This window comes from Planktothrix rubescens CCAP 1459/22 (assembly GCA_904830895.1).
Lineage (GTDB): Bacteria > Cyanobacteriota > Cyanobacteriia > Cyanobacteriales > Microcoleaceae > Planktothrix > Planktothrix agardhii.
Genome location: LR882958.1, coordinates 171,447 through 632,819 on the forward strand (window position 1 = coordinate 171,447; position 461,373 = coordinate 632,819).

The 461,373-nt window shown below is 39.7% G+C and carries 432 protein-coding genes, 4 tRNA genes, 6 pseudogenes, 1 CRISPR repeat array and 1 riboswitch (2 of these 444 running past the window's edge); of the genes and pseudogenes, 228 read left to right on the forward strand and 214 right to left on the reverse strand.

Annotated elements, in window-relative coordinates:
- A protein-coding gene (locus NMG86_RS00890; protein WP_026796792.1) for an XDD3 family exosortase-dependent surface protein crosses the window boundary here: on the reverse strand, positions 1–765 show its 5' portion. The gene continues 102 nt to the left of window position 1, outside the view; the window shows 765 of its 867 coding nt (coding positions 1–765); the start codon lies at positions 763–765; the stop codon falls past the left edge of the window.
- Between the two features lie 371 nt (positions 766–1,136).
- Here NMG86_RS00890 and NMG86_RS00895 point away from each other — a divergent pair, with 371 nt between their 5' ends.
- Entirely contained in the window at positions 1,137–1,979 is an 843-nt protein-coding gene (locus NMG86_RS00895; RefSeq protein WP_026796793.1) for an MOSC domain-containing protein, read from the forward strand.
- Between the two features lie 318 nt (positions 1,980–2,297).
- Positions 2,298–3,029, forward strand: coding sequence for a RadC family protein (gene radC, locus NMG86_RS00900; RefSeq protein WP_026795059.1), 732 nt, complete (start codon positions 2,298–2,300; stop codon positions 3,027–3,029).
- A 27-nt stretch (positions 3,030–3,056) separates the two neighbouring features.
- Here the strand turns inward: radC and NMG86_RS00905 are convergent, their stop codons facing one another.
- The 3 genes from NMG86_RS00905 to NMG86_RS00915 all read right to left on the reverse strand — a co-directional run bounded on the left by NMG86_RS00905 (position 3,057) and on the right by NMG86_RS00915 (position 6,691).
- The gene (locus NMG86_RS00905; protein ID WP_026795060.1) at positions 3,057–4,010 is read right to left on the reverse strand and encodes an Hpt domain-containing protein; all 954 of its coding nucleotides are present in this window, start codon (positions 4,008–4,010) and stop codon (positions 3,057–3,059) included.
- A gap of 44 nt (positions 4,011–4,054) precedes the next feature.
- Positions 4,055–6,010, reverse strand: a complete 1,956-nt coding sequence (locus NMG86_RS00910; protein WP_026796794.1) for a peptidoglycan D,D-transpeptidase FtsI family protein — start codon at positions 6,008–6,010, stop codon at positions 4,055–4,057.
- Positions 6,011–6,109: 99 nt separating this feature from the next.
- Complete coding sequence (locus NMG86_RS00915) at positions 6,110–6,691, reverse strand: hypothetical protein (protein WP_026796795.1); 582 nt, start codon at positions 6,689–6,691, stop codon at positions 6,110–6,112.
- Positions 6,692–6,903: 212 nt separating this feature from the next.
- On the opposite strand from NMG86_RS00915, the gene NMG86_RS00920 reads away from it, so the two are divergent.
- From NMG86_RS00920 to NMG86_RS00930, 3 genes are all read left to right on the forward strand, one after another.
- The gene (locus tag NMG86_RS00920; protein WP_026788273.1) at positions 6,904–7,575 is read left to right on the forward strand and encodes a glutathione S-transferase family protein; all 672 of its coding nucleotides are present in this window, start codon (positions 6,904–6,906) and stop codon (positions 7,573–7,575) included.
- Between the two features lie 207 nt (positions 7,576–7,782).
- Positions 7,783–10,101: a 1,4-alpha-glucan branching enzyme gene (gene glgB / locus NMG86_RS00925; RefSeq protein WP_026796796.1), complete on the forward strand. Its 2,319-nt coding sequence runs from the start codon at positions 7,783–7,785 to the stop codon at positions 10,099–10,101.
- A gap of 375 nt (positions 10,102–10,476) precedes the next feature.
- The gene (locus tag NMG86_RS00930; RefSeq protein ID WP_042155104.1) at positions 10,477–11,400 is read left to right on the forward strand and encodes a DMT family transporter; all 924 of its coding nucleotides are present in this window, start codon (positions 10,477–10,479) and stop codon (positions 11,398–11,400) included.
- Positions 11,401–11,462: 62 nt separating this feature from the next.
- Here NMG86_RS00930 and msrB read toward each other — a convergent pair whose 3' ends face one another.
- From msrB to NMG86_RS00955, 5 genes are all read right to left on the reverse strand, one after another.
- The gene (gene msrB / locus NMG86_RS00935) at positions 11,463–11,864 is read right to left on the reverse strand and encodes a peptide-methionine (R)-S-oxide reductase MsrB (RefSeq protein ID WP_026796798.1); all 402 of its coding nucleotides are present in this window, start codon (positions 11,862–11,864) and stop codon (positions 11,463–11,465) included.
- A 173-nt stretch (positions 11,865–12,037) separates the two neighbouring features.
- Entirely contained in the window at positions 12,038–12,493 is a 456-nt protein-coding gene (locus tag NMG86_RS00940; protein ID WP_026796799.1) for a DUF2996 domain-containing protein, read from the reverse strand.
- Between the two features lie 112 nt (positions 12,494–12,605).
- The gene (locus NMG86_RS00945; RefSeq protein ID WP_026796800.1) at positions 12,606–13,499 is read right to left on the reverse strand and encodes a hypothetical protein; all 894 of its coding nucleotides are present in this window, start codon (positions 13,497–13,499) and stop codon (positions 12,606–12,608) included.
- 52 nt (positions 13,500–13,551) lie between these two features.
- Positions 13,552–14,058, reverse strand: coding sequence for a hypothetical protein (locus tag NMG86_RS00950; RefSeq protein WP_026796801.1), 507 nt, complete (start codon positions 14,056–14,058; stop codon positions 13,552–13,554).
- A gap of 111 nt (positions 14,059–14,169) precedes the next feature.
- Complete coding sequence (locus tag NMG86_RS00955) at positions 14,170–14,589, reverse strand: hypothetical protein (RefSeq protein WP_026796802.1); 420 nt, start codon at positions 14,587–14,589, stop codon at positions 14,170–14,172.
- 153 nt (positions 14,590–14,742) lie between these two features.
- On the opposite strand from NMG86_RS00955, the gene NMG86_RS00960 reads away from it, so the two are divergent.
- The 5 genes from NMG86_RS00960 to NMG86_RS00980 all read left to right on the forward strand — a co-directional run bounded on the left by NMG86_RS00960 (position 14,743) and on the right by NMG86_RS00980 (position 20,262).
- The gene (locus NMG86_RS00960; RefSeq protein WP_026796803.1) at positions 14,743–16,575 is read left to right on the forward strand and encodes a S8 family peptidase; all 1,833 of its coding nucleotides are present in this window, start codon (positions 14,743–14,745) and stop codon (positions 16,573–16,575) included.
- The gene (locus tag NMG86_RS00965; protein ID WP_026788282.1) at positions 16,572–16,790 is read left to right on the forward strand and encodes a hypothetical protein; all 219 of its coding nucleotides are present in this window, start codon (positions 16,572–16,574) and stop codon (positions 16,788–16,790) included. The genes NMG86_RS00960 and NMG86_RS00965 overlap by 4 nt, the downstream gene beginning before the upstream one ends.
- A gap of 235 nt (positions 16,791–17,025) precedes the next feature.
- On the forward strand, positions 17,026–17,961 hold the full coding sequence (locus NMG86_RS00970) for a DNA cytosine methyltransferase (RefSeq protein ID WP_043938931.1): 936 nt from the start codon (positions 17,026–17,028) through the stop codon (positions 17,959–17,961).
- 235 nt (positions 17,962–18,196) lie between these two features.
- Positions 18,197–19,474 carry an adenosylhomocysteinase gene (gene ahcY, locus NMG86_RS00975; RefSeq protein WP_026796805.1) on the forward strand — a complete coding sequence of 426 codons (1,278 nt, stop codon included), beginning with the start codon at positions 18,197–18,199 and terminating at the stop codon, positions 19,472–19,474.
- A gap of 179 nt (positions 19,475–19,653) precedes the next feature.
- A complete protein-coding gene (locus NMG86_RS00980; RefSeq protein WP_026796806.1) occupies positions 19,654–20,262 on the forward strand; it encodes a DedA family protein in 609 nt (202 codons plus the stop codon).
- A gap of 45 nt (positions 20,263–20,307) precedes the next feature.
- On the opposite strand, the gene murJ is transcribed toward NMG86_RS00980, so the two are convergent.
- The gene (gene murJ, locus NMG86_RS00985) at positions 20,308–21,921 is read right to left on the reverse strand and encodes a murein biosynthesis integral membrane protein MurJ (RefSeq protein WP_026796807.1); all 1,614 of its coding nucleotides are present in this window, start codon (positions 21,919–21,921) and stop codon (positions 20,308–20,310) included.
- 71 nt (positions 21,922–21,992) lie between these two features.
- On the opposite strand from murJ, the gene sfsA reads away from it, so the two are divergent.
- The 5 genes from sfsA to NMG86_RS01010 all read left to right on the forward strand — a co-directional run bounded on the left by sfsA (position 21,993) and on the right by NMG86_RS01010 (position 25,423).
- The gene (gene sfsA, locus NMG86_RS00990) at positions 21,993–22,934 is read left to right on the forward strand and encodes a DNA/RNA nuclease SfsA (protein ID WP_237157228.1); all 942 of its coding nucleotides are present in this window, start codon (positions 21,993–21,995) and stop codon (positions 22,932–22,934) included.
- A 197-nt stretch (positions 22,935–23,131) separates the two neighbouring features.
- Entirely contained in the window at positions 23,132–23,848 is a 717-nt protein-coding gene (locus NMG86_RS00995; RefSeq protein WP_026788288.1) for a Uma2 family endonuclease, read from the forward strand.
- 187 nt (positions 23,849–24,035) lie between these two features.
- On the forward strand, positions 24,036–24,404 hold the full coding sequence (locus tag NMG86_RS01000; RefSeq protein WP_026795075.1) for a DUF2237 family protein: 369 nt from the start codon (positions 24,036–24,038) through the stop codon (positions 24,402–24,404).
- A gap of 51 nt (positions 24,405–24,455) precedes the next feature.
- Positions 24,456–24,725 (forward strand): UPF0367 protein family, encoded by a 270-nt coding sequence (locus NMG86_RS01005; RefSeq protein ID WP_026795076.1) that lies wholly within the window; start codon positions 24,456–24,458, stop codon positions 24,723–24,725.
- A gap of 17 nt (positions 24,726–24,742) precedes the next feature.
- Positions 24,743–25,423, forward strand: coding sequence for an ABC transporter ATP-binding protein (locus NMG86_RS01010; RefSeq protein WP_420884296.1), 681 nt, complete (start codon positions 24,743–24,745; stop codon positions 25,421–25,423).
- Between the two features lie 87 nt (positions 25,424–25,510).
- On the opposite strand, the gene NMG86_RS01015 is transcribed toward NMG86_RS01010, so the two are convergent.
- Positions 25,511–26,191, reverse strand: coding sequence for a potassium channel family protein (locus tag NMG86_RS01015; RefSeq protein WP_026795078.1), 681 nt, complete (start codon positions 26,189–26,191; stop codon positions 25,511–25,513).
- Positions 26,192–26,252: 61 nt separating this feature from the next.
- Here NMG86_RS01015 and NMG86_RS01020 point away from each other — a divergent pair, with 61 nt between their 5' ends.
- Positions 26,253–27,839, forward strand: a complete 1,587-nt coding sequence (locus NMG86_RS01020; RefSeq protein ID WP_199918600.1) for a cation:proton antiporter — start codon at positions 26,253–26,255, stop codon at positions 27,837–27,839.
- A 124-nt stretch (positions 27,840–27,963) separates the two neighbouring features.
- Here NMG86_RS01020 and NMG86_RS01025 read toward each other — a convergent pair whose 3' ends face one another.
- Together NMG86_RS01025 and NMG86_RS01030 are read right to left on the reverse strand one after the other, a co-directional pair.
- Entirely contained in the window at positions 27,964–30,828 is a 2,865-nt protein-coding gene (locus NMG86_RS01025) for a class I SAM-dependent DNA methyltransferase (protein WP_026796811.1), read from the reverse strand.
- A gap of 550 nt (positions 30,829–31,378) precedes the next feature.
- On the reverse strand, positions 31,379–31,843 hold the full coding sequence (locus NMG86_RS01030; protein WP_026788295.1) for an MEKHLA domain-containing protein: 465 nt from the start codon (positions 31,841–31,843) through the stop codon (positions 31,379–31,381).
- A 37-nt stretch (positions 31,844–31,880) separates the two neighbouring features.
- Here NMG86_RS01030 and NMG86_RS01035 point away from each other — a divergent pair, with 37 nt between their 5' ends.
- From NMG86_RS01035 to ftsH, 4 genes are all read left to right on the forward strand, one after another.
- On the forward strand, positions 31,881–32,780 hold the full coding sequence (locus NMG86_RS01035; RefSeq protein ID WP_026796812.1) for an alpha/beta fold hydrolase: 900 nt from the start codon (positions 31,881–31,883) through the stop codon (positions 32,778–32,780).
- A 57-nt stretch (positions 32,781–32,837) separates the two neighbouring features.
- Positions 32,838–34,055: a glycosyltransferase gene (locus NMG86_RS01040; protein WP_043938928.1), complete on the forward strand. Its 1,218-nt coding sequence runs from the start codon at positions 32,838–32,840 to the stop codon at positions 34,053–34,055.
- Between the two features lie 62 nt (positions 34,056–34,117).
- Positions 34,118–34,819 (forward strand): cyclase family protein, encoded by a 702-nt coding sequence (locus NMG86_RS01045; protein ID WP_026796813.1) that lies wholly within the window; start codon positions 34,118–34,120, stop codon positions 34,817–34,819.
- Between the two features lie 143 nt (positions 34,820–34,962).
- The gene (gene ftsH / locus NMG86_RS01050; RefSeq protein ID WP_043938128.1) at positions 34,963–36,852 is read left to right on the forward strand and encodes an ATP-dependent zinc metalloprotease FtsH; all 1,890 of its coding nucleotides are present in this window, start codon (positions 34,963–34,965) and stop codon (positions 36,850–36,852) included.
- Between the two features lie 97 nt (positions 36,853–36,949).
- On the opposite strand, the gene NMG86_RS01055 is transcribed toward ftsH, so the two are convergent.
- From NMG86_RS01055 to NMG86_RS01080, 6 genes are all read right to left on the reverse strand, one after another.
- Positions 36,950–37,210, reverse strand: coding sequence for a hypothetical protein (locus NMG86_RS01055; RefSeq protein ID WP_233423080.1), 261 nt, complete (start codon positions 37,208–37,210; stop codon positions 36,950–36,952).
- Between the two features lie 24 nt (positions 37,211–37,234).
- Positions 37,235–37,492 carry a hypothetical protein gene (locus NMG86_RS01060; RefSeq protein WP_026788299.1) on the reverse strand — a complete coding sequence of 86 codons (258 nt, stop codon included), beginning with the start codon at positions 37,490–37,492 and terminating at the stop codon, positions 37,235–37,237.
- A gap of 72 nt (positions 37,493–37,564) precedes the next feature.
- Positions 37,565–39,031 carry a lamin tail domain-containing protein gene (locus NMG86_RS01065; RefSeq protein ID WP_026788300.1) on the reverse strand — a complete coding sequence of 489 codons (1,467 nt, stop codon included), beginning with the start codon at positions 39,029–39,031 and terminating at the stop codon, positions 37,565–37,567.
- Positions 39,028–39,207, reverse strand: a complete 180-nt coding sequence (locus tag NMG86_RS01070; protein ID WP_141292553.1) for a hypothetical protein — start codon at positions 39,205–39,207, stop codon at positions 39,028–39,030. The genes NMG86_RS01065 and NMG86_RS01070 overlap by 4 nt, the downstream gene beginning before the upstream one ends.
- A 99-nt stretch (positions 39,208–39,306) precedes the next feature.
- Complete coding sequence (locus tag NMG86_RS01075; protein ID WP_026788301.1) at positions 39,307–39,882, reverse strand: Uma2 family endonuclease; 576 nt, start codon at positions 39,880–39,882, stop codon at positions 39,307–39,309.
- 60 nt (positions 39,883–39,942) lie between these two features.
- Positions 39,943–41,973, reverse strand: coding sequence for an FAD-dependent oxidoreductase (locus tag NMG86_RS01080; protein WP_026796814.1), 2,031 nt, complete (start codon positions 41,971–41,973; stop codon positions 39,943–39,945).
- A 99-nt stretch (positions 41,974–42,072) separates the two neighbouring features.
- Between NMG86_RS01080 and NMG86_RS01085 the strand changes: the two genes are divergently transcribed.
- Positions 42,073–43,449, forward strand: a complete 1,377-nt coding sequence (locus NMG86_RS01085; protein WP_026796815.1) for an aldehyde dehydrogenase — start codon at positions 42,073–42,075, stop codon at positions 43,447–43,449.
- A gap of 59 nt (positions 43,450–43,508) precedes the next feature.
- Here the strand turns inward: NMG86_RS01085 and NMG86_RS01090 are convergent, their stop codons facing one another.
- Both NMG86_RS01090 and NMG86_RS01095 read right to left on the reverse strand, forming a co-directional pair.
- On the reverse strand, positions 43,509–44,762 hold the full coding sequence (locus tag NMG86_RS01090) for a glycoside hydrolase family 10-like protein (RefSeq protein ID WP_043938927.1): 1,254 nt from the start codon (positions 44,760–44,762) through the stop codon (positions 43,509–43,511).
- Between the two features lie 80 nt (positions 44,763–44,842).
- A complete protein-coding gene (locus NMG86_RS01095) occupies positions 44,843–46,384 on the reverse strand; it encodes a bifunctional aminoglycoside phosphotransferase/ATP-binding protein (RefSeq protein ID WP_026796817.1) in 1,542 nt (513 codons plus the stop codon).
- Between the two features lie 173 nt (positions 46,385–46,557).
- Here NMG86_RS01095 and NMG86_RS01100 point away from each other — a divergent pair, with 173 nt between their 5' ends.
- Entirely contained in the window at positions 46,558–47,559 is a 1,002-nt protein-coding gene (locus NMG86_RS01100; protein ID WP_026796818.1) for an adenosine kinase, read from the forward strand.
- A gap of 100 nt (positions 47,560–47,659) precedes the next feature.
- Here NMG86_RS01100 and NMG86_RS01105 read toward each other — a convergent pair whose 3' ends face one another.
- The 4 genes from NMG86_RS01105 to NMG86_RS01120 all read right to left on the reverse strand — a co-directional run bounded on the left by NMG86_RS01105 (position 47,660) and on the right by NMG86_RS01120 (position 54,022).
- A complete protein-coding gene (locus NMG86_RS01105; protein WP_026788307.1) occupies positions 47,660–48,244 on the reverse strand; it encodes a 50S ribosomal protein L25/general stress protein Ctc in 585 nt (194 codons plus the stop codon).
- A gap of 263 nt (positions 48,245–48,507) precedes the next feature.
- Positions 48,508–49,518 carry a dihydroorotate dehydrogenase-like protein gene (locus NMG86_RS01110; RefSeq protein ID WP_026796819.1) on the reverse strand — a complete coding sequence of 337 codons (1,011 nt, stop codon included), beginning with the start codon at positions 49,516–49,518 and terminating at the stop codon, positions 48,508–48,510.
- A gap of 184 nt (positions 49,519–49,702) precedes the next feature.
- Positions 49,703–53,419 carry a pyruvate:ferredoxin (flavodoxin) oxidoreductase gene (gene nifJ / locus NMG86_RS01115; RefSeq protein ID WP_026798743.1) on the reverse strand — a complete coding sequence of 1,239 codons (3,717 nt, stop codon included), beginning with the start codon at positions 53,417–53,419 and terminating at the stop codon, positions 49,703–49,705.
- Positions 53,420–53,788: 369 nt separating this feature from the next.
- Positions 53,789–54,022: a HypC/HybG/HupF family hydrogenase formation chaperone gene (locus NMG86_RS01120; RefSeq protein ID WP_026788310.1), complete on the reverse strand. Its 234-nt coding sequence runs from the start codon at positions 54,020–54,022 to the stop codon at positions 53,789–53,791.
- A gap of 408 nt (positions 54,023–54,430) precedes the next feature.
- On the opposite strand from NMG86_RS01120, the gene hoxE reads away from it, so the two are divergent.
- The 10 genes from hoxE (at position 54,431) to NMG86_RS01170 (ending at position 64,182) form a co-directional block, all read left to right on the forward strand.
- Positions 54,431–54,961, forward strand: a complete 531-nt coding sequence (gene hoxE, locus NMG86_RS01125) for a bidirectional hydrogenase complex protein HoxE (protein ID WP_026788311.1) — start codon at positions 54,431–54,433, stop codon at positions 54,959–54,961.
- Positions 54,962–55,241: 280 nt separating this feature from the next.
- Complete coding sequence (locus NMG86_RS01130) at positions 55,242–56,858, forward strand: NuoF family protein (RefSeq protein WP_026795091.1); 1,617 nt, start codon at positions 55,242–55,244, stop codon at positions 56,856–56,858.
- 111 nt (positions 56,859–56,969) lie between these two features.
- Positions 56,970–58,619: a hydroxylamine reductase gene (gene hcp, locus NMG86_RS01135; protein WP_026788313.1), complete on the forward strand. Its 1,650-nt coding sequence runs from the start codon at positions 56,970–56,972 to the stop codon at positions 58,617–58,619.
- 252 nt (positions 58,620–58,871) lie between these two features.
- A complete protein-coding gene (gene hoxU / locus NMG86_RS01140) occupies positions 58,872–59,588 on the forward strand; it encodes a bidirectional hydrogenase complex protein HoxU (RefSeq protein WP_026788314.1) in 717 nt (238 codons plus the stop codon).
- The gene (locus tag NMG86_RS01145) at positions 59,576–60,124 is read left to right on the forward strand and encodes an NADH-quinone oxidoreductase subunit B family protein (protein WP_026788315.1); all 549 of its coding nucleotides are present in this window, start codon (positions 59,576–59,578) and stop codon (positions 60,122–60,124) included. Before hoxU ends, NMG86_RS01145 begins: the two co-directional genes overlap by 13 nt.
- Before the next feature lie 168 nt (positions 60,125–60,292).
- Positions 60,293–61,723 carry a Ni/Fe hydrogenase subunit alpha gene (locus tag NMG86_RS01150; RefSeq protein WP_026788316.1) on the forward strand — a complete coding sequence of 477 codons (1,431 nt, stop codon included), beginning with the start codon at positions 60,293–60,295 and terminating at the stop codon, positions 61,721–61,723.
- A gap of 89 nt (positions 61,724–61,812) precedes the next feature.
- Complete coding sequence (locus tag NMG86_RS01155) at positions 61,813–62,121, forward strand: (2Fe-2S) ferredoxin domain-containing protein (protein WP_233423081.1); 309 nt, start codon at positions 61,813–61,815, stop codon at positions 62,119–62,121.
- Positions 62,122–62,131: 10 nt separating this feature from the next.
- Positions 62,132–62,632: a PAS domain-containing protein gene (locus NMG86_RS01160; RefSeq protein ID WP_026788318.1), complete on the forward strand. Its 501-nt coding sequence runs from the start codon at positions 62,132–62,134 to the stop codon at positions 62,630–62,632.
- A 51-nt stretch (positions 62,633–62,683) separates the two neighbouring features.
- Positions 62,684–63,850: a SpoIIE family protein phosphatase gene (locus NMG86_RS01165; protein ID WP_026788319.1), complete on the forward strand. Its 1,167-nt coding sequence runs from the start codon at positions 62,684–62,686 to the stop codon at positions 63,848–63,850.
- 20 nt (positions 63,851–63,870) lie between these two features.
- Entirely contained in the window at positions 63,871–64,182 is a 312-nt protein-coding gene (locus tag NMG86_RS01170) for a hydrogenase maturation protease (protein ID WP_051340272.1), read from the forward strand.
- Here NMG86_RS01170 and cysS read toward each other — a convergent pair.
- From cysS to NMG86_RS01195, 5 genes are all read right to left on the reverse strand, one after another.
- Entirely contained in the window at positions 64,141–65,580 is a 1,440-nt protein-coding gene (gene cysS / locus NMG86_RS01175) for a cysteine--tRNA ligase (protein WP_026788320.1), read from the reverse strand. The genes NMG86_RS01170 and cysS overlap by 42 nt on opposite strands.
- Positions 65,581–65,673: 93 nt before the next feature.
- A complete protein-coding gene (gene hisI, locus NMG86_RS01180) occupies positions 65,674–66,012 on the reverse strand; it encodes a phosphoribosyl-AMP cyclohydrolase (protein ID WP_026796820.1) in 339 nt (112 codons plus the stop codon).
- Between the two features lie 32 nt (positions 66,013–66,044).
- Positions 66,045–66,494, reverse strand: coding sequence for a SufE family protein (locus tag NMG86_RS01185; RefSeq protein WP_026796821.1), 450 nt, complete (start codon positions 66,492–66,494; stop codon positions 66,045–66,047).
- Between the two features lie 100 nt (positions 66,495–66,594).
- The gene (gene trpE, locus NMG86_RS01190; RefSeq protein WP_026796822.1) at positions 66,595–68,136 is read right to left on the reverse strand and encodes an anthranilate synthase component I; all 1,542 of its coding nucleotides are present in this window, start codon (positions 68,134–68,136) and stop codon (positions 66,595–66,597) included.
- A gap of 101 nt (positions 68,137–68,237) precedes the next feature.
- The gene (locus NMG86_RS01195; RefSeq protein ID WP_026795097.1) at positions 68,238–68,666 is read right to left on the reverse strand and encodes a photosystem I reaction center subunit II PsaD; all 429 of its coding nucleotides are present in this window, start codon (positions 68,664–68,666) and stop codon (positions 68,238–68,240) included.
- Between the two features lie 181 nt (positions 68,667–68,847).
- Here NMG86_RS01195 and NMG86_RS01200 point away from each other — a divergent pair, with 181 nt between their 5' ends.
- Positions 68,848–69,723, forward strand: coding sequence for an ABC transporter permease (locus NMG86_RS01200; RefSeq protein WP_026796823.1), 876 nt, complete (start codon positions 68,848–68,850; stop codon positions 69,721–69,723).
- A gap of 408 nt (positions 69,724–70,131) precedes the next feature.
- On the opposite strand, the gene NMG86_RS01205 is transcribed toward NMG86_RS01200, so the two are convergent.
- The 3 genes from NMG86_RS01205 to NMG86_RS01215 all read right to left on the reverse strand — a co-directional run bounded on the left by NMG86_RS01205 (position 70,132) and on the right by NMG86_RS01215 (position 71,543).
- Complete coding sequence (locus NMG86_RS01205; RefSeq protein WP_081692271.1) at positions 70,132–70,323, reverse strand: hypothetical protein; 192 nt, start codon at positions 70,321–70,323, stop codon at positions 70,132–70,134.
- Positions 70,324–70,602: 279 nt separating this feature from the next.
- Positions 70,603–71,022, reverse strand: a complete 420-nt coding sequence (locus tag NMG86_RS01210) for a tetratricopeptide repeat protein (protein ID WP_026796825.1) — start codon at positions 71,020–71,022, stop codon at positions 70,603–70,605.
- A 164-nt stretch (positions 71,023–71,186) separates the two neighbouring features.
- Positions 71,187–71,543 (reverse strand): HesB/IscA family protein, encoded by a 357-nt coding sequence (locus NMG86_RS01215; RefSeq protein WP_026796826.1) that lies wholly within the window; start codon positions 71,541–71,543, stop codon positions 71,187–71,189.
- A 221-nt stretch (positions 71,544–71,764) separates the two neighbouring features.
- On the opposite strand from NMG86_RS01215, the gene NMG86_RS01220 reads away from it, so the two are divergent.
- Positions 71,765–72,979 (forward strand): RNA-guided endonuclease InsQ/TnpB family protein, encoded by a 1,215-nt coding sequence (locus tag NMG86_RS01220; RefSeq protein ID WP_026798742.1) that lies wholly within the window; start codon positions 71,765–71,767, stop codon positions 72,977–72,979.
- A gap of 105 nt (positions 72,980–73,084) precedes the next feature.
- On the opposite strand, the gene NMG86_RS01225 is transcribed toward NMG86_RS01220, so the two are convergent.
- A complete protein-coding gene (locus NMG86_RS01225) occupies positions 73,085–73,282 on the reverse strand; it encodes a hypothetical protein (protein WP_071782746.1) in 198 nt (65 codons plus the stop codon).
- Between the two features lie 63 nt (positions 73,283–73,345).
- Between NMG86_RS01225 and NMG86_RS01230 the strand changes: the two genes are divergently transcribed.
- The 3 genes from NMG86_RS01230 (at position 73,346) to NMG86_RS01240 (ending at position 77,663) form a co-directional block, all read left to right on the forward strand.
- On the forward strand, positions 73,346–74,677 hold the full coding sequence (locus NMG86_RS01230; RefSeq protein ID WP_026796828.1) for a class I SAM-dependent methyltransferase: 1,332 nt from the start codon (positions 73,346–73,348) through the stop codon (positions 74,675–74,677).
- Positions 74,678–74,715: 38 nt separating this feature from the next.
- Positions 74,716–75,300: a type IV pilin-like G/H family protein gene (locus NMG86_RS01235; protein ID WP_274518196.1), complete on the forward strand. Its 585-nt coding sequence runs from the start codon at positions 74,716–74,718 to the stop codon at positions 75,298–75,300.
- A 125-nt stretch (positions 75,301–75,425) separates the two neighbouring features.
- A complete protein-coding gene (locus NMG86_RS01240) occupies positions 75,426–77,663 on the forward strand; it encodes an O-linked N-acetylglucosamine transferase, SPINDLY family protein (RefSeq protein WP_026796830.1) in 2,238 nt (745 codons plus the stop codon).
- Positions 77,664–77,666: 3 nt separating this feature from the next.
- Here NMG86_RS01240 and NMG86_RS01245 read toward each other — a convergent pair whose 3' ends face one another.
- From NMG86_RS01245 to NMG86_RS01265, 5 genes are all read right to left on the reverse strand, one after another.
- Entirely contained in the window at positions 77,667–78,101 is a 435-nt protein-coding gene (locus NMG86_RS01245; RefSeq protein WP_026796831.1) for a type II toxin-antitoxin system VapC family toxin, read from the reverse strand.
- Positions 78,098–78,349, reverse strand: coding sequence for a hypothetical protein (locus NMG86_RS01250; RefSeq protein WP_026796832.1), 252 nt, complete (start codon positions 78,347–78,349; stop codon positions 78,098–78,100). The genes NMG86_RS01245 and NMG86_RS01250 overlap by 4 nt, the downstream gene beginning before the upstream one ends.
- 43 nt (positions 78,350–78,392) lie before the next feature.
- A complete protein-coding gene (locus NMG86_RS01255; protein ID WP_026796833.1) occupies positions 78,393–78,728 on the reverse strand; it encodes a hypothetical protein in 336 nt (111 codons plus the stop codon).
- A 559-nt stretch (positions 78,729–79,287) separates the two neighbouring features.
- Positions 79,288–79,734, reverse strand: coding sequence for a DUF7689 domain-containing protein (locus NMG86_RS01260; RefSeq protein WP_087882245.1), 447 nt, complete (start codon positions 79,732–79,734; stop codon positions 79,288–79,290).
- Positions 79,734–80,216, reverse strand: coding sequence for a hypothetical protein (locus NMG86_RS01265; RefSeq protein ID WP_233423082.1), 483 nt, complete (start codon positions 80,214–80,216; stop codon positions 79,734–79,736). Before NMG86_RS01265 ends, NMG86_RS01260 begins: the two co-directional genes overlap by 1 nt.
- Before the next feature lie 121 nt (positions 80,217–80,337).
- Between NMG86_RS01265 and NMG86_RS01270 the strand changes: the two genes are divergently transcribed.
- From NMG86_RS01270 to NMG86_RS01280, 3 genes are all read left to right on the forward strand, one after another.
- Positions 80,338–80,682, forward strand: coding sequence for a hypothetical protein (locus NMG86_RS01270; protein ID WP_026796835.1), 345 nt, complete (start codon positions 80,338–80,340; stop codon positions 80,680–80,682).
- Positions 80,679–80,888, forward strand: a complete 210-nt coding sequence (locus tag NMG86_RS01275) for a hypothetical protein (RefSeq protein ID WP_026796836.1) — start codon at positions 80,679–80,681, stop codon at positions 80,886–80,888. The genes NMG86_RS01270 and NMG86_RS01275 overlap by 4 nt, the downstream gene beginning before the upstream one ends.
- A gap of 262 nt (positions 80,889–81,150) precedes the next feature.
- Entirely contained in the window at positions 81,151–82,431 is a 1,281-nt protein-coding gene (locus NMG86_RS01280; protein WP_233423065.1) for an RNA-guided endonuclease InsQ/TnpB family protein, read from the forward strand.
- Here the strand turns inward: NMG86_RS01280 and NMG86_RS01285 are convergent.
- Positions 82,423–84,924 (reverse strand): glycosyltransferase, encoded by a 2,502-nt coding sequence (locus NMG86_RS01285; protein ID WP_043938919.1) that lies wholly within the window; start codon positions 84,922–84,924, stop codon positions 82,423–82,425. The two genes, NMG86_RS01280 and NMG86_RS01285, sit on opposite strands and share 9 nt — an antisense overlap.
- A gap of 162 nt (positions 84,925–85,086) precedes the next feature.
- Between NMG86_RS01285 and NMG86_RS01290 the strand changes: the two genes are divergently transcribed.
- Together NMG86_RS01290 and NMG86_RS01295 are read left to right on the forward strand one after the other, a co-directional pair.
- Positions 85,087–85,335 carry a hypothetical protein gene (locus NMG86_RS01290; RefSeq protein ID WP_026796838.1) on the forward strand — a complete coding sequence of 83 codons (249 nt, stop codon included), beginning with the start codon at positions 85,087–85,089 and terminating at the stop codon, positions 85,333–85,335.
- Between the two features lie 643 nt (positions 85,336–85,978).
- A complete protein-coding gene (locus tag NMG86_RS01295; RefSeq protein WP_071783067.1) occupies positions 85,979–88,330 on the forward strand; it encodes a tetratricopeptide repeat protein in 2,352 nt (783 codons plus the stop codon).
- Between the two features lie 112 nt (positions 88,331–88,442).
- Here the strand turns inward: NMG86_RS01295 and NMG86_RS01300 are convergent, their stop codons facing one another.
- Positions 88,443–88,625, reverse strand: a complete 183-nt coding sequence (locus NMG86_RS01300) for a hypothetical protein (RefSeq protein ID WP_026788339.1) — start codon at positions 88,623–88,625, stop codon at positions 88,443–88,445.
- Between the two features lie 144 nt (positions 88,626–88,769).
- Positions 88,770–88,842, reverse strand: a tRNA-Met gene (locus NMG86_RS01305).
- Between the two features lie 286 nt (positions 88,843–89,128).
- Here NMG86_RS01305 and NMG86_RS01310 point away from each other — a divergent pair.
- Positions 89,129–89,824, forward strand: coding sequence for a hypothetical protein (locus NMG86_RS01310; protein ID WP_026788340.1), 696 nt, complete (start codon positions 89,129–89,131; stop codon positions 89,822–89,824).
- 26 nt (positions 89,825–89,850) lie between these two features.
- Positions 89,851–91,275 (forward strand): hemolysin family protein, encoded by a 1,425-nt coding sequence (locus tag NMG86_RS01315; protein WP_042155012.1) that lies wholly within the window; start codon positions 89,851–89,853, stop codon positions 91,273–91,275.
- Positions 91,276–91,287: 12 nt separating this feature from the next.
- Here the strand turns inward: NMG86_RS01315 and NMG86_RS01320 are convergent, their stop codons facing one another.
- Positions 91,288–93,222: a cation:proton antiporter gene (locus NMG86_RS01320; RefSeq protein WP_026796839.1), complete on the reverse strand. Its 1,935-nt coding sequence runs from the start codon at positions 93,220–93,222 to the stop codon at positions 91,288–91,290.
- A gap of 325 nt (positions 93,223–93,547) precedes the next feature.
- On the opposite strand from NMG86_RS01320, the gene NMG86_RS01325 reads away from it, so the two are divergent.
- Together NMG86_RS01325 and NMG86_RS01330 are read left to right on the forward strand one after the other, a co-directional pair.
- A complete protein-coding gene (locus NMG86_RS01325; RefSeq protein WP_026796840.1) occupies positions 93,548–95,059 on the forward strand; it encodes a radical SAM protein in 1,512 nt (503 codons plus the stop codon).
- A gap of 63 nt (positions 95,060–95,122) precedes the next feature.
- Positions 95,123–96,481, forward strand: coding sequence for a MurL C-terminal domain-containing protein (locus NMG86_RS01330; RefSeq protein ID WP_237747572.1), 1,359 nt, complete (start codon positions 95,123–95,125; stop codon positions 96,479–96,481).
- Between the two features lie 142 nt (positions 96,482–96,623).
- Here the strand turns inward: NMG86_RS01330 and NMG86_RS01335 are convergent, their stop codons facing one another.
- The gene (locus tag NMG86_RS01335; protein WP_026796842.1) at positions 96,624–97,064 is read right to left on the reverse strand and encodes a Fur family transcriptional regulator; all 441 of its coding nucleotides are present in this window, start codon (positions 97,062–97,064) and stop codon (positions 96,624–96,626) included.
- 293 nt (positions 97,065–97,357) lie between these two features.
- On the opposite strand from NMG86_RS01335, the gene NMG86_RS01340 reads away from it, so the two are divergent.
- The 4 genes from NMG86_RS01340 to NMG86_RS01355 all read left to right on the forward strand — a co-directional run bounded on the left by NMG86_RS01340 (position 97,358) and on the right by NMG86_RS01355 (position 100,714).
- A complete protein-coding gene (locus NMG86_RS01340; protein WP_026796843.1) occupies positions 97,358–97,843 on the forward strand; it encodes a CRR6 family NdhI maturation factor in 486 nt (161 codons plus the stop codon).
- Between the two features lie 286 nt (positions 97,844–98,129).
- Positions 98,130–98,669 (forward strand): cytochrome b6-f complex iron-sulfur subunit, encoded by a 540-nt coding sequence (gene petC, locus NMG86_RS01345; protein ID WP_026796844.1) that lies wholly within the window; start codon positions 98,130–98,132, stop codon positions 98,667–98,669.
- Positions 98,670–98,798: 129 nt separating this feature from the next.
- The gene (gene petA / locus NMG86_RS01350; RefSeq protein ID WP_026796845.1) at positions 98,799–99,755 is read left to right on the forward strand and encodes a cytochrome f; all 957 of its coding nucleotides are present in this window, start codon (positions 98,799–98,801) and stop codon (positions 99,753–99,755) included.
- Positions 99,756–99,868: 113 nt separating this feature from the next.
- Positions 99,869–100,714 (forward strand): alpha/beta fold hydrolase, encoded by an 846-nt coding sequence (locus NMG86_RS01355; RefSeq protein WP_026796846.1) that lies wholly within the window; start codon positions 99,869–99,871, stop codon positions 100,712–100,714.
- 72 nt (positions 100,715–100,786) lie between these two features.
- On the opposite strand, the gene NMG86_RS01360 is transcribed toward NMG86_RS01355, so the two are convergent.
- Complete coding sequence (locus NMG86_RS01360; protein WP_227350853.1) at positions 100,787–101,029, reverse strand: hypothetical protein; 243 nt, start codon at positions 101,027–101,029, stop codon at positions 100,787–100,789.
- A gap of 223 nt (positions 101,030–101,252) precedes the next feature.
- Here NMG86_RS01360 and NMG86_RS01365 point away from each other — a divergent pair, with 223 nt between their 5' ends.
- Both NMG86_RS01365 and NMG86_RS01370 read left to right on the forward strand, forming a co-directional pair.
- Positions 101,253–101,843 (forward strand): carbonic anhydrase, encoded by a 591-nt coding sequence (locus NMG86_RS01365; protein WP_026796847.1) that lies wholly within the window; start codon positions 101,253–101,255, stop codon positions 101,841–101,843.
- Between the two features lie 67 nt (positions 101,844–101,910).
- Complete coding sequence (locus NMG86_RS01370) at positions 101,911–102,345, forward strand: DUF4359 domain-containing protein (RefSeq protein ID WP_026795118.1); 435 nt, start codon at positions 101,911–101,913, stop codon at positions 102,343–102,345.
- Here NMG86_RS01370 and NMG86_RS01375 read toward each other — a convergent pair.
- Positions 102,318–103,721, reverse strand: a complete 1,404-nt coding sequence (locus tag NMG86_RS01375; RefSeq protein WP_042154992.1) for a GTP-binding protein — start codon at positions 103,719–103,721, stop codon at positions 102,318–102,320. The genes NMG86_RS01370 and NMG86_RS01375 overlap by 28 nt on opposite strands.
- Positions 103,722–103,789: 68 nt before the next feature.
- Entirely contained in the window at positions 103,790–104,971 is a 1,182-nt protein-coding gene (locus NMG86_RS01380) for a 5-(carboxyamino)imidazole ribonucleotide synthase (protein ID WP_026796849.1), read from the reverse strand.
- A gap of 149 nt (positions 104,972–105,120) precedes the next feature.
- Between NMG86_RS01380 and NMG86_RS01385 the strand changes: the two genes are divergently transcribed.
- Positions 105,121–105,687: a Uma2 family endonuclease gene (locus NMG86_RS01385; protein WP_026788351.1), complete on the forward strand. Its 567-nt coding sequence runs from the start codon at positions 105,121–105,123 to the stop codon at positions 105,685–105,687.
- A gap of 201 nt (positions 105,688–105,888) precedes the next feature.
- Here the strand turns inward: NMG86_RS01385 and topA are convergent, their stop codons facing one another.
- The gene (topA, locus tag NMG86_RS01390) at positions 105,889–108,612 is read right to left on the reverse strand and encodes a type I DNA topoisomerase (RefSeq protein ID WP_087882246.1); all 2,724 of its coding nucleotides are present in this window, start codon (positions 108,610–108,612) and stop codon (positions 105,889–105,891) included.
- Between the two features lie 303 nt (positions 108,613–108,915).
- Here topA and NMG86_RS01395 point away from each other — a divergent pair, with 303 nt between their 5' ends.
- From NMG86_RS01395 to NMG86_RS01405, 3 genes are all read left to right on the forward strand, one after another.
- Positions 108,916–109,248, forward strand: a complete 333-nt coding sequence (locus NMG86_RS01395; protein WP_026796850.1) for a thioredoxin family protein — start codon at positions 108,916–108,918, stop codon at positions 109,246–109,248.
- 480 nt (positions 109,249–109,728) lie between these two features.
- Entirely contained in the window at positions 109,729–110,946 is a 1,218-nt protein-coding gene (locus tag NMG86_RS01400) for an RNA-guided endonuclease InsQ/TnpB family protein (RefSeq protein ID WP_087882247.1), read from the forward strand.
- A gap of 130 nt (positions 110,947–111,076) precedes the next feature.
- A complete protein-coding gene (locus tag NMG86_RS01405) occupies positions 111,077–112,078 on the forward strand; it encodes a PRC-barrel domain-containing protein (RefSeq protein WP_026788354.1) in 1,002 nt (333 codons plus the stop codon).
- Positions 112,079–112,095: 17 nt separating this feature from the next.
- Here the strand turns inward: NMG86_RS01405 and ltrA are convergent.
- Positions 112,096–114,168, reverse strand: a pseudogene (gene ltrA / locus NMG86_RS01410) (group II intron reverse transcriptase/maturase); the annotation flags it as partial.
- 458 nt (positions 114,169–114,626) lie between these two features.
- On the opposite strand from ltrA, the gene NMG86_RS01415 reads away from it, so the two are divergent.
- Entirely contained in the window at positions 114,627–114,824 is a 198-nt protein-coding gene (locus tag NMG86_RS01415) for a hypothetical protein (RefSeq protein WP_141295540.1), read from the forward strand.
- Entirely contained in the window at positions 114,818–115,303 is a 486-nt protein-coding gene (locus NMG86_RS01420) for an ABC transporter substrate-binding protein (RefSeq protein ID WP_026788357.1), read from the forward strand. Before NMG86_RS01415 ends, NMG86_RS01420 begins: the two co-directional genes overlap by 7 nt.
- A gap of 388 nt (positions 115,304–115,691) precedes the next feature.
- Here the strand turns inward: NMG86_RS01420 and NMG86_RS01425 are convergent, their stop codons facing one another.
- The 3 genes from NMG86_RS01425 to NMG86_RS01435 all read right to left on the reverse strand — a co-directional run bounded on the left by NMG86_RS01425 (position 115,692) and on the right by NMG86_RS01435 (position 117,948).
- A complete protein-coding gene (locus NMG86_RS01425; RefSeq protein WP_026788358.1) occupies positions 115,692–116,216 on the reverse strand; it encodes a hypothetical protein in 525 nt (174 codons plus the stop codon).
- Between the two features lie 95 nt (positions 116,217–116,311).
- Positions 116,312–117,283, reverse strand: coding sequence for an adenylate/guanylate cyclase domain-containing protein (locus NMG86_RS01430; RefSeq protein ID WP_026788359.1), 972 nt, complete (start codon positions 117,281–117,283; stop codon positions 116,312–116,314).
- Positions 117,284–117,381: 98 nt separating this feature from the next.
- Positions 117,382–117,948: a pentapeptide repeat-containing protein gene (locus NMG86_RS01435; protein ID WP_026788360.1), complete on the reverse strand. Its 567-nt coding sequence runs from the start codon at positions 117,946–117,948 to the stop codon at positions 117,382–117,384.
- A 254-nt stretch (positions 117,949–118,202) separates the two neighbouring features.
- Between NMG86_RS01435 and NMG86_RS01440 the strand changes: the two genes are divergently transcribed.
- Both NMG86_RS01440 and NMG86_RS01445 read left to right on the forward strand, forming a co-directional pair.
- The gene (locus NMG86_RS01440; protein WP_026788361.1) at positions 118,203–118,496 is read left to right on the forward strand and encodes an HU family DNA-binding protein; all 294 of its coding nucleotides are present in this window, start codon (positions 118,203–118,205) and stop codon (positions 118,494–118,496) included.
- Positions 118,497–118,766: 270 nt separating this feature from the next.
- A complete protein-coding gene (locus tag NMG86_RS01445; protein WP_043937882.1) occupies positions 118,767–119,654 on the forward strand; it encodes an alpha/beta fold hydrolase in 888 nt (295 codons plus the stop codon).
- Position 119,655: 1 nt separating this feature from the next.
- Here the strand turns inward: NMG86_RS01445 and NMG86_RS01450 are convergent, their stop codons facing one another.
- The 7 genes from NMG86_RS01450 to queF form a co-directional block, all read right to left on the reverse strand.
- The gene (locus tag NMG86_RS01450) at positions 119,656–120,816 is read right to left on the reverse strand and encodes an amino acid ABC transporter permease (RefSeq protein WP_043938913.1); all 1,161 of its coding nucleotides are present in this window, start codon (positions 120,814–120,816) and stop codon (positions 119,656–119,658) included.
- A gap of 70 nt (positions 120,817–120,886) precedes the next feature.
- Entirely contained in the window at positions 120,887–121,975 is a 1,089-nt protein-coding gene (locus tag NMG86_RS01455) for an amino acid ABC transporter substrate-binding protein (RefSeq protein WP_026796852.1), read from the reverse strand.
- A 232-nt stretch (positions 121,976–122,207) separates the two neighbouring features.
- The gene (locus NMG86_RS01460) at positions 122,208–122,438 is read right to left on the reverse strand and encodes a hypothetical protein (protein WP_026795009.1); all 231 of its coding nucleotides are present in this window, start codon (positions 122,436–122,438) and stop codon (positions 122,208–122,210) included.
- Between the two features lie 413 nt (positions 122,439–122,851).
- Positions 122,852–123,394, reverse strand: a complete 543-nt coding sequence (locus tag NMG86_RS01465; protein ID WP_026788365.1) for a tetratricopeptide repeat protein — start codon at positions 123,392–123,394, stop codon at positions 122,852–122,854.
- 123 nt (positions 123,395–123,517) lie between these two features.
- Positions 123,518–123,874 carry a 50S ribosomal protein L20 gene (rplT, locus tag NMG86_RS01470; RefSeq protein ID WP_026788366.1) on the reverse strand — a complete coding sequence of 119 codons (357 nt, stop codon included), beginning with the start codon at positions 123,872–123,874 and terminating at the stop codon, positions 123,518–123,520.
- 37 nt (positions 123,875–123,911) lie between these two features.
- Positions 123,912–124,109, reverse strand: a complete 198-nt coding sequence (gene rpmI / locus NMG86_RS01475) for a 50S ribosomal protein L35 (protein ID WP_071782700.1) — start codon at positions 124,107–124,109, stop codon at positions 123,912–123,914.
- 69 nt (positions 124,110–124,178) lie between these two features.
- Positions 124,179–124,613 (reverse strand): preQ(1) synthase, encoded by a 435-nt coding sequence (queF, locus tag NMG86_RS01480; protein WP_026788367.1) that lies wholly within the window; start codon positions 124,611–124,613, stop codon positions 124,179–124,181.
- A 157-nt stretch (positions 124,614–124,770) separates the two neighbouring features.
- Between queF and NMG86_RS01485 the strand changes: the two genes are divergently transcribed.
- Positions 124,771–125,382 (forward strand): hypothetical protein, encoded by a 612-nt coding sequence (locus NMG86_RS01485; RefSeq protein WP_026788368.1) that lies wholly within the window; start codon positions 124,771–124,773, stop codon positions 125,380–125,382.
- A 280-nt stretch (positions 125,383–125,662) separates the two neighbouring features.
- On the opposite strand, the gene speD is transcribed toward NMG86_RS01485, so the two are convergent.
- The 3 genes from speD to NMG86_RS01500 form a co-directional block, all read right to left on the reverse strand.
- On the reverse strand, positions 125,663–126,082 hold the full coding sequence (speD, locus tag NMG86_RS01490; protein WP_026788369.1) for an adenosylmethionine decarboxylase: 420 nt from the start codon (positions 126,080–126,082) through the stop codon (positions 125,663–125,665).
- Positions 126,083–126,183: 101 nt separating this feature from the next.
- On the reverse strand, positions 126,184–127,239 hold the full coding sequence (locus tag NMG86_RS01495) for a pentapeptide repeat-containing protein (RefSeq protein WP_026796853.1): 1,056 nt from the start codon (positions 127,237–127,239) through the stop codon (positions 126,184–126,186).
- Positions 127,240–127,468: 229 nt separating this feature from the next.
- Positions 127,469–127,768, reverse strand: a complete 300-nt coding sequence (locus NMG86_RS01500) for a hypothetical protein (RefSeq protein WP_026796854.1) — start codon at positions 127,766–127,768, stop codon at positions 127,469–127,471.
- A gap of 299 nt (positions 127,769–128,067) precedes the next feature.
- Between NMG86_RS01500 and NMG86_RS01505 the strand changes: the two genes are divergently transcribed.
- Positions 128,068–129,123 (forward strand): glycoside hydrolase family 10-like protein, encoded by a 1,056-nt coding sequence (locus NMG86_RS01505; protein WP_026796855.1) that lies wholly within the window; start codon positions 128,068–128,070, stop codon positions 129,121–129,123.
- A gap of 102 nt (positions 129,124–129,225) precedes the next feature.
- Here the strand turns inward: NMG86_RS01505 and NMG86_RS01510 are convergent, their stop codons facing one another.
- From NMG86_RS01510 to NMG86_RS01520, 3 genes are read right to left on the reverse strand one after another with little or no spacing between them, the layout of a single operon-like run.
- The gene (locus tag NMG86_RS01510) at positions 129,226–130,683 is read right to left on the reverse strand and encodes a hypothetical protein (RefSeq protein WP_043938910.1); all 1,458 of its coding nucleotides are present in this window, start codon (positions 130,681–130,683) and stop codon (positions 129,226–129,228) included.
- A 1-nt stretch (position 130,684) separates the two neighbouring features.
- Positions 130,685–131,131, reverse strand: a complete 447-nt coding sequence (locus NMG86_RS01515) for a hypothetical protein (RefSeq protein WP_144018184.1) — start codon at positions 131,129–131,131, stop codon at positions 130,685–130,687.
- A gap of 49 nt (positions 131,132–131,180) precedes the next feature.
- On the reverse strand, positions 131,181–134,510 hold the full coding sequence (locus tag NMG86_RS01520; RefSeq protein WP_052338597.1) for a CHAT domain-containing protein: 3,330 nt from the start codon (positions 134,508–134,510) through the stop codon (positions 131,181–131,183).
- A gap of 333 nt (positions 134,511–134,843) precedes the next feature.
- Here NMG86_RS01520 and NMG86_RS01525 point away from each other — a divergent pair, with 333 nt between their 5' ends.
- Positions 134,844–134,966 carry a hypothetical protein gene (locus NMG86_RS01525; RefSeq protein ID WP_329604079.1) on the forward strand — a complete coding sequence of 41 codons (123 nt, stop codon included), beginning with the start codon at positions 134,844–134,846 and terminating at the stop codon, positions 134,964–134,966.
- Between the two features lie 64 nt (positions 134,967–135,030).
- On the opposite strand, the gene NMG86_RS01530 is transcribed toward NMG86_RS01525, so the two are convergent.
- Together NMG86_RS01530 and NMG86_RS01535 are read right to left on the reverse strand one after the other, a co-directional pair.
- Positions 135,031–136,002, reverse strand: coding sequence for a GDP-mannose 4,6-dehydratase (locus NMG86_RS01530; RefSeq protein ID WP_026796857.1), 972 nt, complete (start codon positions 136,000–136,002; stop codon positions 135,031–135,033).
- 105 nt (positions 136,003–136,107) lie between these two features.
- On the reverse strand, positions 136,108–139,623 hold the full coding sequence (locus tag NMG86_RS01535) for a glycosyltransferase (RefSeq protein WP_043938909.1): 3,516 nt from the start codon (positions 139,621–139,623) through the stop codon (positions 136,108–136,110).
- Positions 139,624–139,840: 217 nt separating this feature from the next.
- Here NMG86_RS01535 and NMG86_RS01540 point away from each other — a divergent pair, with 217 nt between their 5' ends.
- From NMG86_RS01540 to NMG86_RS01565, 6 genes are all read left to right on the forward strand, one after another.
- The gene (locus NMG86_RS01540) at positions 139,841–140,149 is read left to right on the forward strand and encodes a hypothetical protein (RefSeq protein ID WP_026796859.1); all 309 of its coding nucleotides are present in this window, start codon (positions 139,841–139,843) and stop codon (positions 140,147–140,149) included.
- A 21-nt stretch (positions 140,150–140,170) separates the two neighbouring features.
- Positions 140,171–142,042, forward strand: a complete 1,872-nt coding sequence (locus tag NMG86_RS01545; protein ID WP_043938908.1) for a tetratricopeptide repeat protein — start codon at positions 140,171–140,173, stop codon at positions 142,040–142,042.
- Between the two features lie 95 nt (positions 142,043–142,137).
- The gene (locus NMG86_RS01550; RefSeq protein WP_026796861.1) at positions 142,138–143,343 is read left to right on the forward strand and encodes a tetratricopeptide repeat protein; all 1,206 of its coding nucleotides are present in this window, start codon (positions 142,138–142,140) and stop codon (positions 143,341–143,343) included.
- Positions 143,318–144,172, forward strand: coding sequence for a glycosyltransferase family 61 protein (locus tag NMG86_RS01555; RefSeq protein WP_026796862.1), 855 nt, complete (start codon positions 143,318–143,320; stop codon positions 144,170–144,172). Before NMG86_RS01550 ends, NMG86_RS01555 begins: the two co-directional genes overlap by 26 nt.
- Positions 144,173–144,174: 2 nt before the next feature.
- Positions 144,175–146,106 (forward strand): tetratricopeptide repeat protein, encoded by a 1,932-nt coding sequence (locus NMG86_RS01560; protein WP_026796863.1) that lies wholly within the window; start codon positions 144,175–144,177, stop codon positions 146,104–146,106.
- Between the two features lie 443 nt (positions 146,107–146,549).
- Positions 146,550–147,026: a TspO/MBR family protein gene (locus NMG86_RS01565; RefSeq protein WP_026788382.1), complete on the forward strand. Its 477-nt coding sequence runs from the start codon at positions 146,550–146,552 to the stop codon at positions 147,024–147,026.
- A gap of 76 nt (positions 147,027–147,102) precedes the next feature.
- Here the strand turns inward: NMG86_RS01565 and infB are convergent, their stop codons facing one another.
- The 5 genes from infB to NMG86_RS01590 all read right to left on the reverse strand — a co-directional run bounded on the left by infB (position 147,103) and on the right by NMG86_RS01590 (position 154,431).
- Entirely contained in the window at positions 147,103–150,201 is a 3,099-nt protein-coding gene (gene infB / locus NMG86_RS01570; protein ID WP_026796864.1) for a translation initiation factor IF-2, read from the reverse strand.
- 427 nt (positions 150,202–150,628) lie between these two features.
- Positions 150,629–150,871, reverse strand: coding sequence for a YlxR family protein (locus NMG86_RS01575; protein WP_071782506.1), 243 nt, complete (start codon positions 150,869–150,871; stop codon positions 150,629–150,631).
- Between the two features lie 99 nt (positions 150,872–150,970).
- A complete protein-coding gene (gene nusA / locus NMG86_RS01580) occupies positions 150,971–152,191 on the reverse strand; it encodes a transcription termination factor NusA (RefSeq protein ID WP_026796866.1) in 1,221 nt (406 codons plus the stop codon).
- 125 nt (positions 152,192–152,316) lie between these two features.
- Positions 152,317–152,784, reverse strand: a complete 468-nt coding sequence (gene rimP / locus NMG86_RS01585; RefSeq protein ID WP_026796867.1) for a ribosome maturation factor RimP — start codon at positions 152,782–152,784, stop codon at positions 152,317–152,319.
- Between the two features lie 213 nt (positions 152,785–152,997).
- Entirely contained in the window at positions 152,998–154,431 is a 1,434-nt protein-coding gene (locus tag NMG86_RS01590) for a hypothetical protein (RefSeq protein WP_237747573.1), read from the reverse strand.
- A gap of 196 nt (positions 154,432–154,627) precedes the next feature.
- On the opposite strand from NMG86_RS01590, the gene NMG86_RS01595 reads away from it, so the two are divergent.
- Complete coding sequence (locus NMG86_RS01595; protein ID WP_026788387.1) at positions 154,628–155,662, forward strand: glycosyltransferase family 2 protein; 1,035 nt, start codon at positions 154,628–154,630, stop codon at positions 155,660–155,662.
- Here the strand turns inward: NMG86_RS01595 and NMG86_RS01600 are convergent.
- Positions 155,649–158,306, reverse strand: coding sequence for a tetratricopeptide repeat protein (locus tag NMG86_RS01600; protein ID WP_026796869.1), 2,658 nt, complete (start codon positions 158,304–158,306; stop codon positions 155,649–155,651). The two genes, NMG86_RS01595 and NMG86_RS01600, sit on opposite strands and share 14 nt — an antisense overlap.
- Positions 158,307–158,883: 577 nt before the next feature.
- Here NMG86_RS01600 and NMG86_RS01605 point away from each other — a divergent pair.
- From NMG86_RS01605 to psbD, 4 genes are all read left to right on the forward strand, one after another.
- Positions 158,884–159,708 carry an SDR family NAD(P)-dependent oxidoreductase gene (locus NMG86_RS01605; protein WP_026796870.1) on the forward strand — a complete coding sequence of 275 codons (825 nt, stop codon included), beginning with the start codon at positions 158,884–158,886 and terminating at the stop codon, positions 159,706–159,708.
- 156 nt (positions 159,709–159,864) lie between these two features.
- The gene (locus NMG86_RS01610; RefSeq protein WP_026788390.1) at positions 159,865–160,386 is read left to right on the forward strand and encodes a photosystem I assembly protein Ycf3; all 522 of its coding nucleotides are present in this window, start codon (positions 159,865–159,867) and stop codon (positions 160,384–160,386) included.
- Positions 160,387–160,439: 53 nt separating this feature from the next.
- Entirely contained in the window at positions 160,440–160,733 is a 294-nt protein-coding gene (gene gatC / locus NMG86_RS01615; protein WP_026788391.1) for an Asp-tRNA(Asn)/Glu-tRNA(Gln) amidotransferase subunit GatC, read from the forward strand.
- A gap of 393 nt (positions 160,734–161,126) precedes the next feature.
- The gene (psbD, locus tag NMG86_RS01620; protein ID WP_026786982.1) at positions 161,127–162,185 is read left to right on the forward strand and encodes a photosystem II D2 protein (photosystem q(a) protein); all 1,059 of its coding nucleotides are present in this window, start codon (positions 161,127–161,129) and stop codon (positions 162,183–162,185) included.
- A 128-nt stretch (positions 162,186–162,313) separates the two neighbouring features.
- Here psbD and NMG86_RS01625 read toward each other — a convergent pair whose 3' ends face one another.
- Positions 162,314–162,850 (reverse strand): DUF1499 domain-containing protein, encoded by a 537-nt coding sequence (locus NMG86_RS01625; protein WP_043938906.1) that lies wholly within the window; start codon positions 162,848–162,850, stop codon positions 162,314–162,316.
- Positions 162,851–162,896: 46 nt separating this feature from the next.
- A complete protein-coding gene (locus tag NMG86_RS01630) occupies positions 162,897–164,519 on the reverse strand; it encodes an MBL fold metallo-hydrolase (RefSeq protein ID WP_237747574.1) in 1,623 nt (540 codons plus the stop codon).
- A 110-nt stretch (positions 164,520–164,629) separates the two neighbouring features.
- On the opposite strand from NMG86_RS01630, the gene NMG86_RS01635 reads away from it, so the two are divergent.
- Complete coding sequence (locus NMG86_RS01635; protein ID WP_026798738.1) at positions 164,630–165,193, forward strand: phycobiliprotein lyase; 564 nt, start codon at positions 164,630–164,632, stop codon at positions 165,191–165,193.
- A gap of 98 nt (positions 165,194–165,291) precedes the next feature.
- Here the strand turns inward: NMG86_RS01635 and NMG86_RS01640 are convergent, their stop codons facing one another.
- From NMG86_RS01640 to NMG86_RS01665, 6 genes are all read right to left on the reverse strand, one after another.
- Positions 165,292–166,311: a hypothetical protein gene (locus NMG86_RS01640; RefSeq protein ID WP_026788396.1), complete on the reverse strand. Its 1,020-nt coding sequence runs from the start codon at positions 166,309–166,311 to the stop codon at positions 165,292–165,294.
- 23 nt (positions 166,312–166,334) lie between these two features.
- Complete coding sequence (locus NMG86_RS01645; protein WP_036833046.1) at positions 166,335–166,979, reverse strand: calcium-binding protein; 645 nt, start codon at positions 166,977–166,979, stop codon at positions 166,335–166,337.
- 13 nt (positions 166,980–166,992) lie between these two features.
- Entirely contained in the window at positions 166,993–167,934 is a 942-nt protein-coding gene (gene puuE, locus NMG86_RS01650; protein ID WP_026796872.1) for an allantoinase PuuE, read from the reverse strand.
- Positions 167,935–167,966: 32 nt separating this feature from the next.
- Positions 167,967–168,674 (reverse strand): Uma2 family endonuclease, encoded by a 708-nt coding sequence (locus tag NMG86_RS01655; RefSeq protein ID WP_026788398.1) that lies wholly within the window; start codon positions 168,672–168,674, stop codon positions 167,967–167,969.
- A gap of 132 nt (positions 168,675–168,806) precedes the next feature.
- On the reverse strand, positions 168,807–169,055 hold the full coding sequence (locus NMG86_RS01660) for a hypothetical protein (RefSeq protein ID WP_026796873.1): 249 nt from the start codon (positions 169,053–169,055) through the stop codon (positions 168,807–168,809).
- Between the two features lie 110 nt (positions 169,056–169,165).
- Positions 169,166–169,759 (reverse strand): GNAT family N-acetyltransferase, encoded by a 594-nt coding sequence (locus NMG86_RS01665; protein ID WP_052338598.1) that lies wholly within the window; start codon positions 169,757–169,759, stop codon positions 169,166–169,168.
- A 533-nt stretch (positions 169,760–170,292) separates the two neighbouring features.
- Between NMG86_RS01665 and NMG86_RS01670 the strand changes: the two genes are divergently transcribed.
- Positions 170,293–171,120, forward strand: coding sequence for a DUF4384 domain-containing protein (locus NMG86_RS01670; protein ID WP_052338599.1), 828 nt, complete (start codon positions 170,293–170,295; stop codon positions 171,118–171,120).
- Positions 171,121–171,147: 27 nt separating this feature from the next.
- A complete protein-coding gene (locus tag NMG86_RS01675; protein ID WP_052338600.1) occupies positions 171,148–174,333 on the forward strand; it encodes a CHAT domain-containing tetratricopeptide repeat protein in 3,186 nt (1,061 codons plus the stop codon).
- Positions 174,334–174,695: 362 nt separating this feature from the next.
- Here NMG86_RS01675 and miaA read toward each other — a convergent pair whose 3' ends face one another.
- Positions 174,696–175,619 carry a tRNA (adenosine(37)-N6)-dimethylallyltransferase MiaA gene (gene miaA, locus NMG86_RS01680; RefSeq protein WP_237157276.1) on the reverse strand — a complete coding sequence of 308 codons (924 nt, stop codon included), beginning with the start codon at positions 175,617–175,619 and terminating at the stop codon, positions 174,696–174,698.
- Positions 175,620–175,802: 183 nt separating this feature from the next.
- On the opposite strand from miaA, the gene NMG86_RS01685 reads away from it, so the two are divergent.
- Positions 175,803–180,695 (forward strand): ATP-binding protein, encoded by a 4,893-nt coding sequence (locus tag NMG86_RS01685; RefSeq protein ID WP_026788401.1) that lies wholly within the window; start codon positions 175,803–175,805, stop codon positions 180,693–180,695.
- Positions 180,696–180,854: 159 nt separating this feature from the next.
- Here the strand turns inward: NMG86_RS01685 and NMG86_RS01690 are convergent, their stop codons facing one another.
- The 5 genes from NMG86_RS01690 to NMG86_RS01710 all read right to left on the reverse strand — a co-directional run bounded on the left by NMG86_RS01690 (position 180,855) and on the right by NMG86_RS01710 (position 182,470).
- Complete coding sequence (locus NMG86_RS01690) at positions 180,855–181,094, reverse strand: pepsin/retropepsin-like aspartic protease family protein (protein WP_237745602.1); 240 nt, start codon at positions 181,092–181,094, stop codon at positions 180,855–180,857.
- On the reverse strand, positions 181,087–181,347 hold the full coding sequence (locus NMG86_RS01695) for a hypothetical protein (protein ID WP_026796874.1): 261 nt from the start codon (positions 181,345–181,347) through the stop codon (positions 181,087–181,089). The genes NMG86_RS01690 and NMG86_RS01695 overlap by 8 nt, the downstream gene beginning before the upstream one ends.
- 184 nt (positions 181,348–181,531) lie before the next feature.
- Positions 181,532–181,804 carry a hypothetical protein gene (locus tag NMG86_RS01700; protein WP_026788403.1) on the reverse strand — a complete coding sequence of 91 codons (273 nt, stop codon included), beginning with the start codon at positions 181,802–181,804 and terminating at the stop codon, positions 181,532–181,534.
- Between the two features lie 64 nt (positions 181,805–181,868).
- Positions 181,869–182,087: a type II toxin-antitoxin system HicA family toxin gene (locus tag NMG86_RS01705; protein WP_026788404.1), complete on the reverse strand. Its 219-nt coding sequence runs from the start codon at positions 182,085–182,087 to the stop codon at positions 181,869–181,871.
- Positions 182,087–182,470 carry a type II toxin-antitoxin system HicB family antitoxin gene (locus NMG86_RS01710; protein WP_233423073.1) on the reverse strand — a complete coding sequence of 128 codons (384 nt, stop codon included), beginning with the start codon at positions 182,468–182,470 and terminating at the stop codon, positions 182,087–182,089. The genes NMG86_RS01705 and NMG86_RS01710 overlap by 1 nt, the downstream gene beginning before the upstream one ends.
- Positions 182,471–182,536: 66 nt before the next feature.
- Between NMG86_RS01710 and NMG86_RS01715 the strand changes: the two genes are divergently transcribed.
- Complete coding sequence (locus NMG86_RS01715) at positions 182,537–182,905, forward strand: hypothetical protein (protein ID WP_071782952.1); 369 nt, start codon at positions 182,537–182,539, stop codon at positions 182,903–182,905.
- Positions 182,906–183,418: 513 nt separating this feature from the next.
- Here NMG86_RS01715 and NMG86_RS01720 read toward each other — a convergent pair.
- From NMG86_RS01720 to NMG86_RS01735, 4 genes are all read right to left on the reverse strand, one after another.
- Positions 183,419–183,589, reverse strand: coding sequence for a hypothetical protein (locus tag NMG86_RS01720; RefSeq protein WP_162832334.1), 171 nt, complete (start codon positions 183,587–183,589; stop codon positions 183,419–183,421).
- Positions 183,590–184,024: 435 nt separating this feature from the next.
- Positions 184,025–184,453: a pepsin/retropepsin-like aspartic protease family protein gene (locus tag NMG86_RS01725; protein ID WP_026796875.1), complete on the reverse strand. Its 429-nt coding sequence runs from the start codon at positions 184,451–184,453 to the stop codon at positions 184,025–184,027.
- Entirely contained in the window at positions 184,446–184,706 is a 261-nt protein-coding gene (locus tag NMG86_RS01730) for a hypothetical protein (protein ID WP_026788402.1), read from the reverse strand. Before NMG86_RS01730 ends, NMG86_RS01725 begins: the two co-directional genes overlap by 8 nt.
- A gap of 50 nt (positions 184,707–184,756) precedes the next feature.
- Positions 184,757–184,951: a hypothetical protein gene (locus NMG86_RS01735; RefSeq protein WP_144018185.1), complete on the reverse strand. Its 195-nt coding sequence runs from the start codon at positions 184,949–184,951 to the stop codon at positions 184,757–184,759.
- Between the two features lie 64 nt (positions 184,952–185,015).
- Here NMG86_RS01735 and NMG86_RS01740 point away from each other — a divergent pair, with 64 nt between their 5' ends.
- Both NMG86_RS01740 and NMG86_RS01745 read left to right on the forward strand, forming a co-directional pair.
- Entirely contained in the window at positions 185,016–185,288 is a 273-nt protein-coding gene (locus tag NMG86_RS01740; RefSeq protein ID WP_026796876.1) for a hypothetical protein, read from the forward strand.
- 83 nt (positions 185,289–185,371) lie between these two features.
- Positions 185,372–185,731 carry a type II toxin-antitoxin system VapC family toxin gene (locus NMG86_RS01745; protein WP_237746635.1) on the forward strand — a complete coding sequence of 120 codons (360 nt, stop codon included), beginning with the start codon at positions 185,372–185,374 and terminating at the stop codon, positions 185,729–185,731.
- Positions 185,732–185,876: 145 nt separating this feature from the next.
- Here NMG86_RS01745 and NMG86_RS01750 read toward each other — a convergent pair whose 3' ends face one another.
- On the reverse strand, positions 185,877–186,563 hold the full coding sequence (locus tag NMG86_RS01750; RefSeq protein WP_026796877.1) for a restriction endonuclease subunit S: 687 nt from the start codon (positions 186,561–186,563) through the stop codon (positions 185,877–185,879).
- Positions 186,560–188,218 carry an HsdM family class I SAM-dependent methyltransferase gene (locus NMG86_RS01755; protein ID WP_026796878.1) on the reverse strand — a complete coding sequence of 553 codons (1,659 nt, stop codon included), beginning with the start codon at positions 188,216–188,218 and terminating at the stop codon, positions 186,560–186,562. The genes NMG86_RS01750 and NMG86_RS01755 overlap by 4 nt, the downstream gene beginning before the upstream one ends.
- A gap of 219 nt (positions 188,219–188,437) precedes the next feature.
- Between NMG86_RS01755 and NMG86_RS01760 the strand changes: the two genes are divergently transcribed.
- From NMG86_RS01760 to NMG86_RS01770, 3 genes are all read left to right on the forward strand, one after another.
- A complete protein-coding gene (locus NMG86_RS01760; RefSeq protein ID WP_026796879.1) occupies positions 188,438–189,823 on the forward strand; it encodes a helix-turn-helix domain-containing protein in 1,386 nt (461 codons plus the stop codon).
- Between the two features lie 301 nt (positions 189,824–190,124).
- Positions 190,125–190,781: a sigma-70 family RNA polymerase sigma factor gene (locus tag NMG86_RS01765; protein ID WP_026796880.1), complete on the forward strand. Its 657-nt coding sequence runs from the start codon at positions 190,125–190,127 to the stop codon at positions 190,779–190,781.
- Positions 190,782–190,893: 112 nt separating this feature from the next.
- Entirely contained in the window at positions 190,894–191,445 is a 552-nt protein-coding gene (locus tag NMG86_RS01770; RefSeq protein WP_052338601.1) for an anti-sigma factor family protein, read from the forward strand.
- Between the two features lie 57 nt (positions 191,446–191,502).
- Here NMG86_RS01770 and NMG86_RS01775 read toward each other — a convergent pair whose 3' ends face one another.
- Positions 191,503–191,910 (reverse strand): gamma-glutamylcyclotransferase family protein, encoded by a 408-nt coding sequence (locus tag NMG86_RS01775; RefSeq protein WP_026788414.1) that lies wholly within the window; start codon positions 191,908–191,910, stop codon positions 191,503–191,505.
- Positions 191,911–192,062: 152 nt separating this feature from the next.
- Here NMG86_RS01775 and NMG86_RS01780 point away from each other — a divergent pair, with 152 nt between their 5' ends.
- On the forward strand, positions 192,063–192,662 hold the full coding sequence (locus tag NMG86_RS01780) for a VOC family protein (protein ID WP_026796882.1): 600 nt from the start codon (positions 192,063–192,065) through the stop codon (positions 192,660–192,662).
- A 64-nt stretch (positions 192,663–192,726) separates the two neighbouring features.
- Here NMG86_RS01780 and NMG86_RS01785 read toward each other — a convergent pair whose 3' ends face one another.
- Both NMG86_RS01785 and NMG86_RS01790 read right to left on the reverse strand, forming a co-directional pair.
- Entirely contained in the window at positions 192,727–193,386 is a 660-nt protein-coding gene (locus NMG86_RS01785; protein WP_026794976.1) for a diguanylate cyclase domain-containing protein, read from the reverse strand.
- A 151-nt stretch (positions 193,387–193,537) separates the two neighbouring features.
- Positions 193,538–194,086 (reverse strand): DUF2854 domain-containing protein, encoded by a 549-nt coding sequence (locus NMG86_RS01790; RefSeq protein WP_026796883.1) that lies wholly within the window; start codon positions 194,084–194,086, stop codon positions 193,538–193,540.
- A gap of 74 nt (positions 194,087–194,160) precedes the next feature.
- Here NMG86_RS01790 and NMG86_RS01795 point away from each other — a divergent pair, with 74 nt between their 5' ends.
- Entirely contained in the window at positions 194,161–194,427 is a 267-nt protein-coding gene (locus tag NMG86_RS01795) for a hypothetical protein (protein WP_026796884.1), read from the forward strand.
- Positions 194,428–194,439: 12 nt separating this feature from the next.
- Here the strand turns inward: NMG86_RS01795 and NMG86_RS01800 are convergent, their stop codons facing one another.
- Together NMG86_RS01800 and NMG86_RS01805 are read right to left on the reverse strand one after the other, a co-directional pair.
- Positions 194,440–195,531, reverse strand: a complete 1,092-nt coding sequence (locus NMG86_RS01800) for a saccharopine dehydrogenase family protein (RefSeq protein ID WP_026796885.1) — start codon at positions 195,529–195,531, stop codon at positions 194,440–194,442.
- 27 nt (positions 195,532–195,558) lie between these two features.
- Positions 195,559–196,347, reverse strand: coding sequence for a hypothetical protein (locus NMG86_RS01805; protein ID WP_026796886.1), 789 nt, complete (start codon positions 196,345–196,347; stop codon positions 195,559–195,561).
- Positions 196,348–196,537: 190 nt separating this feature from the next.
- Between NMG86_RS01805 and NMG86_RS01810 the strand changes: the two genes are divergently transcribed.
- Together NMG86_RS01810 and NMG86_RS01815 are read left to right on the forward strand one after the other, a co-directional pair.
- Positions 196,538–196,993 (forward strand): cobalamin biosynthesis protein, encoded by a 456-nt coding sequence (locus tag NMG86_RS01810; RefSeq protein ID WP_043939444.1) that lies wholly within the window; start codon positions 196,538–196,540, stop codon positions 196,991–196,993.
- Between the two features lie 183 nt (positions 196,994–197,176).
- A complete protein-coding gene (locus NMG86_RS01815) occupies positions 197,177–197,641 on the forward strand; it encodes a hypothetical protein (RefSeq protein ID WP_026788422.1) in 465 nt (154 codons plus the stop codon).
- Between the two features lie 238 nt (positions 197,642–197,879).
- Here the strand turns inward: NMG86_RS01815 and NMG86_RS01820 are convergent, their stop codons facing one another.
- Positions 197,880–198,701, reverse strand: a complete 822-nt coding sequence (locus NMG86_RS01820) for an Rpn family recombination-promoting nuclease/putative transposase (RefSeq protein ID WP_026788423.1) — start codon at positions 198,699–198,701, stop codon at positions 197,880–197,882.
- 100 nt (positions 198,702–198,801) lie between these two features.
- Here NMG86_RS01820 and NMG86_RS01825 point away from each other — a divergent pair, with 100 nt between their 5' ends.
- Complete coding sequence (locus NMG86_RS01825; protein WP_026788424.1) at positions 198,802–199,359, forward strand: glutathione S-transferase family protein; 558 nt, start codon at positions 198,802–198,804, stop codon at positions 199,357–199,359.
- 96 nt (positions 199,360–199,455) lie between these two features.
- Here NMG86_RS01825 and NMG86_RS01830 read toward each other — a convergent pair whose 3' ends face one another.
- The 3 genes from NMG86_RS01830 to NMG86_RS01840 all read right to left on the reverse strand — a co-directional run bounded on the left by NMG86_RS01830 (position 199,456) and on the right by NMG86_RS01840 (position 202,609).
- On the reverse strand, positions 199,456–199,593 hold the full coding sequence (locus NMG86_RS01830) for a photosystem II reaction center protein K (protein WP_071782508.1): 138 nt from the start codon (positions 199,591–199,593) through the stop codon (positions 199,456–199,458).
- Positions 199,594–199,927: 334 nt separating this feature from the next.
- Entirely contained in the window at positions 199,928–200,917 is a 990-nt protein-coding gene (locus NMG86_RS01835) for an alpha-E domain-containing protein (protein WP_026788425.1), read from the reverse strand.
- Positions 200,918–201,175: 258 nt separating this feature from the next.
- Positions 201,176–202,609: a circularly permuted type 2 ATP-grasp protein gene (locus NMG86_RS01840; protein WP_026788426.1), complete on the reverse strand. Its 1,434-nt coding sequence runs from the start codon at positions 202,607–202,609 to the stop codon at positions 201,176–201,178.
- 606 nt (positions 202,610–203,215) lie between these two features.
- Between NMG86_RS01840 and NMG86_RS01845 the strand changes: the two genes are divergently transcribed.
- Positions 203,216–205,201: a HEAT repeat domain-containing protein gene (locus NMG86_RS01845; RefSeq protein WP_087882250.1), complete on the forward strand. Its 1,986-nt coding sequence runs from the start codon at positions 203,216–203,218 to the stop codon at positions 205,199–205,201.
- Between the two features lie 88 nt (positions 205,202–205,289).
- On the opposite strand, the gene NMG86_RS01850 is transcribed toward NMG86_RS01845, so the two are convergent.
- Positions 205,290–205,790, reverse strand: a complete 501-nt coding sequence (locus NMG86_RS01850; RefSeq protein WP_026788428.1) for a DUF4112 domain-containing protein — start codon at positions 205,788–205,790, stop codon at positions 205,290–205,292.
- 230 nt (positions 205,791–206,020) lie between these two features.
- Complete coding sequence (gene dnaK, locus NMG86_RS01855) at positions 206,021–207,928, reverse strand: molecular chaperone DnaK (RefSeq protein WP_026788429.1); 1,908 nt, start codon at positions 207,926–207,928, stop codon at positions 206,021–206,023.
- 506 nt (positions 207,929–208,434) lie between these two features.
- On the opposite strand from dnaK, the pseudogene NMG86_RS01860 reads away from it, so the two are divergent.
- Positions 208,435–208,818: pseudogene (locus NMG86_RS01860) on the forward strand (4-Cys prefix domain-containing protein); the annotation flags it as partial.
- 239 nt (positions 208,819–209,057) lie between these two features.
- Here NMG86_RS01860 and NMG86_RS01865 read toward each other — a convergent pair.
- Both NMG86_RS01865 and NMG86_RS01870 read right to left on the reverse strand, forming a co-directional pair.
- Positions 209,058–209,699 carry a hypothetical protein gene (locus NMG86_RS01865; RefSeq protein WP_026788431.1) on the reverse strand — a complete coding sequence of 214 codons (642 nt, stop codon included), beginning with the start codon at positions 209,697–209,699 and terminating at the stop codon, positions 209,058–209,060.
- Positions 209,700–209,708: 9 nt separating this feature from the next.
- Positions 209,709–210,944, reverse strand: coding sequence for an ATP-binding protein (locus NMG86_RS01870; protein ID WP_026788432.1), 1,236 nt, complete (start codon positions 210,942–210,944; stop codon positions 209,709–209,711).
- A 174-nt stretch (positions 210,945–211,118) separates the two neighbouring features.
- Between NMG86_RS01870 and NMG86_RS01875 the strand changes: the two genes are divergently transcribed.
- The 3 genes from NMG86_RS01875 to NMG86_RS01885 all read left to right on the forward strand — a co-directional run bounded on the left by NMG86_RS01875 (position 211,119) and on the right by NMG86_RS01885 (position 214,392).
- Entirely contained in the window at positions 211,119–212,441 is a 1,323-nt protein-coding gene (locus tag NMG86_RS01875) for an MFS transporter (RefSeq protein ID WP_233423069.1), read from the forward strand.
- Positions 212,442–212,498: 57 nt separating this feature from the next.
- Complete coding sequence (hpsP, locus tag NMG86_RS01880) at positions 212,499–213,683, forward strand: hormogonium polysaccharide biosynthesis glycosyltransferase HpsP (protein ID WP_026796889.1); 1,185 nt, start codon at positions 212,499–212,501, stop codon at positions 213,681–213,683.
- Between the two features lie 91 nt (positions 213,684–213,774).
- Positions 213,775–214,392 (forward strand): Uma2 family endonuclease, encoded by a 618-nt coding sequence (locus NMG86_RS01885; protein WP_026796890.1) that lies wholly within the window; start codon positions 213,775–213,777, stop codon positions 214,390–214,392.
- 20 nt (positions 214,393–214,412) lie between these two features.
- Here NMG86_RS01885 and NMG86_RS01890 read toward each other — a convergent pair whose 3' ends face one another.
- The 4 genes from NMG86_RS01890 to cspE (NMG86_RS01905) all read right to left on the reverse strand — a co-directional run bounded on the left by NMG86_RS01890 (position 214,413) and on the right by cspE (NMG86_RS01905) (position 217,623).
- Positions 214,413–215,375: a DNA-methyltransferase gene (locus tag NMG86_RS01890; protein ID WP_043938899.1), complete on the reverse strand. Its 963-nt coding sequence runs from the start codon at positions 215,373–215,375 to the stop codon at positions 214,413–214,415.
- A 131-nt stretch (positions 215,376–215,506) separates the two neighbouring features.
- Positions 215,507–217,027: an Eco57I restriction-modification methylase domain-containing protein gene (locus tag NMG86_RS01895; protein WP_052338602.1), complete on the reverse strand. Its 1,521-nt coding sequence runs from the start codon at positions 217,025–217,027 to the stop codon at positions 215,507–215,509.
- 74 nt (positions 217,028–217,101) lie between these two features.
- On the reverse strand, positions 217,102–217,311 hold the full coding sequence (gene cspE / locus NMG86_RS01900; RefSeq protein ID WP_026788436.1) for a transcription antiterminator/RNA stability regulator CspE: 210 nt from the start codon (positions 217,309–217,311) through the stop codon (positions 217,102–217,104).
- Between the two features lie 102 nt (positions 217,312–217,413).
- A complete protein-coding gene (cspE, locus tag NMG86_RS01905; RefSeq protein ID WP_026788437.1) occupies positions 217,414–217,623 on the reverse strand; it encodes a transcription antiterminator/RNA stability regulator CspE in 210 nt (69 codons plus the stop codon).
- A gap of 333 nt (positions 217,624–217,956) precedes the next feature.
- Between cspE (NMG86_RS01905) and NMG86_RS01910 the strand changes: the two genes are divergently transcribed.
- A complete protein-coding gene (locus NMG86_RS01910; protein WP_264477060.1) occupies positions 217,957–218,178 on the forward strand; it encodes a hypothetical protein in 222 nt (73 codons plus the stop codon).
- Between the two features lie 50 nt (positions 218,179–218,228).
- Here NMG86_RS01910 and NMG86_RS01915 read toward each other — a convergent pair whose 3' ends face one another.
- On the reverse strand, positions 218,229–219,125 hold the full coding sequence (locus NMG86_RS01915; protein ID WP_026788439.1) for a prephenate/arogenate dehydrogenase: 897 nt from the start codon (positions 219,123–219,125) through the stop codon (positions 218,229–218,231).
- Between the two features lie 268 nt (positions 219,126–219,393).
- Here NMG86_RS01915 and NMG86_RS01920 point away from each other — a divergent pair, with 268 nt between their 5' ends.
- The 3 genes from NMG86_RS01920 to NMG86_RS01930 all read left to right on the forward strand — a co-directional run bounded on the left by NMG86_RS01920 (position 219,394) and on the right by NMG86_RS01930 (position 223,890).
- Entirely contained in the window at positions 219,394–220,944 is a 1,551-nt protein-coding gene (locus NMG86_RS01920; protein ID WP_026796891.1) for a pentapeptide repeat-containing protein, read from the forward strand.
- Between the two features lie 77 nt (positions 220,945–221,021).
- Positions 221,022–222,326 carry a pentapeptide repeat-containing protein gene (locus NMG86_RS01925; RefSeq protein WP_026796892.1) on the forward strand — a complete coding sequence of 435 codons (1,305 nt, stop codon included), beginning with the start codon at positions 221,022–221,024 and terminating at the stop codon, positions 222,324–222,326.
- A 40-nt stretch (positions 222,327–222,366) separates the two neighbouring features.
- A complete protein-coding gene (locus NMG86_RS01930; RefSeq protein ID WP_026794958.1) occupies positions 222,367–223,890 on the forward strand; it encodes a helicase C-terminal domain-containing protein in 1,524 nt (507 codons plus the stop codon).
- Between the two features lie 19 nt (positions 223,891–223,909).
- On the opposite strand, the gene NMG86_RS01935 is transcribed toward NMG86_RS01930, so the two are convergent.
- The 3 genes from NMG86_RS01935 to NMG86_RS01945 all read right to left on the reverse strand — a co-directional run bounded on the left by NMG86_RS01935 (position 223,910) and on the right by NMG86_RS01945 (position 226,449).
- Positions 223,910–224,578, reverse strand: a complete 669-nt coding sequence (locus NMG86_RS01935; protein WP_026796893.1) for a Uma2 family endonuclease — start codon at positions 224,576–224,578, stop codon at positions 223,910–223,912.
- Positions 224,579–224,680: 102 nt separating this feature from the next.
- Complete coding sequence (gene clpP, locus NMG86_RS01940; RefSeq protein WP_026788444.1) at positions 224,681–225,283, reverse strand: ATP-dependent Clp endopeptidase proteolytic subunit ClpP; 603 nt, start codon at positions 225,281–225,283, stop codon at positions 224,681–224,683.
- A 50-nt stretch (positions 225,284–225,333) separates the two neighbouring features.
- Complete coding sequence (locus NMG86_RS01945; RefSeq protein ID WP_026796894.1) at positions 225,334–226,449, reverse strand: acyltransferase family protein; 1,116 nt, start codon at positions 226,447–226,449, stop codon at positions 225,334–225,336.
- Between the two features lie 713 nt (positions 226,450–227,162).
- On the opposite strand from NMG86_RS01945, the gene NMG86_RS01950 reads away from it, so the two are divergent.
- On the forward strand, positions 227,163–227,726 hold the full coding sequence (locus NMG86_RS01950) for a hypothetical protein (RefSeq protein ID WP_026788446.1): 564 nt from the start codon (positions 227,163–227,165) through the stop codon (positions 227,724–227,726).
- Here the strand turns inward: NMG86_RS01950 and NMG86_RS01955 are convergent.
- Both NMG86_RS01955 and NMG86_RS01960 read right to left on the reverse strand, forming a co-directional pair.
- Positions 227,674–228,135 (reverse strand): Kae1-like domain-containing protein, encoded by a 462-nt coding sequence (locus NMG86_RS01955; RefSeq protein ID WP_499103440.1) that lies wholly within the window; start codon positions 228,133–228,135, stop codon positions 227,674–227,676. The two genes, NMG86_RS01950 and NMG86_RS01955, sit on opposite strands and share 53 nt — an antisense overlap.
- A complete protein-coding gene (locus NMG86_RS01960; RefSeq protein WP_499103441.1) occupies positions 228,108–230,417 on the reverse strand; it encodes a carbamoyltransferase HypF in 2,310 nt (769 codons plus the stop codon). Before NMG86_RS01960 ends, NMG86_RS01955 begins: the two co-directional genes overlap by 28 nt.
- Positions 230,418–230,604: 187 nt before the next feature.
- On the opposite strand from NMG86_RS01960, the gene NMG86_RS01965 reads away from it, so the two are divergent.
- Positions 230,605–231,879: a pentapeptide repeat-containing protein gene (locus NMG86_RS01965; RefSeq protein ID WP_051319892.1), complete on the forward strand. Its 1,275-nt coding sequence runs from the start codon at positions 230,605–230,607 to the stop codon at positions 231,877–231,879.
- Positions 231,880–231,890: 11 nt separating this feature from the next.
- Here the strand turns inward: NMG86_RS01965 and NMG86_RS01970 are convergent, their stop codons facing one another.
- A complete protein-coding gene (locus tag NMG86_RS01970) occupies positions 231,891–232,208 on the reverse strand; it encodes a DMT family transporter (protein WP_026788447.1) in 318 nt (105 codons plus the stop codon).
- A 202-nt stretch (positions 232,209–232,410) separates the two neighbouring features.
- Between NMG86_RS01970 and NMG86_RS01975 the strand changes: the two genes are divergently transcribed.
- Complete coding sequence (locus tag NMG86_RS01975) at positions 232,411–233,250, forward strand: spherulation-specific family 4 protein (RefSeq protein ID WP_043938154.1); 840 nt, start codon at positions 232,411–232,413, stop codon at positions 233,248–233,250.
- Here NMG86_RS01975 and NMG86_RS01980 read toward each other — a convergent pair.
- On the reverse strand, positions 233,235–234,356 hold the full coding sequence (locus NMG86_RS01980) for a hypothetical protein (protein ID WP_026788449.1): 1,122 nt from the start codon (positions 234,354–234,356) through the stop codon (positions 233,235–233,237). The two genes, NMG86_RS01975 and NMG86_RS01980, sit on opposite strands and share 16 nt — an antisense overlap.
- A gap of 307 nt (positions 234,357–234,663) precedes the next feature.
- Here NMG86_RS01980 and galE point away from each other — a divergent pair, with 307 nt between their 5' ends.
- The 9 genes from galE (at position 234,664) to NMG86_RS02025 (ending at position 249,520) form a co-directional block, all read left to right on the forward strand.
- A complete protein-coding gene (gene galE, locus NMG86_RS01985; RefSeq protein ID WP_042155298.1) occupies positions 234,664–235,890 on the forward strand; it encodes a UDP-glucose 4-epimerase GalE in 1,227 nt (408 codons plus the stop codon).
- Positions 235,891–236,214: 324 nt separating this feature from the next.
- Entirely contained in the window at positions 236,215–237,168 is a 954-nt protein-coding gene (locus tag NMG86_RS01990; protein ID WP_052338604.1) for a hypothetical protein, read from the forward strand.
- Positions 237,134–240,451 (forward strand): polysaccharide deacetylase family protein, encoded by a 3,318-nt coding sequence (locus tag NMG86_RS01995; protein ID WP_158442278.1) that lies wholly within the window; start codon positions 237,134–237,136, stop codon positions 240,449–240,451. The genes NMG86_RS01990 and NMG86_RS01995 overlap by 35 nt, the downstream gene beginning before the upstream one ends.
- A 178-nt stretch (positions 240,452–240,629) precedes the next feature.
- On the forward strand, positions 240,630–242,048 hold the full coding sequence (gene glmM / locus NMG86_RS02000) for a phosphoglucosamine mutase (RefSeq protein WP_026796895.1): 1,419 nt from the start codon (positions 240,630–240,632) through the stop codon (positions 242,046–242,048).
- A gap of 110 nt (positions 242,049–242,158) precedes the next feature.
- Positions 242,159–243,721, forward strand: a complete 1,563-nt coding sequence (locus NMG86_RS02005) for an HlyD family secretion protein (RefSeq protein ID WP_026796896.1) — start codon at positions 242,159–242,161, stop codon at positions 243,719–243,721.
- Positions 243,722–243,758: 37 nt separating this feature from the next.
- Complete coding sequence (pelF, locus tag NMG86_RS02010; protein ID WP_043938897.1) at positions 243,759–245,285, forward strand: GT4 family glycosyltransferase PelF; 1,527 nt, start codon at positions 243,759–243,761, stop codon at positions 245,283–245,285.
- Between the two features lie 4 nt (positions 245,286–245,289).
- The gene (locus NMG86_RS02015; protein ID WP_026796898.1) at positions 245,290–246,831 is read left to right on the forward strand and encodes an MATE family efflux transporter; all 1,542 of its coding nucleotides are present in this window, start codon (positions 245,290–245,292) and stop codon (positions 246,829–246,831) included.
- 60 nt (positions 246,832–246,891) lie between these two features.
- On the forward strand, positions 246,892–248,100 hold the full coding sequence (locus NMG86_RS02020) for an LL-diaminopimelate aminotransferase (RefSeq protein ID WP_026796899.1): 1,209 nt from the start codon (positions 246,892–246,894) through the stop codon (positions 248,098–248,100).
- Between the two features lie 496 nt (positions 248,101–248,596).
- Positions 248,597–249,520, forward strand: coding sequence for an NF038130 family PEP-CTERM protein (locus NMG86_RS02025; RefSeq protein ID WP_026796900.1), 924 nt, complete (start codon positions 248,597–248,599; stop codon positions 249,518–249,520).
- A gap of 92 nt (positions 249,521–249,612) precedes the next feature.
- Here NMG86_RS02025 and NMG86_RS02030 read toward each other — a convergent pair whose 3' ends face one another.
- The 6 genes from NMG86_RS02030 to NMG86_RS02055 all read right to left on the reverse strand — a co-directional run bounded on the left by NMG86_RS02030 (position 249,613) and on the right by NMG86_RS02055 (position 254,162).
- Positions 249,613–251,055: an energy transducer TonB gene (locus tag NMG86_RS02030; RefSeq protein ID WP_026796901.1), complete on the reverse strand. Its 1,443-nt coding sequence runs from the start codon at positions 251,053–251,055 to the stop codon at positions 249,613–249,615.
- A gap of 110 nt (positions 251,056–251,165) precedes the next feature.
- The gene (locus NMG86_RS02035; RefSeq protein WP_144018186.1) at positions 251,166–251,354 is read right to left on the reverse strand and encodes an SAM-dependent methyltransferase; all 189 of its coding nucleotides are present in this window, start codon (positions 251,352–251,354) and stop codon (positions 251,166–251,168) included.
- 174 nt (positions 251,355–251,528) lie between these two features.
- On the reverse strand, positions 251,529–251,771 hold the full coding sequence (locus NMG86_RS02040; protein ID WP_026796902.1) for a hypothetical protein: 243 nt from the start codon (positions 251,769–251,771) through the stop codon (positions 251,529–251,531).
- A gap of 58 nt (positions 251,772–251,829) precedes the next feature.
- Positions 251,830–252,045, reverse strand: coding sequence for a CAB/ELIP/HLIP family chlorophyll-binding protein (locus NMG86_RS02045; RefSeq protein ID WP_081694511.1), 216 nt, complete (start codon positions 252,043–252,045; stop codon positions 251,830–251,832).
- A 276-nt stretch (positions 252,046–252,321) separates the two neighbouring features.
- Positions 252,322–253,449, reverse strand: coding sequence for a GlcNAc-transferase family protein (locus tag NMG86_RS02050; protein ID WP_026796904.1), 1,128 nt, complete (start codon positions 253,447–253,449; stop codon positions 252,322–252,324).
- 80 nt (positions 253,450–253,529) lie between these two features.
- Positions 253,530–254,162, reverse strand: a complete 633-nt coding sequence (locus NMG86_RS02055) for a VWA domain-containing protein (RefSeq protein ID WP_026796905.1) — start codon at positions 254,160–254,162, stop codon at positions 253,530–253,532.
- 179 nt (positions 254,163–254,341) lie between these two features.
- Between NMG86_RS02055 and NMG86_RS02060 the strand changes: the two genes are divergently transcribed.
- From NMG86_RS02060 to NMG86_RS02070, 3 genes are all read left to right on the forward strand, one after another.
- A complete protein-coding gene (locus tag NMG86_RS02060) occupies positions 254,342–254,989 on the forward strand; it encodes a DUF8738 domain-containing protein (protein WP_144018187.1) in 648 nt (215 codons plus the stop codon).
- A 69-nt stretch (positions 254,990–255,058) separates the two neighbouring features.
- On the forward strand, positions 255,059–255,427 hold the full coding sequence (locus tag NMG86_RS02065; protein ID WP_026796906.1) for a hypothetical protein: 369 nt from the start codon (positions 255,059–255,061) through the stop codon (positions 255,425–255,427).
- A gap of 132 nt (positions 255,428–255,559) precedes the next feature.
- Positions 255,560–257,203 (forward strand): DNA methyltransferase, encoded by a 1,644-nt coding sequence (locus tag NMG86_RS02070; protein ID WP_026796907.1) that lies wholly within the window; start codon positions 255,560–255,562, stop codon positions 257,201–257,203.
- An 18-nt stretch (positions 257,204–257,221) separates the two neighbouring features.
- Here NMG86_RS02070 and NMG86_RS02075 read toward each other — a convergent pair whose 3' ends face one another.
- Complete coding sequence (locus NMG86_RS02075) at positions 257,222–258,424, reverse strand: RNA-guided endonuclease InsQ/TnpB family protein (protein WP_026788460.1); 1,203 nt, start codon at positions 258,422–258,424, stop codon at positions 257,222–257,224.
- Positions 258,425–258,622: 198 nt separating this feature from the next.
- Entirely contained in the window at positions 258,623–259,507 is an 885-nt protein-coding gene (locus NMG86_RS02080; protein WP_052338607.1) for a fasciclin domain-containing protein, read from the reverse strand.
- Positions 259,508–259,686: 179 nt separating this feature from the next.
- Here NMG86_RS02080 and NMG86_RS02085 point away from each other — a divergent pair, with 179 nt between their 5' ends.
- Both NMG86_RS02085 and NMG86_RS02090 read left to right on the forward strand, forming a co-directional pair.
- Positions 259,687–259,863, forward strand: coding sequence for a hypothetical protein (locus tag NMG86_RS02085; RefSeq protein WP_167331284.1), 177 nt, complete (start codon positions 259,687–259,689; stop codon positions 259,861–259,863).
- A 101-nt stretch (positions 259,864–259,964) separates the two neighbouring features.
- On the forward strand, positions 259,965–261,311 hold the full coding sequence (locus NMG86_RS02090; RefSeq protein WP_043938895.1) for a peptidoglycan-binding domain-containing protein: 1,347 nt from the start codon (positions 259,965–259,967) through the stop codon (positions 261,309–261,311).
- Positions 261,312–261,433: 122 nt separating this feature from the next.
- Here the strand turns inward: NMG86_RS02090 and NMG86_RS02095 are convergent, their stop codons facing one another.
- Together NMG86_RS02095 and sigC are read right to left on the reverse strand one after the other, a co-directional pair.
- Complete coding sequence (locus NMG86_RS02095) at positions 261,434–261,964, reverse strand: ferric uptake regulation protein (RefSeq protein WP_026788461.1); 531 nt, start codon at positions 261,962–261,964, stop codon at positions 261,434–261,436.
- Positions 261,965–262,118: 154 nt separating this feature from the next.
- On the reverse strand, positions 262,119–263,372 hold the full coding sequence (gene sigC / locus NMG86_RS02100; RefSeq protein ID WP_026788462.1) for an RNA polymerase sigma factor SigC: 1,254 nt from the start codon (positions 263,370–263,372) through the stop codon (positions 262,119–262,121).
- Between the two features lie 514 nt (positions 263,373–263,886).
- Here sigC and psbZ point away from each other — a divergent pair.
- The 11 genes from psbZ to NMG86_RS02155 all read left to right on the forward strand — a co-directional run bounded on the left by psbZ (position 263,887) and on the right by NMG86_RS02155 (position 273,211).
- A complete protein-coding gene (gene psbZ / locus NMG86_RS02105; protein ID WP_026788463.1) occupies positions 263,887–264,078 on the forward strand; it encodes a photosystem II reaction center protein PsbZ in 192 nt (63 codons plus the stop codon).
- 134 nt (positions 264,079–264,212) lie between these two features.
- Positions 264,213–264,788 (forward strand): 6,7-dimethyl-8-ribityllumazine synthase, encoded by a 576-nt coding sequence (gene ribH, locus NMG86_RS02110; RefSeq protein WP_081694431.1) that lies wholly within the window; start codon positions 264,213–264,215, stop codon positions 264,786–264,788.
- An 80-nt stretch (positions 264,789–264,868) separates the two neighbouring features.
- A tRNA-Gly gene (locus NMG86_RS02115) sits at positions 264,869–264,940 on the forward strand.
- A gap of 238 nt (positions 264,941–265,178) precedes the next feature.
- On the forward strand, positions 265,179–266,444 hold the full coding sequence (locus NMG86_RS02120; RefSeq protein ID WP_026796362.1) for an IS701 family transposase: 1,266 nt from the start codon (positions 265,179–265,181) through the stop codon (positions 266,442–266,444).
- Between the two features lie 135 nt (positions 266,445–266,579).
- Entirely contained in the window at positions 266,580–268,757 is a 2,178-nt protein-coding gene (locus NMG86_RS02125) for a dynamin family protein (RefSeq protein WP_026796908.1), read from the forward strand.
- 19 nt (positions 268,758–268,776) lie between these two features.
- The gene (locus NMG86_RS02130) at positions 268,777–269,754 is read left to right on the forward strand and encodes a hypothetical protein (RefSeq protein ID WP_026794934.1); all 978 of its coding nucleotides are present in this window, start codon (positions 268,777–268,779) and stop codon (positions 269,752–269,754) included.
- Positions 269,755–269,798: 44 nt separating this feature from the next.
- Entirely contained in the window at positions 269,799–270,785 is a 987-nt protein-coding gene (locus tag NMG86_RS02135) for a hypothetical protein (protein ID WP_026794933.1), read from the forward strand.
- Between the two features lie 105 nt (positions 270,786–270,890).
- Positions 270,891–271,109 (forward strand): type II toxin-antitoxin system HicA family toxin, encoded by a 219-nt coding sequence (locus NMG86_RS02140; RefSeq protein ID WP_026788467.1) that lies wholly within the window; start codon positions 270,891–270,893, stop codon positions 271,107–271,109.
- Positions 271,106–271,330 carry a type II toxin-antitoxin system HicB family antitoxin gene (locus NMG86_RS02145; protein ID WP_026794932.1) on the forward strand — a complete coding sequence of 75 codons (225 nt, stop codon included), beginning with the start codon at positions 271,106–271,108 and terminating at the stop codon, positions 271,328–271,330. The genes NMG86_RS02140 and NMG86_RS02145 overlap by 4 nt, the downstream gene beginning before the upstream one ends.
- 209 nt (positions 271,331–271,539) lie before the next feature.
- Entirely contained in the window at positions 271,540–271,944 is a 405-nt protein-coding gene (locus NMG86_RS02150) for a hypothetical protein (protein WP_026794931.1), read from the forward strand.
- A 4-nt stretch (positions 271,945–271,948) separates the two neighbouring features.
- On the forward strand, positions 271,949–273,211 hold the full coding sequence (locus NMG86_RS02155) for a glutamate-5-semialdehyde dehydrogenase (protein ID WP_026796909.1): 1,263 nt from the start codon (positions 271,949–271,951) through the stop codon (positions 273,209–273,211).
- On the opposite strand, the gene NMG86_RS02160 is transcribed toward NMG86_RS02155, so the two are convergent.
- The gene (locus NMG86_RS02160; RefSeq protein ID WP_026788471.1) at positions 273,208–274,041 is read right to left on the reverse strand and encodes an acyl-CoA desaturase; all 834 of its coding nucleotides are present in this window, start codon (positions 274,039–274,041) and stop codon (positions 273,208–273,210) included. The genes NMG86_RS02155 and NMG86_RS02160 overlap by 4 nt on opposite strands.
- Before the next feature lie 89 nt (positions 274,042–274,130).
- On the opposite strand from NMG86_RS02160, the gene NMG86_RS02165 reads away from it, so the two are divergent.
- Complete coding sequence (locus tag NMG86_RS02165; protein WP_193372463.1) at positions 274,131–275,363, forward strand: methionine gamma-lyase family protein; 1,233 nt, start codon at positions 274,131–274,133, stop codon at positions 275,361–275,363.
- Between the two features lie 207 nt (positions 275,364–275,570).
- Entirely contained in the window at positions 275,571–275,825 is a 255-nt protein-coding gene (locus tag NMG86_RS02170) for a hypothetical protein (RefSeq protein WP_026794927.1), read from the forward strand.
- A 15-nt stretch (positions 275,826–275,840) separates the two neighbouring features.
- Here NMG86_RS02170 and NMG86_RS02175 read toward each other — a convergent pair whose 3' ends face one another.
- On the reverse strand, positions 275,841–276,947 hold the full coding sequence (locus tag NMG86_RS02175; RefSeq protein ID WP_026796911.1) for a site-2 protease family protein: 1,107 nt from the start codon (positions 276,945–276,947) through the stop codon (positions 275,841–275,843).
- Between the two features lie 195 nt (positions 276,948–277,142).
- Positions 277,143–278,129, reverse strand: coding sequence for an NAD-dependent epimerase (locus NMG86_RS02180; protein WP_026796912.1), 987 nt, complete (start codon positions 278,127–278,129; stop codon positions 277,143–277,145).
- A gap of 129 nt (positions 278,130–278,258) precedes the next feature.
- On the opposite strand from NMG86_RS02180, the pseudogene NMG86_RS02185 reads away from it, so the two are divergent.
- From NMG86_RS02185 to NMG86_RS02195, 3 genes and pseudogenes are all read left to right on the forward strand, one after another.
- Positions 278,259–280,780, forward strand: a pseudogene (locus NMG86_RS02185) (CHAT domain-containing protein).
- A 178-nt stretch (positions 280,781–280,958) separates the two neighbouring features.
- Positions 280,959–281,753: a DUF928 domain-containing protein gene (locus tag NMG86_RS02190; RefSeq protein ID WP_026788477.1), complete on the forward strand. Its 795-nt coding sequence runs from the start codon at positions 280,959–280,961 to the stop codon at positions 281,751–281,753.
- Positions 281,754–281,769: 16 nt separating this feature from the next.
- The gene (locus tag NMG86_RS02195) at positions 281,770–283,731 is read left to right on the forward strand and encodes a CHASE2 domain-containing protein (protein ID WP_026796913.1); all 1,962 of its coding nucleotides are present in this window, start codon (positions 281,770–281,772) and stop codon (positions 283,729–283,731) included.
- Between the two features lie 143 nt (positions 283,732–283,874).
- On the opposite strand, the gene NMG86_RS02200 is transcribed toward NMG86_RS02195, so the two are convergent.
- On the reverse strand, positions 283,875–284,843 hold the full coding sequence (locus tag NMG86_RS02200; protein ID WP_026798734.1) for a metal ABC transporter solute-binding protein, Zn/Mn family: 969 nt from the start codon (positions 284,841–284,843) through the stop codon (positions 283,875–283,877).
- Positions 284,844–284,923: 80 nt separating this feature from the next.
- Between NMG86_RS02200 and NMG86_RS02205 the strand changes: the two genes are divergently transcribed.
- Positions 284,924–285,685, forward strand: a complete 762-nt coding sequence (locus tag NMG86_RS02205; protein WP_026796914.1) for a metal ABC transporter ATP-binding protein — start codon at positions 284,924–284,926, stop codon at positions 285,683–285,685.
- 81 nt (positions 285,686–285,766) lie between these two features.
- Here the strand turns inward: NMG86_RS02205 and sds are convergent, their stop codons facing one another.
- The 3 genes from sds to NMG86_RS02220 form a co-directional block, all read right to left on the reverse strand.
- Positions 285,767–286,738, reverse strand: a complete 972-nt coding sequence (gene sds / locus NMG86_RS02210) for a solanesyl diphosphate synthase (RefSeq protein WP_026794918.1) — start codon at positions 286,736–286,738, stop codon at positions 285,767–285,769.
- A gap of 1,175 nt (positions 286,739–287,913) precedes the next feature.
- Positions 287,914–288,744: a glutamate racemase gene (murI, locus tag NMG86_RS02215; RefSeq protein WP_026796915.1), complete on the reverse strand. Its 831-nt coding sequence runs from the start codon at positions 288,742–288,744 to the stop codon at positions 287,914–287,916.
- 175 nt (positions 288,745–288,919) lie between these two features.
- On the reverse strand, positions 288,920–290,092 hold the full coding sequence (locus NMG86_RS02220; RefSeq protein WP_026796916.1) for an RNA-guided endonuclease InsQ/TnpB family protein: 1,173 nt from the start codon (positions 290,090–290,092) through the stop codon (positions 288,920–288,922).
- Between the two features lie 184 nt (positions 290,093–290,276).
- Here NMG86_RS02220 and NMG86_RS02225 point away from each other — a divergent pair, with 184 nt between their 5' ends.
- The 4 genes from NMG86_RS02225 (at position 290,277) to NMG86_RS02240 (ending at position 296,034) form a co-directional block, all read left to right on the forward strand.
- Positions 290,277–290,996 carry a pyridoxine 5'-phosphate synthase gene (locus NMG86_RS02225; RefSeq protein ID WP_026796917.1) on the forward strand — a complete coding sequence of 240 codons (720 nt, stop codon included), beginning with the start codon at positions 290,277–290,279 and terminating at the stop codon, positions 290,994–290,996.
- A 40-nt stretch (positions 290,997–291,036) separates the two neighbouring features.
- Positions 291,037–291,366, forward strand: a complete 330-nt coding sequence (locus NMG86_RS02230) for an MgPME-cyclase complex family protein (protein ID WP_026794915.1) — start codon at positions 291,037–291,039, stop codon at positions 291,364–291,366.
- A gap of 310 nt (positions 291,367–291,676) precedes the next feature.
- On the forward strand, positions 291,677–293,308 hold the full coding sequence (locus NMG86_RS02235) for a site-specific DNA-methyltransferase (RefSeq protein WP_026798733.1): 1,632 nt from the start codon (positions 291,677–291,679) through the stop codon (positions 293,306–293,308).
- Complete coding sequence (locus NMG86_RS02240; protein ID WP_043939651.1) at positions 293,305–296,034, forward strand: DEAD/DEAH box helicase; 2,730 nt, start codon at positions 293,305–293,307, stop codon at positions 296,032–296,034. Before NMG86_RS02235 ends, NMG86_RS02240 begins: the two co-directional genes overlap by 4 nt.
- Here NMG86_RS02240 and NMG86_RS02245 read toward each other — a convergent pair.
- Positions 296,015–296,071 (reverse strand): helix-turn-helix domain-containing protein, encoded by a 57-nt coding sequence (locus NMG86_RS02245; RefSeq protein WP_141294479.1) that lies wholly within the window; start codon positions 296,069–296,071, stop codon positions 296,015–296,017. The genes NMG86_RS02240 and NMG86_RS02245 overlap by 20 nt on opposite strands.
- 112 nt (positions 296,072–296,183) lie before the next feature.
- Between NMG86_RS02245 and NMG86_RS02250 the strand changes: the two genes are divergently transcribed.
- Entirely contained in the window at positions 296,184–296,876 is a 693-nt protein-coding gene (locus NMG86_RS02250; RefSeq protein ID WP_043938891.1) for a hypothetical protein, read from the forward strand.
- A 127-nt stretch (positions 296,877–297,003) separates the two neighbouring features.
- Here the strand turns inward: NMG86_RS02250 and NMG86_RS02255 are convergent, their stop codons facing one another.
- Both NMG86_RS02255 and crtE read right to left on the reverse strand, forming a co-directional pair.
- A complete protein-coding gene (locus NMG86_RS02255; RefSeq protein ID WP_026788488.1) occupies positions 297,004–297,480 on the reverse strand; it encodes a divergent PAP2 family protein in 477 nt (158 codons plus the stop codon).
- A gap of 19 nt (positions 297,481–297,499) precedes the next feature.
- Complete coding sequence (gene crtE, locus NMG86_RS02260) at positions 297,500–298,426, reverse strand: geranylgeranyl diphosphate synthase CrtE (RefSeq protein ID WP_026788489.1); 927 nt, start codon at positions 298,424–298,426, stop codon at positions 297,500–297,502.
- Positions 298,427–298,628: 202 nt separating this feature from the next.
- Here crtE and NMG86_RS02265 point away from each other — a divergent pair, with 202 nt between their 5' ends.
- Complete coding sequence (locus tag NMG86_RS02265) at positions 298,629–298,886, forward strand: UPF0175 family protein (RefSeq protein WP_026788490.1); 258 nt, start codon at positions 298,629–298,631, stop codon at positions 298,884–298,886.
- Positions 298,887–298,888: 2 nt separating this feature from the next.
- Positions 298,889–299,365 carry a PIN domain-containing protein gene (locus NMG86_RS02270; RefSeq protein ID WP_026788491.1) on the forward strand — a complete coding sequence of 159 codons (477 nt, stop codon included), beginning with the start codon at positions 298,889–298,891 and terminating at the stop codon, positions 299,363–299,365.
- 59 nt (positions 299,366–299,424) lie between these two features.
- On the opposite strand, the gene folD is transcribed toward NMG86_RS02270, so the two are convergent.
- A complete protein-coding gene (gene folD / locus NMG86_RS02275) occupies positions 299,425–300,288 on the reverse strand; it encodes a bifunctional methylenetetrahydrofolate dehydrogenase/methenyltetrahydrofolate cyclohydrolase FolD (RefSeq protein WP_026788492.1) in 864 nt (287 codons plus the stop codon).
- 42 nt (positions 300,289–300,330) lie between these two features.
- On the opposite strand from folD, the gene NMG86_RS02280 reads away from it, so the two are divergent.
- Complete coding sequence (locus NMG86_RS02280; protein ID WP_026788493.1) at positions 300,331–300,735, forward strand: hypothetical protein; 405 nt, start codon at positions 300,331–300,333, stop codon at positions 300,733–300,735.
- Between the two features lie 63 nt (positions 300,736–300,798).
- Complete coding sequence (locus NMG86_RS02285) at positions 300,799–301,221, forward strand: NUDIX hydrolase (protein WP_026796919.1); 423 nt, start codon at positions 300,799–300,801, stop codon at positions 301,219–301,221.
- Here NMG86_RS02285 and NMG86_RS02290 read toward each other — a convergent pair.
- From NMG86_RS02290 to NMG86_RS02305, 4 genes are all read right to left on the reverse strand, one after another.
- Entirely contained in the window at positions 301,218–301,940 is a 723-nt protein-coding gene (locus NMG86_RS02290) for a M23 family metallopeptidase (protein WP_026796920.1), read from the reverse strand. The two genes, NMG86_RS02285 and NMG86_RS02290, sit on opposite strands and share 4 nt — an antisense overlap.
- A 14-nt stretch (positions 301,941–301,954) precedes the next feature.
- Positions 301,955–303,526: a bifunctional ADP-dependent NAD(P)H-hydrate dehydratase/NAD(P)H-hydrate epimerase gene (locus NMG86_RS02295; protein ID WP_026796921.1), complete on the reverse strand. Its 1,572-nt coding sequence runs from the start codon at positions 303,524–303,526 to the stop codon at positions 301,955–301,957.
- Positions 303,527–303,614: 88 nt separating this feature from the next.
- Positions 303,615–303,686: transfer RNA gene (locus NMG86_RS02300), tRNA-Thr, on the reverse strand.
- 62 nt (positions 303,687–303,748) lie between these two features.
- The gene (locus tag NMG86_RS02305; RefSeq protein ID WP_026788497.1) at positions 303,749–304,129 is read right to left on the reverse strand and encodes a c-type cytochrome; all 381 of its coding nucleotides are present in this window, start codon (positions 304,127–304,129) and stop codon (positions 303,749–303,751) included.
- A gap of 160 nt (positions 304,130–304,289) precedes the next feature.
- Here NMG86_RS02305 and petG point away from each other — a divergent pair, with 160 nt between their 5' ends.
- Positions 304,290–304,406 carry a cytochrome b6-f complex subunit V gene (gene petG, locus NMG86_RS02310; RefSeq protein ID WP_026788498.1) on the forward strand — a complete coding sequence of 39 codons (117 nt, stop codon included), beginning with the start codon at positions 304,290–304,292 and terminating at the stop codon, positions 304,404–304,406.
- 174 nt (positions 304,407–304,580) lie between these two features.
- Here the strand turns inward: petG and NMG86_RS02315 are convergent, their stop codons facing one another.
- Positions 304,581–305,639, reverse strand: a complete 1,059-nt coding sequence (locus tag NMG86_RS02315; protein ID WP_042152127.1) for an IS630 family transposase — start codon at positions 305,637–305,639, stop codon at positions 304,581–304,583.
- A 350-nt stretch (positions 305,640–305,989) separates the two neighbouring features.
- Here NMG86_RS02315 and NMG86_RS02320 point away from each other — a divergent pair, with 350 nt between their 5' ends.
- The 5 genes from NMG86_RS02320 (at position 305,990) to NMG86_RS02340 (ending at position 312,222) form a co-directional block, all read left to right on the forward strand.
- A complete protein-coding gene (locus NMG86_RS02320; protein WP_237747575.1) occupies positions 305,990–307,417 on the forward strand; it encodes a glycosyltransferase in 1,428 nt (475 codons plus the stop codon).
- 77 nt (positions 307,418–307,494) lie between these two features.
- The gene (locus tag NMG86_RS02325; protein WP_026796922.1) at positions 307,495–308,289 is read left to right on the forward strand and encodes a calcium-binding protein; all 795 of its coding nucleotides are present in this window, start codon (positions 307,495–307,497) and stop codon (positions 308,287–308,289) included.
- A 19-nt stretch (positions 308,290–308,308) separates the two neighbouring features.
- Positions 308,309–309,244, forward strand: coding sequence for a HEAT repeat domain-containing protein (locus NMG86_RS02330; protein WP_043938890.1), 936 nt, complete (start codon positions 308,309–308,311; stop codon positions 309,242–309,244).
- 88 nt (positions 309,245–309,332) lie between these two features.
- Positions 309,333–311,624, forward strand: coding sequence for a tetratricopeptide repeat protein (locus NMG86_RS02335; RefSeq protein WP_052338609.1), 2,292 nt, complete (start codon positions 309,333–309,335; stop codon positions 311,622–311,624).
- 109 nt (positions 311,625–311,733) lie between these two features.
- On the forward strand, positions 311,734–312,222 hold the full coding sequence (locus NMG86_RS02340) for a hypothetical protein (protein ID WP_026788501.1): 489 nt from the start codon (positions 311,734–311,736) through the stop codon (positions 312,220–312,222).
- A 17-nt stretch (positions 312,223–312,239) separates the two neighbouring features.
- On the opposite strand, the gene NMG86_RS02345 is transcribed toward NMG86_RS02340, so the two are convergent.
- From NMG86_RS02345 to NMG86_RS02370, 6 genes are all read right to left on the reverse strand, one after another.
- Positions 312,240–313,568, reverse strand: a complete 1,329-nt coding sequence (locus NMG86_RS02345; protein WP_026788502.1) for a hypothetical protein — start codon at positions 313,566–313,568, stop codon at positions 312,240–312,242.
- A gap of 206 nt (positions 313,569–313,774) precedes the next feature.
- Positions 313,775–315,001: an SGNH/GDSL hydrolase family protein gene (locus tag NMG86_RS02350; RefSeq protein WP_026796923.1), complete on the reverse strand. Its 1,227-nt coding sequence runs from the start codon at positions 314,999–315,001 to the stop codon at positions 313,775–313,777.
- Positions 315,002–315,003: 2 nt separating this feature from the next.
- Positions 315,004–316,212 carry an SGNH/GDSL hydrolase family protein gene (locus NMG86_RS02355; RefSeq protein ID WP_026796924.1) on the reverse strand — a complete coding sequence of 403 codons (1,209 nt, stop codon included), beginning with the start codon at positions 316,210–316,212 and terminating at the stop codon, positions 315,004–315,006.
- 3 nt (positions 316,213–316,215) lie between these two features.
- Entirely contained in the window at positions 316,216–316,380 is a 165-nt protein-coding gene (locus NMG86_RS02360; protein WP_087882252.1) for a DUF5989 family protein, read from the reverse strand.
- The gene (locus NMG86_RS02365; protein ID WP_026796925.1) at positions 316,380–316,793 is read right to left on the reverse strand and encodes an SxtJ family membrane protein; all 414 of its coding nucleotides are present in this window, start codon (positions 316,791–316,793) and stop codon (positions 316,380–316,382) included. The genes NMG86_RS02360 and NMG86_RS02365 overlap by 1 nt, the downstream gene beginning before the upstream one ends.
- Before the next feature lie 168 nt (positions 316,794–316,961).
- The gene (locus tag NMG86_RS02370; protein WP_026796926.1) at positions 316,962–318,893 is read right to left on the reverse strand and encodes a carbamoyltransferase family protein; all 1,932 of its coding nucleotides are present in this window, start codon (positions 318,891–318,893) and stop codon (positions 316,962–316,964) included.
- Between the two features lie 280 nt (positions 318,894–319,173).
- On the opposite strand from NMG86_RS02370, the gene NMG86_RS02375 reads away from it, so the two are divergent.
- On the forward strand, positions 319,174–319,680 hold the full coding sequence (locus tag NMG86_RS02375) for a hypothetical protein (RefSeq protein WP_052338610.1): 507 nt from the start codon (positions 319,174–319,176) through the stop codon (positions 319,678–319,680).
- Positions 319,681–319,801: 121 nt separating this feature from the next.
- On the opposite strand, the gene NMG86_RS02380 is transcribed toward NMG86_RS02375, so the two are convergent.
- Positions 319,802–320,023 (reverse strand): hypothetical protein, encoded by a 222-nt coding sequence (locus NMG86_RS02380; RefSeq protein ID WP_026796927.1) that lies wholly within the window; start codon positions 320,021–320,023, stop codon positions 319,802–319,804.
- 166 nt (positions 320,024–320,189) lie between these two features.
- The gene (locus NMG86_RS02385; protein WP_499103462.1) at positions 320,190–320,786 is read right to left on the reverse strand and encodes a hypothetical protein; all 597 of its coding nucleotides are present in this window, start codon (positions 320,784–320,786) and stop codon (positions 320,190–320,192) included.
- A 131-nt stretch (positions 320,787–320,917) separates the two neighbouring features.
- Between NMG86_RS02385 and NMG86_RS02390 the strand changes: the two genes are divergently transcribed.
- From NMG86_RS02390 to NMG86_RS02400, 3 genes are all read left to right on the forward strand, one after another.
- Positions 320,918–321,463, forward strand: a complete 546-nt coding sequence (locus NMG86_RS02390; RefSeq protein ID WP_026796929.1) for a GAF domain-containing protein — start codon at positions 320,918–320,920, stop codon at positions 321,461–321,463.
- A gap of 31 nt (positions 321,464–321,494) precedes the next feature.
- A complete protein-coding gene (upp, locus tag NMG86_RS02395; protein ID WP_026788510.1) occupies positions 321,495–322,130 on the forward strand; it encodes a uracil phosphoribosyltransferase in 636 nt (211 codons plus the stop codon).
- A gap of 104 nt (positions 322,131–322,234) precedes the next feature.
- A complete protein-coding gene (locus NMG86_RS02400) occupies positions 322,235–323,713 on the forward strand; it encodes a CoA-acylating methylmalonate-semialdehyde dehydrogenase (RefSeq protein ID WP_026796930.1) in 1,479 nt (492 codons plus the stop codon).
- Positions 323,714–323,754: 41 nt separating this feature from the next.
- Here NMG86_RS02400 and NMG86_RS02405 read toward each other — a convergent pair whose 3' ends face one another.
- The gene (locus NMG86_RS02405; RefSeq protein ID WP_026788512.1) at positions 323,755–324,927 is read right to left on the reverse strand and encodes a ferrochelatase; all 1,173 of its coding nucleotides are present in this window, start codon (positions 324,925–324,927) and stop codon (positions 323,755–323,757) included.
- 237 nt (positions 324,928–325,164) lie between these two features.
- Between NMG86_RS02405 and NMG86_RS02410 the strand changes: the two genes are divergently transcribed.
- From NMG86_RS02410 to NMG86_RS02425, 4 genes are all read left to right on the forward strand, one after another.
- On the forward strand, positions 325,165–325,710 hold the full coding sequence (locus NMG86_RS02410; protein ID WP_026788513.1) for a hypothetical protein: 546 nt from the start codon (positions 325,165–325,167) through the stop codon (positions 325,708–325,710).
- A 25-nt stretch (positions 325,711–325,735) separates the two neighbouring features.
- On the forward strand, positions 325,736–326,611 hold the full coding sequence (locus tag NMG86_RS02415; RefSeq protein ID WP_026788514.1) for an alpha/beta fold hydrolase: 876 nt from the start codon (positions 325,736–325,738) through the stop codon (positions 326,609–326,611).
- A 116-nt stretch (positions 326,612–326,727) separates the two neighbouring features.
- Positions 326,728–327,396 (forward strand): DUF3318 domain-containing protein, encoded by a 669-nt coding sequence (locus NMG86_RS02420; RefSeq protein ID WP_026788515.1) that lies wholly within the window; start codon positions 326,728–326,730, stop codon positions 327,394–327,396.
- A 176-nt stretch (positions 327,397–327,572) separates the two neighbouring features.
- Positions 327,573–328,574, forward strand: coding sequence for an ABC transporter ATP-binding protein (locus NMG86_RS02425; RefSeq protein ID WP_026788516.1), 1,002 nt, complete (start codon positions 327,573–327,575; stop codon positions 328,572–328,574).
- Positions 328,575–328,613: 39 nt separating this feature from the next.
- Here the strand turns inward: NMG86_RS02425 and NMG86_RS02430 are convergent, their stop codons facing one another.
- The 5 genes from NMG86_RS02430 to sufB form a co-directional block, all read right to left on the reverse strand.
- Positions 328,614–329,876 carry a SufS family cysteine desulfurase gene (locus NMG86_RS02430; RefSeq protein ID WP_026788517.1) on the reverse strand — a complete coding sequence of 421 codons (1,263 nt, stop codon included), beginning with the start codon at positions 329,874–329,876 and terminating at the stop codon, positions 328,614–328,616.
- Between the two features lie 22 nt (positions 329,877–329,898).
- Positions 329,899–330,093: a hypothetical protein gene (locus NMG86_RS02435; RefSeq protein ID WP_026796931.1), complete on the reverse strand. Its 195-nt coding sequence runs from the start codon at positions 330,091–330,093 to the stop codon at positions 329,899–329,901.
- A 31-nt stretch (positions 330,094–330,124) separates the two neighbouring features.
- Positions 330,125–331,492, reverse strand: coding sequence for a Fe-S cluster assembly protein SufD (gene sufD / locus NMG86_RS02440; protein ID WP_026788519.1), 1,368 nt, complete (start codon positions 331,490–331,492; stop codon positions 330,125–330,127).
- Positions 331,492–332,274 (reverse strand): Fe-S cluster assembly ATPase SufC, encoded by a 783-nt coding sequence (sufC, locus tag NMG86_RS02445; protein ID WP_026796932.1) that lies wholly within the window; start codon positions 332,272–332,274, stop codon positions 331,492–331,494. Before sufC ends, sufD begins: the two co-directional genes overlap by 1 nt.
- A gap of 421 nt (positions 332,275–332,695) precedes the next feature.
- The gene (gene sufB, locus NMG86_RS02450; RefSeq protein WP_026788521.1) at positions 332,696–334,132 is read right to left on the reverse strand and encodes a Fe-S cluster assembly protein SufB; all 1,437 of its coding nucleotides are present in this window, start codon (positions 334,130–334,132) and stop codon (positions 332,696–332,698) included.
- Positions 334,133–334,286: 154 nt separating this feature from the next.
- On the opposite strand from sufB, the pseudogene sufR reads away from it, so the two are divergent.
- From sufR to NMG86_RS02490, 8 genes and pseudogenes are all read left to right on the forward strand, one after another.
- Positions 334,287–334,934: pseudogene (sufR, locus tag NMG86_RS02455) on the forward strand (iron-sulfur cluster biosynthesis transcriptional regulator SufR); the annotation flags it as partial.
- A gap of 160 nt (positions 334,935–335,094) precedes the next feature.
- A complete protein-coding gene (locus NMG86_RS02460; RefSeq protein WP_026796933.1) occupies positions 335,095–335,466 on the forward strand; it encodes an NDH complex assembly factor CRR9 in 372 nt (123 codons plus the stop codon).
- Between the two features lie 172 nt (positions 335,467–335,638).
- On the forward strand, positions 335,639–338,917 hold the full coding sequence (locus NMG86_RS02465) for a helicase-related protein (protein ID WP_026788523.1): 3,279 nt from the start codon (positions 335,639–335,641) through the stop codon (positions 338,915–338,917).
- A gap of 83 nt (positions 338,918–339,000) precedes the next feature.
- Entirely contained in the window at positions 339,001–339,255 is a 255-nt protein-coding gene (locus tag NMG86_RS02470; RefSeq protein ID WP_237157184.1) for a hypothetical protein, read from the forward strand.
- Complete coding sequence (locus NMG86_RS02475) at positions 339,255–339,680, forward strand: type II toxin-antitoxin system VapC family toxin (protein ID WP_026788525.1); 426 nt, start codon at positions 339,255–339,257, stop codon at positions 339,678–339,680. The genes NMG86_RS02470 and NMG86_RS02475 overlap by 1 nt, the downstream gene beginning before the upstream one ends.
- 123 nt (positions 339,681–339,803) lie before the next feature.
- A complete protein-coding gene (locus NMG86_RS02480) occupies positions 339,804–343,523 on the forward strand; it encodes an Eco57I restriction-modification methylase domain-containing protein (protein ID WP_052338611.1) in 3,720 nt (1,239 codons plus the stop codon).
- Positions 343,524–343,678: 155 nt separating this feature from the next.
- Positions 343,679–343,921, forward strand: coding sequence for a hypothetical protein (locus NMG86_RS02485; RefSeq protein WP_026796934.1), 243 nt, complete (start codon positions 343,679–343,681; stop codon positions 343,919–343,921).
- On the forward strand, positions 343,911–344,249 hold the full coding sequence (locus tag NMG86_RS02490) for a type II toxin-antitoxin system PemK/MazF family toxin (RefSeq protein ID WP_071783069.1): 339 nt from the start codon (positions 343,911–343,913) through the stop codon (positions 344,247–344,249). The genes NMG86_RS02485 and NMG86_RS02490 overlap by 11 nt, the downstream gene beginning before the upstream one ends.
- A gap of 184 nt (positions 344,250–344,433) precedes the next feature.
- Here NMG86_RS02490 and NMG86_RS02495 read toward each other — a convergent pair whose 3' ends face one another.
- The 3 genes from NMG86_RS02495 to NMG86_RS02505 form a co-directional block, all read right to left on the reverse strand.
- Positions 344,434–345,402, reverse strand: a complete 969-nt coding sequence (locus NMG86_RS02495; protein ID WP_498605056.1) for a hypothetical protein — start codon at positions 345,400–345,402, stop codon at positions 344,434–344,436.
- 110 nt (positions 345,403–345,512) lie between these two features.
- On the reverse strand, positions 345,513–346,184 hold the full coding sequence (locus tag NMG86_RS02500; RefSeq protein ID WP_026796936.1) for a Fe2+-dependent dioxygenase: 672 nt from the start codon (positions 346,182–346,184) through the stop codon (positions 345,513–345,515).
- A 6-nt stretch (positions 346,185–346,190) separates the two neighbouring features.
- Positions 346,191–346,472 (reverse strand): hypothetical protein, encoded by a 282-nt coding sequence (locus NMG86_RS02505; RefSeq protein ID WP_026796937.1) that lies wholly within the window; start codon positions 346,470–346,472, stop codon positions 346,191–346,193.
- A 201-nt stretch (positions 346,473–346,673) separates the two neighbouring features.
- On the opposite strand from NMG86_RS02505, the gene NMG86_RS02510 reads away from it, so the two are divergent.
- Together NMG86_RS02510 and NMG86_RS02515 are read left to right on the forward strand one after the other, a co-directional pair.
- Positions 346,674–346,832: a PIN domain-containing protein gene (locus NMG86_RS02510; protein ID WP_158295781.1), complete on the forward strand. Its 159-nt coding sequence runs from the start codon at positions 346,674–346,676 to the stop codon at positions 346,830–346,832.
- Positions 346,833–346,839: 7 nt separating this feature from the next.
- Positions 346,840–350,910 carry a hydantoinase B/oxoprolinase family protein gene (locus tag NMG86_RS02515; RefSeq protein WP_026796938.1) on the forward strand — a complete coding sequence of 1,357 codons (4,071 nt, stop codon included), beginning with the start codon at positions 346,840–346,842 and terminating at the stop codon, positions 350,908–350,910.
- Positions 350,911–350,951: 41 nt separating this feature from the next.
- Here the strand turns inward: NMG86_RS02515 and NMG86_RS02520 are convergent, their stop codons facing one another.
- The 7 genes and pseudogenes from NMG86_RS02520 to NMG86_RS02550 form a co-directional block, all read right to left on the reverse strand.
- Entirely contained in the window at positions 350,952–351,386 is a 435-nt protein-coding gene (locus tag NMG86_RS02520) for an ATP-binding protein (RefSeq protein ID WP_026788529.1), read from the reverse strand.
- 7 nt (positions 351,387–351,393) lie between these two features.
- Positions 351,394–352,392 carry a sugar transferase gene (locus NMG86_RS02525; RefSeq protein ID WP_026796939.1) on the reverse strand — a complete coding sequence of 333 codons (999 nt, stop codon included), beginning with the start codon at positions 352,390–352,392 and terminating at the stop codon, positions 351,394–351,396.
- A 166-nt stretch (positions 352,393–352,558) separates the two neighbouring features.
- Complete coding sequence (gene fmt / locus NMG86_RS02530) at positions 352,559–353,554, reverse strand: methionyl-tRNA formyltransferase (protein ID WP_026788531.1); 996 nt, start codon at positions 353,552–353,554, stop codon at positions 352,559–352,561.
- Positions 353,555–353,769: 215 nt separating this feature from the next.
- The gene (locus NMG86_RS02535) at positions 353,770–354,660 is read right to left on the reverse strand and encodes an OmpA family protein (protein ID WP_026796940.1); all 891 of its coding nucleotides are present in this window, start codon (positions 354,658–354,660) and stop codon (positions 353,770–353,772) included.
- A gap of 12 nt (positions 354,661–354,672) precedes the next feature.
- Positions 354,673–355,758, reverse strand: a complete 1,086-nt coding sequence (locus NMG86_RS02540) for a DUF4335 domain-containing protein (protein ID WP_026788533.1) — start codon at positions 355,756–355,758, stop codon at positions 354,673–354,675.
- Positions 355,755–356,384: a DUF3038 domain-containing protein gene (locus tag NMG86_RS02545; protein WP_026788534.1), complete on the reverse strand. Its 630-nt coding sequence runs from the start codon at positions 356,382–356,384 to the stop codon at positions 355,755–355,757. Before NMG86_RS02545 ends, NMG86_RS02540 begins: the two co-directional genes overlap by 4 nt.
- 93 nt (positions 356,385–356,477) lie before the next feature.
- Positions 356,478–356,873, reverse strand: a pseudogene (locus NMG86_RS02550) (RNA-guided endonuclease InsQ/TnpB family protein); the annotation flags it as partial.
- Positions 356,874–357,317: 444 nt separating this feature from the next.
- On the opposite strand from NMG86_RS02550, the gene NMG86_RS02555 reads away from it, so the two are divergent.
- The 5 genes from NMG86_RS02555 (at position 357,318) to NMG86_RS02575 (ending at position 359,383) form a co-directional block, all read left to right on the forward strand.
- Positions 357,318–357,839 carry a pentapeptide repeat-containing protein gene (locus NMG86_RS02555; RefSeq protein ID WP_026794891.1) on the forward strand — a complete coding sequence of 174 codons (522 nt, stop codon included), beginning with the start codon at positions 357,318–357,320 and terminating at the stop codon, positions 357,837–357,839.
- An 18-nt stretch (positions 357,840–357,857) separates the two neighbouring features.
- The gene (locus NMG86_RS02560) at positions 357,858–358,172 is read left to right on the forward strand and encodes a hypothetical protein (protein WP_026788536.1); all 315 of its coding nucleotides are present in this window, start codon (positions 357,858–357,860) and stop codon (positions 358,170–358,172) included.
- Between the two features lie 44 nt (positions 358,173–358,216).
- The gene (locus NMG86_RS02565) at positions 358,217–358,564 is read left to right on the forward strand and encodes a YtxH domain-containing protein (RefSeq protein ID WP_026794890.1); all 348 of its coding nucleotides are present in this window, start codon (positions 358,217–358,219) and stop codon (positions 358,562–358,564) included.
- A 75-nt stretch (positions 358,565–358,639) separates the two neighbouring features.
- A complete protein-coding gene (locus NMG86_RS02570) occupies positions 358,640–359,179 on the forward strand; it encodes a DUF948 domain-containing protein (protein ID WP_043938888.1) in 540 nt (179 codons plus the stop codon).
- Between the two features lie 24 nt (positions 359,180–359,203).
- Complete coding sequence (locus tag NMG86_RS02575) at positions 359,204–359,383, forward strand: EAL domain-containing protein (RefSeq protein ID WP_026788538.1); 180 nt, start codon at positions 359,204–359,206, stop codon at positions 359,381–359,383.
- Between the two features lie 15 nt (positions 359,384–359,398).
- Here the strand turns inward: NMG86_RS02575 and hisG are convergent, their stop codons facing one another.
- On the reverse strand, positions 359,399–360,043 hold the full coding sequence (hisG, locus tag NMG86_RS02580; protein ID WP_026796942.1) for an ATP phosphoribosyltransferase: 645 nt from the start codon (positions 360,041–360,043) through the stop codon (positions 359,399–359,401).
- A gap of 164 nt (positions 360,044–360,207) precedes the next feature.
- Here hisG and NMG86_RS02585 point away from each other — a divergent pair, with 164 nt between their 5' ends.
- Entirely contained in the window at positions 360,208–361,458 is a 1,251-nt protein-coding gene (locus NMG86_RS02585; RefSeq protein WP_199918604.1) for an RNA-guided endonuclease InsQ/TnpB family protein, read from the forward strand.
- 2 nt (positions 361,459–361,460) lie between these two features.
- Positions 361,461–362,180, forward strand: a complete 720-nt coding sequence (locus tag NMG86_RS02590) for a glutathione S-transferase family protein (protein WP_238558170.1) — start codon at positions 361,461–361,463, stop codon at positions 362,178–362,180.
- A 55-nt stretch (positions 362,181–362,235) separates the two neighbouring features.
- On the opposite strand, the gene NMG86_RS02595 is transcribed toward NMG86_RS02590, so the two are convergent.
- The 7 genes from NMG86_RS02595 to NMG86_RS02625 form a co-directional block, all read right to left on the reverse strand.
- A complete protein-coding gene (locus tag NMG86_RS02595) occupies positions 362,236–362,409 on the reverse strand; it encodes a DUF6760 family protein (protein ID WP_306439077.1) in 174 nt (57 codons plus the stop codon).
- Complete coding sequence (locus NMG86_RS02600; RefSeq protein ID WP_026788541.1) at positions 362,379–362,702, reverse strand: hypothetical protein; 324 nt, start codon at positions 362,700–362,702, stop codon at positions 362,379–362,381. Before NMG86_RS02600 ends, NMG86_RS02595 begins: the two co-directional genes overlap by 31 nt.
- A 14-nt stretch (positions 362,703–362,716) precedes the next feature.
- Complete coding sequence (locus NMG86_RS02605; protein ID WP_026788542.1) at positions 362,717–363,055, reverse strand: hypothetical protein; 339 nt, start codon at positions 363,053–363,055, stop codon at positions 362,717–362,719.
- Positions 363,052–363,576 (reverse strand): phage tail protein, encoded by a 525-nt coding sequence (locus tag NMG86_RS02610; protein WP_042155423.1) that lies wholly within the window; start codon positions 363,574–363,576, stop codon positions 363,052–363,054. Before NMG86_RS02610 ends, NMG86_RS02605 begins: the two co-directional genes overlap by 4 nt.
- A gap of 162 nt (positions 363,577–363,738) precedes the next feature.
- On the reverse strand, positions 363,739–364,248 hold the full coding sequence (locus NMG86_RS02615) for a phage tail protein (protein ID WP_026794888.1): 510 nt from the start codon (positions 364,246–364,248) through the stop codon (positions 363,739–363,741).
- Positions 364,249–364,457: 209 nt separating this feature from the next.
- Positions 364,458–364,979 (reverse strand): phage tail protein, encoded by a 522-nt coding sequence (locus tag NMG86_RS02620; protein ID WP_026796944.1) that lies wholly within the window; start codon positions 364,977–364,979, stop codon positions 364,458–364,460.
- Between the two features lie 165 nt (positions 364,980–365,144).
- The gene (locus NMG86_RS02625) at positions 365,145–366,929 is read right to left on the reverse strand and encodes a phage tail sheath family protein (protein ID WP_026796945.1); all 1,785 of its coding nucleotides are present in this window, start codon (positions 366,927–366,929) and stop codon (positions 365,145–365,147) included.
- Between the two features lie 511 nt (positions 366,930–367,440).
- Between NMG86_RS02625 and NMG86_RS02630 the strand changes: the two genes are divergently transcribed.
- From NMG86_RS02630 to NMG86_RS02640, 3 genes are all read left to right on the forward strand, one after another.
- Positions 367,441–368,145, forward strand: coding sequence for a LuxR C-terminal-related transcriptional regulator (locus NMG86_RS02630; protein ID WP_043939422.1), 705 nt, complete (start codon positions 367,441–367,443; stop codon positions 368,143–368,145).
- 13 nt (positions 368,146–368,158) lie between these two features.
- Positions 368,159–369,430: a Pvc16 family protein gene (locus NMG86_RS02635; protein ID WP_026796947.1), complete on the forward strand. Its 1,272-nt coding sequence runs from the start codon at positions 368,159–368,161 to the stop codon at positions 369,428–369,430.
- Positions 369,431–369,544: 114 nt separating this feature from the next.
- Positions 369,545–371,506, forward strand: a complete 1,962-nt coding sequence (locus NMG86_RS02640; RefSeq protein WP_026796948.1) for an ATP-binding protein — start codon at positions 369,545–369,547, stop codon at positions 371,504–371,506.
- A 55-nt stretch (positions 371,507–371,561) separates the two neighbouring features.
- Here NMG86_RS02640 and NMG86_RS02645 read toward each other — a convergent pair whose 3' ends face one another.
- From NMG86_RS02645 to hisF, 6 genes are all read right to left on the reverse strand, one after another.
- Positions 371,562–373,124: an RNA/DNA-binding domain-containing protein gene (locus tag NMG86_RS02645; RefSeq protein WP_026796949.1), complete on the reverse strand. Its 1,563-nt coding sequence runs from the start codon at positions 373,122–373,124 to the stop codon at positions 371,562–371,564.
- A 245-nt stretch (positions 373,125–373,369) separates the two neighbouring features.
- Entirely contained in the window at positions 373,370–375,817 is a 2,448-nt protein-coding gene (locus NMG86_RS02650) for a tetratricopeptide repeat protein (RefSeq protein WP_144018188.1), read from the reverse strand.
- Between the two features lie 235 nt (positions 375,818–376,052).
- Positions 376,053–377,480, reverse strand: a complete 1,428-nt coding sequence (gene ffh / locus NMG86_RS02655; RefSeq protein ID WP_026788552.1) for a signal recognition particle protein — start codon at positions 377,478–377,480, stop codon at positions 376,053–376,055.
- Between the two features lie 310 nt (positions 377,481–377,790).
- Positions 377,791–378,579 carry a pentapeptide repeat-containing protein gene (locus tag NMG86_RS02660; protein WP_026796951.1) on the reverse strand — a complete coding sequence of 263 codons (789 nt, stop codon included), beginning with the start codon at positions 378,577–378,579 and terminating at the stop codon, positions 377,791–377,793.
- 67 nt (positions 378,580–378,646) lie between these two features.
- A complete protein-coding gene (locus NMG86_RS02665) occupies positions 378,647–379,822 on the reverse strand; it encodes a pentapeptide repeat-containing protein (protein ID WP_026788554.1) in 1,176 nt (391 codons plus the stop codon).
- Positions 379,823–379,974: 152 nt separating this feature from the next.
- Positions 379,975–380,754: an imidazole glycerol phosphate synthase subunit HisF gene (gene hisF / locus NMG86_RS02670; protein ID WP_026788555.1), complete on the reverse strand. Its 780-nt coding sequence runs from the start codon at positions 380,752–380,754 to the stop codon at positions 379,975–379,977.
- A gap of 136 nt (positions 380,755–380,890) precedes the next feature.
- On the opposite strand from hisF, the pseudogene NMG86_RS02675 reads away from it, so the two are divergent.
- From NMG86_RS02675 to NMG86_RS02685, 3 genes and pseudogenes are all read left to right on the forward strand, one after another.
- Positions 380,891–380,971: pseudogene (locus NMG86_RS02675) on the forward strand (hypothetical protein); the annotation flags it as partial.
- A gap of 190 nt (positions 380,972–381,161) precedes the next feature.
- Positions 381,162–382,379, forward strand: coding sequence for an ABC transporter permease (locus NMG86_RS02680; RefSeq protein ID WP_026796952.1), 1,218 nt, complete (start codon positions 381,162–381,164; stop codon positions 382,377–382,379).
- A 78-nt stretch (positions 382,380–382,457) separates the two neighbouring features.
- Positions 382,458–383,216 (forward strand): ABC transporter ATP-binding protein, encoded by a 759-nt coding sequence (locus NMG86_RS02685; RefSeq protein ID WP_026796953.1) that lies wholly within the window; start codon positions 382,458–382,460, stop codon positions 383,214–383,216.
- A gap of 172 nt (positions 383,217–383,388) precedes the next feature.
- Here NMG86_RS02685 and NMG86_RS02690 read toward each other — a convergent pair whose 3' ends face one another.
- Positions 383,389–384,918 (reverse strand): phenylacetate--CoA ligase family protein, encoded by a 1,530-nt coding sequence (locus NMG86_RS02690; RefSeq protein WP_036843346.1) that lies wholly within the window; start codon positions 384,916–384,918, stop codon positions 383,389–383,391.
- 80 nt (positions 384,919–384,998) lie between these two features.
- Between NMG86_RS02690 and NMG86_RS02695 the strand changes: the two genes are divergently transcribed.
- Positions 384,999–386,807, forward strand: coding sequence for a serine/threonine-protein kinase (locus NMG86_RS02695; protein ID WP_026796955.1), 1,809 nt, complete (start codon positions 384,999–385,001; stop codon positions 386,805–386,807).
- A gap of 131 nt (positions 386,808–386,938) precedes the next feature.
- Positions 386,939–388,645 carry a transporter substrate-binding protein gene (locus tag NMG86_RS02700; RefSeq protein WP_052338612.1) on the forward strand — a complete coding sequence of 569 codons (1,707 nt, stop codon included), beginning with the start codon at positions 386,939–386,941 and terminating at the stop codon, positions 388,643–388,645.
- A 77-nt stretch (positions 388,646–388,722) separates the two neighbouring features.
- Here NMG86_RS02700 and NMG86_RS02705 read toward each other — a convergent pair whose 3' ends face one another.
- Positions 388,723–388,974, reverse strand: a complete 252-nt coding sequence (locus tag NMG86_RS02705) for a gamma-glutamyltransferase (RefSeq protein ID WP_026796956.1) — start codon at positions 388,972–388,974, stop codon at positions 388,723–388,725.
- A 269-nt stretch (positions 388,975–389,243) separates the two neighbouring features.
- Between NMG86_RS02705 and NMG86_RS02710 the strand changes: the two genes are divergently transcribed.
- The 10 genes from NMG86_RS02710 to NMG86_RS02755 all read left to right on the forward strand — a co-directional run bounded on the left by NMG86_RS02710 (position 389,244) and on the right by NMG86_RS02755 (position 398,492).
- Complete coding sequence (locus NMG86_RS02710; protein WP_043937901.1) at positions 389,244–389,735, forward strand: DUF4168 domain-containing protein; 492 nt, start codon at positions 389,244–389,246, stop codon at positions 389,733–389,735.
- Between the two features lie 41 nt (positions 389,736–389,776).
- A complete protein-coding gene (locus NMG86_RS02715) occupies positions 389,777–390,259 on the forward strand; it encodes a DUF4168 domain-containing protein (RefSeq protein ID WP_026794874.1) in 483 nt (160 codons plus the stop codon).
- A 237-nt stretch (positions 390,260–390,496) separates the two neighbouring features.
- A complete protein-coding gene (locus NMG86_RS02720) occupies positions 390,497–390,946 on the forward strand; it encodes a KGK domain-containing protein (RefSeq protein ID WP_026796957.1) in 450 nt (149 codons plus the stop codon).
- 232 nt (positions 390,947–391,178) lie between these two features.
- Positions 391,179–392,003 (forward strand): hypothetical protein, encoded by an 825-nt coding sequence (locus NMG86_RS02725; protein WP_043938882.1) that lies wholly within the window; start codon positions 391,179–391,181, stop codon positions 392,001–392,003.
- A 181-nt stretch (positions 392,004–392,184) separates the two neighbouring features.
- Positions 392,185–393,336: a glutamate--cysteine ligase gene (gene gshA, locus NMG86_RS02730; protein WP_026796959.1), complete on the forward strand. Its 1,152-nt coding sequence runs from the start codon at positions 392,185–392,187 to the stop codon at positions 393,334–393,336.
- Positions 393,337–393,471: 135 nt separating this feature from the next.
- Positions 393,472–393,933: a tRNA (cytidine(34)-2'-O)-methyltransferase gene (locus NMG86_RS02735; protein ID WP_026794870.1), complete on the forward strand. Its 462-nt coding sequence runs from the start codon at positions 393,472–393,474 to the stop codon at positions 393,931–393,933.
- Positions 393,934–394,477: 544 nt separating this feature from the next.
- Positions 394,478–396,631 (forward strand): LysM peptidoglycan-binding domain-containing M23 family metallopeptidase, encoded by a 2,154-nt coding sequence (locus NMG86_RS02740; RefSeq protein WP_043938880.1) that lies wholly within the window; start codon positions 394,478–394,480, stop codon positions 396,629–396,631.
- Positions 396,632–396,820: 189 nt separating this feature from the next.
- Positions 396,821–396,893: transfer RNA gene (locus tag NMG86_RS02745), tRNA-Met, on the forward strand.
- Between the two features lie 336 nt (positions 396,894–397,229).
- Complete coding sequence (locus NMG86_RS02750; RefSeq protein ID WP_026788568.1) at positions 397,230–397,823, forward strand: peroxiredoxin; 594 nt, start codon at positions 397,230–397,232, stop codon at positions 397,821–397,823.
- 111 nt (positions 397,824–397,934) lie between these two features.
- Positions 397,935–398,492, forward strand: a complete 558-nt coding sequence (locus tag NMG86_RS02755) for a peroxiredoxin family protein (RefSeq protein ID WP_026788569.1) — start codon at positions 397,935–397,937, stop codon at positions 398,490–398,492.
- Here the strand turns inward: NMG86_RS02755 and NMG86_RS02760 are convergent.
- Positions 398,473–399,105, reverse strand: a complete 633-nt coding sequence (locus NMG86_RS02760; protein ID WP_026788570.1) for a DUF4241 domain-containing protein — start codon at positions 399,103–399,105, stop codon at positions 398,473–398,475. The genes NMG86_RS02755 and NMG86_RS02760 overlap by 20 nt on opposite strands.
- 283 nt (positions 399,106–399,388) lie before the next feature.
- Here NMG86_RS02760 and NMG86_RS02765 point away from each other — a divergent pair, with 283 nt between their 5' ends.
- The 11 genes from NMG86_RS02765 to NMG86_RS02815 all read left to right on the forward strand — a co-directional run bounded on the left by NMG86_RS02765 (position 399,389) and on the right by NMG86_RS02815 (position 412,534).
- A complete protein-coding gene (locus NMG86_RS02765; RefSeq protein WP_026794869.1) occupies positions 399,389–400,738 on the forward strand; it encodes a glycerol acyltransferase in 1,350 nt (449 codons plus the stop codon).
- A 48-nt stretch (positions 400,739–400,786) separates the two neighbouring features.
- On the forward strand, positions 400,787–401,488 hold the full coding sequence (locus NMG86_RS02770) for a Uma2 family endonuclease (RefSeq protein WP_026788572.1): 702 nt from the start codon (positions 400,787–400,789) through the stop codon (positions 401,486–401,488).
- A gap of 132 nt (positions 401,489–401,620) precedes the next feature.
- Complete coding sequence (locus NMG86_RS02775) at positions 401,621–402,301, forward strand: Uma2 family endonuclease (protein ID WP_026788573.1); 681 nt, start codon at positions 401,621–401,623, stop codon at positions 402,299–402,301.
- Between the two features lie 152 nt (positions 402,302–402,453).
- Positions 402,454–404,607: a glycine--tRNA ligase subunit beta gene (gene glyS / locus NMG86_RS02780; protein WP_026796960.1), complete on the forward strand. Its 2,154-nt coding sequence runs from the start codon at positions 402,454–402,456 to the stop codon at positions 404,605–404,607.
- 270 nt (positions 404,608–404,877) lie between these two features.
- A CRISPR array of direct repeats spans positions 404,878–406,180; the repeat unit is 37 nt; unit sequence CTTTCAATTAAAATAATCCTGCTTGCGGGACTGAAAC.
- 546 nt (positions 406,181–406,726) lie between these two features.
- Positions 406,727–408,100 (forward strand): UDP-N-acetylmuramoyl-L-alanine--D-glutamate ligase, encoded by a 1,374-nt coding sequence (murD, locus tag NMG86_RS02785; RefSeq protein WP_026796961.1) that lies wholly within the window; start codon positions 406,727–406,729, stop codon positions 408,098–408,100.
- Between the two features lie 171 nt (positions 408,101–408,271).
- Positions 408,272–409,603, forward strand: coding sequence for an APC family permease (locus tag NMG86_RS02790; RefSeq protein WP_026796962.1), 1,332 nt, complete (start codon positions 408,272–408,274; stop codon positions 409,601–409,603).
- A 3-nt stretch (positions 409,604–409,606) separates the two neighbouring features.
- Positions 409,607–410,800, forward strand: coding sequence for a hypothetical protein (locus tag NMG86_RS02795; RefSeq protein WP_026798729.1), 1,194 nt, complete (start codon positions 409,607–409,609; stop codon positions 410,798–410,800).
- Positions 410,801–410,912: 112 nt separating this feature from the next.
- Complete coding sequence (locus NMG86_RS02800) at positions 410,913–411,347, forward strand: hypothetical protein (protein WP_026788579.1); 435 nt, start codon at positions 410,913–410,915, stop codon at positions 411,345–411,347.
- Positions 411,348–411,368: 21 nt separating this feature from the next.
- Positions 411,369–411,881, forward strand: coding sequence for a hypothetical protein (locus NMG86_RS02805; protein ID WP_026788580.1), 513 nt, complete (start codon positions 411,369–411,371; stop codon positions 411,879–411,881).
- A gap of 185 nt (positions 411,882–412,066) precedes the next feature.
- A complete protein-coding gene (locus NMG86_RS02810; protein WP_272944380.1) occupies positions 412,067–412,198 on the forward strand; it encodes a hypothetical protein in 132 nt (43 codons plus the stop codon).
- A gap of 42 nt (positions 412,199–412,240) precedes the next feature.
- Positions 412,241–412,534 (forward strand): hypothetical protein, encoded by a 294-nt coding sequence (locus tag NMG86_RS02815; protein WP_026788581.1) that lies wholly within the window; start codon positions 412,241–412,243, stop codon positions 412,532–412,534.
- Between the two features lie 145 nt (positions 412,535–412,679).
- On the opposite strand, the gene gnd is transcribed toward NMG86_RS02815, so the two are convergent.
- The 3 genes from gnd to NMG86_RS02830 are packed head-to-tail and all read right to left on the reverse strand — an operon-like array spanning position 412,680 to position 415,138.
- Positions 412,680–414,101, reverse strand: coding sequence for a decarboxylating NADP(+)-dependent phosphogluconate dehydrogenase (gnd, locus tag NMG86_RS02820; RefSeq protein WP_026788582.1), 1,422 nt, complete (start codon positions 414,099–414,101; stop codon positions 412,680–412,682).
- A 28-nt stretch (positions 414,102–414,129) separates the two neighbouring features.
- Positions 414,130–414,801, reverse strand: coding sequence for an RNA-guided endonuclease InsQ/TnpB family protein (locus NMG86_RS02825; protein WP_237157189.1), 672 nt, complete (start codon positions 414,799–414,801; stop codon positions 414,130–414,132).
- Positions 414,767–415,138, reverse strand: a complete 372-nt coding sequence (locus tag NMG86_RS02830) for a hypothetical protein (protein ID WP_227365153.1) — start codon at positions 415,136–415,138, stop codon at positions 414,767–414,769. The genes NMG86_RS02825 and NMG86_RS02830 overlap by 35 nt, the downstream gene beginning before the upstream one ends.
- 172 nt (positions 415,139–415,310) lie before the next feature.
- Here NMG86_RS02830 and NMG86_RS02835 point away from each other — a divergent pair, with 172 nt between their 5' ends.
- From NMG86_RS02835 to NMG86_RS02845, 3 genes are all read left to right on the forward strand, one after another.
- On the forward strand, positions 415,311–415,733 hold the full coding sequence (locus tag NMG86_RS02835; protein ID WP_026788583.1) for a hypothetical protein: 423 nt from the start codon (positions 415,311–415,313) through the stop codon (positions 415,731–415,733).
- 82 nt (positions 415,734–415,815) lie between these two features.
- Positions 415,816–416,385, forward strand: a complete 570-nt coding sequence (locus NMG86_RS02840; protein WP_026788584.1) for a Uma2 family endonuclease — start codon at positions 415,816–415,818, stop codon at positions 416,383–416,385.
- 131 nt (positions 416,386–416,516) lie between these two features.
- Positions 416,517–418,265 carry a potassium channel family protein gene (locus NMG86_RS02845; protein WP_071783070.1) on the forward strand — a complete coding sequence of 583 codons (1,749 nt, stop codon included), beginning with the start codon at positions 416,517–416,519 and terminating at the stop codon, positions 418,263–418,265.
- A gap of 127 nt (positions 418,266–418,392) precedes the next feature.
- Here NMG86_RS02845 and rpsU read toward each other — a convergent pair whose 3' ends face one another.
- Together rpsU and lipB are read right to left on the reverse strand one after the other, a co-directional pair.
- Positions 418,393–418,608 (reverse strand): 30S ribosomal protein S21, encoded by a 216-nt coding sequence (rpsU, locus tag NMG86_RS02850; RefSeq protein ID WP_026788585.1) that lies wholly within the window; start codon positions 418,606–418,608, stop codon positions 418,393–418,395.
- A gap of 421 nt (positions 418,609–419,029) precedes the next feature.
- Complete coding sequence (gene lipB, locus NMG86_RS02855) at positions 419,030–419,698, reverse strand: lipoyl(octanoyl) transferase LipB (RefSeq protein WP_026788586.1); 669 nt, start codon at positions 419,696–419,698, stop codon at positions 419,030–419,032.
- A gap of 263 nt (positions 419,699–419,961) precedes the next feature.
- Here lipB and hpf point away from each other — a divergent pair, with 263 nt between their 5' ends.
- The 5 genes from hpf to NMG86_RS02880 all read left to right on the forward strand — a co-directional run bounded on the left by hpf (position 419,962) and on the right by NMG86_RS02880 (position 427,233).
- Entirely contained in the window at positions 419,962–420,609 is a 648-nt protein-coding gene (gene hpf, locus NMG86_RS02860) for a ribosome hibernation-promoting factor, HPF/YfiA family (RefSeq protein ID WP_026788587.1), read from the forward strand.
- Between the two features lie 235 nt (positions 420,610–420,844).
- Entirely contained in the window at positions 420,845–423,448 is a 2,604-nt protein-coding gene (locus NMG86_RS02865; protein WP_043938876.1) for a response regulator, read from the forward strand.
- Positions 423,449–423,459: 11 nt separating this feature from the next.
- Positions 423,460–424,503 (forward strand): GGDEF domain-containing response regulator, encoded by a 1,044-nt coding sequence (locus NMG86_RS02870; RefSeq protein WP_043938875.1) that lies wholly within the window; start codon positions 423,460–423,462, stop codon positions 424,501–424,503.
- 120 nt (positions 424,504–424,623) lie between these two features.
- The gene (locus tag NMG86_RS02875) at positions 424,624–425,205 is read left to right on the forward strand and encodes a Uma2 family endonuclease (RefSeq protein WP_026796964.1); all 582 of its coding nucleotides are present in this window, start codon (positions 424,624–424,626) and stop codon (positions 425,203–425,205) included.
- 108 nt (positions 425,206–425,313) lie between these two features.
- A complete protein-coding gene (locus tag NMG86_RS02880; protein ID WP_026796965.1) occupies positions 425,314–427,233 on the forward strand; it encodes a serine protease in 1,920 nt (639 codons plus the stop codon).
- A gap of 35 nt (positions 427,234–427,268) precedes the next feature.
- On the opposite strand, the gene NMG86_RS02885 is transcribed toward NMG86_RS02880, so the two are convergent.
- Positions 427,269–427,616: a DUF5615 family PIN-like protein gene (locus tag NMG86_RS02885; protein WP_026796966.1), complete on the reverse strand. Its 348-nt coding sequence runs from the start codon at positions 427,614–427,616 to the stop codon at positions 427,269–427,271.
- Positions 427,617–427,931: a DUF433 domain-containing protein gene (locus tag NMG86_RS02890; RefSeq protein WP_026796967.1), complete on the reverse strand. Its 315-nt coding sequence runs from the start codon at positions 427,929–427,931 to the stop codon at positions 427,617–427,619.
- Between the two features lie 137 nt (positions 427,932–428,068).
- Positions 428,069–428,168, forward strand: a riboswitch (TPP riboswitch).
- An 8-nt stretch (positions 428,169–428,176) separates the two neighbouring features.
- Between NMG86_RS02890 and thiC the strand changes: the two genes are divergently transcribed.
- Both thiC and NMG86_RS02900 read left to right on the forward strand, forming a co-directional pair.
- Complete coding sequence (thiC, locus tag NMG86_RS02895; protein ID WP_026796968.1) at positions 428,177–429,556, forward strand: phosphomethylpyrimidine synthase; 1,380 nt, start codon at positions 428,177–428,179, stop codon at positions 429,554–429,556.
- 100 nt (positions 429,557–429,656) lie between these two features.
- Positions 429,657–430,295: a Coq4 family protein gene (locus NMG86_RS02900; protein ID WP_026796969.1), complete on the forward strand. Its 639-nt coding sequence runs from the start codon at positions 429,657–429,659 to the stop codon at positions 430,293–430,295.
- A 59-nt stretch (positions 430,296–430,354) separates the two neighbouring features.
- Here NMG86_RS02900 and NMG86_RS02905 read toward each other — a convergent pair whose 3' ends face one another.
- Both NMG86_RS02905 and NMG86_RS02910 read right to left on the reverse strand, forming a co-directional pair.
- Entirely contained in the window at positions 430,355–430,930 is a 576-nt protein-coding gene (locus NMG86_RS02905) for a Uma2 family endonuclease (RefSeq protein WP_026796970.1), read from the reverse strand.
- A gap of 10 nt (positions 430,931–430,940) precedes the next feature.
- Entirely contained in the window at positions 430,941–433,295 is a 2,355-nt protein-coding gene (locus tag NMG86_RS02910) for a heavy metal translocating P-type ATPase (RefSeq protein WP_026796971.1), read from the reverse strand.
- 557 nt (positions 433,296–433,852) lie between these two features.
- Between NMG86_RS02910 and NMG86_RS02915 the strand changes: the two genes are divergently transcribed.
- The 3 genes from NMG86_RS02915 to NMG86_RS02925 are packed head-to-tail and all read left to right on the forward strand — an operon-like array spanning position 433,853 to position 434,953.
- Positions 433,853–434,062 carry a DUF2997 domain-containing protein gene (locus NMG86_RS02915; RefSeq protein ID WP_026794854.1) on the forward strand — a complete coding sequence of 70 codons (210 nt, stop codon included), beginning with the start codon at positions 433,853–433,855 and terminating at the stop codon, positions 434,060–434,062.
- A 46-nt stretch (positions 434,063–434,108) separates the two neighbouring features.
- Positions 434,109–434,495 (forward strand): DUF1257 domain-containing protein, encoded by a 387-nt coding sequence (locus tag NMG86_RS02920; protein ID WP_026794853.1) that lies wholly within the window; start codon positions 434,109–434,111, stop codon positions 434,493–434,495.
- Positions 434,495–434,953 carry a ferredoxin gene (locus NMG86_RS02925; protein ID WP_026794852.1) on the forward strand — a complete coding sequence of 153 codons (459 nt, stop codon included), beginning with the start codon at positions 434,495–434,497 and terminating at the stop codon, positions 434,951–434,953. Before NMG86_RS02920 ends, NMG86_RS02925 begins: the two co-directional genes overlap by 1 nt.
- A 128-nt stretch (positions 434,954–435,081) precedes the next feature.
- Here NMG86_RS02925 and NMG86_RS02930 read toward each other — a convergent pair whose 3' ends face one another.
- Together NMG86_RS02930 and NMG86_RS02935 are read right to left on the reverse strand one after the other, a co-directional pair.
- Positions 435,082–435,783, reverse strand: coding sequence for a Uma2 family endonuclease (locus NMG86_RS02930; protein ID WP_026788597.1), 702 nt, complete (start codon positions 435,781–435,783; stop codon positions 435,082–435,084).
- A gap of 341 nt (positions 435,784–436,124) precedes the next feature.
- A complete protein-coding gene (locus tag NMG86_RS02935) occupies positions 436,125–437,537 on the reverse strand; it encodes a helix-turn-helix domain-containing protein (protein WP_026796972.1) in 1,413 nt (470 codons plus the stop codon).
- A gap of 189 nt (positions 437,538–437,726) precedes the next feature.
- Between NMG86_RS02935 and NMG86_RS02940 the strand changes: the two genes are divergently transcribed.
- The 3 genes from NMG86_RS02940 to NMG86_RS02950 are packed head-to-tail and all read left to right on the forward strand — an operon-like array spanning position 437,727 to position 438,738.
- Positions 437,727–438,062 carry a hypothetical protein gene (locus NMG86_RS02940; RefSeq protein ID WP_026796973.1) on the forward strand — a complete coding sequence of 112 codons (336 nt, stop codon included), beginning with the start codon at positions 437,727–437,729 and terminating at the stop codon, positions 438,060–438,062.
- A complete protein-coding gene (locus NMG86_RS02945; protein WP_026796974.1) occupies positions 438,062–438,268 on the forward strand; it encodes a hypothetical protein in 207 nt (68 codons plus the stop codon). Before NMG86_RS02940 ends, NMG86_RS02945 begins: the two co-directional genes overlap by 1 nt.
- A gap of 5 nt (positions 438,269–438,273) precedes the next feature.
- Positions 438,274–438,738, forward strand: a complete 465-nt coding sequence (locus NMG86_RS02950; RefSeq protein ID WP_026796975.1) for a hypothetical protein — start codon at positions 438,274–438,276, stop codon at positions 438,736–438,738.
- A gap of 142 nt (positions 438,739–438,880) precedes the next feature.
- On the opposite strand, the gene NMG86_RS02955 is transcribed toward NMG86_RS02950, so the two are convergent.
- Positions 438,881–439,165 (reverse strand): YiaA/YiaB family inner membrane protein, encoded by a 285-nt coding sequence (locus tag NMG86_RS02955; protein WP_026788599.1) that lies wholly within the window; start codon positions 439,163–439,165, stop codon positions 438,881–438,883.
- A gap of 115 nt (positions 439,166–439,280) precedes the next feature.
- Positions 439,281–439,892: a zinc ribbon domain-containing protein gene (locus NMG86_RS02960; protein WP_081693753.1), complete on the reverse strand. Its 612-nt coding sequence runs from the start codon at positions 439,890–439,892 to the stop codon at positions 439,281–439,283.
- A gap of 44 nt (positions 439,893–439,936) precedes the next feature.
- Here NMG86_RS02960 and tnpA point away from each other — a divergent pair, with 44 nt between their 5' ends.
- On the forward strand, positions 439,937–440,272 hold the full coding sequence (gene tnpA / locus NMG86_RS02965) for an IS200/IS605 family transposase (RefSeq protein ID WP_199918606.1): 336 nt from the start codon (positions 439,937–439,939) through the stop codon (positions 440,270–440,272).
- Positions 440,248–440,559, forward strand: coding sequence for a hypothetical protein (locus tag NMG86_RS02970; RefSeq protein WP_144018189.1), 312 nt, complete (start codon positions 440,248–440,250; stop codon positions 440,557–440,559). Before tnpA ends, NMG86_RS02970 begins: the two co-directional genes overlap by 25 nt.
- 163 nt (positions 440,560–440,722) lie before the next feature.
- On the opposite strand, the gene NMG86_RS02975 is transcribed toward NMG86_RS02970, so the two are convergent.
- Together NMG86_RS02975 and NMG86_RS02980 are read right to left on the reverse strand one after the other, a co-directional pair.
- A complete protein-coding gene (locus NMG86_RS02975; RefSeq protein ID WP_026788601.1) occupies positions 440,723–440,962 on the reverse strand; it encodes a type II toxin-antitoxin system HicA family toxin in 240 nt (79 codons plus the stop codon).
- Positions 440,962–441,180, reverse strand: a complete 219-nt coding sequence (locus tag NMG86_RS02980; protein WP_026788602.1) for a type II toxin-antitoxin system HicB family antitoxin — start codon at positions 441,178–441,180, stop codon at positions 440,962–440,964. Before NMG86_RS02980 ends, NMG86_RS02975 begins: the two co-directional genes overlap by 1 nt.
- A 358-nt stretch (positions 441,181–441,538) precedes the next feature.
- Between NMG86_RS02980 and NMG86_RS02985 the strand changes: the two genes are divergently transcribed.
- The 4 genes from NMG86_RS02985 (at position 441,539) to NMG86_RS03000 (ending at position 443,129) form a co-directional block, all read left to right on the forward strand.
- The gene (locus NMG86_RS02985) at positions 441,539–441,763 is read left to right on the forward strand and encodes a hypothetical protein (RefSeq protein WP_026788603.1); all 225 of its coding nucleotides are present in this window, start codon (positions 441,539–441,541) and stop codon (positions 441,761–441,763) included.
- Positions 441,760–442,026, forward strand: a complete 267-nt coding sequence (locus tag NMG86_RS02990) for a Txe/YoeB family addiction module toxin (RefSeq protein WP_026788604.1) — start codon at positions 441,760–441,762, stop codon at positions 442,024–442,026. Before NMG86_RS02985 ends, NMG86_RS02990 begins: the two co-directional genes overlap by 4 nt.
- 568 nt (positions 442,027–442,594) lie before the next feature.
- Positions 442,595–442,873 (forward strand): hypothetical protein, encoded by a 279-nt coding sequence (locus tag NMG86_RS02995; RefSeq protein WP_026796976.1) that lies wholly within the window; start codon positions 442,595–442,597, stop codon positions 442,871–442,873.
- A complete protein-coding gene (locus tag NMG86_RS03000) occupies positions 442,866–443,129 on the forward strand; it encodes a type II toxin-antitoxin system RelE family toxin (RefSeq protein ID WP_026796977.1) in 264 nt (87 codons plus the stop codon). The genes NMG86_RS02995 and NMG86_RS03000 overlap by 8 nt, the downstream gene beginning before the upstream one ends.
- Positions 443,130–443,228: 99 nt before the next feature.
- On the opposite strand, the gene NMG86_RS03005 is transcribed toward NMG86_RS03000, so the two are convergent.
- Together NMG86_RS03005 and NMG86_RS03010 are read right to left on the reverse strand one after the other, a co-directional pair.
- Positions 443,229–443,495 carry an NACHT C-terminal alpha/beta 1 domain-containing protein gene (locus NMG86_RS03005; RefSeq protein WP_420884298.1) on the reverse strand — a complete coding sequence of 89 codons (267 nt, stop codon included), beginning with the start codon at positions 443,493–443,495 and terminating at the stop codon, positions 443,229–443,231.
- Positions 443,383–443,664 (reverse strand): NACHT C-terminal alpha/beta 1 domain-containing protein, encoded by a 282-nt coding sequence (locus NMG86_RS03010; protein ID WP_420884299.1) that lies wholly within the window; start codon positions 443,662–443,664, stop codon positions 443,383–443,385. Before NMG86_RS03010 ends, NMG86_RS03005 begins: the two co-directional genes overlap by 113 nt.
- A gap of 44 nt (positions 443,665–443,708) precedes the next feature.
- On the opposite strand from NMG86_RS03010, the gene NMG86_RS03015 reads away from it, so the two are divergent.
- Complete coding sequence (locus NMG86_RS03015) at positions 443,709–445,295, forward strand: GmrSD restriction endonuclease domain-containing protein (protein WP_026796979.1); 1,587 nt, start codon at positions 443,709–443,711, stop codon at positions 445,293–445,295.
- Between the two features lie 183 nt (positions 445,296–445,478).
- Here NMG86_RS03015 and NMG86_RS03020 read toward each other — a convergent pair whose 3' ends face one another.
- The 3 genes from NMG86_RS03020 to NMG86_RS03030 form a co-directional block, all read right to left on the reverse strand.
- Positions 445,479–445,913, reverse strand: coding sequence for an HNH endonuclease (locus NMG86_RS03020; protein ID WP_237747578.1), 435 nt, complete (start codon positions 445,911–445,913; stop codon positions 445,479–445,481).
- A gap of 15 nt (positions 445,914–445,928) precedes the next feature.
- On the reverse strand, positions 445,929–446,132 hold the full coding sequence (locus NMG86_RS03025) for a hypothetical protein (RefSeq protein WP_026796981.1): 204 nt from the start codon (positions 446,130–446,132) through the stop codon (positions 445,929–445,931).
- A 201-nt stretch (positions 446,133–446,333) separates the two neighbouring features.
- Positions 446,334–447,614, reverse strand: a complete 1,281-nt coding sequence (locus NMG86_RS03030) for a lipid-A-disaccharide synthase-related protein (RefSeq protein ID WP_026796982.1) — start codon at positions 447,612–447,614, stop codon at positions 446,334–446,336.
- Positions 447,615–447,793: 179 nt separating this feature from the next.
- Between NMG86_RS03030 and NMG86_RS03035 the strand changes: the two genes are divergently transcribed.
- Positions 447,794–448,834 carry a diguanylate cyclase domain-containing protein gene (locus NMG86_RS03035; protein ID WP_026794840.1) on the forward strand — a complete coding sequence of 347 codons (1,041 nt, stop codon included), beginning with the start codon at positions 447,794–447,796 and terminating at the stop codon, positions 448,832–448,834.
- Between the two features lie 7 nt (positions 448,835–448,841).
- Here the strand turns inward: NMG86_RS03035 and NMG86_RS03040 are convergent, their stop codons facing one another.
- Positions 448,842–449,033 carry a hypothetical protein gene (locus NMG86_RS03040; protein WP_026796983.1) on the reverse strand — a complete coding sequence of 64 codons (192 nt, stop codon included), beginning with the start codon at positions 449,031–449,033 and terminating at the stop codon, positions 448,842–448,844.
- Between the two features lie 463 nt (positions 449,034–449,496).
- Positions 449,497–449,838, reverse strand: coding sequence for a hypothetical protein (locus NMG86_RS03045; RefSeq protein ID WP_026788612.1), 342 nt, complete (start codon positions 449,836–449,838; stop codon positions 449,497–449,499).
- 500 nt (positions 449,839–450,338) lie between these two features.
- Between NMG86_RS03045 and NMG86_RS03050 the strand changes: the two genes are divergently transcribed.
- The gene (locus NMG86_RS03050) at positions 450,339–450,578 is read left to right on the forward strand and encodes a hypothetical protein (protein ID WP_026798727.1); all 240 of its coding nucleotides are present in this window, start codon (positions 450,339–450,341) and stop codon (positions 450,576–450,578) included.
- 31 nt (positions 450,579–450,609) lie between these two features.
- On the opposite strand, the gene NMG86_RS03055 is transcribed toward NMG86_RS03050, so the two are convergent.
- From NMG86_RS03055 to NMG86_RS03080, 6 genes are all read right to left on the reverse strand, one after another.
- Positions 450,610–451,191 (reverse strand): molybdenum cofactor guanylyltransferase, encoded by a 582-nt coding sequence (locus NMG86_RS03055; RefSeq protein ID WP_026788613.1) that lies wholly within the window; start codon positions 451,189–451,191, stop codon positions 450,610–450,612.
- Positions 451,188–452,300: an anthranilate phosphoribosyltransferase family protein gene (locus tag NMG86_RS03060; RefSeq protein ID WP_026788614.1), complete on the reverse strand. Its 1,113-nt coding sequence runs from the start codon at positions 452,298–452,300 to the stop codon at positions 451,188–451,190. The genes NMG86_RS03055 and NMG86_RS03060 overlap by 4 nt, the downstream gene beginning before the upstream one ends.
- Before the next feature lie 53 nt (positions 452,301–452,353).
- Complete coding sequence (locus NMG86_RS03065) at positions 452,354–453,346, reverse strand: LysR family transcriptional regulator (protein WP_042155515.1); 993 nt, start codon at positions 453,344–453,346, stop codon at positions 452,354–452,356.
- A gap of 182 nt (positions 453,347–453,528) precedes the next feature.
- The gene (locus tag NMG86_RS03070; RefSeq protein ID WP_052338614.1) at positions 453,529–454,797 is read right to left on the reverse strand and encodes a HEAT repeat domain-containing protein; all 1,269 of its coding nucleotides are present in this window, start codon (positions 454,795–454,797) and stop codon (positions 453,529–453,531) included.
- Positions 454,798–455,168: 371 nt separating this feature from the next.
- A complete protein-coding gene (locus tag NMG86_RS03075; RefSeq protein ID WP_026788615.1) occupies positions 455,169–456,407 on the reverse strand; it encodes a glycosyltransferase family 4 protein in 1,239 nt (412 codons plus the stop codon).
- A gap of 273 nt (positions 456,408–456,680) precedes the next feature.
- Positions 456,681–458,324 (reverse strand): DUF3352 domain-containing protein, encoded by a 1,644-nt coding sequence (locus tag NMG86_RS03080; RefSeq protein ID WP_043938871.1) that lies wholly within the window; start codon positions 458,322–458,324, stop codon positions 456,681–456,683.
- Between the two features lie 135 nt (positions 458,325–458,459).
- On the opposite strand from NMG86_RS03080, the gene thyD reads away from it, so the two are divergent.
- Positions 458,460–459,386: a thylakoid membrane protein ThyD gene (gene thyD / locus NMG86_RS03085; protein ID WP_026788617.1), complete on the forward strand. Its 927-nt coding sequence runs from the start codon at positions 458,460–458,462 to the stop codon at positions 459,384–459,386.
- A gap of 256 nt (positions 459,387–459,642) precedes the next feature.
- Here the strand turns inward: thyD and hypE are convergent, their stop codons facing one another.
- The gene (gene hypE / locus NMG86_RS03090; protein ID WP_026796985.1) at positions 459,643–460,689 is read right to left on the reverse strand and encodes a hydrogenase expression/formation protein HypE; all 1,047 of its coding nucleotides are present in this window, start codon (positions 460,687–460,689) and stop codon (positions 459,643–459,645) included.
- 63 nt (positions 460,690–460,752) lie between these two features.
- Between hypE and NMG86_RS03095 the strand changes: the two genes are divergently transcribed.
- On the forward strand, positions 460,753–461,373 hold the beginning of the coding sequence (locus NMG86_RS03095; protein ID WP_043939416.1) for a DnaJ domain-containing protein. The gene runs 1,164 nt beyond the window's last position; 621 of the gene's 1,785 nt are visible here — the first part of the coding sequence; it begins with the start codon at positions 460,753–460,755; the stop codon falls past the right edge of the window.

The following is a 461,373-nucleotide window of genomic DNA, read 5'->3' on the forward strand; positions in this document are numbered from 1 at the left end:
GAGAGAAACACCATCATTCCCACATTCTAGGAACAGACTGGCCATATAGTCATAGTTGCCATCGGCGAGCCCTAAATCGGCTTTATTGAGGCTAAAACCAAGGGTTTCTGTTCCACTAGCACCGAAGAATCCAAAGTTAAGTCCTTGACCCGTTAAGGAGGCAGCGGACAAATTTTGAATACCACCTAATTTGGTCGCACCGGAGTCAATCACATTCAGGATTGTTCCTTGACCGAAATAATTGTAAGCAGCAGCTTTTGTAGCAATGTCAGTACCTTGGGTATCGGCGCTATCAAATCCATGATCGTAATACTGTTTTAAGCTACTGTAGCCGGAATTATCAAGTGTAACGTTGGCACCTTTGACGTTCCCATATAAACCTGTGGTGGCAACTTTGGAGTCATTTGTTCCCGCAAAACGAACTCCTAATAAGCTTTTTTGATTACTAGCGGTTGTGAAGTTTTGGTTAGTAAAGTTTAAGAATAAATCTCCCCAACCAATATTTCCATCGGCTGCTCCACCGTAAGCCACACCCGTCAGAGGAGTTCCACCCGTGAGAGCAACAAAAATGCTATTGCTGGTTTCTTTAATTGCAATTCCTCTGATATTAAAGGATTCACCGCCAGAGCCATCGTTAAAGGAATCAATTCCATAATTCCATCCATTGTGAAGTTTTCCAGCCATCGCCGGAAGGCCGTTTACAGATACTAAACAAAGACTGGCTAATGTCGTTCCAATTAATTTTTTCAGTGTTGAAGTTTTCATAAGTTTGCTCCTGGGTGGTTCGAGTTAGGGCTTTTTTTCTTTTCGATAAATATACTATAGTGGATGGGTGTTAAAGATATGATGTTAAAAACTCCTTAATTTGTAAAGTATTTGTAAAAGGTTTGAAAGCCTGATTGTATAGAGTTTTTACTTTTAGTAACCTACCTAAAATATGTAAAATCAAGTAAAAATACTGATCATTTTTATTAAAATTCAAAATCTAAACAACAAGGATAGATTTTCTCAGTGTTATTACCGAGATTAAAAGTATAAATAAACGGTGAAAAGTATGAATTTTATAGGATTAGCTCCTTGACTAATAGATGAGTTAGTTCTAAGATAGTAATTAGATTATTGTGGAGATCTAATTAATGAATCTGGTTGAACTATTTATTTATCCGATTAAATCCTGTGGCAAAATAGCCCTGAACCAAGGAGAAGTAAACCTGAAAGGATTAGACTGGGATCGGGAATTTATGTGGGTTGATGAATCCGGTCAGTTTGTTACCCAGAGAACTCATCCTCAATTAGCAAAAATTCAAGTTCAACAGTCAGGGGAATTAATAGAATTATCCGTTGAGGATCGGGAAATTAAACCTTTTCAATTGCAACCTATATTAATAGGAACTTCCAAAACTGTACAGGTTTGGAGAGATGAAACTATTGCAATTGATCAAGGGGATGAGGTTGCTGATTGGTTGAAAAATGCTTTAAAAATAGATAATCAATTCCAGTTTCGGTTAGTGCGACAATCTCCTAATTTTATTCGATCTGTTGATCCGAATTATGCTGTTAATATTAATAATCAGGTGAGTTTTGCCGATGGTTATCCTTGTTTATTAACTAATACTGCTTCCTTAGCTGAATTAAACCGAAAACTATCAGAAATCTATCCAATATCATCACAAGAAGTTCCGATGAATAGATTTAGACCTAATCTTGTGATTGATACAGATCAACCTTTTATTGAAGATCAATGGAAAGTGATATTAATTGGAGAGGTTTATTTTGATTTAGTCAAACCCTGTAGCCGTTGTATTGTAACAACAACAGATCAAAATATTGGGGAACGTAATCCATTAAAAGAACCTTTAAAAACCCTAGCTACCTTTCGACAACAACCAGGTGGGATTATGTTTGGTATGAATATTATTCCTAGGAATACCGGGACAATTCATGTCGGAGATTCTGTTGAGGTCGTGGAAACCTATTAAAGCGTTCTATAGCACTACGCATTACAGTTAGGACATTTGTAAATTCTGAAACCATTTCACAGCTTACTGTTCCGGTGTTCCCTCCCCCCCTAGCCCCCCGTGCACGGGGGGTTTGGGGGGGCTGTTCCGGTGTTCCGGTGTTCCGGTGTTCCCTAGCACTATAGTGAATTTTTGTTACAAGTGCGAGTCAGAAATACTGAGACTAATCTGATAGAAACGGCTAATCCTAGGTAACTTAACGCCCTATTGAACTTGAAATTATGGAAAAAATTGGGTAAAATTTAATACTAAATATTGCGTTGGTGGGGTGTAGCCTAAATGACCTATAGCCTGAGAATTGCTGATTTACCCAGTGATGAGCGTCCCCGCGAGCGACTGATGGCCATTGGTTCCAGAAATTTAGCCACGGCTGAATTGATTGCAATTTTGTTAGGAACAGGTCAGGGAAAGGGGAAATTATCGGCCGTTGGTTTAGGACAATATATCTTAAATCAGTTGGGTCAACATCAACGAGATCCCCTAGCGGTATTGCGGGATATTGGGGTTCATGAATTGACTCAAATTCATGGTATTGGGCCAGCAAAAGCCACCACAATTCTAGCGGCCATTGAGTTGGGAAAACGGGTTTTTCAGTCCAAACCCCCCGATTTAGCCGTTATTGAGACCCCCCAAGCCGCCGCAGATGCCTTAAGCCATGATTTGATGTGGCAACCCCAAGAACGCTTTGCGGTGTTGCTATTAGACGTTAAACACCGTCTATTGGGAACTCAAGTAATTACGATTGGAAGTGCAACGGAAACCATCGCCCATCCTAGGGATATTTTCAGAGAAGTCTTAAAAAGCGGCGCAACCCGGGTGATTATTTCCCATAACCACCCATCGGGGAATGTTGAACCCAGTGCGGCAGATATTACTTTAACTCGTCAATTGTTGCAAGGGGCACAACTTTTGTCTATCCCGATTTTAGATCATATTATTTTAGGAAATGGTAATTATTTAAGTTTAAGAACTACCACATCTTTATGGGAAGAATATCCCCAAGCGGAGTAAAAATTTACCCTTTTGTTGTTTTCTGTTTTAGGATTTAACGTGCTTAATTAACAACTGAGCGATCGCTTGTAATTGTTGTTTATTAAAGGTTTTTAATAGAACTTTAACTACCTCTTTCGGATCAGCCGGAATTGTGATTTCTTGAGTCGCGGGTTTAGCGGTGGCTTTTGCACCCGCCAAGGAAGATAAAGCCGCACTGGGGGCAATGGTACTGGCTTTTCCTGCTTGTAAGAGTTCGGCTCCTTGCTTTAACTCATTAATAATTGGGGTCGCTAAAACCTTAAAAGAATTTTTAGGATTTGCGATCGCACCATGGGCCGTTTTAACTAATGTTTGCCAGGGTTCAATTCCTACCCCAACCTTCGTTAACCGAGCGCATAAACCCGCCAATTGTTTACGAGTTTCCGGGGAGTCCGCCTGTTTAAATCCCTGCAACATCGGTTTGAGAACCGTCATCACTTGATTAACGGCATTGGCAACCCCAGGTGTTGCTGTAGCTGTTGGTGTTGTCGCTTTTGGAGTTGCCACGGCTACCTTACCACTAATTAAATCCTTCAAGTGGTTTTCTAACTTGTCATACAGAGGTAGAGAAGCCTGGAGAATTTTTTCCCCTATTTCTTCTGAAAGTCCGGCGGGACTGGCGGCTCGATCAATAAGATTTTTCAATACTTCAAACCCCTTACTATAAAGGGTTTGAGTTGTGGCATCAATTTTTAAAGGCGTGTCTTTAACCAGCTTAAAACAATCTTCTAGGCGTTTAGACACCTTATTAATACTGGCCAGACTGGGCATATTCTCCATCAACATCGCTGCCGCCCCTTTAATGGAGTGAGCAGCCCGATAGATAGAGGCCACTTCTTCCCGGTCTGGATCGGCCATAATTGCGGGGAGCTTTGTTACCCCCATTTGCAGGGTTTCGAGACGCTCCTCCGCTTCTTCCATGAAGATAGCAAATATTTTTTGGTCTTGGTTTGTTGGCACAGCAGCCCTCCTAAACCCTTGAATCAGTAATCAGTAATCAGTAATCAGTTATCAGTGTAAGAGTTGATCTGCGATTGGTCAACCGGAATATCTGAGGGGGGGAGTTTTTCCAGATGAATGAGTGCTTCCATCACCGATTTCACAATGGGTGCAGCCACAATTCCTCCGGCGCGACCTTCTAAGGGTTCATCCACCACTGCCACAACCACATAACGGGGATGGTCAACACTTAAAATTCCGACAAAACTGGTAATGAGGGCGTTAGAAGAATAGCCTCCATCAGCCGATGCTTTTTGAGCCGTCCCGGTTTTGCCAGCAACCCGATAATTTTCTATGGAGGCTTGGGTTCCAGTTCCTCCTTCTTTAACCACAGTTTCCATCATTTTTAAAACGGAATTAGCTGTTTCAGATGAAAACACTTGTTGGGGTTCACTCAGGGGCAATTTCCAATAGAGTTGGCTTTTGCTGTTATATAACCCTTGAACAACGTGGGGAGTTACCAGTTTACCGCCATTAGCTAAAAGACTATGGAGTTGGGCTAACTGAATGGGAGTAATGGAAAATCCTTGGCCAAAAGCTGTGGTAGCGGGTTCAATTGGGGCAGAAACAAATTGTTCTTTAGATTTTAGGGTACTGGTGGCAGCAAAGGGTAAATCAATGCCCATGGTTGTTCCTAACCCCAAACGTTTTAAGCCTTCATAAAATACCTCCGGCTCCATCCGTTGCATAATTCGCACCATGCCCACGTTACTGGAATATTTGACCACATCGCTGATATTAATTGCGCCTCGAGCGGAACCATCGTAATTTTGAATCGGCCAACCCCCAACTTGAATATGACCCTCATCATTAACAACAGTATCCGGTTGAATTGCTCCCGCTTCTAAGGCTAAAGCAATGTTAATGGGTTTGAAGGTTGAACCGGGTTCATAAAGATCCGTTAAAGCCCAATTTTTAAACCGTTCTAAGTCAAATTTATAGTATTGATTCGGATTATAGGTCGGTTCATTGGCCAGGGTTAGTACGGAGCCATCGGTGGCATCCATGACAATTACTGTTCCCCGTTTGGCTTTGTATTCTTTAAGGCTTTTCTGGAGGGCTTGATGGGCAACTCGTTGTAGGGAGGAGTCAATCGTTAGCCTTAATTCTAAATCATCAATGGGGATAAACCCTGTGGCGATTCGTTCAGGAACCCAAGCACCATTAGCAGCCCGTTGAAAGGACAAGGATGGCATGGTACGTTCTAGTAAGTTTTCCTGACTATATTCAATTCCAGCTTGACCTTTACCTTCAAGATTGACATGACCCACAACATCTGAGGTGTTTTCCTGTTGCGGATAAAGTCGTTGACGACTTTCTAATAGTTCTAATCCATCTAATCCCAAATTTTGGATATGATTGGCGACTTGTTCGGAGATTGAATCTGCAACTTTAATTCCACTTGGAGATGTACCAAATAGGGTTAAAAGTTCGCTCTTGAGTGGGGTAGTTGAATCTTCTCGCAATAATACAGGGGCTAACTTTTCGGCAATTTCATTGGGAGTTTGTTTAAAGAGTTTAGGGTGAACATAAAGGGTATAAACTCGCTGATCTAAAGCCAGAATATCTCCTTTGTGATCGGTAATTGAACGTCTGGGAACAAACGGTAGGATTTTTTGTTGTTGTTGAGATAAAGCCTGTGCTTTTAGGAAGGAAGATTCTTGACCTATTTGTAAGCGGAATAAATTCAGGGACAGACCAACAATTCCCCCTAATATTAATAACCAAACTAATATTAAACGCCTGCGATCGGCTCTTACTGGGGCAGAGCGATCGCGCTTTCTAGGATAGGCTACAAAGGGAAGATCAACCGAGCTTTTCCTTAAAGGAGTAGAACCTGAGTTCCGAGATGGGGAATTTTGACCTTTACCTCCCCAGACGGTTCTTTTTCGCCCACGCTGACCAGGAGAAGAACGCTGTCGTTGAAAACGAGAACCCGAAGAATAGTCTGAAGAAGCCATACTAACTTACTCAATACCAATCAATAACTGATTACTGTTAACTGTTAACTAATGACTGTTACAGACGCGCCAGGGCAGCGTCTCTACACTGATGACCATTTAATATCCTAAAGGTCTTTTTACTGTGGACACCGGAACAGGATCTAATTCGATCACAGCACTGGGTTCTGGAGATGGGTGGGGACGGGGTTTCGCCGGTTCAACATAAATCATATCACCAGGTTGGGGAACCACAAGACCTGTGGTGGGCCCGTCGGCGGTGATCGCAATTTCATTTTTTAACATTTCTTGAGCCGTCCGTAGTTGTTGTTCCGTGGCTCGTAACTTTTCTAATCTGGGATATTCCTGTGTCCAACTCGACTCTCCATAAACCGTTAACCCATAAACTGTTAAAGTTGAACCAATAATCAAAGAGGTGATAACCGATGAAACCTTTTGTACCGCAATTATAGAACCAAGCCATAAAGGTTTGGGTTGAGGTTTAGGGAGAGCTTTAACAACAGTTGATCTCGGCAGGGAAGAAGGGGGATTAACCAAAGGTACAGCATTTGTCAAGGAGGCTTTAACCCGTTTTTTCCGAGCCTGATCAAAGGGAACAACCTTACTTTGTACCCAAGGAAGATCAACGGTACTAGAAGTTCTGCGTCTAGGAGAAGGTGTCGATTTGAACGCAACAGTCATACTAAATTTACCTATCTTGACTTGAGATCAACGGTGGGGGGAAAGGGAACGGCGAGGGGGATCGGAAAGTCGGCGTCGTTAGGAATCATCCTCAGCCAAAAAATCTAACCTTTAAATGATCAATCTAACTTAGTAACTATCTAATCACAAAAAAACCTAAAATATTGTTAAATTTCAGTTTTGTATATTAATTCAATCCATTTTAGTTTTTTATGCTCCTATTGCAGTTTAGTACGTCCCATTATTGTCGAAAAGCCCGTTTAGCATTGGGGTATAAAGGGATTTCTTATCAAGTGGAAAATCTCACCCCCGGACTTCATACCCTGAAACTCAAACCCCTAACGGGACTGACAACGGTTCCGGTTTTATTACCCCAAATAGAAGGTCAACCCCAGGCGATCGCCGACTCCACTGAAATTTTTAAGTATTTAGAGCATAATTATCCTGATCCCCCCTTATTTTTTGTTGATCCCCACCTACAAACCCAAGCCGCATTATTAGAAGATTGGTTAGATGAAAGTATTGGCACAGCCACTCGATTTGTTTATTATCAGTTTCGGTCTGGAGAGGGGAAACAAATTGATCCGTCCCTATCGAGTTTATTGGTAATTCGGGTTGTGTGTTGGCAATATCAGATTAATACGGCTGCCGTTGAACTGGCTAAAACTCGCTTAAAAACGGCTTTTGAGGTGTTGGAAGTCTGGAAAGAACGGCCCTATTTAGTAGGCGATCGCATCAGTATTGCGGATATTGCTGCGGCGGCCTTGCTCAGTCCCCTGGCCTTAATTCCCGAATACCGCCAAAGTTACCCCTGGATATTTGACCGTATTACCGAAATTCACAATACTTGCGGTGAACCTTTACCGCCGGGATTAGGAGATTAGGGGAAGTGAGGAAGTCGGAAATGGGGAAAGTGCGAATATACGTTCAAAATCTAGTACCATTATCCCAAATCTAAACCTCGCGTCAGCGTAGGATTTTCCCGAAAATGCGGAGGGTAGGGGAGAGGTTTCCTCGCCCTAAAAATGTAAGTTGAAGCACCATTCCCATCCGTATTAGACCTGTTTTGTAATCGTAGAGCAGTAGAATCCATGACGACCATCGCAATTGATCAGATTGATAAGATTGTTTGGAACCATCACCAAGATCCCTTTGAAGTGTTGGGTTCCCATCAAATTGAACACGAGGGTAAAACGGTATGGGTAGTAAGAGCATACCTCCCTAATGCGGAGGCGGCATGGGTTCTGTTGCCCGAACAACGACAGGAATACCCCATGCAGTCCGTCCATAATCCCCATTTCTTCGAGTGCATCATTGAGACTCATGAACTCTCCAACTATCAACTGCGAGTCAAAGAAGGGGAACATGAAAAGGTGGTTTATGACCCTTATGCTTTCCGTTCTGCCCAATTTACCGATGTAGATGTCCACCTGTTTGCAGAAGGGAACCACCACCGGATTTATGAAAAATTAGGTGCCCACCTAATGACTGTCAATGAAGTGGCTGGGGTGTATTTTGCCGTTTGGGCTCCCAGTGCACGGAACGTTTCGATTATTGGTAACTTCAACAATTGGGATGGCCGCCAACACCAAATGCGGAAGTTGGGCAATGGAGTTTGGGAAATGTTTGTCCCAGGACTCGGAGTGGGTGAACATTACAAATATGAAATTAAAAACTGGGAAGGACATATCTATGAGAAAACTGACCCCTACGGGTTTTATCAAGAAGTTCGCCCTAAAACCGCTTCCATTGTTGCCAATTTGGATGCCTACCAATGGCGCGATCAAGATTGGTTAGAGGAACGACGTCATAAAGATCCACTAAAATCCCCGATTTCAGTTTATGAATGCCATTTAGGGTCTTGGAACCGCGCTCCTTTTGATCAACCCCATGTTTTACCTGATGGCACCGTTGAACCTGCTGTACAAGCCACTGAGCTTGATCCAGGGGGTCGTTTTTTAACCTATCGGGAACTCGCGGATCAGTTAATTCCCTACGTCAAGGAATTAGGCTTTACCCATATTGAATTATTGCCGATTGCTGAACATCCCTTTGATGGATCTTGGGGATATCAAGTCACCGGATATTATGCCCCGACTTCCCGGTTTGGCAGTCCCGAAGATTTCATGTATTTTGTCGATCAATGCCATTTGAATGGTATTGGGGTGCTTGTGGACTGGGTTCCGGGACATTTTCCTAAAGATGGACATGGTTTGCCTTTCTTTGATGGCACCCACCTTTATGAACACGCCGACCCCCGCAAAGGCGAACATAAAGAATGGGGAACCTTAGTCTTTAACTATGGTCGCAACGAAGTTCGTAATTTCCTGGTTGGTAACGCCCTATTCTGGTATGACAAGTATCATATTGATGGAATTCGGGTGGATGCGGTCGCCTCGATGCTGTATCTGAACTATTTACGTCCCGATGGTGAATGGGTCGCCAACGAATACGGCGGTAGCGAACATATTGAAGCGGCGGACTTCCTGCGTCAAACTAACCATGTTCTGTTTAGTTACTATCCGGGGACGTTATCCATTGCAGAAGAATCAACTTCCTGGCCGATGGTGTCCTGGCCCACTTACGTTGGCGGGTTAGGGTTTAACCTGAAATGGAATATGGGATGGATGCACGATATGTTGGATTATTTCAGCATGGACCCTTGGTTCCGTCAGTTCCATCAAAATAACATCACTTTTAGTATTTGGTATCACCACAGCGAAAACTTTATGTTGGCGCTCTCCCATGATGAGGTGGTGCATTGTAAGAGTAGTATTGCTAACAAAATGCCGGGGGATGATTGGCAAAAATTTGCTAATGTTCGGTGTTTGTTTACCTATATGTTTACTCACCCGGGTAAGAAAACTTTGTTCATGGGAATGGAGTTTGGTCAGCGTCAAGAGTGGAATGCTTGGGGAACTTTGGAATGGGAATTGATGCAATATCCCGCCCACCAAGGGATTAAACGGTTATTCCAATCTTTGAATGGACTGTATCGCAGTGAACCTGCATTGTATGAACAGGATTTTGCTGAAGCTGGGTTCCAGTGGATTGATTGTACGGATACTCGTCACAGTGTGGTGTCGTTTATTCGACGGGCAAAAGATCCAGAAGAATTTGTGGTGGTGGTCTGTAATTTTACGCCCCAACCCCATAGTCATTATCGCGTGGGTGTTCCTGAATTGGGATTCTATACCGAAATATTCAATAGTGATTCCGGTGAATTTGGCGGCAGTAATATGGGGAATTTAGGGGGTAAATGGACGGATGAATGGTGGTTCCATAATTATCCTCATTCCTTGGATTTATGTTTACCACCTTTGGGAGTTTTAGTGCTCAAATTAGACCGACCGAAAACGGAAGCCGCCCTCCAAGCTACTGCGGTGGAAGTTCCTGCTTTAGAGGCATAGTTAGCTTGAATTAAGTTGATGAAAAACAGCGATCGCTATTTTTTAAAAGTGGCGATCGCTTCAATTTTTTATATATGGGGAACAGGGAACAGGTAACAGGTAATAGGTAATAGGTAATAGGTAATAGGTAATAGGTAATAGGGATAAAGCATTTTTATAAAAATAAATTCTTAAATTATATCAATTTTAAATTAGGTTATATATCCAGGACTTACGCACCCAACCAAAGAAACCGGGTTTTTTTACGAAAATACTTTGTTGTCACCGACATATTATCTAAAACACCCGGTTTCTGGGTCAACCTGCGTAAGTCCTAATATCGTTATTTTAATTGAATTTCTATTATAATATAATCAGCTTATTTAAAATCTTACAATGTCAATTCATGCAACTTCAGGACGATGGCGATTAGGGTTAGGTTTAGCACTATTAACAGCATTTTTATGGGGGATTCTACCGTTAGCATTAGCGATTATTTTACAAGGTTTAGATGTTTATACCGTAACTTGGTATCGATTTTTCATTGCTTTTGTCCTGTTAGGCGGATATTTAACCATTCGTAAACAACTTCCTAATCCAGAAACAATCCGTTTAATTCCTTGGGGTCTATTAGGAATCGCCGCAATATTTTTAGCAGGTAACTATATCCTATTTGTGCAGGGTTTAGCCTTAACTTCTCCCACTAATGCTGAAGTTTTAATTCAAACATCTCCGGTTTTAATGGGATTAGGAGCATTAGTTATTTTTAAAGAACATTATACTCGCTTACAATGGTTAGGGTTAGGGGTATTAACCTTGGGATTTAGTTTGTTTTTTAATGAACAATTAAAAGTGCTAGTTACTGCTTCCAATCAATATTTATGGGGAAGTTTTTTACTAGGAGTTGGAGCTATATGCTGGGCAATTTATGCCTTAGCTCAAAAACAACTGTTACAATCCCTTTCCTCCTCTCAAGTTATGGCATTTATTTATGGAAGCTGCACAATTTTATATTTACCCGTAGCCACGCCCACCGCAATTTTTAGCCTCACTCCATTTCAGGTATTAATCCTACTATTTTGTGGAATTAATACCTTAATTGCTTATGGGTGTTTTGCCGAATCTTTAGAACATTGGGAAGCTTCAAGGGTCAGTGCTGTTTTAGCCTTAGCTCCGATTATTACTCTAATTTCTGTTGATAGTATTGCGGTATTATTTCCCCATTTAATTGAACCGGAAAATTTAACTATTTTTGCTGTGATAGGAGCGATTATTATAGTTACAGGTTCGATGATGATTGCATTAGGAAAAAAAACATAATAGGAAATTATTAAACCGGGTTGGGTGAATATTTCCCAAAAAACCCGGTTATTATTTCAGAATTAACCTTCTGATTTCTCGAAATTTAACGCGGCAGAATTCATACAATAGCGTTGTCCGGTGGGTTTGGGGCCATCATCAAAAACATGACCTAAATGGGCATCACAAGCCGCACAAAGAACTTCAGTTCGACGCATGAAGAAACTGACATCACTTTTGCAACTAATATTATCTTCTTTGATAGGTTGCGAAAAACTCGGCCATCCGGTTCCCGAATCAAATTTTGTTTCGGAAGTAAATAACTCCGTGCCACAACAAACGCATTTATAAATACCCTTTTCTTTATTATCATGGTATTTTCCTGTAAATGGGCGTTCCGTGCCTTTTTTGCGAGTTACAGAGAACTGTTCATCGGTTAATTGTTGTTTCCATTCGGCATCGGTTTTCTTGATTTTATCTACCATAAGACCTCTACTAAAGTAAGCTGTTCCGGTGTTCCAGTGTTCCCTATTTAGCCCCCCGTACACGGGGGGTTGGGGGGGCTGTTCCCTATTTAGCCCCCGTACACGGGGGGTTGGGGGGCTATTCCCTATTTAGCCCCCGTACACGGGGGGTTGGGGGGGCTGCTCCCTACTATTTAGTTACGAGTTAACCATTTTTGTGCATTTAAACGCTGAACTACGCCAAACACTAATAAATCAAGATTGATTTTTCGTTCATCTCCTAAAAATGGCTCAATTGTAGAAGGTTTAATCCCGTTTAAAGCACAGGTAAATAACTTTAAAGAACTAATATCTTCATTGGGAAAATAGACATTAAACTGTCGTTTTCCCTGTTGCCATTGACCAACTACTTGCCAACAATCTTGATTTTCTCCTAAGCTAGAAGGCAATTTTTCTTTGGCAAATTTGAGGTCTAAATTCTCAACACCTTGACTATTTAATGCTTTTTGTAAGGCGGGAATATAGTCCTGTTGGATAAACTCACCGAAAGGTTTATCTTCTAATGCTGGGGCTTTGGCTTTCTTCTCGGCCGGTTTTTCGCCTGGTGTTTCTGGGGTGGCTTCAGGGTTGGGTTTTGTTTCTTCAGACATGGAGACTTCCTTACTTTAATTTCAACAACAATTTACCAGAATATTCAAGCTATTTTAACGGATGATTGATTTCTGTGCAGGGGTGGGAAAACCCTACCCCTGATTTTTTTAGTTAAATTTCGGCGGCGGCTCGTTCAATTAAACGACGGGCTAAGGTTTGAGTTCCGGTATGGGTATAATAGTTAGTAGTCATGTCCAAAAATGCTGCAACATAATCTAACTTATCATTGGTAATATCGACAAACCCTTGGAGATTTTTAACTACTTTTTCGGGGGTTAAATCATGTTGAGAAACAAAATCTCCCATCCAACCCTTGACGGAATCAAAACTTTCTTGCACAAATTGTAATTTTCCTTCAGAAGTTTTACCCGGAATGACATCATTAATCCGTTTAAAGCCTTCATTTTGTTCTAATTCTTCCGTGGTTAAGTTTCCAATAGTTGATAACGCCGAACTAATAAAATCTGGCCCCAAAGGAATTAAACCATCTAAACAAACTAAGGCGGTCATCCGCATTAAAGATTCTCCGCCATAATCTCCTAATGCAGCTAAAAAGTCTCCAATACCATCACCTGGGATGCCATTAATTAAACAAAATCCGACTAATTCTGTAACTAATTTCAGAGATAAATCAATCGCTTGGGCTTTATTTGGTTTGGGGGTTAATTGATTTAAGAAGCCTAAAAAGTTGACACTTTCTCCGATTTTATTGGCTAAAGCGGCTGCTCCTAAAGCTGTTCCAGTGCTATCAATAGTTTGATATAACCACAGTGCCCGTTGATAATCCTGTTCTTGTTTTTTGTCATTATAGAGCCATAAAGCCCGTTCACTGACCTGTTGAATATAGGCGGGGTCATCTTCTCCGGTAATGGTTTTAACCGTATTTTCAAACCCAACTAAATTATTCCATTGACCCGGAATTACAAAATCTAACCCGCGTAAAACCATGACGGTAACGCCACCTGTCGGTAATTCATCAACTAATTGAGTGATAGGTTTACTCACAGTCATTCTCCTAGAATAGTACAGTTATTGTTGCTAGAAATGCTAACTAATATTATTTGATTCGGGATAACCCATTCAAATTGAATTTTCCCAGCCATTCTTCTCGGTCATTGGCGGTAAAAGATTCTGCCCGAGATTGGACTTTGACTTGATGGCGGTTTGCCACTAAAATAGCAGTAGTATTTTTACCTTGAGTAACGGCTGGATATCCACTAATAGTTTTACTACTTTGTTGATATTTTGTCGCCGCACTGGGATTATTCGCTAGGTCATTAATTGAAAACATGGCTACATTTTCTCCTCCTTGATTCAATTTGGCTTCGGCAAAACCAGTTTTTTCCTGAGCAAAAACCACTTGATAACCGTCTTGACCTTTGGGGAAAAACTTATTAAATTGGCTGCCAGAAACAGCTTTCTGTGCCACAGTAGTTGGGGCAGATTTATTAACAGATTGATTCCCCGACGGAGGTGTAGAAGCTTTGCCCCCGCAAGCCGATATTAATAACGACATTGCTAGGGTTAAGGCGATTAAAACTTTAGGTAATTGTTTAAAATTCATACTTTAGGCAAAAAAAAGGTAAAAATCGGCGATTATTCCCCTATAGTTGGGGAAAATAACCCTTATTTCCCCTAGTATAAGCTTTTTAGAGGAAAGGAGAAGCCAGAAGTTCTACAAGTTTGACTTCATAAAGGATTGAAGATATTTATACCATCGGACGGCTAGAGAAATTTCAGTAAAGGGAATTTGGACAATTTTAGCAGTATCGGTGAATCTAAATTCTAACGCGATCGCTTTTCCTTTTTCTGGGGGAATATTCGGGTCAACGGCCTGATTTTCCACTAATAACCCCAAGGACTCCACCTGTTTGAGAGAAAAGGTTTCTAAATTAATCGGGCCTTTGCGGGTAGGTTTTCCCCAGGTTAGGTCGGTTTCCTTGAGGCCCAAGACCGCATAAATGTCATATTTAGCCTTATCAAAATGGGTCGCCCAGGCTTGATAGGCCTCCAATTTTTGGTATTCATTCCAACCCGACCAAGCTAAACCAATAAATATCGCCAGCAGGGGAAGCCATAATAAACCACGTTCCATAATAGTTTTTTCTGTGTGTTAATTTAGGATCTATGATCCTCTATTTTGAGGATGATAGATAGAATAGAAACAAGATTGTATGTTCTGACCCAAGAAACCCGGTTTCTCCGGTTTAGATGTTAACCTATTATCAACCTTAACCGTTGAAAAACGATGAAAAAATTTTTCCTATTCTGCTTATTTTTAATTGGTTTGGGCTGGGCAGTTTCTAACTTCTCCGGTCTTGCCAATCAAGGCAGTTATGACAGTATTGTACTTGATTTTAGAGAATCTTTAGGAAAACAAGAAATTGCCAATCAAGTTCGGACAATAGCCGAAAAATATCAAATTGTTCCCTATCTCAATAGTGAATTTTCCCAAGCAGATAATGTTTATGTGGTTAGAGGGGATGCTAAACTACTCAAATCCTTGAGAAAATCTTTGGGTAAACAAACAGAATTTATTGAACCCAATTATATCTATAGTGCTGACGAAATCCCAGGGAAAAATTCCCAAGCTGCGATTATTTATGATACGGCAAATGCCATTCCTAATGACCCTTTATATGGAAAACAATGGAATTTTCGCAGTATTAATTTAGAAGGAGCCTGGAGTGAAACCCAGGGAGAAGGAGTTACCGTTGCCATTATTGATAGCGGAGTTAGTCTAGTTCCCGATTTAGAACAGACCCAATTTGTGGAAGGCTATGATTTTGTAAATGATAAAATTGAAGCCTTTGATGATAACGGACATGGAACCCATGTTGCCGGAACTATTGCCCAATCAACTAATAATAATTATGGTGTAACAGGCATTGCTTACAAAGCCAAAATTATGCCCTTAAAAGTATTAAGTTCCGGGGGCGGAGGCACGATTTCTGATATTGCCGAAGCGATTAAATTTGCTGCTGACCATAACGCCGATGTGATTAACATGAGTTTAGGCGGTGGTGGCGAAAGTAACTTAATGCAAGAAGCCATTGATTATGCCTATTCTAAAGGAGTTGTAATTATTGGCGCGGCGGGAAATTCCGGGGAAAATTGCGCCGGATATCCTGCCCGTTATCCTAAAGTTTTAGGTGTGGCTGCGTTAGATGCGGCCGGAAATAAAACCCCCTATTCTAATTTTGGGGCTGGGGTTGATATTGCCGCCCCAGGAGGATTAATTGAAGGAGAAAATCAAGTCGGAGGTATCCTACAAAATACCATTGACCCGGCAACGGGTGAGGCGGTTTTTGCAGCTTTTCAAGGTACAAGTATGGCGGCGCCGCACGTTGCTGGGGTAGCTGCATTAATTAAAGCTAGTGGAGTTACCGAACCAAATCAAGTAATTAATATTCTCAAAGAATCTGCCCGCAAAGTTGCAGAAGACCCCCTAAATCATTTTGGGGCGGGTCATTTAGATGCTACAAATGCCGTGCAAATGGCATTAAAAGGACAAATTACTTTCCGAGATTTCTTTCGTTGGTTACGCGATAATGGCTATCTGAGTCCTCGATTTTGGGTTGATGGCGGGGCGGTAGCATTATTACCTAAATTAGCGATGGTTTTGGGTTCCTATTTATTAGCTTGGTTTCTGAGAAATTATTTTCCGTTTCAATGGGGTTGGTCTTTGGCTGGAGGATTAGTTGCTGGAAGTAGTGGTTTATTTTTTCTGCGGGGTTTCTATATCTTTGATTTACCCCAATGGCCGATGCGAATGATGGGTAGTTCTCTCCCCGAATTAGGGGGAGCAATTCAAGGAAGTTCTACCTTAAATCCCATTTTTGCTAGTGTATTAATTCCAGTAATTTTAATCCTATTATTCCTGGGACATCCCCAGTGGAAATGGGTAGCGATTGGAATAACAATTGGAACAGCAAGTTGTTTAGGAATTAGTGCAATAGTCTCTCCTACTGTTTGGGGATTAGGCACAGGTTTCGTCTCTCAATTGTTTTTAGTTACCAATGCTTTGTTATGTTTTGGGTTAGCTCGTTTAGCGATTAAAACTCAGGTGAACGCAATATGAGTATTACAGTAACAGGTACAATTGAACGCAAGGGATTTGGTTCTGGAACCTGGGCATTGGTCAGCGAGAGCAAAACCTATGAACTCCATAATCCTCCTCAAGATTTGCAAAAATCTGGGTTAAAAGTCACCATTACAGGTCAAATTCGAGAGGATATTATGACGATGGCAATGATTGGCCCTGTGTTAGAAATAGAATCTTTTGAAACGGCTTAATTATTGAGCCATAGCAGGGAAATCCTCCTGATTTTAATTGGGGAGTTAGTGACCTAATATTTGGGAGGATTTTCAAAGAAACTGAACATGGAAATTAGTAAGTACCTAAACAAAATTAATTACACATCCTCCACCCTATTCCCTCCCCCCCTAGCCCCCCGTGCACGGGGGGTTTGGGGGGGCTGTTCCGGTGTTCCCTCTCTCAACTAGGTAATTTATTTTGTGCAACTACTTAATGAGATATATTGATTTATTTTGTGGAATTGGAGGATTTAGAATTGCAATTAATCAAGTATTAACTGCTAAAAATATTAATCCAAAATGTGTTTTTTCCTCGGATATTGACCCCGATGCTCAAAAAATATATCAGATGAATTTTGGGGAACAACCCGCCGGAGATATTACTCAAATTGAAGCCAAAGATATTCCAGAACATGATCTTTTATTGGCGGGGTTTCCCTGTCAACCCTTTAGTATTTGTGGACAACTTAAAGGGTTTGAAGATACCAGAGGAACATTATTTTTTGATATTGCTCGAATTTTAGCTAATAAAAAACCCAATTATTTTATCCTAGAAAATGTTAAACAATTAGTCGGACATAACCAAGGAAAGACTTTAAAATCTATTATTGAAGTTTTAGAAAAATTGGGTTATACTGTTGAATATAAAGTATTAAATGCTTTAAATTGTGGATTACCCCAAAAGCGAGAACGGATTTTTATTGTCGGTTATCGTCAATCTTTACCGTTTCGCTGGGATATTCAAAAAATACCGATGAAACCCTTAACAGAAATCTTAGAACCGCAGGTTTCAGACTTTTATTATGCTTCTGAGAAAATCCGTAATAGTCGTTTAATTAAATATCAAGGAAAAACCCATACTGAACCGACAATTTGGCATGAAAATAAAGCTGGTCATATTAGTGCTTATCCCTATTCCTGTGCCTTAAGAGCCGGAGCATCCTATAATTATTTATTAGTCAATGGAGAAAGAAGATTAACCGAGCGAGAAATGCTGCGTTTGCAAGGGTTTTCCGATGAATTTAAAATATTGGGTTCCTATTCTACTTTTCGCAGGTTAATTGGCAATAGTGTGGCCGTTTCTTGTGTAGAAATTGTGATGAATTGCTTATTAAATACGATAGAAAATTTTGCTATAGATTTGAAGTGACCACAAAGGCACGAAGACACGAAGAAATCGGGTTTTTGTGTCACCTCTGGCCTAATGACAAGTTTCGCGCTAGGCTTTATGTTAATAAATTGCAACAATCACTAATTTTGACGAGGAACCCTAGGTTGCATAGGGACGTCACCAACAGAATGCTTGAGTTAGGCCCTGTGTGCCGGATAACCTAAGTATTCTCACGGAAACTGAAAATAATTTCTGTCTAGGAAACAACTAAAACATGACTGCAACAACTGTCCGTATCAACTACGAAATTAAAGACCCCTCCCTCGCGCCGAAAGGAAAACAACGGATTGAATGGGCTGGCCGTGAAATGCCTGTTCTGCGCCTGATTCAAGAACGCTTTGCCAAAGAAAAACCCTTTGCTGGTCTGCGGTTAGCCGCCTGTTGTCACGTTACGACGGAAACGGCCCATTTAGCCATTGCCTTAAAATTGGGTGGCGCCGATGCGGTGTTAATTGCCAGTAACCCTCTATCTACCCAGGATGATGTTGCAGCGAGTTTAGTTGTTGACTACGGAATTCCGGTTTATGCGATTAAAGGGGAAGACGCCGAAACCTATATTCGCCACGTTCAAATTGCTTTAGATCATCGTCCTAATATTATTATTGATGATGGTAGCGATGTGGTGGCAACTTTAATTCAAGAACGTCAACACCAAATCCCCGACTTGATTGGGACAACGGAAGAAACCACCACCGGAATTGTGCGTTTGAAAGCGATGTTGAGAGATGGGGTTTTAACTTTCCCTGCCATGAATGTCAACGATGCCGATACTAAGCATTTCTTTGATAACCGTTATGGTACTGGTCAATCAACTTTAGATGGAATTATCCGCGCTACTAACGTCCTGTTAGCGGGTAAAAATATTGTGGTGGCTGGTTATGGTTGGTGCGGAAAAGGTACCGCACTGCGGGCACGGGGTTTAGGCGCCAATGTGATTGTCACCGAAATTGACCCAGTTCGCGCTATTGAAGCGGTGATGGATGGTTTCCGGGTGATGCCGATGGATGAAGCTGCATCGGTGGGAGATTTATTTATTACTGTGACTGGGAATAAGCACGTTATTCGCGGCGAACATTTTGACGTCATGAAAGATGGCGCCATGGTTTGTAATTCCGGTCACTTTGATATTGAAATTGACCTGAAAACCTTGGGAGAAAAAGCCACCGAAGTTAAAGAAGTTCGTAACTTTACCCAAGAATATAAACTCAAAAACGGTAAATCCGTTGTGGTCTTGGGAGAAGGTCGTTTAATTAACTTAGCCGCGGCCGAAGGACATCCTAGCGCGGTGATGGATATGAGTTTTGCTAACCAAGCCTTAGCTTGTGAACATTTAGTCAAAAACCAAGGTAAATTGGAACCGGGAATTCATTCTATTCCGGCGAATCTTGACAAAGAAATTGCTCGTTTGAAGTTAGACGCCATGGGGATTAAAGTTGATAGCTTGACCCCAGAACAAATCGAGTATGTTAACTCTTGGACATCGGGAACATAAATCAGTTTAGGACTTACGCCAAGAAACCGGGTTTCTACGAAAAATATGAATGTTTTTCGCGCTTATATCTAAGAAGAAATCCGGTTTCTGAGATAGATTTTTAAGCCACCCTTTAAACCGGGTTTCTGAACCTGAAGCCCGGTTTTTGAATGACTGAAAACTTAATTTAAGAAAAGATTATGGTTGAATGGATTACTAATACCATGAGTTCCTTGGGGTATCTAGGAATTGGTTTATTAATGTTTTTAGAAAATCTATTTCCGCCTATTCCTTCTGAGTTAATTATGCCCTTAGCTGGTTTTACGGTATCCAGAGGAGAAATGCAATTTTTTCCGGCGGTTTTAGCGGGAGTTGTCGGAACAATATTAGGGGCGTTTCCTTGGTATTATGCGGGTAAATTCTTTGGGGAAGAACGGTTAAGAGATTTAGCCGACAAATACGGAAAATGGATTACAGTGACCGGAAAAGATATTGATAAAGCCAATAATTGGTTTACTCGATATGGCGGAATGGCGGTTTTTTTATGTCGTTTAGTTCCCGGGGTGAGAACCTTAATTTCTTTACCTGCGGGTCTAAATCATATGCCGTTAACTCCTTTCATTATCTATTCTACCATTGGTACAACCCTTTGGGTGACTTTTTTAACCGGAGCCGGGTATTTGTTAGGAGACCATTATGATTTGGTTGAAGAATATATAAGCCCTATTTCTAAGATTGCGTTATTAAGTTTAGTCATTGGTTTTGGTCTTTGGATTCTTCGCAAAAACATGAGAAAAAGCGCCGAATAGTAGAGACGTGCCACGGCGCGTCTCCTCCCTCAGTTATCAGTTTAATTATCTTTGAAACCGTTGGCGAAGTCGGGAGACTAATAAATCCACTTCGGGTAATTTGAGAAATAGAATTAATACCATAAAAACAATTAGGCCGATAATCCCCGGAAGCACTAATTCTAGTAATAAAAACCCAAAATTATCACCGAGGGCTAAAATTCTTAAGCCTTGTAATGTTCCCCAACTCACCAACCCAGAAATTAGACTAATTATTGTTAATCCCAAAAAGGGTAAACTCCACTCCCGCCAGGGTAAACCATTTAATTTTATATGTAATAGCCATAAAAACATCACCATAGAAACAATATTAACCACAACTGTTGCGAAGACTAAACCCGGCGCACCCCAAGATTTAACCAACATAAAATCTAATAACCCATTCAAGAAAATATTAAAAATACTAACTTTAAAAGGAGTCTGTCCATCTCCTAAACCATAAAATACCCTAACTAATACATCCCGTCCTAAATAAAAGAACATCCCCACGGAATAGGCAACTAAAACCGAAGCTACAAACTCCGACGCCTGTAAATTAAACGCATAACGTTCATAAACAATTCTCACCGTTGGTAAGGCTAAAGCTACCATTAATGTACTTAACGGTAACATCGTAATAGCTGTTAATATTAACGCCTGACGAATCCGATCTTTTAATTCTGGCCATTGTTCAGGATCTCTTAAACGAGCAAAAACGGGTAAAAAAGGAACCAAAATCATATTAGAAATGATTCCCAATGGCGTTTGAACTAATAATCCAGAATATCCCATAGCCGATGCAGCTTGAGGAATATAAGAGGCAAAAAATAAATCCGTATAAACATTAATTTGTAACATTCCTGATGATAAAGTAGCGGGTAGCATCACTTTCATTACATCTTTTAACCCAGGAATTTTAAAATTAAAGCGTAGTCTTAAAGTCCCTAACCCCGATTTCCACATCGCCGGAACTTGAATAATCCATTGTAAAACCGCCCCCGCCAAAGTCGCCCAAGCTAATACTTCCCCTCCTAAAACCATATATTTAGGACTACCTACCTCATCCCCTAAAATCCCAATTAAAACCCCTAATCCTAAAATTAAAGCCGCACTAGAAAACAAAGGACTAATAGACGGCAACCAATACATATCCGCCGCATTCAGTGTACCAAATCCAATCCCAATTAAACCAGCAAATAAAGCCATCGGAGCCATGATTTTTAACTGTTCAATGGCAATATTTCGGGTAGCTATTCCTTCAGGAGTTAGGCTTAAACCCGGAGCCATTAAATCAATTAATGGGGTAGCAAAAATTACTAACCCCACCGTTACGACTAATAAAACCATTCCGACTAATGTAGAAACAGTTTCGACTAATGCTTCTGCATCTTTTCGCTCTCTATTTGCTAAAGCACTAACAATTGCACTATGAAATGGGCCGTTAATTCCACCTAATAAAATCAATAAAAATCCGGGGATAACATAAGCAAAATTATAGGCATCAATGGCTGGCCCCACACCAAAAGCCGCCGCCATTACTTGTTGACGGATTAAGCCAAATACTTTACTAATTAGGGTAGCAACTGCAACAATAGTGGCAATTCCTACTAATGAACGAGAGCGTTTAGGTTCTTCTGACACGGAATATCCACAGGGGTTAAAATGCAAACCCTAGTTTAATCGGAATTGACCACTATTCAAACCTATTGCTCATGGATTCTTATTTGTATCGCTATCCGCCCCTGGAGTCTGGAGTTTTGCTCAAACGCTATAAACGATTTTTAGCGGATATTCAGTTAACCTCTGGGGATGTCATCACCGCCCATTGTCCGAATACCGGGCCGATGACCGGGGTTTGTATCCCTGGAAACCCGGTGATGGTGTCCTACAGCCCCAGTAAAACCCGCAAATATCCCTATACTTGGGAGTTAATTCAGTTAAATTCGGAGGTTGACCCCCCCCAGCCCCCCCTTAGTAATGGGGGGAGAGAAGAATCGGAACAATATCTTGAACCCACCCTTACCAAAGGGGGGAGAGAAGAATCGGAACAATATCTTGAACCCGCCCTTACCAAAGGGGGGAGAGAAGAACCGGAACAATATCCTCAAACCCCCCTGATACAAGAACGAAATCTTGAACCCCCCATTAGTAAGGGGGGGCTGGGGGGGTTAATTTGGACTGGAATTAATACCGCTTTACCGAATAAAATAATTAATTTAGCTTTAACAGAAAAGTTATTTCCCTCATTAGGAAATTATAGCGAAATTAGGAAAGAAGTTCCCTATGGAATGAATTTAAAAAGTCGGGTTGATTTTCTGCTGAAAGGAGAAGATAAACCGATTTATTTAGAAGTTAAAAATACTACTTGGTCTGATGGGAAAATTGCTTTGTTTCCCGATACGGTAACTGAAAGAGGACAAAAACATCTCAAGGAATTAATTGAAGTTGTTAAACAAGGCGATCGCGCAGTTATGTTATATTTTATTAATCGAGGAGATTGTACAGAATTTGCCCCTGGAGATACCGCCGACCCGGTTTATGGTCAACTGTTAAGAGAAGCAATTTTAGTAGGTGTGGAAATCTTACCCTGTCGATTTGAAATTACCCCGGAAGGTATTAAATACTTAGGGTTAGCACTTTCGTTGTTGCGCTGAAGCCCATCCTAATCATCTATTTCCCTGCTTAAAATTTATGACAGCATCACAAAATAAATAGTTAACTGGCTTGAGGTAATCTCTTGGGGCAATGCTTGTCAGCTATCTGTTATATCTAAAGTTGTTACTGCGTAAAGTTCTTTGAGGAAAGTAAATGACTTATGTTATAAGGCAAACCCACAGGAGTATAGAGTCCCATGCTTGCCGAGGAAATTTTTACACCCCTGCCCGATCACACCCAACTTCCCTGTGAAGACGGTACTTTCGTGAAGAATTTTCAGGAACATCCCCAAAGTATTTTACTGACCAGTACGATTCGCCCGATCTTCGATCAAATTCATCCCGACGGACAGTACACGATTGGTCAAGATAGCGGCATTTATTGGCGTTTAACCGAACCACCGCAGAGGGGAGCCGAAGCCCCAGACTGGTTTTATGTGCCGAATGTGCCGCCGTTACTCAATGGCAAAGGCAGACGATCCTATGTGTTATGGCAGGAAATTATCCCGCCGCAGATCGTTTTAGAGTTTGTTTCTGGTGATGGATCTGAGGAACGCGATCGCACCCCTTGGAGTGGCAAATTTTGGATCTACGAAACGGTGATTCGTCCGGCATATTACGGGATCTACGAAGTGGAAAAAGCGAGTGTTGAACTATATCACTTAATCGGTAGCCACTATGAATTAATGACTCCTAATGTTCATGGACAGTATGAAATTCCAGAATTACAAGTTGCGTTAGGTATTTGGCAGGGAAGCTATCAAAATATGGAATTGCCTTGGTTACGGTGGTGGAATTTGCAAGGAAAACTGTTGCCCAGTCCCGAAGAAAAAGTGATTCAAGCTGAACAGAAAGCCGAAAAATTAGCGGCAAAATTGCGGGAGTTAGGTATTGATCCAGAGACTCTTGATTAACTGGTCAATTCTGGCGTGAAGGGCGATCGGCATTAGTGGGGGAAGTTTCACAAATTTCGTAGTGAGATTGGTAAAGACTGCTCAAATTACTTGTCCAGTGCCTTATCTTTTAGGATAAAGCCATCCTTACAGTGCTACGCTACTCATAGTGTAGCTGCGTAAGTCCTGGGAGAGTTAACTGAAGATAATGCAAGAAGCCAGAAATGTTTTAGGCGGAAAACTGGAAATGTGTTGCTCCGATCCGATGACCGGATTTTATCGGGATGGGTTTTGTTACACTGGAGGGCAAGATTTTGGTGTTCATGTAATTTGCGCCCAAGTCACCCCGGCATTCCTCGAATATACAAAAGCCCAAGGAAATGACCTTAGCACCCCCGTCACCGCCTTTGGGTTTCCGGGGTTAAAATCGGGGGATCGGTGGTGTTTGTGTGCCTCCCGTTGGCAAGAAGCCCTGGATGCGGGAGTCGCGCCCCCGGTGGTGCTAGAATCAACCCATGTTAGAGCGTTGGAAGTGGTTGATCTGGATCAGTTGCAACAATATGCCGTTCAGGGTTAGCTGAAAACGATATAGTAAGAAATTGAAATTATTAACGGTTTTTGAGATCCTATGTTCACCGTAGACATTATTGTTAAATACACTCCCACCCCCTTATCGATTCAAAAAAAGTCTGCTGAGGATGCCCAAGGAGCTTACAATCAGATTTTAGATGCACTGCGGGGAGGAAATGCCCAGGTCTTAGAATTTACTTGCGATAAAATTACAGATAAAAAACTGGCAATTCTCAGTAGTGAGATTTCTGCGGTACAAATTTCTGATAAAACCGGAGGAAATGCCGCAGGAAGACCTCCTGGTTTTGTTGGTGCAAAGGCAGAATAGAGGGAATGACAACGAGCATGGAATCTTCAAGTCCAGCGATACGGGTACAAGAACTATGCTTTAGTTGGCCAAGCGGGGCGCAGGTCTTAAAATCCTGTTCCCTGGATGTTCCTAAAGGAGAGTTTTGGATGCTTTTGGGAAGCAATGGTAGTGGAAAATCCACCTTATTGAGATTATTAGCTGGGTTATTACAGTCGAAATCGGGAGAAATTCAACTCCAAGGAAGGGTGGGGTTTGTGTTTCAAAATCCTGATCATCAGTTAGTCATGCCAACGGTAGGGGCGGATGTAGCCTTTGGATTAGTGGAGGATAAGTTACCCTGGATTGAAGTGAAACAACGGGTAGAAGATGCCTTAACTGCGGTGAAATTATTGGAGTTACAACGACGTCCGATTTATGCCTTAAGTGGGGGTCAAAAACAAAGAATTGCGATCGCTGGAGCCTTAGCTAGACATTGCCAAGTATTATTATTAGATGAACCCACAGCATTATTAGATCCCGATAGTCAAAATGATTTAGTGATTGAAGTCCAACGGTTAGTGAAAACCAGAGGCATTACAGCCCTATGGGTAACACACCGTTTAGAGGAATTAAACTATAGTGATGGGGCGTTTTTATTAGAAAATGGTCAGGCAGTAGGTCAAGGTGATCCTGAACCGTTGAAACGGCGATTAATGCAAAAAGAGTTAAAGGGTTAACCAGTCTAATCAATTTTAGTTAATTTAACCACAAAGACACAAAGAAGTTCTAAAAACGACGGATGATAGAAAAGATCGAGATCCCGATTAAGATGGAGACACCCCGATAAAATCGATCATTTGATGTAATGATCCCGGTTTAGTCACAATTAACACAGTAGACCCAGGTTCTAAAACCGTGCTCCCATTTGGAATCATCAAATCATCATGGGGGTGAGGTTGATAACCGACAATCAGAGAACTCTCAGGAAACCTTGCATCCTGAGCAATTTCCGCCACACTCCGACCCGCCACACGACAACGATCTGGAATTGGCAGTTTGAGAACCTCAATTTGTCCTTGCTCAAAGTGCATCATAGATTCTACTTGCGGATACTCAATGGCATTCACCATTGTAGATACCCCTAATTCCACGGTACTAACAATATGATTTGCCCCGGACAAACGCAAAGGTTCGGCAAAATCAGGGTGGCGCATCCGGCTTAAAATATGGGGAACTCCGTAATGTTTGGCGAGGGTGACCATGGCTAAATTCAGGGCATCACTTCTGAGCATCGCCGCCAAAGAAGTCGCTTTCCGAATTCCGGCTTCTAATAATACATCCGTACTTACCGCACTACCTTCAAAGGCCATGGCCCCAATTTTTTCCCTGGCATAGCTACAGGCGGTGGGGTCAGTATCAATAACTGCCACCGTATGCCCAAGTTCTAACAATTTTTGGGCTAAACTCAACCCAACTAATCCCCCGCCACCAATCAAAACATACATAGCAATACCTTAATTTTGGATTGATAATTAATCTTACCGTGTGGCAAGATTAACTGATAATATGAAGACTAATTATTCAGCAGTATCGAGAGTGGATGTTACCGAATTAGTCAGGATTTCAATTATTCTCCTACTGGTTTCGACGGGAGTGGCACTATTTTCCCGCAAAATTGGGATTCCCTACGTTACAGGTTTAGTGCTCGCAGGTTTGCCCTTCTCAGAATTTATGTCTCAATCGGTGGGTTTAGATCCGGTTTTAGTTTTGAATCTATTTTTACCTATTCTCATCTTTGAAGCCGGGATTAATACCGATGTTAGTCGTCTTAGGAGTACCTTTAAACCCATTGCCCTTTTAGCTGGCCCTGGGGCGATTTGTTCCGGTGGAATTATTGCAGTTTTATTAAAATTTGGCCTAGGACTCGATTGGATACCTGCCATCTTTATGGGGGTGATGTTAGCCAATACCGATACGGTTTCCATGATTGCGGTATTTAAGGAAATTCCAGTCCCTTCGAGACTTTCAACTATTGTGGAAGGGGAAACCCTGTTTAACGATGCGGCGGCTTTGGTTTGCTTTAATCTAATTTCACAATTTTATACCACAGGTTCCCTTACTGTCCTAGAAGGCTTTCAACAACTGCTGTTTAGCTCCGTTGGCGGGAGTCTGGTGGGCTTGGTCTTAGGCTACTTAACTATCCCTATCTTTGCCCGTTTAGATGATCCCCTGAATAGTCTATTACTCACCGTAGCCGTGGCATTAGGAACTTTTCAAGTGGGGCAATGGCTAGGGGTATCCGGTGCGGTGGCGGTGGTCGTAGCGGGATTAATTTTTGGAAATCTGGGACTGTCTCGCCAAACCTCAGCTTCAAGTCGAATTACCCTATTGAGTTTCTGGGAATATGCGGGTTTTACCGTTAATACTTTTATTTTTCTATTAATTGGGGTAGAAATCGACCTAGTAACCTTCTGGCAAACCTTACCTGCGGTTTTGTTAGCGGTTTTGGCGTACCAAGTCGCCCGTGGTTTAACGGTTTATCCCCTGTTAGCACTGGCGAGTCGGTTTGACCGTGTAATTCCCCTGCGTTGGCAACATTTGTTATTTTTTGGGAATATTAAAGGCTCCCTATCCATGGCTTTGGCTTTAAGTTTACCGACCACACTCCCAGGACGGGATATTTTAATTACCCTGGTTTTTGGTAGTGTTTTAGTCTCCTTAGTCGGGCAAGGTTTAAGTTTACCTTGGGTAGTTAAACGTTTGAATTTATCAACGGTTTCTCTAACACAGCAACGGGTGGAAGAATGGCAAGCGGAATTAATTACCGCTAAAGCCGCCCAGGATGAATTGGATAGTTTATTAAAGTCTGGAATTTTACCTAAATCGGTCTATGAAGAAATGCGTTCTACTTATCAAGTAAAAATAGCGGGAGCCGAAAAGTCTTTGCGAGAATTTTATAATCGGCGTCCGGCAGATTTTGAACATTCTCAGGGAGATTATATTAGTAAATTAGACTCGATTCGTCGGCGTTTACTATTAGCGGAAAAAGGAGTTCTCAATGAAGCAATGCGAAAGCGAATTTTATCAGAAACCGTTGCCCAAAAGCGTATTCAAATCCTTGACCAACAATTACTGCAACTAGAGGATGATTAAAGCAGACTTGTGAATACTTACCCACCATTAAAAATCCGTCCGGCGGTCAGATTAAATTCTGGAAAAACTACGGATTTCACTGTTTCATTATAAAATTTAAGTTATTGTGGAGAAATAAAATTGCTTATCTATCTTCAAGCATTTTGACGCAATCGTGTGTGATAAAATCCTGATAATTTGTTACAAATGGAGGTAGTCCAGGTGGTACAACAAATTCTCCCGACGCTTCTCTATTTGCCACTTCTAAATTTAGTTCAAACAAAAATCCCAGAGAATCTTCATCTGGATTCATCCCATAACCTAAACGGACTGCTAGATCAAGATTAGCATGAGCTTTATGTAAAGGTGTATCCCCTGGTTGATCTAATGTTTGATACAATTCTCGTAAACTCCAATTATTTTTTATCATTGTTTTGCGACGAACTTCTCTTAATTTTATAGCTGCATCTGCAATACTTCTAACTTGAGATATTGTCGGATTTTGAGGCCAGGGAAAAGTATTAAATACCGATTCAGAAGTATACCGTGAATCTCCTTTTAAACTCGAACACTTTTCAGTAAACCAAAGCCAATGAATACCAGATTGTAAAATACCAAAAGAATAATCATCAGCTAAACTAAAAACTTGCAGAGCATCATTAGGACGGATATCAAAACTGACAAATTCAAATATTGATCTTTTAGTTACTCGACTACAAACAATATAACGGGGTAAAGATTCAATTTTTTCAATCATTTCAGGACGATATCTCCAATATTTCCACCAACGACGGAAATGTGTTTGGCGAGGGCCAGTTTCTTTACCAGTTTTCTTTTTTTCATCTTCAGCATTAGCCTGTATTGTAGGCATAACATACTTTTTTACATGAGCAAATGCTTGACTATATTTCATGGCTAAAGATGGATCAGCACATTTGTTTAAGTCAATGGCATAACGAGAAGGGAGACTTTGGGGATGGCTTAAGATATCATCACCAGTTAAATAAGGGTAAATGACTGGTTTGGATTTACGATCTTGTAAAAATACAGCGGCTTCTTCTGGCGATAGCAAAAAACCTTCATGTCCATGAGTTTGTCCCTGATAACAAGCTTCTGAATTAGCATTGGCGATAATTTTTTTAGCTTGAGTAACATCAAATCCCGCAGAAAGAGCCGAATTAATCCGATCTAATTCTAAAACTTGCCAAGGACTATCTAACGAGTCTCCTAACTGAGTGTAAAGTTTCTTTTTGCCCTGATATTCACCTTTTACCCAATTAACAATCGAAACATGAACGGCAGCATCACCCGACCAAACTTGACTAGATACAGCTTCGGTAATAGTGCCACTATTAGCAACAATATAGTCTAAACCACCTTCGCGGGAATAATTTTGACGAATTGTATTAGTACCAACTAAACCCGCCCGACCGCCTGTTATTAATTGATCATGGGTTTTGCGAAACCAATAAACACAGTAATCAGCACGTCCAGGTATATCTGGATATTTTTCTCTGAGTTTTCTCACATAATTATTACCAAATTCTTGCTGCATTTTATTCTTGGATTGAAAAGGAGGGTTGCCAATAATTGCATCAGCTTTAACCCAATCTTCAAATAAAGCATCTTTACAAACGATATTTTTATCTAGTGTATCTAAAGGAAGTGGGTTTTCATGTAAGCCTAATTTATCAATAGCCACTTTCCGAGCAATTATTAATGTTACCCGTGCTAACTCTATGGCAAAAGGATTATTATCAATTCCATAGAATTGTTCTGGAGTAACAAATCCTATGCTTAACTGAGAAGTGCCTGATTTTTCCGCTATTTTATCCAGCAATAATTGTTCGGATTGTTTGAGTTCCTGGTAAGCCATATACAAAAAATTACCAGATCCACAAGCCGGATCTAATACCCGATAGTTTTGTATTTCTAGTCGCAAAGAGTTTAATTCTTCAATTGTATTGGCTTGCTCAATTTTATCCTCCCAATGTTTACTAATTGTGGGTCGGACAATTTTCATAATATCGTTTTCTGAGGTGTAATGAATACCACCACTATGACGACTTTCCCCGGTAATTGTACTTTCAAATATGCTACCAAAAATAGCTGGACGGATCTTACTCCAATCTTCAGAAGCAGATGCGGCTAAAAATTCTAATTCTTCCCTATGTAAATCAAGCGGAGGAATGGTCGAAAATAATCCACCATTAAAATAATCCACGTCTTGATAACGACCATAAGGTGTAATTCCTTTGGTATTCATTTCCCGAAACAAACCATTATATAAAATATCGTATGTACTTTCGCCCTCTAAACATCGTTGAATACAGTTAGTAAAAAGGTTCGGGGGTAACATCCCTCTATACTGAGCAAACATTGCAATTACACATTGAAGCACAAATCTTTGAGCATCTAAATCGGTAAAATTATTTCTCTTATTTCTCTGACTTCTAGCCTGAAGTCTTTGAAATAACTCACCCATTCTTTGAGCCGCTCTTTTTGTTACTTCTATGATTTGCTGATTCCGAAAATTAGGACGCTGAGTGCTAAACTCCATAAAAGTAAAAGCGTCTAATCGTTCTGGTAATTCTACTAAACGAATAATATCAACTGGAGTATCAATGATTTTTTCAAAATCATAAATCCAAAACTCATCAAAATTACATAAAATTACATATCTTGGTCTGGGTGTTAAATTTCTGGAATATTCCCAGGCTTGACCATAATGTTGATTTAGTTTTTTTTCTTTCTTTGATTTCATTTCTATTAATACAGAATCTAAGGGCTCACGTCGCCAAAAAAGATCGGCGAATCCTGTATTACCTTTCCTGCTACCATCAGGAACAACTTCTTCACATATTGCTCCAGCCTCTCTTAAACCTTCTTTATAGCCAAATGCTTGAAAGAATTGATCTATAAATATTTGCCCTTCCCCTCTTTCTCGACCCGTAATATATTGCTGGCAATAATTAACAAAATGATGAATAGTTTCAGGTGTTGCTGGCATATAAGAATCAATATTTATGAGGTTCTAACATTTGCATCTAACACATTCCAAATTAAAACATCTTGAATTAAAAAGCGTTTTCCACATTCCCGATCACGGATTTAAGAGGACGACGCAGATGAACACAGATTAAAATCCGTGAAATCCGTGAAATCCTCTTAAATCTGTGATCCCGATTTCAAATATACAGATATTTAGAATAAACCGCCATTCCCGATCACGGATTTAAGAGGACGACGCAGATGAACACAGATTAAAATCCGTGAAATCCGTGAAATCCTCTTAAATCTGTGATCCCGATTTCAAATATACAGATATTTAGAATAAACCGCCATTCCCGATCACGGATTTAAGAGGACGACGCAGATGAACACAGATTAAAATCCGTGAAATCCGTGAAATCCTCTTAAATCTGTGATCCCGATTTCAAATATACAGATATTTAGAATAAACCGCCATTCCCGATCACGGATTTAAGAGGATGACGCAGATGAACACAGATTAAAATCCGTGAAATCCGTGAAATCCTCTTAAATCTGTGATCCCGATTTCAAATATACAGATATTTAGAATAAACCGCCGCTTGTCCACAATATTGCTCCTGTTCATCTAACACATTCCAAATTAAAACATCTTGAATTAAAAAGCGTTTTCCACTACTAGAAATTCTCACCCCTTGATAGTTTTTAACAAATCCTTTAGCCGTAGTTTCTGCTAACAAGCGATCGCGTTCCTCCTGTACCATCGGTTCGGCGGTTTTTCGAGAGGGCATTTGAGTTAATTCTTCCCAGGTTAACTCCCACATTTTCAAGGCTTTTTGATTGCCATAATTAAAAATTGGATCGGGTTCAATTCCGTGGGAAACTAACACAAAGGGTGAGTAAAATAAGGTTTCTGCAACCTCCTCCGGGGTGTCATTGAAATTTAACAGGATTTCCCCTGTCCAATGTTGATAACTCCTCAAAATTCTTTGGGTATGAATAATAATTCTGTCTTGTTTCCAGGGTGAAATCATCTATGATACAAAGATAGTGTTTACAAATCTTAATAAAATGACAACCACAACTTCCCCCCAAATCACAACCCCCTTTGAACCCCAGACCTGGACATGGAAAGGTCATCAAATCCAGTATACCGCCACCGGAAGCGGACAGCCCTTAGTGCTGATTCATGGGTTTGGTGCATCCATTGGACATTGGCGTCATAATATCCCTATTTTAGCCCAAGGAGGATACCGGGTTTTTGCTTTAGATTTATTGGGATTTGGGGCATCCGCAAAACCTAATCTCGATTATAGTTTAGAATTGTGGGAAGAATTACTAACAGATTTTTGGGCAGAAAAGATTCAACAACCCGCTATTTTTATCGGCAATTCTATCGGGGCATTATTAGGTTTAATCATGGTTGCTAACCATTCTGAAATATCAGCAGGGGCGGTATTAATTAATTGTGCAGGAGGGTTAAATCATCGCCCCGAAGAATTAAATTTACCCCTGCGGTTGATTATGGGATTATTCGCAAAAGTTGTGAATAATCCTATTATTGGGCCGTTTATGTTTAATCAAATTCGGCAAAAACACCGCATTAGAAATACTTTACATCAAGTTTATGGCAATAAACAAGCCATTACCGATGAATTGGTAGACCTATTATATACTCCTTCTAATGATATTGGTGCTCAACAGGTCTTTGCTTCGATTTTAACCGCCCCTCCCGGCCCTCAACCCTCAGAATTATTACCCCAAATTCAACAACCGTTATTAATTATTTGGGGAGAAACTGACCCTTGGACACCAATTACTGGGGCAAAAATTTATCAAGATTTGGCGGAAATAAATCCATCTGTTGAATTTATTTCAATTCCAGATACAGGTCATTGTCCCCATGATGAACGTCCTGAAAAGGTTAACTCTATTATTTTGAATTGGTTAGACCAATTGAGTATAAAATAAACTCTTGTAGGGTGGGCTATACCCACCTAATTAATTAATAAAAAAGCCTAAAATATTATGGGAATAGGAAACTACGAACGCCAAAGCCAATATTTTAATAGTCCTGAAATTTATAAATCCTTAGAGGAAATTTATTCTGATTTAGATAGCTGGACTAATGAAATTTTTGAACAAGAATCTGACCGTTTTGAAAACGTAAATTTTCATATTTTACTCCCGCCTTTGTTTTATGAAGGTAAATTTATTAAAGGATTATATTTTAGTGAATCTGTAGATTTATTAAATAAACTTTTACCTCAACTTTCTGAGGTTTTCTTTTCAATAGCTGATTCCCTTTGGTGTGCTTATCCTTGGTCTAATACGGCTGATGCCTATTTTTGTTTATATGATAATCCCTCCCGTGCAGATTGGTTTAAAAAAACCTATCCTCAACGGGCTAATAAAATTTTAATTCCGGCTTCTAATGGCGATTTTATTAATGAATATTTGATTGCACCTCAGCCCATTAAAACCAAAGATATTGATATTTTGTGCGTGGCTAAATTATCTCCTATTTATAATTTACCGATAATTGCCCAGGCATTAAATATTTATCAAAAAAAATATAATAAACCTTTAAAAATGACTCTAATTTTAGAGGATAATTTTGATTTTAATTCTATTGAATTACTAAGTAATGAAGCTCAATTAGAATGGCAAAAAATTCAAACTATTTTAGTTAACAATTTAGATAATATTAAAATAGTTTCTCAAGTTGACTATTATCAAGAAATGCCTCTGTATTATTCTCGGTCTAAAGTTTGTCTTTTGGGTTCTCTTTTAGAAGGAAAAAATCGCAGTCTTTCAGAAGCGATGAGTTGTAATATTCCGGTGATTTGTTTTGGGCAATTCAATCAATATGTCAGAGGTAAAGCTGAATTATTCCCTACGGGATCAGGGTTATTATCGGAATTTGATCCTGAAGCTCTAGCTGATAATATTCATACTACTTTAGATAATTTAACGGTTTTTCAACCCCGTTTTAATTATTTAAAATATCAAGGTCGCAAAAACTTTTTTAATACTTGTTTAGATAGTTTTCCTTATTATTATAACACAGTTCCTGATTATATTAAAGGACAAGCCTATAATAATTTATGGTTAGATTTAGCCCTACAATATAATTATCAAATCAGTCTGCATGATTTTTTATATGGACGTTCTCCGCGATCGCATTTACAAGGATTAGTTAATATTTATAAAATTCTGAATCAATGGATTAGAATTCACGATTAAGATTAAAGAGAGAAACACAAAGGCACTAAGACACGAAGTAAGAAGGTAGGATAATCACAATTATGAAAACAATTAATTACCGCAGAATTATTGATTTAACCCATAAAATTGATCCTGATATTCCTTTATGGCCAGGTGATCCTGCTGTGGAATTAGAAACTATAGCAGATTTTTCGACATCGGGATATTATTTAAGAAGGTTTTCCATGGGAGAACATAGTGGAACTCATTTGAATTCGCCTAAAAGTTTTTATCAAGATGGAATTGGAATTGATGATTATTCGCCAGAGTCTTGTATTCTTCCCGCAGTTGTGATTAATATTAGAGAAAAAGCTAGTCAAAATCCTGATTCAATTTTAACGGTGAGTGATATTGAATTATGGGAAAAACAGTATAATATTATTCCTGAAAATAGTATGGTTTTACTTGATACAGGTTGGGAAAAAAAATGGCATAATCCCATTGATTTTTTAAATATTGATACTGAGGGAAAATTGCATTTTCCAGGGTTTGGGAGTGAAGCAACTCAATTTTTAATCGAACAAAGAAATATTAAGGGAGTTGGAATTGATACCCATGGAGTTGATCCGGGTTTTGATCATAGTTTTAATACTAATAAAATGATTTTGAAAAATAACGGTTTTGTGTTAGAGAATTTGACAAATCTGGATCAACTTCCCGCCACTGGAATTACCTTAATTATCGGTATTTTAAAATTAACAGGCGGTTCGGGTTCACCTGTTTCTGTGTTAGCCTTAATTTAAGTTAAACTGTTAATTACCCGGTCGTTTAACTCTTGAATTCTGACGACTTGAGCCATAATTTCCCCATCGGGGCGTTAAACTAGATAGAAATGAGCGTAGCAACGGGAAAAGGTAGAATGAATAGGTCTTGGATCAAAACCTGGATGGGAGGGTCAAATCCTCAACAGATAGTCCCCCAGAAAACAAAGATTGGGAAAAGACTGGGGCGACTTTTGGGAAGTTGGATGATCGCCCAAGGGGTGCTGATGGGAACTCCGGCTTTTGCGGATAACGTCCCAAAAACCATCAGCTACAGTCAACTGTTGCAGAAAATTCAAGCCGGGGAAGTTCAAAAAATTGAAGAAGACCCCTCACGACAAATGGCGAAAGTCACTTTGAAGGGAGAGAAAGATAAAAAGGCTGGGTCGATATATTTTGTCTCCCTGTTTGCCCAAAACCCGGAATTGATGGGAGAAATTCGGGCAAATAATGTCGAGTATGGAGTTAGCCCTTCGGCGGATAATAGTATGGCCATGGGGCTGATCGTCAATATGCTGATTATTTTTGGCCTATTGGCGATTTTATTAATGATTCTGCGACGGTCTACCCAAGCATCGGGCCAAGCGATGAATTTTGGCAAATCCAAGGCCAGGTTTCAAATGGAGGCGAAAACTGGCATCTTATTTGAGGATGTGGCGGGAATTGAGGAAGCTAAGGAAGAATTACAGGAAGTTGTCACCTTCTTGAAGCAACCCGAACGTTTTACCGCGATTGGGGCTAAAATTCCCAGAGGAGTATTGTTAATTGGGCCCCCAGGGACGGGAAAAACCCTCTTAGCCCGGGCGGTGGCTGGGGAAGCCGGAGTCCCGTTTTTTAGTATTTCTGGGTCAGAATTTGTGGAGATGTTCGTCGGGGTCGGGGCTTCCCGGGTGCGGGATTTATTTAGAAAGGCGAAGGAAAATGCCCCTTGTTTGGTGTTTATTGATGAAATTGATGCGGTCGGACGTCAACGGGGCGCGGGTATTGGTGGGGGAAATGATGAGCGTGAACAAACCCTAAACCAATTATTAACGGAAATGGACGGTTTTGAAGGAAATACGGGCATTATTGTGATTGCGGCGACTAACCGCCCCGATGTTTTGGATGCGGCGTTATTGCGTCCGGGTCGATTTGATCGACAGGTTATGGTGGATTTACCTAGTTTTAATGGCCGCTTGGGGATTTTGGAAGTTCATGCTCGGAATAAGAGGTTATCGGAGGATGTTTCTTTAGATGCGATCGCCCGTCGGACGCCGGGATTATCGGGGGCAGATTTAGCGAATTTACTCAATGAAGCGGCGATTTTAACCGCCCGACGTCGTAAGGAATCAATTACTCCTTTAGAAATTGATGATGCGATTGATCGGATTACGATTGGGTTAGCTTTAACGCCGTTATTAGATAGTAAGAAAAAGCGTCTGATTGCCTATCATGAAATCGGACACGCTTTGTTAATGACTTTATTGAAGAATTCTGATCCTTTAAATAAAGTTACTATTATTCCGCGTTCGGGAGGAATTGGTGGTTTTGCTCAACAAATGTTTAATGAAGAAATGGTCGATAGTGGATTATATACGAAATCCTGGTTAACCGATCAAATTACCATTTGTTTGGGCGGACGAGCGGCGGAAATGGAGGTTTTTGGGGATTCGGAAGTTACGGTTGGAGCCAGTAATGATATTCAAACGGTAACGAATTTAGCCAGGGAAATGGTGACTCGTTATGGAATGTCGGAATTGGGTTTAGTTGCTTTAGAAAGTCCCTCGGCGGAAGTGTTTTTAGGTCGAGGATTTCCTTCTCAATCGGAATATTCGGAGGAAGTAGCTACCCAAATTGATCATTTAATTCGAGATCTGGCTTTTGACTGTTATGAAAAAGCTCGAAAACTGGTTCGTGAAAACAGAATGTTAATGGATCAGTTGGTGGAATTACTGTTAGAAATTGAAACCTTGGAGGGAGAACAATTTCGGAAATTAGTGGCAGAATATACTCCCCTGACAGTTAAGGTTAGTTAAGCTGTTAAACACCTAGATTTAGGGCTGTTTTGTTCTCTGGCTGACCTGTTTGATCAAAAAAGCGATCGCCTCTGAAAAATTAGCAAGCGATCGCTATCTAATTGATTAATTGAAAAAGGGATAAACTCGCTCTAGTTGATGACTTTGGTTGTGAGCTAATCCATTCCAGAATTTGATCAACTTTCTGTTGTAAATTAGCAACATCAACAATGACCTTACCAATTCCGACATTTTCATCCCGAACTTTAAACTGACGCACATCGCGACCAAAGCCCATCAGTGCTGGACGTTCCACATAAGTGACACGGTGCAACACCCGCCAAGTGTTATTGGGCTTACCCCCAAGAGTTTCACGCAACGCCCGTGCTTCTTCGTCATTGCTTTACAACCATTCCGGGTCAACCACATAGTTAAAGAAGTCTTGGAAGTGTTGGGTACTCCCTTCAAGATAGAAACTCATAAAGCGATAACGGTCAACTTTTTCCCCTGGCAGGATGGGGTTATCTTTATAGTCCGTCACCCCTTTATTTTCCATCCCACTCAAGTCAATATTCAACTCAAAACCCTTGCTACGAGATTCGGTTTTACTCATGGTTTGAGTCATGTTAACGGTGGCTTGGGCGAAGAGTTCTGACTCCATATTGTGCAATGTAAATACGTTTTAGCTATTGCTCTGCAAAAGCACTTTTACATAGCAATAAGACGACTTTAACTAGAAAGAAACAGCGTAGTTATAGACTTTTGCGCCTGAACGGGGGATAATTGCCCAGCGCATTGTACTTTCAAGAAAATATTCGTACACTGTACGATCCTTAGTACCAATTTGTAGTTCAAAAATCCAATTTTCTGGCACTGTTTCCCCAAAATCCGCAGTCTGGCGGTCAGAAGTAGGATATAAGATAAGTTTTGCATCTGCATTCATCAAAGAACGCAATTTTTCCGTAGCCATTGCTTTAGTAGCATCTGCTGGTAAACCAAAAAGACCCGGCTTTTTAAGAATCATTGCTAAAGGACTTTCAGGATGAGTATCATCCTCCAGAAAACTCTTAATTGCTAAAGATAAAGCTTCAGTAAATGTAACTTTACCCGTTAAAGACATTTGTTTGTTAATTGCACTATGAGTCGCAACAAACTGTAATTGAGGAACTTGGAATTGTTGTTTGATACCAGCAATGGTATTTTTTCCATAAGCTAAAGTAGAAACATTGTTTCCGGCTGCATCAAAAAGTTTAGCTTCATCTCCGGCATCATTCCAAATGGCAGTACCACTACCAAAGGAGAAACCACCCGTTTCAGGATGTACTTCATTAGTATAAACGCGGAAACTCTTACCAGCTTCTAAGATAGTGCCTTGTGGGAACGTGAATACTTGCTTGAGGCTACCCGCAGAAGTGATTTTCCAACCGGAGAGATTCGCTGGACTGTTACCGGGGTTGCTAATCTCTATATATTCATCGGCTTGAGTGCGTTTGACTTGACCTTTATAAACTAATTTGGAAATCGTTACATCTTTAGTCGCGGTGATGGTAAATTCTTCCGAGTCACTGACTAAAGGTTCGGGCGTTGTTTCCGGTGCAGGAGTTACTTCTGGTACGGGTTGGGGTGCGGGGGTTACTTCCGATGTTGTTTCCGGTGCAGGAGTTACTTCTGGTACGGGTTGGGGTTGGGGTGCGGGGGATTGAATAACAGGAACAGCACCTTTCACCAGGATTGAGTAAATTCGATTGCTTGAACCTGAAAAAGCTGTCGCGTTAGCACCAGAGGCAGTGAAAAGAGCTGTGCCAGTTAAATTTCCTAAGTCCCAAGCGTCCTGTGCAGTTTTACGGTTGAAACTGACAGAACCTGCTCCGGGATAATAGATCCCAATATAGTCACCTTTTTTCACTGTAATGGGTGTAGATATGGCAAACTGGTTAAGTCCCACCACTGGGGTTTTGAGATCGCTCTTGCCCACTACTGACCAAGAACCTGCTTCCTTTCTGTAAATAATCAGTTGTACAGATGCTGTTGTATCCGCCCAAATTTCCCAGGCATTAAGATCACCATTGATGTTGATGGGATTGTTGGTATCTACGATATAAAAATTAGTTCTGCTATCACTAATTTCCCGCTTTTTCAGTTCATTTCCACCAGTCAAAGCTTCGGTAGATTGGAGACTTGATATTTCACTGTTATTCATGGATGTTTTATGTAACTTGTAATTGATTCATCTATACTACCGCTATCTTGCGATCGCGTCCAATTAAACCTCACATCTTCCGTCATGGTTAATTCCACTGAAGTTGCGCCGTTATAATCATCGGCTAAGGTGAGGTTTTCACTAGGTACTGGGGGTGCTCCTTCGATGTAACCCAATAAAGTGGGAGCAAATTGAGCATTGCCAATCCATTTGTAAGTCCTATTTGATCAAAAAAGCGATCGCCCCTGAAAAAATTAGCAAGCGATCGCTATAAACTACCAAATTTGTTCCAGATTTAGCACAAAATCTGGTAATACATCTTCACCTGAAATACTATTAGGAATATCTAAAACTTCTATTTCTTTACCAATCCTGTAAATCTCAACTTGTTGATTTTTGCAATTAATTAACCAACCCAGCCGACAGCCATTTTCCATATATTCTTGCATTTTGTCTTGAGTTTTTTTCAAACTATCATTAGGAGAAAGTAACTCAATCACAAAATCAGGACATAAAGGAATAAACTTTTCTCTTTGTGCAGAAGTTAAAGCCAGCCAACGAGATTTTTCTAACCAAGCAACATCAGGCGATCGATCTGCTTTATTTGGTAAAGTAAAACCAGTGGATGAGTCAAAAACTTCACCTAATTGAGTACGTTCATTCCAAATTCCTAATTGTAAATTAAGTTTAGAATTGCGTTTTCCTGTTTCTCCTCCAGTGGGTGGCATAACAATTAATTCTCCCTCAGCATTACGTTCTAATTGTAAATCTGGATTAGCTGCACACAGTTGATAAAATTGATCATGTGTGAGTTTAATAATCGGATTGAGATTTAAAGTAACTGTATTCATTTTCCCCTCAAATTAATTGTTATAATTGATGACAAGTTGAAATTGAGATTAATTGAGTTTTCAGGTATTAAAATGTGGAGTTTGTGGTTTTCCCATTCCGTCAGTTAAAGCATAACTGGTTGTTAATAACCACATCCAAAGTTTAGGATAACGGGGTTCTAACCAGGGTTGAATTTTGCGACTGAAATTAGGAAGCCAACCGCAAAGGAAACTAATCATAGATAATACCATAAATTGAATAAAATTCTTCATCCATCTTAGAACTTCTCCCACATTTACAAAGTCTAAAATCCAAATTAATAATAAAGGATTTATCCGGGCTGCTTTCAGGGCTAACCGCGTAAAAATCCACCAAGTTGTTCGATCTTTAATAAAGGTTTCCGCAATTTCTTGAGATTCTGTTGCTAAAACCCCAAAAAAAGTATTTAAAATTGAGTTAATTTTTTCTGGGGGCAAATATTTACCCGTGGGTACCATCATCCCTTTAGAAAATAACCAGGTAACAGAAACATTAGTTTGATACGCCCGAATTTGATCTAGGGATTTTGCGGTTAATAAATCATGTTTTAAAGCGGTATTTAATAGGTCTGTTAATCGAGATAAATTCCGCACTAAAGACCCAAATCCAGTAAACACCAAGGGAGATTGTAAAGAAGCAGCATCGCCAATTAAAATTAATCGATCAACACTAATTTTGCGATCGCTACTTCCGGTACTAAAATGCCCCGGAATATAGCCAAAAGTTGGTTTTTTCCAAACTAATTTATCCATATCACAGCGACGATATTCGGGTAAAATAGTGAAAAAATCTTCATACATTTCCAATAGAGAACCGGGGTTTTTAGGATTAACTTGATGATAGTGAAACAGATAAAAAGTTAATTCATTTCCTGCTCCGGGAAACAGTTCCCAAATTAACTGTCTACCCCGAGAAATATCCCCATGACTATTTAAAACGTCCCCATAGGTGGCATCCCAAACCCCCGGTTCAAACCCCCCCTCAATTACCGCCCCCACCGTCGGACATACGCTATCAAAAGCCCGTCCTCCGTTCAATTGCCAAGCAATAGGGGAGGCCGTTCCCATGGCATCTACTAATAGCCTTCCGGTGGCAGTTCGTTCGGTTTGGCTGGGAATATGCAGGGAATTAATAGTAACTTGATTGGGGTTAATATTCGCTTGTAAAAACTCCGTTTCATCCCAAATATCTCCTCCAGCTTGCTTGAGTTTTTCCCCGGATAATTTTAATAGAATTTCAGCATCTAAGGCAACATTTAAAACCGTTGGAGTATGGAGAATTTCAGCTTGAGCAATTTTAGGATTATAAGCATCAAAAAACTTATGAAATCCATCTTTATATTCTCTGGCGATAAAACTTTCGATTTCCGTCGGGGTAAATAATTTTAAATCAATTAAACTTTTTAACTCACTCCGAGAAATATTCCATTCTCGGTTCATCCGACCAAAAGGCAACCGTTCAATTAATAATACTTTATAGCCTAATCTTGCCATCACCGCCGCATGAATTACCCCTAAAGCACCCCCGATATAAATTAAGTCATAATTAGGGGAATCATCGGTCTGGGAATCATCACTTTTAAAAATAACTTGTTTAGGAGTTTGGGGATTTCTTACTCCTTCTCGCCAGCGTTTTTCCCACCAATAAACCCGTTTGAGATCAAATTCCCCATTGGGCATTTTTTTGAAGTATTTGACCGTTAAAGGATAATCTTTTTCTAATCCTTCAAAAATAGATTGTTGAGATAAATTAATCTCTGGAGGTTCGGGATATTGATGGGGAAATGCGGTTCTAATTTCGGTTTCTAAATGCTTTAAAAATAGTTTTTCTTGGGTTTTGGGCGGTTGACCGATGCGAAATACTTTTAAATAAGTTGTCCGTTGCACTGACCAAACAAAAATTGAAAGTTCATGACATTCTGTTGTGTTTTCATGCTGGGGAGAAAACCGCAACCTAAAACCATCGGGGGTGATAAATTTTTCCCCCATTTCTGCTTGAAATTTTTCTTGCAACCAAGTACAAACCTGTTGAGTACCGGGAGTGGGAACTTCAAGATATAAAATTTCTTTGATGTTTGCCATTCTCAGCTTGACCTCAGTTGCAATAACTTTACCAGATCAAGTTGTACCATAAAAGGGTATCAACTGTTCGAGTAATTTGGAGAAACAAAAATGACTGAAAAAACGCCAATTCAGGGTTTAATTGGGCAACAGCGAGACTTTTTTGCCACTGGACAAACCCAGGATATCCAGTTTCGCCTTACCCAACTTCAGGGTTTGAAACAGGCGATCGCCTTCCATGAAACAGCCATTATTAATGGGATAAAAGCCGATTTATGCCGTCCTGACCTGGAATCATGTTTTGAGTTTTCCCCCGTTGCTGAACTCAATTATGCCATTAAACATCTCAAATCTTGGGTTAAACCCCAAAAAATTCCCGCCTCTTTAGGTCAACTTCCCGCCTCAACATTTATTTATCCTCAACCTTTAGGAATTATCCTAATTATAGGCCCTTGGAATTATCCCTTTCAACTATTGATTTCTCCTTTAATTGGAGCGATCGCGGCGGGCAATTGTGCAATTTTAAAACCTTCGGAAATTGCTGTTAATACCTCTAAAATTATTAGTGATATTATCAGCAAAACCTTTAATTCTGAATATATTGCCGTGGTTGAAGGCGGAGTCGAAACCAGTCAAGAATTATTGGCCGAAAAGTTCGATCATATTTTCTTTACCGGGGGGCAAAAAGTCGGTCAAATTGTCATGGAAGCCGCAGCTAAACATTTAACCCCAGTTACTTTAGAATTAGGAGGAAAAAGTCCCTGTATTGTCGAGGATGATATTCAATTAGATTATACCGCAAAACGGATTATTTGGGGTAAATTAATTAATGCGGGTCAAACTTGTATCGCCCCCGATTATTTATTAGTGAATTGTCTAATAAAATCGGAATTAATTATCGCGTTGCAAAAATGGATTAAAACTTTTTTGGGCGATAATCCCGAAACCAGTCCCGACTATTCCCGGATTATTAATCACTTTCATTTTAACAGATTACAGCAATTTTTAAAAGCGGGCAATATTATCACTGGAGGCAAAACCAACCCAGAAACAAAATATATTGCTCCCACTTTAATTGATAATATTTCCTGGGATGATTTAATTATGCAGGAGGAAATTTTTGGGCCGATTTTACCTATTTTAGAATATCAGGATTTAGGAGAAGCGATCGCAAAAATCAACAGTCGTCCCAAACCTTTAGCATTATATTTATTTTCTAACGATAAAAACAAACAAAACCGAATATTACAAGAAACCTCATCAGGAACCCTCTGTTTTAATGATACCGTACTGCAAATTGGGGGGAAATCTTTACCCTTTGGCGGTGTTGGAGAAAGTGGGATAGGAAGTTACCATGGAAAAACCACCTTTGATCGATTTTCCCATTATCGCAGTGTATTAAAACAAACATTTTTATTAGATTTACCCCTACGTTATCCACCCTATAAAGGCAAAGAATGGTTAATAAAAAAAATTCTAATGCAATAATGCGGTTAAGAAATAGATATAAAATCGCTCTCAAAGCATTTTTAGGAATGTCGGATTAATTAATCTAAAAATAAAGTTTTAAAGCTGTGGCGACGATATCGGGGGGAGTCGGGAGTGAAATAACTCCACAGGGTTTCCCAATAAAAAAATGAGATTCCATCAAAGCCGCGATCGCGCACAACCTTCATTTGTTTTTCAATTTGTTCCATCGGAACAGGATGGCGTAATGTTCCACTTAATAACCCAATAATTACCGGGACTTTCCGCCTAGCAATTTGAACAGATTCATGGTCTAATTCTGAAATAAATTTTACCATACTATCTCGATAAACTTGTAAAATAATTTCATCCACTAATCCTTGATCGACCCAGGTTAACCAATCTTGTAAATACATTTCATAGGTATATTCATAAGGATTAGGGGATAAAGAAATAAGACAATTAGGTTTAGCTATTTTAACTTTTTTAACAATTCTTTCAACTAATTTAGTAATTTTATTTGCTCTCCAACTTCGCCATTCTTGATCATAATAATCATTAGGGGGAGACTGACCATTATGTTCTTTTTGATAGAGTTTAATGGTATATTCATCATAGCCAAATTCCACGGGAAGACCGAAATGATCATCCAGTTGAATCCCATCAATATTATATTTCATCACTACTTCTAAAATCAAATCTTCAATAAACTGCTGGACTTGCGGATGAAAGGGATTTAACCAGACATTTTGAATCGTCATCGCTTCTAAAATTTGATTCACAATCCAGTTTTTAACTTTAGTTTGATAGGAAACATCCTCAGAACTCCTTAAAGGATCTAACTCTTTTTCTCCTTTTTGAGTTTGGGCGATCCAGTCGGGATGTCGTTGGACAATAGCAGAGTTTTTAGGCGCCATAAACCCATATTCAAACCAAGGAATTACTTTTAATCCTTTTCTGTGTCCTTCTAAGACAATTTTTGATAGGATATCTCCCCCTAATTGGGTTATATTTAATAATGAATCTTGAGAGCGACCCATGACTCTTTTTCCCACTGCACTTTTATAAAATGTGCTTCCTCTATTCCAAACTACGGGATAAATGGTATTAAATTTTAGTTGCGATAATTGATCTAAAGCGCGATTAATTCCCCAAGGAAAAAATAAGACTCCACTGCTAACATTTGTTAACCAAACTCCTCTAACTTCATTGGGGATAATTAAAATCGGTTGCGAAGATGTGGGGGAAATTAAAAGGGCGATCGCTAAAATCAATGATAAAATTAAACTGGAAATTCCATAGATAATTAAGCTGGTTTTTTTTGTTAATTTCATTATTATTAAGAAAGGAAACACAAAGGCACTAAGACACGAAGAAGGAGAATTGCAAGCGCAACCTCAAATAATAGATTATTTTAATATAATTTTTTCCATTGCTGATCAATATTTTGGGTCGTATCAATGGTGGTAAGATAGTTTTTTTCGGAATCTGTAAAAGGTTGAGATGTGGTACGTTGGGAGGTTAATAAATCAATAGTTGCGTCAGAAATATCCCCTTGACGTTGTTGTAAACGTTCTTGTAAAATATCCATTGGTGCTGTACATTCAATAATTTGTAGGGGTAATTGATGGGTATGACAGGTTTCTATGACTTCTCCCCGTCGTTCTTGTTGCTCATATTTGGCATCTAAAATTACCCAAAATCCTTGTTTTGCTAATAATAATCCTAATTCTAATAACCGTTTATAGGTTTTTTCGGTCATCTCTGGAGTATAGATTTCTTCTCCTCCTGGTTCGTGGAGAGGAACATTTGCTAAATGTTTTCTAACTGCATCGGAACGAATATGAATGGCATTTAATTGTTTAGATAGTTGGCGGGCGGTGGTGCTTTTTCCTGACCCCGATAACCCCGACATCATCACGATTCCTCCTAAAGATTTGCGGGTATATTGCCAAGCTAATTTATAATATTGAGTGGCTTCTTGTTTGGCTATTTCTTTTTGTTTTTCAGTAATAGCTGAATCATCTAATATTAAGGAATTAACTTTGGCTCTAACATAGGCTTGACGGGTTAAATAAAAGGGTAATAATTGTAATCCTTCCCAGTCTCCAGTGTTTTCAATATAAGTATTTAAAAACTTATTTCCTAAATCATTCCGTCCTCGTCCTTCTAAGTCCATAACCACAAAAGCCACATCATAAATTACATCAACAAACCGAAATTCTTGATTAAATTCAATCCGATCAAATAGTAATATTTTATCTTGATAAATACAGATATTTTTTAAATGTAAATCTCCATGACATTCTCGAATAAATCGGTTTTTAATCCGACTCTTAAAAATAGCTTCATGGGTTTCAAAAAAGCTGTCTGTATATTGTTTTGTTTGTTCATATTGTTCTTGAGTTTGACAACAACCAATATATTTTTCTGTTTTTAGATAGTTTCCATCAATAGCATGACGAATTTGAGCAATTTCTCCAAATTTTAAAATATGCTCATTGCTGGGACAATTGAGATGAAACTTAGCCACAACATTTCCTAAAGTTTCCATTTCCTGCTTAGTTAATTTATCTTGATTAAATAAATTAATAAATAAATTTTCTTGGGGGAATTGGCGCATTTTTAAGCTATATTCAATGGCATGATTTTGATTTTCCCCAAATTGAAAGCGATCGCCTATTTCTATTATTGGTAAAACCTCTAAATACAATTCCGGTGCTTGTTGCTGGTTCATTTGTAATTCTTGTTCACAAAAATATCGTCGTTTCTCTAAAGTTGAATAATCTAAAAATCCAAAGTCAACTATTTTTTTTATTTTATAAGCATATTCTCCCGTTAATAATATAAATGAAATATGAGTTTGTAAAAGTTCAATGGGTTCCTGTACCGGATGGGGATAAAAATCCGGTTCTAACATTTGTTGAATTAGCAGAGGAAGTTCAGAGTCAGTCATATTAAAAAAAGATCAAAATGAATTGAATTTTGCGAAAGAAACGGTAATCAGTTGGGTATTATTTTTATTATCTCACCGAAAAAAGCAAATTCTCATAATTTGAAAATAAAAGTTACAGAAAATTTGCTATGATCAACGATAGAATTGTTCAAACCGTTTTACAGAAATAGTCAATGACAGAACCCAAATCCTTTAATGTCTTTGGTGTTGGAAATGCCCTCCTCGATATTTTGGCATTAGTTGAGGATAATTTTATTCAAAGCCATGACCTCAACCGAGGTGCTATGACCCTGATGGATACGGTCAAACAGGGGAAATTATTGCAACAATTAGAAAACAATTCTCTAGAATTACGTTGTGGGGGCTCTGCTGCTAATACTATGATTGCGATCGCCCAAAGTGGCGGTACGGGAATTTATTCGGGTAAAGTTAGTACGGACACCAATGGCGAATTTTATCAACAGGATATGGTCGCCGCTGGAATTGGGTTTGAAATTGAACCCGCCGAGAGTAGCCAAGGGCCAACGGGAACCTGTTTAGTATTAACAACTCCCGACGCAGAACGTACTATGTGTACTAATTTGGGGGTTTCTACAACTTTATCCGTGGCGGATATTAATCTTGATCATTTAAGTCAGTGTGAATACAGTTATATTGAGGGCTATTTGTGGGATGCACCCGAACCCCGTAAGGCTAGTATTGAAACGATGGAACAGTCCAAACGCCTAGAGGTAAAAGTGGCGTTTACCTTTTCCGATATGTTTTTAGTGGGACGGTTTGGGGATGATTTTCGCAGTGTTTTAACTGAATATTGTGATGTCTTGTTTTGTAATGCGGATGAGGTGCGCCACTTCTGCGGTAGCGAAGATTTAGAGGTTTGCGCCCGTCAGTTAGGAGAAAAGGTAAATTTTGTTTTTATTACTAATAGTGATAAGGGCTGTTTAGTAGTGGAAAACCAAACCCTAATTCATGTTCACGGTTTCCCGGTTAAACCCGTGGATACTGTTGGGGCGGGGGATGCCTTTGCAGGTGGGGTATTATACGGACTTACCAACGGTTTAACCACTACCCAAGCCGCCCGTTGGGGAAACTATCTCGGTTCCCAAATTGTTCAAATTCATGGCCCCCGCTTACCCGGATCTCAACGGGATAAATTAAAGGAAATTATTAGTTAGGGTCTGGGGTGAGGGTTCGGGTTTCGGGGTTATTAGCAAGGGAGGACGCTCTCATTGCTCTTTGCAAACTGCTCCCCCTGCTTCCCCCTACTCCCTAAAATTAAGCTTCGGCGTCGCCTTCCTCACCCCGTTCTGGACGAATGATGCTAACAACTACTTGTTCGCCATCACCCGTGGCTTTAACTCCATCAGGTAAGTTAAGTTCTCTAATATGCAGGGCTTGACCTTGATGTAATTCCGTGACATCCACATCAATACGAGCGGGAATGCTACCGGGTTCGCACTCAATTTCCAATTCAGAGAGGACGACATCTAACAGACCGCCTTCCATTTTGACCCCAATAGATTCGCCGACAAAATGCAGACGAACAGAAACGGTTAAACTGTCTTGTTGAGCCACGGAAAAGAAGCTCAGGTGATAGGGAAATCCCTTCCAAGAATGTTTTTGCACTTCTCTGAGTAGGGTTTTACCACTCCAAGAGATATCAGGAATATTCAGTTGAATTAGAGCCTGGTTAACAACGTTCTTTTTGAGTAGGTTTTCTACGGTTTTCGCCGGAATGGTAATGCTAATGGATTCTGCCCCTTGATGGCCATACAGCACCGCCGGAATTAATCCTTGACGACGCAAAGCATTGGGTTTAGAGCCTTCTGGTCGTTTTTGACCTTCAATCGTAATTTCCATGAGGTTTCTTTTACTTAGGGTAAAACGCTTAAAAATTTTTAGCCAAACTATCATTATACCAAAATCTAGCCAAATCGCCATAAAAAATCCTCCCATTACCAAGGGGAGGGCTGGGGTGGGGTCTAAATAAAAAATCCTCCCATTACCAAGGGGAGGGCTGGGGTGGGGTCTAAATAAAAAATCCTCCCATTACCAAGGGGAGGGCTGGGGTGGGGTCTAAATAAAAAATCCTCCCATTACCAAGGGGAGGGCTGGGGTGGGGTCTAAACTAAACTATGATCGGGTTGATAGGATGTAATTGTCTTCATATATTGGGCGCGTTCATAAGCTGATTTATCCTCACAATGGAGTTGCGACATAGAACCCTGCATTTGTTTAACAGACTCATATTCGTGTTCTTCCATCCAGTGTTTCATATCCTCCTCCATGACTTTAATATAATTAAAACCATGACGTAATAAGGTTGAACACACTTGAGTAATTTTTGCCCCCGCCATTAATACTTTAATTGCATCATGACCACGTTGAACCCCACTGGTACAGGCTAAATCCGCATTAATTCGACCATATAAAATTGCAATCCAACGCATAGGTAAACGCAGGTCATGGGGACTACTTAAAATAGTTCCCGGTTCAACAATCAATTCTTCGGGGTTAATATCCGGTTGCAGAAAGCGATTAAATAATACTAAACCATCGGCCCCCGCATCGCAACATTGTTTCGCCATATTCGCCATATTGCTGAAATAGGGACTCAGTTTTAAAGCCAGAGGAATAGTAACTTCTGCCTTAACATCTCTAATGGTATTAAGATAGTTTTGTTCGATTTGTTCTCCTGTTAAATTAATGTCCGTTGGTACATAATAAATATTCAATTCAATCGCATTCGCCCCCGCCTGTTGCATCAGTCGAGCATATTCCACCCAACCCCCAGGAGAAAAACCATTTAAACTAGCAATAATCGGGATATTTGTTGATTCTCTAGCCTGACGAATATGTTCTAAATAAAGTTCTGGCCCAACGTGGTATTCATCAGGTTCAGGAAAATAACTTAAAGCCTCCGCAAAGCTATTTGTTCCGTATTCTAAATGATGATGCAGTTCAAATTTATCCCGCAGTAATTGTTCCTCAAATAAGGAATGTAAAACCACCGCAGCTGCCCCCGCATCTTCTAAGCGTTTAATATTATCAATATCTTCAGATAACGGTGCAGCAGCAGAAGGAACAATCGGAGTTCGTAAATTTAATCCTAGATAAGTTGTGGTTAAATCCATTGTTTTTAGTCCTAAGTTTTAGATGATTAATAATGATTGGTTTGACGCCGAGATCACACCCCCTAAATCCCCCTTAGTAAGGGGGACTTTGACTTTCTGGTTCCCCCCTCAAAAAAAGGGACTTTGAACATCCGGTTCCCCCCTTGGGGGGCTAGGGGGGTCTAGGGGGCAGGTTAAGAAGGATTTATACAGGTGTAGTTTCTGGGGGTTTACCTTCCGAAATTGGGGCTGATTTCCCTTCAGAATGACCGTTATTACCCTTAGTTTCTAACGGACGAGCGGCCATATATTCATACATTTTCCAACGGGTACTGACGTCTTCTTGGGCTTCTTTTAACAACCGTTTGGCATCAGCAGGTTTGCTCTTGGTCAACATTTTGAAACGGTTTTCCGCATACATAGACGCCTCAACGGTTTTCTTAGGTGATTTAGAATCCAAAATTAACGGGTTTTTGCCTGCTTCTTTCAAGTCGGGGTTATACCGATACAGTAACCAACGGCCACTTTCCACCAGATCTTTTTGATGGGTCATAGCCGTTGTCATATTAATCCCGTGGGCAATACAGTGAGAATAGGCAATAATAATTGATGGCCCGTCGTAGGCTTCCGCTTCCAAGAACGCCTTCAGCGTGTGTTCATCCTTGGCCCCCATCGCCACACTCGCCACATAAACGTTACCGTAGGTCATGGCAATTAGGCCTAAGTCCTTCTTGGGTGACGCTTTTCCTCCGGCTGCAAACTTAGCAACCGCGCCGCGGGGGGTGGCTTTCGAGGACTGACCCCCGGTGTTGGAATAAACTTCGGTATCCAAAACCAAAATATTAACGTTACGGCCACTGGCAATAACATGATCTAAGCCACCGTAACCAATATCATAGGCCCAACCATCTCCCCCAATAATCCAAACGGATTTTTTAACTAAATAATCAGCCAAACTGAGTAACTGTTGGGCGTCAGGGGAATTGACTCCTTGCAGTTTTTCTTTGAGTTGGACGACCAGTTTCCGTTGTTCCCAAATATCAGCCTCTGATTTTTGGGAATTATCAGTAATTTGCGTAACTAAATTATCCCCGACGTCGCCGCCTAGTTTATGTAACAATTCCAGAGCAAACCCAGCGTGTTTGTCAATGGACATACGGAAGCCTAAACCAAATTCGGCGTTATCTTCAAATAAGCTATTAGACCAAGCCGGGCCGCGACCGTCGGCGTTTGTTGTCCAGGGGGTTGTGGGTAAGTTCCCGCCATAAATAGAGGAACATCCGGTGGCGTTAGCCACGATCATCCGATCGCCAAATAACTGCGTGACTAACTTAATATAGGGAGTTTCGCCACATCCGCCACAGGCGCCGGAGAACTCAAATAACGGTTCTTGCCATTGTTGTTGACGGATCAAATCTGGCCGTAATTTTAACCGATCGGGGTTGGGAATACCCAGGAAAAAGTCCCAATTCGTCGCTTCTTGTTCCCGCAGGGGTAACTGGGGTTCCATGTTGATCGCTTTTCTTGAAGGCATGGATTTATTTTTTGCCGGGCAAACATCCACACAGATGCCACATCCGGTACAGTCTTCCGGGGCAACTTGGATGGTGAATTTTTCCCCGGTAAAGACTTTATCCTTAACGTTGGTAAATTTGAAACTGGCGGGGGCGTTTTCCAGGGCAGCCTCATCGTAAGCTTTACCCCGAATTGTGGCATGGGGACAAACCATCACACATTTACCACACTGGATACAGACATCCGCATCCCAAACCGGGATATCCTGGGCGACGTTGCGTTTTTCCCATTTGGAGGTTCCGGTGGGATAAGTACCATCGCAGGGCAGTTTACTAACGGGTAAATCATCCCCCCGTCCGGCGATCATCATGCCTTCAACTTCTTTAACAAAGGTAGGGGCTCCGACGGATACGGGTTCGGCCCGCCGTAGTAGAGACGTGCCATGGCGCGTCTCTACAACATTGGCAACGTTGACTTCATAAAGGTGTTCTAGGGTCTCATCAACGGCCTTTAAGTTTAAGCGAACAATTTCTGCTCCTTTCTTACCATAGGTTTTTTCGATCGCTTTTTTGATTTGGGCGATCGCTTCTTCCCTTGGCAATACTTTCGCTAAGGCAAAGAAACACACCTGCATAATAGTATTGATCCGGTTTCCCATCCCCGTATCACGGGCAACTTTATTGGCATCAATAACATAGAATTTCAGATTTTTTCTAACAATATCTTCCTGAATTTCTAAGGGCAGATATTCCCAAACTTGATCGGGGCCGTATGGACTATTTAAGAGGAAAGTTGAACCTTCCATCGCGCATTGGAGAACGTCTAATCTTTCGATAAACGTCCATTGATGGCAACCGATAAAATTAGCTTGACTAATTAAATAAATCGACCGGATCGGTTGCGGCCCAAAACGCAGGTGAGAAACGGTAACAGCCCCGGATTTTTTGGAGTCATAAACAAAATATCCTTGGGCATAATTATCGGTTTCTTCCCCAATAATTTTGATTGAGTTTTTATTCGCGCCAACGGTACCATCTGCACCTAAACCGTAGAACATCGCCCGCACCACGTTATCGGGTTCGGTGGAGAAGTTGGGATCGTATTCTAAAGATGTGTGGCTGACATCATCATTAATACCGATGGTAAAGTGATTTTTGGGTTTAACCCCCCCTTGATAAGTAACCCCCTCTTGATCCCCGCCTTGGTAAGGGGGGGTTGGGGGGGTAATATTCTCAAAAATACTCTTAACCATTGCCGGGTTAAATTCCTTGGAAGATAACCCATAACGTCCACCTACTAAGACTTTAAGATTTTTAATCTTAGCTTTAAGAGTATCGTTATCTCCTAACATCACTTCTTGAACCGCCGTAACCACATCCAAATAGAGAGGTTCTCCACTAGAACCGGGTTCTTTTGTCCGATCTAAAACCGCGATCGCTTTGACAGTTTCTGGCAGTTCAGCAATTAATTGTTCCCCATCCCAAGGCCGATATAATCGAACTTTTAATACCCCTAATTTTTCCCCTTGGGCATTCAAATAATCCACGGTTTCATGGACGGTTTCACAACCGGAACCCATGAGAATAATTACCCGTTCGGCATCGGGGGCGCCGTGATATTCAAATAGTTTATAATTACGTCCCGTCCGTTGCCCCAATTTATCCATTGCCCGTTGTACAATTTCGGGGGTTTGATCATAAAAAATATTAACGGTTTCTCGGCCTTGGAAATAAACATCGGGGTTTTGGGCCGTTCCTCGCAGGACAGGACGGTCAGGTGTTAAAGCGCGGTTGCGATGTTCATAAACGTATTTATCATCGATTAATTCTCGGATATCACTATCCTCTAATAGTTCAATTTTTTGGACTTCATGGGAGGTACGAAATCCGTCAAAAAAGTGAATAAAAGGAATTCGTGATTCTAGGGTGGATGCCTGGGCAATTAAGGCCATATCCTGGGCTTCCTGCACCGAGGCGGAACACAACAGGGCGAACCCCGTGGCCCTAGCTGCCATCACATCACTATGGTCGCCGAAAATAGATAACCCTTGGGCGGCTAAGGAACGGGCGGCCACTTGGATCACGGCACAGGTTAACTCTCCCGCGATTTTGTAGAGGTTGGGGAGCATTAACATTAACCCTTGGGATGCGGTGAAGGTGGTTGTCAGGGAACCCGCTTGTAAAGCCCCGTGTACGGCCCCAGCCGCCCCGCCTTCGCTTTGCATTTCTACCACGGCCGGAACCGTCCCCCAGAGGTTTTTATCCCCCACGGAGGCCCAAGCATCAGCCCATTCTCCCATGGGTGAGGACGGGGTGATCGGATAAATGGCGATAACTTCACTCAAACGATAAGCAACACGAGCAACGGCTTCGTTACCATCTAGGGTTGCATAATTTTTTGTATTCATTCTTGAAATTCCTCTCTTTAATAAAAACTTGATGCGATGGCGTAGCCGCCACTTTGTGGCATCGCCCGCTTTCCTACAGAATTCTTTTGGCAATTTACGCGCCTGAATTCATACTTGGTGATGTTTAGTTGGAATTTACGATCATTGTAATTCTGTAGTTAAACAGACGGAATTTTCCTTAACAATTAATTCAGCTTTCCCTAATAATCTCCGTCGTTGTTTAATTGAGGGTTTTCCATAGGTAAATCCTGATCGAGATTAAAACATCCTTAAATTTTGATTAAGAATTTTTGAGGTCTACTTTCCCTGAGTTACTGCTTTAGATCATCTAATAAAAATGGGGAAAAGTGGATCATTGCTTAACGTTTTTTAACTTATTGTCATCATTTGTTGTAAGTCCGTTAAGGTTTGTTGGGCTGCCTGTTCATCCACAATACTCAAAGCAAAACCGACATGAACAATCACATAGTCACCCACTTGAACCTCTGGAACATAAGCTAAGTTGACTTCCTTGACCATTCCACCAAAGCTGACTTTGCCGACTTTTGCCAAGGGGTCATCACCGGAAATACTCAATAATTGACCTGGAATTGCTAAACACATCGGGTGCACCTAAAAATGTTACGTTTTTTGAAGCAAGGAGGGAAAACTGATGAAAAATCCAGACCATTTCTTGTGGTAGGGATTGTCCCAGTATTTCAGTCCGATTAATACCACATCCATTATTAACCCAGGCCGATTAATTCTTTTCTTTATTTTAATACTTTTTTCCATAAATTAGCAGTAGACTTACAACTTAGGAGAGAAGTTGGAACCCAACCCAGAATTATCGAGATAAACAACACAACCGTTGTTTATACAACTCTCAACCTAGTCTATAATCCTTGAGTCCCCAAAGGTTCATGATTAAATTTGTGACCCTTTTGTGGTGAACTGAACCCAACTTTTCTAAAGGTATATTTGATTACAAAATGAGTGTCAAAATCCACATCATTAGTAGAGAACAGAACTATGCAATCTTCTACGGTAACGACTGCAAAAGCCGATAAACCCAAAGCTGGAGCCACAAAAGGAGGCGATAAACGGTTTAAAGTCCTGGATATGACCATGAAGCGCAACCAATATCGTCAGGACGCCTTAATTGAGGTGCTACATAAAGCCCAAGAATCCTTTGGCTTTTTAGAAGAAGATGTTCTAATTTATGTGGCCAGAAATCTGAAACTTCCCCTCAGTTATGTCTATGGAGTCGCCACCTTCTATCATTTATTCTCCCTTAAACCCAATGGCGCTCATACCTGTGTGGTTTGTTTAGGAACAGCTTGTTATGTCAAAGGGGGCGGGGATGTCTTAACCGCCTTAGAAGCCCGAACCGGAATTAAAGCCGGGGAAACCACCGCCGATGGTCAAATTTCGATTATGACCGCCCGTTGTATTGGGGCCTGTGGTATTGCTCCGGCCGTTGTCTTTGATGGCAAAGTAGCCGCCCAACAGACCTCGGAAATGGCCTGCGATCGCATGGCGGCATGGGAGCAGGGGGAGTAAGAGAGTAGGGGGGCCGGGGAGCCGGGGGGAGTAGGGAAGTGCGAGCGTCCTCGCTCGCTGACCTTAACCAAAAGTTAGCAAGTCTGACCTTAACCAAAAGTTAGCAAGTCTGACCTTAACCAAAAGTTAGCAAGTCTGACCTTAACCAAAAGTTAGTAAATGCCAGCCTGACCTTACCCCAATATTTTACGAGTTAGCGAGCGAGGACGCTCGCACTGCTGATTGATAACTGATTTGTCTTGATACTTGCCTGTTGCCTTTATAGAGGAAAACAAAAATTATGGAATATAGCGAATTATTAGAATTAGCCGAGAAGGAACAAAAATCCCAAAAACCGATCCGGGTGCATTGTTGTACCTCAACCGGATGTGTGGCCTCAAATTCCTTGGGTGTCAAAGACCAAATGGATGCAGCCGTGAAAGCCGCCGGACTTGAGGAAAGAGTGCAAGTAGTCGGGGTCGGTTGCATGGGATTTTGTGGCCGGGGGCCGATCGTAGAAGTCGAACCCGTCGGACTCCAATACGAGAGAGTGACGCCCGAAGAAGCCCCCTCTATTATTGAAGCCCTGAATGGGGGAGAGGCTAAACCCGTCCTAGGCGATCGCCACCATCCCTTTTTTAGTGGCCAACTGCTAATTGTTCGAGAAAATAGCGGTAAAATTGACCCGGAAAAAATTGGTGAATATATCGCCGTAGGTGGATACCAAGCCCTGCACCATGCCGTTTATGAAATGAGTCCGGCCGAGGTGGTAGCTGAAATTACTAAATCTGGGCTCCGGGGTCGAGGCGGGGCCGGATATCCTACGGGATTAAAATGGGCCACCGTTGCCAAAATGCCCCCCGGACAGAAATATGTGATTTGTAACGCCGATGAAGGAGATCCCGGCGCCTTTATGGATCGGAGTGTGTTGGAAAGTGACCCCCATCGGATCTTAGAAGGAATGGCGATCGCTGGATATGCTGTTGGTGCGACCCAGGGTTATATCTATGTCCGGGCCGAATATCCCCTGGCCATTTCCCGTCTACAAAAAGCCATTCAACAGGCCAAACGCCAAGGGATTTTAGGGAGTCAAGTCTTTGGATCGGGGATAGATTTTCGCATTGATATTCGGGTGGGGGCGGGAGCCTTTGTATGTGGGGAAGAAACCGCCCTAATTGCCTCCATTGATGGGGGACGTGGCACTCCTCGCCCTCGCCCGCCCTATCCCGCCGTTTCCGGGTTATGGGGGGAGCCCACCTTAATTAATAACGTCGAAACCTTAGCCAATATTGCCCCAATTATTAAAAAAGGTAGCGACTGGTTTTCCAGTATCGGCACAGAAAAAAGCAAGGGGACTAAAATTTTCTCCCTCACGGGCAAAATTCGGAATACCGGTTTAATTGAAGTCCCCATGGGAATTAGTTTACGGACAATTATCGAGGACATGGGGGGCGGTATTCCCGGCGGGGTGAAGGTGAAAGCCGTGCAAACTGGAGGGCCATCGGGAGGTTGTATTCCCGCAGAACATTTGGATACCCCGGTAGATTACGAATCCTTGGCCCAATTAGGATCTATGATGGGGTCAGGGGGTATGGTGGTACTGGACGAAGATACCAGTATGGTGCAAGTTGCCCAATTCTATATGGAATTCTGTCGGGGGGAAACCTGCGGAAAATGTGTTCCCTGCCGCACCGGAACAGTCCAACTGTATCAAATGTTAACCAAAATTCTCAATAAACAAGCTACTACCGCAGATATTGAGAAAATGAAACTGTTGTCGGAAATGGTCAAAGCCACCAGTTTATGCGGACTCGGACAAACAGCCCCTAACCCGGTCTTGAGTACGTTGCGTTATTTTCCAGAGGAATATCAGGCATTATTGCAACCAGAAGAAAGCGGACGGGTTTCGGGGTCTTAACATCCCTAAAAATGGGATGGTTTCTATCTGCAATGGGTGACTATTTATTGGTATCAACAAAGATAAAATTCACCCATTGTATCCAATACTTGCAAGTAAGGATAATAAAAAATGTTTTGCGAACAATGTGAACAAACCGCCAGTGGAAATGGCTGTCATCAATGGGGGGCTTGTGGTAAAAGTCCAGAAGTTAATTCAATCCAAGATTTATTAGTCTATTGCTTACGCAGTATTGCCCCCATTGCTTTAAAAGCTTATGAGTTAGGTATTCCTAATCGAGAAATTGATCGTTTTACCTGTGAAGCGATGTTTTCAACGATGACGAATGTTAACTTTAGTACGAAGCGATTTGCTGATTCTGCCCAACAGGTTTTACAATTGCGAAAAACCTTAAAACAAGCTGTTGAAAATCAGAGTCCCACCCCAATTTCCTGGCCAGAAATTTGTAATTATCAGCCGGATTTTGAGGGGGATTTATCCGAACAGGGACAACAGTTTGCCTTAGATTTAATTCAAAAAGCCAGTGGGAATATTGATATCTATTCCTTGCAATTAACCACCATTTATGGCATTAAAGGATTAGCTTCCTACGCCTTCCACGCCTACGAACTGGGTCAGGAAGATGAGAAGATTTATCAGTTTATCTATGAAGCCTTAATTGCTTTAGATCGGCAGGATTTAGACTTAAATGCCTGGGTGGGTTTAGCCTTGAAAGTCGGAGAAATGAACCTACGGGCGATGGAATTATTAGATGCCGGACATACCGGACATTATGGACATCCCACCCCGACAAGTGTTCCCTTAAATCATCGTCAAGGTAAGGCTATTTTAGTCTCTGGACATGATATTAAACAGTTAGAAGCCCTGTTAAAACAAACCGTAGATACGGGGATTACGGTTTATACCCACGGGGAATTATTACCCGCCCATGGATATCCGATTTTAAAACAAAATTATCCCCATTTGTTCGGACATTTTGGCACAGCATGGCAGAATCAAACCAAAGATTTTGCTAAGTTTCCTGGGGCGATTGTGGTGACAACAAATTGTTTAATGCCGCCCCATGAAACCTATGATCAAAAACTGTTTACTCTTGGGCCCGTGGGCTATCCGGGGTTAGGCTATTTACCCTCCGATGCTGATGGTATTCCTGACTTTACTCCAGTGATTCAAGAAGCGCTAGAACTCCCCGGCTTTTTGGATGATGAAACCCCCCGGGAAGTGAAAACCGGATTTGCCCATAATGCAGTTTTAAGTGTAGCTGATCATGTGGTTGAAGCGGTTAAAGCAGGGAAAATTCGTCACTTCTTTTTAGTCGGCGGTTGTGATGGGGCCAAACCCGGACGGAGTTACTATACAGAATTTGTGGAAAAAGTTCCCCAAGATTGTGTTGTCCTCACCTTAGCTTGTGGAAAATTCCGCTTTTTTGATAAAGAATTAGGTGAAATTGGTAACATTCCTCGATTGATGGATGTGGGACAATGTAATGATGCTTATTCTGCCATTCAAATTGCTTTAGGATTAGCTAAAGCTTTTGATATTGGTGTGAATGAATTACCCCTATCAATGATTTTGTCATGGTATGAACAAAAAGCTGTAGCGGTGTTATTAACTCTGTTATATTTGGGGATTCAAGACATTCGTTTAGGCCCGACATTACCCGCTTTTATTTCTCCGAATGTGTTCCAATTACTATCGGACACCTATCATCTGAAAGCGATTTCTACCCCCGATGAAGATTTAGCCGCTTGTTTAGCCTAGGGTTAATTTCATGGGTGTCAAAGACGGCCGAAAAAATCTGATTGTAGCCGAATCAGATCCCCCTAAATCCCCCTTAAAAAAGGGGGACTTTGAAATCAATCCGGTTCCCCCATTACTAAGGGGGGTTAGGGGGGTCAAACCCTAAAAAATCATGTAAAAATTATTAGGAAAAACTGCTATAATGAAACCAGATACATCTTAAAGTTAAAGGATTAAATTTGATATTTAAACCTCAGAGGAGATGAAAAAATTATGTCCGTAAAAACCCTAAAAATAGATGGAATTGATGTTGCTGCTGAAGAAGGAACATCTGTACTCAAAGCCGCCGAAGAAGCCGGGGTCAAAATTCCCAAACTCTGTCATTTAGACGGGGTTTCTGATGTGGGTGCTTGTCGGTTATGCCTAGTAGAAATTAAAGGAATTAATCGTTTATTACCAGCTTGTGTAACCGAAGTTGCAGAAGGTATGGAAGTCTGTACCCAAACCCCCCAACTGCAAGAATATCGACGCATGACCGTGGAGTTATTATTCGCAGAAGGAAATCATGTTTGCGCCGTTTGTGTTGCTAATGGTAACTGCGAATTACAGGACGTTGCAATTGAAGTGGGCATGGATCATAGCCGTTTTCCCTATCGCTTTCCTGACCGGGAAGTAGACATTTCTCATAGTAAATTCGGCATCGATCATAACCGTTGTATTATGTGTACTCGGTGTGTGAGAGTTTGTGCTGAAATTGAAGGAGCCCACGTCTGGGATGTCGGCTATCGGGGAGCCGCAGCTAAAATTATTAGTGGTTTAAATCAACCCTGGGGGGATGTGGATGCTTGTACCTCCTGTGGTAAATGTGTCGATGCTTGTCCCACGGGTTCAATCTTTAAAAAAGGTACTACCACGGCGGAAATGCAACGGGATAGTGAAAAACTAGAATTCTTAGCAGATGCAAGAGGGAAACATCAATGGACAAGATAAAATTTGCTACGGTTTGGTTGGCGGGTTGTTCCGGTTGCCATATGTCGTTTTTAGACTTAGATGAATGGCTGTTTGATCTCGCGGAAAAAGTCGATGTTGTCTTTAGTCCGGTGGGTTGTGATATCAAAGAATATCCTGAAAATGTCGATGTTTGTTTAGTGGAAGGGGCGGTTGCCAATGAAGAAAATTTAGAGTTATTATATCAAGTCAGAAAACGGACTAAACTCTTAATTTCCTTTGGAGATTGTGCGGTAACAGCTAATGTTCCGGCGATGAGAAATATGTTAGGCAGTACGGAACCTGTCTTAAAACGCTGTTATTTGGAACTGAGTGATATTGGGGCTCAATTGCCTAATGAACCGGGTATTGTGCCTGAACTTTTAGAGCGAGTTCGTCCGATTCATGAATTAGTTGATATTGACATCTTTTTACCCGGATGTCCTCCTTCTGCGGATAGAATTAAATCGGCGATCGCTCCTTTATTAGAAGGAAAAAGACCCGTAATGGAAGGACGGGAAATGATCAAATTCGGTTAATCGTTGTTGCGCTTAAGCGCACGAGAGGATATAAATTATAACCCTTAATTTTCATCCTCAAATCTAATAAAGATGCGCTGAAGCGCAACAACAATTTTTAGATGCGCTGAAGCGCAACAACGGGATAGAAATGCTCAATCTTAATAACAAATTACAGAGGTTAAAAATATGTCTAAAACCGTTATTATTGATCCCGTAACTCGGATTGAAGGTCATGCTAAAATATCAGTCTATTTAGATGATGCGGGAGAAGTCGAAAATGCCCGTTTTCACGTCGTAGAATTTCGCGGTTTTGAAAAATTCTGCGAAGGAAGACCGATGTTTGAAATGGCTGGAATTACCGCTCGAATTTGCGGAATTTGTCCCGTTAGTCACCTCTTAGCTTCTGCAAAAACCGGGGATAAAATCCTTGCAGTGCAAGTACCTCCGGCGGGGGAAAAACTGCGCCGGATGATGAATTTAGCCCAATTAATTCAATCCCATGCTTTAAGTTTTTTCCACCTCAGTAGTCCTGATTTTCTATTAGGTTGGGATAGTGATCCTGCTAAACGCAATGTCTTTGGTTTAATGGCGGCTGATCCTGATTTAGCTCGGGCAGGAATTCGCCTGCGTCAGTTCGGACAAACGGTAATTGAACTATTAGGAGCCAGAAAAATTCATGCGGCTTGGGCCGTTCCCGGTGGGGTGCGTTCTCCCCTTTCCGATGAAGGCCGAGAATGGATTATTAACCGCTTACCTGAAGCTCGACAAACCACCGAATTAGCTATTAGTATCTTTAAGCGTTTATTAGATACGGAATTAAAAACCGAAATTGATGTTTTTGGCAAATTCCCCTCATTATTTATGGGGTTAGTTGCCCCCGATGGTACTTGGGAACACTACGGCGGACACCTAAGATTTATTGATAGTAATGGGGAAATTGTTGCCGATGGTTTGAGTGAAGATAACTATCAAGATTTCCTGGGAGAAGCCGTTGAAAATTGGTCTTATTTGAAGTTTCCCTATTACAAACCCCTGGGATATCCCGATGGTATTTATCGCGTTGGGCCCTTAGCAAGATTGAATGTTTGTGACTGTATTGGTACCGAAGATGCAGACCGAGAATTAATTGAATTTCGGCATCGGGCGGGGGGACGGGTAGCTACTTCTTCCTTCTTTTATCATTATGCTCGTTTGGTGGAAATTCTCGCTTGTATTGAAGCCATTGAACAGTTAGTTGATGACCCTGATATTATCTCAAAACGGGTGCGTTCAGAGGCGGGGATTAACTGTTTAGAAGGAGTGGGAGTTAGTGAAGCTCCACGCGGCACTTTATTCCATCATTATCAAGTAGATGAAAACGGATTAATTAAGAAAGTTAACTTAATTATTGCCACCGGACAAAACAATTTAGCCATGAATAAAACCGTGACTCAAATTGCCCAACATTATATTCATGGAAATGAGATTCCAGAGGGAATGTTAAACCGAGTCGAAGCCGGAATTCGGGCTTATGATCCTTGTTTAAGTTGTTCCACCCACGCCGTCGGACAAATGCCTTTGCACATCCAATTAATTCAAAAGGATGGAACAGTAATTAAAGAAAAATACCGCCATTAACCCCACCGTTGTTGCGCTTAAGCGCAATCTTAATGGCTAAAGCCCAACAACATTTTTCAATCCCGTTGTTGCGCTTAAGCGCAATCTTAATGGCTAAAGCCCAACAACGGATTTATGATATTAGGAGGCAAAAAATGCCAAAGGAAAACTTATATTTATGTATGGGTTCTGCTTGTCATCAGCTTGGAGTGTATGAAGTGTTACCGAAATTGCAAGCCTTGATGAGTGAATATGATATTGATCACAAAATTGAGCTAAAAGGCTCATTTTGTTTAGAAACTTGTAGTTCGGGAATTGTGATGAAATTTAAGGACTTACATTTTATTAATATTAGTCCTCAAAATATTGAAGATAGATTTTTGCAAGAAATTCTTCCCGCCATTAAAGATCAGAATTGAGATAAACACCATGTTAGAAACAACTCAGAATCACCTCTGGCAACTTTTGTGGGAATATGATCCTAACGGTTTAATTGCCGTAGATTCAGACTTGATGATTAAAGTTGTTAATCCGGCTTTTTGTAAACTATTTAATGTTGAAGCGAGTGAAATTATTGGTAAACCCGTAACCGAAATTTTAGGGAATGTAGATCATTTTAAAACTGTTTGGGAAACTAATCAGGTAATTCGGGGACGGGAAACAGAATATCCTGAATATCATTTGTATATTCGAGAGTTTATTTTTCCCATTAAGGAAGAAAATATTATTGGCTGTATTATGAGCGATATTACCGCCGAAATGGAACGTAAAAAAGAAACGGATATAATCAAGGCAGAAACCGTTAAAAAAGTGAATGAAGTAGTTGATAATCAAATGAAAGTCGCTCAAGAAATTGCCGGGTTATTAGGAGAAACCACCGCCGAAACTAAAATTAGTTTACTCAAAATTATTGAACTGGTGAATCAGTAAACTATCGGAAACCGGGTTTCTATCTATTCCCTATATTTTAATAAAATTAATATGAGTCAAGATAACTTTTTTGATATTTGTCACCTGAGTTTGAATAAAAAAGGCGAAGAACTTTGTGGTGACCAAGTTAAATTTACCAAAAGCGAAACTAAAAGCACTATTGTTTTATCCGATGGTTTAGGAAGTGGGGTAAAAGCGAGTATTTTAGCCACCTTGACCACGGAAATTTTAATCACCATGTTAAATGCGGATGTTCCTTTAGAGGAAGTGATTAAAACCGTGATTGGAACTTTACCTATCTGTCAGGTGAGAAAAATTGCCTATGCAACTTTTACGATTATTTCGATTAATCATTTAACCAATGAATTTAAAGTAATTAATTTTGATAATCCGCCAATTCTTTATTTTAAAAAAGGTCGCATTGTTAAATTAGAAACCAAAATTGATAAGATTTTAGGGAAAAAAATTCAATATTCAGAAGGAACATTAGAGCGGGGAGATTTTATTGGGGCGATTAGTGATGGTATCCTTTATGCGGGGTTAGGGGATACGATGAATTTTGGCTGGGGTTGGGATAATATTGCTAAATACATGGAGAGAATTTTTATTAGTCAAGCGACTAATTCTCGAACAATTATTGAGCAAGTAATGTCTGAAACCCGTTCTTTATATCGGGAAAATATTGGCGATGATGCAACTTTTGTGGGGGTTTATGTTAGAAAACCTAACCCGGTCATGATTTTTACTGGCCCGCCTTTAGATATTACTCAGGATGAATTATATGCCGATAGGTTATTAAATTTCCCCGGCAGAAAAGTAATTTGTGGCGGAACAACTGGAAATTTAGTCGCAAATTATATGGGAGAAACTATTGAAATGGATATTGCAACCATGCGAAAAGATTTACCGCCTATTGGTAAACTAAAAGAGGTGGATTTAGTTACAGAAGGAATTTTAACGATTTCTAAAGCCACGGAAATTTTGAGAAAATGTAAGGGGGATATTGCCCGGTTAGCTTCTGATAATAATGGGGCGGTTTTATTGGCGCGGGAAATTATCGAAGGAGATTCGATTTATTTTTTAGTAGGTCAACAAATTAATGAGTTTTATCAGAATCCTTTATTACCTAAAAATATTTCAATTCGTCGTAACTTAATAGAAGATTTAGTCCAGTTACTTCGCAGTCAACAAAAGGAAGTTGTGATAGAATATTGTTAATAATAAATATAGAAAATAATATGATTTTAATTGTCGGATATGGGAATCCCATTCGAGTAGATGATGGTGTTGGTCAAGCGGTAATAACAGAGGTTGAACAGTGGAATTTAACGAATGTGCGATCGCTTTCTATCCATCAACTCACCCCCGCAGTTGCCGCAGAAATGGCGGAAGTTGATACGGTTATTTTTGTCGATGCTGCTTTAGAAGGAGATACGGTTAATATTATTTCCTTGGAAGCCTTACCCTCAAAATATCTCAAGCGCAACAACGAATTTATTCAACCTCAATTAACGATGCCAAATGGTTTGATTTCCAGGTTGATCAATTAGGGTAATTCCTAATGCTTTCAATTGATCTCGAATCCGATCGCCTTCGGGATAATTTTTAGCTTTTTTCGCCTCTGACCGTTGCTGAACTAAGGCTTCAATTTCACTATCACTTAACCCTAAATTCTGACTTTCCTCTGGTTTTGCTTCTAACCCGAAAACCGTGGCTAATTCCATTAAAGTTTGCCAAGTTTTCTGTAAGTGTTCGGTCGGGGTATTAATATCGCCTCCATGAATTAATATATTGCGATCGCGTCTTAATTCCTTGGCTAATTCAAACAAAATTACTAACCCTTCCGGGGTATTAAAATCATCATCCATTGCCTCTTTAAACCGACCAATAGCATCATCAATTAAGGTTTTTTCATCGGGTTTAAAGCCTAATTTATCGCCATATTCCCTACCAAATAATAGCCCCTCTTTTAACGTATTCCATCCATTTTCAGCCGAAGCGATCGCCTCATCGGTAAAATCTAAAGGTTTGCGATAATGGGCTTGTAAAATAAATAAACGAATCACCATCGCATCCAAAGGACTATCTAATAAACCGCGAATTGTGGTAAAATTTCCTAAAGATTTAGACATCTTTTCACCACTCACCCTCACCATGCCATTGTGCATCCAATAATTGGCTAAAGGTTGATGAGTTGCGCCTTCAGATTGAGCAATTTCATTCTCATGGTGAGGGAAGACTAAATCCCCGCCGCCGCCATGAATATCAATGGTATTTCCTAATAGCGATCGCACCATTGCAGAACATTCAATATGCCATCCAGGGCGACCTTTTCCCCACGGTGAATCCCATGCAGGTTCCCCTAGTTTTGCGGCTTTCCAGAGGGCAAAATCCGAGGGATCTTTCTTCTTAATTGTATCGGTATCGGAGGAGGAAATTCGACCACTCGCACCCGCTTGTAATTGTTCCTGTTGGCGGCCGGATAATTTGCCATAATCGGCAAAATCTTTTACACTATAATAAACATCTCCATCGACTGCATACGCAATACTTTGATCTACTAATTCTTGGATTAATTGGATAATTTGGGGAAGATGTTCCGTCACCCTGGGATAAGCATTTGCATCCCGAATATTCAAGCGTCGGATATCTTCAAAATAGGCTTGAATATATTTATTAGAAACCGCCTCCATTGTTGCGCCTTCTAATTTGGCCCGGTTGAGAATTTTATCATCAATATCGGTAAAATTCTGAATATAATTAACGGTATAGCCACTATATTCTAAATAGCGTCTAACTATATCCCAAGCAATATAGGATCTAGCATGACCTAAATGGCAATAGTCATAAACCGTCACCCCACAGCAATACATTTTAACCTTTCCTGCTTCTAAGGGTTTAAAATTTTCTTTTTGGCGAGTTTGAGTATGATAAATTTTGATAACCATATTTTTGATCACGGATTTAGACGGATTTCACGGATTTCACAGATTTTTAAGAGTTAACAATCAACATTTAAACGGATTTTTAAGAGTTAAAAATCAACAGTTGACTTCTTTAAAAAAACAACTTCTCGCCCCGGTATGACAAGCGATATTGCCAATTTGTTCTATTTTTAATAATAGAGTATCGGCGTCACAATCATAATATAATGATTTCAGTTTTTGAATATGTCCTGATGTTGCTCCCTTGTGCCATAATTCAGAACGAGAACGACTCCAATAGTGAACTTCCTTAGTTTCTAGGGTTTTTTGAATAGATTCTTTATTCATCCAAGCCATCATTAAAATAGTACCATCTTGGGCGTCTTGAGCGATCGCTGGAATTAACCCTTGCTCATTAAATTTTAATGCTTCTATCCACAAATAATCTTGATTCATAGTTGAGTTAATATTTTAATTTAATTAATCCCTTAAACTTCAATATCAAGATTAGGATCACAGTTTTGAGCCTTTTTCTTGAAGGTTTGAAAAATATTATAAAAACCGTTAGCGCGAGAAGGAGTTAAACTCGCTTGTAATCCAGTTTCTTGAATAAACTCAGGGTTAAGTCCAACAACTTCTGTGGGAGTCATTCCATTCATTCCCATAATTAAAAAAGCAACTAATCCCTTAGTTAATTGAGAATCAGAATCCCCGTGAAACTGAACTTTTCCCTGTTCATCTAAGTTAGCAATCACATAAACCTGTGACACACAACCAGGAACTTTATTATCAGGAATTTTCTGATCTTCTGGAAAGGTAGGAAGTTTTTGGGCGATAGTAATTAATTGTTCATAACGCAATTTATTAGAAGAAGCACGTTTAAAACGCTGTACAATCCGTTCTAAACTAGGAGGTAAAGGGCTTGTGGTAGAAGACATAATCCAAAACCATAAAATTTCTACCTAAGTTTAGCAGGTGTTGGTTAGTGGTTGGTGAGTGACTTTTGGTGTGGCTATCGTAGCGCACGCACCCTAGGATTCAAGATTTCAAGCAACGAATGGCTTCTAATAACCCCCGGGCTTTATTCAAGGTTTCCTCATATTCTTTTTCAGGTTGGGAGTCAGCAACTACACCCGCCCCCGCTTGAACACTAACTTGATGTTCACCTTGACCCTGGTTTTGAACAATCATTGTGCGGATAGTAATAGCAGTATTGAGTTGTCCTTCAAAATCATAGTAACCATAAACGCCGGAATAGGGGCCACGACGACACCCTTCTAATTCATGAATAATTTCCATCGCCCGAATTTTCGGCGCGCCGCTCACAGTCCCGGCGGGAAAACAGGCTTTTAACAGATCCCAGGCGGTTTTATTTTCTGCTAATTCTCCAATCACATTACTAACAATGTGCATCACATGAGAATAGCGTTCAATTACCATTAATTCATCAACTTTAACTGTTCCCATCCGACAAACTCGGCCTAAATCATTGCGTCCCAAATCGACTAACATAATATGTTCCGCGACTTCTTTAGGGTCTTTTAATAAATCTTCCCCTAACGCTTGATCTTCTTGATGGGTTTGACCTCGGCGCCGAGTACCCGCAATGGGACGGACGGTGGTAATTAATTTTCCTTCTAGGTTTTTGTCCGCTTTCACCATAACTTCTGGACTAGAACCGATTAATTGCCAGTTTCCAAAGTTAAAATAAGCCATATAAGGAGAAGGATTAATTAACCTTAAAGAACGATAAAGGGAAAAGGGATCGCCGGAATATTCGGCTGTTAATCTTTGGGATAAAACCACTTGAAAGATATCCCCGGCTTTAATATGTTGTTTGCCTTTTTCTACATTGGTGCAAAATTGCTCCTGGGAAACATTACTAATATAGCTTAAAGGGGTTTGCTCACCCTGTTCACGGGGGGTTGGGGGGGCGGGGGGAGTCCATTCTAAAAGGGTATTTTCCGGGGATAATGGCGATTGTAATTTAGCCACTAATTGTTTAACCCGATCACAAGCTTGTTGATAGGCCGTTTCTAAATCTGTATTCCGAGTATCAGCATAAGCGATCGCCCAAATTTTACGTTTAACCTGATCAAAGATTAATAAATTATCAACCTGCATCCATAACCCATCGGGTAAATCATCGGAATTGGGGGAATGTACAGGGACACGGGACTCGATCCATTGAATTAATTCATAACCCCAAAACCCAAATAGTCCCCCAATTCCGGCGGGTAACTGGGGTAATTTTACCGGATGATAGGGTTGTAAACAATCTTGTAGGGCTTGGAAGGGATCGCCTATAAATTCTTGAATTGTTCCATCTCGCCATTTTTGTACCGTGTGGTCGCCATGAGCTTCTAAAATCCAAACTGGATCACAACCCAAGAAACTATAACGCCCGATGCTTTCTCCACCTTCAACAGATTCCAAGAGAAAATTATAGGGTTGATTGGCACAAACCCGATACCAAGCCGAAACCGGAGTATCTAAATCAGCCACCCATTCTTGATAGACCGGAATAAAATTTCCTGTGGAAGCCAGTTGAGCAAATTGGGAGAAATCGGGAAAAATCATAGCGGCGAACAATAAAAAAAATAAAGGATGAAGGTAAGAATAGACTATCCTCCATCCTAATATGTTTAGGGCATTGCCCTGGTTAATTGCACCTGATCGGTCTAAACGTCAGAGGTGGTTTTAGTTGTGAATTTGACTTTAACTGGATCAACATTGCTACCAATATTGTGAGCAACGCTATTCACAGATTGACGTCCTTCGTTGACTTTTTCAGGGAAAACGCCATCTTTAGGATGCAGGTATTCAGTTTCGCCGTTAGGGAAAACCCGATAGATTTTATAGTTGTCGATTTTGGGTTTGAATTTCGACCGCAGTTGAGTCCCTAAAGCTAGACACTGTTCCTTACGGGCTAAATACATCAGGTTGTCCCCTTCATTCATAATGGCTGCGCCACCTGTGGGCATTTCAAACACCTGTTCTTTGCTGCTAGTCCAGGTAATCGCATATTTTTCTTCAACTAGGGCTTTTGTTAATAAGCCACCAGTGCTACCACCAAACTTAGGCGGTGTTCCAGTCAGTGCTTCTGCCATAGGAATATCACTCAAATTATGTTTTTAGGGCATCCTAACACTGATGTTACCCTTGTCTATAGCAGTCGTAAAGAACCGTTACAGAAATTAGCAGGGTAGAGGGAGTCACTCTTAACTACAAAAACTTTTTTGACAAACGGGCCAGATTGCTCTAATCTCAAATACAATATTCAAAAATTCAATGCGTGTTCAATCTTTTCGTCTTTTTAGGGGATTTCAGGTTCCTTCCGTATCAACGGCTATGACCTTTTGTGGATTAGTCCTTACGATTTTATTTCTATTAATAGCATTATTATCACCTTTATTTTTAAATTGGGGATGGATACAAAGTCCTACGGAGTTTCTTTCTAACCCCATCCATCAACCGCCGTCTTCTCAACATTGGTTGGGAACGAGTCGTTTAGGATATGATGTCTTTTCTCGGACATTATTTGGGACTCAAGTAGCTTGGCAAGTCGTTTTATTAGCAACAATTTTGAGTGTGGGAATCGGTGTACCATTGGGAATGGTGAGTGGATATTTAGGGGGAAAAATAGATCGGGTTTTATTATTTTTAATGGATACGATTTATACTTTACCCGGATTGTTACTTTCAATTACTTTAGCGTTTGTGGTAGGAAAAGGGGTTTTGAATGCAGCGATCGCCCTTAGTGTAGCCTATATTCCTCAATATTATCGCGTGGTTCGCAATCACACTACTTCGGTTAAAACGGAATTATTTATTGAAGCCGCCCAAGCTTTAGGGGCAAGTACCAGTCGAATTTTAACCCGTTATTTGTTTTTAAATGTGATCCAAAGTGTTCCGGTATTATTTACATTAAATGCGGCGGATGCCATTTTAACTTTAGGGGGATTAGGATTTTTAGGCCTAGGTTTACCCGATGAAATTCCCGAATGGGGACATGATTTAAGAATTGCCTTAGAAGCATTACCCACCGGAATTTGGTGGACAACTTTATTCCCAGGTTTAGCATTAACCATCATGGTCGTTGGTTTATCTCTCTTAGGAGAAGGATTAAACGATTTTCTCAATCCCCGTTTGCGGAATCAACGTTAATAATAGGGAACAGGGAACGCCGGATCTGGGAACAGCCCCCCAAACCCCCCGTGCCCTGGGGGCTAACAGGGAACAGCCCCCCAAACCCCCCGTGCCCTGGGGGCTAACAGGGAACAGGGAACAGCCCCCCCAAACCCCCCGTGCCCTGGGGGCTAACAGGGAACAGGGAACAGCCCCCCCAAACCCTCCGTGCACGGGGGGCTAATAGGGAATAGCCCCCCCAAACCCCCCGTGCACGGGGGGCTAGGGGGGGAGGGAATAGGGAATAGGGAACAGGGAATAGAAATAATAAAAAAGTGATGTCTATAAAAAAATGGCTGTCCTCAATTATTGGGACAGCATTTTAATTAGGTATTTTTACTTCTTTGCATAAAGTTTTGATCCTAAGATTGTTCAAGACAAATTGCCTCACGCTTCGACTGTTTCCTCCGAATCTTCTGTATCTAAATTATCGGGATCAACGTAATAACAAACGGTGTCATCAACGCAGATTAAAGCCCAACCCGATTCATCAATATTTTTTAACTTATAGGCTCCTTGTTTCACAAAAAAGCCTTTGTGATTACGGGTTTCGGCTTTGACAAAAACTTGGCTATCCATAGTGATCCCATCTCCTTAATTTATTATCAAAAAATTTTTTGAACGGCTGATTTTGATTGTTAATAACCGAAGTTCTCAAATACTATCACTATTTTTTGTCTTTGTTAGTTAACTTATGTAATTTTTTGTTGCGCTTTCTTAATACTTTTTAGGAGTTTATAGATTTTCAGTCATTTTCAGCCGTTTTTATTGGATTTACAGCAGTTTAAAGAATTCAATTATCCTGTGAACAATTACCTAATCATGCTAATTAGAGCAGCAAAATTAGGTAAAAGTTCCCTAACCTTCAAATAACCATTGTTTGACTCGGGCTAAGGATTTCCAGTCGGGTTTGCGAGTTAATCCATCTTCAAAATTCTTCGCTAATTCCTGTTGCCAGTCTGTATCTACTAATACTAACTGACTAGCGAGTTCAACGTGGGAACGTACCCCCGATTTCCCTAACTCTAACATCGCCGTCGCTAAATTCACTCGCGCTTGGGGATCATGGGGATTGAGTTTAACGGCCGATTTTGCCGCGTTATGGGCTAATTTCGGTTTATCTGCTAATAGATATAACCAAGCTAAACTTGTCCAAGCATTACTATTTTTTGGGGCGTGATCACAAATATCCTTAAACACTGGAATCAAGGTTTCCGGGTCTTCCCCCGCTTGATACCGTTCAAAACCTTCCTTAAATAATTCTTCTGGAGTCGTCATGATTTGTTGTAGATTTAAAATACGGCAATAGGCTACAAACTGGATTATTTAGTGCCCAATCTATACCTAGGGCGAAGTGCCAACCTTCCATTGTAACAGAACTTAAGTATATGTGGGGGGAATTCATGAATTCCCCCATTGATTCCCTTCACAAAGAATTGGTATTAGGTGGCAAAGGACTTACCACAACCGCAGGTTTGAGTGGCTTGGGGATTGGTAAACTGAAACCCGCCACCAATTAGAGCATCCGTATAATCAAGGACTAGGCCGTAAATGTAGAGTAGGCTTTTGCGATCGCAAACGACCTTAAACCCCTCATAATCAAACACATCATCATCCTCTCGAATGGTACTAGAGTCAGCAAAATCCATCAAATAGGACATTCCAGAACAACCGCCCTGGCGAACTCCGACGCGCAGACATAGATCTTTTCCTTGCTTTTCCCGCAGAAATTGGACTTGTTTGATGGCTGATTCGGTCATCTGAACCCCTTGGGTTGGGGCTTGAGTCGTTTGTGTCATGGGTTGGCCTGACTCCTGTAGTAATGTTTTACACTGATCAAAAAATAATAGCCTTTTGATCGAGCTTCTCTATTTCTAATAGTTTATCAGAAACATCTGGGAGATTGAAAACTCAGTGGCTTTAGACCACCAGATGAAAAGCGACTCAGGGGAATTTATTCCCCGTGAATATTCTCATGATTTATGTTAACATAGTATTAGGTCGAAAAAAGGAGATTTCTATGATAGTTCTGGAATACAAGTGCAAAGGCAAACCCAATCAATACAAAGCTATTGACGAAGCTATCTGTACTACCCAATTCATTCGCAATAAAGCGATTAGATATTGGATGGATAGTTCAAGAGATTTGAAGATTGATAAATTCGCCTTAAACAAATATTCTACGACTCTTAGAAATGAATTCCCCTTTGTTGCCGACTTAAATTCAATGGCAGTCCAATCCGCCGCCGAGCGAGGATGGTCTGCCATTAGTCGTTTTTACGACAATTGTAAGAAAAACATTTCCGGCAAAAAAGGATATCCCAAATTCCAAAAAGATTGCCGTTCCGTTGAATATAAAACATCGGGATGGAAATTACACCCAACCAAAAGACAGATTACCTTTACCGATAAAAATGGAATTGGTAAAGTTAAATTGTTGGGGAAATGGGATATCCACACCTACAATGTTAAAGACATTAAGCGGGTACGTTTAATCCGTCGTGCCGATGGATATTACGCACAATTTTGTCTGAATATTAATGTCACCGATATTCAACCCAAAACCGGAAAAGAAATAGGACTTGATGTTGGTATTGAGTCGTTTTACACAGACTCAAATGGATATAAAGAACCGAATCCTAAGTTTCTGAGAAAGGCAGAAAAATCAATTAAGCAATCTCAGAGACAAATCTATAAAAAAGTTAAAGGTTCCTCGGGGAGACGGAAAGTTAGAAAAGTTTACGCTAAAAAACATTTAAAAGTAAGTAGGCAACGGATTGAACACGCCAAGAGAATTGCGCGTAACGTATGCAAGTCTAACGACTTAGTGGTCTATGAAGATTTAAGTGTGAGAAATCTGCTTAAAAACCATTGTTTAGCTAAATCAATTACTGACGCAAGTTGGTATTTGTTTAGAAAATGGGTAGAATATTTTGCGGCTAAATTTGATAAATTAGCAATTCCTGTTGCACCCCATTACACTTCACAGAAATGTTCTAATTGTGGGGTAATAGTGAAAAAATCTCTATCAACCCGCACCCATGTTTGTAATTGTGGATGTGAATTGCATAGAGATACAAATGCTGCAATTAATATTCTAAATCTTGGTAAACAAGCTAGGGGAGGGCATCCCCAAAGTAACGCTAATGGACTGGAAACCTCTACTCCTCTTGATGAAAGTCTGGTCGAGCAAGTGTCCAGGTTGAAGTTAGAATCTCAGTGTCTTCAGACCTGAGAGTGTCAACGCAGATAAACCTGGCTGGGCGACCAAAATTTGTGTCCTTTTTCCGGGGGAAAAGCGATCGCTATTTCTCCCCCTAATCGGCTATTTTTTGCCCAACTATTCCGGTTGTTGAGAATGTTGTCTAAGCCGCCAACTGAATAATAAGGCTAGAATAACCGAAGGTAAGCAAACGGCGATTAAGGCAATGGTTGAGGACGTGGGAATTGTCAGCAATGGGCCAACGAATTTGATCAAAACCGATAATCCTAGGGATAGGAGTAGAACTTTAAGTAAAAATGTGATTTTGTTATCCATAGATGGCATTCTATAAATATAGAGGGTGCGATCGCCATTTAATAGTTTACTTTAAAAATACCAATGCTAAACCACGACCCGGAATTATTAGAAAAAATTCGTCAACAGTTTGATTCCGCACCCTATCCTAGAACTCCCTTAGAACAATCACCGAAAACCGATTATGAATTGCTATTTATCCATAATTTAGTAACTTGCTATTATCTAAAATATCAGAAAGTTATTAACACAGAAGGTAAAATTATTTTAGATGCTGGATGTGGAACTGGATATAAATCCTTAGTGTTAGCAGAAGCAAATCCAGGGGCTAAGATTGTTGGAATTGATATTTCTGAACAATCTATTGAACTAGCCCGTCAACGTTTAAAATTTCATGGGTTTGACAATGCCGAATTTTATGTTTTACCCATAGAAAATTTGCCCCAAATTGGGTATGAGTTTGATTATATTAATAATGATGAATCGTTGTATCTGTTCCCTGATATTACAGTGCCCCTGAAGGCGATGAAGTCAGTATTAAAACCAGAAGGAATAATTAGAAGCAATCTTCATAGTAAGTTTCAGCGTGTTAATTATTTTAGAGCACAGTCCCTATTCAAAATGATGGGATTAATGGACGATAACCCGACGGATTTAGAGATTGAATTAACTGGGGAAATCATGGAGGCGTTGAAAGATCAAGTGTTATTGAAATTACAGACCTATAATTATGTAATAATTAAAGACAAGAAATTTTTCTTAATGAATTATCTATTTCAAGGAGACAAAGGTTACACAATTCCCGAACTTTTTGCAACCTTAAGAAACTCAGATTTAGAGCTAATCAGTATGGTGAACTGGCGAAACTGGGAAGTTATCGATTTATTTAAGGATGCTGAGAATTTACCTGCATTTTTAGGGATGAGTCTACCCGAACTCTCGGTAGAAGATCGCTTACATTTCTATGAACTCTTACATCCTATCCATCGTTTGCTTGATTTTTGGTGTGGTCATCCCATTACAAATGAGTCTATCGTTCCGGTGAGTAACTGGACAGATGCAGACTGGCAAACAACCCAAGTCCATCTCCATCCCCAACTCAAAACCAGCAAAGCTAAAGACGACTTAATTGAATGTGTCAAGACCCAAAAGCCTTTTGAAATCAGTCAATATGTTAAGTTACCGACCATTGTACCAATCACCCTTGAAAGTCGTCGTGCTGCCTGTTTGCTGCCCATGTGGGAGACGGAACAGCCTATTATGTCCCTGGTAGAACGTTGGCAACAGATCCAACCTGTAGACCCTGTTACCCTAGAACCGATCACTCCTGCAATTGCCTTTGAGCAGGTAAAGGAACTACTTACAACCCTAGATGCCTTTATGTATGTGCTTTTGCAGCATTCAGGATCAAGTTAAAAAAAAATTTTGTTAGGGTGATATGAAACTTTAGAGCAGTGGGTAAGTTAGAACTACCAGATAAAAAGTTAAACATCCCCCCAAACGGAGAAAAGATTATGAAGACTGAATTTAAAGCGAAATTCCTGCAATACGTTTCTAATAGAAAAAAAGAAGAAGGTTTCACCTTAATTGAACTGTTAGTCGTTATTATCATTATCGGTATTCTGGCTGCGATCGCTCTGCCTTCCTTCCTCAGCCAAGCGAGCAAAGCTAAACAGTCTGAAGGGAAACAATACTTAGCTTCTATCAATAAAGGTCAACAGGCCTATTACGTAGAATATACTGCGTTTGGTACCTCAATCGATGCTTTACAAATTGGGATCAAAACCTCAACGAACAACTACACTTATGGCGTAAGCCCTACTGCTACTGGTGGTTCTACTTCTGGAGCCGTACCACTCGCAACTGGAGGTCTCAAGTCTTACGCAGGCATCGTTGCATTAGTAGGTACTGGGACTGCTGACAAAACAACCCAAAGTACCCTATGTGAAGGAGCAGCTGGCAGCACTCCTGCTGTAACAGCACCAGATGGTACAGCCGCACCTGCTTGTGGTGCTACTATGACCGCAGTCACTAAGTAATTCCAAACAGACCATTAGTTGACTCTCCTAATATAAGAAACGGTGTAACCCTGCCTAATCAAATTTGATGATTGGGTGGGGCTATTCAGTTAGTAGTGATTAAATAACTGTGATTTTCTAAATTAATGATATCAGAACAATCTTTAACTCTATCTTTTGATGGGCAGCAGCAAGCTGATGATGCTTGGCAAAAAGGAAATTATGGGGTAGTGACTCAACTCTATGAACAAGCCATTGAAGCTCAACCGGAGTGTAAAGCTTACTATTGGTACTTAGGTTTAGCACTCTTGCTACAAGGTCAAGAAACAGAAGCACAAACGACTTGGTTATGTGCAATGGCGGAAGGGGAGCCAGAAGAAATTGAGCAATGGACAGTAGAACTGATCCAGATTTTGCAAACTGAAGCTGACCATCAGTTAGAATTAAAAAATTATACAAATGCTTGGGCTATTCGTCAGCATATTCGAGAAATCAACCCGGAAGATATCAATAATTTATTGCATTTAATCGGATTATCAACCGTTATTAAAACCTATACTGGAGAAGACTTAAAAGAATGGGGAGTGATAGATTTCCTCAATTCAGAAGAATATATTGGCGTAGATTCTGATCTTTTACTAGAAGTTTTAAAAAGTGTTTTAGATTATGATCCATTTTCTCCATCTACTTTAGAGTTCACAGAGGCGTGTTTACCTTATGTGAAAGATACATCATCATTTATAGTCACTTTTATTGAATTTATTTATAGAACTGCTTATATCTCTTATCGGCATTATTTAGCAGTCAAATATACTGAGTTATGTTTACACCTTGAACCTCAAAATTATGAGTTATTGATAAATTTATCAGCACTTTATCAGAATATTTCAGAATTTAATAAAGGGATAGAAACAGCTAAAGTTTCTATATCTATTGCTGATACTTTAACAAATAAAATTTATGCTAACTATATGCTGATGCGAGCTTTGATGAGTGCTGGAGGATATTGGGATGAGTTTACTGTTACACTCAACGAACACTTCTCACTGCTGCAAACTTTATTTGATCAGCAACCACGATCTTTAGATCCTGCAACTACAGTGCGCTTATTTGCATCTAGCTTTTTCTTCGCGTATTTTCAAGATAATCCTCATAAAAATTTAGCAATTCGTCGCCAACTGGCTCAAATAGCCCAGTTGAATATTGAATCTTATGCTCTCAAGGAAGTAGAAAAATTTAGGAAGTGGAAGTCACCCCTGATCAAAATTGAAGAACGTAGCAATAAACGTTTAAAAATAGGATATCTCTCTCATTGTTTACGTTCTCATTCTGTTGGTTGGTTAGCGCGATGGATATTCCAGCACCATGATCATAACCGCTTTGAAATATATGGTTACTTCATGAGTACAGCAAAAACCAATGATCCTTTAAAAAATTGGTACTTTGATCATGTTAACAAAGGTCATTTATTAGGATTAAGTGGAATAGAAGCAGCTGAAAAAATTTATGAAGATGAGATTGATATTTTAGTAGATTTGGATAGCATTACACTCACAAATAATGCTGACATTTTGGCGATTAAACCCGCGCCTGTTCAAGTTACCTGGCTGGGTTGGGATGCCAGTAATATCCCGATGATTGATTATTACATCGCTGATCCTTATGTTCTTCCAGAGGATGCTCAAGCCTACTATACTGAGAAAATTTGGCGTTTACCTCAAACTTATATTGCAGTAGATGGTTTTGAAGTGGGTGTACCAACCCTGCGTCGAGATGAGCTAGGTATTCCCAATGATTCTATTATTTATTTGACCGCCCAAAGAGCATACAAATGTCATCCAGACATCGTAAGGTTACAATTACAAATTCTCAAAGCTGTACCTAATAGCTATCTTTTAGTTAAGGGTTTATCTGATCAAAAATCTCTGGAAAACTTCTTTTTTGAGATTGCACAATCTGAAGGAATAGAGTGTGAACGATTAAAGTTTTTACCTTTGGCTGCTTCTGAGGAAATTCACAGAGGAAACCTTGGTATTGCTGATGTAGTCTTAGATACCTACCCTTATAATGGCGCCACAACCACAATGGAAACTCTCTGGATGGGGATTCCAATAGTAACAAGAGTTGGACAACAATTTGCGGCTCGAAATAGTTACACCATGATGATCAATGCTGGAATTACAGAAGGTATTGCTTGGACAGATGAGGAATATGTGGAATGGGGAATTAAGTTAGGAAAAGATGAAAATTTACGCCAACAAATTGCTTGGAAATTAAGGAAAAATAGACAAACGGCTCCGTTGTGGAATGGGAAACAGTTTACCCGTGAAATGGAAAATGCTTATGAACAAATGTGGCAGAAGTATATTGAGGGGAAGAATTGATTCTTACGATTCAGAAGAAGGAAAATTTTCTATCCAACAAATATGAGGAGATAGTACATCTCTATAAATTGCATTGTAAAATCTTTCATCTGCTGTTACCATCTGGCATTTATTAGTAACAGCTAAGGAGAGGTAAACACAATCATAAATAGCTTGGTCAACTCGAACAGCAATTTCTAAAGCCATTGGCATTAAGGACTGTGAGGGATAAATTTTTAAATCTCCTCCAATTAAAATAGTTAAATCATTTTGAGCGAGTTCTAAGGTGGTTTCTCCTCGTCGTACCCGCTTCCATAAAATGTTACCAATTTCCGAAAAAAAGAAATCAGGTACTAATAATTCATGGGCATCATCTAAGAGACACTGAGCAATTTCCGAATGAATCTCAGACAATACCCATTTTACTGCTACATTGGCATCAACAACGAATGTATTCAACGATTTCTATCCTCTCTCAGAAGTTCTACACTATCACTAAATATCTGATTGCCATGTTTTTGACGTGCTACAAAAAGTTTAGCTCGGAAATTAGCTCTTGCAGAAACTTGAGTGGTGATTTCTGCTTCCGCTATTTGGGTGAGAATTGCTTTAATTTCATCCTCTAAACTGCGGTTATGTTTTTGCGCCAAACTGCGAATTTTATCAAAAACAACGGGGTTGAGATTATCTAGGACAATCGGATTCATTTCGTTTCCCCAATATGAGTAATTCTATTCTATTATTAATTTATCAGTATTGAGGTAAATTGCCCATTTTTAGCAGAATTATTAAGTGTTCGATGCGTTCATATTCGTCAAGTTCCTGTTTTTCTGAAGGAGTTAGTTCGCCCGATTGACTACGATTTAAGAGAGTGTGCAAACGGCTTTGCATTTCCGGGGAGGGACGAAACTGGGAAATTTGCTCAGGAGTGGGTTGGCTGGCGATAAAAGTCAGGATGTAGTGATAAACCTGAGCCGGAAGTGGAGATTGAACTAGACACTGATGCAAAAGTTCAGGCAGTTTGTCTCCTAATTGAGTAAGTTGAGCGGAAAGTTCTTCAGGGATTTCAATGGTAAAAAGAGCCATTATTCTTAGGGATAAACTGTATAGCCAATTAAGGTTATTTGCTATTATATCCTTCTTTATATCACTTGAAGGTAAAACCTTGATTTTCCCCAGGCTGGAAGGGCGTAACTTCGTTCAAATACCCCAAACTGACAATCATAGGGATTACTTAATTTGTTAGCTATTCTGATTAATGGTTTTTTTCATAAGAAAAAGATGGGAGAGTGGAAACTCAGTGTCTTCAGACCACCAGAGGAAACGCGACACAGGGGAATTTATTCCCATTGAAATATCAAAAAATGTGCTAGAATCAAAAACACATGAGTAAGAACAATAAATATCTGCGTGTTGAAGTATCCTAGTATCGGAGAAATCCCGGCTCCCCTGAAACAACGGTTAGATTTAATTCTAACGGCAGTATGACAAGCAAGGAGCAAGTAAAGGCAGGATATGGAGCGTACCGCAATTTGGCTTAGTGATATCTTCTGAAAGTGTTTTGATTCAAAAGTAAAAGTATCGGGAAGATCGGGTTTTTCGTCCGATCAACTCAGTAGACGATATGCGGCAATCGTAGCGAGAATTAGATTAAACTAATCCTGTCCGCAGAATCGAGCGTGTCTTCAGACCTGAGAGTGTCAAGTTCTATATCCTCATCTTGCCCTAGCTTACTTGTCCATTTCCCATTAGATAATTGTCTGGCGATATGTGTTGGTTTTCCTGTAGAATCCGCATAAATAGCTATTTTTTGCCATCCAGACTCCAAACTATCAGTCTGACAAACTTCATAACCAACAGTTTGAAAAGCCTGCTTGAAAGCATCCAGTGTCACTTCGCGCGGTACTTCCTCCGGCCAGTAATCAATATTTTGCGAATCCGGCCACCACCACCTTTGGTCATCACCTGCTGCCCAAGCAATACAATTGTAATTGATCGTATCAGGACTGGTAATTTTATAACCAGTGGTTGATAAATTAGGAAAATCCCGTTCTATCCAAACTTTAACCCTAGCTATCCAGTCCTCATTCATCACAATATATAACCATTTTTTCTCCCCCAATTTAACCAAGATTCAATCATTTCTTTTGTCTTTCCCTGCTGTTCTGGAGTTACCGGATCTTCGCGGGTAATTGATTTTAAAGCCCAAAACCAACGCCCAGAATTTCTTTCCAGTTCCCGTAATAGCATTGGGATCACATCACTGCCCATACCAATAATTTGCTGATAGGCTGAGTGCATTGATAATTGTTCAGTGGAGGAAACCCCGCGAGTTTCTCCTCTCCATTGCTCGACAAGCTGATAAAAAGTGGTTTCCAATTCAGTTTTTTTGCGAGACTGGTTTTCCTCAATCATCTCTCTAAAATCACCCGAAATGTTGTCTATATTCTGATCAAATTTTAGTGGCGTTAGTGTTGCGATCGCTTGTCCATTTCGAGTTAAAATAATCACTTCTTGACTATTTGCATAGTCCGCAAGTGTGTCTATTGTTTCAGTAATTTCAATAACTTTCATTATTCTTAAGGATAAACTGTATAGCAAATTAAGGTTATCTGCTATTATGGCGGGATTTTCTCTAACCTAGTTAACAGCAAATCATTGTATTGTGGTAGGTTGTACATTTATTAAGTTCAATATGGCAAAAGTATACTCTCAAACTTTGACGATTATTTTCAACCTGCAACGACGTTTAGTTGAATTGATCGATCAAGCAAAAACAGCCGAGTATCATTTGTTTGAAGACTACGGTGAGACGGAGGAAACAATTCCAGAATTGGAACAATTACAAAATGGCGCAGAACGTCTGAGAAACCCTTATTCCCGTCTAGCTACTCTGACATTAGCGATCGCTGAGGCTCAACCTATTGCTCCTACTGCTATGATCAATTTATTGAATCAAACTGTGGAAGAGGCATCAGCAAGTTCTGATGCTGTTGAGGCCAGCATTATGGAAATCAAAAGAAGTTGGAATCTGCCATGAATAGAGAACGAACAATACCAGATGCAGAGACAAGAGCGCGAAATGTCGCTCGGATGCGTGATGCCTGCCGTCGGGTTGACGCTGTTACCCTCGCACTGGATGAATTAATCGCTATGGTAGAAGAACATAACCGTCACAGTCCACTAACTTTATACCGATTAGCTAAGTATAAGGGTGAAGAGGTGGAACAAAAGAGTCAGACTTGATGTTAAAGAATACTTTTTGAAATAAGTCAGCCATGAAATCAATTTCGGTCGTAGAGACGTTCCACTTAACGTTTCTACGACCAGTTTTAAAGGGTTAGCAAAGGCAAGTTTTTAGTTGTCTAAATCATAAGATCATGATGGGAGTGTGGAAACTCAGTGTCTTCAGACCTGAGAGGAAACACGACACAGGGGAATTTATTCCCCTAAAAATATTAGATTATGTTAGCATAAAGAGGCCAACAAAGTCGTGATAGTCGAGTCAATGACTAAAACAAATATAATGATGGGAGTACAGCAAGTTTTACTCTGTACCGACTCGGAAACCCATGCGTTGATAGAGTATCTCTGTCAACAATCAGGAAAATTATACAATACAGGAGTTTATTTTGCCCGTCAAACATTTTTTAAGACCGGGAAATTATTAACCGGAAAGTTTGATTTAGCATTTGAACCATCGGTGGCCAAGTCTTTGTTAGCACAATCAATGCCATCAACGCCGATGCAACAGACCCTAATGTCGGTAACAGAATCCTTCAAATCTTTTAAGAATCTAAGAGATTTGTATACCAAAGGTCAATTACATTTTCGACCTAAACCTCCTGGTTATTTAACAGGTTCTAAACTATTTAAAGTTGCCTATCCCAATTCAGGAGGACAAAGACCAACACTGATTGATGGTCAACTTAGATTCGCTCTCGGAACAACAGTTAAAAGATGGTTTGGGGTATCTGAATTTTTCTTACCTATGCCATCAAATCTTGACTATTCCAAAGTTAAGGAGTTTACAATTTTACCTAAGAACGGCGTTTTTTATTTGGAAATGTCTTATGAAGTAGAAAAACAAAAACACGATTTAGATATCAGTCAAGCCTTATCAATTGACCTGGGAACTGCTGATAATTTAGCAGCTTGTGTTGATACCTTGGGAAATTCCTTTTTGATTGATGCCAGAGATTTGAAAGCTAAAAATCAACTTTGGAACAAAAAAATATCAACACGCAAAGAAGGTAAATCCCAAGGATATTGGGACAATTGGTTAGACCGTGTAACTCGTAAACGCAATCACCAAATGCGTGACGGGATTAATAAAGCAGCTAAACTGATGATTAACCACTGCCTTAAATGTGGCATTGGCACTTTGGTAATGGGTTGGAATGAAGGATTTAAAACTAATACTAATCTAGGTAATTTGAATAATCAAAAATTTATTCAAATGCCTTTAGGTAAACTAAAATCCCGTGTCAAACAACTTTGTGATTTACACAGGATTAGATTTATTGAAACCGAAGAAGCCTACACTTCAAAAGCTAGTTTTTTAGATGGGGACTCCCTACCCAAGTACGGTGAAAAACCGATTGAGTGGAAAGCATCTGGAAACAGAATTAAGCGTGGACTTTATCGGACAGCCGATGGATTTTTTGTTAATGCTGACCTTAATGGCGCAGCCAATATTTTAAGCAAAGTATCGGGAAGATTGGGTATACGGCTTGATCAACTCAGTAGACGATCTTTGGCAGTCGTAGCGAGAGTTAAATTAATTTAATTCTGTCCGCAGAATCTCAGCGTCTTCAGACCTGAGAGTGTCAAAAACTGGGATGATTTCTGCACCGACAGATGCGATCGCTTCTTGATTTTCAGCATTCAACTTAATTCGACCCTGTAGTTGAGAAGATAAAGCAGACCACTGGCTGGAATTTAGTTGACCCATTAAAACAATTTCTACACTGTCATCAAGCTCTAATTCTTCTTCCATTAACAAATTCATCATCACACTAGACAATGCTAAATTTGCATCTTCATCTGATATGTTTTGATGATCAATAAGTAAAGTTATTTTGCTTCGGTTGGGATGAGTTGTTATCGTTTTAATTATATTCGCTAATTCGGTATAAAGCACTTCTTCTGGTTGGCTCCAATCGGGAAAAATAACTAAATTAATCTCTCTTAAATTAAAACGGATCAGAGTAGCATTAATTAAAGCCGAACTGATAGTATCAGCCATTTTTGACCAAGAAAACTGTTTAGCTTGTTCTAGTCCTTTAGTCATTAAACTATTACGGACTTTGAATTTTTGTACTTCACAAAGAGCATCAGTCATGGCATCAATATCATCATCTTTAATATAAATTGCCGCCTCTCCTGCGACTTCAGGAATCGAAGCATTTGCACAAGTAATAACAGGACAACCACAGGCTAAAGCTTCTGCAATTGGCATTCCAAAGCCTTCATATTTAGAGGGATAAACCAGGGCGGTTGCACCTGAATAAGCGGCTCTGAGTTCTTCATCGCTGAGATATAAAGAATGAACAACACTCCCTGCTGCTAACTCTCGAAATTCCGTTCCTAATAAATAACCTGTTCCTGTACAAACTACATCAAATCCAGTTTTACTCTGAAGTTGAGCAAACCCTTGAAAAAATAAAATAGCGTTTTTATAATTACTGCCTGCCCCAACCAATAGAAAATAGGGTTTATTAATTCCATACTTTGTTTTAAACTGAATAATTTCTTCAATGGGCGCAGGATAAAAAGAACCAGAAATCCCACAGTGAGCTACTGTAATCTCAGAATTAATATCAGGAAAATACTTAACTAAATCATTCGCTGTACTTTCTGAAATGGAAATATAAGCCGACGCATGGGCAATTCCTCTGTGTTTTTCCCGCCACATGGGTTCATCTAGGTTACCCCCTAAAATTTCAGGAATCATATCATAAGCCATAAAAACTGATGGCGTTGAAATAGGAGTTGTATAATAAGTCGAAATGAATAAATCTGCTCCTTCTTGATCACAAACTTCTTGAAGCATTTGACAATCAGCATCAGTATTATTGTAGTCATAAGCAGGAATTGTTCGATACCAAAGCCCAGGAATTTTGGGAGCGGTTCCATCCCGATCTAAAATCATAATATGACGACCAAAACCGTTATTTTTCCATTCTTCTAATAATGAACGCCAAACCCTTGCGATACCCGTCTGATACATTTGGAAAAATACACCATCAATTATAATTTTTGGATGACTGATTGAAACTTTAGAATCAGTTGTTACTGAACCACTATTTGCATGAGGATTTAATATGAGATTTTCTAAAAAATTACTAAAAGTTTTTGTATTATTAACCAAGTCCAATATATGTTGATGATACTCATCTAATGTATTTTCACCCGATCTGGTAGATGGCATGATACCAGTTAATATCCATTGATATTTAGTCAACAAACAATTAACAATAGATACTACAATTGCGTCTTTCTGTGGTGAAGGTTGAAGGTGTTTCCCAATGACTAGCAAATGTGATTCTATGATTTCCCAAAACAATTGGTTTGCAGATAATTCTGATAAACGCTGATTAAAAACTTTTTCAATGTATCTATTCCAATCCCCAAAATCAGCCATGCGCCGAATATATAACAATGGTTGTTGAAGATGGGCAAAGCTTCCAAATAAAGACAATTCTGCCAACAAAAGGACATCAGGGCCTATTATTTTTAAGCCTAATGTTGCTTGTCTCAGAGCAGATAGTTTAATCAAACCATAAACTGGATAGCAATATCCTAATCCCCATAAAACGACATTAACACGAGATATTGTGTCTAATCCTCTAGTGTCAACTGAACCTGGTATGATTCCCAATGGCTGACTATCCGTATCTATCCACATTGCTTGCGGATGGCACAGAACAATAGATTCATCTTGAGACATCACTTCGACACAATGAGATAGAAACTGAGGATGCCACAAGTCATGTCCTGATACCCAAACAAAATAATCTCCTTGTGCTAATTCAACTACCTTTTTGAAATTACCTGATGCACCGATATTAGTGGGATTTGGACAATAACGAATCCGATCATCTTTATGAGTATATTCCTGACAAATTTCAGGAGTATTGTCACTGGAGGCATTATCTGAAATGATTAACTCAAAATTTTGATAATCCTGTCCGAGTATTGACTCCAGGGTTTTTTGAAGATAAGTTTCTTCATTATAAATTGGCAGACCAATACTAATAAGAGGTTGATATTTTTCCATATTATTATGCTCCTTATTATTTAAAATAAATCGACAGGAATCAGACAGCTAAGAAAGCACTACTTACGTCGTCAAATCGCTCTCCCGTTACTCAACTGTGCGGTTGCTAGTCTGGAACCGAATGAAATTTATTGTGAGATTGGAACACAACAGGGTTTAACATTGATTGGTGCGCTTTTGAATCAACCAGAAGCTATTGCCTATGCTATTAATGACAATCCTGATTTTACACCAGATAGTGAAAGTTTAGAACAGCTATTTAAAAATTTACATCAGTTTAACCTGGAGGAACAGGTTTGTTTTTTTGACACTCCCCAGCCTGAAGGCGTGGGGATTCTTGGTTCAACGAAACCACTTAATCAAAGTACCTTGCAGTGCTTTAACCAGAGGTGGGATTCTCCCCAAGCGTAAATTTGGGTATGCCCTACCCTATTCGCAGTGAGCCTGTCGAACTGCTGCGAGTTCTTTTTTACTTGAAACAAATTTGTTTCAAAAAACTGGTTGCCTAGCTCCCATGAATCTTTTACCCACTGCTGGGGGAAACTAGAACTGTGCAGTAGAACCCTATAGATTCAATTGTCAAGGTTCAGTGTTCTGCCGTTAGGCGACTAGGTTTTTAGACAGGTTTTTTACCTTTCCTGTTACCTGAAATGGGAGCATCGATCAGATGTCAATAGACAACCCAATATAAAGCCTAACTAGAAGTTAGGGGTTTTAAACCCATTTTTCCGATAACCAAGATGTTGAAGAATTTTTATTAGAACTGCGACAACTGGAAACGGAGATTAAAATAGGGGTTTATGTTGTCCAGAGTTCAACCGATTATCGTTCTACTTTATTAGCTTTATTATTAGCTAAACCCCTGTTATCAGATTCAGCTTTAATTATAGTTGATCATGGAAATATTAGTTTTGTTCAGCAAGCAATCTGGGATTTTTTAGCCTCTTATCCACAAGCAAAACTGTTTCCAGAATTATCTATTTTAGTAAATAGTCATTTTACTGATAAAATTCAAGTTTTAAGTTGGAACCAGAACAGAACATTTAATTATTCAGTGCAAATATTTCAAGCACAACGTCAAGATTCTGTCATCCAAGAAATTATTGAATTAGCAGAACAAAAACCCACAGATGAACAGTTACAGCAAATTTATAAACAAGGGATAACTGCTCATCAAAATCAACAGTTTGATTTAGCTGAAAATCACTATAAATTATTGCTTAGATGGCAAGAAAAAAACACTGAAGTTTGGGTTAATTTAGGAATTTTATACTATCAACAAGAAATTTATTCTCAATCTATTTTAGTATTGTCTCATGTTTTAGAACTAGATCAAATTAATAATTTAGCTTATTACTATCTGGGAATGAGTTATGAAAAATTGAATCAAATTCAACAAGCGATCGCAGCCTACCAAAAAACAATTGAATTAAAACCCGATTATATTGATGCCTATAATAACTTAGGAAATCTCTTAACGCAACAAGGGCAATTTATAGAAGCAGAAACCGTTTACCGTCAAGGAATTAATATTAACCCGAATCATTTTGGCAGTTACTTAAACTTAGGGAATCTCTTTTTATTGCAAAATCAAATAGAATCAGCATTAGAAAATTATCAAATTGCTTTACAAATTATTCCCAATAATCCTGATATTCTGCACAATTTAGAACTAGCTAAAGAAAGGCAACAAAACCCCGCACCCTATTATAGCAGTTTTGGCGATCGCTTGTATGAATTAGGGAATTATCAAGGAGCGATCGCCCAATATCAAAAACTACTGGATTTACAACAGGGAGATGTTAATATTTATGAAAAAATCCATCAATGTTACTGGAATTCAGGAGAATATGATATTGCAATTAATAGCTTAAAAACAGCCATAGAGCTTTATTCTCAATTTGCACCTCTCCACTTTACCCTAATTACCAATCTTCTCTATCAGGGAAGAACAGAGGAAGCAGCTACACAAGCGAAAATTGCCTTGGAATGTTTACCGAAAGATTATACTTTTACATTGCTTAAAAATTTAATAGTTCCGATGTTTTATCACTCCGTTGAGGAAATCAGCTATTATCAAGAACGGTTTAACAAAGGATTAAAAACCTTAATTGAAACAACAGATTTTAATGATTATGAAACCTTGGAACCAGCGTTTTTAGGAATGGGAAGATTTACTAATTTCTACCTGGGTTATCAAGCGAGAAATATTATAGAAGAACAACGGATTTATGGTGATTTCCTCCATCAGATGATGTCAGCAAAATATCCCCAATGGGTGCAACCGTTAACCCTACCAACAGTTGAGAATAAAATTAGAGTTGGATATGTTTCTAACTATTTGCATTGTTATAGCGGGTCACTTTGGTTAACGGGTTGGTTGCGGTATGCTAACTCTGATAAGTTTGAAATTTACTCTTATTATACTGGCAATTCTCCCGATCCAGTTACGGAACAATTTCGACAATATAGCTATAAATTCTATCATATTCCAGACAATTTAGAAGCGGTTGCTGAACAAATTTTAAAGGATAAACTGCATATTTTAGTCTATCCAGAAATTGGCATGAACCCCCCAACAATGGAACTCGCCGCCTTGCGTTTAGCACCTATTCAATGCACCGCTTGGGGTCATCCAGTAACATCGGGACTACCCACCATTGATTATTTTCTTTCTAGTCAATTAATGGAACCAGAGAACCCCCAGGAACATTATTCAGAAACGTTAATTTTATTACCGAATATTGGGGTTGCTTATCCCAAACCGCAAGATATTCCAGCGTTAATTAAAACTCGATCAGATTATGATTTACCAGAGGATGCGGTGATTTATTTATGTTGTCAAGCACCCTTTAAATATCTTCCTCAATATGATTATATTTTACCAGAAATTGCAGTAAAAGTTCCTAATGCTAAGTTTTTATTTTTCCGAGGAACACTATTAAATGATCGGTTAAAACAAGCATTTGCTAATTATGGGTTAAATTATGAAGACTATTGTTTACATCGAAACGTCCCTGAAAGGTTTGATTATTTGATGTTAAATTTGCTTTCTGATGTGTTTTTAGATACCTTTACTTGGTCGGGAGGAAATACATCTTTAGAAGCGATCGCTTGTAATTTACCCATTGTAACTTGTCCTGGGGAATTTATGCGCGGACGCCATGCTGATAGTTTCTTAAAAATGATTGGTTTAACCGAAACAATTGCAGAAAATGAAGCAGAATATGTTAAAATAGCAGTTAAATTAGGATTAGATTCTGTATGGCGCAAAACAATTTCTGAACAGATGAGCGATCGCCATCATCTAATTTTTGATGATCAAGTTTGCGTGGCTGGGTTAGAGGAATTTTATCAAACCGTTGTCGCTGCTTCGGCGCTATTTTATTTGTCCTCAAATCAGTAGGGATTGCTTACGAATATTCAGGATTCTAATAACAACATCTATCCGATAGGAATAGGCAATGGTCAATAGGAAAGTTGCCTATTCCCCATTGCCAATAGAAAATAATTGACCGTTAATTATGATCAGAATCTGGAAAAGTCCGCTTAAATTCTTCAATTAATTCATCAATTTCCTCTAGGGCTTGATTAACGTCTATTCTAAGAGTTCCTAAATTGGGTTTTTCCAAAAGTTTAACGAGGGATTCTCGTTTACCTTCAATTAAAGCCACTCTTTGCTTAATAGTATTTGCATCCATGTTTTTTTCCTCTCTCAGTAAATCAGTTATTAATTTAACATTATTAATCCTTTGTGGTTGAAATTAATCTCTAATTAGGCCTTGCTGAAGCAAAAGATCCCATTTGTTAGACCCTGATTGATTCTAGGGACTGATGAAAGCCTATGCGCCCTACTGGAATCGAACCAGTCTGAAGGCGAATTATGAGTTCGCTGCCTCCCCAATCGGCCAAGGGCGCTTCCGATAATACAATACCATACTCGCACCCAAAATTGTTAATATAGCAGGGAACACCGGAACAGCCCCCCCAAACCCCCCGTGCACGGGGGGCTAGGGGGGAGGGAACACCGGGGGAAAACACTTTACCGTCTGGGTTCCAAGATCCGTCTGGTGTCTTAACTGCCTTGGCGGGCGCTATAGCGATCGCTAATCCCGAATAAATTCCGAGTAAGCTTTATAGGTGATACCATATCATTCGGTATTAGCCCTTAAAATGGCAAGTTAAATCATATCTAAATCTTGAGATGGGACTAAATTCAACTGTTGTTCTGACTGTCGTTTTACTAACCATGATGTTTGGGGCTGGCTTTACCAGTTCCGTCTGGGGCTATGGTCTGGGTCGTTCGGCGTTGAAAGAAATTACACAACCCGATGTGCGTCCAAACAACCTAGCCAATAAAAATAAAAATGGAAACCGCCATGATGGGGTGCTGTTGCTGAAAGAGAAGGATATCCTAGCAACGGTTAAGAAACGCATGGAAGGGAAGGAAGAAGTGGCGAGTGCATCGGCTAAAGCAGCTAATAAACCCACCTCTACCCAAGCCCAGAAACCGAAAACTGAAAGTTCCCCCGCCCCAGTAGCGAATAATAAATCAGTGTTTCCTATTGTTAGCCGGGATGGGGGAGTCAGCTTAGAAGTGGTAGAGGCGACTCGTAAAGGAAATTCTTTGGTTTTAAACGTTAACCTGAAAAATGAAGGCCAAGAATCTGTTCGGTTTCTCTATAGTTTTTTAAATGTTACCGATGATAAGGGTCGTGCTTTGAGCGCGAGTGTGGAAGAATTACCCGGTCAATTGCCTCCTAGTGGCAAAATATATCAGGGAACGGTTACAATTCCCACGGCATTAGTCGAAAATTCCAAGGAATTAACCATGAGTTTAACTGATTATCCTGACCAAAAAATGCAATTGCAGATGTCAGGCATTCCTGTGGCGCAATAGACATCTGGATTTGTGCAAAGGTAATCATGACACTCACGACTCAAGATGTGCTGTGGCGATTGTTCTCAGTGCTATTTTTGATTACGATTAATGCCTTTTTTGTGACGGCCGAATTCTCCATGGTTTCGGTACGGCGATCGCGTATTAATCAATTAGTTGATGAAGGGGATGCTCCGGCGCGAACCGTTCAACAACTGCAACGAAGAATTGATTTATTTCTGTCTACAACTCAGCTAGGAATCACCCTTTCTAGTCTAGCATTGGGTTGGATTGGAGAAGCAACGGTAGCGATGACCTTAAAGGAAATTCTTACTCCTTTACCCCTACCTGTTTCTTTCCAGAATGCGATTTCTCATTCCTTAGTAGTTCCGATTTTTGCATTTTTCCTAATTGCTTATTTGCAAATTGTCCTAGGAGAATTATATCCTAAATCCCTAGCATTAGTCTATCCTGAACAATTGTCTCGGTTTTTAGCTCCTCCAAGTTTAACGATCGCCCGTTTTTTTAAACCCTTTGTTTGGAGTTTAAATGAATCGACCCGTTGGTTATTGCAATTATGTGGAATTCAGTTTACGGGTCATCCCTATACCAGAGTCACCTCGGAAGAATTGCAATTAATGATTACCACCTCCAGTGAATCGATCGGTTTACAAGCTGAGGAACGAGAATTACTGAATAATGTGTTTGAATTTGGGGATGTAATCGCGGAAGAAATCATGGTTCCCCGTACCAGTATTGTAGCTATTCCTAATAACGCTACGTTCCAAATGTTACTGAATGAAATGGCAAATTCTGAACATTCCCGTTATCCGATTATGGGAGAATCTTTAGATGATATTTTAGGAACAATTGACTTTAGAGATTTAGCTAAACCCCTAGCAGATAGGTTACTATCTCAGAGTAGTTTAATCAAACCTTGGGTACGTCCGGCACGGTTTATTTCTGCACAAATGCCCTTGAATGAGGTATTGTCTTTAATGCAGCGATCGCAGTTACAATTAGTGATTGTAGTTGATGAATTTGGAGGAACAGCCGGATTAGTAACTATTCAAGATGTGATTGCAGAAATTATTGGGGATCATTTTAATTCCACAGAATCTGAAGATGTTACGATTCAATTTATTGACGATCATACTTTTTTAGTTCAAGCTCAATTGGACTTAGAAGAACTGAATGAACGTTTAGATTTAAACTTACCTTTAACCGAAGAATATCAAACCCTTGGAGGGTTTTTGATCTATCAATTCCAAAAAATTCCCGCCGTTGGAGAAACCTTAAATTATCAAACTTTTGATTTTACTATTTTATCAACAGAAGGCCCTCGTTTAGATCAGATTGAAATTCGGACGATTCTACCAGAAACCCTAGAAACTCCCTCAGAAACCATTAATATAGAAGTTGAGGAATCCCAGGATATTCCTGAAGTTTCTGAAAGTTCCGAACAAGAATAATCAGTCATCAGTTTAAAGATTAGCCGATTTACAATAACTGATAACTGATAACTGATTACTGATAACTGATAAAGGGACTTCCTCAACAGCAGGATGTTTTTCTAAGGTTAAATTAGATTTTTGAGAACCGGATAAACGCTTAAGCAAAGTGGGTTTAGGATCATGAAGAAGATAAATAATCTGATCTCCAACTTGCCAAGATTCTGAAGCGGCTAAAACTTGGAAATTGCCATCTCTTTCTATTAATAAAGGAATTAATTCCCCAGAACGAATTAATGCTTGTAGATGGGCTATTTGAAATTCTAATCCGGGTTGACGTAATACTGTTTCACCTAATTTTACTTCCTTGTCTTCCAGATAAGTATTCCACTCTTTTAAAGAAACATCTGGAATAAAAGCCTGTTGAACTTTCTCCCGATTAACAGTTATTGTAGTTTGAGGTTCCCGGGGAAATAATGCTAATACCCGGGGCGGTTTAAATTCGGCATCTGCACGTTCAGCGAGTACCAGATTAACTTCCCCATTAGTAGTCATCGCTAGGAATGTTCCCATTAATTCTAATCCCGCTTCCTCCAAAACATTATGATCTAAAGCACTACTTTGATAAACCCGTAACCCTTGCTCTCTCGCTGTTTCACAGGCTTCAGAATCAGTATCAATCATCACCACTAACTCATCCCGTTCTTGGAACAATCTACCAATTAATCGACTCAAAGGATTTGAACCCACAATCACCGCCCCGGTTACTGACTGGGAAGTTACTCCTAATTTTTCCGCCATCCATCGGGCAGTTAATCCTTGAATTACCACCGTCATAATAATAGTTAAAAAGACTAAAGCTTTAATTGAGTCTCCCCCATTAATTCCCCGTTGGGTAAGTAAAATCGCAAACAAAGAAGCAACAGAAGCCGAAACAATTCCCCTGGGTGAAATCCAAGACGCAAATAATTTTTGTCGCCAATTCAGGTTACTATTTAAAGTACAAAGCCAAATATTAATCGGACGCACAACCCACATTAAAGCGAAAACCGTTAATACACTTCCCCATCCCAAAGCTACTATACTTTCTAATGATAAATCCGCCGCCAATAAAATAAATAAAACCGACACCGCCAACATAGTTAACTGACCTTTAAATCGGAGTAACTGACGCATATCAGGAACACCGACATAACGCACCATCATTCCGGCGACAACCGTTGTCATTAACCCCGATTCACTCATTAGCAATTCGGCGGTATCAAATAATCCCCACAGAGCCGCTAATACCACTAAATTCTTTAATTCTTCCGACATAAATTGGGCAGTTTTTAATAACCATCCCAAAATCCCTCCCCCAATTACCCCAATTCCCGCCCCAATACCTAAACGCAAGAGCAATTGTCCCATAATTTCTAGGGGGTCAGCATTGCCATTCAGGACAACGTTAAGGACTAAAACCGCTAAAATCGCCCCCACTGGGTCAATTAGAACCCCTTCACCCTCTAACAAAGCGGAAACTTGACGGTCTACGGAAACCTGTTTCAGCAATGGGCCGATGACCGTTGGGCCTGTAACCACCACCAAAGCCGCGTAGAGAAAGGCGATGGGCCAAGGAAATTCCCCCAACCAATGGGCGGCTATTCCTGCCCCCATCAGGGTGATTAAAGTGCCAAAGGTGACTAAATTGCGAACACTCCCAGAGACTTGACCCAGCGCCCGCAGGTCTAAACTTAATCCCCCCTCAAATAGAATTAAGGCTACCGATAGGGAGACAATGACTTCTAAACCACTTCCTAAAAGATTGGGCTGTACTAAACTCAAGCCGTCATTCCCCGCCAGAATGCCGAATAATAGCAGAAATACGATGGCAGGAACTTTCAGGTAGTCTGCCAAGACTTGAGCCGAAATCCCAGCCATGACGGTAATGACGATTAACAGGGTGATCTGAAAAGATGATGTTTCCATAGGCGCTATTGTTGCAGACTACCCACCGAATTGAAAAGAGTTGTATTCTGTTTCACTATAGCTTATGTCCAAAATCATCAATGTATTGTCATACAAATATGAGCTTCTTTAAGTGTGTATTAAATATTGATTTTGGTAGAGATACCTCAATTATTTTGAAATAAATTAAGATGTTTACAAGTAATAAGTACCTAAATAAAATTAATTACACATCCTCTACCCTGTTCCCTCCCCCCTAGCCCCCCGTACACGGGGGGTTTGGGGGGCTGTTCCGGTGTTCCCTCTCTCAACTAGGTAATTTATTTTGTGCAACTAAGTTGGACTTGTGGAAGTACCCGCCCTGGGGTTATATGACGAAGATGGACATAACTGGACGGCACTATATAGACGCAATACCCTCCTAAGTAAGCAGGTTTTAATGGCTGACCTACAAGCGGGTGGTTTCGATGCTCAATTGGTTAATCTGAAAGATGGTGATTGTCAAGAACCCTTCGGAGATGTTACCTGGAAAGGCATGAATCTGACCAAAGCTTATGTTGGGCGGAAGATTTCGGATATCGACCCAGAAACCTATGATGCTTGGGGTGTTACCGTTAACTACACCCAAGAACGTCAAGTCACCTGTATGACGATCTCCCATCTAGCCAGTAAAGGCAAACCCGTTGTCGTCGGAGGTTCTGACGCCATTGCTGAACCGGAGCATTATCTGAAAGCGGGTGCAACAGCGATTGTAATTGATAAATCTGGTGCAGCTAATTGGCCGATTTTTGATCATGTGTTGGGAAAAACTCCACGGGAAAATCTCACGGGTGTGATCTTGGCTGATGGTCATTCCTATCGAACCCGCACGAAAGCCATGAGTCCCGATGAGTGGGCACTCCCATCGGTGGAAGTCGCAAAGCAATGTTTGGGTCAAGAATACTCAGAAGAACCTTTTATCGAAGACCTTGTACCCATTGGCTCGGTCTATCCTGACATTGGGTGCGATCGCAAATGTGATTTTTGCCAAACTCCAACCTACACATCGGGGTTTCGGCGGATGTCACCGGAAACCACCCTCAAGTGGGTTGCTCGTCAGAAGGAAGCCGGGGCCAAATGTACAGTCATGGGTTCCGATCAATTTCTCGGTCGAGTGTTGTTTCCTGGTGGACGAGAGGAAGTTTTAGAAATTACCAAAGGCGCAAGAGAAATGGGAATGCCGCTTTTGTGGCCGAATGGTTTAGAACTCAGAAAAGCGACTTTGGGCCGAGGACGCAACTACGATCATACAGACCTCTCACCGGACGAAGAATTGATCGAAGCCCTTTGGGGATGGGATGGCAAAGTTGGCGGTTTTCTAGGTTATATTCCCGCCGAACGTCCGGTTTTTGGCCGAGAATCCTATGCCAAGCTGTTACCCTGGAAACAGCATTGTGAGATGATGCAAGCGATTGTTCGAGTCGGTCTTCCCGTAATTGTCTATGGTTTAATCATTGGCTTTCCCGATGACAACCATGACAGTTTATTGCGTCTTGAAGAAGCTGTTTTAGAACTCCATCAACAACTCCGAGAAATTAACCCCCACCTAGAATTTCAAGTCGCTTCCTATTCTATTTCCCCCATACCCGGAACACCCCAAGGGGAAAACATTCGCAAATCTGGTTTATTGCGTTTTGATGATCCCTCAATTATTGGTGGGTTCTGGACACCTAGTTGTGATACCCACCACCTCAGCTATGAAGATATTTCTGAATGGCAATTTCGGTTAGCTCAAATCGGTAAAGCTGAATCTAAATTGATCAACTATCACGGAGGACTGACCAAAATGGCTGCTGTGAGTAAATCAGGTAATTCTTGATTAGTGCCAAGAGGGTTGGGTCTCCCAACCCCCACCCTAAAATATTACAACCGATTATGGTAAATGATGAAAATTGAAGTCATTAAAATAGATAATTTAACAATTCATGAACATCATCTCGATATTATTTATAGTGCCGATAAATTTCAATTTTCCACCAAAATTTTTTATCATGATGTCTCTTTTTCAGCACTAATAGAAAAGTATTCTCAACCATTAATAGAACGCATTACTGCCCATATTGCCTTATTTGAAGGCATGAAATTCTGTTCCTTATTTCCCAAATATTACGATATTTCCAAAATTTCTCCCAATCTGGAAAAGCCTGTTTTAGATTTATTTCTCAAAATCTATCAAGGAGTATTTGGTCAACATTGGTATGAAAACAATGTCACAGATTATCAACAGCCTGAAATTATCTATTCACAGGAGCTAGGAGAAAGTTATCCGGTTTCGATTTTAGGGGATAATCCTATAATTCTTACAGGTTGTGGGGGCGGTAAAGATAGTATTTTAGCCATGAAAATGTTGCAAGAAGCAGATATTCCTTTTGCTTCTATGCAATATTCCCATAGTGTTTATGGTAAAGCCGATATACAACACAATTTAATTTCCCAAGTCCTAGAAAATATTCAAGCTATTAAAAGCCATAAAATCTCAATTTTTGATGATTTTATTGACTTTCCCTTTCTCCAGTTATATTTTCCCGAAAATTCAGGAATTACCGCCCCAGAAACCCCTGTTTCTATCTTTGAATCCTTAATTTTAATACTCGATGGGGGATACAAATATTTATGTCTAGCCCATGAAAAAAGTGCTAATACAGGGAATCTGTTTTGGTCAGAAATCGGACAAGAAGTTAATCATCAATGGGGTAAAAGTCTGGAAGCTGAACAAATTTTAGATAACTTTATTCAAGACCATCTTTTATCTAATTTTAAATATTTCAGCATCTTACAACCCATTTATGACTTCCGCATTTTTCAAAATTTAAGTAAATATCCCGAAGTTATTCCTAAAATCCATTCCTGTAATATTCAAAAACCTTGGTGTAAAAAATGCCCCAAATGTGCTTATGTTTGGTTGGGATTAATGGCTTTTTGTCAGCCAGAACAAGTTGATGCAATATTTCAATCAAATTTGTTTAATGATGAAGATTTACAGCCTACATTTCGAGAAATGTTAGGTTTATCAACCCATACCCCTTTTGAATGTATTGGCGAAATTGGTGAAAGTCGTTTGCTGATGAAAAAATGTTTTGAGAAAGGTTTATCAGGTAAAGCGGTGGAAATGTTTTCTCAAGAAATTCTTTCAGACACTTCTATAGATTGGCAGAATATAGAACAAAAGTATAATTTTGTTTACGCAAAAGAACACGCCATTCCCCATCAGATTTTTGCTCAATTAAAAGAGCAGTTTTAAAAAAGTATTGCCCACTGGCACTGCTGATTTTTCTTGTTATATTAATTATTGTAATCCATTGAGTTAACTAACCGCTTTAATATTCATTTATTTCATTAATTTGAGTATTGATGTTGTTGTGTGTGCGCTTTGCTTACGCACCCTACAAGTGAGAGATGGGTTCGTTAATATTAACAGAATAACCATAAAAATTAATTTGATAATCTGTAATTTTAACGCCTGTTTGTTGTTCAACTTGGGCTAATAATTCCGGGGGTAATTCGATATGAATATCTAAAATTTTATCGGTATCTAAACAATTAACATGGGAATGGGAATCACTAATATGTCCATATAAACGGCCGTCGGAACGTTCCACACATTCAATCACATTTTCCCGGGATAGGGCTTCTAAATTTTGATAGACTGATGTATGACCAATAGCTTTACCCTGTTGATTTAATCGATCATAAATGTCCCGGGCTGATAAATGTTCTTGAACTTGCCACAGCAATTCTAAAACTAAACGACGTTGACGACTCAGCCGCATTCCTTTAGCTTGACAATAATTGATTGCATCTTCTAAAGAACGAATTGGTTTCACTATTCTCGCCTCAGTTTATTTATGAAATTTCAATAGTTTTAGGATCACCGATCCCATACTTAGACTATACTTTCTATTGTATCTTAGGGATTTTATAGTAAACAGTGGTTTCTATAGCAATCCTAAATAGGTTGTAACATTTCAATACTGATATGAAACGGCTAGAAGTATTACCCCAGATCCCTCCCCCCGTGCACGGGGGGTTTGGGGGGGCTGTTCCGGTGTTCCCTTTTGATCAGGGATTTTAAACACAACTCAAATAGGATTGCTATATCTGCAAAGGTTGACATTGAATGGCAATTATAATCAAGCTGAATTCTGAGCAAGTAAATCGTTTAGATCTGTCTCCTGTGCAAACGGTGATCGATTCCCTATCTAAAAATAACGATATTACAGCCTATGAACAGCAGATTAGCTTCGAGATCGATTATCCCCGTGACCCGGAAGACCCCAGAGAAATTTCAGAAGTTCCTGAAATTCGCCTATGGTTTATTCGCCTAGACGCCCAATATCCTTGGCTACCCTTGTTTCTGGACTGGAAATCTGGGGAATTAGCCCGTTATGTGGCGATGCTCGTCCCCCATCAATTCCATCGTACCGAAGGCATCCAATATAATCCGGAAGCCCTAGAAATCTTCTTAATGCAAAAGATCTTTATCCTTGACCACTGGTTCACCCAAAACAACCTTCCCAGTAAATCCCGCCTCATGGCCATGGCTCAAATGCTAGGCTATGACCTTGATGATACCTTCTTTGAGACTTATACCCAAGGGTGTTAATGGTTGGGAGGGCTGCTTCCCAGGGTTGTTTTAAAGTTGGGTGGGAAAAAATCAACAAGGGGCGATCGCTAACCATTAATAGCCAACACCCCAATCTTTCAACACCTCAACCCTAACGGTCAACACCCAATAAACATGGGTGCAAATAATGTGATAATGCTTATAGAAGGAAGATCGGGCTTGCCGTTATTCAATCGAGTGAGTCAGATGTTCAACTAAATTCAGTAGATTAACGGCTTCTTTGCCCAGTATTAAGTAACAATCACACAGACAAGCGGCGTCAGTTATGACTCAAATTTCAGTAACCTCCGATGCTCCGAGTATGGGGCGTCGTCAATTCATGAATTTACTGACCTTCGGTACAGTTACAGGCGTTGCTGTCGGGGCGCTGTATCCGGTGATCAAATATTTTCTGCCCCCCTCTAGTGGTGCGGCTGGCGGTGGTGTAACGGCTAAAGATGCTCTGGGTAACGATGTTATCGTCAGTGAATTTTTATCCAGCCATAAACCCGGCGACCGGGTTTTAGCCCAAGGTTTAAAAGGCGACCCCACCTATATGGTGATTGAATCCGATTCTTCCTTAGCGGAATATGGAATCAATGCGGTTTGTACCCACTTAGGGTGCGTTGTCCCTTGGAATGCCAGCGAAAATAAATTTATGTGTCCCTGTCACGGCTCTCAATATAACTCCGAGGGCAAGGTTGTTCGTGGGCCAGCACCGTTATCCTTACCCCTGGTTCACGCCACGGTTGCGGATGATAGATTGAGCTTTACAACTTGGACAGAAACCGATTTCCGCTCGGGTGAAAATCCCTGGTGGTCTTAATAAATTTTAAATTCTAGGATTTTAGATTTTAGATAAATACCTGAAATCTGAACTCTGCGATCATTGATTCTGTTGACTTTGACCAGAAATAGAACATTAGTAATGCAACCAATTGATCAATTAGTAAAAATGCCTCGTTTGCGGGCTTGGAAAATCCTTTGGGTTGCCGTAGCAACGGTTGCTTTCTTCCTAACCAGTGATTTTGCCCTACCCCAGTCGGCGGCGGCCTATCCTTTTTGGGCGCAAGAAACCGCTCCCCTAACCCCCCGGGAAGCGACGGGACGGATTGTTTGTGCCAACTGTCACTTAGCGGCAAAATCTACGGAAATTGAAGTTCCCCAATCGGTTTTACCGGATACTGTTTTTAAAGCGGTTGTTAAAATTCCCTACGATACCAACGTTCAACAAGTCACGGCCGATGGTAGTAAAGGTGGTTTAAACGTCGGTGCGGTATTAATGCTGCCCGAAGGCTTTAAAATTGCTCCTGAAGATCGGATTCCTGAAGAATGGAAGGAAGAAATTGGTGATCTATACTTCCAACCCTATCGGGAAGATCAAGAAAATGTGGTGATTGTCGGGCCATTACCCGGAGAAGAATATCAAGAAATTATCTTCCCTGTCCTGTCTCCTAACCCCGAAACGGATAAATCCGTCCACTATGGTAAATTTGCTATTCATGTCGGTGGAAACCGAGGTCGCGGTCAAGTCTATCCGGCCGGAAACTCTAGCAATAATACCGTTTATAAAGCCTCTGCTGCTGGAACCGTTACTCAGGTAACAACGGACGCAGAATCAGGTTCTCAAGTGACCATTCAAAAGGCCGACGGTCAAACCGTTGTCGATGAAATTCCTCTTGGCCCTTCTGTGATGGTTTCTGAAGGTCAAACTGTTGCAGTAGGTGATGCTTTAACCGATAACCCCAATGTGGGTGGTTTTGGTCAGCATGATACTGAAATTGTTCTGCAAAGTTCCACTCGTGTTACTGGCTTAATTGCTTTTATCGCTTTGGTGATGTTAGCTCAAGTTATGCTGGTAATGAAGAAGAAACAAATTGAGAAAGTTCAATCGGCTGAAATGAATTTCTAACTTTTGAGTCGTTTTGATGATTTCAACCCTTGTAGAGACGTTAAATTTAACGTCTCTACAACTTTTTTTACTCTTCTTTGTGTCTTTGTGGTTAAATTAGGCTGGAAAATATTATGTCAATTACTAAAAACGAAATTAAAGTCGGATCTTTAGATTGGTTTTATCGGGAAACAAATCCCGAAACCAATGATAAAATTCCCGTGGTATTTTTGCATGGATTAGTTTCTCAGAGTTATAGTTGGTTAGTAATTTTAGATGAATTAGAAAAACAAGGATATAAAGCGATCGCACCGGACTGGATAGGTTCTGGATATTCGGGAAAACCAGATAAACGGGATTTTAACTATACGCCTGATGCCTTTATTCAAGGTTTAGGAGAATTTTTAAAACAGTTAAAAATAGAAAAATTTTATTTAGTTGTTCAAGGATTTTTAGGCTCAATGGGATTACAATATGCCCTACGTTATCCTGAACAAATTGAAAAATTAATTATTCTGAATACTCCTATTTCCACATCGGTTAAACTCCCCTGGAAATTACAACAAATGGCGTTACCGTTTGTGGGAGATATGATCACTCAAGATCCTTTATTAGTTGATAGAACTTTAGAAGTAGGTAGTAAATATGTGATTGAGGATAAGGTTTTAGAAGTGTATCGTAGTCCGTTTTTAAAGGCTTCTGCGGCTGGACGATCGCTCTTAGCAATCTTAAAAAATTTACGCTTAAAAGATGCTATGATTGAAATAGAATCTGGCTTTAAAAATTGGCATCGCCCAACTCAAATTATTTGGGGATTAATTGATCCTTGGTTGAATTTTACCGATGTTGAAACCTTTGCAAAAGGGATTTCTGATATTGAAATTATCACCTTAGAAAAAGCCGGACATTATCCCCAAGAACATTGGCCTCAAGAAATTAGTCAGGCTTTAATATTATTTTTGCGGAAAAAAGTAGTTTAAGATTATCAACCCCAAAAACCCCCGTTGTTGGGCTTCAGCCCATCTTAAGAGGGGCTAAAGCCCAACAACGGATTACTGAGTAATTTTTTCGGCTTCTTCTGAATCAAGATGTCTGGCCAGCACTTGAGCCGTTGTATCCAACAGGCGTTCTGAAAAGGCTTTAGTTAAGTCTGTCCGCAAGCCTTGTCCTATATAAAACTTCAGCAACGCTTCTACAGACATATCTCGAATTGTCGCTATTTTTGTCAGTGATTCTAAAGTATCTATTGGGACTTCAATCGAGACTGTTTCCGTGATCCGTGGCCGCAATTGCAATTTTATTTCTGCTTCAGGATTGTTCATATAATTTCCTTATTAACATTATTTAGAGAAAAGCGAAAGTATCGGCGAAACTAAGATTTTCTCTCTTCTGTGAAATTAAATACAGAATGCGATTATTAATCTATTATAAGTAAGTAGGCTCTATAAAACCTCCCTATGTAAACAATTGTTAATCAGTCTAACACTCTCTAATGGATGATCTAAGCCTTCAAACTCCATGAAAAATACCTTTCCAACTAATCAAAAATGTTCCTGTCAGGGGAATTGTTCCCATTTGTTAAGTCGTCGTTGGTTTATGCGATCGATATTAACAACTATTGTTTCTATTCCTCTGTTAGAATTTGCTAAACCCGCTCTATCTGCAAATCATCACGCTACAGCTTTAGTATTAAGTTGTATTGATTTTCGGTTTATGAACGCAGAACAGCAATTTCTCTCTAATATTTTACCTCAAAAATATGACTGGACAGCCCTAGCCGGAGCTTCCTTAGCAATTTCTGGTTTTCCCCATAAAGCAGAAGCAACGGTTTTTTGGGATCAATTAGAGTTATCCTATAAACTCCATTCTATTGAAAAAGTGATCATTTTAGATCATGAAGATTGTGGAGCATACTCTAGTTTAATTAACCCTAACCTGCATCAAAATCCCGAACAAGAATATCAAGCCCATGCTGATTATTTAAACCGAGCCTATACCAAGATTCGTCATCGTTATCCCAATCTGGATGTAGAACTATATTTTGTTACTTTAGAGTCGCAATTCCAAGCGGTGATACCTAAAAAAATTACCTTTCCTTGGTCTAGCTAAAATCCTGAAGCGACAGAATAACTCCAGAAAGATATAATCAAGATATTCTGTTATTTTTATTAAAGCCATGATGAAACTTGATTCTACTCCATCCCAATCATCTTCGGGTTATCTAGGAAAAGGTGTAATTCTACTGACTATTTTAGCCGGAACTATGGCATTTACCAATCCTAAACGAGAAGAATATATTAATTATGCTTCTGATCAATTATCCACCGAAATTAAAAAATCCATTTGTAAAGAATCTCAAGTCCCTGAATTTTTAAAAGGATTTTCTAGTGCGTTAGTGAATACCTGTAATACCTTAGTTGTTAATCAACGTAACTTAATTAAAGACACGGTAGATAAATCCACAACCCGACAAAATGCGATTTTATTTAGTGTTTATACGACCGAAATCGCTGGATATAAATATCAAACATTAGGAGGATTTGGTAATTTTCTTACCTTTCCCACAAAAGAGCCTAATTCTGCTCAATCTACTTCTAAAGAATCAAGTTGAGAATTTCGATCAATTTCCGACTTTAAACGGATAATAAAACTATCTCGGTTAACTTGATTTAAAATCTCTTGAATAGCGGTATCAATACCCTGTTCACCCCAGGTACAGCCTTTTTCTAAATATACTTGCGCCGCCTGACCAACGGTATAAGTTAGATAGGCAGAAATTGAGGCTTGAGTAATGGCAATTCCGGCATAATTAGCGAGATCTGTAGCTAACCCAGCCGCACTTTTCCCAAATCCTAATATCCAACCACTACCCATTTCAGCTAATAGTAATCCTCCCGAACTTAATAGAATTTTTTTCCATAATTTCCCCGCTTGATAACTGGTCATCGGTAAACCATATAAACGGGCCAAAGACCGAATTAAAATTAAATCGCTAATTGTTGCACCCAAAACATCTAAAATAGCAATGGGATTTAAGGCTACCGCTATAGCTTTATAACGAGTAAATTTCCAGATTAATTCCTCTGCTTCCGCCGATTGTAATTTAATACTTTGACGGGCGATAATTCTTTCTGCTTCTCGCCCTTGAACTAAAGCATTTAAAGCTAAAAGTGAGCGTCCTTCTCGATTTAATATCTTTAAAATAATCTGTTTTAATTCATCAATTTGAGATGATGGAGATTCCCATTCATAAGTTATTCGACCATCTGGCCATTCAATTCTAAGTTGGATTGGTGCGGGTTCTGCTGATACTTTGACAATCTCAAATGGTTTAGATTTATTAGGAGATTCAACAATAGAAATATCTTGAGTGTGAGCTAGTTTTTGTAAATTTTGATAGATTTTTTCCTGTTCTATTTCTGTATACAAATCAATTTTATTAAAAACAATAATTAACGGTTTATGAGCATTTTGTAATTCTAATAAAGCCTCATATTCGGTTCTAGTTAAATCCCCCGATACCACAAATAAAATTAAATCCGCTTGGCGAGTGACTTCCTTTGCCATATCCCCCCGTACCTGTCCGGCGACTTCATCTAATCCTGGGGTATCAATTAACTCAACTTGAATCGGATTTTGTTCGTCAATATTATCAATTCGATTCGGTTCTTCAATCTGAGATAAAGGTACACTCCAACGAATAGAACGGGGCCATTGGGTTACACCATTTAACGGCCCGGTTTGGAGGATTTTTTCCCCCAATAAGGCATTTAAAACCGCCGATTTTCCCCGACTAACTAATCCAAAGACGGCAATTCTAATAATTCCTTGTTCTAGTTTTTCTAAATTAGTTGATAGGATTTCTAACTGTTTTTGTAATGTTGCTTGTAATTCAGGATGAGAACTCCTTCGCCCCCGTTGTAAGTGGTTATAACGGGATAAAGTTTGTTTTAAACTAGAACGAGCTTGATTAAAATGAGTATTCATTATTAATGGGTATAGACTGGCTTTTTTGGAATGATGGGGTTTTGGTGTGTATGCCGATCTTACGCACCCTACAAGTACCAAATTGATTCAATTTGATCGGCGATCGCATTTGCTTCTTTTTCTATATTTTGATCGTTTTCTGTCTGAATTAATACCGTTACATGACCTAACTTTCTACCTGGACGAGATGCGGTTTTACCATACCAACGAATAAAGGAATTAGGAATTTCTGCGATCTTTTGACGCTTTTCTAAATATTCACTATTAGCAGTTTCAAACCCCAATAAATTCACCATGATCGCCCCACTACATTTTAAAGCGGTATTACCTAATGGTAAACCACTCACCGCCCTTAAATGTTGTTTAAATTGGGAAGTTTCACAAGCATCTAAACTAAAATGACCGGAATTATGGGTGCGCGGTGCGATTTCATTAACTAATAGTTTGCCTTCGGATGTTAAGAATAATTCTATCCCAAATACACCAATTACTTGTAAACTATTAAGTAAGGTTTTGGCGATCGCTTCTGCTGCTTCGGCTATAGTTTTATTAATATTAGCTGGAGCAATAACCCGATGACAAACTTGATTTTTCTGTACCGTTTCAACAATTGGATAAACTGCCACATCTCCTGCCACCGAACGGGCTGCAATTACCGCTAATTCCCGTTCAAACGGAACAAATTTTTGTAATAACATCGGAGGATAGTTAAATTTCGCCCAAGTTTGAGATAATTCCTCGGCATTGTTAATAATAAAAGTTCCCTGTCCATCATATCCATAGCGACAGGCTTTTAAAACCACCGGATAACCCAAATTATGATTAAATATTTTACCATTTTCGGGGTTTAAAAGTTTAAATTCGGGAACAGGTAAACCAATTTTTTCTAAATAACTGAGTTGATCATATTTATCTAATAATAAAGATAAAGCTGACAAGCGTGGACGAAAACAAATTCCCTGTTCCACCAGTTTAGAGAGGGCGTTTAAATCAACAAATTCATTCTCAAAAGTAATAACATCGCAATGATTTGCTAATTTTGCCGTGGCTGTGGCATCATCAATTTTGGCTAAAATTGTTTCGGTCGCAAAAGGTACGGCGGGGTCGTCAGTTTCGGGCGTTTGAACAAATAAAGAAATCCCTAAAGATGTGGCTTCCATTCCCATCATCCAAGCTAATTGTCCTCCTCCAATTACACCAATTTTGCTTAGGGTTTGAGGTTGAATTGTGGGAGTAGATCGGGTGTTCATTTTTTAGCAATAGTCTCAACTTTATTTATTTTAACTGAATATAGCAATATTTATATTAAGCGTGATATTAATAGAAAATTGAGTTACATTGAAGGTGAAATGTGCTTCTGCTTCAACTGCATTAACAATCTCCTGGGACTTGGTTCACCATGCCTGAAATGACCGTCAAAGACCTAGAACGTATTGAGTCCGTCTTCTGTGAAGCTGGCTTGGACTATCAAATTGAACTAGAACAGGGTAATATTACCATTATGGGGCCATCAGATATCGTCGCCAGTGAAGTCTCCTTAGAATTTGCTAGTCAACTTCGTAATTGGGTGAAACCTCGTGGTTTGGGTCGTGTTTTTGACTCCGCAGGTGGGTTTATTTTACCAAATAGTGACCTAAAAGCACCGGATGTTACTTTTGTTTTGCGCGATCGCTTGCTCAGAAGTGTGAGATATTTTGCGACCCTAGTTCCCGATTTAGTCGTTGAAGTCAAATCTCAAAGCGATCGCCTGAAAAAACTGCGAGATAAAATCCAAGTTTATATCCAACAGGGAGTTAAAGTTGCGATTCTGATTGACCCCGATACCTGTCAACTGGAAGTTTATCGACCGGATCAGCCTGTAATTATATTAGGAAATGGTGATATTTTAACTGTTAACGAACTGCTACCTGGATGGGAATTAATAGTTGAAGAAATCTGGCCTCCGGTATTTGACGAAGATGAATAATCTGCTTTTGTATTTAAAATTACCACAGAATTAGATAAAGTAAGTTCATCTTACAGCATTATATCTCGTCCTGCCCTAATGGGGCCTTGAATTAAATATAACGAAGCCAAGGTAAATATCTCCTGATCAAGAGTTACACGCTAGTTAAGACTTAGAAAAGCCCAGTTAGCGTGTAACTCACAATCTGGCTTTAAAACACAGCTACGAGCTTGTTTTTTTGCTAGTAGTTGAGGACTTTTTGGTTGTAGTTTTCGTGGTTTTAGCGGTGGTTTTCGAGGCTGTTTTAGTCGTTTTAGACTTACTCCGAGAACTCGAACCCGAATCCGCTTTTGCCGCCAACAATTCCAACCCTTGGGCTAAGGTAAACGCCTCTACCGCCGCATCCTTGGGTAAGGAAGCATTGATTTTTCCATGTTTAATGTATGGCCCATAACGACCATCATAAACATTCACAGGTTCACCATCGGCGGGATGGGTTCCTAACTCCCGTAAAGGCGGAATTTCTTTTTTACCCCGTCCTCCCCGACCACTGGTTTTCGGTTGGGCCAACAGTTCTAACGCCCGTTCTAAACTAATGGTTAACACATCATCAGGGGCTTTCAGCGACCGATAATCCTTACCCAATGACCCCTGGTCATGGACAACATAGGGCCCAAACGGCCCCAAGGCGGCTTTAATCTTAGCCTCGGTTTCAGGATGGGTTCCTAATAGTCGCGGTAGGGCTAATAACCCTAAAGCCATTTCCACGGTGACGTTTTCCTTCTCAACACCTTTAGGAATAGATACCCGTTTCGGTTTTTTACTGTCTTCGGCTTCTAACCCCAACTGCACATAGGGGCCGTATGGGCCAATTAATATATAGATAGTTTCTCCCGTTTCTGGGTGAACTCCTAATTTCTCTGGCCCTTCGGTTTTTTGTCCCACCAACTCCCGAATTACCTCCGGGGTTAAATCCGCCGGAGTCAAATCCTGGGGAATGGAAGCGGTAATCATGTCCTCTCCAGTTCCCGCCTCAATATAGGGGCCAAACTTACCGATACAGACGCGATATTGAATCGGATCATCTTCATCTCCCAACTGTTCTAACTCAATAGTTCGGGCGACTTTAGTATCAATTTTACTGGCTTGGTCTTTAACCTGATTTTCCAGTCCAGCATCGCCTAAATAGAATTTTTCCAAATAGGGTAGCCAAGGAGCTTCTCCGGTAGCAATATCATCGAGGGTGTCTTCCATGCGGGCGGTAAATCGCAAATCGACCAAATCCGGGAAGTATGTTTCTAAGAGGTTGGTAACCGCAAAGGCCGTAAAAGTGGGAATCAGGGCGTTATTTTTTAACTGAACATACCCCCGATCAATAATGGTTCCAATTACACTGGCGTAGGTACTAGGGCGACCAATACCTTCACTTTCTAGGGTCTTAACTAAGGAGGCTTCGGTAAATCGAGCCGGAGGTTGGGTTTCATGTCCAACTACATCTAACTTTTTGCAGTCAGGATGGTCGCCAACTTTCAGAGGGGGTAATAATACCTCTTGGTCTTCCAAGGCTGCTTCTGGGTCGTCGGAACCCTCCACATAGGCCCGCAGGAACCCAGGAAAATCAATTCGTTTTCCGGTACTGCGGAATCCGGCATCCTCAACTTTTAGCTCAACGGTAATATTAGTTTGGCGAGAGTCAGCCATCTGGGAGGCTACGGTACGCTTCCAAATTAAATCATAGAGGTTGAGTTCGGCTCCACTTAGGGCCGTTTCTTGGGGGGTACGGAAAGAACTTCCCGCCGGACGGATGGCTTCGTGGGCTTCCTGCGCTCCTTTAGATTTAGTCGTATATTGCCGAGGTTTGGGACTGAGGTAATTTTTCCCATATTTCTGTTCCACACATTCCCGGGCGGCGGTAATCGCTTGCTCCGATAAATGCACGGAGTCGGTTCTCATATAGGTAATATATCCCCGCTCATACAAACTTTGGGCGGTTTGCATGGTCTGACGGGCACTTAACCGGAGTTTACGGTTAGATTCCTGTTGCAAGGTGGAGGTGGTAAACGGAGGAGAGGGTTTGCGAGTAACGGCTTTTTCCTCTAAGTTTGCCACCGTCCAGGGTTTACCCGATAACCTTTGTTTTAAAGCTACTGAAGCGGCTTCATCCAGTAAAACCACCTTCCGACCCGCGGCAATTTTTCCAGTGGTTTCATCAAAATCGCTCCCAGTCGCCACTTTTACCCCGGCCAGACTCACCAGTTTGCTTTCAAATTTACTTCCCGCGCCTCCCTTTGCTAAGGGGGGGTTGGGGGGGGTATATTCCAAAAGGGCTTTTAAATCCCAATATCCCCCAGACCGGAAAGCCCGACGATCCCGTTCTCGACTGACCAGTAAACGCACGGCCACGGACTGCACCCGTCCGGCGGATAATCCCTTAGCAATTTTTTTCCACAACAGGGGGGAAAGAGTATAACCATAGAGGCGGTCAAGGATGCGGCGGGTTTCTTGAGCATGAACCAGTTCTTCATCAACGGTGCGACAATTTTTTAGGGCTTCACGAATGGCCTCTTGGGTAATTTCGTGAAATACCATCCGTTTAATTGGGACTTTCGGTTTCAGAATTTGGAGTAGATGCCAACTAATACTCTCTCCCTCGCGGTCTTCGTCAGTAGCGAGAACGAGTTCGTCCGCTTCTTTGAGGGCGGCTTTGAGTTCCTTAACAATTTTTTGCTTATCTTTGGGGATAACGTAAATGGGTTCAAAGTTCCCTTCCACATTCACTCCTAGTTTTGCCCACGTTTCCCCCTTATATTCTTCGGGGATTTCCTCAGCAGAGGGGGGAAGGTCACGGACATGACCCATTGAGGCTTCTACCCGATAGCTCGATGGTAAGAAGTTGCGAATGGTACGGGCTTTGGTTGGAGATTCAACAATGACTAAAGTTGACATAGCACCTTCTCAGGTTACAGCAAACACCGGACTTGGGGAATGAAGAAAAAGCGTTGGTAATTGCTTTTGTTGACAATATTAGCACTACATACAGCCAATAAAACTTTAGGTAAACCCTGAAAGGGTTGGGTGAGGGGATCTCCACACACTCACTATTTGAGTAATCCTATTTGAGTTGTGTTCAAAAGTCCTGGGCAAAAGGGAGCGCCGGAACGCCGGAACGCCGGAACACCGGAACATGGGTAATACTTCTAGCTGTTTCATGTCAGTATTAAAATGTTACAACCTATTTAGGATTGCTATATGAGTAATCATGTTCTTGTCATTGAAGATTTAAAATTTGACTCCGAAGTTCTGAAAGCAGAACTTCCAGTTTTAGTATATTTTTGGGCGGATTGGTGTGGCCCTTGTCGGCTTATGTCTCCTTTTATGGAAGCGATCGCCACAACCTATAGCGATCGCTTAAAAGTAGTAAAAATGGCGATAGATCCCAATCCTATCACTGTTAAATCCTATAAAGTGGAAGGGGTTCCCGCCTTGAGGTTATTTAAAGATGGGAATCTTGTCAAGTCCCATGAAGGGGCTATCCCTAAACCTAAAATAATCGAGTGGCTAGAAGCAAGTTTATCCGCTTGATATCCGCCCCGCCCGTTCAGGGCGGGGATTCCATCTATTGACACTCCCTGTGCCTGAAGGCGTGGGGATTCTTGGTTCAGCGAAACCACTTAATCAAATTACCTTGCAGTGCTTTAACCAGAGGTGGGATTATCCCCAAGCTAAAGAGCGGGTATGCCCCACTCTATTCGTATGAATGCGAGTTATTTTTTAAGAATCTTTTACCCACTACTGGGGAGAGGCTAAAACTGTGCAGTAGAACCCTATAGATTCACTTGATAATCAATCCGAATCTATCCGGCGATAGTGACCCAAAATAAAATCTTCCGATAGCATCATTGTATAATGGGCCAAGGGTAGTTTTTTACAAAGCCAGGGTGGGATCGTGAAAGCCCACTGGCTTCAGCCGTGGGATGAAAAGCGACGCAGGCACTTTTAAGTGCCGTCATCTACCAATTAATTTGTACCCAGTTATTAGATATTTATGTTATCATATTTTCCATGATCAAAGTAACTCGGACGATTAAATTAAAATTCGCAAAACTCAACCGTTGTCAAGCTCAAATGTTTGAGCAAATGACGAAAGAAAATACGCGAATTGCTAATAAGCTGTTGTCATTGCCAATCAAAGAACGGCGAAAAATGACAACAGCTAAAATCATGTCCGAGTTAAAATCTGCTCTGGTCAATCAAGTTATTCGACATACCACATCCCCAACGGGTCGTAAAACCAAGCAATATAAAGTTCTTCCTGTAGAAGTTAACAATCAAAATTGGAAGTTAACTCAGAAAGGAAATACTTATTCAATTAGCTTCCCGACCCTCAAAGGTGAAAAAAGAATCCCCATTGAAGTAGCATCTCCTCATTGGCAACCCGTTTTAGATGGATTGTTAGAGGAAACAATTCAAGGGGGTTCTTTTAAATTGATTAAACACAGAAATAAGTGGTATGCCTATCTGTCGATAACAGAGGATGTTCCAGAAGTTGAGACAGAGAAAACATTAGGATGTGACCGAGGGCAGAATAATTTAGCGGTAGTTGCACCAAAAGAAGGTTTCGGCAAGTTCTTTAATGGTCAAAGTGTTAAGCATCGAAGACGTTATTTTCAACAACGTAGAAAACAACTTCAAGAAGCTAAAAAGTTTCGAGCTTTAAAGAAATGGAACAAAAAAGAGCAACGATGGATGGAAGCTATTAACCATACAGTCAGTCGCCGAATTGTTCGTTTTGCCCAATACCATAACGCCGATATTGTTATAGAGGATTTGGAAGGATGTCGTAAAACCATGAAACAGAGCCAGAAATCTCGTTCTGATTCCGGTGAATCTCGACACACTTGGTCTTATTATTCTTTGGAGCAAAAACTTAATTATAAGTTGGCTCTTAAAGGATTGAAATTAATTAAAAGACCTGCGCCCTATACTTCTAAATCTTGTTCAACTTGCGGTGTTATTGGCAAAAGAAATCGGCATGATTTTAATTGCCCTAATGGTCACTACCACAATTCTGATTTTAATGCTGCACGAAATCTGTCTCAATGGGATGGTTTCGCTTGTGATTTAAACCTAAAGAGAGATGCTTCTGTAATGGATTCATCCGGTTTAAATTATGGGGTGTTTGGCGCACCCCCGAACTCGGTGAAAAACAATCAAAAAGAGTATATTCAACTGTCTTTATTTGATTGGGCTAGATACGAGAATCCCACCCCTTTAGCGTAGCGTAGGGGTGGGAGTGTCAACTACAATAGAGGAAACCCGAAAAACTAATGGCAAGGATACGCATTCACGCCATTAGAACTTGTAGAGTAATCTGTATATTTAACAGTTAAAACTGAAATTCACTATTAGCATGACATCTGAACATATCCGCCAACGCTCCGAAATTCTCGGCACTCAAGTTATCACCCGTGACAGAGGTAGACGACTTGGAATCGTCAGCCAATTATGGGTAGACATAGATCAGCGTGAAATTGTAGCGATCGGAATCCGTAATAATATTCTAGCGATCGCTGGAATGCCAAAATTTATGTACCTGAGTAGTGTCCGCGAAATCGGGGACGTAATTTTGGTGGATGATGATACCGTCCTTGAAGAAGATGTGGATGTAGAAAACTACAGTACCCTGATCAACAGTGAGGTCATTACCGAAACCGGGGAACCCCTGGGACGGGTGCGCGGCTTCAAATTCGATACCCGGGATGGCAAACTAGAATCTTTGATTATTGCCTCCATCGGTCTACCTCAAATACCTGAACAGGTGATCAGCACCTATGAATTATCCATTGAGGAAATTGTTAGTAGTGGCCCGAATCGCTTAATTGTCTTTGAAGGTTCAGAAGATCGACTGCAACAGTTATCCGTCGGTCTGTTAGAACGTTTAGGTTTAGGAGAAGCACCTTGGGAAAAAGAAGATGAGGGAATGTATTATCCCCCAACGGTAAAACCTGCTAACCAGTTAGGCACCGGACTACCCCAAACGGCTCCACAACGAGCGAATCGCGCCCCGGCGGTGGCTCAGGAAGAAGCCTGGGATGAAAATGATGCCTGGGAAGAACATCCCGCCCCAGTTCAGCCTTTACGCCAACCCCAACCGATTTACAATGACTATGAAGAAGAAGATAATTGGGGCGATGTGGAACGGGATGAGGATGATCGTTATCGAGAACGGGAATTAGTTCCGATTGACCCGACCCCCCGTAAAGAACAAAAGCTCTATGCCAGAGAGTTAGACTATGAATATGAAGATGAGGTAGATTCGGACGCTTGGGATGAGGGCGAAAATCCCAAACCCTATCAACCTCCTCGAATTAATATTCCAGAGAAGACAAAAATGCCCGAATACGAGGAGTGACATACTCTCACGCTAACCTAGCGGTATAGCGTGAGCTTCTTTTCTTCACAGATAAAGATTCCTGCTTCACAAGCTGAGTAACCTCGCTTGCTTCCACAGGCTGACACCGTAAGTCCGACGGCGTTAAGAGCTAAATTTTTGATATTAATTGCCGCATTGTGATCACGGTCTAAGACGGTGCCACAGTGCGGACATTCATGGGTGCGAACTGACAGAGCTTTAGGAACATTTTTGCCACAGCCAGAACATCTTTGAGAAGTACCATAGGGATTTACTTTCACAATCCAGTTGCCGCGTTTTACCGCCACTGCTTCTAGGATTTGCGAAAACTGTCCCCATGCTGCATCAAGGATTGACTTAGCTAAACGAGTCTTAGCCAAGCCTTTGATATTGATATCTTCCAAGCCAATCAGATCATATTTCTCGCATAACTTATGAGCAACTTGATAGTGAAATTCCTTCCTAACTCTTGCTACAAACTGATGTAGACAAGCAATCTTGTGAGCTAACTTTTGATAATTAGCGGAGCCTTTGACCTTACGAGATAACTCTCTTTGCGCTCTAGCAAGCTTGGATTGAGCTTTGCGGTAATATTGCTGAATTGGCACAGCATCACCTTCAGAGTCAACTAAGAACTCTTTCAACCCAACATCAATACCTACTGCTGACTTAACCGTATCAAGAGATAATGGCGATGGTACACTTGCATCTTCAATTACGATTGAGGCATACCAGCCATCTTCTTTTGAGTTATAAGACCCATCAGTTGATGTTTTAATATCGTGGCAATGGCGATGTAATAATTGCAGGTTTTTATATTCATCTTTTCCGCCTAATGACGTTGGGATGATATGGTCGATTTCTGCAATATCTTCTGGGGTGAAATATTGACCACAGAAGGTACACTTGCCTTTCTGTTTTTTAAGCAGAAATGCTACTTTGTTGGGTACATCGAAAGATGTACCTTTTCTTGTACTCCAATTGGAAACGACTTTGGAATGGTAATTACACCATCCTCTAATTACAGGATTTAGGCGTTTGATTAATGCGTATTGGGGTGCAGTTTTGTGGGTTTTAATCACTTCTTTCACCTTATCCGCGTGAGCTTTAATAGCCTTCTTACTAGGTTTTATAAAGGTTTTAAATTCTAGTGTTTTAGAACTTTTACCTGCACCTCCACTTTTCCCCGCGTGGTGTTTACCCACGGGATATTGTCGGAAGTTCCAACCTAGAAAGTCGAATCCTGGTGGTATATTTTCGCCGTTTACTTCGATTTCTCTTAGTGTGTGGCATAATCGGGTTTTTGCTGGTTTCAGTTCTAACCCGATAGGTTTTAACCATTCTTCGATGACAATTTGGCACTGTTGTATGATTTCTAATTGTGGACTAATGACCACGAAATCATCGGCATATCTGATGACTTTGGCTTGGACTTTCCCTTTCTTTGGGAAATTTAGGTCAATTAGCCTGATCATTCCATCCAGTGCGATGTTTGCAAGTAGAGGACTGATGACTCCTCCTTGTGGAGTGCCTGCCTCTGTTGCGTTAAATATGCCGTTGTCCATAACTCCAGCTTTTAACCATTGTCTGATTTGGGCTTTCATTGTTGATGGACAATCGATTTTGGACAGTAGGTAATCATGATTAATTTGGTCAAAGCATTTTGAGATGTCAGCATCTAGGATGAAATATTCACTTTTATTGATGCTTTGGAAGATTCTTGACATTGCATCATGGGCAGAGCGTCCGGGTCTGAACCCATAGCTTGTACCCTCGAATCTGGCTTCCCATTGTGGCTCTAACGCAGATTTAACCAAGGCTTGCCTTACTCTGTCGTTTATAGTTGGGATTCCTAGAGGACGTTCTTCTCCGTTGGGTTTGGGTATCCATTTCCTTCGGAGTGGTTTCGCTTTTTGGTATTTACTCAGACTTTCAACAATTTCTAATCGTTGTTTGGGTGTGATGGATTTGACCCCATCTACCCCTGCCGTTTTCTTGCCTTGATTATCTTGAGTGACCCTTCTAACTGCTAAGAGTTTGGCGTAATATGACTTAACTAGAAGTTTTTGGAGCTTCCGGGCTTTCGCATTATTATTGTCAGTATCTTCGCATTAATTTGGTATGTTGTGCAAGACTCTGACGACCCAGAAATCAGAAAAATCAGAGGTATTCCAGAACAAATTGTTTGGAATCTAATCTGGGGTGCTTTTATTAGTATAGGTTATGGGCTACAGCCTTGGCTCTATAGATTTGGTTCCTCTTATACCGTTCTCGTTATTGTAATCATTCCTTTAACCTTGTTTATCTGCTTTTTTAATACCATTCTTGACTATCAAAACCTCGTTTCACTGGTTATTTCTGGAGTGAGCAATACCCCCTACATGGATATATTCACAGATAGAACAGTTAATTATATCAAGAACACAATATATTAGCAGGTATAACTACAGAAAAAATCGAGATTGATGAAGAACTAAAATTAAGAATTAATCATCTAAATCAAAAGATTCATAATGGTAGCATATGGGTTATACTCTTATCTTTAATTTTGTCTTTAATCTTGTTTATTAGCCAACTTGGATGGGTGACAACAGGTTCAAAAGTCAACCTTGCCGTTTTACTTCCGTTTTTAAGCTTTGGAGAAAAGTATTTGATTGTGGATCAAAATAATTCCTATAAACACTCTGGTATACAAGCCTTCGCCAAGGGTGACTTTACAACTGCCAAATTGCAAATGCCTTGGTAAAAAATCCATCAGTCTTGGGTGTAGTTGGTCATTTCAGCAGTGATGTCTCTCTGGAAGCCGGAACGGTATATGAGAAAGGGCAACTAGCAATGATTTCTCCTACTAGCACCTCAGTTAAACTTTCTAGCTTAGGCAATTATATCTTTCGTACAGTACCAAGCGATCAATTAGCTGGTCAAGCTCTTGCTAACTACCTGACTAATAAATCAGGACTACAAAAAACTGCTATTTTCTTTAATTCTTCTAGTAACTATAGCCAATCAATAAAAAATGAGTTTACAAAAAATTTGGCTCAAAATAATGGTGAGGTGGTAGCAGAATTTGACTTGGGTAATACATCTTTTAGCCCTAAAGCTAACGTAGACGTGGCAATTAGTCAGGGAGCAGAAGTCATTACTTTATTACCCAATGAGAAGACACGCAATCAATCTTTACAAGTAGTGCAAGTAAACCAGGGAAGACTACTACTTTTAGATTGATTGCTGCTTTGCAATAAGATCCTACTCGGATCGGTGTGCAAAAAGCACTTTCATCGCCCAACTTTTCTGCTCAAGGCGCTTCTGGAGTCGTGACCTTTTTGCCAACAGGCGATCGTAACGCCCCAATTCAACTTGTGAAAATTATTGGGGACGAAAACTCTCGTTCTGGTACTGGTTATGATTTTGTGCCAGCGCAGTGAAATGCTTTTGATATAGAGTAATCTGTGTATCTGCGATCGCCCTTAACAACTTGCAATTCTCCAAGCATTCTAAAAACTAGAAAGTGCTCCGAAGGTGGACACATTATGGTTGATTTTTGTTTTTCTAAAGTGGGTGATTCTGTTATCCTGATCAAAAAACGACTAGAAACTCACCCACCCTAGACCTATCATTTGTGTTTTTCCAAGTATTTTTGTACTCCTTTCCCCATATCTATTAAATTGGGTTCGAGTTTACTTCCTAAGATTTGTTCAAACAAACTGGCTAATTGAGTTTTGAGAAAATCGGGAACTCCATCTATTTTATTCGGGTCTAATTGAATTTCGCCTCTGGTTTGAATTAGGGTGTGGTTTTTATCCTCTAAAAAGGTGTTTTTCCCTGAACATTGGAATGCTTCTGTAAAGGCTTGGGTTTTAATTTGCCAATCTAAGGTAAAGTCTTGATTATTCCAAGTGTCGTATTCTGTCCAACGGAGTTTATCCTGTTTTAATATATTCTCAATCAGTGCGGGAATATCTTCATCCGATTGCCAATCATAAACAGTATAAACCTTATCGGCTTCTACTCGATGAGAGACTAATTTAACATCATTTTTATTGGGTAATGAGTTGACCACATCCATTAAATTGTCTCTGTAGGTACTAAAAACCAGGGGACGAGGGAAGGGAATTTTGATGTCGGTGACAAGTTTCATAATTAATCAGGTAAAATATTCTAACTTAGTATTATACACGTTAAAAAGATTAGGAATAGAAAGAAGGAAGAATTAAAATATAGTCGGGTTCAGCTTTATGATTTCGGTTCCAAAAACTCATCTAAATTGGCAAAAGTTCCGCCATAGGTAATTGTAGGGGTATCATAGCCCTTAAGATTAACAGTATATTGTTGAAAATTTTGTTCAGGACAAGCCTGGGCTAGATATTTATAGGTAGTTTCTCCTAATGCAATATCCATACCAATTTCTTTAGTCGAAGATTCTAAACGAAATGCTGCATTTACCGTATCTCCCAAGGCTGTATAATCAGCAGTACCACCGCTTCCGGTATTTCCGACCATGGCATATCCGGTATTAATACCAGCACCCACTCGTAACGGGAAAGGCAAGGGATAATTATTACTCAGTTCTAGGGTAATTTTATGTAATTGACTTAATGCTTTAGCAATTTTTAACATTTCTTGGGGAGTGACTCCTTGAGTTCCATGAAACCAAACGGCCATAATCGCATCGCCAATATATTTATCTACCCAACTGCCATTTTCTCGAATAATTTGTCCGGCGTGACGAAACCAAAGACCGATAACTTCTGATAAAATCCGTTCATCTAATTGTCTAGTTAATACGGTAAAATCCCGAATATCCATCACCATGACTGATATCAAACGACGGACAGTTAATGTGGCGGTAAAATCTTCAGATTCGGGTTCGGAAGGGTCAGTTTCTTGAGTGACATCAGGACAATAGAATTCTAATTCCATTTGTCCGAAAACAATATGATCTCCATTATGAAGGGTAACCGGAATTGTTACCCGCCGACCATTGACAAAAGAACCATTTCGACTCCCTAAATCAATTAAAAAAAACTCTCCATTTTCCATGCGTTGTAACATGGCATGGTTACGAGACATCCATCGGTCTTTGACGACAAAAGTATTGTCCTCACTGCGACCGAATGTCCAGTAATTTTTACCCATTAGTGGTAAATAGCGATTACCACCTTCGGTATGTAAGACTAAATGGGGAGTTGGTTCCAAGGTCAAAATCACTGGATAGAGAGCATTGGGGGATTAAAAAGCCACACCGAATATTGCCACAATTTTGAGGGGCTGGGTGCGGAGGCCAAGTCCGCACGTTCAAGGGTCTAGCACTGAGTCACCGAAAGCTCCGATTTAGATAAAATTGCTCCTTGCTGTTGCAGGTAACTGAGTAAATCTAAACTTATATTAATTGCACCCGTCAAATTAGCGTCCTGAACCGTTGAATCCTTGAAATTAGCATCTTTCAAATTAGCTCCTTTGAGGTTCCCATGATTCAAATTCGCTTCCACCAAATCGACTTTTAATAAAGTGGCTCGACTCAGATCAGCATAACTCAAATTTGCCAAGGATAAAGTTGCCCCACTCAAATCCGCCCCACTCAAGTCCGCTCCACTCAGGTCAGCCCCGGTCAAATCCGCTCGGGTCAGGTTAGCCCCACTGAGGTTAGCTCCACTTAAATTAGCACAGTAGAGATTAGCACCAACGAGATCGGCATTGTATAAATTCACCCCAATCAAGTTAGCCCGAAATAGGTTAGCCCGAAACAGGTGACATCGAAATAGACTGGCCCCACTCAAGTCAGCATTATTAAAATCAGCCCGAAATAGGTCTGTATCCCGAAAATCCCGCTTTCCAGAGGCATAAGCCATCAAAAGTTCTTCAGCCGTCATATTTGATCTTTTCAAGTCTAGGGTTTATTCTATTGTCACCCAAAAATAGGCTATCAAGCCCCGTCCTTCTACTTAAGCTTTGAATCTCCCAAATTCTATTCGTAAGAGTGTCAAAACTCCCTCAAATCAATGCTAATCTCTACAAAAGTGGTAAATTGGTGTTTTGTCAGAAGGCATCAGAATTTTAAAGACGGATGGTTCAGCCGTTTCTGCATTTGCAGACTTGCTCACATAATTTATGAGGTTCATATCAGATGAATAAAGAACAACTGGTTCAAGCCACAGCCATTAAAGCTGGTGTTACTAAAAAACAAGCGGATTTGATTGTTTCAGCCATTTGTGAGTCCATCATGGAAGCGGTGGCGGATGGGGAAAAAGTGACTTTGGTGGGTTTTGGGTCATTTGAGGCCAGAGAACGTAAAGCCCGTGAGGGTCGTAACCCCAGTACGGGTGCACCCATGACCATTCCGGCGACCACTGTTCCGGTGTTCTCGGCAGGTAAGGCCTTCAAAGAGTTGGTTTCAGGGGTTTCTGACGAAGTGGCTTAAGCCCTGAGTCGAATTGTCCTTATTTTCATCGAAGAATCTGAGATTATTCCGGTTTTGGTTTAACGTTTTTTTGCTATTGCAATTTTTTATAACTTTTCCCACGCTATACTAATTTTTTTGGCGTGGGATTATTGTTAAAATGGGACTCAAACTTGATCCGGTTATCTTAACACTCGGAGAGTGACAGAAATGGATAGATAGTTTTGGATAGGTTTAACGGAGAGGATAGTAGATTAACGAAAAAAGTACATTTCAAGATACGATAGGATTATGGCTACTATCGATATCCATGGCGTAAAACATAGTTACGAATTGACATCACCAACCTCATCGGGTGATGTACTTGTGTTTATTCATGGGTGGCTACTGAGTCGTCACTATTGGCAACCCGTAATCGACCTGTTAGCCCCCGAATATCAATGTTTATCCTACGATTTACGGGGATTTGGCAATTCTCAATTGTTGGCGGGAAACCCATCACACGCTATTTATACCCCCATTTCCTACGCCGAAGATTTAGGGATTCTATTACAAACCCTGAATATCAAAAATGCCTGGTTAGTGGGTCATTCCCTGGGGGGGACGATTGCGCTTTTAGCAGCAGATAAACTCTCGAAACAGGTGAAAGGCGTTATTTGTATTAATGCTGGGGGAGGAATTTACCTGAAAGAAGAATTTGATAAATTTCGTTCCGTGGGAGAAAAAATTGTTAAATTCCGCCCCCGATGGTTATGTTATTTACCCCTGTTGGATTTAATCTTTACCCGTGCTCAAGTGGCTTGTCCCATCACCCAACGCTGGGGACGCCAAAGGTTAATTGATTTTGTCATCGCCCATCCCGAAGCCGCATTAGGGGCGTTATTAGATTCCACTACTGAAGCGGAAGTTCATCGTTTACCCCAGGTGGTTTCCCAACTTAGCCAACCTGTTTATTTTTTGGCGGGATGCCAAGATTTAATTATGGAGCCTCAATATGTTCGCCATTTAGCCAGTTTTCATTGGCTATTTCGTCAGGGGGATAACAATGTGATTGAAATTGACAATTGTGGGCATTTAGCTATGCTAGAACAGACTAATATTGTTGTTGATCATATCAAAACTATTATGAATCAGTGTTGTATTCGGAAAAAGATTGAAGATGATTTTCTTGACCATTAATTTATCTTTCTTGCAACTGAACACTGCGGTTTAATTGGTTCATTCCTAAAGAAATTAATAAATTAATTGTCAGGTAAGTTCCCATAATAATTAACATGACTTCAATCGCTTTTCCGGTTTGATTAAAAGTAGTTGTGGCAACATTATAGATATCCGCATAAGCAACGGCGATCGCTAAACTGGAGTTTTTTACTAAGTTTAAATATTGACTATTTAAGGGCGGAATAATCACCCGCAGGGCTTGGGGAAATACCACTAACTGCATGACTAAACCGGATTGTAAACCCAAGGAGCGAGCCGCTTCCCATTGACCTTTGGAAACAGATTGAATCCCCGCCCGCACAATTTCAGCAATATAAGCCGCTGTATAAACTACTAAAGCGACTAACAGGGTTGTAAATTCAATCGTAAGCCTTAATCCTCCTTCTATATTATTGGTTGTGGGATTAAATATTGGAGTTTGCCAATTTAATCCGATAGTTAATGTTAATAAAGCAATCAAACCAATTATCCCCAAAGTGATCAATTGAGTTTGTCCAGATTCTCCCCTTTCGATCATGACTTTTAGGCGTTTTTTTGATATAATTAAAGCTGCGATCGCAGAAATCACTAAAACCCCAAATCCAATAATTCCTTGCATTCCCGACGGCCAAGGCATAAAAATTCCTTGCTTAGACAAGAAAACTGCATTAAAAAAACTGAAACTTTCTTTAATCTGAGGAAGCTGCACAAAAACCCCATACCAAAAAACTAACTGTAATAATAGAGGAGTATTTCTAACAATTTCGACATAAATAAACGATAATTTACGCAAAAGCCAATTATCAGAAAAACGGGCAATACCAACAGTAATTCCCAATAAAGTTGTGAGAATAATTCCAAAAAACATTACCCGCAGAGAATTTAATAATCCGGCGAATAAAACCCGAATATAAGGATCTGTCGGAGTATAGGGAATTAAACTATCGAGAATATTAAATCCCGCCGATGTTCCTAAGAAACTAAAGCCAAAACCACTTCCAGTTTGTCTGAGACTGCGATTTAGGTTTCCGCCCAAAAGAGCAAATACACTCACCACAATTACAATCACTAAAACCTGCAAAGCAATTCGCCAAAATCGGTCATCTCGCCAAAGCGGAATTTTTTGCTCTCTATTGCTCATAATATTATTTATTAAGTACCCATATTAACAGTGTAGAGACGTACCATGGTACGTCTCTACATTGCTGACTTTAGCGTAAAGGTGGAGAATACATTAAACCCCCATTTGTCCATAGGGCATTTTGTCCCCGGGGCAGTTTAAATTGTGAACCTTGACCTAAATTGCGTTCGTAAACTTCACCATAATTGCCAACAGCTTTAACCGCATTAGCCGCAAAATCATTACTTAATCCAGCACCTTTACCGAGGTCGCCTTCTGTTCCTAAAAATCTTTTAATATTAGGGTTCTCACTCGTTTTGAGTTGATCCACATTCCCTTGATTAATTCCTAATTCTTCGGCCTCAATTAAAGCATAAGTTGTCCATTTCACCACATCAAACCAAGCGGAATCATTATTCACTGTTACCGGGCCCAGGGGTTCTTTAGACATCGTAACATCCAAAAGAACATGATCGTCGGGATTAGGGAGGGTACTGCGACGGGCAACCAATTGGGACTTATCGGAGGTCATCCCTTGACATCGACCTTCTACATAAGCAGCATAAGCCGGGTCAGATTGCTGGAAGGTAACGGTTTCAGCCTTGATATTTCTTTGACGCAGGGCATCAGTTAGGTTCAGTTCGGTAGTTGTTCCCGCCTCAACACAAATGGCTTTACCTGCTAAATCTTCCAATTTAGTAATCCCACTATCTTTAGCAACCATCATCCCCTGACCGTCGTAGAATGTAGTCGGGGCGAATTCTAAGCCAACGGAGGTATCACGGCTAATTGTCCAGGTGGTATTTCGAGAAAGTATATCGACTTCCCCCGATTTTAAGGCTTCAAATCGTTCTGTAGAATCCAAATTTCGATATTCAACCGCATTCGGATCACCAAAAACGGCGGCGGCCACGGCTTTACAGATATCTACATCCAGACCCGAATATTGGCCACTTTCATTCACAAAGCTGAATCCGGGAATTTTGCCATCAACTCCACAGATGAGTTTTCCCCTTTGCTTGACAATATCAAGACGACTTTGGCCTGTTCCTCCTTTAGCAGCCGTTGAGTCTCCCCCAGAGGAAGTTGTAGCAGTGTTCGTAGGATTCGATGATTCACAGGCTGTTAGGGATGCAACTAACAATAGGGTTGCTACCAGTAAAGAACCAAATTTGTTCATAGTTTTATATTGTGGGTGTATGAGTTAGACAAGTTGACAAACCATAACCGTATTGAGGTGATTCACTCTCAAGGAGCGACCTCAAACGCTTTCATCTTACCAAAGAAATGAGTCTAATCACTTTTAGACAGTGGAGTGTCAACTTAATCTGATAATTTTCCATACAACCCTTTAAGAAAGATGCCCCCATAGTTATACTTTCACAGAATTTGAAACTATTGGAATATGGAGGTTAAGCCGAAGCATCTCCAGATAGGCGGGCTTCTGCCATATCTCGAATTAAAGCAATCCGAGAGCAGATATAATCCTTTAAGAGATCGGCTTCTTTGGCGTTAATGCCAGCTTGTTTTTTCAACTGTTTGACCAAACACTGGACAAGACTCGCATCATCAAGATCAACCAAAGTGGATGCTTGAGTAGTTTCTACCAGTGACCAAAGTTGACGAAGCATTGTAGGAGTCATAAAATCTCCGATGGATGCAGTTTTGTTAGTTTCTATACAGAAAATAACAGTGTTTTTCTGAGTGACTTAGAAAGTGCCTTCGCCATTTAGGAGAAGGCTTAATACTTTCTTCAAATTTCAAGAATAACCGAGTTTTCTCAAATTGCAAGCAAAAATATACAAGATGTCACAACAGGTACAATTCTCTTAATCCTTTGCATTAAATCTTGACAAATATAGCAGGGAACACCGGAACAGCCCCCCCAAACCCTGCGTGCACGGGGGGGCTAGGGAACAGCCCCCCAAACCCTGCGTGCACGGGGGGGGCTAGGGAACAGGGGGAAAAGACTTCACCGTCTGGGTTCCAACATCCGTCTGGTGTCCTAACACCCCAGGCACGGTTGCTATACCTCCCCGACTCCCCCTATTTCCCCTTACTTAGTTGATTCTGAGGGAATTCCAACTCGTTTGCGTAGGGATTGGGCCCGATATTTTGCGGTTTGATTATCGGGATCGTTTTTTAATGTTTCTTCGTAGGCCTCTAAAGCCTGGGCTGTTAGCTTTTTCTTTTCGTAGGCATAACCCAAATTATTAGAAGCGGAGGGGTAAATGGGACTTAACTTTAAGGCTTCTTTATATTGACGAATGGCAATATCGTATTGTTCTTTAGCTAGATGAGCATATCCCAAGGCATTATAAATCATGGCTAGGTTTTCAGGAGCTTCATCTTCCCCGGCTTTTAAGGCTTTTTGTAATACGGTAACGGCTTGGGAATAGAGTTTTTTATCATTATAAATACTTCCTAATTCATAGTATTCCTGTGCGTTTCCCTGTTCTTTTGATAATTTAGTTTGTAGATCAAAAAGGGTGCTTTCTATCCGACGGGTTTTAATAATTTGACGAATCACAAAGACAATGGCGGCTGCCAGTAACCCCACTAACAGTAATAAATAGGCAATGGGAAGGTTCTTATCCATAATTTTAAAAGGAGAGTTTTTTCAACACAAAGGTGAAGGATCGAATTAAATCTATCCTTCACCTTAGCTAACAATGGGCAATTTTGTCTATTCAGTTGAACAGGCGGTTTTAAGTGGTTAAAACTACTTGTTTGCACTCTTGGCAAGATCAACGACTTTCCCAAAGGTTTGAGGATCTAAAACAGCAAGTTGAGCTAACATTTTACGATTCAGTAAGATATCGGCTTTTTTCATATTGCCAACTAACTGACTATAGCTAATTCCGTTAATCCGAGCCGCGGCATTAATCCGAGTAATCCACAACCGTCTAAAATCCCGTTTGCGGTTACGACGATCTCGATAGGAATTTCTCAACGCCTGCATGACTCTCTGATTCGCGGTGCGGAAGTTAGTAGACTGACAACCCCGGAATCCTTTGGCAAGTTTCAGTATTTTTTTGCGGCGTTTGCGAGCAACATTACCGCGCTTAACTCTGGTCATTTACGTTTGTTTCCTTTAATAAAATTCGTTTAGAGGCTTACAAATAGGGCAGCATCAAACGCACGTTGTCTGTTTGAGTCTCACTCACCAGCGCCATCTTAGACAGATTCCGTTTGCGAGCGGAGCTTTTATGCTGTAACAAATGGCTTTTGTAAGCCTTACGACGCACAATTTTTCCGCTACCAGTAACTTTAAATCGTCTGGCTGCGGATTTCCGAGTTTTGAGTTTGGGCATGGATTCGCCTAAATTCGACACAGCCTATAATTTTATCATAGGAGTTGATATTCTCACAAGTCCTGAGTTTTAGAGTTTGGGGTTTAGCTTCTCGTGTTCGACTTCAACAACCGTATGCACATTCCCCCTGGGGTTAAAATCCCCTCTAATGCTGACTTCTAAGGGATCGACAGCGGCAACAAAATCATCTAAAATCTGGTTTATCGATTCTTCGTGGGAAATATAGCGATCGCGGTAACTATTAATGTACAGTTTGATCGATTTTAATTCCACCACCCGCTCATTGGGAAGATATGTTAAATAAATCTTGGCAAAATCGGGATATCCAGAAAAAGGACATTTACAGGTAAATTCGGGTAAGATAATCTCAACGAAATAGCGACGACCAATTCTAGGATTAGGAAAGGTAATCAATTGTCCTTCCTCGATTTCCCGTTCACCATATTTTGATGCTTCTGGACTGGCGGTGGCAGATTCTGTGGGTTCGGAGTAAGAGTGGCTCATAGTTAGGATTCAACAGTAACTCTTTAAAGTGTAGTGATGGCAGGGTGAATTTTTCTGCAATTGCTGGAAAAAATTCGTTCAAATAGTTCTAATCACAGGTATTGTAAAACATAATAAGTTTCTAATAAAATGTTCACCCTCAATTACAAGTCGTCCTATGCAAAATGCTGACGCCTCTAGTCCTAATCCGTCAGTGGCATCGAGTAACTACTCTCCATCAATTCCCATTTCTATCTATCGGGAAGTTACGGCGGAGTTGCAAACCGTTCAATCTCAACTCCAAACGCTCAAAACCCAAAATCAACAGCTAACCCAGCAAAATCAACAACTTAGGCAAGAATTAGAAAACGTTGTGCAATCTGCCATTGGGTTGCACCAGGCTATTAATAAAGCTCAAGGCATCAGTCAGGGGAAAAAATCTCAAGTTTCATCCCCAGGGGCCAGTTCTTTTAGCGTTGAAATTCCGACCCATCTCGGAGCCGCTCCAACTACTTCCCCCATGATGGAAATTTCCCCCTCAATTAAACTTGAACCGAGGGGAAATGAACCCAGTTTTCCGTTTTCTGAGTCTCCCAAACCCCCATTAATTCCAGAAATAGCACAACCTTTATTTACAGAACCAACAGAGGCCCGGTTACGCCCGATGTCTAAATCTCAGCGTTCTGAATTGAGCGGGTTTTGGTTAATTATATCAATTGTTTTGATTGTAGTAGTCGCCTTTGGTGCTGGTTATTGGATTGTTCGTCCTCTGTTGAACCAACAGCGCTAGTATGAGAGGTAATAGGTAATAGGTAATAAGTAAGCGGAAGGAAAACCCTCCGCCAATACTGTTTCTGAAGTTGTAGATATTAATGCAACTTTCTAAGAATTAATCAGCTTATCGAGTGGCTGTAATGTAGTTTCCAGAAGGGACATTGATTGTGTTAGCTCGGTGTTGGTATTAATAGTTTCACTATTGAATTTTAGGAAATTATCAATACCAACGAAAGGATGAGAAACACAATCCTTTGTTTCGATTTGACTTGACTCGGATAACCGATGAACGGGTTCTAACCGCGAGTTCCAGTTTCAACTAAAGTTGCTAAAGATTCTTCGCTAATTGAATCTGGGATCTCAGTCTCGTCGGGTTCATAACCGCGTTTGAATTCTCTCGATCTTACCTGTTTGGCTTGAAGCGCGGTTTCTAGAAACTTAATGGCTCGCTGAGGATTGCCTGCTCCACAAAAGAATAAGTCAGCAGCGAAATAGCCTAATTCTGGCCAGGTGTGAATGGCAATGTGAGACTCAGCCAAAGTGGCTGTTGCAGTTACTCCGTGAGGACTAAACTGGTGTACACATAAGTCGATGAGGGTAGCCCCCCCAGCAGAAATTGCATCAAGCATCGCGCGACGGATGCGTTCAGGATCGTTCAGAAGTTCTGCAGGACACTGCCAAGCGTCAACGACCAGATGGGTTCCCAATTGTTTCATTCTTCGGGTTTTACCTCCACCCTAAAGTGTATCAAACCCTCCCATCATATCACACCTTTTCAGAAATTGTGCAAGAGTTTTATCGAAACCGCTCAGAATCTCTAAGAATAGCTGGCTCCGTTGGGCAGAATTGCTCCTTCGAGGCTGGCTGGGTTCAGGTTATCAATATTGAGACTCGCACCGATTAAGTTAGTCGCACAGAGATTAGCTCCGGTTAAATTTGCTCCTTTGAGGGAAGTCAAAAGCAGTCCGGCTCCGGTGAGATTAGCATGGCTCAAGTTCGCCCCGCGCAAATCGGCTCCTAAGAGCGTCGCACCTTCTAAGTTGGCGCCACTGAGGTTAGCCCCGCGCAAATTAGCCTTAGTCAAATCGCTGCGTCTTAAATCAGCATTCTGTAAGTTTAAACCGTTTAAATAGGTATCTTTAAGATTTGTGTCTTGGAGGCAGGCTCCTTTTAAGTTGGCTCCATTTAAGTTGCTGCCACTTAAATCCGCCCCTTGTAAGTTAGCAACCATTAGGTTAGCAACACAAAGATTAGCGTCTCGCAGACTAGCCTCGCTCAGATCGGCATGACTCAAATTAGCCCCACTCAGATTACCTTGATTTATGTAAGCTCGGACTAATTTAGCATGACTTAAATTAGCACCACTGAGATCAACTTCAGTTAAAATGGTTCGAGTTAAGTTAGCACCACTTAAATCAGCGCCGCTTAAAATTGCTCGGCTGAGGGTTGCCCCGACCAGAATAGCATCGTTGAGTTTGCAACCATTCAGGAGACAGGCTGAAATTAAACTAGCTCCGGTCAAGTTCGCCCCGGTCAAATCGGTTTGGGACAAAATCGCACCACTGAACATGACTCCACTCAGGTCAGCATTGCGTAAAATAATATCGGTAAGACTGGCCCCACTGAGATTAGCTTCAACGAGAATGGCCATGGAGAGGTTAACTTGACTCAAATCAGCCCCATTCAAATTCGCTCCAATTAGGCGAGCGCGGGATAAGTTAGTCCCTTGTAAGTTGGCATTACTGAGATTAATCCGATTTAGATTTTCCTGTTTCAAGCAGGCTGCCATCAGATGGATACCGCTAAAATTTCTCTCTCCTGTAGCATATCGAGTTAATAACTTATCGACATCGATGCTTTCATTAGCCTTCATAAAAAATGAACGGTTTTATTTAATGTGTAAATAGTGAAAAATGACCACGAATTGCTTTAACGCAGTTCATGGCAAGGGAAAAAATGCCAAATAATGCCTATTAGTCTGTGATCATAGATAAATCAACCCAGATCAGATTCAGTCTAAATTCTTTGTGGGAATCTAACTGTATCGGACATTGCTACTTAACTATATTCAGGTGAATGGCTAACCCCAAAGTGAATCGGGCTTAACTGGTATCACCCGCAATATAGGTGTATTGGGCGATTAATCGCCAGATTATTACTAAACAGAATTGCTGAAAATCATAGTGCGGCTGAAGTGGAATATCCCGCAGCATATATAAAATAATACAAGAACGAAAGTGCTGAGAAGTCTTAGATAGGACTGGATAACCCTTGATTTGGGATAACCCAAAAACGGGTAAACTAACCGAGCTTGGGTCGAATGTCGGTTTCAGATGAAAACGACGGGCTAAAAGTCTAACCCGGAAGAAACTCCTCCATCGCTGTTGATTTGGGATATTCATAGGATGTTTTAATCCTAAACCCCCCTTCTTCCTAATCCTACGAGAGTTTAGGCAAAACTGCCTTCCCTTGAGAGTTAGGGGATTTTTGTGGGTTAGGATCAAAGATTAACTGATCTTTTTGCCTCGATTGATCAAAATTGTTTCTTAAACTAATCATAATCGCTGGAGGCTCAACTCGGCAATGTGGGTTTTTCAAGTTAGGTTGGATCTGAGTCAAACTAAAAGTGTTAAGGACTGAATCACTAAACCGGGAAAGCCTCCATACTAAGATTAAAGTGTGATCGCTTTCAGGAGGTTTTATGGAAATTCGCGGTGTCTGGTTAACTAATACGGATAGTCGAGTTATGTTTTCTCGACAGACCATTGCTGAAGCGATGGAATTCTTGGTGGAGACGGGTTTTAATGTGGTGTTTCCGGTGGTTTGGAATAAGGGCGTAACTTTGTATCGCTCTCAGGTGATGGCTCAAACCTTTGGGATTGAAATTGATTTCTATTCTAAGGGACGTGACCCGTTACAAGAAGTGATTGAGGAAGGTCATCGAGTTGGGTTGAAAGTAATTCCTTGGTTTGAATTTGGGTTTGCGAGTTCCTATCAACAAAATGGGGGCCGAATTTTATCTCAAAAACCTGGCTGGTCGGGGATTAATTCCACGGGGGGATTAGTTGCTAAAAATGGGTTTGAGTGGATGAATGCTTTTGACCCAGAAGTGCAGAATTTTGTTCTAAGTTTAGTCTTAGAAGTGGTGAGAAAATACGATATTGATGGGATTCAGGGTGATGACCGGATGCCTGCAATGCCCTCGGAAGGAGGGTATGATCCGAAAACAATTGCTCTTTATCGGGATGAATTTGGGCGTCAACCTCCGAGCTATCATAAAGACCCCCAATGGGTACAATGGCGGGCGAATATTCTCACCAATTTTTTAGTTCGTTTGCGTCGAGAAGTTAAGGCAATTAAACCCCATTTGATGATTTCTATGGCTCCAAGTGTTTATAAATGGGGTTTAGATGAATATTTACAGGATTATATTGCTTGGATTGATCAAGATTTAGTTGATTGGATTCACCCTCAATTATATCGACGCAATTTTTGGAGTTATAAAGGGTTAGTTGATCAATTGGTTGATGTTCAGTTTAGGGATTGGCAGTTACCGAAACTTTCTCCAGGAATTTTAGCAAAAATAGGTTCCTATTGCATTACGACTGATGATTTATTAAAGTCAATTGACTATAATCGTTTTAAAGGAGTTCAGGGAGAAATATTTTTCTTTTATGAAGCCCTAAGATTGAATAATAATGCTTTGGCAACTGCGTTGAAAAAAGGCCCCTATGCTATTCCTGCTAAATTGAGATAGGGGTCAAGCAGGGCCGTTTCATTTTCCAAAATTGGGGAGTCAAATTGAGTCCTCAATTTTTCACAATTGAGGCGAAAAAACTGATTAATTCTAATTTAATTTCTAGGTTTTTTTGTTTTTAAAGATTTTACCAATGCCAAATATGAATAAACCCGATAATAACGCAACTATAAAACTAAGGGTAAGGGATATTCCAAAGGTTATAACGGGATAATCAGTCGCATATTGATTTAATAATAGACCGGAACTAGAGCCTGTAATGCCTCCCGCACTCATTCCTGTACCGACGGCTAAAATGGTGATTTGCAGGTCATAATTGTTTTCTTTGTCCCGTTCTTCATGACCTAGTTGGTTTTCAGTTTGATCTATTTCTATAATACCACGAATAGATGCGATCGCTCGATCTACTAAAGTAGAACCTTCAACAAAATAGTTGAGTTCATCCTTAATTCGTTCTTGAAAATATTGACTATCCTCATTAATAAAAGCTAGAAAGAAATCTAATTTTTGCTCGGAATTAATCGGAGATTTTTCTTTTAATTTCCGTTGAATAGTTTTTAAAGTTTGTTTATAGTTTTTACTATTAATTCCAATTGTATTTCTATAATGTTTTAAATTGCGGAGGGTTTGAGAATAGCTAAAATCTTGGTGAGATAAAGCTTTAAGTTTTTGTTTAAGAAACTTTAAGTCTGCTTCATTTAAAAAAGATTCATCTGTTATTTCCTGATTTAAAAACTCATTTAAACTTTTGATTTCCCCTTCAATTTCACCATAACATTTAAAGGCTTTTTCATATTGTTTGAGGCTTTGCTGGTAGGCTGTAATCACTTTATTACGATAAAAAAATAAATCAATAAATTCAGAATAACAATCAATAAAATCCTCACTGCTTTGATTCTCTCGGAATAACCAAATTAAAACATGACAGTAATGAATATCTGAAGAATCAAGATTGATTTGACTTAAATTATCATATTCAAAAATAGGACTTCCAAATACTTCTCCTTGGTTTTGTAGGGGAGGACGTTGTTGATTATTGGGGATAAATTCTTCTAAGCATTTTTGAGCTAAAATTTCTAAATCTTTAATTGAGCTTTGTTTAAATTCCTCTGGAATAAAAGCAGTAATTAATAAAGTTTGTCCGAGGGAACTATTAACAAATTTGGGTAAAAATATCTGATCTGGATTAATTTCTAGGAAAAAATCTAACGATATTTCTTCTGTTTTTTTGCCGTTTTCCTGTTCGGGACGACGTAAATTAAACGCTACAGCATAACTATCATGCAGACATTGGGGATAAATCCTTCCAGCAATTGGGATTTCACTATTAGGGAGTTTCCCGTATATTTTAATCAGTGAATTTTTGGATTTTTCGGAAACTTCATCATCATATTGAGCAAGATTCAACCGTTCTGAAAAACGTAGTTTTTCCAATATTTGATAACACTTATCAAAAAGTTTTTGAGGGTTTTCAACTCTATTATTGCCATCATTCCTTAAGACTTTGTAGAGATGAAAGGCAAATAAATGTAAATTGGGAGCATAAACTTTTTCTATCATCTTAACTATTAATCCATTTGCTTAAAATTTGCTTAATATAATCCAGAATAGGAACTTTAACCTGGCAATCTTCGCTACTTTCAGGAGCAGGTATAATTAAAGTGCTGACTTCAGAATAGGAATTTTCTGATTGAGAATATTCTGAGGTTTCGAGTTGAAAATTAGGAATAATCCAGCGACCGTTATGAGGATGACGATCACTAATTTCATCAAGGTCTTTTCGAGATTTTCCCTTCTTAGCTTGATCATATAGTTTTAACTGTTCTTCATGATCTCCACACCATTTTTCAATAGAATTTGCAGCTTGTTGAATTTCACCAGGCTCTAAATTTTCCAATTGTTCTAATAATCCGGTTAAACTAGATTTATCCTGATCTTGAAGAATGGGAGGTTGAATTTCTAACAGTTCTAAAAAGCAGACTAGGGTTTCAATAGAGTCTTGCATCATTTATTTCCTCAACGAATTGATAATAATAGAATATCAAGATAATTTTAACCTATTTTCCAATCGCACAGAAACCCGCCCAATAATAAGCTTCTTTAAAAGGTTGATAGGTTGATGAACGCAACCCTAAGTTTAGCTGTTGACGGAGTTTTTGTTTGGATTCTGGTTTTAATTGTAGCGCATCCAACCATTTTATGAGGTTTTCTTTATCAACGGTTCTTAACCAGCTTTGGGCTTGATTTAAGGCCAAACTCACGGACTTTTCAGACCGAAACAGTTCATAAAACTTAATCATTAAAATCGCCGTTGATAAATCACTGACTCGCCATAAACTACAAATCACATTTTTAACCCCCGCAAACAGAAACCCACTAGGAAGACTAATATATTCTTCTAAAGTCTGATCAAATTGTGTTAACCCCGTTTCACAGGCGGATAATATTACCAATTCCCCTTTTGGGAAATATAAACTAAAGATTTCGCGTAGAGTATAACATTGATTGGTATCGACTTGTTTACCTTTTCTCCAAGGAAGATAAGACCCCCCCTCAGTCCCCCCCTTGGTAAGGTGGGGAAGGTTAGACCCCCCCTCAGTCCCCCCCTTACTAAGGAGGGGAAGATCAGACCCCCCCTCAGTCCCCCCCTTGGTAAGATGGGGAAGATAAGACCCCCCCTCAGTCCCCCCCTTACTAAGGTGGGGAAGATTAGACCCCCCTTTACCAAGGGGAAGATCAGAAAGTTCTTCACTCCCCCCATTACCAAGGGGGGGCCGGGGGGGGTCAACCACCGCACCTGCTAAAATCAAATGGGATAATAATGGAGACTCAAAGTTAAACGACCCGTGACAAGCAAAGTGGAGATAATTGGCATCTCGAAAGAGGTCACTATTGGGGGGTTGAGTCAGGGCGATTTTAGTAGCTTGTTCACGGGATAAAATATTATTAGCGGTAAATTTAGATGCAATCACATCCACTTCTAATTCTGCAAAGTCTAATTCTCCCGTGGGATTTTGAATCGCAAATAATTGAATATTGTTAACAGCGTGGTCTGGATTTTCCTCCCGCAAGGCAATATTTTTTAACGACATTAACCCCATTTGCAGACTCGGTAAATATTGCACCCCCTGAGAAAATTGATCAAACAAACAGACGGTTTTTCCGTTATTTTTAGCAACAGGTAAAGCATGGAGAGGAAATAAATGTAATTCTCGATAGGGAACTAAGATTAACCGTTGACAGAAGGCGGGAATTTTACTCAAAATATGATTAATATTCAGAATTTCGGCTAATTCTTCTAAAAACGATTCTAACTGATCTTCCCAGATGTCGGTTTTGCTATTATAGGTTTTTAAATAGCGATCGCGCAACTCCCCTAACGCCCTCACCGCTTCCGGTTTTGATTGCCAATAATCAGCGCGAAAACTTGATTGATCATCCTTCTCCCCCTTTTCTAAGGCTATGCCCTGAGCTTGCCGAAGGGGGGGTTGGGCGGGATCAGTCCAAAGTATAAACGCATAAATCCCTTCCGACGCGATAAACCATTCCACTAAGGCCGTTTTCTCTGGCAATAATGCCGGAATTTCTGATAGATTAATCCGTTGCACCCGTTGGGTATATTCAAAGGTGAGATCAAAATCTTTAATCTGTTCTAAAACTTGATTTAATTCCTGCTTTTGCTGAACCAAAGTTTCCCGAATTTGATTAATAGAATCAATCGGAAGATTAACAGCACCCGCACTTCGACTTTGAGGAGAATCTGGATCAATACCAGCAGCAAGAATATTGCCGCCCAAAGATTCGATAAACCGTTGATTGGCAGAAAGTTCCCGACGCAACTGTTCTAACCGTTGACAAATCTCTGGTGGGGTATTTTTTGGCAATAAATCCCGGTTAACCAAGAGTTCAATTAAACTGCGAGACTTGCCGCGCTCCAGGGTGACTAAGGCTTGATCTATCTGGTTCTGATGCAGATAGGCTTGGACAAGGCGTTCATAAACCCCAACATTCTTACGCCGTCGCTGTTGTTTATTGGCATCGGAGCGATCGCGGTGACAGAGTTCTTCTAAAGCATCCAGGGCGGCTTCATAGCCCGTAATAGCCAGTGGCCAGTTTTCCACCTCAAAGGCAGTATCACCCAAATTACGCCCGATCAATAAATATTCTACCGGAAACTTCAGGGGAGAAGATAAAGCTAAGGCAGATTGCCAGGTTTCCAAGGCTTGGGGGATTTGTTGCAGGTTCTCGTAGATAGATGCCAAGTTATTCAGACCATTAACTTCTCCCCGACGATCTCCGATATCCCGTGCAATGGTTAAATGCTGCTGAGAATAGTCGATGGCTTGTTGATATTGCCCCAAGGAATTGTAAGCACTGCCCAAATTGACCAGAGCAATGCCTTCTCCCCCACGATCTCCGATTTCCCGTGCAATGGTTAAATGCTGCTGATTATAGTCGATAGCTAGTTGATACTGTCCCAAGGAATAGTAAGCAATGCCCAAATTGCCCAGAGCAGAGCCTTCTCCCCGACGATCTCCGATATCCCGTGCAATGGTTAAATGCTGCTGATAATAGTCGATAGCTTGTTGATATTGTCCCAAGAAAAGGTAAGCAATGCCCAAACTGCCTAGAGCATTGCCTTCTCCGTAACGATCTCCGATTTCCCGTGCAATGGTTAAAGCTTGCTGATGATAGTCGATGGCTTGTTGATATTGCCCCAAGGAATTGTAAGCACTGCCCAAATTGACCAGAGAATTGCCTTCTCCCCCACGATCTCCGATTTCCCGTGCAATGGTTAAAGCTTGCTGATGATAGTCGATAGCTAGTTGATACTGTCCCAAGGAACCGTAAGCATTGCCCAAATTTCCTAGAGCAATGCTTTCTCCCCGACGATCTCCGATTTCCCGTGCAATGGTTAAATACTGCTGAGAATAGTCGATAGCTTGTTGATACTGTCCCAAGGAATAGTAAGCAATGCCCAAACTGCCTAGAGCATTGCCTTCTCCCTGACGATATCCGATTTCCCGTGCAATGGTTAAAGCTTGCTGATAATAGTCGATAGCTTGTTGATATTGCCCCAAGGAATTGTAAGTAATGCCCAAATTGCCTAGAGCATAGACTTCTCTGCAACGATCTCCGATTTCTCGTGCAATGGTTAAAGCTTGCTGAGAATAGTCGATAGCTTGTTGATACTGTCCCAAGGAATAGTAAGCAATGCCCAAATTGCATAGAGCATTGCCTTCTCCCTGACGATCTCCGATTTCCTGATAAATCGTTAAAGCTTGCTGCCAGGATTGTAACGCTTGGCGATATTGACTACGATCATATTCCTCAACTCCTTGATTCAATAAGCGATCCGCTTCAGCTTTTTTCTGTTCTGGGGTCATGGCACAATTCCTGGGTCTGGGCTGGGGTTGCTGATATTGATTTTAACTTGAACAGGACTTACGCAAGCAGGCTATATATAGCGAGTCAAAAGTAGGCGATCGCATACCAATGATAATAGCAATCGCCCTAAAAAGTCCTAATTATTTATTTTCCTCCCAAATTGGGGGCTAGGGGGCTAGATCAGCAGTTTTAGAACAGATTTCTAAAGCAGCAATATTTGCCCCCTAAATCCCCCAAAATTGGGGGACTTTAAGAGGTTGTCCTGTTAATAAGTCCTGTTTAATAAGGGTTTAAATCAAGAAATTAAAGAATTACCTTTAGTTAGTGTTTGTATTCCGGTTTATAACGGAGAAAAATTTATTGCTGAAGCAATATCTAGTATTTTATCTCAAACCTATTCGGCATTATCAGCTATTTCCCCCTCCATTTCGTCAGCAAGCGGTATTGATCTATAATTCTATCCAATGGGGTTTGCCAACCTCACCAAAACCCTGTGATGATTGTAAATTCATTTTGATATTAAAGCCCTGAAGGGCTTACTACGAGTTTTGCTTCGATCATCATTTTTACAACATCGGGCATTTTATATTTTGCCTTCCATCCTAACTTTTGTTCTGCTTTACCCGGATTTCCTCGACCTACTGCAATATCCGTAGGTCGTAATAAATTACTATCAGATTTAACACAGGTTTTCCAATCTAATCCCACACAGGAAAAAGCTGTTTCTATAAATGATTCTAAGGCATAGGTTTCCCCCGTTGCGATCACATAATCATCGGGCTCTTGCTGCTGCAACATTAAATACATGGCTTCTACATATTCTGGAGCCCAACCCCAATCTCGTTGAATTGAAATATCCCCTAAATAAAGTTTATCTTGTTTTCCGGCTGCAATATCAATCGCGGCTTTAACAATTTTTTGGGTGACAAATCGTTCGGGACGCAGGGGAGATTCATGGTTAAATAAAATCCCAGAACAGGCAAATAAACCATAGGCTTCTCGATAGTTGGCGACTTCCCAAAAAGCCGTTGCTTTGGCTACAGCGTAGGGACTGCGGGGACGGAATGGAGTATTTTCATCGGCAGGAAGTCCTTTTGTATCGCCAAAACATTCACTGGAACTAGCATTATAAAGTTTAATTTTAGCGCCTGTAAATCGAATCGCTTCTAATAAATTTAATGTGCCAATTGCCATGCTTTCTAAGGTTTCTACAGGTTGTTCAAAAGATAATCCTACTGAACTTTGACCTGCTAAATTATAGACTTCATCGGGTTTAACTTTAGTCAAGATTTGCAATACACTTCTAAAGTCCGTGAGACTCATAGATTCTAATTTGATTTTTTCTCGAATTCCCAAGCGGGATAAATTGCTAAAGGAAGACATTTGAGCATCCCGTGATGTGCCATAAACGGAATAACCTTGTTTTAACAATAGGTCGGCTAAATAGGCCCCATCCTGTCCCGATACCCCACAAATTAATGCTGTTTTCATCTTTAATTGACAATCCTTAATGTTTGATTTCATAACCCGCGAAGGCGTGTTTCGTCCGTGTAGCGACAGATTGAAATCTGTCGGAATATCGGAATCTTAAAACTATTATAAACGACTAACAATCCCTAAAATTCGTTCCATTGCATATTTCCATTCTGGGGATTGACTTAAGGTAGAAGCATCCAAAGGATGGTTTTTATAATTGGATAATCGCACAAAATCATTCACCCATTCTAACACAGATTCGGTGGCAAATTCAAAGGGGGAGTATTTTAAAGATTGTTCAAGAAAGTTAACCATTTGAGATAGATTACCTTGGGTATAATAATACCAAGCATTCCAAAGTAATGAAGCATATTTGAGGCGATGATTAAGCTGTTTTACTTCTGTTTTAGTTAAGGGTAAATTGATCAAGTCATCTTCCTGGGGAGAAGTTAAAGCAATTTCTATAATTTCTAGGGTTTGTTTTAACATCCGGTCTTCTTTAAAGAGTTCTTCTGCCCGTTGTTTGGATGCTACACCCATTGTAGATAATAATAGAGGATTAATTGCTAATTCTTGAAGACTTTGAACAAGTTCATTAACCGTTTTTTCGGGATCAATATTAGGATCACTTAACAGTTTTCCCGTATCTCCTAATCCTTCGGGAATACCCCCCGCAGCCGAGGCTATAATGGGTAATCCTTTTGCCATGGCTTCCATAATAGCAAAGGAGGGGGCGGCTTCTGCTAGGGAGGTTAAGATAAAGATATCACAGGCATCTAACCAGTCGGGAATATTCCATATTTGCCCTAAGAATATGACGCGATCGCTAACTCCTAATTCCTCAACTTTTTGCTTTAATTCATGTTCTAAATCATGATCACTTCCCTGTCCTGTTCCTGCCCAAACAAAGTATAATTTTTCCCAGATAGAAGTGTGTTTTAATTGAGCGATCGCTTCTAACTGAAACCGATGTCCTTTAATCGGTGCTAATCTTGCTGTTGTTAAGCACATAATTCCATCTTCAGGAATCCCTATTTCTTGCCGTAACCGTTGACGAGTAGATAAATTAGGCGGGGCAAAATATTTTTCTGAGCGCCCATAATAGACCACATTTCCTTTATCTTTCGGTAAGCCAAATTGGTCTTGTAAAATCTGAATATGTTCGTAAGCTGCGGTATTAAAAGTCCGGGCTAATCCATATTGATATAATACTCCTTTGGCGTAGGGAACACCATCTCCCATGGTAAAATTAATATGTTCTGGCATAGCTAATCCCAAGGCAATCATATATGGAATATTCCGTTGAATTGCAGTTTGTTTAGCGGCAAAATGGGAGTAAGGCCAGCCATCACTAAAAATAATAAAATCGGGTTTAATTTCATCATAAAGGGTTTCTGCATCTTGGGTATTTCTGAGAATTCGCGGTAAATCTTTACTGGTACTATAGTCTAACCAATATTGCTGAATTCCTAACTCTTTTTCTGCCTCAACTAAGGGGTTATGGTGTTGAGGTCTAACAGCAGTTACTGGATATCCTAATTTAGCTAATTCACATAAAATCAAATGATCATATTGGGCTAAACCTCCAATACCCGGATCATCGGTATTCATTAACAGAATATGGGGTTTATTCGAGGGAGGAGTTAAGGTAGGTTGGGGTTGAGGTGTGAGTTTGGGATTCATAATTTTATGGATAACAGTTTGCCATTCCTGAGATTTAATTAAAGCATAAGTATCTAGGTTTTCTCCATAGTCTGCTGCAATATGTTGAAAAGCATCAAGCCATTGAGAAATTGTTTCTGTTAGAGGGAAAAAAGTATATTCTATGGATTTCTCTAAACAATATATCATTAAATCGGGATAACCATCTCGATACATTCGCCAAGCTAACCATACCCAGCGCTCATAACTTTCTTTTCGATGTAATTTACGAATTTGATCGGGAAGATTCGGATGATTAAAAAATTGATCCATAACAATTTCAGTATTTTCAATAACTTTTAATCCCCCTGACATTAAGTTATGATCATGTTGACGGTAACAGGCATGAATTTCTTTTAACCAAACGGTTTTACATCCCATTAAGGATAACCGTAAGACAAAATCTAAGTCTTCGGTAGGAGGATAACGATGATCAAATCCTCCAACTTTTTCCCACCATTCTCGACGTAAAATCATAGCACTAGGACGCACACATTTATGTAAAACCCAAGTTTCTAAATTCAATTCCGGTGCGTTTAACCAAGGCATAATCACACTAACTCCAATGCCTTTTTGATTAACAATACACCAGCCACTTTGGATAAAATCAATGGTTGGATCATGATCAAAAGTAGCGATCTGTTCGGCTAATTTTTGAGGTAAGAAAAAGTCATCTCCATCTAAAAAAGCTAAAAATTCTCCTTGTGCAATTTCACAACCATGATTTCTGGCTTTCGCCGCGCCTTGATTTTCTTGATAGATATATTGAATTACAGGAAAAAAAGGTTTGAGAATTTCTTGAGTTTGATCTTGAGATCCATCATCAATAACAATAACTTCATAATTAGTATAGGTTTGTTCGAGAACACTTTTTACACATTGTTCAATATATTGGTCACAATTATAAGCGGGAATAATCACACTCACCCTGGGTTTATTTTGAGGAATATTTTTATTAATTAATTGTTTCCATTCGGGTAAATTATAGAAATTTTTTAAATCAAGTTCGTAACCATAGCCACGACAATAACCAATAAATCTATGTACCCAGTCAGAAATAGTAATCGCTACGGTATAAGCAGTATAAAGTAAAGATTTTTGGAGAAATTCAGCCATTTCTTGAGAATAATTGGTATGATATAAATGCCATGCCATCCAAGTGACAGCTTCATATCGAGCAGGTTTTTCGAGTTGTCTAATTTCATCGGATAAATTAGGCTGACTGAAAAATTGATCTTGAACAGCTACCATAAGATTAGCTCTTTCTATGGCTTTTGTATTAGACATCGTTTGCTCATGTTGTCGGTAATTAACGGTAATTTCAGGGAGCCAAGTTGCTGAATATCCTTGAAGTACCAAACGCAAAACAAAATCGACATCATCCACTCCATTAAAACGAGAATCAAATCCTCCGACTTGCTGCCAAGATTCTCGCCTAAACATTAGAGAACTTGGTAAAATTGGAGTTCTTTTTATCCAAATTTCTAAGGTTAAATCGGGTAACTCATGCCAAGGTTCAATATCAGAAATTTTGTTGTTATTTTGATCTATTAAACGCCAACCACTATTGACAATAGCTACATTAGGGTTAGCATCAAAACAGGCAACTTGATGTTCTAATTTTTTAGGCAAAAACACATCATCGTGATCAAGGAAAGCAATCAATTCTCCTCTTGCTTCATGAATTCCGCGATTTCTAGCAGCCGCCATACCCTGATTAGATTGAAAAATATAACGAATTAGAGATGGGTTCCGGTGTTTATCTATATAATGTTGTACAATATTGGGTGTATTGTCCGTTGAACCATCATCAACGATAACAATTTCATAGTTTGAGTAGGTTTGACTCAAAACGCTGTCGATGGCTTGGCTAAGGTAGCGATCGCCATTGTAAGTAGGAATGATAACACTAACTCGAGGGGATGAACTCAACATAAAAATACGATTTTAGCTAATCAACCTGTTATTATAAGTCTTATTGGCTTACATGATCAGTAGTTTGAGTAAATCGGATTGGATATCGGTTTGAATCAAAGCCAAATACTGGTTAAAATCTGAATAATTTCTAATTTATGATGGATTTTAAAGTGTAATCTTTAAAATCCTAGATGTTAAAATTTCCGGTCTATATTATGGGATAAGGAGGGTTTGTATGTCTCGTTTTGATCTGATAAAAAAAGGCAAGAAGGTTCAGAAGCCATCAGGAAAACATGATAATTTTGGAAAACCACCTAAATCTGTGATGTTACCTGGTTTAACAGGTAAGAATATACAGACCCTAAAACCAGTTAAATGGACTCCCATTAAACTGATTTTATTTTTGATCTTTGTATTTGGGCCCTACGGTGCTTTATTATATGTAGCTAGTGGGATTTCTCAAGTTTTATTGATTTATTTGCTGGCAATTCCTGCTATTGCGGGTTTAGTATTTTATCTGGTGTATCAACTCACTAAAGGTTAAAAATTAGCGGAATAAATTTTAATGAGTTTTGATTCTAATTTATTACACCAAAACCCCCTGTCAGCTTCCAGTTTATATGAACAGGGGGAACTTTATAGAAATCAAGGAAATTTAGAAGATGCGATCGCACTTTATCAAAAAACCATCGAACTTGATCCTGATTTTTCTTGGGCTTATCATCAGTTAGGAGATATTTTTTCCCAGCAAAATAACCCGACAGAAGCTATTGTTGTTTATGGTCAAGCGATCGCCCTTAACCCCAACTTCTCCTGGTCTTATCATAACCTAGGAATGGCATTAATTCAACAAAAACAATGGGATCAGGCAATTTTAGCTTACTCAAAAGCTATTGAAATCAACCCTAATTTTTGTTGGTCATATTATTATTTGGGAGAGGCTTTTTATCAACAACAAAATTGGCAAAAATCTGTGAATGCTTATTTTCAGGCTTGGAAACAAAACCCGGATTTATTAGAAAGTATTAATCAAATTGGAGCTATACTTCAAACTCAAATCAAAAAGGGATTAGATCCGGTAATTAATGATTATTGTTCGGTAGTTAATGAATCTTCTAAAAATAAATTGTTACCAATTGATTTTGAACTTTATATAAAATTGGCAGAAATTCTAATTCAAAAAAATTATGGGTTTGCAGCCCTTATATTTTACCAGATTGCCTTGCAAATTCAACCTAATAATTTAGATATTTCTCAAAAAATAGAAACTATTTTAGAGCAAAAAAAAGTTTTAGATCAAGAGGTAGAAAAATGTCGGGATGCTGTGCAACATAAACCCAATGATCCCCAAGTTTATTATAACTTAGGAATGGCTTTATATCGTAACCAACAGCCGGATAAAGCGGTTTTTGCCTATCTCAAATTTTTAGAACTTAAACCCGATTTGTACCTTTGGAATTATCAAAATATTGTTGATTTAATAGCAACACAAAATCAAATTGTCACAGCCATTAATATTGTTAATCAAGCAATTAAAAAAGATCCAGACTCCTCTATTTATTATTTGAATTTAGCCGTATTATATACTGCTCAAGGAGATTTACAATCTGCGATTAAATATAATTATATTGCTGGTCAAAAAATCATCCCTAAATTCCGTCCACAATGGCAGAATATTTCAGCACTATTAAAACCTGTTAATCACCTAGATTATTTAATAATTGGAACCCAAAAAGGAGGTACAACTTCTTTAAATTACTATCTCTCTGAACATCCGAATATCATGTCCTCAATGATTAAAGAAATGCCCTTTTGGTCAAATCAAGTTGAGCGAGGTTTAGAGTGGTATTTTTCTCATTTTCCCCCAATTCCTCCTAACTATCACTGTTTAGTAGGAGAAGCAACACCAATAAACTTTAATTCTCCAGAAGTTGCTGAAAATTTAGTTAAATTTTTTCCGAATGTTAAATTAATTTTATTATTAAGAAACCCGATTGACCGAGCGGTTTCCCACTATTATCATTGGTTAAGTTTAAAATGGGAATTATCTTGTTTTGAAGAAGCAATTCAACGGGAAATAGATCAATTAGAGGATCAAACTATTGATTTTTGGAGAAAAATCCATCAACCAAACTTTCAAGGATATTTAGCTAAAGGGTTATATATTTATTTCTTAGAAAAATGGATCAAAGTATTTCCTAGGGAACAGTTTTTAATTTTAAGCAGTGAACAATTCTATACAAACCCTGACCAGGGAACAACAGAAGTCCTGAAATTTTTAGGTTTACCGGAATATCATCTTTCAAACTATCATCAATATAATACCCGACCCTATCCCCCCATATCTGAACCAACTCGGACATTACTCAATGATTATTTTCAGCCTTATAATCAGCAGTTAGAGGAGTTTTTAGGAATGCAGTTTAACTGGAATTAGATTAGATTTATGTTATAATTATAATCTGTCTAGCTAAATCCATATAAAAACCTATTTTAACTTAAATTTATATTTTTTAATGTCAATATCAAATCATGATTAGAGAACCTGATAAAATCAAATTGGAAGATCAGTTTAATTTAGGAAATAAATTTTTAGATAATGGCAAAATTGATCAAGCAATTGTTTGCTATCGTTACGCCATTGAATTTAATCCAACCTTTTATCATCCTTACTGTCAATTAGGGTTGGCTTTAAGTCAAAAGGAGCATTTTACAGAAGCAATTTTAGCCTATCAAAAAGCCATAGAATTAAATCCTAGTTTTAGCTGGTCGTATCAAGGTTTAGGGGAAAATCTTAGTAAGGTAAAACGCTGGGAAGAAGCTATTTTAGCCTATCAAAAAGCCATAGAATTAAATTCTGATTTTAGCTGGTCGTATCAAGGTCTAGGGGAAAATCTTAGTAAGGTAAAACGCTGGGAAGAAGCGATTTTAGCCTATCAAAAAGCCATAGAATTAAATCCTGATTTTATTTGGTCTTATTATGCTTTAAGAGAAGCTTACCAAGCCGTTAAACAGGAAAACAAAGCAGTTTCTACTTATCGTCGCTTTATTGCTATTAATCCTAAAATTGCGGCAGGTTATTTTAATTTAGGAATAATTTTAAAAGAATTAAAACAATGGGAAGAAGCGTACATTACTTTTAGTGATTGTCTAAAAATTAATCCTGATTATCCTGACTTAAATTTAAACTTAGAAATAGTCTATCAAAAATTAGGAACGTATTTACAACAGCAAGCAATTACTTGTGATCAAAATTATATTAAAATCAACTATCATTCTAATTTCTATTTATTGATTACAGATTTTTTAATTAAGCAACAACGATGGGAAGAAGCAATTCCCTATTTATTGCAATGGTTAAAACGACATTCAGATAATTTTGATAGTTATGTTAAATTGGGTTTAATTTTAGAAAAAATGGGGCGAAAGTTAGATGGAGATGGATGTAAATATTTGCAAATTATCCCCCTTGATGTACTTCAAAAATACTTGAATTTATCACCTGATTTACTAATAAATAATCAAGATTATCCCCACGCTCAGAAAATATCAATTTACCCTCAAAGTTTAGTAAATTTTAATCCTCCAAACGGAATATTAGGAGAACCTAATTTTAGGTTGTTTCCTAACTCTATGCTATCCTCAGAAGCGTTTGTTGCAGTCATCCCTAATGGACGGACGAGGGTGGGGAGATGCTTTAACATCTGCTGTTATGACTTCAGAACACCAGTTAATTAAGGATTTATCAACAGGTTGTGGTGAGTTAATAATTAGTCGTGAACAATTACAAGATCCTTTGGAATTACAAGGAAATGTAGCTTTTTTATCAGCGCAATTCGGATTAATTTATTACCATTGGATGTTTGATATTATAGCCCGTTTGCATTTATTAGAGGAAGCTGATTTTGATTTCAATAAAATTGATTGGTTTGTCGTTAACCGTCATCAATCTCCCTATGAAAAAGAGATGCTAAAGCTGTTGAATATTCCCGAACATAAAGTAATTGATAACTGTATTTATCCCTATGTTAGAGGGTCAGTATTATTAGTTCCATCTCCTGTTCATTGGAGTCATTTAAAGTCTTCAAAATGGGGAGTAAATTTTATTAAAAATAAGTTTCTTTCCGCTAGTATTAATTCAAATAATTATTCCCGGCGAATTTATATAAGTCGCCAAAATGCTAACTGTCGAAAAGTTATCAATGAGTCGGAGTTTTTACCCTTTTTAGAAACATTAGGTTTTCAAACGCTTTGTTTAGAATATTTACCTTTTCAAGAACAAGTTGGTTATTTTGCTAATGCAGAAATTATCATCGCACCCCATGGGTCAGGATTAACTAATTTAGTCTTTTGTCGTCCTAATACAAAGGTGATTGAGTTTTTATTTCCTGAATGGGAGACTTCTTATTATTGGCAACTTTGCAATATAGTCGGCTGTGAATATTACTGTTGTGTCGGTGAACCGATAGATGATGAAGGATTAAATTTTATTCCAATTTTTGACAATATAAAAATTAAGTCTTATACTATTATTGAACTTTTAAAAATGGCAAAAGTTATTAATTAATTATGACTCATTTTAACGATGATAATACCAAAAATAATTCACAAATAGCAGAATCTCATTTAATTTCTGCAAATCAATGTTTAGAAGAGGGAAACCCTGAACTAGCTTTATTTTTCTATAATCAAGCCATTGAATTAAATCCTGATAATGACCAGATTTATTATAAATTAGGTCAAACTTTAATGCAGTTAGAACGTTATGAAGATGCGATTACAGCCTATTCTAAATCTATTCAACTTAATCCTAATTTTCCTTGGTCTTACAATAGTTTAGGAGAAGTATTAATTAAATTAGAACGCTGGGAGGAAGCGATCGCAGCCTATACTCAATTTATTAAATTTAATAATAATTTTTGTTGGGCTTATTTTGGTCTAGGAGAATCTTTTTTTAACTTAAATCAGATAGAAAAATCTATTAATTATTATGAAAAAGCAATTAAATTTGAGCCTACAAATTGCTGGATTTATATTAAATTAGGGGATGCTTTATTAAAATTAGACCAACCAGAAAATGCGATTAAATCTTATTCTCAAGCAATTCAGCTTAATCCAAATATAGATTGGTTTTATGAGAAATTAGCGGAAACTTTCTTATCTAAAAATCAGTTAGAAAATGCAATTCAAGCCTACCAAAATGCTATAACTATAAATCCGCAAAGCTGTTACTATATCGCAATTGGTAAAATTTTAATCCAACAGGAATTATGGGATCTTGCTTTAGATTATTTAATTAAAGGATTACAAATACAGCCAGATTACTATGAAGCATATAATTATATTGCTAATATTTTTGAACAAAAAAATCAACTATTAGATGCTGTTTTTTGTGAAGTTCATCATCAATTACCAATCTCTTTAATTCAAAAAATATTTAATTTATCAGAGGAGCAGTTTATCACAACTAATACAGCTAAAAATTTAGCTATAATGCCAGTTTATCCCCCTACCAATATCAAACTCAAGCCTCCTAAGTTGATTGAAGGAACCCTCAACCCTTATTTTCAAGTCCCCTCAATTAATTTCCCAGAAACCTTTGTTTCTAGTATCCCTCAAGGCAAAGTTTGGGCAAATTCATTGAGCAGTGCTGTTCTCACATCAGATCATCAATTAGTAACAGACTTATCAACAGGAAGTGCTGCTTTAGTCGTTAATTCTTCTCATCTAAATTCACCTAGAAACTTAGAGGGAACTGTGGCATTTTTTTCTATAAAATGGGGAGAAAACTATTATCACTGGATGTTTGATATTATTGCTAGGTTTGATTTATTATCAACCTATTGTTCACTAGAAGAAGTAGATTATTTTATCATAAATAGATGTCAATTTGCTTATGAACGAGAAACCCTATATCTGTTAAATATCCCTTCAGAAAAAATTATTGAAACTTGCAATTATCCGGCTTTACAAGCGGATCGATTTTTAATTCCGTCCTATTCCCATTCGACTTACAGAACCCCTGAATGGGCTTGCAACTTCTTAAAAAATTTGTGTCTCAAGGGTCAAGATCATCAAGGATTGTTTCCTTTAGAAAGAGTTTATTTAAGTCGAAGTAACGCATCCTATCGTCAGGTATCTAATGAAGCAGAAGTCATCTCATTTTTACAGCAATTTGGATTTACAGTCTTGAGTTTAGAAACTTTATCGGTCAGACAACAAGCCTATTATATGGCAAATACTAAAGTCATTATTTCTCCCCATGGAGCAGCTTTAACCAATTTAGTTTTTTGTTCCCCAGGAACTCAGGTGATTGAGTTTTTAATGCCAAATTGGACGCTATCTTGTTATTGGGAATTAAGTAATATTGTGGGTTGTGATTATTACTGTTTATTTTGTGAACCTGCCGATTTTGGCCGTTCTCCGACGGATGGATCTCAAAATATTAAGGTCAATTTGGATTCTCTTTTAAAATTAATGCAATGGGCTGGAGTTGTTTAGGAATAGGGATCAATTTTCCTACTTTTGGGAGATTTTACTAATAACCAACTAAAATAATCTGAATAGGGTTAAAACCGTAAAAAATTGTCAGAAACCCCACGCCTTTAGGCGGGGGCTTGTAAAAGCCTAATCTGACCAGACTCAGGTAGCAATACCTACGTTAGAGGCAAGCGTTAAAGTTCTTACCTACGGATGCGTTTAGCCAGTCTGTAGCTCTAAAACCGAATCGTTAAACAGGTGTAATGGGTTAAGCCAGTGCGATTTGGATAGTACCGACCTCTAACTTTGTCGAGGCTCACATTACCGGAGCGATCCGAGTCGGTTTCTAGGTTCCGAACCAAAAACCTAGTCCCCACAAAGGGAAAGATAATCTTTCAGGCCGCTTTAGCCGCATCCGTGTTCCTCCCCATAGTTAAAGCTAGGGGTTTCCCACTCGTTTTTTGATGATTAAATCTTGGATGGTAATTGGAGGAGTGGCGTTTTTAGTCGCCTTAGCCAATAATATTCTATTAACTTCTGATGATATCCGATGGTTTAATCGTTTAACCCGTCCCAGTTGGTTAACCTTTGAAAAAGCAATTCCTTTAATTTGGATAATCGTTTTTATTGCGGGGGCTTGGTCAGCAATTTTAGTCTGGGAAGCCGAACCCGGAATATCCCAAACCTGGGTATTAATGGGATTTTACCTATTATTAGAATTAGTGATTTTGTCCTATACCCCGGTAATGTGCAAAACCAAAAGTTTACGCATCGGAACAATATTAGGCGGGACAGGTTTTATTTTAGGCTTAATGTTAATGGTGAGTGTTTGGCCAGTGTCTCAAACCGCAGCCTATTTACTCCTCCCCCTTGTCCTGTGGAGTCCAATTGGAACCTATACCACCTGGGCGATGCTCCCACTCAACCCCGCAGATGTTTAAAAACATACCAGCCACCTACTATGGGTTAAATAATAGGTGGCTGATATATAGCAATATAGGAACCGAAGCGGCGCACTTAAGACAGAGACAAAGTACGACGTTTAGTAGTCATCCGATAGGCTTCGATAATATCGCCCATCGTCCAGTCATTGAAGTTATCCAAAGCAACACCGCACTCGTAGCCAGCATTGACTTCCTTAGCATCCTCTTTCATCCGTTTCAAGGAATCGAGGACACCTTCGTGAATCACCTCATTTTTCCGGCGAATTCGGACTTTACAGTTCCGCACCACTTTACCCGACAGCACATAACAACCAGCGATGGTATTGCGTCCCACGGGGAAAATCGCCCGGACTTCCACTTGACCTAGATGTTCCTCCACCAGTTCCGGTTCTAATAGCCCTTCCATGGCAGCCTGGACGTCATCTAAGAGGTTGTAAATGATGTTGTAATCTCGGATGTCAACTCCGGCGCGATCGGCAGCTTGACGAGCACCATGGGCTAAGGTGGTGTTAAATCCAAGTAAGACCGCATTACTGGCCGCGGCTAAGTCAATATCCGTTTCCGTAATTTCACCCGGGGCCGCTAACAGCAGTTGTAGTTCCACCTCTTTCTGAGGCAGTTTCTTCAGGGCTCCAACGATCGCTTCTACAGATCCTTGAACATCCCCCTTCAGGATCAAGTTCAGTTCTTTCAACTCACCCTGTTGAGCACGGGCGGAGAATTCACTCAGACTGATCCGACCCTTGATTAAGCGGGTTTCCCGTTTCGTTTCTGCCCGTTGGGTGGCCAAAGCCGAGGCTTCTTTTTCACTTTCAAAGACCTCGAATTCATCCCCAGCCGCCGGGACATCCCGCAGACCTAAGACTTCAACGGCAAAGGAAGGACTGGCATTATCAACCCGATCGCCTCGGTCATCCACCATCGCCCGGACTTTACCCAGGACGGAACCCGCCACCACGATATCCCCAACTCGCAGGGTACCATTTTGTACCAACAGCGTCGCCACAGGGCCACGGGACTTGTCAAGGTGAGCTTCAATAATCGTTCCTTTCGCGGCTCGGTCAGGGTTGGCATAGAGATCTTCCACCTCCGCCACTAACAGAATCATTTCTAGGAGGGTATCAAGGTTTTCTCCCCTGATGGCACTGACGGGAACCATAATCGTGTCACCGCCCCATTCTTCAGGAACCAGGGCAAATTCCGTTAACTCCTGTTTCACCCGATCAGGCTGGGCACCTTCCTTATCAATTTTGTTGATAGCAATAATCATCGGGACTCCGGCAGCCTTAGCGTGACTAATGGCTTCAATGGTTTGGGGTTGGACACCATCATCGGCGGCCACCACCAGAATTGCCACATCCGTAACTCGTGCGCCCCGGGCTCGCATGGCGGTAAAGGCTTCGTGACCCGGAGTATCGAGGAAGACCACTTGCTGGGTTTTGCCCTCATGTTCCATATCGACATGATAGGCTCCGATGTGTTGGGTGATGCCCCCAGCCTCTCCTTGAGCCACTTTGGTTTCGCGGATCGCATCGAGGAGGGTGGTTTTCCCATGATCGACGTGACCCATGATCGTGACCACCGGAGGACGCCGTTGCAGATGCTCCAGATCCTCTGCGTTCAGCATATTGTCGGGCTTGATAGCACCGGATTTGAGTTTTTCGTTTTCAACTTCAACGCCGAGGTCTTGACAGATTAACAGAATTGTGTTGTAGTCGAGGGTTTCGGTAATATTAACTGCAATCCCTTGGGAAAACAGGCGTTTGATAATTTCCGTTTCCGGCAAGATTAAGGCAGAGGCGAGTTCCTGAACAGTCATTGGCCCAGGTACGATGACTTTCTCCGGGCGTTCAGCCTTGGGTTTAGCCTCCGTCCGGCGCGTATTGCCTCCTCCAGAACTCGAACCCCGACTGGGTGCGGGTTTTTTCGGTCTAACCGTTATCGCTGCCACACTTTGTCCGGGGCTGGCTTTGGGTTTGGGGGGACGGGCTAGGGAGACGCTAATCATGGCGTTGTTGGCATTCAGCAGAGACAACGCATTCATTTCATCGTCGTCGTCCTCATCTAAGGAGGGTTTAGCCCGTCGCTTGGCTTTGAGTTTAGCCGCCTTGGTTTTAGCGGTATCTACAACTTCTTCTTCTTCCTCCTCCCATGCTGGCCCGCGTTTTCCAGTGCGGGGGGGGTTCGGCCGAGTCAGGGTTACAGCCCGTTTTGGCCGTTTGACTAAATCATCGGTGGTGGCTAAGGGTTCCTCCTCGGCACCCTCGGTCGATTCTCCATCCTCATCAATCACTTGAGCCGCTGGCTTACGGGACGGAGGAGCCTGTAAATCAGAAATTGAGCGGGGTCTGGGACTGCCAACTTCTTTACGGGGCGGTCTTCGGCCCTCTGAATCTTTTTCTTTCCCTTCTGGGGTAGTTTGTTGAGATTTGGGAGTCGGTTTTTCGGGAGAGTCCGGTTTAGACTTTGACTCAACGGGTTTAGGCGTTGGTTTATTTGTCTTCAAAACGGGCTTATTTTTAGAAATGGCTGCTGGTTCCGGGTTCACACTGATACTCACGGGAACTGGCTCTGCGGGTCTAATAGGGGGAGCAGAAAGAGGTGCGGCTTCCAATGGGGATGAATCAATCTGTTCAGATGTTTCTATTTCCCCGACAGAAACCCCCATGGCCATATCTTCGGTTTCTGAGGCCACTTTCTCGGCTGTTATGGGGGAAGATTCCGTTTCCGCTTGAGCCGGAGCAGTGGGTTTTGATAATACAGGTCGATTTAACGTGGGTTTCACAGGCGCTTTTGAAGAAACAAGTGATTTAGGTGGGGTAGCAACAGAAGCTGATTCAGAGGAACTCGCCTCATCGTAGGGGGGGGAGGACTCGAAGCTCGACCGAATTTTGGGCTTCTGGATCTCTAAAATTTCTTGCCGTTTTTTGTCGCTGGGTGCGATCGCTGATAATTTCGCATTAGGAGGAGATCCGGGTGCTTTTCCTTCAAGCTGACCCGGGTTCGGATGAGTTGCGACGTATTTTTCAATGCGTTCTTTATCTGATTCTGAAATCGTGCTACTGTGGCTTTTAACTGAGATATTTAGCCGTTCACACACCGCTAAGATGTCCTTGTTATCCAAATTAAGTTCCCGTGATAGTTCGTAAATTCTGACTTTGGCGTTGTTCATCCACTAACCCCTCTTCGTACCTACCCATGGTTTGATGTTTACATAGTTCGATTTACTCTTACAACAGTAACCCGCACGTTTTAAATAACGATATCATCTGCTCTGGTTATTTAAGTGTCAAGGATGCAGATGTAAGGTCTGCTTTGACAGTTCTTAATTTTATTTTAATTTTTGGTGAAATCTAATTCCTCAAATCTTTAGTATTGCCTTTATCAAGTTAGCAGATATTAACCGGATGGTGAATAATAATCAATTTAGTTACTCAGTCTACTCTATTCTGCTTTAACATAAACCTTCTAGTCCTCTATCTGGAGAGTAGGTTTGCTGATTGAACAGAAAGATATTGTTGAGCAACTCAAGATCTTCAGATCCCAGGCAATTTTTCCCACCCTTCCCTACCAAGTAGGACATGGGGATCAATTCCAGGTTAATCTAAACGCTGCCATAGGCCTTGATAAACTTCCTCTGACACCGATATTCGGAGTGCGTGTCCCAGTCGATTTTTTTTCTGAGCCACCTTCAAACAATCTGGGTTAGGGCAAAGATAGGCCGAACGACCCATGCCATGATCCAATTGTACCTGATCTGATGAATAGAGCCTGACAAATCGCCAGAAGCTTTCTTTTGCCCCTAATCGGCGACAAGCCACACAACGACGTTGATTTTTCATGGGCTTGACAGTTATAGCGGGTAATGGGTTTTGGGTAATGGGTAATAGAAAGAGTTTACCTGCCCTGCTCCCCCTACCACCGGTACTCCCCCTGCTCTCCTATTCCTCCTTAAATTCATCATAGTTGCGATCGTTGATCGCATCCTGACGTTCGAGTTCTTCGGCGATTTTTTGATCTTCGGCTGCTGCATCATATTTAGCCGTATCCTTAATATCAATTTTCCATCCCGTCAACCGAGCAGCGAGACGAACATTTTGCCCCTCCTTGCCAATGGCCAAACTCAATTGATCTTCAGGAACCAGAATATGGGCGCGACGTTCATCGGGATTGACTAAACGAACTTCATCGACTCTCGCCGGACTCAGGGCATTAGCAATATAGGTGGCTGGGTCAGGAGACCAGCGAATCACGTCTATTTTCTCGCCCCGCAGTTCGTTCACCACCACTTGAATCCGTGACCCCCTAGCCCCAATACAGGCTCCCACAGGATCAACATCTCGATCGATGGTATCTACTGCTATTTTAGTCCGGGGGCCGACGTGACGGGAAGGAGGGTTGGCTTCCCTGGCCACGGCCACAATTCGCACCACTTCATCCTCAATTTCTGGGACTTCATTGGCAAAGAGATACACCACTAACCCGGCATCGGCCCTGGATACTAATAATTGGGGCCCCCGTTGGGAACCTTGGGAGACTTTTTTCAAATAGACCCGGAAGGTGGCATTGGCGCGGTAGTTATCATTGGGCAGTTGTTCCCGTTTAGAAAGTTCCGCTTCCACACTGGTGCGACCAAAACCACTGGCTACTTCCAGAATCACCGACTGGCGTTCAAATCGGAGGACTTTGGCTTGCAATACCGTGCCTTCAAGTTCTTTAAACTCCTCCTGAATCATTTTGCGCTGCTTATCCCGCAGTTTTTGAGCTAAAACCTGTTTAGTTTGGATCGCTGCCATCCGACCAAATTCCCCTTGATCCGGGGTAACATCTAGGGTGACGGTATCCCCTAATTGGGCTTCGGGAGCGACTTCTCGCACGTCTTTTAAGGCAATTTGATGATCTTGGTTGCTAACTTGTTCAACAATGGTTAAATTTTTGGCTAAGACTCGAAATCCTTCTTCATCGACATCGAGTTCGACATCAAAATTATCAAAATAATCTTCACTAAATTGGGTCTGAATTTCGATGGTACGACGATAGCGTTCATACCCTTTTAATAGAGCTTCTCGTAGGGCTTCTTCTACGGCCTGTTTCGGTAAATTCCGCTCTTGAGAAATACCATTAATCATATCTTGTAAACCGGGCAAACTCACCATTGACATAGTTTTTATCCTCTAAACTTTATTTTTTGTTGATCACACAGATGAATTTTTCACAGAAAATTGGGGAAGTACACCGCCCGAAAGGTTAAATCACGATCGGTTAAAATCTTTAAGGGTTAAAATCTTTACTCCTCGACACTTTCATCGAATAACACTTCCGTAATTAATTCCCGGGGAATGGCTAGTTGTCGTCCTTTTTGGCTTAAATAAACCGCATTTTCATCCCGACTCACCAGTTTTCCCCGTTGTTGAGAATGACCTTTGTAGGGTTCTGATGTTTTAACAATAATGGAAAATCCTTTAAATGAAACGAATTCTCGATCACTGGTTAAAGATTCCGAAATTCCGGGGCTGGAAATCTCCAACACATAGGCATCGGGAATAATATTGCTGGTCTCTAATTCCTCATCCAAGGCTCGACTCATCCGTTCACAATCTTCCAATCCGGTATCCTGACTGGGGTTGCGGATATCTACACGCAGCACAGGCGGTTTCTGATTGGTGTAAAAGGTTGCCCCGACCACTTCCAGTCCCAATGTTTGGGCGATGGGGGTGGCGATGTCGAGAATTTGGGGGATCAGAGGATGAGCCATAGTTGACGTGAATGCTAGAGTCTACAGGGGTTATGAGGTTAACTGCCATTAAAAAAGTGGGGTCAATCCCACTCCAGATCGTGAAACAGTGTCTCCTCACCAAGCCAAAGACGAACCCTGTGGTTCGCCTCTTGTTCTAGTTTAGCTTAGAGCGAAAGCAATTGCTAGATATCGGGTTTCGAGTTTTGCTCTCGGGTCTGGGATCAGTTCTATTTATTCGGTTCCTTTGATGTGTCTTTGTTCCTTTAATTGAGCAAGAACTTGTTCAAAGTTAGATTCATCCACTTGCTGAATATAGTTGATTTTGAATTCTTCTAAGAAGTCAATTAACAGGGTTTTAATTTCCTCTAATCCCTGTTCTTTTTGCAGTTCTTCTCCTAAAAGTTTATTAAAATTTTTAACCAGTTGATTAGATAATTTTGTTCCCACGGGATCATTCATGGCTTTGGCCACGGTTTGATAGGCTTCCTGGGGCCCCTCCGTGGCTAATTTAGAAAGTTCGGTAATAATTCTTTCTTGAATCTGTTGGGGAATTTGTTGTAACCCTGGAATGGTTTTAAATTGTTGAATCACAGGAGATTGTTCGATTACCTGCTCTATATTGTAGCGCAATAATGCTTCAATGTCAAGTTCTAATTTAGGAATAACTTTATAAACAACAACCTGAATTAAATGATTGCCGATCGCTTCTATTTCATTAACATTATTAATGTCTAAATAGGGTTTATCTTGATTCAAAAATAGTTGTTTAAAAATATCACCTCTCCTAATTTCTCCTTGAATCTGTTGAATCACTTCAATCACCACGAACTCGGTTAATTCCCTGGCAATGGCGGCAACAAATCCCCTGGTTATTTGGATTTTAATGGGTTCTAAACTAATAAAATGTACCTGATTTAAACGAATCGTTACCGGAATAATTCGTAACAATCGAAAAATCGGTAAAAACAAAAACACATCATACCACCGCCATAACATCGCATCAAACCAAGTTACCTTAGAATAACGACGACTAATTAAATAGGTTCTCGCTAAAAATTCTAAAATAAAAATGATAGTAAAGGGTAAATCAACTTTCCAAAACGTGCGGGTAAATTTTCCGTTTTCCGAGATACTGCGATAATAGTTTGTCGCCACTAACGGTCTAATATTTCTCTCAAACCATTTCATTTGTTGGTCATAACTGTTTTGTTTAAGATAAGATGAAGACCAAAATATATTAAAAGATTCTTTTGCAGAATTATTGGGATTTTTGATATGATCTCGCATCCGATTTTTAATTCGTTCTAAAGTCCCACTTCTCTCGGCAATAGCAAAGGGATTTTCATTGATAATTTCCTCACTTTGATTTCTTAACTTTCCTAATATTTCATCGGTTTCAGGCGAATATAAGCTGGTTTCAGCTATCGTAACTTTTAACTGTTCAATGGTCTCTAAATATTTTTCTGTGATTTGATGGGGTTCAATGCCTTTGATCGGATCATAAACTTGAGTCACAACTGGAATATAGTTAAAATAGTAATCTCGCAAATCCGTATAACTCATGTCGAATAAAACCAACCCGTAGTTCAGCGTCGCAACCATGGCCATCAACTGTTCAAACCAGGGAATATTTTGATTTTTTTTAACAGAAACAGTATTTTTCACAATTAGATATTAAAAAATAAAACAACAAAAAATATTAATAAATCCCCCGTTGTTGGGCTTTAGCCCAAGAATAAGAGGGCTAAAGCCCAACAACGAATTTTTTTAATCATGTCCACATACTTACATTTGTAGGTATTATGAAGTAGAAAAATTTACCCTAACCTTTCACATTCAATACAGTTCACCGATTTAATCTATGTCCCATACTTTAGCAACTCCCCAAATTAGTGTCATCATTCCAGCATACAACTGCGATCGCTATATTGGGCAAGCCGTCGAAAGTATTCTTAATCAAACCTATCCTGCTGACGAAATTATTATTATTGATGACGGTTCCCAAGACAATACCCGTCAAGTTTTACAACCCTATTCTAACTATATTCACTATGTTTATCAAGAAAATCAAGGGGTTTCTGTCGCCCGAAATCATGGGTTAAAATTGGCGCGGGGGGAGTTTATTGTGTTTCTGGATGCAGATGATATCTTTCTTCCCAATAAATTAGCAACCCAACTCGCAGTTTTTCAAGCAAAACCGCAATTAGGACTGGTTCAAAGTGGATGGCGTCGAGTTAACCAACAAGGAGAAACCCTCATGGATGCGACGCCCTGGGATTATGTTCCAGAGTTGAATTTAGAAACTTGGTTGCGTTGGAAACCCTTGGGGACGATGGGAACTTTGATGTTTCGTCGAGAATGGTTATTAAAAATAGACGGGTTTGAACCCGGGTTAGCCCACGCGGAAGATGTCGATTTAATCTTAAGAATGGTATTATTAGGGTGTGAATCTGCATGGTTACAACAATCAACAGTTTGTTACCGTCAACATGACCGGAATACGATGCGGGATGGAGTTTCTCAAGCGAAATCAATTAATTATGTTTTGGATAAATTTTTTAATCTTTCTAATATTCCCCTAGAAATTCGGTTAATTGAAAATTGGGTACGTTACAGTACCTTAGTTTGGAGTTCCTGGTATTTATATTATACCGGATTTCCGATGGAAATGGCAGAATATTTACAAAAATCTTGGCAATATACGCCATTTTTAGCGGTAGAAACCCTAATCAATTGGACGGAAAGTTTTGTGCATTATTCTAATAGTTTAGGACAGACTTTGGAGGTGAATCAACTTTGTAATTTACCCGAATGGCAAAATTTAACCCTTTGGGTTTTAGAACAAACTATAGAAAAACGTTCTCAATCTTTAGAAGGGGGAATTAAGTTACTGTAATTTCTGCTAATTCCAGTAAACTCATTAAATCATCAATATTAATTCGCATATTCAACAATCCCGAATGGGTCAGATCTTCGTCCATTGTATTCTCTACCAGTTCCCCAATTAAATAGTAATGTTCCAGCCCACAAATATTACTAATAATTCGATAGCAAGGTGGAACATAAGTAGGAGCAAATAATTCGATAATTTTGGTTCCAGGTTGACAGAAAACAATATTGGATAATCCTGCTCCATGGGGGGCTAAAACCACCGAGGCACTCGCCATTAATTCAGCTTGTTCAGAAATCGTTAAGGATTCTAAAACAACACTCTCAAAGTTCAGGGATTCTAACTGTTTCATCAACTCATCTTGATTAACCACATTCCGAGAAATTGCATTTTTCCGATTGATATAAATGTGACGATTTGCAGTTTTATTTTTTGCTGTTTCTGGGAGTAATTTTTGTTTTATAAAGTTACAAATCCATTCAGGAGTTGTCGTATCATTTTGGAACAAATTAGGAGCGGGGACAATCAGTTTCTTCGCTTGAATATAAGGTTTATCAATACTTCTAATGATTTTATGTTCAGGTATTCCCAAAAGTTCTAAGGTTTCTTTCTGATAGGAAAAATCGTAATTATTAAACACAAAATAATCAATACTATTCAAATCTATACCACTTTTTTCCATCAAGTGAATTCCAGGTAAAACATCATACATCCAATGAAAAAATGCCCCCCCCCAGCGTACCGATAAAAATGCAACGGTTCCATTAATATGATGAATTGGAGGTAATTTACGGGAGGATAAAACCAATTCAGCAGATCCGGTGGAAATATCAGTCAGTAATTCATTATGGGCTGTGATCACCGCACTGGTCGCCGAATCTCCCCAGACTCTACCTTGATCTAATTTGACAATAAACGCATTCCGAGTTGTCGCTTGACTAAAGATAAAACCAGGATGAAATTGAGCCACGGTTTTAGAAGGATTCAGGGAAATTTCACTACCCGGATAAACAGGAATATAGGTGACATTAGAACTAAAGTCTGAGGTGATCAATTGTTCGGGATTAACAAAACAATATTGTTCTAAAAGTGACGGGGGCAAATCCTTATAATTAAAACACTTTACAGCTTCTTCATTTCTGCCTTGATGTTGTAGAATTTCAGCAATATTTTCATAAGCAGAAATTAAATCGGGCTTCATTTTTAAAGCGTCCATCAAGTAGGACATTGCCAGATCTAGTTCTTGTTTTTTTAACCAAATTTCTCCTAATCCCGCATAATATTCAGCGATTTTAGGATTAATATTAATAGCATTTTGATAGGATGCGATCGCTTCTTCCCATTGACTTTGAGATTTATATAAATTGCCCAGATTGTAATGTACAATATCCGCTTTAGGATTGATTTTTAGACATTCCTGATAAACAGAAATAGCAGTTTCAATTTCTTGCTGTTCAATTAAGGTTTCTGCTAATTGATCTAACAACCAAAGATTATTTGAATTCAGTTCAACTGCTTTACAATAAACTTTAATAGCTTGATCCCAGCGTTGTTGAGCAATCAATACTTTTCCCAAGGGGGGATATAACCAATCCGTATTCGGTTCAAATTCAATCGCTTGATAATATTCTGTTAAAGCCTCATCAAACTCCTGGGTTTCACAGAGAGCATTTCCCAAGGTAAAATGTAACCAAAAACTATCGGGATTAATCTCAAGAGCTTGACGATACCAATTAATTGCTTCTTCATGTTTTCCGGTCTTAGAACAAATTTCTCCTAACTTATAATAGGAACCAAAAAACTTAGGATTTAAACCGATTCCTTGATAATAAGCAACGGTGGCTTCTTCCCATCTTTCCTGTTCAGATAAAGCATTTCCTAGTTGATGATATGTCCAAGAAAAATCCGGGCTGAGTTCAATCGCTTTTTGATAATTGGCGATCGCTTGCTCATAATTCTTTTGTTGAACTAAAGCATCGGCTAACCCTTGATAAAATAGATTACTATTGGGATTCAGAATAATCGCTTGATTATAGGCAGCGATCGCTTCTTCCCACTGTTGTTTCCGACTTAATGCCTCTGCTAATCCATAATGGGATTGGGGTAAACTGGGATAAATTTCTACCCCCTTTCTATACAATTCAATTGCTGGCTCTAATTTGCCTTTTTCAATTAAGGTTTTCCCAAAATCAATATAATCTTGAGGGGCGACGGACTGGGGTTCTAAAATTAAGGCTTGATACCAAGCATTTGTGGCTTCTTCCGGTTGATTCAGATTAATGAAAACAGTATATAAACTCTGATAAATTCTGGCTTGATTGGGTTTAAAATGTAGGGCAGTTTGATATGATTGTAGAGCATCCCGCCATTGTTGTTGTTGAACATAAACTGTTCCTAAATTCGCATGAACTTCCGCCCAATCGGGTTTGAGATTTAGGGCTTTTGTGTACCAAAATTTGGCTTCATCAAGTTTCCCTTGCAATTGTTTAGCTAACCCCAAGGTACTGTAAGTGGGAAGAAAACGAGGTTGCAATTTTAACGCCTGTTCACACACAGCAACTGCTTCATCAAACTGCTGTTGGGCAATATGGCGACTTGCTTCTTCGTGTAAATCAAGGACAGTTTTCTCTGGAGTGTCAGACAATGGCATGGTCAACCGCAAAAATAGGACAGCTTTTAATATAGACGTTGGATTGATGGAAATAGTTTATCAGGAATAGGGAACAGGGAGCAGGGGACGCCAACTATTACCCAAAACCCATAACCCATTACCCAAAACCCATAACCCATAACCCAAAACCCATAACCCATAACCCATAACCCATAACCCATTACCTGTTCCCTATTATTAAGAAATATTACGAAAAACTTATTAAAAAATGTTGCAACTTGTTGATTAACTTGCTAATCTGTGCATAGAGGGTCTTTCCATGAACGCTCGTATTGAGGAGACAGGTGAGCCATGCTTGAAATCAATCTTGCTCTGTTAACCAGGAATTAAGGAAAGAAGATAGCCTGGTCTGTTGTCTAATCATGACCCATTAGTAATCTCTACAATCATGACACCAAATTTCTAGCATTCCCAGATTTTTTACACGCTGCATAGAGGAATATCGGTGCGCCTAAAAGGATGTCAGGGTCGCTTGGGATGAAAAAATCCCGACTCGCATGGGTGAGTGAACCTCGCCCCGCCGCACCGAATTCCTCCTCAACAGGAGGTTTTTGTAATGAACATTCAAGGAAAAACAGCCCTAATTACTGGGGCTTCTCGTGGAATTGGCCGGGCAATTGCCGTAGAATTTGCCAAAAATGGGGTTAAACGTCTGATTCTAGTGGCACGCGATCGTCAGAAGTTAGCGGAATTGGCCACAGAAATAAAACCAATGGGTGTGGAGGTGATCACCTTAGCCCTGGACTTAACCCAATCTGTTCAAGTCCATATTGCGATCGCCCAGGCTTGGCGTTCCCACGGGCCAATTGAAATTCTGGTTAATTGTGCTGGTGTTGCCCACCAAAAGCCGTTTTTAGAATCCAAACTCCCAGATGTTCAGGAGGAAATCTCCTTGAATTTAATCGGGTTGTATACCATTACCCATGTCATCGCTCGACGGATGGCCACCCGCCAATCGGGAACCATTATTAATGTATCGAGTTTGATGGGCAAAATTGCTGCCCCTACGATGTCCACCTATTCGGCGACTAAATTCGCAATTTTGGGGTTTACAGAAGCCCTCCGCCAAGAATTAGCCGCCCATAATATTCGGGTTATGGCCCTATTACCCACCTTAACGGATACGGACATGACCCGGAACTTGCAATTATTCCGTTGGGTAGTTCCCATGACCCCCGAACAGGTCGCTAAGGTGTTAGTGGCGGGACTCGATAAGGATACCTCGGAAATTTTAGTCGGATGGCAAAGCCATTTGGCCGTTTGGTGCAACCGTTTTGCCCCCTGGTTAATGGAGAAGATTATGGTATTGGCAACTCCCGTTACCCACAAAATCCGCAAATCCTATCCTGCATTCAACAAAGCGGATGCAACACTGCATTAGTTTGGGTTAATGGTTGACCCTTAATAATTGATTCCCCGTAGAGACGTACCATGGTACGTCTCTACACTGATTAAGGTAAGATTAGGCGATGGGCTGTTAGGGAACTTCCTTAAAATTAAGGAGTTTCCAGCCTTGAACTTTAGAGATTAAAATTTTATGCCAAGATCACAACGTAACGATAACTTTATTGATAAAAGCTTTACGGTTATGGCAGATATGATCCTGAAGATGCTGCCCACCAATAAAAAAGCTAAGGAAGCATTTGCCTATTATCGGGATGGAATGTCAGCCCAGGCGGACGGAGAATATGCAGAGGCTTTAGAAAATTACCAAGAAGCCTTAACCTTAGAGGAAGATCCCTATGATCGAAGTTTTATTCTTTATAATATGGGCTTAATTCATGCCAGCAATGGTGAACATGAGGAAGCATTAGAATATTATCAACAAGCGATTGAGCTAAATCCCCGAATGCCCCAGGCTTTGAATAATATTGCGGTGATTTACCATTATCAGGGGGAAAAGGCTAAGGAAGCGGGAGATGAAGACACCGCAGAACAAGAATTTCGGCAGGCCGCAGAATATTGGGTTAGGGCAATTCGTTTAGCCCCGAATAACTATATTGAAGCCCAGAACTGGTTAAAAGTTACCGGAAGAAGCAAAATTGATATCTATTTCTAATTGATTTTGCTTTTAATTTTTTCTTTGCTAACCTACCTAAAGCCCGATTAAATATGACTATTGATCGTGAACAAGTCTCTAAAGTTGCTTTTTTGGCTCGACTGGAGCTAACTCCAGAAGAAGAACAACAATTTACGACTCAACTGGGTGAAATTTTAGATTATTTTGAGCAATTAAATGAACTGGATACATCCCAGGTGGCTCCGATGACCCGGGCAATTGAGTTGAGTAATATTACTCGACCTGATCAGTTAGAATCCTATCCCCAAAGAGATGATATTCTAGCCAACGCCCCGGAACAAGAAGGAGACTATTTCAAAGTCCCCAAAATTATGTCGGAAAATTAACCATCAGCCCAAACTGCCTGAAGTTATAGTAGGGAACAGGGAACGCCGGATCTGGGTAGAGAATGTGTAATTAATTTTGTTTAGGTACTTATAAGTCTTTTTCCACCCATTACCCATTACCCATTACCCATTACCCATTACCCGCTATATCAAAAATAACAACCCTGTTTCTGGTGAGCGGAAACGGGGTTTTTAGTTTTTGGACAAATTTTTTTAAATTTCCGTGGCGGGGGAGTTGCTCAACTGAAGATTTACCTCTATAATTTGAACAGACGTAAAGAAACATTAACGGTACTCATAAAATTCTCAGATTCTGCTATAGCAGATGAGAGACGCTTAACATGAGTCCTAATCCCTTTACAACTTGTCATTATATATTCGGAGATTTTGTCCATGACTATTGCAGTCGAAAGGCCGCAGGTTGAAAGAGGCGTCTTTGACGTCCTCGACGACTGGCTCAAACGCGATCGCTTTGTCTTCGTGGGTTGGTCAGGAGTTCTATTGTTCCCCTGCGCTTATCTAGCCCTCGGTGGCTGGTTAACCGGAACAACCTTTGTAACTTCCTGGTACACCCACGGTTTAGCAAGCTCTTATTTAGAAGGCTGCAACTTTATAACAGCCGCCGTCAGTAGTCCCGCTAACAGTTTAGGACATTCCTTACTGTTCCTCTGGGGGCCGGAAGCTCAGTGGGACTTCACCCGTTGGTGTCAACTGGGCGGTTTATGGGCTTTTGTGGCTCTGCACGGTGCTTTCGCGCTGATCGGCTTTTGTCTGCGTCAGTTGGAAATTGCTCGTTTAGTCGGCATTCGTCCCTATAATGCGATCGCCTTTACTGGCCCAATTGCGGTATTTGTCAGTGTATTTCTGATGTACCCCTTGGGTCAGTCTAGTTGGTTTTTTGGCCCTAGCTTTGGGGTAGCCGGAATCTTCCGGTTTATTCTGTTCCTACAAGGCTTCCATAACTGGACGCTGAACCCCTTCCACATGATGGGAGTGGCGGGAATTTTGGGTGGTGCGCTATTGTGCGCTATTCACGGAGCGACGGTGGAAAATACTCTGTTTGAAGATGGAGATACGGCCAATACTTTCCGGGCTTTTGAACCGACTCAAGCTGAAGAAACCTATTCGATGGTGACCGCCAACCGTTTTTGGTCACAAATTTTCGGGATTGCTTTTTCTAACAAACGTTGGTTACACTTTTTCATGTTATTCGTGCCGGTCACGGGTCTGTGGATGAGTTCTATCGGCATTGTTGGTTTAGCTCTGAACCTACGGGCTTATGATTTCGTTTCCCAAGAGTTACGGGCGGCGGAAGATCCTGAATTTGAAACGTTCTATACTAAGAACATTCTGTTAAATGAAGGTCTGCGGGCTTGGATGGCTCCTGCGGATCAACCCCACGAAAACTTTATTTTCCCTGAAGAAGTTCTACCTCGCGGTAATGCTCTGTAATTAGAGATTCTAATTATTCAGGACATTCTTAAAAACATCTGATTAATTTTAAAATCTCCTACAAGTTTTGTAGGGGGTTTTATTGTTTTTTTGATGATTAATGGTTTAAGAAAGCCCTGAAGGGCTTACTACAGTTGAAATCTGGCTCGGATAGCTTCAATTCTTTTCCGATTTGCTCCTAAATCTGATTCTCCTAAACGAGAGGCAGAACGTACTTGAATTAAACTATCTTTTTCATCCAAATAAAATTCTACATCATCCACAAATCCCATTAAATCCGAAGTAAATTCGGCGTAAATATAGTTTGCTTCGGCTGTAATAATTTCCGCATTTTCAGTATTTGCTAGAATAATTTTAAGATTTTCAAAGGCTTTTTTAGGTGTATCTTGATAGGTGAAAGGTTCAATTTGATGTTGGGTATCTAGGCTTTGACTGGAAACACAATTGGGAGAAGTGGGACAGGGGGCAAATTTTCCTTGTTCAATACCGAGGTTGGTGGGTCGATTTCCTGAAAATGAAAATATACTAGCTATGATTGGAGATACAGAAGTAGTATTAGCCAAAGCTGAAGGCACTAATCCTAATAAACTGCTAACAAATATAATCGCTGTTAACAATATAGAAAAACCGGGAATTTGACCGATAGACAAGACTGATTTTTTCATGGTAAATATTTAAGCACTTAATCTATTTTAAACTTAATTTAACCGATTAAATCCTTTCGATGGATTCAAACATTGGGCAGTAACCATCGGAAGTTACTTTGAAGCCGTAGAGGGCGGAGGATTGATTCCAACAGCGTTGTCCGCGATAGTATTGGCAGTTTCCACAACAATCAAGATCCCTGGGAATGGGGCGATCGCTTCCTAGACTCAGGAATTCCCGTTGGGAAATCCCCCGCAACACTAATTCTTCCCCTTGCCATCGGGCCTCTACTAACCCTGTATCGGCAAAACCTAACCAGCGCGGATCGGTGGTTAACCCTGGGGGTAGGGTAATGTGAATTTGAGTTTCAAACTCGGCAATTTCCCCTTCATACTCAATTTCAGCCAGGGGCGGCTGGATGAAGGTTTCGCCGATGGGTAACTCGACTAGGGTTCCGGGGTTGGGGGTATGGAGTTGATAGCGGTTTCTAAGTTCTTCTAAATTGGTCAGATCCCCTAAATAGGTGGGTGAGCCGTGAACAAAAATAATATGTTGGGGTCGGAGGTTATGAATTAGTTGGGTTGTCCCGGGGCCATCACAATGTTCGGAGATCAAATAGGTTTCAACCTTTGGTATGCAGGGACTAAAGCCTTTTTCTTCCGATTCGGGAGTCAGAATAATATCGAGGTTTTGACCGGGTTTTTGGCGCAAAAATAACATCCAAGGCCGGATAGAATCGGCCCAATAGGTATTCCAGTCGGCTGATTCGTCGGTGAGAACAATACAGGGCGTTTGACCGAGTTGAGATCTGTGTTCCGGGGTGAGTCTTCGGACTCTGGGGCGAATGCGGTCATCCCAAAATAGGGGCTGATGTTGGGCAAAATTCTGAACGCTGGCGGGGAAATGGGGCAGGAGTTGTAGGTAAATATCGCATCCGGTGGCGACACTGCCATCAACCCAAATATCGAGATCTCGTCCGGTAAAATAATGGTGACTACGAAGCAACATCAATAATTCCTGTCCTAAGCCTAAAGTTGGTGTTGGTAGGAGTAGGCAATATTGGGCTTCTATCGCTCGATATAAGCGTTCTGCCAGTTGGTTTTCCAGTTGACGACGATGGGGATGGCGGGCGGTTCCATAACTGCCTTCTAGGATTAAAACGTCGGGTTTGAGTCCGCGCAACTCCCCCAGGGGTAAGCCTTCGACTAGGCGAGAATTGGAGAGAAAAAAATCTCCGGTGTAAATTAATTTATAGTTGCGTTCGGGTGTTACATAATTGATCAAAATTACTGACGCCCCGGGTAAATGACCCGCCGGAAACAAGGTAACACTGAGTCCGGGTTGGAGTTGGATAGGAGAATCCCAGGGTAAGGGCTGACACAGGGGTATATTGGGATCGGGTTCCCAGTCTGGCCAGTTTAGGGTTAATAGTTGGGTTGTGACTTGACTCCCATAAATGGGAATTTCAGGAAAAGCCTGATGGAAGGCGAGTAAACCTTGAGCATGATCCGCATGAGCATGGGAACATATAACTAAGTCGGCTGGAGGTTGATCTGAGGATGTTAATAGGGGTGAAATGTCCTGAATACCACAATCTAGTAGAATGCGATGAGATCCAATTCTGACTAACAGACATACACCTTCCCCTGCATGGCCAACACTATAGGCTAAACATTCCGGGTCAATCACAGGAGTTCATCAACAGGATAATTTAGTTTAGATCTTAGAATTATTAGGGGTTTTTGCTAAAAAATGTTAGAAACTGTTGCAAAGATTATTTAAGAGGAGTGATATTAATTATGTTGATTGCACAATTTCAGGAATTTTTCGATCATTGTGTGGGTGAATGGATCACGGAGCGTACCTATCATTATCTGAGTTATCGGGAAGTTGAGCGATCGCACACGGAATTTGTGATTCATCCTTTGGAGAATTCAGCTAAAGCTAAAGTCTTAGAAGATAATCACCGTTTATCAACAAACTTAGAGTTAGAAATTCTACCAGGATATCGACTAGCTTTTCAAACGGTTTCGGAAAAAGGGGATGAGGTTTCTCAGGAGTTAAATATTCTTTTTGTCCCTCAAAAATTAGATTTCCCGATTATTGAAGGAGATTATCTGCGAGATAAAGCCTATGAGGAAGCGAAACCAATGGTGTCCAATTTTCGCTACGATACCGAAACCAGGGAATTGTTAATGACAACCAGCTACACCAGTGTTGTTTCGGTAGATTCGATTACTTTGATTAATCCAAAGTTAAGAATTCGTCGGATTATTAATTATCAACGACCGATTAATAATAACCCTTTGGAAACTGTATTATTGGTGGGTTTTGGAGTTGAACAAAAAAATGTTTTTAGTTGACAGAGGATCACGGATTTAAGAGGATTTCACGGATTTCACAGATTAAAATCTGTGTTAATCTGCGTCATCCGTTTAATCCGTGATCGGTAATTAGTAATTTAATCTATTTTAAACTCTGTTCCCCGATAACAACCTTGAAAGGAGGTGATTTGAAGTCCTGTTTTTTGTTGAAGTTGATCAACCAGGCTGGAAGAAACACTATTCCATTGATAGGGAAAGTTTCCTAAATTTTGATGGGTTCCTTCTTGACTATACTCCTCAATTGGAATCCCCGAAACCCCCATAATATTTTGATCATAATATCCATTTAAAATTATTTTTTCAATGATCACCCCGGGCTGAATGTTAAGTTTCCAGGTAACGGGTTCATAGGAGGATAAAGCTAATATTATGGGTTGATTTTGACGGTTAATATTAACGGAAATTGTACCCGGAGAGCGTTGATTTCCGCTATGATTAGGATCGGCTTCATAGACTCCAATTAAATGTAGTTCTTTGGGTTGGGATGTTTTGATAAGATAATGGTTAAAATCATCAGATCCTCCGACTCCACAGGTTTGATCTTCAGCTACAATTGGTTGAGAAGGGGAAGTTACTCTTAATTGCTGTTCTACTTTGGGAATTAAAGAAGATACGGTTTTTAAACCTAATATAGTGACCAAACCCACACCAACAGTTAAGGGAATCCATTTTAGAAGATTCAATAGTAATATAGAATGGGTAATTTGATGAAATTGATATTTAATATTTGATAAAGATTGATTTTGAGTTTCTAAACAAGCAAGTAAATTTAAACTATCAGGTTGTTCTAATAAATTTTGAATCAGTTTTCCCTCTCCAACATAAAGGTTACGGGTTTTTCGATCTAAAAGTAACCCATATTGCTGATTGGGGTCGGGGAAATACTGTTGTAAACTGGAACTAATATTCGGGTGTTGTAATAAAATTTGCCAGGATAAAGCCGAAGTTGTTCCTAAGTTTTGACCATCGGTAAAGAATGCTTCTTCGATATCGGGTTCCCAATACCAAGCCACCCATCTATTATTAGAATGATAGCCTAGGGATTTTTCTAGTTGGGGATGAACACTAATATTAAGGGGATATATCTGTTGAGACATGGTTTTATCGGGGGGAATTAAATTTAAGGTAGACTTTGAAAGTCGTTGCTATTTAAGCTGTTCGCAGAAATATCAATTAATGTGGCTAATATTTCGTTAGTATTGGTAACACGAATTAGGGTATTATTCAGATCGGAAACTAAGGTTAATTGGGCAAAGGTTAATCCTCCAGTTAACCCAATTATATCCTCACCTTGGGTAAAGTCATTGATAGTATCGCTTCCTGAATTATTCGTGAGGATAAAGCGATCGCGTCCAGCCCCTCCAATGAAGATATCATTATCTTTGTCTCCATATAACCAGTCATCTCCGTCATTTCCCCGCAGAATATCTGTTCCTTGACCTCCAAATAAGGTATCATTTCCAGTGTCTCCAGTCAGGTCATCACTATCTAAATTTCCAAATAATAAATCATCTCCAATGCGACCATCTAAAACATCATTATTTTGCCCTCCATAAAGGGTATCATTGCCTTCGTTTCCGACAACTGCATCATTACCAAGATTGCCATTTAACCAATCATTACCTAAATTTCCCGATAAAAAATCATTCCCTGAAAGTCCTAATATTAAGTCATTTTCTACCCCTCCTAATATGGTATCATTATTCTCGCTTCCCAATAAAAATACAAAGGTATTGTTATCGAGAGTAACAGTTGTATCTGCCATAATATTTTTTAAGTTAAAATTGATTAATCATTAAACCGTAGTTTTCGGGTATAGGTCTATTATACTCATACCAATGGTTAGCAATATCAACCCGACGACAGATCCAAACCCGATCATAATTTTGAATATAATCTAAAAAGCGAGCGAGTGCAGCCGCCCGTCCGGGTCTACCCACTAAACGACAATGTAACCCAATACTCATCATTTTCGGTGCGGTTTCTCCTTCAGTATATAACATATCAAAAGCATCTTTTAAATAGGTGAAAAACTGTTCCCCACAGTTAAAACCTTGATTGGTAGCAAATCGCATATCATTATTATCAAGGGTATAGGGAATCACTAAATGGGGTTTACCATAATCATAAATCCAATAGGGTAAATCATCGGCATAACTATCAGAATCATACAAAAATCCTCCTGCTTCTACGACTAATTTGCGGGTGTGGGGACTGGTGCGTCCCGTATACCAACCGAAGGGGTGATTTCCGGTAATTTTTGTATGAATAGCGATCGCTTTTTCTAAATGTTCCCGCTCCATTTCTTGATTAAAATATTTATAATCAATCCAGCGATAACCATGACTAGCGATTTCCCAGTCTGCTTCTAACATAGCTGCAACGGCTTCTGGGTTGCGTTCTAAAGCCATGGCAACCCCATAAACGGTCACGGGGATATGACGTTGGGTAAACAGCCGATAGAGTCGCCAAAAACCCGCTCTGCTGCCATATTCATAAATTGATTCCATGTTTAAATGGCGCAGTCCTTGAAATGGTTCAGCCCCAATAATTTCTGATAAAAATGCTTCAGAAGTTTGATCACCATGTAGAATACAATTCTCGCCACCTTCTTCATAATTAATTACAAATTGTACCGCAATTCGGGCTTGATTCGGCCATTTAGGGTCGGGGGTGTGGCGACCATAACCGATCATATTTCTGGGATAATATTCAGACATCCGATCAATTTCCTCCAAGCAATTCGGTTAAATTAAACTTCCGGTTCAATACCTGCCGCCCGTAATTGTGCAGCTAATTTTTCCGCCCGTTGATGTTCAATTTGTGCTAATTCAAATCCCCATAATAATAGGTTTCCGCTTTCATCCCACCACCGCAACCAATATCCGGTTCTGTTTTCTCTAGTTCCTTGCCAAACTCCTAAATATAAGTTCATTTCTGGGATAAAATAACGGTTATCAGCATTAGCAGTTTGTAACTGATATTCTCCATTTTCATTTAAACCGTAGACTTCTAAAATGCCTTGATGGGGTTCAAAAATCACATAATACTTGACTTGCAAAATCGTTTGATAGAAAAACCATTTCCCCGGAGGATAGGTTGATTTGATTGAATATTCTCCTCCTTCAGTATCAGACAGAAATTCTACGACTAAAAGCGGAATATCCCCTTGTAATTGCGGGGTATAACTGCGTTGAATATCGGTTCTGGGAACTCGAATTTCTGGAATAAATGCCCAGTCTGGTGCTTTAATTACTATTTTGTCATTAACCGTTGCACAAATTCCATAATTCGTTGGAGTTAAACTATTCGGGGGTAGTTTTCCCGCATTTTGTAAACTATCTGTTAAAGCGGAAGCTAAAGCAGGTTGATTAATATTATCCACAGGATCATCGGGTAAAATAAAATCATCGGGAAGGGGTTCCCAAGTTATTTTTAAACTGGCGATTGAGGTTGCCATTGTTCTTGAAAAATTAAGCTATATATTAATATTTTAATTGATACTTTGATAATTGTCAAGTTTTTAATCAAATTTTATAATTAACCGGGTTTCTAAATTTATCAAGAATAGTTAGAAACCCGATTTGATGGGTTATGGGTTAATATCGTAGGTTTCAACGACAGGGGATTCGGGGAGAGTTTGAACGGAAGATTGAGAGAATTGAGAATTTAAAATTGAGACAAAGATCAGGGCGATCGCACTAAAAACAATAATCGTTAAAGCGGGATCGTTAGTGCGAATATGACGCTCTGTTCCACATTTTAAACACACCCAAATATCAGCGTCGTGCCGGTTCTGAATCCACTTACACCCAAAGCCATTGCAGCTATTGTCTTGCATAATATCTCCTTTTATCTTAACATGAATTTGTGAAAAAAACCTGTAGGGGCGGGTTCTCGTCAACCTTTGAAAATTACCCCAAATCTTGCTAAAACCGCCCCGTTTTTTCGTTAGATTTGATAGTCTGAACGATTGATCATATAGTGAGAATATTGGCGACCATCGTAGATGAATTGCTCAGTGATGCAGGTCATCCCAATTTTTTCGAGAATATGACGGGATGGGATATTATTAATATGGGCAAAGGCATCAATACGCGGTTGATTTAAGCCATAAAAACCCAGTTTTAAAGCCATTTTTCCGGCTTCAGTTCCGTATCCTTTGCGCCAATATTCACGCCCTAAAAAATAGCCAATTTGCAGATAGGGACTGCGATCGCTTAAATAGAGTTTAACGGCTCCCATAACATCTTTTGTCTGTTTATTCAACAGAAAATAAGCCCCCCATCCCTGTCGTTCCCAATCTTTTTGAAACGCTGAGGTTTCCAGTTTTGCTTGTGCGTTTGAACGCGCCCCAGTCGTGACATATTTCATACCTTCAGGGTCTTGTAACATCCGTGTAACCTTTGGGAAATAATCGGGGTGGGGTTTAATTAATTGCATCCGTTCGGTTTCAATTAATGTGGGTAATTGCAGATTAAATTGACGGTTAGGGAAGGATTGAATATTGTTTGCAGAATTGATGGATGATTTGTAAGATGTCATAATCTATTCCTGAACTCTGCTCTCATATTGACAGGAAATTATTTAAAGCGTAACTGACACTCATTAACGAATCAATAGCATTATGAAATAGGCTTCATTAACCGGGTTTCTCAAGTTTTTAAGGTTAATGACCATTAACGATTTAATAACCAGGATAGCCCTGAACTAAAGTTCGGGCTAAAAGCTAAAGTTATCTAAAGATAACTCAAGATTGGATTCCATTAACCCGTTTTAACGGGTTTTAGCTCTTAGCCTGAAATTTATTTCAAGGTTGTATAGATTTTTTGCCCTTATCGGTTAATGCTCATTAACGAAACAATAGTAATTCTCAAAATCGATGATTTTAGCTTGAATTTTATTAAAGGGTTTGTTATCTTCAAATCAGAGAACTTAAGAAACCCGGTTTCTCGGTTCCCAGTGGAGAGTTCAGAAACCGGGTTTCTTAACAGAAATATCGGTGTTGAGTACAGAACTTGGTGAGAAACCCGGTTTCTCGGTTCCCAATAGGTTCCCAATTAAACTAGAGGAGAATTATGGTTATTGCTAATATCCCAGATGATCAAGTCTTTGCAGAAGCGGCACAATATTGGAATCTGCCTCAATTATATGCAGATTTAGCGATCGCAAATGCCAAAGAACTAACATCAGTTCAGAAAAAATACTTGAGAGGATTACTGTTAGGTTATAGTCCTGATTATATTGCCGATAAAGTTCATTCACAAGCTAATAGCGTGAGAGTAACTTTATCGAAAGATGTTTATCCAGCTATTAGACAACTTTGTGATATTGATTCTGTACAATGGGGTCAGGTGACAACATTATTAGAAAAATATAGAATCACCTTAACCCTAGAACAAGTTTGGCAAGACTTAGAACAACTTGCCACCCAAACTGATAAAATGTATCCGGTGGCTATATCCTCCCGTCCTCAAGTTCAAGGTTTAGATTGGACAATGGATGAACAACCCGAAACCAAATTTAAGGTTAAATTAGGAGATAAAATTAAATTTGAGATTAATTTAGAGGTATCGGGATATTTAACCTTATTGCAACGGGGAACATCAGGAAAGGTGATTTGTTGTTGTCCCTCTCCCCTAGCAACGGATATCTATTTAATCAACGGTAAAACAATTTTACCCCAACCCCAAACGGGTAAATCAGCAATTCCCATTACGGGAAGTTATGGCACGGATAAATTTTTAGCCCTCATCACCCCCCAACCCTTAACCCTAACTTGGTTAAAACAAGGTTCTGAAAAATTCCTATCCTTAACGGTAGAACATTTATTAGAACTTCAGAATAACCTTAACCCCAGCAACGACTATCAACTGTTTTGTTCTGAATATTTAATTATTGCTTAATTATCTAACTCAGAGGAAGGTATAAATATGAGTAAGAAGAAAGTCACAGTTTACCAAAAGTTAATTAAAAGAATTAAAGTTTTTCTTATTGCTTTAATTAAGTTAGTTCTTTACCTGAAGGATAAATTATTAGAATTAAATCCATTTAGTCAGTCAAAAAAACTTAAAAAACAACGTCAAAAACTCAGCCAACAAGCTATTAACCTCTATCAACAGGGTGCATTTACGGAGGGAATAGTTGTTGCTGAACAGGCGTTAGAATTAGCTCGTTTTCTATGGGGAAAAAACCATCCCAATGTTGCCACCAGTTGTAATAACTTAGCAGGACTCTACAGATGTCAAGGACGCTACAGTGAAGCTGAACCCTTGTATTTAGAAGCGGTAGCCATCATCCGTCAAGCCCTATCCCCCAACTATTCTAACTTAGCCTCCGGCCTCAATAACCTGGCATCACTCTACTATAATCAAGGACGCTACGGTGAAGCCGAACCCTTGTATTTAGAAGCCGTAGCCATCGACCGTCAAGCCCTATCCCCCAACCATCCTAACTTAGCCTCCGGCCTCAATAACCTAGCATTACTCTACAAAAGTCAAGGACGCTACGGTGAAGCCGAACCCTTGTATTTAGAAGCCGTAGCCATCATCCGTCAAGCCCTATCCCCCAACCATCCAGACTTAGCCACCCACCTCAATAACTCGGCAGAACTCTACACAATTCAAGGCCGCTACGGTAAAGCCGAACCCTTGTATTTAGAAGCGGTTGCCATCGGCCGTCAAGCCCTATCCCCCAACCATCCTGACTTAGCCACCCTGCTCAATAACCTGGCAGAACTCTACAGAAACCAAGGACGCTACGGTGAAGCCGAACCCTTGTATTTAGAAGCCGTAGCCATCGATCGTCAAGCCTTACCCCCCAACCATCCTTCTTTAGCTACCGACCTCCATAACTTAGCAGGACTCTTAGCCACCACTCAACGTCCTGGGGGTGCATTCCTCTTAATGCAAGAAGCCCTGAAAATAGAAGATTATAATATTCGGCAAATGTTCGGATCGGGTTCAGAACGCGATCGCCTCAACTACCTAAAAACCCTTCGAGGAAATTTTCAAGCCTTCCTCTCCCTAGTCTGGCAATATTTCCCCCAACAGTCGCAAGCGGTACAAGCCGCCTTTGACTTAGTGTTGCGCCGCAAGTGCTTGACGGCTTCCGCCCAAGCTGCCCAAAACCTCGCCCTCGCCAGTGGTCGTTATCCCCATCTGTTACCCCAGGTGCAAGAGTTACGGAAGATCACCGATAAAATTATTGCTCTCACCATCTCCCTAGTCAGTCAGTTTGAGCAGCGAGACGATATCCTTGAGCAGATCGGGACGTCGCAAAAACAAGCCGATGAAATTAACCGACTGCTGGCCCGTGAAATTCCTGAAGTGCAACTGCAAAACGCCCTCCCCGACCGTCAAGCGGTGGCGTTGGAACTTCCCCTCGGTAGTACCCTGTTGGAGTTTGTGCATTTTAAGGTGTATGACTTCACCGCCCCTGAACAGGAATGCTGGAAACCCGCCCGTTATCTGGCGTTTATTCTCCCCGCCCAACAACCGGATCAAGTGGCGATGGTGGATCTAGGGGATGCGGCGGAAATTGATCGGTTAATTCGTCTATTTCGGGCGGGGGTTTCCCTTCCTCCCGATCATTTCTCCCCTGCTCAAGAAAATGCGATCGGCCGTTTAGGCTGCTGGGATGAGGAGGAGGTTGTTGTGCGGTCTTCTTCCTCCTTTGTCAGTCATGGTCAAGGGTTGCGGCGGCTGTTGTTGGATCGGGTGTTTCAGGTGTTGGATGACCTCTCCCCCGACCCCTCTCCTGCAAGGCGAGGGGAGTTTGACCTCTCCCCCAACCCCTCTCCTGCAAGGCGAGGGGAGAAAGATGTCACCCCCATTCCCTCGCAGGGAAGGGGGGCTGGGGGGGTTAGGTCACTCATCATCGCCCCCGATAGCAACTTAAACCTGCTCCCCTTTCAACTGTTAGCCCAAGAAAACGGACGATTATTAATAGAAGACTACAGCATCAGTTATTTAAGTGTGGGGCGAGAAATCTTGCGGAAAACTATTGTTTCCCATGCTATCCCATCGGCTCCCTTAATTATGGCTGATCCGAATTTTGATTATCCCCAACCGTTTCCCGAAGTTGAGGATAACATTGTTGAAAATACGTCTCAAAACTGTAATATTGAACTCAACACTAACGAACCCGAAACCTTGCTGCAAACTTTATCGGGTTGTCAGCGAGTATTAGGAACCCGTTTCTTAGGAGAAACCGTTGCTAAACTCCTGAAAGTAGAACCCTATTTAGAAAATGAAGCCCGCGAGTCCTATCTGCATCGCCATAAATCTCCTAAAATTCTATTGTTTGCTACTCACGGGTTATTTGTTGGGCAGAAACAAGAACAAAATTATCATCATTTAATTCAAGATTTGCTTACCTGTCCTGAAGGTGAAAAAATCAACCTGTTAAAAAATTATCGAGATTTATGGAATAAAGATTTATTAGCGTTAATGCGATTAATTGCTGATTTATACAAAGAAAATAATCGGCAAAATTTAGCAGATTTCTTAAATTATTGGGCAACTGTTATCGAAAATGAAGTTAAACCTTCCTCAGAAAATCAATTTTCCAATGTTGAAGATCCGATGTTAAGATCGGTATTAGCCTTAACAGGAACTAACACGGTTTTACGCGGTCAACCCTTATCGGAAGAATACGGAAAAGGATTAGTTTTTGCCCTAGATGTGGCAGCATTAGATTTATGGGCAACGGAAATTAGTATTTTATCGGCTTGTCAAACGGGACTAGGAGATTTAGCATCAGGAGAGGGTGTATTTGGGTTGCGTCGGGCATTTGCGATCGCAGGTTCAAAAACATTACTTATGAGTTTATGGTCTGTTCCCGATAAAGCAACGGCGTTGTTAATGCAGTTATTTTTTGATAAAATAGATACGGGTTGGGGTCGTCTGCAAGCGTTAGAATTTGCCCAAGATTATATTAAAAATGCGACAATTTCTAAATTACAAACAACGGAACTGGGTCAAACTGTTCTCAAAGAATTATACCCCAAAAACGACTATCCCGAACCCGATTATCAACCGTTAAACCATCCCTATTTTTGGGGTGCATGGGTTTGTCAAGGAGAAACAGCACCTCTGTCTAGCCCATTAATGAATTAGAATTATAGCAAGTCTAAATGAATGGTACAAAAGAATAAGTAAGTGGGCGAGAAAATTAACAAGTATGTAACGAAAAGTTAACTTTGTTGCTCTGAGTGAAATTTCATCCGTTGTGTGCTGTAGTTTCCTCTTTCTGCCCTAGCTTGAATACCATTAATTACCGCATAAGCCAGATCTAATTCATCCTCAAAATATTAATATTTTAATTAATATTTTGATAATTGTCAAGTTTTTAATCAATTTTATAATTAACCGGGTTTCTAAATTTAATAATAGTTAGAAACTCAGTTTATGAATTATGAGTTAATTTTGATTTGTAGGGATAAATGAGCCTGAAATCTAGGCACAGCAAGGAGGCAATATTACAACCTATTTAGGATTGCTATAGCTTGCCAAACTTGATCTAATAAATTAGAACTATCGGCATCAAACCATTGAATTTCAGAAATAGCATTAAACCAAGTTCGTTGTCGTTTGGCAAATTGTCGGGTATGTAATACGATTAATTCCTTGGCTGTTTTTAAAGAAATATCCCCAGCTAAATATTGTTTTATTTCCTGATATCCTAAAGTTTCTAATAACGATAACTTAGTTCCATATTTTTGACATAAATTTTCTACTTCCTGCACAAATCCTCGTTCGATCATGTCTTCAGTCCGTTTTTGAATCCGATGAATTAATGCTTCTGGTTCACAATTTAAACCGATTTGTAAAATTGGATAATTCGGAGGATTTTCTCCTTGTTGTTCAGAAATCGGACGACCTGTAATATAATAAACTTCTAAAGCTCGTAAAGTTCTAACCTGATCATTAGCATGAATTTTCTGCGCTGCCATCGGATCAATTTGTTTTAACATTTGATAACATTGCACTTGACCTAAACCTTCAAGTTGCGATCGCAATTTTAAATTAGGTGCAACCCTCGGAATTTTCATTCCCCGCACAATAGATTTAATATATAATCCCGTACCACCAACTAATAATATAGGAGCAGAAACATCAGAATTCATAATCAATTCTTGCGCTTGATCCTGATAATCTGCTACAGTTAAAGTCTGGGTTGGTTCACAAATATCAATCAAATAATGGGGAATCCCCCGACGTTCTTCAAGTGTTGGTTTCGCCGTCCCAATATCAAACCCTCGATAGACCAAACGAGAGTCCGCACTCAAAACCACAGACCCCAAACGCTCCGCTAACTGGATTGCCAAACCCGATTTCCCCGTAGCCGTCGCACCACAGATGACAATTAACTGGGGTGACTGTGGTATTGTACAAATAGTCAACTTTCCTTCTCCTTGCGCCCATCACGGATAACCGAATATATCAACCCTGTCCAAATTTCATTTGAGAATGCCCTACGATCCTCTCCAACCTATTTGTGCTACAATTTTTGAAAGTTTTATCATTTTAATGTAAGAACGCCATAAGGGACGTTTTTACTCAACCAATACTGGAGTCGTGATCAAATGACCAGCAATTACAGCGCCGACCAAATTCAAGTCCTTGAAGGTTTGGAAGCCGTTCGCAAACGCCCTGGAATGTACATTGGTTCCACAGGGCCAAGAGGACTCCACCATTTAGTATACGAGGTTGTAGACAATGCGATCGATGAGGCGCTGGCTGGCTATTGCACCCACATCGAAATCGATTTCAACGCCAATGGTTCCGTCACCGTCACCGATGATGGTCGCGGTATCCCCGTCGATACCCATTCTAAAACCGGAAAGTCCGCTTTAGAAACGGTGTTAACAGTTCTGCACGCCGGAGGTAAATTTGGCGGTGGCGGTTATAAGGTTTCTGGGGGTTTACATGGGGTCGGGGTTTCCGTTGTTAACGCCTTATCAGAATGGTTAGAAGTCACGGTTTTTCGTGATAGAAAAGAATATTCCCAACGCTTTGAACGGGGGACTCCCGCCACGGAACTGACATCAAAACCGATCAAAGAAGCCCGCACCGGAACCTCCGTTTGCTTTCTACCTGATACTGTAATTTTTACTACCGGAATTGAGTTTGATTGTGATACCATTGCTTCCCGTTTACGGGAACTTGCCTATTTGAATGCGGGAGTTAAAATTACTCTGACAGATAGTCGTTTAGAACTGTTAAGACGGGAAACTCCCAGGATAGAAACCTACCGTTATGAAGGCGGAATTCGGGAGTATATCGCCTACATGAACAATGATAAACAACCCCTCCATGAAGATATTATTTATACTTGTGGAGAACGGAGTAATGTTCAAATAGAAGTCGCTTTGCAGTGGTGTACCGATGCCTATAGTGATACGGTTTTAGGCTTTGCTAATAATATTAGAACTATCGATGGTGGAACCCATTTGGAAGGGTTAAAAACCGTTTTGACTCGGACTTTAAATGCGATCGCCCGTAAACGGAATAAACTTAAAGAAGGAGAAGCAAATTTAGGCGGGGAAAATATTAGGGAAGGTCTGACCGCCGTTATTTCTGCGAAAGTTCCCGATCCTGAATTTGAAGGACAAACCAAAACCCGATTAGGAAATCCAGAGGTTCGGGGAATTGTTGACTCATTGGTGGGGGAAGCTTTAACCGAGTATTTAGAATTTAATCCAGGAATTGCCGATGCGATAATTGAGAAAGCCATCCAAGCCTTTAAAGCCGCAGAAGCCGCTCGTCGAGCCCGGGATTTAGTTCGTCGAAAATCGGTCTTAGAATCCTCACCTTTACCCGGTAAATTAGCGGACTGTAGTACCCGAGATCCCCATGAATCCGAGATTTTCTTAGTCGAAGGGGACAGCGCTGGCGGTTGTTTTATTAGTTTTACTTATATATTGCTGGCTGATGGGTCAGAAAAAACTATCAAAGAAATTGTTGATGAGCAGGCTGAGGGGAAAGAGCATTTTTGCTACACCATTAATCAAAGTGGCAATATAGCCATTGAACGCATCACCAATGCACGACTAACGAAGAAAAATGCCCAAGTCGTGAAATTAACTTTAGATAATGGAGAAACCCTGATTTGTACTCCCGAGCACCCGTTTATGTTGCGCGATCGCACCTATAAAGCAGCAGCAGAATTAACCCCAGAAGATTCCTTAATGCCATTTCATCGCAAAATTTCTCAGAAAGGGGTAGATGGAGGATTAAACGGTTATGAAATGGTTTGGAACCCCGGTTATGATAAATGGATTTATACCCATTTATTAGCCGATTTTTATAACTTAAAACATGGGGTTTATCAAGCGTCTGAAGGCAATCATCGTCACCATGTTGATTTTCATAAACTTAACAATAATCCCACCAATATCAAACGCTTACCAGCAGAAGAACATTTAGCCTTACATCGCGCTAATTTGGAAAAAACCTTACATCGTCCTGATGTGATTGAGAAAAGTCGCCAAGTGCATCAAAGTGAAGAATTCCGAGCATTTATGAAGCAACGAATGATGCACCCTCAAACCCGACAAATCCTGTCAGAACAAGCTAAAGCACAATGGGAAAATGAGGAATATAAAGCTTATATGGGGGAGAAATGGCGAGAGTTTTATGAAAGTAATGAGGAGTATCGCCAAGAAAATAATGAAATGTTATATCAGGCGCAACAAGAATATTGGAGTCATGAAGAAAATCGCCTAAAACAATCGGAACGGGTGCGTCAACAGTTTGCAAATAACCCGGAATTACGAGAATCTTATTCTGAAGCAGCGAAAAAACAATGGGAAGATGAAGAACTTTTGGAATGGCGACGGGAAAAAACGAAGGAACAATGGACAAGAGATTTTCGTAAAAAACGCCGTCAAGCATTAGATGAAACCTATTATGCCAAAACACTGGCTGCGCTTTATAAAGTCTATTCCCATTATGGGTATATGGACGTTGACAAGTACGAAGATTATCGCAAACGTCAAAAAGATAACAGTATACTGAAGTTTAAAACCTTTTGCGATCGCTATTTTGAAGGGGATGAAGTTGCCACCAGAACTGCTATTCGTAACTATAACCATCGGGTAGTTTCTATTGAATGGTTAGAAGAACGGCATGATGTTTATGATATTGAGATTCCCCATAGCCATAACTTCGCATTATCGGCGGGTATATTTGTGCATAATAGCGCCAAACAAGGACGCGATCGCCGTACCCAAGCCATTCTTCCTTTACGGGGAAAAATCCTGAATATCGAGAAAACCGATGATGCCAAAATCTACAAAAATAATGAAATTCAATCCTTAATTACAGCATTAGGATTAGGGATAAAAGGAGAAGAATTTGATGCTTCTCAATTGCGGTATCACAAAGTCATAATTATGAGCGTTGCGGGTGATGAACCAACCCTAGTAATGGAAGATACCGGAAAAACGGAATTTGTGGAAATTGGCAAATTTATTGATGAGTGTATCGAAGGGAAACGTACCCCAGAACGCTATCAAGTGATTGCCTTTGATCCCGTAACCCATGCCACCCGTTTTCGTCCGATTAAAGCCGTAATTCGTCACGGTCATGAAGAACCCATGTATCAACTGACGACTCGCTATAATCGTCAGATTAAAGTCACATCTTCCCATAGTGTTTTTGTTTATGAAAACGGGGAAGTTAAACTCAAAAAAGGCAATGAAATTAAACCGGGAGATTGGTTAGTTGCCAGTCGTCGTTTACCCCGTTCAACTGAACCCCAAACCCGAATTGATTTACTCCGAACTTTATATGAAGCGGGTGTAACTCAATCATTATATTTACAAGGAGAAGATGTTCGTAAAATTGCCAGTCGGCGAATTTTAGCCCAGGTTGACAAACCGGAATTATTCAGTGAAACCCGGGTTGAATTAGATGCTCAAGGATGGGAACAATTAATTGCCCAACGTCAAGCATTAGGCATGACTCAAAAACAATTGGCAACTGCCATTGGAGTCAAACAACCCATTACTATTAATCACTGGGAACGGGGAATTAATCGCCCAATTTTGTCTAATTTCTTGGATTATTTAGAGACAATTGGAGGTAACGAAAATATTGTTTACCAAACCCTTCCCTCTAAAATTGATCAACTCCTGACTCAAGATGACAGCAGTAAAAACGCCCGTTGGCGAGAAGTTAGTAATTACAAACCCTTTGAATATTTCACACCAAGCGAGTTAATTCAGTTGGGGGATAACCTAAAAATTGTTCCTCAAGCGCACCAGAATAAAGCCTTTGATCGCTATTTACCCATTACTTCAGAATTGATGTGGTTTTTGGGTTGGTATGTAGCGGAAGGAACCCTATCAAAACATCAAGTCAGCCTGAATTTAGGCACAAAAGATGAGCGATTTATTCCTGAGTTAATTACAGCTATTCAAGAGGTATTTGGGGAAACCCCACGCCGCTATAATGATCCCGAAAGTCAGGGGATTAAACTGTACTTTAATAGTGTAGCTGCTGCCCGACTTTTACAGGCTTGGGGATTAGGAAAAAAATCCCATGAAAAACAAATTCCCGATCTGGTTTTCTCGGTGACAGAACCTTTACAAATTGCCTTTTTAGAGGGGTATTTCTTAGGGGATGGTACAACCAGTGGGGCGAATATTTCTTGGACTACAAACTCCAATTCAATTAAGAATGGATTACTCTATTTATTCGGACAATTGGGATTAATTGCGAGTACCAGTGAACATCAACCTCAATTGAATGACACAGCCCCAATTCAAACCCGTTATCCCTACTATACCCTGACCCTTTGTGGCAAACAACAACTCGAAAGTTGTCGTTTAATTTGGCAACGTCATTTAGGGGTAGAAAAACTCAACGCCTATTTACAACTTCCGACTCAAAAACCGATGGATTATTTACCCATTAGTGAAGATTTAATGGGATTAAAAGTTATCAAGGCAGAGGAGATTGAATTAGTTGGAGAGTATGTTTATGACTTCTCCGTTGATGGGGATGAAAACTTTGTTTGTGGAACTGGAGGACTCTGCTGTCATAACACCGATGCGGACGTTGATGGAGCCCACATCCGAACTTTGTTACTCACCTTTTTCTATCGTTATCAACGGGAATTAGTGGATCAAGGCTATATTTATATTGCCTGTCCTCCCCTGTACAAAGTGGAACGGGGACGTAACCATCAATACTGTTACAATGAGCGAGAATTGCAAGAGCATTTGAGAAGTTTACCCGCCAATGCCAACTACAATATTCAACGGTTTAAAGGGTTAGGGGAAATGATGCCAGAACAACTTTGGACAACCACCATGAACCCAGAAACTCGCATGATTAAACGGGTTGAAGTTGAAGATGCCGCCGAAGCTGATCGGATTTTTACTGTATTAATGGGCGATCGCGTTGCCCCCCGTCGGGAGTTCATCGAAACCCACGCCCCCCGATTAAATTTAACTGATTTAGATATCTAAGGGGTTTGGGATTGCTTGAGGTATGATCTAAAAACCCGATTTCGTGAAAGTTATCGGGTTTTTAATCTTCAACGCATTTGCGATCGCGTGGAGTGAGAAACCGGGTTTCTGAATAAAATATCGGCGGCGATGCTTGAGTTATCTGATCGACCCGGTTTCTTAAGTTGCGATCGCATGGTAATGGTATTGAATAGGAACGGTTTGCTGTTCCCATATTGCCCCTAATTGTAGACCAATCTGATATGGGAGAACATTAACACTTGCACCAGTATCTAATAATGCCATCACTTCTACAGAGTTGCTACCGATGGAGAGAGTAATGGGCAAATATGGCATGACACTCGATCGCCCAAGGCTATCAATTCTCTCTATAAATGGGAATCGCTGACTATTAAGCATGGGCTGATTCTTGGGCGGTAGCTAGAAGTTCTGATAATGCTTGAATTGACTTCTGATCTGCCTGTGGAGACCATACAACTGCACTCGTTGATGCTAGTTGATTCAAAAGTATATTTTCTGAATTAGTATCTTCAGCAGGTTCTAGGCTGCATCCTTGTTCCTTGGCAACTGCAAGTAGGAGAAAGTGAATGAGTCGCAGTTTATCTTGATGAGATAATTGATTAACTGTGGGTAAAAGTTCACTGAGAGGCATATCGCTTGTTTAAGAGTATATATATTTATTTTAACCTTTAAAATTGTGTTTTAACGGCGATCGCGCTTTCTTTTGGAGGGGCGATCGCACTACAAATCATCGATTTTAATCGGTATAGTTGAGCCGTTGAAGAGCAGAAATGTCAGGGTGATGGTTGCGTGTCTATCAGTTACAATGCCGGAAATCACCTGTAAACACGCTCCATAATTCCACCGAATGATACGGCTACATTGTATCCAATACGAATACCAAATAGACGAGCATTTGGATGTTTTTCACTGAGTTTTCGGGCTGATTTTAACCCGGTTTCATCTACTTCGTAGTCTCCTGATTCAAAGTCGATGATCACCATCTTGCCGATATTTTCGTCTATCTCAACTTGTTGACGGATGCTACTCTCATACAATTGTCGGGCGCGTCGTGCCACTTCTTCTCGGCTTAAAAGGATGGTTTGCATGAGGAGAGCCTTGCGATTGCTATACTTAATATTATACCGCAGATATTGATCGCTCCTTTGAAGATCATAAATTTTCCCATTCATCTCTCTGAATCATTGCCTGTCGCAATATCTCAGCCAAAAGCCCTCTGCCGATATCGCCACGATGCGGGTTCGGCACTCGCACAGTAATATCGCCCTTCTGCATATACTGGTGTTTGCTGCCAGCATAAGGCCCATCAAAACCCAGTTGCTTTAAATACTTGATTAAATCTCGACGACTAATTGGCCCAAAAGCAGGCATTATGCAACTTCCTTGATCGATAATTCTATTCCATCGACAACAGGTAAAGGCAAATTCTGCGAAATCCGCAACAAAATCCAATCTTCCAAAACCTCTGCCAATTCTTCTCTGCAAGTTTCGAGTGCATCTGCATTAGCCCATAGACCCTGAAAGCCGGGAATTTCCCCGAAAAAAGTACCATCATCTGTCAATATCTTGTACTTGGCTTTATGCAAAGCGGCTTGGAGGTATTTTGTCAACATAACAAGTGTCTTTGATTTCCCTGAAAACAGTCTATCATGGAAATAAAAAAATATAGAGAACTGATTAGAAACAGAGCGATCGCTCTTTCTTTTGGATGGGCGATCGCGTGGAGTGAGAAACCGGGTTTGGTGAACACTCATCTCGGTTCTTGAGTTATCTGAGAAACCCGAAATCTTACAATTATTTGAAAAATATTGAGGTGAAAAATGCACGATTTATATAGGCTGATTGAGAAAATTAAGAAGGCTCCTTCAATGTACTTGGGACGACACTCTATTATTTGTATTCAGGCTTTTTTGTCGGGTTACAGCGTTGCTAAATATGAGTTAGGAGAACAGCCAACGAAACAAGATCGCGATTTTATGCAGTTTTCTGAGTGGATACGAAAAAGATTCAATGTGCAGACTAGCCAATCTTGGGCTAATATCATTCTTTTTTATTCTGAGGATGAAAGTAAAGCACTTGATAAGTTTTTTGAACTCCTAGATGAATTTATAAATCGGAATCCTGCTGATGATAATTTAGTTAAAGAAGGATTGGATATGTCGGAAAAAGTGGAAGTTTTTAGAAGTTGACAAAAAGAGCGATCGCGTGGGGTTGAGAAACCGAGTTTCTGAATAAAATCTCGGCGGCGATACTTGAGTTATCTGAGAAAACCAGTTTCTTAACCTGCACTATTTTTATGACTTAATTTTCGGTTGGTTCAATATCTTGGATACTCAACAGATCGATCAATGGCTTGAGATCGAGATACATAGTGCGATAAGGTACAGATGGCGGTAAGGACTCACGCCAGTAAACCAATCTTGATGGCTGGAAACGATCGGTACTGAACACCCTCATCTAGCAGGATTGTTTCATCAACTACCAGTTTATCCGCGAGTAGAGTGATATAACCTGCCAAAGTGTTTTCATGGCGTAAAATCCAGCATTGACTGATACGAGCGTCTATCTCTCGCTGAATCCGCCCTTGTCGCCAGTAAGTGACAAATTCACCCCGTAGACAACGAAACCCCTGAGCAGAAATGGTAAGATTTGCGGTCAGATGCTCGACGGGTAACTCGGAGAAATCAACTCCAGTAAACTTACTACTGGGCGGCATTAGCAGACTTCTGACGACGGCGACGATTGGCAATACGTTCAACTAAAGCCAAAGCAGCTTCATTTGCAATATAACCGCCACTCTTAAAGGCATGGGCTAGTTTCTGAACTTCGCTGCCTGAGACAGGTTTGGAAACTGTATGGAGTGGGTACTTCATAATTTAAGCTTGATTATTTAGCTTGATCATAGCAGGCGTTTCCCTATTTTCCGTAAGTATTTTAGATAGAGCGATCGCGCTTTCTTTTAGTGAGGCGATGCCTTCGGCTGGCTGCGCCTACGGGTGGGGTTAAGAAACCGGGTTTCTGAATAAAATCTTGGCTGGGATGCTTTAGTTATCTGAGAAACCCGGTTTCTTAAGTTGTGACTATATTAATGGGCGATCGCGTGGCCCCCCGTCGGGAGTTCATCGAAACCCATGCTCCCCGCCTAAATTTAACTGATTTAGACATCTAAGGGGTTTGCGATTACTTGAGGTATGATCTAAAAACCCGATTTCGTGAAAGTTATCGGGTTTTTAATGTCTCTCCAATTGAAAACCACTATATTTTAGGTGATCGCTCATCAGAAACAAGAAAGCGCGATCGCATATTGCTTAAACAATTCCTTTCTCCCTTGGGTAAAGCTCAAAAGCTAATTCGTGACGAAAAAAACAGACATTAAACTCCGAGAAAAAGTTGAGGTGTCCAAGGATTACAGGTGCATCTGTCGAACGAGTCCAAGCGAATGCAAGTAAGATCGTAGAAAACTCAGCAAGTGCGCCTGAAAGCACCAATCCCCGCGCCTCACTATGAGCCAAATTCCCACTCAATTGAATAGGAACGGTTTGCTGTTCCCATATTGCCCCTAATTGTAGACCAATCTGATATGGGAGAACATTAACACTTGCACCAGTATCTAATAATGCCATCACTTCTACGGAGTTGCTGCCGTTGGAGAGAGTGATTGGCAAATATGGCATGATACTTGATCGCCCAAGGGTATCAATTCGCTCTATAAATGGGAATCGCTGACTATTAAGCATGGGCTGATTCTTGGGCGGTAGCTAGAAGTTCTGATAATGCTTGAATTGATTCCTGATCTGCCTGTGGAGACCATACAACTGCACTCGTTGATGCTAGTTGATTCAAAAGTATATTTTCTGAATTAGTATCTTCAGCCGGTTCTAGGCTGCATCCTTGTTCCTTGGCAACTGCAAGTAGGAGAAAGTGAATGAGTCGCAGTTTATCTTGATGAGATAATTGATTAACTGTGGGTAAAAGTTCACTGAGAGGCATATCGCTTGTTTAAGAGTATATATATTTATTTTAACCTTTAAAATTGTGTTTTAACGGCGATCGCGCTTTCTTTTGGAGGGGCGATCGCGATGAGTTTTGGTGGGCGATGGTGTGGCGATCGCGTGGGGGTGAGAAACCGGGTCTCTGAACAAAATCTCGGCGGCGATGCTTGAGTTATCTGAGAAACCCGGTTTCTTAAGTTGCGATCGCCTTCCCCATTCAATAGCACCTATACTATCGGTCAAGATACTGGTAAAGGTGAACAGCTTTGAGGTAAACTAGAATTGCTCGAAGTTTCTGGAGTCTGACATGGAAACAATGAAACTGCGATCGCATATTGGAACCGATGGCATATTGCTTCTCCAAATGCCCGATGAGTTTAAAGATACTTCTGTGGAAGTGGTGGTAGTTGTGCAGCCTCTACCATCGGAGGAAGTTAAACCGAAGTATAACGCTTGGGGACAACTGACTACTAAAAAATCAATTCAAACAGCAATTGGTAGAATGCGACAACTACGGCAAGAAATTGCCTTGGATAAAAGCTCAATCCGCGAAATGATAGAAGAAGGGCGCAGGTTCTAATGCAGTTTATATTGGATTGTTCTGTAGCAATCAGTTGGTGCTTAGTGGATGAAGATAACGATTATGCTAATGCTATACTCGCGATGATGCCGGATTGCGAAGCGTTTGTACCAGGAATTTGGTCGCTAGAAGTTGCTAATACTCTCCTGGTTGCCGAGCGACGCAATCGCATGACGACTGAGCAATCTGAGATGGCTATTACTTTTTTACAATCACTTTTAATTCAGGTTGATGAAGCTACGGATAGCAACGCACTGTCGTCAACTCTGGTACTAGGAAGACAAGAAGGTTTAGCTGCTTATGATGCAGCTTATTTAGAGTTAGCATTAAGATTGGAATTGCCGATCGCAACACTGGATAGCCACTTGGCGGAAGCGGCAATTCGCTGCGGTGTGGGGTTGGTAGTTATTGATGGAGAAATGCCAGAGACGGAGCGATCGTAATCTAACCGATGAGAGGAGGTTAAATAATTTTATGGGCGATCGCGTGGGGTTGAGAAACCGGGTTTTTGAATAAAATCTTGGCTGGGATGCTTTAGTTATCTGAGAAACCCGGTTTCTGAAGTTGCGATCGCGCTTGCAGGTTAATCTAAACTGAAAAGTTGGTCTTAAGGTGTACAAGGTCTTCAAGCTGTTCACGAAAGACTCTCACTCTCTCAAACAAGGTTTTTCCAGTGTCTACTAAAGCTTCGGGAGGCGCACTGACTTCAAGATTGGCAATACGTCCCTTAATTGCCATCCGAGCATAGAAAAAACGCCATCTTTGTCTGTTAATCTGCACTACAAACCACAGCAAATCATTGAGGCTCATCTTGTACTTGGGTAACAAAACCCGAACTGAACTGCCACCGTTGCCTCTTGCCATAAATGACCAGGGTTGTAACGCTGCTTTGCCGAAAGCAGTAATCGTAATGCCACCTTGCTCAAACACCTCCTCTGGAACAGGATCAATCAAGCTGATAATGCTGTTGGTCGAGTCACCACTACTGATATAGGGAATCGCGCCTTCAATGTAATTTTTTTCACCTATCGAGCGTCCATTCTCAATGTGGAAGTATTTAGAAAGTGTTCCATGAGTTCCATAAGGTAATTCCTTACTATCATCCTCTTCATCTGCAACCCCAAAATCTTCAAGAACAACATCAGCCAAGTCTGGCATCAATGTCACAGCTTCAAATATCCCGCGCATTGCTTCACTTCGTAAACGTTCAAATTCACGCTCCGAGAGTTTTGGTTGAGGTAGCCATTGTTGTGGACTCCACTCGATATTACTCATGGGAGAATATCACATCCTTCTACGACTGTAACTAATTCAGAAATTACCGTTTTACCTTTCATAAAAATATGAAATTGGTTGACAATCTCATCAATCTGATTACCTGCTCGTTCAACACGCTTACCCTTAAGCTTTTCATATCCATCATTCCAAATTCTGGCCATAAATATTTTGTCAGTTGAGGCAAGTGGTACATGAGCTTCAGCAACCATGATTGAGGTTGGTGCAGCAGTTGGATAAAACAAGTCTTCAGGAAGGCTAATCATGGCAAGGAGTTTATGTTTGAGCAGAAAACGTTGTCGCCATGCGTTGTGATTCATATCGGCGAAAATTCCAGCATATACAACTACAGTCAAGAATCCACCGGGTTCTAGTGCATCCATTGCTCTGTCAACAAATAGATACTCCGGTTCCTCGTCTTGGGAAAACGGCGGGTTGAGAAATGCTCTAGTGCATCTACGATTTACAACCGAGAATATATTATCGTCAAAGCAGCTTTCGTTATAAATATGACTTTTACCATCTCCTCGAAAAAACATATTGAGCATCGAAAGTGCCCAAACAGTCGGATTAGTATCAAAACCAATAATTGAATCTTTGACCTTCTCAATTTCAGCAGCACTACGAGCTTGTCGCATCATGGCATCAAATGCAGCAACGAGAAAGCCGCCTGTACCCGCAGCAATATCAATAATACGATCTCGTACACTTACTCCCACTAATTCGGCACACATCCGCGTAATATGTCGTGGCGTGAAAACAATTCCCAGGGCATTATTGTCATAGCCATAACGCAAAAATGCTTCGTAGAACATTCCCAAAAAATCAGCATCTGTTTGTATGACTGAGCGAACATTCAGGCGCTTTAGTGTATTGATAACTCGCCCAATATAAGGAGAAAGGCGATTAAAATCTGCTCCTGATAAACGCAGAGCATCTTTGAGTCGTTCTTTATTTTGATCGGGTAGTTTATGTGCAGCATTAATAGCACTTTCAGCTAGTGTATTAACTGAGAATAACGCATTAGTAGGAGTTGTATCAATTTGTCCCTGGTACATTGCCAAAACTAAAGCACCAATCACTTTAGGACGAAGTGGGGCTTCTATTTTCGCAGTGCGTAGAATACGACTTGTTTCAATTGCTGCATCAACAAACTCAGCTTGTGAGGGTACACTCACTTTTGTTGAGCCATTATCGGCTTTCAGCGCAATTTCAACTTCTGTTTTGGTTGGAAAAGTAGTTAGGGCAAATCCATGTGAAGTAAGAGAAATCCATCTCTGATGAGTTAGAAAAGAAACACTGATCTCAAACCCTTTATCTTCTTCGCCCGCAGCACCAATCGCTACTTTAATACTGTATTTACCTATTGCATTGATTTTGTCAGCGTAATCCTCTGCTTCTTTTTGTGCTTGTTTCAGTTTACCTACTTCGTTTTTTGCTTCAACAATAATCGTGGGATCGCCTACTAAACAGAAAAGAAAGTCAGGTCGTTCGCCTTCAAGACCAATGTTATGGAAATAAGCTTCGATTTCTTGCTCCTCTAAAACATCTCCTCCGCTACTAATGTGACGCAGATCCCAACCACGACGTTCAGCTTCACGCCGAATATAATAGCGACAACGATTTTCTGATCTTCGATTTTGTTTTGGAGCCATGCACTGTTAAAAATTTAACTATTAATTACAATGAAAATGTTTTCTCTATCATCTTTATAAATCAAAGATTTGTCTAGCCAAAAAACATCCTATTTTGCCGCCAACCTCCCCCCACTTTCACTCTATTAAATCTAATTTTGTACAAAAATATATGAAATTGTACGAAAATGCTGTCAAATGTGAGCTACAATACAAAAAATCTCGCATCTACCAAACCAGATGAATCTTAAAGAAATGTTAAAATTCGCTGATGATATAGTATTTGCTAAAACAGGCCAACATCTTGACGATTTACAAGCAGCGGTGCTGCGAGGAACTCTACAACGGGAGACATACAAAGAAATAGCGAAAGACTTTGACTGTTCTGAAAGTCGCATCAGAGAAATTGGATCGGAATTATGGCAATTACTTTCAGAAGAATTGGGAGAAGATATCAATAAAAAGAATTTTCGCTCGGCGATGGAGAGGTTACAAATCTCCCTATTTTCAAATGTTATACAAGATAATGTTATACAAGATAATGTCGGAGTTGGTAGTATTAATATCTGTGGAGAAGGAAGACACCCGCCAAATACACCAAACTCACCCCCACCAAATCAAGAAACATCTAACACAAAACAACCTGAAACTCCACATCAAGATTTAAGCGAGATGCCAGAATTAGGTGCTTTTTACGATCGCACTCCTGAACTAGAAACCCTGACCACCTGGATTTTACAAGCACAATGTCGCCTGATTGCTATTACGGGTATTAGCGGTATTGGGAAAACATCCCTAGCAGTACAAATCGTACAACAAATAAAAAATGAATTTGATTACATAATTTGGCGCACTATAAACGCATCCCACACCTTAGACGAATTTCAACAGGAACTAATTCAGCTTTTCTCCCATTCAGAAAAACTAGACTCCCCTACAACTAAACCGAAACCCTTATCCCTAATTAAGTATTTACAAAAGCATCGCTGTTTAATTATATTAGATGATGTTCATAATCTTTTCAGTAGTGGCGAATTGGCAGGAAAATATAAACCAGAATATGAAGAATATCGCCATTTTTTTAAACAGATAGAAAAATTATCCCATCAAAGTTGCTTTCTTTTAATCGGTTGGGAACAACCCAGAGAAATTTCTCAAATTGAAAGCCAAAATAATCCTATTCGTACCTTACAAATCAATGGTTTAGATATCGCAGCCGCAGGGGAAATACTCAGAGATTACGGGTTAGCAGAAATCGACTACTCAATACTTATTCACCGTTACCAAGGCAACCCTTTATGGTTAAAAAGTGTTGCAACTCTGATTCAAGAATTAGGAGTCAATGTTACTGATTTATTACAAAATGATACCATCTTATTACCCGAAGATGTTAAAGATATTTTACGGCAACAGTGGGATCGCCTGTCCGATAGAGAAAAACAAATATTGTCCATACTGGCTAAGGAAACTCAACCCCTAAAACTGTCAAAATTAATAGACAAACAACCCAATTTAAACTTAGAATTAGTTAATGTCTTACAATCTTTACAACGGCGTTGTTTAGTAGACAAAATTGAGGATAGTTTCTGGTTATCACCTCTAATTAAGCAGTATTTGGTCATATAAAAAAGATGAAGATCAGATTCCCACAGATAAATTTTATCGACCCGTCCTTTTTCTGATTTCCAATTTTCCCGAAAGTTAATCCGAGCAAATGTATCCTTTCATACAACGATGATCCGAATTTGATGAGAAATTTTTCATGACAAAGGGCAGAACTTCCACTAACATTAGGGAAAAACACCCGTTAGGTGAAAAAACTCATCTCTAGTCCTGGTATCATAACTAATCAGTTTGAACCCAGGAACACTATCAATCCGGGTCGCGTCATCAACTAACGGAATCTTTCATCAACCAAGTTCCACCCATGAGTCAATCTATCCCTATCTCCTGGTCTAAGGCAGGCGTCTCTATCCCCCTGGAGCAACTACCCCTTGAGCAACTCCCCAATACCGATTTAGTCCTGCGGTGTCAAGAGGGAGTCTGTCCAGATAAAGCAGCCTTTACAGAACTGCTGCGTCGGTATCAGTCCCATGTTGATAAGATTCTCTATCACCTGGCCCCAGACTGGCAGGATCGGGCTGACCTCGCCCAAGAAATCTGGATTCGGGTCTATCGTAATATTAAGCGTCTACAGGAACCCGTCAAATTTCGGGGTTGGTTAAGTCGAATTGCTACTAATTTGTTCTACGATGAACTCCGCAAGCGCAAACGGGTCAAACCCCCCTTATCTTTAGATGCCCCTCGCAATATAGAAGATGGGGAAATGGATTGGGAAATTGCCTCCGATGGCCCTGGCCCCGATGAAGATATGGCAACCCGTGAATTTTATAGTCATCTTCATGAAGCGATCGCCGATTTACCCGAAGCATTCCGCACCACGATTGTTTTGCGGGAAATTGAAGGATTAGCTTATGAAGAAATCGCCGAAATTACCGGGGTTTCCCTGGGAACGGTAAAATCGAGAATCGCCAGAGCCCGTCAACGCTTACAAACCGATCTGCAAGTGTATCTCAATCCCTAAAATCTGTGCAGGCGAGCGGGTGAAATTCCTGTTAATAGGGATATAATAGTTCTATAGGTTGAACCCCAATTTCTCATGTCTGATTTCATATTTGGTGAACGGGGGTGTTCGGATGAAGCATAATCTTGAGCCAGAACCACAAACTTACTCAACCATCGGGGGATATCTATCTGAGGAACACTCGGATCTTGACCCTAAAATCCAATTACTCAGTGCCTACCTGGACAATGAAGCGACGGTTGCAGAGCGCCGTCAAGTTCAGTTGTGGCTGGATACTGATCCTAAGATTAAAGCAACTTTTCTACAATTACTACAACTGCGTTCTCGCTTGCAAAATGCTCCTGTCCCTGCTTCTGGTACTTCGGTACAAAAACTAACCGCCCGCGTTTTCCAACGGTTAAATCAGAGAACCCGGAGGATGGCAACTTGGGGAGGAACTGCGATCGCGGCTTTATTAGTGATGACTTTTTCTAGTACAATTTCAGGCAATTCCGGGCGTTTTCCGATGTTTGCCCAGTCTGAAACCCTGAACAATTCGGAACCCTTACAAATTGCTTTAAATGAACCTCTGATCCCAATTATTACTCCGAATGCGGTTAGTATTAGTGTGGATCAACCGATTATTCCGATTCCTAAAGCCGCAGTTTCAAGACCCATCAATTAAAATAATATAACCCCAGAGACTTTAAAATATAAGGTTTTTTGGGGTTATATTTTAGGTCTAATCTTGGTTTTTCCAACACCCATCAGGAATTAAAACCCCGGAATAAAACTCAACGGTTTTAATATCCATCAAATAAACCCAAACTAAGCCTAAAGGTTGATGGTTGAGATCAAATACAGAAATTTGTTGTCGCTGATATTCGTTTTCTTCAGCAGGGCGATGGGGTTGGTAATCTTCTAATTGATCTAAATCTAAAAAAATATTAGGGTCTGCAAAGGATAAAATCACCCCCTGTACCATACCATCCCCAGCTACCATCCCTGGATAACCTAAAGATAGAGCATAGAGTGTTCCCACCGCTAAAGCCGGACGCTGGGCCAGGACTCGCCCCTGACAATAGCGTTGATAGTTATATTCCCCTGGCTTGAGCGTACCATAGACAAATACATCAATCTGATTGGTCATAGTTAAGTTGCAATGTCTGTAAGAAAAAGAGATGATTGTACAGTAATTGTCAAAACTTTTTGTTAAGATGATCATCAACAGATCGTCTTGACCGTTGGATGAAGGCGATGATTAGTTTGAATTGAGTTTATTTCCTACTTCTGAATTTATTTATGTTAATAGCCATTAATTTAATTGATTTTTCATTTCATACATTACTGTTAAGTACGTTTTTCCCTGAATTTCCGGTTTTTGACGGGATTTTTTCGACTCAGGGGGTGATGGTGATGCTACTGGCGGCCTATGCCGTGGCCATGTGGATGTTTCTCACCAGCGCACCGAAAGTACATACAATTATGGTTTCTGATTTGAATGTAGCCAGGGATTTTTACGAGGGTTTATTAGGACTGTCCGTGGCAGATGTGCCTTTACATTATTACTATAACTATGAACAAACTTTAGGAGCGACCGGAATTGATCCCCTGTATCTTTCTGCCCCCGTCGGGAACACTGTAACATCTAAAATGCAGGGTACGGAGGGATTATGGTATCAACTAATGAAAAACACTCAGTTACATATTATTAGCGGGGCTAGTTATGGTTCCAAAGATCAAGAACGTCATGTTTGTTTTGATAAAGACTGTTTAGAACAAATTTTAATGCAGGTACAATTGCGCGGGGTAAAACATAAAATTCGCAGTGAAAGACCGTTAAATTTTTTAGTGAAAGATTTAGATGACCGTGTTATTGAAATGACGGAAGTTAAGAGTTAACAGGGGGAGCAGGGGAGGTAAACTTTTTCTATTACCCATTACTCATTACCCATTCCCTATTTCCTTAAAAATAAACACAACGTTCTCCTGTCATTTTAGCTTGTTGTAGGGCTTGATTTATTCGTTCAATGCAGGCGCGATAGTGTTCATTGGGTTGAACTTTTGTATATCCAATATATACAGAAGAATTAGAGGGATTATTTTCAAGGGATTCTTCTTGATTAACTAAACGATCTAAAATTCGGTTGAGTGCTATTTTTGTTCCGGGTAATTCCGAAAAAATAGCTAATAGAAATTCATCCGTTTTCCATTGGGCGACCCAATCACTTTCTCGCAAAATTTGTTTTAATTCCTGCATTAAATTAATAATTTGGCAGGATGGAGTTGCTAAAAAATCTGGGTTTTCATCAGTTAACTGGCTGTCTTCGACGTTAATTATAGCAACACATAGGGATAAATGGTGACGGTTTGCTATACTTAAACACTGGCGAAGATGGGTTTCTGCGGTTTCTCGTTCCAGAACAATTTGCAGGGATTCTTCCTGACGAGACAGAATAATATTTTCTAGGTCTAAAATCTTTTGTTCGTTATTTTTAATTCCCAATTCAATCGCTTGGTGAAGTTGATTTATTTCCAGATAAATACTGGGAGTAAATTTTGGAATTTCTCCTTGATTAAAATATAAATTTAAGGCTTTTGTTATCAATAAAATAGACTCTTTCATATAGTTAATATATCGGGATAATAAAATAATACCAGCTAGATAGGAGTAGGTGAACTACCATAAAACCCTGTCGTCGAGGGACAGCGCACCTTGAAAACTAGGGTTATGGGGTTCTGTATTACTTCAGCATACTATCTACTGAAGAACCAAACTAACTTTTATCTGAAATTAAAGCAACATCAATCTGTTCTTCTCGGGGTTGGCTAATTTCAACTTGTAAATTAGGGCCAAAAAATTTAGCAATTTTGTCTTGTTTTTTTTGCCAATTTTCCAAAGACATAAACGGAGAATCAAACTCTAAAATCAAAGAATAGGAATCATTAATGAGGGCTTCTCGAATACCTTGGAGGAGGGGACGTTCTTCACGGTTGGGGCTAAGTCCCAGACGTTCTAGGACATCGGATAAATGGGCTTCTTGGCCATAGCGATACCGGGTGACATCCTTGCGGACTTGATTTTGGGTGTCTGTAGCCTGTTTTTCTCGGCTGGCTAAGACCTCAGAGGAGGTGACTTGAGTAAAAGGGATGGGTTTGAGTTCTGCCGCTTTCAGGGCTAACCCTCCCAACAATACAGGAATTCCATAGAAAAATCCAGCTAAGTTTAAGGTGGCATTATCCGCAAAATAGGCGGCAAAACCCACTACAGTTAAGATTCCACCCACCACTAAACCCAGGGCTCCCAAAGAAGTTTGACGTAACATATTAATCAAAAGTATTCTGCTAGAACTCACTGTGTTGATTCTAAACTGCTACGCCATTTTATTAAACGTTCAATATGAACACCAACGACGAAGATCAATCTATTTCTAACATAAAACGCAAGCTCCTAGAACAGATTAATACCCTTAAGTGCGAGGATGAACGAATGTACAACATTCTAGCCATTGATGTTTGGGCTTTAGCGAAAACGATGGATGAGTTTCAACCGGGGTTTTGGGGGGCGTTTATGAAAAACCGTGAAAAAGCCTTAAAACGTTTCCTGGCTGAGTCGGCTAAAAATAAAACCGACACGGATAGTAAACGCCCTCCATTTTTGCGCTAATCTGTTTAATTTCTAACTAAAATTGGTTTGAATATTAACGCCACGTTGATTCAGAGTGGCTTCAAATAATGGAGTCGAAAGTATTTGTTCTACGGGCCAAACTCCGGGCTTTTGCAGTTTACCCTTTAAGCAAAGTTCCGCAATCGTTCCGGTGCCAATTCCGGCAATTTTAGCGGTATTTTCATGAACAATTGTAGAACAAAAATCAACGGTTTTTCCCTGTTTAATTCCGGTAACACAGGAACGAACTGCTACCCCGATACCACTCCAAAGATCGGTTACATTGGTCATCCGATAACTTACCTGGGATAAAAACTCAATCACGGCGGGATTTTTCAGCCAACTTTCTGGCCACCAATGGGCAACACTCCAGGTTAAATAATTATAAAAATCGGGAATAGTGCCAAATTTGGTAATCACAGTTTTAACGGGAAAAGAGTCTACTAAGGTGAAACATTCTGGCATATCAAACCAATAAACTCCGGTTTTTCCATAGGGGGAAGGAAATTCAATGGTTTCCCTTTCGCTATAGGGTTTAATCGTTTGCCATTGTCCGTTTATCCACACTTGAAATGGAGATTGTAGCCCTAAAAAAGTAGTTCTCATAACAGTAATTCCAGCCCCCCCAGACCCTCCCACCACATAACTTAGGTGAATTTTTTCGACTTGATCAAATTGTTCCACTCCTTGACGCACCATGCTATTAGAAATACCGGGGAAAATACCTGTATTAATAATAGCGGTGACTCCGGCATTTTTAGCTGCTTCAGAATGCTCTAAAATCCGGCGGGTAAAGTCTCGATTATCACTGACATCAATATAGTTAACGTGATGTTGAATACAGGTTTTTAAAACTCCTAAATCTCGATATTGAAATGGCCCGGCACAGTGAATAACTAAGTCAGAATTGGCGATCGCATTTTCTAATTTATCCTGATCTGCTAAATCTAATTCTAACTGTTGAAATCGGGGATTAATTCCTATATTTCTTGTCAATTTTCGTCCAGTAATGGTAATCTCGGCGGCGGTATGTTGGGCTAGATATTCGGCAACACTATTGCCAATTCGTCCTCTGCCTCCTAGGATTAAAACTCGTTGATTCATGGGATTATCTCCTGAGTATTATGGGTTTTATTCTAAATACTGAAAAATAGCATTTGCGGTTAATAAATTAGTTGCAAATAAAACCTGTTGTAAGTCACATAATCGCGATAAAGATTCAACGGATGCGGGGTTAGATTCGACTTTCACCGGATCTCGAAGATACATAATTGCTTTGACTTGATCTAACAGAATTTGATGACCAATAGCGGTTTCACCTAAAATTAAACTTTCGGGTTCAATTACTTGACTAATGGTTAAATTTGTGCTTTCTCTTAAGGCTATTTTTAATTTTTCCGAGGTGACAATGGAAAAGTTATTAATAATATGAAGATGATCCTTGATTAAATTAATTAAATCCGAAAATAAATGATCATCGGCTAATAATACCAGGATTTCTGTATTATCTTTTTTGTCATTTTTTCGTAAATTATTAATCAGATTACTGGTGACAAAATTAACTAATTTAACCGCTAAATAAGGTTGTTTGAGTTTTAATTTTTCAATATCATCAAAGGTCATAATCGCGATCGCCCCATCACTAGCAGCAATAAAATCCGATCGCAAGCCATGAATAAATGCCATTTCCCCTAATATATCCCCTTTAGTCCGACTGGAATTTTCTATCTGGTCATCACTGATGCTGACTTCCCCAGATAGAATAATCCCAAAGGATGAATCCCGACCTGTTTGGGGCATAATCACTTGTAAATCAAAGAACTTATGAATCGAAAAATATTCGCTAATAGTTTCGATTTCTTCTGTATAAAATTCTTGAAGAATATCGAGTTTTAATAATAATTCTGTTCTATGATCCATTATAGATGCTCCGCCTTTTTACCTAAAATAAAAATTGACAACTGGCTCAAAAGTTTTAGTCTGTTTAACAATCCCCCAATACCCGATAATTGTATAAATAGGAGTTTTTCCCATTGATGATCATAAAAGAAACAATTTATCTATCTTAATCTATTACTGTTACTCGATGATTTTTTCCCAATTGCAGAAAATGGTAAGATTTGATACTCCTGAAAGCCAGTGGTTTTCCAAGGTGTTATGGGTCGGTGTCGGTTGTGGACGGTTAACCCCAAGAATTTTAATTGAAATGGCAATTCAGCAGGTTTTACAACAGTATAATTTAGGGGAAAATGCGATCATCGGGATTGCCACTTTAGATATCAAAGGGAATGAACCTGGGTTAGTGGAATTGTGCCAAGCCAAAAATTGGCCCTTACGCACCTTCTCCTCAGAAGTATTGCGGGCTGTGGAGGTTCCTAACCCTTCTGCGGGGGTGGGAATAGTAGTCGGAACACCGAGTGTAGCCGAAGCCGCCGCCTTAGAAGCCGCCGGAGTCAAAACCTTACTGGTTTCTAAGCAAATTTATCGGGCGTCAACGCCTGAGAGTAGACAGGCGGTAACGGTAGCCATTGCTCAAGTTCAACGGAAAACCCCAGGGGAATTTTGATAAAGTTTGGTTAAATATTTTAGCAAAATGTGAAGCTCGATGAGTTTGACAATATCCCTGTTGTTAAAGTCAGGTAAGGGTTTAGACACTTTCAGGGTCTAATTCGGTTCAGGTGGGGAAGATCGGAACTTGGTACAATGCAACCAGCGAATGATTCTTGGAATTCTGAACCTTTTAATTTTTATGACAACTGCAACAGCTTATCCTAACGCCCCGGATCTCTCGACTGATGATTATGTCGTCATTGGTTTAGCGACCTGTTTTATTAAAGAAGATGGGGAAGTTCATCAAGTGCAAGTGGTTGAACCCATTCCCTCGGCGGCTTTAGAAGCAATTCTTAAAGGAGTTCCGACTTCATATCAAATGGCTTTGGCGGTGACATTAGGTTCTATTTTAACGAATACAGAGGCTAAAATTCCCCCTGAATTAACAACAGATGCCCATTTTTGTGAGAATTTTAGCGATCGCGCGATCGCCGCAACTCGCACTTACAAGAATCGACCCCAAGCTCAACTTCATATTCCTTTAGGAACCAGTTTTAAAGAATTTAATTACTCCTTAGAACGAAAACGGGTTTTAAATTCTGAACGGATGATTCGGAATGAAGATAATGTCAAACAACACGCTTATACTCACCAAGTTCTGTAATTATATAGCAGGAAACAGGGAACAGGGAACGCCGGATCTGGGAACAGCCCCCCCCAAACCCCCGTGCACGGGGGTTTGGGGGGGGAAGGGAATAGGGAGGAAAAGAAAAGACTTCACCGTCTAGGTTCCGTACATCCGTCTTTGTCCTAACTGCCTTGACGATTGCTATATTTAAGAGATTTTAATTGGGGCGAAATCCTGGGCTATTCACTGAATATCTAGGAAATTGCCCCCATATTTAATTATTTTGATTCTCCTGTTCTTGAGTTTGTTCTAACGCTTGAATTTGCGGAACAGTTAACTGTGTTGTTTCGGCAATTTGTTCTAAACTCATTCCCGTTTTTAGTAATAGAATTGCCACTTGTTTTAAGGCTTCAGTACGGCCTTCGGTAAGACCTTCAGCACGACCTTCAGCACGACCTTGTTCTTTACCTTCTCGCAAAATTTCTTGATACATGGTAGATTCTTGCATAATATCGCTCCTAATAATCCGTTGAATTACTTCAGGTTCTAACACTAATCCGGCGAGAATTGCAGATGCAGCCATCAAATTACTTTGAACTCGCCTATCTGCAATTTGTTCAGTTATTTGGGAGATTTGAGTTAATACCAGGGCGGGATCATTAGTCTGACTTAATACCGCAAAAGGTAATAACCCAGGAATTCTCAAAAACTCCTCTGTTGGTTGTTCCCAAAGACGAATGACCTCAAATTCATGGGAGGTTTTTTCTAGTCTAAAGGTATTTTGTTGAACTAAAGGGGATTTTGTTGGCTGTAAATAAATCACCACCTGACGCATTGACTTTTGCGGAAACCGTCGATATACCCTAACTCGATAATCTAACATCCGAAATGGGATCATTACATCCGGTTGAGTTTGGAATTCCGTATGCAATACCAACTGATCAGATTGGAGTAAAATTAAGGAATCTGCGCGAATAGGTTCTAAGGATAACTCCGTTGGGCTCAGTTGTGTTAACTGAATCGGAAAACCCAATAACCAACTGGCTAAATCCTCGGAAAAATTCTCCGCTAGAAATTTGCAGATATTATCAAACACGCTTCTTTTTCCTGGGTCTGGTTATTAATCCTGATTTGTCTTTCTAATTTTATGATAAACTTTTTTAGAAAGTTCTCATCTTAAAAAAGGATAAAGATCCATGTTAAAACTCTATGGTGGCGGTCGCAGTCGGGCTTCAATTGTTCAATGGTATTTAGAGGAAATTGGGGTTGCCTACGAGTTTATTTTATTAGATATGGCGGCAGGGGAACACCTGCAACCCGAATTTCTATCAATTAATCCGATTGGTAAAGTTCCTGCTATTGTAGAAGATGATTTTCAACTGTGGGAGTCCGGCGCAATTTTATTATATTTAGCTGAAAAACACGGTAAATTACCAAATTCTGCTGAAGAACGAGCTATCATTACACAATGGGTATTATTTGGCAATGCTACCTTGGGAACGGGGATTTTTATAGAAGCGAATCGGGAAAAAGAAACTCCTCGTTTACTCAATCCTTTAAATAAAATTCTGAGTCAACAACCCTTTTTAATGGGTGATGAATTGAACATAGCTGATATTGCGGTAGGTTCAATTTTGGCTTATATTCCCCTGATGTTGAAGTTGGATTTAAGCCCCTATCCGGCGGTTTTAGAATATATTCAACGTTTAAACGAAAGACCCGCTTTCCAAAAAACAATTGGTGGAAGCAAGTAATATTAACGGGAAAATGCTATCAGCGTCGAGTTAAAAAGATTGGAAAGTCAAACCCCAAATTTTCTAACTCAACGCTGATAGCTTAAACTTGTTTTCTTATTTGAATCCCACAGAGGCTTGCCAAACGAAAGCCAACAACAGGAAAAATACGGGGATAACGGGCAAAATGTCAACAACCGGGCTAAAAATAGAGTAAGCTTCGGGTAGCTTTGCTAACAGCAGTGTTGCTTCCATGAATTAATATACCTCTGGGAAAAATTATTTGGGCGAATTTTTACACATTTTACCACGCCCGGTCATGGCAACTCACGAATTTTAAAAGTTGCTGCTCAAGCCCAATTTTGGTGATATAGCAGGGAACACCGGAACAGCCCCCCCAAACCCCCCGTGCACGGGGGGCTAGGGGGAAGGGAACACCGGGGGAAAATACTTCACTGTCTGGGTTCCAAGATCCGTCTTTATCCTAACTGCCTTGGCGGTTGTGATATCCTCCAAAATCCGTTAACGGCTACTAAGTTATTATGGGCTATTGAAACGGAAGGTTTGAAAGTATTAGGGGTTGGATCGATCAGGAACTCGCTTGAGTTTGAGTCTGGACAAAGGGACTGACAACTGGTTTTAGGGCAAAAAAATCTTCATAAATTCGCTCACCAACATGATTCATCCGATGTTGCAAATCATCTAAAAATTCATGAATTCCTGTTTGCATAATTTCTTCAATCGTCAGATAATCGAGTTCAGAACGTAACCGTCCTAACTCCCGTTCGGCAGGATTTTGCCAGGTTCCGGGGCTAGTTCCAGTAATACATTGAAGCGATCGCTCCGCTTGTAACAAACAATATTGAATTGAACGGGGAAACTCCCGATCCAAGATTAAAAATTCTACCACCCTAGAGGGCGTAATTCGGTGTTGTTTGCGTTTCCGATACATTTCATAAGCACTCGCAGATTTTAACAATGCAATCCACTGAATTTCATCAATAGTTGTTCCCACATCCTGTACCGAAGGTAACAAAATATAATACTTAACATCCAAAATTCGAGAGGTTTTATCCCCCCGTTCTAATAATCTCCCCATATTGCCAAAATGCCACCCTTCATTATGGGACATCGTAGCATCCATCACCCCAGCAAACAGGTGTCCGTGCATTTTCACTTGATAGAAGAAATCCGCGAGTTGATAGGAACTATCTCCTAAAGCCGCATCTCTAACCATCATATAAAATTCATTCACCTGTTCCCACATTTCCGAGGAAATAATTTCTCGAACTGAACGAGCATTTTCCCGGGCAGCCCGTAAACAAGATAAAATAGAACTGGGATAATTACTATCAAAGGTCAAAAATTGGATCACATTTTCTGCGGTAGCCTCTCCATAACGTTCTTTAAACAGTTCTAAATCTCCCGTTGTGACAATAATTGGTTTCCACTGTTGTTGAACACCGGAGGGAGAATCTAATAATAAATTTTGATTAACGTCAATAAAACGAGCAATATTTTCCGCCCGTTCTACATAACGATTTAACCAATAAATAGAATCTGCAACACGACTTAACATATTAAAAATTGTTAACGGTTTACTGTTGAATAAGATGAAGCCACCCCCAAAAAATCCATGAAATCCGATCACAGATTTAAGAGGGTTACGCAGATTGACACAGATTATAGCAGTCGCGCCTGGGGTGTTAGGACATAGACTGATGCTAAAACCGCGCGCCGTACACTCCTCTTTTTCTGCGGTGTTCCCTGTTCCCTGCTATAACACAGATTAAAATCCGTGAAATCCGTGAAATCCTCTTAAATCCGTGATCCAGATTTATTCACATAAAACCCAAGTATCCTTACTCCCTCCTCCTTGAGAAGAATTAACAACTAATGACCCTTTTTTCATCGCCACCCGGGTTAATCCCCCTGGATGAACATAGATATCCTCACCATATAAAATATAGGGTCTTAAATCAACGTGACACCCTTCAAAAGTATCTCCTAATAAGGTTGGAACGCGAGATAGAGATAATGTTGGTTGTGCAATATAATTTCGGGGATTCGCCTTGATTTTTTGGGCAAATTCTTGACGTTCTGCTTCGGTAGATTGGGTTCCAATTAACATCCCATATCCTCCCGCTTCATTCGCCGCTTTAACGACTAATTTATCGAGATTATTTAGCACATATTTCAGTTGTTTGGGTTCCCAACATAAATAGGTCGGAACATTGGATAAAATTTGTTCTTCTCCTAAATAATATTGAGTCATTTGGGGAACATAAGCATAAATCACTTTATCATCTGCAATTCCAGTTCCCAAAGCATTCGCCAGAGCAACCCGACCATTTCGATACACTTCCGTTAACCCGGGAACCCCTAACATTGATTCAGGATTAAAAACTAACGGATCAATGAAATTATCATCAATTCTGCGATAAATCACATCCACCCGTTGTAAACCCTTAGTGGTTCGCATCTGCACATAGCCATCACTGACCACTAAATCCCGTCCTTCGACTAATTCCACCCCCATTTGTTGGGCTAAAAATGAGTGTTCAAAGTAGGCGGAATTGTACATCCCCGGAGTTAAAACAACAACCGTCGGATTAGTAATATGATCCCCCACTAAATTTAGCAAGGTATCTAATAAATGACTGGGGTATTCATCAACGGGTTGAATCCCTAATTTAGCAAAAAGTTGGGGAAATGTGCTTTTCATTACCCGGCGATTTTCTAAAACATAGGAAACCCCCGATGGACAGCGCAAATTATCTTCCAGAACGTACCATTTTCCCTCTTGATCTCTAACTAAATCTGTACCTGTAATATGACACCAAATTCCTTTAGGGGGTTTTAACCCCATACAGGGTTTAAGAAATCCTTTAGAAGACAGGATTAATTCTTCGGGAATAATTCCATCTTTAACAATTTTTTGTTCCCCATAAATATCATTAATAAATAGATTTAATACATGAATACGTTGCTTCAATCCGCTTTCTAAATGAGACCATTCTGAAGCAGAAACAATTCTAGGAATTAAGTCAAAGGGTAATATTCTTTCTGTTCCTTCACTATCATTATAAACGTTAAAAGTTGCTCCTAATTTCATCATTGCTGTTTTAGCCGCTTCCTGTCGAATTTCTAAATCCCCTGGGGATAAAGAATTAATTCGATCAATTAACTGGGCTGCATAGGAACGAGGTTGTCCTTTCGCCACAAACAGTTCATCGTAAAATTCACCCGGATCGTAAGATTGAAATTGCACAGCCTTTAGCCCCTATCTTTTAGAGTTCTAGTAGTCACCAGAAAGGTCAGAACATAGAATCATGCCGAAACCTATATGGTACATTATTTCTGTTCTCTGTTTCCTGTGCACTACTATACTTGAAATTTGACATCCGCCCCGCCGCGAACGGGCAGGAATTCCGTCTATTTCAACAAATCAAAACATGATAACGGTTAACTGTAGCTTTTGATACTAATTTATAAAGCCTTAATTTTAACTTAACCCACCGTTGGGAGGTACTGAAGTTATTGGCTGAACACAAATTCTACAATTATTGGCCAGGTACTCAGGGGAAAGGCAAATTCTTGAATTGGGACTGGACTGGTCTTTGATCAATAGCAGTTTGGATCACCTTGCTTGTTTTTGGGTATAGTAGTATCCTAGCCAATGTATTCGTCTTCAGACAAAGATGTGAGCGCAAACAGTGATGGATTTAGTTGACATTTGGATTGACGATTCAAAATAAGCAACTTATAGTCTATAAAATCCTAAACTAATATTTTGGGATTTATTCTGTTTAGTTAAGATTTGTAATACATATCGTGAGAGAACTACGTTAGGTTTCGATAAAATAGGAGTGATTGTATGGCTTTCGGCAATTTAGTGGTTACGTTAATTATTGGATTCGTGGTAGGTGTAGGACTTGCCTACTGGTGGTTTGACAAACAGATATCCAATCAAAAAAAGAGTATAGAGGAAAACAATCGTCAGCAACGAGAGGAACAAGACAAATTATATCTGATTCGGACTCAACAAACTATTCAAGAGTCAGAACAAAAATATCAAAATCAACTTCAGCAAGCAATAGAAACATCGGAAAATCAATATCAAGCTCAACTTGAACAGATGAGTGTGCAGTTACAGGAGAAAGATACTCAAGTTCAACAACTGAATCAATCTCTTTTTGAATCTGAAACTCAGGTTGCACAACTGACAGAACAATTGCAAGAAAGTGAAACTGAAGTTACAAAACTCAATGACTTTTTGATTCAGTATCAAACCATGCTAGAGGAGGTAAATGCTGAATTAGAAGCCAGTCAAGCACAGGTGAGTCAATTTTCTACAAATCAAGCGGTTGAATCTGAAATTCAACCAGAATCTCCGATTTTAGCATCTCCTACCATTGAAGAAATTGTAGAAGAATCTCCGATTTTAGCATCTCCTACCATTGAAGAAATTGTAGAAGAATCTCCGATTTTAGCATCTCCTACCATTGAAGAAATTGTAGAAGAATCTCCGATTTTAGCATCTCCTACCATTGAAGAAATTGTAGAAGAATCTCCGATTTTAGCATCTCCTACCATTGAAGAAATTGTAGAAGAATCTCCGATTTTAGCATCTCCTACCATTGAAGAAATTGTAGAAGAATCTCCGGTTTTAGCATCTCCTACCATTGAAGAAATTGTAGAAGAATCTCCGGTTTTAGCATCTCCTACCGTTGAAGAAATTGTAGAAGAATCTCCGATTTTAGCATCTCCTACCGTTGAAGAAATTGTAGAAGAATCTCCGGTTTTAGCATCTCCTACCGTTGAAGAAATTGTAGAAGAATCTCCGGTTTTAGCATCTCCTACCATTGAAGAAATTGTAGAAGAATCTCCGGTTTTAGCATCTCCTACCATTGAAGAAATTGTAGAAGAATCTCCGGTTTTAGCATCTCCTACCATTGAAGAAATTGTAGAAGAATCTCCGGTTTTAGCATCTCCTACCATTGAAGAAATTGTAGAAGAATCTCCGATTTTAGCATCTCCTACCGTCGAGGAAATTGTAGAAGAATCTCCGGTTTTAGCATCTCCTACCATTGAAGAAATTGTAGAAGAATCTCCGGTTTTAGCATCTCCTACCATTGAAGAAATTGTAGAAGAATCTCCGATTTTAGCATCTCCTACCGTCGAGGAAATTGTAGAAGAATCTCCGGTTTTAGCATCTCCTACCATTGAAGAAATTGTAGAAGAATCTCCGGTTTTAGCATCTCCTACCATTGAAGAAATTGTAGAAGAATCTCCGGTTTTAGCATCTCCTACCATTGAAGAAATTGTAGAAGAATCTCCGGTTTTAGCATCTCCTACCGTCGAGGAAATTATAACATTACCCACGACAAATATTCAAACAGAAAATATCACATTACCTCCAACCAAAACTTCATCAGAAGAAGAATTGATTCAACAAATTTCAGCAATTGGATCATCAGGAAATTTTGGATCTACTAACATATTAACTGGATATTTACAACATTCTAACCCTCAAGTTCGTTATGCTGTTGCTTCAACATTAGGGAAACTTACAGCTTCCGGTCGATTAAGTCGAGAAGTCCAACAAAGCATTCCTCTTTTAACTCGATTAAGTCAAGATATTGATCCAAGTGTTCGTCAAGAAGCGATTATTGCATTAGGAAAAATACCCTCTCATCAAGTGATTCCGATTTTACAGAAAGCACTCCGAGATCCTCAGATTTCAGTCGCACAATCGGCTAGTATTGCATTAAACAAATTCAAAGTTTATCGCGTTCAGCCGAAATCTCAGCCTAAATCTCTAATGTTGAGAAAACCGAATATATCCAGCAATCCTAAATAGATTGTAATACCTATTATTTGTGAAGTTGCCAATAATTTATCCCCCCCAAAAACTATTAAAAAAAAGGGGGGAATAAATTTTACCACCATTAAAACATAGCACTTAATCTATTAAAAATAAATGCTAAAACGGCAATACCGACAATAGCAATTAATATAATTAATAATAATAATCCCCCCAATAATAGAAAAACAAACCAAGGATCGGCTTTTTCCCCCAGTTCAGGGGAATTAACGTAATCTTCTAAAAGTTCAACGTTTTTAACATTAGCTTTCCAAGCGACATCAAAAATATCTCCAAATACCGGGACAGTTCCCGTAATAGTTTCTAAGGCAATATTGGATACCATTGTAATTAAAGTTTCCCTGGGTAAACCCAACTTAAATGCCTCAAATACAATATAAATAGATAACACTCCTCCTAATATATCCCCACCCCCAGGAATTAACCCTAAAATCGGATCAATTCCAAACCCAATTGATGTACCAGGAACCCGAATAGCATTATCTAAAAGGGTACTCAGACTTCGCATTCTGCGGACAATAATAGTTCTTTCACGATCAGAATTTGAGGGTTTTATAGATTTCATTTTGTTTGTATTTTATAATAAAAATTCCTCCCTACTTAAAATAAAGGAGGGAGGAATGATGGTGCTAAAGCACAACAACTAAGATGGTGCTAAAGCACAATAACGATGATGGTGCTAAAGCACAACAACTAAGATGGTGCTAAAGCACAATAACGATGATGGTGCTAAAGCACAACAACTAAGATGGTGCTAAAGCACAACAACGATGGTGCTAAAGCACAACAACGAAATTATTTAGATTCGGTGAAGTCAGCATCAATCACATCATCACCGCCACCTGGAGGGGTGGAACCGCCAGCACCAGGGCCACCGTCTTCAGGAGGAACACCGCCACCAGCTTGTTGATAGATATTAGAACCCACCGCAAATAACGCTTGTTGTAAATCCGTAGTTAGGGTTTTAATTTTATCATCATCATCCTGGGCGATCGCTTCCCGCAATTCCTTCACCATCCCTTCAATCTTGGTTTTATCGGCTTCGGGAACCTTATCACCTAACTCTTGAAGCTGTTTTTCCGCTTGATAGGAGAGGGTATCAGCTTGGTTTTTGCGTTCAATGCGTTCCCGACGTTCTTTGTCGGTGGCGGCATTTTGTTCAGCTTCCCGTACCATCCGTTGTACTTCGTCATTGGGGAGGGTAGACGCGCCCGTAATACTGATAGACTGTTCTTTTCCAGTCCCCTTATCCTTGGCGGTAACGTTCAAAATCCCGTTGGCGTCGATATCAAAAATCACCTCAATTTGAGGAACACCCCGGGGCGAGGGGGGAATACCATCGAGGCGGAAAGTTCCCAAACTCTTGTTATCATTAGACATTTCCCGTTCTCCTTGGAGAACATGGATTTCAACGTTAGTTTGACCATCCACCGCCGTCGAGAACACTTCCGATTTCTTAGTAGGAATAGTAGTGTTACGCGGAATAATTTTAGTCATCACCCCACCGAGGGTTTCCACACCCAAGGACAATGGAGTTACGTCTAACAGCAGAATGTCTTTAACTTCACCCGATAACACCCCAGCTTGAATTGCAGCGCCTAAAGCCACCACTTCATCGGGGTTAACGGTTTGGTTAGGTTCTTTACCCAAGGCGTCCCGAACTAATTTTTGAATCGCAGGAATACGGGTAGAACCTCCGACTAACACCACTTCATCAATATCAGATTTCTTCAGTTTAGAATCAGTGATGGCTTTCTCAACGGGCGTCAAACAACGGTCAATTAAATCAGAACATAACTGCTCAAATTTTGCCCGGGTTAAGGTCATATCCAGATGTTTAGGGCCATCTTGGGTCGCCGTAATAAAAGGCAGGTTAATTTCGGTTTGGGTAACGCTAGACAGTTCTTGTTTAGCTTTCTCCGAGGCTTCGGTTAACCGTTGCAGGGCTTGTTTATCTTTGCGAAGGTCAACGCCCTCATTTCTTTGAAATTCTTCCGCTAGGTAGTCAACAATTTTCTTATCAAAATCATCTCCTCCCAGGTGAGTATCTCCAGAAGTTGATAATACTTCAAATACCCCATCGCCGACTTCTAAAATTGAGACATCAAAAGTACCGCCCCCTAAGTCAAAAACCAGAATAGTTTCGTTACTTTTTTGTTCTAAACCATAGGCCAAAGAAGCGGCGGTTGGTTCGTTGATAATCCGTTTAACTTCAATTCCGGCAATTTTACCCGCGTCTTTAGTCGCTTGACGTTGGGAGTCGTTAAAATAAGCAGGAACGGTAATAACAGCTTCTCTAACGGTTTCGCCTAAATATTTACTGGCATCATCAACCAGTTTTCTCAACACTTTGGCGGAGATTTCTTCCGGGGCAAATTGTTTATTGCGGGCGGGGGAATCTAATTTAACATTACCACTGCTATCACGCAGCACCTTATAAGAAACTTCTTTAGATTCGTTGTTAACTTCTTCTGATTTGCGTCCGATGAACCGTTTAACCGAATAAAAGGTATTTTCGGGGTTCATTACCGACTGACGTTTGGCAATTTGACCCACCAGTTCGTCACCATTTTTAGCAAAAGCTACCACTGAAGGTGTGGTGCGTAACCCTTCCGCATTAGCAATTACGGTGGGTTTTCCCCCTTCCATCACGGCGACGCAAGAGTTAGTGGTTCCTAAGTCAATGCCGACTACTTTTCCCATATTCTTTATTGTTCTCCAATTTACTACAAAAAAGTTAGATTCTGTTTGAGGTTAGTCGTTTTAATACGACTTCTGGACTAATTATCGAACCCAACTAAAGCCGGGGGCGAGTCCAATTTCAATACAGTTTTTAAGATACGATTGCTTATCTCTATACTGCGGGCGGTTTGTCCATTCCTTGAAGGTGTGTTTACCGAACCTATTTGGGACGGTTTGACTTCAACTTTGGACGGTTGCCCTTTGTGGTTCACATCTACTACTGTAGGAAGTGCGATCGGTTTTGGTATTGTGGCAAACCGTATATTTTAGGTTGTAGTTTCCGATAAATTATTTTTCCCCTCGTTTCTAGGTTCTACCTAGAAATGACATTAAGGAGGCTCTGCCTCCTGTTATAATCTGAGGCAGAGCCTCAAATTTGCATTCCAATGCAGAGCATTGGAACGAGGGAAGGGTTAAATAATATCTGATAAAATAAGAATTAAATTATATATCCCCAGTCCTTAACCATGAGTCAATGTCTTAATCCTGATTGCCTCCAACTCAACCTTAAAACTACAATTTTTTGTCAAAAATGCGGTTCTAAATTACTATTAAGGGAACGATATCGAGCTTTAAAAATATTAGGACAAGGAGGTTTTGGTCGAACGTTTCTAGCGGTTGATGAAGATAAACCGTCTCAACCCTATTGTGTAATTAAACAATTTTTACCCCAAGCTCAAGGCACGAATAATCAAGAAAAAGCCGGAGAACTTTTTAAACAAGAAGCTATACAGTTAGAACAATTAGGCAAACATCAACAAATTCCTGAATTATTCGCCCATTTTATCCAAGATAACCGTCAATATTTAGTTCAAGAATATATTCCAGGGCAAAATTTAGCTCAAGAATTAGCCAAATGTTCAAGATGGAGAAAATGGATTTTTATATACTCCTCAAGATCCAGAAGATTTTACACAGAAATTACAGCAATTAATTGATGATCCTCTATTAAGAAAAACCCTAGGAAATCAAGGAATGAAATCCGTCGGTAATTACAGTTGGGATGTGGTAATTAAAAATTTAGTTGATATTTGGGAGCAAAAAATTAAGGAAGCTAATTAAACGAATTTTAAATAATCAATTTTATTTCTTATCTTCTCCGAGAGGGAGAAACAAAAACAAATTGTTGCAATAGATCATGCCAAGTTATTTTACAGTCTTTGACTTGTTCAGGAGGCATCATCGTAATAATGGCTTGATAGTTCTCATGGTTAATAACACGAGTTCTATCTTCGCGTGAAATTCCCTTAATTCCCGCAGGTGCAATAATAATCCCGGCAATTTTATAGGGTTGAGGTTGGGGACAAGCTTGATCAAAACAGGAAGAATGAAAAAATTGTTGAGGAAGAATAGAGATAATATTTTGAATTGTTTTTTCCACTTGATCTAACTTATCAATTGCTTGATCTTCATTCACAATAAGATGACGTAACTCAATAATAATTAAATAACAATCTCCATCTTCTACATTCATTCCCATGACTAAATAATCACAGCGCCGACCTTTCCAACTACTTGCTTGATTAGCATATTTTTCTAAATTACAGACAACTAACTGAATTTCATCGGCTTCTAATTTCACCCAATAATAAGATTTTTCGACTTTTTCAAAAAGAAGTATCTCGGTTTCTATTTCAACCAATTGGCAACAATTGTCTAGGTTTTTAATTGGATCAGTAGAATTAATTCTGGGAATATTTGGAAGTTTATCTCTAGTGCAAAGTAAGCGCATTTTTTTAAATTATTTACTCCATAAATTATACGTCATTAATTGATTAAATTGAATTTCTAAATTTCCTAAAACAGATCCTAGTAATCCTTCATCTATTTTTCCTGACTCCGTGACAATATTTTGGATTTTACCTTGACTAAACAGATAAGCTGAAAGCATTTCAGGGGCTATTCTTGTTTCGATTTCAGGCATTCCATCAACGGATTCATCGTTTAATTGCTCATAAGCTAATATTAAATTATTTAAGGTGTATAATACAACTAAAGAATGAGTTGTAATTACTAAACGAAAACCTTGATTGACTAAATAAGCTAACATTTTAATAATAGCAACTTGCGCCTCTGGATGTAAATGAGTTTCTGGTTCTTCAATATGAATAAATAGAGGCCTTTCAGATTGTGGAAAACCCAGTAATGCTTGTGCTGTTGATACTAACGGCCAAGTTTCCATTTGACCTGAAGAAGCCATTTCAATCTCTAAAGGTTGATGGGTTTCTTCTGGTATCCATTGCCATTTACGAGCATAGGGGCCAGTTTTAGCAGAAATCGCTCGTCCCCCTAAAGCATTTTTGACTAAATTATCAATATCCAAGGCTGCTTTAGGTTTCTCTTGAATGTTGGTATCCCAAAATTGATGAATATCGGAAACTTGACTTAAAACTTTAGCAAATTCCCGCATGGTAATGGGTAAAGCTCGATTTCCTAATATCGTAGAATTAGAGTTGATAAAACGAGAAAAAAATGTTCTTTCTGCTGGGACAAAAATTGACTTTGGTAAGTGTTTACCCGAAAGAGAGGGATCAGCAAATAAGTCTTTTAAATACCGATCAATTTCTTTCTTGAAGTTACCAATAGGATTAATTTTTCGATTAGATTTATATAGAGTTATTTTTTGTTGATTCTCAAATGAATTTAGATCATTTTTTGTATAGATTATCTCAACTTTTGGAGATGTTAAAAAACTGGCTAAAGCCCTATTAGTTAATTCTCCTGATCTAATTCCTTCTAATATCTTACGCACTGTACTGTTGGGTGTTAATGATTCAAAATAGTTCGACAATAAATATTCATAATCATGAAAAAAATAGAGAATTTGGCTGATTAAAGATTTTCCTGTTCCTTGGGTTCCTATCAACACAGTTAGAGGTTTAATTTCTAAGGTAACCGGAGCCTCAATTGCTTGAATTGGGCCGAATCCTCCTTGGATAGTAATTGTTTCTTTAGAAATAGGGGTAGCAGATGACATTTAATTTACCCATGAAGTTGATTGACATTGAATTTGTACAGACTATTTCTGAATAAATGAGACTAACCCAAAAAGAGCGGATTTGATTTCAATATAACAGAATTAGCAAGTCATGGCGAAGACCTCGATTGACAAATGCTCTTTACAATACTTAATATAAGCAAGCTATAACTGATGAAACTGTGGGACAAAGAACGTATGCCGACTTTTTTGCTGGTTTGGTTGGGACAAATTGTTTCTATGTTTGGTTCCAGCTTAACCGAATTTGCTTTGGGGGTTTGGGTGTATCAAACCACAGGTTCCATTACCCAGTTTGCTCTGATTTCTGTTTGTATTCATCTTCCTAACCTGTTGATTTCCCCCCTCGCAGGCGCTATTGTAGACCGTTCGAGTCGTCGCGGCGCGATGATTATTAATGATATTATTGCGGCGGTCGGAACGCTAATTTTAATGGGTTTGGTGTTTTCCAACCGTTTAGAAGTTTGGCATATTTACGTTGCGGTGTGCGTGAGTTCCATCTCAGGCGCCTTCCAATGGCCCGCTTATATGGCCTCTATTCCCCAATTAGTTCCCCGCAATGATTTGAGTCGTGCTAATGGCATGGTACAAGTTTCTAGGGCGATCGCTAAAATTTCTGGCCCAACTGTTGCCGGAATTTTAGTTAGTAGTATTGGTATTGGTTCGATTTTAATTATTGATTCAGGAACCTTTATTTTAGGGTTAATTACTTTATTAATTGTACGTTTTCCTAAAGTAGAACCTTCAAAATCTCAACAACAACCCTTAAACTTTAAACGACTTTGGCAAGAAAATCTGTCCGCCTGGAATTATATTCTCATCCGTCCCGGTTTAAAAAAATTATTAAGCTTTTTTGCAATAACTTACTTTACAGAAGGAATGCTTGCTATTTTATTCTGGCCGGTGGTCTTAACCTTTGCCAGCAGTAAAGAATTAGGATTGATTTTATCAATTAGCGGTTGTGGAATGCTCCTCGGAAGCCTCGCTGTCAGTGTTTGGGGCGGCCCTAAAAACCGAATGAAAGCAATTTTATGGTTAGTCGGTTTACAGGGTTTATGTCTTTGTTTAGGCGGGTTTAGACCTTCGGTTTTCTTAGCTGGAATTGGAGGATTTGGTTATTTATTTGCCCGTCCCTTTATTGTTAGTAGTAATCATACAATTTGGCAATCTAAAATCCCCTTTGAATTACAAGGACGGATATTTTCTTTACAAAGTGTTGTCGAGCGATCGCTTTTAATTCTATCCCATTTAACCGTTGGGCCCCTAGCTGATAGAGTATTAGAACCAATGATGAAACCCGGTGGACTATTAGCTGATAGTATTGGTACAATTATTGGAGTAGGTGCAGGACGAGGAAGTGGGTTATTATTTATGTTAATAGGTATCCTCAATATTGTAGCCGCTTTAATTGCCTATCAAATGCCCCGTTTACGTCGAGTCGAAAAAGAAATTCCCGATGCCATTGCAGTCATCAGTTAACAATGTAGAGACGTGCCACGGCGCGTCTCTCTTCTAACAATTAACAATTAATTAATTATGAAAATCCTACAAATTATTCCTTCAATTTCTTTAGTATATGGTGGCCCCAGTCAAATGATCCGGGGTCTATCTTCAGCGTTAGGAAAACTGGGGGTTGAGGTGACAGTTTTAACCACTAATTCTAATGGCGATCGCGGACAACCGCCCTTAGATGTTCCTTTGGATATTCCCGTACAGGAAAATGGTTATCAAATTCGCTATTTTCCCTGTTCTCCCTTTCGCCGTTATAAATTTTCTTTAGATTTATTAAACTGGCTAAAAAAACACGCCTCTGAATATGATTTAGCCCATATTCATGCCTTGTTTTCTCCCGTAACTTCGGCGGCGGCAACCGTAGCCCGTTATCAAAAATTACCCTATATTTTACGCCCGTTAGGAACCCTTGACCCCGCCGATTTAAACAAGAAAAAACAGTTAAAAAAACTCTATGCAGCATTATTAGAACGTCCCAATCTTGCCGGGGCAGCAGCTATTCATTTTACCAGTCAAGAAGAAGCCAGAATATCTGAACGATTTGGAGTTAAAACGAATGATTTAGTCATTCCTTTAGGCGTAACCTTACCCGAATTAACCCAAACTCCCCAAGCAATTTTATCCCATTTAGAAATAAAGCCAAATATTCCGATTATTTTATTTTTATCTCGAATTGAACCCAAAAAGGGACTCGATATTTTAATTCCCGCTTTAGAAAAAGTCTTAAAAACTGGATTAGAATTTCAATTTATTTTAGCAGGATCTAATCCCCAAGATCCCGAATATGAGGCTAAAATTAAACAACAAATTCAACAATCTCCTTTAGGCGAAAAAACTATTATTCCAGGGTTTGTAACTGGAGAAATCAAAACAGCTTTATTAAAAATAGCTGATTTATTTGTCTTACCTTCCTATTATGAAAATTTTGGAATTGCAGTGGCCGAAGCGATGGCTGTGGGAACTCCGGTAATAATTTCTAAGGGAATTTATATTTGGGAAGATGTGGAAAAAGCCCAAGGAGGTTGGGTCGGAAATGGCAATATTGATGAAATTTCAAGTTTAATTGAAACCGCATTAAAAAATCCCCAAGAACGTCAACGGCGAGGTTTAAATGCTCAAAATTATGCTTTAAATTATTATAGTTGGGAGGCGATCGCTCAACAAATGATTCAAGTCTATCAAGGATTAATTCTTAATTCTAAACAATGATACAGCAATCCTAAATGATTTGTGATAAAAACCCGTATGATTTTGTGTAGAAAATGCTATAATCTTAATAATTCCTAATAAAAAAGAGCTTATGATTCAAGCAATATCTACAACCGTAACATTTGATGAATTTATCGCTGGGTATCCAGAAAGGTCGGAATATCACTACGAATTACACAACGGAGAAATTGTAGAAATGCCTAAACCCACAGGTAAACATTCACGGGTTGCAGGTTTTTTAATTGCTGAACTTAACTTTGAAATTAGACGATTAAAACTTCCTTATTTTATTCCTAAAGAAAGCGTGATTAAATCTGCTCGTGATCAGTCTGGATATGAGCCTGATGTGATTGTAATTGATGAAGGACGGGTTATAGATAATCCTAGATGGGAAAAAGAATCGGTTATTACTCAAGGAAGTTCTGTACCATTGGTGGTTGAAGTTGTTTCAACTAATTGGAGTGATGATTATGCTTTAAAACTAGAAGAATACGAGATTTTGGGCATTTATGAATACTGGATTATAGATTATTTAGGATTAGGAGGAAGAAGATTTATCGGAAATCCTAAACGACCTACTATTTCCGTCTACCAGCTTGTTGAAGGAGAGTATCAACTCCACCAATTTCGAGAAAATCAACACATTGAATCACTGATTTTTCCAGAGTTAAATTTGACAGCTTTAGAGATTTTTCAAGCAGGTAAATGATGCTTTTTCTGATTCTAAAATTAGCCCTCGTCAAATTTATATTTGCTAAACACTGGATGGGACTGAAATTTAGTTTCATTGAGGAATTTAAACGGGGCAAAATTAGAAAAAATATCGGGTTTTATTTGGGCTATATGCTGATCTAAATAACCATTCAAATCAGTAGAAAGATCACTAGCGATACTATGTCTTCCTTCTTCTATACACACTCTTGTTGTCACTCCTGAACCCGCAAAAAAATCAAGTACAACCGAACCAGGGTAAGACATAGCACGGACAATTCTTCTAATTATTTCCGTTGGTTTTTGTGTGGGATGTCCTACCCTTTCCAGTGAATTACCATTTAATCTTCCAATCTCCCAAACATTAGTCGGATTTTTGCCTTTCTCAACACTCTCAGGCTTTAATCTTTTATCTTTTAAATACAGGGTTTTAGTCTCCTGATCAAAAGGTATACGCACTGCATCTAAGTCGAAAATATATTTTTTTGTCTTAGCAAACCAGGCTATTTCTTCATGGCGATTAGCAAAGAATCTATGGGCACTCATACCATTTTTATAATACCAAATAATCATATTAACTAATCGCATTTTGCTATGATGACGCATATACATCATAATTTCCAGTAAATCACCACTTCCGGCTTCACTTTGATATTGAAACCCACCAAATATAACAATATTTCCTGTCTCAGATAGGACTCTCTCGCTCTCTATCAACCAATTAGATGCCCACTTAATATAATTATCAAAATTATCCCATTCCGCGAGATTTATATTATAAGGAGGATCACAAACAATCAGTTGAACTGAGTTTGAGGGAATCTTTTTAAGCAGTTCAAGACAATCAAGATTCATAACAGTATGAACTGTTTCTTGATATTCTTTAACTTCAATTTCAAGTTCAGAAGTGTGAACCCCATTACGTTTTCGCAGGGCATTCATTCCAATAAGTCGTGTATTTCTGTGAGATCGGTTAGCCATATTTTTTCTATAGATAAGACCAGTTTTAGTTAGGTTAGTATTTACAACTTCTTTGTGTCTTTGTATCTTTGTGTTTAAACTAGGTTTTATCCTTGTAAAAATATCAATACAAACTGCTATATATATCGCTTTTATTCAGATATTTTAGCACCATATACCTCATAAAAGTATTGATTTAATTCTTGCAAATCTTGATCATTAATAATATTAGACTTAGCTAATATTACCAGCTTTTCCACTTCTTTTGATATTTTTTCCAATAACAGTTTTTGTGGTATAATCAAAGGTATTTTCTTGATATAATTCGCAGAATTATTGGTACTTGTATTAATAGTTCTAATCAGAATATTACAAACTTTACTATTGAAAAAACCCAGTAAATAGTAAATTAAATCCTGGTAATCTTGGCGAGGAAATATCCCCACAATAGACTGATCAAATAATCTCCCATCAATCAATGCTCCCGTAATTGCAGAGGATGATATCATCGGAACAGCAATTCCCTGACGGAAATAAAATTGAGAATTCTGAAATCTGGCTTTTTGCTTATTAATAACTTTATAATCATTAACTGCTTCTTCCCCCCAGTCCATAAACCATTCTGATTGTTTGTAAAATCTTTGATTACCACCCTTGACAATAGGAACCCAATAACAATCATTTTTGATGCCATTCAGGGGTGGATTAATAGAAAGATCATCTCTACAGATATTATTATTCTCCATAATAGCATATTTTTTATTCCCCCTAGTAACAGATGGCGATCGCCTTAAATACTTACCATCATTACCCGAATAAAAACCCGTTACCACAAAACAAATATCACCTACTGTCATATTATCAGAACTCATAACTTTAGAAATCCAGTCTTTTGAAAACAGAAAAAAAGCATTAGATAAACTGTTAATAAGCTGACGGTAGGAAAGTCTACAAACTTCATAATTTTTCTTGGTTTTAGTTAATAATTTGGTAAGCTCTGACGGTGAATGCAGACCATTATATACAGGAAAATTATAGTCAATATTGGGTTTTTCCTTGATAATAGATATTATACTCAATCCCGCATAGCCAAAATTAACACCCGGGAAAAAATTGGAAGGAAAAAGAGTGATTGATTCTATTTTATAGTTACTAATAATTTCTTTTCGCAAACCTTGATGCTGATGGAGTGATAAATAGGTATCTGGAATAATAAAAACCAGGCGTCCGTCCTGTTTTAATAATTCCAGCGTCCGAATTAAAAATAAACCGTAGGTTTCCTTAGTATATATATGAGGATATGCTTTTTTTAATTGTTTTCTTTTTTCCGGTGATTGATAGGCTCCATAAGGAGGATTTGCAATCACTCTATCGAATTTTTTGTTAGTGTTTACCAGGATAAAATCTTGATGTATAATCTCAATATTTGTTAATTTATTGTATTTAAAATTTAACTTATTTACAGAATCAATATTTAACTCATAGGCGGTAATTTCTGGAGTTAATTCCTGTTTAAATAACTCGTCAATAAATACACCCTCACCCGCACAAGGTTCAAGCACAGACAAATTAGAATCACATTCCAAAAGTCCTACCATATAGGAAGTAATATGATGACAATTAGTGTAATAGGCTTGGAAACTATCTTGCTTTCTATTTGCAGGAGCTACCATGATCAAAAAGCGATCGCTTTACAAAATCGGCGATCGCACGAGGGAATTATTTAAAGAGAGACCGTAATCAAGTCTTATAAGACAGTCACATTCACTGCGGAGGGGCCTTTTTGACCCTGTTCGATCTCAAATTCTACTTCCTGGTTTTCAGCCAGAGTTTTAAAAGTATTGCTTTGAATAGCCGAGAAATGTACAAAAACATCTTTCGAGCCATCCGAGGGAGTGATGAAACCAAAGCCTTTGGACTCGTTGAACCATTTGACTTTACCTGTCAGTTTAGCCATGTTTTGACCTCTAGGGAATTATGATTACAATAACCATGCGATCGCCAATTTTATAGAGCGATCACAGGAGGGAATTATCTGAAGAAAGATCGTGATCAAATCTCATAAAAGGATCACATTCATTGCGGAGGGGCCTTTTTGACCCTGTTGGATCTCAAATTCCACTTTCTGGCCCTCAGTTAGGGTTTTAAAGCCATTGCTTTGAATAGCCGAGTGGTGTACAAAAATATCTTTAGAGCCATCATCGGGGGTAATGAAACCAAAGCCTTTTGAGTCGTTGAACCATTTGACCTGACCTTTAATTTTAGCCATGTTTTAACCTCTAGGGAAATAAAATTAACCTCAAACCATTATTCTATAAGAGTTTGATTGAAATTTTTGGATATGTCTATTATAGTCTAGCTTACTCAAGGATCAAATTCCGAGAAATAAAATAAGAAACCTGGTTTTTGCACTAACTTAATACTAAAACCCTAAAAATCAGAGGTTATACAATGGATACTTTAACAAATCTCAACTCTGACTGTTCTCGCTTCCAAGGAGATAACCGGTGATTTAGCCAATTATAATGGTAACTATTAGAGTTTTATATATGGATACTTTAACAAAATGCTCAAATTCCCTATTCTACAAATTTAATTTATCATGGTTGAATTAATTATTTTATTAGCTTCCCTATTGGTGGCTTGGTTAGTGTTTACCTGGGTAGTTCAGGTGTTGAAAGCCAGTGTTAGTACAGCAATTGCGATCGCAGTTATTGTATTAATTTTACAACTGGTATTTGGAATTGGGCCCCAGGAATTATTAGACCATTTGATTCAGTTACCGCAAAGGTTATGGGATTTAGTTGTTAATCATCGTTTTTGAGGGAAAATATAATAAATATAATAAGAGAGTCCTGAAGGACTCACTACGGGTTAGAAGTGGAATTTTAGTCGATCTGAATGATTTTGATTTAACTGTTTGTCTAGGGTTTGCCAGTCTTCTTGTTCAATATAATTGGTGATTTGATCTAGGGTTTGTTTGTAGGATTTGAGCGATCGCAATAGGGCTTCCCGATTATATTTTGCCATCATTAATCCTAATTCTGGATTTCCCCCCCCGACCCGACTGGTATCCCTAAATCCTGAACTAGCAAAATAGTGGGCTAATAGATCAACATCGGGATTATTTTCTAATCTTAAAGCCGCAATTAAACTACCACTAATAATTACAGGTAAATGGGAAATCCAAGCTACGGCCCGATCATGTTCTTCTGGTTGACAATGGTAGATTTTAGCTTGTAATAAATTTACAATTGATTCTACAATTTTAATTGATTCGGGGGGGGTGTTGCTAGTCGGTGTAATTACATAGGGTTTATTAATAAATAAATCATGTTGGGCTGCGTTAATTCCGGTTTCCGTATTCCCCGCCATCGGATGTCCCCCGACAAAATTCGGCCATAGGGCGGAACAAGTTTCTACAATTGGTTTTTTCACAGAACCCACATCGGTTAAAATAGTATGGGGTTGTAAATGGGGAATTAATTCTATAATGGTGGGAGCGATCGCAGCAATAGGGGTACAAATAAAAATAACGTCAGCTTGACCCATCAAAGATAAATCCACACTAGCTTCATCCACAACCCCGCGTTCAACAGCAACCTCGCAGGTTTTTTGTTTAAGACTGATACCCAGAATGCGATAGGATGGGGGTGGAGATGTCGCGGAGTCAGATTTGTGAATTTGGGTTTGGGTTTGTTGTCGATGACTATATAAATCTAAACCGAGTGATCCGCCAATTAAACCCAATCCAATAATACCAATATTCATAGATAAAGACTCCACTCAAATTATTAGGGAAAAGCGTTAGTGAATCTATCACTTAAAGCTCAATTTTAGAATATTTTTGTCAAGTTTAGTTAAAGCTGGTTAATCGGTGATTAAACTATTCAGCATTAACTGGAATTTAAAAACGATTGTTTAAGGTTTGAACTAATATTCTTAGAGCAATTTCACCCTTTTTATAGGTAGATAAATTCTACCCCATTTTGTTATAATTTTCTATAATCAACCTCACTAATTTGGAGAGTTAGAAGGCATGGATGCCGATGAACTTCTGCTCAAATATAAATCAGGGACAAGAGACTTTACGGGTATTTTACTTTGTGAAGCTAATCTCAGTCGAGCCAATCTGAGTCAAGCCAATCTGAGTCAAGCCATTTTGAGCATTACAAATCTTAGTGGTGCGAATCTTTCTGAGGTTAATTTCAGTCAGGCTAAACTCAATGTTGCCCGCTTGAGTGGTGCGAATTTGCATCGCGCTAGACTCGATGATGCAGTTCTCAATGTTGCCAATCTAATTCGGGCGGATCTGCGAGAGGCATCTTTAATTAATGCGTCTCTGATTCGGGCTGAACTCATGCGCTCGGATTTGAGTAATGCTTTATTAATGGGGGCAAATCTCAGTGAAGCGGATTTACGAGAAGCAACCCTACGCCAAGCGAACCTGGAACAAGTTAATTTGAATGGAGCTAATTTAACCGATGCGATTTTAATTGGTTCTAATTTAGAACGGGCGAGTTTACATCGAGCTTGTCTGACCAAAGCCGATTTAAGGGGGGCTAATTTAAGTAATGGTGAATTACGACAAGTTAACCTGTCTAAAGCTAATCTGAGTGGGGCCGATCTGCGCGGGGCAAATCTCCGTTGGGCGGATTTGAATGGTGCTAATTTAAGTGGGGCAAATTTAGAACAAGCTCGATTAAGTGGGGCGAGTTTGTGTGGAGCAAATTTAAGCGGTGCTAACCTAATGAATGCGGTTTTAATCCATGCGGATTTAACCCAAGCTAATTTAATTAATTCCGATTGTACTGGGGCGGATTTAACTGGTTCATCTTTAACTGGGGCTAAATTATATGGAGTATCTCGTTTTGATTTAAAAGCGGAAGAAATTACTTGTGATTGGATTGATTTAAGTCCCCTAGGAGACAGTAATCAGATTCAAACTTTTAGTTCTAAAGAAGCCAATAAATTTTTTAATGCTACCTTTCCGACCGTAGAAATTAGTGTTGATACCCAATTAGGATTTGAAGCCCATACAATTCTTGCTAAAATTTATCATTATCTACAACAAAAATCCTCCTTACTCACTCAGCCGCCAACCTTGGAAGTTAATTCCCGACGCACAGTAATTTCATTCAAAATTGAATCCAATGAACAACTTTTTAATGTTGCTTATATTGCCATTTTACCCTTTAGGGATGCCGATGTTACCCAAAAAGCGATCGAAACCGCAATTAAACAGTTAACGCCAGACAATTGTAGTCATTTTCCAGTACAGTTATCTAATCGAATTGTGCAATTAGGAGTGGAAATTTCTCAACAAATTCGCTTGTTGAGTGATATTCAAATTCCCCAATCTTGGCAAGCAGAAATTCAAACCTCAACGCCTTTCTTTTTAAATCCCACAAGAACCCTTCTCAGAAGTTCTAGCCATCAAAGTTTAATTCTCCATAGCCATGCTTATTTTGGCAGGAGTTTAGGTTGTTCTTCCGAATCATCAGAAAGTTCAGAATCCCTGAACAATCCCTATTTAAACCCTAAACCCCTTGATACGGAAACTATCCTAAATTTTATTAAAGGATTTTAGGGCTTTTTGATCAAGGTTTAAGCCATAACTAGAGAATCAATAATCATTCATTTAATTAGGGTTAAAGGATTACTATTATGATTGAAAGTGAATTAGTAAAAGTCTACCAAATTGTTAAAAGATATCAGGAAGGAGAGCGGGATTTTAGTGGAGTTAACCTGAATGAAAATAATTTAAGCCGGATTAAATTGAGTCAAGCAAATTTAAGTGGGGCTTCTTTTATGGTGGCTAATTTAACTTCTGCTAATTTAAGTGGCTGTAACTTAACCGGAGCTAATTTTAATGTTGCTCGACTCAGTAATGCTAATTTGAGTAACGCCATTTTAGATCGAGCCACCCTCAATGTTAGCAATTTAGTCCGAGCCGATTTAAGCGAAGCATCTATGATTGAAAGTCTACTGATTCGCGGGGAATTAATTCAAGCATTACTGAGTAAAGCGAAATTGATTCAAGCCAACTTAAATGGGGCGGATTTAAGAGAAGCCAAAGTTGAACAAACCGATTTTAGCTATGCCAATTTAAGTGGGGCAAATTTAAGTAATACAAATTTAGTCAAAGCCAGTTTTGTTCATGCGGATTTAACTCAAGCTAATTTAATTCAATCGGACTGGGTAGGAGCGGATTTATCTGGAGCTACCTTAACCGGAGCCAAACTTTATAATGTTCATAGATTTAGTTTAAAAGCCGAAGATCTTAAATGTGAATGGATTGATTTAAGCCCCCATGGAGATCATACTCATGTTGTAAATTTTAATCCCGAAACCCTGAAAAAGTTTTTTAATCAAAGTCTTCCCTTGGTGCAAATTTTTGTGGATGCTCCGTTGGATTTTGAATCTAATTTAATTTTAATGACCATCTATTATAAATTAGCTCAAGTCTATCCCGTGATGAATCGTCCACCGAGTATTGAGGTGGATTATCGACGCACAACTTTAACCTTTGTTGTGGAACGGGAAGAACATTTATTTCCCCTAGCTTGTATGATTATTTTTCCCTTTGATGATTCCTCCCCCACACAAAAAAATATTATTAATTTAATGAAAAAAATCAAGGAAGAAAATTTAGGAAAAAATCGAAAGATTCAAATTTTAACTGCCATGAATCAAGTTATTGTTAAGGCGAATGAATTTAAACTCTTAGTTAAAGAAAGTCAAAGTGATTCTCGGTCTATATTTTTTAAATCCGCCACTCAAACCCTATTGAAAAATAGCAGTCAACAAAGTTTAATGGTTCATAATAATGCTAATTTTGGTAAACGATTTGATGAACTATCTAGTCGTCAAACCGATGCCGATTTAACCCTCAATTCCCGTCAATCTAATCTACCCGATTTTAAAGAAGTGATTGATTTTATCGAAAGTTTTGATTATCTTAGTAATTGAGGGTGAATCTAACCATTACTGTTTGTATTTTTGAACGAATTTGATAGAAGTTGAAGTCCATAACTTACTGCGAAACCTGCTCAAGTCCCAAACCGAAGCCCTGTGGCCCCATCATCTGACGATGGCCCGCCTAGTGGCTAGGGCGTTACGTTTGGGACGGGATGCTTTAATTCAAACGGGGATTCCCCCCAGCCACGATCATCATTCCTATCGGTTGAGTTACTGGATACCATTATTAGTCTGGCATCAATCGGTAATTGTGGTGGCGCCCGATGGGATTTTGGACGAACTCCAACGACTAAATTTACAACCCTGGATTAATCCAGAAACCCTTAACCATCCTGATCTAATTGCCAATAAACCCATTCTCCGAGGGGATTCCTGGCCTGATGATAGCTTTTCCGGGGTTTTATTAACAACACCTTCAGCTTGGTTATCCAGTCGCTTCAGGGATGATCACAACTTTCCTCAGCAAGTCCTGACTGTGATTGATGGGGTCGATGATTTGGAAACCTGGACACGCCAAACCCTAACGGTTAGTTTGCATCCCCAGGACTGGAATCATCTCATGGAACAGCAACCCCAACAGGGGGAAACCATTCGAGATACCCGGATACACCTAACTCGGATTTTGTTCCAACATCCCCCTAATCCCTATCAATGCTATGTTTTGGACAATCCAGAACAGGAAATGATTGAGCAACTATATGGGGTTATCGATCCCCAGTTATTTGAATGGCAGAGGTTTTGGCAACGTTGGCAACGGCCTGGACAGTTAAAATGGGCCGTGGTGGATCGGATATTGGGAACCTTTTCTCTGTTTTGTGGCCCGGTGGATGTGGCATCGGAGTTGGGCCCTATCTGGCCCCAACAGCCTGTGGTTTTGATTGGAGGAGCTTTGGATTTAGACAAACAGGCTCCGATTTATCGCCAAGCGGTGGGACTCGGAGAAATTACCGGGGTGAAATTTACCCCTGATCGACAAAGCCAACTGATCCAACTTTATATCCCATCGGGTTTTCCTTTACCCAATACTCCCCAGTATCAATTGACTTTGATTAAAGAGCTTTATAATATTTTATATATGAGCTTATCAGTACAAGGATTCAGTGTTTTATTAATTGGAGATGTTCCGTTAAAAGCCCAAGTCAGTACGGCGATGGCGGCGGAATTTGGTTCTCGGGTACGGGTAGAAACCACGGATTTACCGGAAAATGCTGTTTTAGTGACGGGTTGGGAGTTTTGGCGACAACATCAGGGCCGTTTACCTTCACCCCATTTATTAGCGATCGCTACCTTACCTATCCCTTCTTTAGAAGATCCTTTAGTTGCCGGACAGGTCGCCTACTATAAACAACGACATCTGGATTGGTTTCGGTTTTATTTATTACCCCAAGCATTAAGTGAACTGCAACGGGCCGTTGCTACGGTGCGGGATAGTCAGGGGGTTGTAGCCCTATTTGATAGTCGGGTCTTACATCGGAGTTACGGAGAACAGGTCTTAACGGCCTTGAGTCCCTCCGCCCGGATCAATTATTTAGATCGGTTGTGGTTAGTCCAGTAACTACCCCCCTTTTCCTGATTCAAAGATTCGGATCAACTCCTAAACTTTTCAACCGTTCTTCTAAGGCTTTTAATCGAGCTTCTGCTTGTTCAGCCCGTCGCTTTTCTTGTTGTAATTTTTGCCCTAATTCTACAAAGGTTAAAAACCGTTCTCCCGTGGGGGTAAAAATTTGTAATTCTTCAGCCATTTCAAAACGAACTCCTAAACGGGGACTTACCCAACCTTGAATTTCTTCAATAATTGTTAATTTTCCATCCATTATTTGCCATCCGGCAAAATCCACTTTTTCAGGATCATAAAGATAATATTCCTCCACACCATACCGTTGATAAAATTGCAGTTTAGCCGCCATTTCTTTAATTGTATTTCCAGGGGAAAGAATCTCAAATACCACCTGGGGCGGGATATTATCTTCTTGCCATTGTTGATAGGAACCCCGATAGCCCTTGGGACGACCAAAAACCACCATAACATCCGGGGCGCGACGAATTGTATTATTTCCTTCAATGGGATACCAGAGTAAATCCCCCGCTACAAATACATTAGAATTGTTAGCAAATAATAGATCTAAATTTTCCTTGATGGTAACAATCCATTGAAATTGTCGGGTATTATCAGCCATTGGTTGACCGTCAGTATCCGAATAAATAATCGGGGTTTGGGTTTGGGATGGTCGTTGTTGAATCATTAGGATTTTTCCCTGGGATTAATGATTTTTGGGAATCCGTTATTTGAAAAAATTCTAACAATTTAAAGCGCCTCCCAGACGGGAGGACAACTTCAAAATTGATTAACTCGCAACCGGATTAGCCGCCGAGGGACGACGGTTAATTACTTGGTCAATTAAACCGTAGTGCATGGATTCTTCCGCCGACATGAAGAAATCCCGTTCTGTGTCGTCTTCAATGCGAGATAGGGGCTGACCCGTGTGGTCGGCTAAATGTTGATTCAGGCGTTTTTTTATATACAAAATTTCCCTGGCCTGAATCTCAATATCCGTCGCCTGTCCTTGGGCGCCCCCTAACGGTTGGTGGATCATAATCCGCGAATGGGGAAGACTCATCCGTTTACCCTTGGCCCCCGCACTCAACAGAAACGCCCCCATACTAGCGGCTAAACCCAGACAAATAGTGGAAACATCGGGGCGGATGTGGTTCATGGTGTCAAAAATCCCTAAACCCGCCGACACCGAACCTCCTGGGGAGTTGATGTAGAGGTAGATATCTTTTTCTGGGTCTTCAGCATCGAGGAACAGCATCTGGGCCACAATTAAGTTAGCTAAATCGGCTGTTACCTGTTGTCCGAGGAAGATAATCCGATCGCGTAATAGCCGAGAATAGATATCAAAGGCTCTTTCGCCACGACCCGATTGTTCAATAACGGTTGGGATCATAACATTTTGCTGCTAATGGTCATTCTTTGATATTGTAGCGATTTCGGGTTTCAAACTTTCACAAACCATTCCTGACGATACATCAAATAGGATACTAGCCACCAAAATATTAGGGTAGCGATCGCAAAGGCTAGAGATCCATTCATCGCCCCGAACCCCGACTGGAATAGGGTTTCATACAGCCAAGTTTTCGCGCTGGGGGCCTGGGGAGAATCGCCAATTTTAATTAAATTTAAAATTCTCCCGACAAAACCAGAAGCCACAAATATTGTTAGGGCGTTTAATCCCATAACTTTAAAGGGAAATCCCCATTTTTTCCACCCTCGGACTTCGATGGTTTCATAACAGAATGCGAGTAGTATTAATGACCAACCCACGGTAACTATTACAAAGGAACTTGTCCACAGGGATTTATTCAGGGGAAACAATTCCGCCCATAAATAACCAATCACAAAACAACTAATTCCAAATACAACTAAACTGGCACTGGTATCAGTTCTAATTGGTTGTTTTCTAATCCAATTTCCGGTTAAATAACCTAATATAACCGTAACCACGGCGGGAAAGGTACTAAAGAGTCCTTCGGGATCATAAAATCCTCCTTTCCACAAATGTTTTTGACCTAAAATTAGGCGATCAATATAGGCGGCAAAATTTCCTTCCGGGGTGAGGTTTCCGATTCCATAACCCGGAACAAGAACGAATTGCATCAGAATATAATAGCCTAATAAAATCCCGCCACAGAGTGCCCATAATCCTTTTCTGGAGAGGTGAAAAATGGCGATCGCAGCCAAAAAATAAGCTACCCCAATTCTTTGTAAAACCCCCATAATTCTAATTTCGGCGAGATTATAATAAGGGAATCCATTTAGCAGTAATCCCAATAAAAATAATATCCCAGACCGTCGAGCAATTTGTAGATAAATAGATTTAGGAACAATTGTTTCCGGCGCTCGATATTCTTGGGTATATTTAGACAAAGAAAAAGCCATGGCTACCCCGACAATAAACAGAAAAAAGGGAAATACTAAATCCGTCGGAGTACAGCCATTCCATTCCGCATGATCCAGCCAAGGATAGACATAATCCCAACTACCAGGATTATTGACTAATATCATACTGGCGATCGCAATTCCCCGAAATACATCCAAAGCCTGTAGCCGCATAAGTGCATCCTCAACCTTGGAAGTTATTATTTCATAAATTCCTAATTATAATAAAATTCCGGATCAATTCTTCCTCCATCCTAGATATTAACTTTCACAAAGCATTAACTAGGGGTAAAAAAATCCTGACCCGGTGGGCTATGATTAAATATAGTAATAGTCTATTGAGGAAAATAAAAGATGCACCCGATGGCAAAATTCCCAAATCGATCAACACCGGTGATGGCTTTCGTGTGAGCCCCTGATGGGCTAGTTGGACAAACATGGACACTACGGACAAGTCACGTCTGAGTTATTGATCAATCGAGATATGCGAGTCTACGTTAATTATGGCAGGGAGATTTTAAAGATTTCAAGAGGTCTTTTGCAATCACCCACTTTTCTTAAAAATAACTGAATTGATAGCCAATTCAAGAACAGTTTCAAATTTTAGGTTAAGCTGCTTTTAGATTGATCTTTGCTGCCTTGTTAACTCAAATTCTCTCTCAAATAAAAAGGGTATTGGCTACAATAGATTCCCATTCGACTTGACACCCTAACCCCATTGAGTTTGAATGTCATCAAGTCCATACCGTTTGTCTACAACCCCATCCGTGAGTCTGAGGATGCTTGTAGCCCCTGATTCACGGAAAATGGTGCTTACACATCAAAAATCATCTAGGACGATCTGAGTTGAGTTGAAATTTTATCCCTTGTAATGGGCTGGTAGACAAATGGAAACGGAAACCAAAAAACGTCGCGTATCAACTAATACTATCGTTCGGCGACAGGCGACACCGAAAGAACGAGAGTTAATTCATCTGTTAGCAAATCTAGGCTGTTCTCAAGCGAAATATGGTTTGAGACACGCCACTAGCAAACAGTTAATTAGTCCTGAAGAACGCTTAAGATTAGCAGAATGGCATTACCTTCGTTTACAACAAATTCGTCGCGTTGAACGCAGTTTAGACCCGGTTGCTACGCTGAAGCGAGTCTATTTTAAAAGTAAGTTAAGTCCCCGCAATTTAGAGTCTTTAAAACTATTGTGGGTCGAAGATGAAAAAACCAGGGTTAAACGGGTAGATCCTGAACTCGATGATCTGCTTTGTGATGCTTTGGATAAAGGAGACACTCTCAAGCAAATTTTTCGGATCATTGAGGTCAAAGAAAGACAATTTGCTCGTACTCCTGAACCCGGAAAAATTCCCCTCTGGGTGCAAGAATGGGAAAATTCTAATTATGAAATCAACTACTTTCCTCCCTCTTTCCCTGATTGGGCGCAAATCGTTGATGATTAATTAAAAATGCAGCTTGTCCTAATGCTAGTCCTCCATCATTAGGAGGATTTTTTTGTGACCAATAAACCTGAAATCCTTCTTGACAAAGCCGAAATATTGTGCGTTCAATTAAATATTTATTCTGAAAACATCCCCCACTTAAAGTTATAGTTTTTTCGCCTAATTTCTGACTAATTTCTACCACCGCTTCCACTAAACTATTATGAAATTTAGCCGAAATTAAATTAATCGGTTTTTTGTTAATTTTATCCTCTAATATCCCTTTAATTATTAGTTCCCAATTAAGATAATACCTACAATTATAACTCATATTACCAATATTATCCCCCATTTCTAAGGGGGGTTGGGGGGTATCAAAATCCCTTCTATTCTCCCCCATTTCTAAGGGGGGTTGGGGGTATCTAACCATGCAAACGGATAATATTCATCGGTTTCTAAATCATTAATTGCAAATTCTAAAGCCATAGCTGCTTCCCCTTCAAAACTCACCCTTTGACAAATTCCTAATAAAGCCGCCACTCCATCAAATAACCTTCCCACACTGGAAGTTAAGGGAGTATTTAATTTCCGGTTTAACATCGTTTGCATAATTCTTAATTCCTGGGGTTTGAAAGATTCCATAAACTCTAAATTCATCCCCGAATTAAATAGATCATTTCCCAATAATTCATATAATAATCCTAAAGCAATTCGTCGAGGTTCAGATACCGCTTTATCTCCCCCCGGAAGGGGAAAATGGCGAAAAGAAGCAATACGTTGAATTATAGTTTCTGTAACTTGAAAAAACTCTCCTCCCCAAATTGTTCCATCGAGTCCATATCCGGTTCCATCCCAAGCAATTCCCAGTAAGGGAGGTTGTAAATTATGTTCAGCAATAACCGCAAAAACATGGGCGAGATGATGTTGAACTCTAACAATCGGATATTGATTTTGTTGAGATAACTTTTCTGCAAATTGCGTGGAATAATAGTCGGGGTGAGCGTCACAAACAATAATATTTGGTTGAAAATCATAGATATTACTCAAACTATTAATCACTTCTTGAAATGCTGCTAAAGCTGGGGGGTTTTCTAAATCCCCAATATGTTGACTTACGAAGGCTTTTTGATTAAATGCGATGGGCTCCGCCCAGCCGAAGGCTATCGCAATTGTACTCTTTAAATGTCCGCCCAAAGCTAAAATTTTTATGGGATTTTCTATTGACAAATCCCAAGATTGTGCTAAACTAAGGTTAGTTTGATATAATGGGGATATGTTTGCGCCTATAGGGTCAGGTAGGGAAAACGGTAAAGGAGCGTAACCCCTCGCCCGACGTAACACCATTTCTTGATTAGCAATAATTCTAACAATCGAATCATCAATCGGTCTAACAATCGGGCGGTTATGAACTAAGAAGAAATCCGCGATAGTATTCAGACGAGTCACCACTTCCGCTTCATCAATACAAATAGGTTCATTTGCAAAATTTCCACTGGTTGCGACGATAGGAAAGTTCAATTGAGCTAATAATAAATGATGGATAGGGGTATAGGGTAACATCACCCCTAAATAGGGATTTTTTGGGGAAATTACCCCCCCTAACCCCCCCTTAGTAATGGGGGGAAATGTTTGGTTTTCTTCTGGGGAAGTTACCCCCCCTAGCCCCCCCTTACCAAGAGGGGGAAATGTTTGGTTTTCTTTTGGGGAAGTTACCCCCCCTAGCCCCCCCTTAGTAATGGGGGGAAATGTTTGGTTTTCTTCTCCCCCCCTTAGCAAGGGGGGGTGGGGGGGGTCAGACTTTAATTGATTAAAAATCCGACGTAACAAAACAATCGGAGCAGCAGGAGAAGATAATAATTTTTCTTCCAATTCCGAAACCAAACAATCCTGTTTTACCTGTTCTAAATTAGGATACATCACCGCCAAAGGTTTTGCGGGGCGGCGTTTGCGTTGACGTAAATTCTCGACGGCGGTTTCATTTCTAGCATCAACAATTAAATGAAATCCGCCTAATCCTTTTAACGCTAATATTTGACCCGAACGAATAATATCTGCCGCTTGTTTGAGAGCTTGATTTAAACTAGCAATAACCTTACCGTTTTTATCCCATAATTCTAATTGTGGCCCACAAACAGGACAAGCATTAGGTTGGGCGTGAAACCGACGATTTAAAGGATGATTATATTCATTTTGACAATTGGAACACATTATAAATGTTGCCATTGTGGTATGATTTCGGTCATAGGGTAAATCCCGAATAATCGAATAACGTGGCCCACAGTTGGTACAATTAGTAAAGGGGTATTGATAACGACGATTTTCAGGATCAAAAATATCCTGTAAACAATCAGAACAAGTTGATAAATCTGGTAGAATGATTGCTATTTTTTGAGGATGGTTTGTAGATTCAGAAAGGTGAATTTCAAATTGGGAATAACCAACAATTGGCAACCAAACAGCGTCTAAGATTTCAATTTCAGATTGAGGAGGTTTTTCCTTTAAAATTCGGTATTGAAATTGTTCTAAATTCTGACGAAAACCTTCAACTTCAATCAAAACACCCTGAACCGAATTATTAACCCATCCCGTTAGGTTTAATTCCATTGCGAGGCGATAAATAAACGGACGAAACCCCACGCCTTGGACTGTTCCTTGAATGGTTAGTTGGAGGCGATGTTGTTGGGAATTGAGATCGAAATAATCTGGTGACATAGCTCAGAATCAGAACTATTATATTATAGCTATATTGGTAAGAGATTGCACAAATTATATTAATTTAGGATAAAATTTATCTCGGTTTGGAGATTTAACCCCCTCGTCATCGGTATAAAATTGTGGTATGAAAGGTACAACATAATTGTCATCTACTAGACCCGCCGGGGTAGAATGATTAGGAAAAATGCTAGAACCAAACTCAAAAGAACACTTTGATTCCCCCAATCCCTTATCCAGTTTAGAATCACCGGATTTCAGCACAAAATCCAAGGCTTTAACCCGATTACCGAAGAAAACGATTGCGAATATAATTTTTCCAGTTGTGGCGATTTTGAGCACATTAATTACGATTTGGATTTGGGTAGAAAATAGTCGCCTGAGTCAACGTTTACAAGCACAACAATCTCGTTCAACAACATCATCTTCCAAAAATCAACCCCTAAATCCCCAGGAAACTGTATTAAAAACCAAAAAATGTTCGGAATGTAATTTAACTGGAGCTAATTTAAAAAAAGCCAATTTAAGGGAAGCCTATTTGTGGAAAGCTAACTTAGAAAATGCCGATTTGAATAATACTAATTTAAGGTTTTCTGATTTGCGGGGAGCCAATTTAGCCGGGGCAGATTTACGCGAGAGTCAATTAGCAAGTGCTAATTTAGGATATGCTAATTTAACCGGAGCGAACTTAAATAACGCTGATTTACAACAGGCTAATTTATGGCAAGCTAACTTAAAAAATGCTCAACTCAATAATACTATATTTATACAGGCTGATTTACGTCAAGCCAATTTAGAATCGGCTAATTTAGAATCGGCTAATTTATTAACCGCTAATTTAACTTCAGCCAATCTGAAACAAGCAAAATTAGGAAATGCTAATCTGAATGGGGCTAATTTAGAAAATGCTAATTTAACCGAAGCTAATTTAACCAAAGCTATTTTAACCGAAGCTAATTTAACCAAAGCTAATTTAGGAAATGCTATTTTAAATGGGGCTAATTTAAAAGATGCAAACTTATCAGAAGCTGTGTTATGGTTGGCACAATTAGAAAAAGCCAATTTAGAAAAAGCCAATTTAGAAAAAGCTAAGTTAGGCTATGCTAAACTGAATCAAGCTAACTTGAAGCAAGCTCAATTAATTGATGCGGTATTAGAAGGAGCGAGTTTAGAAGATACGGATTTACAAAAAGCCAATTTAAAAGGCGCAAAATTGGAACGAGCTAATTTATTAGGGGCGTATTTAGAACGGGCTAATTTGCAAGAAGCTAATTTGGCAAAAGCAGATTTACGAGGAGCAAATTTAAGTAAAGCTAACCTAAAAAATGCCTATTTACAAGGAGCAAATTTACGCGGAGCTAACTTGAGGGGCGCGGATATAGAGGGAGCAAATCTACGGGATGCACAGTTAAAAGGAGCAACAATGCCCAATGGCAAAATTTATATTGACAACGAAGAATAACATGAGTTAAATTAGGGAGAGGTCGCTTTTAAACCGATTAGGGAAACTACTAATAAACCCATGAAAAATAACCGCCCCAAACTAACGGGATCTTTAAAATAAATAATTCCCACAATTATCGTTCCTAATGCTCCAATTCCTGTCCAAACAGCGTAAGCAGTGCCGAGGGGAATGGTTTGCATAGCTTTACTTAAGAACCCAAAACTTAACGCTCCAAAGCCAATAAATGCCAAAATTGCCGGGAGTTTTGTCATTCCTTCTGAGAGTTTCAGAAAACTGGAAAATCCCAATTCAAATAACCCTGCTAAAATCAAATAAATCCAACCCATTTTTTTAACTCAACAAATTAGGGCTACCTATGTTCATCCCCTGAATATAATTAAAAGTATATCGTAGATCAGAAAATCTTAGAATGGGCAATATTAAAATCTGCGGAATATGGAATTGAAAGTTTCACCCAACTTGTTCTATAATTATGAAAGCGCGGTTGGAAAACACAAAAAACGGTTTACCCAAATATTTTTCACCAAAATGCTTAGTTTTAACGCCAAAATTAGCACCTTGACTGTGATATTTTTGTTGTCATCTTTATTAACAGTCTGTTCAGCCAAACAACCCGAACATCTGACCCAAATGCAACTGCTAATCCCCTTATATTCCTATCCAACTTGGTATAATTCCCAGACTTATTTTTGGCCGGAAGTTGTCAAAGCAGCCCAAAAAGTACCCGTTACAGCAGTGATTAATCCGAATAATGGCCCCGGTGGAAGTCCGCCCAATCAAGATTATGTCAAGGGTCTAAAGGATCTGAGTCAAGATAATATTACGATCTTAGGATATGTTGCTACTAACTATGGTAAGCGTGATATTCAGGAAGTCAAAAGCGATATTGATATTTATAGTAAATACTACAATCTTCAGGGCATTTTTTTCGATGAAGCCGCGAGTGGAGCGGATAAATTAGACTACTATCAAGAGATATATAACTATACCAAAGCTAAACCAAATTTAGATATCGTTGTACTGAATCAAGGAACTCATCCAGATGAAGGTTATCTGAGTAAACCCGCCGCAGATATCGCTATAATTTTCGAGAATTATTCTAAAGAATGGCCTAACTATCAACCTTCTCCCTATGTTAGTAATTATGATCCTAAACGTTTTTCTGGCTTAATTCATACCGTACCCGATGCAGCTACGATGAAAAGCCATATTGACAAAGCAGTGGAACGTAATATCGAATATATTTATATCACAGATGATAGCCCCGATAGTCCAGACAAAGACCCATGGAATAGCCTACCATCTTATTGGCAAGAAGAAGTCAATTATATTCAATCCTTAAATCAAAAAAATCAGAGTTCAAAATGACAAATTCTGAGTTGATCATCTTCATAATAGATAGAAGCACCAGAATTATGTTTTTGATAAAGTTTACATAATTTTAAAGCTTCAAATTCTAAACTGGTGCGCCCCGCCAAAGAACGATAATAGAAATAGGTTGGGTCTGATAAAATGGAGTTAGCAATGGCTAAATGTAAGTTCAAAGGATTAATAGCCAGAGGTTCTTTTTCCACAAATACAAATAAATCTGGTACCTCGTAGGGAAACTGAAAATCATCAAAAGTTACCTCCGTCAAATATTGTTTCACAAATTTGGCTAAATCTTCATGCCAACCCGCACGATAATTTTGAGCTAGTTGTTCCGGTGGGGCGACAATAATCCAACGTTTGAGCGGAAATCTTGTGCGAATTTCTAGGCTTTTACGAGCAGCGATTTCATGTTCCAAATAATTAATTTTAGCCGGGGGTGGTAGCAAGAAATTAAAGGCCAAACAAAATAGTAAAATCAAACAAACTATTTCCGAATTTCCTCTCAATACTGGGAATAGAAGCCAACTGATAAATAAAAATACTAGGCCAATGAGTAAACTGAGTCCCACAGGTAACGTAATCAGAAAAACTCGTAAAAAATCAAATTTTTCTGGAGAAAAAGCAAATAATAAAGCCAACAATAACCAAGAGATCGCAACCGCAGCCAATCCTAAAATCCGGCCCCCCATGACTCCTACTATTCCGATCAAGGCGAGAGTCAGTAATACAGGTGCCGCCATCGCCACCATTGCTAAACAACAACAGGTATCAAGTACCGCAGTTGGGCGCAATTTTCTGATATAAACCTTGGTAAAACAAGCCAGAGAAAGAACTAAAAACATCGCCGCAATTTCTTCATCACCCGTAGCCCACTGTCGAACTAGGGAAAAGTTCAAACTTCCGATCAAAGTTCCTAAAACTTGCTGATACCAGAGGGGTAACTGTTGAGAAATTTCTGGAGACCAGGTAAATAGATAGGCTCCTAAACTGAACATTCCCACCCAAGCAACGATATTCTTTTGAGTCAAAGTTTGCAGACTGTAACCGACACTCAAGACCAGCAAAAACCCAAACAGAGGTTGAAGAAACCGGAAAACCTGCATAGCATCGACAGTTAAATCAAGCCAAATTTTGATTTTTCATGAAACATTCATATAAGAACCCTTAATTCTTATTTTTCTTAAAGAATTGGTAAAGTTAGTCTGGGACTATTGCAATCTTCGGGTAGTATCAACCATGATTAGCTTAAGTAAATACACTGATGCGAACAAGTAGTCGGTTTAACTCAAGGTTAACTGTGAAAACCAGGAAAGAGTAAAGATATGTAAACACCTTTACAGTTCTTTACATAGCTGAGTTGATTCATTTACGACTACTTAACCACTTTTAAAAGTAAAGGAGGTATCTGTGATGCAAACAAGTAAAAAGATATTAGTCACTGGAGGAGCCGGTTATATTGGCTCCCATGTTGTCAAACAACTCGGAAGAGAAACCGATTACGAAATCGTAGTCTATGATAACCTCTCAACAGGCTCACCCAAAGCAGTGCTTTACGGGGAATTAGTCGTAGGGGATTTAGCAGACCTGCAAAAATTAGCTCAGGTCTTTGCCGAACATCAATTTGATGCGGTTCTACACTTTGCCGCCAGCATTTCAGTCCCCGAATCCACAGCCAATCCCCTAGCTTACTACGGAAACAACACCCGTAACACCTTAAACCTACTGCAATGCTGTGAAACATACGGAGTCAAAAAGCTAGTTTTTTCTAGTACCGCCGCAGTTTATGGAGAAACCGCCGAAAACCCGGTGCGGGAATCAACCCCCACCACACCCATCAATCCCTACGGTTACTCCAAACTGATGAGTGAACAGATGATTCAAGATTACAGTCGAGCATCTGGATTAAAGTACATAATTCTACGGTACTTCAACGTTGCCGGAGCCGACGACCATGGGCGCATTGGTCAAACCAACAAAAAAGCCAGTCATCTGCTGAAAGTCGCTTTAGATGCTGCCTTAAACCGACGGGAATCCGTGAGCATCTTCGGTACAGACTTTCCTACCCCCGATGGTACAGGCATTCGTGACTACATCCACGTCGAGGATTTAGCCGCTGCCCATATTGATGCCTTACGTTATCTCAAAAACGAGAATGAAAGCCACATTCTCAACTGTGGTTATGGTCAGGGGTACAGTGTCAAGGAAGTCTTAGCAAAAGTCACAGAAATGTCGGGACGACAATTCCCGGTGATTGAAATTGAACGACGAGCCGGAGACCCCGCCTGTGTGATTGCTTGTTCGGATAAAATTCGTCAGATTTTGGGTTGGAAACCTCAATTCAACAGTCTGGAGAAGATTGTGAGTAGTGCTCTGGCTTGGGAATTAAAATTAATGTATCCCGAAGAGCTAGTAAAAAAGATGCCCAAAACTCCCCCAGCTTTTGTTCTGGGTACAATCTTACTCCAAAAGCAATTTATTTCTCGGAATCAATTGCAAGTCGCCTTGCAAGAACAAGCTAATACAGGGAAAAAACTGGGGGAAATTCTGTTGCGGAAGTCTATGATTTCTGATCAAACTCTGCAAAACTGTTTGCAAGAACAATTCTATTTAAGACAACGTAACTTATTAGCCAGTTAATCAGAGCAATTTAGATAAAACCCATTTTTAAAAACCAGAGTCAAATTCCAATTATTTGTAAGCTAACCAGAGCAGTTTTGACAAAAACCCTTTTAAAAAACCAGAGTCAAATTAAAAAAGTTCAGCCAAAACTTCAATCAGTCATCAGTTAACAGTTATCAGTTAAGAAGTTTACAGTTTTTATTTAACAGTGCAACTTATTCCCTCTTTCTTTAATCAGATTGGGGGACGAGTTCCCTGCAAATTCACACCAGATGAATATGACTAATCTTTGATTAGTCACTCATTGAGTAGCCATTTTTTATCAAAAATATAGGAGTCATCATGACAAACCAATATGGAAATATTAACGTTGACGGAAATCTAACGGATTGGACACAGAATGATCGCTTAGATTCCATCTCAGGGACAGGGAAAGCCGGATATGAAATTTACGGCAAATATGAAGGAGATACTTATGTTTTTGCCTTCAAAGCCGATAGTACGACCATTGGTGCTAATACCACTTTATGGCTGAATACAGACCGGGATACTAAAACGGGTTATAAATTATGGGGGTCAACTTCAACAGTTGGAGCCGAATATAACGTCAATTTTGATAGTAATGGTATCCCGGCTCTTTACACTGGGGGTGAGGACGAAACTAATCCAAGAATTAAAGTTTCCGACCTCGATTATACCTTTGATCCCGACAAAAAAATCGTAGAATTTGCCGTTCCCGTCAGCCAATTACAAGGATCACCCAAAGCTGTTGATGCCTATATTGACATTAACAATACTGACTTTTTACCCGGGAGTTATGATACTCAAAAATATACGGTTTCAGCCCCAAAAGTTTTAATCCCAAGAACGGATCTGAGTAAAAAAATAGGCATCGTTTATTCAGACACCACCGCAGCCAAATTCTTTGATCCCAAAGCCTATACTCAACTTTTTCTGTCCGCCCAATCCCAAGCGATGCAGGCTGGAATTCCGTTTGATATTTTAAACGAGGATGATGTCACCGATATTACAAAACTGGTTAATTATGACACCTTAGTCTTTCCTTCCTTCCGCAACGTTCCCACCAGTAAACTGCAAGCCATTGAAAACACCTTATCAGATGCCGTTTATGACTATAAAATTGGGATTGTTGCCGCCGGAGATTTCCTCACCAACGACGAAAATGGTAATGCTTTACCCGGAGATTCCTATAGCCGGATGCGGAAACTCCTAGACCTGACCAGGGTTGATGGGGGGGCCGGTGAATGGGACTCTCACAGCCACAGATGTAACTAATCCAGTCATGAAAGGGTACGCCGCTAATGAGGCGATTCGTGACTATAGCAACATATCCTATAACACTTATGGCGACGGTGTAACAGACAATAAGCAACCCACCGTTGTCGCAGATTTAGTTGCCAATGGTACAAATAGCGAGGCAGTGATTACCACCCAAACCGGAGGCCGAAATGTTCACTTTGCCACGGAAGGATTTTTAGCCGATAGCAACCTACTTTGGCCAGCACTACAATGGTCTGCGAAAGGGACTGAACCCACGGTACGACTTAATATGAGCCGAGATCAAGGAATCTTTGTTTCTCGGAATGACATGGATCAGTCTCAGGAAACCTTTGACGTTAATAATGGAATTTACGATAAACTCCTGCCCATTTTAGACAAATGGAATAAGGACTATAATTTTGTCGGTTCCTACTATATCAATGTGGGCAATAATCCCCCAGACCAAACCACGGATTGGAACAAGTCTGGCCCCTACTACCAGCAGATGTTAGCCCAGGGTAACGAAATTGGTACCCACTCCTACACCCACCCGGAAGACACCAATGTTCTCACCCCCACCGACCTCGAATTTCAATTTAATCAATCCCAATCGGTGATTGAACAAAATTTAGGAATTAATGTGACTGGTGCAGCCATACCCGGAGCCCCGGAAGGATTCGCAGTCAGTCAAGAACTGAAAAAATACCTAGATTATGTCAGTGGGGGATATTCAGGAGTTGGTGCCGGGTATCCGAATGCCTTTGGCTTACCCTTTAAAGGAGAAGACTATGTTTATTTAGCTCCGAACATGAAGTTTGACTTCTCTTTAATTGAGTTTGAGAAAAAAACGGTACCCGAAGCAGAAGCTGTATGGAATCAAGAATATAACGACATTGCTAGTCACGCCGCCATGCCGATCTTCCACTGGCCTTGGCATGATTATGCCTCAACAACCGCCCCGGGCGCGGCACCTGGTTACACCGAGCAGATGTTTACCAATTTGATCGCTAAGGCTTATAATGCCGGGGCAGAATTTGTCACCGCCAACGATTTAAGCAATCGGATTAAAACATTTGAAAAAGCCAAAATATCTACATCAACTACAGAAAATACGATTACGGCTAAAGTCGAAGCCGCAACCAATACCGACGTCGGTACTTTTGGTTTAAATGTGGAAAAAGGTCAACAAATCCAAAGCGTTAGTAACTGGTACGCCTACGACGCAGACACGGTATTTTTACCAAAAGCCGGGGGCGAATTTACGATTAACTTAGGGACAACTCCCCAAGATGTGACTCGGATTATTGACCTACCCATGCGCTCAACATTGGAAAGTGTTACGGGCGACGGTCAGAATTTGGACTATACCTTTACCGGGGCGGGAACGGTCAAACTGGATTTGAAGATTCCCCAAGGTCAAGACGTAGTAACAACGGGTGCGGATAGTACCACCCTTAACGGCGATATTTTGGAGATGGTCTTCAAAAACGGAGGCTCCCATACTGCCAAGGTTAGCTTTGGTGTTGCACAAGATCAACCCCCCACGGTGATCAATCCTATTACTGATGTTACCGCCGAGGAAGATGATCCGAGCAAAACCATAGACTTAAGCAATGTCTTTGATGATGTTGATAACGATAAAAACCTGATTGTCAAAACCGTTACAACTAACAGTAACGAGACATTAGTTACTTCTAGTATTACCGACAATACTCTTACCTTAAACTATCTAAAAGATAAATCAGGTACGGCAGATATTACCGTAGAAGCGACATCCAATGGGCTAAAAGTAACGGACACCTTTACTGTCAATGTTAATTCTGTCGATGATGCTCCTACGGTTGTCAATCCCATTGCTGATGTTACCGCCGAGGAAGATGATCCCAGCAAAACCATAGACTTAAGCAATGTCTTTGATGATGTTGATAACGATAAAAACCTGATTGTCAAAACCGTTACAACTAACAGTAACGAGACATTAGTTACTTCTAGTATTACCGACAATACTCTTACCTTAAACTATCTAAAAGATAAATCAGGTACGGCAGATATTACTGTAGAAGCAACATCCAATGGTCAAACAGTAACGGACACCTTTACTGTCAATGTTAATTCTGTCGATGATGCCCCCACGGTGGCTAGCCCCATTGCTGACGTGACTGCTACTAAAAATGCACCGCAGTCTACTATTGATTTAGCCAATGTCTTTGATGATATTGACAACGATATCGCTGCCATTAATAAGACCGTATTAACTAACAGCAATACCGGATTAGTTACCCCCAGTATTTCTGGAAATACGCTGACGTTGAACTATTTGAACAATCAATTCGGTACAGCAAACATTACAGTTCAAGGTACATCTAATGGCAAAACCGTAGATGATACTTTTACTGTCAACGTCAATGACTCCGTGGTTACTAACCCCAATGATCCTGTAGTTACTAACCCCAATGCACCTTTCAACGTTATTAACGTCACCAGTGCCAATAATAATGTTACAGGAACTGCTGGTAATGATCAAATTAACGGTACTGCTGGGAATGAGACCCTGGCAGGAGCAAAAGGGAATGACATCCTCAATGGTGGAGATGGGAATGACATCCTCAAAGGTGGAGATGGGAATGACACTCTCAATGGCGATGGCGGAAATGACCAACTACAAGGTCAATTAGGCGACGACGGATTAAATGGAGGTATTGGTGACGATACCCTCAGTGGCGGTGCCGGTAGCGATACACTCAGTGGCGGTGCAGATAACGATTCACTCAAAGGGGACGCAGGTAACGACCTCCTCAATGGGGACGCAGGTAACGATTCACTCAGTGGGGGCGCAGATAACGATACCCTCAGTGGGGACGCAGGTAACGATAAACTCAATGGTGACGCAGGTAACGATAAACTCAACGGGGACGCCGGTAACGATACTCTCAATGGTGGAGACGGCGATGATACCCTAATTGGTGTCGATACCACAACATTTGGAAAAGGAGAAATTGATACTCTCATAGGGGGTCAGAACAAAGACCGCTTTGTATTAGGAGATTCAAGTCAAGCCTATTACAAGGATACTGGATCGGGTGATTATGCTCTGATTTCTGACTTCAAACTGAATGACGATACTATCCAACTGTACGGAAGTGCCTCAAATTATGAATTACAGACCAAATATAGTCTCGGTAGTAATACGGGCACCGCTATTTGGTTAACAACTTCCGGCTCTAAGGAATTGATTGCTATTGTTAAAGCGGATCAAACCCTCAATTTAACGAATAGTAATACTTTCAGTTTCGTTTAGCTGAATCAGGGGTTGTAAGTGTCTAGCGGGCATCTTGCCCGCAGGACAAACTTTTTTATCCTCAACCTCCACTGATCATTATTCAATCAAAAATTTTTTCATAATCAAGGCTAAATCATAGCCTGATCTGATCACTTTAAATACAACAAAACCACAATATTAACAAAGGATAAAAGTCATGTTTATATCCACGACTCACAGTATTATTGACCGTTTTCGTGTTAATTTACCCAAAACACCCCTATTTGGAACCGATGGGATTCGGGGAAAAGTCGGAGACCTTCTCACACCATCCCTAGCTCAACAAGTCGGATTTTGGACAGGGAAAATCCTACAAACTGAGAATCAGAGAAAAGGGCCTGTAATTATTGGGCAGGATTCTCGCAACTCCAGCAATCTGTTAGCCTCATCATTATCTGCGGGTTTAAGAGCCACCGGATTAGAGGTTTGGTATCTCGGTTTATGCCCCACTCCCACCGTCGCTTATCTAACTCACATTTCCGAGGCGATCGGTGGGGTAATGATTTCCGCCAGCCATAACCCCCCCGAAGATAATGGAATTAAAATATTTGGAGCCGATGGGACAAAGTTAACCACCGCCCTACAAAAACAGATCGAAACTGGCATCCGAGGAGCCGGGGGAAAAATTGGCTACGAACCCGAACATCCTGTCAAGTATGGATATCAACACGCTCGACCCGAATTATTAAATCAATATCTTCAGTCCCTACAAGACTCCCTACTCCCAACCGTCGATTTATCGGGTCTGCGGATTGTTTTAGATTTAGCCTGGGGCGCCGCCGTAAATCTAGCGCCCCAAGCCTTTGCCCAAATGGGAGCCGAAGTCATTTGTCTGCATAATCAAGCCGACGGTGATCGGATAAACGTCAACTGTGGCTCAACCCATCTCGCCCCCCTACAAGCCGCCGTGCGGGAAAATCAAGCGGATTTAGGTTTCGCCTTTGATGGAGATGCTGACCGAGTGATCGCCGTCGATGGTCAAGGTCGAGTAATTGATGGTGATTATATTCTTTACTTCTGGGGCAAAATGCTGCAACAACAGCAACAGTTACCCGGAAATACAATTGTTTCAACAGTAATGGCCAATCTAGGTTTTGAAATGGCCTGGAAACATTTAGGCGGGAAGTTGATCCGAACTGCGGTGGGCGATCAATACGTTCATGCAGAAATGATGCAAACTGGCGCGATGTTAGGGGGCGAACAGTCCGGTCATATTCTCTGTCGTCATTACGGTATTTCTGGAGATGGCTTGCTGACAGCATTGCATTTAACCGCCTTAGTCCAACGTTCGGGCTATTCCATGAGTCAACTCCGAGAACAAAGTTTTTCCACCTATCCTCAACTGTTAAAAAATCTGCGAGTAGAAGACCGGGAGCGGCGTTGTAACTGGCAACACTGTGAACCCTTACAAAAAGCGATCGCTAAAGCCGAAACAGCCATGGGAAATCAAGGTCGGATTTTAGTTCGGGCGTCTGGAACTGAACCCCTAATTCGGGTCATGGTCGAAGCAATTAATGCCGACATAGCCCATTATTGGTCTGAAAATTTGGTTTCAGCAGTTCAGCAATATCTGTAAAAGTAGGCAACACCGGAATAGGGAAAAGGGAACACCAGATAATACTCCCGATTCCCTAATTATTCAATTCTAATTTTTTTTAAACCCCTTCAAAACATCAGCAATCTACTATGGACTCCAGAATCCCTAATCAACCCTCTTCTTTTGAACAACCGCAAAAAGCTTCATTTTTTAAAACCGAAGCAATTTCCGGTTCCCACAGCAACTCTCCCTTCATCAACCTACCCAGCTTTTTAAATAAACCGTATCCTAAATCTGAAGTCGGTTTTGTCAATGAGGGGATGAATGGCGATAGATCCTGGCAACAATTGTTAGCTTTATTCATCATGGCTGTCAGTGTCACCGCCGGAGTTTATTTCGTGCGTTATCGTCTGCGGGAACCCCTACCGATTTTAACTAAATCAGAACAAAATCACCAAATTGGCAAAACAAAATTTACGGGAAAAATCCAACCTGGAAAGACATTTGCGATCGCTTCCTATTATTCATCCATCGTTGAAGATATCAAAGTAGAAATCGGCGATCAAATCCAATTCGGACAACCTTTATTAGTCTTAAAAAATATCGAAGCCGAACGGGAACTAAAACAAGCCAAAAAAGAACAACAAACCCTGCGCCGAGAAAGAAAAGTTGCCCGACAACAACAGCAAGCCTTGAAACAACAGCAGAAAATTGCTCAACAGCAACAGTTAGCGTCTTTAAAGCAAAAAGACATGGATTTGCAAGAACAACAAATGGGTCAACAACAGGAAATCCTCAAGTTAGAACAGAAAATCCAATATTTTGATCAAAATAGCGCCCCCCTACGGGCGAATGCCGCAGAAGCGGAAGCCGAACTCAAAATCGCCCAAAACCAGATGCAGCAAGTCCCATTACCTCAACGGCAAGATTCTGTGGAACGGTCTGAGGCTCTGTATCAAAAGGCTAAATCTTCCTATCAGCGTTACCTAGAATTGCGGGAACAAGGGGCAGTTTCCGAGGAAAAACTCGAAGAAATCGCAGCCGAAATGAAGGTAGCCCAGGCGGATCTCGACAGTGCGAAATCGGCGATTGCAGCTTCAGAAACCTTTACAGAAGCACAGACAAAACAATCTCAATTGCAAAGTCAATTGGAGGTTGATCAACAGCAACAAGAACTAACGGACATGAAAGCGAAGTTAAAATTGGCTCAGTTACAATACCAACAATTGACCGAACAACGTCAGATTGTTCAACAACAGTTGGCGGAATTGAGAGCTATAGAACTTCCATCTGAATCAATAGAAACTAACTGGTCAGACCCAGAAGAAACGTTGACAGAAATTAAAACGACAGAAGTAATTACAGCGACTCGCTCTGGAGTTATAGTGGATTTACCAGTGGCGGTTGGGAATCAAATTTTTGCCGGGACAAAGGTGGTAGATCTGGCGGAAATGGAAAATCTCAATGTAGAAATTCCCGTGAGTTCCCGTTTAATTAATGCTTTACATCTGGGTCAAAAGGCGATTGTCGAAATCGGCGGGGGAGGCAAAACCCAGGAATTTGAAGCTACGGTTGCGAGAATTAATCCTTTGCCTTCGGAAGACCTGAACCATCAAGTTATTTTACAGTTTAAAAATACTAAGAATGACTTGCTGGCGGGTCAGTTAGCCACAGTTTATTTCTCTGATCAGCAAAACTTAGGGGGAATCTAAATTATAATGACTATGCCGTAAAAAATTCATCCCTTCAATGAGCCGAAACCGCCCTTCTGTACTCTTGACCACTGAAGGTACTTATCCCTTCCACAAAGGCGGGGTGAGTACCTGGTGTCATGTCTTAACCCAAGAACTCCCAGAAATTGATTTTAAACTGTTTGCCATTGTTGCCAACCCTTACCTCCCCCTACGATATAACTTATCAGCCAATGTTAAACAAGTTGTAAAATTGCCTCTATGGGGAATAGATGACCCGGTTGAATATTCTTGGCATTCGCCTTTTTCTAATGCAATTAGAAGTAAATTTCAGACGACCCCAAAAGTTATCGCTACTCAATTTTTACCCCGGTTTGAGAAATTTATACAAGCTATTCTTTTTGAAGATTTAGACATCAATCAATTGGGCGAACTACTGTTAGATATTCATAAATACTTTCTGCATTATGACTACCATATAACCATGATGTCCGCCTCGGTCTGGTCAGTTTATCAACATTTAGCCTGTAGTAACTGGCAAATTGAATCGGAGCGCGTCGAACCAACAATTAATGAATTAGCTGAAGCGATCCGTTTACTTTATCGTTTTTTTCTGGCAATTAATATTCCGGTTCCTCACACAGATATCACCCATTCCTCAGCCGCGGCATTTTGTGGTTTACCCTGCGTGATTGCCAAATTGGAACGGGGAACACCCTATCTGTTAACTGAACATGGGATTAATATTCGTGAACAATATCTTAATCTTAACCGTAGTATTCCTTCGGTGTTTGTACGCCGATTTCTTTATAAAGTTGTGGAAGCTGTGGTCAGACTTAACTATCATTTTGCCGATCAAGTTTCACCAGTTTGTGAATATAATGCTCGTTGGGAAAAATGGTGGGGAGTACCTCCTGAAAATATAAAAGTTATCTATAATGGTGCAGACCCTGAACAATTTCATCCCACACCCCCAGTGCAAAAAGAACGCCCCCAGGTGATGAATATGGGTTTAATTTTTCCCTTAAAAGGTCAGTTAGATTTAATTGAAGCTGCTGCAATTGTGCGGGATAAAATTCCCAATGTGGAATTTCGTTTTTATGGCAAAGCATCCGATGAGGGATATTATGCCGAATGTTTAAGACGGGTAGAAAAATATGGGATTGAAAAAAATATTAACTTTGCGGGTTTTACCAGCGAACCTTGGCGTGCTTATAGTGAAGCTGATGTGGTAGCCATGTCTAGTATTTCGGAAGGGTTTCCCTATGCTGTGATTGAGGCAATGTTGTCTGGTGCTACGATTGTTTCTACTGACGTCGGGGGAGTCAGTGAAGCCCTGGGAGATACGGGGTTAATGGTCAAAGCTGGTCGCCCCCCAGAGTTAGCCGCTGCCATTCTCAAGTTATTAGAATTACCGGAAACTGAACGTCGCCAATTTGGTCAACGGGCTTGCGATCGCGCCTTGGATTTATTTACTCAAAGGCGGTTCTTAGATTTACATTTAGAGAGTTATTATCGACTCATAAATCAACCTGTTTTCGATTTAGAAAACCAGCTACAGGAAGTGGAAGTTTTGAAACATTAAAATTATGATTAATCCCGATGAAAAGCTACAAGAATTAATTAAGGCTGTCCAAGAAATTAGTCCTCATTTAGCTAACTATTGGCAAGCCACTGCTATTATTGAATCCCTCGGTTATACAGATAGAATTATCAGAGTAGAATTTGGTTTTGATAATGCTAGGGATTTGGGTCAGTATGTTTATGAATATTTGAACAATGCACCCGTTTCTCCAAAACCAACAAAAAAAGATGATGTTTGGAAAACAATATCATATCAAATTTTAACTTTTATTAATGAATTTTCTCAAAGTTTTGTTTATGCCCTGCCGTTGATTATGATGTTAGCAATGGAATATCTTGGTATTGGAGACAAAAAGCAGGTAATATCACCGGAATTAGCTTCACTTTTTACAATAGTAACCATGGCTAGTCTAACCACAGCAGGTGGATTCGTGCAAATGATTAGTCGCCGAGGTCTATTCTACATGACATTAGGTGAAATTCATCAAGCCCAACGAGTTTCTACTTCCCTATTATCCTTGGGAATTATTACAACTATTTTTCTGGGATTCTTCGGCCTATGGTTTGGATTTTATCGAAGCTTATTTGCCGATAATTATATCATCATTGCTGTATTTTACTACCTGTTACTCAGCATTTTATGGATGTTTTTAGCCGTTCTTTCCATTCTATCCCGATGGAGCGGGCCATTAGTTTTAATTGGGTTAAGTGTATTGTTTCTGTTTTTAAGATTACAGTTGGGTTTAGGCACATTAATCGCACAAATATGGGCAATGTTTGTCGGCTTATTAGTGGTTATTGGATTGGTTTTATTTTGGTTTATTAAACATAAAAATACGGATACTGGTTCTCCCGTTCAATTACCTCGCCTCAGTGCGGTAGTATATTTAATGTCTCCTTATTTTGGCTATGGATTAGCCTATTTTAGTTTTATTTTTGCTGACCGTATTGTGGCGGGTTTAACCATTAATCCTGCTTCTGGGTTACTGTTTGCTATAGATCTGAAATATCAAAAAGGCATGGATTTAGCCTTGCTAAATTTCTTAATATTAGTGCCATTAGTGCAGTATTTGGGATATATATTTATTAGTTATTGGTATAGTAAATCTAAAATTTTAACAGTTCATAATTTAGCTAAATTTTCCTCTAGGTTATTTTTCCTTTATCGGTTAGCAATTATCATGGCAATAATATTTTTTGGGCTATCGGTTTTTCTGACTGTGGGTATTCTTAGACCCGACAATTGGACACAACCAGAAATAATGCAAGCACTATGGGGCTGTTTAGGCTATTTTTTCTTTGTTCTGGGTTTATTTAATGGATTAATTTTATTTAGTTTAAATCAAGGTTTTGCTATTTTTAGAACATTAATTATTGCTTTGCTTGTGAATATTGTAGTCGGTTACACTTTAGCCCATACAATTTCCGTTTTTTTTACTGTTTTTGGTTTAATAGCAGGTGGATTTGTATTTATGATTTTATCGGGAAAAAAAGTTTTTAAAGCTCTTAAAAAACCTGATTATGCTTATTATTTGGGTGGCTATTAAGTCTATAATAATCCTAGGTAGAACTTAGGAACTTTAACCCCCTTTTTTTTGTAATTGATTATGAAATTTGCTAATCGTTTAGACCTACTACGCTCTAATGTTTTTGCTGATATGGATCGAGCCAAATCCAAAGCAATATTGGCAGGACAAGACTTAATTGATTTATCCCTGGGTTCTTCAGATTTACCAGTTTCTGATCATATTATTCAACCGATCCAAGAATCTTTATCCGATCCAAGTACCCATGGTTATCTATTATTTCGCAATACTCAGGAGTTTCGAGAAACCGTAGCCCAGTGGTATAGCAATCGTTATGGTATTACCCTTGATCCCGAAACCGAGGTTTTACAATTAATTGGTTCCCAGGAAGGAACGGCCCATCTTCCCCTGGCCATTCTCAATCCAGGTGATTTTGCCCTACTCCAAGATCCGGGTTATCCCTCCCATCTGGGCGGGGTCTATTTAGCCGGAGGTCAAATGTATCCGATGCCCTTAGTCACGGAAAATGACTTTTTACCTCTGTTTGAGGATATTCCCGAAACCGTATTAAAACAATCTCGGATGATGGTCTTGAGTTATCCCCATAATCCCACCTCCGCCACGGCTCCTTTATCCTTTTTCCAGAAGGCTGTTACATTTTGCCAAAACCATGATTTAGTGTTAGTTCACGATTTCCCCTATATGGATTTTGTCTTTCCCCAGGGAGAACAAACCATTGCCGAATTAGCCCCATCTATTTTACAAGCCGATCCCAATAAAACCGTTTCCATTGAGTTCTTTACTTTTTCTAAGTCCTATAATATGGGGGGCTTTCGGGTGGGGTTTGCGATTGGCAATGCAGAATTAATTTTGGCTTTGCGCCGGATTAAAGCAGTGGTTGATTTTAACCAATATCAAGGAATTTTGAATGGAGCGATCGCAGCTTTAACCGGGCCACAGGATCATATTGCCCAGAATATGGAGGTTTTCGCAGGGCGGCGGGATACCTTTATTGACCGAATGCAGACTATTGGCTGGAATATCCCAAAACCCGAAGCGACCCTCTATATTTGGGCAAAACTCCCTGAGCCCTGGTCAGAGGATTCTATGGGTTTCTGTCAACAACTGGTGGAAAAAACTGGAGTCGCCGCCTCTCCGGGGGTAGGATTTGGCAAATCCGGTGAAGGATATGTCCGATTCGCCTTAGTTCATCCCCCAGACATCTTAGCAACAGCAGTAGACCGGATTGGGGAGTTTCTGCAAACCTCTCGACCCGACCTTAACCCTTGATGGGTTTGAGTTTCTGCCTCTTTTCTTCCCATCCCTAGCTCTGGCAATATGACCTAGAACCAGGGTTTTTTTCAGTAAATTTACGGATATTCAGGAGCCTTAAACCGATTTAAAATCCCAACTCCGTAAATTTACTGATGTTTAGTAATAGCATTTAAGCAGGAATTAAAGCTTTACCTTAGCTTTACAAAAAAACCGATAAATTCATCAAAATTTTATAGACATTTACCCAGAATTGAATATAATAACAATAGATAAAGTCAAGAACCCCAAAGCCAACTGGCTCGAAGCGTTCACCAGACTAACTGTTAAACTAGGGTGCTAAAGTTCCTCCGTTCAAGTGGAGCTTTAATATATTAAAAAAAACACACTCAAAGATCATCGTCTGAAGTGACATGAATCACAAACCAATCTATCCCAATCGGTTTTAATCAGATTCAGCATCACTAATAGACAAAAATTCTAAGAAAACCTTCTACTTTCTGGAGACAAGATTATGGCAACTTCATTAAAAAAACTCTTAATCGGCACTTCCGTCGCAGTTGGAATGAGCGCAGTTGGAATAACCCCCGCTTTAGCCGGAAGTTTGACCAATGCGACTATCGGTGGAACCGCCTCAACTGATTATTTAATCTATGGTAAAGAGGGAAATAAAACCGTTGTAATTCCGAACAGCGTTGCTAACCTACAATCGGTTTTAGATGGCAATGCAGTTAGTCCCACAGGCAACGTTGAGTTAGCGGCAAGCAGCGAAAAAGACGGGTTTGTTTTCACCAAAAATACTAGCTTAACAGGGGATATTGGAGGCAAATCTCTGACCCTGAGCAGCTTGACAGCATCGGACTGGGCTACCACTGTGAGCGGTGGGTTAACCTTAGCTCAAAAGTGGTTCGGTGATGCCTTGACAGCGAATGGTTATGGTGCTTTGTTGACGGCTAACACTACTTTGTCTAATAATGCGTATAGTTTAGCTTGGAACGCCTTTAACATAGGAGGTGGACTACAACGCTTCAGCGACCCAAACATCTCTTATGTGAATCAAGATGACAGCACGGGCGATATTAAAATTGGGTTAGCCGGCCACCTCGATGCCACCCCACTACTATTTAAAGGTTTAAATGACGCTCAGAAAACTAACTTAAATCGCTTCCGCGCCCCCAGCAAAGCCGGAACCCCCATACAAGCCAGTGAAGTTGTAAAATATACCTATAACGGGACAACTAACTATCTTTACAACTTCTTTGCTACAGCTTCTAAGTTAACAGCCGCAGACGATGGAAAGTCTCATAACGGTAATTATGAAGTGGGATTCGACGGCGTAGCACCTGCCCCAGTCCCCGAACCCTCTACCATCTTAGGACTGATGGCCATTGGTGGTTTGTTCGGTGCAGCCAAACGTAACGCCAACAAAAAAGCCTAATTTCGGTTTTCGGTAAGTTAATCGGAGAAGTAAAAAAGGAGAGGAAGCAAATTCCTCTCTTTTTTTGTCCATTTGCCTTAAATTCCACTTTCTCAGTTAGATTTGGGCTGAGGGTCTTGGGTTTCCGAAGGTGGAGGAGTTGACCCGGTAGACTCCGGGGGTTTTTGTTCAACGGGATTAGTCGGTAGTTTTTGGGTTTCTGAACTCGGAGGGGAGGGCTGTGCTGGGGGTGGAGCAGCTGTTGCTGGAGGATTAGGAGATTTGGGAGTCTGGTTATCAACGGTTCTGCAATTCTCCTGAGCGTTAAACTGAAATTGAATTTGATAGGCCTTGGGTGAATTACTCGGGTCAAAGGTCATTTCTCGAACCGCGGCAATCGCAGCATTATCGAGAACCGGATAACCCGTCGCTAATAACGGTTCTGGCCCTCGTAAAATTTCTCCCCCTGTCCCAGCAACTACTCCAATTAAAGCCTTCCCGGTTAACTGTTGTTCACAAGCCGCCGCCGGATATAAACGGTTGGCGACCATCGGAGACGCAGTTTCTAAATTGGGATAGTCCGTTAGTAAACTATTCACCCAGTTTAAATAAGCCCCTCCTCCTTGTAACATCGCTGTTTGTTGCTCATTGACAACACCTTCAGGAGTTTCGGGTTGTTGGGCTGGTTGTTGGGCTGGTTGTTGGGCTGGTTGTTGGGCTGGTTGTTGGGCTTTAGCCCCTCCTCCCTCTTGCAAACCCTGTTGAAGTCCCGCCAAAATTGAACCTTTAGGATCTTTTGATTGAACATCGGGATTATTTTCAGGAGGTTTGGTATTGGCCGGAGGATTCGGATTATTGTTTGGATTGAAAATTGAGGGGCTGCAATTGCCATTATTAAACATCGGTGGACAATCGACGTCCTGACCCAATTCTCGGATTAACTGTTGTCGCAGGGCTAATTCATCCCTAGGAGGCAAATTCCCCGGTGGTTTGGCTTGTCCGGGAACTTCAGCCGGGGGAACATTGGAATTACCGAAGCCTAAAGGTGGGCCAGGAATAAAGGATAAAGACGGACTAGAGTTAGGCAAAAATCCAATAGAACCGGAATTCAGGTTATTGGAATTAGACCCCTGGGAAACAACCGGAGGTAAACGATAGGTTGGTAAACCTGGGGAATTACTCGGTGGCGGTAGGGGAATATTCGTCGGCCATACGGGGAGGGATGCCCCCGGCATGAAGTCTGACGGTGCGGGGGGAGGAATAATATTATCTATGGTCGGGACTGGAAGAATAGATAAAGAGGGAGAGAGAGAATTTAAGGGAGTGAAGGAGAGTTTAGAGGGGGCGGCTGGATAAACACCACTAATTTGTTCGGGGGAAAGTTCCACCACTTGAACTGTGGGAGGGAGTTTAATTGATTGGGAATAGAAACTAATATATTGAATATTGGCCGCAAATAACCCATGCACCCCTAAAGATGCCAACACACACAGGACAACGGGCTGGCGAAAGGTGGAGGGGACAAATTCAGCAAAGGATGTTGTCGAAGCCGTCATAATAAATTTTGATTTTAAATAGGAATGACTCAGGGTTGAGTTTTGACAATCCGACTCGCACAATAGGATCAACGTAAATGGGGGCGAGTGCTTAACCCATTATAAATCACTTAATTGGGTAGCGTCGCCCGTTCCATTATATAAGCCTGTTCTAGCAAATTATACGGTTTTAAGACTTCCCAAACTTGCTGATAAACAGAACTAAATTTGATCAACACCACAACATCCGCCCGGTGCAGGGTTATTTTTCGGTCAGCGACGGAATATCCAAACTCGCCACCGCCACCAAGGGAGAACAAATTTCACCAGATGGCCTGCACTATAACTTGAGGACGGAATTTTTGCAAGGTTTGTGCCAGATAATTGAAGGTATTATAAAAACTCACATCCCCTTCACAAAAAAAGCCCCGGAAAATATAACTTCCAGGACTTAATAAATATGATTAAATAGGGAACACAAAAGCGTTAATAATTTAAGCAATATTACTAAAAATTATTGCTCCTAAAGCCCCGGCAACACCTACAGCAATCAATAAGTTTGTGAAGAAACGACCTGATTCTTGATTAAAGCCTAGCGCCTTATCCTCTTGACCTGCGGTGAAAAACAATGACCAGGCTTGGTTGGCATTAATCACTTCAGAGGGAGTATTAAAACTAGGTCTAAATACAACAGGGCCTAGTAAGTAGTAATTAGGAAAGTTAAAGTCAGTTTTCATTGCAATTCTCCAAAATAATAGAAATTAATCAGTACAAAATATCTTGACAATATTGTCTTTATAGACTTGTTAGCCAGCCAATCAATCCATGTCCAGTTAGGACTTCCATGGCCAATGCCGAAATAAATCCAATCATTGCTAACCGACCATTCAGTTTTTCGGCGTATTCGCTGAAGCCAAACTGCTGGGCATCATCGACATACATTTTGGGCTCAATGGCATATACATTAGCCCGTCCACCATCTTCAATGATTTGTCCGCGAGTTGTTATCATCTTGAATCCTTGTTTGGCTTTATGTAAATTAATATAACAAAATGTAAACAATTGTGTCAATAGTCTTGACAAAAAAAATTTTTACTCCCAGCAGCCCCTGAATCATGTCTATCAGGATGGGGTCGCCAAACATCCATTGCTGAACGGTTAACCTATATATAGGATAGAAAGCCGTAACTTGGTGGAAAGCCACTAAGTAGGTGGTCATAATTAATTCGGGTGGCTGAAGATTTAAGTGATTTACAAAGAAGAGAATATCTCCCTCCTCGTCAGGAACTAATTGGGCGTATAAACTAAAAATTTAGTTGGAATTCCTTTAGCAGCTGTTTCCGATATTTCCTGGGTTTGGAAATTTACCCCACAAAAGTTTTGATAGTCTTCGATAGTTCTAATATTTCCCAAATCGTAAATTTCTAAACTTTCTGCTTCTAATGGATTAATTCTTAATATTTTTTTAACTCTTTCTCTGGATTTTTGTTCTAATTTAAACCATTCAGAATCCACATCCCAATGTTTTTTCGCATTGGTGCGAGTATAATAGTGATAAATGGTAATTTGATAGGGATAAAAAATATCCCATCCTTTTGTCCAAGCCCTAGTTGAAAGGGTAATTTCTTCCCCTCTAAAATAGAGAAAAGGATCATAGGGAACTTCTAAATAAAATTGTCGGGGGGCGAAAATAAATCCTCCGGCTAAAAACATTCCTAACTGGGGTTCAGAATAGGAAGCTAGACTCTCTCCGGCGACAAAACTTAAAATCCCATGTTCATCAAAATGATGGGCGGTTAAACGGGTACTGGGATATCCTGGGGGAATTTCATCGGGGGGAATATAGGGGGGAGTATAGGCAGAAAGAATGGGTTTGGAGCTAGGACATTGGGCGAGTTGTTTCAATAATAAACTATCCCAACCTTCAACAAATCTATGGTGACTATCTAATTGTAAGATAAAATCTTCATCATGAAGTAAGCGTTGACCCATCGATCTTGCCCAACAGACACCCAGGGATTTTCTGGCATCTATTTCAATCATTTTACAGGGAAATTCCTGCATTTTTCCGGTAATATTTTCATCCTCTCCGGGGATAAATTGCCAAACAATACCAAAGGTAATTTTTTCGGGGCGATGGGCTTTTTTTAAAGCATCTTTTAAGGTAGGAATTAGTTCGGAATCTCGATAGGCGGCTAGATGTAAAAATATTTTGGGGGCGGTAAAATTAAGTTTACGTATTGGGATAGGTTGAGTTTCTGAAGCCGGAGGAGTCTCCGGTGCAAAAGTCCGAGCCATTTCTAGGATTTTTAAGGCAACGGTTGCCCGTTCTGATGGGGGCAATTTTTCATCAATTAAAATAGAATCTAAGGTTTTAATTGATTGAGATACTAATTTTTTTGAGGAAGATTCCATTATAATTACTAACCTTTAAAAATCATAAAATTATCAGGATAATACAGCCGAGGCATCCTGCCAACCCAATTTACCCAATTCTAATCAACAATGGCTTTGAGCAACACATCGGTTAAACTCATAGAATCTAAATCCGATAGGGTAATGGTATTACAAATATCAAATTTAGCTCCTTGACTTTGTAAATTATGATCTAAACCCTGAAAAAAGGTAGTTACATCAGCATTAGAACCCACTTGAATTAGTTCAATAGCTAATTCTTCATCTCGGCTTAATTGATTGGCTGCATCAATAATAATTTGTCTAAGAGCGGTGGGATTTTCAATTTCTCCCGAAGTCACAATAATAATAGTTTCACCATTGGCTTTAGTTTGTTCCGTTGCCCGTCGTCCAAAATAGTGATCGGTGGCATCTTTTAATACCGGAGATAAACGATTTTTCCCCGAGGGTTGATGATGTTGAAAAAGATAAATAATTCGGTCAGAGGTGACATTTTCATAGCGCTTAAATTGATCGGAAAATAAATATAAGGTGATGCCGTCAAGATCAAATTGTTCACAGTAACTAGCGATGGCTAAAATCGACTCTTGAATTAAATCCCAGCGACTTTTGCCTTTAGATTTTTCAATAGTCGCCATACTTTGACTACTATCAATAATTAAAGTATAATCGCGATCGCGTAAGACCGATCCCCCTTCTAACAAAATGTCCATCTGGATTGACTCCTAAATTTTTGATTCTATTCTTAAACTATCAGGTCTGGTGATCGTTGTACTTCCTAGATTGGGAATCGGGGATGGGTATGTTAGGATACGGCGGTTGCCTGAAACAAATTTTCAGCAATCTGGGTCATCTTTGCCATCAATTATTCTATATTTGTGGATGCTTCCTCATGAAATCCAGCCACTCCAACAGTCGCCAAAAAGCGACCTCCAAGGTGAACAAGAAGCAGCCCCGCCCGTTTGTATTGGCGTTGATGTTGACTGGGGTTTTAGCTTTAAAATCTGACTCAACCTTGTTGAAATCTGCCTTAGTTCACAGCAAAGCGGTACTCTCGGACTCGATTACCGTAACCCAAAAGCCTAGTCCGATGGAAAACCAACGGTTATGGGAAATGCCGCAAAAATCGACTGCTGTTTCTTCGATTACCCCGACCTATCGGGTGCTAACTAATCCCTTATTTAAACATCAAGGACAGTCAACCAAAACCATTCCGGTTATCTATGCAAAAAATCCTTTAAATCCTGAATGGGCAGTTAATATCGCGAATGCGGCTAAAGTTTTACCTCCGACCGTAGACAAAAAAATTCGGGAAACCGTCGCCCAGGAATCGGGAGTGATGACTAAAGATATTAAAATTGTAGAAGCCCGTCAACAAACTTGGCCAGATACCTGTTTAGGACTGGCTAAAACCGATGAAATCTGCGGTCAAATGTTAGTTCAAGGGTGGCGGGTGGTGGTTTCCGATGGCAGCCAAACCTGGGTTTATCGCACGGATAATCAGGGGAGAATGATTCGTTTAGAATCTCAAGCTGATTAGTTAAATCTCCCGTCCTCGCTCTTAGAGGCGGTATTTCAGGATATTAATAACTTATATTAGATATCAAATATGACTGATCTTAGTGGAAACTGGCTAGGAACCTATTGGCAACAGGGAGTTCCTACTCGTTTTGAAGTAACATTTATTCAGAGCGGAAATTCCTTAGCCGGGAATATTTTAGATGAGGGTTATTTGGGAGAAGCTCAAATTAGTGGGGCTGTGATGGGTCGAGGGGTGAGTTTTACCAAACAATATTTAACGACTTCTCCCGATACAGTTAGTTATACGGGGACGGTATCTGAGGATGAAAATTATATTCAGGGACAATGGCAAATTAGTCGGTTGTCGTCGGGAACTTGGGAAGCCCATCGTCAAGGAGATAATTTATCCTTAGAATTTAATAACATCATAGTTAAAAAGGTTCCAGTTTTTTCTTAAGCGATTAATTCTGTATCAACCCTAAGCCGTTTATGTCATATAATATATGATATTCTTGGTTTGGATTATTTTAATTAATCGTCAATAGAAAGTTTATCGAAAAAATAGTTATAAATCAAGGAATCAAAAAACATGGTTAATCAATTATTCTATGGTGATAATTTAGAAGTTCTGCGGAAATATATTAAGGATGAATCTGTAGATTTATGTTATATTGATCCGCCGTTTAATTCTAAACGTAATTATAATCAAATTTATAATAATTTAGGCAAAGAAGATCAAGCCCAAGCTCAAGCATTTATTGATACTTGGACTTGGGATGATCAGGCAAATCAAGGTTTAGAGGATATTTTTAATAATTATCAAGGTCATTTTACCCAACAAAGTATTGATTTAATTGCCGGATTAATAAAAGTTCTGGGTAAGGGTAGTCTTTTGGCTTATTTAGTTAGTATGACTTTGAGAATTGTAGAAATTCATCGTGTTTTAAAACCAACGGGGAGTTTTTATCTTCATTGTGATCCTACATCTAGCCACTATTTAAAATTAGTATTAGATGCGGTTTTTTGTTCTCAAGGTGGTGATTTTTTAAATGAAATTATTTGGAAACGTACATCAGGTCATAGTGACTCTAGTAAATATGGCCGTGTTCATGATGTTATTTTCTACTATTGCAAAAGTTCAAAAGTGATCTGGAATCAAATTTATCAAAAATATGACCAAAATTATACTGATAAATACTATAGATATCAAGATCCCAATGGTAGAAAATGGATGTCTGGTGATTTAGGTGCTGCTGGTTTAGCTGGTGGTGGTTATCAATATGAATGGAACGGAGTGACAAAACTGTGGAGATGTCCAAAAACCACAATGGAAAAACTTGATGCGGAAGGTAAAATTTATTATACTAAAAATCGTGTTGCTAGAATTAAAAGATATTTAGATGAAAGTGAAGGATTGCCTGTACAAGATGCTTGGAATGATATAGAAGCTTTGCGTTCTTGGCATAAAGAACTATTAGGTTATCCAACTCAAAAACCTGAAGCGTTATTAGAAAGAATTATTCAAGCTAGTAGTAATCAAGGTGATGTTGTTTTAGATGCTTATTGTGGCTGTGGAACAACAGTTGCAGTATCGCAACGTTTAGAGCGTCAATGGATAGGAATTGATATTACTTATCAAAGTATTAGTTTAATTTTAAAACGGTTAGAAGATGCTTTTGGTCAAGGAGTATTAGAACAAATTCAACTCAATGGTATTCCTAAAGATATGAAATCTGCGATCGCCTTAGCCAATAAAAAAGACGATCGCACTCGCAAGGAATTTGAAAAATGGGCGGTTTTAACTTATAGTAATAATCGGGCAGTGATTAATCCCAAAAAAGGCGCGGATAAAGGTATTGATGGTATTGCCTATTTTAGAAGTGAACAGGATGAGCCGGAAAAAATTATTTTACAAGTGAAATCAGGTAATATTAAATCAGGAGATATTAGGGATTTACAAGGAACATTAACCCTAGAAAAAGCAGCAATGGGAATTTTTATTACCTTAAAAGAACCCACAAAAGAGATGATTAAAACCGCTAAATCCGCCGGAATTTATCAAAATAAATATATGAGTCAAAGCTATGATATTATCTCAATTGTGACGATTCAAGAAATAATTGAAGATCAAAAAAGGTTATCAATTCCGTTAGGATATGAAGTCTTAAAATCCGCCGAAAAACAAAAAGAAGTCAAAGCAACCCAGTTAAAATTAGATATCGATTTTGATTAGTGAACTACCTACACCGCCCTAATCGGGTCGGTGTAGGATCAGCGAATTCACAGACCGATGCCCTTTCACCTTGCGGTTATCCGGTCTTACACAGCCTCCATCGGCAAAAACGGGGTTCCCTCCGCCTTCAGTTAATATCCTGATTCCTTCTGTTCTGATGTTAAGCGCAGCGTTTTCGTCACGATCATGGTGAGTATGGCAATTTGGACAATCCCATTCTCTGATATCCAGAGATAACTCATCTAGGACATGACCACAACAGGAACAAGTTTTGGAACTAGGAAAAAAGCGATCAATTTCTACAAGTTCACCACTTTTTTGCTTTAACTTGTAATCAATAAAGTTGACGAATTTTCCCCATCCCACATCAGATATTGCTTTTGATAGCTTCCGGTTTTTAACCATCCCCTTGACGTTGAGGTTTTCAACGACAATCACTTGATTTTCGTTCACCAATTTTCTTGAGAGTTTATGCAAGAAATCTTGGCGGGAATTGGCTATTTTCTCATGAACCTTAGCTACAGTTTTTCTAAACTCCTCTCTCGATTTACTTCCTTTAGTTTTTCGAGAGAGTTTTTTCTGTTTTCGGGCTAGATTTTTCTGGTGACGATATAGATGTTTAGGGTTAGCATATTTAGTTACATTTTCTCCATTATGAGCAATTGCGAAATCTTTTAACCCTAGATCAATCCCAGTAATTTTATTTCCCGACTGTTTAACGTCAATTTCTTCCACTTCGCATAAGATGGAAGTAAAGTATTTATCAGTTGAAGTTTTGGAGATTGTTACCGTTTTAATTTTCCCCGTAATTTCTCGGTGAAATATTGCTTTAATTTCACCAATTTTAGGGATTTTTAGATGTTCACCGTTAACAGTAACACTTTGGGGATATTGAATTGATTGCTTGTGATGTTTGGATTTGAAATTAGGAAATTTAGCCCGTCCCTCAAAAAAGTTTTTGTAGGCTCTATCTAAGTTTATAGCTACACATTGAAGAACCGATGAGTAGCAATCTTCTTTGAGCCAAGGATATTCTTTCTTGAGTTGAGGAAGCATTCCCTTATAGGATGCTAATTTTAGGCTTTTGCCAGTTTCCTGATAGTGCTGAATACAGGCGTTTAAGGCAAAATTCCAATACCACCTTGCACAGCCAAATGACTTGGCTAATGCCAATTCCTGTTCTGATGTTGGATAGAGCCTGACCTTTGTTGCCTTCAGCACTTCAAATCACCTCCTTTTCAATTATATTAACACTTAAACAATCATAGTCCCTGACCGCAATTCACCCCACGCTGCCGAACCCGTGTCAGACGTGGGGCTTCGGCGCGAAGAAGCTAAAAAACCCGGTAACTTTGGCGAAACCGGGTTTTGAGATCATCTAAAAATAGATTAATCTCGAATTATATAACTCCTGAAATCCTATTGAGGGGCAGTAGTAGGTGTGGTAGTAGGAGATGTCGCTTCAGGGGATGTAGTAGTAGGAGATGTGGCTTCAGGAGATGTAGTAGTAGGAGATGTCGCTTCAGGAGATGTGGTAGTAGGAGATCCGACACCAGGAGGAAGAATCACAACCTTAATCACATGAATAACACCATTATTGGCATTAATATCAGGTTGAATTACTTCGGCTCCATTGACTGTAACTTTACCTTCAGCTACTTCTAAATTTACAGGATCTCCCTCAACCGTAGCGACTTCACCTGGTTTAATTTCAGCCGAGGCGACTTTATTGGCTAGAACATGATATTGGAGAATTTTAGCCAATTTTTCTTTATTTTCAGGCTTCATTAACTCCTCTAAAGTTCCCGCAGGTAAAGCGGCAAAGGCTTCATCGGTAGGTGCAAAAACGGTATAAGCACCTGGAGCAGAGAGGGTTTCAGTTAAACCAGCGGCTTCAACTGCTTTAGTAAAGGTACTAAAAGAGGGGTTAGCAGCAGCAATTTGAACAATACTTTCCGACTCGTTGGAAACTAAATTGGTTGTAGTATCAGTCTTTTCGGAAGCAACGGCCGGAGTCGTGGTAGCAGTGCTGGCGGTTGTGCCTGTGGCGGGAGAGGGAGACGCAGTGCTGGCAGTGGTTTCAGGGGTTGTTGCAGACCCAGTAGTTCCGGCAGCTTGTTCGGTGGTTGGTTGTCCAGGGGTGGTATTAGTGGCACTGGGTTGACCGCAAGCACCGAGGGCGGCTACACTGCTAACGGTTGCTAAAAGAATCAAGAATTTTTTGGTCATTTGGGCTTTATTGCTCATGGTTTGGCGATTTTGATTGTAAACGGCTACACAAATTGCTGATGTAATTCTAGGCATTGTAACATATCTTCACAAAAATACAAGCTTTGCGGGTAAGAATTCTTCAGATTGATTAAGAAACGTATCTAAACCTAAAGCTTAATTGCAATTTCGACTCAAACCCACAGGCTTTATGGCTCTAGGTGATAGGTTAAACCCATTCAAAACTATGGCGTCAATCCAACTTCCCCCAGATTATGAACCATAAAAACTCACAACGCGATCCTCTTGAGTCCGCCGTAACCGCAGCATTAGGCGCGGGTGTAGCCACTTCTTTTGCTGTTAGTCAAGGTCAAAGTCCTTGGGTGGCTTTAGGAATCACAGCTTTTGCAGTGATTGTAGCTTTAATTTGCGATCGCGCAGGTTGGGTTTAAATTTCACTTTGAAACCTGATCTACAATAGGGGAAACTAATCTTTCAAGACCTAATTTTTGGAAAGGTTAAAGTCTATTAATAATGTTTCCCCAAAAAAACCATGATTGAATCCTATGCGTTTTTGGCCTTAGCCTTAACCTATGAAGATCCTGTTTGTAATCAATTCTCAGGATTAAATCAGGTTAACTGGAAAAAACTTTCTAGTCAAACCTACCGCTACTTTCTGGCTTTAGCTGTAGCTGTTTCAGTTTTAACTGTTGCCCAAACCGCCCAAGCTGAGATCGCCAGAGGAGATTCGGGAAATCAAGTCAGGCAAGTTCAACAGCGCTTACAACAATTGGGCTATTTTAATGCCAATGCTACAGGTAATTTTGGCGGTCTAACTCAAGAAGCGGTGATTCGCTTTCAACGGGATGCGGGTTTATCAGCCGATGGGATTGTTGGCCCCAGAACCCTAGCGGCTTTGAACATCCGTGTTGGCCCCCTTGATACTGGCAATACTGGCAATAATCGGGATTTAATTGGCTTGGGAGAGGGAGATCGTGGCCCTGGGGTTTCGGATTTACAGAGGCGGTTACAAACCTTGGGTTATTTCAACCAACAACCTACAGGCAATTTTGGAAGTATAACCAAAAATGCCGTGATTCGACTGCAACGGGACTATAATATTCCGGCAACGGGTTTAGTCACGGAAGCTACCCTCGCCTTACTTAATAGCGGCCTTAATTCTGCTCAGGATGCTGTTTTCCCCGGTACAACTTTACAACAAGGCGATCGCGGGCCAGAGGTTGCAGCATTACAACAAAGGTTACAAACCCTAGGCTTTTATGATGGTTTAATTACCAGCTATTTTGGCCCCGAAACCGAAGCGGCGGTTAGACGGTTTCAACAATCTCAGGGAATCTCTGCTAACGGAGTTGTTGCATCAGCCACATTATTCGCTTTAAATCCCAATGTTCCTGGGATTCCCTATCAAATTCCCATTGCTCAACGTCCTCTGTCTCCGATTCAAAATCCTTTATCTATCATTTCTTTCGGAGATACAGGCCCGCAAGTAAGAAAAATTCAACGGCGTTTACGCGATTTAAACTATTATAATGGCCCGATTAATGGCTGTTTTGATACCGCAACTCAAGATGCCTTAATTTGGTTTCAAGAATCCCGGGGAGTCACAGTAACCGGGATTGCAGGCCCCACCACTCAAAACTCTTTATTTAATACTCGACCTGTTTCTGCAACCCCTAATCGCACCGTCGTATTTGTAGCAACAACTCCCCCTATTTCTGGTACAAGTAGCGTCCAACAGTTGCAGCAGCGATTAAGAATCCAAGGACTTTATAACGGCCCAATTAATGGAGTTTACGATGGTTTAACCCAACAAGCTGTTGCACAGGCCAAAGCAGTTTATGGCCATAATGCGGATACCGTTTTATTTGGTAGCCTTTAATTCAGTCATCAGTTAACAGTTATAGCAAGAGGCAATAGGGAATAGGCAATGGGCAATAGGTAAATACTTACTGTGAGCAGTGTAGAGACGTGCCATGGCACGTCTCTACAATTTATCTCTGATCATTGACACTCAATTTCGTCTATTTCAGAAGGCCCATCAGCGATCACCTTTGAACACGACCAATTAGTAGAAATCAAAGACGGCCAACCCATGCGTAAAGCCTCGTGGCAAATCGTATGAATAGTTAACTGACAATCTAATAAATGAAACCCCGATTTCTCCGCCTGCTTCATGCTGGTTTTAGAAATAGAATCATTTTTAAACTCAAGGGTTTTATTACACTGAACACAAACTAAATGATGATGGTGATGGGGATAGGGTTGATTAATCTCATAATGTTTATGGCCTTCAGCCAATTCCAATTCCCGTAAAATCCCCATCCGCGCCATTAATTTTAATGTGCGATAAATAGTCGATAAACTAATCGCTTCCCCTCGGCTTTTAAGTAAAGTATACAAATCCTCCGCACTCAGATGATTTCCTTTCGGCAAATTCTGAAAGACCTGTAAAATCGTTTCCCGTTGGGGCGTCAACCGCCAACCCTTATCATTAAGTTCGGATTTAAAAGAGACTGTTGTATATAAAGCCATACGCTCAATTGTTTTGTTTTCAATAAAGCTTGCATACTGACAATGATACACAAAAAATTTCTGGATTATCAAAAAAACAGTTATTGAAACTAAAACCTCCCGATAACTATAGTTATCGGGAGCTATGAAAGCCCATTCTATAAACGATTAAGGATTAACTCAAAGACTCCAAATAATCCCGAACCCGGTTACGCCGTTTAGGTTGACGCAGTTTTTGTAGAGCTTTAGCCTCAATTTGACGGACTCGCTCCCGGGATAATTCCAGTGCCCGACCAATTTCCGCCAGGGAATAGGGGTGTCCATCCCCCAAACCATAGCGCATCAAAATCACATCCCGTTCCCGACTACTTAAATCCGCTAAAAGGTTTTGTAAATCCTTATGCAAAGATTCACGCATCAGCATTTCTTCCGGTGTGACCTCCTCGGTTTCGAGTAAATCCCCTAATTCCGTATCTTTATCCGTTCCTACCTTCGTTTCCAAAGACACAGAACGGGGAACCCGAAGCAACACTTCTCGGACTTGAACCGGAGTCATTTCTAACTCATGGGCAATATCATCAATGGTGGCGGTACGACCTTTTTCCTGGGAAATTTTCCGTTGTGCTTTTTTAATTTTATTCAGTTTTTCGGTAATATGAACCGGAAGACGAATCGTGCGGCTTTGGGTAGCGATCGCCCGGGTAATCCCTTGACGAATCCACCAATAAGAATAGGTACTAAAACGATATCCCCGGGTCGGGTCAAACTTCTCCACCGCCCGTTCCAATCCTAAAGTTCCTTCTTGAATTAAATCTAGTAGTTCTAAACCTCGGTTCTGATATTTCTTTGCCACCGATACCACTAAACGCAAATTCGCTTTAATCATCCGGTCTTTGGACTGTATCCCTTCGGTTTGAATCTGATCCAATTCCTCAACGGTCAAACCCGCGATTTCTGCCCAACACCTTTTTCCTGTTGCTAACATCGGCTTGAGTTCGGCTACATCAACCCCAGCCGTTGTTGCCCATCGCTCTAAAGATGGGCGATGACCCAACTGAGCCGATAATTTATCCCGGGTTTTGATCAATCGCACATAAGTATTGATCAGTCCCTCATCCTGCTCGGCAGCATTGTCCCGTAAGTCAACTAACCTCAGATAACGCTGTACCTTTTGGGCTTCTGATACTTCTTCATCCCGCCCCAACAGACGCACCCGACCAATTTCTTGGAGATACAATCGAACTAAATCTGTTGTACGACGATTATTGTTGGGCTTCTGGAGTTTGACATCGCTGGTATTCTCTATCTCCAAATCAATTAAATCATCCAAATCAGGCTCAAGATCCTGATTCATTACCTCATCAGGCTCAGAATAGTCCTGAAAAGAGGGGTTTAAGTTGTTCTCGGCATCAATTTTAGTGGCTGGCATAGTTTCTATCTCAGTTGCTCCAGTAATCAGAGGCTGCACTTACGGGGGTTAGCTAACCAACGCGACACCCTTGATCGGGGGTGACGTAGGATTCAGCTTTTCCGTTCCGGTGATATTACTTATACTGCCCTACCATCCATGATTTTAGGCAAAGCCTGGAAAATGATTTAATGATGGCCATTTATAAACAGAGGGAGTAAAATCAGGTTAGGAATATTTGTTTTTTTATTAACCTCTTAGTTAGTATAAGAATAACTCCGGGATTTCACAGTGATTCTCATCAAACTCTTAATTAATTTTCGTCACTCCCCATAGGCGTCTGAGATCACCATAGGGCAATTTTAGATTTTTGTAACGAAAAATCAACAAAGTCCCACCTCCCCTGGACTAACCGTTTAACTTCTTCTCACGAGTGGCAATTTCTGGTAGTTTTAATAATTAAACCGCTAAACAGGATTCGGTGAGCCTGTCAGCAGTATTTTTACTTACTGCCAAGTCAAGTTGGGAAAAAACAATGTTAACAATTCTGTTTCAAGTTGTCCTTGCGGCACTGGTGATTTTATCCTTTTTACTGGTAGTAGGCGTTCCCTTTGCCTATGCCTCCCCCCAATACTGGAGCCAATCTAAGCCTTTGCTTTATGTGGGTTCCGGTCTTTGGTTCGTGTTAGTGATTTTAGTTGGTGTATTAAACTACCTAGTGGTTTAATTCAGAAGGGGAATTGAAAGTTAGACGGTTTGGGACAATTGCCCTAAGCGGTTTAACCTAAGATTCCCTAGCGATTTATTTCTTAAATTATATATTTGTTAACTTTTGTTAACAAAAAGGATCGGATAATAAAAATGGCAGTTTTTGAGGGAAATTTTACCCAGACAAACTCCTTAAGGTTTGCCATGGTGATTGGTCGGTTTAATGATTTGATCACAACCAAACTTTTAGAAGGATGTCAAGATTGTTTAAAACGACATGGGATTGATCCCGATCCCCAGGGAACACAAGTCGATTATGCTTGGGTTCCGGGTAGTTTTGAAATTCCATTAGTGGCTCATCAGTTGGCCCTAACCCGTCGCTATGATGCAATTATTTGTTTAGGGGCCGTAATTAAGGGACAAACACCCCATTTTGATTATGTCTCATCGGAAGTTTCCAAAGGCATCGCGGCTACGGCCTTTCAAACGGGTGTTCCAGTGATTTTCGGGGTTCTGACCACCGACACCATGCAGCAAGCCCTAGAACGAGCCGGAATCAAGGCTAATTACGGTTGGAACTATGCGATGGATGCGATTGAGATGGCGAATTTAATGCGTCAAATTAAGCAAAGTGCAGCAACAACGGTGGACTCTACGGCGGTTTTATCTGGGAGTGCTAGTCCAGCTTTAACTGGGGAACGGGTAAAACAGCATTCGGAAACCCTTTAATCTCTCAGGTTCTAAAAATTTTTGGAAAAGGGGTTGACAAATCTCAAGATTTTTGGAATCATAGAAAAGGTGAACGAGTTGCGGGTGTAGCTCAGTGGTAGAGCGCAACCTTGCCAAGGTTGATGTCGTGGGTTCGAATCCCATCACCCGCTTAGAAACTTTATAGTTGGCGCTTTAGTGCCATGACAAATCCTCAGATTGACCCCATCAGGTTAACTGAGGATTTTTTCATGACTGTTCAAAAAACCTGATTTTTTGTGTTCAGGGGTGTCAATAAACTCTACATAAGGTATCCGAGAAATCCGATTTCTAGTGGGACTTAAACAAAAATAAGGGAAGAAATAGATGATAATGATTATGTAGCAAGCACATAACATTCAAGAATAACGAATGAAAGAGACAACCCCGGCAGCGATGCCCCCCTGCTTTGACCGATGGTGTCAAAGATTTGACGATATATTTGGTCATCTTGCCCAAAAACGGGAATTTAGGAACTATTTAGGGGGATTATTGGGAGAAAGTGAGCGAAAAAACCTGTCGCAAATGGCGAATAACTCCGTAGGAGTAGCTTACCACCGATTACACCACTTTTTAACCGAAGCTCCCTGGTTAGCAATGAAACTGAATCAGCGTCGCCTGGAGGTGATGAATCAGTGTAAGCAAACCCAGATTAGTCGGGGATTTGCCCTAATTATTGATGATTCAGGACATCGAAAAAGCGGGAACTTTACTGATGGAGTGGGACGACAATACATCGGAGAAATCGGAAAAACCGACAATGGAATCGTAGCAGTAACGAGCCATCTATACGATGGCAAAAAAAGCCTACCATTAGATATAGAATTATATCAAAAAGCCGAGTCATTACCGTCAGGAAAAGCTGACCCGGAATTTAAAAAGAAACCGGAAATAGCATTAGAATTAATAGAAAGGAGCTTAGAGAGAGGATATCAACCGGGAATTGTGCTAACAGATGCCGGGTATGGAAATAACACAAATTTTTTACAAGAGTTAGAGAAAAAAAGATTAAAATATATAGGGGGAGTCGCCAAGAATCGAAAGGTAATCCTCAAAAAGGGGGAAGATAAAACAGAGGAAACTCGATTAGATAATTTAGCCAAATCGTTGCCCCAAGGAGCTTTTAGTGAAATTCAACTCCAACTAGAAAAACCCAGAACTGTGTGGGTAGCAACAAAAGAAATTGAATTATCAAAGTATGCAGGGAAGAAAGTAATAGCCATCGTCATGAATGCTGCCACTTTCGACCAAGCCAGTGATATTGATTATTTAATGACTAATGTTGAGGCATCAAAAGCCACAGGAGAATGGATAGTAACGACCTATTCACAAAGAAATTGGATAGAAGTTTTTTACAGGGAAGCTAAGGGTTGGTTGGGGCTGAAAGAATATCAAGTCCGAGATAAAAGAAGTCTAATCAGACATTGGATTTTGGTATTTTGTGCCTATACTTTTATTCTCTGGCATAGTTTAACTGGAGGGTTAAGACGTCGATGGGCTAACAAACCTTTAAACACATTTGCTGATGCCCTTGAAGCCTTCCGCACAGCGATTTCCTTTCGATTTGTGGAGTGGCTCCAGAATAATAGGGATGTATTTGCAGCCTACAAAGCAAGTTTAGGCTTGATTTGGGCTTGATTTTTGTTTAAGTCCCACTAGGTAAGTCATATAACTGACAGGTGTAAGAGAAAAACCTCTAATTTTTTCTGTAGCTAAGGTTGTCAAAAAATCAATAAACGGCTAAGGTTATAGAAAATAGCTGATAAAAAAAATATGGACAGAACAGCGAAAATTAATCAAATTATCGGTAAGCGGAAACCCCTCGCTCAGAAAATTGCTCAGGTAGAAACTAATCTCCGTAATCTCACGGATGAACTTTATCGGTTAGAAGAACATCGACATCAACTATTAAGTAAAATTGACGATCCGGCTACTCAAGAAAAGTTACAAAACCTTGACTTTTCCCAATTCCAAAATGACATTTCTGAAAATTTAGGGGCATTATATAAACTCAGAGAACGGTTTTCCAGAGATACTTTAAATATTGGTGTTGTAGGACGGATGAGACAAGGTAAAAGTCGTCTCTTACAAACTTTAAGCGGGTTAACGAATGATGAAATTCCTTCTCTACCTGGTGAGGCTTGTACCGCAGTTCGTAGTACCGTTTATCATCATGATGGTGAAACCTATGCTAGAGTAATATTCCATTCTCAACACTCATTTCTTAAAGAAGTTATTCATCCTTATTTTCACCACTTAAGATTAGGCGCATTACCTACAACTTTAGATGAATTTGCTCGACCGTTACAAAATTTGTTAACCGGGGCAACAAATCGAGAAATGATTGAGCATCTAAAAAAATATCATCAAGATTTGAGCAAATATCGTTCTTTACTTAGAGAAACTCCACAAGTTATCCATATCAGCAAAACAGAGATTCCTCAATATATTACGCAAAATCGAAGCGGTTACTTTCATCATTTAGCAGTTAAGGAAGTTAAAATTTATTCCTGTTTCAGAAATCCTGATGTTGGGAAAATTGCTTTAGTTGATGTTCCTGGTTTGGGAGATACTAAGTTAGGCGATGAAGAATTAATGCTACAAACAATTGGGCAAGAAGTTGACATTATTTTGTTTGTTCGTCGTCCTGATGGAATGGGAGATCAATGGCAAAAAAATGATACTGATTTATATGATAAAGCAAATCAGGTTGTTAAGGATTTACCTCAGCGAGCTTTTTTACTGATCAATCATATTAGCGATGATGTGCAACAATCAGATCTTTGCCTAACTTTTAAGGATAAGATAGAGAAAAAATCAGAACCCAGCCCTTTAAATAAATCAATGGAGTTTGTTCATTGTGAAATAGCTGATTGTTCTAGTTATGAAGAATCTAGCCAAGTTCTTGAAATGGTTTTAGACTATTTAACTAATAAAATTAACGAAATGGATGAAAAGTACACAGAAATTTACCAAGTTAGAATTAAGGAACTTCAGGTATCAATTCAGGTAGAGTTAGAAAAAGCCCTAAAATATTTTGGACAGGAAAGGATTGATTCATCTGTTTTATCTCGATTTCTACCCCTGTTTAATAAAGCCTATGATGAGATGACAACTGCATTAGACAAGCTACTTAAAGATTTAAGAAATAAACGAGAAAACGAAGATATTGCTTTTAAGAATAAGTTAGAAGAAGTTCTTAGTATTTGTAGAACTGATACAGGGCTACCCGATCTTGAACAAATTGAAAGTAAAAAAGCAGAGTTAGGAGGCTATCAGATTGCTTACCCTGATTACTTAAATAAAATTAGAGCTAATTTATCACAACATTTTTTAGGTTTAGATGAAGGGTTAAAACTTTCAATGAAAGAAGTTAAGGCTCAGGTTGGGGATATATTTGTTAAATATTTAGGCCAATTAACTGATGCAAGGCAAGAGAAGTTAATCGAAGTGATCGCTAATTTAATTCCTGAACAGTTGATTTATCAACAGCCGAGTAAAATTAAATTTGGGTTTCAAATGTTAGCTGAGTTTGAGCTATCTTACCGAGGGTTAGTACAGCACCGTATCCGTCAAAACTTAGATATCTTAACGCCGGATGAACTAACTGCGTTTCATCTTTCTGGTGAATCTTCAGCAAAACAAATTTTAGATATTTTAAGAGTAGCTCATGCTAAAGTAGTCTATAATTGTGAGGATACTTTAGAAGATATTTTATCAGAACCTAGTCAAGCTGCTTTTGCAATTGTTGAAGAATTTAGTGACCGAATTTTTCGCGCTGATGGAGTTAAAGACGAATGGCAAACTTTCCTTGAACAAAATAAGAGTTTAATTTGGCTGGAATTTCAACAAATTGAAGCCAACAGGAAGCTCCAAAAGGAATGGCTAGAGTTACTTGAAAAAGTCTCTCAATGCAATCAACCTCAACTCATACAATTTTTAAACCTATAGCTTAGGAGATTTAACTTAAATGTCACAGGAAATTAAAATAACAATGTTAGGAGCTAAAGGAGTCGGTAAGACTAGCTTATTAACAGCGATGTATGATCAGTTTGAAAATACTGTTGGTACAACTAATTTACAACTAATTCCTGATCTAAAAAGCTCTGCAAAATTACAAGAGAAATTAGGTCAGTTAAAAAGTTTATTAGATGACTTTGAAGCTACAGGAGGACTTCAAGGCGATAACGATTTTACTTCCTATACCTTTAACTTTGGGAAAAAAGGTTCTAAACCATCAATGAGTTTAAAATTTGAAGATTATAAGGGAGGATATTTAGGAGGAAAAAATATTTCTGATCAAAATAAAATTCAAGAAATCCTGAATAAATCTGGAATTTTGTTGATAGTAATTGATACACCAGCATTAATAGAAAAAAAAGGTCGATATCATGATCTAATTAATAGACCTCAACAAATTAAAGATTTTATTGCTAGAGCTTTTCAAGAGCTAAAAGAACCGCGCTTAATAATTTTTGTGCCAATTAAGTGTGAAACCTATCTTAAAAATGAACAGTCTAAAAAAGAGTTATTGCGCCGTGTTAGAGAGGGATATTCTACCTTACTGGGATTTTTAAATTCTGATCTTGTATATCCTTGGGTGGCTAGTGTTATTACTCCCGTTCAAACGGTAGGAACAGTGGTTTTTTCTGGCATTGATGTGATCCAAGAAGGGGGTAAAGAATATCCTCATTTTAAATTTCATAAAATTTGTCATGATGCACAATATAGCCCTAAAGATAGTGAACAGCCTTTTAGGTATATACTCCGATTTCTACTCAAGCTAGAAATATATAACCGTAATTACCATTGGGGCCCTTTTAGATTTATTCGAGCTTTTTTTAATTTGGATCAAGATCTTAAGCAAGCAGCGCAAAAAGTAGCTGAGAATTGCAAAAGTAATCCAAAAGATGGCTTTGTTGTTCTTCAAGGAGAAAAATACTTATAACTTCAAGGAGAAAAATACTTATAAACTTGGTTAAGGAGCTAAAGATGAAAATTTTTGTTGAGAGTGCTGGTAAATCTCCAGAACATGATTACAATTGGATTGATGAACAACTAAAAATTATTGAAAAGCCAAATATTATTAAAAGTTTTATTGGCTTGTTGCAACAAGATTCTCCTTCACTCCTAATAGGTCGAAAAGGGGAGGCATTCGTATTAATTGTGACGGGTATTTCTTCTGAAAGACGAGATTACCAAAATAGAATTATTCGTATTTCTGTTGCATGGATATTAAAAGATGATGATGATCATGTTAATGAGGCAAAAATTCGTAGTTTAGCTAGTAAAATTTTATTAAGTAAAATTTTCTTATCTGATACTGGTGAAATTAAACTGAAGGAGACTATAGAGAATTCTGTACCTGCTGGAGAAGAAAACGGTTTTGATGTAAAATTTGAATCTCTACGATCCCTTTTAGAAAAAGAGCCAGAGAATTGCTCACCTTCTAAATCATTAGACAAGAAATTAGAGATAAACTCTAAGGATACTATTAAACAATTAGCAGATGAGTTAAAAGAACGATCCTTACCTGAAGGAGATAGACCTTTAGTAGTAGTTACAGGAATTCAAAGTCGTGCTGATTTTAAAAAGGCAAAAGTTTGGCGAGGATTAGCAAATTTTGTTGATGAACGCGGAGGTCAAAAAGAAGAAGAAATTAACTTTCGAGAAAATATTCAAGGGTATAAACAAAGCGATGATAGACATTCAAAAGGAGGTAGAAAAGCAAATGAAGGATCTATTCAAAAAAGAATAGTTATATCTGTTTTAGCTATATTGTTTTGCGTCTCTTTAGCTTTGGGAATTTGGTTCTATATCCAATCCAACGATCAAAATCCAAATAATCAACAGCAAAACGACAATATAAACAGTTCAAATAAACCGATTCAGACTCTAATCATGGAACCCAATGCAGTGCAAAAAGAGTTAACCTCTCAAGAAAAAACTGAAGAATTAAAAGAAGAAAAGATTAATTAAAATTATCGACATCCCTACCTTTTTCCTCGAATATAATCAGTTAATCTCATGCAAACTTCCGCCAAAAACCGATTAAAATTATGCCTATTAAGCTAACCTAGAAAAATGCCAAAGAAAATTAGGGAATTAAAAAGCCTTCTTCTGAAAGCAGGTTTTACTGATGAACCGGGTAAAGGAAGCCATACAAAATGGTCACATTATCTTTTGTCAGGAAAAGTAATCTTATCAGGAAAGGATGGGAATGATGCCAAACCCTATCAAGAACGAGATGTTATAAATGCTTTAAATACACTTGCTAAAATCAAGGAGGATCAACAACGATGAAAAGCTCTTATACTATCATTATTCAATGGTCAGAAGAAGATCAGTGTTATGTGGTCAGCCTTCCTGAATGGGGAGAACATTGTCACACCCATGGGTATACCCATGAAGAAGCGTTAAAGAATGCACAAGAAGTTTTAGAACTACTGATAGAGTCGGCGTTGAAAAATGATGAGCCTTTACCCAAACCTCAACTTTTCGGAAAAACATTAGAGAGAGTGTGAAAATTCATTAAAATTATTGAAATTTTTGGCAATTTTAAATGAGAATCAACAAGCAAATAAGAGTGTGACAGTGCCGATCACTTGCTTGAACGAGGGGAAGTTGGGAACGAGGGAAGGATACTGGGAAGGATGGAGTTGAGTATAATAATTGGCAATAGCCAGTTTTGACTTAATTATTGTAAAAACATTATTAAATTAACGGATCGCTTGTGCCATCCCAAAAAGCTCAAAAGATTGATTTGAATGGGGATTATCCTTGTCCCTGTCGGCGAAAGGGGCGGTTGGTTCCGATTGCGCTGACAGAAGCCTTTGGCTGCGATCGCTGTCAGCAAATTTTTGTTGTCGATGAGAGTGGTTATTGCTTAGAACAACTCGCCACCCATTATCCTTATAAACAGGCTTGGCGTTGGACAGGTCATCAATGGAATAGAGCCAGTCCTGGGTTAAAAGCCCACTATTTACCCATGGCTTTGGGGATGCTCCTAGTTCCATTAGTGATCTGGTTACCATTAGCCTTGTATTCACCTGGGCCAAATCTGGTGTTATGGGCGATGGTTGCTATTGTGTTGGCGATGTTACCCGCATTGATGGTTTGGCTCGCTTACAGGCGTTAGCGGCATGATAATTGATGATTTCTCTCTCCTTCCGACCGATAATCCTTTGCGTCGTGCTTACCTTGCTAGTTTTGAATTAGCCAAAACCAGAGGGGTAGATCGGAGTCTCGCCTTGCAACTGATGGCGAAAGCCTTGCGATCGCGACAGAATGATATCCTAGAAGCCAATACCCTCGACCTAGAAGCCAGTCGCAACCTAGGGCTATCGGAATTAATCACCGACTGGCTGAAACTCACCCCTGAACGCTTAGAAACCACCGTTCAAATTTTAGAGCGTCTGGGACAACTGCCCGATCCCATTGGTCGGGTGATGAGTGCTTCCTATCAACTTGAACAGGGACAAACCTACTTTCAACCGATTCCCCTGGGGGTAGTGGCGTTGGTTTATGAAGCCTTCCCCGAATTAGCGGCGATTGCGACGGGACTCTGTTTAAAAACCGCTAATAGTCTAGTGCTGTTAGGGGGAACAGAAGCCAGCCATTCTAATCAGATGATTGTTCAAACCTTGCAACTCGCCTTAGAGGAATCGGGACTTCCCCCAGGCTGTTTAGAAATGCTGCCGTCAGAACCCCATACTCCGATTAAACAGTTAATTACTCAAGACAAATATATCAATTTAGTCATTCCCTACGGTCGCCCCAATTTTGTGCAGCAGGTCGTAAATCAATCTACGGTTCCCGTCTTGCGTTCCGCCATGGGAAATTGTTATTTATACTGGTCATCTACGGCAAGTGTGGATACGGCGCGATGGATGATCTTAGATAGTCATGATGGTAAACCGGATGCCGTTAATGCCATTGAAAAAGTTTTGATTGATCCTAATCAAAAAAGCTCATCCCTAGTGCGATTATGGAATAACTTACGGGAAGCTGGATTTGAACTGCGGGGGGATGAAGGGCTCGCTCAAGAATTTTCGGAATTAATTTTAGCAGAAACAACAGAATGGTCAAGACCTTATTTAACTCGCACCGTTGCTTTTAAAAGGGTAGATCATTTACAACAAGCTATTATTTGGATGAATACCAATAGTAGCGGTCACGCAAACTGTTTAGCCACCGAATCCTATTCCGAGAGTCGAAAATTTGCGCAGGATGTCAATAGTGCCTTGACCTTTATTAATGCGTCTCCTCGATTTTCCCGTCACTTGAACCGAGGAGACGCAATTTTTCTGGGAATTTCTAACCAGAAAGGATATCGTCGGGGGTTAATAGGTTTAGAAGCCCTAATGACCCTGAAGCACGTTGTTCAGGGTAATCGGCAATTTTAGATACGTTGGGCTTCAGCATTGGCGGGGGGTAATTTTACTTTTTGGGCTAACCCCAACGCTTGTAACAGCGCAATGGTCATCCAGGTTAAGTCAATTTCCCACCATTCCAAACCGTGACGGGCGGAATATTGAAAAGCATGGTGATTATTATGCCAACCCTCACCATAGGTAACAACGGCGACCCACCAGCAGTTACGTGAGGAATCCCCCGATTCGTAGGTTTGATAGCCAAATTTGTGAGTAGCACTATTCACAAACCAGGTGCAGTGGAACATCACCACCACCCGAAAGAAAATACCCCAAACCACAAAAGGCCAACCGCCCATTAGATACAGCAAGAATCCAAATACCACTTGAATTACCAAGAAGTAGGTTTGGAAGAACTGATATACTGGGTCATCGGAAATATCTTTTGTGAAACGGGGAATTTCTTCATCCGCCGGAGTATGGAACAACATCCAGCCCATGTGACTCCACCAAAAACCTTTTGTGGAATCATGGGGATCTTGATCGTAATCGGAATATTGATGATGGAGACGGTGTAACCCGATCCAATCAATCGGCCCTCCTTGGCAAGCGAGGGTTCCACAAAAAATTAAAAAATATTCTAGCCATTTGGGAGCCTCAAAACTGCGATGGCTAACCAGGCGGTGAAATCCTAGGGTAATTCCTAAGCCTCCCGTCACCCAATGTAAAAATAGAGCTAGACCTACGGCGGGCCAGCTAAAGTTACCGGGTAAAAATGCCAGCAGCGCGGCAGCATGGAGTGACACCATAAAAGCAATGGTGATCCAGTCGGGCTTATATTGAGGTGAAGTTGCAATCGTCATGAAGAAACGAAAATTCGAGCTTTTTTTTTAACAAAAGAGTCCTATTTGCGTCATAATATGCACCGCCCACAAATTGATTGAGTTCAGTGATGATATCCAGCATCGAACAGCTAAAAGAAGCAGAACAGGAACTATTTCCGATTTTTTCTGGTATTGACACGCAGGTCAAGCATAATCTTAAACGAGTTTTAGATTCCTTCCGTCGCTACCGAGTTGGAACTCACCACTTTGCAGGTGTTACAGGCTATGGCCACGATGATTTGGGACGTCAAACCTTGGATCAAGTCTTTGCCGAGATTATGGGGGCCGAATCTGCTGCGGTACGAGTGCAGTTTGTTTCTGGAACCCACGCCATTACCTGTGCCCTATTTGGCTGTTTGCGTCCTGGGGACGAACTGCTGGCGGTAACTGGCACTCCCTACGATACCTTGGAGGAGGTCATCGGTGTGCGCGGTCAAGGTCAAGGTTCATTATTAGACTTTGGCATATCTTACCGCCAATTGGAGCTAACTGTTCAAGGAAAAATTGATTGGGAGGGTCTACGGTCGGCAATAACCGCTAAAACCCGTATGGTTTTAATTCAGCGTTCCTGCGGCTATTCTTGGCGTTCTAGTTTGTCTATTGATGAGATTGAGAAAATTGTTAATATTGTTAAAAAACAGAATCCCCATACTATTTGTTTTGTGGATAATTGTTATGGAGAATTTATTGAAAATCGGGAACCAACGGCCGTTGGTGTGGATTTAATGGCGGGTTCTTTAATTAAAAATCCGGGGGGAACTATTGTACAAGCGGGGGGTTATGTTGCTGGGCGGGAAGATTTAGTCGAAGCGGCGACCTGTCGATTAACAGCGCCGGGAATTGGGAGTAGTGGAGGGGCAACTTTTGATCAAAATCGGATTCTGTTTCAAGGGTTATTTTTAGCGCCTCAAATGGTGGGAGAAGCAATTAAAGGAACCCATTTAACCTCCTATGTTTTTAATCAATTAGGTTATCGAGTTAATCCTTTACCATTTGAACCAAGACGGGATGTGATTCAAGCCATTGAGTTGGGTTCTCCTAATAAGTTAATTGCCTTTTGTCGGGCGATTCAACAATATTCTCCGATTGGTTCCTATCTTGAACCTGTACCCGCAGAAATGCACGGATATGAAAGTCATTTAGTCATGGCGGGGGGCACTTTTATTGATGGGAGTACCTCGGAATTTTCCGCCGATGGGCCGTTAAGAGAACCTTATATTGTGTTCTGTCAAGGAGGAACCCATTGGACACATATTTCCTTAGCATTAGAAGCCGCAATTGAAGCGTTAGCAAAGGTTTAAATCCAGAAACCGGGTTTTTGTTATAGCTTTCGGTTTTTAATTCTCAATCCCTTTGCCATTTTTTTAACGGTAAAAGGAACCACAAAGGCACTAAGGCACTAAGGAATTAATATAGTAAAGTTTTTGGCAAAAACCCGGTTGCTAATTAAACCCGCCCTGTCTTAACTTATGTTATGATTACGAAAAAAACTCTATTAAATAGCGAATATGAGTATAATGATTGAATTACCTCCAGAACTAGAGCAGAAACTAAGTACAGAAGCATCTCAACTAAATTTATCTTTGTCTGACTATATTTTACGGATTTTGTTGAGTGAAGAAATTGTTAAGAATCTACCAAAAACAGGAGCAGAATTAGTCAATTATTGGCAAAATGAAGGTGTGATTAATTCTTGTCCTGATATAACTGATATGGGAGTGGGTGCTCAGAAACTGTTAATTATTCAAAGGTTTGAGTTATAGCAATCGCCATCACGATTAGGAAGTCGATTCATCTAATAAACGACGAATTGATGCTTTTTCAATAAATCCCACTAACACCCCATTCCGAACCACCGTAACTTCATTTAACTGTTGTTGTTCCAATAAATTCACTACTTCTAATAGGGATTGTTTAGCATCAATAATTGTTGTAACAACGGGTTTCATGACTGTTTCAATATGAGTTACAGGCCATTGCGCTGTAGGAATAGGTTTAAGGTCATCTCCGCTAATTTGCCCGACTAATTTGCCTACTTCATTGATAACTAAAAATTGTTGAATTGCCGGTTTACCAATAATATAATCATTGACAAAAGTTCTTAATGAAATGTCTTGAGAAACCACGGAATTTTGATTCACTAAGGCATCCTCGGCGGTAAAACCCGATAATTTATTCCGCAGCTTGGCATCTTTGGCTAAAACCCCAGCATTACTAAATACAAACCACCCAATCAAAACTGTCCAGAAATTAGGAGACCCACCGGAGATTAACAGGGGTAAAAATCCCAATGAAATTCCGATTAAACCTAATCCTTGACCCGCTCGACTTGCAAATAGAGTCCCCTGATATTGATTCCCGGTAATTTTCCAAACCAAAGCTTTAAGAATATTCCCACCATCAAGGGGTAAACCGGGAATTAAATTAAAGATTGCTAGGGCTAAATTAACATAAGCCAAGAGATTAACTAAAGCCGATAAAGGCCCTGTTACTAGCAAATAGGAGCCAATAAAATGCAACCCCAAAAATAACAATAAACTGACTAACGGCCCAGCAATGGCAATCCAGAAAGCCCCGGCGGGAGTTTTCGCTTCTTGGTCTAACCCGGCTAATCCCCCAAACAAAAATAACGTAATAGATTTAACCTGAATTCCTTGTTTGATTGCTACAAAACTATGTCCTAATTCATGGGCTAAAACCGAAGCAAATAGAAGCAATGCGGCAATTAATCCGAGGAATAATGACAGTCCTAAACCTAATTGGGGAAATTGAGATCCCAAATTTCCCCCATAACTGAGGGTCATTAATCCCAGAATCAGAAACCAAGAAAGGTTAATATAAAATGGGATACCGAATAAATTACCGACGCGAATAGAGCCATTCATATTGGCTACCTCTTATACTAATCCAGAAGTAGATTCAACCTCTGGTCTTTCATAACTTCAGTGTAACGAATTGTAAATAAAATCGCCAATCTCCTCCAGGGTGTATATACCAACCTATGAAGTACGGTTTTCCTCTGTGAGCAACCTAAATAAATAGTTTCCATGGTTGCCTATTTTAGCCTAAAAACGCTATTTTTAAACCCGATAATAGGAGCGATACCAGTCTACAAAATTTTGGACTCCGACTTCAATAGAAGTATTGGGTTGAAAGTCTATATCTTGAATTAAAGCATCGACATCCGCATAGGTTATCGGGACATCTCCGGGTTGAATGGGCATAAAATTTTTGATTGCAGGTTTACCTAATGCCGTTTCTAAGACTTCAATCAAATGTAATAATTCAATCGGTTGATTATTCCCAATATTATACAGTTTATAGGGTGCGTTTGTATGGGGATTTTCACCGGATTGGGGAATTCTATCTAATGTTCTAATTACTCCTTCTACAATATCATCAATATAGGTAAAATCCCGTTGCATTTTGCCATAATTAAACACATCAATGGGTTTTTCTTCGAGAATGGCTTTTGTGAAAATAAACATCGCCATATCGGGACGACCCCAAGGCCCATAAATGGTAAAAAATCGCAATCCTGTCATCGGAATCTGATATAAATGGCTGTAACTATGGGCAATTAATTCATTGGATTTTTTTGTTGCTGCATATAAACTAATCGGGTAATCTACATTATCTTCTACTGAAAACGGGATTTTTTTATTCGCCCCATAAACAGAACTCGAAGACGCATATACTAAATGTTGAATTTGGGAGTGACGACACCCTTCTAAAATATTCAGAAATCCCACTAGGTTACTATCAATATAAGCATAGGGATTTTTTAAAGAATATCTGACCCCGGCTTGGGCGGCAAGATGGGCAACTTGTTCAAAATTTCCTTGAGCAAATAACTGATTAATTCCCTCTCTATCCGCTAAATCTAATTTTTTAAAGGAAAATCCTGATCGGTTTTTTAACTGTTCTAAACGGGCTTGTTTTAGAGAAACATCATAATAATTATTGAGATTATCAATTCCGATGATGGTGTCTCTTCGGTCTAACAAACGTTGACACAGGTGAAATCCCACAAATCCTGCCACCCCGGTCACTAATAAGTTAGCCATGTTTCCCCACATAAATTTCAATAACGAAAATAAAAACAATAACTGATCCTGTTAGAATCAATTTATAATTGTATTATAGCAGAGAATGGAAAATATAGAAAGAGGTTAATTATGTTAAACAAAGGTTTAATGAGTTTAGGAATTTTACCTATTGTATTCTTCAATAATTTCACCCTGACTTTAGGCAATTATCAACCTCTGACAGATCATAATATTGTTCAAAATAATGCCCAGGATGCAACGGCGTTATTTCAACAAGGAAAACAATATTATACTCAGGGACAATATAGTCAATCGGCTGAATTTTTGCAACGGGCAATTTTAGGTTTTTCTCAACAGGGAGATCGGGTAAATCAAGCCATAGCTTTAAGTAATCTATCTTTAGTATTTCAACAATTAGGACAATGGGATCAAGCCGAAAAAAACCTGGAATTAAGTTTGGGATTAATTCAGGATTCATCTTTAAAACCTTTGATTTTAGCTCAAATCTTAGAAATTCAAGGTCAATTACAATTAACAAAAGGACAGCCGGAACAGGCGATTAAAACTTGGAAACAATCTTTTAAACTTTATCAGGAAGCGGGAAATTTATTAGGGACAATTACCAATCAAATTAATCAAGCGATGGCTTTACAAAGTTTAGGACTTTATCGACAATCTTTACAAACTTTAATAGAAGTCAACGAAACTTTAAAATCACAACCGGATTCTTTAATTAAAGCCACGGCTTTACTAAATTTAGGAAATACCTTAAAACAGGTGGGAGATTTAACAACTTCTGAAACGGTTTTACAACAAAGTTTGGAATTAGCTAAAACCTTAAATAACCTGCAATTATTAAGTCAAGTATATTTGAGTTTAGCTAATCTTAATCGCAGTCAAAACAATTTAGATTTGGCTTTAAAATATTATCAAAATGCCGCCGAAACTGCTCCTAATGCTTTGGGGAAAATCCAAGCCTTAATTAATCAATATAGTTTGCTCATTGACTTAAATAAACAAACGGAAGCAGAAAGTTTATCTAATCAAATTCAATCTTTTCTACCGCAAGTTCCCGTCAGTCGCAGTTCAATTTATGCTCAGGTTAATTTTAGTAATTATTTAATCAAAGTTGCAAAAAAATCAGATGCTAATTTTTCTGAAATTATCATTTTATTAAATACCGCAATTCAAGATGCTAAAAACCTACAGGATTTGCGAGCAGAATCCTACGCATTAGGAAGTTTAGGCAAGTTTTATGAACAAAATCAACAACCTTTAAAAGCCCAAGAGTTAACAGAAAAAGCATTATTAATTGCCCAATCTATTAATGCCTCCGATATTGCCTATCAATGGCAATGGCAGTTAGGAAGACTCCTGAAACAACAAAATCAAAAAGAACAAGCGATCGCGGCCTATACAGAAGCCGTTAATAGCCTAAAATCCCTGAGAAAAGACCTAGTAGCTATTAACCAAAATGTGCAGTTTTCCTTTCGGGAAAGTGTGGAACCCGTCTATCGAGAATTAGTCGATTTAATCTTACAATCTCCCAGCCAAGCAAACCTAAAAACCGCCCGGGAACTGATAGAATCATTGCAACTCGCAGAACTCGATAACTTCTTCCAAGAAGCCTGTTTAGATCAAGAAATCAAACCCCAACAAATTGATCAAATAGATTCCCAAGCCGCCGTAATTTATCCGATTATTTTAGCGAATCGCTTAGAAGTAATTATCTCAATTTCCGGTAAACCCTTACAACACTATTCTACCACAATTCCTCAAGCACAAGTTGAAAATATCCTGAGTAAATTACGACTATCTTTCCAACCCATTTTTTCCACAAAAGAGCGTTTACAATTATCCCAACAGGTTTATGAATGGCTGATTCGTGCAGCCGAACAGGATCTCAAAAATAATTCGATTAAAACCTTAGTTTTTGTCTTAGATGGTTCCCTGCGGAATATCCCCATGGCTGCCCTATATGATGGTAAAAAATATCTAGTTGAAACCTATAATCTAGCCCTAACTCCAGGTTTACAACTTTTGGCTTTTCGCTCCCTAAAACCTAATCAACTGCAAACATTAACCCTCGGATTAAGTGAAGCTCGCCAAGGATTTTCCGCCCTACCTGGGGTAGCCTCAGAAATCCAACAAATTGAAGAAAATATTCCCACAAAAGTTTTATTTAATCAACAATTTACCCGGGATGCTGTGCAACAACAAATTCAAAAAACCGCCTTTCCTATTGTACATTTAGCCACCCATGGACAATTTAGTTCTAAAGCCGAAGACACATTTTTATTAACCTGGGACAGTCGAATTAATGTTAAAGATTTAGATTATCTGCTTCGTAGTCGTCAACCCGGAGAACAAAACCCCGTAGAATTATTAGTCCTGAGTGCTTGCGAAACCGCCACCGGAGATCAACGGGCTGCTTTGGGGTTAGCGGGGGTAGCCGTGCGTTCGGGGCGCGGAGTACCTTGGCCACCCTCTGGCAAGTTAACGATACCTCCACGGCCTCCTTGATGGCAGAATTTTATCGGGAATTAATCCAGCCCCAAGTCACTAAATCTCAAGCCCTGCGTCAAGCCCAGTTAAAGCTGTTACAACAGCCTCAGTATCAAGATCCTTACTATTGGGCTCCCTTTGTTTTAGTGGGAAATTGGCAGTAAATTTGTGACTCTGACCCTAGGTGATCAAAGATTTAAGTGCGGTTACTATCCTGGTTTTTAGATTGGTTTTTGATAAAATTAAAAGATTAGTGCATCAACCGGGACAAATTAATCTCAAGCCAGTCCCGTTAAATCCAATTCCCTCATTTATTGGTATTCTTTGGAGACTTGTACTTTTATGCCCCGAAAATATTTGCACCAACATTGGATTAGCCTGTCTCTCCTGACCCTTGTAGGAGGGGCTTTTGTTCCTCAACTGTCTGTTATTGCCCAGCCTAACAGTGCTGAGGGCACCCAAATCAGTATGGCTTTTGAACCCCCAGCCGGGGAAGGAATGCCCAGCCGCACCGCCGGAGGAGGTTCTCGCGGTCAATGTCCGAATGTTGTCCAGGGAATCAACCCCCCCTTAATGGCTTTAGTTCCGGCTTTTTCGACTCAGCCGAATAGTAAACAAACCGATATTAAAGGGTTGACTATGGCGGCAACTCCGACCTTCTTTTTCTATGTTCCCCCAATTCCCGCAACCAAAGCGGCTTTTAGTCTAAAAGATCAAAACAATAACGACATTTACCAAACCAATCTAGCAATTTCTGATCAACAGGGAATTGTTAGTATTCAACTTCCCAAAGATACCCCTCCTTTAAAAATTGGTCAAACCTATCGTTGGTCATTTGGGGTAATTTGTAATGCGGAAAATACCGCCGAACCTAAAGTTGTGTTTGTAACTGGGGAAATCAAAAGAACCGAACCCGATGCCAGCTTAACGGCAAAATTGCAACAAGCTAAACCCTTAGAACAGGCTAAAATTTATGCTGAAAATGGGATTTGGTTTGAGAGTTTAGCCACCTTAGCTAAATTACGTCAAACTCAACCTACCGATAGCAATTTAACTCAGGAATGGCAACAACTTTTGGAATCCGTTGGTTTAGAAACGATTGCTAATCAGCCCTTTATGAATGCCCTTGATAATTAATTAAGGTTCAACTCCCATGCAGCAGTATGAAGTTATGAAACCTCAAAAAACCGCCTTCAGACTTCATACTTTAAGACTGCGAGTTTCTTGGCAATGGCTGAAGTTATTCCGTTATTTATGGTTAAGTCCATTGATCACCGCTTCAGTCATTGCCTTGCAAAGTACGGGTTTTTTACAACTTTTAGATTGGGCAACTTTTGATCAATTTGTCCGTTGGCGACCCCTGGAATCTCTCGACCCCAGAATTGTCATTGTTACGATTGATGAACCAGATTTAAAAAAGCTCAGACAATGGCCGATTCCCGATGCTATTTTAGCACAATTAATTACAAAAATCAAGCAACAAAACCCCGTTGCTATTGGCTTAGATATTTATAGAAATTTACCCGTTGAACCCGGGAATAAAGATTTAGTTAATGTTTTTAAAAATACTCCAAATTTAATTGGTGTAGAAAAAGTTGTTGAGGATCAAAATCGATCTTCTATTGAGCCTCCACCTATATTAAAAGAGAAAGATCAAGTGGGAGCGGCGGATTTAATTTTAGATGCCGATGGCAAAATTCGTCGAGCATTATTATCAATAAAACCTCCAGACAGTCCTACTATTCTTAATTTGGGGGCGAGACTTGCTCTGATGTATTTGGAAGCTCAAGGAGTGACGCCGGAAATGACGGCAAATCATCAGGTGAAATTAGGAAAAGCCGAATTTATTAGATTTACTCAAAATGATGGGGGTTATGTTCGCGCCGATGATAAGGGTTATCAAATCCTATTAAATTATCGAGGATCTCAGGATAATTTTAAGACTATTTCCATAACCAAGGTTTTAAATAATCAAGTTCCCCCGGATTTTTTTAGAGATAAAATTGTATTAATTGGCCCCTTTGCTCAAAGTTTAAATGATTTATTTTTTACTCCCTATACCAGTAATTTATTTAGTATCAGTGACCGAACTCCTGGAGTGATTATTCATGCTAATATTGCCAGTAAAATTATTAGTAGTGCTTTAGACGGACGACCATTAATTTATGTTTGGCCGGATCGAATAGAGTGGTTTTGGGTCTTTATTTGGTCAACTTTAGGCAGTAGTTTAGGTTGGATTTATGGCGGAACTCGTTGGACGGCTTATTGTTTAATTTTAGCGACCGGGAGTTTAATTCTGATTTCCTACGGAGCATTTTTAAGTGGATGGTGGCTACCCTTAATTTCGCCTTTATTAGCATTAGTTAGTTCGGGAATGATGGTAACAGCTTATATTGCTAATGTTGAACGTCAAGATCGGAAAATGGTGATGACTTTATTTCAACGTTATGTAAATCCCAAAATTGCCGAAACTATTTGGCAAAATCGAGAGGATTTATTAGAAAAAGGTCAAATTATGGGACAGAAAATGATTGCTACTGTCCTATTTACTGATATTAAAGGATTTAGTACCATTGCTGAACAAATGGAACCAGCAATGTTAATGAATTGGTTAAATGAATATATGAATGCTATGGCTAATATTGTCTTTGAACATGATGGAGTTGTGGATAAATTTATGGGGGATGCTGTGATGGCGGTTTTTGGGGTTCCTATTCCGAGAAATTCTGATCAAGAAATTGCCCAAGATGCCACATCTGCGGTATCCTGTGCTTTAGCAATGGGGGAAAAATTGCGATCGCTGAATCAAAAATGGAAACAACAAAATCAACCCATAATTTCTATGAGAATTGGTATTGCCACCGGAATTGTAGTTACTGGAAGTTTGGGAAGTTCTCAACGAATGGAATATACAACTTTAGGCGATAGTGTTAATATTGCGGCTCGCTTAGAAAGTTATGATAAATCCTTTTATAATCAAGGAATCTGTCGAATATTAATTAATGAAGAAACCCATAAACAAATTGATAGTAAGTTTACTACTTGTTATGTTGGTCGTGTTCAATTACACGGACGTCAACAGTTAATTAATATTTATCAAGTCCTGAATGATTAAAATTATTGCGTTGTTGCCCGTTGTTGCCCGTTGTTGCGCTTCAGCGCACTCTTTATAAAAGCACTCATCCCAACAACCAAAAACATTCGTTGTTGTGCTTCAGCGCCCTCATAAAGATTGCGCTTAAGCGCAACAACTAACTTTTAATTGGAATTAAAAGGAGTATATTTTCCCCCCAATGCTTCCACAATAGTTTGAGTATTTTTAACCAACATTTTAATATAGGTTTCTCCCGCACTCCCTGGAGCACCAATAGAATCAGAATATAACTGCTCTGGAGCTAATTTAACCCCCGATTCTTCCGCAACCGTTGTAATTAATTGAGGGTTAATTGTAGTTTCTGCAAAAATAGCTGGAACCCCCGCTTTCTGAATCGAACTTGCTAAGGTTTTAACAGTTTTTGCGCTCGGTTGTTCTTCCGTACTAATCCCAATTAATGTCCCAATCACCTCTAATTTATAATCATGAGCATAATATTGAAACGCATCATGGGTTGTAACTAACTTTCTATTTTCAGGGGGAATAGTGGCAATTTGTTCATGAATCCAAATATCTAATTGAGTTAATTCCTGGGTCAATTTTGTCGCATTTTTAGTAAAAATATCCCGATCTTCAGGAGATAAAATAATCAACTCATCCCTAATTTTATTCGCCATTAAAATAGCATTTTTAGCCGTTCCCCAAACATGAGGATCGGGTTGTTTTTGTCCTTTATATTGAAAATCCAAAGGTTTAACCACTTCCCCCACCGCCACTTTTTTTCCCTGAGTTCCCGCCGCCCGAATTAACTTAATTAATCCCGGTTCTAAATTATAACCATTATAAAGAATTAAATCCGCCTTTTCTAAAGCAATACTATCTTGAGGCACAGGTTCATAAACATGGGGATCTGTACCCGGTTTTAAAATTCCTAGATGTTCAATTTCATCCCCAGCAATTTGTTCAGTTAAATCAGCAATAATGGTACTGGTTGATACTACTTTCGGTTGATTACTATTAACAGAATTATTTATTTTTTCTTGAGTACAACTACTTAATCCCGTTAACATAATCCCGAAAAAAATACCCCAAAACCGCATACAAAAGGACTTTTGAGCAATTATTGACAACATAATCTTTAAACTTTCATAATATTTTCATTTTTATGATATACTATAAACATCATCATCCCCAAAAAGGGCATAGAAAACAGATGAATATTATAGAATTCCCCCATCCCAACCCGGTTTTAACTATCGAACACCTCAGCGTCAACTATCGCGGGGTGGAAGCGTTACGAGATATCTGTCTAAACATCCAACCCGGACGACTAACCGGGATTATTGGGCCGAATGGGGCGGGGAAAAGTACCTTAATGAAGGCGATGTTAGGGTTAATTCCGATGGGGACTGGTGCGGTGGTCTATGACGGAAAACCCCTAATTCAGCAACGTCAACGGGTCGCCTATGTTCCCCAGCGATCGCAAATTGACTGGGACTATCCGGCAACGGTTTGGGATATTGTGATGATGGGGAGAGTGCGGAAAACCGGGTGGTTGCGTCCTTTTTCTGGAGTCAGCCGTCGCATCGCCACCCAAGCGTTAGAAAGGGTGGGAATGGTTGAATATAAACATCGCCCCATTGGTCAACTATCTGGCGGTCAACAACAGCGTGTATTTTTAGCTAGATCTTTAGCCCAGGAATCTGATATTTTTTGTTTTGATGAACCCTTTGTTGGCATTGATCAAAAAACCGAAGCGGTGATTTTTAGTTTATTTCGAGAGTTAGCCGCATCGGGTAAAATTGTGATTGTAATTAACCATGATTTGGGAGAATCTATTGTTAATTTTGATGATTTGGTTTTACTCAATCAAGAGGTAATTGCTAAGGGAAATCGCCAACAGGTTTTGAAAGAAGATTATCTACAACAAGCCTACGGAGGAAAGGTGTTTTTCTTTTCTGAAAATGTAGCTTAATTGATTTCAGGATGCAAACAATAACTGTCTTTTTAGTTAACAGTTAACCGTCATCAGTCAACTGTCAACTGTCAACTCCTTTTAATACAGCCGACTTAAAACATAATCTGCTAAACCGATTAACGCCTGTCGAGATTCACAAGTTTGAAAAGATTCCAAATACTTTACCGCTTGTTGGGCATGATAGGCAGCCAACTCCCTAGAGCGTTGAATCCCTGAGCTATCTTTAATTAAGGTTAAAGCCTGTTCTAAATCTCCATCCGTAGCAAATTCTCGCTCAATTAACGTTTCCAGATGGGGTTTTTCTTCTAAAGCATAAAGGGTGGGTGCGGTTAAATTTCCACTTTTGAGATCGGATGCTGCGGGTTTACCTAATTCCTCGGTTAAACCCGTAAAATCCAAAATATCATCAACAATTTGAAAGGCTAAACCTAGATGGCGACCATAGTTGTATAAATCTTCGGTTTGTTGCGGAGAAACTTCACTCAAAACACCAGCCGCTTTAGAACTATTGGCAATCAAAGAAGCAGTTTTATAATAGCTTTTTTCTAAGTAGGCTTCAATTGATAATCCTGTATCAAACCGATTAAGACCCTGTTGAATTTCTCCTTCCGCTAAATTCATAATTACCTGAGACAATAATTTTACCACTTCCAGGTTATCCAAATTGGCTAAATACCAAGAAGATTGAGCAAATAGAAAATCTCCAGCTAATACCGCAACTCGGTTATTAAATAAACTATGAACCGTTGGAACTCCCCGACGCATTTCAGAATCGTCCACGACATCATCATGGACGAGACTGGCGGTATGGATCATTTCTGTGATTTCTGCCAACCTCCGGTGCTTCAGGCTAATATTTTGATCGGGCGTTGTCATTCGGGAAATTAACAGGACAATCGCAGGACGTACCCGTTTCCCTTTGACACTAAACAGGTGTTCTGCGGCGGCATACAAAATTGGATGTCGCGCACCGACAAGCTGTTTTAAGTTATCGGTCAACTGCCGCAGGTCTGCTTCAACTGGCGAAAATAGAAGAGTTTGCGATGTCATGGATTAGCCAACTCAGGCGTTGAGTTAACAAAATTTTACATATCATAGTCTGATTCTAATCTGTTTCGGCTCAGGGGATCGCATTTTTGCTAAAATATTGTCTTGGGAACTCTCCGTAGCCAGGGGTAATCCTCAAAAATTTCTAGGTTTTAGTACCCACCCTTAACTCTTGCAAAACGTCGCTTCTGGAGATTTTGCGCCCTCTTTCCCCTACTCTATTTTTTAGGCGCGGTGGGCAGATCAAATTCTGAAAAAAATTTCCGTGCACCGCTACCATTCTCTAATTTTTATGTTATCTTAGGGGTAAGAGTTTAAAGAATTCTATACATTAGGGACAACGGTTCTAGCGACTGGGTTCAGGAGAATCTATCGCCACCTATTTAATCTATTGGCTTAAGGATAGCCGTTAGGACTTATCGACAAGCTTCTAACTCCGTTCTGGTCATAAGAAAAGGATGGGAGTGTGGAAACGAGCGTGTCTTCAGACCACCAGAGGAAACACGCCTCAGGGGAATTTATTCCCATGAGGAGCTTAAAAAGATGTGATAGAATCAAAAAACACAAGTAAGAATAAACATCTGCGTGTTGAAGTATCCTAGTATCGGAGAAATCCCGGCTCCCGCGAAACAACGGTTAGATTTAATTCTAATGGCAGTATGACAAGAAAGAGCAAGTAAAGGCAGGATAGTGAGCGTACCGCGATTTGGCTTAGTGATGGATTCTGAAAGTGTCTTGATTTGAGAGTAAAAGTATCGGGAAGATTAGGTTTGTAGCTTGATCAACTCAGTAGACGATATTTGGCAATCGTAGCGAGAATTAGATTAAACTAATTCTGTCCGCAGAATCGAGCGTGTCTTCAGACCTGAGAGTGTCAATTCCCGTAGGAATTTTTTATTTGTGGGTCACAAGAGCTCTGGCAGTTGCGATCGCTTGTTGACCTGATGTAGTGGGTCTTAAACTTCTCTGCTCCTCCTCCTATTTCTTCAGGCTGACTCATGATGTTCTATAACGATATGCCCTTAATCATCCCGCTTCTGGCCACGGGTTATGTTTTGATGATTTATTTACTCTTAGCCCTTGCTAAGTATACAACAAACATCTTGTGAACTACCCACACTGACTTGGAGTACCAAGTACAGTTTGGGCGTGCCATGGCGTGTCTCTACACTGATTAATTACTGATTACTGACGGTGAGGGGTTCCATTGCGGGTAGGGTAGTGGCTTCTACTGCGGGAGTGAATCCCAACCACTGCACCGAAAGATCAGCAAACTGTTGAGGGCAGCCACTCACACAAAACCGCGTTGGTTTGGGGGGCTGGGTATTCCGCATTCCTAACAGTTCTAACTCCTTAACAGTAGCTTTAACTAAAGAAACCGCCGGGTCAACCAACTGAACCTGAGCCGGAAGGATTGAGCGCAACACTGGGGCTAAATGGGGATAATGGGTACAACCATAAATCAGAGTATCAATTTGCTGCTGAATTAACGGGGTTAAATATTCCCGTGCCACTTGATAGGTGTAAGGGTCATGAATTCGGTTTTGTTCAATGAGGGGAACAAATTCTGGACACCCTACTTGCCAGACTTGAACCGATGGATCGGTTTCTTGAATCGCATGGCGGTAGGCATTACTAGCGGCTGTGGCGGGGGTGGCAATCACTCCAATCCGTTTTCCTTGTCGCACTGAGGCTTGAGCACCCGGAAGAATCAGTCCTAGCATCGGTATATCAAATTCATCTTGAACCGTTTCTAAAGCCAGGGCGGAACTGGTGTTACAGGCCATGAGAACCATTTTGGCGTCCTGTTGCATTGCCCAAAGAATAATTGGGCGGACAAACTGCAAGATTTCCTCTTTTGAACGGGTTCCATAGGGCAAGTGCGCCGTATCTCCAAAGTAAAGAACGGATTCATTGGGCAGTTGACGGTACAGTTCCCTTAAAACCGTTAATCCCCCCACACCACTATCAAATATTGCGATTCTTTTTTGTCGATTGTCCATTGTCATGGGTTAAAAATCTGTCTTTGATTGTCTGTTATCAATGGTAGAGAGCTTTGTTGTCAAGTCTATTGACAGAATTTGTTCGCTCTAAGCTGAAACAATAGGGCAATAGAAATCTACGGGTTAAATATTGTTAAATTGACATCCTCACCGCCGTAAAACTGACGGTGATTCCTAAACTTCACAATTTAGGTTTCTGCTTCTTAGCAGTTGCCTTCACAGATTTACTCTGTTCGGGTCTTACACTCGCTCCACAGACTAACACGGCAAGCCCTGCCGCCAAAATATTTTTACTGGCGTTAAGATCTCGGTCATGGTGAGTCCCACAGTTTGGACACTCCCATTCTCGTATCTTTAACGGCATTTTTTCCACAATATATCCACAATTACTACACCGTTTTGAACTAGGAAACCACCTATCTATTTCGATGTAGGTTCTCCCATACCAACGGCATTTATAGGCTAATTGTCGAGTGATTTCACCCCAACTTGCATCTGATATAGATTGTGCAAGTTTTCGGTTTTTGACCAGGTTTTTTACAGCTAAATCCTCAACCACAATCGTTTGGTTTTCACGAACTAATTGAGTTGTTAGCTTGTGTATATGGTCTGTTCTGGTATCGGTAATTTTTGCGTGAATTCTAGCTACTTTAATTCTGGCTTTTTCCCGATTCTTTGACCCTTTCTGTTTTCGAGAAAGACTTTTTTGCGCTTGACGTAACTGACGATAGGATTTTTTGAGATGTTTAGGATTAGATACCTTATCCCCATCGCTGGTAACTAATAGGCTACTAATTCCTAAATCAATTCCTATCGCTTGATCAATAACAGGTAAAGGTTTAATAGTCGGGTCATCAAATCTAATAGATATATGCCAACGACCAGAAGGATGTAACTTAACGGTTACAGAGGACGGCTCACATCCTTTTGGAATCTGCCTAGACCATCGAATATCTAAAGGTTCAACACTTTTCGCCAGGTAGATTTTTCCATCTTTAAACTTAAATGCCGACTTTGTAAATTCAGCACTACCACCATTCCTTTTTTTCTTGAAGTTGGGATATTTTGCCCTTCCTGCAAAGAAATTAGCAAATGCCGATTGAAGATGTCTCAACCCTTGTTGTATTGGTACACAGCTAACTTGATTAAGAAAATCCAAGTCTTCTTGTTTTTTCCATGCTGTTAGCATAGAGGATGTTTGGTTATATCCAATTTTTTCTTGCCTCTCGTACCATCCTTGAGTTCTCTCATGGAGAGCCTTGTTGTAAACCAACCTTACACAACCCAAAGTGCGTCGCAATAGCGACTCTTGCTCTGGACTTGGGTAAAATCGGTAATTGAATGCTTTTTCCATACCTCACATTATAGTATATCTTTTTGTGAATGTGTTAAATTAAAAATATAAAGCCGTCGTAGAACGACGGGGTTTCTACCCAATTTTTCGATGAACGCTCGTCCCCCTTCATGGGTGTGAGTTTCAACGCAGTGGAATTATTTGTCAAGGTGAAGGACGGTATAAATACAAGGAGGAACAAAAATTGCCGACACTGGGAGTAAATATTGATCATATAGCCACGATTCGCCAAGCCCGGCGCACCGTTGAACCCGATCCCGTAGGGGGGGCTGTGCTGGCGGAATTAGCGGGGGCTGATGGAATTACGGTGCATTTGCGCGAAGATCGACGCCATATTCAAGACCGGGATGTGCGACTATTGCGCCAAACCGTGAGAACCCATCTAAATTTAGAAATGGCCGCGACGGATGAAATGGTGGCGATCGCTTTGGACATCAAACCCGACTATGTAACTCTAGTACCCGAACGTCGGGAAGAAATTACCACCGAAGGGGGGTTAGAGATCGCCGGACAAATTCCTCGGATGACCGATGTGGTGAAAACCCTACAGGAAGCAGGAATTCCGGTGAGTTTATTTATCAATGCCAACCCCGAACAAATTGCAGCCTCGGCCCAAGTAGGGGCTAAATTCATCGAACTGCATACGGGATGTTATGCAGAAGCTAAAGGGGAAGACCAGGTTAGGGAACTGGGGATTTTAGCCGAGGGATGTCAACGGGCCTTAGAAGCCGGACTGCGGGTAAATGCCGGACATGGGTTAACCTATTGGAATGTTTATCCCATTGCCGCCTTAGAAGGGATGGAAGAACTCAACATTGGTCATACAATAATAAGTCGGGCCGTTCTCGTCGGCTTAGAACGAGCCGTCCGAGAAATGAAACAAGCGATTTTTGGGCAACTTTAACCCAGAAATCTTCCCATGATAGAATTTACAACGATTAACCATGCAGACTTATTACTACGTTTTAGGCAGTCACAAGTTTTTACTTGAGGAAGAACCCTTAGAAGAAGTGTTGCGCGAACGCCAACGCAACTATCGGGAACGGGAAAAGGAAATTGATTTTTGGTTAGTGCAGCAACCTGCCTTTTTAGAAGCGCCAGAAATGGCTGAGATTAAAGCCAAATGTCCTCAACCTGCGGTGGCGATTATTTCCACAGATAAACAAGTGGTCACCTGGTTCAAATTGCGTTTAGAGTATGTATTCCAGGGACAATTCCAAGCTCCGACCGCTAGTATTCCCGATGCTTTGGGGTCTTTAGCAACGGCCGCTTAAAAATTCTGATCCAATATTTGACCCTGATCAGTACAATGAAAGCTGTTGCTTCATTGTTGTCAACTGCGGTTTTTGGAGAACAAAGGTTAAACTAAGCCAGAGAGTTTCCCCCTCTGGCTCGTCTTCAAAAGCAGCTTTTATCTTTCAAACTTAAAATAATAAGGTTCACCTAAAATTTCAATCAGTTTTTAAGAGTTTAACTGATGTTGTTCCTTTAACGAGTAGGGTAATGCAAGAGTTAGATAGCAGGAATAATTAGATTAAAAATCTGAATATTCCTAAAGTTTAACTGTTAAGATAAAGATTAATTATGACTAAAAAGCAGAGACTAGAATTAACCTGGATTGGTAAGGATATTCGCCCCAAATTGGAGCCACGAATTTTGCTGGAAGATCCAGATAAATCCTATCATGCTGCTCATCGGATGAGTGAAAATGATATTTTTGATAATCGCTTAATTTTTGGGGATAATTTGTTGGCTCTCAAGGCTTTAGAGTCAGAATTTGCAGGAAAAGTTAAATGTGTATATATTGATCCTCCTTATAATACGGGATCGGCTTTTGAACATTATGATGACAGTGTAGAACATTCCACATGGCTTTCTCTTATTCGTGCCAGACTAGAAATTCTCTGGAATTTGTTATCTGATGAAGGTTCTATCTGGATTTCAATAGATGACTATGAAATGGCCTATCTAAAAATTTTGTGTGATGAGACTTTTGGACGTTTAAATTTTATCGCTTCTAATGTGTGGCAAAAAAGATATTCTAGGGAAAATAGAGAGGCAATAGGAGATGTCCATGAGTATATTCTTCTTTACGCTAAAAATCCGACAAAATTTAAAGAGATTCGTCATAAAGTTTCACTAACTGAGGCTCAAGCAAAGGTTTATCGTAATCCGAATAATGATCCTAGAGGGCCTTGGAGAACTATTCCTATTACTGCACAAGCCGGACATGCAACAAAAGAGCAATTTTACGAAATAATTGCTCCAGGAGGCAAAGTTTTTAAACCAAGTGAAGGTAGGTGTTGGGGTCTTTCCAAAAGTACATTTGAAAAACTTAGATCTGAAAACAAAATCTATTTTGGTAAAGATAATAATTCTCAGCCAAATCTTATCCGATATTTATCAGAAGTTGAAGGAGTAGTTCCTTGGACTTGGTGGCCTCATGAAGAAGTAGGTCATACGGATGAATCAAAGAAAGAAATTCACGCATTATTCGGCAAAGAAGATGCTTTTGACACGCCGAAACCAGAGAGATTAATTAAGCGAATTATTGAAATTGCTACAAATCGAGGTGATTTAGTATTAGATTCCTTCGCAGGTTCAGGAACAACAGGCGCAGTCGCGCATAAAATGGGAAGACGCTGGATCATGATTGAACTTGGCGAACATTGTCATACCCATATTATTCCCCGACTTAAAAAAGTAATTGATGGCGAAGATCAAGGGGGAATTAGTAAAGCATTTAATTGGAAAGGTGGCGGTGGATTTCGATACTATCAGCTTGCACCTTCCCTACTCGAAAAAGATAAATGGGATAATTGGATTATTAATAAAACCTATAATGCCGAAATGTTAGCCGAAGCACTCTGCAAAATTGAAGGTTTCACCTACTCACCATCAGATACTTTCTATTGGCAACATGGCTATTCTACAGAACGGGATTTTATCTATGTTACCACCCAAAATCTTCGTCACGAACAACTATCTAAACTTGCTGACGAAGTAGGACAAGAACGCAGTTTACTCGTTTTATGTACCGCCTTTCGAGGCAAAACTGATATATTCCCCAACCTCACCGTTAAAAAAATTCCTAAACAAATTCTTTCACGCTGCGAATGGGGACATGATGATTACAGCCTGAAAATTGAAAACCTGCCAAAAGCACCCCAAAAAATCGGACAACTAACACTATTTGACCTGGATAACATACAATGAATCAACTTGTTAATAACATTGCTAATCGTCTGAGTCTGCGCCATCCCCAGCGCCAATCATTAGAAATTCTTGCTCGTATTTGTGAACTTTTAAATATTCCAAATATCGCAGATCGAGAAACAAGTTTAGCCGCGATTAAAAAGGAATTTCCCACGTTTACTGACTTCGAGCGCGAGTTTCCATCCTTATGTTTTGCCCTAGCCACAGGTGTTGGTAAAACTCGACTTATGGGTGCTTTTATTAGTTACTTATATTTAGAATATAAAATCAAAAACTTTTTTGTTCTAGCACCTAACCTAACCATTTATAACAAACTAATTACCGACTTTACGCCCAATACCTCAAAATATGTATTTACGGGTATTTCTGAATTTGCGATCGCTTCCCCAGAAATTATCACAGGTGATAACTATGAAATGCGGGCAAGAACCCTTTTTGATGATCAAATTTCATGCAAAATTAATATTTTTAATATCTCCAAAATTAACTCGGAAGTGCGTGGGGGGAAAAGCCCCAAAATCAAACGACTATCCGAATATATTGGGGAAAGCTATTTTGATTATTTATCTCAATTAAAAGACCTTGTAATCTTAATGGATGAATCCCACCGATATCGTGCCTCAGCCGGAGTTCGCGCAATTAATGAATTAAAACCATTATTAGGTTTAGAATTAACTGCAACTCCCTCTATAGAAACCAGTAAAAAACCAGAAAATTTCAAAAATGTTATCTATGATTATCCCCTCGGACGTGCAATTAAAGACGGTTTTGTTAAAGATCCTGCTGTTGTTACTCGCAAAGACTTTAACCCGGCGTCAATGTCACCAGAAGCCATCGAACGTCTCAAACTAGAAGACGGTATCTATCTCCATGAAAATATTAAAAACGAGTTAAAAGCCTATGCAATTCAAACAGGAAAACATATTGTTAAACCTTTTATGTTAGTGATTGCCCGTGACACTAGCCACGCCTCAAAACTGATAGAATTTATTCAATCCGATGAGTTTTCAGACGGCAATTATAAAGATAAAGTGATTCAAGTTGATTCGAGTAAAACAGGCGCTCAAGAAGATGAAATGGTAGAGAGATTGCTTAAAGTTGAGCATCCCGATGAACCCACTGAAATCGTGATTCATGTTAATATGCTCAAGGAAGGTTGGGATGTTACTAACCTTTATACTATTGTACCATTGAGAGCCGCAAATTCTAAAATTCTGATCGAACAATCTATCGGACGGGGCTTACGTTTGCCCTATGGAATGCGTACAGGTGTAGAAATTGTTGATCGTCTAAATATTATTGCCCATGACAAATTTCAAGAAATTGTTGATGAAGCCAAACGTCCAGAATCACAAATCAGATTACAACAAATTATCCTCACAGATGAAGACTTACAGCAAAAAACAGAAACAGTAATTTCACGATCGCAACTCTCCCAAGATTTAGGAATTAAGCCCGAACAAACAATTAATTTACCTAATAATTTACCTGAAACCGAACCCCAAAATATTCAACCATCGCTATTTCAATCACCTGTAGAAGAAGAAATTGCACAGCTTACCTACAAAGAAATCCTAAAGCTTGAAAGTCGCCCCGAAGAAGTCCCAACTACCGCCCATATTGCATCCCCAAAAGTTCAAGCAATAGTGCGTGAAGCCGTAGAGAGAGAATATCAACCCGCACAACTGGAACTTGAGGGTGTAATAGCACCTCCAAATATTGAAGCAATTGTTGCCAAAACAACTGATTTAGTCATTGAGAAAACTATCAATATTCCTAAAATTCTGATTATTCCTAAAGGAGAAGTGCGATCAGGTTTCAGGTCTTTTGCCCTAGATGTCACAGGTTTAAATTATCCCGTTCCCTCCAAAGGACAATTACATATTCAATCTTTACCTAGTGGTAAATATGAATACCTAGAAATAAAAAAAGAAAACTTTTTAGAATCTCAATTAGAAAACTATATTGTCAAAAATTTAGTTAATTTTGATGATATTTCCTATGATGAAAATGCAGATTTACTTTATGATCTTGCGGGTCAAGTCGTTAATCATTTTATGACTTATTTATCAGAAGAAGATACACACAAAGTTTTACGCTATTACCAAAAGGAAATTGCTAATTTTGTCCATAGCCAAATGCAACAATATTTCTGGGAAGAAACCACAGGTTATGAAGTCAAAATTAGTAAAGGTTTTACAGCTTTAAAAGATAGTGCCTACACCACAAATGCTAATAATTACCGTGATTATCGATCTTCGCCAGCAGATAAAAGCAATATGTCTAAATATCTGTTTACAGGCTTCTCAAAATGTCTTTATCCAGAACAGAAATTTCAATCGGAAGCAGAAAGAATATTAGCACTAATTTTAGAACGGGATGCCATTAAATGGTTTAAACCCGCAAAAGGACAGTTTCAGCTTTATTACAAATGGGATAGAGACTATTCAGAATATCAACCTGATTTTGTTGCTGAAACAGAAGACTTTATTTATATGCTTGAAGTCAAAGCTAAAAATGAAATAAGCGATCCTCAAGTGCTTGCCAAGAAAGATGTCGCTGTTCAATGGTGTCAATATGCTTCAGAATATATGCTAAATCATGGGGGCAAATCTTGGAAATATGTCTTAATTCCCCATGATGCGATTAGTGAAAATATGACTCTCAAAGGATTAAGCGCGATCGCTATACAATCACTACAAAATACTAAAAGCAAATTTGCTTAGGTGTTGGATATAGTCGAAAACGATACCGGGCTTTCATTCTTTTTGATCAACTGGTTCTTTTATATATTAAACTAGAATAACTACAATAAAAGCCTAAGTAGAACTTACGAGCTTTAAACCCAATTAATTTTTTTGCAAACCTTCTGTTTATGCGTCAAAGTGGTGTCAAAAGGTTATCTGCCCTCTGGGTTTCCAGTCTGCTCACGGCTACCAGTTGGGGTTTAGCAGTCCAAACCAGTTTAGCCCAGGAAACTTGTGCAGCACCAAAGCCTGGAGAATATCTGTTATTGATTGTCAGTAACACTTCCGAGGAACAAAAATTGGTGCAGCGCACGTTACCCAATGACATCAATAGTGAGGTTTGTCGCTATTTGACGAATTTAGTGACTAGGGTGGGAGGATTTAGTGATCCTTTAATTGCAGAGGATTGGGCTACCTATCTACAGGATAAGGTTAAGTTACCCGCCTATGTGGTGAAACAGGAGGTCATAGCCATACCCCGTCCGAGTCCGAATTCTAGTCTTGGCCAGACTCCGATTGTTCGAGAAACCCCGCCAACACCCAAAAAAGAATCAACAGCTAATTCTCAATCTTTGGGGTCAGGTTATGCTGTTTTAGTGGATTATTTGAATCAGCCGGAATTAGTCCAACAGTTAAGAACCCTAATCGGTGAAAATGTGGGTTTAGTTTCCTATGGTCAGCGACCCTATTTATTAGTAGAATATACAACAGATTCCGAAAAAGCAACAGCAACTTTAAATAAATTAAGTAATCGTGGCTTTTGGCCGATATTAGTCGATAGTAACCGGGTGACAGTTATTAGTCCTACGGTTAAACCTTAGATGACAAATAATGGCTATAGATATTGTATTTCAAGGTTTCTACAGAAATATAGCAATAAGCAGCAAGGGTGTTAACGACTTCTTTGTGTCTTCGTGTCTTTGTGGTTAAATCAGACTTGACCCTTGGCTATACTGGCATAAAATGTAGAGGCCAAGTTATCTCAGCAATCGAAGCGATCGCAATCCCTAATCCTAAACCAACAATAACTTGAAAGGGGGTATGACCTAATAATTCAATTAATCTTTCTTCGCTTAATTGTTTATGTTCTTCAAAGACTTCATCAATAATTTGGTTTAAAATGCGGGCTTGTTTTCCTGCCGCTTGACGGACTCCAGCCGCATCGTACATCACAATAAACGCAAAAACAACAGCAATGGCAAAATCAGGACTTCCCCACCCCATGGTTTTGCCCACTCCCGTTGCTAAAGCACCGACAAAAGCGGAATGGGAACTGGGCATCCCTCCGGTTGTCACCAACACCCGCAGATTAATTTTGCCATGTTGGACTAGCTCCACCGCTAATTTAGAAAGTTGAGCCAGAATACAGGCTAACAGGGCAACCCATAACACTTGGTTATTGAGGATTTGAGAAAAGTCTTGCATATAATAGAAATCAATAGCTTTAGTGAGTGCGATTAGTGATAAAATCTGCGATCGCTAACAGAGGAATAGCCTTATCCCCATAGTTAGATAATTCGGCTTTTGCCGCTTCAATTAACTGCTGGGCCTGACGTCGGGATTCATCTATGCCCCATAAACTGGGATAGGTGACTTTTTTAGCCGTTAAATCCTTACCTGCGGTTTTTCCTAACTCCTCCTGGGTTGCGGTAATATCGAGAATATCATCCACAATCTGAAACGCCAAACCAATATTACGCGCATACCGAGATAACCCTTCAATTTCCGTTTCCTTCGCCCCGGCTAAAATCGCCCCACAGACCACAGAAGCCTCTAATAAAGCCCCAGTTTTATGGGTATGAATAAAAGTTAGGGTTTCTTCGGAAACATCCGTGAGTCCTTCCGAATCTAAATCCACCACCTGGCCTCCAACTAAGCCCGCAGCCCCCATCGCCCGACCTAAACGAGCAATTACCTGTAAAACTTGATTTGCAGGAACATTAGGAGTTTTAGTCGCTACAAATTCAAAAGCATAACTCAATAAACCATCCCCAGCTAAAATCGCAATATCCTCTCCATACACCTTATGATTGGTCAGTTTTCCCCGTCGATAATCATCATTATCCATGGCTGGGAGGTCATCATGAATCAAGGACATGGTGTGAATCATTTCCAGGGCGCAGGCGGTAGCCATGGCCATCTCTACAGTCCCACCGACCAACTCACAGGTCGCCAAACACAAAATCGGTCGCAAACGCTTTCCTCCAGCCAGCAAAGAATAGCGCATTGACTCATAGATTTTTTCAGGGTAGATTAGGGGGAGAGACTGATCTAAAGCCTGTTCTACTAGGGTCTGTCGTTGGGTCAGATAGGCAGATAAGTCAAACTGAGGGTTTTCCAACGGTGAGTTAATTTCGCTTACCAATACCATGACGAGTGCTTGTTTATAATAGGAGTAATGTTAACAAAAGTCGACTACTGGGGACTTAATTTTTCCCTTGATTTCAGGAGCAAAGTCTTAACTTCACTATTTTACGAGTCTTGTGACACAGAAGTGATCATGAATTTTTCAGCACCCCGCACTCTCTGTGACGGGGCTTCCTGCCTCTAACTTCACTATACCAAAAATCACTATGCAAATCACCCTTGAACTCCCTGATGAAATAGCAGAAAAATTACAGTCTGTTAATATTTCTCGGCGTATTTTGGAACTAATCACCGCCGATTATTACCGTCAAGGTCAAATCGGTGCTTCTGAAGTAAGACGAATACTCAAATTTTCTTCTCGTTGGGAAACCTACGAATTTCTTAAGCAAGAAAAATCTTATTTACCTTATACTGAAAATGATTTAGAACAAGATGTTCAAAGGATTCGTCATCTTTTAGCTTAGGAATGATTATTATCTCTAATACTTCGCCCATTAATTACTTGATTTTAATTGGACAAATTGACTTGCTTCCGCAATTATTTTCACAAATTATTATTCCTTGTGCAGTTTATCAAGAATTATCAGCTAGAGATGCACCGGAAAACGTGAGAAATTGGATTATAAATACACCTAATTGGCTCAAAATTGAGGCTGTTACTCAACCTGCTGACAAGATAATAGATTTACTTGATCCTGGTGAACGTGAAGCGATTCTTTTAGCACAACAACTTAATGCTGATTTAGTTATTTTAGATGATATGAAAGCAAGACGTATAGCGATAGATAGAGGTTTATCTATTACAGGAATACTTGGTATTTTAGATCAAGCCGCAACGATGAAACTGATCAACTTATCTACAGCCATTGACAATCTTCAAAAGACATCTTTTTGGGCATCGGAAAGTTTGTTACAAAGATTATTAGATAAACATAATTTGTAAAATAGATAATACCCACCCTACGGTCGTTAACAGTCAACTGTCAACTGTTAACAACGCCTCTACTGAAATTTTTCCAAATAACTCCAGAAGGTATTTTGCAATAACATCGCCACGGTCATCGGGCCAATACCGCCGGGAACTGGGGTAATATATTGGGCGATGGGTTGAACACTGTCGAAATCTACATCCCCGACTAGGCGAGATTTGCCATTATTATCCGTAATTTTATTAATTCCGACATCAATTACAATGGCACCAGGTTTAACAAAATCCGCCGTAATCATTTGCGGACGTCCGATAGCCGCCACTACAATATCCGCATCCCGGCTAACTTTAGCTAAATCTTGAGTTTTAGAATGGGCAATAGTTACGGTACAATCAGCTTCTAATAACATCAAAGCCATCGGTTTTCCGACTAAAATACTGCGACCCAAAACAACGGCGTGTTTTCCTTTTAACTCAATATTATATTCCTCAAATAGTCGCATCACTCCGGCCGGGGTACAACTTCTTAATCCCTTTTCCCCCCTAGCTAACCGTCCTAAGTTTTCCGGGTGCAAACCATCAGCATCTTTCTTAGGATCAATTTCATATAGTAACCCAACGGAGTCCAAATTAGCAGGAAGGGGTAACTGAACTAAAATTCCATCCACTTGTTCATTTTGGTTCAGTTCATGGATAATACTGGTAAGTTTTTCTTGGCTAGTTTCTGCGGGGAAATGTTGACCAAAAGAGGTGATGCCAACCTTAGCACAAGCCTGTTCTTTATTACGAACATATACCGCACTGGCCGGATTCTCTCCTACCATAATCACCGCTAAACCGGGCGGGCGTCCAACTTTAGCTTGCCATATTTCTACCTGTTCTTGCAGTTGGGCTTGAATCTTTTTGGCTGTAGATTTACCGTCTAATAGATTATCCATAATTCGTTCTCTGTTTTGTTAATTAATATATTCAGTGATTCCATGACCTTTTCATTTCCACAGAAGTTCACCAAAACCTGGCACATTAGTATTGTATTACTATTTGTGACCGGATTAGTCGGTTGTCAGAGTATTTCACATTCTGAAAGTTGGATTAATTTTAATACAGCTAAAATTGAACTGCTACAACAAAAACACAAAATAGGTGCTAAAGTTTATCTCAGAGGTAAAGTCAAAAGTCATGCACCCTTTTTAGGGGCAGGCGCTTATCAACTCCAAGATGATACAGGTTCAATTTGGGTATTTACCACTCAACCTTTACCACCCCTCGGACAAGACCTATTAATTCAGGGGAAAGTAGAATATAAAAGTATTTTAATTAAGGAGATGAAAGGAAAAGATATTGGAGATGTTTATCTCAAAGAAATTAACCGTGAATCAACGTAGAGACGTGCCACGGCGCGTCTCTCTTTCTCTTTCTCTAATCTATAATCAGTCAAAATAATAATTATGATTCAAGTTGCTATAGCGATTCTTTATCGAGATGGAAAGTTTTTATTGCAGTTACGAGATAATATCCCTAATATTGTTCATCCTGGGGTTTGGGGATTATTTGGGGGACATTTAGAACCCGAAGAAACCCCAGAAAATGCCTTTAAACGAGAATTACTCGAAGAAATTGGTTATAATGTTCCTGCGTTTTTACCCTTCAATTCCTATCCAGATTCTCTGGTTAATCGGATTGTTTTTTATGCTCCTTTAACGGTTGATTTGAGTCAATTAGTCTTACATGAAGGCTGGGATATGGGATTATTAACCCCAGAGGATATTCAAGCCGGAGAATGTTATTCTGAAAAGGCAGGAATGGTTAGATTAATAGGGACTCTGCATAGAAAGATTTTATTAGATTTCATGGCTCAAAAGTTAGTTTAAGCCACAATGGGAACACTATTATCATCGGGTAAAATAGAACGGGGATCAACTTTTTCACCATCGGGGTTATGAACTTCAAAGTGTAGATGAATAGAATATCCTCCCCCATCAATTTCTAACCCTTCATACCCAAAACCCGAACCGCCCCGCACCCCGATAAATTGACCTTTGGTAATGGTTTGACCCACTTCAACCCGAATAGATTGTAAATGAAAATAAACGTGCTCCCAACCATTAGAACGTTTAATATAAATCGCCCGACCTTCTGCACCACTGGGATCATTTTTAATATAATCAACCACTCCATCACTCGCCGCATAACATTCATCGGGAGTATATCCCCCAATATCAACACCTGCATGAAGTCTACCTCTAGCATAACCAAATTCAGTTACGGAACCCATACTGGTTCCGGTCATTGGCCATATCCATTCTGAATTAGAAACCGCAAAGGAAGCCGAAGAAACTGAATGGGATACGGTTAATTCTTCATCGGTTTCTAATAGTTTAACTTGATGAGCCGGAACGAACCAAGTTGTCATATTTTTGGGTTTGGGAGATAGAAAATTAACCCGTAAATGGTTATCTTCTGCCTCAGAATAACTTTCTATTTCAAATATTGTATCACGATAAGCGGATATTTTTTCATTATAAGCAACAGCTTCGGCTACAACCGGATGGAGCTTAAAAATCGTATGTTCTAAAACTTGTAATTTCATGGTTATCTCCTGATTTAATTTATGGTTTTTAGGAACTGTGTTAAAGCTGGAATTAAATATTGAGTTAATGTATAGGCATCAACCCCTAATTCCGTGCGTTCTGTTGCGGCTAAAATCCCGGCTTGGGAATGCCACCAAACCGCCGTATTAACTATTAATTCTACAGGTTTTTCCGCTAAAATAATAGGGGGTAAAAGCCCTCCTAATAATCCCGTTAAAACATCCCCGCTTCCCCCACGACCTAAAGCTGGGGTACTATCAGGATTAATCCAAACTTGATTCGGAGTAGCTACACAGGTTCTAGCCCCTTTTAAAACAATAATAGCACCCGTTAATTCGGCGGCTTGTTTGGCTAATATTATTTGATTTTTTTCTAATGCTATCAATTCGGGAAATAGCCGTTTAAATTCTCCAAAATGGGGTGTTATAATAGTCGGAAATTTACGAGAAGATAGGGCGAGAACTGGATTCAATTTAGCCAAAATATTTAAAGCATCCGCATCTAAAATAATTGCACAATTTGCTGTTAATATTCTTTCCACAATAGCTTGAGCTTCGGTTGTTAATCCAGGGCCACAAACAATAGTTTGATAGCGGTTTAAATCTATATCTTCTGGAAGTTCAAGAATAGCTCCATTTTCCGTTTCAGGACAGCCAATAATTAGGGATTCTGGTAGTTGCAAACTTAACCAGGGTTTAATCGAATTGGGTACAGCAATAGAAAGCATTCCCACACCGCTTGCTCTGGCTCCTAATCCAGCTAAAATGGCGGCTCCTGTATATTGTTTGGAACCTGCTATAATTAATAAATGACCGTTTTTATATTTATGACAATTCACGGGACGGGGCAAAGGTAAACTATTAATTGCCGTGTCCTGAGTGATGCGATTTAGGATAGGATATTCCCCGATGATAGCATTAATATCCGCCCTAGGAATATCAAGATCAATCAGTTCTGCTCTGCCAATATAATCTAATCCGGTATCTTGTAAAAATGCTTGTTTCCATAGTCCCAAACAGAGGGTAATATTTGCTCTAATTGCTGTTCCTAATATTTCCCCTGTATCCGTATGAATTCCCGATGGTAAATCAATGCTAATGACAAATTTATTCAAATTATTAATTATATTGATAGCATTGGCAATTTCTCCGGTAATTTCTCGCTCTAAACCAAATCCAAATAACCCATCAATCAGAATATCACAGTCATATAATTCTTTAATGTTAGAACTAAAATTAATTCCCAAACTAATAGCATATTTGGCATGGGATTCCGTTAATTCTTTAGGCTTTGAAATTGGACTATAAATTACAATATTATAACCCAAAAAATAGAGTTCCCTCGCTACCACTAATCCATCACCACCATTATGTCCTGGCCCTACTAATATTCCGATTTTATCAGCCGAAGTGATTGATTTTTCTGAGAATAGAGTCTGTAACTTGTGAGTAATTTTTCCGGCAACTTTTTCCATTAAAGCCGCCACAGGTATCCCGGCAGAAAAGATACGTTCTTCGATATTTCGCATCTGTTCTGCCGTAACAACAATTTGTTGAATTTTTTTGGATCTAATCTTAGCATTCATACCGTTTCTTCTAGGTTCTCAGCGCTAGAGTAATGGGCTGTAATCATCCTTGAGCAAGGAAAAAGAAAAAATTTTCACAGATCTTGAAAGCTGGTGACAAGATTTGAACTTGCGACCGGCTGATTACAAATCAGCTGCTCTACCACTGAGCTACACCAGCAACGTTTCCGATTATAGCAAAAGTTACTAATTTTGATCAAGACTTTTTGAGATTTTTTTGGGCTATAGAGTTTCCAAATAATTCAACAGGTCGGCCATTTCCTGGGGATTGGGTTGAAATTTTGGCATGGGTGGGGTATTACCACCGGTGACTTGCTGAATAATGCCTACTTCTGATTTCCGTTGGGAAACATCCTGAAGACTTGGCCCTACTTGACTATCGGTTTGCCAAGCGTGACACCCGGCACAGTTATAAAGAAAAATTGCCTGTCCTCGGACAAAATCCCCTTTGATGGATAGCACATTCTCCACATAGGGATCAGAAACCTGTAACTTAGGAAGGACAAAAATCCAACCCAGGATCAAAACCATCAAGGCCAGGGTAGTGATGGAGGCTCGTTTGATCAGGACATCAATTTCTGTAATTGCAAGCTGGTTATCCAAGGTGTTTCTAATAATTTGAGACTGATCTACAAGAATCTTTACATTCTACCTAGTTTATAGCGTTGTCTGGTTAAGAGCAAGAGCGCTCAACAGTGAAGCGTCAACGGTTCAGGGTATGATTAGAGATTAATTGCTCAAATTAACACCAAGGAGTTATCTAGTGGTAGAACCATTATTATCGGGAATTGTTCTGGGTTTAATTGTCGTTACCCTATCCGGGTTATTTGTTGCGGCGTACCAACAATATCGTCGGGGAAACCAACTTAATATCGACTAAATATCCAACCGACCCTAGGTTAAGCCCCCCAGGGCTGTTTAATTTGCCAAAAATTAGGTACGAAAAAGCCAAAAATCAATAATATTTTCGGCTATCATTCTTTGAGTCATTGTCGGAGAATGATAGCCATTAATTTTGAGAAGATTAAGAACTATAGCAATCCTAAATGATTTTCTATATATAAGTATACTGATGAATTTTGGGAAAATCAAATTTATGTTCCTTAGTAAAAAACTCGAACAAAAATTTGATAATCTTAAACGACCTGCATAAATACCAATACTTCCTCAAAAAGTTTTTCGCTTGTAACCAAATATCTTCAACCGGATTTTGTTGCGGAGCATTAGGAGCAAATAAAATACAAGTAATTAAAAAATCATCAGGTTCTTTATCACCATTTATTTCTGATAAAAATTCTCTAAATTCTCCAAATCTATGATAGCTCGCTCCATCCCAAATTAAGATAATTCTCTTGTTTTTATATTGGTTTTGTAAGTATTTTATAAATTCAATTGTTGATTTTCCATCCCCAGATGGGTAACTTTTAACATGGAATCTTTTGCTTTGATAATTCAGTGCTCCAAAATAAGTTTGTCGCTCTTTTTCATTGGTAATTGGAACTTCAATTCTTAGATTTGATTGACCCCAAACGTAGCCATTAACATCTCCATGAAGTAGATGACATTCATCTAAAAAAAATACTATTACTTCCCCCGATTCTATGCCAGCCTTTTGTTTTGATAACATCTCATTAATTTCTTCTCTCTTTTTTTTTACTTGCTCTTCGTTAAATTTTGGATTCACCTTTTGAGACTTCTTCCAACTAATATTTGCCTGGTCAAAAAGTTTATAGTAGCTTTGTTTCGATTTATATATTACCCCAAATTCTTGATCCACATAAGTAACTAATTCATCTAAATCCCAATACTTTTTATTCTTTAACCACTCAATTACTTCTGTTTTTTCTTGAATACTTAAATACCCTTTTGAGCCTTTATATCCTAGTTTTAATCCAGCGATTCCTTTGACTTTAAAAACTTTTTTCCAATGCCCAACAAAAAATTCGCTTACACCTAAAATTTGGCTGATTTCACGGTAAATTTTACCGGTGAGTGCCATCCTGACAGCTATTGCTCGTTTTAGTTCTCTTGCCGAAAGATTACTCTCAATTAAAATTTCTAATTCAGCTATTTCTTTGTTCCGCTCTTTTTCTGCCTGTTGTAAGTCATTCATAATTTTTATTGTCATAATCAAGTAGTGTATATCATTATATCATGCTCTTGATAATGATTTAGGACTGCTATATACTTCTAATAATTGCGAAGTAGGGGTAATTCGCTTTACTTATTACCGAGGTTTACTAGAAATTATGACACCTTTAAATCCCCATGAAGGTAACAAAAAACTATTAGGCCGTTTGGTAAGTACCTAAACAAAATTAATTACACATCCTCCACCCTGTTCCCTCCCCCCCTAGCCCCCCGTGCGCGGGGGGTTTGGGGGGGCTGTTCCGGTGTTCCCTCTCTCAACTAGGTAATTTATTTTGTGTAACTACTTAGAAACTCTGACTGAAGAATTAAATAATGATGCAAAATAGTTTGGAGATGGAAAAGATAAAATTATCTATGATTATTCCCTTCTGGAAACAGGAGGATTTTTTATTAGATATGATTACAAATTTAGAGTATAATTTAGATGTCAGTTATGAATTTATTATTTTAGTAAATTGCAATTTATTTGATTTTGAATTAGCTGATATTCTGAACTATTTGAACCTGCAAGGTCATCAAGTTTTATATTTTGAGCCTGCTTTTAATAGTCAAGAAATTTTTAATCAAGCCATTGCAAAAGCACAGGGTAATTATATTGTTTGGGTACAATATCCGGTTACTTTTTTTCCGAAAGGTTTGGCAGAAGCTATTAATATTTTAGATAATAATTTAGAAGTAGATGGAGTTAATCAAATTCCAGAATTAAAGAGTTTTCAGGAAAATGGGGAAGGAGTAAAAATTGGATCTATTTTTAGAAAGGCAATTTGGGAAAAGGAAATTATATTAAAGGAAGATTATATAGATAATTTTAATTGGGAATTTAAGTTTAAAAATAGTCAAAATAATTTGATTATTCATCAACTTTCTGAAAAAATATGTGAGCTTAAATTTAATAATTGTTTAAATCAAGAAATTAAAAAATTGCCTTTAGTTAGTGTTTGTATTCCAGTTTATAATGGAGAAAAATTTATTGCTGAAGCGATATCTAGTATTTTATCTCAAACCTATTCCGCGATAGAATTAATTATTTCTGATGATAATTCCTCTGATCATACCATCGCGATCACCCAATCTTTTCAAACCCAAACTTCTATTCCGATTAATATTTTAACTCATCAAAATTTAGGATTAGCAGAAAATAGCAATTTTTGTATTAATCAATCTCAGGGTAAATATATTAAATTTGTCTATCAAGATGATATATTAATGCCTAATTGTATCGAAAAAATGGTTAATTTAGCCGAAACAGATCCCGATATTGGATTAGTGTTTTCACCTAGAGAAATGTTTTTTCTTGAACAAGAAAATATTAATTTAGAATTAATCGCAGTTTATCAACAATTCGCTAATTTACACCAAAGTTGGTCTAATTTAAAAGCTATTCAATGGGGAAAAGACCTCTTAGCTGATCCCAATTTATGGCAACATCCGATTAATAAAATTGGCGAACCCAGCACCGTGTTATTAAGAAAATCCGTATTTAAAACTATAGCAGGTTTTGACCCCGAATTAAATCAATTAGTCGATTTAGATTTATGGTGGAGAATATTGGCACAATTTAAAGTCGGTTTTGTCGAAGAAACTCTATCTTATTTTCGACTCCATACTCAACAAAAAACCTGTCAAAATATGTTAGAAGGTCAAGCAATGGATCTGAATTTTTATGATAAAATCTATTCCCATCCCGATTATCAGCTATTTCCCCCCCAATTTCGAGCCTCAAGCGGTATTGATCTATAATTCTATCCAATGGGGTTTGCCAACCTAACCAAAACCCTGTAAAGTTTGTTCAGAAATAACTTAGGACAGTTTTAACTATGGCTAATTTTCTCACTCCTAGCACAATTCCCGGTGTATTTGCCCTTTTAGCAAGTCCCCAAGATGATAATGTTCTTCTATTTTCTGGACAGGTTTCCGCCTATCCAGACGGTGTGCTATTATTGGCAGGAAATGATAATTTACAGAGTTCTAATATCAACGATAACTTACTGATTAATGGCAATCAAGGAAATGATACTCTGGTCGCATCCAATGGATTTGATACGCTATTTGGTGGACAAGATAATGATCGGATTTTTGCCAGTTCTGGTAATGATTTAATCTTCGGAAATTTCGGGGATGATGTCCTAGAAGGAGGATTTAATGCCGATAGTATTTATGGCGGTCAAGGCAATGATACTCTTTATGGTGATGAAGATGGAGATATACTATTTGGTGATTTAGGAAATGATATTGTAGATGGGGATGGTGGGGTTGATACATTAATCGGTGGTTTAGGAAATGATACCTTTATTTTCGACCCAGGTGAAGCCAGTCTTCGGGTGCGGAATGTAGATGAAATCCGACAATTTGAACCGGGAACCAGTCCGTTTAATGGAGATAAAATCGCGGTTCCGGTGGGAACTCAAATTGATTCTAATTCATTATTTAGAGATCGGTTTGATTTGTTACCCCAAGAAAATGATCTCAATGGCGATGGCTTAAATGATATTATTGTGGAATTATTAGACGGAAGAATTTTGGGTGCAGTGATTAATGATGGATTTTTACCTGCTCAGTTAACCTTCGATTTGGATTTCGTTTTTAGTAACGCTTTCGATTTTAATTTATAAACAAAACCCAGGAGCTTTTATGGAAACCAACACCAAATTTAATGGGTTTTATTCTGCAAAATTAGCATTATTATGTTTATCAATGGTGCTATTGTTTGGGGGAAAAACTCAAACCCAAGCTATGACTACAACGGCGGTGATTGATCAGTTACAAAAATTAACTGATACTAACCGACAGAACCGTTTAGAAGCGATCAAAACCTTAAAAACCCTGGGTTCTCCGGCAATTCCGATTTTAGTCGAAGCCCTAACTGATGACCAGGAAAGCATCCGTCGGGGGGCGGCTTTTGCGTTGGGGGCGATGGCCCAAGATGCGGTGGATGCGGTTCCGGCGTTGTTGGCTACCTTAAAAGATCCAGTGTCGGCGGTGCGGATGGATGGGGCTGTGGCACTCAAACAAATTACCACAGCCTCCCCAGAAGCCTTGCAGCAAGCGGTTCAGGAGTTGACACCCCGATTAAACCATCCTGATACCGCCGTTCGTCAGGGGGCGGCTTTGGGCTTGGGAGTCATCGGTTCCGAGTCCCCAAATACTATCCCGCCGTTAATTGGGGCGTTGAAGGATACCGATGAGGAAGTCCGACTGGCGGCGGCGATCGCCCTTAAACGCATGGGTGCGGTGGCGGTTCCGGCTTTGAAAGAGGCGTTGAATCACCCGGATATGGGGGTGCGGGCTAGGGCGGCTTTTGCTTTGGGGAATATTCAGGCGTCGGGGATTACGGGTGTAACTCAAGCGCTACAAAATAGCGATCGCCAAATTCGTCAAACGGCCGCGATGACTTTGGATCAACTCACCTCTAATCAATTGTTGGTTCAACGATCAAATCAGCCTGGGGTCAGTCCTCAAGGAAATCAACCCGGAAATCGACCCCTGGGAAATCGACCCCTAGGAAATCGACCCCTAGGAAATCGCCCTGTGCCTCTGGGGAATCAACCCCGGGGGATGGGTTCTTAACTTTTTTGAAATTCTTAAATCTTGGCCCCCCGTAGAGACGTTGAATGCAGCCTCTCTACGGGGGGGAGAGGGGTAATCTATAGCATCTATGAATAATTGCAGATTAAATGTTAATATTAAAGGATTATATGCCGAGGCATTAGCCTTGGAACAGGCGGGATATTTTGAACCCGCACAGGCAAAATATCAACGGGTTTTAGAGTTAGATCAGAATAATATTGAGGCGTTGCAAGGTTTAGCAAGGACGTATTTTTATGATAAGAAATATGATCAAGTATTGGAAATTTTAGAACATTGCTTAATCTTAGATGGAACCCAAGGGAGTCAATATTATAGTTTGGGTTCGGTTTGGGAAAAACTGGGGAATATTACTGAAGCAATTTCGGCCTATAAATTGGGGATTGATTTAGATAAGAAAGGCATAGATGGGTGTTTAAAATTGGGTGACTTGTTGGCAGAATTGGGAGAATTTCAAACAGCACAATTCTATTATCAGCAAGGAATAGATCGACAACCCCATACAGCTATGGGATATTTAAAATTAGGCAATCTTTTTTTAGGACAAAATCGGGTAGAAGATGCGATCGCTATTTATGAAACAGCCTTAAATATTCATCCCAATCATGCTGATTTATTATATCAGATGGGATTAGCATTCAGGGTTAATCAAAATTCTGAAAGGGCGGATTTTTATTTTGCTTTAGCCGCAGAATCTCAAGATCAGTATGAAACAGCTATTCAATTTTATCATAATATTTTACAGACTCAATTAGCTACAGTTGAGATTTATTTAAGGTTGGGAAACTGTTATCAAAATTCAGATCAATGGTTGGAGGCGGTTGCTATTTATGAACAGGCTTTACCACGGTTTCCTGATGGGATAGAATTATATTTAGCTTTAATTTCAGCTTGGCAAAATTTGGGAGAAATTCAAACGGCATTGCAAATAGCTGAACAATCTATTGATAGGTTTCCAAATCATATTTCCGTCAGATTTGCTAAACAATCTTTGTTACCGATTTTATATAATAATTCTCCAGAAATTTTTAAGTTTAGACAAGATTTTACAGAAGAATTAGTTAAATTAATTGAACAAACAGATTTAGAGGATTTAGAAGTTAAACAACAGGCGTTAACCGCTATTGCTAGGGGAACTCATTTTTATTTACAATATCAGGGATATGATGATTTAGAACTACAAAAACAATATGGTGAATTTGTCCATCGAATTATGCAAGCGAATTATCCTGAATGGACAAAACCTTTATTATTAACACAATTAAGTCCTAATCAAAAAATTAAAGTTGGTTATATTTCCTCTCATTTAACCTGGCATACGGTCGGGTTAGTATTTTTAGGATGGTTGAGAGATTGCGATCGCGATCAATTTGAAATATATTGTTATTATACCGGAAAAGATACGGATTTTATTACTAATTTATTTCAACTTTATAGTGATCAATTTTATCATATTTATGGTAATTTAGAGAATATTGTTGAGCAAATTTTAGCTGATCAAATTCATATTCTGGTATTTTTAGATATTGGGATGTGTCCCCAACTTACCCAAATAGCCGGGTTACGAGTTGCCCCAATTCAATGTGCAGCTTGGGGACATCCAATTACTACGGGTTTACCGACGATTGATTATTTTATTTCTGCGGAATTATTAGAACCTCCTAGGGCTGAAAACCATTATTCAGAAAGGTTATTTTGTTTGCCGAATTTAGGAATTAATTATGCTCAACCTCCGTTATTAGAACAGCAAAAAACTCGGTTAGATTTTGGATTAAAAGCGGATACTATTTTATATTTATCCTGTCAATCTTTATTTAAGTATTTGCCAGATTTTGATTTAATATTAGTGGCGATCGCCAAGCAAGTAAAATCCGCTCAATTTGTGTTTATAGCCCATTGGAATGCTGCAATTACCGAAAAGTTTAAACAACGGTTAAAACGATCTTTTGCCGAACATTATTTAGATATTCAAGAATATTGTATGATTTTACCACGTTTAGATAAACTAGATTATTTACAACTTAATAATTTAGCTGATATTGGCTTAGATAGCCTGCAATTTACTGGGTTTTTAACCACTTTAGATAGTTTATCCTGTTGTCTTCCGCTTGTTGCTTATGAGGGAGAATGGATGAGAAGTCGTCAGTCTGCGGGAATATTAAACCGATTAGGAATTACAGAAACTATTGCCCAAAATCGAGAAGATTATATTAAAATAGCAATAAAGTTAGGATTAGATTTAGAATGGAGATTAGCAATTAGAGAAAAAATTAAACAAAATCAATGGATACTCTATGAGGATAAAAGTTGTGTCCCAGCATTAGAAAAATTTTATCAACAAACCATTCACAATTTTAATTAGATATCCCTAAATCCCCCTATTCCCTATTCCCTATTCCCTATTCCCTGTTCCCTCCCCCCCTAGCCCCCCGTGCACGGGGGGTTTGGGGGGGGCTATTCCCTGTTCCTATATGAGTCAAGCAATTTTAATTAATCTCAGAGAAGCGTTTTTTCATGCGCCTGGATTTTGGCAAAGTCGGTTTTTAATCAAAACCGGAAATTGGTGTAAATCAGTCGATGGTTTAGATAAAAGTCGCACCGATGGCTATTCTATTTTAGGAGGTTTTGTCAATCAATGTGATCAATTATCAACACAACAACCCGGATTATATTTATTTTGTGAAAAAAAGAAGCAAAAACAGAATGTTACAGAACGATTATATACTTTATTTATCTTAGAACCCGATGGAAGTGTAGAAGTATTAAACGAATTAAAAACAGCTAGTAAAGATTGGGGGGTGCAATTATGGCCGGAAATTGATGCCTATTTTATTCGACAACAAGATTCTGGAGAAAAAAGACGCCAACAATTAATGCAAGAAATTCAACAGTTAGAGTTTGAATTGAAGCAACGCCGCGGCGAATTAGCAGCATTAGACAGAGTTGAATTTGATCTTTAAATATTAAATCAAACCGATTAGGGACTGGGCTGATTTTTAAGAACATTAACAACTGAATCAGCAACAAAATTAGATAAAATATTTTCTCCTATTTTCTGATAGTGGCAACAGTTATCAATATAAGCTGGTTCTTTAGTATCATCAAGAATAGCTACTCCATCAAAAAAATTAATTTGATTAGCTTTGAGTTCATTCACCTCTTTTAATAAAAGAGGATATCCCTTTTTGACAGCATCTTGATAGGGACTATCTTGACTAAAGGCAACTTTTTTTTCCGCTTCACTAAACACTCGCTTTGTGGGATAATATTGATTAGGTTGTAAAATATGGAAATAGGGAATATTATTTTCTTTTAAAACTTCATGGATTAAAATGGAACTTTTAGCCCAATGATTAGCAATTTTTGGAAATAGTTTAGCATCGGTTAAAATGGGATTTTGCATATAAAAATAAATCACACTTTCCGCCGTACTACCCTCCTCCGTAGGCTTCTGGCGATATCGTTCAAATCGTGCCACATCTCGGCGATAGTTTTTAACTAAGTCTTCAACATACAGGGACATGACCGCATTACAAGCAGCTAAGGGACAATCTTTTAAAGTCTCTAAGGCATTTTTGATTTTAGGTTTATTATCTTTAATTCTTAATAGGGTTTTGAGGGCTTTAGTCGATAAACTATTATTAGCTAAACCCGTTAAGGCTTGAACATGGGATGAACTGGGCATGGCAAATTCTAATCCATTTTGATTATTAATATTAGCGAGGGCAACTTCATTAAAACCATCAATATTAATTACCAGATCAAATTTTTGCCCCAAAGAAAGCAGATAATTTAAAGTAATTAGCTGTTGGGGTTGTTTATAGCCTCCAGTTGCTAAGGAAATAATAATTAATTCTTTGCCTTTGAATTGAGGAAGTTGTTGGAGTTTTTTCTCTAAAATCTTATTTTGAACTTCATAAATTGAGTAATTCCCCGCAACGGAGCCACCTAAAACTCCAACAATTACTTGATTTTTATTGGTTTTTGTGTAGGGGTAATCATAAGGAGAAATAAACCCATAATTATTATACTTAAATCCCGGTCTAAAATCGGGGCCAGGTTTCTGTATATAACCAAAATAAGGATGCAATCTTTCGACTATAGATTCCCCGACTCTCACCCCTTCTAAATTAACTCCTAGGTTCTGTAAATCCTCTGTACGTTCCCGGGTATAATAGAATTGTTGATGCTTAGAATAATAAAAAATTAACGAGCCAATTTCTAAAAGAACAAATAAAACAACTAGGTTAATTAACCCTATTTTTAGACCTTGTTGAACTTGAGGAAAGAATTTAAAATTTTTCATAATCGTAATACAATAAAGTTAAAACCAAAAAATCAGAATTGTTAATAACTCAAGAAAATCACTATATCATATATAGCACTAAGCATTATAGTTAGGACACTTCTAAATCCTGTTCCCTCCCCCCCTAGCCCCCCGTGCACGGGGGGTTTGGGGGGCTGTTCCCTGTTCCCTGTTCCCTGTTCCCTTTTCTAAGAGTGCGTAACACTTTATGGTTGAGTTTTTTTGGTTTGACTCATCAGTTGTTGACAAACTTGACTCGCCATTAATTCCCCGGCGACGCGATTTCCCTCAACGTTCCAATGTCCGCCACAGACTTCCGCATTCTTAAATCCATGTAAACAAATTCCGGCTCTTTCTGCTTCTTTTCGTAATGGTTTTGCTAACTGTAAAACCGGAAATCCCTTTTGTTTTCCTAACGCTTCAATTCGCTTATTTGGGTAAAATAAATCTTTAATTTGATGTTTTTCCATAAATTCTTGACGTTTTTTGAGATCGGGCAGAACTTGAAAGGAGTCACTTACCATTATTAGCATAAAATCCTTTCCTTTGGCTTTAACTTCATCCCTGAGTAATGTAATTAACTGTTCTGTAATTTTCCAAGCTTGTTGCCAATTTTGATCGGGGGGTTCCTTATAAAAATTAATCTCCGTTTCCTGATAGTCTTTTTGCAACTGACGACGTTTAGATTCCATTTCCGCTTGTCTCATTACTTGTAATATTCGAGAATTTGTCATTAATGGATAAGGTAATTGATCCATTTTAGAAAATAAATAATAATCTCGTTCAATACTATTAGGATTTAATTTTCTAAAGGATACATCTTCCACAAGTTGACCATTTTTTTCGACAAAATAGGGACGTAAATGATCATGTTCTAAGGGGCGAAAATTATTTCTAATATCATTCCCTGGATAGAACCCCAAAATTACTAAATCGGGAGAAAATTGTTGGGCATGATGTCGCCAAGTCATTAATTCTTGGGCAGTCCCATAACCCTGAACTCCAAAATTTAAGACTTCAATATTTTTCCCCTTTAAAATCGGGCAGGTTTTTAATTGAGTTTCCATAATTGATAATGCCGTTTTTTCTAGGGGAACGTGCAAAGCTTCCATAAAAGAATCCCCTATTACAGCAATGCGATAACTATTAGCTGGTTTTTCTAAAGTTCGTTCGCGATCGCGCATTCCAAAACTGTTCATTTTCACTTCTGAAACCTCTCCTTCCCCCGCCCAAACTGTTTTAGCATTCGGTCGAGGTGACCAACCCCGTTCGGGATCGTTGACGCTATATGCGAGAGATTCGGAGTCCGCCGGAAGGGGCGGTTGATGTTCAATTCCTGCAATTCTTAATCCCACTTCCCCCAAAACAATTGCTAAGACTAAACTCGCAAAAACTAAGCTTGTATTTAAAATTAACGACTTCCAAATCTTCATAATTATTTTTTATTTTCACACAATTGATTAGCAATTAATTCTGCGGCTAAACGATGTCCCTCTGGATTCCAATGTCCCCCACAAAGCGTACCATTTTTTTTAAACCCATGTAAACAGGTTTGATTTTTGGTTGCATAGGACTGAAAAGCGGGGGCTAAGTCTAAGACCGGGAAATTATTCCGTTTCCCGATATCTTTTAACCGTTGATTGGGATAATATAAATTATCAATTTTATTAGAGACTTGAAAGAATTTTCTGGTGGCTTCATCTTGATGAACTTGCATTGGATCGGCAATAATAACTAATAAAAAATTAGCTTCTTTATTTTTGACTTCTTGCTGCATTGAGGTGATTAAATCTTCTGTAATTTGCCATGCTTCTTTCCAATTAGAGTCTTTAGGTTCCCGAAAGGTGCTAACACTTAATTCGTTAGAGTGTTTAACCAAATTATTTTTGCGATATTCTAATTCGGCTTTTTTTGCCACCTGTAAAATCCGAGAGTTATTGACTAACCAATCGGGAAAATGATCAACGGTTGTAATCAAATAGCGATTACTATAGCCCAAGGGCAAATCACGGAAAGAAAAATCCGGTTCTAATTGACCATTTTTATACACAAAAAACGGCCGATAATAGTTATTTTCTAATTGTCGGGAATTATCAATCACATCATTGCCAACAAAAAAGGAAACAATGACTAAATCAGGATTATATTTTCCTACTTTTTCCCGCAAGGTGATTAATTGTTGGGCGGTTCCATAGCCATCAACACCAAAATTGAGAACTTCAATGTTTTTACCTTCAAATTGCTGACATTTACCCAAGGTTTTTTCTAATACTGAAGTGTAGTTACTCTCCCCTGCAACCTGGGAAGCTAAGGTAAAAGAATCCCCTAAAACCGCAATTCTAAAGGTATTTTTAGGTTTAGCGATCGCATATTCCTTATCCCTCAATCCATCACTATTAATTTCAATATAAGATTCACCTTCATACTGCCACCATCCCTTTGCCCCAGGTCGATTCGACCAACCGAGATCGGGATCGGATTGGGTAAAAAAGGAGGGAGAAAAAACCGCATGACCGGGTTCAGGAAGTTTTTTTAATCCCTGAATATTGGCTACCCTTAAACCGATTTCCCCGACAGCAAAACCCAGGACTAAACTACTTAAAGCCAGCCCTAGATTTACTGCCCATATTTTCAACTGCCCCATCGTTTAGAATAAGGTATAAATAAACGGTGCGATCGCCGAACCATGACTCAGAACAATCAAAGCCCCTAATAAAACGAGTGTAATAATTAGAGGCAATAACCAATACTTTTTGCGTTCTCTCATGAACGCCCAAATATCTTTCAAAAAATCTAATGTTGCTTCAAACACTAGAAGGGACGCTCCATACTTTCTTTGGTTCTAACTTGACTCGCAACCCGATAGGTTGAGAGATTGGGATTTAATTCGCGCCGCATCGCATCAGAACCGAATAGGCGTTTAATAAATCCCATCGGAGCCATCATAACGTAAAAGACGACACCCAGAATAATCTTGCTGTTAATTGCCCCCATGAATAACCCGAATTTCATCCAGTAGTGATACACGGGATTTAAGGTTTTGGGGGAGATTAGAGCCCAAATGATCATAACGGTTCCCAACACCCAGGGCCAAGTGCGGGGGGGCCAATGTCCGAATAACAAGGGTAAAACCAGACCAAATAAGCCAATAATAATGGCTCCGGTTGTTAGTCCAAATTCGCGTAATCCTTTAGCGTCAAGTTGAGGAATATCGTGATCAGTCATAATCTTAATTTAATTCAACCGTAGTGAGCCCTGAAGGGCTCTAAAATCATTTCCTCGTTCCCAGGCTCCCGCCTGGGAATGAATTTTAAGAGGCTCTGCCTCCTAGATCAAGGGTGGCAGAGCCTCCAATCAAGCATTTCTAGGTAGAACCTAGAAACGAGAGTAACGTTAATCTAATTCAAATTCTTTTTGCCAAGCATCATCTTTTTCCCAGGGCGTTTGTTCGGTTTTAGCTAATAAGAAATTCTCCAAAACCAGATAATCCATTTCCGTTCGCATAAAACAACGGTAGGCATCTTCGGGACTCCCAACAATCGGTTCTCCCCGCACGTTAAAAGAGGTATTAACAATCACAGGACAGCCCGTTTGTTTTTCAAAATGATGAATTAAATCATAATAACGGGGGTTAGTTTCTTTGTGAATAGTTTGTACCCGGGCGGAATAATCAACGTGGGTAATAGAGGGAAGTTCTGAACGGGGAACATTGAGTTTTTCAATCCCAAATAGTTGTTCCTGTTCTGGAGTCATGGGAATTCTTAAACTCTCTTGAACCGGAGCTACAATTAACATATAGGGACTGGGACGATCTAATTCAAAATAATCAGAAACTCGTTCCGCCCTCACCGATGGGGCAAAGGGTCGGAAAGACTCTCTATATTTAATTTTCAGGTTCATTACCGACTGCATTTTCTGATTGCGCGGATCACCAATAATTGAACGTCCTCCTAACGCCCTCGGCCCAAATTCCATCCGTCCTTGGAACCATCCAATTACGTTTCCATCGGCTAAAATTTCCGCTAGACGGGGCATTAATTCCACATCATCTAAGCGTAAATATTTTGCCCCAGCCGTGTCTAAATACTCCTGAATTTCAGCATCGCTAAATTTTGGCCCCAAATAGGAACCTTGCATATAATCCAAGCGTTTTTGATGGGTTTTTAACGCTATAACGGAAGGTTTTGATCCGGCACTGGTTTCTAACAGTTTTTCCGCCGAAATATCAAAGGCAAGATCGGTTTCTACGTTGCGAGGTTGTTGATGATATTGATACCAAACCGCTAAGGCTGCCCCCAACGCACCCCCCGCATCTCCGGCGGCTGGTTGAATCCAAATATCCTTAAACGGGCCTTCCCGCAGAATCCGGCCGTTAGCCACGCAGTTGAGGGCCACACCTCCGGCTAAACAGAGATAATCGACGTTTAACTCCTTCTGGACACTGCGGGTTAGACGTAAAACCACTTCTTCGGTGACAACTTGAATCGAGGCGGCAATGTCCATTTCCCGTTGGCTAATCGGGGTTTCGGGTTTGCGAGGCGGGCCACCAAAGAGTTGATCAAACTTGCTATTGGTCATGGTTAGACCGACGGCATAATTAAAATATTCCAGATTTAATCGGAATGTACCGTCGTCTTTTAAATCAATTAAATGGGTGAGGATTTTATCAACATAAATGGGTTCGCCGTAAGGTGCTAATCCCATTAATTTATATTCCCCGGAGTTAACTTTAAACCCGGTATAATAGGTAAAAGCCGAATAAAGTAAACCCAAAGAATGGGGAAAATCTATTTCCCAAACCGGGGTTAAACTATTGCCATCTCCTAGCCAAACCGAGGTTGTCGCCCATTCTCCCACGCCATCTAAACACATTACCGCCGCTTTTTGAAAGGGACTAGGAAAGAAGGCAGAAGCCGCGTGGGATTGATGATGTTCGGTAAATAATAGGGGGGGAAGTTTAGCTTTTTTAGCCCCGGCTATGGTCGCTAATTCTTTTTTTAATACGGTTTTCAGGTAAAGTTTTTCTTTTAACCAAACGGGCATGGCCTTCATAAAAGAACGAAATCCTCGTGGCACGTAGCTGAGGTATGTTTCGAGGAGTCGTTCAAATTTAACCAGGGGTTTATCATAAAAAACAACCTGATCAATTTCAAAAAAAGTGATGTTCGCTTCCTGAAGACAATAGCGGATGGCATTGGCGGGAAATCCGGGGTCGTGTTTTTTGCGCGTAAACCGTTCTTCCTGGGCCGCGGCTACGATTTTACCATCACAGACGAGCGCCGCGGCGCTGTCATGGTAGTAGGCTGAAATTCCAAGTATGTTCATTGATGTCTCCTCACTAGGCGCAGTCGAGCCTGTCTGTGATTATAAAGAAAAAAGAAATAATCCAGAGATTATAGCGTTAAGTGGACAATCTGCCGCAAAGGTTGACGGTTAGCTGTTGAAGGTTGATGGTTTAGGAGGAGTTCCACTGCTTAGGTTGACCAAATTGAAAGTTCATAAGATCATGATATTGTTAAAAAATAAAGACTGGCAACCCACTCAAACTGCTGAAAGCCCGTTAAAATACGTCGATGAAAAAATGGGACATATAAAATTATAGATTATGGATAGACTTAATTATTGGCAGTTACCAGGTTTAGAAAATATCTATCTTGAAGATAGTTATGTATTGGGCATTAAAACTGATACCTCTATAGAATTCTTTTTAGAAGCTATTTTGACAGAAAATCATCCGCTTTACACTTCTCCTTTGCCTGGAGAACAGTATTGTTATCGAAGCATAACTTTAAAATTTCCCCATCCCCAAACCTATAATCTAACTTTAAATAAAATGCTCCCAATTGTCGATCCTGATGGAACTTGGGATTATGGTAATATTGATGAGTTTTTTTTGGAAAACGAAGCCTATCATTTAATAGGTGAATGGGGAGAATTAACCATTGTTTCAGATTCTCCTATTATTGAATTTGATTCTAACTTTTCAATAACTAATAGTGACTTTCTGCAAAAAACGATTAGTTTTGAAAAAATCAAAGACATTTATTCAACTTTAATTGATGAAAATGTTAAATCTTTATCAATTAATTTTTCCGTGTTAGCAATGCGTTAAATCATTGTTGATATAAAATCCAGAAAATATTCCTGATAACCATAATTAATTCAGTTGTTTGCGATGAATATTAACCCAAATTCAACTATCAGGCCGTACCTCAAGCCACTGATTAATTAATTTATTGATTTTCTATTTCATCATATAAACTTTCAACTAAATTTTCTAATTTTTCTTCAGAACAACAGTCAATTAACATATCAAAAGCATCCAGCAGTTTAGCGGCATTTTCTCCTAAAATGGGACTCATATCCCAAACATCTTGTACCCAGTCTCTAGGGAGTTCATCATCAAAAATCATACGTTCTAAAAGTTGTCTGGATTCCGTTTTGCTCAGAGTCATAATACTGCAAAATTACTAAGATTGGCACTTCAACTATAATATCAAATTGTGGTGATTAGTTGGGTTACGGAAGATACAACCTAACTTTTAGACTCAATCACTATAACGTTCTTCCCCATTAACCCCTAACGACCACTTTTATAAGTATACTATTAAACGCCTAACTTTAATTAGAATTAGAGGTAGGTTTACCAAAAATTGTAAAAGACATTTTTCCGGTTAAGCCACTTTTCCAGGTCAAGTCATCCCGATCTCGAAAAAAGATTTTTAGATCGGCATCCTGTAATTGAGTTTTGGGCTCAGTAGTCATCCATAACCAGTCATCAGTATGACCCTGAGTATTATTAACAATTGATAACAAATACCGTCCCGGTTCTAATTGAAACGGGATCACCGAACCCACATAATTAAATACGGGATGGGAAAACCGTTCAATATTGGTTTTAGTTTGGCGTACTTCCCTTAACTGCACATCAATTTTAGGTTTAATTTCTGGGACTCCTTCAACCATTTTAAAAATTCTCAAAGAAAATTTATCCTTTGAAGGTTGACCATCGGGGAAATATTGACCATGCCAATCAATTTGATCCACTTCAACTGTTTCGTTAATGATAAATTCATGGCCAATTTGTTGTTGTCCAGAGAAATATTGACCATCAAAATCACTCAGTAATCCAAAGGAACCATTGCCTTCACCGGAACCAACAATCACCTCAGCCTTTACTGAAATCAACAAATAGTTAGCCCAGATAAAACTACTCAAAAATCCAGTTAAAATTATCGCAGATGACTTGAAAAACTTAATTTTTTTTGACATCATAAAACTTGATAATTGATCTTGAAAACTCAAATTAATATACAATAGTAACAGTGAACTTCAACTCAATCCTCTCTATGATACCTGCTCCGATCCCAGACAACGAAAAAGAACGATTAGAAGCCCTGTATGACTATCAAATTCTCGATACCCAAGCGGAACCTTCTTTTGATGAACTAACCCTGCTGGCGACCTATATTTGCAAAACACCGATTGCTTTAATTAGTTTACTCGATCGCGATCGTCAATGGTTTAAATCAATTATTGGCCCGATACCACCAGAAACAAACCGAGATATTGCCTTTTGTTCCTATTGTATTTTACAACAGGATTTCATGATTGTTCCCGATACCTTAAAAGATGAACGATTTATTAATAATCCCCTGGTTATATCCGAACCCAAAATCCGTTTTTATGGTGGTTTTCCCTTGGTCAATAATCAAGGTTTTGCCATTGGAAGCCTATGTGTGATGGATTTTATGCCTCGGAATTTAGCCCTAGCTCAAACTGAATCTTTAAAACTGATTAATCATCAAATTATGAGACAGTTAAACACCCGTCGCCATCTTTCTAGTATCAACCAAGCCGTTGATTATTGTTTTAAATCATTGACAGCCAGCTAATTTTTATTAAGATTTTATTCCCCCTTAACCTATGTATCCTAACGTTACGATTATTGAGCATCCTTTGGTTCAACATAAACTCACCTTGATGCGACGAGAACAAACCAGTACCGCTAAATTTCGGCAATTATTGCGGGAAATTAGTATGTTATTAGCCTATGAAATTACCAGGGATTTACCCCTAAAAAAAGAGTTAATTCAAACCCCCCTTGCTGCGATGGAAGCACCGATTTTAGCCTCGGAGAAAAAAATGGTGATTGTTTCCATTATGCGGGCAGGTCAGGGAATTTTAGATGGAATTTTAGAATTAATTCCTTCGGCAAGAGTCGGACATATTGGTTTATATCGAGATCCTCGAACCTTTATCCCTATTGAATATTATTTCAAACTTCCTGATGATATAGAAGAACGGGAAGTTTTAGTAGTTGATCCGATGATTGCTACGGGAAATACAGCCATTGCTGCTATCCAAAGATTGAAACAAACTAACCCTTTTTCGGTCAAATTTCTGTGTTTAATTGCCTCTCCCGAAGGGATTAAAAATTTTCATTCCTATCACCCTGATGTTCCTCTATATACGGCTGCCATTGATGATCATTTAGATGAACATGGGTATATTATTCCGGGGTTGGGGGATGCGGGCGATCGCCTATTTGGAACTAAATAATTAGCAGGATAAGATAGTAAAGCTTACTATAGTTAATTAACTATTATAACAGCTTTTACCAGAAAAATGTCAGTCAAAAGTAAAAATTTTAGGGAATAGCAAAAATGAAAACAGTTAAAATTTTACCTAACTATATTAATGGAAAATGGGATTTATCCCAGGCAACAGAAACCTTAGATATCATTAACCCGGCGACCTTAGAAGTATTAGCAAAAGTCCCTCTTTCTCCTGCAACGGAACTGAATCAGGTGGCAGAAATCGCCCAAAAATCCTTTAATTCATGGCGACAAACCCCAGTTACAGAAAGGATTCGTTATTTGTTTAAACTCAGAGAATTACTTGAACAAAATCAACAGGATTTAGCAGAAACAATAACCTTAGAATGTGGAAAAACCCTGGCTGAATCCCTAGGAGAATTACAACGGGCAATTGAAAATGTGGAAGTTGCTTGTGGTGTTCCTAGCTTAATTCAAGGTTACAATTCCGAAGATATTGCTAGGGGAATTGATGAAATGATGATTCGTCAACCTTTAGGAGTTGTGGCGATTATTGCCCCGTTTAATTTTCCGGGGATGATTCCATTTTGGTTTTTTCCTTATGCGATCGCCTGTGGCAATACTTGTATTATTAAACCCTCGGAAAAAGTACCTTTAACCATGCAAAAGGTGTTTGGTTTAATTGATCAATTAGGACTACCCCCAGGAGTGATTAATTTAATCAATGGAGGCAAAGAAACCGTTGATGCTATTTTAGAAAATCCCCAGATTAAAGCGATTAGTTTTGTCGGTTCCACGGCCGTTGCTAAATATGTTTATAGTCGGGCTGCTGCTAATGGCAAACGGGCACAATGTCAGGGCGGGGCAAAAAATCCGGCGATTATTTTACCCGATGCTGATTTAGAAATGACCACAAAAATTATTGCTGATAGCGCCTTTGGTTGTGCCGGACAACGGTGTTTAGCCACATCAATTGCGATTACTATTGGTCAAGCTAAACAGAGTTTTACCGATGCGATCGCCGCGGCTGCAGAAACTCGAATTGTTGGTTATGGATTAAATAAAAATGTCCAAATGGGAACGGTTATTTCCGCCGAAAGTAAAACTCGAATTGAAGGATTAATTCAACAGGGAAAACAGGAAGGAGGCAAAATTTTAATTGATGGCAGAAATCCTAAAATTTCCGGCTATGAACAGGGTTATTTTATCCGCCCGACTATTTTACAAGATATTAACCCCCAGGGAGAAATTGCCCGCACCGAAATTTTTGGCCCGGTATTAAGTTTAATTCATCTAAATACAATGGAAGAAGCGATCGCATTTATTAATCAAAGTGAATACGGCAATATGGCCTGTTTATTTACTCGCAGTGGGGCGGCAGCGCGACAGTTTCGCTATCAAGTTCAGGCGGGAAATATTGGGATTAATATTGGTGTCGCCGCACCGATGGCATTCTTTCCTTTTAGTGGTTGGAAAAATAGTTTTTTTGGAGATTTACACGGTCAAGGACAGCAGGCGGTTGAGTTTTTTACCCAAACAAAAGTTGTGGTTGAAAGGTGGTTATCTGACTGGTCACGACAATTTTAACTGGGGATTTGGAGGGCGAGGAGACCTCGCCCCTACCTGTTTTAATGATGATGGTGATGATCGTGACCATGATCATGATCATGACTGTGGTGGTGATCATCATGGCTATGAACACTCACCAAGGAAGGATTGACCGCCAAAGCCATTTCATTTAATAATGCTTCAATTTGGGGGTTTGCCCAATCTGCGGACATTTTTAAAAACTCTGGATGGTCGTTAACACACTCCATTTGTACATATTTAACATCACCATATTTCCGACGTAAACCCTCAATAATATGCTCAACATCTAACAGGGTTTCATGGTTTTCGGTGGCAAATCCAATCGGCATAAAGACAATCGCTTTTGCCCCTAATTCAATTAAATTATTCGCCGCCAATTGAGCGTTAGGTTGTGTCCATTCAATTAAGGGGGTATCATGGTTTAACCAACCCACAGAAATTAACGGATAACGGTTAATTAAATTTTCCCGAACCTGCTCATAAAGGGCTTGACTTTCATCAATTCCCGATGTAAACCCTTTGGCTTTGTGGGGACAACCATGATTCATTAAAACAATCCCAATTTGAGAGGGGAGACAGGATTGAATCAGGTCTTTTTGAATCTTGTCTTCTACTAACTGTCCTAGCAGTTGAATATAGGCAGGTTCATTATAAAAAGAAGGGATATACCGTTGACCTTTTATCCAATGTTCACCTTCATTTGCTAATTTTTCCAGGGCTATATTCACCTGTTCCACGGCAATTCCACTGGTAAAAATAGAATCAACCACTAACAGAGGATAAATTAACAGTTTATCAAATCCTTCGGCTTGAATTTGAGTTAAAACCTGTTCAGGCAGAAAGGGAGCGCAGAAGTTAAAGGCTTTAAATACTTTAATCCGATCTCCCCATTTTTCTTTTAAATGTTCCTCAATTCCCACCCGTTGTTTCTCAAAAATGGCATTATGGGGAGAAATAAAATTCCCATGTTGATGACTCCATTCATGGAGATCAAACATCGCTAAAAGTTTAGCTAAAGGCGGATAGACCCAAGTGGGAACCGGGGCAAATTTAGCGGTCAAAAGGTTTAAAGCCTGTTCGTTATAATTGGCAAAGTCTTCATAACTTTCGACTTCACCATAACCCATCAGCAAAACCGCAACTCGATTTTTACCCTCTGCATGGGTCGGTGCTGAATTAATTATTTCCAGTCTTTCAGGAGTCGCAACCAAGTTTTTGTCCTCACGTTCAAGTGCTACTATCGAGTCCTGCTAGGGAACCGTCCCCGACGTTATCCGACGGGGGTATATCCTTTAGAATGACTCTCTTTGATAGTTTAACATCCCATACAGGGGGATGGGGTAAAACAGTGAAGTAGTATCATAGCACCCATTCCCCATTCCCCATTCCCCATTCCCCATTCCCCATTCCCCATTCCCCATTCCCCATTCGTACTTACCCATCAACAAATGCTATTAATTTGTCCTGGCATTCATCCACCGGAATTAACGGAATCTTTTTTAGATGGAGTTTTGGAAAATTGGAAAAATCAACAACAATTGGGAGAATTATTGATTTTTCCAACTCAAGATTATCCCGCCTATTCAAGTCTTGATATTTTTAATTTTATTGATCAAAATCATCCCAAATCTGCTATAATAATTATAGCTTTTAGTGCCGGAGTTGTCGGAGCAATTGGGGCTGCTTTAGCTTGGCAACAATTGGGGGGGGAAATTCAAGGATTGATTGCCATTGATGGTTGGGGGGTTCCTTTAATCGGTAATTTCCCAATTTATCGCATCAGTCATGATTATTTTACCCATTGGAGTTCGGCATTATTAGGAGGAGGAATAGAAAGTTTTTATGCCGATCCTGCCGTTGAACATTTAGAATTATGGCGATCGCCCCAAACCACAAAAGGATGGTGGATACATCAAACCTCAACGGGATTAAAAACCGCAACTCCCACCACCGCCAGAACATTTATTCAAAATGTATTTAATAGTTTAAACTAGAGAAACTCATTCAATATTTAGAAAAATGACTGTAGCCACAAATCCAAATAAAACCGTAATTTCTGTTAATGGAGTCGATCATTATTGTGAGTGGGTGACAACAGCCAACTCCACACCCGGAACTAAACCCGTAATGGTTTTTATTCATGGTTGGGGAGGTTCGGGACGCTATTGGGAAAGCACCGCCCAAGCATTATCCCAGGAATTTGATTGTTTAATTTATGATTTACGCGGGTTTGGACGGTCAAATTCCTCCCCAGAGGTCACGGATAAATCACCATCAGAACGTTATGAATTAATTGAATATGCTGAAGATTTAGTCACTTTATTAGACCAGTTAAATTTAGACAAAGTTTATATCAATGCTCACTCCATGGGGGGTTCCATTGCTATGTTATTTTTAAATAAATATCCCCAGCGAGTCGAACGAGCGATTTTAACCTGTAGTGGTATCTTTGAATATGACGAAAAAACCTTTAATACCTTTCACAAATTTAGTCGTTATGTCGTCATGTTTCGCCCTAAATGGTTAACCTTAATTCCCGGGATGGATAAAATGTTTATGGCTCGGTTTTTGTATCGTCCAATTCCTCGCAATTTGAGTCAAGCCTTTTTAGAAGATTTTCTCTTAGCGGATTTTGATGCCGCCTATGGAACCGTATTAACCTCCGTTTCAAAAGCAGCAACGGAATGGCTCCCCGCAGAATTTAAAAAATTAACCGTTCCCACCCTATTAGTCGCTGGAGAATACGACCAAATTATTCCCGCAGAAATGGGAAGACAAGCCGCCACTTTAAACCCTAACGTTCAGTTAGCAATTCTCAAAGATACGGCTCATTTTCCCATGTTAGAAGATCCCGATACTTACTTACAAAATGTCCGAGAATTTTTAGGAATTTGATTCTCAGCACTATCAAGTTTGCTAATTTTAGGTTTGCGGTTGTTGCAAACGGATTAGAATACATTAAAATAGGGAGAAACCCTGTTTTTGGTTAAAAACTTAGTTGAGCCGGAACTATGACATCCTATGCAACCTCCACTGCCAGAGCCGAAATGAGCGAACTCCGGCGATTAAAAGGCTTACTTCCTCCTGAGTTGCAGAGTTGGGTGACGGTGGAAAAAACCGTCGAAGTCAACCCGCCCCTCGTCCGTTGCGAAGAAATTGGCAAGGATCAAGTCGAAATTCAAATTGACTTGGTTCGTTGGGAACAGTTGGCAATGGATCAGCGCAATCTAATATTTTGGCATGAAGTCGCCCGCATTCAAAATGATACGATTCCCAGAGATGGTTGGGAAATGGCCGCCCTCGCCATTGGTTTAGGGGGAGCGGTCGGAGAACTCTGGGTACAGGACGGACTTCTGCTGTTATTAGCCTTGGCATTATGTGGCGTTTCCGGTTATCGTCTCTATCAAAAAAATAACGGAGAACGCACATTACAGGAATCCTTAGACGCCGATGAAAAAGCGATTTCTCTGGCCACCCGTTTCGGTTATACCCTACCCAACGCCTACAAAAGCCTAGGAAGCGCCTTAAAAACCTTAGTGGATCAAACCACTAAAAAACGCCAAAAAGCCCGTTATGAAGCTCGTTTACAAGCTCTAAAACGCAGTGCAACTAAAGCCAAAGCTAGAGTTAAAGGCGGAACTGATACCGCCTCCTCAAGTTCGGAAAATGTATTTAATTAATTGATAGTGATCATTCTTTCGAGGGTGCGTTAAATTAAATGTTGACGCACCCTGAAATTTTGGTTTTAAAGTAATAAAAAATAGTCAATAAAGAGGATTACGCAGATTAACACAAATTAGAATCCGTGAAATCCGTGAAATCCTCTTAAATCCGTGATACCTGTTCCCTATTATTTATGTCTATTATCATTGCTGAACAGCTAAGTAAAGTTTATCCCGTCGCCATCAAAGAACCTGGATTTAAAGGAACCATTCGCCATTTTTTCCAACGAACTTATCAGAATATACAAGCGGTTAAAGAAGTTTCTTTTAAAATTGAATCGGGGGAAGTAGTTGGATTTTTAGGAGCTAATGGAGCCGGAAAAACCACAACATTAAAAATGTTAACGGGGTTAATTTATCCCTCTAGCGGATTTGTGGAAGTTGCCCATCATAATCCTTTTAAACGTCAATCTAAGTTTTTACAACAAATTACCCTGGTTATGGGGCAAAAACAACAGTTAATCTGGGATTTACCCGCCTTAGATTCTTTGAGAATTAATGCCGCAGTTTATGGAATTTCTGATAGTGAATATCGTCAACGGGTAGGGGAATTAACCGAGATGTTATCCCTAGAAGGAAAGTTAAAACAACCCGTGCGAAAACTGTCTTTAGGGGAACGCATGAAGGTGGAATTAATGGCGGCTTTATTACATCGTCCTCAAGTCTTATTTTTAGATGAACCTACCTTGGGATTAGATGTTAATGCTCAAGTCAGTGTTCGGGAATTTTTAGCTGAATATAATCGTCGTTATCAAGCTACAATTTTGTTAACCAGTCACTATATGGCTGATATTACAGCATTGTGTAAACGGGTGATTTTAATTCATCAAGGACAGTTAATTTATGATGGTAGTTTAGAGGGGTTATTAGAACAATTTTCTCCCTATAGAGAAGTTAAAATTGAATTAGAACATTCTTCTCCTGAAGTATTAGAAAGTTGTCGTCAGAAATTATTAACCTATGCAGAAATTGAATCTATGGAGGGTCAAGTTGTGCGCTTATTAGTCAAGCGGGATACCTTAACTACAACGGTCGCTAAAATATTAGCGGAATTCAATATACTAGATTTAACCGTGAGTGACCCTCCGATTGAAAATGTAATTGGGCGAGTTTTTCGGGCTGGGGTTGTTGATTAAAATAGATTCAATATTCCCCATTCCCTCTTAAATTATGTATTAACCCATTATTTCTTTAAAAAATGCGATCGCATCCTTTAATGCTACAATAAAAACATCAATTTCTTGTTTAGTATTGTAGAAATATAAACTCGCTCTGGCGCTAGAATTTAAGCCTAAATAACGATGTAAGGGTTGGGTACAATGATGTCCTGAACGAATAGCAACCCCGGCATCATCTAACATAGTTGATAAATCATTGGCATGAATCCCATCCACGCTAAAAGAAGCTAAGGCGGCTCTCCCTTCTCCCTTAGCATTGGGTTGGGGGCCATAAAGTTTTAATTCGGGAATTTCTCGCAATCTTTCAAATAAATAGGCGGTTAATTCATGCTCATAATCTTCTATTTTATCCATACCAATTAATGTTAAATAATCAATAGCCGCACCCAAAGCAATTGCTTCTCCAATCGCCGGAGTTCCCGCTTCAAATTTATGGGGTAATGCTCCCACCGTGAAATGATCTAAAAACACTTCATCAATCATTTCTCCTCCCCCAAAAAACGGTGGCATGGCTTCTAATACCTCTAATTTGCCATATAAAAATCCGATACCCGTAGGAGCGCACATTTTATGACCCGATGCCACTAACCAATCACAATCAATTTTCTGCACATCTAGGGCGGTGTGGGGCGCACTTTGGCAGGCATCAATTAATACTTTTGCGCCGTATTTATGAGCAATTTGAGTAATTTCTTCAATGGGATTAATACAACCTAATGTATTAGAAATATGCACAACCGAAACTAATTTAGTTTTGTCTGAAATTAAGGTTTTAAATTGTTCTAAATCAAATTCTTGAGTTTCTGTTAACTCGACAAATTTAATCACCGCTCCGGTTTTTTTTGCGACCATTTGCCAAGGAACTAAATTACTATGATGTTCCATAACACTGAGAATAATTTCATCTCCGGTTTTTAAGGTATTTAATCCCCAAGAATAGGCTACAATATTAATAGCTTCACTGGCATTGCGGGTATAAACAATTTCTTTATAGGATTTAGCCTTAATAAATTGGGCAACTTTCACCCGAGCCGCTTCATAGGTATCCGTTGCTTTTGCACTTAACGCATGAACCCCTCGATGCACATTAGAATTATAATTTCGATAATAGTCTTGCAGGGCATTTAATACCGCTAAGGGTTTTTGAGAAGTTGCCGCATTATCTAAATAAACTAAGGGATGACCGTTGACTTCCTGATGTAAAATTGGGAAATCTTGACGAACAATTTCAGCGAAGGTTTTTTCTTGAGTTAACATCATTTTCAATATCCTTTAATAAAATTTATACGGCCTTTTGTTGTTGGGCTTTAGCCCACTCTTTATGTTGTTGGGCTTTAGCCCACTCTTTATGTTGTTGGGCTTTAGCCCACTCTTTATGTTGTTGGGCTTTAGCCCACTCTTTATGTTGTTGGGCTTTAGCCCACTCTTTATGTTGTTGGGCTTTAAGCCCACTCTTTATGTTGTTGGGCTTTAGCACTAATCAAGAGTGGGCTAAAGCCCAACAACGGTTAACTGAAGTCAGTGCGACAGGAAACGCAACGGGATAAAACTTGGGTTAAGGTTTCTGATGGTAATTTGCCTAAAATTTCTGCTGCAAAAGCATCAATTAAGAGGTGACGACTCATCTGTTCACTTAACCCCCGACTCCGCAAATAGAAGACTTCATCTGCTTCTAATTGACTGACGGTAGCACCGTGAGAACATTTAACATTATCCGCCACAATTTCTAACTGGGGTTTAGTGTCTATTCTTCCTTTTGAAGATAGCAATAAATTCCGACTCAATTGATTAGCATTGGTAAACTGTGCTGTTTGTGGTACAAATACTTTACCATTAAAAATGCCATGCGCCTTGTCGTCAATAATACATTTATGTACTTGATTAAATGTACCATGTTGATGATTCAGCATCATGGAACTGTGGGTATCAGCTAACTGTTGACTCCCAATTAAGGTTAATCCATTCAGGGTTGTTTCCGTCCCTTCTCCCCGTTGATAAACCTCTAAATTATGGCGAGATAGTTTAGCTCCTAAACTAATTGCATGGCAAGTATAGCGACTATTTCGAGCTTGAAAAACCGCGTTTTTACCAATGTGAAATGCAGATCCAGATCCCCGTTGTAGCCTGGTATGATTGACTTGAGCGTTTTCTTCTAGGTAGATTTCTGTTACCGCATTGGTAAAATAGGGTTGAACTTTTACCTGATCAGAACATCCAAAAATGTCCGCCGTGGCATAATGTTCAATAAAGGTTATTGAACTGCCAGTTTCTGCTACAATTAGCGCACGGGGTTGATTGACCACCGGAGTATTATCCGGTAGGCCAATAAATAATAAATGAATCGGGTCTTCAAGAATTTTATTTTTGTCAACCCAAAGGACAGCGGCATCCTTTAACCCGGTGGAATTAAGTGTAGCAAAAACGTCTTGATTTCCCTGTTGTTGACTGAGATAGTCAGGAAGACGATCTCTAAATTGTTCGGGAAGTTCTGCTAAATTCCCAATAAAAATACCATCGGGAATTTCTGTAATATCAGAGAGATGGGGGGCATAAATTCCATTAACAAATACTATCCGTTTATGTTCAGATTCGGGTAGAATTAAAGAAGCGATCGCTTGATTTTCTAACTGAACAAAATTAGCCATTTTAAAACGATTGGCTAATAAAGGAGATAAATCGGTAAACCGCCATTCTTCATCCCGTTTTGTTGGAATTTCTAATTCCTTAATCCAAGTTAAAGCATGATCTCGAATCTCTTGCAATTGACCGGAAATTTGAGAGGGAAGCGAAGGCTCAGAAAGTCCTCCTTGAATTTGTTCTAACAGATGGTTTAAATAGGACACTTCCTGTGTTTCTGTGATGGTAATATTATTCATTAAACCCCCACCATGGACGCAGAAACAACATCATCATAACCCTGTTCTTCCAATTCTAAAGCCAGTTCTTTTGTGCCTGTTTTAATAATTCGTCCATCCGATACAACATGAACAAAATCCGGTACAATATAATCTAATAACCGTTGATAATGGGTAATCAATAATAGAGCGTTATTTTCATTGGCTAATTGATTAACTCCACTGGCAACAATTCGCAACGCATCAATATCTAACCCGGAATCTGTTTCGTCTAAAATCGCTAATTTTGGTTCTAATAACGCCATTTGTAAAATTTCATTGCGTTTTTTCTCACCCCCAGAAAAACCTTCATTAACACTGCGTTCTAAAAATTCATCCCGCATTTTCACAATATCTAGTTTTTCTCGGACTAATTCATCAAAATCAAAGGCATCTAATTCTTCAATTCCTTTATGTTTTTGATGGGCATTATAGGCAACCCTCAAAAAGTCTAAATTACTCACCCCCGGAATTTCAATCGGATATTGAAACGCTAAGAAAATACCCGCTAAAGCTCGTTCTTCCGGTGCTAATTCTAATAAATTTTGACCTAAAAAACTAATTTCTCCTCCGGTGACTTGGTAGCTGGGATGTCCGCTTAAAACCTTAGAAAAAGTGCTTTTTCCCGAACCATTTAAACCCATAATAGCATGAATCTCTCCGGCTTTTACTTCTAAATTAAAGCCTTTAAGGATTTCCTTATCTTCAATATTAGCCGTTAAATTTTTAACGGATAGAATAATTTCGCTGTTTTCTTTAATCATGGTTTTATGTTGTTAGATTTAGGACTTTTTTCCCTCGTTCCCTGGTTCTACCAGGGAATGTATTTAGGAGGCTCCGCCTCCTTTTTTGACTAGAGGCAGAGCCTCTACTTTTCATTTCTAGGTAGAACCTAGAAACGAGGGGGAAGGGAATGATTTTTTTCCCTCGTTCCCTGGTTCTACCAGGGAATGTATTTAGGAGGCTCCGCCTCCTTTTTTGACTAGAGGCAGAGCCTCTACTTTTCATTTCTAGGTAGAACCTAGAAACGAGGGGGAAGGGAATGATTTTTTTCCCTCATTCCCTGGTTCTACCAGGGAATGTGTTTAGGAGGCTCCGCCTCCTTTTTTGACTAGAGGCAGAGCCTCTAGTTTTCATTTCTAGGTAGAACCTAGAAACGAGGGAAGCGAGGGGGAAAGGTAATGATTAACCAACAGTTCCTTCTAATTTCAAGCTCAATAATTTATCAGCTTCGACGGCAAATTCCATCGGCAATTTACTGAACACATCTTTACAGAAACCGCTAATCATCATTGATATAGCATCCTCGGCGGAAATACCCCGTTGGGAAAAATAGAAAAGTTGGTCTTCTCCTATTTTAGAAGTGGACGCTTCGTGTTCAACTTTAGCACTATTATTTTCCACTTGAATATAGGGAAAAGTATTAGCTTGCGCCCTATCTCCGATTAACATAGAATCACATTGAGAATAATTTCTCGCGCCTGCCGCTTTCGGCCCCATTTTAACTAAACCCCGATAACTATTGGAGGATTTCCCGGCAGAAATTCCTTTAGAAATAATCGTGCTCCGGGTATTTTTACCAATATGGATCATTTTGGTTCCGGTGTCCGCTTGTTGTTTATTATTAGTCAGCGCAACAGAATAAAATTCTCCTACGGAATTATCCCCCACTAATAGACAACTGGGATATTTCCAAGTAATAGCAGACCCGGTTTCTACCTGTGTCCAAGAAATCTTAGAATTGACTCCTTTACATAATCCCCGTTTAGTAACAAAGTTGTAAATTCCGCCCTTGCCTTCTTCATCTCCGGCGTACCAATTTTGCACCGTTGAATATTTGATTTCCGCATTATCTAAAGTTACCAATTCTACTACAGCCGCGTGCAGTTGATTCGTGTCAAACATCGGGGCGGTACAACCTTCTAAATAGGTGACAGAACTGCCTGCTTCTGCTACAATTAAGGTGCGTTCAAACTGTCCAGAATCTCCATTATTAATCCGAAAATAGGTAGACAAATCCATCGGACATTGTACCCCTTTCGGAATATAAACAAATGACCCATCACTAAACACGGCAGAATTCAACGCCGCGAAGAAGTTATCGGCAACGGGAACAACGCTACCTAAATATTTTTCAATCAGTTCAGGATGTTCTTTAACTGCTTCAGAAATTGAACAAAAAATTACCCCATCTTCAGCTAATTTTTCTTTAAAGGTGGTGGCAATAGAAACACTATCAAAAACCGCATCAACGGCTACATTAGACAGGCGTTTTTGTTCGTTTAAAGGAATGCCTAATTTTTCAAAGGTTTCTAATAAAGTCGGGTCAACTTCGTCTAAACTGGTTTTTTTCTGTTCAACTTTGGGCGCGGAATAGTAGATAATAGATTGATAGTCAATGGCCGGATAGTTGACATGAGGCCAAGTGGGTTCCGCCATTTTTAGCCATTGCTTATAGGCTCGTAAACGGAAGTTGAGCATGAATTCTGGCTCGTTTTTTTTAGCTGAAATCAGGCGGACAACATCCTCACTGAGTCCACGGGGTATGGTGTCTGACTCAATATCGGTGACAAAGCCGTATTTGTACGGTTGGTTGACCAGGGTTTTAACGGAAGCACTCATAAGGTTAAATTTAGTTTTCGATGGTTCTCAACGGATGACAGACGGGTGGTAGGCTGTAGACTTAAGCAACAGATTTGTTACTTAAGTCTATTTTAGGCTACATTAACAATAAGTGTATTGTCAAAGTCCAAATTCATTAATTTTTGTTAAGAAGATGGCCACCACTCAACACCAGTCCACAAAACACGATATTCTGCAACTCCTCCTGAAACAAGCACAGGCGACGGCCCAGGAGTTAGCAGAAACCCTTGATATCAGTCCCCAAGCAATTCGTCGCCATCTCAAAGATTTGGAAATGGAGGGTTTAATTGCCTACAACTCGGTGCAGGTGGGGATGGGACGCCCTCAGCACGTTTATGAACTCACAACTCAAGGACGGGAACATTTTCCTAACCGTTATGATGAGTTTGCGATTTCCTTTCTGGATACTTTAACGCAAACCGTCGGACATGAACAGGTGAGTCAAATTTTACATAAACAATGGCAACGAAAAGCCATAGAATATCGGGAAAAAGTTGGCAAGGGTTCGTTAAAAGAACGGGTGGAAAAATTAGTGGAATTAAGGAAAACTGAAGGCTATATGGCCGAATGGTATTTGCTGGAGTCGGAACCATTGGATACTAATAATCATGAACGTTATATATTAACTGAACATCATTGTGCTATTTCTAATGTGGCGGAATCTTTTCCCAGTGTTTGCGGTCATGAGTTAGAAATGTTTGGGGAAATCTTAGAAGATTGTACAGTAGAAAGAACCCATTGGATTGTTAATGGTGAACATCGTTGTGGCTATTTAATAATAGGAGGGAATAGGGAACAGCCCCCCCCCAAACCCCCCGTGCACGCAGGGCTAGGGGGGGAGGGAACACCGGAAGAAAAGGCTTCATCATCTGGTTTTCTGCATCAATCTTTGTCCTAATGGTGCTACCGTGACTGGTCTATATAAATAATTAAGTAAAACTATGGATTTTTTAACTGAGGACGAGGCAATTCAAGTGGATGCAGCGTTATTATCTTCTAAGGAGAAGTTTTCAACGCGGTTAGCGATTTATGCGTTACGGTGTTTGAAGGAAATTGCTAAAAATGAAGATATAAAAATTGAAAATATTAAACCAGAACAAGTTCAATCCTGGGTTAAAAATGATGATAGTTTTAAAGAAAAATTAGAATTAGATGGGAATTTTAATCGGTTTTTTAGCCAATTAGTGATTTCTTCATTAAAGCCTTTAAAACAGGTAGCTCAAGCCGAAAATATTCCCATTCAAGATTTAACAATTAAACAGTTAATTAACTGGTTTGAGCATGAATCTCAGCAGAATTTAGGGCAAGATTGAAAACTATAGCAATCCTAAATAGGTGGTAACATTTTAATACTGACATGAAACAGCCAGAAGTATTACCCTGTTCCCTCCCCCCCTAGCCCCCCGTGCACGGGGGGTTTGGGGGGCTGTTCCGGTGTTCCCTTTTGCCTAGGACTTTTGAACACAACTCAAATAGGATTGCTATATGTCAACAAAGTTTTTCACAAATAGCGAAGAAAACACCTTAATCAAAAAGTTTGAAGGGGTTTTTACCTATAATCCCAATATTCAATATTTTGACGCTTTAGTAGGCTACTTCAGAGCATCAGGTTATTTCAGAATCAGACCATTTTTAAACCAAGTTCCAAATATTAGAATATTGGTAGGTATCAATATTGATAAAATGCTGGCTGATGCTCAAAAATCTGGGCTTGATTTTTTTAGCAATCACAAAAGAACAAAAGAAGATTTTATCAAGGAAATTCAAAAAGATATTGCACAAGCTAATTATGACAAAGACACCGAAAACGGTATTTTACAATTCATTGACGATATAATTCAAAAGAAAATACAAGTCAAGGCACATCCCGAAAAAAAAATCCACGCCAAAGTTTATATTTTACGTCCTGAACAATTTAATGAACATACACCCGCCACAGTAATCACGGGTTCTTCAAATCTTACCGATGCGGGACTGGGTGGAGGAAACTTTTATAATTATGAGTTCAATGTTCAACTAACAGAATATCCTGATGTTCAATTTGCTACCAAAGAATTTGAAAAACTTTGGGTTGAATCTGTTGATATATTGCCAGTTGATATTCAGGGCATCAAAAAAGAAACTTATTTGAATGAAGAAACCAGTCCCTTTGAATTATATATAAAATTGCTGACTGAATATTTTGGGAAAAATATTGATTATGACCCAAACTCAATAGGTGATTTACCTCAAAATTTTAAAAAACTTTCTTATCAAGTTGATGCCGTCAATGAAGGTTTTAATATGCTGATAAAACACAACGGCTTTATCTTGGCTGATGTTGTGGGTTTGGGTAAAACTGTTATTGCCGCCATGGTTGCCAAAAAGTTTTTAATCCAAAATGGTAGAGAGAATACAAAAATATTAGTTGTTTATCCGCCAGCAGTTGAAAAAAACTGGAAAGACACTTTTAAGAATTTTAATATTGACAAATATACCAAGTTTATCACTAATGGAAGCCTGGAAAAAATCTTGGAACCCCATCAAGACTATTGGAAAAAAGAAGATTATGATTTAGTGATAGCTGATGAAGCGCACAGGTTTCGTAATCACAAAACAGGTGCTTTTCAAAACTTACAATTAATTTGTAAAAGTTCAAGAGCAAATAAGGGTTTGATTCCAGGTACTCAGAAAAAAGTAATTTTAGTATCGGCAACACCTTTGAATAACAAACCTGATGATATTTATTATCAAATACAAATGTTTCAGGATGCTAGACAGTCAACACTTCCTATTACAAATTTGACTGCTTTTTTTAGTCCCTTAATGGAGCAGTACAAAAGCCTAAAACGCTTTGAAGAATTAGATGTAAATAAGCTTAGAGATATTTATGGGAAAATTCGTAAGAATATAATTGAACCTATTACCATTCGGAGAACACGAACTGACCTGGAAAATATTGCTGAATATAAATTAGACTTAATAGCACAAGAAATCAACTTTCCAAAAGTAGAACCACCTCAAAAAGTGGAATATTTAATGGATGAGAAACTAAATGAATTGTTTTATAAAACGGTTTTTTATCTAACAGATGAAGCTCAACTAAAATACAGCCGTTACCAAGCCATTGCCGGATTAAACCCAGAAATTCAAAGCAAGTATTACGAAAACGCAGAAACGGTTTCTAAATCCTTAGCATTTATAATGAAGACTCAGTTGATTAAAAGATTAGAAAGTAGTTTTTATGCCTTTAAAAAATCCCTAAGCAATTTTCAACAAGCCACCGACAGAATGATTAAAATGTTTGCTAATGACAAAATATTTATCGCACCTGATACCGATGTAAACAAGCTATTGGATAAGGGTTGGAGTGATGAACAAATTGAAGAAGAAATAGAAAGATTAAGCGCGGACAATCCGAAAAACCAAACTTTTAAAAAGGCGGATTTCAAGCCAGATTTTATTGAAAATTTAGAGAATGATTCTCGACTTTTACAGGAATTAGTCACAGGTTGGGCTGCTGTTGAGAATGATCCAAAATTAGATGTTTTTATTGCAGAATTAAATAAACAATTTCTTAACAAGAAAACTAATTTAGAAGGTAAGTTGGTAATATTTTCGGAGTCAAAAGATACTGTTGACTATTTAGCCGAGGCTTTACAAAAGAGAGGCAGAAAAGATGTGTTGGTAGTTTCCAGTAAAAATAGAAACCAATTGTATGATACGATAGTAACTAACTTTGATGCTAACTGTACGCAAGAAAAACAGACAAACGATTATAGTATAATTATTACTACTGAGGTTTTGGCAGAAGGAGTAAACCTACATCGTTCTAATGTCATTATTCACTATGATACACCTTGGAACTCAACCAAACTTATGCAAAGGATTGGGCGTGTGAATCGTATTGGTACTAAAGCAAATGCTATTTATAATTATGTTTTTTATCCTTCGGCACAAGGCGATTCACAAATTCAGTTAAATAAAACTGCTTTTATGAAAATTCAGGCTTTTCATACTGCATTTGGGGAGGATAATCAAGTGTTTTCAACGGAGGAAATTTTAGATGAAGTTAAACTTTTTAGCGGAACTTATAAGGAGGAACAAGACGAACGCTTAAAATTTCTTTATTTTCTCCGCAATTTCAAAAAATTAAACAAAATTTGGTTTGATAAAATTAAAAAAATGCCTTTAAAATCAAGGGCGGGAAGAAGTTCAACTAAAATTAATAAACCTGATTTACAAAATGGCACGGCGGCATTTTTAAAGACAGATAAAAAGTTTGAATTTTATTGGGTGGATAGCAACAACCAACCCATAGAAATTACACCTATTGAAGCATTTAAGATATTTGAAGCTAATCAAAATGAAAAAAATGTAGAATTAATTGCCAGCCATCACGAGCATATAAACAACGCGATTAAACATTTTGAAACACTGGAATATGAGTTAGTTCAGGCACAAACAGACCCCGAAGCATTAGGCGGTGTGGCGCAAAGGGCAAAAAAATGGCTTTCAGGAATGATTAACCATCTCAAAGTAACTGAGAAACAAAGGGACAATATCAAGAAAATTATCATCCTGATTGATATAGGGAAATATACCAATTTGCCTTCGGATGTTGACAAGCTGCAAAAGAAAAAAGTAAACTTAGATATAGATACGGCAATTTTAGAAATTGATCAAATTGCTGAACGATATAGTGTTGATGTCTCAGATGTCCAAAAAGGAAAAAAGAGAAAAGTTGAAAAACCAGTTTTAATTATTTCAGAATCTTTTGAATAATTATGACAAAACCAATAAATAGATGTTGCCTTAAGCATGGGTTGTGCTAAACTAGAAATAACTCTAAGAGTCAAAGGAGAAAGATGACAATGATTACCTTAGAAATGGCGATCGCCAAAATCAAAAAACTCCCGGCTGAACAGCGAAACGAAGTGATCAAATTTGTGGAATTTTTAGAATTTAAACTAGACAACATTGAGCAGAGCCAAGAACAGACAGAATTAGAGGAAAAAGAAGTTTCATTTACAGAAGTCGCCAAAGAGTTTATTGGTTGTTTAGACAGCAATTTGGAAGATTTATCCTATAATCCCAAGTATATGCAAGGATTCGGTGAATAATGCAAAAAGGTATAATTCTCGATACGGGAGTTTTAGTAGCTTTCCTGATACCTAATGACAAATTTCATCAGTGGGCTGTTGCTTCACTCACAGATATTCAGTATCCTGTTTTGACCTGTGAAGCTGTTTTAACTGAAGTTTGCTTCTTGTTACAAAGAGTGCATTTAGGACGTGATAAAGCTTTGCAATTAGTTAAGCAGGGATATATTGAAATACCTTTTTGCTTGAGTAAAGAAATTGAAACAGTCGAAAAGCTAATGCAGCGTTATAATTCTGTACCCATGTCTTTAGCAGATGCTTGTTTGGTAAGGATGACTGAGATTTATACAGATGCTTCGATACTTACATTAGATAGTGATTTTAGGATTTATCGTAAGCATCGTAATCAAGAAATTTCTGTGATTATGCCCGATTTGGAGAGATGACTATGAGCACTTTTTAAATGGAGGTTAAGACAACGATCTCGTAACCAGTACGGGAATTTTTATAATCAACTAGAAAAACCAACAGATCGAGAAATTATAAAACCTTATTACCTTGAAAAAATTATGACACAACCACAAATTAAAGATATATTCAATCAACGTTACAATCAAACCAAATGGAAACAATTTCTAGGCCAAACTTTTGCTAATGCTCAGTTATTATCAACTCCTAAAACTCTGACGGGTATTGATATTAATGTAGCTTCAAATGCTCAAAATTTAGGCTATATTCTGTTAGATGAAAATGGCATTGAACGACAAATTGCGGTGTATGAAGTAACGCTGGCACCGGGCATTATCTTAGAACGTAATCGGGTAGGATTAAGAAATTTATTGCGTAAATATTGGCAAAATATTGATGCTGCTTTTATTGCTTATCATCGTCCAGAAAGTGCAAATTGGCGTTTTAGTTATGTTTCCGAATTAACGGGTTATGATGCAGAAGGGGAATCTATAAAAATCAAAACTGAACCTAAACGCTACACCTATTTATTAGGCGAAAGTGAAAGCATAAGAACGGCCGTTGAACGGTTTGAACGTATTATTAAAAAAGGGAGTAAAGCAACTTTAGATGATGTTAAAGAAGCTTTCTCAGTCGAGAAACTTTCTAAGACGTTTTTTGATGAATATAAAAAACATTATGATATTTTTTGTAAATATATGGTTTCACAACCTGGTATTTACCAAACTATTTTTAATGGTGATGAAAAAGCTATCCGTGATTTTAATAAAAAATTATTGGGGCGGATTGTATTTATATATTTCATCCAGAAAAAAGGCTGGTTGGGTGTTCCCAAAAATGAAAGTTGGGGAAAAGGTGATTTTAATTTTTTAACTAATCACTTTCAAAATTTTCAACATCCAGAACTTTTTTATCAGGATTTTTTATCGGTTTTATTTTTTGATACCCTCAACACCAAACGCCCGGATGATTTAATTGAATTGGTAGCAGGTAAACCTTGCAGAATCCCTTTTTTGAATGGTGGTTTATTTGAAGAAGAAAACAAGAATCATCGTAACTTAATTTTTGATACTAACTTATTTAAAAATCTTTTTAACTTTTTTGATCAATACAATTTTACCATTTATGAAGATGATCCTAACGATCATACTGTAGCGGTTGACCCTGAAATGTTGGGGCATATTTTTGAGAATTTACTGGAAGATAATAAAGATAAAGGCGCATATTATACGCCTAAAGAGATTGTGCATTATATGTGTCAGGAAAGTTTGATTGAATACTTAACTACTTGGTTTGAAAGTCATGGTTATAATATTATTAGTTATACCAGTATTGGGAATCCTGAACAACCGGAATTATTTCCTGTAAATCAAGGAAGACAAGGACAATTAGAACTAGAAATTATAGTCGAATCTGAATCTAAACAAATAGACCGGATATTAATTGAGAAATTGCTTAAAAAGAATTTAGATGATCAGGATCAGAAATTAATAAAAAAATATTCTACCGAATTTAATCAGGCTTTAGATAGGGTGAAAATTTGTGATCCGGCGATTGGTTCGGGGGCTTTTCCGATGGGTTTATTGCACGAAATATTTACGGCTAAACAAACACTACATATTTTTGAATTTGGCAATACAACTAACTTTAATGCTTCGGGTGTGAAGCTAAATATTATCCAAAATAGTATCTATGGTGTAGATATTGAACGCGGTGCGGTGGATATTGCGAGACTACGTTTCTGGCTGAGTTTAATTGTAGATGAACCTGAACCGAAAGCGTTACCTAATCTGGATTATAAGATTGTGGTGGGTAATAGTTTGGTGAGTAAGTTGGGGGATGATATTATTGATATTGATTGGGAAATGAAAGATAGTAAACAAGGAAATATTTTTGTTGATGTTTTCAAGCCTGAAGAAATATTAAAACAAATAAGTCAAGAACAAAAAGAGTTTTTTAGTCCTGATAGTGATAAGAAAAAATTAGCTGCTGATATCCGCAATCTAAAAATTGATTTGCTGATAAGCCAACTGGAGTTAATGGTTAAAAGTAAAGGTATGGAAACTAAACCGACTAGCACAGGTAAAACATTAACTAAGCAAACTGAAATATATTTACAAACTATTGGCTGGAAAAACACTATTACTCAATTAAATAAACTGAAAACTAAACCAGAGTTACCGCTTCATTTCTTTGATTGGAAATTGGATTTTCCAGAGGTGATGAATCCCTATTTATTTGCAGGAGATAAAGATAGTCCAGAAGTAGCCACTACTAATAAACAAATTAATGCTTTAAATGCTCAAATTGATGCTATTAATTTACATTTAAGTCAACATAATATTAATATTCATTTATGTCATTTACAGGCTAATATTGTTCAAAGTCAAATTGTAATTATTAAACAACAACTTTTAGAAATTGAAGCGAAAATTAAGGTTATTTATGGTAAAATTAATAATATTGAAACTAATCTTGTTCAAGAGCTTGATTTGAGTTTTAATTATAATATTCAAAGTATCAACAAAAGTATTGAGGATATTAATAAAAGAATAGAAATCATCAATCCTCAAATAGAGATACAACAAAATTCTTCTATTGGTTTTGATATTGTGATTGGAAATCCTCCTTATGTATTCGCTAGAGATAGCAAAAGTAAAGGGATAACTCAAGCTGATAAAGAATATTATCCAAAGCACTATCAAGTCACAGAATATCAACTTAATTTATATCCTTTGTTTATTGAGAAAGGGTACAATCTTTTGAAAAATAAAGGTTTACTTGATTATATAACACCGAATAACTGGCTAACTATTAGTAGTAATAAAAACTTAAGAAAATTTATTTTAGATAATTCTAATATAAAAATAGTCAACTTTTATGCTAAGGTTTTTGAAAGTGCTGATGTAGATAGTTCAATTATACTGTTTGAAAAATCTCAACAAAATAAATCTATTGAATTATTTGAATATACAGATAATTTTTATTCTATTTTTGAAACAAAAACTAATTATTTTTTACAGCAAAAAGATTATATTATTAATATTGAAGCTTTTAAGAATACTGAATCACTTAGTTTATTAGAAAAAATTGAATTACAATCAATTCAAATAAAAACAATTGCTGATGTTAAAGCAGGTTTACAAGCTTATGAAAGAGGAAAAGGGAACCCTCCACAAACAGAAGAAATCAAAGAAAATAGAGTTTATCATAGTACCACTAAAATCAATGATGATTATATTAAATATTTAGATGGTAAAGATGTTTGTCGTTATTATTTAGGCTGGAGTGGCGAATATTTAAAATATGGTGATAACTTAGCTTCTCCAAGAAAAGATTTTTCTTTATTTTCGACTCCTCGAATTTTAGTCAGACAAATACCTTCCCCTTTACCCTATTCTATCAATGCTTGTTTTACTCAAGAAATTATTTTAAATGATAGAAACTCAATGAATATTATTAATCTTCAAGAAAATCCGATGTTAATTTTAGGAATTTTCAACAGTAAATTAATATCTTATTGGTTTGCTCATAAGTTTGGTAAACTACAAAGAGGGATATTTCCTCAATTTAAAGTTAATGAGTTAGCTACTTTTCCTATTCCAAAAAACTTTGGTAATTATCAACAACCAGTAATAAAATTAGTAGATGAGATATTGAAAAAAAAGAAAAAAGATGTTAAGGCAGATGTATCAGAATTAGAACAAAAAATAGATAATTTAGTTTACAAACTTTACGAACTAACTTATGAAGAAGTAAAAATAACAGACCCAGAATTTGTATTAACTGAACAAGAATATGATGCGATCAAAGTAGAATAGATATTGCCTTAAGTATGAGTTGTGCTAAACTAGAAATAACTCTAAGAGTCAAAGGAGAAAGATGACAATGATTACCTTAGAAATGGCGATCGCCACAATCAAAAAACGCTTAAAAATGTTACAATGAAATAAAACGACTCACATTTGCTGTAAATATGCGTGCCATTGAAACTACAGGTATCCTAAATACACAAGGGCAAATTCAGCTTGACCATCCCCTTCCTCAAGACAAAGCCAGTCGAGTGCGCCTGATCTTGCTGATACCAGAGGAGGATACTCTTAATGAAGAAACTTGGTTAAGTGCGATCTCGACCAACCCTAGCTTCACTTTCCTAAACGATTCAGAAGAAGACATTTATACCCTTGAAGATGGACAACCAGTAAATTATGAAGGGTAAGATTGTTCTGATTCAGTTTCCCTTTGATGACCTATCTTCTAGCAAAGTCCGTCCTGCATACTGTTTAACAGATGTGATCGGTATTTATCGGCACATAATTTTCGCGCTCATCACCAGTCGCATTCCTGAAAAACCTCTCAACACAGATATTATTCTGCAACCACAACATCCAGACTTTATTAATAGTGGTCTTAGGCAAGTATCAACCTTGCGTCTCGATCACTTGGTAACTCTCCGTCAATCTCTGATCCGGCGTGAGTTAGGAACTCTCACACCAGAGACTCAAGCCTCAGTCGCCGATCTTTTGTGTCGTATCCTATGTTCTTAAAAATGACTCTACGGCTTTAGAAATATGGAAATAATATTAGTTGACTGTTGAGAATTGTGAAAGGGTGCGTGCGCGTTGCTTACACACCCTACGGGTTAAAATATCTGATCACTTCCTGGATCAAGAATCACAATATAGCAACCCTATTTATATAGGATTGCTATGGATTCAATTGCTGTTTAAATTAGTGTGCAATCCGACCTTCCAAATGACCATGTTGGGTATAATGGGAAAACGCATTGCTAAAAGCTCCAATGTTGATGGCTTGTGCCACATCAGGATTCTGGGCTAAATAGGCTCCTGTGTTAAACTGGCTGCTGGGGTTTCGTCCTTCGTCCGCCCCCGACATGACAAAATGTTCAAAACCCGAATTAAATGCACCCACTTGGACAGCATTTGCTACATCAGGATTTGTACTTAAGTAGTAGAATTCATCATAGAATTCATTCGGTGAACGTCCTTCTGTTTCTCCCGATTTAATATACTGTTGTAAACCAGAAGAAAAGGTTCCTTGAGAGATAGCTACATTGATATCAGGATTAGTATTACGATAATAGTCCTCATCAAACATTTCAGTTAAATTCTGTTGATATTGAGGATTTTTTAAGACATCATCCCAATGGGTTCCGGTCAAATTATCCCAACTATTATTATAAGAAATACCCGTTATTGGGTTAACACCTGTTACCGGAGTTGTTGGGTTAATACCAGTTACCGGAATAGATTTATAATAATCATCGGAACTATTATTATCCCAGCTATTATCAGAATAACCAGTTATTGTTGGTTTAACACCAGTTACCGGAATGGATTTATAATAATCATCGGAACTATTATTATCCCAGCTATTATCAGAATAACCAGTTATTGTTGGTTTAACACCAGTTACCGGAATGGATTTATAATAATCATCGGAACTATTATTATCCCAGCTATTATCAGAATAACCAGTTATTGTTGGTTTAACACCAGTTACCGGAATGGATTTATAATAATCATCGGAACTATTATTATCCCAGCTATTATCAGAATAACCAGTAGTTGTTGGGTTAACACCAGTTACCGGAATGGATTTATAATAATCATCGGAACTATTGTCGTCACGGCTATCGTCATAACCGCCATTATCATCGTTAGATTCATACTGACTCATGATTTTTTCTCCTATTAAGTTCAAATCGAAAATATTTGAGAATCTGAGGATAAAGCCCTGGTGAGTAGAGACGCTTAATAAAACGTCCCTACATTTTAATTAAATTTGGGTTAAATATCAGCCCATTTTCGCAATAAATTTGCATGACTTTTGGCAATCAAGTCAAATTCTATAGTTTTGCCATATTGTTGAAAAATACTTCTCCGGGCGGTATCTAAATCAAACAATATTTCTCGTTGAGATGGGTCACGAATTAAACTTTGAATCCAAGTAACCGCCGCCCACCGAGTCCCTTCAGTCACCGTTTCCACACGGTGCAAAGTCGAAGACGGATAAACAATTGCCGAACCTGCATCTAACTTAAAACTCTGTTCCCCTAGTGAAGTTTCAATCACTAATTCTCCCCCTTGATAGGTGTTAGGGTCAGTGAGAAATAGAGTTAATGAAACATCACTTCGAGAGATAGATTCATCCCCCATAATCGCATTATCAAAATGGGAACCATAATACATTCCCACATCATAACGACTGAAAATAATCGGGCGGATTATTTTAGGACGTGCCGCTACTTGAAACAGTTCGTTACGTTTTAAAGCTTCGAGAACAATATTTCTCAGTTCAGAAGTAATCTCGGTATCGGTTTTGATTTGTTGATTATTTTTAACTGATTTGACGTACCGACCAGCAGTTGTTTTACCATCTATAAACTCAGCTTGTTGCAGTAGCGTCAAAGTTGTTTCTAATTCTTCGGGTGTGAGAACATCTGCGATACAAAAAATCATCGGATTTTAGCCTTCTCCACCTTCACCACCTTCACCACTTTCATCTCCTTTATCATCATCTGTTGTACCATCTGTGTAGCCGTCAGTAGACGCTTGTAACATCTCAGACGAGGTGAAAGTATCCCCAGAAGTTGAAATTCCAGAGGCAATTTCTTGAATAGAATTAGATGGGGATTGAGGTGTAGCAGCATTCGCCACGGTGCCCAATCCGGCAGTTAAAATATAAGCTCCCACTCCCATCCAAATCTTAGTACGAGTAGATAGACCGTTATTTTTGTTGGTATTCATGGGTTGATTCCTTTGTGATTAATTTGAAACTAACCTTAATTTGTCATATAATAGTGGCAAACTGGTGACGAAAGAAAATTCGTGTTTAGGTGGTTAGGACTTATATTAGGGAACGGGTGGGCAGGGGGAGCAGGGGAAGTAAACTATAGCAAGTTTAAATCAGTTGTACAAATCAAATTACTGAGGAGTTAGCTAGTATTAATGCAAAAAGTAGTGATTAATAGTTCCCCTTTAATTGTTTTATTCAAAAATCAATTAATTAATATACTCCCCCAAGTTTGTCAAGAAATTATTATTCCTAATGCAGTTTGTTCAGAAGTAACGGCTTATTCTTTAGAGAAACTTTTTGATTTCGATTGAGTTGATTATGATTTCTACACCCCAACCCAATGCTAAAACCTATCAATTTTGGATTGACCGAGGAGGCACATTCACCGATATTGTTGCCCGCAAACCCGATGGCACATTAATCACCCATAAATTATTATCAGAAAATCCCGAACGTTATCCCGATGCAGTGATTCAAGGCATCCGAGAAATATTAGAATTATCCCCCCATCAACCCATCCCCAGTGAATTAATTTCTGAAGTGAAAATGGGAACCACCGTTGCGACGAATGCCTTATTAGAAAGAAAAGGCGATTGCACTTTATTAATTATAACCAAAGGCTTCAAAGATGCGTTAAGAATTGGCTATCAAAATCGCCCTGATATTTTTGCCCGTCAGATTATTTTACCCGAAATGCTCTATGAAAAAGTCATAGAAGTTGAAGAACGTTATACTGCCCAAGGAGAAGAATTAACCTCCGTTAATTTAGCAATATTAAAACCTCAATTACAACAAGTCTATCAAATCGGAATTAGAAGCTGTGCCATAGTCTTAATGCACGGTTATCGCTATCCCCAACACGAACAACAAATCGCAGCCTTAGCCCAAGAAATCGGCTTTACTCAAATTTCCGTTTCCCATCAAGTTAGTCCGTTAATGAAATTAGTCAGCCGAGGCGATACCACCGTTATTGATGCTTATTTATCTCCAATTTTAAAACGTTATATTAATCAAGTTGCGTCTCAATTAAATTGTCACCCCCCCTCAGTCCCCCCCTTGGTAAGGGGGGGAGGAATAAAAGAAGAATTAGAGTTAGAAACTATTGAAAAATTAGAAACTATTGAAAAAAATGATAACTCTATCCCCCCATTAGCAAGGGGGGGCAAGGGGGGGTTAAACCCCATAAAATTAATGTTTATGCAATCTAATGGTGGCTTAACCAATGCCCAAAAATTCCAAGGAAAAGATAGTATATTATCAGGGCCAGCCGGAGGAATTGTTGGCGCAGTTCAAAGCAGTTTAAAAGCCGGATTTCAGAATATTATTACTTTCGATATGGGCGGAACATCCACCGACGTCGCCCATTTTAACGGCGAATATGAACGACAATTTGAAACCGAAATCGCCGGGGTGAGAATGCGAACTCCGATGATGGCTATTCATACCGTCGCGGCGGGAGGAGGTTCAATTTTAAGGTTTGACGGGTCAAGATATCGGGTTGGGCCAGAGTCAGCAGGCGCAAATCCTGGGCCAGCTTGTTATCGCAATAGCGGGCCGTTAACGGTTACGGATGCTAATGTCATGTTAGGGAAAATTCAGCCCCAATTCTTTCCGAAAGTATTTGGAAAAAACGGCGATTTGCCCTTAGATGCTGAAATTGTTCGCCAAAAATTTAGGGAATTAGCAATAGAAATTCAAACCCAAACGGGAGATAATCGCACCCCGGAAGAAGTTGCTACGGGATTTATTACTATTGCGGTTGAAAATATGGCAAATGCCATTAAAAAAATATCCCTACAACGGGGTTATGATATTTCTAATTATACCCTTTGTTGTTTTGGCGGTGCAGGCGGTCAACACGCTTGTTTAATAGCCAATACATTAGGAATTAAACAGATCTTTATTCATCCCTACGCAGGGGTTTTATCTGCTTATGGAATGGGGTTGGCTGATATCAGGATATTACGAGAAAAAGCAATAGAAAAACTATTAACTGGAAATTTAATTTCTGAGTTAGAAGCCAGCTTTTTAGAGTTAGAAACAGAAGCAAAAGCAGAATTAGAACATCCAGAATCAAAAATAGCAATAATTCTGAAACTCAATCTTAAATATGAGGGTACAGATTCTATATTGTCGGTTAATTTGACCCCCCCTACCCCCCTTAGTAAGGGGGGAGAAAGAGAGGTTAATTATTACAATTCCGTGTTAATGACTTTAACCCAACAATTTGAACAACAACATCAAACCCGCTACGGATTTATTAAACTGAAAAAAAACTTAATCGTTGAATCAATTAATATTGAAATTATTCAACAAATGGATACTCCTGAAGAACCCATATTAACCCGAACTCGAACCACACCTCCAAAACCTATCGCAACGGTTTCTATATATACCAATAATCAATGGCAAAATACCCCCATTTTCCCAAGAAATGATTTACAACCTGAAGATATTATTAACGGCCCCGCTATGATTATAGAATCTATTGGTACGAATATTATTGAACCCGGTTGGCAAGCAGAATTAACAGCAAAAAATTATTTAATCTTGAAGTTAAACCCCCCCTTGTTAAGAGGGGAAGGTGAGGAAGAAATTTCTAATTTGTCTTTATCTTTCCAGGAAAATCAACAAACGTCTCACCCTCCTTTACCCAGAAAAGGAAGTGCAGAAAAAACATCTCACCCCCCATTGCTAAGGGCGGGACAGGGGGGGTTAAAAGCTGACCCTGTAAAATTAGAAATATTTAAAAATCTATTTCAATTTATTGCCGAACAAATGGGAATTACCTTGCAAAATACCGCCAGTTCTGTTAATATTAAAGAACGGCTTGATTTCTCCTGTGCCATTTTTGATCAAAACGGTCAATTAGTAGCAAATGCGCCCCATATTCCCGTCCATTTGGGGTCAATGGGTGACAGTATTGAAAGTTTAATTGCTGCAAAAGGTGAAACCCTTAAACCTGGGGATGTTTATTTATTAAATAATCCCTATAATGGGGGAACCCATTTACCAGATGTTACTGTAATTACTCCGGTTTTTACCCCCCCTAGCCCCCCCTTAGTAATGGGGGGAAATAGACAGGAGAACTCCTTATTAAAGGGGGGAAATAGACAGGAGAACTCCTTATTAAAGGGGGGAAATAATCAGGAGAACTCCTTATTAAAGGGGGGAAATAATCAGGAAAATCCTACTATTTTATTTTATGTTGCTTCCCGGGGACATCAAGCGGATATTGGGGGAATAACACCGGGTTCAATGCCACCGAATAGTACAAATATTGAACAAGAAGGGATTTTAATTGATAATGTTCAATTAGTTAAAGAAGGTAATTTTTTAGAAACAGAACTCTTGAATTTATTAACATCTGGAAACTATCCCGCCCGAAATCCAGCCACCAATATTGCCGATTTACAAGCTCAAATTGCAGCCAATGAAAAAGGTGTTCAAGAACTTTTGACAATGGTTGAATATTATGGGTTAAATACTGTTAAAACCTATATGCAGTTTGTTCAGGATAATGCGGAAATATCGGTGCGTAGAGCCATTAATGTATTAACAGATGGTGAATTTAGTTATGAAATGGATAATGGGGGAATAATTAAAGTTAATATTAAAATTAATAAAAATAACCGTAGTGCTAAAATTGATTTTACCGGAACTTCTCCCCAACTCCCTACTAATTTTAATGCTCCAAAATCTATTTGTAAAGCTGCGGTTTTATATGTATTTAGAACCTTAGTTGATGATAATATTCCCTTAAATGCGGGATGTTTGAAACCCTTAGAAATTATTATTCCTGACGGTTGTTTTTTAAACCCCGGTTATCCGGCGGCTGTAGTTGCGGGAAATGTGGAAACCTCTCAAGTTATTGTTGATGCCTTATATGGGGCTTTAAACGTGATGTCGGCATCCCAAGGAACGATGAATAACTTTACCTTTGGAAATCAAAATTATCAATATTATGAAACCATTTGTGGCGGGTCGGGTGCGGGAATTAATTATCATGGAACCGATGCGGTACATACTCACATGACTAACTCCCGTTTAACTGACCCGGAAGTATTAGAATGGCGTTATCCAGTATTATTAGAAGAATTTAGTATCCGAGAAAATAGTGGGGGTTTAGGAAAATTCAAAGGCGGAAATGGTATAATCAGAAAAGTTAGATTCTTAGCAACCATGACCGCCGGAATTTTATCAGAACACCGCATTATTCCCCCCTTTGGATTAAATGGTGGACAACCTGGGTTAGTGGGTAAAAATTATATTATTCGTGATAATGGCACTGTAGAAAACTTAGAAAGTACCGCAACAGTAGAAATGAATATCAACGATATTTTTGTAATTGAAACTCCCAGTGGCGGAGGCTACGGGTACAATCAATAACCCAAACAAATCTTATCCCATTCGTAATTCGTAATTCGTAATTAAATCTGTTTTCTCATCACTAAACAATTGCGATGATCTTCTAATCGTATATAATATAATTCATCCATTAATTTAGACATAAAAATCAGTCCTCTACCTCCTTCATGCTCTAAGGGGTCAGTGTGCATTTCAAGTACAGACTCCAAGGCTTTTTCTAAGTTAAAGGGTTCCCCCCTGTCCCAAATTTTTATTTCAATCCAGGGGGAAAATATCCTAATTTCTAACTCAATGGGTGTTGTTTCAGGTAAAGCGCAATGAGCATGACGGACAGCGTTAGTAAATCCCTCCGTCAAAGCAATTTGACACTGATGCAAAATACCATCAGGTAGAAAATCAGCGGCAATTTTGTCAAACCAAAATAACACCTCCTCTAAGGCGGTTAAAGCGGTTTTTACCTGAAGATTTGATTGTGCTAGTAGTGCTGCATTACTCATCAGTTCCCTACATAGCACCGCTATTTCTATTGAATACAACCATGATAGTTTTAACAATCAACTTCATATCGTACATCAAACTCCAATTTTCTTGATATTTTAAATCTAAACGAATAATATCCTCAAAATTTTTAACCTGAGAACGACCATTAACCTGCCATTCCCCCGTCATCCCTGGTTTAACATCTAATCGTTGCCATTGAGGAACTTCATAACGTTCTACCTCATCAGGTGTCGGTGGGCGGGTTCCAACTAAACTCATTTCCCCGGTTAAAACATTCCAAAATTGTGGTAACTCATCTAAACTTGTTCGCCGCAAAATCTGACCTACTTTTGTAATTCTAGGGTCATTATCATTCTTAAAAATCGCTCCTTTTGCTTGATTAGGAATTTTATCTTTTAAGGCTTCAGCATTGGTACACATAGACCGGAACTTCCAAATACGGAATCGTTTTCCCATCCAACCACAACGCACCTGACCAAAGAAAATTGGCCCCGGACTATCTAAACGAATCGCAATAATAATTGGAACCGCTAATACCGATGAAATACTTAAACCAACAATAGCACCCGTTATATCAATTAATCGCTTCAGCCAAGACCGCACAGAAGGATGGGTCACGGGAAGACTATGTTCCCCTCTGGTTTTATCCTTGAGTTTATCGTCCGCACTAGGAGGTTCAATGGTTAATACCTCGTCAAGAGACGTCAGGGAAAAAACCGCCATTACCTGAGAACCAACGGATTTTAAAACCAACTCAATTCCCTTAGCTTTTGTGGTTTTCAGGTTACTAATCAGAGCCCCAATGCCACTACTATCAATAAATATAGTTTGGCTAAAATCAAGAATAATTTTTTTAGGCGGAGGACTAAGAGAAATAACATTCTGAAAAGTGCTTTTAAAAGAAACCGCTTCTAAAATACTCAATCGTTCGGGTAAACGAACATAGGCAATATCTCCTGTTAGGATAATTTGAAATTTTTCTTCTGGGACTTGACCAACCATCTCCATAATTTGCTGAGTAGTTGTTGTTAATTTTGCTGCTCTGTTTTAATCATACTCAAAAGAAAATAAGAAAAGGCGTTGGTTAAGTGCGAAAAGTCGGACTAATCCTTTTCTGTTATGACAATAGCATCCCAAATTCCTATTATTTTAATCTCCAAAACTAATTCTACCCTAAAATTTCCCCTACCGCCAGACGGGTTCCATTTACAAAATCCCAAGCGGACTGCATCCGTTTACCCGCCAATTGGACTTGGGTGAGTAATAATAATCCCTCACCTGTTTGTATTACTAGCCCAAAACGCTTAATCAGGGCAACTACCTCTCCGGGTTGTCCTGAAAGTTGAGATAAATTCGGCCATTGTTGTAACAAATTTTGGTATTCCGGGGGAAATTGAGGATGATATTCCGGTGCTAAAGGAACAGTAGCACAAACTTTTAAGGGTTTTTCTTGAAATGATGTTATACAGTTAGAGTGAAAAGCTCGAATTTGGTTATGTAAAGCGATCGCAGATTTACTCCAGTCTAAATCATAATCGTCATCTTTAATTAAGGGAGCATAGGTCGCCAAAGTATTATCTTGAGGAATAGCTACAATTTCTCCTCGGTCTAATTTAATTAAAGTTTCTACTAATAAATTCGCCCCCAATTGGCCTAACCTTTGTCCTAAATCCGTGGCATTTTCTAATAGTCCAATGGGTGTCACTACTTTTAACAACATCGGCCCGGTATCCATCCCCGCATCCATCAACATCGAGGTCATTCCTGTTTCGGTTTCCCCGTGATATAAACACCATTGAATCGGAGCCGCACCGCGATAGTAGGGGAGAATGGAGCCATGGCCATTCACACATCCCAACCGAGGCATCTCCAGAATTTCCGGGGACAAAATTTGTCCATAGGCCACCACCACAAAAACATCCGCCTGAGCCTCTCGCAACAGTTTTAAGGTGTTTTGATCTTTTTTCACCCGCTTGGGTTGCCAAACCGATAATTCATGGGTTTGAGCCAACATTTTCACCGGAGAAGGGGTTAATTGACTGCCCCGACCTCGGCGTTTATCCGGTTGAGTCACCACCGCCAAAACTTCAAATTCAGGGTCGGCCAATAATCTTTCTAAACTCGGAACGGCAAATTCAGGCGTACCAAAAAAAATGATTTTCATTTCAGGGAACAGGGAACAGGGAACAGGGAACAGGGAATAGGTAATGGGTAATGGGTAATGGGTTTTGGGTAATGGGTAATGGGTAATGGGTAATGGGTTTTGGGTTTTGGGTAATGGGTAATGGGTAATGGGTTTTGGTTTTATTAGTTAATTACTTAACTCTTAAACTGATAACTCTTAAACTGATAACTGATAACTGATGACTGATGACTGATTTATGGGGTAATGGCTACTTCAATTCGACGGTTTAGTTGTCGATTATTTGCAGAATTATTATTAACTGCGGGACGATTTGCCCCGTATCCAATTGCGGCCCAGTGGTATTCTGTACCAATCGCCTCGGATAAATATTTCATCACCGCTTCTGCGCGACTAAAGGATAAATCTAAATTTTGTTGAGAACTGCCTTGATTATCCGTATGACCCATAACCCTAACAGCAGAACCCTTATAGGTTTTAATATCAGCAATAATCGTATCTAAAATCACGTTAGCCCCGGGACGTAAAATTGTACTACCCACATCAAACAACACATCACTGGGAAAAGTCACCACCAGGGTATTAGAACTTTGACGACGTTCAGGCGTGGCTGAAATAGGTGGCGGAGCAGGTTTATTACTTCCTGAACCTGAAATCGGGGGTGCAGAAGCCAATTGCTGTTCCAGAATTTGTAAACGTTCCTCCAGGGGTTCCGTGGGACGACTGGCTCCCAATTGACTTTCTACGGCCGCCGTCCGTCCAATCAAGGTATTTAACTGTCCCTGTAACTGCTGTAACTGTATCCGCAGTTGTTGACGTTGGGGGTCAGTTAACCGTTGACTGGGTGCGGGAATCGGTTGCGGAGCCGGAGGACTAACCATTGGCGGCGGGACTATTCCCTGGGAACCCTGATGCTGAAATTGATTGAGCAATTGCTGCGTCAACGGAACCTCAGAACTCGAATTCGGATAGACCTGAGCCACGGCCATTCCCACCAACCAAGCAATAGAGGAACCCACCCCCAAAAGTAGGAGATTAAACACCATCGTCCCAAAGAATAAGAAGCCTCGAAATCGGCGAGGGGAGGGCTGGGAAGGTTTGGGGCGGGGCTTTGCAGATTGGGTCATAAATCGGTCTCCTTAATTGGAGGCGGGGGTTTTGGGGGAAGTTTGGGGATTCGCCTCGGTGTTACTCGCTAAATTACTCACCTCTAAATTCCCATCAGGATTAAACGTCACCTTGAAATCGGCCAAAGGCTCATTGGTTTGACGACTTCCTACAGGTTTATACAATAAATCCGGCAGTGGTGTTTGTTTCGTTTCCGTTCCTAGTTCCGGGTTCAAAGACTTATAACCCACAATTGCCCCATCTTTGGCCACGCTCACCCGATAGATTAAGGGAGTTTTTACCGATGCTGTCGGTATCCAGGCTTGAGTGAGCTTTTCAATTAATTGAGCTTTTAAATCCTTAAGTTCTTGGGGATTGGTAATCGGGGGAGGACTGGAAAGATTAGGGGGTAAAGATTGCGGTACGGTTGTTTGGGGAGAAGACCCTTGGGGGGGAATGGCTGTTGGTGTAGGAACCGTTGAGCTTTGGGTTTGCGGTTGCAGTTTCGGGTCTTCGGGTCGTTTAATATCGGGAATCGGTAAAGCAAACAAAGCCAAAGCGGTTAAGGCCAGACTCGATATCCCAATTGCTGCTGGAACAGCCCTTTGAGCAATAGGCTGTTCCGGTTTGAGATAACGTTTAGACAGGGGTTGTAACTGGATAGACAGTTCGGGTAAAGTCTGGCTATCGGCCAAAAATTGATCAACCGCTTCCACCAAATCAAATAATTGTACCGTGGTCAAATTGACCTGAACTGGCGGCGCAGCAGCTAAGGAAACTTCATCCGAAGACTTTTCCTGGGGAGGTTCATGAACGGTTAATTGATGTAACTCTCCCGCAATCGGGTGTAATTCGACTAACTCCGGTTGCTGACGGAAGGATTCCGGGGCTGTTAGTCCACTGAGGAACCCTTGAACATAGCGACTAACCTGTCGAACTAAACTTTCAAAAAACTCCCGTCCTCCGGTGATGGGCTGGGGATAGCCGACAAAATGACATTCTGCATTCATCAGAACATTTAAACTAGCCCGTCCATCGGATTTACCATCGCTTCCGGTGTTATAACCCTGCAAAATTAGTTTGCAGTTCGGTAAACTGTATTGACGTTCAATCGTCATGAGAATTCTCCATCAAACAAACTAATCCAAAATCGCTGCATTCCAGCCGTCCCTGTACAAAAAAGCAGTTTCTCTAACAAACGTATCCCTAACTCGTTTAACTTTTCATCGGAACTATAGGCCATCACCAACGCCCGCCGAGGATTCATCCGACTGCGGAAATGCGCCCGAAATTGGGTTAAGTAGTTGGACAATTGTAAATGTCGTTCAATCGGAATTTGTTTTTGGGTTAGGGCTTCATAATCCATGAGTAACTGCCGAATTCTGGCCGTTAACCGTCTTCCCAGGTTAGAGATAATCACGACTAAGGCTTTGGCTTCTAACAGACTCAGCGCCCGACGCTGGCTAAATCGGCGTAACGGGTTGGTACTGCGGATTCGCCACAATTCTACCCGATTGGGGATGACCGTTTGTAAATCCAGTTCTGAGATCACGACCAGCATATATTCTGCCCCCCCCAGATACAAGGCTTCAATCGCCAGTAACATTAAATCAATTTCTAAGCGGGCGCGACGTGGACATCCGTTCGACAGGCTCACGACCTGGCCTTTTTCACCAAACGGTAGATCGGGTAAACTGTCCAATATAATTGGAATTGACTGACTTTGAGACTGTTCTAACTGCATTACACTCACAGCAATATTAATGTCAACACATTAATGGTTATCGGAATAGTTAGGGAATATACAACAACGATGCCATATTGACACTCCCGGTGCCTAAAGGCGTGGGGATTCTTTGTTCACAGAGCCAACTTGCTCGAACAGGATTTCTCCAGCCCGAGTAGAGGTCGATTCTCCCAAAGCGTTGCTCATGTCTAGCATGAAAGTTCCCATAAGCCCTACGGTACTCAATCCTCGACTAAGGATATTTCTAGCTGCATTTTCATTTCTATCCATTGCACAACCGCACCTACAAACATGAGTTCTAGTAGATAGCGTTTTCTTAACAATTTCACCACAGCTAGAGCAATATGAGCTGGTATATTGCGGATTTACCGCCACCGTGACTCTTTCAAATACTTTACCAAAATATTCAATCCAGATCCGAAACTGATACCAAGATGCGTCATTAATAGACTTAGCTAAACAATGATTTTTCGCCATATTTTTAATTATCATGCTATATATTTCAGCACAAAATTGGCTGATATTGCAACAAAGGTTTACAATTAAAGCCGTCGTAAAACGACGTGGTTTTAAACCCATTTTTCTGATAACCTTCGTTATCTCCATCGCTTGAGAACACAATTTTCTAGTGTACGATTTTTCGGGCTTGGTGTTCCCCTGATTCAATTTTACCCTCCTTCCCCCGAATCGCTGAATCTATTAACGCCATGACCTGTAACCTCCGATAGAAACAAAAAAAATTGTTAACACAGCATGGCTATTTCGGACTAGGTTTTAAAGTAGACAGAGGTTAGGCAAAAATATTTTCCCTGTTTTTCCAACCGCCTCAATTTTTGAGGTAGTTTGGGTTTCGTGGCTTGATAGTTGACATCCTCCCGACACCAAAGTTCCTTATGGTGCGGGTCTTTTTGCTCCCATTTTTGATAAACAATGCAGAAAATTAGTTCAGAGGAATTACTCGCTTTATACAGTCAGGGTAAACGGGACTTTGGCGCTATTGATTTAAGTGATTCAGATCTATTTGAAGCCAACCTGGAGGAAATTGGCTTGGCGGGTAGTAATTTAAACCGGATTTATATACCCTATTCCAACCTCAGCTACGCTAATTTACAGAAAACCCAAATTCAGGAGGCGCAACTGGGGGATACACAACTTTATCAAGTGGATTTATCCGAATCGAATTTACAAGGGAGTACCTTATTTCGATGCAACCTTCGCCATGCTGATTTAAGGGGTGCTAATTTAAGCTATTGTAATTTACAAGGGGCGGATTTATCGAGTGCTAATCTAATGTCAGCTGACCTCAGACATACGGATTTGAGTAATGCGAATTTGGAAAATGCCAAGTTAACAAATGCCCAATTAGCTGGATGTAATTTATTCCGATCCAAAATGGCAAATTTATCCGATGCAAACTGTGATCAAACCACCATCGGGCCGGATGGATATTAAACAATAATCCCTAGAAAAATGGTTATTATCGTTATTGTCATTAATATTTTAATTTCTCTGCTGTGTTTATATTTAGCGAGAAAAATCTGGATGTTGACATTAACAATTAATCGTTTAGAAAAAAAGTTAATCCTGATGGAACAACGCACCCGTTTTGTTTTGGAGAAAGCCCCCAAGTTTATTAATTCTGGACAACAGGGAACTACTAAACTCCGACAAAAATATCATCAACTTCAGGTACAACAACAACAACTCGAACAAGCTCTGGGGTTAATTTCCTTGGCCGTTAGGGTCTGGCCAAAAGGAGGAAAACCCAGAAAATCAAATCTCTAGGAACAAAATTGTTAAAATAGATGGAATTGGTACTGCGATTCAATATGTCAAATCAACGGTTAGGACGGTTTTTAGGGGGTTTGGTTTTGGGGTCGGTGGTCGGTACGGTAGTCGGTTTATTGGTGGCCCCTCGTTCGGGGAAAGAAACCAGACAGTTAGTTAAAAAATCGGCCGAGGCTTTACCGGAACTCGCAGAAGATCTATCTACTAATGTTCAAGTGCAGGCTAATCGACTTTCGGAATCTGCATTACGCAATTGGGATGAAACCTTGATTCGTCTCAAAGAGGCGATTTCGGCTGGATTAGAAGCGAGTCAACAACAACAAACCTTCTATAATCCTGAAGCCCAAAAACCTATCTCTGAGTCCTCAAAAACCACAGGAGAACGCTAGGGATCGGAGATTTTTCCTGAAAATCGCTATACTAATGGGGACGGACGAAAATATTTTGTTGTTAATGGAAATCCAGTGACTGAACCTTTATTTTGGCTTGGACTGTCACTGTTTTTTGTTGCAGTCAGCCTTACTGCTGTTGTGATTGCGGCTTTACCTGCTTTGCAAGCTATTGCAAGGGCGGCTCGGAGTGTGGAAAAATTGGCAGATACTCTGGCGCGGGAATTTCCTCCCACTTTGGAATCAATTCGGTTAACGGGGTTGGAAATTACCGAACTCACTGAGGATGTCAGCGAGGGGGTACAAAGTGTGGGTCAAGTGGTCAAACAAGTCGATCAAGGCTTAGATAGTGCTAGACTGCAAGCAAGAAAATTGCAATCTACCACGGGCGGTATTTTTACGGGAATTCGAGTGGCTTGGAAAACTTTTACTCGCAAACCTGCTACTTCTGAATCGCAACGCCGATCAGCCAATCGTTTACCCGGAAATAGCAGAAATTTACATCAGTTACGGGAACGAAATCTTCAACGCTTGGAACTTTATTCCGATACTAATTTTGAGTTAGAAGATGAAGATTTAGGCGAAAGTTATCATTCTTTGAATCAAAGAGATTAGGATCTATAGCAAGTTTAAATTAAAATGAGAGTGATTGTAGAAGGAGTAGAAACTAAAGCCGAACAAGAATTTTTGCGAGATCATGGTTGCAATTGTTTACAGGGATATTGGTTTAGTCGTCCCGTAGAAGCCCAGGTTTTTGAGCAAATGCTGAGGGCAAATTCTCAAGAAACAACGACTAAACCCCTATCATCATTTAGATAGTTAAATCCAAAAAGATTATGCTTTAACCATTAATTGTGCTTGGATTTGAGTAATTAAATCTTTCAGTCCGCCCGTATTTAAACGATAACTTAAGGGATGGGCAATTAAGTAGGCCGTACTTTCAAATAACACCTCAATTTCCGTTAATCCATTTTGCTGTAATGTTTTACCCGTAGAGACTAAATCCACAATAGCTTCAGACATTCCCGTAATCGGCCCCAATTCAACGGAGCCGTAGAGAGGTATAATTTCTACAGGTAAATCCAAACTCTCAAAATACTCGCTGGCACAGTGGACAAATTTGGAAGCGACCCGACTATGGGGTGGTAATTCTACCGGAATTTGATAGGGACTTGATTGTTTAACCGCAACCGACATCCGGCATTTTCCAAACTTGAGATCAACCAGTGAAGCTACTTGAGGCTTTTTCTCTCGCAGGACATCATAACCAACAATACCTAACTGGGCTTGACCATATTCCACATAAACCGGGACATCTTGCGCCCGCACTAATAATGCCTTGGCCGTTTGGGTGGGATCATAAATTTGCAGTTGTCGATTGCTGGGATCTAAAAAAGCACTAAAATCAAGTCCAACGGCTTGCAGAAGTCGAATTGTATCTATGAATAAAGCGCCTTTAGGCAGTGCTACGGTGATCATAGGAATGAGGAATGATAGGATTTAGGATTTATAACATAAGTCTGGGAGCTTGAAAACTCAGTGTCTTCAGACCTGAGATGAAAAGCGACCCAGGGGAATTTATTTCCCGTGAATATTTCTCCAATTTATGTTAACATAAGGTAGGTCGAAAAAAGGAGATTTCTATGATAGTTTTGGAATATAAGTGCCAAGGCAAACCCAATCAATATAAAGCGATTGATGAAGCAATTCGCACCACCCAATTCATTCGCAATAAAGCAATTAGATATTGGATGGATAATTCAAGAGAATTAAAGATTGATAGATTTGCACTAAACAAATATTCTACAACTCTCAGAAATCAATTCCCCTTTGTTGCCGACCTAAATTCAATGGCCGTCCAATCCGCAGCCGAGCGAGGATGGTCTGCCATTAGTCGTTTTTACGACAATTGTAAGAAAAACATTTCCGGCAAAAAAGGATATCCCAAATTCCAAAAAGATTGCCGTTCCGTTGAATATAAAACATCGGGATGGAAATTACACCCAACCAAAAGACAAATTACCTTAACGGATAAAAACGGCCCCCCCCTAGCCCCCCCGTGCACGGGGGGGTTTGGGGGGGGTAAACTCAAATTATTGGGTAAATGGGATATCCAAACCTACAATATTAAGGACATAAAACGGGTGCGTTTAATTCGTCGTGCCGATGGATATTACGCACAATTTTGTCTGAATATTAATGTCACCGATATTCAACCCAAAACCGGAAAGGAAATAGGACTTGATGTTGGTATTGAGTCGTTTTACACAGACTCCAATGGATATCAAGAAGTTAATCCTAAGTTTTTGAGAAAAGCTGAACAATCAATTAAGCAATCTCAGAAACAAATCTATAAGAAAGTTAAAGGTTCATCCGGTAGACGGAAAGCCAGAAAAGTTTACGCCAAAAAACATTTAAAAGTAAGTAGACAACGGAATGAACACGCAAAGAGAATTGCGCGTAACGTATGCAAGTCTAACGACTTAGTGGTCTATGAAGATTTAATTGTTAAAAACCTAGTTAAAAACCATTGTTTGGCTAAATCAATTAGCGACGCAAGTTGGTATTTATTTCGGCTATGGATAGAATATTTTGCGTCTAAATTTGATAAATTAGCAATTCCGGTTGCACCCCATTACACTTCACAGAAATGTTCTAATTGTGGGGTAATAGTGAAAAAATCTCTATCAACTCGCACCCATGTTTGTAGTTGTGGATTTGAGTTGCATAGAGATACAAATGCTGCAATTAATATTCTAAATCTTGGTAAACAAGCTAGGGGAGGGCATCCCCAAAGTAACGCTAATGGACTGGAAACCTCTACTCCTCTTGATGAAAGTCTGGTCGAGCAAGTGTCCAGGTTGAAGTTAGAATCTCAGTGTCTTGAGACATGAGAGTGTCAACAGTGCAGTTCGCCGAAAATTCGGTATCTGTTGAAACGACAATAATTACCCTAACTTTTATTTACCAGATTATGGGACAGTTAACTCTGGTGATTGGCAGTAAAAATTATTCTTCTTGGTCATTGCGTCCTTGGTTTCTTCTGAAGCAAGCCGGAATTAATTTTTCTGAAATTTTGATTGATTTAGGCAATCCCAACACCTACAAACAAATCCGGCGCTATTCTCCATCGGGGAAAGTTCCGGTATTATTAGATGGAGATTTAACGGTTTGGGAATCCTTAGCCATTTGTGAATATATTGCTGAAAATTTTATTCATGATTTATGGCCGCAAAACTTAGAAGCCCGGACTTATGCGCGTTGTATAAGTTATGAAATGCACGCCGGATTTATCAATTTAAGGCAACAAATGCCGATGAATTGTCGGACTCGTTACCCCAGAGAAGGTATGAAACCGGATGTACAAAATGATATTGATCGGATCACGGCAATTTGGCGGGAATGTCGAGAAAAATATGGCTCTCATGGTGAATTTTTATTCGGAAATTTTACGATTGCAGATGCGATGTTTGCCCCGGTTATTTCTCGATTTGTTACTTATGATGTCAAGTTAGGAGAAGTTGAACAAGCTTATGTTGAAATGATTTGGTCACTTCCAGCCATGCAACAATGGATTGATGCGGCTTATTTGGAACCGGAAATAATGCACTTTTGAGAAAGTCTTTTCCTCCCTGTTCCCTGTTCCCTGTTCCCTGTTCCCTGCCATAACATTAATCTGTATTAACTAAATAGGCAATTTCCTGAACCCAACGTTGTCGTTCTCGATGATCTAAATTCAGAATTTCTTCCCGTGACCAGTGAAAGTGAAATGCAATAAAGGCTACCTCCCGATATAACTCCTCTTGGGGGTAGCCTATAACTCCCCCGTGGTAGAAATTGTTGATTCTGGGGGGTTAATGGCGTTGTAAACTTCCTGTAAATATTGCCAGTCCGTGAGAAACAGTGCTTCTAAATCTTCTGGGGTGACGGGGGATAATTCCCCTAACTGGACAATAACCCGCGAAAGTAGGATCAGAGTCCCATAGGCTGGATTTTCCAAGCTGCGGGGGTCGGTCTGGTACAATTCATCTTTACCTGTGGCTAGACGCATTTCCCCGTCCCGGTGTCGTCTGTCTTGGTTGTCTAGTAACCCGACGGGTAGGGAAAAACTAAAGGTGATTGGAGATTGGTTTTCCATCAAACATCGTTAATTCAGGGTTGATCATAAACTGGGGATGGGGTGGGAGAGTCGGGTTGGTCTTCCTCTAAGTCATTGATGTAGCGATAAAACTTTTGTAAATAGCTTAAATCGGAGGCAAATAGATTTTCAATTACCATGGGTGAAATTTCTTCTAAAGTGCCTAACTGAGTAATAACACGAGAGAGAATAATTACAGTAGCATAGGCTGGATTTGATTTAACTCTAGGATCACGCATGGGAACAATTTCATCAATAGCCCGGGATAGTCGCATTACACCTTGACGGTGACAGTCGCCTTGTTCATCTAGGTATCCTTTGGGTAGGGTAAACTCAAATTCAGTTTGGATCATGACAAGGATTTAGGAAGGGTAGGAACTCGCTGAAAGCTTTCTACTGCTAATTCTAGTTCCTCAAAAGCGAGATCTGAACCAGAAACAATGTTATCAGCAACGGTGTAGGAAACAGGCCAAGCACCTTTAAAATTAAACCGAGCACCTTCTTCACTACTTTGGCGATAGATGACTAAGGAACCATCATAACTTTGAGTTGCCCATTGACCTGCTTGCACATTTTCAATCCACTTCCATAGGGTAGTTGATGCACTTAGACCGCGACGCAAATTAATATTATTAACTTTTTCATTTCCCGGCATTTTTGTTCTGAGGACTCGTCCCCGTTTAGCTTTCCCCCAAGGTTGGGGAAAAACTTCAGCTAATTCTATTAAACTTTGGGTATATTTAAACCCTTTGCATTCCATAAAATAAGCATCAACAGGATCGCTACTTCCATTTAGTTTTAACTCAACATAAAAGCGAGCAATGGTAAGAATCTCTGATAAATTTTGTTTTAATTGGTCTTGATTAATTTGCATACCAAATAGGGAATAGGCAATAGGCAATAGGCAATAGGAGAAAGACAGGGAATAGGCAATAGGCAATGGGAGAAAGACAGGGAATGGGCAATAGGTAATAGCAATAGAGAATATCTTTACCCATTACCCATTACCCATTACCCGCCAACCCTCAACACCTTCTTAAAGCTTGCTTCCCCCAACAGGAACCCGAATCATCCCGGCGTGGGCAACCTCAATGGTTTCTTTAAAAATATCGGCACTGTCAGCTTTGACTTGAGTAGTTTTGTATTTAGCGGGAATGGCATCTTTAATATTCCATCGGGCGCCTTCTGAACCATCTTGTTTGTAGAAAACCAGGGAAGCTTCATAACGCCGAGCCATGGTTTGCCGACCGCCTTTTCCCATTGCTTGCGGGTGTGAATCCACATACCATTGCAAGAGAATATCGTTGTCAATTGCTGTTACAAACTCCAGGGTAATATTTTGATAACTGACGGTAGCCGGGGTGGTTTGTGTATCCGTAGCCAAGCCCTTACGGGTTCCGATGGGCTTACCTTCAGAAGCCGGATCAATTGTAATTGAAAGTCCACTAGCTTTGGAAATCAGTAACCTTGTATTATTATTAATTTCTAAGTAAAAGCGAGAAACTGTCAGGTATTCCATTAGGCTTCTCTGAGTTGCTGCTGTCATTTTAAATATTCCTCCTGGTCAATAGTTAGATTGATTTTGTTTTAACTTAGTGTCGCTCATGTCCGCCGATTTATCGGGGGGTATGTTGTCAATTACGAATTACGAATTATCAATTACGAATTAATGAATTAGGAGTTAATGGATTAATAAATTAGGAGTTAGCTAATTGTCTCGTAATTCGTAATTCGTAATTCGTAGTTGATTATATGTCATCGACCACCATAAGTAACGGCGGCACCACTGACGGATTTGACTTTATTAATTCGTTCAGCCACCAGTTCATAGGTTTCTACTGCTAGATCTTGACCTGTGACGTCCGCATCGGCAATGGAGTATTTTTTCGGCCAAGCGCGTTCTAAATTCCATCGGAGGATTTCCCGACCGTTGGGGTCATAAACAACAACTGAGCCACTTTTACGGTTATTTGACCAGTCACCGTTACCGCCCTCACTAACGGGTAAGCATTTTTGAAACCATTTGTACATTTGGGCGCTGGCACCTTGGGGGGAATCGCACAGGTAAACTTCAACGGTCATGGCGGGGTTAGAATCGTAACCGCCGGAGGTGGTTTGTCGGTCATGAATTCCGCCTTTTGATGAACCTATGGGTTTGGCATTTCCTGTAACTTTACCTTCATAGGAAATTTGAGCCATACTTTTGATTTGAGCCTGAGTAATTCCGTCAAACTCAACGTAAAATCGAGAGGCAACAGTAGTAACAACTCCGACCATGTTTTTATTCCTTTTGTAAGTTTTTAGTGGGGAAATTAGGAATGGGGAATGGGGAATGGGTAATGGGTAATGGGGAATGGGGAATGGGGGAAAATAATTACTATGCAGTAATGCTGTTGATTAACCTTAATACCTGAAACCCTAAACCCCAAACCGGGCTTGTATTTAACTGAATTCGCCGCCTTCTTCTTCGTTTTCATCACCAGTGATCTGACTCATGCGGAAGATCACAAATTCAGCAGGACGGACGGGGGCTACGCCGACTTCAACATACAAACGACCTAGGAGCATCGTTTGTGGGGTATTAATTTCTTCGTCACACTTGACATAGTAGGCTTGAGCCGGACTACCGCCCACTAGGGCACCTTCGCGCCAGAGGGAGTCGAGGAAATTACCGAGAGTGCGTTTAACCCGTTGCCAGAGGTCTTCATCGTTGGGTTCAAAAACGACCCACTGGGTTCCCTGTTCAATGGATTTCTCAATGTAGCTCATCAAGCGACGGACGTTAATATAACGCCATTGAATATTATCCGCTTCCACCAGGGTACGGGCCCCCCAAATCCGTAGACCACGGTTGGGGAAACTACGGACACAGTTAATTCCCAAGGGGTTTAATAATTCCTGTTCACGGAAGTTACAGTCATAACTCAAACCGACCAGACCACGGGGGACTTCATTGGCGGGAGCCTTATGGACGCCTCTGGTTTCATCTACCCGTGACCAGACGCCTGCAACATATCCACAGGGCGGAATGGAAATCGGACGTCCGGCATTCCGGGGGTTGGGAACTCTGATCCAAGGATAGTAGAGGGCCGCAAATTGAGAACGACGGTTAAAATCTTCGGTGAGCCAACGGGCCACATCTTGGGGTTTAACCCGATCAGGAGGAGTATCGAGAATTACCATCCGGTTGGGTGGGTTGGGGATATCACCGGCCGTCGCACCTTCACTGAGACTGAGCATCATATCCATGATCCCATGAAGCTGATCGAGATTCATCAATCCGGCTTCGTACACGCGCATTAAGTCGGGACAGGCAACAATGGTCACGTCGTCAATTTCAAATAGACCCCGTACCCCTGTGCGATCATCCCTTCCACCTTCGACATATTGACTGAATAGTTCGGGCTGAACGTCGAGAGGCGGGGGACTGACTTCATAGAAGCCATTATTGGGGCGTTTTGCTAGGGGGCTACCTGTGAGGGAAATGTCTGTGATCCGAATGTAGCTGGACTCTTGCAGGGCATTGAACACATAATCTGCTACGGCGACATCGGCCTGGGCGTTCATGGTCAGGTGTTCGTAGCGTTCCAGTTCCTCGCCACCTTGGGTGATGATAACGGTGAAGTATTCCCCTGTGTTTGCGGGTATAGAAGTTATTGCCCTTGCCTCTGTAGCTGCCTCTGTGGTTGCCTCTGTACCTGCCTCTGCTGAGGAGGTTGGGGGTAGGGCGGGTGCTGGGGCTTTGGGTTGTCCTTCGGTAATTCTAACCCGGATGGTTCTCTCGCTAGGTGATACCAAAGCACTGTTAATGTTCTGGGTTGAGGCAATTCCGGGATCGCTGAGGGAAAACCGCAGGGCGGGACGTTTGGCGCGGTTCATCACCTCTGTGCCTAATTCCGTTGGTGCTGGGGCGGCAGAACCTGGTAATCTGGTGCCGATACTGGTGACCCAACAACGGCCGCCACCGTTTAAAAACCAGCCGTACACTGAAAAGGGCAGGTAGGCGTTGAAGTCGGTGAAGCCGTCGGAATTGGGGCGGGCAAAATACTGGAGGTATTGGCTCCAAGTGTTGACTAACATGGGTTTGAACATTTCGGCACCACCGCGCACATCTTCGGTAAATCCGAGAAATCCGGCGATCGCGGTGGGGACTCCTGCTATTGGACGACTTCCTCTATCAACTTCTTCTACATACACACCTGGAGCAAAATAGTCAAGTCTTGCCATATTTCTTTTCCTTATATCAATATTTAGCTTGGGAGTGCTGCTCAACAATTTGCTGTGCAGCCAAGATGGGGTTTGTCCTGATTACTATTTACTATGGGGAGCAATACCACCGCGCACGTTAATGTGCCTAGATTAAGGTGAAATAGACCCCAGGGGTTATAGACTTTGGTCGAAATTTTTGGGCTTTTTGAATAAGGTTATCTGGATGTTGGGTATTGTCGGCCATTGGTCAAGATATATTTAACATTACTTTATTTTTCTTATTAATTTGTTAGATTTCTAAACAAATGTACTGAGGATTGAATCGCAAAAATTAAATTTATATCTGAAGATGGATGTTATATTAAAAAATAGCGTTAATTACACAAGCTGCCTTCTGGGACATCAAACTATATTAGTTTTAATTGGACTTGATATGCGGGTAAATCAACTTAATCACACTTCCAATCAAAGGCCAGCAAGTGTTTCTAGGCAGATACCTAAGAGCATTTTACCGGAAACAATTGCAGTTATGCTTGTAGCCAGTGAATTGCCTTTTTGCAAGAGTTTGCAGGTATTACTTAAGGTTTATAACTTGAGTTCGTCATGGCAAATTAAGCTAGTTGGTAACACGAGTTCAATTCAACCTGTACTGAGTATGGCTGACCAATATAAACCCGGTTTAATTTTCCTAGATTGGGATTTATTTAAGACACCTGATCAGGGTACTGAAATGATCAGAAGTTTAAGTCAGAAATCAGAACAAAATCAGAATGATAGCAAAATTTTAGTGTTGTCTTCTGTAGGGGAAGAAAATAGTATTTTTGAGACGATGCAAGCTGGAGCTTGGGGATATATGTTGAAGGAAAATTTACCGACGCAACTCCCTATTGCTATTACCTCGGCTCTGAATAATCAAGTTTATTTATGTCCAGAAGTTGCAGCCAGATTCTTTCGAGCTTTTCAGATAAATCAAGGTAAATTAACAGCCACTCAACCCAATAAATCATCTAATCAACCGAGGGAATTAAATAGCTCTAATCCCTATAATTTAACACATAGAGAACGGGAAGTCTTAAAATTGTTGGTGGAGGGATACCGAAATCAAGAAATAGCTAGTTCCCTTTATATTACCGTAGCAACAGTCAAAGCCCACTTAACAACCATATTTGAAAAATTAGATGTAGATAGTCGTAGTCGAGCGATTGTTCGGTCGTTACATCTGGGTCTTGTTTAAAACCAATTAAAGTATGAGTAATTATTTAGGTATTGCCACGGTGACGGCAACATTGCAGAGGATGTTACAACAATCTGTGCAGATGGATGTGGAGGGGGCAAGGGTGACAACAAGCCGCCCAGAAAATACCGGGGGAACTCCAGAAACAGGAATTAGCATTTACCTCTACCATTTGAAGCGCAATACCTCTTTAGGGAATGCAGATATGCCACCCCGTCAAAGGAAGGGAGAATTAACAAAGCGGAATCAATTACCTATAGATTTATACTATCTGTTAAGTTGTTATGGAAATGAGATCGAATTAGAGCCTCAGCGCTTATTAGGAAGTGCAATCCGAACCCTGGAAGATCGAGCGGTTTTATCCTCTCAAATGATTCGAGAAACGGTGAATGATCCCAGTTATCCTTTTTTAGCAAATTCTGATTTATCGGAACAAATTGAGATGATCCGAGCGGAATTTGTTCCGGTTTCAACGGATGAATTATCGAAGGTTTGGTCGGTCTTTTTTCAAACCCCTTATGTTTTATCTGTGATCTATAAAATTACAGTTGTGGTGTTAGATGGTGAGGAACCTGCAATGGTAGCACTGCCAATCCGCGATCGCAGCCTAAACGCCTGGACATTTAGCAAACAACCGACGGTTGATTTTGTCATGTCAACCGAAGGTAGATATCAACCGATTTTCAGCCATAGTACCTTATTAATTCGAGGTAAAATGCTTGCTAATGCCAATGCCTCGATTAGAATTGGGGGTGTGGAAGTGGCGCCGGGTACGGTGCAAGATCAGGAAATTACCTTAGCTTTAACCTTAGTGCCACCAGAGGCACTCCGACCCGGGGTTCAGGCGTTACAGGTAATTCACGGTCAAAGGTTGGAGAGGGGAAGCACTAATGGCCCCATGCAAGAGCGGGTTGAGTCCAATGTGGCTCCGTTTGTGTTGCGACCTGGTATCAAGGAGGTGAATCTGTTGGATGGGTCAGGAACAGACGACGAGCCTCGTGATGCTGAGGTAGAAGTGGTGACAGATGTGAGGATCGGTCAAGATCAGCGAGTGATTCTGATTTTAAATGAACAGACCAGCCTACAGCCTGCCTCTTACATTTTTAACGCCCAGCCTCGGAATAATAATACTGCTCGGATTGTCTTCTCACTTAAAGCTATTAAAAATAGCAACTATTTAGTGAGAATTCAAGTAGATGGTGCAGAAAGTCTCTGTCAAATTGATAGCGATCGCCATAGTCCCACCTTTGATCAGTATATTAGTCCAACGATCACCATCCCCTAGTAGTAAGCCCTTCAGGGCTTCTTTAGGGCCTATATACAATATATGGCAAAGAGTCCTAAAGGACTTACTACGAGTTAAGAGTCCTAAAGGACTTACTACAATTTTTTACTGAAAATGAACGCTGTTTCTGTGCAAAACTGGCAAAAAGCGAACCAAGAATCCCTGATGGTGGCACTGACCCAAGTGCGACAGGTGCTGGAATGGAAAGCCAGTCAAGACGGTCAAACTCCAAGGCCAATAGCCACTTCCGAACTATCGGATAATTCATCTCTACAACAGATCTGCCGTATCTTTGGCTTGTCCACCTTTGAACGAGACTTACTAATGATCTGTGCAGGTATGGAATTAGACGCCAGTTTTGCCAGCTTGTGCGCCCAGGCTCAAGGGGACTCGCAAAAACTTTATCCCACCTTCAGTTTAGCCCTTAGTAGCCTGGATAACCCCCATTGGAACGCCCTCACCCCTACGGCTCCCCTACGACACTGGCGATTAATTGAGATCGGTAGTGGATCGGCACTCACCCAGAGTCCCCTCCGCATTGACGAGCGCATCCTGCATTATTTGGTGGGAGTACAGCACTTAGATGAGAGACTGATGGGGATAATAGAGCCATTAAAAGAAGAAAATCAATTAGTCCCCTCTCACCAACAGTTAGCCGAACAGTTAGCAGAAACCCTGTCTCAGAGTGCCGGAAATGACATTGTACCCGCCGTGCAACTCTGTGGAGAAGATACCAGTAGCAAACGGGCGATCGCCCTATCCGCCTGCAAAATATTAGGACTGGATGCCCATTTACTCAGTGCCGATCACTTACCCAGCAACAGAAACGAACTGTCTCAACTGCTGCGGTTATGGGATCGGGAAGCGGTTTTGTGTAATAGTGCATTAGTCTTAAACTGCGACGAAGTAGACGGTTCAGATCGGGACGGAAATGTTGTCGCCCATATCATTGAACAAATTAACAGTCCTCTGATTATAACTACACGAGATCGGATTAGTCAGAGACAGCGCCCCTTAGTGAATTTTGAAGTTAGCAAACCTACCAACTCAGAACAATACCTATTATGGGAGGAGGCGCTGGTGATGGAACGCGAGGAGTTGCCGGAGATTATAGAACACTTAGTCGGACAATTTAACCTGAATGCCCCCGCCATTGCTGCGGCTTGTGCCAGTACCCTCGGACAAATGGGGCTAAGTGAGGATTATGATCAGCTAAATAATACTTTATGGGAGGCTTGTCGCGCCCAAGCTCGTCCTCGGATGGAAGATTTAGCCCAACGAATTGAACCGAGTGCCAGTTGGGAGGATTTGGTATTACCTGAAATGCAGTCACAAACTCTGAAAGCAGTGATTGCCCATGTTCGCCAGCGCGTTAAAGTTTATGAAGGTTGGGGGTTTGCTAAAAAAGGCGGACGGGGTTTAGGAATTAGTGCTTTATTTGCTGGCCCTAGTGGGACGGGAAAAACTACGGCGGCGGAAGTGATGGCTCAGGAGTTAAATTTAGATTTATATCGGATTGATCTGAGTTCAGTGGTGAGTAAATATATTGGGGAAACGGAGAAGAATTTGCGACGGGTTTTTGATGCGGCGGAAACGGGTGGAGCGATTTTACTTTTTGATGAAGCGGATGCTTTATTTGGAAAACGTTCTGATGTGAAAGATTCCCATGACCGCCATGCAAATATTGAGGTTAGTTATTTATTACAACGGATGGAAGCTTATGGAGGTTTAGCAATTTTAACTACGAATTTAAAGGGGGCGTTAGATAGTGCATTTTTGCGAAGAATTCGGTTTGTGGTGCAGTTTCCGTTTCCCGATGTGACCCAACGGGCTGAAATTTGGCGGCGGATTTTTCCCAAGGAAATGCCATTGGAAGGGGTGGATGTGAATAAATTAGCTAAACTGAGTGTATCAGGGGGGAATATTCGTAATATTGCGATGAATGCTGCTTTTTTGGCGGCGGATTCTAATGAGGCTGTGACGATGAAACATTTATTAAATGCGGCTCGTAGTGAAAGTATGAAGATGGAAAAACCTTTAACGGATACGGAGGTAAAAGGATGGATTAGTCCTTGAAACAGTTTGGGTTAATCGTCGTTAAGGACAACCCAGAGGAGGGATAAAAAAATCGTCACCGCCCAACCAAATCAAGCAGTTGATTAATAATATCCCTTGTCGATTTATTTGGATTATTAATTGATGTCAGGGTTTCTGCCATTACTAATTGGGTTGCAGCATTGAGACGGAATAAGTCTATTTTTGAATTAAAAATAAACTCTGCCACTCGTTGAGGCGTTCGCATTAAATTATTAATTTCACAGTAAAGCTCTAAACTTCTAAAGTTATAAGGATCATTATTCAAAAGCTTTTCAACTTTTTCAAGGGCAGCACTATAATTACCAACAACAGTATCATTTTCAGCCGATCTTAATTCACGAATTGCCTCATGTCTGGGATGGGCTCCTAATATACACACTAAATTTTCACTGCCAATCTCAAAAATCGGAGCCGGACACCCCTCTGCTTTCATGGTTCGTAGGATGGTGGGAATTCCCTGACCTTCTGTTTGAGCAAGTTGCAGTTTAATAAAAAAGTAGGCGAGACCTTGATTCCGCCAAAATGGAGATTCGCGACCCTCAACAAATTTTATTCTATCTATAGCAGATGGTAACGTACCCGGTGAATTGATTTCTACACGATCTGAAAATATAGTAATTCTAGTGGGTTGATCAGATTCATAATCTCTATGGGCTAGTGCATTGACAACAGCTTCTTGTAATGCTCGACTGGGATATTTTGCCAGGTTTGGCATCGTCGTGCTAGTTTTATCAAAAACAATATAAGCCTCTGCATTTAAACGCTCAATCAGTTTGTTTGCTTGTTCTACAATAGTTCCCTCAAGTTCGATCCTTTCTGCATGGGTTTCGCCTCTGTCTTTACCAGGATATATCGAAAAAATTGAGACTGCACCGGGGAAAAATCTTGTGGGTTCACGTCCAAACAGTAATAAGGCAAAATTGCGGGGTCTAAGAACATTTGTTAAAGGTTCTTTTTGACATAAAGAAGGGGCTAATGCCGCTAATTTAAAATCAGGTGATAAATATTCATCAATATCTCTCTTTCCATCCCATAAAGACATCCGTTGAAGGTACTCTCGTAGAACGATTAAATCAAGATCGTTTACGGTTGCATTAAGATTAATTCTTCTATCCCAAGGTGGTAATTTGCCTTTTTTTACTAGCAGTTCCCTCAATAAACCATTACGAGCTTCACAAGTATTACTACCAATCCGAATATAGTAAGTCGTAGTAGATTGTTGTCTGAAAGAGTGGGCATGATCAGTAGCCGGAATGATGAAAACTAATACTCTTTTATCCTCTGTTTCTGCGGGAAGTTGAACAGTATGGGGAACAATGGGCGGATCTACATAGTCTCGACAAGCGTTTAATACTTTGCCCTCAACTTCTTTTAACCTTTGAGAAGTCATCCCTGGAAGAAGCATTTTTTGAAAGCCGTGTTCATCTTTTACTTCTTTCGCACCACAAACAATATATCCACCCCCCAGATTTGAGTAGTCATTAGCAAAAGCCACCGCAGTTTGGATAACATCATTAATATCTGCTACATTTTCTTTCCATTCCACCTGTTCACTTTCCCGATAGGCAAGTTCTTTTAAATCAATAGGATAGTTCATACCTTTTTTATTCAAATCGGTGGATTAACTATAGCACTTGTATTACAGAGCAAACTAAAAATCTTTTTAGCTGCAAAATAGTTTAGGATTAACAACGGTTTGGGTTAATCGTCGTCAAGGACAACCCGGAGGAGGAGCAACGAAAGTTGCGATCGCCCAACCCGATTTAGAAGTGCCGGATTTAAAGAGTTTAGTTGACTTGATTTTTGAGCGTTAAGAAATAGAGTTATTCACTAAAATAAACTTTAAAATGGCATTTTCCAGACTTTTATACCATTATTATCTCCTCCAGCAACCAGAAATTTGTTATCAGGAGTAAAAGCTACAGACTGTACATAAAAAACTGGAGGATGTACATAAGAAGATGGAAAAGAAAGAGTAGCCAGTTCTTGACGTTGTTTGAGATCCCAGATTCTAACTGTTCCATCATCAGCACCACTCGCTAGAAATTGAGAATCTGAAGTTATAGCTAAGGATGTAACAGACTGAGTGTGACCTGTTAATGGATATCTAAATTTACCTGAATTTAAGTCCCATATTTTAATCGTTTTATCATTGCTTCCAGAGATTAATAATTGATTATCTGGGCTAATCACAATGGCTCGAATGATGTCTTGATGTCCGTGATCTTTGTCTAAAGTAGGAATTTCTTTTCGCGTCTTATAGTCATAAATTCTCAAAACTTTATCATCTCCCCCACTGACTAACCATTTTTCATTTAATGCAAGAGAATTAATCTTTTTAGTTGGGGTTGGGATTGTCCAAATTTGTTCACTTGTCTTCTCATCCCAAAAGGTGATACGAGTATTTTCTCCGGCACTAATCAAAATTTGTCCTGTCGAATCATAAACAAGACTGCGAATAATAGCGTTATCATTAGGAAGCTGAAAAGCCTCACCCTTTCCAAAATTTAAGTCCCAAATTTTTAAGGATTTCGCTCCCCCAATTGCTAATTTGTTTTTATGAGGATTAAATACAAGCGTATATACCTGATTTTGATTATCAAACGGCTTTTCTTTTTGGACTTGTTCAAAATTAGAAATTTTGACTATATTCTTGTCACCTCCACTTGCTATCCTATCTCCACTAGGACTAATAGCAATTGTAGAAACCAGACCATGTCCAAATTTATCTGGACTAGAGATTATAGGAAAAATAGCCTTATCTTCTAAGAAATTTTTTAAGGAATTTTTGATGATTTTTCGTCTTGAATCAGCTTGAGATACATAATCTTGATAGTTAGATTTTTGTGAGGAATTTTGAATAACTTGTTGATAAACCTGATCAGACAATTCCAAATTTGAGATTTGATCTTTATTGGATTTTACAGCTAAATCAAAATAAGTATTAGCTAATTCCATTTCAGCTTCTATATACTGTTTATCTTGGTTTAAAACTTTTTCAAGATCAGCTTTTGCTGAGTCTAAATTATTGTTCTCATGATAGGTTTTACCCCGTTGATAATAAGCTTCTAAAAATTCAGGATTACGCTTAATTTCTTCACCGTAAGAATTAATTGCTTGACCCAGGTTTTTTTGGTAATAATAAGCTAGTCCTTGATTATAAGAAAGTTCTGGGTAGTTAGAATTGTTGTTTTTCGCTTCATTAAAACTCTTAATGGCTGCTTCATAGTTTCCTAAATTAAGCTCCGCTAATCCTTGTTTATAATAAGGTTCAGCTAAAGAAAAAGAACTCTTTTCTTTTTTATTCAAATCAATCACTTTCTCAAAATCACGAATTGCATCTTCATATTTTCCTAATTCCGCTTTAATTGAACCTCTCAGTAGAAAAGCATCTTGAGAAGTAGAATCTTTTTTAATCGCCATATCTAAATCTTTGATAGCATTGAGATAATCCAGTTTTGATAAATAAACAACCGCTCGATAAAGATAAGATTGATAAACTTCAGGACTCCGCTTTATAGCTTCACTCAAATCTCTATGAGCAGCTTCATAATTTCCTGTTTTTATATAAAACCATCCCCTTAATATTCTAGGATCAACATAAAGTTTAGGATTGTTAATATGATCTTTAAGTTTAGGTTGAGAGCCTGATATTGCTATATTAAAATCTTTTAAAGCATCTTCATCTTCATAATCATCTGAGTTATAGTAGGCAAAACCTCTTTGAGCATAGGCTTCTGAAAACTGATCATCAAAAGTTAAAGCTAGGGTAAAATATTTAGCAGCCTTTTCATATTCTTGGTTTTCTAATTCCTTTTGACCTGCTTGATAGAGTTGAAATGCTTGAAGAGCTTGGTTAGAGGATTTATTCTCATTGTTAATGTTAACAATCTTGAAAAAGTTAATTTCTTGGATATTAACAGGAATGTTAACATTTAAAAATCCAACGTCTATCGAAGGAATCTTAACTGCTGTAAAACTTATATTCATATCTCCCCGGATGTTAGAAAAATCTTGATTAGCTTTTTTTCCTGGGGAACTCGAATTTTTAGATTGGTTTAAATAAAAGACAAATTCATTACCAAGAAAAGGACTAATCGATTTTATGTCTTCTTGATCTCGGACATTTTTTAGATTTTCTTTAAAAAAAGATGGATTTTGGGAGAGATTTAATTCCTTATTTTGAGATGAACTTTGAGCAAAAGCAACAGAACTGAAATCAGATAAGCTAATCAAAGAAATCAATAAAGAAATAAATAATAATTTTAAGAATCGATAGAGATTAGTCATAGCGGTAACTGGTTTATAGTGCAATGCTTCGTTAATTATAGTGGGTTTAGTGCGATGACTCTCCTGATGTTATATAAAAATTAACATGGGTAGAGCTTGGTAATAGGAAAAGAAGTACGATCGCCCTAGCTCGCTATAATAATATATAAACTATTGACAATTATTGAATACAATCATCGGAGGCAGAGCCTCCGGTTGGCATTCCAAGGTAAAACCTTGGAACGAGGAGAAAAGGTTAAAGTTGACCGAAACCTTTTTTCTTTTTGTCTTTCTTTTTCTTGGCTTTCGCCGCCCCGGGATAACCTCCTCCCATTCCGGGCATTCCGGGCATACCCATACCGGGCATACCTCCCATTCCCGGCATCATTCCTTGACTCATTTGTTGCATCATTACCCGCATTTTTTGGAAGTCACTAACTAACTTCATCACGTCTTTTTCAAGCATTCCTGAACCCTTAGCAATACGTTTGCGACGGGAAGGAGAACTAGCTAATAAATCCGGGTTTTGGCGCTCATTAACGGTCATGGAATTAATCATCGCTTCCGACCGTTTTAATTGTGCTTCTCCCTGGTCTAATTGGTCTTGGGAAATCTTATTCATCCCCGGAATTAACTTAATTAATCCCCCCAAAGATCCCATATTTTTCATCATTCGAGTTTGACGCAGGAAGTCGGTAAAATCGAATTTTGCCGTAATAATTTTTTCCTGCATTCTCTCGGCATCCGCCAAGTCAAATTCCTCTTGGGCTTTTTCAACTAAGGTTAAAATATCCCCCATGCCTAAAATTCGAGACGCCACCCGGTCAGGATAAAATGGTTGTAATGCTTCGACTTTTTCCCCCACCCCAACAAATTTAATCGGCGCCCCCGATACCTTCCGAATCGATAGTGCCGCCCCGCCGCGACTATCCCCATCCATCTTAGTTAAAATAGCCCCGGTAATCCCAATTTGGTCGTTAAAGGTGCGGGTTAAATTAGCAGCTTCTTGACCCGTCATCGCATCAACAACTAACAAAGTTTCATGGGGTTCAATAGTTTGTTTAATTTGGGCTAATTCCGCCATCATATTTTCGTCTATTTGCAGACGTCCGGCGGTGTCAATAATCACCGTATCAATATCTTGATTGCGGGCATATTCTACCCCTTGGCGGGCAATTTCTACGGGGTCGGTATCGGTTCCCATTTCAAACACAGGAACGTTAATTTGTTTCCCCAATGTTATTAACTGATTAATTGCCGCCGGGCGATAAATGTCCGTTGCGACTAACAAAGTAGTGCGATTTTCCTTTCTCAAATGCAGGGCTAATTTTGCCGTGGCGGTGGTTTTTCCTGTCCCTTGCAACCCGGCCATTAAAATAATTGTTGGGGCAGTGTCCGCTTGGGCGAGGGGAACGTTACTTTCCCCCATGACATTGACCAATTCATCATGGACAATCTTAACGAACTGTTCTCCGGGTCGCACACCGGACACGACTGCTGCTCCCTGGGCTTTTTCCCCGACTTCGGCGACAAATTCCTTGACGACTTGCAGGTTAACATCGGCTTCTAGGAGGGCGCGACGGACTTCTTTTAGGGCATCTTGAATATTAGACTCACTAATTTTATCTTGACCTCGGAGTTTCTTCCAAGTCGATTCAAAGCGTTCGGCAAGAGCATCAAACATAGCAATTTCTTTATTGAGCAGATTAACTTCACTCTCTATGATAATATTTAGTTGTTGCGCTTTAGCGCTCCATATTTTTAGAGTGCGCTGAAGCGCAACAACAAATTAAGGTTTAATCTCGTTTGATTTTTTCGACATTTTCATCAAAAATCGCTCCTCGTTTCTTCCAAGTGGATTCAAAGCGTTCAGCAAGAGCATCAAACATAGCAATTTCTTTATTGAGCAGATTAACTTCACTCTCTATGATAATATTTAGTTGTTGCGCTTTAGCGCTCCATATTTTTAGAGTGCGCTGAAGCGCAACAACAAATTAAAGTTTAGTCTTTTCTATCTTTTCATCAAAAATCGCTCCTCGTTTGATTAAGTCTGCTTTCACAGTTTCAGAAATTCCGGCATCATGCCAGAGGCGAGCTTCTTTAACATTTGCTCCGGTAAAATCAACTCCGGCTAAATTAGTTAAAGCTAATCCTGCTTGATATAAGTCGGTATTTTTTAGACAAGCTCCAGTTAAATTGGCATTGCTTAAATTACAGTTACTTAAATTGGCATCTTCTAAATTAGCATTCGTTAAATTTGATCCACTTAAATTTGCTAAAGCTAAACTGACCCGGTGCAAATCTGCTCCACTTAAATCAGCATCACTTAATAAGGCTCCGCTTAAATCTGCTCCCCCTAAATTGACATTTTTTAGGTCAGCATTGGTTAAGTCAATATCGCTTAAATCTGCCCCTCGTAAGTAGGCATTGGTTAATTTTGCCCCACTTAAATCTAATCCTCTTAAATTAGCTCCTAATAGTCTACCTTCGGCAAAATCTTCTAGGGGATTTAAACCTGCAATTTCAGTTAACTCTAAGAAATTATCGGTTTTTGCTGATATAATAGCTTGTAATGTTGTTTGTAAATCTGAAAAATGACAACCTTGAGATGCTGCTTTTTGAGTTAACAATTGTAGGTCTTCATGGGTTTTATAATGCAGTGCCATTTCGTGAATATCAGCAGGTAAAGGTTGTTTTTGTAACCAAAGTACGAGTTTACGCTCCAACACCGCCAAGCGATTTGGGCTAAGATTATGGGGCCACAGTCCTTCTACACCAGTCATAGGTTTTAATGATTTTGTTTATGGATATTGGTTAATGGATAGAATGGGTTGGATTCTGTCTATTCACCTAATCTTCATTCTCTCTAAAAATTGCCCCCCGTTGGACTAACTCGGATTTAATTCGCTTGGAAATACCTACTACCTCGGTAAAATCAACGTTTTCTACCCAGACATTTTTGAGTTCGGCTTGACTGAAGCTGGCCATTGTTAAGTTCACCCCTTGAAATTTTACCCCGGTTAGGTCGGCATAGTTGAGATTAGCTTGGCTGAGGTTGGCTTGGGTCAAGTTGGCATAGGGTAAATAGGCACTCATCAAGTTAGCATGGGTTAAATTAGCATGACTCAAATTAGCCCTAGGCATTTTAGTTCTGACATCGGCTTCGCTGAGGTTAGCACCTGTTAAATCGGCATCGCGTAAATTAGCGTTAGTTAAAATAGCATAACTGAGATTAGCTTCTTTTAAAATCGCTCCGCTCAAATCTGCTAAGGTTAAATTAGCATAACTGAGGTTAGTTTTTTCTAAATTTGCCCCGTGTAAATCGGCGTAATTAAAATCAAGATGACTTAAATCCATGCCTGCAAAATCAAATAAAGGATCTAAGCCAATATTTTCGGCTTGTTGTAGAATATTACCTGGATTTTCTATTAAAAATTCTCGAAAAATAGCTTGATGCTGTTGAGTATATAATTCAACTTGTTCCCATTGTTCTAACTGTTCATAAATTAACTTTAAATGGTTAAAAGCATTGCCTTGACTTTGATAATTTTTGTTGGTTTTTGCCAGGATTAATTGTTGTTGATAAGCGTTAATTGCCAGTTCAAATTTTTCTTGAGTGAGATAGATTTTTCCTAACACAGATAATGTCTGTTCTTCCGTGCGAGGATCTGAAAATTGACGGGCGAGGTCTAACCGTTGGTTTTGGTATTCGAGGGCGTTAACATAGTCTCCTAAATTATAGTAAATATTGCTCAGATTAATTAAGGCATTCATTTCACCTTTGGGATCTTGAATTTCACGGGAGATATCTAAATGTTGTTGATAGCAATTAATTGCCAGTTCTGGACTTAATAGGGCTTCATGTACAGCCCCTATATTCCCCCAGGCTGCGCCTTCCCGTTTGCGATCCTTTAAATTTCGGTAGGAGTGGAGAGCTTGTTGCCAAGATGCTAAAGCGGCTTGATATTCTGTATTTTGATAGTGTAAAATCCCTTGCTGGAATAACTCGTTGGCTTGATCTAACATCTAAATAGTTTATTTGATGAATTATTCGATCCAGATTAATCTAAATCTGCTAATTATGCAAGGGGGAATTCGATTGAAAATCCCTCTTATTTATGGATATTTAGGGGTATCTAGTCTAGGGTAAAAGTTATCTGTTTTCTTTTGACTTCCTCCTACAAAATATCAGGATTCCTCACGGTAACTTGATGCTCTGCTAAGTAGGTCTTAATTTCTGTCACGCTTAATTGACCATAATGCAATAAGGATGCTAACAATGCTGCTTCGGCTTTGCCTTGGGTTAAGGCTTGATAAATATGCTCACAAGTCCCCGCGCCCCCCGATGCAATCACTGGAATTTCTACGGATTCGGCAATGGTTCGCGTTAGTTCTAAATCATAACCTGCCTGGGTTCCATCGGCATCCATACTGGTGATTAGAAGTTCCCCCGCGCCCCGTTTTGTGACTTCTTTAGCCCAGATAAGAGCATCAATTCCGGTATTTTCCCGACCGCCTCGCACATACACATCCCAGCCGGGATTATCGGGATTAGTGCGCCGACGGGCATCAATAGCAACTACAATACATTGTACTCCAAAGCGATCGCTGGCTCGATTAATTAAGTCAGGATCACGCACAGCGGCGGAATTAATACTAACTTTATCTGCTCCGGCTCTTAATAAATTTTTAATCATGTCTAGGTTTTGAATTCCACCCCCCACCGTTAAGGGAATAAATACCTGTTCGGCGGTGCGATAGACGACATCAAAAATAATATCTCGGTCTTCATGGGTGGCTGTAATATCCAAAAATACTAATTCATCGGCCCCAGCATCGTTATAGGCCGCCGCCAATTCCACCGGGTCACCAGCATCTTTTAAATCAACAAAATTAACCCCCTTTACCACTCGACCTGCTTTTACATCCAAACAAGGTAAAATTCGTTTCGCAAGCATAATAACTATTGAACATTAGGACAATAAAATCAAGGGTGAAAATCCCTTTTTTGAGTTCAGATTAATTATATAGCAGGGAATACCAAAATAGGGAATAGTTAATTAATCAGTTCACTAATCATAATTTTTTACGGGACGGGAGAAAATTCGAGAATTTCTGACTCGTAAGTGGAATATAGAATTAGATTGTCGTTATTTATCTGTGCTATTCTCCTAAATTCCTATCTAATATAAATCCTAGATTGCTGAAACCCGATTCCAATTTCTAATCCGAATCAAGTCTCATCCCGGCGGTGGGACTTGATTTATTCAGCTATAATATAATTGGAAACGAGCAAACAACCTTAAGAAAAAAGGATAGTCTTTAATAGTCAACAGTCAACCATTAACCGTCAACACACCAAATTATGAATTTCCTAGAAAGTATCAAAATGGCAACTACAACACTATTAGCGAATAAAATGCGAAGTAGTTTAACTATGTTAGGAATTATTATTGGCAATGCCTCTGTTATTGCTATGATTGGTATTGGAGAAGGTGCTCAGAAATTTGTCAATAATCAAGTCAATTCTTTGGGGCCAAATGTTTTATTTGTGTTACCCGGAAGTCCTGACTCACAACGCCGTCCTGTGTTTCCGCCGCAAAATTTAGTCTTAGAAGATGCGATCGCGATCGCCGAACAAGTGCCTTCGGTTGAACAAGTTTCTCCTTCTTTAAATGGCAGTGAATTAATTACCTATCGCAGTAATAATGCTTCAGCTTCTATCGTGGGAACCACACCGGAATTTTTATCGGTGCGTAATTTTGATATTGCTAAAGGTCGATTTATTACGGATTTAGACTTAAAACGGAATGAACAAGTTGTGGCATTAGGATCAGAATTAGCTCAACAATTATTTGGAACTGAAGATCCGATTGGTAAGTCGGTTCGACTGCGGAATTTGAGTTTACAAGTTATTGGGGTAATGCAGCCTAAAGGCTCTAGTTTTGGCAGTAATGACGACATGAATGCCTTTGTTCCCTTAACTACAATGGCAAATCGAATTGTGGGAAATCGATCGCCCTACGGAACCCAAGTTACATTTATTTCTATTACTATTGATAGTCAAGATAATATGCGGGCGGCTCAATTTCAAGTTGAAAATTTATTGCGGTTACGTCATAAAATTACTAATGAAGATGATTTTACTGTTAGAAATCAAAAGGATTTAATGAATATTTTGGGCAGTATTGCTGGAGCTTTAACTATTTTATTGGCAGCAACCGCCGCCATTTCTCTATTAGTGGGCGGTATTGGAATTATGAATATTATGTTGGTTTCTGTCAGCGAAAGAACTCAAGAAATCGGATTAAGAAAAGCGATCGGAGCGACCCAATCAGATATTTTAATTCAGTTTATAATTGAATCTGTTATCCTATCAGCAGCAGGGGGTTTGATTGGTACATTAATTGGCGTTGGTGGCATTTTAGTTGTCGGTGCTTTCACTCCTTTACAAGCCGGAGTTTCCAGTGTTGCGATTGTAACAGCCGTTAGTATTTCTGGGGCTATTGGATTGTTTTTCGGTGTTGTTCCTGCTAAACAAGCTGCCAAACTTGACCCAATTGTAGCTTTAAGAAGTATTTAATTGGTTTAGTTTTGATTATAGGATTGCTATATCTCTGTTCCCTATTCCCTATTCCCTATTCCCTATCCTATTAAAATTATGAAAACATCAATTTCGACTAAACCAGAAAATCAAGATTCTCAAACCAATCCGGTGATTATTCACTTAGAAAATGTCACCAAAGTTTATGGGATGGGTGATATTCAAGTTCAGGCTTTAAAAGGTGTCATCTTAACGGTAGAACAAGGAGAATACTGTTCGATTATGGGTGCTTCGGGTTCGGGGAAATCAACGGCGATGAATATTATCGGTTGTTTGGATCGTCCCTCCGCAGGTTCCTATTATTTGGATGGGGTAAATGTGGCGCAAATGTCAGAAAATAATTTAGCCCGCATTCGCAATATTAAATTAGGGTTTGTATTCCAACAATTCCATCTTTTACCCCAATTAAGTGCTTTAGAAAATGTGATTTTACCGATGATGTATGCTGGAATTCCCTCGAATGAACGTCGAGAAAGGGCAAAGCAAGCATTAATTAGAGTCGGGTTAGAAAATAGATTAAATAATAGACCGAATCAACTTTCTGGAGGTCAACAACAACGGGTAGCGATCGCCCGTGCTATTGTGAATCGTCCGGTATTATTATTAGCAGATGAACCGACCGGGGCGTTAGATTCTCAAACTACTCAAGAAGTGATGAATATTTTTACTGAATTAAATGCGGGTGGAATGACCGTTGTAATGGTCACCCATGAAGCCGATGTTGCCCGTCAAACCCGTCGAATTGTTTGGTTTAAAGATGGTGAAGTTGTTCATTCCCATCTCACCCCCAATGATTTACACAGTGCTATTTTTTAAAATTTAATTTCGTTTTTGTTGTTGGGCGTTGTTGGGCGTTGTTGGGCTTTAGCCCATCTTCTCAAGGTTTAAAATCTCACAACATTGAATAAGGATTGATTTAAGTTAGTTGCCAATTAAAAAATTTCTGGCCCCGATATTATATAAATTGTTGATAGCCCAGGATAAATGATTAATTTCTGGTATAGCGATGTTTTACTCCCAGGGGGAAATATTCGGGATCTGCCGTTAATTTGAGGGTGATTTGAGGGGTTTGATATTCAGGGGGAACATAATTAGCAAATTCGCTATTTAAGCGCTTTAATTGCGTTAAAATAGAATGGGCGATCGCTTGTTTTTTATCCTCGGTTTCTTCAATCCCAGGTGCTAATTCTACAACCACTGATAGAAACCGATTTTGATCAGAATCCTCCAAAATAGACATCACAAATTTACCCGTCACCCAATCTTTAATTAAGGGTTGTTCTAAACCTACGGTTATATTTTCAGGATAAATATTAGCTCCAAAATAGGAAATAATAAATTGCGATCGCCCAAATATAAAAACAAATGGTAAGGGATAAATTCCCCGATCTCCTGTTTTTTGTAATTCTAAAATCGGATCAAAATCCCATTGTTTCAAAAAATTTAACATTTCTTGAAATTCAATAATTCCCCCTTGATCAGCAATATGATATCGAATTAACGGAATCCCATTATCTCCCGAAAACAATAGGGTTCCAGTGATAGAATTATCTGTTTTTTGGACTTCAAAAAATCGACTTTTAGGATCATATTGAACTAAAGTTGGTAATCGAGATTCTCCAAATAATTGTTTGGCAATTTCTGGATTTTCAGATAAAAATTGACGAATACAAATACTCAAAGGTGTTTCATTCCCTAAAACTCCCGCATCTGCTGTCCCATAAAGGCTTGCCGAATCATAATTTGGTTGAGTTGATCCCACCCTTTCCCCGACTAAACGCCGCCATTCTTCACTAAAAACTTCCCCAGCAAATACTAATTTAACTTGATATTTTGCCCATTCTATGCCTTCAGTAATTCCCGTATCAATAACATCTTTAATAAACGGAGGATAGCCTAATAAAACCACTTGCTCAAACTGTTCTCCCAATTCTCGAATTACCCGAAAAATTTCCGGTTTTTGATTTCCTGGGGTAATCACTGTAAGGGGATAACCTTTAGTGGCTAAATGACGACAACAGGCCGTTGTATAGATTCCCCCAACCCAAGTTCCCAAAGTAAAACAAATCACCGCTAAAGTTCGACGTTGATCCGCTTGAAAGCTATCATAAAAAATCTGTTCAAAGCGAGTCGCAATTTGCAATTCATCACTAATAAAACGGGGCCAAAATGTTGGATTTCCGGTGGAACCTGAAGAAACTGCAATTAAATCACAGGTTTCCAATTGACCATAACGACACAATTGGGATAAGGAATATTGACGTAAATAATTTTCTTTCGTAATTAAAGGCAAAGTTTGGAAATCTTCCCAGGTTTGAATATCATCAATAGACCGATGATGAGTGGCTAAAAACTGTTGATAGGCGGGAACTTTTGTGACAACATCTTGGAATAGTTGTAAAACAGAATTCACCCCTCTATCTTCAGAGGGTTGAACTAAATTCGATAGGGGTGTAGATAAAAAGCCGTTTAAGGCGGAAATTGCCCGTTGGCGTTGTTCGTCTCGGAGTTGACCCATGCTACAGTCCTGATAAATTGCTACTCTAAATTAAGACAGATCGGAACCGTTCAGTATTCATTTTTTCACACTAACACCCCATGAGTCAATTAATTTATCCGGGTCTTGTTCTGAGAAACCATTATGCCATCGTCCGTGAGTTAGGACATGGGGGTTTTGGACGGACTTATTTAGCAAAAGATCAACATCGGTTTGATGAACTTTGTGTTTTAAAAGAATTTTCTCCCCAGGTACAAGGAAGTTTTGCTTTAAAAAAATCCCAGGAATTATTTGAACGGGAAGCGGAGATTCTCTATAAATTAAAACATCCCCAAATTCCTCGATTTCGAGAGTTATTTAGAGAAACAATTGATAATAAAGGGTATTTGTTTTTTGTACAGGATTATGTTGAGGGTTTTAACTATCGAAGTTTATTGAATCAACAGTCTTTTACAGAAGCCGAAGTGATGCAATTATTATTCCAAATTTTACCTATATTAGACTATATTCATAGTTATGGCGTGATTCATCGAGATATTTCTCCTGATAATATGATTCAACGTCAATCCGATGGTTTACCCATGTTAATTGATTTTGGCGGGGTGAAATTAATTCAAGCCAAAGTAGAATCGGAATTGGCAGTACAAGGGGGTCAAAATCCCTCACCTACAAGGTTAGGAAAAGTGGGCTACGCCCCCGATGAACAAATGCGTTTGGGTATGGTTTATCCTAATAGTGATTTGTATGCTTTAGCTGCGACAATGTTAGTGTTATTAACCCGAAAAGAACCGCAACAATTAATTGATCCACAAACCTTAAATTGGAATTGGAGAAAATACACTAAATTAAATCCAAAGTTTGGGGAAATATTAGATAAAATGTTAGCCTATCGTCACGGCGATCGCTTTTCATCGGTTCAGGATGTTCTATCGGCTCTTTCAGCCATAAATCCACCCCCGCAAACCCCTATAAATCCCACTCAACCCATCCTAAATCAGAGCTTATTCCCCCAACCTTTTTCCCCTCAAGCCGGAAAAAATTCTCATATAAAAACGCCTTTATTAGTATTTGTTTTTATCTTAATTTTAGGGGTTTTTGGATGGTTGGGAGGACGTTACGGGTTAAATAATTATGCAAATCAAGACTTAAACCAACTCGCAAAAACGGAGGAAAAACGACAAGAAGCATTACGAGAACAACTGCGTTTATTAGGAATTGATTCTAACTTTTTTGTAGAGTTAGTGGATGAAGAATTTTATCATCGCTATCCCGAACAACGGGGAAGAACTTTAACAGATAAATCCTCGGATTCAATTTGGCGAGAAAATTGGAATAAAATTGCAGATGAATTTTTGCAACATTTAGCGCAACTTAGTGATCAATCTCGGATAAAATTAGGAAACTATAGTATTAATGATCTAGATCACTTAAAAGCACAAGTGAATCAGTTACAGTTAAGTAGTCAATCCTTATATGATTTAGCGGATGCCAAATTTTTTGATCTATTTCCAGAACAATCAAGAAATGTTGATTTGGGGTTTCCTATGGGACAAGTTTGGCAAGCTATTACTAATGATGTGGTTAACAATTTAGAAGCGGGAACTGCCTGGGAACGGGTAGAATTTGCTTCTAAAAAAACTCAAAAAACCTTGAAATATCGACTAAAACCCGGTGAAGGAAAAATCTATATTGCTCACTTGAATAAAAATCAAGTTTTACAGGTGCGTCTCAAATCTCCACAATCCTCAACTTTACTTTCAATTTATACACAAAAAGCTCAATCCTTACTAGAAGATTCACCTAAAAACCGTTGGTCAGGTCGTTTACCCGATTCTGGTGATTATCAAGTGGTTGTGGTGTCTAAATCTTCCCGACCGTTTGACTATGAGTTAACCCTAGAAACTCGTTAAGGAGTTTATCATTATTGATAAGAGTATTCAAACGAACGGAAAAATTATCGGCTATCTGTCAATATTGAATATTTCTAATTGTCGAGGTTCAGGTTCTCACCCATACCAAATTCTCAAGGATATTAAATTTTATGGAAAAAATAAAAGTTGGGATTTTATATTCATTAAGTGGAACCATGGCAATTAGCGCAACACCATTATTAGAAGCAACCTTGATGGCGATCGCCGAAATTAATGCTCAGGGTGGCATTTTAGGACATCAAATTGAACCCGTAATTGAAGATGGAGCTTCCGATATTTCTATCTTTGAAAAAAAAGCTAGAAAATTACTAGAAATTGATCAAGTAGCCACGGTATTTGGCTGCTGGACATCGACGGCTCGTAAGGCAGTTAAACCAATATTTGAACAGTTTAATATTTTACTCTGGTATCCGGTTCAATATGAAGGTTTAGAATCTTCTCCTAATATTTTTTATACCGGTTCTTGTTTAAATCAACAAATTCAACCGGTGATTAGTTGGTCACTCGAAAACTTAGGCAAACGATTTTATTTATTAGGTTCGGATTATGTATTTCCCCGCACGGCTAATAAATTAGTTAAATCCCTCCTTAAACACGAAGGAGGAACAGTCGTGGGAGAACAATATTTTCCCTGTGGAGATAAAAACTTTACTGATATTATTGAAGAAATCAAACATCTCAAGCCAGATATTATTTTTAATACGTTAAATGGAGATAGCAATTTTTATTTTTATAATGCCTATTATGATGCTGGAATTAAACCATCAGATCTGCCGATTATGGCCATGAGTATTTCTGAGTCAGAAGTTCAAAGTATCGGTCAAGCCAGTATAGGTCACTATGCCTGCTGGAGTTATTTTCAAAGTTTAAATACCCCCCATAATCATGAATTTGTTAATAATTTTAAAGCCTTATATGGTCAAGAAAGGGTAACTTCTGATCCGATTGAAGCCGCTTATTTTCAAGTTTATCTATGGAAAAAATCCGTAGAAACTGCAAAAAGTTTTAAAACCAATGAAGTCAGAAAGGCTGCTTATTGTCAAACCTTTTATGCTCCAGGGGGATTAGTTAAAATTGAACCGAATCATCATTTATGGAAACACTGTTATATCGGCCGTGTCAACGAAATTAAACAATTTGAAATTATTTGGAAAAGTCCTAATTTAATTAAACCTTTGCCCTGGTTAGGAGTAGAAGAATTAAAAAATTTCCCTCAAGCCGATTTAGTTATTGATATGTTAGCTGAGGTATCCCAAGGGATTCAATATAGTTGTTTATTAGAGCAAAATAGCCTTAATTTAGAACTAACAATGCAAAAATTACAACTTGAAATTGAACAACGCCAAAGGATTGAAATTGCCTTACAAGAGGTCAATAAAGAATTAAAATATATGGCAATTACCGATAGTTTAACTAAACTCTCTAATCGATATTGGTTTAATGAATGTCTCAAATCTCTATGGCATAAAAATCTACACAGTCAAACCTCTTTAGCCTTAATTTTATGTGATATTGATTATTTTAAAAATTATAATGATACCTACGGTCATCAAATGGGGGATTACTGTTTACAACAGGTCGCTCAAGCAATTAAGAAAGCCGTTAGAAATAGTTGTGATATTGTTGCTCGTTATGGGGGAGAAGAATTTGCCGTAATTTTACCCCATACCACCTTATTTGATGCTTCACAAGTCGCGACTCGAATTAATCAGGAAGTGCAAGAGCTTCAGATTCCCCATTTAAACTCTTTAGTTAATGATTATGTCACCGTCGGGTATTCTAGTATAGTTTTCTTGGATAATTGTTGTATTTTTTAATACATTTTAGTAAATAAATACTAATTAATTACTAGGAAAACCGGGAAAATATTGATTAACTCTTTAAACTGACACCACTATAAAAATTTAACTCCGATAATCGGACATTTATATCGGGGAGTTTTAGTAAAAAAATCAAATAAAATATTCTGATTTGTATGAGTATGTGCCAATAAAAATCCCCCGCCTGCGAGGGAAGTTAAACCCGGTTCCGTAACACAATCTGCTAAAATACAAGCCACCGCCACATCAAAAGCATCAAACATCACCAACCCGGCTGCAACGGTTTTGGGATGTCCTGCGGTAATCACCCCGTTGGTTTTCTTCATACTTTTTTAAATTTTCGAGGTCAACGTTTCAGGATACAATATATTTTCGACCTAAAAAGTTTCACTTCCTGCGATTACAACTTTTGAATATCAAGTTTTTCTCTGCGTAGAAGTCAAACCCTCAGTTTTTTGGAAGTCAAACTTGTGACTGGACATAGAATTCTTAGCTAAAGCATTTTTAAGTTTTGGATGAGGAACTTCTTACCCGTAAAATAATTCAAGATAACTAAGCACTTTCACCTTATCCTGTGGCATCAAAACCTTTCAATATGATGGATTCTTTGCGTACCTTACGATTCATGCGTCAACACCACCTTAACCATGCTCTGCTAGTGGGACTGTTCTCTTGGGGCGCGGTTTTGTTGGGAGTTGTCCCGGATGTTTCGGTATCAAACGCTTCTGGGTTCAATACCGTTGTTCTAGCTCAACAGTCCCCAGAATTTAGTGAGGCTGAAATTAGGAATTATGCCCGTGCTGTCCTAGGAATTGAACCCAGACGCCAGACCGCCTATAACGAAATTCAAGCGATATTCGGGGCGGGAAAATCAGTTCCCGATGTGGTTTGCAGTGAAACCCGAACTATTAATGGCCTGGATAAAGGCGTTCGAGATATTGCGGTGAATTACTGTACCCAAGCAAAATCCATTATTGAAACCAACGAGTTAACCATTACTCGTTTCAATCAAATTACCCAAAGTCAACAGGCTGACCCCGGTTTGCAAAAACAGATTCAAGGGGAACTCCAGCGTCTACAAAACTAATCTGAGATTGTCTCAAAATTAACTCTATATATGAACCTGTTATGAAAACTACATTACCATTTGGTCAAATTCTATCAAAATCCTTAACCGTTGCTATTCTATCCGGTTGTGGTGGTTTTATTGGATGGAGTCAAACCCCCTCCCAAGGATTTCCGGTTTTGAGTTGGGGTTCGCCAGCCCAAGCTCAAGATAGTTTTAACTATAGTGAAGAAACGATTAGAAATTATGCTAAGGCGGCTTTAGCGTTAGAATCTCGACGTCATGAAGTAGCCAATGAAATTAAAAAAATTGTTGGAGATGTTCCCCGAATTATTTGTGACCAACCTACCAGTTTTAATGGCTTACCTGGAAATGCGCCTCAATTAGCAGTTAGTTATTGTGACCAAGCGAAACGCATGATTGAATCTAAGGGATTAACAATTGCTCAGTTCAATGATATCACCCGTCATCAACAAAATGATCCCCGTTTTAGACAACAAATTCAAGCGGAAATATTAAAATTATTACAATCAGGCGGAAACTAACCGTTGTTGCGCTTCAGCGCACCAAGAAGGGCTAAAGCCCAACAACTAACCTTTTATTCTGTTGTTGCGCTTCAGCGCATCAAGAAGGGCTAAAGCCCAACAACGAACCTTTTATTCTGTTGTTGCGCTTCAGCGCATCAAGAGGGGCTAAAGCCCAACAACGATTTTTTTTTAATTATAGACACCTAACTTATATTAAAATGTAGGATATCTATAATAATTTTAAGGATTAAATCAATGACTGAATCGTTTATTAAGTTGGAACAGGATGACGATATTGTAATGTTGGGTAAGGATACATTTACTGTATCGAGGTTGAAAGAGTTGATCACTGAGAATATGAACGTTAAACTTTCATCTAGTAATATTTCACATTTACAGGGTTTCTTATGCGAAAGTTTAACAATAACAGATAAATCAATACAACTGAAATTAAATGAAATTAGATTAGTATTTCCGCCTAACGGAATAGATGGTCAGTTACTCCAGTTAAAGTCTGGACAGTGGATTTCAGGTAAAATCAGATTTCAAGTCGATGCCCATTATTACCCACAAACAGTTAATACTGAATTAGAATTTGCTCCTGATGAAATAATATCTAACGAAGAAGAAGAACAGAACAACATTAATTATGATAACAGTTTAGATAAAATTAGAGCAGAATTAAACGAAATGAAAGCTATTTAATTTTAGAGGTTCGATATTGTCACACTATTTAAAGTTAAGGTTGGGTTTGAAGACCAAACCCCTACGGTAAATATTAAACGTTTTCCAGATTATAGACAGATTTCGGGCTAGGATACCCTCACCGTATAAACTCTTGAGTATGTCAATGAAATTCAGTCGTAGACCAACAAAAACCCCTCAAATCCTTTAAAATCAGGTAGAATTTATTCAGTGTGCCGAAGGGGATGAGATCATGAATATTGAATTCAACGATGAAGCAGAAATAGATGTTTTTGGGTTGATGAAACATAACGTGATGTTTGAGAAACTTCCCCCAGAAGTAAAACAGTGGGCAGAAAGTTTACCCTGGAATCAACGTCGTTATGTTCTCTCTCTGTGCTATATTCTATGTGCATCTTCCCCCGAAAAACAAGCAGAATTTTTAGATGAATATACCGCCGATGGTTTAATGGCGAAGATGTTGGAGGATATTGATACCTTGCAAAGAGTTAAACAATATCTCAGTGCTTTTCAAATAAAAGCCCCCCTAAACGAATCAGTTTTACGCGGGTATATTAGACAATTCTATATTCATTCCGCCCAGGATGCTCGATGCCAACCCAGTCAATATTTAGAATCTGCTTTAAAATTAGCATTAAGCCCAAAAGACAAAGATAATGTTTTTAATTATATTATCGGATTTGAAATGATTAAACTCCTATTTCAAATGAGTTGGGTACAACATGAACGACTCTCTCGCCTACAAACTAATCAAGATTATTTTATTAAAAATTATCTCAAACCGATTCAACACGCCCATAAAGTGAATGGAATTATTGTTCCTAAAGATGAACGGGTGTTTTTTGCTAAACGGGATTATTATGTACAGAAACCCGAAATAAAATCAAGGAAATTAATTGAATTAGTTATGGCAACCTTTACCACTAGCCAAGTGATTGCTTGTGGATTCTCCCTCACCCGTCATAGTCGAGCCTTCGATTTTGATTATGACTATATTTTTAACTCCAATGAACCCGATAGCATTTTTCCTTGGGGTTCAGAATCCGTGATAGGATAGAGAATAGGAATTATTTTCTAATAACCCAGATTCAATTATTAGCAAACAGTTGATCAACTCTTTTCTAATAACTCTTACCCCGATAACTTGTACGGGCAGGTTGGTGTGAGATATTTGTTAATCACCTAAATCTCGATGAACCCGCCCCCACAACTGATAACAGATTACTGATAACTGTACTATGCTTTTATCCAAAGGTTTTGAAGTAGAAATGTATACCGGAACTCCCCAAGGTGACGTGGTGGGACTGTCCGATAAAATTGTAGCGGATTTAGAGGGATTTGTCCGCGAACCCGATAGTCGCAATGTCGAGTACACCACCGCCCCCCTGTGTAATTATGATCGGTTATTGTGTGCCTTAGTTCGACCTCGGCGGGAACTCCGAAAATATTTACAAAAGTTGGGGGACTATACTATCATCCCAGGAAGTACCCTACCCCTGGGCGGTACGGAGAATTTTTATCGCTCCGATCCCCAAAATCCCTATCATGATTATATTGAACAAACCTATGGTACGGATGTAGTTACTGCCAGTATTCATATTAATGTGGGTATTGCTGATCTCGAACAGTTAATGCGGGCAATTCGTTTAGTGCGGGTTGAAGCTCCTTTATATTTAGCGATGAGTGCTTCCTCTCCCTTTTTGGGTGGCAAAGTCACCGGATATCATTCCACCCGTTGGCATTTATTCCCCAAAACCCCAGCTTTTGTCCCCTTGTTTGAAAGCCATCGCCATTTTATCGACTGGACAGAAACCCAACTCCAACAAAAAACCATGCAGAATGTTCGTCACCTGTGGTCATCGGTACGACCCAATGGCGATCGCCGTCCCTATAATTTAAACCGTCTGGAACTGAGAATTTGTGATTTGATGGTTAACCCGATTGCCTTATTAGCGATCACAGCGTTATTAGAAGCTCGGATCTGGCAAATGTTAGAAAATCCTGACCTTGATCCATTGCAACTCAGTCAACTGCCTGAAACCAGTCGGGCCCAGGATTTAGTCGAAATTTCAGATCAAAATGAAATTCTCGCAGCCCACCATAGTTTAGACGCCCAACTGCGGCATTGGAAAGATGGCAGCCTAATTTCCGTTAGAGATTGGATTGAACAAATTTATGCAGAAGTTTGGCCAATTGCCAAAAAACACGGGTTTAGTTGCTTTCTGTCCCCGGTGAAAAAGCTACTGCGAGAAGGGTCTACCGCCCAACAGTGGTTAAGGCTGTCGGAACAGGGCCACGATCCTCGCTTGATTATTCAACAGGCCATTCAGGAGATGGCAACCCAGGAACAAGAGTTTGAAGATCAAATTTGTCAACCCCTGATCGCCTGAAAATTGGCCAATTTTTAGATGAGAATATCTTATCAATAAATTTCTTTACAAAGTATAAAGAAAAACTATAGATTTATTACTCATCAACCGGGTTGATCCGACCCAAAAGCCCTTGTTTCCTGGTCTAATTACCTCATGCCCCACGTTGTCTTAGTTCAGCCACAAATCCCTCCCAATACCGGAAATATCGCCCGTACCTGTGCAGCAACCTGTACCGAATTACATTTAGTCGGGCCATTGGGGTTTGAAATTAGCGATCGCTACCTAAAGCGGGCGGGTTTGGATTATTGGCCCTACGTTAAGCTCACCCATCACCCAGATTTTTCCAGCTTTCAAACCCATCAGCAACAACGGGGCGGCCGTTTGCTGGGGTTTAGTACCAAAGGGGCTTCTAACTATATCCAGTTCCAGTTTCAAGATTCCGACTGGTTGCTCTATGGCAGTGAAACCACCGGACTTTCGGCCGATGTATTGGAGACTTGCACCGCAACAATATATATTCCCATGGCTGAAGCCGGAGTGAGAAGTTTGAATCTCTCCGTGAGTGTTGCCATCAGTTTATTTGAGGTACGCCGCCAACTCGGTTATTTGGGGTGAATTCCATCCCTCAAACCCTGATATTGTGTTAATCCCAAAAACCACCCCAATCTGATAACTTTTTTTTATAAGTGACCGGATTCAATTGTCCCCCGACAGTGATAGATTTTATTCATCTAAACGGGGTATTTTTTCCTATCACAAAAAAGCCATAACCCTTAACTGGCTTTGATTTAAAGCTCTTAATTGTCTATTTTGATCGATCTTGTCATCTGATCCCCAGAAATTAACAGCCCCAGATCAGGTGTTGTATTTTTGGTAGGAACTGGTGTAAATTCTCATCTGAACTCTGGTGACAGAATTCACTCATATTTAAACATCCTCGGCCCTCAAGGGTTATTGTTTATCTATCCTTAATTTTCAGGGTTCGCATTTCAATCTAACTTTGGCTTTTGTTGCCGAAATTGAAAAATCAAGGTAATCTGACTTAATCAAGATTATCCTCAGTGATTTCAGTCAATAATTAATGTGATTAATTTCACTGATATGAATTTCTTGAGCGGTTCGAGGACAGTCAGCACGCTTCTCCATAGGAGGTCGTTCTTTGAAAGGAACAGTTCCAAATCATGATCAACCTGTTGTTATGCCTAATTTAGATTTCAATTTAGATCAGACTGCAACAGGCCAGACCAAACAACAGGTCGCACACCCTGGCAGTCGTAAGGTTTATACCTCTTTCGCATTTCTCGGTTTGGCCGTCGCTTCGGGCATCCTTATGCCCAAAACGAACGATCGAGTCATGGCAACTGAGTTATCCGATCCTGAGTCCAATCCGGCGATGCAGTCTCCTGCACCGATGGCAGTATCCTCCCCGACGGTGGAAAATTCAACCGGACAAACATCCCAACCCGATTGGCAACCATCTATATTGCGGAGCCTTTCCAGTCTGAATACAGATGAGAAAGTGACAAATAACCGGAGTCAATCTACGGATTTAGGGTTAAACAAACCAGATAAGACTAGCGTAGAAGCATTTTCTACACCAGAGTCTCGGCCGAGTGTTAACTCGGAATCGTTACCTGAATCAGCTACGTTGTCGGAATCCAACCCCGGATTCAATCAGCAAATTCCTCTTTCTGGGGGTGAAACCTCGGCTACTCAGGAAATACTAAGTCCATCGGTGGGGAATTCGGGATCTCCTGCTCACTCCAATCAGCAGTGGGAGTCCACCAATAGGGTTTCTAACTCGGTTCATTTTAATTCTTTAGATACCATCTCCCAAGGGCTATCTGGAGCTTTTGTGATTCCGAATGATGAGCGCGACCCAACCATCTCGGAAGTTTATCAGGTAGGTTCGGGTGATACGTTAGCTCGAATTGCTAAACTGCATAATGTTTCTGTTGATGCCATTATTAAGGCAAATCAGCTAACTGATCCTAATGTTCTGAGTCTCAATCAGAGTCTAAAAATCCCTAAGCAACTGGCGAGTAGTTTTTCTAATAGTCCGGCCTCTCTAGCCACGAATTCATGGCAAGACCCTCAGATTCGTCCAGATGCTGACCCCTCTCCACAACAAGCTTCTGCCGCAACAGACTTGCGCCTTTTAAGAGGAAGATTACCTCAATCTGTGCTTCCGGCAGTTCTTCCCTCAGAATATAGAAGTGATGATTCAGCCGTTGCCGATCTTCCAGGAGAAGATATAGCTGATCTGAGTTCGATTCCGACCCATAGCACTTTAAATCAAATCTCGCTGAACCAACTGGCGAACCGTGCTATGAATGATGGGGTCGATGCTTCTACTCCCATAGCAACCGCAGCCGTGGCGATTCCGGTTGATTCAAAATTTTCTTCCTTGTCCGAACAGTTGGCGGTTCAAGAGGTTTCTGTTAGCAAATCAGAAGCCGTTAATAAATTGTACAGCGATCGCCTGAGATCTGAAGTAGAACGACTGCGGGAGGAATATAAGGTTCAGAGTGGCTATCAGTTGACCAGCGTATCCCTAGAACCAAATGAACAGCCCAAGGCTGAAGTTTTGACCTCTAAGGGAATGGCTTCCTTACATCGTCAAAAACTGATTAATCCTGAGTTTAATCCTCAAGCCTATGCTCCTGAAAAGGCTAGTCAAGCCGAACAGAACTTGGCTTCGGAACAGTTAGCTCAATTGTCTCCCAATGGCGTGACATCTCCGGCTGCCCAACTCCAGCCCGCATCAAGACGTTCGGTAGTGGCTACTGCCCCCGTTGGTTCTAGGGCTTATGATCCTTTAAGCAATCCGGCTTTGGGTCAGATGGTTTCCCCGCAGTTACCCCCTCTCTCTGGGCCAGATGTTTATTTACCGAGTGGGTCGATGCGCTTTAATGGCTATATTTGGCCATCATCGGGTGTTCTGAGCTCCGGCTATGGCTGGCGCTGGGGACGGATGCACCGGGGAATTGATATTGCTGGGCCGATTGGAACTCCAATTGTCGCTGCTGCCCCTGGGGTTGTTAGCTATGCGGGATGGAATGATGGTGGCTATGGCAATTTAGTCGAAATTGAACATCCCGACGGCAGTTTAACGGTTTACGCCCATAACGATCGCATCCTGGTCAGCGAAGGCCAAAAAGTGGATCAAGGAGATCAAATCTCGGAAATGGGAACCACCGGCCGTAGTACCGGGCCTCATTTACACTTTGAAGTCCATCCTAGTGGCCAAGATGCCGTTAACCCGATCGCTCTCCTACCTCCAGAAAGTTCTACCGTATCCCAAAATTATTAGGGTATTGATCAGGTATTGAGGTGTTGAAGGTTGGATAGTAGCGAGGAAAGAGCGAGGGTACTTTTTATTCCCTCCCCTGCTCTCCGCTCTCCTCCTCCCCTCCTCCCCTACCCCCTGAAAAAAAGATTAAACAGGGGGTTGATATCTGGGAAAGGTTTGTGTTATATTGTTTAATCGTGAATAAACTAAGGCTCAGTAGCTCAGTGGTTAGAGCAGGGGACTCATAAGCCCAAGGTCGCAGGTTCAAATCCCGCTTGAGCCATTGAAAATAAATCCGTTATACCAGGGAACAGGGAACAGGGAACAGGGAACAGGGAACAGGGGGGAAAACATCTCACCGTCTGGGTTCCAAGATCCGTCTCTATCCTAACTGCCTTGGCGGTTGCTATAACTCTTAATTTTTGGGTTTTAGGTCAGTCTGAAAAGGGCTGGCTTTTTGATTGGGATTACTTGTTTTTTTCTAAGTCTTGTTTAACTGTACTCAATTCGACTATGATGTATTTGTAACAAATCGTAAGATAGCAAAACAATTGGGATCAAAGTTATCCTAATTTTCTGCAACGAAACTATACTATCGTCAGTTTAAGGAGTATTATTCATGGCTGAGAGCCTGCGTATTGGCCAAGTCGCCCCGGATTTTAAAGCAACGGCCGTTGTTGACCAAGAATTCAAAGACATCTCACTATCCGACTATCGGGGTAAGTATGTGGTTCTATTTTTCTACCCCTTAGACTTTACCTTTGTTTGCCCGACTGAAATTACGGCTTTTAGCGATCGCGCTGAAGAATTCAGCAAACTCAATACTCAAATTCTTGGGGTTTCCGTCGATAGCGCCTTTTCTCACCTAGCTTGGATTCAATCCGATCGCAAATCCGGTGGTGTGGGCGACCTGAACTATCCTCTGGTGGCTGACCTGAAAAAAGAAATCAGCACCGCTTATAACGTGCTTGATCCTGAAGCCGGAATTGCCTTGCGCGGTCTGTTCATCATTGACAAAGAAGGGGTGATTCAACACGCCACGATCAATAACCTCGCCTTTGGTCGTAACGTAGATGAGACTCTGCGGACACTGCAAGCGCTTCAATATGTTCAAGCTCACCCCGATGAAGTTTGTCCTGCGGGTTGGCAACCGGGTGACAAGACCATGATCCCCGATCCCGTCAAGTCTAAAGAATTCTTTGCGGCGGTCTAAGATTAAGTTTTAGACAAGATTTAAGAACCCGTCTTTACAATGTGAGGGCGGGTTTCGCTGATTTTTGTAAGATTGTTTTAAACTAAGAATAATCACAAACAACAAACTATTATGCTGACTTCTAACGATTTTACTGGTTTAATTAATCGTCGATTTTGGAATAACTTTTTTCCGATTCCCGCCACTAGCAATTTACAGTTAGGGTTGAAAACCCCCGATTTTCAATTACCCGATATTACCAATGGTCAATTAGTGCGGTTATCTCAATTTCGAGGCGATCGCCCGGTAATTTTAGCCTTTACCCGGATTTTCACCGAAAAACAATATTGTCCCTGGTGTTATCCCCATGTTAGAGCGCTGAATGAAAATTATGAAGCATTTGTGCAAAGGGGAATAGAAGTTTTACTGATTACCAGTACCGATGAACGCCAAAGTAAAATTGTAGTCAAAGACCTCGGCTTAAAAATGCCATTACTGAGTAATCCAAGCTGTGGAATTTTCCAAATATATCAAGTAGGACAAGCCCTAGGTGCGCCCTTACCCGGGCAGTTTGTCTTAGATAAAAAAGGCATCTTGAAATATAAACATTTGTTTTCTTTTTTTGATTACAATGCTAGTGTTAAAACCCTCTTAGAAGTGGTCGATCCCCTCACGAGTCCCAAAGCCTAAAATCCGTAACTAAACAGACTGGATTTCCTTGTAGATCATAACCCCAATAGGAGGAATAATAACCCTCCCCCCAACCGGAATGAAAAGCAATAATATTCAATCCGGTTGATTCATCTAAACAGAAATTTGTCCAATCCCAGGTATCAACATAGGTCTGATCTAAAGCTTGATCCAAATGATTATAATAATTTTCAAACTCAGTATCGGAAAGGAAAGATAAGCGTTTGATCACTTCCCTATCGGTAAAACATCCTGTCCCAGAAGTGACGGGATAACCCGATTCTTGATCCCCGGTAAAAGATACCGCCAATTCCCATTTCACCGCAGGTTGATCCCGAATTACTAACATCGCATAGGCGACTCTTTGTTCTTTTTGGTGATCAAATGTGGCGATACTTAGTTTCACCGAATAACGACCCGCAGCTAGAGTTTGAGTCAAACAGAGATCAGAATTAGGGACAATTAAAGGATCACAAACGGCAATTTTCCCAGAGGTTAAAACGAGTTCACCGAGGGTATGGACGGAATAGGTAACTTGATCGCTATGTTGATCAAGGGTAGTTTGAAAACAATAACCATTTTGAAATGCCTGATTCAAGTCGGTGGGATTCATTCTTTTTAACTGCCTTCTAAGAGAGAACGTAACTAATTATGGGTAAAATGGAATAGGGAATAGGGAACGGATAACAAGGATTAAAAGTAAGGGATTTGTACAAGGACTGGTCGGTAATTATCAAAAAATGTAGGATTGATGTCCCTGCTAACCCAAAATAGAATAGAGCTTTTATCGGAAATCTCCAGAATCAAATATTACAACAAAATCCTGACGAATTGCTATAATAATGGGTTGAGTTCAATCCGCTTTAATACTTATTAAATTGACTCAACCCTAATTTATGGCCAATCTCATTAAAAATATACAACCCACCCTAGATTTTATTCCGCCCCGCTTTAATCCTTTGGTGCTAAAAGTCTGCCGATGGGGAATGCCCTTTTGGATGAAATGGAAAACGCCCTTAGTTGAAATTAAGGTAGAACAAATTGAACGATTAGTTAATCTTTATCAACAATTTCAAAGTGGAAAAGTCAGATTTTTATTGGCTTTTCGTCATCCTAATACGGATGATCCATATTGTATTAGTCAATTGTTATGGCGATTTGTTCCTGAAACTGCAAAACAACAGAAAATTGTCTTATCTAATCCAATTCATGCCCATTTTATGTATGATCGAGGAATTCCTTTATGGGCAGGAAATATAGTTTCTTGGTTATTTCCAAAATTAGGAGGAACACCGATTTTAAGGGGGAAAGTTGATCGTTTAGGATTACGATCAGCCAGGGATTTATTTATTAATGGTCAATTTCCTTTAGCCGCCGCACCGGAAGGGGCAACTAATGGGCATAATCAAAATATTAGTCCCTTAGAACCTGGAGTTTCTCAATTAGGATTTTGGTGTGTTGAAGACTTAAAAAAAGCTGAACGATCGGAAGAAGTTTATTTGGTTCCCATTGGTATACAGTATTTTTATATTCAAGATAATTGGGGAGATTTAGAAAAATTAATTGCCCAATTAGAAAGGGATTGTAACTTACCTCAATCTAGCCAAGACTTAACTGTTTCTTCCCTCTATAGCCGTTTAATTCGATTGGGGAATCATTTATTAGATATCATGGAAAATTTTTATCGCCAATTCTATTATCGCAGTATTCCCCGGGATGAAACTATTGATTTTCCAGATCGAATTAAACGATTATTAGATATTGCCTTAACCGTGGCTGAAGAATATTTTAATCTCAAACCCATGGGAGATTTAAGTAGTCGTTGTCGTCGTTTAGAACAAGCGGGATGGGATTGTATTTATCGCTATGATCTCAAGGCTAATGATACCTGGTCTGCGGTAGAATTAGGATTAGCAGATCGGGTGGCAACCGAAGCTAGTTTGCGAATGTGGAATATGAGATTAGTGGAAAGTTTTGTGGGGGTAACGGGCAGTTATATTAAAGAAAATCCTACCTTTGATCGTTTTGCCGAAACCACTTTAATTGTTTGGTCAATGGTAACTAGGTTAAAGGGAGAAAACCCATTAAAACGTCCCCATTTAGGGAAAAAACGCGCTAAATTAACCATTGGTGAACCCATTTCTGTGACTCAAAAATGGTCAGATTATCAAACAAACCGTCGTCAAGCTGTTGCTAATTTAACTCAGGATTTACAGGACGCTTTAGAACAGATGATTGAGCATTGAAAATTTGATATAATAAATTAACCCAACCTCAAATGAGGAGGAGAAAAAATGTCAATAACCGCAGAACAATTAGAGGCATTAATGCCTGATGGTACTCAAGTTGAAAGTGAATATATAGAAATGGAAAGTACGTTACACTATCTCCAGTTGGCGTTGTTAGTTTCTTGTTTAGATTGGTTATGGAAAGATAGAACAGATTATTTTATTGGGGCAAATTTAACCATCTATTTTAGTCGTCAACAACTGAGAAATCGAGACTTTCGCGGGCCAGATTTTTTCTTGGTAAGAAATACTTCTAAACGTCCGAGAAAATCCTGGGTAGTTTGGGAAGAAGAAGGGAAACATCCCGATTTAATTATCGAACTTCTTTCCAACTCAACGGCGGAAACCGATAAAACCACTAAAAAGAGTTTATATCAAGATCAATTTAGAACCCAGGAATATTTCTGGTTTTCTCCCGATGATTTAGAACTAACAGGTTTTAAATTAATTGGACAGGAATATCAAGTAATTATTCCTAATCAACAAGGATTATTAGCAAGTGAAGTCTTAGGATTATTCCTGGGAATTTATCAGGAGAAACTCCGATATTTTACCCCAGAAGGTGATCTCGTTCCGACCCCTGAAGAAGCGGCATTACAAGCAGAAAATCGGGCTAATGAAGCAGAAAATCGGGCTAATGAAGCACAGAATCGGGCCAAACGTTTAGCCGAACAATTAAGGTCTTTGGGAATAGAACCGATAGAATAAAGATATTTCCAAACATATTGTAGAAAGATGCGCCGTGGCACGTCTCTACTCTAGGGTTTAAAAACATAGCTGAATTAACCCATTTTACAACTTTTATTCATCGGTTAAGATTAAAATTAAACCAGGAAAAAAATGTCAATTACAGCAGAACAATTCGAGGCATTAATGCCCGATGGTACTCAAGTTGAAAGTGAGTATATAGAAATGGAAAGTATGTTACATTATCTCCAGTTAGCCTTATTAGTATCTTGTTTAGATTGGTTATGGAGAGACAGAACAGATTATTTTATTGGGGCAAATTTAACCATCTATTTTAGTCGTCAACAACTGAGAAATCGAGACTTTCGCGGGCCGAATTTTTTCTTGGTGAGAAATACTTCTAAACGTCCGAGAAAATCTTGGGTAGTTTGGGAAGAAGAAGGGAAATATCCCGATTTAATTATTGAACTTCTTTCTAACTCAACGGCGGAAACCGATAAAACTACGAAAAAGAATTTATATCAAAATCCATTTAGAACCCAAGAATATTTCTGGTTTTCTCCCGATGATTTAGAACTAACAGGTTTTAAATTAGTCGGAAATGAATATCAAGGAATTATTCCTAATCAACAAGGATTATTAGCAAGTGAAGTCTTAGGATTATTCCTGGGAATTTATCAGGAGAAACTCCGATATTTTACCTCAGAAGGTGATCTCGTTCCGACCCCTGAAGAAGCGGCATTACAAGCAGAAAATCGGGCTAATGAAGCTGAAAATCGGGCTAAACGTTTAGCCGAACAATTACAATCTTTAGGTATCGAACCCATAGAATAAAGATATTTCCAAAAATCTTGTAGACAGACGCGCCGTGGCACGTCTCTACAGGGGGGTGAGAAACATCAACCCTTGAGAAATGACCCCCTAACCTGCTATGGTGATTATTTGTCACCTTAATTTTCTTAGTAACATCCTTTATAAAATTTCCTATGGTTAGTTTTTTACTCGAAGTTGGAACAGAAGAATTACCAGCAACCTTTGTTGAAACCGCCATTCAACAGTGGAAACAGAAAATTCCTGCTAGTCTCAAAGAACAGTTTTTAAGCGTTGAGTCGGTTCAAGTTTGGGGAACACCGCGACGGTTAGCGGTATTAATTGAAGGACTTCCTAGCCAACAACCCGACCGCGAAGAAGAAATAAAAGGCCCTCCGGCGTCTACGGCTTTTAAAGACGGAAAACCGACTCCGGCGGCGGAAGGATTTATTAAAAAACAGGGCGTGACCTTAGAAGATTTAGAAATTCGTCCTACTTCTAAAGGGGATTTTGTATTTGTTTTAAAGAAAATTCCGGGGAGGTTAACGGCGGAAATTTTAGCCGAATTAACATCAGAATGGATTACAAAATTAGAAGGGAAACGGTTTATGCGTTGGGGGGATGGAGATTTAAAATTTCCCCGGCCAATTCGTTGGTTAATTGCATTATTAGATAATCAGGTTTTACCTGTCACCTTAGTTAGCGGTTCAGAAGTTGTTAAAAGCGATCGCATTTCCCACGGACATCGAGTTTTGCATCCTGAAAATATCTCTATTTCCCATGCTAAAACCTACGCTGAATCTCTGAAAAAAGCCTTTGTTCAAGTTGACCCCCAGGAACGAATTCAGACTATTCAAAAAGAAGTTAAAATCGCGGCTAATATTGTGGGAGGCGAGGCTGAAATTCCCGAAGATTTATTAGCAGAAGTGGTTAATTTAGTGGAATGGCCGACGGCCGTTGTCGGAACCTTCGATCAGGAATTTTTGGATTTGCCCGCAGAGGTAATTAAAACCGTCATGGTGACGCATCAACGGTACTTTCCAATATTAACAATAGAAACCCAAAATTCATCGCCTTTAAAGCCCTATTTTATCACGATTTCTAATGGAGATCCGGCTAAATCCAATTTAATTGCGGCGGGAAATGAAAGGGTAATTCGGGCGAGGTTAGCCGATGGACAATTTTTCTATAAATCCGATTTGAAAACGCCTTTAGAAAGCTATTTACCCGCCTTAGAAGCGGTGACTTTTCAAGAGGATTTAGGTTCGGTTCGGGATAAGGTAAATCGGATTGGTAAAATTGCTAATTGGATTAGTGAACAACTTAATATAATTGAATCTTACCGCAGTTTAATTCAACGGGCTGCATTATTATGTAAAGCGGATTTAGTTACCCAAATGGTCTATGAATTTCCCGAATTACAAGGGATAATGGGGGAAAAATATGCAATAGAAGGAGGAGAACCCGCAGAGGTAGCAAGAGCAATTTTTGAACATTATTTACCCCGGAATGCTACGGATAATTTACCCCAAACTTTAGTCGGTCAAGTGGTTGGTTTAGCGGATAAACTAGATACTTTAGTTAGTATTTTTGGCTTGGGAATGTTACCCACAGGTTCCTCCGATCCCTTTGCTTTGCGTCGGGCGGCGAATGCGGTAGTTAATATTATTTGGGCGGCGGATTTACCCCTGAATTTATATCAACTTCTGAAACAAATTGCGGTGGATTTTGTTAATACTTTTCCCAATGCTATTTTAGGATTAAATCATGAATTATATGATTTTTTCCTGCAACGAATTAGAACTTTATTACAGGATGAAAAAGCTATTGATTATGATTTGGTGAATGCGGTTTTAGGAGAGAATGATCTGGAATATCAAGAACGGGCGTTACAGGATTTGTTAGATGTTCGAGATCGGGCTTTATTCCTACAAACTATTCGTAAAGATGGCAGTTTAAACCAAATTTATGAAACGGTTAATCGTTCGACTCGTTTGGCGAAACAAGGGGATTTAAACACTCTGGAATTGCAGCCAGAAATGACAGTTAATCCTGAGTTATTTCAAAAGTCTTCAGAACGGCAATTCTATCAGGCTTTAGTACAATTAGTTCCTAAAACAAAAGCTTCTCAAGCCACCAGAAATTATCGTCAATTGGTGGAAGCTTTAGCAGAAATTACCCCAACGGTGAGCAGTTTTTTTGATGGCCCAGAAAGTGTTTTAGTGATGGATGATGATCCCAATATTCAACGTAATCGTTTGAATTTATTGGGATTATTAAGAAATCATGCCCGGGTTTTGGCGGATTTTGGGGCTATTGTTAAAAGTTAAGGGTTAGGGGCGATCGCAATATCATAGAATATTCCCCTTGACAAGCGGCGGGTTTCGGTTTATTATGATTTTCGTGAACCTAAGCGGGGGCGAAAACCTGGGGGGGTTCACGAAAAACCTTAGAACCTTGACAAATCAATAGTTTATATTTGTGAGTCCGGTTAGTTATTGATAATCTGTTGCAATAACGAAGCCTGAAATGAGGCATTTTTTGAGGTTCACGAAAATGGGCTCCAGAATGACCGCCCCATAAGGGTTTCAAACGGCAGACTTTCAATTAAAATAATCCTGCTTGCGGGACTGAAACCAGAATCTACTATCACAGACCAGAAAGGAAGGCGCGGCTTTCAATTAAAATAATCCTGCTTGCGGGACTGAAACCAGCCAACCCACAGCGAAGTAACAAAACGACCGCCGCTTTCAATTAAAATAATCCTGCTTGCGGGACTGAAACTGGGCAGCTTCACAATAACCTTTTAGGTCATCGAGTTCTTTCAATTAAAATAATCCTGCTTGCGGGACTGAAACTTGGCAATAAAACAGGCGACTGGAAAGTTTACTCTTCCTTTCAATTAAAATAATCCTGCTTGCGGGACTGAAACATGCGAGACTCAACCATTGGGGATAGATTTTTCTCCCCTTTCAATTAAAATAATCCTGCTTGCGGGACTGAAACATGTTTAGATATTAATCATTAATCATTCAATCGTTTGCTTTCAATTAAAATAATCCTGCTTGCGGGACTGAAACTTGCAAACAAGACAGATTCCTGTTAGTGGGATTTTGTCTTTCAATTAAAATAATCCTGCTTGCGGGACTGAAACTCTAACTCATCCCCTTGAGTGGGATATAAGACTACTTCTTTCAATTAAAATAATCCTGCTTGCGGGACTGAAACCTGGTTCAAAATACGGGTACGAATACGGGGATATTCTTTCAATTAAAATAATCCTGCTTGCGGGACTGAAACGTTGATGGCAAAACTTAATCCATCCCTGTACTGTCGTCCTTTCAATTAAAATAATCCTGCTTGCGGGACTGAAACTCACATAGTCATATTAACACTGATACAGTTTTGACCTTTCAATTAAAATAATCCTGCTTGCGGGACTGAAACTCAAAGATTAATGGCTCGACGTTGGCGATATAGTCTTTCAATTAAAATAATCCTGCTTGCGGGACTGAAACCTTACGCTCGTCAATATACCCTAGTTCGTTACACAAGTTCTTTCAATTAAAATAATCCTGCTTGCGGGACTGAAACTTTGATAAACCCTTAGAAGGTTTGATGGTTAATATCTTTGACTTTCAATTAAAATAATCCTGCTTGCGGGACTGAAACAATGGCAATACTGTAACCCTAGAATATTGTCCTATCTTTCAATTAAAATAATCCTGCTTGCGGGACTGAAACATCTATTATCTCCAAACCACTGAATACCTAGGAGAGTTAAATGCTTTCAATTAAAATAATCCTGCTTGCGGGACTGAAACTCAGGATGCAATAAAGACTCACATCGTGAGCAAGAACGGGGACTTTCAATTAAAATAATCCTGCTTGCGGGACTGAAACAGATCACTCTGTTCTAGGGGAAAAGGATATCTTAACTTTTCTTTTCTTGGCGATTAGAAATCGCAGCTACACAGACAAAACCCACCTGCGTGGGTTCAAAAACCTTGATTTTTATTAGTCCACGTAGGTGGACTTTGTTTGTGTAGTAGCGAATTATATTCGCCGAAAACTTTTTTTTCTTTTCTTTTCTTGGCGATTAGAAATCGCAGCTACACAGACAAAACCCACCTGCGTGGGTTCAAAAACCTTGATTTTTATTAGTCCACGTAGGTGGACTTTGTTTCTGTAGTAGCGAATTATATTCGCCGAAAACTTTTTTTTCTTTTCTTTTCTTGGCGATTAGAAATCGCAGCTACACAGACAAAACTCACCTGCGTGGGTTCAAAAACCTTGATTTTTATTAGTCCACGCAGGTGGACTTTGTTTCTGTAGTAGCGAATTATATTCGCCGAAAACTTTTCTTTCAATTAAAATAATCCCACTTGCGGGACTGAAACATATCCGAGTAGAATCAAAAACAACCTACTGGGAATTATTACATTGTCTATGCCGAAAGTTCATATTATTGGTTTAGGAAGATCGGGAAATGCTGCCGCCCGGTTGTTAAAATTGCAAGGATGGGATGTAATTTTAAGCGATCGCAATTCTTCCTCAACCCTAGAAACCCAAAAACAACAATTAGAAACCGAAGGAATTAAAGTTGAGTTAGGGCATAATTTTCAACCCGATATTTCCCTAGATTTAATAGTTGTGAGTCCTGGGGTTCCTTGGGATAGTCCGGGGTTAAAAGCCGCCAGAAATTTAGGCATAGAAACCATCGGAGAACTAGAATTAGCATGGCGAAATCTGCGACATTTGCCCTGGGTTTGTATTACTGGAACTAACGGAAAAACCACAACCACCGCCCTCACCACCGCAATTTTTCAAGCAGCAGGTTTAAACGCTCCCGCCTGTGGAAATATTGGTTATGCCGCCTGTGAATTAGCCTTACAAGAATATCAAGGAATAGAAAAACCCCTAGATTGGATAATTGCAGAAGTCAGTAGTTATCAAATCGAATCCTCCTCAACTTTAACCCCTAAAATTGCCATTTGGACGACCTTCACCCCCGATCATTTAAGTCGTCATTACACCCTAGAACGTTATTATGATATTAAAGCTAAATTATTATATCAATCCCAAACACAAATCATTAATGGAGATGATCCCTATTTAAGAGAAACCGCTAATCAACGCTGGCTTTCTGCCCATTGGACAAGTGTTTTAGGACAAGAAAAATTAGTGGCAAATCCCGAATTGGGATTTTATATTAAAAATAATTGGGTGATGCAAAATAAAGATAAAATAGTTCAAGCGGATGCCTTAAAAATGGTCGGAAACCATAACCAACAAAACCTGTTAATGGCCGTTGCAGCCGCCCGAATTGCCAAAATAGAAACGCCAGCAATTAGTCAAGCAATTTCTGATTTTCCAGGGGTTGCCCATCGTTTAGAACAGATTATGACTTGGCAAGGAATTGACTGGATTAATGATAGTAAAGCCACCAATTATGATGCAGCCGAAGTGGGATTATCGGCCGTTGATGCGACCGTAATTTTAATTGCTGGAGGAGAAGCCAAACAAGGAGATGATACCGCTTGGATGAATAGAATTAAATCAAAAGCCATCTCGGTTTTATTAATTGGAAATGCAGCCGAAGTATTTGCAAAGCGGTTAACAGAAGAAAATTATTTTAACTTTGAAATCGTAGAAACCATGGAAAAAGCGATTATCAAATCCTCTGAAATTGCCCCAAAATTAGGCGCGAAAGTCGTATTATTATCCCCCGCTTGTGCTAGTTTTGATCAATATCAAAGTTTTGAACATCGCGGAGATCATTTTCGCCAATTGTGTTTAGAATTACAATCAGGGCGGGTTTAGATCATCTGTATTCCCTATTCCCTCCCCCCCTAGCCCCCCGTGTACGGGGGGTTTGGGGGGCTGTTTCCCTAGCCCTCCGTTCACGGGGGGTTTGGGGGGCTGTTTCCCTAGCCCTCCGTTCACGGGGGGTTTGGGGGGGCTGTTCCCTGTTCCCTAGTTTTCATAACTATCTTGAACAATTCTAATTCCTTACAAAAACCCAGTTCATCCCAGAGTCAAATCACCTTATTAACCGCGATTTGTCTTGTTATTGCTAATATGATTGGTACGGGTGTATTTACAAGTTTGGGGTTTCAAGTCCTTGATATTCAATCGGGTTTTGCTATTTTATTTTTGTGGTTAATTGGCGGTATTTTTGCCCTTTCCGGCGCCCTATGTTATGGGGAATTAGGGGCCGCTATGCCCCGTTCTGGGGGTGAATATCATTATCTTTCTGAAATTTATCATCCGGTGATTGGTTTCCTCTCAGGATGGGTTTCTGTCACCGTTGGTTTTGCGGCTCCTATTGCGGCTGCTGCTATGGCATTAGGGAAATATATCTCCAGTGTATTTCCTAGTTTAAATTATCCCACAGCGATCGCTTTAATTGCTGTGATTTCAGTCTCTTTTATTCATACCCAAACCATCAAAATTAGCAGTTTATTTCAACAGGGATTTACAGTTTTAAAAGTTGTCCTAATTATTGTTTTTATCCTGAGTGGATTAACTTTGGCTACCCCCCAACCGATTGAATTTATGCCTAGTTTTAGCGATATTTCGGTAATTTTTAGTTCATCTTTTGCCGTTTCTTTAGTTTATGTCACCTATTCCTATTCCGGTTGGAATGCTGCGGTTTATTTAGCGAGTGAAATTAAGGAACCAGAGAAAAACTTACCGAAATCCCTATTAATTGGTACATTAATAGTTACGGTTTTATATCTGCTTTTGAACTTTGTTTTTCTCTATACAACACCTATAGAACAATTAGCCGGACAATTAGAAATTGGTTATATTGTCGCCCAACAAATATTTGGAAATTTAGGAGCAAAAATCATGGGATTATTAATCGGATTTGGTTTAATTTCTTCGATTAGTTCCATGGTATTAGCTGGGCCAAGAGTCACCCAAGTCATCGGGGAAGATATTCCCATATTTAGAATTTTGGCTCAAAAAAATCAACATGGAATCCCCTATTATGCCCTATGTTTACAACTAGCAATTGTAATTATATTAATCATCACCGCCAGCTTTCAAGCCGTAATCACCTATTTAGCATTTACCCTAACCCTATCTTCATTAATCACGGTTTTAGGGGTTTTTGTCCATCGTTTCCGCCGTCCTGACCTACCACGTCCCTATAAAACTTGGGGATATCCAATAACCCCGATCATTTTTTTAGGAATTAGCCTTTGGATGCTAATATTTATTTTTCAGGATAAACCCCTCGAATCCTTAGCCGGATTAGGAACAATTGCCCTGGGTTTACCCTTCTATTTTATCGGTATTCGGAATAAATTGGTGTAATTTATGAAATTCTCAGCCCTATTACTAATCATTTTAAGTGTTGTTGGTTTGCAGTCCTGTGTTAAAACTGAACCTCAACCAAAGATTGAGCAATCCCAAAAGATTGAAACCCCAAAAACATCCCCACAAACGCCTACTCCTCCGATTAATCCCTTAGACCTATATGATCAAAAACAAGCGGATTATTTAACCGATACCGCTAAATTAATTGCGGGAATGAAAGTTGATCCAAAAAGTCAATTTTATCCCCTAACTCAATCTAATTTTTGGGTTAATTATCACGCTTTTATAAATCCGGCTTGGTCAAAACTAGAAAAACAACAACTGGCAAAAGTTAGCGAATGGTCTAAACAGGAATTAGCTACTATTAATCAATCCAATCCTCGAATTTTTTATCCCTTTAGTGGGCCGGATTTCTTATATGCTAATTTATTTTTCCCGACGGCTAGAGAATATGTACTTGTGGCTTTAGAACCCGTGGGAACTATTCCTAATTTTAATGAATTATCCGAAAGTCAGCGTAATCAAAAATTGGGGGATGTAAAAAACTCTCTTTATTCTTTACTTCAGTTTAGCTTTTTTCAAACCAAAGAAATGAAGTCTGATTTATCCAATCAGGGAGTTTTACCTTTAATTTTATTATTTATGGCGAGGACAAATAATAGAATTTTAGACTTACAATATATTGGATTAGATAAAGATGCTAAAATTCAAAAGTTTGAAAAAGGCATGATTCCTGGGGTTAAAATTGATTTTGTTTCTCAAGGGGAAAAAGAACCTCGAACTTTATATTATTTTTCCGCCGATATTTCCGATGATGGCTTGAAAAAAACACCAGAGTTTACTCAATTTGTCAAACAAATTGAGCAACCCGTTACCTATCTTAAAGCCGCATCCTATTTAATGCACAGACCCGCCTTTGCTGGAATTAGAGAGTTAATTCTGGCTCAAAGTCAAGCTATTCTACAGGATGATTCAGGGATTCCTCTTAACTTTTTTGCAGAAAAACAATGGAATTTAAACTTTTTTGGAACCTATACCAACCCAATTTCTTTATTTAGTGTTCGCTACCAACCGGATTTAAGGAAAGTTTATCAAAGCAATGCTGCTGTGAAACCCCTTAATTTTGGAGTGGGTTATAAGTTTGGGGTGAATCAATCTAACATGATGTTAGCAACCAAAAAGCAAAAACCTTAATCCTAAAGAGAATTATGCTCGAAAAAGTCTGCTCCTAAATCGCCCCAGAGCAGATCATTAGTCAATTCAGATATACAATAACGTTATTAAAAATATCAGACAGGAGGATCGAGTGGCATCAGGTGAGGGAGAAACTATCGAAATTATTGAAGCAGATATTATTGATTCAACAGTTGAGGTAGGAAGTGCTTGTATTTGGCGAGGGAAGGGTCAAGAGCCTCAATGGGATAATCCTAAATCAACTAAAGCTTACGATCATATTATCCGCCATCATGGTTCTAAGCTCAAATTCAGTAATTTACAAGGAAGATTATCGAGTACAAATAAGGATCAAGGACAATGGTTAAATGATCAAGATTGGGTAATAGCGGAAAAGTTAATCCCTAAATATTATGGGAAGTACATTATTAAGTTTAATCGTCCGATTGGTAGAGTTTATCATTCTGATAACAGGATTACTGAAAACGTTTATTATGTTAAAATTGGGAGAAATCCTGACGGAACAATTAAATATGCTTATCCAGTTGTTCAGCCTAAATCAAAATAAGTCAAAGCCAGGTAAATTAGCATGAAAGAAATAACTAATTTTAGTTTTAAAATTGCTGATCGAAATTTAGAAAATTACGCCTTACCTCCAGAAGATCCATTAGGAGAATTATCTGATTTTGAATTAGGGTTACGGCGTTTTTGTTATGAGTGGGATCATCGAGTTATCGTAGAAATTGGTGAAATCCAGTTTACTGTATTTTTTGACCCTGATATTTGTATGTTATTGGAAGATCGCTTTCCCGAACAAATTGGTCAATTAGAACAGGGTGAAAATATTCGGATAGATTTTGTTGAAAGTTATGAGATTACGGTTATTTTAACCCATGAGGGTGAGCAGCTTCATTGTCAATTAAGGGAGTTTAATGATCAGCACAATCAGTATAATTATAAGTTGGATAAACAGCAAGTTTTAGGAGAGTTAAGAGCAGTTTTGATGGGGGTAATGATATTGGCTTCGCAACAAGGTTATATCACGATAGAAGATATAGCCGAGTTTATTAAACCAGCTTTTTCTTCCCCCATGAGAGTCTAACAGGCGAAACTTTTGAGGATGTTTTACAACGTTTTAAATTGATTCGTCCTGCGGTAAAATATGGGCTAGAACAATAAGGAGTTTTACCTTTAATTTTATTTATCGCAAGGACAAATAATAAAATTTTAGAGTTCCAATATATTGGATTAGACAAAGATGCTAAAATTCAAAAGTTTGAAAAAGGCATGATTCCTGGGGTAAAAATTGATTTTGTTTCTCAAGGGGAAAAAGAACCTCGAACTTTATATTATTTTTCCGCCGATATTTCCGATGATGGCTTGAAAAAAACACCCCAATTTAGTAAATTTATTAAATAAATTGAGCAACCCGTTACCTATCTTAAAGCCGCATCCTATTTAATGCACAGACCCGCCTTTACTGGAATTCGAGAGTTAATTCTGGCTCAAAGTCAAGCTATTCTACAGGATGATTCAGGGATTCCTCTTAACTTTTTTGCAGAAAAACAATGGAATTTAAACTTTTTTGGAACCTATACCAACCCAATTTCTTTATTTAGTGTTCGCTACCAACCGGATTTAAGGAAAGTTTATCAAAGCAATGCTGCTGTGAAACCCCTTAATTTTGGAGTGGGTTATAAGTTTGGGGTGAATCAATCTAATATGATGTTAGCAACCAAAAAGCAAAAACCTTAATCCTAAAGTGAAATTTAAGACAGAATAATTACGAATTACGAGTTAATTTAATTTTTTAATTCGTAATTCGTAATTCGTAATTAAAAGGTAGTTAGCCCGAAAAGATATTGAGGCGTAAACACCTCACTACGAAGTCAGTTAATACTTAGTCTTTTGTCCATTCCGTGTGGAAAAACTCACCCCTGGGTTTATCGGTACGTTCATAGGTATGGGCACCAAAATAATCCCGTTGGGCTTGGGTTAAATTCAAGGGTAAAGTTGCCCGTCGGTAACTATCAAAATAGTCTAAGGACGCACTAAAAGCCGGAACTGGAATGCCAAATTGATTAGCAATAACTAACACTTCCCGCCATGCTTGTTGACGATCTAAAATCGTCTGTTTGAATTCCGGTGCTAATAACAAATTCGGTAAGTCAGGATTTTCACCAAAAGCGGCTTTAATTTTATTCAAAAATCCCGCCCGAATAATACAGCCTCCCTTCCAAATTCGTGCCATTTCTCCGAGATCCAAATTATACCCATACTCCTTAGAAGCGGCACTCAATAAAGCCATCCCTTGAGCATAGGAACAAATTTTAGAACAGTACAACGCATCCCGAATTTTATTCACTAACTCAGAAATATTTCCCTGATATTCACTCGTCGGCCAAGGCAATTCTACAGAAGCGGCCACCCGTTGATCTTTATAGGAAGAAATAATCCGGCTATTCACCGCCGCGATAATTGTTGGAATCGAAACTCCTAACTCCAAAGCACTCATAACTGTCCAACGTCCGGTGCCTTTTTGTCCGGCTGCATCAACAATTAAATCAACTAAAGGAGAACCAGTTTCGGGGTCAATTTTTTTGAAAATATCCGCCGTAATTTCAATCAGAAAAGAATTGAGTTCGTCGGTGGTATTCCATTGGGCAAAAACTTCATGGAGTTGGGCCGCACTCAACCCGGCGACATTTTTCAGTAGGTCATAGGCTTCGGCAATTAACTGCATATCGCCATATTCAATCCCGTTATGCACCATTTTAACGTAGTGACCCGCTCCCCCTGGCCCAATAAAAGTCACACAGGGGCCGTCATCAACTTGGGCGGCAATTTTGACTAAAATCGGCTCTAATTCTTTATAGGAGGCTTCCGTACCCCCTGGCATCAGGCTGGGGCCCCAGAGAGCGCCTTCTTCCCCCCCACTCACACCCATGCCCACAAACCCTAAACCCGTGGCTTCTAATTCCTTGGTGCGACGTTCGGTATCTTCATAGAGGGAGTTTCCACCATCAATAATCATGTCATCTTGATCTAGCAAAGGTTTAAGCTGATCAATGACCGCATCAACGGGTTTCCCTGCTTTGACCATGACTAGAATACGGCGGGGACGTTCTAGGGATTGGACAAATTCTTCTAGGGTATAGGCTGCTTTGACGTTTTTTCCCTGGGCCCGTTGCTCCATGAACTCATCGGTTTTAGCCCCGGTGCGGTTATACACTGCGATCGGAAACCCATTACGCTCAACGTTGAGGGCCAGGTTTTCACCCATGACGGCTAGACCAATTACACCAAATTTTTGCAGGGTCATAGATTTCTATTGACTGTAATATTGTGGGTTACTGAGTGCATTGACATACTCCCACCGTCAAGCTTCGCGCTTGACGGGGGATTCTCCCAGAATCACTTCTTGAGATTACTGGCTCAACGAGACGACTTAAATCTTCAACATCTCTGTTAAAGACCCAGAGGCCGGACTCTCCCCAGTCGTTCGGGTCGGTTTCTGCTTGCCCAACAGTACCGTTGAGATATTCTCCCAAATATTTCAACCCTTTTTTAAGAATATTGATAGCTGCGTTCCAATCACGATCTAAAACTGTTTGACAATCAGGGCATTGATGAGTTCTCGTACTCAATGTTTTATAAACTTTTGCCCCACAAACCGAACAATCAATAGTCGTGAATTGTGGTGGTACAGCAATGCAAGTTATCTTATGTATCTTGGCAAAATAATTCACCCATTGCGTGAACTGATACCAAGAAGCATCGCTAATACTCTGAGCTAACTTGTGATTCTTCACCAAATTAGACACTTTCAAAGCCTCATAGACTACCAAATCATTAGATTGGACTAACGCCAGAGCATCCTTGATAGCTCTGTCTTTACGTTGTCGGAAAACTTTTAAGTGCAATTTAGCTACTTTTTGCCGTTGCTTGTGATAGTTACTGGACTGTTTCTGTCTTTTTCGATGACGCTTAGATAGCCTTTGATGAATCTCGACAATTAGCATAGAACCGAGAAATGGCTTGCCATGCTCTATCTGCGCTTGACTGCCTTGCCTGAGAATTTAATTTGTTCACCCAAGGAGTTGTAGAGTCTTTCGCCAAAACAGCACAAAGTTTCTGCAAGTCATTCTTTGTAGTCCCTTTATTCTCCATCCAAAACTTAACGCATTTGTTTCTGACAAATTGCGCTGTCCTAATAGCTTCATCAAACTTTTGATATTGCTCTGGAGTGCCGTTCTTTAACTTGGCTTCTACAACTAACATAATTCCCTCGACCTTGGGTTTAACACTATTATAACACACTTTACCCGACAATTGTGGAATTAAATCGTGGCTTCGCATCTGAGTTAGTTGGATTTCATCCCTCGTTAAGCTACACTGTAACGGGGGCATTCATCCAAAATTTTTAGGTAATCTTATTAGATTAGCGTTGATTTTACTGGGTGTATAATTTAAGTCAGATTTTTTTAAAGATTTGCCGGATCAATAATTTAGTGCAGTTTGATCAAAACCAATGGAAGAATTACAGTATCTCGCCACTTGGGTTAAGGAACAACACGCCCAAGAATATATCCTGACTTGGTTATTAACTCAACCTGGCCTCTGGTGGTCAAATGGGGAAGTTTACCAAGCGGTTTTGCAAAAATCGGGGAAACGGTTGAAGGAATTTGTCAAGAAAAGCAAACAAGGAGATCTATTTCAAGGGATTGCCGATAAGATTGTCAGTGATGAAAGTTGGGATCAAATTGCTGAAAGTTTAGCCCGGTTAATGGGAATTTATCAAGAAGAATTGGTTAAATTACAGGATCAAGGACGGTTAGAACAAACTACTCGTTTATCGGTTCAACGTCCTTCTCCGCAGTCAAAATCCTGGTCTAATCTTGATGTTCAACAGCCTTTACCTGACCCGAATACCGATGCTTTAACTGGACTATAAATTATTAATTATTGTGGGGATAGCGATCGCTTTTTTTGTTATAATGAAAATCCAATCAAAAATACAATAGGAGATTATTTTTATGTCTCTGATGACAATAAAAGATTTAGAGCAAGTCCAAAAAAATCTCTCCGAAGGCGGTTTAGATTATCAGTTAGAATTAGTCGAGGGGAAGATTGAAATTATGGGGCCATCGGATATTATATCGAGTGAAATTGGCGTGATTTTCAGCCGTTTGCTGGCTAATTGGGTTTACCCCCGTCGTTTAGGCCGTGTCTTTGACTCTGCTGGGGGTTTTATCCTCCCTGATACTAACCTCAAAGCTCCTGATGTTTCTTTTGTTCGTGCATCCCGTCTTAGACAAAGTGTGCGTTATTTTGCTGAATTAGTCCCTGATTTAGTTGTAGAAATTAAATCCCAAAGCGATCGCATCAATCCTTTAAAAAAGAAAATCAATAAATTCTTAGAATTAGGGGCACAAGTTGGGATTCTGATTGATCCTGATGAGTTAATAGTTACGGTTTATCGCTCTACAGAGGAACCCGTTATACTCGGTAATGGAGATATTTTAACCCTGCCAGAACTCTTTCTGGGTTGGGAATTACCCATTAATGAATTATGGCCCCCGGTTTTTACCGATGATGAATTCTAAAATCGCTTTTCTGGTAGGAGTCCGTGTTTTTAGATACAGTTTTGGGAGAATCAGACCGTTGATAATTTCGTTAGGTGGCTATCGGATCAAGAACTTTAGTGGGATGATCGCTTTTATGGATTGTAATACCTATGAAACCTCGAATTATTGTTTGTAGTTTAGGTCGGACGGGATATCAGATTTTTAGACTCCTGAAGCAACAAGGAGCTATTGTCGTGGGTATCAGCGACAAACCCATCCCCCAAGAAGGGTCTGATGTGGTAGTGGGGAATTTACGCTCCGCTTCGACTTTATTGGCCGCCGGGGTAAAAACAGCCAATGCTTTGATTTTGGCTGGAAATGATGAAGCGACAAATTTAGCGATTTTAATGCAAGCCCGAATTTTAAATCCTCAAATTCGGATTATTAATCGTTTATTTAATACTAATTTAGGAACCCGCCTGAATCAAACTTTACCAGATCATAGTACCATGAGCGTTTCGGCTCTGGCTGCCCCTGTATTTGCGTTTGCGGCTTTAGGAAATCGGGCAATTGGACAACTAGAATTATTTAATCAAACTTGGCCGATTCATGAAGAATTGATCGATGAAGATCATTCCTGGTTAGGACATAGTTTGAGGGATTTATGGGCTGATCCCAGTCGAATGTTAATTTATTATTTGCCGTTTAAAGATAAAATTGATTTAGTCTCTGGGGTGATGGCTGATCAAAAATTGGAGGTGGGCGATCGCTTAATTATAGCCATTAAACCCAAAACCTATCAAATTCAAAAGAATCTTAAATATCGATTTCTTAAATTCAAACGAGGATTACAAAAGTTTAAACAATATGCTAAGTCTGCCTTAATTGTAAGTTCGATTTTATGTCTAACAATATTGGGAGCAGCTTTAACTTATGTTTTTGTCGATCCTAGTTATTCTTTCGTGGATTCTCTCTATTTTTCCGTAGGGATGATTACCGGAGCCGGAGGAAATGAACAAGTTGTTGAACATTCCCCCGACACGATTAAAATTTTTACGGTGGTCATGATGTTAATTGGCACCGGAGTTGTTGGAATTAGTTATGCCCTATTAAATGATTTTATTTTAGGAACTCGTTTGAAAGATTATCTGGATGCGACCAGAGTTCCCGAACGCAATCACTATATTATTTGTGGATTAGGAGAATTAGGATTAAATATTGCCCAACATTTATATCAGCGAGGTTATGAAGTAGTAGTAATTGAACGAGATCCCAATAGTCGTTTTCTCAGTACCGCCAAGGGGTTAAAAATTCCCATTTTTGAAGGAGATGCGAGTTTAGCCAACACCCTCAAAAGTGTTAATATTGAAGCTGCAGAAGCATTATTAGCCGTTACCAATGATGATACTGGAAATTTAGAAATTGTTTTAAGTGCTAGGGGATTAGCACCCAATTTACGGGTAATTACTCGCACCCATGATTCCCATTTTGCCTTGATGGTGCAACAGATTTTTGATTTTGAAGCGGTCTTAAATACAACGGAAATAGCGGCTCCAGCTTTTGCCGCCGCAGCACTGGGGGGGCGGATTTTAGGGAGTGGAATTACGGCGGATAGTTTGTGGGTGGCTTTAGGAACTTCAATTACCCACAATCACCCCTTTTGCGGAAAGCGAGTGCAAGAGGTTGCTAGAAAAGCTGATTTTGTTCCTTTATATGTTGAAACTGCCTATCAAACTATTCATAGTTGGGAACTGTTGAATTTTCTGCTACAACCTGGGGATATCCTATATTTGACCATGCCAGCCCAGCATATTGAGCAACTTTGGCAAACTCTCCCCCCAGAAATATTCTCCTGGCAGGATAACCCTGTTTTGAGTCGAGAGTCTAGCCTAGCGCCACCGAAAAAATTAATCGGTTAAGGAAAGGATAAGGAACAGTTACAGTAAACCGTTAGTGGTGAACGAGGCAAAATACGCACCTCCTCGTTCATACTACGTCGCGGACAAGTGCCGACTAAATGCTCATGGCAAATGTCCATTTTTCCCTTTAGGGTTCACTATTTTGAAATTGTTGTCTGCGGTTGCGAAGGCGACGGCGTTCTTTATGGCGAGCTACCTCTTTACGCTTGCGTTTTTGTCCGGGGGTTTCAAAGTGACGATTTTTTTTCAGATCGGCAAAAATGCCAGCTTGTGAAACTTTTCGTTTAAAGCGACGTAAAGCAGACTCTAATTGCTCAGTTTCACCGAGAACGACTTGGCTCATTCCATATTCTCCCAGTTAAAATTATAGATGGGTTTAACAAGCTGCCCTGATTAAGCGGATAGGAACGGGACACTGTGAACGTCCACACCCATATATCTTTGATCTTTGACCGTAGTACCATTGAGAAATCAGGGCTTGAAACAACCTCAAATGGCAATAACGAAGAATATCCGCCCAAATCGAAGCATGGTAGAAAAAAATTTCTGATACGGCTTAGTTTGTGCCATTTACTCCCCATGCAGAGCGATATTCACTATAGCACAAATTTAGACCACAATTAATCCCACGCTTTGGTAATTCTTCACAACTGACTGAGACTAAGAAGATTTCTGTTCTTCTTGGGATGGATGCGCTCCATCCATTCAGCCCAATTTAACTCTTGAATAGCTTTGGCTTCCTGATCGCTGGCTTAACAGAATTGTTAAGTAATTGTTAATTTTAATTGGGGAGAAATCAACTCTAGTCCAAAGACTTGAGCAAAGGTTTCTGCCACTTGAGAACGGACTTGTTCTAAAGTAATCCCAGGAATAAATTGAGCTAAACTACCAACGGGTCGATGGGCAATCCCACAGGGAACAATTGCTTCAAAACCCTGCAAGTCAGGGCAGACATTAAGGGAAAAACCGTGCATCGTAATCCAACGACTGACTTTGATGCCTACAGCCCCCACCTTGGTTTGATCAATCCAAACTCCTGTTAACCCCGGAATCCTTTCTGCGGGGAGTTCATAGCTGCCTAGAACTTGAATTAATACCTGTTCTAACTGCCTCAAATACCAATGTAAATCAGGGGTGTGGCGTTGTAGATTTAAAATCGGATAGCCGACTAGCTGCCCTGGACAATGGTAGGTTACTTCCCCGCCCCGTTCCACCCGATGCAGTTCCACCGGAGACTTGTCGGGATCGAACTTCAGAAACCGTAAATCAGCCCCCTGTCCCAAGGTATAAACAGGAGGATGTTCCAATAGGATCAATACATCATCAAGATCGGGGTTCAGCTTGCGGTCTTGAACCAAGGATTGCTGCCAATTCCAGGCCGTTGTATAGGGAACCGATCCAAAGTAATAAATTTGACAGGGGACAGCCACAATAACCGTTAAAAAAAGAAGTCAATAGCAGATAGGGTAACAGATTTAATGCTAATATAGTGAGTAGGAATACTTAATTCAACTTCTAGGAGAAAAGGAAAAACGTACAAGAGATCAGAAAAAAAATCAAGTGATTTTCGACTAAACTTAACCCCGGAAAAGTCAAGAATTGTCACAAGAGCAAAAAAAATTGCAATGGGTGAAGTTTGGTATCAGGTTAGTGTTAAGGTGGGAATATGCCCACATTATGAGCGGGAGGGAGCTTTATGGAGCTTGTTATCCAGGGTAAAAATTTAGAAGTTACGACTGCAATTCGCGAATATGTAGATCAGAAGATCACAAAAGCTGTCAGTCATTTTGAACAATTGACGACGGAAGTGGATGTACATTTATCTGTTGCTCGGAACCCTCGGATAAATCCAAAACAAACCGCAGAAGTGACAATTTATGCCAACGGAACTGTGATTCGCGCTCAAGAAAGTAGTGAAACTCTTTACGCCAGCATTGATCTAGTCGCCGACAAAATTGCTCGCCAACTGCGGAAGTACAAAGAAAAACGTCAGGATAAGAGTCCCAATCTACTTAAAACCGGTGAAGTCGTTATTGAGAATCCGGTGGTTGAAGATTTGATTGGGGATCGTTCTCCTGAACTACCCCCAGAGGTGATTCGCACAAAATATTTTGCGATGCCTCTAATCACCGTTGATGAAGCTTTAGAACAGCTTCAATTTATTGATCATGATTTTTATATGTTCCGCAATGCGGAGACGGAAGAAATTAATGTGATATACAAGCGTTCTCATCACCGTGGTTACGGCGTGATTCAACCTCGCCACGGAGATGCAGAAAGTAACGGTAAATCTACTCAGGCGAATACTGAGGTTTTGAGTTCATCCAAAGCTGCTCAAGTTTAGAGGTATCGAGGGTTTGGCTCTGTGTCAAACCCTCGATTACAACTTTACGGATAATAATTGAAGATGGGTTTTTGTTGAACGAGTATTCTATTTTAGGACGCTTTGGCTCAAAAGAAGACCATCAAAACCGTGCCATATCAGGATGGAACGTTTGAAACTCCACCCCAGGGATGGCGGTGGATTTTTTTTGATTAATGCGTCTATGGGATGCCATTGATTGCCCAAAGGACAGAATATGTTGAACAGTGCTAAGGATGCCTCGGCTTCAAAAATTTTAATTGTTGATGATCTTCCAGAAAATCTGGAACTGCTCTATCATGTTTTGACGGATGCCGGGTATGACGTCGATAGAGCTTTAGATGGAGAATCTGCCTTAGAACAAATCAATCATGATCCTCCAGAACTGATTTTACTAGACGTGATGATGCCGGGTTTGAATGGTTATGAATTGTGCCAACAATTAAAGGCTTGTTCCCAAACCCGGGACATTCCTGTAATTTTTATTACTGCTTTAGCTGAAATTAATAATAAAGTTAAGGGTTTTGAAGTGGGAGGGGTGGACTATATTACTAAACCCTTTGAGATTGAAGATGTTATAGTTCGGGTGAAAAATCAGTTAACCATTGTTGAGCAACAAAAACAGTTACAGGAACAAAAAGCTCAATTAGAAAGAGAAATTCAAGAGCGGCGACGAGTTGAAACGGCCCTGCAACAAAGCATTAAACGAGGAAAAACCAGTGCCCGTGTGATTCAACGAATGCGCCAAACCCTCAACTTGAATAAAATCTTTAAATCTACTACGGTGGAATTAAGGAAGGTGTTACATTGCGATCGGGTGGTGATTTATCAGTTTAATCCTGACTGGAGTGGAAAAGTTGTTGCTGAGTCAGTAGAAACAGGTTGGATACCTTTAATTAAAGCTCAATATCATGATCCGGTGATGACTCAAACGGCGATTTTAAATTCCGATTGTGTGTTTGAATCCTTAACAGAAATTTCTGAAATTCCTCTTGAAGATACTTATTTACAAGAAACCCAAGGGGGGGTTTACCGCCGGGGGGTAAATTATCGCTGTGTTGAAAATATTTATCAAGCTCAATTTAGTCCTTGTTATATTGATTTTTTAGAGAGATTTCAAGTCAAATCTTATTTAACCGTTGCTATTTCTTGTGCAAATAAACTTTGGGGTCTGTTAGGAGTCTATCAAAGTTCGGATTTTCGCAAATGGCATCACAAAGAAATTTCAATGGTGGTACAAATTGCCAGCCAATTAGGGGTTGCTGTTCACCAAGCCCAACTTTTTACAAAGATTCAAGAGCAAACAGAAGAATTAAAAATTGCCAAAAAGTCAGCCGAGTCAGCCAATACTGCTAAGAGTGAATTCTTAGCTAATATGAGCCATGAATTGCGGACTCCTTTGAATGCGATTTTAGGTTTTGCTCAAATTATGAAAAAGGATAGTTCTTTATTGACAGAACAGCGAAAGCACATTGAAATTATTAATCGCAGTGGAGAACATTTACTGGATTTAATTAATGATGTTTTAGAACTTTCTAAAATCGAAGCGGGAAAAACAACTCTCATAGAAACTCGATTTGATTTGTTATTATTAATAGATAATATTAAGGATATGTTGCGATTAAAAGCCGAAAGTAAAGGCTTATTATTTCAATTTCATATTTCTAATATCGTTCCTCAATATATTATTACAGATGAAAGGAAGCTCCGTCAAATCCTAGCTAATTTATTGGGAAATGCGATTAAATTTACGGAAACAGGTTGGGTAAAATTGCGAGTGAGTGCTGGATTTAAACCGCCATCAAAAGACGAACAAAGTAGTCAGGATATTAACGAATTTTCTACTTTGAACTTGAGCACTGGATTAGAAGAAATGCAAGATCATCGAAAAATCAATATTAAATTTGAAATTGAAGATACAGGAGCCGGTATTTCTCCCGAAGAATTGCCCTTATTATTTGAGGCTTTTACCCAAACAGAAGTGGGTCGTCAATCAGGTCAGGGAACAGGCTTAGGACTGCCCATTAGTCGTAGTTTTATCCAATTAATGGGAGGGGATATTCAGGTAAATTCTATCCGAGAACAAGGCTCAACCTTTACCTTTGAAATTCAAGCAAGAATAGATAGGGAAACCAGCTTCTCTCCTAGTCAAAATCAGCAACAAATTATCTATCTAGCTCCCGATCAAAATTCAGTTCGGATTTTAATTGTAGATGACGATGCGGATCATCGCTCATTATTAGTTAAAATATTAACTAGAATTGGTTTTGAGGTACAAGAAGCCAGGGATGGTCAAGAGGCATTAGACCTTTGGCAAAGTTGGCAACCGGATTTAATTTGTTTAGATATGCAGTTACCGATTTTGGATGGCTTTGCTACGGCTCGTCAAATTCGGAGTCAAGAACAGCAACATTCTATTCCGATTTTAGCCATTACTGCCTCGGTATTTGAGCAAGATCGGCAATCTATTTCAGTTTCTGGATGCAATGATTGGATTAGTAAGCCATTTAAAGAAGAAGTTTTGTTACAAAAAATTAAAGAACATTTAGGGGTAGAATATGTATATCAAGAACCAGATTCAAGTTATATATTGCCCCAAATAATATCTTCAGTCAGTTCTGAATTAAGAACTCAGATTTTGATGTTACCCCGTCCATTAATTCAAAAATTAAATTCTGCTGCCACCCAATGTAGTGATGATTTGGTTTTACAATTAATTGATCAAATTCCGGGAGAATTTTTAGATTTGAGCCAAGTAATAAAAGAATGGGTACTAAATTTTAGATTCGATCTAATTATTGATTTAACTCATCAGATTTAATCCTCCAAGCAATGAATAACGAGCAAAACCACCTAAATCCCTCTGATATATTAGTTGTTGATGATTACCTCGATAATTTACGAGTTTTAACCGCGATTTTAGTCGAACAAGGATATCGGGTGAGAAAAGCAATTAATGGTCAACTCGCACTGGCTACCATTGAAGTTCAAGTCCCTGATTTAATCTTATTAGATATTCAACTTCCTGATATTAATGGTTATGACCTCTGCCGTCAGATTAAAGCCAACCCCCGCACCCATGCTATTCCAATTTTAATAATGAGTATTCATGATCAAGCCGAAGATATTGTTAGAGCTTTTTCAGAAGGGGCTGTAGACTATATCAAAAAACCATTCCAACCAGAAGAAGTTATTATTAGAGTTAAAACTCAACTGATGATTAGAAATCTTTATAATCAATTAGAACACCAAAATCGGACACTATTTGAAAAAAATTATCAGCTTCAATCAGAAGTTGAGCAACGGATTCAAACAGAAGAATCTTTAAAAGCAGCTAATTTAAAACTAGAAAAATTAGCATTTATTGATGGTCTTACAGAGTTAGGAAACCGTCGTTATTTTGATGAACAGTTGCCTCGAATTTGGCGACAGATGGCGAGAAATAAACAATGTATTTCCTTAATTCTTTGTGATTTAGATTATTTTAAAATCTATAATGATACCTATGGTCATCCGGCTGGAGATATTTGTCTTAAACAAGTTGCTCATGGGATTAATCGGGCACTCAAACGTCCTGGGGATGCGGTTTTTCGTTATGGTGGGGAGGAATTTGTGATTATTCTCCCCGAAACTTCCTTAGAAGGTGCAATCCAAGTAACTAAAAATATACAGCTTGAAGTGGAACAACTTCACCACCTACACAATAATTTTTCTATCTATAAAAAAACCACGTTAAGTTTTGGTATTTCCTCTCAATATCCCGAACCAAATACATCACCTACATCTTTAATTATTCAGGCTGATCAAGCACTTTATGAAGCTAAAATGCAAGGGCGTAATACCTATGCTATTTACGGTTATCCCAATCCTTTTTAATTTATTTTAATATTGATCAAAGAACAGTAATAAAGCGATAAAAAGGTAATATTGATCAATTAATTAGTATCGAGTTATAATGGACTTCTGTTTCCCTGTTCCCTATTCCCCGCTATAATTATGATTGTCAATCCTTCTGATTATAAAATTTCTCATGAAGATTATCTCGAAGGCGAAAAAATTAGCCCTATTCGCCATGAATATATTCGGGGAGAAGTCTATGCAATGGTTGGAGGAAGTGATGCCCATGAAACTATTGCAGGAAACTTATTTGCTTTAATTAAAAATAAAGTTCGAGGCACAGGATGCCGAGCTTATATCAGTAATATGAAAGTTCATATTAAAACCGCCGATAGTTATTATTATCCTGATGTTATGGTAACTTGCGACTCCCGCGACCGAAATAATGGTTATTTTAAACAATATCCCAGCTTAATTATTGAGGTATTATCTCCATCAACGGAAGCATTTAATCGGGGGGATAAATTTGCTGATTATCGACAGATTGAAACCCTACAAGAATATGTTTTAATTAGTCAAAATAAAATTAACGTTGAATGTTTTAGACGAAATCAAGAGGGGCGTTGGGTATTGTTTACCTATCAACAAAATGAGCAGATACAATTAGAAAGTATTAATTTCACTTGTCAGGTATCAGAAATTTATGAAGATGTTTTAGAATTAAATTATCCTACGGGTTAGGGGAAATATTAAGAAAATCAATATTCAGTGAAAATACTAATGCAATTCTTGAACGGTTGAGTTATAATGATCCTTAATCAAGGATTCGACCATCACGGATTAATAATTATGGCACTGACCAGAGGTTTTGATTCACTCGCCCATCTGTTAACCGGAAGCGCTACCGTTGCGGCTATTGTTATTAGTCAAAGCGTGGCGGTTTATGCTAAAACTGGTGAGGAAGTTTACCAAATTGCTGTTCCCGTTACCGTCCAAATTAATAGTGATAACGGTGGCGGAACCGGGGTAATTATTGCTAAAGATGGCAATACCTACACGGTTTTAACCAATCATCATGTCGTTTGTGAACCTAAAACTTTTGTTAACAATTGCAATACTAACCGATCCTATAATATTACCACCTCTCAACGCAAAACCTATACCGCTAACTTTGTCCAACCCTTCCAAACTAACGAGAGTAGCCCGGATTTAGCAATTCTAACCTTTACCACTTCTGATAACTATTCCGCCGCTATTTTAGGCGACTCTAATCAACTTATCGAGGGAACATTTATCTGGGTTTATGGATTTCCCGGGTTAGGTGGACGTTTCGGAGTGGAACGAGAACCCCAATTTACCCAAGGGGCAATTACCAGTTTACCCCAACGCAAACCCGGCGGCTACACCATCAATTATAGCGCCTTGACATGGGCTGGGATGAGTGGTGGCCCTGTATTTGATAGTGAGGGGCGAGTGATTGGAATTCATGGACTGGGGGGGCAAGAAGCGAGTCTGATTTATGATAGTAATGGTCAACCTACTGGACAATTTACCGTCGTCAAAACGGGGATTAATTATGCGATTCCGATTAATACTTTTATCGCCCTTAAACCCCAAATCCGTCAAGGAAATACAACGGTTACGGTTAATAATACGGCCAAGAGCCGAGTTGCTAACCTGAATAATCCTAGCACGGCTGATGATTACTATGCTAGAGGTGCTGCTAATTTTAGTCAAGGCAATTATCGCGCTGCTCTTGATGATTTTAATAAGGTTATCAACGTTAATTCTGATAACGCAAATGCTTATGTTTCTCGGGGTCTTGTTCGCGATAATTTAAAAGACTATCAAGGGGCGATATCCGATTATGATAAAGCTCTTAAAATTGATCCTAATTTTGCTATTGCTTACTTCAATCGGGGTGTTGTTCGCTATAAATTAAAAGACTATCAAGGGGCGATATCTGATTACGATAAGGCTCTTAAAATTGCTCCTAATTTTGCTATTGCTTACGCAGGTCGGGGTCTTACTCGCTATAATTTAAAAGACTATCAAGGGGCGATATCCGATTACGATAAAGCTCTTAAAATTGATCCTAATTATGCTCTTGCTTACAACAATCGGGGTGCTGCTCGCGATAAATTAAAAGACTATCAAGGGGCGATATCCGATTACGATAAGGCTCTTAAAATTGATCCTAATTTTGCTATGGCTTACATAGGTCGGGGTAATGTTCGCATTGATTTAAAAGACTATCAAGGAGCGATATCTGATTACGATAAGGCTCTTAAAATTGATCCTAATAATGCTCTTGCTTACACAGGTCGGGGTATTGCTCGCCGTAATTTAAAAGACTATCAAGGGGCGATATCTGATTACGATAAGGCTCTTAAAATTGATCCTAATTATGCTCTTGCTTACACAGGTCGGGGTATTGCTCGCCGTAATTTAAAAGACTATCAAGGGGCGATATCTGATTACGATAAGGCTCTTAAAATTGATCCTAATTATGCTGCTGCTTACTACAATCGGGGTTATACTCGCGATGATTTAAAAGACTATCAAGGGGCGATATCTGATTACGATAAAGCTCTTAAAATTGATCCTAATTATGCTGCTGCTTACTACAATCGGGGTGTTGCTTTGTATATGGTTGGAGATAAACGAAAAGCGAGGGGAGACTGGGAAACAGCGGCGCAACTGTATCGACAACAAGGTAATGAGGATGCGTATAAAACCGTAATGGATAATATTAGAAACTTTAAGTAGGGTGCGTAAGCTCCGTGCACGCACCAAACCCATTTTTAAAAGGGTAAATACTCAACTGTATTTATCCAATCTTCAGATTTAGAAGCAAGGGCAATTAATTCTAAATCTTTAACAAATTGACCTACTGTACCACCAAGCTGATGTCCGAATATTAATCCCGCAAATGTTTTGCCTTGACGTTGCCAATCTTCTGCCATTGCCTTAAAGCGGATATCTTGGGTAAAAAGCACCCGTCCCAGAAGATTTGTTCGTTCTAAAAGTTGATAATCAGGTAATTCGGCAGAACCATCTTCAATAGCTGTTAGTACATCTATATTTCGACGGCGAAGTTGTTCAGTAATAGCTTGGGGAATATGAACATCCATATAGAGCTTAATTGCCACTTATAATACCCCTTTTGCTCTCAATTTGATAAAAAATGGAGAAGGAGAAATCAACGCTTTTTCTTGTTGAAATTGTTCCCATTCAGCGCGAATTTCTTGATCAATTTCATCGACATGATCAAAATAATATCCCATCGCTGCATGAGCTTCTGATAATTTTAAATAGGGATGCTGACGACACATTTCTTCAACTGACCATCCATAACTCAGATAGTCCATAGCAATTTGGGCAACACGGACGCGGGGAATTCTTTGTAAACGCGCGGGTTGTCCGTGATTTTTTTCAATATGAGGATAAGTGATTTCAACGGTCATTGTGATTAACAGACGATGGAATAATCATTATATTAGCATTTGATTCGATAAGTATAATTACGCCCAAATTTTTCCGATATTTCTAAGGATTTGATTAATTTATAGCCAATTAACAAAAACTGTGATACCATTTTCAATTAATAAGCTAGGGGTGCCTGCTAAGTTCAGGCTGAGAAAAGACACCCTTGGAACCTGAGTCCGGCTAGTACCGGCGGAGGGAAGCTATTAATACGAGGAAAATCAAAATGCGGACAGAATGGGTCGCCAAACGGCGTGGACAGAGCAACGTTTCTCAAATGCACTACGCCCGTCAAGGCGTGATTACCGAAGAAATGAACTATGTTGCTCAACGGGAAAATTTACCTGTTGAGTTGATTCGGGAAGAAGTGGCACGGGGACGGATGATTATTCCTGCTAATATTAATCATACTAATTTAGAACCGATGGCAATTGGGATTGCTTCTAAATGTAAGGTTAATGCTAATATTGGCGCTTCTCCTAATTCTTCTAATTTAGATGAAGAAGTTGCTAAACTCAATTTAGCCGTAAAATATGGCGCTGATACGGTGATGGATTTATCCACCGGAGGCGGTAATTTAGATACCATTCGTACCGCTATTATTAACGCTTCTCCTGTTCCCATTGGCACAGTTCCAATTTATCAAGCTTTGGAAAGTGTTCACGGCACAATTGAAAATCTCACCCCCGATGATTTTCTGCATATTATTGAAAAACACGCCCAACAGGGTGTGGATTATATGACGATTCATGCGGGTTTGTTAATCGAATATCTGCCCTTAGTTAGAAGTCGAATTACCGGAATTGTCTCCCGTGGGGGCGGAATTATTGCCCGTTGGATGTTGCATCATCACAAACAAAATCCCCTTTATACTCACTTTGATGATATTATTGAAATCTTCAAAAAATACGACGTTTCCTTTAGTTTAGGGGATTCTTTGCGCCCTGGTTGTACCCATGATGCGTCTGATGATGCTCAACTGGCCGAACTGAAAACTCTCGGAAAACTAACCCGTCGCGCCTGGGAACATGATGTCCAGGTGATGGTAGAAGGCCCTGGGCACGTTCCTATGGATCAAATTGAGTTTAATGTTAAAAAACAGATGGAGGATTGTTCTGAAGCTCCCTTCTATGTTTTGGGGCCGTTAGTAACAGATATTGCCCCAGGTTATGATCATATTACCTCAGCAATTGGGGCCGCGATCGCCGGTTGGCACGGAACCGCAATGTTATGTTATGTGACACCTAAAGAACATCTGGGTTTACCGAATGCAGAAGACGTCAGAAATGGCTTAATTGCCTATAAAATTGCCGCCCATGCTGCGGATATTGCCCGTCATCGGATTGGCGCCCGTGACCGTGATGATGAGTTATCAAAAGCTCGTTATAACTTTGACTGGAATCGTCAATTTGAGTTATCCTTAGACCCAGAACGGGCGAAGGAATATCACGACGAAACCCTGCCAGCAGATATCTATAAAACGGCTGAATTCTGTTCTATGTGTGGGCCGAAATTCTGTCCGATGCAAACTAAAATGGATGCGGATGCGTTAACAGAATTGGAACAATTCTTAGCTAAGGAAAAAGAAGTTGTAACTCAAAGTTAATTGGAAATAAACCGGGTTTATGTAAACCCGGTTTGTTGGTATATAATATTAAATTTAAGATGCGCTTAAGCGCAACAACCACGAATATTACTAAAATACTATGACTCAAGATAAACAGGCAGCAATTTTTGATAGTTTTTTAGCTCTTGTTAAAGCTCCTTATGGAGATTTTTCAGGAATTGGAAAACTTTCTAAGGAAATTAATGATGATTCTACTTTAGAGGAAATTGTCAATTTTCTGCGTCAAAGTCCTCAAGGTGAACGTGCATTTAAAGAACGTATCCTTTTGGGTAATATTGATTTACATCAGCTTCATGAGTTACCTAAAAATACTTTGGGTTACATTTATTCTGATATGATGCTCAAGAATAATTTAAAACCTGTTCCTGTTGAAAGAATAGAAGACAATGACTTCTCTTATTTAAAAATTCATCTTAGTGAAACTCATGATATTTGGCACATTGTAACCGATAGTGATATTGATAAGTCAGGTGAGGTTAAATTAGAAACTTTTTATGTAGCGCAGTTGCATTATGACCGTCTATTTTTGTCACTCCTCTCTAAAAATTTACTCAAGACTGCAATTCAAGAAATGGAGCTTTGTGAATCCATTATGGATGCTTTAACGAAAGGATGGACTATGGGAAAAAAAGCTAAACCCCTATTTGGAATTCAATGGAATAGTCTCTGGGAAAAACCATTGGAAGATATTCGCCTTTCTTTGGATATTGCTGTTTAGTCTTTATCTATTACATCTATAAAATATAAGGCTAACAATAGTTCTTGAATATCCCTATTTTACCCCCAATTAATCCCTTGATAAATTTCATTTAACGGGATTTGAAAATTGATAGAAGATAAACTTAAAATTTCATCAGGAGAATGGTACTCTGTTAGTAACCATTTACTTTCAGGTGTTTTAGTAAACTGTTCAACGTAGGTTTTATATTGGTCAATTAAAATATATTCTTTAAACTCAGGAATTGACCGATAATAGTCAAATTTGTCTCCTTGGTCATAGTTTTTTGTACTTCGGGATAAAACTTCAACAATTATTAAAGGATTAATCACAGTATCGGTTCGGTTTTCTTGAAGAATAGGTTCTCCTGAAATCACCATCACATCAGGATAAGTATAAATCCGATAATGGGGTATCCATAGACGAATATCACTGATAAATATTTTATGATTTTGGTTTCTGAGGGCAAATTTTAAATACGCATAAAAATTACCCGCAATATCGTTATGATTGGGTGTACCGCCTACCATAGAAATAATTTTTCCATCAATATATTCGTTTTTGCTGTCTGCTTTTTCTTCCAATTCCAGATATTCTTCTGGGGTGTAATGGCGTTGTTGAATTTCAGTTAACATGATTTTTTCCCTATAAAGATTGTGCTGAAGCACAACAACTTTTGAGTTGACGACGTAATAATAAGGAATTGGTGACAACAGTAACGGAACTTAATGCCATTAAAGCCCCGGCGGTTGAAGGACTTAATAATATTCCAAATTGAGGGAATAAAAAACCAGCCGCGAGGGGAATTGCTAATACATTATAACCGAATGCCCAGAATAAATTTTGACGAATTTTATTAAAGGTGGCGCGACTTAATTGGATGGAGTCAACGATATCTATTAAGGAATTTCGCGTTAACACAATATCTGCGGTTTCATTCGCCACATCCGTCCCGGTTTGTAACCCAATTCCAATATCAGCTTGTGCTAAAGCGGGTGCATCGTTAATCCCATCTCCCACCATTGCCACAACTTGATTCTGTTGTTGTAGGGTTTGAATTAGATTAACTTTCCCTTCCGGTCGGACTTCGGCAAATATATCCTCTGATTTTAAGTTTAACTCAATTGCGATCGCATTGGCAACGGATTGGCGATCGCCAGTTAATAAAATTACCCGTAACCCCAGATTTTGTAACTGGGAAACCGTTAATTTAGCATCGGTTTTGAGGGGGTCACTCATTGCCATTAACCCGACAACTTTACCATCTATTGTAACATAAACTATCGTTTTTCCTAAAAATTCCGGTAAGGTTTCAGGATAGTTAATTTTATGTTCAATTAACCCAGCTAAATTGCCAACAAATATAGTTTGATTCTCGATAATAGCCGAAACCCCTAAACCGGGTTCGGTTTGAAAATCCGATGCCATTAATAACGATAAATTCTGCTCTTTTGCTTCCCTTAAAATAGCTTCAGAAATAGGATGATTTGAACCCTGTTCTACTGTTGCCGCTAATTGTAATATTTGTTGTGGTGATAACTCAGAAATAGTAATACAATCTGTGACCATGGGAGAACCTGTAGTTAAGGTTCCGGTCTTATCAAAAACAACGATATTCAGTTGATGTACCCGTTCTAAAATATCCCCGCCTTTGATTAATAATCCCCTTTCTGCACCTATTCCCGAACCGACTAAAATAGCCGTTGGTGTGGCTAATCCCAAAGCACAGGGACAGGCAATTACTAACACCGCAATGGCTAATTTTAAACTTAATAATAAAGGAGCATTCGTGGCTATTTCTATTCCCGCCAAGGGAATTACATCCGGCCAAATTCTAGTTCCTAACCCATACCAAAATAGAAAGGTTAAACCCGCCAAACTCATGACAAAATAAGTAAAATATCCCGCGACAATATCGGCTAATTTTTGAATCGGGGCTTTGCGAGTTTGGGCGGTTTCAACTAATTGTACAATTTGTGCTAAAGTAGTATCGAAACCCGTGCGGGTTGCTTCAATTAAAATCACTCCGGTTTGATTAATAGTTCCCGCCGAAATATCATCACCAATTTGTTTTAAAATTGGCATAGATTCCCCCGTTAACATTGATTCATCAACGGTTGTTTTCCCGAACCTAATTTCCCCATCAACGGCTATTTTTTCCCCAGGTAATACCTGTAACCATTCCCCAACTTTAACTTGTTCGGCAGGAATTTCCACACTATTTAAAATTGCATTATCCTGAGATTGAGGTGCGACTAAACGGGCGGTAGTTGGTTGTAAGGCAATTAAAGATTGAAAGGCGGTGGCGGCTCTTTGTCGAGCGTACTGTTCTAGGGTTTTTCCTAATAAAATGAACCCCAATAACATTACAGGTTCATCAAAGAAACATTCCCAACCCAATTGAGGAAATAATAAGGCGACAAAACTGGTTAAATAAGCGGTGAGGGTTCCCAGTCCCACCAATGTATTCATATTGGGGGCATTATTTAATAAACTGCGTCCGCCATCAATAATAATAGAACGTGCAGGAAATAATAAAGCAATAGTAGCGAGTCCCCAATGAAACCAAATATTACTTAATAGATGAATATGGGGAAAGCCAAAATGATGTAAATGTCCAATACTTGATAATAACAATAACAGACCACAGGTAACAATCCGTTGAATTTGTTTTCCCATGTCCTGGCGATGTCTTTCTTGTAGCTCCTTTAATTTTTCCGTAGCTGAAGATGTTAAATTACGGAGTTGGGTGGGAAACCCGGTATTTGTTAAAATTTCAGCCAGACTTTCCGGGTTAATTTGGTTCGCCGCACATTCAACCCTTGCCACTTCCGTCGCCAAATTCACAGAAACAGAAATCACCCCCGACTGTTGGAGTAGTTGACGTTCCACAGCTTTCACACATCCCGCACACTGCATCCCAGAAACATCTAAAATAATCGTTTCGGTTGGGGGTGGGGTTAAAGTTTCGTCGGTTAGAGGTTTAGGAGCAAGCTGCATAAAGGTTGGGATTGTTGGTACTTATCAAAGAAATAATGGAATTATTCGTGTCAATCCTAGATTAGATCCCCCTAAATCCCCCTTAAAAAGGGGGACTTTGAATTTGATTCCCTCTTAAAAAGCAGGGTTAAGGGATCTAATTCCCCCCTTATTAAGGGGGGTTAGGGGGGATCTAACCCTTATTAATGGGGGTTAGGGGGGATCTGTAGAACCATTGTCTACGAATCACTTCCCTATTGAGGGTAGATCAAATTCTCTTAATAATCAATTGCGGGGGCTAAGAAAAAAGCTCACCAAGAGTCCTTCCCAGATTATAAAGGTTTCTGAGGATTTTCTTAAGACTGGGATTGTAAATTTAGGATAAACTTAACATATAATTGTCCTACTGCTTCAAGTATTAATAACTTTTGTTAAGTTGTGACTCTTTTGTGATCCATTCGTCAAAATTGATGTACGGACTTTTCGAGTCAAACCTTAATCAACAAAGGGATCATCAGTTGTCAGTTGTCGCTGAACAGTCAACCGTCGGTGTATATCCTCGCCATTCCCCTAGCATAATGGAAACCTTAGAATTCATCATCTATCCAGATGGCCGTGTGCAGGAGAAAGTTACTGGCATTGTTGGGTCTTCCTGTGCGGAAGTAACCGCCGCCCTGGAAGCCGAATTAGGTATCGTACTAACTCAGGAAACCACTTCTGAATATTACGCCCGTACCCAACAACAGTCCGAGACCGCGACAACCCAAGTCGGTTCGAGCCATTGGTAAATTCTGTTTTTGAGTTCACTGAAAATCTCGTTAAAAATAGCTAACTATGTCACACTTTAGCCAAATTAAGACCCAAATTCGGAATCTGACCTCATTAGAAACTGCTTTAAGTGATCTGGGCATTGACTGGAAAGCTGGCCCAAAAGAGGTTCGCGGTTATCAAGGTCAAACCCGTCCCGCCCAAGTAGTCATTGAACAAGACAACGGTTATGACTTAGGTTTTACTTGGAATGGCCAAGAATATGAGTTTGTTGCTGATTTACAATTTTGGCAACAAGCAGTTCCCGTTGATCGGTTTTTAAGCAAAATCACTCAACGCTATGCTTACCACACCGTTGTTAACGAAACCAGCAAACAAGGGTTTCAAGTTTCAGAACAACAAAATCATCAAGATGGTTCCATCCGCTTAGTTTTACAACGCTGGAGTGCCTAATGTCTGATGGGTCTGTATCGCTAACTGATCCCGTATCCGAGCGTTCTGGACTAGAACCAGAATTGGGCGGATTTTTGCGAAATGCACCGGAACGTTCTGGGCTTGAACCGGAACTCGGCGGTGTATTGCGGCAAAAAGGGGTTTATGTGGATGAACTCACCTGTATCGGGTGTAAACACTGTTCCCACGTCGCTCGGAATACTTTTTTTATTCAAGAAGATTATGGTCGAGCGCGGGTATTTAGACAGGATGGCGATACATCCGTGTTAATACAGGAAGCAATTGATACTTGTCCGGTTAATTGTATTAATTGGGTGGATTACACTGAACTAAAACGTTTGGAAGTAGAACGTCAAGATCAGGTAATTCCTGTGGTTGGTTTCCCTGTAGAAGCGGGTTTAGCTAACCGGAAACGTCAGAAACAAAAACGGAAACAAGATAATTCTTTAACCGAATAACTGATTTCTGGCGGGCTAAAACTGCCTTTTTTTTTATTCATTTAATTGGTATTAGGCAAAAGGAGAATATTCTGCTTTTGCCTATTTTAATCTTCCGTTTAATCAGGAAGGTTTAGTATTAAATCCTTTTAAAGTTGTTCAGGATCAATTCCTAATTCTCGGAGTTTAGCGGCTAACTTATCAGCCCGTTGCTGTAACATTTCTCGTTGTTGTCGTTCTTGAATAACAACTTCTTCAGGCATTAAAACCAATTCTCCTCCTATTGTAAAAAATCGTAATTTATTATCAAGAATCCCTAAAAATAGGTCTAATTGTTGACTCCATAACCAGCCATTTTCATTGGGTGGAATGGGTTGATATTGACCCTCAACAATATGAAATCCGGCAAATTCTAAAGTCTTTGGGTCAAACCAAAAATAGTCTGGGGTACGAAAAACATCCTGATAGATTTCTTTTTTTTCTCCGCGATCAGTATTAGCCGTTGTTTTGGATAACATTTCAATGATGACATTAGGATATTTGCCATCTTCTTCCCAAACAACCCAACTATTACGGGGTTTTCGTTCAGTTCCCAAAACCACAAAAAAATCTGGCCCGCGAAATTCTTCGGATTTTTTTTGACGTTGACTATAATAAATGGTTAAGTTGCCAATCGCATAAAAATCATCTCGATTTTGCCATAACCATTCTAACGAGTTAAGTAAAAGTAGAATTTGGCGGAGATGGAGTTCGCTTTCCAATGGAGGCTCCTGACTCAATAAATCACTGGGCGGAAATTGCACTTCAGGGAGAAGTGTTGGGGTTTGAATTTGTTCTTCAACAATAGACATTATTGAATGTCCGTTAGGATGACTGTTTTTTTATTATAGTTTATCAAAATAGCGATCGCTCTAGCTGCGCCTTTGGATACATCACTTATAATAACTATAATCCCATAGCTTTCTAATCAGAACTATGACTCAATTTACTTTAAACTTAGAACAAATTTGGTATTGTTTCCTCTTGTTTCCAGGTTCTACCTGGAAATGCTATTTATGGAGGCTCCGCCTCCTATTATTTGAGGCAGAGCCTCAAAATTAGCATTCCAATGCAGAGCATTGGAACGAGAAATTAACAAATTTCGAGCGACGAGTTAGGACGTTCTATCCCTGAACCTAAAGGACGATTATTATTAGCTTAATTCAGATTTAGTATTATTAAGATCAGCGATAGATTGTTGGAGTAGGAATTTAATATTAAATCTAGCTGTATCATTCTCATCACTTTTTTCTATCCATCCCCGTCTTTCTAAGGATAAAATGACTTTGAATAAGTCCGTTGTAGAAATCGGTAATTTTTGACTTAGCTGTGAAATATTAATCGGAGATGATTCAGAACAAAAAATAGCGATCGCCTGTTTTTCTAAATCAGATAATCGCTGAAACTGTGGTGTTAATATCTTTAATATTTCATCTCCTAAAAATACGGGTTCATATTTAAGATACTCAGAAACTTTCCCTGAAAATAAGTGGTTAATAGTTTGAGCAACGCATCTTAAAAACAAAGGATTTCCCTGATAAATATGAATTAATTCTAACCAGTTTTCCTCATCTTTTAATTCCAACTGTTTAAATAGTTCTATTCCTCCGGTTGTGAGTCCAGATAATTGTAAAAATTGAACTGATGAATCATCGTGATTAAATCTCAAAAGCTCTAAAGGAGGTTCCCAACTATTTAAGAGTAAACAACTATTATGAGGAAATTCAGCAAACAGTTGAAATAAGGTTCCATAATCATCATAACCCGGTTTATATTCTCCGGCTAATTGTCTAGGATTAAATATAGATTGAATATCATCTAAAATAATCAGACAACGGCGATCTCGTAAACTCTCAATTAATAATCTTAATTGATCATCTCCGGTTAAAGAGCTATCAACTTCTGTGGGATTCAAAAATTTTATTAAATCTTTTAATAATAATTTTAAAGGCGTAGATGTTCGCAAACTTCGCCAAAAAATACAATCAAATTCTGTTTTAATTTGTTCAATGAGTTGACGAGCGATCGCTGTTTTTCCGATTCCACTCATTCCTAACATTACTACGACCCGATACCGTTCTTTTAAGATAAAATTATTGAGAGTTGCTAGTTCTTCAGTGCGATCAACAAATTGATTTAAGTTCGGTGCATCTCTTAAATCAATTTGTTGTTTAAAGTTAGAATTTTGAGGATCAACTGTTGATGATGATGGGTGTTTTTTTGTTTCGGGGAGACATTTATTATCTGGACAAAATTGATTAACATTACCAAACTGTTGTACAAAATTGCCATAATTAGAAACATTAGAAACTGTGTTTCTGTCTAGCGTTACTTTTACATTCGATTTTTTCACAGTTTCACCGAATTCGTCTGAAAGGATTTTCCATAATTTTGAACCAACATCTCTAATATAACTTGGACTACAGTGCAAATCCTCAGCAATTTTCCGATATTTCTGGCCTTTGAGAGTCTCACAGAGTACCGCTTCTTGTAAATTGTCTAAGTGTTTGCCTGTTTTAGCAAATACAATATTATCCGTTAACTTGATCATACTTTGTGTGTCCATAAGCCGAGTATTCTAACAAATTTGACCTTGGGTTAACATTATCTAACATTTTATGACATTTTTATAAAAATAGCATCTTAAAAAAGATAAAATTCATAACAAAATCAGACAAATTTTAGTTGTCATTTTATATATCCCAGAGAGATAATATTAGGTAGATACCAGTAAATCCTTTTACCTAAATTACAAATGTTTCAACAAGCTCTTACTTTTGTTACCGGATGGTTCTCAAACCTTCGTTTTATTCCTGTAGAAGAAGTTAAACCTGCAAAGCTCACACCCAGCAAAAGAGGTTATCAGTTTGAGCATGATGAGATCAAACGTTTAATGAGACGGCTGAAAAATTTCCAAACGGTTGATTTTACTGATGCTGAGGGTAACATTTTAACTGAATCTATCATTGAGAAACGATATGGCAAAGATGGAGGAATAGATTGTGTTATTAGAATTGTAGCTCCTACAGAACACGGAGCGCGTATTGTAGCCGGAAAACTTAAAACAATCATTATTGATGGAGATTATTAATGGCTACACATAAAATTGCTCTGGAATTTAAAGATCGTCATTTAAGTCGTCCTGATTTAGATGGAATTGTGGGAGCAGCTATCCGAACAAATCCAGATGCAAAAGAATTAATTGTACGCTGTCGAAGTGCTGCAAAAACAGTTTACCAAGCCATTAATAGCTATCCCATTAAAGTTACAATTGTTGCTAGAGAGAACACAGTCTAAAATTTATGGGCTACCTGATTAGCTTTGCTATCAATCTCAAGTTAGAAGGATCAAGATTAGATTATAATAGTCTTAAATCGGTAGATCCTCCCATTTCTATCAATATCCCTGATTTAGAAACTTTAGTTAAAGAAACCGTAAAGAGCTTTCAAGAAGTTGCTATTGTTGAATCAGATAAACCAGCTATAGAAAACAGATCTTATCTTTCTCCTGTATCTGGGAAGGCTTATATTTTTCCTCTTAAAGATTTAGAAACACTAAATCTTGATCAACTAGGAGAGAAATTAACCCATTATCTCAAGAGTTTAGTTCAGGATCTTTCTAGTCAGGAATTTATGGATATTGAATCCAGTCCTAAATTTTCCACCCTACAACAAATTCTTGAATTGAGAAAATACTTAATTGATATTGGAGAAAAACAGAAGAAGAAACCCTACCGTAATGGATATATTTATATTACGGAAAACTAGAAATTAAGTCTGTTGAATTGATTCCAATAAAAACTTTTAACCCATCCTGTATAGATGCAATATTTAGCATTTTTATAGGATGGGTATTTGATTAAAATTGCTAAAATTTTTACTCAGAAATATAACCTCTTTATCAACACAATTACTTCATCGGATTATATTCAGCTAATAATTTTTCTAACTTAGCTTGATCAACTTTAGATAATAATTTGTCCGCTTCATGATTATCTCGAACAGTTTTTGCTAAAGTAAAAGAAGACCCCACCGAAAAAGTTAAACCCATTCCCATAAATCCTTTCACCCAAATATCTACAGGAAGGTAAGCAATCCCGACGGCGGTTGTGGATACAGCCAGAATAAAAGATAGCCAAACTTGAAGAATCCAAGCGGATGTATCTTTTTGTGCCAACATTTGTTTATTGCTCATAACCGTTAATTCCTTGGGGCGTTATTGTTAATAATATTGTAGTTTTGAGCCACAAAACCCCTGAGCCACCATGGACAGTTTTAGAAACTGTCTAATTGACACTCCCACCCCTACGCTACGCTAAAGGGGTGGGATTCTCGTATCTAGCCCAGTCAAATAGAGACAGTTGAATGTACTCTTGTTTGCCAGTATTCATCGAGTTCAGGGGTGTGCCAAGCACCCCATAATTTAAACCGGATGAATCCATTACAGAAGCATCTCTCTTTAGGTTCAAATCACATGAAAAACCATCCCATTGAGATAGATTTCGTGCAGCATTAAGATCGGAATTATGGTAGTGACCATTAGGGCAATTGAAATCATGCCGATTTCTTTTGCCAATAACACCACAAGTTGAACAAGATTTAGAAGTATACGGTGCAGGTCTTTTAATTAATTTCAATCCTTTTAGAGCTAACTTATAATTAAGTTTTTGCTCCAGAGAATAATAAGACCAATTATGTCGAGATTGACCAGAAGTGGTATGTCGAATGACTTGATTAACCAAGGCAGATTTTAACTCGGACATGATCTTAGCTGTCGTCATTTTACGCCGTTCTTTGATTGGCAATGACAACAGGTTGTTAGCAATCCGTGTGTTTTCTTCCGTCATTTGCTCAAACATTTGAGCTTTACAACGGTTGAGATCCACGAATTTTAATTTGATCGTCCGAGTTATCTTAGTCATGCCAACCATGATAACATAAGGTTGATGAATCGTGTGTATCGACAATGACAGAAAATCAGTACAAAAGAAAAAACACATCAGTGAGCCTGATTAACTATCATTTTGTCTTTTGTCCTAAAAGACGGAAAAGGGTATTAGTCAATGAAGTCAGTAGAAGATTGGAAGAAATTATCTACCAAAAAGCAAAAGAGCTAGAGTGTGATGTCCTAGCTCTGGAGATAATGCCCGATCATGTGCATTTGTTTATTAGTTGCCACCCTTTAGTTGCCCCATATCAAATTATGTTTAGAATCAAAGGGGCATCATCAAGAATATTAAGAAAAGAATTTCCTCATTTACTTAAACTGCCTTCTTTGTGGACGATGAACGAAAAGAGTTAGGAATGTTAGAATCGGAAACATCGGAATCAGTTAATTTTGAATTATCAAAAAATGACATAACTATTAAACCTTTAGAAATGCAAATCTATGAGGATTTACAACAAAAATCACACTATTCGGCTTTACAAGATCAATTAAAATTTATCGTTAAACCTGAATTACGCCGGGATCATGAATCTTATATTTTTGAAAAAGCGATCGCCACAGGTTTAAATGGATTAGCCCCTAAAAATTGGCAAGAAGTACCCGATTTAACCGTTGCTAATCTTTATCATTATTTTCAGTAATTTTGTAGTAAGCCCTGAAGGGCTGACTCATAAATCCTAATTATGAGTAATAAATTTACCAGCAAATATGGATTAAGCCCTGAAGGGCTTACTACGATTGAGGTCAGAAACCGTGTTTCTTAATTCTCTGGTTGGGTTGATCAGGGAAAAAGCCAATATATTCCTAAACTTGTTCATAAGCAGCAATAAAATCATCTCGTGAGATACCAGATTGAGTGCAGATACTTCTGAGGGTAGAACCTTTAATCAGTTTATGATTGGGCAAAGTTAAAGGAGTAGTTGTGCCATCAGGATTTTGTCTAATCATAGAAATATGTTCTTTTTCCCTGACTATTGAAAATCCAAAACCCTCAAGTACCTTAATAACCTTTGATTTGGGAGCATCAACTGGAAACTTTGCCATTATACGCTTGCCTCGGCGACAAAAGCTTCGAGGATTGAGGATTCAGATTCTAGCACCGATTCTCCAAAAGTCTCAATATGAAATAAAATAGCTGATCGCACATCATTTAGAGCTTCTTCATAAGTATCACCTTCACCAACTACAACTCCCTGAATCCCTAACGGATAGGCAATATAACCATCAGGGTGCTTTTCCACAATGATTTTGATATTTTTCATTAAAAAATAACTTGGATCAAATTAGATTAGGATTAAGTTTTGCTAATATTCTAGCTTGATTATAGCTTCATTGGGGGTAGGATGAGGTCAGAAACAGGGTTTCTCTCAAAACCTCTATTTATTGAACGAAAATTGTCTCAGAAACCCGGTTTTTTATCTTCTCAAGTCTTGTTTAACCAAGTTTAAATCGCAGATAACAGATTGGGTTGATGGGGGGAAAGCCTTTTAACGGTGCTTCTAGGGATTTGTCCGTTAGCCACGCAAGGTTACAGGGTTTGCCTTCTGTGGATTTGGGGCAGTGGTGTTTTTTGACGAGTGGTGCTAAGATAATTATCAGAATCGAAAACAAGGAAAAACAATGTCAACAGTTTATCGGTTAAAAGCCAGCGAACTAGATACTAATATTTTAGAAGAAATCAAAGCGACTTTTGGAGATAAAGAGATTGAAATTATTGTTTCACAATTTGATGAAACTGAATACCTTTTGAAATCAGAAGTCAATAAAAATCGACTTTTGCAAGCCGTTGATAACGTGAAAAATCGGCAAAATTTAGTTGAAGTTAACTTACCCGATTTACAATGAGCAGAAGAATTGTTTTTGAATCTTCTGCCTTTGAAGATTTTACTGAGTGGGTAAAATTAGACAAAAAGATTTATCGCAAAATTGTCGAACTGATTAAAGATATAGACAGATCGCCGTTTGAAGGATTGGGTAAACCTGAACCTCTGAAATATGAGTTAAGTGGTTTTTGGTCAAGACGTATTGATAATGAACATCGTTTAGTTTACCAAGTTACGGATGAAGAAATTGCGATCGTGGCTTGTAAGTATCATTACAATGAATAGTGGTAGAGTGGGCAGACTAAAAGGCTTAAAATTTATTACTTTCATCTATTCACACAGCCGAGGATTCCCCTATTCTGTTATAGGTTAAGCTTCTAAAACAGTGCGTTGCAACTAATTTATAATAGTTTGAATCAGGTGCGGGTCTTGGGGTGAGAAAGTTCCCCAGAACAGAAACCGGGTTTCTTAATTTAATCTTGGGTAAGCCACAAAAATTGTTGCAGAAACCCGGTTTCTTATCTTCTCAAGCCTCATCTAACCAAGTTTAAATCGCAGATAACAGATTGGGTTGATGGGGGGAAAGCCTTTTAACGGTGCTTCTAGGGATTTGTCCGTTAGCCACGCAAGGTTACAGGGTTTGCCTTCTGTGGATTTGGGGCAGTGATGTTTTTTGACGAGTTGCAGGTAGATGTCGGCGGCGGGTTTCGTGAAATCCTTGGGGTAGTGGTAAGATGGAAAAATGGATTCAAGGTTGTTTTATGTCAAATCCTGAATTATTGGCTCAACGGCGGCAGTTATCGTGTGCCGAAAAGTGGCAAAAGATACTAAACATTGAAGTGGTAAAACACCTATGAATACTACAGATAATTCCCCAATGTCGGATAAGTCGTCGGCGGTTGCGATATCTGTAACGGAGTTACAACGCCAGCTTAATGAGTCACTTAAGCAACTATCGCCAGAGCGATTACAGGTGCTTGCTGATTTTGCTGCTTACCTGGCTTATGCCGAAAGCGAAGCTGCAACCGAGGAACTCTTGGCAATTCCTGGATTGCTCGAACGAGTTAAGCAAAATCAAGCAACCCCTAAAACCCATTATAAAAGCTGGAGAAACATTCGCTCTGATGTATGAAGTTCTCCTCCATCCTGATGCTCAAAAGGTTTATGCTAACGCTCCCAAAGCCCGAGCTAAGAAAATTGCCCGATGTTTGCAGCAGCTAGAGCAAAATCCTCGATCTCACCCTAATATTAAAGCCCTCAAGGGAGATTATGCAGGGTACTATCGCTATCGAATCGGAGATTATAGGGTCATTTATTCGGTAGAAGATGAAGTGGTTCAGGTTTTTGTTGTCGCGATAGCGCATCGTAGTGAGGCTTATGAACCGTGAAATGCGATTCCCTAGGGGACGGCAACGCAATCGCGCTATCAATAACCTCCGGTTGGTCTAAAATCCCTTTATCCGGCGTGATCGACCCACTCTACAAATTTACGTTTCTAAAACAGTCCTTTGCAGCCAATTCATAATAGTTTGAATCAGGTGCGGATCTTGGGGTGAGAATGTAGGAATATTGGGATGGGGTGAGTCGGTAATAACGCAGATTGTAGCGTCGAAGCGAGTGAGAGAATCGAGAAAAGTTTGGCTAAAACCTTGGGATTTTGCCTCTTCGTAGAAAATGAGGATGGGGTGTTTTTCCCAGTCTAGGAGTTGCCAATAGATTTTGAGATCGGTGAGGGTGCGGGGCGATGCCCTCAGTGGATTTGGGGCAGAGGTGTTTTTTGACGAGTTGCAGGTAGATATCGGCGGCGGGGTTATCGCGGTTATCGAATTTGCTACCGTCGATGCAGAGGAGTTGGAGGGTTTGGTAGAGGTTAGTTTCGGTGAGTTGGGCTTGCAGGAGTTGGGCGAGTTTGACTATTGGGATATCCCTATGCTGTAATTATAAGGATAACTTCAAATTAACTCTCTATGGCTGAAACTTACTACTTTATTAAAGATTTAATCAATGATGTACAGAGGGGAAGGATTAGAATTCCGTCTTTTCAACGGGGTTTTGTTTGGGATTCAGATCGGGTTTCCCTCTTTATAGACAGTATTTATAAAGAGTTTCCTTTTGGTTCTGTATTAATTTGGAGAACTAGAAATTGTTTACGAACTGAAAGGAATCTAGGGCCTTATAAACTTCCTGAGAATGATTTGGAATATCCAATAGATTATGTGCTTGATGGGCAGCAGAGAATAACCTCTATTTTTGGTATATTTCAAAATTATCTTACTGCTGGAGATAGCGAGAATACTGATTGGACTAATCTGTTCTTTGAACTAAATAGCAAAGAATCCGTTCCCTTTCAATATTTGGAAGATTCTACAAATTATGATGCAACAAAATTTTTTCCGCTCAAGTATGTTTTCGACTCTCCTAACTATAGAAAAGCTACTAGAAATTTAGATGAGAATCTAGCACAACAGATAGACGAGCTAGTAGACAGATTTACCAAAGCTAGAATTCCTGTAGAACGATTTGAAAGTGAAGAACCGAAATACGTTGCCACCGTTTTTGAGAGGATTAATAGGAAAGGGGTTGAATTAGATACTTTGCAGCTTTTATCTGTTTGGAACTGGAGTGTAGAGTTTGACTTACCAGAGAAGTTTAGAGAAGTTGCTGAAGAATTGGAACCATTCGGCTTTAAAGAGGTAGGCTCTGATTTACTCCTCAAATGCTGCTCTGCGGTAGTAATGAATAGTGCCAATCCAGAAGGTTTTATGGAACTTCCTGGTAGTGCAGTACGAGACAAATTTGAGGAAATCCGCAGAGGCATATCTCGGGCTATTGACTTTTTGAAGACTGAGCTAAATGTTTTCTCTCTTAAGCTTTTACCAATGGAAAACATATTAGCCGTTTTAACCTCATTCTTTGCTTCGTCACAGAAACAACCCCCTCCTTTCTCTCAAGAGCAATACAAAGTTATCAAAAAATGGTTTTGGCGTGCGTGCTTTTCTCAAAGATATGCAAGGGGAGGAGCTAAGAGTACCGATATAGATTTGGCAGAAGTCCAAAACCTGAAGGCAGGCAAACCTCATACACTTGGAGACTTTGACGTATCCTTAGATACCAGTTTCTTTCTCAATTACTCCTTCCGAATGTCTTCAGTTGCAACAAGTACATTTATTCTTCTTTTAGCACAGGGAAAACCATTAAACTTTATTCAAGGGACAAATGTATCTTTACAAAAGGTTTTATCCCTAGGTAATCGAAATGAATTTCATCATATTTTTCCAAAAGATTACTTGGAAGGACTGAACAAGTATAAAGATAACCAAATAAATTGTTTGGCAAACTTTTCATTACTTGCCCGAACTGACAATAATAAAATCAAAAATCTACCACCTAGCAAATACCGTCTTCTAATGCCTGCTGACACTAAAATTTTCGATGAAATAATAGCGACGCATTTCTGTCCTGCCAATGCGTTCGAGGATGATGACTATGAGAGTTTTCTAAGGTTAAGATCTGAATTGTTGCTTCAAAAAGCAAAAGAACTGTCCCAATTATGAGTAATAAATTTACCAGTAAATATGAATTAAGCCCTGAAGGGCTTACTACGATAGATATTCGGCATCTTTTTGCAAAAAGTAGGCGGTGGCTACATTTTCATCCATCGACTGCTGTTAGACCATTTTGCCTCATTAGAATCCAATGATTGAATAAATAAAATGGAAAATTTCTTCAAGAATTACCTACAAGTTAGGGTCTACAGGATTGATATCTTCCGGGGGTGGATGACGACCCCGTAATTCCTCTTCGGCCCGAATTGTCAACATATTTGACCGATTCAAATCAAGGGCTTGCACCGTTGCTCGACCAGTCGCCGTGAACCCGATCATTTCCACACCATTCCAAGCAAAGTGAGCATTCCATCTCTGTTGACGCGGATTAAAAATATAGACAACTTCACCCGTTTCTGCATCTTCAATTTTCTGCCGTGCGCCCTTCCGAAGCGAACAGGAAACACAGGCAAGGGCTAAATTTTCTGCTGTGGTTTCGCCACCTGCAACAACAGGAATAACGTGGTCGATGTGAAATGTAGCGACTTGACCAATCTGAGATATGCCACAATATTCACAACGGTTATTAGCTCGTTGAATCACCCATCGACGGAGAGAAGCGGTCATCTTTGTCATTAATAATTACTGGCTCACCCGTGTTGAACGTAACTGTAGCAATGATAAAAATTCCATCAATTCAACCAGTCCCTCGGCTTCCTGTTGTTCTGCTTGAGATAGGGTGTAACCTTCATCCTGACGATCTAAGAGAAATTGCAAACGGGATTGAACTGCTGGCGACAGTTGAAAGCGAGTCAGTTCTAGGGGAATTTCGACGATTTCGGGCATAGAACAGTTAGCCTCAGTCTGTAATTCTGTGATTCTATTTTAGTCGTTTCAGGGGCGATCGCGGTTATCTTCCCCAAACCAACGCCGGATAAATCACCAGATTATTACCTATTTGTAGTAAGCCCTTCAGGGCTGACTCATCAATCCTAATTATGAGTAATAAATTTACCAGTAAATATGGATTAAGCCCTGAAGGGCTTACTACGGTAGGTATTGGGCAATACGACGACTTGCACCTGGTTGTCCGAGGCGACGTTTTCCGTTTTCTGCTATTAATTTTAATTGCTCGGAATTAAGAAGAAGCGATCGCAATATTTCAGGAATTTCTATCGGATTTTCTACTATAATTAATGATCGCCCTAATAGACGCTGTTGATTATTAGCAAAGGTGGGGGTAAATTGTGGCCCCTCGCCCGGAATTGCGATCGCTGGTTTCCCTAAACCGACAAATTGTTCTGTTGCAGTTCCCGCCATGGCGATCGCAATATTCCCTAAAGCTAAACAATCATTAAATGCTTGATTTGTCAAGATTAATATAGCATTTTTTTGAGAAAAAATTAATTCTCCGTGACCCCAAGGAAAGTTAAGATTAGGTAATCTTAAATCTGGGGTTTCTTGCCATTGGTGAAGCGACAGAGATTGACAAAAGGGTTGCAGGTCTAAACTAGAGGCGATCGCACCTAAAAACACCAATTCTTGATAGCTAGGGATCGGATTTTCTGTTGATCGGATCGAGCTTTGAATAATTGCATCTACTCCTTGTAAAATTATATCCCAATTTCGATTAACTTCTGGAGAACGGGAACCGGGTAATATTGTAATGAATAGCGATCGCTGCTGTAATTGATCAATATTAGAATTATCAATATTAGGTTCTAAATTATCCATCATGGGATTTCCTAAATCAATCGCCGGAATCCCATATTTTTGTAAGGTTTCAGTTGTTATAGTATCCCTAGGAAATATCCCTAAACACCGAGAATGATTCATTAACCAACGTTCCCAAGGAAAATAAATTGAATCAGAATATTTATACCATTTCCACATTCCGGTTAGGGGTAATTTTTCCTGTTCATCACGGAGATAATAGTCGGATTTTGCTGTTCCGATAAAAGCATAATTTCCCCCACTTAACCAAGCTAAAAATAAAGGCACAATATCCCCGACGGCGAGAATTATTCCCCCTTGTTTTACCCATTGACGAATTGTTTGATATTGCTGAATAATTAAGGGAAATAACCCTGCTTGTAGATCTCGCCAGAGTTGGTGTTTATCCATATAAATAAAACCCCCAGAAGGTAGGGATTTTACTGATCCGATAATGGGAACGTTGTCTAGTTGAGTGTAAGATTGTCCTAGTCCCACTAAGGGTAAGGCGGCGAGTTCCGGGGGATGGGGCTGTTTTTGGAGTTCTCGTAAAATCCTAACGGCGATCGCATCTTCCCCATGACCATTACTCACCGATAGAATTTTGACAGTCATGGTCTAACTTCCTCAATAGGTTGTAATATTTTATCAGTTATCAGTTATCAGTTATCAGTTAAATAAATAAACCCAAGATTTTTACTGATAAAAAAAACTGTGATTTATTCTTAACTGATCATGCGGATACTTGATGAATCAATTCTGTTTTTTAACCTGATTTAATCTGATTAAATTATATGATTTTACCTGCCCAAAAATTTCCCCCATTGGATTGTTTGATTATTGATTATGATGACCAGGATGTACAAATTCTATCGGAAATTTTAGGTCAGCAAGGGTATCAAATTAGAAGGGCTTTAAATGAAACTGCGGCTTTAGAATATTTACAGATCAAGATTCCTGATCTGATTTTTTGGGATTGTTCAGAACTTGAAGATCAAAGATTAAGTCTTAACTATTTTTCTCAATATTGTGAAAATAATCAACAAAGTATTGGTATTTTTTTATTAATTTCATATTCTAATCATAGCTATTCTATTCCCTTAGACTATGGCGGCTATTATGACTATATCAGAAAACCTTTTAATTCTCAAGAAATTATGCTTAGAATTAAAAATATCCAGAATTACCGTCAAAATCAGAAGGTTTTAAGCGAGTCTTTGCTTCAGTTAGAACAAGAAATATTAGCGCGTAAAGTCGCCGAAAGTAAACTTGAGGAAATTAGCCAGAAGTTACAAACAACAACGGATAAATTAAAGTATTTGAGTCGGCTTGACCCCTTAACTCAATTAGCAAATCGTCCTTATTTCGATGAATATTTATTAAGAGAATGGCAACGTTTAGCCAGGGAAAGAATATATTTATCCTTAATTATTGCAGATGTGGATAGGTTTCAAGGTTATAACGAAGTTTATGGATATGATCAAGGAGATATCTGTTTACAAAATATTGCTCAAACTATGGGCACCTGTATTAAACGTCCAGCCGATTTAGTTGGGCGTTATAGTGGGGAAAAATTTGCAATTTTGCTTCCCCATACAGATAGGACTGGGGCGATCGAAGTTGCTAAGTTAATTAGAGCTAAAATTAAACAATTGGAAATTTCTCACCCTAAATCTGAGATCAGTCCCTACCTAACTTTGAGTTTGGGGGTAGCAACAGCTATTCCCGCACCGGAATTACCCCCACATCCTTTGATTACCGTTGCCGAAGAAGCTCTACAGGAGGCTAAACAGCAAGGTGGCGATCGCATTGGGGTGGGAGTCCATTGGCGTTAGAAATAGCTTAAGATTTTTTAGTATCGATCTGTTCTGTGTCTCCATCCTCATTTTTCCCGGTGTAACTCAGTGTTGTCCAATGATCGAGGGTGGTTTGATTTACCTCGGATTTGGACGGGACTGCGTGGGCAGAAGCCACGGAAAACACGGTAAAACTTTTAGAAGCAACAAGTCCTAATAAAACAATAATATTTTTCATGAGATGACCCCTGATGGCTATGAAAATAGATGCTTTGATTGAACAGAATAGGGATATAACAAGGTAGTAAAAACCCGATCACACCCTGGAGAATTGCACGAGGGATATGGGAAGCGGCTTCGGTCGATGCACATAAGAATTGACCGCTTCTGGATCTGACACTCTGAGTAATGTGTTTTATCTTCGCTCCATTTTGAGGATTTGGGGAGCGGGGAGTCACCCATCAGGGGGGGTATATGTACTATTTTTTGTATATCTAGCAATCCTAAATAGGTTGTAATATTTTATTGTGGGGGTTTGGATACCAAACCCTCTTTACTTGTCGAACGGGGGAAGTTGAATGGTGAGACTTAGATAAGTTTAACCAAGTTTTGTATAACAAAAAAAGACTGTCCAACATCTGACTGAAAAAAACTCAAGAGCGATGCACCAGCAGACGCGAAGCAGCATCACTCTTTTTTTATCAGTTTTCCAGTAGGGATTCAAAAGTATTACGGAGGAATTTGATATCGGCGACCCTGGCGACTAATAGATTTTGCTGTCCAGCGTCCTCTAGGCGAGTTTTCCAATATTGGATGCTGTCGGCGTTATTCATCCAGAAGTGAATTACCGTATCGACCACTTGATCGACATTCCAGCCCCGTTGAGGAGAAACCGTCTGTACAGACTCAATAAAGGTATCAAGGGTACATTTGTGATTTCCCAAGTATTCAACCCCTGGGGCGGGTTGTTGGTTTAATTCCTGTTGTTCATAAAAAAAGGCAAGAATGGGAGAAACACCCACTAAATCAAAGGTGTATACCATTGGTTCCTCCTGTCCATTTTTAAGTATTTGTTGGTTATAGCAGGTAAATTGGGTGAAGATAGTAAATTTACTTACAACTTACCCAGATTTTTGGGATTTTAGATCGGGTTTTGCAAAAATTCACAAGTAGACGTAGGCAGGTCTTCATAAGAAAAGGATGTGCTAGAATCAAAAAACACAAGTAAGAATAATAAACATCTGCGTGTTGAAGCATTCTAGTATCGGAGAAATCCCGACTCCCCTGAAACAACGGTTAGATTTAATTCTAACGGCAGTATGACAAGCAAGGAGTAAACAATGGCAGATTGCAGAGCGTACCGCAACTTGGCTTAGTGATGGCTTGGTGAAAGTGTTTTGATTCAAAAGTAAAAGTATCGGGAAGATCGGGTTTCTTACCTAATCAACTCAGTAGACGATATGCGGCAGTCGTAGCGAGAATTAGATTAAACTAATTCTGTCCGCAGAATCGAGCGTGTCTTCAGACCTGAGAGTGTCAAATTATGCACAGCATCAAGTTAAAATCTCATATCGGTAGTGATGGTTTTTTGAAAGTTCGCTTACCTGATGTACAGAATATGGATATCGAGGTGATCATTGTCTATCACACTAACCTACCTAAACCAATGGAAGCAACACCACTTTCACAGTTTTACGGATGTATTCAGGACGACTCCTTTATTAGATATCCTCAAAACGAACAACCTGAACGCGAACCCCACCGAATGAAATATCTTTGTTGATACAAAATTTAATTAATAATTTAATTATTTTTTAAGGTTTTAAGTCGTCCGGTCTATTGCAATTTAATAACATTTGTGATTCTGCTTCCGATAGCTCAATCGGTTCTATGGGAATTTGACCTAACCAGCGTTGAAAAGATCGACCGCCGGGAGCCATAAACCCTTGTAAATGGTCATAGGCGGAACGCCGATAAAACCCACATAGGGGTTCCCAACGGGACTGGGTTTGAGGAACAACGGCTAAAATTGTATCGGGGAGAACGGTTAAACGGGTTTGCCAATGTTGAATCATAGCAGGTTCTAATCGCGGCAAATCACAGGCTAATAACCAAATCCAATCAAAGGGAATTTGTGATAATCCTTGGGATAGGGCGATTAATGGCCCTTGGTTCGGTTCCTTCTCTAATATAACTTCGTAATCCTCGGTTAATAGAGTTTGATACCGTTTCGGCCAAGGTGTGGCAATATATACTTTTTGGCTACAGATAGCCGCCACTTCATAAACTCGCTGAAGCAGGGGTTTTCCTTCATAGAGAACAAAAGCCTTATCCTCACCCATGCGAGAACTTTGACCTCCAGCTAGAATTAAAGCAGCAATAGATAGATCATTCATTTCAAATCCCCGTTAAAAAAGTAATTTTGAATCTCCTGCAATTTAGCCTGAACTTTCCCCTGGGTTAGTAGAGATTCAGCCATTGATAATCCTGATTCTAAATCTTGACACACCCCAGAACGCCAGAGATAAAAACCCCCATTCCACAGTGTGGCTTTCATAAATTCACTACTTTGACCCTTTAAAACCGTTTGAATTTGTTCAATTAAAATCGGAGTTGAGGACAGAGTAACTTCCCTACCGTCAAATCCATAATCCCGGGGATGTAATAATAACCGTTCAAAGAAAACATCATCTAAGATAGGATTTTTTGTTAATATTTTTGTAGGATCTTTAACTATTTGGGTTTGTTGACCCGGTTGATGCAGCCCAATAATACAAGTGCGATCGCGGGGTAAATCGCAACTTCCTTCTAACCCTTTAACCGTAATAAAATCCGTTACTCCACGCCAATGAAAAGCTTCTCTAAACATGGTTTCTGTGGGCGGATGTACATACCCACAAACCACTGTTGCTTGTCCTAAATAGGGTTTCCAGATCAATTCCATCGTCGCTAAAGGGGGACGTTTACCAATTTCTCGACGATAGGTAACTAACTTTTCTGCTGCTAAGAAATGTTGGGGAAGATAAACAAATCCCAAACCCAATTCTGCAAAAACCTTTTGTACTTGTGCTAGGGATAATTTAGACCAGTCTAAACCCAACCCCTGCCAAACTTCAATTAAAGGAATTCCCTCCTTGGTGGGCATTCGCTGACCCCCATGTAAAATCACCCGCACCCCGGCGGTAACTAAAATTAAAGCGGTTAAGGGGGCCATTGGAGCCGTGCGAGACCGACCATCATAAGGACAACCCAATACAAACGGCGCGGAGGTAACAGACTGAAGTTGAGGGCCAATTTCTTCATAAGCATCTAACATTCCGGCTAATTCTTCCCCTGTCGGGCGTCGGATGCGATGGGCGATCAAAAATGCACCAATTTGAGCCGGAGTTGCTTCCTCTAATAGCATTAATCTCATGGCTTCGGCCGCTTGAGAACGGGTTAATGCTTCACTGGTATGAGTACCACTGCCCACTTGACGAAGTAAATCCCTAAATCGATCACTCATGTTGATAAAGTTTTAAATTGTAAGATTATCCACTATAGCAATCTACGCTAAGGTTATTTTAACAGAGGCATTTGAGGATTTAAAGCATGAATTGAGCCATTACTTTGATTAGGAATACAATCATGAACTAATTGCCAAAAATAGGCGATCGGAGGAATTTGCATTCGATCGGGTGTGGTCACAATTACCACTTCACGAGTCCAATTTGTATTTACATCCTCAGCCATTAACTCAGAAGAAGCCGAAGATTTGGAAGGGGAAGCTAATTCTCTAACCGCCAAAGTCGGATCGGTTTTGGCTTCTACTAGGGCAGAATATGGTAATAATGCAATCAGTTCCCCCTGACGAATGACTCCACGAAACCCATCTAATGTATTTAACTCTAAAACGGCATTTAATTTGGCTCCGGCCTTAGTAAAGTTTTCTTGAACTAATCGCTGCATTCCATAACCATCTTTAAAAACAACTTGCGGATAACGAATTAATTCATCCCAAGGAATTTGAGAATATTGGGCTAAGGGATGGTTACTCGCCATTAATACTTGAATGGATTCTTGATACAGAACATCAACTAAAAGTTCTCCACTGACGGTAAAAGAACGATTATTCATAATAATAGCAATATCTACTAATCCATCTTTAAGCACTTTTAAAGCCCGATCACTTCCTAAAGAAGTTACCCTTAATTGAACCTCTGGATAAGCATAACAAAACTTCTGTAAAACCGGAGGTAAATAGGAAGAACAAACCGAATGAATTACCGCCACACAAAGTTCCGGCTGTTTTCCCATCAACAGAGATGCTAGTTCTTCTTTAGCACTATCCCAGGCTTGGCAAATTTTGCGAGCATAGGGCCAAAAGCGTTCACCCCCAATTGTTAATTTAACTTGAGTCGTGCGGTGAAACAAGGGTAAACCGAGTTCTTCTTCTAGTCCTTGTATCTGTCTACTAATTGTTGATTGAGTTAGACCCGATTTCCGTGCTGCTTGTTGAAAACTTCCAGTCTCAGCAACGGACAGAAAAGATTGCAGTTGCTCTAAACGCATAAATACAATTATCAATCATCAGTTATCAGTAATCGGTGTAGAGACGTGCCCGAGCGCAGCGATGCCGTAGGCTATTGGCGCATCTGTACCAGTCATCCGTTATCAGTAAACAGTAAATAGTAAACAGTAAATAGTTATTGGTAAACATTTATCGGTAATCAGTAGAGACATATAGCAGGTGTCTACTGATTACTGATTTCCGATAAAGCGATTAGAATTGCTTGTTTAATATCAGAACTAATATCTTTTTGATGGGATAAATTTTGTAAATATTGATAGGTTTGTTCGGGTTCAATTTGTTTTAAGGCTGAAATACAATGGAATCGTACTGAGGGATTCGGATCAACCAAAAGCTTAATTAAGGGATTAATTGCCTCGATTAATCCTAGTTTTCCCAATTCTAATGCAATCAATTGTTTTGTTTTAGGATCGGAAATTGCCGGATGATTACTATTAATAAAATTGACCAGAATTTGATGGGCTTGTTTTCTCAATTCCAAGGTTTCAAATCTTCCTATACACGGAATAATTTCTCTAACTAGGGTAATTTTTTCTATTGTTTCTGGATTTGAATTTAGATTGAATTGAGGATCAAAAGTCAAGAGAATTTCCTGTAAATAATCCAAACTTTTAGCAGTTTCGATCCATCCCAAGGAACGCACCCCATCTATTTTTAAGGAAAGGGGAACACTTTGAGATTGTACTTGTTCAAATAATGCGGCGGCGGCTTCATCGGTTTTTAAACGGGCTAAGGCGAGTTGAGTTTGTTGACAAACTTCCGGTCGAATATCCCATAATAAGGGTTTAAGTTTTTCGACTAAATTGATATTTTCTAATAAATCTAATTTTACTCCTAATCCAATTACCGCTTGTTTTCTCACATCAGCAACGGGATCATTTAAAGCCTCTAATAAAATCGGAATCACCCTCGGATCATGAAAACTACCTAATGCTTCAATGGCGATCGCTCTAATTTTAGAATTTGGATCATTAACAACAGTTAACAAGGGGGGAATAGTTTCAGAATGGCGAATTTGAGCTAGGGCTTGGGTTGCTAATAATTTAGAATCGGGTTTTTCTAATAATTGAATTAAAGGTGCGATCGCTGAATTTCCTAGATTTGATAAAGTAATAATCGTTATTTCTTGCAGGGATATTTCTGCTTCTGTTGGTTCAGATTTAGAATTTTTGAGCAGATTAATTAAAGGTTCAATAATGATTTCTGATTTAAAATTACCCAAAGTTCTAGCTACAAACCAACGCATTTCTATATCAGCCGTTTCATCTTGTAAAATATTAAGCAATGGCTCTAAAACAGGGGTTCCTAAACTGGGTAAAATCTTGCTCACTTCCCATCGTTGTTGAAAATCTCCCTGTTCTAACTGAGTTAAAATATTATTGAGTAATGCTTCCGGTTCCTGTTGTGAAAAATCAATCTCTGAATTTTCCATAATTTTTTTTCAAAAGATTTGGATATCCCATTTACCCAATAATTTGAGTTTACCCCCCGTGCACGGGGAGGCTAGGGGGGGCTGTTTTTATCGGTTAAGGTAATTTGTCTTTTAGTTGGGTGTAGTTTCCAGCTTGATTGTTTGTATTCAACAGAATGGTAATCTTTCTGGAATCCGGTGGATTTCCTCTGTTGATTTCTCAACCTCCTGATATACTAACATGAAGATTCTCTACGATCTTACGCAATTCTGGAAACAGTAGGGGGCAACTCCATGAATACCGAGCAATCGGGGCTAGACAGGAGAATCCCACGCGGTTCACACGTGGGAGTGTCAATACATACTCCCGCAAACAGTAAACATAAAATAGGCTATTCGGGGGTTAATGCTTGTGTAAATAACTGTTCATACTGGTCTAACGCCTGTTCAATACCATAATATTCCTCAGCATATTTTCGTCCAGATTTACCCAAGGCTTCTAATTGTGCTGGATTTTTGTGAAGATCAGTAATCGCCTGGGCTAAACTCTCCGCATCTTCAGGAGGTACCACAATTCCCCCGCCACTTTTAAGAATCACCTCTTTTGCGGTTCCCGTATCAGGAACAGAGCCAATAATAGCACAACCACTGGCTAATAAAACCGGAATTTTTGAGGGTAGATTAAAAACCGTTACTCGTCTTTTTTGCACCACTAATCCCACATCCGCAGCCGCCAACATATCGGGTAATTTTTCCCTGGGTTCAAGGGGAATTAATAAAACATTTTCCGTTTGATATTCTTGACAGACCTTTTCTAACTGTTGTAAAGCCTCCTGTTCCCCAGCAATGACAAAAGAGATTTCAGGAATAGACCCTAATAACTTTGCTGCTTTAATCACCGTTTCTAAACCTTGAGTTAAAGCAATATTTCCAGAATAAAGAACGATAAACTTATCTTCAAGTTGATACTTAATCCTAAAGGAATTATTCGTTTTTGGTAAAGGTTTAATAAAATTAGTATCTACCCAATTCGGAATATAAGCAATTTTATTGTTTGGGATGCCGAGTCCCACTAATTTATCAACAAAACCATCCGCAATTACACTAATCCGATTTACCTTTTCATAAGTCAACTTTTCCACAAATTTAGCAGTTTTAATCACAATACCATCGGGATTAACCAACTTCACCCGCAAGGCAGCTTCCGAAACAATATCCTGAATATTCAAGATCACCGGACAACGGCGCACCCAGGCATAAATACCCACCGGAACACTCACCAATAAAGGAGGAACCGTAGCAAAAATAATATCAGGTCGCCAACCGTTAAACGCCTGAACTATGCTTGTCACCATAAAACTACTATCAAGTAGCATACGATCTAATAATCCGGGTTTCGGGCCACGCACCCAAATATAGCTGCGCTGAATTATCACCCCATTTCGTTCTTCCGTCAGATATAACTTATTTCGGTATCCCTGATAAATCCGGCGTTCTGGGTAATTGGGCATTCCCGTAACTACCCGAACTTCATGGCCGCGCCTGACCAGACCCTCTGCGAGTTCTGTCATCAGAGGAGCAATACCAATCGGTTCAGGATAATAGTTATAGGAGTAAATCAGTATCCGCATACGCTTTAAATCAGTTATCAGTTATCAGTTATCAGTGATCAATTATCGCTAATTTAGGCGAATTACACTGATTTCGCAAAGTAGTTTTGTTGCTTTCTCAACCGTGTAATCTGTGTATAGCAGTCGCCAGACCTATTAGGACAAAGAGTGATGCAGCAAAGCTAGACGGTGAAGTCTTTTCCTCCGGTGTTCCCTCCCCCCCAAACCCCCCGTGCACGGGGGGTTTGGGGGGGCTGTTCCGGTGTTCCCTGCTATAATCCTTTAAATCCGTGATTAAGTTTTGGGTTTGAGTACCAATAGCATTTCTACCTCAACCTGCGAAGGATCGGGAAAGCTGGCACTAATTCCCACACCTCGAATTGAATTTAGTATAGTCATTCTATTGGGTTGAAGGGCGATCGCCGGAGATGCTAATAGATATCCCATCGCCCAAGAAGTAATTTTTTCAATATCCAAATAGACATAACTATGGTGAGAACTGGGTAGGGATTTGCTAATTTCTTGAAATCGTTGGCTGTGATTCAGGGGATTGGTGGGATTCTGAGTCATGGCTTCCACCACTGGCCCCCCAAAGGCAACAAACATCACATTGGGACTTAACCAGCCATGTCCGAATAGTGTTCCCTGTTTAGGGTCATTCCATTCTGTCACCTCAATTCCAGATAAACTCCGTTGTTCAATATTAATCGGAGGATTGCCCCCGGCAACCAGAGTATTGAGTTTATTTAACATTATTTCTGCGGCGGGGCGATCGCTAGTTTCAATTAACAAAACTCCCCCCAATCCCAAGGACGCTAATACTCCTTTTTCAGAAGCGATCGCAGCCAAGGCAAACTCCCCATCCATCCAGCCAAACACCTCCCTATCCGCATCTAAATTAATTGCTTGCAGTCCCAAACGAATTTGACTAATGATCTTATTCAAATCCCGGTTATTTTCCCCCAAAGTTAAAAACTGTAACCAAATTTGATGCAGATCATGACTATTTACCAGAGCCAGGGTGTCACTGGGGAAACGATCGATCATTTTCCCAAATTCCGGTGGTTGTTGGGATACCTTGCCATTGGGACGTAACTGAGCCATCGCTTTTAAGCGCATCCCATCCCCTTCTACCCCAACTCCAATTACCATAGATTGAATGGGTTTCAGGGAAGATATAGATTGACCGGATAAACTCAAAACTTCTGGCCAAGTGCTACTTAAATCCTGCGTTAACCGATCATAATCGGTAATAAACACCGTCACTAAAGGATTAGCAAGATTTGCACTTTGAAAAAACAGGTCAGATTTTCCCGATAAACTGACCAAGGAAGGAGAACCCATGAAGGTATCGATCGCCCGTTTCACGGTTTCAGGATTAGCCGCAATTACCACCTGATTATTGATCACCGCCACGTTATATTGTTTTCCCGTTTTTTCGGTATAACTCGATAGAGTCACCCCTCGATATTGACTCTGTTGAGATTTAACCTCCGATGAGGTGTTTAATTTTTGGGCAAATTGCCAAGCTTTCCATTTATTTTTAATTCCCACAACCATTAATAACTGGGCATCTGTTGCGGGTTTAATTCCATCAGTAGGAAGTAAAGCCACCATCACCCCACCGATCCAAGGTTGAATATCCCGATTAAAATTAATCGTCGCCCCAGCTAAACTCTGTTGTTGAAAAATTTTTATTCCCCGACTCACTAATGCTTGAGCTTCCGGTGTGCCAAAATTTTGTAATTCTGATAAAACTTGAGGCGTTGCTGACACATAAGTTGCCATAATTGCTTCATCAGGCACAAGTTTGCCACTTTCTAAGGGACTATAGGCTTTGTGCCGCTCAGTTGTTAAGTAAAAGGCGGCGGCGACACTCCCACATACAGTTAGGGCTGCCACGGCCAAAAGCAGCTTAGATTTTTTTCGGGTCAGCATGATGATTTTTAATCGGGGGGTGATCACCAAAGGTTTCGGACAATTCCCTCTATGTTAGCTTGTTACCCTATCGGGGGAATGGCTAAAGATTTGTTAAACTCTAAAGACAAAGGTGCGAGCATTCAGCCATTAATAATGAAAGTAGCAGTTACAGGAGCAACAGGTTTTGTCGGTAGTCGTTTAGTAGAGCGACTCCAACAGTCAGGACATTCGGTATTAGTTCTCACCCGGCATCCAGAGCGGGCAAAACGGGTATTTCCCAGTTATGTCTATTCCCAGTTAGAAATTATTGGTTACACTCCCACCATATCCGGTACTTGGCAACAGGTGATTTCGGGATGTGATGGGGTGGTAAATTTAGCCGGGGCGGGAATTGCCGACGAAAGATGGACACCGCAACGCAAACAGGAAATTTTAGAAAGTCGCTCTACGGCTACCCAAAAATTAGTCGAAGCGATCGCACAAGCTAATTCTAAACCTAGTGTCCTGGTTAGTGCTTCGGCGATTGGCTATTACGGAACCAGCGAAACCGCCCTATTTGATGAACATAGTCCCTCTGGACAGGATTTTTTAGCCAATGTCTGTCTAGCTTGGGAAACCTCAGCCCAACAGGTTAAGGAAACCGGAACTCGTTTAGTTATTTTAAGATTGGGGATTGTTTTAGCCATGGGGGGAGCTTTGGGAAAAATGCTAACTCCCTTTAGAATGTTTGCCGGGGGGCCATTGGGTTCGGGAGAACAGTGGTTTTCTTGGATTCATCGAGAGGATTTAGTTAATTTAATCCTATTAAGTTTAACCAATTCTCAAATCGAAGGGGTACTAAATGCCACGGCTCCCAACCCCGTTAGAATGGGGCAATTGTGTCATGCTTTAGGGGAAGTTCTCAATCGTCCGTCTTGGCTTCCGGTTCCTGATTTTGCCCTGGAAATATTATTAGGAGATGCCGCCCAAGTCATTCTCGAAGGTCAACAAGTCCTACCTAAACGTACCCTATCCTACAATTTTAATTATCAATATCCGACGGTTAAACCTGCCCTAGAAGATATTTTATCTTCTTCATAAATTGGGTATTTTTAAACACGGATTTAAGAGAATTTCACGAATTTTAATCGGCGTTAATCTGCGTAGTCCTCTTAAATCCGTAATAGGTAAGTACCTAAACAAAATTAATTACACATCCTCTACCCTCTACCCTGTTCCCTCCCCCCCCCTAGCCCCCCGTGCACGGGGGGTTTGGGGGGGCTGTTACCTCTATCAACTAGGTAATTTATTTTGTGCAACTACTTAATGGGTTCGGATGACATGATGAATTAACTCCCTAACAAATTCGAGGTAACTGTTCTCCACTCAACATATCAATAATCCGTTTTGCTCCTATTCTACTTTGCATAGTAACCAAAGGATTTGAAGTTTGTTTCACAAAACCAATTAAACTAGATTCGGGTATTTTTGCCTGTAAAATTGATAAGGTTTTTTCAATATCCTTCTCAGGAACAAACACCGCAAACCGTCCTTCATTAGCAACATAAACGGGATCAAATCCCAATATTTCACACGCACCTCTAACTTCTTCTAATACCTTAATAGCCGTTTCTTGAATTTCAATTTCTACTTTAGCAGCAGTAGCAATTTCATTTAACGTACTCGCTAAACCGCCCCGGGTTAAATCGCGTAAACAGTGAATTTCTATTCCCGCCTCTAATAACTCTAAAACCACATCGGCTACAGGCGCGGAATCACTTTCTATAGTCGTTTCAAATTCTAATCCTTCTCGCACCGCCATAATAGCAATCCCATGTCGCCCCAAATCCCCATTAATAATAACAGCATCCCCAGCTTTAACAGATAGGGAATTAATAGTTAAATTATGTTTAATAATTCCGATACCCGATGTATTAATAAAAATCCCATCTCCCTTACCCTTATCAACAACCTTAGTATCTCCCGTGACAATTTTAACCTGAGCTTTTTCGGCAGCAATTTTCATGGATATAATAATTTCCCATAAGGTTTGAATTGGTAAACCTTCTTCTAAAATAAAACCTACACTTAAATATAAAGGACGAGCGCCCGCCATTGCCAAATCATTAACGGTTCCATAAATTGCCATTGAACCAATATCTCCCCCTGGAAAAAATAGGGGATTCACCACATAGGAATCCGTTGTAAATGCTATTTTATTTCCCTGTAATTGTAGAGTAGCTGCATCATGTTCAACTTGATTAGAACTCCCAAAAGTAGGTAAAAACATTTTGTCAATTAATTGCCGCATTAGTTTACCACCTCCCCCATGAGCGAGTAAAATATGAGGGTATTGTTGAATCGGAATCGGACAAGTTAAACTAAAATCTGGATTAGAGGTCATAGAGAGGTTATTCATAGAATTATTATTAATTCTATAATGAAATTTACGGAACTTCAAAAAATCATGAAAAGTTATTATAATTTCTCTCAAAACTCAACTACTGGTACAACATTTATTACCGTCGGTGCAACGACTGGGGCCGGAATTTATAGCACAATTGGTGGCGTTGGATTGGTGGGAAGTTTTGGGGGAATTGGGTTAGGAATAATGCCATTAATGGGTGTGGGGGCGGTGGCGGGTGCTGCAACTTATGGAGCATTTAGAGCTATTAATCAAGGGGATGCTATTGCTTGGGGTGCAGTAGGATTAGGGGCAATTTCCGGGGTAGGAATTTCTTCAGTTGTGGGAGGAATGGGGTTAGGTTTTGCGGGAACAGGCGTCGGAATTGGTATGGGAACATTAGGGGTTTTTGGCGGAATTGTTGGCTTAGGATTATATGGAATTGCCCAATTAATTGATGCTGGCGGAAGCCCAGAAACAGCATTTCAAGCCTTTGACCGGATGGAAGAACGGATTTTAGATCAGGAATTTTATACCGCCGCGTTATTAGAAGTATTGGAACTTATTCCTGAATTTCAAGAAGAAAAATTAAACCAAAAATTCAATGATTTAGAATTAGACGAGGAATTAAAAAATCTTAAACAAAATATTCAAGATCCCCAGAAATCATCTGCTCAAAAAAAT

Bases quoted from the DNA above. Each gene is read 5' to 3' on its own strand.
- NMG86_RS00895 (WP_026796793.1), top strand. From the start codon at position 1,137: ATGAATCTGGTTGAACTATTTATTTATCCGATTAAATCCTGTGGCAAA.
- radC (WP_026795059.1), top strand. From the start codon at position 2,298: ATGACCTATAGCCTGAGAATTGCTGATTTACCCAGTGATGAGCGTCCC.
- NMG86_RS00910 (WP_026796794.1), bottom strand. From the start codon at position 6,010: ATGGCTTCTTCAGACTATTCTTCGGGTTCTCGTTTTCAACGACAGCGT.
- NMG86_RS00915 (WP_026796795.1), bottom strand. From the start codon at position 6,691: ATGACTGTTGCGTTCAAATCGACACCTTCTCCTAGACGCAGAACTTCT.
- NMG86_RS00920 (WP_026788273.1), top strand. From the start codon at position 6,904: ATGCTCCTATTGCAGTTTAGTACGTCCCATTATTGTCGAAAAGCCCGT.
- glgB (WP_026796796.1), top strand. From the start codon at position 7,783: ATGACGACCATCGCAATTGATCAGATTGATAAGATTGTTTGGAACCAT.
- NMG86_RS00930 (WP_042155104.1), top strand. From the start codon at position 10,477: ATGTCAATTCATGCAACTTCAGGACGATGGCGATTAGGGTTAGGTTTA.
- msrB (WP_026796798.1), bottom strand. From the start codon at position 11,864: ATGGTAGATAAAATCAAGAAAACCGATGCCGAATGGAAACAACAATTA.
- NMG86_RS00940 (WP_026796799.1), bottom strand. From the start codon at position 12,493: ATGTCTGAAGAAACAAAACCCAACCCTGAAGCCACCCCAGAAACACCA.
- NMG86_RS00950 (WP_026796801.1), bottom strand. From the start codon at position 14,058: ATGAATTTTAAACAATTACCTAAAGTTTTAATCGCCTTAACCCTAGCA.
- NMG86_RS00955 (WP_026796802.1), bottom strand. From the start codon at position 14,589: ATGGAACGTGGTTTATTATGGCTTCCCCTGCTGGCGATATTTATTGGT.
- NMG86_RS00960 (WP_026796803.1), top strand. From the start codon at position 14,743: ATGAAAAAATTTTTCCTATTCTGCTTATTTTTAATTGGTTTGGGCTGG.
- NMG86_RS00965 (WP_026788282.1), top strand. From the start codon at position 16,572: ATGAGTATTACAGTAACAGGTACAATTGAACGCAAGGGATTTGGTTCT.
- NMG86_RS00970 (WP_043938931.1), top strand. From the start codon at position 17,026: ATGAGATATATTGATTTATTTTGTGGAATTGGAGGATTTAGAATTGCA.
- ahcY (WP_026796805.1), top strand. From the start codon at position 18,197: ATGACTGCAACAACTGTCCGTATCAACTACGAAATTAAAGACCCCTCC.
- NMG86_RS00980 (WP_026796806.1), top strand. From the start codon at position 19,654: ATGGTTGAATGGATTACTAATACCATGAGTTCCTTGGGGTATCTAGGA.
- sfsA (WP_237157228.1), top strand. From the start codon at position 21,993: ATGGATTCTTATTTGTATCGCTATCCGCCCCTGGAGTCTGGAGTTTTG.
- NMG86_RS00995 (WP_026788288.1), top strand. From the start codon at position 23,132: ATGCTTGCCGAGGAAATTTTTACACCCCTGCCCGATCACACCCAACTT.
- NMG86_RS01000 (WP_026795075.1), top strand. From the start codon at position 24,036: ATGCAAGAAGCCAGAAATGTTTTAGGCGGAAAACTGGAAATGTGTTGC.
- NMG86_RS01005 (WP_026795076.1), top strand. From the start codon at position 24,456: ATGTTCACCGTAGACATTATTGTTAAATACACTCCCACCCCCTTATCG.
- NMG86_RS01010 (WP_420884296.1), top strand. From the start codon at position 24,743: ATGGAATCTTCAAGTCCAGCGATACGGGTACAAGAACTATGCTTTAGT.
- NMG86_RS01015 (WP_026795078.1), bottom strand. From the start codon at position 26,191: ATGTATGTTTTGATTGGTGGCGGGGGATTAGTTGGGTTGAGTTTAGCC.
- NMG86_RS01020 (WP_199918600.1), top strand. From the start codon at position 26,253: ATGAAGACTAATTATTCAGCAGTATCGAGAGTGGATGTTACCGAATTA.
- NMG86_RS01025 (WP_026796811.1), bottom strand. From the start codon at position 30,828: ATGCCAGCAACACCTGAAACTATTCATCATTTTGTTAATTATTGCCAG.
- NMG86_RS01030 (WP_026788295.1), bottom strand. From the start codon at position 31,843: ATGATTTCACCCTGGAAACAAGACAGAATTATTATTCATACCCAAAGA.
- NMG86_RS01035 (WP_026796812.1), top strand. From the start codon at position 31,881: ATGACAACCACAACTTCCCCCCAAATCACAACCCCCTTTGAACCCCAG.
- NMG86_RS01040 (WP_043938928.1), top strand. From the start codon at position 32,838: ATGGGAATAGGAAACTACGAACGCCAAAGCCAATATTTTAATAGTCCT.
- NMG86_RS01045 (WP_026796813.1), top strand. From the start codon at position 34,118: ATGAAAACAATTAATTACCGCAGAATTATTGATTTAACCCATAAAATT.
- ftsH (WP_043938128.1), top strand. From the start codon at position 34,963: ATGGGAGGGTCAAATCCTCAACAGATAGTCCCCCAGAAAACAAAGATT.
- NMG86_RS01060 (WP_026788299.1), bottom strand. From the start codon at position 37,492: ATGGAGTCAGAACTCTTCGCCCAAGCCACCGTTAACATGACTCAAACC.
- NMG86_RS01065 (WP_026788300.1), bottom strand. From the start codon at position 39,031: ATGAATAACAGTGAAATATCAAGTCTCCAATCTACCGAAGCTTTGACT.
- NMG86_RS01075 (WP_026788301.1), bottom strand. From the start codon at position 39,882: ATGAATACAGTTACTTTAAATCTCAATCCGATTATTAAACTCACACAT.
- NMG86_RS01085 (WP_026796815.1), top strand. From the start codon at position 42,073: ATGACTGAAAAAACGCCAATTCAGGGTTTAATTGGGCAACAGCGAGAC.
- NMG86_RS01090 (WP_043938927.1), bottom strand. From the start codon at position 44,762: ATGAAATTAACAAAAAAAACCAGCTTAATTATCTATGGAATTTCCAGT.
- NMG86_RS01095 (WP_026796817.1), bottom strand. From the start codon at position 46,384: ATGACTGACTCTGAACTTCCTCTGCTAATTCAACAAATGTTAGAACCG.
- NMG86_RS01100 (WP_026796818.1), top strand. From the start codon at position 46,558: ATGACAGAACCCAAATCCTTTAATGTCTTTGGTGTTGGAAATGCCCTC.
- NMG86_RS01105 (WP_026788307.1), bottom strand. From the start codon at position 48,244: ATGGAAATTACGATTGAAGGTCAAAAACGACCAGAAGGCTCTAAACCC.
- NMG86_RS01110 (WP_026796819.1), bottom strand. From the start codon at position 49,518: ATGGATTTAACCACAACTTATCTAGGATTAAATTTACGAACTCCGATT.
- nifJ (WP_026798743.1), bottom strand. From the start codon at position 53,419: ATGAATACAAAAAATTATGCAACCCTAGATGGTAACGAAGCCGTTGCT.
- NMG86_RS01120 (WP_026788310.1), bottom strand. From the start codon at position 54,022: ATGTGTTTAGCAATTCCAGGTCAATTATTGAGTATTTCCGGTGATGAC.
- hoxE (WP_026788311.1), top strand. From the start codon at position 54,431: ATGCAATCTTCTACGGTAACGACTGCAAAAGCCGATAAACCCAAAGCT.
- NMG86_RS01130 (WP_026795091.1), top strand. From the start codon at position 55,242: ATGGAATATAGCGAATTATTAGAATTAGCCGAGAAGGAACAAAAATCC.
- hcp (WP_026788313.1), top strand. From the start codon at position 56,970: ATGTTTTGCGAACAATGTGAACAAACCGCCAGTGGAAATGGCTGTCAT.
- hoxU (WP_026788314.1), top strand. From the start codon at position 58,872: ATGTCCGTAAAAACCCTAAAAATAGATGGAATTGATGTTGCTGCTGAA.
- NMG86_RS01145 (WP_026788315.1), top strand. From the start codon at position 59,576: ATGGACAAGATAAAATTTGCTACGGTTTGGTTGGCGGGTTGTTCCGGT.
- NMG86_RS01150 (WP_026788316.1), top strand. From the start codon at position 60,293: ATGTCTAAAACCGTTATTATTGATCCCGTAACTCGGATTGAAGGTCAT.
- NMG86_RS01155 (WP_233423081.1), top strand. From the start codon at position 61,813: ATGGCTAAAGCCCAACAACGGATTTATGATATTAGGAGGCAAAAAATG.
- NMG86_RS01160 (WP_026788318.1), top strand. From the start codon at position 62,132: ATGTTAGAAACAACTCAGAATCACCTCTGGCAACTTTTGTGGGAATAT.
- NMG86_RS01165 (WP_026788319.1), top strand. From the start codon at position 62,684: ATGAGTCAAGATAACTTTTTTGATATTTGTCACCTGAGTTTGAATAAA.
- NMG86_RS01170 (WP_051340272.1), top strand. From the start codon at position 63,871: ATGATTTTAATTGTCGGATATGGGAATCCCATTCGAGTAGATGATGGT.
- cysS (WP_026788320.1), bottom strand. From the start codon at position 65,580: ATGGTTATCAAAATTTATCATACTCAAACTCGCCAAAAAGAAAATTTT.
- hisI (WP_026796820.1), bottom strand. From the start codon at position 66,012: ATGAATCAAGATTATTTGTGGATAGAAGCATTAAAATTTAATGAGCAA.
- NMG86_RS01185 (WP_026796821.1), bottom strand. From the start codon at position 66,494: ATGTCTTCTACCACAAGCCCTTTACCTCCTAGTTTAGAACGGATTGTA.
- trpE (WP_026796822.1), bottom strand. From the start codon at position 68,136: ATGATTTTTCCCGATTTCTCCCAATTTGCTCAACTGGCTTCCACAGGA.
- NMG86_RS01195 (WP_026795097.1), bottom strand. From the start codon at position 68,666: ATGGCAGAAGCACTGACTGGAACACCGCCTAAGTTTGGTGGTAGCACT.
- NMG86_RS01200 (WP_026796823.1), top strand. From the start codon at position 68,848: ATGCGTGTTCAATCTTTTCGTCTTTTTAGGGGATTTCAGGTTCCTTCC.
- NMG86_RS01205 (WP_081692271.1), bottom strand. From the start codon at position 70,323: ATGGATAGCCAAGTTTTTGTCAAAGCCGAAACCCGTAATCACAAAGGC.
- NMG86_RS01210 (WP_026796825.1), bottom strand. From the start codon at position 71,022: ATGACGACTCCAGAAGAATTATTTAAGGAAGGTTTTGAACGGTATCAA.
- NMG86_RS01215 (WP_026796826.1), bottom strand. From the start codon at position 71,543: ATGACACAAACGACTCAAGCCCCAACCCAAGGGGTTCAGATGACCGAA.
- NMG86_RS01220 (WP_026798742.1), top strand. From the start codon at position 71,765: ATGATAGTTCTGGAATACAAGTGCAAAGGCAAACCCAATCAATACAAA.
- NMG86_RS01225 (WP_071782746.1), bottom strand. From the start codon at position 73,282: ATGGATAACAAAATCACATTTTTACTTAAAGTTCTACTCCTATCCCTA.
- NMG86_RS01230 (WP_026796828.1), top strand. From the start codon at position 73,346: ATGCTAAACCACGACCCGGAATTATTAGAAAAAATTCGTCAACAGTTT.
- NMG86_RS01240 (WP_026796830.1), top strand. From the start codon at position 75,426: ATGATATCAGAACAATCTTTAACTCTATCTTTTGATGGGCAGCAGCAA.
- NMG86_RS01250 (WP_026796832.1), bottom strand. From the start codon at position 78,349: ATGAATCCGATTGTCCTAGATAATCTCAACCCCGTTGTTTTTGATAAA.
- NMG86_RS01255 (WP_026796833.1), bottom strand. From the start codon at position 78,728: ATGGCTCTTTTTACCATTGAAATCCCTGAAGAACTTTCCGCTCAACTT.
- NMG86_RS01260 (WP_087882245.1), bottom strand. From the start codon at position 79,734: ATGAATGAGGACTGGATAGCTAGGGTTAAAGTTTGGATAGAACGGGAT.
- NMG86_RS01265 (WP_233423082.1), bottom strand. From the start codon at position 80,216: ATGAAAGTTATTGAAATTACTGAAACAATAGACACACTTGCGGACTAT.
- NMG86_RS01270 (WP_026796835.1), top strand. From the start codon at position 80,338: ATGGCAAAAGTATACTCTCAAACTTTGACGATTATTTTCAACCTGCAA.
- NMG86_RS01275 (WP_026796836.1), top strand. From the start codon at position 80,679: ATGAATAGAGAACGAACAATACCAGATGCAGAGACAAGAGCGCGAAAT.
- NMG86_RS01280 (WP_233423065.1), top strand. From the start codon at position 81,151: ATGACTAAAACAAATATAATGATGGGAGTACAGCAAGTTTTACTCTGT.
- NMG86_RS01285 (WP_043938919.1), bottom strand. From the start codon at position 84,924: ATGGAAAAATATCAACCTCTTATTAGTATTGGTCTGCCAATTTATAAT.
- NMG86_RS01300 (WP_026788339.1), bottom strand. From the start codon at position 88,625: ATGGATGCAAATACTATTAAGCAAAGAGTGGCTTTAATTGAAGGTAAA.
- NMG86_RS01310 (WP_026788340.1), top strand. From the start codon at position 89,129: ATGGGACTAAATTCAACTGTTGTTCTGACTGTCGTTTTACTAACCATG.
- NMG86_RS01315 (WP_042155012.1), top strand. From the start codon at position 89,851: ATGACACTCACGACTCAAGATGTGCTGTGGCGATTGTTCTCAGTGCTA.
- NMG86_RS01320 (WP_026796839.1), bottom strand. From the start codon at position 93,222: ATGGAAACATCATCTTTTCAGATCACCCTGTTAATCGTCATTACCGTC.
- NMG86_RS01330 (WP_237747572.1), top strand. From the start codon at position 95,123: ATGATGAAAATTGAAGTCATTAAAATAGATAATTTAACAATTCATGAA.
- NMG86_RS01340 (WP_026796843.1), top strand. From the start codon at position 97,358: ATGGCAATTATAATCAAGCTGAATTCTGAGCAAGTAAATCGTTTAGAT.
- petC (WP_026796844.1), top strand. From the start codon at position 98,130: ATGACTCAAATTTCAGTAACCTCCGATGCTCCGAGTATGGGGCGTCGT.
- petA (WP_026796845.1), top strand. From the start codon at position 98,799: ATGCCTCGTTTGCGGGCTTGGAAAATCCTTTGGGTTGCCGTAGCAACG.
- NMG86_RS01355 (WP_026796846.1), top strand. From the start codon at position 99,869: ATGTCAATTACTAAAAACGAAATTAAAGTCGGATCTTTAGATTGGTTT.
- NMG86_RS01365 (WP_026796847.1), top strand. From the start codon at position 101,253: ATGAAAAATACCTTTCCAACTAATCAAAAATGTTCCTGTCAGGGGAAT.
- NMG86_RS01370 (WP_026795118.1), top strand. From the start codon at position 101,911: ATGATGAAACTTGATTCTACTCCATCCCAATCATCTTCGGGTTATCTA.
- NMG86_RS01375 (WP_042154992.1), bottom strand. From the start codon at position 103,721: ATGAATACTCATTTTAATCAAGCTCGTTCTAGTTTAAAACAAACTTTA.
- NMG86_RS01380 (WP_026796849.1), bottom strand. From the start codon at position 104,971: ATGAACACCCGATCTACTCCCACAATTCAACCTCAAACCCTAAGCAAA.
- NMG86_RS01385 (WP_026788351.1), top strand. From the start codon at position 105,121: ATGCCTGAAATGACCGTCAAAGACCTAGAACGTATTGAGTCCGTCTTC.
- topA (WP_087882246.1), bottom strand. From the start codon at position 108,612: ATGTCAACTTTAGTCATTGTTGAATCTCCAACCAAAGCCCGTACCATT.
- NMG86_RS01395 (WP_026796850.1), top strand. From the start codon at position 108,916: ATGAGTAATCATGTTCTTGTCATTGAAGATTTAAAATTTGACTCCGAA.
- NMG86_RS01400 (WP_087882247.1), top strand. From the start codon at position 109,729: ATGATCAAAGTAACTCGGACGATTAAATTAAAATTCGCAAAACTCAAC.
- NMG86_RS01405 (WP_026788354.1), top strand. From the start codon at position 111,077: ATGACATCTGAACATATCCGCCAACGCTCCGAAATTCTCGGCACTCAA.
- NMG86_RS01425 (WP_026788358.1), bottom strand. From the start codon at position 116,216: ATGAAACTTGTCACCGACATCAAAATTCCCTTCCCTCGTCCCCTGGTT.
- NMG86_RS01435 (WP_026788360.1), bottom strand. From the start codon at position 117,948: ATGACGGCTGAAGAACTTTTGATGGCTTATGCCTCTGGAAAGCGGGAT.
- NMG86_RS01440 (WP_026788361.1), top strand. From the start codon at position 118,203: ATGAATAAAGAACAACTGGTTCAAGCCACAGCCATTAAAGCTGGTGTT.
- NMG86_RS01445 (WP_043937882.1), top strand. From the start codon at position 118,767: ATGGCTACTATCGATATCCATGGCGTAAAACATAGTTACGAATTGACA.
- NMG86_RS01450 (WP_043938913.1), bottom strand. From the start codon at position 120,816: ATGAGCAATAGAGAGCAAAAAATTCCGCTTTGGCGAGATGACCGATTT.
- NMG86_RS01455 (WP_026796852.1), bottom strand. From the start codon at position 121,975: ATGAACAAATTTGGTTCTTTACTGGTAGCAACCCTATTGTTAGTTGCA.
- NMG86_RS01460 (WP_026795009.1), bottom strand. From the start codon at position 122,438: ATGACTCCTACAATGCTTCGTCAACTTTGGTCACTGGTAGAAACTACT.
- NMG86_RS01465 (WP_026788365.1), bottom strand. From the start codon at position 123,394: ATGGATAAGAACCTTCCCATTGCCTATTTATTACTGTTAGTGGGGTTA.
- rplT (WP_026788366.1), bottom strand. From the start codon at position 123,874: ATGACCAGAGTTAAGCGCGGTAATGTTGCTCGCAAACGCCGCAAAAAA.
- rpmI (WP_071782700.1), bottom strand. From the start codon at position 124,109: ATGCCCAAACTCAAAACTCGGAAATCCGCAGCCAGACGATTTAAAGTT.
- queF (WP_026788367.1), bottom strand. From the start codon at position 124,613: ATGAGCCACTCTTACTCCGAACCCACAGAATCTGCCACCGCCAGTCCA.
- NMG86_RS01485 (WP_026788368.1), top strand. From the start codon at position 124,771: ATGCAAAATGCTGACGCCTCTAGTCCTAATCCGTCAGTGGCATCGAGT.
- speD (WP_026788369.1), bottom strand. From the start codon at position 126,082: ATGAAACAATTGGGAACCCATCTGGTCGTTGACGCTTGGCAGTGTCCT.
- NMG86_RS01495 (WP_026796853.1), bottom strand. From the start codon at position 127,239: ATGAAGGCTAATGAAAGCATCGATGTCGATAAGTTATTAACTCGATAT.
- NMG86_RS01500 (WP_026796854.1), bottom strand. From the start codon at position 127,768: ATGAATATCCCAAATCAACAGCGATGGAGGAGTTTCTTCCGGGTTAGA.
- NMG86_RS01505 (WP_026796855.1), top strand. From the start codon at position 128,068: ATGGAAATTCGCGGTGTCTGGTTAACTAATACGGATAGTCGAGTTATG.
- NMG86_RS01510 (WP_043938910.1), bottom strand. From the start codon at position 130,683: ATGATAGAAAAAGTTTATGCTCCCAATTTACATTTATTTGCCTTTCAT.
- NMG86_RS01515 (WP_144018184.1), bottom strand. From the start codon at position 131,131: ATGATGCAAGACTCTATTGAAACCCTAGTCTGCTTTTTAGAACTGTTA.
- NMG86_RS01520 (WP_052338597.1), bottom strand. From the start codon at position 134,510: ATGACCCCAGAACAGAAAAAAGCTGAAGCGGATCGCTTATTGAATCAA.
- NMG86_RS01530 (WP_026796857.1), bottom strand. From the start codon at position 136,002: ATGAAAACAGCATTAATTTGTGGGGTATCGGGACAGGATGGGGCCTAT.
- NMG86_RS01535 (WP_043938909.1), bottom strand. From the start codon at position 139,623: ATGTTGAGTTCATCCCCTCGAGTTAGTGTTATCATTCCTACTTACAAT.
- NMG86_RS01540 (WP_026796859.1), top strand. From the start codon at position 139,841: ATGTCTCGTTTTGATCTGATAAAAAAAGGCAAGAAGGTTCAGAAGCCA.
- NMG86_RS01545 (WP_043938908.1), top strand. From the start codon at position 140,171: ATGAGTTTTGATTCTAATTTATTACACCAAAACCCCCTGTCAGCTTCC.
- NMG86_RS01550 (WP_026796861.1), top strand. From the start codon at position 142,138: ATGATTAGAGAACCTGATAAAATCAAATTGGAAGATCAGTTTAATTTA.
- NMG86_RS01555 (WP_026796862.1), top strand. From the start codon at position 143,318: ATGACTTCAGAACACCAGTTAATTAAGGATTTATCAACAGGTTGTGGT.
- NMG86_RS01560 (WP_026796863.1), top strand. From the start codon at position 144,175: ATGACTCATTTTAACGATGATAATACCAAAAATAATTCACAAATAGCA.
- NMG86_RS01565 (WP_026788382.1), top strand. From the start codon at position 146,550: ATGATTAAATCTTGGATGGTAATTGGAGGAGTGGCGTTTTTAGTCGCC.
- infB (WP_026796864.1), bottom strand. From the start codon at position 150,201: ATGAACAACGCCAAAGTCAGAATTTACGAACTATCACGGGAACTTAAT.
- NMG86_RS01575 (WP_071782506.1), bottom strand. From the start codon at position 150,871: ATGAAAAATCAACGTCGTTGTGTGGCTTGTCGCCGATTAGGGGCAAAA.
- nusA (WP_026796866.1), bottom strand. From the start codon at position 152,191: ATGTCAATGGTGAGTTTGCCCGGTTTACAAGATATGATTAATGGTATT.
- rimP (WP_026796867.1), bottom strand. From the start codon at position 152,784: ATGGCTCATCCTCTGATCCCCCAAATTCTCGACATCGCCACCCCCATC.
- NMG86_RS01595 (WP_026788387.1), top strand. From the start codon at position 154,628: ATGTCCCATACTTTAGCAACTCCCCAAATTAGTGTCATCATTCCAGCA.
- NMG86_RS01600 (WP_026796869.1), bottom strand. From the start codon at position 158,306: ATGCCATTGTCTGACACTCCAGAGAAAACTGTCCTTGATTTACACGAA.
- NMG86_RS01605 (WP_026796870.1), top strand. From the start codon at position 158,884: ATGAACATTCAAGGAAAAACAGCCCTAATTACTGGGGCTTCTCGTGGA.
- NMG86_RS01610 (WP_026788390.1), top strand. From the start codon at position 159,865: ATGCCAAGATCACAACGTAACGATAACTTTATTGATAAAAGCTTTACG.
- gatC (WP_026788391.1), top strand. From the start codon at position 160,440: ATGACTATTGATCGTGAACAAGTCTCTAAAGTTGCTTTTTTGGCTCGA.
- psbD (WP_026786982.1), top strand. From the start codon at position 161,127: ATGACTATTGCAGTCGAAAGGCCGCAGGTTGAAAGAGGCGTCTTTGAC.
- NMG86_RS01625 (WP_043938906.1), bottom strand. From the start codon at position 162,850: ATGAAAAAATCAGTCTTGTCTATCGGTCAAATTCCCGGTTTTTCTATA.
- NMG86_RS01635 (WP_026798738.1), top strand. From the start codon at position 164,630: ATGTTGATTGCACAATTTCAGGAATTTTTCGATCATTGTGTGGGTGAA.
- NMG86_RS01640 (WP_026788396.1), bottom strand. From the start codon at position 166,311: ATGTCTCAACAGATATATCCCCTTAATATTAGTGTTCATCCCCAACTA.
- NMG86_RS01645 (WP_036833046.1), bottom strand. From the start codon at position 166,979: ATGGCAGATACAACTGTTACTCTCGATAACAATACCTTTGTATTTTTA.
- puuE (WP_026796872.1), bottom strand. From the start codon at position 167,934: ATGTCTGAATATTATCCCAGAAATATGATCGGTTATGGTCGCCACACC.
- NMG86_RS01655 (WP_026788398.1), bottom strand. From the start codon at position 168,674: ATGGCAACCTCAATCGCCAGTTTAAAAATAACTTGGGAACCCCTTCCC.
- NMG86_RS01660 (WP_026796873.1), bottom strand. From the start codon at position 169,055: ATGCAAGACAATAGCTGCAATGGCTTTGGGTGTAAGTGGATTCAGAAC.
- NMG86_RS01665 (WP_052338598.1), bottom strand. From the start codon at position 169,759: ATGACATCTTACAAATCATCCATCAATTCTGCAAACAATATTCAATCC.
- NMG86_RS01670 (WP_052338599.1), top strand. From the start codon at position 170,293: ATGGTTATTGCTAATATCCCAGATGATCAAGTCTTTGCAGAAGCGGCA.
- NMG86_RS01675 (WP_052338600.1), top strand. From the start codon at position 171,148: ATGAGTAAGAAGAAAGTCACAGTTTACCAAAAGTTAATTAAAAGAATT.
- NMG86_RS01685 (WP_026788401.1), top strand. From the start codon at position 175,803: ATGACCAGCAATTACAGCGCCGACCAAATTCAAGTCCTTGAAGGTTTG.
- NMG86_RS01690 (WP_237745602.1), bottom strand. From the start codon at position 181,094: ATGCTTAATAGTCAGCGATTCCCATTTATAGAGAGAATTGATAGCCTT.
- NMG86_RS01695 (WP_026796874.1), bottom strand. From the start codon at position 181,347: ATGCCTCTCAGTGAACTTTTACCCACAGTTAATCAATTATCTCATCAA.
- NMG86_RS01700 (WP_026788403.1), bottom strand. From the start codon at position 181,804: ATGCAAACCATCCTTTTAAGCCGAGAAGAAGTGGCACGACGCGCCCGA.
- NMG86_RS01705 (WP_026788404.1), bottom strand. From the start codon at position 182,087: ATGCCTGCTTTTGGGCCAATTAGTCGTCGAGATTTAATCAAGTATTTA.
- NMG86_RS01710 (WP_233423073.1), bottom strand. From the start codon at position 182,470: ATGAGTGTTCACCAAACCCGGTTTCTCACTCCACGCGATCGCCCATCC.
- NMG86_RS01715 (WP_071782952.1), top strand. From the start codon at position 182,537: ATGCACGATTTATATAGGCTGATTGAGAAAATTAAGAAGGCTCCTTCA.
- NMG86_RS01720 (WP_162832334.1), bottom strand. From the start codon at position 183,589: ATGAAGTACCCACTCCATACAGTTTCCAAACCTGTCTCAGGCAGCGAA.
- NMG86_RS01725 (WP_026796875.1), bottom strand. From the start codon at position 184,453: ATGCTTAATAGTCAGCGATTCCCATTTATAGAGCGAATTGATACCCTT.
- NMG86_RS01730 (WP_026788402.1), bottom strand. From the start codon at position 184,706: ATGCCTCTCAGTGAACTTTTACCCACAGTTAATCAATTATCTCATCAA.
- NMG86_RS01740 (WP_026796876.1), top strand. From the start codon at position 185,016: ATGGAAACAATGAAACTGCGATCGCATATTGGAACCGATGGCATATTG.
- NMG86_RS01745 (WP_237746635.1), top strand. From the start codon at position 185,372: ATGATGCCGGATTGCGAAGCGTTTGTACCAGGAATTTGGTCGCTAGAA.
- NMG86_RS01750 (WP_026796877.1), bottom strand. From the start codon at position 186,563: ATGAGTAATATCGAGTGGAGTCCACAACAATGGCTACCTCAACCAAAA.
- NMG86_RS01755 (WP_026796878.1), bottom strand. From the start codon at position 188,218: ATGGCTCCAAAACAAAATCGAAGATCAGAAAATCGTTGTCGCTATTAT.
- NMG86_RS01760 (WP_026796879.1), top strand. From the start codon at position 188,438: ATGAATCTTAAAGAAATGTTAAAATTCGCTGATGATATAGTATTTGCT.
- NMG86_RS01765 (WP_026796880.1), top strand. From the start codon at position 190,125: ATGAGTCAATCTATCCCTATCTCCTGGTCTAAGGCAGGCGTCTCTATC.
- NMG86_RS01770 (WP_052338601.1), top strand. From the start codon at position 190,894: ATGAAGCATAATCTTGAGCCAGAACCACAAACTTACTCAACCATCGGG.
- NMG86_RS01775 (WP_026788414.1), bottom strand. From the start codon at position 191,910: ATGACCAATCAGATTGATGTATTTGTCTATGGTACGCTCAAGCCAGGG.
- NMG86_RS01780 (WP_026796882.1), top strand. From the start codon at position 192,063: ATGTTAATAGCCATTAATTTAATTGATTTTTCATTTCATACATTACTG.
- NMG86_RS01785 (WP_026794976.1), bottom strand. From the start codon at position 193,386: ATGAAAGAGTCTATTTTATTGATAACAAAAGCCTTAAATTTATATTTT.
- NMG86_RS01790 (WP_026796883.1), bottom strand. From the start codon at position 194,086: ATGTTACGTCAAACTTCTTTGGGAGCCCTGGGTTTAGTGGTGGGTGGA.
- NMG86_RS01795 (WP_026796884.1), top strand. From the start codon at position 194,161: ATGAACACCAACGACGAAGATCAATCTATTTCTAACATAAAACGCAAG.
- NMG86_RS01800 (WP_026796885.1), bottom strand. From the start codon at position 195,531: ATGAATCAACGAGTTTTAATCCTAGGAGGCAGAGGACGAATTGGCAAT.
- NMG86_RS01805 (WP_026796886.1), bottom strand. From the start codon at position 196,347: ATGGATCATAGAACAGAATTATTATTAAAACTCGATATTCTTCAAGAA.
- NMG86_RS01810 (WP_043939444.1), top strand. From the start codon at position 196,538: ATGGTAAGATTTGATACTCCTGAAAGCCAGTGGTTTTCCAAGGTGTTA.
- NMG86_RS01815 (WP_026788422.1), top strand. From the start codon at position 197,177: ATGACAACTGCAACAGCTTATCCTAACGCCCCGGATCTCTCGACTGAT.
- NMG86_RS01825 (WP_026788424.1), top strand. From the start codon at position 198,802: ATGTTAAAACTCTATGGTGGCGGTCGCAGTCGGGCTTCAATTGTTCAA.
- NMG86_RS01830 (WP_071782508.1), bottom strand. From the start codon at position 199,593: ATGGAAGCAACACTGCTGTTAGCAAAGCTACCCGAAGCTTACTCTATT.
- NMG86_RS01835 (WP_026788425.1), bottom strand. From the start codon at position 200,917: ATGTTAAGTCGTGTTGCAGATTCTATTTATTGGTTAAATCGTTATGTA.
- NMG86_RS01845 (WP_087882250.1), top strand. From the start codon at position 203,216: ATGGCTTTCGGCAATTTAGTGGTTACGTTAATTATTGGATTCGTGGTA.
- NMG86_RS01850 (WP_026788428.1), bottom strand. From the start codon at position 205,790: ATGAAATCTATAAAACCCTCAAATTCTGATCGTGAAAGAACTATTATT.
- dnaK (WP_026788429.1), bottom strand. From the start codon at position 207,928: ATGGGAAAAGTAGTCGGCATTGACTTAGGAACCACTAACTCTTGCGTC.
- NMG86_RS01865 (WP_026788431.1), bottom strand. From the start codon at position 209,699: ATGCGCTTACTTTGCACTAGAGATAAACTTCCAAATATTCCCAGAATT.
- NMG86_RS01870 (WP_026788432.1), bottom strand. From the start codon at position 210,944: ATGTCATCTGCTACCCCTATTTCTAAAGAAACAATTACTATCCAAGGA.
- NMG86_RS01875 (WP_233423069.1), top strand. From the start codon at position 211,119: ATGAAACTGTGGGACAAAGAACGTATGCCGACTTTTTTGCTGGTTTGG.
- hpsP (WP_026796889.1), top strand. From the start codon at position 212,499: ATGAAAATCCTACAAATTATTCCTTCAATTTCTTTAGTATATGGTGGC.
- NMG86_RS01885 (WP_026796890.1), top strand. From the start codon at position 213,775: ATGATTCAAGCAATATCTACAACCGTAACATTTGATGAATTTATCGCT.
- NMG86_RS01890 (WP_043938899.1), bottom strand. From the start codon at position 215,375: ATGGCTAACCGATCTCACAGAAATACACGACTTATTGGAATGAATGCC.
- NMG86_RS01895 (WP_052338602.1), bottom strand. From the start codon at position 217,027: ATGGTAGCTCCTGCAAATAGAAAGCAAGATAGTTTCCAAGCCTATTAC.
- cspE (WP_026788436.1), bottom strand. From the start codon at position 217,311: ATGGCTAAACTGACAGGTAAAGTCAAATGGTTCAACGAGTCCAAAGGC.
- cspE (WP_026788437.1), bottom strand. From the start codon at position 217,623: ATGGCTAAAATTAAAGGTCAGGTCAAATGGTTCAACGACTCAAAAGGC.
- NMG86_RS01910 (WP_264477060.1), top strand. From the start codon at position 217,957: ATGGTTGAATTAATTATTTTATTAGCTTCCCTATTGGTGGCTTGGTTA.
- NMG86_RS01915 (WP_026788439.1), bottom strand. From the start codon at position 219,125: ATGAATATTGGTATTATTGGATTGGGTTTAATTGGCGGATCACTCGGT.
- NMG86_RS01920 (WP_026796891.1), top strand. From the start codon at position 219,394: ATGGATGCCGATGAACTTCTGCTCAAATATAAATCAGGGACAAGAGAC.
- NMG86_RS01925 (WP_026796892.1), top strand. From the start codon at position 221,022: ATGATTGAAAGTGAATTAGTAAAAGTCTACCAAATTGTTAAAAGATAT.
- NMG86_RS01935 (WP_026796893.1), bottom strand. From the start codon at position 224,578: ATGATTCAACAACGACCATCCCAAACCCAAACCCCGATTATTTATTCG.
- clpP (WP_026788444.1), bottom strand. From the start codon at position 225,283: ATGATCCCAACCGTTATTGAACAATCGGGTCGTGGCGAAAGAGCCTTT.
- NMG86_RS01945 (WP_026796894.1), bottom strand. From the start codon at position 226,449: ATGCGGCTACAGGCTTTGGATGTATTTCGGGGAATTGCGATCGCCAGT.
- NMG86_RS01950 (WP_026788446.1), top strand. From the start codon at position 227,163: ATGGAAACGGAAACCAAAAAACGTCGCGTATCAACTAATACTATCGTT.
- NMG86_RS01955 (WP_499103440.1), bottom strand. From the start codon at position 228,135: ATGGTTAGATACCCCCAACCCCCCTTAGAAATGGGGGAGAATAGAAGG.
- NMG86_RS01960 (WP_499103441.1), bottom strand. From the start codon at position 230,417: ATGTCACCAGATTATTTCGATCTCAATTCCCAACAACATCGCCTCCAA.
- NMG86_RS01965 (WP_051319892.1), top strand. From the start codon at position 230,605: ATGCTAGAACCAAACTCAAAAGAACACTTTGATTCCCCCAATCCCTTA.
- NMG86_RS01970 (WP_026788447.1), bottom strand. From the start codon at position 232,208: ATGGGTTGGATTTATTTGATTTTAGCAGGGTTATTTGAATTGGGATTT.
- NMG86_RS01975 (WP_043938154.1), top strand. From the start codon at position 232,411: ATGCTTAGTTTTAACGCCAAAATTAGCACCTTGACTGTGATATTTTTG.
- NMG86_RS01980 (WP_026788449.1), bottom strand. From the start codon at position 234,356: ATGCAGGTTTTCCGGTTTCTTCAACCTCTGTTTGGGTTTTTGCTGGTC.
- galE (WP_042155298.1), top strand. From the start codon at position 234,664: ATGCAAACAAGTAAAAAGATATTAGTCACTGGAGGAGCCGGTTATATT.
- NMG86_RS01990 (WP_052338604.1), top strand. From the start codon at position 236,215: ATGACAAACCAATATGGAAATATTAACGTTGACGGAAATCTAACGGAT.
- glmM (WP_026796895.1), top strand. From the start codon at position 240,630: ATGTTTATATCCACGACTCACAGTATTATTGACCGTTTTCGTGTTAAT.
- NMG86_RS02005 (WP_026796896.1), top strand. From the start codon at position 242,159: ATGGACTCCAGAATCCCTAATCAACCCTCTTCTTTTGAACAACCGCAA.
- pelF (WP_043938897.1), top strand. From the start codon at position 243,759: ATGAGCCGAAACCGCCCTTCTGTACTCTTGACCACTGAAGGTACTTAT.
- NMG86_RS02015 (WP_026796898.1), top strand. From the start codon at position 245,290: ATGATTAATCCCGATGAAAAGCTACAAGAATTAATTAAGGCTGTCCAA.
- NMG86_RS02020 (WP_026796899.1), top strand. From the start codon at position 246,892: ATGAAATTTGCTAATCGTTTAGACCTACTACGCTCTAATGTTTTTGCT.
- NMG86_RS02025 (WP_026796900.1), top strand. From the start codon at position 248,597: ATGGCAACTTCATTAAAAAAACTCTTAATCGGCACTTCCGTCGCAGTT.
- NMG86_RS02030 (WP_026796901.1), bottom strand. From the start codon at position 251,055: ATGACGGCTTCGACAACATCCTTTGCTGAATTTGTCCCCTCCACCTTT.
- NMG86_RS02040 (WP_026796902.1), bottom strand. From the start codon at position 251,771: ATGAAAACTGACTTTAACTTTCCTAATTACTACTTACTAGGCCCTGTT.
- NMG86_RS02045 (WP_081694511.1), bottom strand. From the start codon at position 252,045: ATGATAACAACTCGCGGACAAATCATTGAAGATGGTGGACGGGCTAAT.
- NMG86_RS02050 (WP_026796904.1), bottom strand. From the start codon at position 253,449: ATGGAATCTTCCTCAAAAAAATTAGTATCTCAATCAATTAAAACCTTA.
- NMG86_RS02055 (WP_026796905.1), bottom strand. From the start codon at position 254,162: ATGGACATTTTGTTAGAAGGGGGATCGGTCTTACGCGATCGCGATTAT.
- NMG86_RS02060 (WP_144018187.1), top strand. From the start codon at position 254,342: ATGAAATCCAGCCACTCCAACAGTCGCCAAAAAGCGACCTCCAAGGTG.
- NMG86_RS02065 (WP_026796906.1), top strand. From the start codon at position 255,059: ATGACTGATCTTAGTGGAAACTGGCTAGGAACCTATTGGCAACAGGGA.
- NMG86_RS02070 (WP_026796907.1), top strand. From the start codon at position 255,560: ATGGTTAATCAATTATTCTATGGTGATAATTTAGAAGTTCTGCGGAAA.
- NMG86_RS02080 (WP_052338607.1), bottom strand. From the start codon at position 259,507: ATGCCTAGAATTACATCAGCAATTTGTGTAGCCGTTTACAATCAAAAT.
- NMG86_RS02085 (WP_167331284.1), top strand. From the start codon at position 259,687: ATGAACCATAAAAACTCACAACGCGATCCTCTTGAGTCCGCCGTAACC.
- NMG86_RS02090 (WP_043938895.1), top strand. From the start codon at position 259,965: ATGATTGAATCCTATGCGTTTTTGGCCTTAGCCTTAACCTATGAAGAT.
- NMG86_RS02095 (WP_026788461.1), bottom strand. From the start codon at position 261,964: ATGGCTTTATATACAACAGTCTCTTTTAAATCCGAACTTAATGATAAG.
- sigC (WP_026788462.1), bottom strand. From the start codon at position 263,372: ATGCCAGCCACTAAAATTGATGCCGAGAACAACTTAAACCCCTCTTTT.
- psbZ (WP_026788463.1), top strand. From the start codon at position 263,887: ATGTTAACAATTCTGTTTCAAGTTGTCCTTGCGGCACTGGTGATTTTA.
- ribH (WP_081694431.1), top strand. From the start codon at position 264,213: ATGGCAGTTTTTGAGGGAAATTTTACCCAGACAAACTCCTTAAGGTTT.
- NMG86_RS02120 (WP_026796362.1), top strand. From the start codon at position 265,179: ATGAAAGAGACAACCCCGGCAGCGATGCCCCCCTGCTTTGACCGATGG.
- NMG86_RS02125 (WP_026796908.1), top strand. From the start codon at position 266,580: ATGGACAGAACAGCGAAAATTAATCAAATTATCGGTAAGCGGAAACCC.
- NMG86_RS02130 (WP_026794934.1), top strand. From the start codon at position 268,777: ATGTCACAGGAAATTAAAATAACAATGTTAGGAGCTAAAGGAGTCGGT.
- NMG86_RS02135 (WP_026794933.1), top strand. From the start codon at position 269,799: ATGAAAATTTTTGTTGAGAGTGCTGGTAAATCTCCAGAACATGATTAC.
- NMG86_RS02140 (WP_026788467.1), top strand. From the start codon at position 270,891: ATGCCAAAGAAAATTAGGGAATTAAAAAGCCTTCTTCTGAAAGCAGGT.
- NMG86_RS02145 (WP_026794932.1), top strand. From the start codon at position 271,106: ATGAAAAGCTCTTATACTATCATTATTCAATGGTCAGAAGAAGATCAG.
- NMG86_RS02155 (WP_026796909.1), top strand. From the start codon at position 271,949: ATGATAATTGATGATTTCTCTCTCCTTCCGACCGATAATCCTTTGCGT.
- NMG86_RS02160 (WP_026788471.1), bottom strand. From the start codon at position 274,041: ATGACGATTGCAACTTCACCTCAATATAAGCCCGACTGGATCACCATT.
- NMG86_RS02165 (WP_193372463.1), top strand. From the start codon at position 274,131: ATGATATCCAGCATCGAACAGCTAAAAGAAGCAGAACAGGAACTATTT.
- NMG86_RS02170 (WP_026794927.1), top strand. From the start codon at position 275,571: ATGAGTATAATGATTGAATTACCTCCAGAACTAGAGCAGAAACTAAGT.
- NMG86_RS02175 (WP_026796911.1), bottom strand. From the start codon at position 276,947: ATGAATGGCTCTATTCGCGTCGGTAATTTATTCGGTATCCCATTTTAT.
- NMG86_RS02180 (WP_026796912.1), bottom strand. From the start codon at position 278,129: ATGGCTAACTTATTAGTGACCGGGGTGGCAGGATTTGTGGGATTTCAC.
- NMG86_RS02190 (WP_026788477.1), top strand. From the start codon at position 280,959: ATGCCCCGAAAATATTTGCACCAACATTGGATTAGCCTGTCTCTCCTG.
- NMG86_RS02195 (WP_026796913.1), top strand. From the start codon at position 281,770: ATGCAGCAGTATGAAGTTATGAAACCTCAAAAAACCGCCTTCAGACTT.
- NMG86_RS02200 (WP_026798734.1), bottom strand. From the start codon at position 284,843: ATGTTGTCAATAATTGCTCAAAAGTCCTTTTGTATGCGGTTTTGGGGT.
- NMG86_RS02205 (WP_026796914.1), top strand. From the start codon at position 284,924: ATGAATATTATAGAATTCCCCCATCCCAACCCGGTTTTAACTATCGAA.
- sds (WP_026794918.1), bottom strand. From the start codon at position 286,738: ATGACATCGCAAACTCTTCTATTTTCGCCAGTTGAAGCAGACCTGCGG.
- murI (WP_026796915.1), bottom strand. From the start codon at position 288,744: ATGACAATGGACAATCGACAAAAAAGAATCGCAATATTTGATAGTGGT.
- NMG86_RS02220 (WP_026796916.1), bottom strand. From the start codon at position 290,092: ATGGAAAAAGCATTCAATTACCGATTTTACCCAAGTCCAGAGCAAGAG.
- NMG86_RS02230 (WP_026794915.1), top strand. From the start codon at position 291,037: ATGCAGACTTATTACTACGTTTTAGGCAGTCACAAGTTTTTACTTGAG.
- NMG86_RS02235 (WP_026798733.1), top strand. From the start codon at position 291,677: ATGACTAAAAAGCAGAGACTAGAATTAACCTGGATTGGTAAGGATATT.
- NMG86_RS02240 (WP_043939651.1), top strand. From the start codon at position 293,305: ATGAATCAACTTGTTAATAACATTGCTAATCGTCTGAGTCTGCGCCAT.
- NMG86_RS02250 (WP_043938891.1), top strand. From the start codon at position 296,184: ATGCGTCAAAGTGGTGTCAAAAGGTTATCTGCCCTCTGGGTTTCCAGT.
- NMG86_RS02255 (WP_026788488.1), bottom strand. From the start codon at position 297,480: ATGCAAGACTTTTCTCAAATCCTCAATAACCAAGTGTTATGGGTTGCC.
- crtE (WP_026788489.1), bottom strand. From the start codon at position 298,426: ATGGTATTGGTAAGCGAAATTAACTCACCGTTGGAAAACCCTCAGTTT.
- NMG86_RS02265 (WP_026788490.1), top strand. From the start codon at position 298,629: ATGCAAATCACCCTTGAACTCCCTGATGAAATAGCAGAAAAATTACAG.
- NMG86_RS02270 (WP_026788491.1), top strand. From the start codon at position 298,889: ATGATTATTATCTCTAATACTTCGCCCATTAATTACTTGATTTTAATT.
- folD (WP_026788492.1), bottom strand. From the start codon at position 300,288: ATGGATAATCTATTAGACGGTAAATCTACAGCCAAAAAGATTCAAGCC.
- NMG86_RS02280 (WP_026788493.1), top strand. From the start codon at position 300,331: ATGACCTTTTCATTTCCACAGAAGTTCACCAAAACCTGGCACATTAGT.
- NMG86_RS02285 (WP_026796919.1), top strand. From the start codon at position 300,799: ATGATTCAAGTTGCTATAGCGATTCTTTATCGAGATGGAAAGTTTTTA.
- NMG86_RS02290 (WP_026796920.1), bottom strand. From the start codon at position 301,940: ATGAAATTACAAGTTTTAGAACATACGATTTTTAAGCTCCATCCGGTT.
- NMG86_RS02295 (WP_026796921.1), bottom strand. From the start codon at position 303,526: ATGAATGCTAAGATTAGATCCAAAAAAATTCAACAAATTGTTGTTACG.
- NMG86_RS02315 (WP_042152127.1), bottom strand. From the start codon at position 305,639: ATGAATGACTTACAACAGGCAGAAAAAGAGCGGAACAAAGAAATAGCT.
- NMG86_RS02320 (WP_237747575.1), top strand. From the start codon at position 305,990: ATGATGCAAAATAGTTTGGAGATGGAAAAGATAAAATTATCTATGATT.
- NMG86_RS02325 (WP_026796922.1), top strand. From the start codon at position 307,495: ATGGCTAATTTTCTCACTCCTAGCACAATTCCCGGTGTATTTGCCCTT.
- NMG86_RS02330 (WP_043938890.1), top strand. From the start codon at position 308,309: ATGGAAACCAACACCAAATTTAATGGGTTTTATTCTGCAAAATTAGCA.
- NMG86_RS02335 (WP_052338609.1), top strand. From the start codon at position 309,333: ATGAATAATTGCAGATTAAATGTTAATATTAAAGGATTATATGCCGAG.
- NMG86_RS02340 (WP_026788501.1), top strand. From the start codon at position 311,734: ATGAGTCAAGCAATTTTAATTAATCTCAGAGAAGCGTTTTTTCATGCG.
- NMG86_RS02345 (WP_026788502.1), bottom strand. From the start codon at position 313,568: ATGAAAAATTTTAAATTCTTTCCTCAAGTTCAACAAGGTCTAAAAATA.
- NMG86_RS02350 (WP_026796923.1), bottom strand. From the start codon at position 315,001: ATGAAGATTTGGAAGTCGTTAATTTTAAATACAAGCTTAGTTTTTGCG.
- NMG86_RS02355 (WP_026796924.1), bottom strand. From the start codon at position 316,212: ATGGGGCAGTTGAAAATATGGGCAGTAAATCTAGGGCTGGCTTTAAGT.
- NMG86_RS02365 (WP_026796925.1), bottom strand. From the start codon at position 316,793: ATGACTGATCACGATATTCCTCAACTTGACGCTAAAGGATTACGCGAA.
- NMG86_RS02370 (WP_026796926.1), bottom strand. From the start codon at position 318,893: ATGAACATACTTGGAATTTCAGCCTACTACCATGACAGCGCCGCGGCG.
- NMG86_RS02375 (WP_052338610.1), top strand. From the start codon at position 319,174: ATGGATAGACTTAATTATTGGCAGTTACCAGGTTTAGAAAATATCTAT.
- NMG86_RS02380 (WP_026796927.1), bottom strand. From the start codon at position 320,023: ATGACTCTGAGCAAAACGGAATCCAGACAACTTTTAGAACGTATGATT.
- NMG86_RS02390 (WP_026796929.1), top strand. From the start codon at position 320,918: ATGATACCTGCTCCGATCCCAGACAACGAAAAAGAACGATTAGAAGCC.
- upp (WP_026788510.1), top strand. From the start codon at position 321,495: ATGTATCCTAACGTTACGATTATTGAGCATCCTTTGGTTCAACATAAA.
- NMG86_RS02400 (WP_026796930.1), top strand. From the start codon at position 322,235: ATGAAAACAGTTAAAATTTTACCTAACTATATTAATGGAAAATGGGAT.
- NMG86_RS02410 (WP_026788513.1), top strand. From the start codon at position 325,165: ATGCTATTAATTTGTCCTGGCATTCATCCACCGGAATTAACGGAATCT.
- NMG86_RS02415 (WP_026788514.1), top strand. From the start codon at position 325,736: ATGACTGTAGCCACAAATCCAAATAAAACCGTAATTTCTGTTAATGGA.
- NMG86_RS02420 (WP_026788515.1), top strand. From the start codon at position 326,728: ATGACATCCTATGCAACCTCCACTGCCAGAGCCGAAATGAGCGAACTC.
- NMG86_RS02425 (WP_026788516.1), top strand. From the start codon at position 327,573: ATGTCTATTATCATTGCTGAACAGCTAAGTAAAGTTTATCCCGTCGCC.
- NMG86_RS02430 (WP_026788517.1), bottom strand. From the start codon at position 329,876: ATGATGTTAACTCAAGAAAAAACCTTCGCTGAAATTGTTCGTCAAGAT.
- sufD (WP_026788519.1), bottom strand. From the start codon at position 331,492: ATGAATAATATTACCATCACAGAAACACAGGAAGTGTCCTATTTAAAC.
- sufC (WP_026796932.1), bottom strand. From the start codon at position 332,274: ATGATTAAAGAAAACAGCGAAATTATTCTATCCGTTAAAAATTTAACG.
- sufB (WP_026788521.1), bottom strand. From the start codon at position 334,132: ATGAGTGCTTCCGTTAAAACCCTGGTCAACCAACCGTACAAATACGGC.
- NMG86_RS02460 (WP_026796933.1), top strand. From the start codon at position 335,095: ATGGATTTTTTAACTGAGGACGAGGCAATTCAAGTGGATGCAGCGTTA.
- NMG86_RS02465 (WP_026788523.1), top strand. From the start codon at position 335,639: ATGTCAACAAAGTTTTTCACAAATAGCGAAGAAAACACCTTAATCAAA.
- NMG86_RS02470 (WP_237157184.1), top strand. From the start codon at position 339,001: ATGACAATGATTACCTTAGAAATGGCGATCGCCAAAATCAAAAAACTC.
- NMG86_RS02475 (WP_026788525.1), top strand. From the start codon at position 339,255: ATGCAAAAAGGTATAATTCTCGATACGGGAGTTTTAGTAGCTTTCCTG.
- NMG86_RS02480 (WP_052338611.1), top strand. From the start codon at position 339,804: ATGACACAACCACAAATTAAAGATATATTCAATCAACGTTACAATCAA.
- NMG86_RS02485 (WP_026796934.1), top strand. From the start codon at position 343,679: ATGCGTGCCATTGAAACTACAGGTATCCTAAATACACAAGGGCAAATT.
- NMG86_RS02490 (WP_071783069.1), top strand. From the start codon at position 343,911: ATGAAGGGTAAGATTGTTCTGATTCAGTTTCCCTTTGATGACCTATCT.
- NMG86_RS02495 (WP_498605056.1), bottom strand. From the start codon at position 345,402: ATGAGTCAGTATGAATCTAACGATGATAATGGCGGTTATGACGATAGC.
- NMG86_RS02500 (WP_026796936.1), bottom strand. From the start codon at position 346,184: ATGATTTTTTGTATCGCAGATGTTCTCACACCCGAAGAATTAGAAACA.
- NMG86_RS02505 (WP_026796937.1), bottom strand. From the start codon at position 346,472: ATGAATACCAACAAAAATAACGGTCTATCTACTCGTACTAAGATTTGG.
- NMG86_RS02510 (WP_158295781.1), top strand. From the start codon at position 346,674: ATGCAAAAAGTAGTGATTAATAGTTCCCCTTTAATTGTTTTATTCAAA.
- NMG86_RS02515 (WP_026796938.1), top strand. From the start codon at position 346,840: ATGATTTCTACACCCCAACCCAATGCTAAAACCTATCAATTTTGGATT.
- NMG86_RS02520 (WP_026788529.1), bottom strand. From the start codon at position 351,386: ATGAGTAATGCAGCACTACTAGCACAATCAAATCTTCAGGTAAAAACC.
- NMG86_RS02525 (WP_026796939.1), bottom strand. From the start codon at position 352,392: ATGGTTGGTCAAGTCCCAGAAGAAAAATTTCAAATTATCCTAACAGGA.
- fmt (WP_026788531.1), bottom strand. From the start codon at position 353,554: ATGAAAATCATTTTTTTTGGTACGCCTGAATTTGCCGTTCCGAGTTTA.
- NMG86_RS02535 (WP_026796940.1), bottom strand. From the start codon at position 354,660: ATGACCCAATCTGCAAAGCCCCGCCCCAAACCTTCCCAGCCCTCCCCT.
- NMG86_RS02540 (WP_026788533.1), bottom strand. From the start codon at position 355,758: ATGACGATTGAACGTCAATACAGTTTACCGAACTGCAAACTAATTTTG.
- NMG86_RS02545 (WP_026788534.1), bottom strand. From the start codon at position 356,384: ATGCAGTTAGAACAGTCTCAAAGTCAGTCAATTCCAATTATATTGGAC.
- NMG86_RS02555 (WP_026794891.1), top strand. From the start codon at position 357,318: ATGCAGAAAATTAGTTCAGAGGAATTACTCGCTTTATACAGTCAGGGT.
- NMG86_RS02560 (WP_026788536.1), top strand. From the start codon at position 357,858: ATGGTTATTATCGTTATTGTCATTAATATTTTAATTTCTCTGCTGTGT.
- NMG86_RS02565 (WP_026794890.1), top strand. From the start codon at position 358,217: ATGTCAAATCAACGGTTAGGACGGTTTTTAGGGGGTTTGGTTTTGGGG.
- NMG86_RS02575 (WP_026788538.1), top strand. From the start codon at position 359,204: ATGAGAGTGATTGTAGAAGGAGTAGAAACTAAAGCCGAACAAGAATTT.
- hisG (WP_026796942.1), bottom strand. From the start codon at position 360,043: ATGATCACCGTAGCACTGCCTAAAGGCGCTTTATTCATAGATACAATT.
- NMG86_RS02585 (WP_199918604.1), top strand. From the start codon at position 360,208: ATGATAGTTTTGGAATATAAGTGCCAAGGCAAACCCAATCAATATAAA.
- NMG86_RS02600 (WP_026788541.1), bottom strand. From the start codon at position 362,702: ATGGAAAACCAATCTCCAATCACCTTTAGTTTTTCCCTACCCGTCGGG.
- NMG86_RS02605 (WP_026788542.1), bottom strand. From the start codon at position 363,055: ATGATCCAAACTGAATTTGAGTTTACCCTACCCAAAGGATACCTAGAT.
- NMG86_RS02610 (WP_042155423.1), bottom strand. From the start codon at position 363,576: ATGCAAATTAATCAAGACCAATTAAAACAAAATTTATCAGAGATTCTT.
- NMG86_RS02615 (WP_026794888.1), bottom strand. From the start codon at position 364,248: ATGACAGCAGCAACTCAGAGAAGCCTAATGGAATACCTGACAGTTTCT.
- NMG86_RS02620 (WP_026796944.1), bottom strand. From the start codon at position 364,979: ATGGTCGGAGTTGTTACTACTGTTGCCTCTCGATTTTACGTTGAGTTT.
- NMG86_RS02625 (WP_026796945.1), bottom strand. From the start codon at position 366,929: ATGGCAAGACTTGACTATTTTGCTCCAGGTGTGTATGTAGAAGAAGTT.
- NMG86_RS02630 (WP_043939422.1), top strand. From the start codon at position 367,441: ATGCTTGTAGCCAGTGAATTGCCTTTTTGCAAGAGTTTGCAGGTATTA.
- NMG86_RS02635 (WP_026796947.1), top strand. From the start codon at position 368,159: ATGAGTAATTATTTAGGTATTGCCACGGTGACGGCAACATTGCAGAGG.
- NMG86_RS02640 (WP_026796948.1), top strand. From the start codon at position 369,545: ATGAACGCTGTTTCTGTGCAAAACTGGCAAAAAGCGAACCAAGAATCC.
- NMG86_RS02645 (WP_026796949.1), bottom strand. From the start codon at position 373,124: ATGAACTATCCTATTGATTTAAAAGAACTTGCCTATCGGGAAAGTGAA.
- NMG86_RS02650 (WP_144018188.1), bottom strand. From the start codon at position 375,817: ATGACTAATCTCTATCGATTCTTAAAATTATTATTTATTTCTTTATTG.
- ffh (WP_026788552.1), bottom strand. From the start codon at position 377,480: ATGTTTGATGCTCTTGCCGAACGCTTTGAATCGACTTGGAAGAAACTC.
- NMG86_RS02660 (WP_026796951.1), bottom strand. From the start codon at position 378,579: ATGACTGGTGTAGAAGGACTGTGGCCCCATAATCTTAGCCCAAATCGC.
- NMG86_RS02665 (WP_026788554.1), bottom strand. From the start codon at position 379,822: ATGTTAGATCAAGCCAACGAGTTATTCCAGCAAGGGATTTTACACTAT.
- hisF (WP_026788555.1), bottom strand. From the start codon at position 380,754: ATGCTTGCGAAACGAATTTTACCTTGTTTGGATGTAAAAGCAGGTCGA.
- NMG86_RS02680 (WP_026796952.1), top strand. From the start codon at position 381,162: ATGAATTTCCTAGAAAGTATCAAAATGGCAACTACAACACTATTAGCG.
- NMG86_RS02685 (WP_026796953.1), top strand. From the start codon at position 382,458: ATGAAAACATCAATTTCGACTAAACCAGAAAATCAAGATTCTCAAACC.
- NMG86_RS02690 (WP_036843346.1), bottom strand. From the start codon at position 384,918: ATGGGTCAACTCCGAGACGAACAACGCCAACGGGCAATTTCCGCCTTA.
- NMG86_RS02695 (WP_026796955.1), top strand. From the start codon at position 384,999: ATGAGTCAATTAATTTATCCGGGTCTTGTTCTGAGAAACCATTATGCC.
- NMG86_RS02700 (WP_052338612.1), top strand. From the start codon at position 386,939: ATGGAAAAAATAAAAGTTGGGATTTTATATTCATTAAGTGGAACCATG.
- NMG86_RS02705 (WP_026796956.1), bottom strand. From the start codon at position 388,974: ATGAAGAAAACCAACGGGGTGATTACCGCAGGACATCCCAAAACCGTT.
- NMG86_RS02710 (WP_043937901.1), top strand. From the start codon at position 389,244: ATGATGGATTCTTTGCGTACCTTACGATTCATGCGTCAACACCACCTT.
- NMG86_RS02715 (WP_026794874.1), top strand. From the start codon at position 389,777: ATGAAAACTACATTACCATTTGGTCAAATTCTATCAAAATCCTTAACC.
- NMG86_RS02720 (WP_026796957.1), top strand. From the start codon at position 390,497: ATGACTGAATCGTTTATTAAGTTGGAACAGGATGACGATATTGTAATG.
- NMG86_RS02725 (WP_043938882.1), top strand. From the start codon at position 391,179: ATGAATATTGAATTCAACGATGAAGCAGAAATAGATGTTTTTGGGTTG.
- gshA (WP_026796959.1), top strand. From the start codon at position 392,185: ATGCTTTTATCCAAAGGTTTTGAAGTAGAAATGTATACCGGAACTCCC.
- NMG86_RS02735 (WP_026794870.1), top strand. From the start codon at position 393,472: ATGCCCCACGTTGTCTTAGTTCAGCCACAAATCCCTCCCAATACCGGA.
- NMG86_RS02750 (WP_026788568.1), top strand. From the start codon at position 397,230: ATGGCTGAGAGCCTGCGTATTGGCCAAGTCGCCCCGGATTTTAAAGCA.
- NMG86_RS02755 (WP_026788569.1), top strand. From the start codon at position 397,935: ATGCTGACTTCTAACGATTTTACTGGTTTAATTAATCGTCGATTTTGG.
- NMG86_RS02760 (WP_026788570.1), bottom strand. From the start codon at position 399,105: ATGAATCCCACCGACTTGAATCAGGCATTTCAAAATGGTTATTGTTTT.
- NMG86_RS02765 (WP_026794869.1), top strand. From the start codon at position 399,389: ATGGCCAATCTCATTAAAAATATACAACCCACCCTAGATTTTATTCCG.
- NMG86_RS02770 (WP_026788572.1), top strand. From the start codon at position 400,787: ATGTCAATAACCGCAGAACAATTAGAGGCATTAATGCCTGATGGTACT.
- NMG86_RS02775 (WP_026788573.1), top strand. From the start codon at position 401,621: ATGTCAATTACAGCAGAACAATTCGAGGCATTAATGCCCGATGGTACT.
- glyS (WP_026796960.1), top strand. From the start codon at position 402,454: ATGGTTAGTTTTTTACTCGAAGTTGGAACAGAAGAATTACCAGCAACC.
- murD (WP_026796961.1), top strand. From the start codon at position 406,727: ATGCCGAAAGTTCATATTATTGGTTTAGGAAGATCGGGAAATGCTGCC.
- NMG86_RS02795 (WP_026798729.1), top strand. From the start codon at position 409,607: ATGAAATTCTCAGCCCTATTACTAATCATTTTAAGTGTTGTTGGTTTG.
- NMG86_RS02805 (WP_026788580.1), top strand. From the start codon at position 411,369: ATGAAAGAAATAACTAATTTTAGTTTTAAAATTGCTGATCGAAATTTA.
- NMG86_RS02810 (WP_272944380.1), top strand. From the start codon at position 412,067: ATGATTCCTGGGGTAAAAATTGATTTTGTTTCTCAAGGGGAAAAAGAA.
- NMG86_RS02815 (WP_026788581.1), top strand. From the start codon at position 412,241: ATGCACAGACCCGCCTTTACTGGAATTCGAGAGTTAATTCTGGCTCAA.
- gnd (WP_026788582.1), bottom strand. From the start codon at position 414,101: ATGACCCTGCAAAAATTTGGTGTAATTGGTCTAGCCGTCATGGGTGAA.
- NMG86_RS02825 (WP_237157189.1), bottom strand. From the start codon at position 414,801: ATGCTAATTGTCGAGATTCATCAAAGGCTATCTAAGCGTCATCGAAAA.
- NMG86_RS02830 (WP_227365153.1), bottom strand. From the start codon at position 415,138: ATGCGAAGCCACGATTTAATTCCACAATTGTCGGGTAAAGTGTGTTAT.
- NMG86_RS02835 (WP_026788583.1), top strand. From the start codon at position 415,311: ATGGAAGAATTACAGTATCTCGCCACTTGGGTTAAGGAACAACACGCC.
- NMG86_RS02840 (WP_026788584.1), top strand. From the start codon at position 415,816: ATGTCTCTGATGACAATAAAAGATTTAGAGCAAGTCCAAAAAAATCTC.
- NMG86_RS02845 (WP_071783070.1), top strand. From the start codon at position 416,517: ATGAAACCTCGAATTATTGTTTGTAGTTTAGGTCGGACGGGATATCAG.
- rpsU (WP_026788585.1), bottom strand. From the start codon at position 418,608: ATGAGCCAAGTCGTTCTCGGTGAAACTGAGCAATTAGAGTCTGCTTTA.
- hpf (WP_026788587.1), top strand. From the start codon at position 419,962: ATGGAGCTTGTTATCCAGGGTAAAAATTTAGAAGTTACGACTGCAATT.
- NMG86_RS02865 (WP_043938876.1), top strand. From the start codon at position 420,845: ATGTTGAACAGTGCTAAGGATGCCTCGGCTTCAAAAATTTTAATTGTT.
- NMG86_RS02870 (WP_043938875.1), top strand. From the start codon at position 423,460: ATGAATAACGAGCAAAACCACCTAAATCCCTCTGATATATTAGTTGTT.
- NMG86_RS02875 (WP_026796964.1), top strand. From the start codon at position 424,624: ATGATTGTCAATCCTTCTGATTATAAAATTTCTCATGAAGATTATCTC.
- NMG86_RS02880 (WP_026796965.1), top strand. From the start codon at position 425,314: ATGGCACTGACCAGAGGTTTTGATTCACTCGCCCATCTGTTAACCGGA.
- NMG86_RS02890 (WP_026796967.1), bottom strand. From the start codon at position 427,931: ATGACCGTTGAAATCACTTATCCTCATATTGAAAAAAATCACGGACAA.
- thiC (WP_026796968.1), top strand. From the start codon at position 428,177: ATGCGGACAGAATGGGTCGCCAAACGGCGTGGACAGAGCAACGTTTCT.
- NMG86_RS02900 (WP_026796969.1), top strand. From the start codon at position 429,657: ATGACTCAAGATAAACAGGCAGCAATTTTTGATAGTTTTTTAGCTCTT.
- NMG86_RS02905 (WP_026796970.1), bottom strand. From the start codon at position 430,930: ATGTTAACTGAAATTCAACAACGCCATTACACCCCAGAAGAATATCTG.
- NMG86_RS02910 (WP_026796971.1), bottom strand. From the start codon at position 433,295: ATGCAGCTTGCTCCTAAACCTCTAACCGACGAAACTTTAACCCCACCC.
- NMG86_RS02915 (WP_026794854.1), top strand. From the start codon at position 433,853: ATGGAAACCTTAGAATTCATCATCTATCCAGATGGCCGTGTGCAGGAG.
- NMG86_RS02920 (WP_026794853.1), top strand. From the start codon at position 434,109: ATGTCACACTTTAGCCAAATTAAGACCCAAATTCGGAATCTGACCTCA.
- NMG86_RS02925 (WP_026794852.1), top strand. From the start codon at position 434,495: ATGTCTGATGGGTCTGTATCGCTAACTGATCCCGTATCCGAGCGTTCT.
- NMG86_RS02930 (WP_026788597.1), bottom strand. From the start codon at position 435,783: ATGTCTATTGTTGAAGAACAAATTCAAACCCCAACACTTCTCCCTGAA.
- NMG86_RS02935 (WP_026796972.1), bottom strand. From the start codon at position 437,537: ATGGACACACAAAGTATGATCAAGTTAACGGATAATATTGTATTTGCT.
- NMG86_RS02940 (WP_026796973.1), top strand. From the start codon at position 437,727: ATGTTTCAACAAGCTCTTACTTTTGTTACCGGATGGTTCTCAAACCTT.
- NMG86_RS02945 (WP_026796974.1), top strand. From the start codon at position 438,062: ATGGCTACACATAAAATTGCTCTGGAATTTAAAGATCGTCATTTAAGT.
- NMG86_RS02950 (WP_026796975.1), top strand. From the start codon at position 438,274: ATGGGCTACCTGATTAGCTTTGCTATCAATCTCAAGTTAGAAGGATCA.
- NMG86_RS02955 (WP_026788599.1), bottom strand. From the start codon at position 439,165: ATGAGCAATAAACAAATGTTGGCACAAAAAGATACATCCGCTTGGATT.
- NMG86_RS02960 (WP_081693753.1), bottom strand. From the start codon at position 439,892: ATGACTAAGATAACTCGGACGATCAAATTAAAATTCGTGGATCTCAAC.
- tnpA (WP_199918606.1), top strand. From the start codon at position 439,937: ATGACAGAAAATCAGTACAAAAGAAAAAACACATCAGTGAGCCTGATT.
- NMG86_RS02975 (WP_026788601.1), bottom strand. From the start codon at position 440,962: ATGGCAAAGTTTCCAGTTGATGCTCCCAAATCAAAGGTTATTAAGGTA.
- NMG86_RS02980 (WP_026788602.1), bottom strand. From the start codon at position 441,180: ATGAAAAATATCAAAATCATTGTGGAAAAGCACCCTGATGGTTATATT.
- NMG86_RS02985 (WP_026788603.1), top strand. From the start codon at position 441,539: ATGTCAACAGTTTATCGGTTAAAAGCCAGCGAACTAGATACTAATATT.
- NMG86_RS02990 (WP_026788604.1), top strand. From the start codon at position 441,760: ATGAGCAGAAGAATTGTTTTTGAATCTTCTGCCTTTGAAGATTTTACT.
- NMG86_RS02995 (WP_026796976.1), top strand. From the start codon at position 442,595: ATGAATACTACAGATAATTCCCCAATGTCGGATAAGTCGTCGGCGGTT.
- NMG86_RS03000 (WP_026796977.1), top strand. From the start codon at position 442,866: ATGTATGAAGTTCTCCTCCATCCTGATGCTCAAAAGGTTTATGCTAAC.
- NMG86_RS03015 (WP_026796979.1), top strand. From the start codon at position 443,709: ATGGCTGAAACTTACTACTTTATTAAAGATTTAATCAATGATGTACAG.
- NMG86_RS03020 (WP_237747578.1), bottom strand. From the start codon at position 445,913: ATGACCGCTTCTCTCCGTCGATGGGTGATTCAACGAGCTAATAACCGT.
- NMG86_RS03025 (WP_026796981.1), bottom strand. From the start codon at position 446,132: ATGCCCGAAATCGTCGAAATTCCCCTAGAACTGACTCGCTTTCAACTG.
- NMG86_RS03030 (WP_026796982.1), bottom strand. From the start codon at position 447,614: ATGACTGTCAAAATTCTATCGGTGAGTAATGGTCATGGGGAAGATGCG.
- NMG86_RS03035 (WP_026794840.1), top strand. From the start codon at position 447,794: ATGATTTTACCTGCCCAAAAATTTCCCCCATTGGATTGTTTGATTATT.
- NMG86_RS03040 (WP_026796983.1), bottom strand. From the start codon at position 449,033: ATGAAAAATATTATTGTTTTATTAGGACTTGTTGCTTCTAAAAGTTTT.
- NMG86_RS03045 (WP_026788612.1), bottom strand. From the start codon at position 449,838: ATGGTATACACCTTTGATTTAGTGGGTGTTTCTCCCATTCTTGCCTTT.
- NMG86_RS03050 (WP_026798727.1), top strand. From the start codon at position 450,339: ATGCACAGCATCAAGTTAAAATCTCATATCGGTAGTGATGGTTTTTTG.
- NMG86_RS03055 (WP_026788613.1), bottom strand. From the start codon at position 451,191: ATGAATGATCTATCTATTGCTGCTTTAATTCTAGCTGGAGGTCAAAGT.
- NMG86_RS03060 (WP_026788614.1), bottom strand. From the start codon at position 452,300: ATGAGTGATCGATTTAGGGATTTACTTCGTCAAGTGGGCAGTGGTACT.
- NMG86_RS03065 (WP_042155515.1), bottom strand. From the start codon at position 453,346: ATGCGTTTAGAGCAACTGCAATCTTTTCTGTCCGTTGCTGAGACTGGA.
- NMG86_RS03070 (WP_052338614.1), bottom strand. From the start codon at position 454,797: ATGGAAAATTCAGAGATTGATTTTTCACAACAGGAACCGGAAGCATTA.
- NMG86_RS03075 (WP_026788615.1), bottom strand. From the start codon at position 456,407: ATGCGGATACTGATTTACTCCTATAACTATTATCCTGAACCGATTGGT.
- NMG86_RS03080 (WP_043938871.1), bottom strand. From the start codon at position 458,324: ATGCTGACCCGAAAAAAATCTAAGCTGCTTTTGGCCGTGGCAGCCCTA.
- thyD (WP_026788617.1), top strand. From the start codon at position 458,460: ATGAAAGTAGCAGTTACAGGAGCAACAGGTTTTGTCGGTAGTCGTTTA.
- hypE (WP_026796985.1), bottom strand. From the start codon at position 460,689: ATGACCTCTAATCCAGATTTTAGTTTAACTTGTCCGATTCCGATTCAA.